The 448,199-nt window shown below is 64.5% G+C and carries 444 protein-coding genes, 3 tRNA genes and 14 pseudogenes (2 of these 461 cut by a window edge); 226 read left to right on the top strand and 235 right to left on the bottom strand.

What is annotated here, in order from left to right; genetic code table 11:
* On the top strand, positions 1-54 hold the 3' portion of the coding sequence (locus tag EJ071_RS05620) for a methyltransferase (RefSeq protein WP_189521419.1). Its footprint begins 651 nt before the window's first position; only the last 54 of its 705 coding nucleotides appear in the window; its start codon lies beyond the left edge, outside the window; the stop codon is at positions 52-54.
* A gap of 103 nt (positions 55-157) precedes the next feature.
* Positions 158-583, top strand: a complete 426-nt coding sequence (locus tag EJ071_RS05615; RefSeq protein ID WP_126097189.1) for a DUF1761 domain-containing protein — start codon at positions 158-160, stop codon at positions 581-583.
* 133 nt (positions 584-716) lie between these two features.
* Here EJ071_RS05615 and gcvA read toward each other — a convergent pair whose 3' ends face one another.
* Positions 717-1,643, bottom strand: coding sequence for a transcriptional regulator GcvA (gene gcvA, locus EJ071_RS05610; RefSeq protein WP_126097188.1), 927 nt, complete (start codon positions 1,641-1,643; stop codon positions 717-719).
* Positions 1,644-1,774: 131 nt separating this feature from the next.
* Here gcvA and EJ071_RS05605 point away from each other — a divergent pair, with 131 nt between their 5' ends.
* On the top strand, positions 1,775-2,038 hold the full coding sequence (locus tag EJ071_RS05605) for a hypothetical protein (RefSeq protein WP_189521418.1): 264 nt from the start codon (positions 1,775-1,777) through the stop codon (positions 2,036-2,038).
* A gap of 55 nt (positions 2,039-2,093) precedes the next feature.
* Here EJ071_RS05605 and EJ071_RS05600 read toward each other — a convergent pair whose 3' ends face one another.
* Entirely contained in the window at positions 2,094-2,690 is a 597-nt protein-coding gene (locus EJ071_RS05600; protein WP_126097187.1) for a L,D-transpeptidase, read from the bottom strand.
* Positions 2,691-2,774: 84 nt separating this feature from the next.
* Between EJ071_RS05600 and EJ071_RS05595 the strand changes: the two genes are divergently transcribed.
* Together EJ071_RS05595 and EJ071_RS05590 are read left to right on the top strand one after the other, a co-directional pair.
* Positions 2,775-3,458 (top strand): response regulator transcription factor, encoded by a 684-nt coding sequence (locus EJ071_RS05595; RefSeq protein WP_126097186.1) that lies wholly within the window; start codon positions 2,775-2,777, stop codon positions 3,456-3,458.
* A gap of 248 nt (positions 3,459-3,706) precedes the next feature.
* Complete coding sequence (locus tag EJ071_RS05590) at positions 3,707-4,162, top strand: cyclic nucleotide-binding domain-containing protein (RefSeq protein ID WP_126097185.1); 456 nt, start codon at positions 3,707-3,709, stop codon at positions 4,160-4,162.
* Positions 4,163-4,450: 288 nt separating this feature from the next.
* Here EJ071_RS05590 and EJ071_RS05585 read toward each other — a convergent pair whose 3' ends face one another.
* From EJ071_RS05585 to tesB, 7 genes are all read right to left on the bottom strand, one after another.
* Entirely contained in the window at positions 4,451-5,251 is an 801-nt protein-coding gene (locus EJ071_RS05585) for an exodeoxyribonuclease III (protein ID WP_126097184.1), read from the bottom strand.
* Positions 5,252-5,497: 246 nt separating this feature from the next.
* Positions 5,498-6,166, bottom strand: a complete 669-nt coding sequence (locus tag EJ071_RS05580) for an outer membrane lipoprotein carrier protein LolA (protein ID WP_126097183.1) — start codon at positions 6,164-6,166, stop codon at positions 5,498-5,500.
* Between the two features lie 142 nt (positions 6,167-6,308).
* Entirely contained in the window at positions 6,309-8,960 is a 2,652-nt protein-coding gene (locus tag EJ071_RS05575; RefSeq protein ID WP_126097182.1) for a DNA translocase FtsK, read from the bottom strand.
* A 211-nt stretch (positions 8,961-9,171) separates the two neighbouring features.
* Positions 9,172-9,447 (bottom strand): hypothetical protein, encoded by a 276-nt coding sequence (locus tag EJ071_RS05570; protein ID WP_126097181.1) that lies wholly within the window; start codon positions 9,445-9,447, stop codon positions 9,172-9,174.
* Positions 9,448-9,766: 319 nt separating this feature from the next.
* A complete protein-coding gene (locus tag EJ071_RS05565; protein ID WP_126097180.1) occupies positions 9,767-11,116 on the bottom strand; it encodes an ammonium transporter in 1,350 nt (449 codons plus the stop codon).
* A 32-nt stretch (positions 11,117-11,148) separates the two neighbouring features.
* Positions 11,149-11,487, bottom strand: coding sequence for a P-II family nitrogen regulator (locus EJ071_RS05560; RefSeq protein WP_126097179.1), 339 nt, complete (start codon positions 11,485-11,487; stop codon positions 11,149-11,151).
* 250 nt (positions 11,488-11,737) lie between these two features.
* Positions 11,738-12,601 (bottom strand): acyl-CoA thioesterase II, encoded by an 864-nt coding sequence (gene tesB, locus EJ071_RS05555; protein WP_059189448.1) that lies wholly within the window; start codon positions 12,599-12,601, stop codon positions 11,738-11,740.
* Between the two features lie 101 nt (positions 12,602-12,702).
* Here tesB and EJ071_RS05550 point away from each other — a divergent pair, with 101 nt between their 5' ends.
* The gene (locus EJ071_RS05550; protein WP_126097178.1) at positions 12,703-13,965 is read left to right on the top strand and encodes a ubiquinone biosynthesis hydroxylase; all 1,263 of its coding nucleotides are present in this window, start codon (positions 12,703-12,705) and stop codon (positions 13,963-13,965) included.
* Positions 13,966-14,235: 270 nt separating this feature from the next.
* Here the strand turns inward: EJ071_RS05550 and EJ071_RS05545 are convergent, their stop codons facing one another.
* The 3 genes from EJ071_RS05545 to EJ071_RS05535 form a co-directional block, all read right to left on the bottom strand.
* Positions 14,236-14,766 carry a hypothetical protein gene (locus tag EJ071_RS05545; RefSeq protein ID WP_126097177.1) on the bottom strand — a complete coding sequence of 177 codons (531 nt, stop codon included), beginning with the start codon at positions 14,764-14,766 and terminating at the stop codon, positions 14,236-14,238.
* Positions 14,767-14,935: 169 nt separating this feature from the next.
* Positions 14,936-15,292 (bottom strand): YciI family protein, encoded by a 357-nt coding sequence (locus tag EJ071_RS05540; protein WP_126097176.1) that lies wholly within the window; start codon positions 15,290-15,292, stop codon positions 14,936-14,938.
* Complete coding sequence (locus tag EJ071_RS05535; RefSeq protein ID WP_126097175.1) at positions 15,289-15,516, bottom strand: hypothetical protein; 228 nt, start codon at positions 15,514-15,516, stop codon at positions 15,289-15,291. Before EJ071_RS05535 ends, EJ071_RS05540 begins: the two co-directional genes overlap by 4 nt.
* Before the next feature lie 226 nt (positions 15,517-15,742).
* Between EJ071_RS05535 and EJ071_RS05530 the strand changes: the two genes are divergently transcribed.
* Positions 15,743-16,168, top strand: coding sequence for an OsmC family protein (locus tag EJ071_RS05530; protein WP_126097174.1), 426 nt, complete (start codon positions 15,743-15,745; stop codon positions 16,166-16,168).
* A 251-nt stretch (positions 16,169-16,419) separates the two neighbouring features.
* Here EJ071_RS05530 and EJ071_RS05520 read toward each other — a convergent pair whose 3' ends face one another.
* The 7 genes from EJ071_RS05520 to EJ071_RS40205 form a co-directional block, all read right to left on the bottom strand.
* Positions 16,420-17,049, bottom strand: a complete 630-nt coding sequence (locus tag EJ071_RS05520) for a DUF480 domain-containing protein (protein WP_126097173.1) — start codon at positions 17,047-17,049, stop codon at positions 16,420-16,422.
* A gap of 234 nt (positions 17,050-17,283) precedes the next feature.
* Positions 17,284-18,063 (bottom strand): succinate dehydrogenase iron-sulfur subunit, encoded by a 780-nt coding sequence (locus EJ071_RS05515; RefSeq protein WP_126097172.1) that lies wholly within the window; start codon positions 18,061-18,063, stop codon positions 17,284-17,286.
* Positions 18,063-18,497: a DUF3052 family protein gene (locus tag EJ071_RS05510; protein WP_126097171.1), complete on the bottom strand. Its 435-nt coding sequence runs from the start codon at positions 18,495-18,497 to the stop codon at positions 18,063-18,065. Before EJ071_RS05510 ends, EJ071_RS05515 begins: the two co-directional genes overlap by 1 nt.
* A 2-nt stretch (positions 18,498-18,499) precedes the next feature.
* A complete protein-coding gene (gene sdhA, locus EJ071_RS05505) occupies positions 18,500-20,338 on the bottom strand; it encodes a succinate dehydrogenase flavoprotein subunit (RefSeq protein WP_126097170.1) in 1,839 nt (612 codons plus the stop codon).
* Positions 20,339-20,342: 4 nt separating this feature from the next.
* A complete protein-coding gene (gene sdhD, locus EJ071_RS05500; RefSeq protein ID WP_126097169.1) occupies positions 20,343-20,738 on the bottom strand; it encodes a succinate dehydrogenase, hydrophobic membrane anchor protein in 396 nt (131 codons plus the stop codon).
* Complete coding sequence (gene sdhC / locus EJ071_RS05495; RefSeq protein ID WP_126097168.1) at positions 20,738-21,160, bottom strand: succinate dehydrogenase, cytochrome b556 subunit; 423 nt, start codon at positions 21,158-21,160, stop codon at positions 20,738-20,740. Before sdhC ends, sdhD begins: the two co-directional genes overlap by 1 nt.
* 273 nt (positions 21,161-21,433) lie before the next feature.
* On the bottom strand, positions 21,434-21,664 hold the full coding sequence (locus EJ071_RS40205) for a hypothetical protein (protein ID WP_320229448.1): 231 nt from the start codon (positions 21,662-21,664) through the stop codon (positions 21,434-21,436).
* A 501-nt stretch (positions 21,665-22,165) separates the two neighbouring features.
* Between EJ071_RS40205 and EJ071_RS05485 the strand changes: the two genes are divergently transcribed.
* A complete protein-coding gene (locus EJ071_RS05485) occupies positions 22,166-22,519 on the top strand; it encodes a hypothetical protein (RefSeq protein WP_126097166.1) in 354 nt (117 codons plus the stop codon).
* On the opposite strand, the gene EJ071_RS05480 is transcribed toward EJ071_RS05485, so the two are convergent.
* Positions 22,503-23,702 (bottom strand): GGDEF domain-containing protein, encoded by a 1,200-nt coding sequence (locus EJ071_RS05480; protein ID WP_126097165.1) that lies wholly within the window; start codon positions 23,700-23,702, stop codon positions 22,503-22,505. The genes EJ071_RS05485 and EJ071_RS05480 overlap by 17 nt on opposite strands.
* 288 nt (positions 23,703-23,990) lie before the next feature.
* Positions 23,991-25,187, bottom strand: coding sequence for a GGDEF domain-containing protein (locus EJ071_RS05475; RefSeq protein WP_126097164.1), 1,197 nt, complete (start codon positions 25,185-25,187; stop codon positions 23,991-23,993).
* A gap of 126 nt (positions 25,188-25,313) precedes the next feature.
* Here EJ071_RS05475 and EJ071_RS05470 point away from each other — a divergent pair, with 126 nt between their 5' ends.
* Positions 25,314-25,628, top strand: a complete 315-nt coding sequence (locus tag EJ071_RS05470) for a hypothetical protein (protein WP_126097163.1) — start codon at positions 25,314-25,316, stop codon at positions 25,626-25,628.
* Positions 25,629-25,693: 65 nt separating this feature from the next.
* Here EJ071_RS05470 and leuC read toward each other — a convergent pair whose 3' ends face one another.
* From leuC to rplS, 7 genes and pseudogenes are all read right to left on the bottom strand, one after another.
* On the bottom strand, positions 25,694-27,103 hold the full coding sequence (gene leuC, locus EJ071_RS05465) for a 3-isopropylmalate dehydratase large subunit (RefSeq protein WP_126097162.1): 1,410 nt from the start codon (positions 27,101-27,103) through the stop codon (positions 25,694-25,696).
* A gap of 403 nt (positions 27,104-27,506) precedes the next feature.
* Positions 27,507-28,156: pseudogene (locus tag EJ071_RS05455) on the bottom strand (class I SAM-dependent methyltransferase).
* Between the two features lie 156 nt (positions 28,157-28,312).
* Positions 28,313-28,869: pseudogene (locus tag EJ071_RS05450) on the bottom strand (ABC transporter permease subunit); the annotation flags it as partial.
* Between the two features lie 258 nt (positions 28,870-29,127).
* Positions 29,128-29,925, bottom strand: coding sequence for a basic amino acid ABC transporter substrate-binding protein (locus tag EJ071_RS05440; protein ID WP_126097160.1), 798 nt, complete (start codon positions 29,923-29,925; stop codon positions 29,128-29,130).
* Between the two features lie 169 nt (positions 29,926-30,094).
* The gene (locus tag EJ071_RS05435; RefSeq protein ID WP_126097159.1) at positions 30,095-30,598 is read right to left on the bottom strand and encodes a MarR family transcriptional regulator; all 504 of its coding nucleotides are present in this window, start codon (positions 30,596-30,598) and stop codon (positions 30,095-30,097) included.
* Positions 30,595-31,029 carry an organic hydroperoxide resistance protein gene (locus tag EJ071_RS05430; RefSeq protein ID WP_126097158.1) on the bottom strand — a complete coding sequence of 145 codons (435 nt, stop codon included), beginning with the start codon at positions 31,027-31,029 and terminating at the stop codon, positions 30,595-30,597. Before EJ071_RS05430 ends, EJ071_RS05435 begins: the two co-directional genes overlap by 4 nt.
* Positions 31,030-31,468: 439 nt before the next feature.
* Complete coding sequence (gene rplS / locus EJ071_RS05425) at positions 31,469-32,002, bottom strand: 50S ribosomal protein L19 (RefSeq protein ID WP_126097157.1); 534 nt, start codon at positions 32,000-32,002, stop codon at positions 31,469-31,471.
* 312 nt (positions 32,003-32,314) lie between these two features.
* Here rplS and EJ071_RS05420 point away from each other — a divergent pair, with 312 nt between their 5' ends.
* The gene (locus EJ071_RS05420; RefSeq protein WP_126097156.1) at positions 32,315-33,067 is read left to right on the top strand and encodes a sulfite exporter TauE/SafE family protein; all 753 of its coding nucleotides are present in this window, start codon (positions 32,315-32,317) and stop codon (positions 33,065-33,067) included.
* Here the strand turns inward: EJ071_RS05420 and trmD are convergent.
* Both trmD and rimM read right to left on the bottom strand, forming a co-directional pair.
* Positions 33,049-33,750, bottom strand: a complete 702-nt coding sequence (gene trmD, locus EJ071_RS05415; RefSeq protein ID WP_126097155.1) for a tRNA (guanosine(37)-N1)-methyltransferase TrmD — start codon at positions 33,748-33,750, stop codon at positions 33,049-33,051. The two genes, EJ071_RS05420 and trmD, sit on opposite strands and share 19 nt — an antisense overlap.
* The gene (rimM, locus tag EJ071_RS05410; protein WP_126097154.1) at positions 33,747-34,343 is read right to left on the bottom strand and encodes a ribosome maturation factor RimM; all 597 of its coding nucleotides are present in this window, start codon (positions 34,341-34,343) and stop codon (positions 33,747-33,749) included. The genes trmD and rimM overlap by 4 nt, the downstream gene beginning before the upstream one ends.
* A gap of 99 nt (positions 34,344-34,442) precedes the next feature.
* On the opposite strand from rimM, the gene EJ071_RS05405 reads away from it, so the two are divergent.
* Positions 34,443-35,381 carry a tyrosine recombinase XerC gene (locus EJ071_RS05405; RefSeq protein WP_126097153.1) on the top strand — a complete coding sequence of 313 codons (939 nt, stop codon included), beginning with the start codon at positions 34,443-34,445 and terminating at the stop codon, positions 35,379-35,381.
* A gap of 225 nt (positions 35,382-35,606) precedes the next feature.
* Positions 35,607-36,671, top strand: coding sequence for a TraB/GumN family protein (locus EJ071_RS05400; RefSeq protein ID WP_126097152.1), 1,065 nt, complete (start codon positions 35,607-35,609; stop codon positions 36,669-36,671).
* A 665-nt stretch (positions 36,672-37,336) separates the two neighbouring features.
* Here the strand turns inward: EJ071_RS05400 and lpdA (EJ071_RS05390) are convergent.
* From lpdA (EJ071_RS05390) to mdh, 12 genes and pseudogenes are all read right to left on the bottom strand, one after another.
* Positions 37,337-38,743 carry a dihydrolipoyl dehydrogenase gene (gene lpdA / locus EJ071_RS05390; protein WP_126097151.1) on the bottom strand — a complete coding sequence of 469 codons (1,407 nt, stop codon included), beginning with the start codon at positions 38,741-38,743 and terminating at the stop codon, positions 37,337-37,339.
* 32 nt (positions 38,744-38,775) lie between these two features.
* The gene (locus EJ071_RS05385) at positions 38,776-39,531 is read right to left on the bottom strand and encodes an SDR family oxidoreductase (RefSeq protein ID WP_126097150.1); all 756 of its coding nucleotides are present in this window, start codon (positions 39,529-39,531) and stop codon (positions 38,776-38,778) included.
* The gene (locus EJ071_RS05380; protein WP_126097149.1) at positions 39,528-40,040 is read right to left on the bottom strand and encodes a hypothetical protein; all 513 of its coding nucleotides are present in this window, start codon (positions 40,038-40,040) and stop codon (positions 39,528-39,530) included. Before EJ071_RS05380 ends, EJ071_RS05385 begins: the two co-directional genes overlap by 4 nt.
* A 34-nt stretch (positions 40,041-40,074) precedes the next feature.
* Positions 40,075-41,361, bottom strand: coding sequence for a 2-oxoglutarate dehydrogenase complex dihydrolipoyllysine-residue succinyltransferase (gene odhB, locus EJ071_RS05375; protein WP_126097148.1), 1,287 nt, complete (start codon positions 41,359-41,361; stop codon positions 40,075-40,077).
* Positions 41,362-41,427: 66 nt separating this feature from the next.
* Positions 41,428-44,408 (bottom strand): annotated as a pseudogene (locus EJ071_RS05370) (2-oxoglutarate dehydrogenase E1 component).
* 118 nt (positions 44,409-44,526) lie between these two features.
* Positions 44,527-45,429 carry a succinate--CoA ligase subunit alpha gene (gene sucD, locus EJ071_RS05365; protein WP_126097147.1) on the bottom strand — a complete coding sequence of 301 codons (903 nt, stop codon included), beginning with the start codon at positions 45,427-45,429 and terminating at the stop codon, positions 44,527-44,529.
* A gap of 27 nt (positions 45,430-45,456) precedes the next feature.
* Positions 45,457-45,873 (bottom strand): PIN domain-containing protein, encoded by a 417-nt coding sequence (locus tag EJ071_RS05360; protein WP_126097146.1) that lies wholly within the window; start codon positions 45,871-45,873, stop codon positions 45,457-45,459.
* Positions 45,800-46,105: a hypothetical protein gene (locus tag EJ071_RS05355; RefSeq protein WP_126097145.1), complete on the bottom strand. Its 306-nt coding sequence runs from the start codon at positions 46,103-46,105 to the stop codon at positions 45,800-45,802. Before EJ071_RS05355 ends, EJ071_RS05360 begins: the two co-directional genes overlap by 74 nt.
* An 84-nt stretch (positions 46,106-46,189) precedes the next feature.
* Positions 46,190-46,681 carry a DUF1579 family protein gene (locus EJ071_RS05350; protein ID WP_126097144.1) on the bottom strand — a complete coding sequence of 164 codons (492 nt, stop codon included), beginning with the start codon at positions 46,679-46,681 and terminating at the stop codon, positions 46,190-46,192.
* 3 nt (positions 46,682-46,684) lie between these two features.
* The gene (locus EJ071_RS05345; protein ID WP_126097143.1) at positions 46,685-47,056 is read right to left on the bottom strand and encodes a cupin domain-containing protein; all 372 of its coding nucleotides are present in this window, start codon (positions 47,054-47,056) and stop codon (positions 46,685-46,687) included.
* 3 nt (positions 47,057-47,059) lie between these two features.
* A complete protein-coding gene (gene sucC / locus EJ071_RS05340; RefSeq protein WP_126097142.1) occupies positions 47,060-48,253 on the bottom strand; it encodes an ADP-forming succinate--CoA ligase subunit beta in 1,194 nt (397 codons plus the stop codon).
* 18 nt (positions 48,254-48,271) lie between these two features.
* The gene (gene mdh, locus EJ071_RS05335; protein WP_126097141.1) at positions 48,272-49,240 is read right to left on the bottom strand and encodes a malate dehydrogenase; all 969 of its coding nucleotides are present in this window, start codon (positions 49,238-49,240) and stop codon (positions 48,272-48,274) included.
* A gap of 231 nt (positions 49,241-49,471) precedes the next feature.
* Here mdh and EJ071_RS05330 point away from each other — a divergent pair, with 231 nt between their 5' ends.
* Positions 49,472-49,987: a GNAT family N-acetyltransferase gene (locus EJ071_RS05330; protein WP_126097140.1), complete on the top strand. Its 516-nt coding sequence runs from the start codon at positions 49,472-49,474 to the stop codon at positions 49,985-49,987.
* 164 nt (positions 49,988-50,151) lie between these two features.
* On the opposite strand, the gene zapE is transcribed toward EJ071_RS05330, so the two are convergent.
* The 3 genes from zapE to EJ071_RS05315 all read right to left on the bottom strand — a co-directional run bounded on the left by zapE (position 50,152) and on the right by EJ071_RS05315 (position 52,625).
* A complete protein-coding gene (gene zapE, locus EJ071_RS05325; protein ID WP_126097139.1) occupies positions 50,152-51,354 on the bottom strand; it encodes a cell division protein ZapE in 1,203 nt (400 codons plus the stop codon).
* Between the two features lie 98 nt (positions 51,355-51,452).
* Complete coding sequence (locus EJ071_RS05320) at positions 51,453-51,992, bottom strand: protease inhibitor Inh/omp19 family protein (protein ID WP_126097138.1); 540 nt, start codon at positions 51,990-51,992, stop codon at positions 51,453-51,455.
* Between the two features lie 189 nt (positions 51,993-52,181).
* Positions 52,182-52,625, bottom strand: coding sequence for a VOC family protein (locus tag EJ071_RS05315; RefSeq protein WP_126097137.1), 444 nt, complete (start codon positions 52,623-52,625; stop codon positions 52,182-52,184).
* Positions 52,626-52,858: 233 nt separating this feature from the next.
* Between EJ071_RS05315 and EJ071_RS05310 the strand changes: the two genes are divergently transcribed.
* The 9 genes from EJ071_RS05310 (at position 52,859) to EJ071_RS05270 (ending at position 61,675) form a co-directional block, all read left to right on the top strand.
* On the top strand, positions 52,859-53,869 hold the full coding sequence (locus EJ071_RS05310) for an MBL fold metallo-hydrolase (RefSeq protein ID WP_126097136.1): 1,011 nt from the start codon (positions 52,859-52,861) through the stop codon (positions 53,867-53,869).
* Between the two features lie 74 nt (positions 53,870-53,943).
* Positions 53,944-54,105 (top strand): DUF1328 domain-containing protein, encoded by a 162-nt coding sequence (locus EJ071_RS05305; protein WP_126097135.1) that lies wholly within the window; start codon positions 53,944-53,946, stop codon positions 54,103-54,105.
* Positions 54,106-54,222: 117 nt separating this feature from the next.
* Entirely contained in the window at positions 54,223-55,107 is an 885-nt protein-coding gene (gene dapF, locus EJ071_RS05300) for a diaminopimelate epimerase (RefSeq protein ID WP_126102487.1), read from the top strand.
* Positions 55,107-56,435, top strand: coding sequence for a tRNA (N(6)-L-threonylcarbamoyladenosine(37)-C(2))-methylthiotransferase MtaB (mtaB, locus tag EJ071_RS05295; protein ID WP_126097134.1), 1,329 nt, complete (start codon positions 55,107-55,109; stop codon positions 56,433-56,435). The genes dapF and mtaB overlap by 1 nt, the downstream gene beginning before the upstream one ends.
* A 13-nt stretch (positions 56,436-56,448) precedes the next feature.
* On the top strand, positions 56,449-58,317 hold the full coding sequence (ftsY, locus tag EJ071_RS05290; RefSeq protein ID WP_126097133.1) for a signal recognition particle-docking protein FtsY: 1,869 nt from the start codon (positions 56,449-56,451) through the stop codon (positions 58,315-58,317).
* Between the two features lie 52 nt (positions 58,318-58,369).
* Positions 58,370-59,029 carry a septation protein A gene (locus EJ071_RS05285; RefSeq protein ID WP_126097132.1) on the top strand — a complete coding sequence of 220 codons (660 nt, stop codon included), beginning with the start codon at positions 58,370-58,372 and terminating at the stop codon, positions 59,027-59,029.
* An 86-nt stretch (positions 59,030-59,115) separates the two neighbouring features.
* Positions 59,116-59,736 (top strand): pyridoxamine 5'-phosphate oxidase family protein, encoded by a 621-nt coding sequence (locus EJ071_RS05280; RefSeq protein WP_126097131.1) that lies wholly within the window; start codon positions 59,116-59,118, stop codon positions 59,734-59,736.
* 35 nt (positions 59,737-59,771) lie between these two features.
* The gene (locus EJ071_RS05275; RefSeq protein WP_126097130.1) at positions 59,772-60,308 is read left to right on the top strand and encodes an NADPH-dependent FMN reductase; all 537 of its coding nucleotides are present in this window, start codon (positions 59,772-59,774) and stop codon (positions 60,306-60,308) included.
* Positions 60,309-60,733: 425 nt separating this feature from the next.
* Positions 60,734-61,675: an IS110 family transposase gene (locus tag EJ071_RS05270; protein WP_126097127.1), complete on the top strand. Its 942-nt coding sequence runs from the start codon at positions 60,734-60,736 to the stop codon at positions 61,673-61,675.
* Between the two features lie 42 nt (positions 61,676-61,717).
* Here the strand turns inward: EJ071_RS05270 and EJ071_RS05265 are convergent, their stop codons facing one another.
* Positions 61,718-62,635, bottom strand: a complete 918-nt coding sequence (locus tag EJ071_RS05265) for an SMP-30/gluconolactonase/LRE family protein (RefSeq protein ID WP_126097129.1) — start codon at positions 62,633-62,635, stop codon at positions 61,718-61,720.
* 269 nt (positions 62,636-62,904) lie between these two features.
* Between EJ071_RS05265 and EJ071_RS05260 the strand changes: the two genes are divergently transcribed.
* Complete coding sequence (locus EJ071_RS05260; protein WP_126097128.1) at positions 62,905-63,072, top strand: hypothetical protein; 168 nt, start codon at positions 62,905-62,907, stop codon at positions 63,070-63,072.
* A gap of 31 nt (positions 63,073-63,103) precedes the next feature.
* Here the strand turns inward: EJ071_RS05260 and EJ071_RS05255 are convergent, their stop codons facing one another.
* From EJ071_RS05255 to ccmA, 6 genes are all read right to left on the bottom strand, one after another.
* Complete coding sequence (locus EJ071_RS05255) at positions 63,104-64,045, bottom strand: IS110 family transposase (protein ID WP_126097127.1); 942 nt, start codon at positions 64,043-64,045, stop codon at positions 63,104-63,106.
* A gap of 401 nt (positions 64,046-64,446) precedes the next feature.
* Positions 64,447-65,025, bottom strand: a complete 579-nt coding sequence (locus EJ071_RS05250) for a DsbE family thiol:disulfide interchange protein (protein WP_126097126.1) — start codon at positions 65,023-65,025, stop codon at positions 64,447-64,449.
* On the bottom strand, positions 65,022-65,195 hold the full coding sequence (gene ccmD / locus EJ071_RS05245; RefSeq protein ID WP_126097125.1) for a heme exporter protein CcmD: 174 nt from the start codon (positions 65,193-65,195) through the stop codon (positions 65,022-65,024). Before ccmD ends, EJ071_RS05250 begins: the two co-directional genes overlap by 4 nt.
* Positions 65,196-65,276: 81 nt before the next feature.
* The gene (locus EJ071_RS05240) at positions 65,277-65,660 is read right to left on the bottom strand and encodes an Imm50 family immunity protein (protein WP_126097124.1); all 384 of its coding nucleotides are present in this window, start codon (positions 65,658-65,660) and stop codon (positions 65,277-65,279) included.
* A complete protein-coding gene (gene ccmB, locus EJ071_RS05235; RefSeq protein ID WP_126097123.1) occupies positions 65,660-66,325 on the bottom strand; it encodes a heme exporter protein CcmB in 666 nt (221 codons plus the stop codon). Before ccmB ends, EJ071_RS05240 begins: the two co-directional genes overlap by 1 nt.
* A gap of 192 nt (positions 66,326-66,517) precedes the next feature.
* Positions 66,518-67,126 carry a heme ABC exporter ATP-binding protein CcmA gene (gene ccmA / locus EJ071_RS05225; RefSeq protein WP_126097122.1) on the bottom strand — a complete coding sequence of 203 codons (609 nt, stop codon included), beginning with the start codon at positions 67,124-67,126 and terminating at the stop codon, positions 66,518-66,520.
* A 284-nt stretch (positions 67,127-67,410) separates the two neighbouring features.
* Here ccmA and EJ071_RS05220 point away from each other — a divergent pair.
* From EJ071_RS05220 to EJ071_RS05200, 4 genes and pseudogenes are all read left to right on the top strand, one after another.
* Positions 67,411-67,811, top strand: a pseudogene (locus EJ071_RS05220) (aconitase family protein); the annotation flags it as partial.
* A 179-nt stretch (positions 67,812-67,990) separates the two neighbouring features.
* A complete protein-coding gene (acnA, locus tag EJ071_RS05215; RefSeq protein WP_126097121.1) occupies positions 67,991-70,627 on the top strand; it encodes an aconitate hydratase AcnA in 2,637 nt (878 codons plus the stop codon).
* A gap of 351 nt (positions 70,628-70,978) precedes the next feature.
* Positions 70,979-71,758, top strand: a complete 780-nt coding sequence (locus tag EJ071_RS05210; protein WP_126097120.1) for a thioredoxin family protein — start codon at positions 70,979-70,981, stop codon at positions 71,756-71,758.
* Positions 71,759-72,465: 707 nt separating this feature from the next.
* Positions 72,466-72,852, top strand: coding sequence for a DUF2794 domain-containing protein (locus EJ071_RS05200; RefSeq protein WP_126097119.1), 387 nt, complete (start codon positions 72,466-72,468; stop codon positions 72,850-72,852).
* 122 nt (positions 72,853-72,974) lie between these two features.
* Here EJ071_RS05200 and EJ071_RS05195 read toward each other — a convergent pair whose 3' ends face one another.
* The 4 genes from EJ071_RS05195 to EJ071_RS05180 all read right to left on the bottom strand — a co-directional run bounded on the left by EJ071_RS05195 (position 72,975) and on the right by EJ071_RS05180 (position 77,916).
* Positions 72,975-73,547, bottom strand: coding sequence for a GNAT family N-acetyltransferase (locus EJ071_RS05195; protein WP_126097118.1), 573 nt, complete (start codon positions 73,545-73,547; stop codon positions 72,975-72,977).
* A gap of 156 nt (positions 73,548-73,703) precedes the next feature.
* Positions 73,704-74,444 (bottom strand): Bax inhibitor-1/YccA family protein, encoded by a 741-nt coding sequence (locus tag EJ071_RS05190; protein ID WP_126097117.1) that lies wholly within the window; start codon positions 74,442-74,444, stop codon positions 73,704-73,706.
* 230 nt (positions 74,445-74,674) lie between these two features.
* Entirely contained in the window at positions 74,675-77,218 is a 2,544-nt protein-coding gene (locus tag EJ071_RS05185) for an ABC transporter permease (protein WP_126097116.1), read from the bottom strand.
* Positions 77,218-77,916 carry an ABC transporter ATP-binding protein gene (locus tag EJ071_RS05180; RefSeq protein ID WP_126097115.1) on the bottom strand — a complete coding sequence of 233 codons (699 nt, stop codon included), beginning with the start codon at positions 77,914-77,916 and terminating at the stop codon, positions 77,218-77,220. Before EJ071_RS05180 ends, EJ071_RS05185 begins: the two co-directional genes overlap by 1 nt.
* Positions 77,917-77,998: 82 nt before the next feature.
* On the opposite strand from EJ071_RS05180, the gene EJ071_RS05175 reads away from it, so the two are divergent.
* Together EJ071_RS05175 and thpR are read left to right on the top strand one after the other, a co-directional pair.
* The gene (locus EJ071_RS05175; protein ID WP_126097114.1) at positions 77,999-78,640 is read left to right on the top strand and encodes an arylesterase; all 642 of its coding nucleotides are present in this window, start codon (positions 77,999-78,001) and stop codon (positions 78,638-78,640) included.
* 218 nt (positions 78,641-78,858) lie between these two features.
* Positions 78,859-79,455: an RNA 2',3'-cyclic phosphodiesterase gene (thpR, locus tag EJ071_RS05170; RefSeq protein WP_126097113.1), complete on the top strand. Its 597-nt coding sequence runs from the start codon at positions 78,859-78,861 to the stop codon at positions 79,453-79,455.
* Here thpR and EJ071_RS05165 read toward each other — a convergent pair.
* Positions 79,359-79,877 carry a low molecular weight protein-tyrosine-phosphatase gene (locus tag EJ071_RS05165; RefSeq protein WP_126097112.1) on the bottom strand — a complete coding sequence of 173 codons (519 nt, stop codon included), beginning with the start codon at positions 79,875-79,877 and terminating at the stop codon, positions 79,359-79,361. The two genes, thpR and EJ071_RS05165, sit on opposite strands and share 97 nt — an antisense overlap.
* 49 nt (positions 79,878-79,926) lie before the next feature.
* Between EJ071_RS05165 and EJ071_RS05160 the strand changes: the two genes are divergently transcribed.
* The 3 genes from EJ071_RS05160 (at position 79,927) to EJ071_RS05150 (ending at position 81,606) form a co-directional block, all read left to right on the top strand.
* Positions 79,927-80,220 carry a 4a-hydroxytetrahydrobiopterin dehydratase gene (locus EJ071_RS05160; RefSeq protein ID WP_126097111.1) on the top strand — a complete coding sequence of 98 codons (294 nt, stop codon included), beginning with the start codon at positions 79,927-79,929 and terminating at the stop codon, positions 80,218-80,220.
* Positions 80,221-80,458: 238 nt separating this feature from the next.
* Positions 80,459-80,821: a YkvA family protein gene (locus tag EJ071_RS05155; RefSeq protein WP_126097110.1), complete on the top strand. Its 363-nt coding sequence runs from the start codon at positions 80,459-80,461 to the stop codon at positions 80,819-80,821.
* Between the two features lie 278 nt (positions 80,822-81,099).
* Positions 81,100-81,606: an invasion associated locus B family protein gene (locus EJ071_RS05150; RefSeq protein WP_126097109.1), complete on the top strand. Its 507-nt coding sequence runs from the start codon at positions 81,100-81,102 to the stop codon at positions 81,604-81,606.
* A 63-nt stretch (positions 81,607-81,669) separates the two neighbouring features.
* On the opposite strand, the gene EJ071_RS05145 is transcribed toward EJ071_RS05150, so the two are convergent.
* Complete coding sequence (locus EJ071_RS05145) at positions 81,670-83,013, bottom strand: chloride channel protein (protein ID WP_126097108.1); 1,344 nt, start codon at positions 83,011-83,013, stop codon at positions 81,670-81,672.
* Positions 83,014-83,160: 147 nt separating this feature from the next.
* Complete coding sequence (locus EJ071_RS05140) at positions 83,161-83,460, bottom strand: hypothetical protein (RefSeq protein WP_126097107.1); 300 nt, start codon at positions 83,458-83,460, stop codon at positions 83,161-83,163.
* Between the two features lie 486 nt (positions 83,461-83,946).
* Here EJ071_RS05140 and rlmN point away from each other — a divergent pair, with 486 nt between their 5' ends.
* Both rlmN and EJ071_RS05130 read left to right on the top strand, forming a co-directional pair.
* Complete coding sequence (gene rlmN, locus EJ071_RS05135; protein ID WP_126097106.1) at positions 83,947-85,179, top strand: 23S rRNA (adenine(2503)-C(2))-methyltransferase RlmN; 1,233 nt, start codon at positions 83,947-83,949, stop codon at positions 85,177-85,179.
* Complete coding sequence (locus EJ071_RS05130) at positions 85,176-85,643, top strand: hypothetical protein (RefSeq protein WP_126097105.1); 468 nt, start codon at positions 85,176-85,178, stop codon at positions 85,641-85,643. The genes rlmN and EJ071_RS05130 overlap by 4 nt, the downstream gene beginning before the upstream one ends.
* Before the next feature lie 33 nt (positions 85,644-85,676).
* Here EJ071_RS05130 and EJ071_RS05125 read toward each other — a convergent pair whose 3' ends face one another.
* Positions 85,677-86,318: a LysE family translocator gene (locus EJ071_RS05125; protein ID WP_126097104.1), complete on the bottom strand. Its 642-nt coding sequence runs from the start codon at positions 86,316-86,318 to the stop codon at positions 85,677-85,679.
* Positions 86,319-86,747: 429 nt separating this feature from the next.
* On the opposite strand from EJ071_RS05125, the gene EJ071_RS05115 reads away from it, so the two are divergent.
* Entirely contained in the window at positions 86,748-87,968 is a 1,221-nt protein-coding gene (locus EJ071_RS05115; RefSeq protein WP_126097103.1) for an argininosuccinate synthase, read from the top strand.
* A gap of 254 nt (positions 87,969-88,222) precedes the next feature.
* Here EJ071_RS05115 and EJ071_RS05110 read toward each other — a convergent pair whose 3' ends face one another.
* The gene (locus EJ071_RS05110) at positions 88,223-89,020 is read right to left on the bottom strand and encodes a lytic transglycosylase domain-containing protein (RefSeq protein ID WP_126102486.1); all 798 of its coding nucleotides are present in this window, start codon (positions 89,018-89,020) and stop codon (positions 88,223-88,225) included.
* A gap of 172 nt (positions 89,021-89,192) precedes the next feature.
* On the opposite strand from EJ071_RS05110, the gene EJ071_RS05105 reads away from it, so the two are divergent.
* Together EJ071_RS05105 and EJ071_RS05100 are read left to right on the top strand one after the other, a co-directional pair.
* Positions 89,193-90,440, top strand: coding sequence for an NAD(P)/FAD-dependent oxidoreductase (locus EJ071_RS05105; protein WP_126097102.1), 1,248 nt, complete (start codon positions 89,193-89,195; stop codon positions 90,438-90,440).
* Positions 90,441-90,613: 173 nt separating this feature from the next.
* Positions 90,614-91,219 (top strand): DUF1236 domain-containing protein, encoded by a 606-nt coding sequence (locus EJ071_RS05100; RefSeq protein WP_126097101.1) that lies wholly within the window; start codon positions 90,614-90,616, stop codon positions 91,217-91,219.
* An 86-nt stretch (positions 91,220-91,305) separates the two neighbouring features.
* On the opposite strand, the gene EJ071_RS05095 is transcribed toward EJ071_RS05100, so the two are convergent.
* Positions 91,306-91,518, bottom strand: coding sequence for a HigA family addiction module antitoxin (locus EJ071_RS05095; protein WP_348628134.1), 213 nt, complete (start codon positions 91,516-91,518; stop codon positions 91,306-91,308).
* 516 nt (positions 91,519-92,034) lie between these two features.
* Between EJ071_RS05095 and EJ071_RS05090 the strand changes: the two genes are divergently transcribed.
* The 5 genes from EJ071_RS05090 to rpsP all read left to right on the top strand — a co-directional run bounded on the left by EJ071_RS05090 (position 92,035) and on the right by rpsP (position 96,804).
* Entirely contained in the window at positions 92,035-92,976 is a 942-nt protein-coding gene (locus EJ071_RS05090; protein ID WP_126097100.1) for a type II CAAX endopeptidase family protein, read from the top strand.
* A 67-nt stretch (positions 92,977-93,043) separates the two neighbouring features.
* Positions 93,044-93,985, top strand: a complete 942-nt coding sequence (locus EJ071_RS05085) for a glycosyltransferase (protein WP_126097099.1) — start codon at positions 93,044-93,046, stop codon at positions 93,983-93,985.
* A 443-nt stretch (positions 93,986-94,428) separates the two neighbouring features.
* Positions 94,429-96,018 (top strand): signal recognition particle protein, encoded by a 1,590-nt coding sequence (gene ffh, locus EJ071_RS05080; RefSeq protein WP_126097098.1) that lies wholly within the window; start codon positions 94,429-94,431, stop codon positions 96,016-96,018.
* Positions 96,019-96,025: 7 nt separating this feature from the next.
* Complete coding sequence (locus EJ071_RS05075; RefSeq protein WP_126097097.1) at positions 96,026-96,352, top strand: chorismate mutase; 327 nt, start codon at positions 96,026-96,028, stop codon at positions 96,350-96,352.
* A 50-nt stretch (positions 96,353-96,402) separates the two neighbouring features.
* Positions 96,403-96,804, top strand: a complete 402-nt coding sequence (gene rpsP, locus EJ071_RS05070) for a 30S ribosomal protein S16 (RefSeq protein ID WP_126097096.1) — start codon at positions 96,403-96,405, stop codon at positions 96,802-96,804.
* Between the two features lie 166 nt (positions 96,805-96,970).
* Here the strand turns inward: rpsP and EJ071_RS05065 are convergent, their stop codons facing one another.
* The 5 genes from EJ071_RS05065 to EJ071_RS05045 all read right to left on the bottom strand — a co-directional run bounded on the left by EJ071_RS05065 (position 96,971) and on the right by EJ071_RS05045 (position 99,402).
* Complete coding sequence (locus EJ071_RS05065; protein WP_126097095.1) at positions 96,971-97,234, bottom strand: YMGG-like glycine zipper-containing protein; 264 nt, start codon at positions 97,232-97,234, stop codon at positions 96,971-96,973.
* A 150-nt stretch (positions 97,235-97,384) separates the two neighbouring features.
* Positions 97,385-97,912, bottom strand: coding sequence for an SRPBCC family protein (locus EJ071_RS05060; RefSeq protein WP_126097094.1), 528 nt, complete (start codon positions 97,910-97,912; stop codon positions 97,385-97,387).
* Positions 97,913-97,926: 14 nt separating this feature from the next.
* Positions 97,927-98,337, bottom strand: coding sequence for a DoxX family protein (locus EJ071_RS05055; RefSeq protein WP_126097093.1), 411 nt, complete (start codon positions 98,335-98,337; stop codon positions 97,927-97,929).
* A gap of 150 nt (positions 98,338-98,487) precedes the next feature.
* Positions 98,488-98,979: an SRPBCC domain-containing protein gene (locus EJ071_RS05050; RefSeq protein WP_126097092.1), complete on the bottom strand. Its 492-nt coding sequence runs from the start codon at positions 98,977-98,979 to the stop codon at positions 98,488-98,490.
* A 75-nt stretch (positions 98,980-99,054) separates the two neighbouring features.
* The gene (locus EJ071_RS05045) at positions 99,055-99,402 is read right to left on the bottom strand and encodes a metalloregulator ArsR/SmtB family transcription factor (RefSeq protein WP_126097091.1); all 348 of its coding nucleotides are present in this window, start codon (positions 99,400-99,402) and stop codon (positions 99,055-99,057) included.
* A 250-nt stretch (positions 99,403-99,652) separates the two neighbouring features.
* Here EJ071_RS05045 and EJ071_RS05040 point away from each other — a divergent pair, with 250 nt between their 5' ends.
* On the top strand, positions 99,653-100,060 hold the full coding sequence (locus tag EJ071_RS05040; RefSeq protein WP_126097090.1) for an ACT domain-containing protein: 408 nt from the start codon (positions 99,653-99,655) through the stop codon (positions 100,058-100,060).
* A gap of 338 nt (positions 100,061-100,398) precedes the next feature.
* On the opposite strand, the gene EJ071_RS05035 is transcribed toward EJ071_RS05040, so the two are convergent.
* Positions 100,399-101,433 (bottom strand): aspartate-semialdehyde dehydrogenase, encoded by a 1,035-nt coding sequence (locus tag EJ071_RS05035; protein WP_126097089.1) that lies wholly within the window; start codon positions 101,431-101,433, stop codon positions 100,399-100,401.
* A gap of 107 nt (positions 101,434-101,540) precedes the next feature.
* Positions 101,541-101,672 carry a hypothetical protein gene (locus tag EJ071_RS39985; RefSeq protein ID WP_281058895.1) on the bottom strand — a complete coding sequence of 44 codons (132 nt, stop codon included), beginning with the start codon at positions 101,670-101,672 and terminating at the stop codon, positions 101,541-101,543.
* 425 nt (positions 101,673-102,097) lie between these two features.
* Here EJ071_RS39985 and EJ071_RS05030 point away from each other — a divergent pair, with 425 nt between their 5' ends.
* The 3 genes from EJ071_RS05030 (at position 102,098) to EJ071_RS05015 (ending at position 105,756) form a co-directional block, all read left to right on the top strand.
* Positions 102,098-103,942 (top strand): DEAD/DEAH box helicase, encoded by a 1,845-nt coding sequence (locus EJ071_RS05030; RefSeq protein ID WP_126097088.1) that lies wholly within the window; start codon positions 102,098-102,100, stop codon positions 103,940-103,942.
* 373 nt (positions 103,943-104,315) lie between these two features.
* Positions 104,316-105,023, top strand: a complete 708-nt coding sequence (locus tag EJ071_RS05020; RefSeq protein ID WP_126097087.1) for a DUF805 domain-containing protein — start codon at positions 104,316-104,318, stop codon at positions 105,021-105,023.
* A 73-nt stretch (positions 105,024-105,096) separates the two neighbouring features.
* A complete protein-coding gene (locus EJ071_RS05015; protein ID WP_126097086.1) occupies positions 105,097-105,756 on the top strand; it encodes a DUF805 domain-containing protein in 660 nt (219 codons plus the stop codon).
* Here the strand turns inward: EJ071_RS05015 and EJ071_RS05010 are convergent.
* From EJ071_RS05010 to leuD, 6 genes are all read right to left on the bottom strand, one after another.
* Complete coding sequence (locus EJ071_RS05010; protein ID WP_126097085.1) at positions 105,746-106,231, bottom strand: GNAT family N-acetyltransferase; 486 nt, start codon at positions 106,229-106,231, stop codon at positions 105,746-105,748. The genes EJ071_RS05015 and EJ071_RS05010 overlap by 11 nt on opposite strands.
* 5 nt (positions 106,232-106,236) lie before the next feature.
* A complete protein-coding gene (gene leuB / locus EJ071_RS05005; RefSeq protein WP_126097084.1) occupies positions 106,237-107,340 on the bottom strand; it encodes a 3-isopropylmalate dehydrogenase in 1,104 nt (367 codons plus the stop codon).
* Between the two features lie 285 nt (positions 107,341-107,625).
* Positions 107,626-107,976, bottom strand: a complete 351-nt coding sequence (locus EJ071_RS04995; protein ID WP_126097083.1) for a VOC family protein — start codon at positions 107,974-107,976, stop codon at positions 107,626-107,628.
* A gap of 12 nt (positions 107,977-107,988) precedes the next feature.
* Positions 107,989-108,372: a RidA family protein gene (locus tag EJ071_RS04990; RefSeq protein ID WP_126097082.1), complete on the bottom strand. Its 384-nt coding sequence runs from the start codon at positions 108,370-108,372 to the stop codon at positions 107,989-107,991.
* Between the two features lie 333 nt (positions 108,373-108,705).
* A complete protein-coding gene (locus tag EJ071_RS04985; RefSeq protein ID WP_126097081.1) occupies positions 108,706-109,644 on the bottom strand; it encodes a hypothetical protein in 939 nt (312 codons plus the stop codon).
* A 65-nt stretch (positions 109,645-109,709) separates the two neighbouring features.
* Entirely contained in the window at positions 109,710-110,315 is a 606-nt protein-coding gene (leuD, locus tag EJ071_RS04980; RefSeq protein ID WP_126097080.1) for a 3-isopropylmalate dehydratase small subunit, read from the bottom strand.
* A 162-nt stretch (positions 110,316-110,477) separates the two neighbouring features.
* Here leuD and EJ071_RS04975 point away from each other — a divergent pair, with 162 nt between their 5' ends.
* From EJ071_RS04975 to EJ071_RS04960, 4 genes are all read left to right on the top strand, one after another.
* Positions 110,478-110,903, top strand: a complete 426-nt coding sequence (locus tag EJ071_RS04975; RefSeq protein ID WP_126097079.1) for a GNAT family N-acetyltransferase — start codon at positions 110,478-110,480, stop codon at positions 110,901-110,903.
* A 76-nt stretch (positions 110,904-110,979) separates the two neighbouring features.
* Positions 110,980-111,300 carry a helix-turn-helix domain-containing protein gene (locus EJ071_RS04970; RefSeq protein ID WP_126097078.1) on the top strand — a complete coding sequence of 107 codons (321 nt, stop codon included), beginning with the start codon at positions 110,980-110,982 and terminating at the stop codon, positions 111,298-111,300.
* Entirely contained in the window at positions 111,297-111,746 is a 450-nt protein-coding gene (locus EJ071_RS04965; protein ID WP_126097077.1) for an SRPBCC family protein, read from the top strand. Before EJ071_RS04970 ends, EJ071_RS04965 begins: the two co-directional genes overlap by 4 nt.
* Before the next feature lie 41 nt (positions 111,747-111,787).
* Positions 111,788-112,279 (top strand): SRPBCC domain-containing protein, encoded by a 492-nt coding sequence (locus tag EJ071_RS04960; RefSeq protein WP_245460169.1) that lies wholly within the window; start codon positions 111,788-111,790, stop codon positions 112,277-112,279.
* 220 nt (positions 112,280-112,499) lie between these two features.
* Here the strand turns inward: EJ071_RS04960 and EJ071_RS04950 are convergent, their stop codons facing one another.
* From EJ071_RS04950 to EJ071_RS04935, 4 genes are all read right to left on the bottom strand, one after another.
* The gene (locus EJ071_RS04950) at positions 112,500-113,666 is read right to left on the bottom strand and encodes an FAD-binding oxidoreductase (protein ID WP_126097075.1); all 1,167 of its coding nucleotides are present in this window, start codon (positions 113,664-113,666) and stop codon (positions 112,500-112,502) included.
* Between the two features lie 67 nt (positions 113,667-113,733).
* Positions 113,734-115,302 (bottom strand): HAMP domain-containing sensor histidine kinase, encoded by a 1,569-nt coding sequence (locus EJ071_RS04945; RefSeq protein WP_126097074.1) that lies wholly within the window; start codon positions 115,300-115,302, stop codon positions 113,734-113,736.
* The gene (locus tag EJ071_RS04940) at positions 115,290-115,985 is read right to left on the bottom strand and encodes a response regulator transcription factor (protein ID WP_126097073.1); all 696 of its coding nucleotides are present in this window, start codon (positions 115,983-115,985) and stop codon (positions 115,290-115,292) included. The genes EJ071_RS04945 and EJ071_RS04940 overlap by 13 nt, the downstream gene beginning before the upstream one ends.
* Before the next feature lie 3 nt (positions 115,986-115,988).
* Positions 115,989-117,527 (bottom strand): DUF4173 domain-containing protein, encoded by a 1,539-nt coding sequence (locus EJ071_RS04935; protein ID WP_126097072.1) that lies wholly within the window; start codon positions 117,525-117,527, stop codon positions 115,989-115,991.
* 549 nt (positions 117,528-118,076) lie between these two features.
* On the opposite strand from EJ071_RS04935, the gene EJ071_RS04925 reads away from it, so the two are divergent.
* On the top strand, positions 118,077-118,952 hold the full coding sequence (locus EJ071_RS04925) for a CoA ester lyase (RefSeq protein ID WP_126097070.1): 876 nt from the start codon (positions 118,077-118,079) through the stop codon (positions 118,950-118,952).
* Positions 118,953-118,982: 30 nt separating this feature from the next.
* Positions 118,983-119,189: a DUF1737 domain-containing protein gene (locus tag EJ071_RS04920; protein ID WP_126097069.1), complete on the top strand. Its 207-nt coding sequence runs from the start codon at positions 118,983-118,985 to the stop codon at positions 119,187-119,189.
* 84 nt (positions 119,190-119,273) lie between these two features.
* On the opposite strand, the gene EJ071_RS04915 is transcribed toward EJ071_RS04920, so the two are convergent.
* Positions 119,274-120,377, bottom strand: coding sequence for a saccharopine dehydrogenase family protein (locus EJ071_RS04915; protein WP_126097068.1), 1,104 nt, complete (start codon positions 120,375-120,377; stop codon positions 119,274-119,276).
* Positions 120,378-120,498: 121 nt separating this feature from the next.
* On the opposite strand from EJ071_RS04915, the gene EJ071_RS04910 reads away from it, so the two are divergent.
* Positions 120,499-120,927 (top strand): Lrp/AsnC family transcriptional regulator, encoded by a 429-nt coding sequence (locus EJ071_RS04910; RefSeq protein ID WP_126097067.1) that lies wholly within the window; start codon positions 120,499-120,501, stop codon positions 120,925-120,927.
* A gap of 218 nt (positions 120,928-121,145) precedes the next feature.
* Here the strand turns inward: EJ071_RS04910 and EJ071_RS04900 are convergent, their stop codons facing one another.
* From EJ071_RS04900 to EJ071_RS04880, 5 genes are all read right to left on the bottom strand, one after another.
* The gene (locus EJ071_RS04900; protein ID WP_126097066.1) at positions 121,146-123,176 is read right to left on the bottom strand and encodes an aldo/keto reductase; all 2,031 of its coding nucleotides are present in this window, start codon (positions 123,174-123,176) and stop codon (positions 121,146-121,148) included.
* Positions 123,177-123,231: 55 nt separating this feature from the next.
* A complete protein-coding gene (ugpC, locus tag EJ071_RS04895; protein ID WP_126097065.1) occupies positions 123,232-124,317 on the bottom strand; it encodes a sn-glycerol-3-phosphate ABC transporter ATP-binding protein UgpC in 1,086 nt (361 codons plus the stop codon).
* Between the two features lie 12 nt (positions 124,318-124,329).
* Positions 124,330-125,166, bottom strand: a complete 837-nt coding sequence (locus EJ071_RS04890) for a carbohydrate ABC transporter permease (protein WP_126097064.1) — start codon at positions 125,164-125,166, stop codon at positions 124,330-124,332.
* Positions 125,163-126,023, bottom strand: coding sequence for a sugar ABC transporter permease (locus tag EJ071_RS04885; RefSeq protein WP_126097063.1), 861 nt, complete (start codon positions 126,021-126,023; stop codon positions 125,163-125,165). Before EJ071_RS04885 ends, EJ071_RS04890 begins: the two co-directional genes overlap by 4 nt.
* Before the next feature lie 182 nt (positions 126,024-126,205).
* Complete coding sequence (locus EJ071_RS04880) at positions 126,206-127,474, bottom strand: ABC transporter substrate-binding protein (RefSeq protein ID WP_126097062.1); 1,269 nt, start codon at positions 127,472-127,474, stop codon at positions 126,206-126,208.
* Positions 127,475-127,580: 106 nt separating this feature from the next.
* On the opposite strand from EJ071_RS04880, the gene EJ071_RS04875 reads away from it, so the two are divergent.
* Positions 127,581-128,450 carry a helix-turn-helix domain-containing protein gene (locus tag EJ071_RS04875; RefSeq protein WP_126097061.1) on the top strand — a complete coding sequence of 290 codons (870 nt, stop codon included), beginning with the start codon at positions 127,581-127,583 and terminating at the stop codon, positions 128,448-128,450.
* A gap of 271 nt (positions 128,451-128,721) precedes the next feature.
* On the opposite strand, the gene EJ071_RS04870 is transcribed toward EJ071_RS04875, so the two are convergent.
* The 4 genes from EJ071_RS04870 to EJ071_RS04855 all read right to left on the bottom strand — a co-directional run bounded on the left by EJ071_RS04870 (position 128,722) and on the right by EJ071_RS04855 (position 132,396).
* A complete protein-coding gene (locus EJ071_RS04870) occupies positions 128,722-129,648 on the bottom strand; it encodes an IS110 family transposase (RefSeq protein ID WP_245460308.1) in 927 nt (308 codons plus the stop codon).
* Between the two features lie 249 nt (positions 129,649-129,897).
* Entirely contained in the window at positions 129,898-131,277 is a 1,380-nt protein-coding gene (locus EJ071_RS04865; protein WP_126097059.1) for a HAMP domain-containing sensor histidine kinase, read from the bottom strand.
* Positions 131,278-131,281: 4 nt separating this feature from the next.
* Positions 131,282-131,662 (bottom strand): YkvA family protein, encoded by a 381-nt coding sequence (locus EJ071_RS04860; protein ID WP_126097058.1) that lies wholly within the window; start codon positions 131,660-131,662, stop codon positions 131,282-131,284.
* 56 nt (positions 131,663-131,718) lie between these two features.
* The gene (locus EJ071_RS04855; RefSeq protein WP_126097057.1) at positions 131,719-132,396 is read right to left on the bottom strand and encodes a winged helix-turn-helix domain-containing protein; all 678 of its coding nucleotides are present in this window, start codon (positions 132,394-132,396) and stop codon (positions 131,719-131,721) included.
* 200 nt (positions 132,397-132,596) lie between these two features.
* On the opposite strand from EJ071_RS04855, the gene EJ071_RS04850 reads away from it, so the two are divergent.
* Complete coding sequence (locus EJ071_RS04850; RefSeq protein WP_126097056.1) at positions 132,597-133,229, top strand: isoprenylcysteine carboxylmethyltransferase family protein; 633 nt, start codon at positions 132,597-132,599, stop codon at positions 133,227-133,229.
* A 257-nt stretch (positions 133,230-133,486) separates the two neighbouring features.
* Here EJ071_RS04850 and EJ071_RS04845 read toward each other — a convergent pair whose 3' ends face one another.
* Together EJ071_RS04845 and EJ071_RS04840 are read right to left on the bottom strand one after the other, a co-directional pair.
* Positions 133,487-133,702 carry a hypothetical protein gene (locus EJ071_RS04845; RefSeq protein WP_126097055.1) on the bottom strand — a complete coding sequence of 72 codons (216 nt, stop codon included), beginning with the start codon at positions 133,700-133,702 and terminating at the stop codon, positions 133,487-133,489.
* On the bottom strand, positions 133,699-134,454 hold the full coding sequence (locus tag EJ071_RS04840) for a COG4280 domain-containing protein (protein WP_126097054.1): 756 nt from the start codon (positions 134,452-134,454) through the stop codon (positions 133,699-133,701). The genes EJ071_RS04845 and EJ071_RS04840 overlap by 4 nt, the downstream gene beginning before the upstream one ends.
* Before the next feature lie 197 nt (positions 134,455-134,651).
* On the opposite strand from EJ071_RS04840, the gene EJ071_RS04835 reads away from it, so the two are divergent.
* Both EJ071_RS04835 and EJ071_RS04830 read left to right on the top strand, forming a co-directional pair.
* A complete protein-coding gene (locus EJ071_RS04835) occupies positions 134,652-136,145 on the top strand; it encodes an aldehyde dehydrogenase family protein (protein ID WP_126097053.1) in 1,494 nt (497 codons plus the stop codon).
* Positions 136,146-136,253: 108 nt separating this feature from the next.
* Positions 136,254-137,273: an LLM class flavin-dependent oxidoreductase gene (locus EJ071_RS04830; protein ID WP_126097052.1), complete on the top strand. Its 1,020-nt coding sequence runs from the start codon at positions 136,254-136,256 to the stop codon at positions 137,271-137,273.
* 3 nt (positions 137,274-137,276) lie between these two features.
* On the opposite strand, the gene EJ071_RS04825 is transcribed toward EJ071_RS04830, so the two are convergent.
* Complete coding sequence (locus EJ071_RS04825; RefSeq protein ID WP_126097051.1) at positions 137,277-137,603, bottom strand: multidrug efflux SMR transporter; 327 nt, start codon at positions 137,601-137,603, stop codon at positions 137,277-137,279.
* Positions 137,600-138,244: an NAD(P)H-dependent oxidoreductase gene (locus EJ071_RS04820; protein ID WP_189521417.1), complete on the bottom strand. Its 645-nt coding sequence runs from the start codon at positions 138,242-138,244 to the stop codon at positions 137,600-137,602. Before EJ071_RS04820 ends, EJ071_RS04825 begins: the two co-directional genes overlap by 4 nt.
* Before the next feature lie 107 nt (positions 138,245-138,351).
* Here EJ071_RS04820 and EJ071_RS04815 point away from each other — a divergent pair, with 107 nt between their 5' ends.
* The 5 genes from EJ071_RS04815 (at position 138,352) to EJ071_RS04795 (ending at position 143,986) form a co-directional block, all read left to right on the top strand.
* On the top strand, positions 138,352-139,218 hold the full coding sequence (locus tag EJ071_RS04815) for a LysR family transcriptional regulator (RefSeq protein ID WP_126097049.1): 867 nt from the start codon (positions 138,352-138,354) through the stop codon (positions 139,216-139,218).
* A gap of 129 nt (positions 139,219-139,347) precedes the next feature.
* The gene (locus EJ071_RS04810) at positions 139,348-140,313 is read left to right on the top strand and encodes a sugar ABC transporter substrate-binding protein (RefSeq protein WP_126097048.1); all 966 of its coding nucleotides are present in this window, start codon (positions 139,348-139,350) and stop codon (positions 140,311-140,313) included.
* A 133-nt stretch (positions 140,314-140,446) separates the two neighbouring features.
* Entirely contained in the window at positions 140,447-141,949 is a 1,503-nt protein-coding gene (locus tag EJ071_RS04805) for a sugar ABC transporter ATP-binding protein (protein ID WP_126097047.1), read from the top strand.
* Complete coding sequence (locus EJ071_RS04800) at positions 141,946-142,962, top strand: ABC transporter permease (RefSeq protein WP_126097046.1); 1,017 nt, start codon at positions 141,946-141,948, stop codon at positions 142,960-142,962. The genes EJ071_RS04805 and EJ071_RS04800 overlap by 4 nt, the downstream gene beginning before the upstream one ends.
* Before the next feature lie 22 nt (positions 142,963-142,984).
* A complete protein-coding gene (locus tag EJ071_RS04795; protein ID WP_126097045.1) occupies positions 142,985-143,986 on the top strand; it encodes a substrate-binding domain-containing protein in 1,002 nt (333 codons plus the stop codon).
* A gap of 211 nt (positions 143,987-144,197) precedes the next feature.
* Here EJ071_RS04795 and EJ071_RS04790 read toward each other — a convergent pair whose 3' ends face one another.
* Entirely contained in the window at positions 144,198-145,256 is a 1,059-nt protein-coding gene (locus tag EJ071_RS04790) for an ornithine cyclodeaminase (protein WP_126097044.1), read from the bottom strand.
* Positions 145,257-145,258: 2 nt separating this feature from the next.
* Entirely contained in the window at positions 145,259-146,191 is a 933-nt protein-coding gene (rocF, locus tag EJ071_RS04785) for an arginase (RefSeq protein ID WP_126097043.1), read from the bottom strand.
* A 132-nt stretch (positions 146,192-146,323) separates the two neighbouring features.
* On the opposite strand from rocF, the gene EJ071_RS04780 reads away from it, so the two are divergent.
* A complete protein-coding gene (locus EJ071_RS04780) occupies positions 146,324-146,764 on the top strand; it encodes an Lrp/AsnC family transcriptional regulator (RefSeq protein ID WP_095782813.1) in 441 nt (146 codons plus the stop codon).
* Positions 146,765-146,856: 92 nt separating this feature from the next.
* Here the strand turns inward: EJ071_RS04780 and EJ071_RS04775 are convergent.
* Positions 146,857-146,931: transfer RNA gene (locus tag EJ071_RS04775), tRNA-Gly, on the bottom strand.
* A 206-nt stretch (positions 146,932-147,137) separates the two neighbouring features.
* On the opposite strand from EJ071_RS04775, the gene EJ071_RS04770 reads away from it, so the two are divergent.
* From EJ071_RS04770 to EJ071_RS04755, 4 genes are all read left to right on the top strand, one after another.
* Complete coding sequence (locus EJ071_RS04770; RefSeq protein WP_126097042.1) at positions 147,138-147,638, top strand: prolyl-tRNA synthetase associated domain-containing protein; 501 nt, start codon at positions 147,138-147,140, stop codon at positions 147,636-147,638.
* Between the two features lie 99 nt (positions 147,639-147,737).
* Positions 147,738-148,733, top strand: coding sequence for a thioredoxin (gene trxA, locus EJ071_RS04765; RefSeq protein ID WP_126097041.1), 996 nt, complete (start codon positions 147,738-147,740; stop codon positions 148,731-148,733).
* A 306-nt stretch (positions 148,734-149,039) separates the two neighbouring features.
* A complete protein-coding gene (locus tag EJ071_RS04760) occupies positions 149,040-149,711 on the top strand; it encodes an LON peptidase substrate-binding domain-containing protein (protein WP_126097040.1) in 672 nt (223 codons plus the stop codon).
* A gap of 161 nt (positions 149,712-149,872) precedes the next feature.
* On the top strand, positions 149,873-150,118 hold the full coding sequence (locus EJ071_RS04755; protein ID WP_126097039.1) for a Trm112 family protein: 246 nt from the start codon (positions 149,873-149,875) through the stop codon (positions 150,116-150,118).
* A 347-nt stretch (positions 150,119-150,465) separates the two neighbouring features.
* Here EJ071_RS04755 and EJ071_RS04750 read toward each other — a convergent pair whose 3' ends face one another.
* Genes EJ071_RS04750 through EJ071_RS39165 form a run of 3 tightly spaced genes read right to left on the bottom strand, consistent with a single transcriptional unit; the run spans position 150,466 to position 156,201 of the window.
* Positions 150,466-153,783, bottom strand: coding sequence for an error-prone DNA polymerase (locus tag EJ071_RS04750; protein WP_126097038.1), 3,318 nt, complete (start codon positions 153,781-153,783; stop codon positions 150,466-150,468).
* Positions 153,780-155,252: a DUF6504 family protein gene (locus EJ071_RS04745; RefSeq protein ID WP_126097037.1), complete on the bottom strand. Its 1,473-nt coding sequence runs from the start codon at positions 155,250-155,252 to the stop codon at positions 153,780-153,782. Before EJ071_RS04745 ends, EJ071_RS04750 begins: the two co-directional genes overlap by 4 nt.
* Positions 155,194-156,201: a hypothetical protein gene (locus tag EJ071_RS39165; RefSeq protein ID WP_126097036.1), complete on the bottom strand. Its 1,008-nt coding sequence runs from the start codon at positions 156,199-156,201 to the stop codon at positions 155,194-155,196. The genes EJ071_RS04745 and EJ071_RS39165 overlap by 59 nt, the downstream gene beginning before the upstream one ends.
* A gap of 183 nt (positions 156,202-156,384) precedes the next feature.
* On the opposite strand from EJ071_RS39165, the gene EJ071_RS04735 reads away from it, so the two are divergent.
* Positions 156,385-156,822: a metallopeptidase family protein gene (locus tag EJ071_RS04735; protein ID WP_126097035.1), complete on the top strand. Its 438-nt coding sequence runs from the start codon at positions 156,385-156,387 to the stop codon at positions 156,820-156,822.
* Positions 156,823-157,083: 261 nt separating this feature from the next.
* On the opposite strand, the gene lpdA (EJ071_RS04730) is transcribed toward EJ071_RS04735, so the two are convergent.
* The 4 genes and pseudogenes from lpdA (EJ071_RS04730) to EJ071_RS04715 all read right to left on the bottom strand — a co-directional run bounded on the left by lpdA (EJ071_RS04730) (position 157,084) and on the right by EJ071_RS04715 (position 162,361).
* On the bottom strand, positions 157,084-158,481 hold the full coding sequence (lpdA, locus tag EJ071_RS04730; RefSeq protein ID WP_126097034.1) for a dihydrolipoyl dehydrogenase: 1,398 nt from the start codon (positions 158,479-158,481) through the stop codon (positions 157,084-157,086).
* A 234-nt stretch (positions 158,482-158,715) separates the two neighbouring features.
* A pseudogene (locus EJ071_RS04725) lies at positions 158,716-160,097 on the bottom strand (dihydrolipoamide acetyltransferase family protein).
* Positions 160,098-160,112: 15 nt separating this feature from the next.
* Positions 160,113-161,126, bottom strand: a complete 1,014-nt coding sequence (locus tag EJ071_RS04720; protein ID WP_126097033.1) for an alpha-ketoacid dehydrogenase subunit beta — start codon at positions 161,124-161,126, stop codon at positions 160,113-160,115.
* Positions 161,127-161,128: 2 nt separating this feature from the next.
* Positions 161,129-162,361: a 3-methyl-2-oxobutanoate dehydrogenase (2-methylpropanoyl-transferring) subunit alpha gene (locus tag EJ071_RS04715; RefSeq protein WP_126097032.1), complete on the bottom strand. Its 1,233-nt coding sequence runs from the start codon at positions 162,359-162,361 to the stop codon at positions 161,129-161,131.
* Positions 162,362-162,457: 96 nt separating this feature from the next.
* Here EJ071_RS04715 and EJ071_RS04710 point away from each other — a divergent pair, with 96 nt between their 5' ends.
* From EJ071_RS04710 to EJ071_RS04700, 3 genes are all read left to right on the top strand, one after another.
* Positions 162,458-162,730 (top strand): hypothetical protein, encoded by a 273-nt coding sequence (locus EJ071_RS04710; RefSeq protein WP_126097031.1) that lies wholly within the window; start codon positions 162,458-162,460, stop codon positions 162,728-162,730.
* A gap of 149 nt (positions 162,731-162,879) precedes the next feature.
* Positions 162,880-163,923 (top strand): DNA polymerase III subunit delta, encoded by a 1,044-nt coding sequence (gene holA / locus EJ071_RS04705; protein WP_126097030.1) that lies wholly within the window; start codon positions 162,880-162,882, stop codon positions 163,921-163,923.
* A 265-nt stretch (positions 163,924-164,188) separates the two neighbouring features.
* Positions 164,189-164,476: a GIY-YIG nuclease family protein gene (locus EJ071_RS04700; RefSeq protein WP_126097029.1), complete on the top strand. Its 288-nt coding sequence runs from the start codon at positions 164,189-164,191 to the stop codon at positions 164,474-164,476.
* A gap of 300 nt (positions 164,477-164,776) precedes the next feature.
* On the opposite strand, the gene EJ071_RS04695 is transcribed toward EJ071_RS04700, so the two are convergent.
* The 5 genes from EJ071_RS04695 to mnmE all read right to left on the bottom strand — a co-directional run bounded on the left by EJ071_RS04695 (position 164,777) and on the right by mnmE (position 170,781).
* Positions 164,777-165,667: a ParB/RepB/Spo0J family partition protein gene (locus EJ071_RS04695; RefSeq protein WP_126097028.1), complete on the bottom strand. Its 891-nt coding sequence runs from the start codon at positions 165,665-165,667 to the stop codon at positions 164,777-164,779.
* A gap of 68 nt (positions 165,668-165,735) precedes the next feature.
* Entirely contained in the window at positions 165,736-166,533 is a 798-nt protein-coding gene (locus tag EJ071_RS04690) for a ParA family protein (protein ID WP_126097027.1), read from the bottom strand.
* Positions 166,534-166,550: 17 nt separating this feature from the next.
* Complete coding sequence (gene rsmG, locus EJ071_RS04685; protein WP_126097026.1) at positions 166,551-167,186, bottom strand: 16S rRNA (guanine(527)-N(7))-methyltransferase RsmG; 636 nt, start codon at positions 167,184-167,186, stop codon at positions 166,551-166,553.
* Positions 167,183-169,057: a tRNA uridine-5-carboxymethylaminomethyl(34) synthesis enzyme MnmG gene (gene mnmG / locus EJ071_RS04680; protein ID WP_126097025.1), complete on the bottom strand. Its 1,875-nt coding sequence runs from the start codon at positions 169,055-169,057 to the stop codon at positions 167,183-167,185. Before mnmG ends, rsmG begins: the two co-directional genes overlap by 4 nt.
* Before the next feature lie 416 nt (positions 169,058-169,473).
* Positions 169,474-170,781 (bottom strand): tRNA uridine-5-carboxymethylaminomethyl(34) synthesis GTPase MnmE, encoded by a 1,308-nt coding sequence (gene mnmE, locus EJ071_RS04670; protein WP_126097024.1) that lies wholly within the window; start codon positions 170,779-170,781, stop codon positions 169,474-169,476.
* Between the two features lie 65 nt (positions 170,782-170,846).
* Here mnmE and EJ071_RS04665 point away from each other — a divergent pair, with 65 nt between their 5' ends.
* Positions 170,847-172,865, top strand: coding sequence for a thioredoxin domain-containing protein (locus EJ071_RS04665; RefSeq protein ID WP_126102483.1), 2,019 nt, complete (start codon positions 170,847-170,849; stop codon positions 172,863-172,865).
* Positions 172,866-173,178: 313 nt separating this feature from the next.
* On the opposite strand, the gene rho is transcribed toward EJ071_RS04665, so the two are convergent.
* The 3 genes from rho to hemE all read right to left on the bottom strand — a co-directional run bounded on the left by rho (position 173,179) and on the right by hemE (position 176,172).
* Positions 173,179-174,444: a transcription termination factor Rho gene (rho, locus tag EJ071_RS04660; RefSeq protein WP_126097023.1), complete on the bottom strand. Its 1,266-nt coding sequence runs from the start codon at positions 174,442-174,444 to the stop codon at positions 173,179-173,181.
* A 166-nt stretch (positions 174,445-174,610) separates the two neighbouring features.
* Positions 174,611-175,147, bottom strand: a complete 537-nt coding sequence (hemJ, locus tag EJ071_RS04655) for a protoporphyrinogen oxidase HemJ (protein ID WP_126097022.1) — start codon at positions 175,145-175,147, stop codon at positions 174,611-174,613.
* On the bottom strand, positions 175,144-176,172 hold the full coding sequence (gene hemE, locus EJ071_RS04650) for a uroporphyrinogen decarboxylase (RefSeq protein WP_126097021.1): 1,029 nt from the start codon (positions 176,170-176,172) through the stop codon (positions 175,144-175,146). Before hemE ends, hemJ begins: the two co-directional genes overlap by 4 nt.
* 495 nt (positions 176,173-176,667) lie before the next feature.
* Between hemE and EJ071_RS04645 the strand changes: the two genes are divergently transcribed.
* The 5 genes from EJ071_RS04645 to dnaQ all read left to right on the top strand — a co-directional run bounded on the left by EJ071_RS04645 (position 176,668) and on the right by dnaQ (position 180,595).
* A complete protein-coding gene (locus tag EJ071_RS04645; protein ID WP_126097020.1) occupies positions 176,668-177,489 on the top strand; it encodes a pyruvate, water dikinase regulatory protein in 822 nt (273 codons plus the stop codon).
* Between the two features lie 276 nt (positions 177,490-177,765).
* Positions 177,766-178,365, top strand: a complete 600-nt coding sequence (locus EJ071_RS04635; protein ID WP_126097019.1) for a Maf-like protein — start codon at positions 177,766-177,768, stop codon at positions 178,363-178,365.
* Positions 178,358-179,191: a shikimate dehydrogenase gene (locus EJ071_RS04630; RefSeq protein ID WP_126097018.1), complete on the top strand. Its 834-nt coding sequence runs from the start codon at positions 178,358-178,360 to the stop codon at positions 179,189-179,191. The genes EJ071_RS04635 and EJ071_RS04630 overlap by 8 nt, the downstream gene beginning before the upstream one ends.
* A gap of 16 nt (positions 179,192-179,207) precedes the next feature.
* On the top strand, positions 179,208-179,813 hold the full coding sequence (coaE, locus tag EJ071_RS04625; protein ID WP_126102482.1) for a dephospho-CoA kinase: 606 nt from the start codon (positions 179,208-179,210) through the stop codon (positions 179,811-179,813).
* A gap of 74 nt (positions 179,814-179,887) precedes the next feature.
* Positions 179,888-180,595, top strand: coding sequence for a DNA polymerase III subunit epsilon (dnaQ, locus tag EJ071_RS04620; protein ID WP_126097017.1), 708 nt, complete (start codon positions 179,888-179,890; stop codon positions 180,593-180,595).
* A gap of 302 nt (positions 180,596-180,897) precedes the next feature.
* Here the strand turns inward: dnaQ and secB are convergent, their stop codons facing one another.
* Together secB and EJ071_RS04610 are read right to left on the bottom strand one after the other, a co-directional pair.
* Complete coding sequence (gene secB / locus EJ071_RS04615; protein WP_059189571.1) at positions 180,898-181,398, bottom strand: protein-export chaperone SecB; 501 nt, start codon at positions 181,396-181,398, stop codon at positions 180,898-180,900.
* A gap of 235 nt (positions 181,399-181,633) precedes the next feature.
* Positions 181,634-182,131, bottom strand: a complete 498-nt coding sequence (locus EJ071_RS04610; protein ID WP_126097016.1) for an FxsA family protein — start codon at positions 182,129-182,131, stop codon at positions 181,634-181,636.
* A gap of 213 nt (positions 182,132-182,344) precedes the next feature.
* Here EJ071_RS04610 and EJ071_RS04605 point away from each other — a divergent pair, with 213 nt between their 5' ends.
* Genes EJ071_RS04605 through EJ071_RS04590 form a run of 4 tightly spaced genes read left to right on the top strand, consistent with a single transcriptional unit; the run spans position 182,345 to position 185,087 of the window.
* On the top strand, positions 182,345-183,052 hold the full coding sequence (locus EJ071_RS04605; protein ID WP_126097015.1) for a Tim44/TimA family putative adaptor protein: 708 nt from the start codon (positions 182,345-182,347) through the stop codon (positions 183,050-183,052).
* Positions 183,053-183,074: 22 nt separating this feature from the next.
* Positions 183,075-184,181 (top strand): murein transglycosylase A, encoded by a 1,107-nt coding sequence (locus tag EJ071_RS04600; protein WP_126097014.1) that lies wholly within the window; start codon positions 183,075-183,077, stop codon positions 184,179-184,181.
* Positions 184,178-184,714, top strand: coding sequence for a Smr/MutS family protein (locus EJ071_RS04595; protein WP_126097013.1), 537 nt, complete (start codon positions 184,178-184,180; stop codon positions 184,712-184,714). The genes EJ071_RS04600 and EJ071_RS04595 overlap by 4 nt, the downstream gene beginning before the upstream one ends.
* 10 nt (positions 184,715-184,724) lie before the next feature.
* The gene (locus EJ071_RS04590; RefSeq protein ID WP_126097012.1) at positions 184,725-185,087 is read left to right on the top strand and encodes a helix-turn-helix transcriptional regulator; all 363 of its coding nucleotides are present in this window, start codon (positions 184,725-184,727) and stop codon (positions 185,085-185,087) included.
* Positions 185,088-185,328: 241 nt separating this feature from the next.
* Here the strand turns inward: EJ071_RS04590 and EJ071_RS04585 are convergent, their stop codons facing one another.
* The 3 genes from EJ071_RS04585 to EJ071_RS04575 form a co-directional block, all read right to left on the bottom strand.
* Positions 185,329-185,946, bottom strand: coding sequence for a transglutaminase-like cysteine peptidase (locus tag EJ071_RS04585; RefSeq protein WP_126097011.1), 618 nt, complete (start codon positions 185,944-185,946; stop codon positions 185,329-185,331).
* Between the two features lie 245 nt (positions 185,947-186,191).
* On the bottom strand, positions 186,192-187,469 hold the full coding sequence (locus tag EJ071_RS04580) for a polyhydroxyalkanoate depolymerase (protein ID WP_126097010.1): 1,278 nt from the start codon (positions 187,467-187,469) through the stop codon (positions 186,192-186,194).
* Between the two features lie 614 nt (positions 187,470-188,083).
* Positions 188,084-188,446 carry a septal ring lytic transglycosylase RlpA family protein gene (locus EJ071_RS04575; protein ID WP_126097009.1) on the bottom strand — a complete coding sequence of 121 codons (363 nt, stop codon included), beginning with the start codon at positions 188,444-188,446 and terminating at the stop codon, positions 188,084-188,086.
* Positions 188,447-188,753: 307 nt separating this feature from the next.
* Here EJ071_RS04575 and EJ071_RS38360 point away from each other — a divergent pair, with 307 nt between their 5' ends.
* Entirely contained in the window at positions 188,754-188,939 is a 186-nt protein-coding gene (locus tag EJ071_RS38360) for a hypothetical protein (protein WP_189521415.1), read from the top strand.
* Between the two features lie 168 nt (positions 188,940-189,107).
* Here EJ071_RS38360 and EJ071_RS04565 read toward each other — a convergent pair whose 3' ends face one another.
* The 5 genes from EJ071_RS04565 to tauA all read right to left on the bottom strand — a co-directional run bounded on the left by EJ071_RS04565 (position 189,108) and on the right by tauA (position 193,090).
* Positions 189,108-190,037 (bottom strand): TauD/TfdA family dioxygenase, encoded by a 930-nt coding sequence (locus EJ071_RS04565; protein WP_126102480.1) that lies wholly within the window; start codon positions 190,035-190,037, stop codon positions 189,108-189,110.
* A 68-nt stretch (positions 190,038-190,105) separates the two neighbouring features.
* Positions 190,106-190,291 carry a hypothetical protein gene (locus EJ071_RS04560; RefSeq protein ID WP_126097008.1) on the bottom strand — a complete coding sequence of 62 codons (186 nt, stop codon included), beginning with the start codon at positions 190,289-190,291 and terminating at the stop codon, positions 190,106-190,108.
* Between the two features lie 20 nt (positions 190,292-190,311).
* Positions 190,312-191,172: an ABC transporter permease subunit gene (locus tag EJ071_RS04555; RefSeq protein ID WP_126097007.1), complete on the bottom strand. Its 861-nt coding sequence runs from the start codon at positions 191,170-191,172 to the stop codon at positions 190,312-190,314.
* Positions 191,169-191,957 (bottom strand): taurine ABC transporter ATP-binding protein, encoded by a 789-nt coding sequence (locus tag EJ071_RS04550; RefSeq protein WP_126097006.1) that lies wholly within the window; start codon positions 191,955-191,957, stop codon positions 191,169-191,171. Before EJ071_RS04550 ends, EJ071_RS04555 begins: the two co-directional genes overlap by 4 nt.
* Positions 191,958-192,076: 119 nt before the next feature.
* Entirely contained in the window at positions 192,077-193,090 is a 1,014-nt protein-coding gene (gene tauA / locus EJ071_RS04545) for a taurine ABC transporter substrate-binding protein (RefSeq protein ID WP_126097005.1), read from the bottom strand.
* 667 nt (positions 193,091-193,757) lie between these two features.
* Between tauA and EJ071_RS04540 the strand changes: the two are divergent.
* Positions 193,758-195,099: pseudogene (locus EJ071_RS04540) on the top strand (FAD/NAD(P)-binding protein).
* A 3-nt stretch (positions 195,100-195,102) separates the two neighbouring features.
* Here EJ071_RS04540 and EJ071_RS04535 read toward each other — a convergent pair.
* The gene (locus EJ071_RS04535) at positions 195,103-195,873 is read right to left on the bottom strand and encodes a type 1 glutamine amidotransferase domain-containing protein (RefSeq protein WP_126097004.1); all 771 of its coding nucleotides are present in this window, start codon (positions 195,871-195,873) and stop codon (positions 195,103-195,105) included.
* Positions 195,874-195,985: 112 nt separating this feature from the next.
* Here EJ071_RS04535 and EJ071_RS04530 point away from each other — a divergent pair, with 112 nt between their 5' ends.
* The gene (locus EJ071_RS04530) at positions 195,986-196,339 is read left to right on the top strand and encodes a helix-turn-helix domain-containing protein (protein ID WP_126097003.1); all 354 of its coding nucleotides are present in this window, start codon (positions 195,986-195,988) and stop codon (positions 196,337-196,339) included.
* Positions 196,340-196,350: 11 nt separating this feature from the next.
* Here EJ071_RS04530 and EJ071_RS04525 read toward each other — a convergent pair whose 3' ends face one another.
* Both EJ071_RS04525 and EJ071_RS04520 read right to left on the bottom strand, forming a co-directional pair.
* Positions 196,351-196,998: a cysteine hydrolase gene (locus tag EJ071_RS04525; protein ID WP_126097002.1), complete on the bottom strand. Its 648-nt coding sequence runs from the start codon at positions 196,996-196,998 to the stop codon at positions 196,351-196,353.
* The gene (locus EJ071_RS04520) at positions 196,995-197,324 is read right to left on the bottom strand and encodes a hypothetical protein (RefSeq protein ID WP_126097001.1); all 330 of its coding nucleotides are present in this window, start codon (positions 197,322-197,324) and stop codon (positions 196,995-196,997) included. Before EJ071_RS04520 ends, EJ071_RS04525 begins: the two co-directional genes overlap by 4 nt.
* Before the next feature lie 145 nt (positions 197,325-197,469).
* Here EJ071_RS04520 and EJ071_RS39160 point away from each other — a divergent pair.
* The 3 genes and pseudogenes from EJ071_RS39160 to EJ071_RS04500 all read left to right on the top strand — a co-directional run.
* Positions 197,470-197,710: pseudogene (locus EJ071_RS39160) on the top strand (FAD-dependent oxidoreductase); the annotation flags it as partial.
* 445 nt (positions 197,711-198,155) lie between these two features.
* Positions 198,156-199,592: a pyridoxal-phosphate dependent enzyme gene (locus tag EJ071_RS04505; RefSeq protein ID WP_126097000.1), complete on the top strand. Its 1,437-nt coding sequence runs from the start codon at positions 198,156-198,158 to the stop codon at positions 199,590-199,592.
* Positions 199,589-200,767 carry a cystathionine gamma-synthase gene (locus tag EJ071_RS04500; RefSeq protein ID WP_126096999.1) on the top strand — a complete coding sequence of 393 codons (1,179 nt, stop codon included), beginning with the start codon at positions 199,589-199,591 and terminating at the stop codon, positions 200,765-200,767. Before EJ071_RS04505 ends, EJ071_RS04500 begins: the two co-directional genes overlap by 4 nt.
* A 148-nt stretch (positions 200,768-200,915) precedes the next feature.
* Here the strand turns inward: EJ071_RS04500 and EJ071_RS04495 are convergent, their stop codons facing one another.
* Positions 200,916-201,203, bottom strand: a complete 288-nt coding sequence (locus EJ071_RS04495) for a GIY-YIG nuclease family protein (protein ID WP_126096998.1) — start codon at positions 201,201-201,203, stop codon at positions 200,916-200,918.
* Between the two features lie 253 nt (positions 201,204-201,456).
* On the opposite strand from EJ071_RS04495, the gene EJ071_RS04490 reads away from it, so the two are divergent.
* From EJ071_RS04490 to EJ071_RS04480, 3 genes are all read left to right on the top strand, one after another.
* Positions 201,457-202,701: a D-amino acid dehydrogenase gene (locus EJ071_RS04490; protein ID WP_126096997.1), complete on the top strand. Its 1,245-nt coding sequence runs from the start codon at positions 201,457-201,459 to the stop codon at positions 202,699-202,701.
* Positions 202,702-202,753: 52 nt separating this feature from the next.
* Positions 202,754-203,575, top strand: a complete 822-nt coding sequence (locus tag EJ071_RS04485) for an aspartate/glutamate racemase family protein (RefSeq protein ID WP_126096996.1) — start codon at positions 202,754-202,756, stop codon at positions 203,573-203,575.
* A 105-nt stretch (positions 203,576-203,680) separates the two neighbouring features.
* A complete protein-coding gene (locus tag EJ071_RS04480) occupies positions 203,681-203,863 on the top strand; it encodes a hypothetical protein (protein ID WP_189510882.1) in 183 nt (60 codons plus the stop codon).
* Positions 203,864-203,872: 9 nt separating this feature from the next.
* Here the strand turns inward: EJ071_RS04480 and EJ071_RS04475 are convergent, their stop codons facing one another.
* The 3 genes from EJ071_RS04475 to EJ071_RS04465 form a co-directional block, all read right to left on the bottom strand.
* Complete coding sequence (locus tag EJ071_RS04475; RefSeq protein ID WP_245460307.1) at positions 203,873-204,007, bottom strand: DUF1778 domain-containing protein; 135 nt, start codon at positions 204,005-204,007, stop codon at positions 203,873-203,875.
* 72 nt (positions 204,008-204,079) lie between these two features.
* Positions 204,080-204,385 carry a UBP-type zinc finger domain-containing protein gene (locus tag EJ071_RS04470; protein WP_126096994.1) on the bottom strand — a complete coding sequence of 102 codons (306 nt, stop codon included), beginning with the start codon at positions 204,383-204,385 and terminating at the stop codon, positions 204,080-204,082.
* Entirely contained in the window at positions 204,385-206,073 is a 1,689-nt protein-coding gene (locus tag EJ071_RS04465) for a cyclic nucleotide-binding domain-containing thioredoxin-disulfide reductase (protein WP_126096993.1), read from the bottom strand. The genes EJ071_RS04470 and EJ071_RS04465 overlap by 1 nt, the downstream gene beginning before the upstream one ends.
* A gap of 160 nt (positions 206,074-206,233) precedes the next feature.
* Here EJ071_RS04465 and EJ071_RS04460 point away from each other — a divergent pair, with 160 nt between their 5' ends.
* Positions 206,234-207,007, top strand: a complete 774-nt coding sequence (locus EJ071_RS04460; RefSeq protein WP_126102479.1) for a class I SAM-dependent methyltransferase — start codon at positions 206,234-206,236, stop codon at positions 207,005-207,007.
* A gap of 141 nt (positions 207,008-207,148) precedes the next feature.
* Here EJ071_RS04460 and EJ071_RS04455 read toward each other — a convergent pair whose 3' ends face one another.
* The 10 genes from EJ071_RS04455 to EJ071_RS04405 form a co-directional block, all read right to left on the bottom strand.
* Positions 207,149-207,868: a hypothetical protein gene (locus tag EJ071_RS04455; protein ID WP_126096992.1), complete on the bottom strand. Its 720-nt coding sequence runs from the start codon at positions 207,866-207,868 to the stop codon at positions 207,149-207,151.
* 125 nt (positions 207,869-207,993) lie between these two features.
* Positions 207,994-208,078 (bottom strand) — tRNA-Leu (locus EJ071_RS04450).
* 415 nt (positions 208,079-208,493) lie between these two features.
* Positions 208,494-209,114 carry a 2,3-bisphosphoglycerate-dependent phosphoglycerate mutase gene (locus EJ071_RS04440; RefSeq protein WP_126096991.1) on the bottom strand — a complete coding sequence of 207 codons (621 nt, stop codon included), beginning with the start codon at positions 209,112-209,114 and terminating at the stop codon, positions 208,494-208,496.
* A 29-nt stretch (positions 209,115-209,143) separates the two neighbouring features.
* Positions 209,144-209,965 carry a 4-hydroxy-tetrahydrodipicolinate reductase gene (gene dapB / locus EJ071_RS04435; protein ID WP_126096990.1) on the bottom strand — a complete coding sequence of 274 codons (822 nt, stop codon included), beginning with the start codon at positions 209,963-209,965 and terminating at the stop codon, positions 209,144-209,146.
* Positions 209,962-211,812: an ABC transporter ATP-binding protein gene (locus EJ071_RS04430; protein ID WP_126096989.1), complete on the bottom strand. Its 1,851-nt coding sequence runs from the start codon at positions 211,810-211,812 to the stop codon at positions 209,962-209,964. Before EJ071_RS04430 ends, dapB begins: the two co-directional genes overlap by 4 nt.
* A 135-nt stretch (positions 211,813-211,947) precedes the next feature.
* Positions 211,948-212,973 carry a glucokinase gene (locus EJ071_RS04425; protein WP_126096988.1) on the bottom strand — a complete coding sequence of 342 codons (1,026 nt, stop codon included), beginning with the start codon at positions 212,971-212,973 and terminating at the stop codon, positions 211,948-211,950.
* Positions 212,974-213,306: 333 nt separating this feature from the next.
* The gene (gene mepA, locus EJ071_RS04420) at positions 213,307-214,389 is read right to left on the bottom strand and encodes a penicillin-insensitive murein endopeptidase (RefSeq protein ID WP_126096987.1); all 1,083 of its coding nucleotides are present in this window, start codon (positions 214,387-214,389) and stop codon (positions 213,307-213,309) included.
* 89 nt (positions 214,390-214,478) lie between these two features.
* On the bottom strand, positions 214,479-215,384 hold the full coding sequence (locus EJ071_RS04415) for an SDR family oxidoreductase (RefSeq protein WP_126096986.1): 906 nt from the start codon (positions 215,382-215,384) through the stop codon (positions 214,479-214,481).
* Between the two features lie 12 nt (positions 215,385-215,396).
* Complete coding sequence (gene queG, locus EJ071_RS04410) at positions 215,397-216,554, bottom strand: tRNA epoxyqueuosine(34) reductase QueG (protein ID WP_126096985.1); 1,158 nt, start codon at positions 216,552-216,554, stop codon at positions 215,397-215,399.
* Positions 216,535-217,227, bottom strand: coding sequence for a glutathione S-transferase family protein (locus tag EJ071_RS04405; RefSeq protein WP_126096984.1), 693 nt, complete (start codon positions 217,225-217,227; stop codon positions 216,535-216,537). The genes queG and EJ071_RS04405 overlap by 20 nt, the downstream gene beginning before the upstream one ends.
* 161 nt (positions 217,228-217,388) lie before the next feature.
* Here EJ071_RS04405 and EJ071_RS04400 point away from each other — a divergent pair, with 161 nt between their 5' ends.
* Positions 217,389-218,195, top strand: a complete 807-nt coding sequence (locus EJ071_RS04400; protein ID WP_126096983.1) for an undecaprenyl-diphosphate phosphatase — start codon at positions 217,389-217,391, stop codon at positions 218,193-218,195.
* 266 nt (positions 218,196-218,461) lie between these two features.
* Here the strand turns inward: EJ071_RS04400 and EJ071_RS04390 are convergent, their stop codons facing one another.
* Both EJ071_RS04390 and rsmI read right to left on the bottom strand, forming a co-directional pair.
* Positions 218,462-218,839, bottom strand: a complete 378-nt coding sequence (locus tag EJ071_RS04390; RefSeq protein ID WP_126096981.1) for a YraN family protein — start codon at positions 218,837-218,839, stop codon at positions 218,462-218,464.
* The gene (rsmI, locus tag EJ071_RS04385) at positions 218,832-219,728 is read right to left on the bottom strand and encodes a 16S rRNA (cytidine(1402)-2'-O)-methyltransferase (protein WP_245460168.1); all 897 of its coding nucleotides are present in this window, start codon (positions 219,726-219,728) and stop codon (positions 218,832-218,834) included. The genes EJ071_RS04390 and rsmI overlap by 8 nt, the downstream gene beginning before the upstream one ends.
* Before the next feature lie 156 nt (positions 219,729-219,884).
* Between rsmI and EJ071_RS04380 the strand changes: the two genes are divergently transcribed.
* A complete protein-coding gene (locus EJ071_RS04380) occupies positions 219,885-220,073 on the top strand; it encodes a hypothetical protein (protein ID WP_126096979.1) in 189 nt (62 codons plus the stop codon).
* Between the two features lie 202 nt (positions 220,074-220,275).
* On the opposite strand, the gene hemW is transcribed toward EJ071_RS04380, so the two are convergent.
* The 4 genes from hemW to rph all read right to left on the bottom strand — a co-directional run bounded on the left by hemW (position 220,276) and on the right by rph (position 223,424).
* The gene (gene hemW, locus EJ071_RS04375) at positions 220,276-221,454 is read right to left on the bottom strand and encodes a radical SAM family heme chaperone HemW (protein ID WP_126096978.1); all 1,179 of its coding nucleotides are present in this window, start codon (positions 221,452-221,454) and stop codon (positions 220,276-220,278) included.
* On the bottom strand, positions 221,451-222,113 hold the full coding sequence (gene rdgB, locus EJ071_RS04370) for an RdgB/HAM1 family non-canonical purine NTP pyrophosphatase (protein ID WP_126096977.1): 663 nt from the start codon (positions 222,111-222,113) through the stop codon (positions 221,451-221,453). The genes hemW and rdgB overlap by 4 nt, the downstream gene beginning before the upstream one ends.
* Positions 222,113-222,523: a VOC family protein gene (locus EJ071_RS04365; RefSeq protein ID WP_126096976.1), complete on the bottom strand. Its 411-nt coding sequence runs from the start codon at positions 222,521-222,523 to the stop codon at positions 222,113-222,115. The genes rdgB and EJ071_RS04365 overlap by 1 nt, the downstream gene beginning before the upstream one ends.
* A gap of 184 nt (positions 222,524-222,707) precedes the next feature.
* The gene (rph, locus tag EJ071_RS04360; protein WP_126096975.1) at positions 222,708-223,424 is read right to left on the bottom strand and encodes a ribonuclease PH; all 717 of its coding nucleotides are present in this window, start codon (positions 223,422-223,424) and stop codon (positions 222,708-222,710) included.
* A 167-nt stretch (positions 223,425-223,591) separates the two neighbouring features.
* On the opposite strand from rph, the gene hrcA reads away from it, so the two are divergent.
* The 5 genes from hrcA to cysK all read left to right on the top strand — a co-directional run bounded on the left by hrcA (position 223,592) and on the right by cysK (position 228,571).
* Positions 223,592-224,674 carry a heat-inducible transcriptional repressor HrcA gene (gene hrcA / locus EJ071_RS04355; RefSeq protein WP_126096974.1) on the top strand — a complete coding sequence of 361 codons (1,083 nt, stop codon included), beginning with the start codon at positions 223,592-223,594 and terminating at the stop codon, positions 224,672-224,674.
* Positions 224,675-224,704: 30 nt separating this feature from the next.
* Positions 224,705-224,902, top strand: coding sequence for a hypothetical protein (locus EJ071_RS04350; protein WP_126096973.1), 198 nt, complete (start codon positions 224,705-224,707; stop codon positions 224,900-224,902).
* 115 nt (positions 224,903-225,017) lie between these two features.
* Positions 225,018-226,358 (top strand): sorbosone dehydrogenase family protein, encoded by a 1,341-nt coding sequence (locus EJ071_RS04345; protein WP_126096972.1) that lies wholly within the window; start codon positions 225,018-225,020, stop codon positions 226,356-226,358.
* 425 nt (positions 226,359-226,783) lie between these two features.
* Positions 226,784-227,401 (top strand): LysE family translocator, encoded by a 618-nt coding sequence (locus tag EJ071_RS04340; protein ID WP_126096971.1) that lies wholly within the window; start codon positions 226,784-226,786, stop codon positions 227,399-227,401.
* A 189-nt stretch (positions 227,402-227,590) separates the two neighbouring features.
* Positions 227,591-228,571: a cysteine synthase A gene (cysK, locus tag EJ071_RS04335; RefSeq protein WP_126096970.1), complete on the top strand. Its 981-nt coding sequence runs from the start codon at positions 227,591-227,593 to the stop codon at positions 228,569-228,571.
* Positions 228,572-228,791: 220 nt separating this feature from the next.
* Here cysK and EJ071_RS04330 read toward each other — a convergent pair whose 3' ends face one another.
* Together EJ071_RS04330 and EJ071_RS04325 are read right to left on the bottom strand one after the other, a co-directional pair.
* Positions 228,792-230,039 (bottom strand): DUF6596 domain-containing protein, encoded by a 1,248-nt coding sequence (locus tag EJ071_RS04330; protein WP_126096969.1) that lies wholly within the window; start codon positions 230,037-230,039, stop codon positions 228,792-228,794.
* 4 nt (positions 230,040-230,043) lie between these two features.
* Entirely contained in the window at positions 230,044-230,406 is a 363-nt protein-coding gene (locus EJ071_RS04325) for a YciI family protein (RefSeq protein ID WP_126096968.1), read from the bottom strand.
* Positions 230,407-230,658: 252 nt separating this feature from the next.
* On the opposite strand from EJ071_RS04325, the gene EJ071_RS04320 reads away from it, so the two are divergent.
* From EJ071_RS04320 to EJ071_RS04310, 3 genes are all read left to right on the top strand, one after another.
* Positions 230,659-231,618: a TAXI family TRAP transporter solute-binding subunit gene (locus tag EJ071_RS04320; protein ID WP_126096967.1), complete on the top strand. Its 960-nt coding sequence runs from the start codon at positions 230,659-230,661 to the stop codon at positions 231,616-231,618.
* Between the two features lie 180 nt (positions 231,619-231,798).
* Positions 231,799-233,883: a TRAP transporter permease gene (locus EJ071_RS04315; protein ID WP_126096966.1), complete on the top strand. Its 2,085-nt coding sequence runs from the start codon at positions 231,799-231,801 to the stop codon at positions 233,881-233,883.
* Between the two features lie 61 nt (positions 233,884-233,944).
* Positions 233,945-234,322: a DUF1850 domain-containing protein gene (locus EJ071_RS04310; protein ID WP_126096965.1), complete on the top strand. Its 378-nt coding sequence runs from the start codon at positions 233,945-233,947 to the stop codon at positions 234,320-234,322.
* 44 nt (positions 234,323-234,366) lie between these two features.
* On the opposite strand, the pseudogene EJ071_RS39155 reads toward EJ071_RS04310, so the two are convergent.
* The 4 genes and pseudogenes from EJ071_RS39155 to EJ071_RS04295 form a co-directional block, all read right to left on the bottom strand.
* Positions 234,367-234,741, bottom strand: a pseudogene (locus EJ071_RS39155) (DUF4166 domain-containing protein); the annotation flags it as partial.
* Positions 234,633-235,958, bottom strand: coding sequence for a saccharopine dehydrogenase NADP-binding domain-containing protein (locus EJ071_RS04305; RefSeq protein ID WP_245460167.1), 1,326 nt, complete (start codon positions 235,956-235,958; stop codon positions 234,633-234,635). The gene EJ071_RS04305 and the pseudogene EJ071_RS39155, both read right to left, overlap by 109 nt.
* A gap of 190 nt (positions 235,959-236,148) precedes the next feature.
* A complete protein-coding gene (locus tag EJ071_RS04300) occupies positions 236,149-236,598 on the bottom strand; it encodes a DCC1-like thiol-disulfide oxidoreductase family protein (protein ID WP_126096964.1) in 450 nt (149 codons plus the stop codon).
* Between the two features lie 179 nt (positions 236,599-236,777).
* Entirely contained in the window at positions 236,778-236,924 is a 147-nt protein-coding gene (locus EJ071_RS04295; protein WP_126096963.1) for a hypothetical protein, read from the bottom strand.
* A gap of 392 nt (positions 236,925-237,316) precedes the next feature.
* On the opposite strand from EJ071_RS04295, the gene EJ071_RS04290 reads away from it, so the two are divergent.
* The 3 genes from EJ071_RS04290 (at position 237,317) to ligD (ending at position 241,438) form a co-directional block, all read left to right on the top strand.
* Entirely contained in the window at positions 237,317-237,820 is a 504-nt protein-coding gene (locus tag EJ071_RS04290) for a ferritin-like domain-containing protein (RefSeq protein ID WP_126096962.1), read from the top strand.
* Between the two features lie 183 nt (positions 237,821-238,003).
* Positions 238,004-238,903, top strand: coding sequence for a Ku protein (locus tag EJ071_RS04285; RefSeq protein WP_126096961.1), 900 nt, complete (start codon positions 238,004-238,006; stop codon positions 238,901-238,903).
* Positions 238,904-238,915: 12 nt separating this feature from the next.
* Positions 238,916-241,438, top strand: a complete 2,523-nt coding sequence (ligD, locus tag EJ071_RS04280) for a DNA ligase D (protein ID WP_126096960.1) — start codon at positions 238,916-238,918, stop codon at positions 241,436-241,438.
* A 216-nt stretch (positions 241,439-241,654) separates the two neighbouring features.
* Here the strand turns inward: ligD and EJ071_RS04270 are convergent, their stop codons facing one another.
* Positions 241,655-242,329: a winged helix-turn-helix domain-containing protein gene (locus tag EJ071_RS04270; RefSeq protein WP_126096959.1), complete on the bottom strand. Its 675-nt coding sequence runs from the start codon at positions 242,327-242,329 to the stop codon at positions 241,655-241,657.
* Between the two features lie 169 nt (positions 242,330-242,498).
* On the opposite strand from EJ071_RS04270, the gene EJ071_RS04265 reads away from it, so the two are divergent.
* Together EJ071_RS04265 and EJ071_RS04260 are read left to right on the top strand one after the other, a co-directional pair.
* A complete protein-coding gene (locus EJ071_RS04265; RefSeq protein ID WP_126096958.1) occupies positions 242,499-242,822 on the top strand; it encodes an NIPSNAP family protein in 324 nt (107 codons plus the stop codon).
* A 27-nt stretch (positions 242,823-242,849) separates the two neighbouring features.
* On the top strand, positions 242,850-243,194 hold the full coding sequence (locus tag EJ071_RS04260; RefSeq protein WP_126096957.1) for an antibiotic biosynthesis monooxygenase: 345 nt from the start codon (positions 242,850-242,852) through the stop codon (positions 243,192-243,194).
* Positions 243,195-243,351: 157 nt separating this feature from the next.
* Here EJ071_RS04260 and mbfA read toward each other — a convergent pair whose 3' ends face one another.
* Complete coding sequence (gene mbfA, locus EJ071_RS04255; RefSeq protein WP_126096956.1) at positions 243,352-244,335, bottom strand: iron exporter MbfA; 984 nt, start codon at positions 244,333-244,335, stop codon at positions 243,352-243,354.
* Between the two features lie 170 nt (positions 244,336-244,505).
* Between mbfA and EJ071_RS04250 the strand changes: the two genes are divergently transcribed.
* Both EJ071_RS04250 and EJ071_RS04245 read left to right on the top strand, forming a co-directional pair.
* A complete protein-coding gene (locus EJ071_RS04250) occupies positions 244,506-244,829 on the top strand; it encodes a hypothetical protein (protein ID WP_126096955.1) in 324 nt (107 codons plus the stop codon).
* Between the two features lie 215 nt (positions 244,830-245,044).
* Positions 245,045-246,022, top strand: coding sequence for a threonine/serine dehydratase (locus tag EJ071_RS04245; RefSeq protein ID WP_126096954.1), 978 nt, complete (start codon positions 245,045-245,047; stop codon positions 246,020-246,022).
* 241 nt (positions 246,023-246,263) lie between these two features.
* On the opposite strand, the gene EJ071_RS04235 is transcribed toward EJ071_RS04245, so the two are convergent.
* The 4 genes from EJ071_RS04235 to EJ071_RS04220 are packed head-to-tail and all read right to left on the bottom strand — an operon-like array spanning position 246,264 to position 249,992.
* A complete protein-coding gene (locus EJ071_RS04235) occupies positions 246,264-247,400 on the bottom strand; it encodes an ABC transporter permease (protein ID WP_126102478.1) in 1,137 nt (378 codons plus the stop codon).
* An 8-nt stretch (positions 247,401-247,408) separates the two neighbouring features.
* Positions 247,409-248,329: an ABC transporter ATP-binding protein gene (locus EJ071_RS04230; RefSeq protein ID WP_126096953.1), complete on the bottom strand. Its 921-nt coding sequence runs from the start codon at positions 248,327-248,329 to the stop codon at positions 247,409-247,411.
* Positions 248,326-249,291, bottom strand: a complete 966-nt coding sequence (locus tag EJ071_RS04225) for an HlyD family efflux transporter periplasmic adaptor subunit (RefSeq protein ID WP_126096952.1) — start codon at positions 249,289-249,291, stop codon at positions 248,326-248,328. The genes EJ071_RS04230 and EJ071_RS04225 overlap by 4 nt, the downstream gene beginning before the upstream one ends.
* Positions 249,288-249,992, bottom strand: a complete 705-nt coding sequence (locus tag EJ071_RS04220; RefSeq protein WP_126096951.1) for a DUF1956 domain-containing protein — start codon at positions 249,990-249,992, stop codon at positions 249,288-249,290. Before EJ071_RS04220 ends, EJ071_RS04225 begins: the two co-directional genes overlap by 4 nt.
* 90 nt (positions 249,993-250,082) lie before the next feature.
* Here EJ071_RS04220 and EJ071_RS04215 point away from each other — a divergent pair, with 90 nt between their 5' ends.
* Both EJ071_RS04215 and EJ071_RS04210 read left to right on the top strand, forming a co-directional pair.
* Positions 250,083-250,556 carry a CYTH domain-containing protein gene (locus tag EJ071_RS04215; protein WP_126096950.1) on the top strand — a complete coding sequence of 158 codons (474 nt, stop codon included), beginning with the start codon at positions 250,083-250,085 and terminating at the stop codon, positions 250,554-250,556.
* A complete protein-coding gene (locus EJ071_RS04210; protein ID WP_126096949.1) occupies positions 250,553-251,491 on the top strand; it encodes a CHAD domain-containing protein in 939 nt (312 codons plus the stop codon). The genes EJ071_RS04215 and EJ071_RS04210 overlap by 4 nt, the downstream gene beginning before the upstream one ends.
* A gap of 153 nt (positions 251,492-251,644) precedes the next feature.
* Here the strand turns inward: EJ071_RS04210 and EJ071_RS04205 are convergent, their stop codons facing one another.
* Both EJ071_RS04205 and EJ071_RS04200 read right to left on the bottom strand, forming a co-directional pair.
* Positions 251,645-252,466, bottom strand: coding sequence for an alpha/beta hydrolase (locus tag EJ071_RS04205; RefSeq protein WP_126096948.1), 822 nt, complete (start codon positions 252,464-252,466; stop codon positions 251,645-251,647).
* A 55-nt stretch (positions 252,467-252,521) separates the two neighbouring features.
* Entirely contained in the window at positions 252,522-253,316 is a 795-nt protein-coding gene (locus EJ071_RS04200; RefSeq protein ID WP_126096947.1) for a helix-turn-helix transcriptional regulator, read from the bottom strand.
* A gap of 112 nt (positions 253,317-253,428) precedes the next feature.
* Here EJ071_RS04200 and EJ071_RS39150 point away from each other — a divergent pair, with 112 nt between their 5' ends.
* On the top strand, positions 253,429-253,974 hold the full coding sequence (locus EJ071_RS39150) for a hypothetical protein (RefSeq protein ID WP_245460166.1): 546 nt from the start codon (positions 253,429-253,431) through the stop codon (positions 253,972-253,974).
* Between the two features lie 75 nt (positions 253,975-254,049).
* A complete protein-coding gene (locus tag EJ071_RS39145) occupies positions 254,050-254,289 on the top strand; it encodes a hypothetical protein (RefSeq protein WP_245460165.1) in 240 nt (79 codons plus the stop codon).
* Between the two features lie 436 nt (positions 254,290-254,725).
* On the opposite strand, the gene EJ071_RS04185 is transcribed toward EJ071_RS39145, so the two are convergent.
* On the bottom strand, positions 254,726-255,427 hold the full coding sequence (locus EJ071_RS04185) for a phosphatase PAP2 family protein (protein WP_126096945.1): 702 nt from the start codon (positions 255,425-255,427) through the stop codon (positions 254,726-254,728).
* Positions 255,428-255,447: 20 nt separating this feature from the next.
* Positions 255,448-255,786 (bottom strand): hypothetical protein, encoded by a 339-nt coding sequence (locus tag EJ071_RS04180; RefSeq protein ID WP_126096944.1) that lies wholly within the window; start codon positions 255,784-255,786, stop codon positions 255,448-255,450.
* Positions 255,787-256,224: 438 nt separating this feature from the next.
* On the opposite strand from EJ071_RS04180, the gene EJ071_RS04175 reads away from it, so the two are divergent.
* Positions 256,225-258,222: a PhoX family phosphatase gene (locus EJ071_RS04175; protein WP_126096943.1), complete on the top strand. Its 1,998-nt coding sequence runs from the start codon at positions 256,225-256,227 to the stop codon at positions 258,220-258,222.
* 271 nt (positions 258,223-258,493) lie between these two features.
* Here EJ071_RS04175 and EJ071_RS04170 read toward each other — a convergent pair whose 3' ends face one another.
* Both EJ071_RS04170 and EJ071_RS04165 read right to left on the bottom strand, forming a co-directional pair.
* Complete coding sequence (locus EJ071_RS04170; RefSeq protein ID WP_126096942.1) at positions 258,494-259,174, bottom strand: GNAT family N-acetyltransferase; 681 nt, start codon at positions 259,172-259,174, stop codon at positions 258,494-258,496.
* On the bottom strand, positions 259,171-259,656 hold the full coding sequence (locus EJ071_RS04165; RefSeq protein ID WP_126102477.1) for a MarR family transcriptional regulator: 486 nt from the start codon (positions 259,654-259,656) through the stop codon (positions 259,171-259,173). Before EJ071_RS04165 ends, EJ071_RS04170 begins: the two co-directional genes overlap by 4 nt.
* A gap of 246 nt (positions 259,657-259,902) precedes the next feature.
* Between EJ071_RS04165 and EJ071_RS04160 the strand changes: the two genes are divergently transcribed.
* Positions 259,903-260,940 (top strand): phosphatidylglycerol lysyltransferase domain-containing protein, encoded by a 1,038-nt coding sequence (locus EJ071_RS04160; RefSeq protein ID WP_126096941.1) that lies wholly within the window; start codon positions 259,903-259,905, stop codon positions 260,938-260,940.
* A gap of 261 nt (positions 260,941-261,201) precedes the next feature.
* On the opposite strand, the gene EJ071_RS04150 is transcribed toward EJ071_RS04160, so the two are convergent.
* Positions 261,202-261,963: an ABC transporter permease gene (locus EJ071_RS04150; protein WP_126102476.1), complete on the bottom strand. Its 762-nt coding sequence runs from the start codon at positions 261,961-261,963 to the stop codon at positions 261,202-261,204.
* A gap of 14 nt (positions 261,964-261,977) precedes the next feature.
* Complete coding sequence (locus EJ071_RS04145) at positions 261,978-262,904, bottom strand: ABC transporter ATP-binding protein (protein WP_126096940.1); 927 nt, start codon at positions 262,902-262,904, stop codon at positions 261,978-261,980.
* 344 nt (positions 262,905-263,248) lie between these two features.
* On the opposite strand from EJ071_RS04145, the gene EJ071_RS04140 reads away from it, so the two are divergent.
* Positions 263,249-264,610 (top strand): cytochrome ubiquinol oxidase subunit I, encoded by a 1,362-nt coding sequence (locus tag EJ071_RS04140; RefSeq protein ID WP_126096939.1) that lies wholly within the window; start codon positions 263,249-263,251, stop codon positions 264,608-264,610.
* Between the two features lie 362 nt (positions 264,611-264,972).
* Positions 264,973-265,977: a cytochrome d ubiquinol oxidase subunit II gene (locus EJ071_RS04130; RefSeq protein ID WP_126096938.1), complete on the top strand. Its 1,005-nt coding sequence runs from the start codon at positions 264,973-264,975 to the stop codon at positions 265,975-265,977.
* 233 nt (positions 265,978-266,210) lie between these two features.
* Here EJ071_RS04130 and msrA read toward each other — a convergent pair whose 3' ends face one another.
* From msrA to EJ071_RS04105, 4 genes are all read right to left on the bottom strand, one after another.
* Positions 266,211-266,951 carry a peptide-methionine (S)-S-oxide reductase MsrA gene (gene msrA, locus EJ071_RS04120; protein WP_126096937.1) on the bottom strand — a complete coding sequence of 247 codons (741 nt, stop codon included), beginning with the start codon at positions 266,949-266,951 and terminating at the stop codon, positions 266,211-266,213.
* Between the two features lie 217 nt (positions 266,952-267,168).
* Positions 267,169-267,465, bottom strand: a complete 297-nt coding sequence (locus tag EJ071_RS04115; protein WP_126096936.1) for a hypothetical protein — start codon at positions 267,463-267,465, stop codon at positions 267,169-267,171.
* A gap of 87 nt (positions 267,466-267,552) precedes the next feature.
* The gene (locus tag EJ071_RS04110) at positions 267,553-268,251 is read right to left on the bottom strand and encodes a DUF1223 domain-containing protein (RefSeq protein WP_126096935.1); all 699 of its coding nucleotides are present in this window, start codon (positions 268,249-268,251) and stop codon (positions 267,553-267,555) included.
* 244 nt (positions 268,252-268,495) lie between these two features.
* Positions 268,496-269,515, bottom strand: a complete 1,020-nt coding sequence (locus EJ071_RS04105) for a TadE/TadG family type IV pilus assembly protein (protein ID WP_348628133.1) — start codon at positions 269,513-269,515, stop codon at positions 268,496-268,498.
* Positions 269,516-269,895: 380 nt separating this feature from the next.
* Here EJ071_RS04105 and lepA point away from each other — a divergent pair, with 380 nt between their 5' ends.
* Complete coding sequence (lepA, locus tag EJ071_RS04100) at positions 269,896-271,701, top strand: translation elongation factor 4 (protein WP_126096933.1); 1,806 nt, start codon at positions 269,896-269,898, stop codon at positions 271,699-271,701.
* Positions 271,702-271,743: 42 nt separating this feature from the next.
* Here lepA and EJ071_RS04095 read toward each other — a convergent pair whose 3' ends face one another.
* Both EJ071_RS04095 and EJ071_RS04090 read right to left on the bottom strand, forming a co-directional pair.
* Positions 271,744-273,177 carry a hypothetical protein gene (locus EJ071_RS04095; protein ID WP_126096932.1) on the bottom strand — a complete coding sequence of 478 codons (1,434 nt, stop codon included), beginning with the start codon at positions 273,175-273,177 and terminating at the stop codon, positions 271,744-271,746.
* A gap of 71 nt (positions 273,178-273,248) precedes the next feature.
* Entirely contained in the window at positions 273,249-273,458 is a 210-nt protein-coding gene (locus tag EJ071_RS04090; protein ID WP_126096931.1) for a DUF1508 domain-containing protein, read from the bottom strand.
* 504 nt (positions 273,459-273,962) lie between these two features.
* Here EJ071_RS04090 and EJ071_RS38350 point away from each other — a divergent pair.
* The 11 genes and pseudogenes from EJ071_RS38350 (at position 273,963) to EJ071_RS04030 (ending at position 284,273) form a co-directional block, all read left to right on the top strand.
* Entirely contained in the window at positions 273,963-274,475 is a 513-nt protein-coding gene (locus EJ071_RS38350) for a hypothetical protein (RefSeq protein WP_189521413.1), read from the top strand.
* A gap of 4 nt (positions 274,476-274,479) precedes the next feature.
* Entirely contained in the window at positions 274,480-274,986 is a 507-nt protein-coding gene (locus tag EJ071_RS04080) for a hypothetical protein (protein ID WP_126096930.1), read from the top strand.
* A 237-nt stretch (positions 274,987-275,223) separates the two neighbouring features.
* Positions 275,224-275,574, top strand: coding sequence for a hypothetical protein (locus EJ071_RS04075; protein ID WP_245460164.1), 351 nt, complete (start codon positions 275,224-275,226; stop codon positions 275,572-275,574).
* Between the two features lie 245 nt (positions 275,575-275,819).
* Complete coding sequence (locus EJ071_RS04070) at positions 275,820-276,167, top strand: hypothetical protein (RefSeq protein WP_126096929.1); 348 nt, start codon at positions 275,820-275,822, stop codon at positions 276,165-276,167.
* Positions 276,168-276,380: 213 nt separating this feature from the next.
* The gene (locus EJ071_RS04065) at positions 276,381-276,752 is read left to right on the top strand and encodes a DUF559 domain-containing protein (RefSeq protein WP_126096928.1); all 372 of its coding nucleotides are present in this window, start codon (positions 276,381-276,383) and stop codon (positions 276,750-276,752) included.
* Between the two features lie 161 nt (positions 276,753-276,913).
* The gene (locus EJ071_RS04060; RefSeq protein ID WP_126096927.1) at positions 276,914-277,540 is read left to right on the top strand and encodes a CDGSH iron-sulfur domain-containing protein; all 627 of its coding nucleotides are present in this window, start codon (positions 276,914-276,916) and stop codon (positions 277,538-277,540) included.
* A 60-nt stretch (positions 277,541-277,600) separates the two neighbouring features.
* Complete coding sequence (locus EJ071_RS04055) at positions 277,601-277,903, top strand: cupredoxin family copper-binding protein (RefSeq protein WP_126096926.1); 303 nt, start codon at positions 277,601-277,603, stop codon at positions 277,901-277,903.
* A gap of 361 nt (positions 277,904-278,264) precedes the next feature.
* A pseudogene (locus tag EJ071_RS04045) lies at positions 278,265-280,261 on the top strand (hydantoinase/oxoprolinase family protein).
* Positions 280,262-280,512: 251 nt separating this feature from the next.
* The gene (locus EJ071_RS04040; protein WP_126096925.1) at positions 280,513-282,681 is read left to right on the top strand and encodes a malate synthase G; all 2,169 of its coding nucleotides are present in this window, start codon (positions 280,513-280,515) and stop codon (positions 282,679-282,681) included.
* Between the two features lie 383 nt (positions 282,682-283,064).
* Positions 283,065-283,655, top strand: coding sequence for a DUF308 domain-containing protein (locus EJ071_RS04035; RefSeq protein ID WP_126102473.1), 591 nt, complete (start codon positions 283,065-283,067; stop codon positions 283,653-283,655).
* 30 nt (positions 283,656-283,685) lie between these two features.
* Positions 283,686-284,273 (top strand): TetR/AcrR family transcriptional regulator, encoded by a 588-nt coding sequence (locus EJ071_RS04030; RefSeq protein ID WP_126096924.1) that lies wholly within the window; start codon positions 283,686-283,688, stop codon positions 284,271-284,273.
* Positions 284,274-284,340: 67 nt separating this feature from the next.
* On the opposite strand, the gene EJ071_RS04025 is transcribed toward EJ071_RS04030, so the two are convergent.
* Complete coding sequence (locus tag EJ071_RS04025) at positions 284,341-285,870, bottom strand: YifB family Mg chelatase-like AAA ATPase (RefSeq protein ID WP_126096923.1); 1,530 nt, start codon at positions 285,868-285,870, stop codon at positions 284,341-284,343.
* Between the two features lie 170 nt (positions 285,871-286,040).
* Positions 286,041-286,235: pseudogene (locus EJ071_RS04020) on the bottom strand (cyclic nucleotide-binding domain-containing protein); the annotation flags it as partial.
* A gap of 173 nt (positions 286,236-286,408) precedes the next feature.
* Between EJ071_RS04020 and EJ071_RS04015 the strand changes: the two are divergent.
* Both EJ071_RS04015 and EJ071_RS04010 read left to right on the top strand, forming a co-directional pair.
* Positions 286,409-287,233: a methyltransferase domain-containing protein gene (locus EJ071_RS04015; RefSeq protein ID WP_126096922.1), complete on the top strand. Its 825-nt coding sequence runs from the start codon at positions 286,409-286,411 to the stop codon at positions 287,231-287,233.
* Positions 287,234-288,194: 961 nt separating this feature from the next.
* A complete protein-coding gene (locus EJ071_RS04010) occupies positions 288,195-288,839 on the top strand; it encodes a peroxiredoxin-like family protein (protein WP_126096921.1) in 645 nt (214 codons plus the stop codon).
* Positions 288,840-289,358: 519 nt separating this feature from the next.
* Here the strand turns inward: EJ071_RS04010 and EJ071_RS04005 are convergent.
* Together EJ071_RS04005 and gshB are read right to left on the bottom strand one after the other, a co-directional pair.
* Positions 289,359-290,426, bottom strand: coding sequence for a cyclic nucleotide-gated potassium channel (locus EJ071_RS04005; protein WP_126096920.1), 1,068 nt, complete (start codon positions 290,424-290,426; stop codon positions 289,359-289,361).
* 232 nt (positions 290,427-290,658) lie between these two features.
* Positions 290,659-291,600 (bottom strand): glutathione synthase, encoded by a 942-nt coding sequence (gene gshB / locus EJ071_RS04000; RefSeq protein WP_126096919.1) that lies wholly within the window; start codon positions 291,598-291,600, stop codon positions 290,659-290,661.
* 215 nt (positions 291,601-291,815) lie between these two features.
* Between gshB and EJ071_RS03995 the strand changes: the two genes are divergently transcribed.
* From EJ071_RS03995 to EJ071_RS03960, 8 genes are all read left to right on the top strand, one after another.
* On the top strand, positions 291,816-293,054 hold the full coding sequence (locus EJ071_RS03995) for a glycosyltransferase family 2 protein (RefSeq protein WP_126096918.1): 1,239 nt from the start codon (positions 291,816-291,818) through the stop codon (positions 293,052-293,054).
* Entirely contained in the window at positions 293,051-293,449 is a 399-nt protein-coding gene (locus EJ071_RS03990) for a GtrA family protein (protein ID WP_126096917.1), read from the top strand. The genes EJ071_RS03995 and EJ071_RS03990 overlap by 4 nt, the downstream gene beginning before the upstream one ends.
* Before the next feature lie 210 nt (positions 293,450-293,659).
* Positions 293,660-295,009: an EAL domain-containing protein gene (locus EJ071_RS03985; RefSeq protein ID WP_126102472.1), complete on the top strand. Its 1,350-nt coding sequence runs from the start codon at positions 293,660-293,662 to the stop codon at positions 295,007-295,009.
* A 300-nt stretch (positions 295,010-295,309) separates the two neighbouring features.
* Positions 295,310-296,077 carry an SDR family oxidoreductase gene (locus tag EJ071_RS03980; RefSeq protein WP_126096916.1) on the top strand — a complete coding sequence of 256 codons (768 nt, stop codon included), beginning with the start codon at positions 295,310-295,312 and terminating at the stop codon, positions 296,075-296,077.
* Positions 296,074-297,009 (top strand): 2-dehydro-3-deoxygalactonokinase, encoded by a 936-nt coding sequence (locus EJ071_RS03975; RefSeq protein WP_245460163.1) that lies wholly within the window; start codon positions 296,074-296,076, stop codon positions 297,007-297,009. Before EJ071_RS03980 ends, EJ071_RS03975 begins: the two co-directional genes overlap by 4 nt.
* Entirely contained in the window at positions 297,006-297,644 is a 639-nt protein-coding gene (locus tag EJ071_RS03970; protein WP_126096914.1) for a 2-dehydro-3-deoxy-6-phosphogalactonate aldolase, read from the top strand. The genes EJ071_RS03975 and EJ071_RS03970 overlap by 4 nt, the downstream gene beginning before the upstream one ends.
* Positions 297,641-298,516, top strand: coding sequence for an SMP-30/gluconolactonase/LRE family protein (locus EJ071_RS03965; protein ID WP_126096913.1), 876 nt, complete (start codon positions 297,641-297,643; stop codon positions 298,514-298,516). The genes EJ071_RS03970 and EJ071_RS03965 overlap by 4 nt, the downstream gene beginning before the upstream one ends.
* 94 nt (positions 298,517-298,610) lie before the next feature.
* Complete coding sequence (locus EJ071_RS03960) at positions 298,611-299,669, top strand: D-alanine:D-lactate ligase-like protein (protein ID WP_126096912.1); 1,059 nt, start codon at positions 298,611-298,613, stop codon at positions 299,667-299,669.
* Between the two features lie 290 nt (positions 299,670-299,959).
* Here EJ071_RS03960 and EJ071_RS03955 read toward each other — a convergent pair whose 3' ends face one another.
* The 6 genes from EJ071_RS03955 to dnaK all read right to left on the bottom strand — a co-directional run bounded on the left by EJ071_RS03955 (position 299,960) and on the right by dnaK (position 305,669).
* Positions 299,960-300,247 (bottom strand): DUF1330 domain-containing protein, encoded by a 288-nt coding sequence (locus EJ071_RS03955; protein ID WP_126096911.1) that lies wholly within the window; start codon positions 300,245-300,247, stop codon positions 299,960-299,962.
* A 21-nt stretch (positions 300,248-300,268) separates the two neighbouring features.
* Entirely contained in the window at positions 300,269-300,982 is a 714-nt protein-coding gene (gene pyrF, locus EJ071_RS03950) for an orotidine-5'-phosphate decarboxylase (protein ID WP_189521527.1), read from the bottom strand.
* 17 nt (positions 300,983-300,999) lie between these two features.
* The gene (locus EJ071_RS03945; protein WP_126096909.1) at positions 301,000-301,596 is read right to left on the bottom strand and encodes an NADPH-dependent FMN reductase; all 597 of its coding nucleotides are present in this window, start codon (positions 301,594-301,596) and stop codon (positions 301,000-301,002) included.
* Positions 301,597-301,705: 109 nt separating this feature from the next.
* Complete coding sequence (gene pmtA, locus EJ071_RS03940; RefSeq protein ID WP_126096908.1) at positions 301,706-302,308, bottom strand: phospholipid N-methyltransferase PmtA; 603 nt, start codon at positions 302,306-302,308, stop codon at positions 301,706-301,708.
* 113 nt (positions 302,309-302,421) lie between these two features.
* Complete coding sequence (dnaJ, locus tag EJ071_RS03935; RefSeq protein ID WP_126096907.1) at positions 302,422-303,552, bottom strand: molecular chaperone DnaJ; 1,131 nt, start codon at positions 303,550-303,552, stop codon at positions 302,422-302,424.
* A gap of 200 nt (positions 303,553-303,752) precedes the next feature.
* Positions 303,753-305,669, bottom strand: coding sequence for a molecular chaperone DnaK (gene dnaK / locus EJ071_RS03930; protein ID WP_126096906.1), 1,917 nt, complete (start codon positions 305,667-305,669; stop codon positions 303,753-303,755).
* Between the two features lie 670 nt (positions 305,670-306,339).
* Between dnaK and EJ071_RS03925 the strand changes: the two genes are divergently transcribed.
* Positions 306,340-306,960, top strand: coding sequence for a L,D-transpeptidase (locus tag EJ071_RS03925; protein ID WP_126096905.1), 621 nt, complete (start codon positions 306,340-306,342; stop codon positions 306,958-306,960).
* Between the two features lie 52 nt (positions 306,961-307,012).
* Here the strand turns inward: EJ071_RS03925 and EJ071_RS03920 are convergent, their stop codons facing one another.
* The 5 genes from EJ071_RS03920 to EJ071_RS03900 form a co-directional block, all read right to left on the bottom strand.
* Positions 307,013-307,807, bottom strand: coding sequence for an inositol monophosphatase family protein (locus tag EJ071_RS03920; RefSeq protein ID WP_126096904.1), 795 nt, complete (start codon positions 307,805-307,807; stop codon positions 307,013-307,015).
* Between the two features lie 189 nt (positions 307,808-307,996).
* Positions 307,997-308,995 (bottom strand): LLM class flavin-dependent oxidoreductase, encoded by a 999-nt coding sequence (locus EJ071_RS03915; protein ID WP_126096903.1) that lies wholly within the window; start codon positions 308,993-308,995, stop codon positions 307,997-307,999.
* A gap of 3 nt (positions 308,996-308,998) precedes the next feature.
* Complete coding sequence (locus EJ071_RS03910) at positions 308,999-309,826, bottom strand: arylamine N-acetyltransferase (RefSeq protein ID WP_126096902.1); 828 nt, start codon at positions 309,824-309,826, stop codon at positions 308,999-309,001.
* Between the two features lie 88 nt (positions 309,827-309,914).
* Positions 309,915-311,081, bottom strand: a complete 1,167-nt coding sequence (locus EJ071_RS03905) for an AI-2E family transporter (RefSeq protein WP_126096901.1) — start codon at positions 311,079-311,081, stop codon at positions 309,915-309,917.
* Positions 311,082-311,167: 86 nt separating this feature from the next.
* Positions 311,168-312,226 (bottom strand): LLM class flavin-dependent oxidoreductase, encoded by a 1,059-nt coding sequence (locus EJ071_RS03900; RefSeq protein WP_126096900.1) that lies wholly within the window; start codon positions 312,224-312,226, stop codon positions 311,168-311,170.
* A gap of 227 nt (positions 312,227-312,453) precedes the next feature.
* On the opposite strand from EJ071_RS03900, the gene EJ071_RS03895 reads away from it, so the two are divergent.
* Positions 312,454-312,882 (top strand): DUF6481 family protein, encoded by a 429-nt coding sequence (locus EJ071_RS03895; protein ID WP_126096899.1) that lies wholly within the window; start codon positions 312,454-312,456, stop codon positions 312,880-312,882.
* Between the two features lie 143 nt (positions 312,883-313,025).
* On the opposite strand, the gene sugE is transcribed toward EJ071_RS03895, so the two are convergent.
* Positions 313,026-313,340, bottom strand: a complete 315-nt coding sequence (gene sugE / locus EJ071_RS03890) for a quaternary ammonium compound efflux SMR transporter SugE (RefSeq protein ID WP_126096898.1) — start codon at positions 313,338-313,340, stop codon at positions 313,026-313,028.
* 194 nt (positions 313,341-313,534) lie between these two features.
* Entirely contained in the window at positions 313,535-313,810 is a 276-nt protein-coding gene (locus EJ071_RS38345; protein ID WP_189521600.1) for a hypothetical protein, read from the bottom strand.
* Positions 313,811-313,916: 106 nt separating this feature from the next.
* Between EJ071_RS38345 and EJ071_RS03880 the strand changes: the two genes are divergently transcribed.
* Both EJ071_RS03880 and EJ071_RS03875 read left to right on the top strand, forming a co-directional pair.
* Positions 313,917-314,876, top strand: coding sequence for a cation diffusion facilitator family transporter (locus EJ071_RS03880; protein WP_126096897.1), 960 nt, complete (start codon positions 313,917-313,919; stop codon positions 314,874-314,876).
* Positions 314,877-314,905: 29 nt separating this feature from the next.
* Complete coding sequence (locus EJ071_RS03875; RefSeq protein ID WP_126096896.1) at positions 314,906-315,310, top strand: GFA family protein; 405 nt, start codon at positions 314,906-314,908, stop codon at positions 315,308-315,310.
* A 228-nt stretch (positions 315,311-315,538) separates the two neighbouring features.
* Here the strand turns inward: EJ071_RS03875 and EJ071_RS03870 are convergent, their stop codons facing one another.
* A complete protein-coding gene (locus tag EJ071_RS03870) occupies positions 315,539-316,789 on the bottom strand; it encodes a DNA recombination protein RmuC (RefSeq protein WP_126096895.1) in 1,251 nt (416 codons plus the stop codon).
* A gap of 103 nt (positions 316,790-316,892) precedes the next feature.
* Here EJ071_RS03870 and def point away from each other — a divergent pair, with 103 nt between their 5' ends.
* The 6 genes from def to EJ071_RS03845 all read left to right on the top strand — a co-directional run bounded on the left by def (position 316,893) and on the right by EJ071_RS03845 (position 320,857).
* Complete coding sequence (def, locus tag EJ071_RS03865; protein WP_126096894.1) at positions 316,893-317,423, top strand: peptide deformylase; 531 nt, start codon at positions 316,893-316,895, stop codon at positions 317,421-317,423.
* Between the two features lie 62 nt (positions 317,424-317,485).
* Entirely contained in the window at positions 317,486-317,653 is a 168-nt protein-coding gene (locus tag EJ071_RS38340) for a hypothetical protein (RefSeq protein WP_189521412.1), read from the top strand.
* 54 nt (positions 317,654-317,707) lie between these two features.
* Complete coding sequence (gene fmt / locus EJ071_RS03860; RefSeq protein ID WP_126096893.1) at positions 317,708-318,643, top strand: methionyl-tRNA formyltransferase; 936 nt, start codon at positions 317,708-317,710, stop codon at positions 318,641-318,643.
* Complete coding sequence (locus EJ071_RS03855) at positions 318,640-319,146, top strand: N-acetyltransferase (protein WP_126096892.1); 507 nt, start codon at positions 318,640-318,642, stop codon at positions 319,144-319,146. The genes fmt and EJ071_RS03855 overlap by 4 nt, the downstream gene beginning before the upstream one ends.
* 24 nt (positions 319,147-319,170) lie before the next feature.
* Complete coding sequence (gene truA / locus EJ071_RS03850; protein ID WP_126096891.1) at positions 319,171-319,971, top strand: tRNA pseudouridine(38-40) synthase TruA; 801 nt, start codon at positions 319,171-319,173, stop codon at positions 319,969-319,971.
* Positions 319,972-320,221: 250 nt separating this feature from the next.
* A complete protein-coding gene (locus EJ071_RS03845) occupies positions 320,222-320,857 on the top strand; it encodes a LysE family translocator (RefSeq protein ID WP_126096890.1) in 636 nt (211 codons plus the stop codon).
* A gap of 24 nt (positions 320,858-320,881) precedes the next feature.
* On the opposite strand, the gene EJ071_RS03840 is transcribed toward EJ071_RS03845, so the two are convergent.
* The 8 genes from EJ071_RS03840 to EJ071_RS03810 all read right to left on the bottom strand — a co-directional run bounded on the left by EJ071_RS03840 (position 320,882) and on the right by EJ071_RS03810 (position 329,066).
* Positions 320,882-321,973 (bottom strand): 3-deoxy-7-phosphoheptulonate synthase, encoded by a 1,092-nt coding sequence (locus EJ071_RS03840; RefSeq protein ID WP_126096889.1) that lies wholly within the window; start codon positions 321,971-321,973, stop codon positions 320,882-320,884.
* A gap of 88 nt (positions 321,974-322,061) precedes the next feature.
* Positions 322,062-322,193, bottom strand: a complete 132-nt coding sequence (locus EJ071_RS39980) for a hypothetical protein (protein ID WP_281058894.1) — start codon at positions 322,191-322,193, stop codon at positions 322,062-322,064.
* Positions 322,194-322,430: 237 nt separating this feature from the next.
* Positions 322,431-323,225, bottom strand: coding sequence for an SDR family oxidoreductase (locus EJ071_RS03835; RefSeq protein WP_126096888.1), 795 nt, complete (start codon positions 323,223-323,225; stop codon positions 322,431-322,433).
* A 378-nt stretch (positions 323,226-323,603) separates the two neighbouring features.
* Positions 323,604-324,596: an inositol 2-dehydrogenase gene (gene iolG, locus EJ071_RS03830; protein WP_126096887.1), complete on the bottom strand. Its 993-nt coding sequence runs from the start codon at positions 324,594-324,596 to the stop codon at positions 323,604-323,606.
* 80 nt (positions 324,597-324,676) lie between these two features.
* A complete protein-coding gene (locus EJ071_RS03825; protein ID WP_126096886.1) occupies positions 324,677-325,447 on the bottom strand; it encodes an ATP-binding cassette domain-containing protein in 771 nt (256 codons plus the stop codon).
* A 2-nt stretch (positions 325,448-325,449) separates the two neighbouring features.
* The gene (locus EJ071_RS03820; protein ID WP_126096885.1) at positions 325,450-326,526 is read right to left on the bottom strand and encodes an ABC transporter permease; all 1,077 of its coding nucleotides are present in this window, start codon (positions 326,524-326,526) and stop codon (positions 325,450-325,452) included.
* A gap of 195 nt (positions 326,527-326,721) precedes the next feature.
* A complete protein-coding gene (locus EJ071_RS03815; RefSeq protein WP_126096884.1) occupies positions 326,722-327,663 on the bottom strand; it encodes a sugar ABC transporter substrate-binding protein in 942 nt (313 codons plus the stop codon).
* Positions 327,664-328,034: 371 nt separating this feature from the next.
* Positions 328,035-329,066: a LacI family DNA-binding transcriptional regulator gene (locus EJ071_RS03810; RefSeq protein WP_126096883.1), complete on the bottom strand. Its 1,032-nt coding sequence runs from the start codon at positions 329,064-329,066 to the stop codon at positions 328,035-328,037.
* A 176-nt stretch (positions 329,067-329,242) separates the two neighbouring features.
* Between EJ071_RS03810 and EJ071_RS03805 the strand changes: the two genes are divergently transcribed.
* Genes EJ071_RS03805 through EJ071_RS03795 form a run of 3 tightly spaced genes read left to right on the top strand, consistent with a single transcriptional unit; the run spans position 329,243 to position 331,943 of the window.
* Positions 329,243-330,349: a fatty acid desaturase family protein gene (locus EJ071_RS03805; RefSeq protein ID WP_126096882.1), complete on the top strand. Its 1,107-nt coding sequence runs from the start codon at positions 329,243-329,245 to the stop codon at positions 330,347-330,349.
* Between the two features lie 44 nt (positions 330,350-330,393).
* Positions 330,394-330,708 (top strand): MocE family 2Fe-2S type ferredoxin, encoded by a 315-nt coding sequence (locus EJ071_RS03800; RefSeq protein WP_071100904.1) that lies wholly within the window; start codon positions 330,394-330,396, stop codon positions 330,706-330,708.
* A gap of 5 nt (positions 330,709-330,713) precedes the next feature.
* The gene (locus EJ071_RS03795) at positions 330,714-331,943 is read left to right on the top strand and encodes an FAD-dependent oxidoreductase (RefSeq protein WP_126096881.1); all 1,230 of its coding nucleotides are present in this window, start codon (positions 330,714-330,716) and stop codon (positions 331,941-331,943) included.
* 251 nt (positions 331,944-332,194) lie between these two features.
* Here the strand turns inward: EJ071_RS03795 and EJ071_RS03785 are convergent, their stop codons facing one another.
* The 5 genes from EJ071_RS03785 to hslV form a co-directional block, all read right to left on the bottom strand.
* A complete protein-coding gene (locus tag EJ071_RS03785; RefSeq protein WP_126096880.1) occupies positions 332,195-333,157 on the bottom strand; it encodes a DUF1402 family protein in 963 nt (320 codons plus the stop codon).
* Between the two features lie 253 nt (positions 333,158-333,410).
* Positions 333,411-334,724: an ATP-dependent protease ATPase subunit HslU gene (gene hslU / locus EJ071_RS03780; RefSeq protein WP_126096879.1), complete on the bottom strand. Its 1,314-nt coding sequence runs from the start codon at positions 334,722-334,724 to the stop codon at positions 333,411-333,413.
* A gap of 2 nt (positions 334,725-334,726) precedes the next feature.
* Complete coding sequence (locus EJ071_RS03775) at positions 334,727-335,326, bottom strand: DUF2585 domain-containing protein (RefSeq protein WP_126096878.1); 600 nt, start codon at positions 335,324-335,326, stop codon at positions 334,727-334,729.
* A gap of 5 nt (positions 335,327-335,331) precedes the next feature.
* Entirely contained in the window at positions 335,332-335,856 is a 525-nt protein-coding gene (locus EJ071_RS03770; RefSeq protein WP_189521411.1) for a GNAT family N-acetyltransferase, read from the bottom strand.
* A 50-nt stretch (positions 335,857-335,906) separates the two neighbouring features.
* On the bottom strand, positions 335,907-336,458 hold the full coding sequence (gene hslV / locus EJ071_RS03765; RefSeq protein WP_126096877.1) for an ATP-dependent protease subunit HslV: 552 nt from the start codon (positions 336,456-336,458) through the stop codon (positions 335,907-335,909).
* Positions 336,459-336,667: 209 nt separating this feature from the next.
* On the opposite strand from hslV, the gene hisB reads away from it, so the two are divergent.
* The 9 genes from hisB to coaA all read left to right on the top strand — a co-directional run bounded on the left by hisB (position 336,668) and on the right by coaA (position 342,447).
* Complete coding sequence (gene hisB / locus EJ071_RS03760) at positions 336,668-337,267, top strand: imidazoleglycerol-phosphate dehydratase HisB (protein ID WP_126096876.1); 600 nt, start codon at positions 336,668-336,670, stop codon at positions 337,265-337,267.
* Positions 337,268-337,271: 4 nt separating this feature from the next.
* A complete protein-coding gene (locus tag EJ071_RS03755) occupies positions 337,272-337,748 on the top strand; it encodes a DUF2628 domain-containing protein (RefSeq protein ID WP_126096875.1) in 477 nt (158 codons plus the stop codon).
* Between the two features lie 2 nt (positions 337,749-337,750).
* A complete protein-coding gene (gene hisH, locus EJ071_RS03750; protein ID WP_126096874.1) occupies positions 337,751-338,401 on the top strand; it encodes an imidazole glycerol phosphate synthase subunit HisH in 651 nt (216 codons plus the stop codon).
* Position 338,402: 1 nt separating this feature from the next.
* Complete coding sequence (locus tag EJ071_RS03745; RefSeq protein WP_126096873.1) at positions 338,403-338,693, top strand: DUF1330 domain-containing protein; 291 nt, start codon at positions 338,403-338,405, stop codon at positions 338,691-338,693.
* A 2-nt stretch (positions 338,694-338,695) separates the two neighbouring features.
* Positions 338,696-339,442 (top strand): 1-(5-phosphoribosyl)-5-[(5-phosphoribosylamino)methylideneamino]imidazole-4-carboxamide isomerase, encoded by a 747-nt coding sequence (gene hisA, locus EJ071_RS03740; RefSeq protein ID WP_126096872.1) that lies wholly within the window; start codon positions 338,696-338,698, stop codon positions 339,440-339,442.
* Positions 339,439-340,278: an arginase family protein gene (locus tag EJ071_RS03735; RefSeq protein ID WP_126096871.1), complete on the top strand. Its 840-nt coding sequence runs from the start codon at positions 339,439-339,441 to the stop codon at positions 340,276-340,278. The genes hisA and EJ071_RS03735 overlap by 4 nt, the downstream gene beginning before the upstream one ends.
* Entirely contained in the window at positions 340,275-341,069 is a 795-nt protein-coding gene (gene hisF / locus EJ071_RS03730; RefSeq protein ID WP_189521525.1) for an imidazole glycerol phosphate synthase subunit HisF, read from the top strand. The genes EJ071_RS03735 and hisF overlap by 4 nt, the downstream gene beginning before the upstream one ends.
* Before the next feature lie 71 nt (positions 341,070-341,140).
* Positions 341,141-341,464 carry a phosphoribosyl-ATP diphosphatase gene (locus tag EJ071_RS03725; protein WP_126096869.1) on the top strand — a complete coding sequence of 108 codons (324 nt, stop codon included), beginning with the start codon at positions 341,141-341,143 and terminating at the stop codon, positions 341,462-341,464.
* Positions 341,465-341,487: 23 nt separating this feature from the next.
* The gene (gene coaA, locus EJ071_RS03720; protein WP_126096868.1) at positions 341,488-342,447 is read left to right on the top strand and encodes a type I pantothenate kinase; all 960 of its coding nucleotides are present in this window, start codon (positions 341,488-341,490) and stop codon (positions 342,445-342,447) included.
* 61 nt (positions 342,448-342,508) lie between these two features.
* Here coaA and EJ071_RS03715 read toward each other — a convergent pair whose 3' ends face one another.
* The 4 genes from EJ071_RS03715 to EJ071_RS03700 form a co-directional block, all read right to left on the bottom strand.
* Positions 342,509-343,657 (bottom strand): phosphatase PAP2 family protein, encoded by a 1,149-nt coding sequence (locus EJ071_RS03715; RefSeq protein ID WP_126096867.1) that lies wholly within the window; start codon positions 343,655-343,657, stop codon positions 342,509-342,511.
* A gap of 292 nt (positions 343,658-343,949) precedes the next feature.
* Positions 343,950-344,567 (bottom strand): alpha-ketoglutarate-dependent dioxygenase AlkB, encoded by a 618-nt coding sequence (locus EJ071_RS03710; RefSeq protein WP_126096866.1) that lies wholly within the window; start codon positions 344,565-344,567, stop codon positions 343,950-343,952.
* A 91-nt stretch (positions 344,568-344,658) separates the two neighbouring features.
* Positions 344,659-345,096 (bottom strand): alternative ribosome rescue aminoacyl-tRNA hydrolase ArfB, encoded by a 438-nt coding sequence (gene arfB / locus EJ071_RS03705; RefSeq protein ID WP_126096865.1) that lies wholly within the window; start codon positions 345,094-345,096, stop codon positions 344,659-344,661.
* A 188-nt stretch (positions 345,097-345,284) separates the two neighbouring features.
* Positions 345,285-346,895: a phosphoenolpyruvate carboxykinase gene (locus tag EJ071_RS03700; RefSeq protein ID WP_126096864.1), complete on the bottom strand. Its 1,611-nt coding sequence runs from the start codon at positions 346,893-346,895 to the stop codon at positions 345,285-345,287.
* 341 nt (positions 346,896-347,236) lie between these two features.
* Between EJ071_RS03700 and EJ071_RS03695 the strand changes: the two genes are divergently transcribed.
* From EJ071_RS03695 to EJ071_RS03615, 16 genes and pseudogenes are all read left to right on the top strand, one after another.
* On the top strand, positions 347,237-347,938 hold the full coding sequence (locus tag EJ071_RS03695; protein WP_006201274.1) for a response regulator transcription factor: 702 nt from the start codon (positions 347,237-347,239) through the stop codon (positions 347,936-347,938).
* Positions 347,939-348,059: 121 nt separating this feature from the next.
* Positions 348,060-349,844 (top strand): sensor histidine kinase, encoded by a 1,785-nt coding sequence (locus EJ071_RS03690; protein ID WP_126096863.1) that lies wholly within the window; start codon positions 348,060-348,062, stop codon positions 349,842-349,844.
* A gap of 47 nt (positions 349,845-349,891) precedes the next feature.
* Positions 349,892-350,353: an HPr kinase/phosphorylase gene (locus EJ071_RS03685; protein WP_126096862.1), complete on the top strand. Its 462-nt coding sequence runs from the start codon at positions 349,892-349,894 to the stop codon at positions 350,351-350,353.
* 164 nt (positions 350,354-350,517) lie between these two features.
* Complete coding sequence (locus EJ071_RS03675) at positions 350,518-350,919, top strand: PTS sugar transporter subunit IIA (protein WP_125004918.1); 402 nt, start codon at positions 350,518-350,520, stop codon at positions 350,917-350,919.
* Complete coding sequence (locus EJ071_RS03670) at positions 350,916-351,212, top strand: HPr family phosphocarrier protein (protein ID WP_126096860.1); 297 nt, start codon at positions 350,916-350,918, stop codon at positions 351,210-351,212. The genes EJ071_RS03675 and EJ071_RS03670 overlap by 4 nt, the downstream gene beginning before the upstream one ends.
* 286 nt (positions 351,213-351,498) lie before the next feature.
* The gene (locus EJ071_RS03665; RefSeq protein ID WP_245460162.1) at positions 351,499-351,987 is read left to right on the top strand and encodes a hypothetical protein; all 489 of its coding nucleotides are present in this window, start codon (positions 351,499-351,501) and stop codon (positions 351,985-351,987) included.
* 371 nt (positions 351,988-352,358) lie between these two features.
* Entirely contained in the window at positions 352,359-353,759 is a 1,401-nt protein-coding gene (ahcY, locus tag EJ071_RS03660; RefSeq protein WP_126096859.1) for an adenosylhomocysteinase, read from the top strand.
* Between the two features lie 188 nt (positions 353,760-353,947).
* Positions 353,948-356,515, top strand: coding sequence for a PAS domain-containing sensor histidine kinase (locus EJ071_RS03655; protein WP_126096858.1), 2,568 nt, complete (start codon positions 353,948-353,950; stop codon positions 356,513-356,515).
* Positions 356,516-356,521: 6 nt separating this feature from the next.
* Positions 356,522-358,033 (top strand): tRNA (adenosine(37)-N6)-threonylcarbamoyltransferase complex ATPase subunit type 1 TsaE, encoded by a 1,512-nt coding sequence (tsaE, locus tag EJ071_RS03650; RefSeq protein WP_126096857.1) that lies wholly within the window; start codon positions 356,522-356,524, stop codon positions 358,031-358,033.
* Positions 358,030-358,752, top strand: a complete 723-nt coding sequence (locus tag EJ071_RS03645) for a nucleotidyltransferase family protein (protein WP_126096856.1) — start codon at positions 358,030-358,032, stop codon at positions 358,750-358,752. Before tsaE ends, EJ071_RS03645 begins: the two co-directional genes overlap by 4 nt.
* Positions 358,749-361,883 (top strand): double-strand break repair protein AddB, encoded by a 3,135-nt coding sequence (addB, locus tag EJ071_RS03640; RefSeq protein ID WP_126096855.1) that lies wholly within the window; start codon positions 358,749-358,751, stop codon positions 361,881-361,883. Before EJ071_RS03645 ends, addB begins: the two co-directional genes overlap by 4 nt.
* Entirely contained in the window at positions 361,880-365,392 is a 3,513-nt protein-coding gene (gene addA / locus EJ071_RS03635) for a double-strand break repair helicase AddA (protein WP_126096854.1), read from the top strand. The genes addB and addA overlap by 4 nt, the downstream gene beginning before the upstream one ends.
* A gap of 75 nt (positions 365,393-365,467) precedes the next feature.
* Positions 365,468-365,791, top strand: coding sequence for a thioredoxin (gene trxA, locus EJ071_RS03630; RefSeq protein WP_040972836.1), 324 nt, complete (start codon positions 365,468-365,470; stop codon positions 365,789-365,791).
* Between the two features lie 81 nt (positions 365,792-365,872).
* A pseudogene (locus EJ071_RS03625) lies at positions 365,873-367,227 on the top strand (IS3 family transposase).
* Between the two features lie 122 nt (positions 367,228-367,349).
* Positions 367,350-367,631: a cupin domain-containing protein gene (locus tag EJ071_RS03620; protein ID WP_126096853.1), complete on the top strand. Its 282-nt coding sequence runs from the start codon at positions 367,350-367,352 to the stop codon at positions 367,629-367,631.
* 77 nt (positions 367,632-367,708) lie between these two features.
* Positions 367,709-367,936, top strand: coding sequence for a plasmid stabilization protein (locus EJ071_RS03615; RefSeq protein ID WP_126096852.1), 228 nt, complete (start codon positions 367,709-367,711; stop codon positions 367,934-367,936).
* Between the two features lie 418 nt (positions 367,937-368,354).
* Here the strand turns inward: EJ071_RS03615 and EJ071_RS03610 are convergent, their stop codons facing one another.
* The 6 genes from EJ071_RS03610 to EJ071_RS03585 all read right to left on the bottom strand — a co-directional run bounded on the left by EJ071_RS03610 (position 368,355) and on the right by EJ071_RS03585 (position 374,056).
* The gene (locus tag EJ071_RS03610; protein WP_126096851.1) at positions 368,355-368,774 is read right to left on the bottom strand and encodes a VOC family protein; all 420 of its coding nucleotides are present in this window, start codon (positions 368,772-368,774) and stop codon (positions 368,355-368,357) included.
* 95 nt (positions 368,775-368,869) lie between these two features.
* A complete protein-coding gene (locus tag EJ071_RS03605; protein WP_126096850.1) occupies positions 368,870-370,195 on the bottom strand; it encodes a folylpolyglutamate synthase/dihydrofolate synthase family protein in 1,326 nt (441 codons plus the stop codon).
* Between the two features lie 62 nt (positions 370,196-370,257).
* The gene (accD, locus tag EJ071_RS03600) at positions 370,258-371,184 is read right to left on the bottom strand and encodes an acetyl-CoA carboxylase, carboxyltransferase subunit beta (RefSeq protein WP_126096849.1); all 927 of its coding nucleotides are present in this window, start codon (positions 371,182-371,184) and stop codon (positions 370,258-370,260) included.
* Between the two features lie 38 nt (positions 371,185-371,222).
* Positions 371,223-372,062 carry a tryptophan synthase subunit alpha gene (trpA, locus tag EJ071_RS03595; protein ID WP_126096848.1) on the bottom strand — a complete coding sequence of 280 codons (840 nt, stop codon included), beginning with the start codon at positions 372,060-372,062 and terminating at the stop codon, positions 371,223-371,225.
* Between the two features lie 2 nt (positions 372,063-372,064).
* Positions 372,065-373,315, bottom strand: a complete 1,251-nt coding sequence (gene trpB, locus EJ071_RS03590; RefSeq protein WP_126096847.1) for a tryptophan synthase subunit beta — start codon at positions 373,313-373,315, stop codon at positions 372,065-372,067.
* An 81-nt stretch (positions 373,316-373,396) separates the two neighbouring features.
* Positions 373,397-374,056 (bottom strand): phosphoribosylanthranilate isomerase, encoded by a 660-nt coding sequence (locus tag EJ071_RS03585; protein ID WP_126096846.1) that lies wholly within the window; start codon positions 374,054-374,056, stop codon positions 373,397-373,399.
* On the opposite strand from EJ071_RS03585, the gene EJ071_RS39140 reads away from it, so the two are divergent.
* Positions 374,043-374,381, top strand: a complete 339-nt coding sequence (locus EJ071_RS39140; RefSeq protein ID WP_245460161.1) for a hypothetical protein — start codon at positions 374,043-374,045, stop codon at positions 374,379-374,381. The two genes, EJ071_RS03585 and EJ071_RS39140, sit on opposite strands and share 14 nt — an antisense overlap.
* A 264-nt stretch (positions 374,382-374,645) precedes the next feature.
* On the opposite strand, the gene EJ071_RS03570 is transcribed toward EJ071_RS39140, so the two are convergent.
* The 4 genes from EJ071_RS03570 to EJ071_RS03555 all read right to left on the bottom strand — a co-directional run bounded on the left by EJ071_RS03570 (position 374,646) and on the right by EJ071_RS03555 (position 378,038).
* Complete coding sequence (locus EJ071_RS03570; RefSeq protein WP_126096845.1) at positions 374,646-375,404, bottom strand: M48 family metallopeptidase; 759 nt, start codon at positions 375,402-375,404, stop codon at positions 374,646-374,648.
* Between the two features lie 120 nt (positions 375,405-375,524).
* Positions 375,525-376,007 (bottom strand): DUF2852 domain-containing protein, encoded by a 483-nt coding sequence (locus EJ071_RS03565; RefSeq protein WP_126096844.1) that lies wholly within the window; start codon positions 376,005-376,007, stop codon positions 375,525-375,527.
* A gap of 115 nt (positions 376,008-376,122) precedes the next feature.
* Entirely contained in the window at positions 376,123-377,265 is a 1,143-nt protein-coding gene (locus EJ071_RS03560; RefSeq protein WP_126096843.1) for a benzoate/H(+) symporter BenE family transporter, read from the bottom strand.
* A 2-nt stretch (positions 377,266-377,267) separates the two neighbouring features.
* On the bottom strand, positions 377,268-378,038 hold the full coding sequence (locus EJ071_RS03555) for an alpha/beta hydrolase (protein ID WP_126096842.1): 771 nt from the start codon (positions 378,036-378,038) through the stop codon (positions 377,268-377,270).
* Between the two features lie 227 nt (positions 378,039-378,265).
* Here EJ071_RS03555 and infC point away from each other — a divergent pair, with 227 nt between their 5' ends.
* From infC to EJ071_RS03515, 8 genes are all read left to right on the top strand, one after another.
* On the top strand, positions 378,266-378,802 hold the full coding sequence (infC, locus tag EJ071_RS03550; RefSeq protein WP_126096841.1) for a translation initiation factor IF-3: 537 nt from the start codon (positions 378,266-378,268) through the stop codon (positions 378,800-378,802).
* Positions 378,803-379,009: 207 nt separating this feature from the next.
* A complete protein-coding gene (locus tag EJ071_RS03545) occupies positions 379,010-379,657 on the top strand; it encodes an isoprenylcysteine carboxylmethyltransferase family protein (RefSeq protein WP_126096840.1) in 648 nt (215 codons plus the stop codon).
* A gap of 220 nt (positions 379,658-379,877) precedes the next feature.
* A complete protein-coding gene (rpmI, locus tag EJ071_RS03540) occupies positions 379,878-380,081 on the top strand; it encodes a 50S ribosomal protein L35 (protein ID WP_027166935.1) in 204 nt (67 codons plus the stop codon).
* 39 nt (positions 380,082-380,120) lie between these two features.
* Positions 380,121-380,522: a 50S ribosomal protein L20 gene (gene rplT / locus EJ071_RS03535; protein ID WP_040968947.1), complete on the top strand. Its 402-nt coding sequence runs from the start codon at positions 380,121-380,123 to the stop codon at positions 380,520-380,522.
* Positions 380,523-380,618: 96 nt separating this feature from the next.
* Positions 380,619-381,704: a phenylalanine--tRNA ligase subunit alpha gene (pheS, locus tag EJ071_RS03530; protein WP_126096839.1), complete on the top strand. Its 1,086-nt coding sequence runs from the start codon at positions 380,619-380,621 to the stop codon at positions 381,702-381,704.
* Positions 381,701-382,138, top strand: coding sequence for a GFA family protein (locus EJ071_RS03525; RefSeq protein ID WP_126096838.1), 438 nt, complete (start codon positions 381,701-381,703; stop codon positions 382,136-382,138). Before pheS ends, EJ071_RS03525 begins: the two co-directional genes overlap by 4 nt.
* On the top strand, positions 382,135-384,543 hold the full coding sequence (pheT, locus tag EJ071_RS03520) for a phenylalanine--tRNA ligase subunit beta (RefSeq protein WP_126096837.1): 2,409 nt from the start codon (positions 382,135-382,137) through the stop codon (positions 384,541-384,543). The genes EJ071_RS03525 and pheT overlap by 4 nt, the downstream gene beginning before the upstream one ends.
* 219 nt (positions 384,544-384,762) lie before the next feature.
* Positions 384,763-385,365, top strand: a complete 603-nt coding sequence (locus tag EJ071_RS03515; protein ID WP_126096836.1) for a nucleotidyltransferase family protein — start codon at positions 384,763-384,765, stop codon at positions 385,363-385,365.
* A gap of 266 nt (positions 385,366-385,631) precedes the next feature.
* Here the strand turns inward: EJ071_RS03515 and EJ071_RS03510 are convergent, their stop codons facing one another.
* On the bottom strand, positions 385,632-386,627 hold the full coding sequence (locus tag EJ071_RS03510) for an aldo/keto reductase (RefSeq protein WP_126096835.1): 996 nt from the start codon (positions 386,625-386,627) through the stop codon (positions 385,632-385,634).
* A gap of 96 nt (positions 386,628-386,723) precedes the next feature.
* Between EJ071_RS03510 and EJ071_RS03505 the strand changes: the two are divergent.
* The 5 genes and pseudogenes from EJ071_RS03505 (at position 386,724) to EJ071_RS03480 (ending at position 392,086) form a co-directional block, all read left to right on the top strand.
* A pseudogene (locus EJ071_RS03505) lies at positions 386,724-387,613 on the top strand (LysR family transcriptional regulator).
* 308 nt (positions 387,614-387,921) lie between these two features.
* The gene (locus EJ071_RS03495) at positions 387,922-388,494 is read left to right on the top strand and encodes a cytochrome b (protein WP_126096834.1); all 573 of its coding nucleotides are present in this window, start codon (positions 387,922-387,924) and stop codon (positions 388,492-388,494) included.
* Positions 388,495-388,563: 69 nt separating this feature from the next.
* On the top strand, positions 388,564-389,139 hold the full coding sequence (locus tag EJ071_RS03490) for a YceI family protein (RefSeq protein WP_126096833.1): 576 nt from the start codon (positions 388,564-388,566) through the stop codon (positions 389,137-389,139).
* A gap of 268 nt (positions 389,140-389,407) precedes the next feature.
* Complete coding sequence (locus tag EJ071_RS03485) at positions 389,408-390,394, top strand: Gfo/Idh/MocA family oxidoreductase (RefSeq protein WP_126096832.1); 987 nt, start codon at positions 389,408-389,410, stop codon at positions 390,392-390,394.
* A gap of 33 nt (positions 390,395-390,427) precedes the next feature.
* Positions 390,428-392,086, top strand: a complete 1,659-nt coding sequence (locus tag EJ071_RS03480) for an FAD-binding dehydrogenase (RefSeq protein WP_126096831.1) — start codon at positions 390,428-390,430, stop codon at positions 392,084-392,086.
* A gap of 33 nt (positions 392,087-392,119) precedes the next feature.
* Here the strand turns inward: EJ071_RS03480 and EJ071_RS03475 are convergent, their stop codons facing one another.
* Entirely contained in the window at positions 392,120-392,485 is a 366-nt protein-coding gene (locus EJ071_RS03475; RefSeq protein WP_126096830.1) for a VOC family protein, read from the bottom strand.
* A 143-nt stretch (positions 392,486-392,628) separates the two neighbouring features.
* Between EJ071_RS03475 and EJ071_RS03470 the strand changes: the two genes are divergently transcribed.
* The 12 genes from EJ071_RS03470 (at position 392,629) to EJ071_RS03415 (ending at position 403,451) form a co-directional block, all read left to right on the top strand.
* Positions 392,629-392,949, top strand: a complete 321-nt coding sequence (locus tag EJ071_RS03470) for a hypothetical protein (RefSeq protein ID WP_210211910.1) — start codon at positions 392,629-392,631, stop codon at positions 392,947-392,949.
* Positions 392,950-392,995: 46 nt separating this feature from the next.
* A complete protein-coding gene (locus EJ071_RS03465; RefSeq protein WP_126096829.1) occupies positions 392,996-393,892 on the top strand; it encodes an RNA polymerase sigma factor in 897 nt (298 codons plus the stop codon).
* 124 nt (positions 393,893-394,016) lie between these two features.
* Entirely contained in the window at positions 394,017-394,652 is a 636-nt protein-coding gene (locus EJ071_RS03460; RefSeq protein ID WP_210211909.1) for a Pr6Pr family membrane protein, read from the top strand.
* An 86-nt stretch (positions 394,653-394,738) separates the two neighbouring features.
* Complete coding sequence (locus EJ071_RS03455; protein WP_126096828.1) at positions 394,739-395,320, top strand: TMEM175 family protein; 582 nt, start codon at positions 394,739-394,741, stop codon at positions 395,318-395,320.
* 179 nt (positions 395,321-395,499) lie between these two features.
* Positions 395,500-395,805 (top strand): helix-turn-helix transcriptional regulator, encoded by a 306-nt coding sequence (locus tag EJ071_RS03450; RefSeq protein ID WP_126096827.1) that lies wholly within the window; start codon positions 395,500-395,502, stop codon positions 395,803-395,805.
* Positions 395,805-397,820, top strand: a complete 2,016-nt coding sequence (gene hyfB / locus EJ071_RS03445) for a hydrogenase 4 subunit B (RefSeq protein WP_189521523.1) — start codon at positions 395,805-395,807, stop codon at positions 397,818-397,820. Before EJ071_RS03450 ends, hyfB begins: the two co-directional genes overlap by 1 nt.
* Complete coding sequence (locus EJ071_RS03440; RefSeq protein ID WP_126096825.1) at positions 397,811-398,767, top strand: NADH-quinone oxidoreductase subunit H; 957 nt, start codon at positions 397,811-397,813, stop codon at positions 398,765-398,767. The genes hyfB and EJ071_RS03440 overlap by 10 nt, the downstream gene beginning before the upstream one ends.
* Complete coding sequence (locus EJ071_RS03435; protein WP_059186827.1) at positions 398,767-399,429, top strand: hypothetical protein; 663 nt, start codon at positions 398,767-398,769, stop codon at positions 399,427-399,429. The genes EJ071_RS03440 and EJ071_RS03435 overlap by 1 nt, the downstream gene beginning before the upstream one ends.
* Positions 399,426-400,877, top strand: coding sequence for a hydrogenase 4 subunit F (locus EJ071_RS03430; protein WP_126096824.1), 1,452 nt, complete (start codon positions 399,426-399,428; stop codon positions 400,875-400,877). Before EJ071_RS03435 ends, EJ071_RS03430 begins: the two co-directional genes overlap by 4 nt.
* A gap of 19 nt (positions 400,878-400,896) precedes the next feature.
* The gene (locus EJ071_RS03425) at positions 400,897-402,420 is read left to right on the top strand and encodes an NADH-quinone oxidoreductase subunit C (RefSeq protein ID WP_126102465.1); all 1,524 of its coding nucleotides are present in this window, start codon (positions 400,897-400,899) and stop codon (positions 402,418-402,420) included.
* 21 nt (positions 402,421-402,441) lie between these two features.
* The gene (locus EJ071_RS03420) at positions 402,442-402,981 is read left to right on the top strand and encodes an NADH-quinone oxidoreductase subunit B family protein (protein WP_126096823.1); all 540 of its coding nucleotides are present in this window, start codon (positions 402,442-402,444) and stop codon (positions 402,979-402,981) included.
* A gap of 110 nt (positions 402,982-403,091) precedes the next feature.
* Positions 403,092-403,451, top strand: coding sequence for a VOC family protein (locus tag EJ071_RS03415; protein WP_126096822.1), 360 nt, complete (start codon positions 403,092-403,094; stop codon positions 403,449-403,451).
* A gap of 110 nt (positions 403,452-403,561) precedes the next feature.
* Here EJ071_RS03415 and EJ071_RS03410 read toward each other — a convergent pair whose 3' ends face one another.
* Positions 403,562-404,467: a LysR substrate-binding domain-containing protein gene (locus tag EJ071_RS03410; protein WP_126096821.1), complete on the bottom strand. Its 906-nt coding sequence runs from the start codon at positions 404,465-404,467 to the stop codon at positions 403,562-403,564.
* A gap of 109 nt (positions 404,468-404,576) precedes the next feature.
* Between EJ071_RS03410 and EJ071_RS03405 the strand changes: the two genes are divergently transcribed.
* The 6 genes and pseudogenes from EJ071_RS03405 to EJ071_RS39130 all read left to right on the top strand — a co-directional run bounded on the left by EJ071_RS03405 (position 404,577) and on the right by EJ071_RS39130 (position 410,392).
* Positions 404,577-405,971 carry an FAD-binding oxidoreductase gene (locus EJ071_RS03405; RefSeq protein ID WP_189521410.1) on the top strand — a complete coding sequence of 465 codons (1,395 nt, stop codon included), beginning with the start codon at positions 404,577-404,579 and terminating at the stop codon, positions 405,969-405,971.
* Between the two features lie 6 nt (positions 405,972-405,977).
* Entirely contained in the window at positions 405,978-406,418 is a 441-nt protein-coding gene (locus EJ071_RS03400) for an MFS transporter (protein WP_126096820.1), read from the top strand.
* A gap of 237 nt (positions 406,419-406,655) precedes the next feature.
* Positions 406,656-407,816, top strand: coding sequence for a glycoside hydrolase family 172 protein (locus EJ071_RS03395; RefSeq protein ID WP_126096819.1), 1,161 nt, complete (start codon positions 406,656-406,658; stop codon positions 407,814-407,816).
* Between the two features lie 264 nt (positions 407,817-408,080).
* A pseudogene (locus EJ071_RS39135) lies at positions 408,081-408,275 on the top strand (ATP-dependent Clp protease adaptor ClpS); the annotation flags it as partial.
* A gap of 231 nt (positions 408,276-408,506) precedes the next feature.
* Entirely contained in the window at positions 408,507-409,727 is a 1,221-nt protein-coding gene (locus tag EJ071_RS03390; RefSeq protein WP_245460303.1) for an AAA family ATPase, read from the top strand.
* 440 nt (positions 409,728-410,167) lie between these two features.
* Entirely contained in the window at positions 410,168-410,392 is a 225-nt protein-coding gene (locus tag EJ071_RS39130; protein WP_245460160.1) for a hypothetical protein, read from the top strand.
* A 91-nt stretch (positions 410,393-410,483) separates the two neighbouring features.
* Here EJ071_RS39130 and EJ071_RS03380 read toward each other — a convergent pair whose 3' ends face one another.
* Together EJ071_RS03380 and EJ071_RS03375 are read right to left on the bottom strand one after the other, a co-directional pair.
* Positions 410,484-411,209, bottom strand: coding sequence for an SDR family oxidoreductase (locus EJ071_RS03380; protein WP_126096816.1), 726 nt, complete (start codon positions 411,207-411,209; stop codon positions 410,484-410,486).
* Positions 411,210-411,250: 41 nt separating this feature from the next.
* Positions 411,251-411,997 (bottom strand): SDR family oxidoreductase, encoded by a 747-nt coding sequence (locus tag EJ071_RS03375; protein ID WP_126096815.1) that lies wholly within the window; start codon positions 411,995-411,997, stop codon positions 411,251-411,253.
* 124 nt (positions 411,998-412,121) lie between these two features.
* On the opposite strand from EJ071_RS03375, the gene EJ071_RS03370 reads away from it, so the two are divergent.
* Positions 412,122-413,021, top strand: coding sequence for a LysR family transcriptional regulator (locus EJ071_RS03370; RefSeq protein ID WP_126096814.1), 900 nt, complete (start codon positions 412,122-412,124; stop codon positions 413,019-413,021).
* Positions 413,022-413,236: 215 nt separating this feature from the next.
* Here EJ071_RS03370 and EJ071_RS03365 read toward each other — a convergent pair whose 3' ends face one another.
* A complete protein-coding gene (locus EJ071_RS03365; protein ID WP_126096813.1) occupies positions 413,237-416,062 on the bottom strand; it encodes a winged helix-turn-helix domain-containing protein in 2,826 nt (941 codons plus the stop codon).
* 237 nt (positions 416,063-416,299) lie between these two features.
* Here EJ071_RS03365 and EJ071_RS03360 point away from each other — a divergent pair, with 237 nt between their 5' ends.
* From EJ071_RS03360 to EJ071_RS38330, 5 genes are all read left to right on the top strand, one after another.
* Entirely contained in the window at positions 416,300-416,716 is a 417-nt protein-coding gene (locus tag EJ071_RS03360; RefSeq protein ID WP_126096812.1) for an organic hydroperoxide resistance protein, read from the top strand.
* 57 nt (positions 416,717-416,773) lie between these two features.
* Positions 416,774-417,835 (top strand): alpha/beta hydrolase, encoded by a 1,062-nt coding sequence (locus EJ071_RS03355; protein WP_126096811.1) that lies wholly within the window; start codon positions 416,774-416,776, stop codon positions 417,833-417,835.
* 63 nt (positions 417,836-417,898) lie between these two features.
* Positions 417,899-418,372, top strand: a complete 474-nt coding sequence (locus EJ071_RS03350) for a cytochrome P460 family protein (RefSeq protein WP_245460302.1) — start codon at positions 417,899-417,901, stop codon at positions 418,370-418,372.
* Positions 418,373-418,498: 126 nt separating this feature from the next.
* A complete protein-coding gene (locus EJ071_RS38335) occupies positions 418,499-419,275 on the top strand; it encodes an alpha/beta hydrolase (protein ID WP_189521409.1) in 777 nt (258 codons plus the stop codon).
* 51 nt (positions 419,276-419,326) lie between these two features.
* The gene (locus EJ071_RS38330) at positions 419,327-419,698 is read left to right on the top strand and encodes a zinc-binding dehydrogenase (protein ID WP_189521408.1); all 372 of its coding nucleotides are present in this window, start codon (positions 419,327-419,329) and stop codon (positions 419,696-419,698) included.
* A gap of 168 nt (positions 419,699-419,866) precedes the next feature.
* Here the strand turns inward: EJ071_RS38330 and EJ071_RS03340 are convergent.
* Both EJ071_RS03340 and EJ071_RS03335 read right to left on the bottom strand, forming a co-directional pair.
* Positions 419,867-419,943: transfer RNA gene (locus EJ071_RS03340), tRNA-Arg, on the bottom strand.
* 194 nt (positions 419,944-420,137) lie between these two features.
* Positions 420,138-421,631 carry a HAMP domain-containing sensor histidine kinase gene (locus EJ071_RS03335; protein ID WP_126096809.1) on the bottom strand — a complete coding sequence of 498 codons (1,494 nt, stop codon included), beginning with the start codon at positions 421,629-421,631 and terminating at the stop codon, positions 420,138-420,140.
* Between the two features lie 257 nt (positions 421,632-421,888).
* Between EJ071_RS03335 and rpmH the strand changes: the two genes are divergently transcribed.
* From rpmH to yihA, 6 genes and pseudogenes are all read left to right on the top strand, one after another.
* Positions 421,889-422,023, top strand: a complete 135-nt coding sequence (rpmH, locus tag EJ071_RS03330) for a 50S ribosomal protein L34 (protein WP_008833937.1) — start codon at positions 421,889-421,891, stop codon at positions 422,021-422,023.
* Between the two features lie 16 nt (positions 422,024-422,039).
* Entirely contained in the window at positions 422,040-422,393 is a 354-nt protein-coding gene (gene rnpA / locus EJ071_RS03325; protein ID WP_126096808.1) for a ribonuclease P protein component, read from the top strand.
* A gap of 13 nt (positions 422,394-422,406) precedes the next feature.
* Positions 422,407-424,236, top strand: a complete 1,830-nt coding sequence (gene yidC / locus EJ071_RS03320; protein ID WP_126096807.1) for a membrane protein insertase YidC — start codon at positions 422,407-422,409, stop codon at positions 424,234-424,236.
* Positions 424,237-424,316: 80 nt separating this feature from the next.
* Positions 424,317-425,671 (top strand): annotated as a pseudogene (locus tag EJ071_RS03315) (IS3 family transposase).
* A gap of 277 nt (positions 425,672-425,948) precedes the next feature.
* On the top strand, positions 425,949-426,587 hold the full coding sequence (locus tag EJ071_RS03310) for a CatB-related O-acetyltransferase (RefSeq protein ID WP_126096806.1): 639 nt from the start codon (positions 425,949-425,951) through the stop codon (positions 426,585-426,587).
* 86 nt (positions 426,588-426,673) lie between these two features.
* On the top strand, positions 426,674-427,255 hold the full coding sequence (gene yihA, locus EJ071_RS03305) for a ribosome biogenesis GTP-binding protein YihA/YsxC (RefSeq protein ID WP_245460301.1): 582 nt from the start codon (positions 426,674-426,676) through the stop codon (positions 427,253-427,255).
* Positions 427,256-427,538: 283 nt separating this feature from the next.
* On the opposite strand, the gene EJ071_RS03300 is transcribed toward yihA, so the two are convergent.
* On the bottom strand, positions 427,539-429,989 hold the full coding sequence (locus EJ071_RS03300) for a DNA translocase FtsK (RefSeq protein ID WP_126096804.1): 2,451 nt from the start codon (positions 429,987-429,989) through the stop codon (positions 427,539-427,541).
* 348 nt (positions 429,990-430,337) lie between these two features.
* On the bottom strand, positions 430,338-431,036 hold the full coding sequence (locus tag EJ071_RS03290; RefSeq protein ID WP_126096803.1) for a TetR/AcrR family transcriptional regulator: 699 nt from the start codon (positions 431,034-431,036) through the stop codon (positions 430,338-430,340).
* A gap of 135 nt (positions 431,037-431,171) precedes the next feature.
* Here EJ071_RS03290 and EJ071_RS03285 point away from each other — a divergent pair, with 135 nt between their 5' ends.
* Both EJ071_RS03285 and EJ071_RS03280 read left to right on the top strand, forming a co-directional pair.
* The gene (locus EJ071_RS03285) at positions 431,172-432,356 is read left to right on the top strand and encodes an HlyD family secretion protein (RefSeq protein WP_126096802.1); all 1,185 of its coding nucleotides are present in this window, start codon (positions 431,172-431,174) and stop codon (positions 432,354-432,356) included.
* Between the two features lie 101 nt (positions 432,357-432,457).
* Positions 432,458-434,032, top strand: coding sequence for a DHA2 family efflux MFS transporter permease subunit (locus tag EJ071_RS03280; RefSeq protein WP_245460300.1), 1,575 nt, complete (start codon positions 432,458-432,460; stop codon positions 434,030-434,032).
* A 99-nt stretch (positions 434,033-434,131) separates the two neighbouring features.
* Here the strand turns inward: EJ071_RS03280 and msrB are convergent, their stop codons facing one another.
* From msrB to EJ071_RS03260, 4 genes are all read right to left on the bottom strand, one after another.
* Positions 434,132-434,635: a peptide-methionine (R)-S-oxide reductase MsrB gene (msrB, locus tag EJ071_RS03275; protein ID WP_126096800.1), complete on the bottom strand. Its 504-nt coding sequence runs from the start codon at positions 434,633-434,635 to the stop codon at positions 434,132-434,134.
* Between the two features lie 209 nt (positions 434,636-434,844).
* Positions 434,845-435,402, bottom strand: a complete 558-nt coding sequence (locus tag EJ071_RS03270) for a fasciclin domain-containing protein (protein WP_126096799.1) — start codon at positions 435,400-435,402, stop codon at positions 434,845-434,847.
* 195 nt (positions 435,403-435,597) lie between these two features.
* Positions 435,598-436,320: an anti-sigma factor gene (locus tag EJ071_RS03265; protein WP_126096798.1), complete on the bottom strand. Its 723-nt coding sequence runs from the start codon at positions 436,318-436,320 to the stop codon at positions 435,598-435,600.
* Positions 436,317-436,856, bottom strand: a complete 540-nt coding sequence (locus tag EJ071_RS03260) for a sigma-70 family RNA polymerase sigma factor (RefSeq protein ID WP_126096797.1) — start codon at positions 436,854-436,856, stop codon at positions 436,317-436,319. Before EJ071_RS03260 ends, EJ071_RS03265 begins: the two co-directional genes overlap by 4 nt.
* Before the next feature lie 144 nt (positions 436,857-437,000).
* On the opposite strand from EJ071_RS03260, the gene EJ071_RS03255 reads away from it, so the two are divergent.
* Together EJ071_RS03255 and argB are read left to right on the top strand one after the other, a co-directional pair.
* A complete protein-coding gene (locus tag EJ071_RS03255) occupies positions 437,001-438,497 on the top strand; it encodes an amidase (RefSeq protein WP_126096796.1) in 1,497 nt (498 codons plus the stop codon).
* Between the two features lie 100 nt (positions 438,498-438,597).
* Positions 438,598-439,491, top strand: a complete 894-nt coding sequence (argB, locus tag EJ071_RS03250; RefSeq protein WP_040971090.1) for an acetylglutamate kinase — start codon at positions 438,598-438,600, stop codon at positions 439,489-439,491.
* Between the two features lie 28 nt (positions 439,492-439,519).
* On the opposite strand, the gene EJ071_RS03245 is transcribed toward argB, so the two are convergent.
* A complete protein-coding gene (locus EJ071_RS03245; protein WP_126096795.1) occupies positions 439,520-439,936 on the bottom strand; it encodes a RidA family protein in 417 nt (138 codons plus the stop codon).
* Positions 439,937-440,343: 407 nt separating this feature from the next.
* Between EJ071_RS03245 and EJ071_RS03240 the strand changes: the two genes are divergently transcribed.
* Positions 440,344-441,384 carry a class I SAM-dependent methyltransferase gene (locus EJ071_RS03240; protein WP_126096794.1) on the top strand — a complete coding sequence of 347 codons (1,041 nt, stop codon included), beginning with the start codon at positions 440,344-440,346 and terminating at the stop codon, positions 441,382-441,384.
* 247 nt (positions 441,385-441,631) lie between these two features.
* Here the strand turns inward: EJ071_RS03240 and EJ071_RS03235 are convergent, their stop codons facing one another.
* A complete protein-coding gene (locus EJ071_RS03235) occupies positions 441,632-443,611 on the bottom strand; it encodes a GGDEF and EAL domain-containing protein (RefSeq protein WP_126096793.1) in 1,980 nt (659 codons plus the stop codon).
* A 397-nt stretch (positions 443,612-444,008) separates the two neighbouring features.
* Entirely contained in the window at positions 444,009-444,485 is a 477-nt protein-coding gene (locus EJ071_RS03230; protein ID WP_126096792.1) for an Lrp/AsnC family transcriptional regulator, read from the bottom strand.
* 138 nt (positions 444,486-444,623) lie between these two features.
* On the opposite strand from EJ071_RS03230, the gene phhA reads away from it, so the two are divergent.
* On the top strand, positions 444,624-445,457 hold the full coding sequence (gene phhA, locus EJ071_RS03225; protein WP_126096791.1) for a phenylalanine 4-monooxygenase: 834 nt from the start codon (positions 444,624-444,626) through the stop codon (positions 445,455-445,457).
* Positions 445,458-445,624: 167 nt separating this feature from the next.
* Here the strand turns inward: phhA and EJ071_RS03220 are convergent, their stop codons facing one another.
* The 3 genes from EJ071_RS03220 to EJ071_RS38325 all read right to left on the bottom strand — a co-directional run.
* Entirely contained in the window at positions 445,625-446,107 is a 483-nt protein-coding gene (locus tag EJ071_RS03220) for a MarR family transcriptional regulator (protein ID WP_126096790.1), read from the bottom strand.
* A 508-nt stretch (positions 446,108-446,615) separates the two neighbouring features.
* Positions 446,616-448,055: a GMC family oxidoreductase gene (locus EJ071_RS03210; RefSeq protein WP_126096789.1), complete on the bottom strand. Its 1,440-nt coding sequence runs from the start codon at positions 448,053-448,055 to the stop codon at positions 446,616-446,618.
* Positions 448,052-448,199 carry the 3' portion of a hypothetical protein gene (locus tag EJ071_RS38325; RefSeq protein ID WP_189521407.1) on the bottom strand. It continues 23 nt past the right edge of the window, so only the last 148 of its 171 coding nucleotides appear in the window; the start codon falls outside the window, past its right edge; its stop codon occupies positions 448,052-448,054. The genes EJ071_RS03210 and EJ071_RS38325 overlap by 4 nt, the downstream gene beginning before the upstream one ends.

The following is a 448,199-nucleotide window of genomic DNA, read 5'->3' as shown; positions in this document are numbered from 1 at the left end:
CTGGAAGATGCCGAGGTCAAGCGTACCACTGTCTGGCGCTGCGGTCCCGCTTGACGCCGCCGGCGAACAGGGATTCCATCGGCCTATTCAATTCATGCATGTCGTTGTCTCAAAACCGCTCGCACTTTTGAGCAACATGCGTCGGGGAGGGGATTTCATGGATTTTTCGGTCGTGAACTGGCTGGCGGTTATCGTCGCCGCGGTCGTGGCGTGGCTGTTCGGCGCCGTCTGGTACATGGCCCTGAGCAAGCCCTGGCTGCAGGCGGCGAAACTCGATCCGGCGACGATGAAGCGCTCGCCCGTTCCGTTCATCGTCAGCTTCATCGCCGAGCTGGTGATGGCGCTGATCCTGACGCTGGTGGTCGGCGCGATAACCGGAGGCGAGCCGAGCCCGATCGCAGGATTGCTGTTCGGCTTCGTGCTCTGGCTGGGCTTCGTCGCCACCACGCTCTCGGTCAACCACCGCTATGAAGGCTTCGGCTGGAACCTCACCCTGATCGATGCCGGCCACTGGCTTGGCGTGCTGCTGATCATGGGTGCGATCATCGGCTGGTTCGGCGCCCCGGCAGCTCCTGCGGGCTAAGGCGTGTCTCCCGAAAGTGGGAACCGGTTTCGGGACAAAGACATGCGTAAAATCAAAAACTAAAGCGCATGGAGCGAATCTGAAAGATCGCGACGCGCTTTAGTCTAGAGCATACGCACGACGGTTTCGGGCATCACGCCGCGTCCGCGTCTTTCGCGACCTCGTCGAGAAGCCATTCGCGGAAAGCGACGATGCGCGCGTCGTCCTTCACCGCTTCAGGATAAACCAGGAAGTAGGCGAACTCCGGCGCGACCTTGATGCCGAGCTCGAAGGGTCGGATAAGCCTGCCCTCGGACAGATCGTTGGCCACCATGGCGAAATCGGCGAGCGCGACGGCAACGCCGTCGAGCGCCGCCTGGACGACATCCGTCGAGTTGTCGAACACGATGGTCCGGCTGTCGTCGAAATCATCGACGCCGGCCGCCGCCATCCACATGCGCCAGTTCGGCCATGTGATACCCTGGCGGGACCATTCGATATGAGCGAGCATGTGATGGAAGAGGTCGCGCGGCTCGTTCAGCGACGGTCCGGACCGCAGCAGAGCCGGACTGCAAACAGGAATGATGACGTTCTCGAACAGCCGGTCCGCGCACAGCCCCGGATATTTGCCGGCGCCGAAACGGATGCCGACATCGACATCGTCGCGATCGAAGTCGCGCAGCTTGGAGGCGATGTCGAAGCGGAGCTCGATGCCCGGCCGCTGCCTGCGGAAATCGTCGACGCGCCGCATCAGCCGTTTGGTCGCGAACTGCGCGTCAAGCGTGATCTTCAAGAGCGCCGTGCCTCTGGTCATTTTGCGCGCGCGGGTAACGGCGCGGCTGAGGAGGTCGAGCGCATCGATCGAGGCCTCGAACAGAACGTTGCCCGCTTCCGTCAGCCGGATGGTGCGGCTGGTGCGGGTGAACAGCACCAGGTCGAGCTGATCCTCGATTTCCTTGATCTGGTGGCTGACCGCCGCCGGCGTCAGGCCGAGCTCGTCGGCCGCGCGGGTGAAATTGAGGTGCCGGGCCGCCGCTTGAAAGGTCCTCAGCGCGCGCGTTCCGGGCAGCAGCTTGGACATATGATCTCCAAATAAAACTTGATGATCAAATAAGAACTACTCGTTTCCCGTTTGTTTTTCAATCCGGCAAGATGGCTTCATCGAAACACCATCAAACCGGATTTGATGTCCGGAGAAACACGGATAGAGCCATGACCGAGATCGTTCTGAAGTCCTGCACGACCCAGGAATCCCCTTCCGGCTTCACCCTTTGGCTGCGATCGGCACGCGATTGGCTGCGCCAGGCCCGGGTCGCCACCCGGCTTCCCAACGAGTCCGTCGAGGATCTCTCCGACAGCCAGTTGCGCGACATCGGTGCCGAGCGCCGGGATGTGGCGAAGGCGATGGACAGGGAGCTCGGCCGGATCGGCTTGCTGGATGCGGGCTGGCAGCGTCCAAGACGATATAGGCAGTAGGGAAAGAGAGACCTACTGCCTACTGCCTACTGCCTACTGCCTACTGCCTACTGCCCTACCTCACCACCTTCACTACCGTCCGGTCCGACAGCAACGGCAGCAGCCTTGCCATGGTACGGGCCGTCACCGCCACACACCCTTGCGTCGGCGTGAAGCCCGGCCGCGCCAGGTGGAAGAAGATCGCGCTGCCGCGGCCGCGCCGGCGCGGCGCGAGGTTCCAGTCGAGCACCAGGCAGACATCGTAGAGCCGGTCGTCGCGCTTCATCCGCTCATGGCTCGCGCCATAAGGAATCTTTACCGGCCGGTTATAGTTGCGGTCGTCCGGCACCTCGCACCAGCCGAGGTCCGGGCCGATCGGCGCCATCGCCAGCCTCGTCCGCCGCCCGCCGGGAAACTGGTCGTTGCGGAAATAGCCCGACAATATCCGCATCGCGGCCAGCGGCGTCGCGCCGTCGCCCTCGCGCTTGTTTGTCGAGATGCCGCCGCGCCCAATCGCGCAGGGAAACACCGTTTTGCCGGCCTGCAAGAGCCCTTGCGCAGGGTTGCCGGGCCTCGCGCGCACAGTCAGGACACGCAGGCCTTTCGGCAAAAATTCACCCGCCTCATTGCGCGCGCGTTTTTTCTTGTATGATTGTGTCACGGAACAAATCACTGTGATCGGCTGTTGCGCCGGTGAGCTTCCGCATAAATGGGGGGAGGTCAACTGAATATTCTTTTTAAAACAACGGATTGATCCATGACATCACGCACCATTCTGATCGTTGACGACGACGACGACTTGCGGTCCACTCTCGTCGAGCAACTGGCCCTTTACGAGGAATTCGACGTCCAGCAGGAATCCACCGCCGCAAAAGGCGTCGCCGCGGCGCGCGGCGGCCTCGTCGATCTGCTGATCATGGATGTCGGCCTGCCCGACATGGACGGCCGCGAGGCGGTAAAGATCCTGCGCAAGGGCGGTTACAAGGCGCCGATCATCATGCTGACCGGCCACGACACCGATTCCGACACGATTCTGGGCCTCGAGGCCGGCGCCAACGACTATGTCACCAAGCCGTTCCGCTTCGCCGTGCTCCTGGCGCGCATCCGCGCGCAGCTTCGCCAGCACGAGCAGAGCGAGGACGCCACCTTCTCGGTCGGCCCCTATACGTTCAAGCCCAGCCAGAAGCTTTTGATCGATCCGCGCGGCGCCAAGGTGCGGCTGACCGAAAAGGAGGCCTCTATCATCAAATATCTCTATCGCGCCGACCAGAAAGTGGTGACCCGCGACGTGCTCCTGGAAGAGGTGTGGGGCTACAATTCCGGCGTCACCACGCATACGCTGGAGACTCATGTCTATCGGCTACGCCAGAAGATCGAGCGCGATCCTTCCAATGCCGAAATTCTTGTGACAGAAAGCGGCGGCTACAAGCTGGTTCCTTAAACATTTCATGATCTAGAGCAATTCCAGGAAAAGTGTGGAAGCGGTTTTCCATCCGGAATTGCTTGAAACAAACAGCAAAGAGCGGTCGGGCGGGACCGCTTCGGGTACGATCCTGGTGCTGGAGGGTGATGGATCGGCTCGCTGGACGCATCGCACGATGCGTGATTGGAAGGTTGGAGTGCAAGCGTGCGGGAGCACGCGGTGCTCCAAAGGAGGGACTGGACTGACCGCTCGGGGACACAGCTAGGATGGCGCTGGATGACGACATCCGCATCCTGTCCGCCGTGAAGCTTTTTCAGGGCTTCACGCAGGAACAGTTGCGTCTGCTCGCCTTCGGCGCGGAAAACACCTTCCTGCAGGCCGATCACAAGCTCTACCGCGAGGATGACGAGGCCGACTCGGCCTATATCGTGGTCAGCGGCTTGATCGCGCTCTATCGCGAGCATGGCGGCGAGCGCATCCCGATCGGCACGGCCGGCCCGGGCGCAATGCTCAGCGAGCTCGCTTTGATCGCCGACACCAACCGGCTGACCAGCGCCTCGGCGGCGGCCGATTCGGAAGTGATCCGGCTCAGCCGCAAGATGTTCCGCCGCATCCTGGAAGAGTATCCGGAACTGGCGGCGCAGCTGCACGAGCGCATCCTGGAGGAACTCCAGCAGATGCTCGCCCGCATCGAGGCGCTGGCACCGAGGTTTACGGGGTGATGCACAAGGGGCGGCTCAATGGCGCGTTCGTCATTCTAGGGCGGAGCAAGGAGCGCAGCGACGCGCGCAGACCCTAGAATCCATGCCGTGACGTTGACGCTTTGCCGCGTTGCAGAATGAGGTTTCCAGGCGACGATCGATATGCAGGGAAGGAGTTACCCTCTGTTCTGCATCGTTGCATCCTTCGACACAGGTAACGGAATGGATTCTAGGGTCTGCGCGCCGCTTCGCGTCGCTTCGCCCTAGAATGACGAACGCGAAGGCTTGCGCCCCCAGCTGTCGCCGACGCTACTCCAAGTCAAACTTCGCGATCACCGGCACATGGTCCGACGGTTTCTCCCAACCGCGCGCCGCCTTCAGGATCTCGTAGCCGGCAAAGCTCGGCACCAGATTGGCCGACGACCAGACATGGTCGAGCCGGCGGCCACGGTCCGATGCTTCCCAGTCCTTCGCCCGGTAGCTCCACCAGGTGTAGAGTTTTTGCTCGGCGGGCACGTTGAGCCGCATCAGGTCGACCCAGCCGCCGGCTCGCCGCATCGCTTCGAAACTTTCGGTCTCGACCGGCGTGTGGCTGACGACGTTGAGCAGTTGCTTGTGCGACCAGACGTCATGCTCCTGCGGCGCGATGTTGAGGTCGCCGACCAGGATCGAGGCATCGTCCAGGCTTGCCGGCACGCCGTTCATTTCGTGGACGAAGTCGAGCTTGTGCCGGAACTTGCGGTTGATGTCCGGGTCCGGCTCGTCGCCGCCGGCCGGAACGTAGAAATTATGCAGCAGGATCGACCTGCCGCCGGCCTGAGCCCTGACCGACAGATGCCGGCTGTCGTCGATCTCGCAAAAACGCCGCTTCTCGACCAGCTCGATCGGGCGGCGGGCCACGGTCGCCACGCCGTGATAGCCTTTCTGTCCATGGAAAAGGATGTGCTCATAACCCGCTTTGCGGAAGGCCTTTTCGGGGAAAAGCTCGTCCGGAACCTTGGTTTCCTGCAGACAGAGCACGTCCGGCGCATGTTCTTTCAGCAGCCGCTCGACGATCGGCATGCGCAAGCGCACGGAGTTGATGTTCCAGGTGGCGATGGTGAAGGGCATGCGGCGGGGTCCGGGGACGGCGTAGGTCGCCGAACTACTGCCAGCCGCGCGCCATAAAGACAAGCCGGCGATAATTGCAGAGGTCGGGGCTGCCCCTCATCCGCCTGCCGGCACCTTCTCCCCGTATAGTGACGGGGAGAAGGGATAAGCTCCGCCGCCGGTGGCCCCCCTCTCCCCGTTCTTCACGGGGAGAGGGTAAGGGTGAGGGGCAGCGCCGACGCCGGAAAACCTTCACAGCAGCTGAATCTACCGCGTCTTCGTATTGAGCTCTCTGTTCGCCGTATAGTCGATGGCGAAGGTGTCGTCCGGGATGGAGACGCCTTCCTTGACGTTGAAGATCATCACCGTCGTGTCCTTGCCCTGCGCGTCGGTGATCGTCCACTGGCGCAGCTCATAGCTCTTCGGATCGAACATCATGGTGATCCGGGCATTGCCGAACACCGACTTGTCGGAAAGCTGGATGGTGGTGAGGTCGTCCTCTTCCTTGACCGCCTTCACCCGCCCGCCGGAGAGGTCGATCCTGTCGTCCAGCAGCAATTTCAGCGGCGTCTTCGACAGCGGGTAGAGGTCGGAGGTGTTCAGCTTCTTGTTGAGGATGACCACCGACTTGCCGTCGGAGATCACCCGGAAATTGGATGATCCGTCATAGTTGAAGCGGATCTTGCCGGGGCGTTCGAGGAAGAACTTGCCGCCGGTCTGCTCGCCCTTCGGGCCGAACTGCACGAACTCGCCGCTCATCGATTTGACCGAGGAGAAGTGGTCGGCGATCTTTTGCGCAGCCGGCGGAACCGCGGCCTGCGCCCGGGCCAGAAGCTGGAAGCCCGGCACGACGTTGATGGCTGCTGCGCCCGCGAGCACAAGGCCAAGGCCGAGCGCCTGTCGGCGGGTTGGGGCGAATTCAGTCTGGGTCTTCATGCCGGTCACTTCCTGTGATTTGTGTCGTCGCAGTGTCTGGACCCCCAGTTGGGCCTAAGTTTGGCGGGTCACACGGCGCTTGGTCGCATGAACGCGCCAGAAGGTTCAAAGTTGCCGGCCGTCCCCTGTGGTCGCCGCCGGGCTAAAACTTATCGTCTTCCGTCGGCACCAGTATCTCGCGCTTGCCGGCGTGGTTGGCCGGGCCGACGATGCCTTCCTTCTCCATCTTCTCGATGATCGAGGCGGCGCGGTTGTAGCCGATGCCGAGCCGGCGCTGGATGTAGCTGGTCGAGGCCTTGCCGTCGCGCAGCACCACCGCCACCGCCTGGTCGTAGGGATCATCCGAATCTTCGAAATTGCCGCCGCCGCCCGAGCCGCCCCTGCCCGAGGCGCCGTCCTCATCGTCTTCCTCGTCATCCTCGGTGATGGCGTCGAGATATTCCGGCACGCCCTGCAGCTTCAGATGCCCGACGATCCTCTCGACTTCGTCGTCCGAGACGAACGGCCCGTGGACGCGCTGGATGCGCCCTCCGCCGGCCATGTAGAGCATGTCGCCCATACCGAGCAGCTGCTCGGCGCCCTGCTCGCCAAGGATAGTGCGGCTGTCGATCTTCGACGTCACCTGGAAGGAGATGCGGGTCGGGAAATTGGCTTTGATGGTGCCGGTGATGACGTCGACCGAGGGACGCTGCGTCGCCATGATGACATGGATGCCGGCGGCGCGCGCCATTTGCGCCAGGCGCTGCACCGCGCCCTCGATGTCCTTGCCGGCCACCATCATCAGGTCGGCCATCTCGTCGATGATGACGACGATGTAGGGCATCGGCTCGAGGTCGAGGTCCTCGGTCTCGTAGATCGCCTCGCCGGTCTGGCGGTCGAAGCCGGTCTGCACCGTGCGCGAGATTTTTTCGCCCTTCTTCTCGGCCTGGCTGACGCGCGCGTTGAAACCGTCGATGTTGCGCACGCCGACCTTGGACATCTTGCGGTAGCGGTCCTCCATCTCGCGCACCGTCCACTTCAGCGCCACCACCGCCTTCTTCGGATCGGTGACGACCGGCGTCAAAAGATGCGGGATGCCGTCATAGACCGAGAGTTCGAGCATCTTCGGATCGATCATGATCAGCCGGCATTCCTGCGGCGTCAGCCTGTAGAGCAGCGACAGAATCATGGTGTTGATGGCGACCGACTTGCCCGAGCCGGTGGTGCCGGCGACCAGCACGTGCGGCATCTTGGCGATGTCGACAATGACCGCCTCGCCATTGATAGTCTTGCCGAGCGCCAGCGCGAGCTTCGCCTTGGTCGTCTCGAAGTCGCGGCTGGCCATGATCTCCCTGAGATAGACCGTCTCGCGCTTGGCGTTCGGCAATTCGATGCCGATGGCGTTGCGGCCCGGCACGACGGCGACGCGGCAGGCGATCGCGCTCATCGAGCGGGCTATGTCGTCGGAAAGGCCGATGACGCGCGATGACTTGATGCCGGGCGCGGGTTCGAGCTCATAGAGCGTTACAACCGGACCCGGGCGGACATGGATGATCTCGCCCTTGACGCCGAAATCCTCCAGCACGCCTTCGAGCAGCCTTGCGTTCTGCTCCAGCGCATCCTTCGACAGGCTCGGGTCTTTCGCCACGTTCTTCGGCTCGGACAGGAAATGCAGCGACGGCATCTCGAACGTGCCGGAGCCGATCAGCGAGGTCTGCGCCTCGCGCTGGACGCGCGCGCCTTGCACCGGGCGCGGTGCCGGAGCCTCCACGCGGGTCGCCGCGTCCGAGCGGAAGTTGCGCACATTGGCGCGGCGCTGGACTGGCTCCTCGTCGTCGAAATCATCGAGGTCGGCCCCTTCGTCGTCGAAGACATCGTCGTCGACCGGATCGACCGAGGCGCTGCGGTCGTTGACCATGGCAGCGAAGAATTCCGGCTCGACGCGGGCACGTCCGCCGGGGCTCATCCTGGCCTCGGCGAACTCGGCCGATTCGACCCGCTCGGCGGCGCGCCGCCAGGCGCTTGCGCGCGGCTCCATCTGCGGCTCGAACTCGTCGCGCTCCTGCCTGCGGCGCGCGGCGCGGCGGTGCAGGAAGGCGCGGAACGACAGCCACCAATGGGTGACAGCGCCGAGCGCAAGAATGCCTTCGTCGCCCTCGTCTTCATCCTCGTCGAACAGCAGATCGTCCTGCTCGCGCGGATCGGGCTCAGCGGCGCGCTCCATGACCGCAAAGCCGTTCTTGCGCGCAATCAGCGCCGAGCCATAGGCGAACAGCCACAAGGCGGGCGCGGCAAGCACAACGGCGATGACGCTGGCGAAAAGACCCTTCGGGTAGCCGCCGACTGCGATGCCCGGGATCTTCAGCACCATGTCGCCGAAGACGCCGCCGAGGCCGGTCGGCAGCGGCCAGGTGTTGGGCGGCGTGACGCAGCCGACGATCGCCGCGGCAAGCAGCGCGAAGCCGAACCAGGCAAGCCCGCGCTTAGGCAGCCTGTCGACGCCGCGCGCGGAGAAGAGAAGAAAGCCCCAGACCACAGCCGGCACCAGGCCGGCGACGGCGGCAAGGCCGAAGAACTGCATGGCAAGGTCGGAAAACACCGCACCCGCATAGCCCATGGCATTGGTGACGATGTTGGTGGTGGCGTGCGAGAAGCTCGGATCGGCGACGTTCCAGGTGGCGAGGCTGGCGACGCCGAAAGCGGTGAACACGAACAGTCCGGCGCCGACCAGCCGCCCGACCTGGCGCCGCGCGAACGCCTGGATGCCGTGCCCCGTATCGGTCAGCGCGAGCGGTGCTGAAGCGCCTGAACGCATGCTCTTCCCCGTAAGTCGTTGCCTGGCCGGGCGCTTGGCGCACTCCGGCAGATTCGGACGACAGACTATCGGCGGGAAGGTTAAGGCCGCATTAACCATGGCCTTTTACCAGCGCCGCCCTCCAAACTGAAATGGCGAGCCTCGCGGCCCGCCATCTTCCTTGTAGAACGAGGAAAACGATCGGATCCTCTCGGACCCGATCTCCCGCAAATCACTTGTGACCGGCGTACATCATCAGGTTGGCGCAGAATTCGGCGTGGGGCTTGCTCATTGCCGCGTCCTGGCATTCCTTCATCATCATGTCCTGCTTGTCCTTGGCCGTCGAAGCCCAGGCTGCCTTGAAATCGGCCTCGGACTTCATGGTCTTCATGCCGGAATCAGTGAAGAACGGCGCCATGTTGTCCGGTTCGTCGAGAGCCCCGGCCAATGCGACGCCGCTGATCATGGAAAAAGCGAGTGCCCCGAGGAAGATGTTCTTCATGTTCATCAGGTGGTTCCTTCCCTTTGTTGTTTAACGAGCGCCAGAACGGCGGCCGCAACCCCACTACGGAATCGGAAAGCCCGATGTTTCTTCCTGTTTATGCATCACGCGAACGTGATCGCGCCGAAAAATAATTCTCCGCTTCGCCTTTCCACACGTACGATTTTCCAAAAAAAGAGGCCCGGATTGCTCCGGGCCTCAAGGCGTGAGCCCCTTTCGAAGCGTCACGACGGGATCTTGATCCAGGAAAACCGCTCGGCGGCTTTCGTTCGAGATATCCCGGGCCGGCGGGAGGAGGGTCCGCCGGCCCGTGGCGAAGGTTGCCTTACGGCACCACTTCGCCGTGCTGGGTGACGTCGAGACCCTCGACCTCTTCCTGGCTGCTCGGACGCAGGCCGACCAGCGCCTTGACGATGAAGAGGATCACGAAGGTGGCGATCGCCGTCCACAGGATGGTGAAGACGATGCCGTAGATCTGCGTGCCGACCGAAGCGCCCTTGCCGAGCGAATTGATCGCCGGATCGGCGAGCGCGCCGGTGAGCAGCGCGCCGACGATGCCGCCGACGCCATGGACGCCGAAGGCGTCGAGCGAGTCGTCATAGCCGAACGCATGCTTGAGCTTGACCGCCGACAGGTAGCAGACGACGCCGGCGATGATGCCGACGATGAAGGCGCCGGTCGGGTTGACGAAGCCGGAAGCCGGCGTCACCGCGACGAGGCCGGCGACGGCGCCTGAGATGATGCCGAGCACCGAGGGCTTCTTGGCGACGATCCATTCGGCGAACATCCAGGCCAGCGCCGCGGCGGCGGTGGCGACCTGCGTGTTCATCATCGCGGCGCCCGCGAGGCCGTCGGCGGCGAGCTCGGAACCCGCGTTGAAGCCGAACCAGCCGACCCACAGCAGCGAGGCGCCGATCACCGAATAGACGAGGTTATGCGGTGCCATGTTGGTGGTGCCGTAGCCCTCGCGCTTGCCGAGCACCAGCGCGCAGACCAGGCCCGCGACACCGGCGTTGATGTGGACGACCGTACCGCCGGCGAAGTCGAGAACGCCGGCCGAACCCAGGAAGCCGCCACCCCACACCCAATGCGCGATCGGCGCGTAGACGACGACCAGCCACAGGCCCATGAAGATCAGCAGCGCCGAGAACTTCATGCGCTCGGCGAAAGCGCCGGCGATCAGCGCCGGCGTGATGATGGCGAAGGTCAACTGGAACATCGAGAAGACGAATTCAGGAATGTTCGCAACGCCCGGCAGCCACAGTGTCGAGGTGGTGATGCCCTGATGGAAGAATTTCGAGAAGCCGCCGAGATAGGCGTTCATGCCGCCGCCGTCGGAGAAGGCCAGCGAATAGCCGAACATGAACCACAGCACCGTCACCAGGCAGGTGATGGCGAAGCTCTGCATGATGGTGGCGAGCACGTTCTTCTTGCGCACCATGCCGCCGTAGAACAGCGCCAGGCCCGGAATCGTCATCATCAGCACCAGCGCCGTCGAGGTCAGCATCCAGGCGGTGTTGCCGGTGTCGAGGACCGGGGTCGGCGCGGCAGGTGCGGCCGGCGCTGCCGGAGCCGCTTCCTGCGCGAAGGCGGCGACGGTGCCGAATACTGCGAGAGCGAGCGCACCGAGCGCGGCCGCGCGTCCCGTCGTCTTCAAGGTGGAAGGTATGTTCATTGAACTCTCCGTTGGAATAGCTGGTCGCCGCTTCAGAGCGCGTCGGTGTCTGTTTCGCCGGTGCGGATGCGCACCGCCTGGTCGATGCCGAAGACGAAGATCTTGCCGTCGCCGATCTGGCCGGTCTTGGCGGCCGCGGAGATGGCCTCGACGGCCTTGTCGACCATGTCGGCGCCGACGGCGACCTCGATCTTGATCTTGGGCAGGAAGCTCACCGCGTATTCCGCGCCGCGATAGATTTCCGTATGTCCCTTCTGACGCCCGTAGCCTTTGACTTCGGTGACGGTCAGGCCCTGGATGCCGACGCCGGTGAGCGCTTCGCGCACCTCGTCGAGCTTGAACGGCTTGATGATTGCCATCACGATTTTCATAAGGTTTCACCCTTTGCTGTTGCGGTCGCCCGCGTTTGCACACCTTCGCCGATCCCCCATGAGAGCCGGAGAGTGCCCGACAGGATTCAAGCTCCGTGCCAATTGCCGAAGCAGGGCGTTAACCTGTTGTAAACAAAGGAGATGGGCGACCCTTGCACATTTTTCGTGCGCGAGGGCGTCGGGGTGTCTGATTAATAAATAGGCAATTTTTTGAAAATGCCTGTTTTATAGGCTTTGACTCGAAGCCGGCTCAGCGTTTCAGCCGGATGAGGCCTTCTTGGGCCACCGAGGCGATCAGCGTTCCGTCGCGCGCGAACAGCGAGCCGCGGGTGAAACCGCGCGAGCCTTGCGTGGAGGGACTGTCCTGCGTGTAGAGGATCCAGTCGTCCAGCGAATGGCTGCGATGGAACCACATGGCGTGGTCGAGGCTGGCCGCCTGGATGTCGCGGTCGAAGATTGCGCGGCCATGCGCGAAGGTCGAGGTGTCGAGCAGCGTCATGTCGGAAAGGTAGGCGAGCACGGCGGCCTGCGTCGCCCGGTCTTCCGGCACCGGGCCGGTGGTGCGGATCCAGATGTTCTGCTCCGGCTCCAGCTTCTCGCGGCTGGTATAGTGCTTCAGCATCACCGGTTTCATCTCGATCGGCCGGTCGCGCTCCCAGTAGCGCTTGATGCCTTCCGGCACAGCCTCGCCGAATTTGCCGAGCAGCTCGCGCTGCGACAAAAGCGTGTCGGGCGCCGGCACGTCGCGCGGCATCGGCAGCTGATGTTCCAGCCCCACCTCGTCCTGCTGGAACGAGGCCTCCAACGAGAAGATCGCCTGTCCGTGCTGGATCGCCACCACCCGGCGCGTGGTGAAGGAGCCGCCGTCGCGGATGCGGTCGACCTCGTAGACGATCGGCACCTTGGTGTCGCCGGGCCGCATGAAATAGCCGTGCAGCGAATGCACATGGCGCTCGGGCTCGACCGTGCGCTGCGCGGCGACCAGCGCCTGGGCGATCGTCTGGCCGCCGAAGACGCGCTGCCAGTCGAGCTTGGGGCTGCGACCACGATACAGGTTGTGTTCGAGCTGCTCGAGGTCGAGAATGTCGAGTAGCTCGTCCATCGCCGCCGTCATGTTCCGCGTCCTTGAAAGATGTGTCATGGCGGGTTTCGGACAGGACAGGCGGGCAGTCAAGCTGCGACGGCCGCCGCCGGAGGCCGCGAAAGGAAAGTGCCATGGTGGAGCGCAAGGCGGATGCAGCAGACAAAACATCGCTGGATGTGCTGGTGGCGGGCGCCGGCTATGTCGGTCTGGCCGCCGCCGTATCGCTGAAGCAGGCGCGCCCCAGCCTTGCCGTCGCCATCGTCGACGCGGCGCCCGCCGGCGTCTGGCAGAAGGACGGGCGCGCCTCGGCGATTGCCGCTGCCGCCTGCCGCATGCTGGAACAGTTAGGGGTCTGGGACGAGATCGCGCCGGAAGCGCAGGCGATCACCGAGATGATCATCACCGATTCGCGCGCCGCCGATCCGGTGCGTCCGGTGTTTTTGACCTTCGACGGCGAGGTGGCGCCCGGCGAACCCTTCGCGCATATGGTCGCCAACCGGGTTCTGAACGGCGCGCTGCGCCGCCGCGCCGAAAAGCTCGGCATCGACATCATCGAAGGCATGGCCGTCAGCGCCTTCGACACGAACGGCGCCGGCATCAGTGTGCATCTGGCCGATGGCGCCGCGCTCAAGGCACGGCTGCTGATCGCCGCCGACGGCGTCAATTCGAAGCTGCGCGACATGGCCGGCATCAAGACGGTGAAATGGGAATACGGCCAGTCCGGCATCGTCTGCACGGTCGCCCACGAGCGCCCGCACAATGGCCGTGCCGAGGAACATTTTTTGCCAGCCGGCCCCTTCGCGACGCTGCCGCTGAAACCCGACAAGGACGGCACCAACCGCTCGTCGATCGTCTGGGTCGAGCGCACGGAAGACGCGAAAAAACTCGTCGATGGCGACGAGTTCGTCTTCGAGCACGAGCTGGAGCAGCGCTTCGGGCTGAAGCTCGGCGAGATCCGCGTCGCCGACAAGCCGCGCGCCTGGCCGCTGGGGCTGACGCTTGCGCGCGCTTTCGTCGCGCCGCGCATCGCGCTCGCAGGCGATGCCGCCCACGGCATTCATCCGATCGCCGGCCAGGGCCTCAATCTCGGCTTCAAGGATGTGGCGGCGTTGGCCGAGGTGTTGGTCGAGGCCGATCGGCTCGGCCGGGACATCGGCGCGCTCGACGTGCTCGAACGCTACCAGCAATGGCGGCGCTTCGACACGCTGCAGATGGGCGTCACCACCGACGTGCTGAACCGGCTGTTTTCCAACGACATCGGCCCGCTGCGCGCCGTGCGCGACGTCGGCCTCGGGTTAGTCGAGCGCATGCCCAGGCTCAAGGACTTCTTCATCCGCCAGGCCTCGGGCCTGTCCGGCGACACGCCAAGGCTATTGAAAGGGGAGGCGATCTAACACCTCGCAATTGGCCGAGGCCTACACGACGTCGTCATCCACGGGCGGAGCGGGAGCGAAGCGGACGCGAAGACCCGAGGATCCATTCCGTGACTTTAATCGTAGGGTGCTGTCGAGCAGAATTCTGCGCCGCTGCAACGCTTACAGGTAACGGAATGGATTCTATGGTCTGTGCCGCGTCGCTTCGCTCCTTGCTCCGCCATAGATGACGAAGCGAGAGGCGTTCCGGCCAATCACGAAGGCATGCGGCCCGGCCGCCGCTGCTTCAGCTCAGTTCACTTCAAAACCCAGCTTCTGCCGCAGCCTCAGCATCCGCTGGTCGGCTATTCTGAGGCTCTGCTCGCCGCCTTGCGCCACGCGGTTCAGCATCCGGAGCAGATCGTCCCGCTCGTGCGGATCGAGGCGCTCGCGCAGGAATGGCGCCAGCTTGTCGATGACGATCGTGGTGTCGTCGACCTGCGAGGCGGCCCATTTGGCGTAGACGACGGCCTCGTCGGTCTTCTTCGGGCTCTGCGCAATCTGCGAGATCACCTCGCGAAGGGCGGCCTCGCGTTGCGGCAGGATCGGGCCTTGTTCCGAAACGATCGAAGTGATCAGCGTCGCGGCCGCCACGACGGGATCGTCGATCGCCGTCAGCGGCGACAGCGCCGCCTGCTTGCGCAGCTTCTTGCGGCGGATATTGCCTTGCACGCGCCCGACGACATCGGCCACCTCGCGCGCGGCCTCGTTCATGGCTTTCATCCGGTACCACCAGATGGCCGCCGCGCCGAGCAGGCCAAGTACAGCGATCAGGAAAGGCATGCCGAATTCCCCCGAAATCCCGCAACGATAGGAGAAGTGGGGCATCGCTTCAACACGCGACAGTTGCGGCAGCTAAGAAACCCCTAATGCACGTCGCCCAAAAGTGCTCAGCAGTTTTGGGAGAACGACATGCATCAAACAAAGACACCGCAACCGCCATACGCCGGCGTCATGATCCCGGCACATTGTAGATCGCCCTGACCTCGACGGTACCGAGCTCGGCCAGCGGAATGCCGTCGGCGATCGCCAGCGCCTCGTCGAGATCCGCCGCCTCGACCATGACGAAGCCGAGCAGTTGCTCTTTCGTCTCGGCGAACGGGCCGTCGGTGACCAGCCGCTTGCCCTTGCGCCGCCTGAGCGACTTCGACTTTCCTACCGGCTGCAGCGCCTGCGCGATGATCAGCTTGCCTTGTTGGTCGAGTTCCCTGTCATAGGCGAGCGAGTCGGCATCGAGCTTGGCGGATCTTTCCGGCGTGAGCGCGAAGAGGTCTTTTTCCTCGCCATAGACCAGCAGGACATATTTCATTTTTCGTTCCCTTCCTGTGATGAACCATAGGAGGCGACAGCGACGCTGTCAGCCTTGCTTCTGGCGGCCGCCGCGTGGTCGAGCAGGAATGCCGCGATCCCGATGATGGCCACGGCCGCCACCAGCTGGCCGAAACCGGATGCTGGGGGATCCAGCCAGAACTCTTCCGGTCGCTCGGCCCTTCTGCCGGGGCGCCTCCAAAGTGCGAAAAACAGATTGTCCATCCTGAACCTCCATCGGCCGCAGAACTCGCGACCGCCCGCAGGACGGTCCAACCGCCGGGAAGTCGACATTTTTGCACGAGCATTTTTTCAGGAATTCCGGCGGGGCCGCCGATGCTGGCATAATCGAGCCAAGAGGCATGGATGGTCTTCCGGCGCGCCCGCGCTATAGTTGACGGGAACGCCGGTGCCCGCCGGCGCAGACCCCGACAAAAGCCAGGAGGACTTCATGGACCGCACCGCAAACGCCGTCTGGAAAGGCAATCTCAAAGAAGGCAAGGGCGCGCTGGACACCCAGAGCGGCACCTTGAAGGGCACGCCCTATTCCTTCAAGGCTCGCTTCGAGGACGAGAGCGGCAAATCCGGCACCAATCCGGAAGAGCTGATCGCCGCCGCGCATGCCGGCTGCTACGCCATGCAGCTGTCGCATTTCCTGGCCGAGAACGGCACGCCGGCCACCGAGCTCGACGCCAAGGCGGTGGTCACGCTGGTGCCCGGCACCGGCATCACCGGCAGCGCCATCACCCTGGTCGGCAAGGTGCCGGGCATCGACGCGGCGAAGTTCAAGGAATTGGCCGAGAAGGCCAAGGCCGAATGCCCGGTGTCGAAGGCGCTCGGCGCCATCAAGGTCTCGCTCGACGCCAGGCTGGGGTGAGAAACACTCCAAACTTCGGACTGCTAGCCGGGCGCTTGCGGCAGACGCCGGCGCCGCCCCTCACCTGCCTGCCGGCATCCTCTCCCCGTATAGTGACGGGGAGAGGGGCGCTGCGATCGATGGTTTCGCCAACCTCCAACGTTGCAAGCAGGGCGCCAAGGTCGCGGCCAGCCCTTTCTCCCCGTCACTATACGGGGAGAAATGCCCGGCAGGGCAATGAGGGGCAGCGCAAACGTCGATGGTTGACTTCCTTACGCGCCCAGCGCCTCGATCTTCGCGCGCAGAGTCGCGACCTCATCCTCCAGCGCCCGCACCCGCGCTTCAAGGTCGGAATCCGATGACGCCGCCGCCGGCTGCCAAGGCGTCGCAACCGCCGCCGCTTCCACCGGCCCGCTCAACAAATGCACATAGCGCTCCTCGCGCTGTCCGGGCGCGCGTTCGAGCAGTTGGATGAGCGGCGGGCGACGGCCGATCATCAGGTCGAGATTGTCGCGCAGCTCCTCGATCGAGGCAAAGCGCGCCATGCGTTCCGAACGCGCGAGCAGCTCATGCGCCGTCTGCGCGCCGCGCAGGAGCAGCAGGCCGACGATGGCGATCTGCGGCGTGGTGAGCGAAAAGCGCTGCGCCATCAGATGCTCGTAGCGCTCGACGCGCGAGGCAAAAGCCTGGCGCACCAGGCCTTTCTGCTCGAGCTGGGAGAGCGCCCGCCTGACCTCCGTCAGCTCCAGCGCCATCACCGGCTCGCGTGCCGTCTTCTGGTTGGCGGCTTGATGCGCGCCGTTGAGCGTCAGCGGATAGACGTCCGGCGTCAGCTCCTTCTTCTCGATCAGCGAGCCGAGGATCCGGGCTTCGGCGGGGGAGAGGACGGGGAGATCGGTCATGGGGTTGCTATCCTTTGTGAGGCCGGAGGGACAGCACCCCCTCTGTCCTGCCGGACATCTCCCCCGCAAGGGGGGAGATCGGCAGCTTCAGCGCCGTTCGTCCATTCTTGCAACGTTGAAGATTAGCGAAAGCGGGAAAGACAGCCAATCTCCCCCCTTGCGGGGCAGATGTCCGGCAGGACAGAGGGGAGTGTGACGGAACGCGGCGTTCGAGATCGCCACGAACCTGCGAGGCTAGACCCGTCTCTCCACCATCATCTTCTTGATCTCAGCAATCGCCTTGGCGGGATTGAGTCCCTTCGGGCAGGTCTGCGCGCAGTTCATGATGGTGTGGCAGCGGTAGAGCCTAAACGGGTCTTCGAGATTGTCGAGCCGCTCGCCGGTCGCTTCGTCGCGGCTATCGATCAGCCAGCGATAGGCCTGCAGCAGCGTCGCCGGGCCGAGATAGCGCTCGCCGTTCCACCAGTAGCTCGGGCACGAGGTCGAGCAGCAGGCGCACAGGATGCATTCGTAGAGCCCGTCGAGCTTCTCGCGGTCCTCATGGCTCTGCAGCCACTCCTTCGCGGGCGTCGGCGAGACCGTCTTCAGCCACGGCTCGATCGAGGCATGCTGGGCATAGAAAGTGGTGAGGTCCGGGACCAGGTCCTTGATCACCGGCATGTGCGGCAGCGGATAGACCTTGACCGCGCCGGAGATGTCGTCGCAGCCCTTGGTGCAGGCCAGTGTGTTGGAGCCGTCGATGTTCATGGCACAGGAACCGCAAATGCCTTCACGACAGGAGCGGCGCAGCGTCAGCGTCGGGTCGATCTTGTTCTTGATCCAGAGCAGTGCGTCGAGCACCATCGGCCCGCAATCGTCCATGTCGACGAAATAGGTGTCCATGCGCGGGTTCTCGCCATCGTCCGGCGACCAGCGGTAGATGCGGTATTCGCGCAGGTTGGTGGCGCCTTCCGGCTTCGGCCATGTCTTGCCCTGCTGGACTTTCGAATTCTTGGGAAGTGTGAGTTCGACCATTACCTGCGGTCCTTTCGGATGACGAGCTTCAGCCCGGACCAGATTTCATTCACGGCGGCGACCTTGACGTCGACGAGGTCGAGCTTGAGCGCTTGCGTGCGGATGACGTCTTCGGTGACGTCTGTGGCGACCTTCGATGCCTTCTTCGGCCAGGAGACCCAGACCATGCCGTCGCGCTTGATCGCCGTCTCTATATCGCCAAGACGATCCTCGATCTCGGCGCGCTGGCGAGTGAAGGCGTGCACGGCATCGTATTTCCCGGTGCCGGAGATCGCTGCCCATTCGGGCAATCGATCGACCTCGGCGAAGTCCATGGCCTCGGCAAGATCGTCGAGTTCCGGCGGCAAGGCGATGAAGGCGGCGACCATACCGTCCTTCAGGCCGAGCTTGGCCGGAAGGGGCGTGCCGGAATATCCCGCGGCCGCCAATGTCATGGTCAGTACACCCTGGCTTTCGGCGCGATCTTGGCCGGGTTGATGCCGCCGTCTTTTTCCGGCAGCAGCGTGTCGGTGTGCACCGGCCGGTAGGTGAGCGTCACCTTGCCGTCCTCGCTGACGCGGGCCAGCGTATGTTTACGCCAGTTGGCGTCGTCGCGGTTGGCGAAATCTTCCCGCGCGTGCGCGCCCCGGCTCTCCTTGCGCGCCGCGGCGCCGTGGACCGTCGTGATGGCGTTGGCCATCAGATTCTCCAGCTCCAGCGTCTCGACGAGATCGGAGTTCCAGATCAGCGAGCGGTCGAACACCTTGAGGTCCTTGAGCTCGCCCCAGATCGCGGAAATGCGCTTGCAGCCATTGTCCAGCGATTCCTGGGTGCGGAACACCGCCGCGTCCTCCTGCATCGCCTTCTGCATCTTTTCGCGCACATCGGCCGTCGGCGCCGCGCCATTGGCATGGCGCAACCGGTCGAAGCGATCCATGATCTTCTCGACCGAAGCCGCGTTGGGCGACGGGATCGGCGAATTGCGGTCGATCACCTCGCCGGCCCTGATCGCCGCGGCGCGGCCGAAGACGACGAGGTCGATCAGCGAATTCGAGCCCAGCCTGTTGGCGCCGTGCACCGAAGCGCAGGCGGCCTCGCCCACCGCCATCAGCCCGGGCGATACGCGATCCGGGCTCTTTGCCGTCGGATTGAGCACCTCGCCCCAATAGTTGGTCGGCACGCCGCCCATATTGTAATGCACCGTCGGCAGCACCGGGATCGGCTCCTTGGTCAGGTCGACGCCAGCGAAGATTTTTGCCGATTCCGAAATCCCCGGCAGCCTTTCGTGCAGGACGGCCGGGTCGAGATGGTCGAGATGCAGGAAGATGTGGTCCTTCTTCGGCCCGACGCCGCGGCCTTCGCGGATTTCCAGCGTCATGCAGCGTGAGACCACGTCGCGCGAGGCGAGATCCTTGGCCGACGGCGCATAGCGCTCCATGAAGCGCTCGCCCTCTGAATTGACGAGATAGCCGCCCTCGCCGCGCGCGCCCTCGGTGATCAGGCAGCCGGCGCCGTAGATGCCGGTCGGGTGGAACTGCACGAACTCCATGTCCTGCAGCGCGAGCCCGGCACGCGCCGCCATGCCGCCGCCGTCGCCGGTGCAGGTATGCGCCGAGGTGGCGGAGAAATAGGCGCGGCCATAGCCGCCGGTCGCCAGCACCACCATCTTGGCCGAGAAGCGATGGATGGTGCCGTCGTCGAGGTTCCAGGCAACGACGCCGGTGCAGGTGCCGTCCGGCTCCATGATCAGGTCGAGCGCGAAATACTCGATGAAGAACTGCGCGTTGTTCTTCAGCGACTGGCCATAGAGCGTGTGCAGCATGGCATGGCCGGTACGGTCGGCGGCCGCGCAGGTGCGCTGCACCGGCGGACCTTCGCCGAAATTCATCATCATGCCGCCGAACGGCCGCTGGTAGATCTTGCCTTCTTCCGTGCGCGAGAACGGCACGCCGTAATGCTCGAGCTCGTAGACGGCGGCGGGCGCCTCGCGCACCATGTATTCCTGCGCGTCGATGTCGCCCAGCCAGTCCGAACCCTTGACGGTGTCGAAGAGATGCCACTGCCAATTGTCGGGCCCCATATTGGCGAGCGAGGCGGCGATGCCGCCTTGCGCCGCGACCGTATGCGAGCGGGTCGGGAACACCTTGGTGATGCAGGCGGTGCGCAGCCCCTGCTCGGCCATGCCGAGCGTGGCGCGCAGGCCGGCGCCGCCGGCGCCGACGATCACCACATCGAATTTGTGGTCGACAAAAGTATAGGCGGAAGCCGTGTTGGCGGTTGATGCGTCCTTGGCCAAGACTTCAGCCTCCGAATGCCAGTTTGAGCAGGGCGAAGAGCGAAGCGACGCCCACTGCAATTGAGAAGAATGTGTTGAGGGCGATCAGCGCCAGTCTCATGCCCTCGCCATGCACGTAGTCCTCGATGATCACCTGCATGCCGAGCCGCATGTGGTAGAGCGCGGAAATGAGCACCAGCGCCAGCACCAGCGCCACGAACGGATTGGCGAGCGAAGCCCGCACTTCCGTATAGCCGTGGCCGTTGACCGCGATCAGGAAGCCGACGAAGAACAGGATGAGCGGGATGTTGGCGATCGCGGTCAGCCGCTGGCGCCAGAAATGCTGCGTGCCTTCGCGGGCCGAGCCGAGGCCGCGGACCTTGGCCAGCGGCGTACGCATATCGGTGTTCTTCGCGCTCATCAGAAAGCCCCCCGCGCCATGTAGCCCGCGATCCAGATCAAAAGCGTGAGCAGAACCGAGCCGGCGAGCGTTGCCCAGGCGATCTTGGAGGCGGTGGTTTTTTCGAGTCCTGCCCCGGTGTCCCAGACGAGATGGCGCAGGCCGCCCAGCATGTGGTGCATCAGCGCCCAGGTGTAGCCGAACAGGATCAGCCGGCCGAGCCAGGAACCGAAGGCCCAGTTGACCCAGTCGAACGCAGCCTGCGACGTCGAAGCCGCGATCAGCCATGCTGCCACCAGCAGCGTTCCGAAATAGAGCGCGCCGCCGGTGATGCGATGGATGATCGACATCGTCATCGTGATCGGCGGCCGGTAGATCGTCAGATGCGGCGAAAGCGGCCGTTCATGTCTGACAACTGCGCGGGTGGCTGGTGATTTGCTCATGGCTCCCCCAGTTCGGCGTTCCGGAGCCGCGAAGAATGCGGCTTTTGCCGCCTCCATATATGGCTTCGGATAGGCGGTTTCTAATGCGCTTTTTGCACCGCGTCAAAGCCGGAAAATCGTTTTGGAAAAGTCATTTAGTCTGACAAAAAGGGGAAATTCCGCTTCAATCGATTAGCGGGCAATTCGAGGCAGTAGGGGAATAAGGGAGGACACGCGGCGACATTGCACCACTGCCACTTGCCTACTCCACTACTCCCTTATTCCTCTACTCCCCTACCTTCTGCAGGTCTGAGGCGTCGACCCTCTCTTCATCACCAGCGCCTCGCGTCCGTCGATCACGATTGCGTCATGCGTCGCCGCTTCCTGGTAGCGGCTGCTCTGGTTGGCCGGCGAAGCCGCAAACTCTTCGGCCGCGCCATCTGGCCCGAGCACACGCAACGACGAGCCGAGATTCTGGATGGTGATCATGCCGCCATTGCCGCATCGATAGGTGGCCGTACCCACAGTGGATCGCGGCGCGGTCAGGTCGGTGATGATTTTGGTTGTGGGCGACGGAGGCGTTGCTGGCGTTTTCGTCGTTGCGGATATCGAGGGCGTCGGGGGTGCAGCGGGCTGCTGGCCGGGAGCAGGTGACACCGCGGGCGACACCGTGCTCGCTGCCCTGGGTGCGCCGTCCCGCGGGACGCAGGCAGCGGCTGCAAGGAGCAGCGGAACAACGAGCGACACCCGAACCGCGCGGCTAAACGCCATGTGCTGCCTCTTTCATGCGCGGCACGCTAGCCATGCGGCGCGCCAAGATCAAGTTCGCCCGGAGCCAGCCGAGCCGGGTCAGGCCCGGTGACCATGCCTGCGCTGGGGTCAGGAATCAGCCCCCGAAATTAACCATGTTCATTAAGTTCCGATCCCGATGACCGCTCGCCTCTTAACAAAGGTTAAGAAAAGGTTAATTTCTGGTTCGAACCCGATTCCAGGCGCGATCTCTCGCGTCGATCAAGGGAGAGCGACATGCGTTCGAATTCAGTGCGGGTAAGCCTCGCGGCCGTCACGCTGGCGGCACTCGCCACCGCAATCGCCGGGCCGGCCGAGGCAGGTCTTCGCCATCACGACCGCGTCTATGCCGATTCCTTCGGCAATCTCGTCATCGACAGCGCCGCCGGCTACAAGCGCATCATTGTCGGCGAGGGCAGGCACGCCAAGGAGCTCTCGAACTTTACCGGTGCCGGCCAGCCCGACGTCATCTACGACTCCGACGATGCTGGCGCTCCGGGCTGCTACCAGCCGCCGGTCTTCGTCAAGGGCCGCTCCTATATGTACGGGCTTTCCGACGGCGAGATGCCCAACCTCAGCCCCTGCCGCTGAGCGCCTTGGCCTGTCGCATCGCGATTCCGGGCGATAAGCGCACGCAGTCGCGGCCGGCATTCTTGGCCGCGTAGAGCGCGTCGTCGGCACGGCGCATGAGATCTGAAAACCCCTCGTCCGCCGCGAGCTCGGCGACGCCGAAGCTCGCGCTGCAGCGATGATCGGTGTGCAGGCCCTCGATCGGCAGCGCGCCGAAGGCGCTGCGCGCGCCCTCCGCGAAAAGCCGCGCGGCGGCGAGTTTGCTGCCGGGCAGAATGATGGCGAATTCCTCGCCGCCGATGCGGCCGGCGACATGGTGCTCGGCCGCCGCCTCGCGCAGGAGGCCCGCAAAGGTCTCGATGACGCGATCGCCGCAGGCATGGCCATAGCTGTCGTTGATGCCCTTGAAGTGGTCGAGGTCGGCGATGACCAGCGCCACTGGAGCGTCCCGGCGCACAGCATCTCTCAGTGCCAGCTCGGCATGACGTTCGAAACCGCCGCGGTTGAGCAATCGCGACAGCGTGTCCGTCTCCGATTTCGACGTCGCCTCGGCCAGCACGTCGCGCACCAATATGGCGAGCGCGAGCAGCGCCAGCGCCAGGCCGAACACGGTGCCAAGCGACTGCGACACCAGCGCATAGCCTGTCTGCACATAGGATTGCGGATTGGCGCCCCAGCCGCCGAGCGCGCCGGCGATGAAAGGTTTTGACGCGAACTGCGCAGCGCTTGCCGCGAGCACGACCATCAATATGTGATCGAGCCGCCCGAGCCTCTGCCTGGAGGACAGCACGATGCCGAGAGCGGTGAACTGCATGGCGGCATAGGGAAGCTGATAGGCCATCATGCGGGTGAGCGAGTGGCGCGGCAGGTCTTGCACCAAATAGACGGCGACCGAGGCGACGCCCAGGAAGAACAGCATCGGCGCCCAGGGCGGAGTCACGCCGTATTTGCGGGCAAGCCCGCCGTTGAAGACAATGGTTGCGCCGAGGAAGACGGCGAAGGCTGCGACAACTGGAAGCCGGGCATCGGCAAAGGCGGGGATGCTGAATTCGATGGCGAAATAGGCCATGCCGAGCCCATAGCTGAAGGCCAGCCAGCGCGCCGACACGCGCCCGACGTCATAGAGGGCGATCGTCATGAAGGCCGCCGCCAGAAGCCCGGCGACGAACAGATTGATCACCAGGATGAAATCAGCGCTGCCCATGTTCCTTGAGTCCCCCGGACAGAAAACCATCGACGGGCGAAAAACACGTTAACGCGGGCTATGGCGCGGAACCGCAGGCCTTGGCGATTAGCTGCAAGGCCCGTTCGGTCGTCATTCTAGGGCGGAGCAAGGAGCGGAGCGACGCGCGCAGACCCTAGAATCCATTCCGTTACTTTGGAGCGCCGCGACGGTGCAGAATCTGATGGGCTGCACTCTACGGCAGTCGTCACGGCATGGATCCTCGGGTCAAGCCCGAGGATGACGAAGGCGTGGCGGTTTGACCTTGCCTCAGCCGGCTGCGAGCGGCTCCGGCACGAAGGTGGTTTCAGGCCGCTCGTAGGAAAGACGGACGCTGTCGCGGCCGTTCCTCTTGGCCTTGTAGAGCGCCTCGTCGGCGCGCCGCATCAGCGGCGCCAGCCCTTCATTGCCGGTGCGGGCGGCGACGCCGAAGCTCGCGGTCACCCTCACGCCGGAAGGAACCCCGTCGATCGCGCCGGCCGAATAGTAGCTGCGGATCGCTTCGGCAAACAGGCGCGCCGAGGCGAGATCGCTGAGCGGCAGCAGCACGGCGAACTCCTCGCCGCCGATGCGGCCGGCAGCGCCCCGCGTGCCCGTGGCGAAACGCAGCTTGGCGGCGAAATCGGCAATCACCCGGTCGCCCGCCTCATGCCCGTGCCGGTCGTTCAACGCCTTGAAATGATCGAGGTCGGCAAGCACGAGCGCAACGGGAGATCCCGCCTTGGCGCATCGATCGAGCAGAAATGCCGCCCGGTCCTCGAAGCCGCGGCGATTGAGGAGCCCCGACAGCGGGTCGGTGTGGGTCTCGGCCTTCAGCGCCTTCATCACATCGAGCGCCGCCGCCGTGAACAGGCAGAGCGCGATCAGGAGCGACAAAAGCGCATGCGACAGCAGCGCCGTCGTCCAATAGGACGAACCGTAGAACCCGTCATAGCTCGGGAACGGCCCATGCGCGATGACGACGATCAGGGTACGGGCGGTGAAGTTCAGCGCCGAGAGCAGCGACAGCACGAACAGGATCTTTTCGGTCGGCCCATTGTTGCGCACTGGCCTGAGCTCGGCCGCGACGAGCAGGCTCAAGCCGCCGAAGCCGAAATTCATGCCGAGCACGCGCCAGGTGAGATCCGGCTGGACGAACATGAACCATGCAAAGGCGGCGAGCCCGCCGCCGGTCATGATGCCGATGCCGATATAGGGCACGCGCCGGCCGTAGCGTGCGACGATCGCGCTGGAAAGACAGCAGGCGGCGATCGTGAAGCATATGTTGGAGATCAGCTTGGTCGCCACGACGCCGACCGGAAGCGTGAAATATTGCAGCAGGAAGCCCGAGGCCGACAGGCAATAGCTCGCCGCCAACACCGCCAGGTACGGGCGGTGGCGCTGATAGAACCACAGCACGAGGAACGCGGCGCCGAGCGCCAGCGCTATCGTGGGATTGAGCAGCGCTATGAGCAGACCAGTGTCCAACGAGCCGTGACTTTCCCCAACTTTACCCAAGGGGAGATGCTAGTGCGGAAGCGCAAACAAGCGGTTAAGCCATGGCACGGAACAGCTCGGCAAGGCCGGCGTTTTCAACAAAACAGGAGAATGCCGATGGCCGGTACAATCACTCTGACCGATCACGATGCGATCCGTTCCTGGGCGGCGGCGCGCGCCGGATTTCCGGCCATCGTCGACGTTTCGCCCGAGGCCGGAACGCAACCCATGCTGCGCCTGGTTTTCGGCCAGAACGCCTATGAGGACGACGACCGCCCGGAGCGGCCGTTCAATGCCGGCGGCTACGAGCTGGTCGAATGGGATGAGTGGTTCGGGATTTTCGACGAGCAAAAACTGGCGCTGGTGGTCGCCGCCGACGAGCCCGGCCGGCGCGAGGAATTTCACAAGATCATTCGGCGCGGCGACCGCTGAGCGCAGCTAGCAAAAGGCCCGGATCGCAGCGCGATCCGGGCCTTTGTCGCGTTTGCCGCTGGCCGTTACTTCCAGTCGCGGATGTCGACGAAGTGGCCGGCGATCGCGGCGGCCGCCGCCATCGCCGGCGACACCAGATGGGTGCGGCCCTTGAAGCCCTGCCGGCCCTCGAAATTGCGGTTCGAGGTCGAGGCGCAGCGCTCATGCGGCTTCAGCCGGTCGTCGTTCATGGCCAGGCACATCGAGCAGCCCGGCTCGCGCCAGTCGAAGCCGGCGGCGACGAAGATCTTGTCTAGACCCTCTGCCTCGGCCTGCTCCTTCACCAGGCCGGAGCCCGGCACGATCATCGCATTGACGCGCGGATTGACTTTTCTGCCCTCGACCACCTTGGCGGCGGCACGCAGGTCCTCGATGCGGCCGTTGGTGCAGGAGCCGATGAAGACGCGATCGAGCGCGATGTCGGTGATCTTGGTTCCCGGCGTCAGCCCCATATAGTCGAGCGCGCGCAGCTTCGAGGAGCGCTTGTTCTCGTCGGCGATATCGGCCGGATTGGGCACGAAGCCCTGCACCGAGACGACGTCCTCGGGCGAGGAGCCCCAGGAGACGATCGGCGGCAGTTTTTGCGCGTCGAGCACGACCACTTTGTCGAAATGCGCGCCTTCGTCGGAATGCAGCGTCTTCCAATAGGCGAGTGCTGAATCCCAGGCGGCGCCCTTCGGCGCGCGCGGCTTGTCCTTCACATAGGCGAAGGTGGTCTCGTCCGGCGCGATCAGGCCGGCCCGCGCGCCGCCCTCGATCGACATGTTGCAGATCGTCATGCGGCCTTCCATCGATAGCGAGCGGATCGCTTCGCCGGCATATTCGATGACATAACCGGTGCCGCCGGCGGTGCCGATCTCGCCGATGATGGCGAGGATGATATCCTTGGCGGTGACGCCTTCCGGAAGCTGGCCGTCGACGCGCACCAGCATGTTCTTGGCCTTGCGCTGGATCAGCGTCTGGGTGGCGAGCACATGCTCGACTTCCGACGTGCCGATGCCGTGCGCCAAGGCACCGAAGGCGCCATGGGTGGAGGTGTGGCTGTCGCCGCAGACGATGGTCATGCCGGGGAGCGTAAAACCCTGCTCAGGCCCGATGATGTGGACGATGCCCTGGCGGACGTCGTTCTCGGAATAATATTCGATGCCGAAATCCTTGGCGTTCTTGGCCAGCGCCTCGACCTGGATGCGGCTTTCCTCGTTCTTGATGCCGAACTTGCGCTCGGGCGAGGTCGGCACGTTGTGGTCGACCACGGCCAGCGTCTTTTCGGGATGGCGAACCTGGCGGCCGCTCATGCGCAGGCCTTCGAAGGCCTGCGGGCTGGTGACCTCATGCACGAGGTGGCGGTCGATATAGAGCAGGCAGGTGCCGTCGTCCTGGCGGTCGACGACGTGGTCGTCGAAGATCTTGTCGTAGAGGGTGCGCGGTGCGCTCATATGCGTAAATCCGTCGATCTTGAAAAATGGGAAAAGCTGGCGCCGGGCTCACGCCGGCGTAGCGACTTGTGTCAGTCGGCCTTAGTTAAGTCGGCTGGTGAGCGCGCCGCAGACGCGCGCGGCAAATCGCGACGGCAGGCGCTTTCTGTCCTGCAGCACAAAACCCTTGTAGGCCGGATCGCCGAAAAGCTCTTCCATGGCGGGGTAAATAGCAATGTTTTGGCTTTTCGGCAATTAGCGCCAGCTTCCCTTCTCCCCTTGCGGGAGAAGGTGGATCGGCGCGCAGCGCCGAGACGGATGAGGGGTGTTCCAGCGGAGTGAGACGCTGGCTTTCCCTGGAGCACCCCTCATCCGTCGCCTTCGGCGACACCTTCTCCCACAAGGGGAGAAGGGAAGTTGGCGCTCACATCACCTCGAACACAAAAGTCTTCACCAGCGCTTCCGGGTCGCCGATCGCGTAGCAGCGGAACCACGGGCTTTGCTCGACCAGGCGCCACTTCCTCGCCTGCGTGAGCTCATCGAACACCGCCTGAAATCCGCCGCTCTCGAACACCTGATCGCGCACCGTGAAGATGGCGTGGCCGCCGCTTTTGGTGATGCGCACCAGCTCGCGCAGGCCGGAAGCCGGCGCGTGGCCGATGGTGAACACGCCCGTCGAAAAGAAGGCTCGGAAATGCCGGTCCGGCCAGGGCAGCGGGCCGCCGAGCATCGCTTTCTTCAGCTCGCTATAGGCCGGCTTGCCATTGGCTTGGCGGCTGCCGGCGAGCTTCAGCATGTCGTCGGAAAGGTCGAGGCCGGCGATGTCGCCATAGCCCAGCGCCTTGAGCGATGGCCCCGACAGGCCGGTGCCGCAGCCGGCGTCGAGCAGCGGACCTTCGCCCGCAGGCACATGGCGCGCCACCCAGGCGGTGATGAGGAAGGCAGCAGATAGCCGAGCGAGGCGGTCTCGCTGTCATAGGTCGCCGCCCATTCGGCATAGGCCTTGGCGAGCGCCTCCGGCGTCTCGGCCGTATAGACGGAGTCCAGCGCCGCATTGGCCTTGTCGAAATTCATGGTCGGCTCCTCCATGGATACGCATCGAACAGCGGGATCGTAGCGCGGACCATCTCTGCCGGCTATTCCTCACGCGGGCGGGGGGCGGCGGCAGGATGGTGGCGGATCGGGGGGGGGGGGGGGGGGGGGGGGGGGGGGGGGGGGGGGGGGGGGGGGGGGGGGGACGATCAGGCGGAAGCGCTGCACGCGCGTCAGCCCGAGCGCCTTGGCGGCTTCTCGACCGACTGGATACCGGCCCGGAACACTTCCGAAATGAAGGCCGAGTAGCCGATGGTGAGCGCCATGATGGCGCGCCACAGAAGCGAGACGTCGCGCACCAGCAATTCGCCAAGCAGCCCGGCGCTCTGCAGCGGCGCCGTCAGCGCGTTCCACGCCGTGACGAAGGCCGGCGCGCCGGCGAAGGCGATCCAGAACAACAGCACCAGGATCGGCACTCCACGGATGATCTCGACATAGAAGCGGGCGATCTGCCGTAACCATTGCGACCCCGATAGCGCCATCAGCGCGACGCCGAGCCCCAGCGCCGAGGCCAGCGCGAAAGCGACCACGGTGACGAAAATGGTGATGCCGATGCCCTTGACGACGATGGCGAAGACCTCGGCATAGATATCGCTCGCCGCGATGGCGAGGGCGGCGGCGAGCGCAAGGACGGCCGCAGCGGCAAGCCACCAGGGGAATTCTGATTTGGCGGTGGATGAGGACGCAGCCGACATCAGGCGATGCCGGTGTAAAGATCGAGAAAGGATGGTGCCAAGGCACCCCCCTCTGGCCTGCCGGCCATCTCCCCCTCAAGGGGGGAGATTGGCGGCTTCGGCCACACCGCCCACCCTGCAGCGTTGGAGATTAGCGAAAACCGGCGCGCCATCCGATCTCCCCCCTTGAGGGGGAGATGCCCGGTAGGGCAGAGGGGGGTGCCTTGGCGCAAGGTCAGCGCGAGTTGTTGCACACGCACTGTTCTTAACAAGACGAGCTCACTGCCCCATCTTGTAGTCGAGGAACCACTTTTTGTTCAGCGCATCCAGCGTGCCGTCGGCTTTGAGCGCGGCGATCGCGGCGTTGACCGGCTTCACCAGGTCGGAGCCCTTCGGGAAGATGAAGCCGAAATCCTCGGTGCCGAGCGGGCCGCCAATCAGCTTGAGCTTGCCTTCGGAAGCGTCGACATAGCCCTTGCCGGCGGTGCCGTCGGTGAGCACCACGTCGACGTCGCCGGACTTCAGCGCCTGCACGGTGGCGCCGAATGTTTCGAAAAGTTTGATGCGCGGATTCTGCTCATTACCGTCGAGCACGCTGTAGACGGCGGTGTAGAAGGGCGTGGTCCCGGGCTGGGCGCCGACCAGCCCGTCCTTGAAGGTGGCAAAACTCTTGGCATCGGTGAAGCGGCTTTCGTCGCCGCGCACCAGCATGAACTGCTCCGAGCGCATATAGGGATCGGAGAAGTCGACTTTCTGCTTGCGGTCGTCCTTGATGGTGATGCCGGTCATGCCGATGTTGTACTGGTTATCGGAAACCGCCTGGATCATCGCGTCCCAGGAGGTGTTCTGGTACTCGACCTTGAAGTTCAGCCGCTTGGCGATCTCGTCCATGGCGTCATATTCCCAGCCGATCTGCTTGCCGGTTTTCTTGTCGATGAACTGCAGCGGCGGGTAGGCATTCTCCGTCACCACCACAATTTTTTTGCCGCCGAGATCGGGCAGCGTGTCGGCGAGCGCCGCGACGGGCGCGAGAAGACAGGCCACCATGGCGGCCAGCAGCAGTTTCGACTTGGTCATGACAACTCCCCAGAACCTGAAACGCCCGCTATGCGGGCACGCATGAAAACCCGGCGCCGACTTTAGCTGTCCGCAGGCGCCTTGCAAGCCGATCCGCTGCATGGACAAGCGGCAAAGCGGATTCCCATGCTCTGATCGGCACGGTTTCCGAACGCTGCCGGTGAAGCGATTATTCCGCAGGCTCCGCGACGGCATCGCGCAGCCCGGCGACCAGTCGCGTCAGCGTGCCGTGCAGGGCTTTGAGCTCGGCGCGCTCCAACGGCATGCTGCAGTCGAGCGCGGCGGTCACATCCTTCATGTTCGCGCGCAGCGCCTGGCCTTTTGCCGTCGGCTCGACCAGCACCCGGCGCTCGTCGGCGCTGTCGCGCCGGCGGGTGACGAGGCCGCCCGCTTCCATCCGCTTGACCAGCGGCGTCAGTGTCGCCGAATCCAGCCCCAGCGCCTCGCCGAGCTCGCCAACCGTCATAGGTGAACGCTGCCAAAGCGCCAGCATCGCCAGATATTGCGGATAGGTGAGGCCGAGCGGATCGAGCAGCGGCCGGTAAAGCTTGGTCATCAGCCCGCTTGCGGAATAGAGCGCGAAGCAGAGCTGCTGGTCGAGACGCGGAACGGCAATCGTCCCGGCATTATCCGCCGGGACATCGCTCGCTCGAATTTCGGTTTCAGTCGTCATGCCGCCTTTGCCGCAAGCGCCACCGTGGAAAGGGCCACGTCGATATTGCCCCGGATGGCGTTGGAATAGGGACAGATCTGGTGCGCTTCCGATACAAGCGCTTCCGCGCCCGCCTGATCAAGGCCTTTCGTCTCCGCCGCCAGCGCGACGCCCAGCCTGAAACCGCCCTGATCGTTGGGATAGAGGCTGACGGTGGCCGTCACTGCCGCATCCTCGAGCGGCAGCTTCTTTTTGCGCGCGACGAAGCGGATGGCGCTTTCGAAGCAGGCGGCATAGCCGGCGGCGAACAGCTGCTCGGGATTGGTGGCGCCACCCTGCCCGCCGAGCTCTTTCGGCATCGCCAGATCGAGTTTGAGCAGACCGTCGCTGGTCTCGGCATGGCCCGCGCGGCCACCAACGACGCGAGCCTGGGCGGTGTAGAGTGCTGACATTTCTTTTCTCCAGTTATCTTGTGCACGATTATTTAGTGTACAAGATAAATGGCTGTCAAGGGCCACAATGTGCGCCCCTCTCAGATGTTCGGATGAAGCAACCCCGATGGTCGTCATCCACGGGCGGAGCGACGCGAAGCGGAGCGCAGACCCGAGGATCCATTCCGTTACCGCTGTCGTAGGGTGCGGCGGAGCAGAATTCTGCACCGTGGCGGTGCTTCTAAGTCACGGAATGGATCCTCGGGTCTACGCCGCGTCGCTGCGCTCCTTGCTCCGCCCGTGGATGACGAAGCTCAGGCGTTTTAGCCAATCAGCAAGACATGCGGTGCGCGAACGCGCAGGTAGGATAGGAACTGACCGATCAGGAGCCCTGGTGCCGTTCCGCCAAATGAAAAAGGCGGCCGAAGCCGCCTTTCCGAAACACGTCTATCGAAGCGCCTTATTCGGCCGACGCGGCCTCGGCCGACGCGGACTCGGCGGCCTTCTTCTCGGCGGCGTCCTGCGCGGCCTTCTCGGCAGCCAGCGCCTCGGCGGCGGCGACCTTTTCGGCCTCGATGCGGGCGCGCTCGGCGTTCAGGGCATCACGCTCCTCGTCGTTCAGCTTGCGGGCGCGCACGCCGGTGTTTTCCGAAATGCGGGCCGACTTGCCGCGACGGTCGCGCAGGTAATAGAGCTTGGCGCGACGCACTTTGCCGCGGCGCACGATCTCGACGCCTTCGACCATCGGCGAGTAGATCGGGAACACGCGCTCGACGCCTTCGCCGTAGGAAATCTTGCGGACGGTGAAATTCTCCTGGAAGCCGGAGCCGGAGCGGGCGATGACGACGCCCTCATAGGCCTGCACGCGGGTGCGGCTGCCTTCGGTGACTCGCACCTGGACGCGCACGGTGTCGCCGGGCTGGAATTCGGGCAGCTTGCGCTTGGCTTCGATCTTGGCGGCCTGCTCGGCCTCGAGCTGACGGATGAGGTCCATCTCAAATATCCACTTCTTGTTCTTCCGACAGCCAGAGCGTCCTCGACTCGCCTTGCAGTTCCAACGACCGCTCGGCTATGCCCTTTGCGGTCAAGCATCGGACAGGGACGGCTACACCGCCATTTGTTGACGGGTCCAGAAGATCGTTCTTCCGGTTCGGGCGGGCACATACAGCTATTTCGGCGCTTTGTCACGCCTTTGTCGCTTCTTTTTTGGATGCCGCCGCGATCTTCCAATGTAGGGCTTGCGCAGGATGCACAGGCTTTCTAAGCCGGGCGAAGTGTAAATCCTCTCCGGCGGCAATATTTCTCAATGTCAGTTTTCGACGTGGTCCTGCTCTTCGTTGCAGGGTTCGTTTCAGGTGCCGCCAACGCGGTAGCCGGGGGCGGCACCTTCGTCACTTTCGGCGCCATGACGCTGGTCGGCCTGCCGCCGATCATGGCCAACGCCACCTCATCGGTGACGCAACTGCCGGGCTATATCACCTCGACGCTCGCCTACCTCGACGACATCAGGCATTTCTGGCGCGGCGCCCTGCTGCTTTGCCTGATCTCAGCGCTCGGCGCGCTGGCCGGCTCGCTCATCCTGCTCGCGCTCTCCAACCCGTCCTTCCGCGCGCTCGTGCCCTGGCTGCTCATCGCCGCCACCGCCTTGTTCGCGGCCGGACCATGGCTGAAGCCGACGGCCGGACCGGAACATCAGGCCTCGGTCGGCTCGCTGGCGGGATCGCTGGCGCAGTTCGCGACCTCGGTCTATGGCGGCTTCTTCGGCGCCGGCATGGGCGTCATGATGCTGGCGACCCTCGGCCTGACACAGGCCGGCGACTACCACCGGCTGAACGCGCTGAAGAACATGCTGTCCATCGTGATCGCGATTGTCGCCATACTGGTTTTCGTTTCCGGGGGCGTCGTCGCCTGGCCGCAGGCGGTCGTCATGATCCCGGGCGTGGCGCTGGGCGGCTATGCCGGGGTGTGGATCGCCAAGCGCGTGCCGCAGGGTGCCGTGCGCGGCTTCGTCGTCGCCGTAGGTCTGCTGCTGGCGTTTTACTATTTCGCCAAGGGGTGACCTGCCGCCCATAGGTCCGGCCGCCGTTCCCGGGTCAGCTTCTCGGCCTCGGCGCGCCGCCACTCGGCGATCTTCTTGTGATTGCCCGAGATCAGCACCTCGGGGATCTGCCTGCCCTCGAACTCCTGCGGTCGCGTGTAGTGCGGATGCTCGAGCAGGCCGTTCTCGAAACTCTCTTCCTCGCCCGAGACGGCATTGCCCATGACGCCGGGCAGCAGTCGCACCACGGCGTCGAGCAGCACAAGCGCCGCCGGCTCGCCGCCCGACAGGATGAAATCGCCGATCGAGACTTCCTCCAATCCTCGCGCCTCAATCAGCCGCTGGTCGACGCCCTCGAAGCGGCCGCACAGGATGACGGCGCCCGGCCCGGCGGCCAGTTCGCGTACGCGCGGCTGCGTCAGCGGCCTGCCGCGCGGGCTCATCAAAAGGCGCGGGCGCGGATCGCCCGGCGGCGAGGCATGGTCGATGGCCTGCGCCAGCACATCCGCGCGCATCACCATGCCGGCGCCGCCGCCGGCCGGCGTGTCGTCGACGGTGCGGTGCCTGTCGGTGGCGAAATCGCGGATCTGGATCACTTCCAGCGACCAGGTGCCGGCCTCGAGTGCCCGGCCCGCAAGCGACAGGCCGAGCGCCCCCGGGAACATCTCGGGATAGAGCGTCAGCACCGAGGCGGCAAAGCTCACCGGTTGCCCCCGGCATCCTTCGGTCCGCGCGGCCGGCCTTTTGGGTCGAAGCCGGAACCGCCGGGCGCCTCGGTCTCTTCGTCCTCGGCCAACCCCGCCGCCAGCGGATCGACCTGGACGAAGCCGTCGGCGATCGACACATGCGGCACCGCGGCCTGGGTGAACGGGATCAGCACGCCCTTGCGGCCGGCGAGCGTGACATCGAGTATGTCGCCGCCGCCGAAATTGTGCACGGCGACAACCCTGCCGATGACGCCGGTATCGTCCCTGACTTCCAGGCCGATCAGGTCGGCGTGGTAGAACTCGTCCTCCTCGCCATCTTCCGGCAGCACCGAACGGTCGACGAAGAGTTCGGTGCCGGCAAGCGCTTCGGCGGCGTTGCGGTCACTGATACCCTTGAAACGCACCACCACCACCGTGCCGGCCGGCCTGATGTCGAGGATCTGGAAGGCACGGCCATCCTTGGCGTAGAGCGGCCCGTAGTCGGCAAGCGCCAGCGGATCGCCGGTGAAGGTTTTCACCCGCAACTCGCCCTTGATGCCGTGCGCGGCGCCGATCACGGCCATCTGTACGGGGTTTTGCAGCTTCGACATCGGCAGCGCTTCCTTTGCCCTGCTCTAACCCTCCCCAGCTGTCATTTCAATGACGCGCTCTTCACCGCTTCCTAACTTGCCTGGCGGAAGATGCCTGCCATGCAGGAATTCCTCATCCCGGCAAAGCCCGACCTTCAGGCGGCGCGCGAAACCTGGCTGAAGATGCTGGCGCGCGAGCGCCGGCTGTCGCCGGAGACGGTCGAAGCCTATGAGCGCGACACGCGCCAGTTCCTGCATTTTCTGACCGGACATTGTGGCGGCCCGCCCGGCATCTCGGAGATCGCCGACCTGCGGCCGGCCGACCTGCGCAGCTTCCTCGCCGCGCGCCGCAACGCCGGCGCCGGCGCCCGCACGCTTGGGCGCGGCCTCGCCGGCATCCGCTCGCTGCTGCGCTTTCTGGAAAAGCGCGGCCTCGCCAACGCTGCGGGTGCTGCGGCGTTGCGCGCGCCGCGCCAGCCGAAATCGCTGCCCAAGCCGCTGACGGCGAGCGATGCGAAACAGGTCGTAGCCGTGGAAGGCCAGCTGGCGGAAGAGCCATGGATCGCCGCCCGCAACGCCGCCGTGCTGACGCTGCTCTACGGTTCCGGGCTGCGCATTTCGGAGGCGCTTGGCCTCAGCGGCGCCGATCTCGCCACGGATGCCGACACCGTGCTGCGCATCACCGGCAAGGGCGGCAAGACGCGGCTGGTGCCGGTGCTGCCGGTGGCGTCACGCGCGGTTGCCGAATACCGGCGGCTCTGCCCGTTCCATATCGATCCGAAGGGACTGCTGTTTCGCGGCGCCCGCGGCGGACCGCTCAACCCGGCGATCGTGCAACGCGAGATGGCGAAGCTGCGCTCGGCGCTCAACCTGCCCGACACCGCGACGCCGCATGCCTTGCGCCATTCCTTCGCCACGCATCTGCTCGGCCGCGGCGGCGACCTGCGCACCATCCAGGAACTGCTCGGCCATGCCAGCCTGTCGACCACCCAGATCTATACCGGCGTCGACACGGCAAGGCTGCTGGATATTTACGAGAAGGCGCATCCAAGGGCGTGAATCATCAGGGATTGCGCGAAGCCTCGGGGCTTCGTCATCCTCGGGTCTGCGCCGCGTCGCTACGCTCCTTGCTCCGCCCGTGGATGACGAAGCGATGGGCGTTTCAGCCAATCGTCAAGGTATTCGATCCGAAAACCCGAGCGAACGTCCAAACTCACTGCACCGGAAACAATTTCATCCGCCGGTTAACCGTTTTGCCGCTTTTCGGCGCTAAGACACTTGTCCATGAAACGCGTCATCGCCATCGCCGACCGCGCGGCTCTCGTCTCGTTGAAGCTGCTTGCGGCGCTCAACGTGCTGTTTTTCCTGTCGTTTCTCATCGTTCTGGTGCTGGCCGGCAGGGCGCATGCCGAAGCGCCAGCCTGCGCCGGCAGCGATCTGCTGGAAAGCCTCGCAAAGAGCGATCCCGCCGCCTTCAAGAAGGTCGAGACCGAGGCCGCCGCCGTTCCGAACGGCAAAGGCCTGCTGTGGAAGCTGGAAAAGCCGGGTGAAAAGCCGTCCTTCCTGTTCGGCACCATGCATGTGACCGACACGCGCGTCACCACGCTGCCGGCCGCGGCCCGGAAAGCCTATGAGGGCGCCGACACCGTCATCATCGAAACCACCGACGCCCTCGACAAGGCCAAGATGATGGCCGCCATGGCCGCCGAGCCTGGCCTGATGATGTTCACCGACAACACCACGCTGTCCTCGCTGCTGTCGCCCGAAGACGTGGCGGTGCTGAACAAGGGGCTCGATGCACGCGGCATCCCGCCCCTGACCGTCGCCAAGATGAAGCCGTGGATCCTGTCGGCGATGGTGGCGCTGCCGGCCTGCGAGGTGGCGCGCCAGGCCGCCGGCGCGCCGGTGCTGGATGTCAAGCTCGCCTCCGACGCCAAGACGTCCGGCAAGGACGTCGAGGGACTGGAAACCGCGGCCGACCAGTTGCGCGCCATGGCCTCGCTGCCGCTTGCCTACCACATGAAAGGGCTGGTCGAGACGCTGAAGCTCGGCGACCGGGTGAACGACGTCAACGAAACCATGATCGTGCTCTACCAGCGCGGCGATGTCGGCATGTTCTGGCCGCTGTTCCGCGCCGTGCTGCCCGACGCCGCGAACGATCAGGCCGGCTATGCCGCCTTCGAGCAGACCATGATCACCAGCCGCAACAAGGTAATGGTGGAACATGCCGAACCTCTACTGGCCAAGGGCAATGCCTTCATGGCCGTCGGCGCGCTGCATCTGCCCGGCCCTGACGGACTGGTCGAAGATTTCCGCAAGGCGGGGTATACTGTTACCGCCGTCAACTGAGTCGTCTGGCGGCTGGGGAGCGGAAAACGCCGGTTTTTCAGCGCTTTCCGTCCGCCTGCGTGAAACCGATAGCGGGATCGCGCGTTGATGGCTGTTGATTGAAGCCTTTCATTCCAAGGAGGACACGTTTCATGGCGAACCCTAACGACCCCTTCACCCCTCCGAGCACGCCTCCCTCGTCGGGTGGCGGCGGCAGCGGGTGGCTGATCGCCCTTGTTGTCATTATCCTGGCCATTGTTGCGTATTATGTTTTTGGCAGAACCGGCGGCGAAAAGGCGCCGGCGCCCGCCGAGCCGCCGGCCGCTACGACCCCGGCACCCGCACCCGCTCCGGCTGAGCCAGCGCCTGCGACGCCTACTCCGGCCCCCGAGCCGGCACCGGCAACTCCCGCTCCGGCTCCTGCGCCCGCTCCGGCGCCTGCCCCGGCACCCTCGCCATCCCCGGCTCCGGCTCAGTAATAGGCTACAGCTCAACGACGAGCGGCCCGCCGAAAGGCGGGCCGCTTTGTTTGTACAGGCGAGAGAAAGGCCCTTAGAAACTCGCTCCGGTGAGTCAGCTGGCGTGACTTTCGAGAACCGGAGCGCAGCGGACGTTCAGGTCCGTGAGCACCGGAAGCGGAGAAAGTCGCGTCAGATGGCCGCCGGAGTAGAGTTTATACGGGCCTTTCAGATGTGGATCGGTTTGAAGAATGTGGCCAGCGCCGCTTCCTTGACCGCTTCCGACATCGTCGGATGAGCATGGCAGGTGCGGGCGAGGTCTTCCGACGAGCCGCCGAATTCCATCAGCACGGCGGCCTCGTGGATCATCTCGCCGGCGCCGAAGCCGACGATATGGACGCCGAGCACGCGGTCGCTTGCCTTGTCGGCCAGGATCTTCACGAAGCCGTCGGTGTGCAGCATGGCGCGCGCGCGGCCGTTGGCGCTGAACGGGAACTTGCCGACCTTGTAGTCGATGCCGGCTTTCTTCAATTCCTCCTCGGTCTTGCCGACGGAGGCGATTTCCGGGGTGGTGTAGACGACGCTCGGGATGACGTCATAGTTCACGTGGCCGGCTTGGCCGGCAATCGTCTCGGCCACGGCGACACCCTCGTCCTCGGCCTTGTGCGCCAGCATCGGTCCGGCGATGACGTCGCCGATGGCATAGATGCCGGACACGTTGGTCCTCAGATGCCCGTCGGTCTTGACCCGGCCGCGCTCGTCCATCTCGACGCCCGCTTCCTTCAGCCCAAGGCTGTCGGCATAGGGGCGGCGGCCGGTGGCGACCAGCACGACGTCGGCCTCGATGGTTTCGGGCGCGCCGCCCTTCACCGGCTCGAACGTGATGCTGGCGCCCTTCTTGGACTTGGCGACGCCAGTGACCTTGGCCCCTAACTTGAATTCGAAACCCTGCTTCGACAGCAGCCGCTGGAACTGCTTCGAGACCTCGCCGTCCATGCCGCCGAGGATGGTGTCGAGGAACTCGACGACCGTGACCTTGGCGCCGAGCCTGGCCCACACCGAGCCGAGCTCCAGCCCGATGACGCCGCCGCCGACCACCACGAGGCTGGCGGGCACCTTGGCCAGCGACAGCGCGCCGGTGGAAGACACGATCACCTTCTCGTCGAAATCGACCTTGACGCCCGAAATGCCGGCGACGTCGGAACCGGTGGCGATCACGATGTTCTTGGTCTCGATCTCCTCGACCCTGCCGTCCTCACCGGTCACCGACACCTTGCCGGCGGAAACCACCTTGCCGGTGCCGCGGAAGGAATCGATCTTGTTCTTCTTGAACAGGAAGGCGACGCCGTTGACGTTGGAGGCCACGGTCGCATCCTTGTGCGCCAGCATCTTCTTCAGGTTGAGCTTCGGCGCGCCGACCTCGACGCCCAGCATGTCGAAGGTATGGCCGGCCTCGGCGAACATCTCGGAGGCGTGGAGCAGCGCCTTCGACGGGATGCAGCCGATGTTGAGGCAAGTGCCGCCGAAGGTGGCGTTCTTCTCGACCACCGCCGTCTTCAGGCCGAGCTGCGCCGCCTTGATGGCGCAGACATAGCCGCCCGGTCCCGATCCGATGATTACGACGTCATAAGCCATGAGACTGTCCTTGTTATCCGGTTATCCGGCCTTCAGCGGCCGCCGCTCACATTGAGGATCGCGCCCGTTATATAGGAGGCCGAGTCCGACAAAAGATAGAGAACCGCGCTCGCGACCTCATCGGTCGTGCCCGCGCGTTTCATCGGCAGCATGTCCTGCATCCGCGCCACGCGATCCGGCTGGCCGCCGGAGGCATGGATCTCGGTTTCGGTGATGCCGGGGCTGACCGCATTGACGCGAATGCCTTCCAGCACCACCTCGCGCGCCAGCCCGATCGTCAGCGTGTCGATCGCGCCCTTGGAGGCGGCGTAGTCGACATATTCACCGGGCGCGCCAAGCCTGGCGGCCGCCGACGAAATGTTGACGATGGCGCCGCCCTTGCCGCCGTGCCGCGTCGACATGCGCTTCACCGCCTCCCGCGCGCAGAGGAAGGAGCCGACGACGTTGATGCGCATCATGCGCTCGACCCGCTCGGTGCTCATCTGGTCGACACGCGCCTTGACGTCGACGATGCCGGCATTGTTGACGAAGGCGTCGAGCCGACCGAAGGCGCGGTCCACCGCCTCGAACATCGCCACCACATCGGCCTCGTTGCCGACATCGCCCTTGACCGCGAAGGCCTCGCCGCCCGCGGCTTCGAGCTCGGCGACAAGCGCCTCGGCCGCGGCCTGGTTGGAGACATAGTTGACCGCCACGCGATAACCGGCCTGGACGGCCTGCCGGCAGATAGCCGCGCCGATGCCGCGGCTGCCGCCGGTAACCAGCAGCGTTTTCTTGTCAGCACTCATTCCTGGCAGCCTTTCAGGGAAAAAATGTCCCATGGCACTCTGGAGAAGCCGGCGGGACCGTAAGCAGCCGACATTTCGAGCGACGGGCCGAGATCGGGAAAGATTAGGCTTTTCGGCGCATCAGCGCCCTCGGCCGGCAACAACCCGATGGTGCCCTTCTCGTCGGCGCTGTAGATCACGCCTTCCCAAACCGTGCAGGCGGCAAGCTCCTCGCCGGTGACGTCGCCGGTCGGGCATCTGTACATCAGCGAGCCGTGAGGGCGCCCAGCGGAGCCTTCGGTCCACATGGCGATGCCGTCGAGCACGACATTGTTGTCGAGGATCATGCGGAAGCTGTTGGTGATCGTCGCCGAGGTGCCGGCCGGGGTGAAATCGATCTCGGCGCCGCTCCGTGCCTCACCGTAGACCGCGAGTTGGATCGGGCAGGCGGCCTGGGCGGCGGCTGTGACGAGAGCGACGCCGGCCGCAAGGGCGACCGGCTTCGCGGCAGCGAGCAGACAGGCCTTCATTCGCCGCTCCGGCCGCCAGCCGCCATAGGTCACCTTACAGATCGAGCACCAGCCGCTCGGGATCTTCCAGGCTTTCCTTGACACGGACGAGGAAGGTCACCGCTTCCTTGCCGTCGACGATGCGGTGGTCGTAGCTGAGCGCCAGATACATCATCGGACGGATGACGATCTGGCCGCCGACCACCATCGGCCGCTCCTGGATCTTGTGCATGCCGAGGATGCCGGACTGCGGTGCGTTCAGGATCGGCGTCGACATCAGCGAGCCATAAACGCCGCCGTTGGAGATGGTGAAGGTGCCGCCCTGCATGTCCGCGACCGACAGCTTGCCGTCGCGCGCGGCGAGGCCCAGCCGGCCGATCTCCTTCTCGATCTCGGCGATCGACATCTGGTCGGCGTCGCGCACCACCGGAACCACCAGGCCCTTGTCGGTGCCGACGGCGACGCCGACATGGGCGAAGTTCTTGTAGATGATGTCGGTGCCGTCGATCTCGGCATTGACCGCCGGGATCTCCTTCAGCGCATGCGTCACCGCCTTGGTGAAGAAGCCCATGAAGCCGAGCTTCACGCCGTGCTTCTTCTCGAACACGTCCTTGTACTTCGCCCTCAGCGCCATCACCGCGCTCATGTCCACCTCGTTGAAGGTGGTGAGCATGGCGGCGGTCGACTGCGCCTCCTTCAGCCGCCGAGCGATCGTCTGCCGGAGCTTGGTCATGCGCACGCGCTCCTCGCGCGAGGCATCGTCGGCCGAGGACGGCGCGCGGGCCGCTACGGGAGCGGGCGCGGGCGCCGCCTTCGGCGGCTCGGCAGGCTGCGAGGGCGCGCCCTTGGCGATCGCGTCGAGCACGTCGCCCTTCAGCACCTGGCCACGCTTGCCCGAACCCGGCAGGTGGTCGACCGCGAGATTGTGCTCGGCGATCAGCTTGGCCGCGGACGGCGCCGGCGGCATGGTGCGCGGTTCGATCGGACCGCCGCCGCCGGCAACCTTGGCGGTTTCGGCCGCGGCCTGCTTGGTCGTGGACGCCGCGTCCGGGCTCGAGGCCTGCGCCACCGCGTGGGGCTTGGCCGCTGGCGCGGTCGCTTCGCCGCCGGCCGAAATCGAGCCGAGCAGCGCGCCGACATTGACCGTCTCGCCTTCCTTGACGGTGATTTCGGAGAGCGTTCCGGCGCCCGCGGCAGGCACCTCCACCGTCACCTTGTCGGTTTCGAGCTCGACCAGCGGCTCATCGGTGGCGATCGCGTCGCCGACCTTCTTGAACCACTTGCCGACGGTCGCCTCGGTGACGGATTCGCCGAGAGTGGGGACGCGGATTTCGGTAGCCATTGTGCCTGTCCGTTCTCTTCTCTTCTTGAGGTCTGTTTCGTCCGGCCTGCTTATTCGCCCCAGGCCTTATTCACCAAGCGCGTCGTCGAGCAAGGCGGCGAGCTGGCTGAGATGCTTCGACATCAGTCCGGTCGCCGGCGAGGCCGAGGCCGGCCGTCCGGTGTAGCGCACCCGCTGATGCTTGGCGTCGATATGCGCCAGCACCCATTCGAGATAGGGGTCGATGAACGACCAGGCGCCCATGTTCTTGGGCTCCTCCTGGCACCACACCATCTCCGCATTGCGGAATCGCGACAGCTCGGTGATCAGCGCCTTGGCCGGGAACGGATAGAGCTGTTCGACGCGCAGCAGGTAGATGTCGTTGATGCCGCGCTTCTCGCGCTCCTCGTAGAGATCGTAATAGACCTTGCCCGAGCACAGCACGACGCGGCGGATCTTGGAATCCTTCACCAGCTTGATCGGCTGGTTGGCCAGGAGCTGCGCGTCGTCCCACAACAGCCGGTGGAACGAGCTCTCGCCCGCCATTTCCGACAGCGTCGATACCGCCCGCTTGTGGCGCAGCAGCGACTTCGGCGTCATCAGGATCAGCGGCTTGCGGAAGTCGCGCTTCAGTTGCCGGCGCAGGATGTGGAAATAGTTGGCCGGCGTGGTGACGTTCGCCACCTGCATGTTGTCCTCGGCGCAGAGCTGCAGGAAGCGCTCGAGGCGCGCCGACGAGTGCTCCGGCCCCTGGCCCTCATAGCCATGCGGCAGCAGGCAGACGAGGCCGGACATTCTGAGCCACTTGCGCTCGCCGGACGAGATGAACTGGTCGAACACCACCTGGGCGCCGTTGGCGAAGTCGCCGAACTGCGCTTCCCAGAGCGTCAGCGCCTTGGGCTCGGCCAGGCTGTAGCCATATTCGAAGCCGAGCACGGCCTCTTCCGAGAGCATCGAGTTGATGACCTCGTAGCCGGCTTGCGCCGCCGACAGGTTGTTGAGGGGGATGTAGCGGTTCTCGTCGCGCTGGTCGTAGAGCACGGAATGGCGTTGGGAGAAGGTGCCGCGCTCCGAATCCTGGCCGGAGAGCCGGATCGGATTGCCGTCGAGCAGGATGGCGCCGAAGGCCAGCGCCTCGGCGGTCGACCAGTCGATGCCTTCGCCGGATTCGATCGCCTGGCGGCGGTTCTCGAGGAAGCGCAGGATCGTCTTGTGCGCCTCGAAATCCTTCGGCACCTCGGTCAGCTTCTTGCCGATTTCCTTGAGCGTCCGCAACGGCACCGCGGTCTTGCCGCGGCGCTGTTCGTCCTGGTTGTCGGCGGTGCGCAAGCCCGACCACGCGCCGTCCAGCCAGTCGGCCTTGTTCGGCTTGTAGGACTGGCCGACTTCCCACTCGCTCTCCAGATGCGCGCGCCAGTCGGACCGCATCTTGTCGACCTCGGCCTGGGTGATATGGCCTTCCGCGATCAGCCGGTCGGCGTAGGTCTGCACCGTCGTCTTATGACTGCGGATGCTGCGGTACATGATCGGCTGCGTGAAGGCCGGCTCGTCGCCCTCATTGTGGCCGAAGCGGCGGTAGCAGAACATGTCCACCACCACCGGCTTGTGGAACTTCATGCGGAATTCGGTCGCAACCTTCGCGGCGTGCACCACCGCTTCCGGATCGTCGCCGTTGACGTGGAAGATCGGCGCCTCGATCATCTTGGCCACATCCGATGGATAGGGCGAGGAGCGCGAGAAGCGCGGATTGGTGGTGAAGCCGATCTGGTTGTTGATGATGACATGCAGCGTGCCGGCGACGCGATGCCCGCGCAGGCCGGAAAGCCCGAGGATTTCGGCGATCACGCCCTGGCCGGCAAACGCCGCGTCGCCGTGCAGCAAGAGCGGCATCACCTTGGCGCGCTCCGACAGCGGTACGACCTCGCCGCGCTCGCGGCCGGCGAGCTGATCCTGTTTGGCGCGCGCCTTGCCCATCACGACAGGATCGACGATTTCCAGATGCGAGGGGTTGGCGGTCAGCGACAAATGCACCTTGTTGCCGTCGAACTCGCGATCCGACGAAGCGCCGAGATGATACTTGACGTCGCCGGAGCCCTCGACCTCGTCAGGGGCGGCCGAGCCGCCCTTGAACTCGTGGAAGATAGCGCGATGCGGCTTGGCCATCACCTGGGAAAGCACGTTGAGGCGGCCCCGATGCGCCATGCCGAGCACGATCTCCTTCAGGCCGAGCTGGCCGCCCCGCTTGACGATCTGCTCCAGCGCCGGGATCAGCGACTCGCCGCCGTCGAGGCCGAAGCGCTTGGTGCCCTTGTACTTGACGTCGATATACTGCTCGAAGCCTTCGGCCTCGACCAGCTTCTGCAGGATCGCCTTCTTGCCGGTGGCGGTGAAGGTGATCTCCTTGTCGGCGCCTTCGATGCGCGCCTGGATCCAGGCCTTCTCCTCGGGGTCGGAGATGTGCATGAACTCGACGCCGAGCGTCGAGCAATAGGTGCGGGTGAGGATATCCAGCATCTGCCGGATGGTGCCGAATTCGAGGCCCAGCACATTGTCGAGGAAGATCGGCCGGTCGTAGTCGGCTGTGGTGAAGCCGTAATTTTCCGGCGACAGCTCGTTATAGTCCTCGAGCGGATTGGCGATGCCCAGCGGATCGAGTTTGGCGTGCAGATGGCCGCGCATGCGGTAGGCGCGGATCATCATGATGGCGCGCACGGAATCGCGCGTCGCCTGGTGCACGTCGGCGTCGGAAAGGGCCGCGCCGTTGACGACCGCCTTTTCCTTCACCTTCTTTTCGATCGCCTTCTCGATCAGGCCCCAATTGCCGTCGAGCGCCGAGACCAGCTCGCCATTGGCCTGCAGCGGCCAGGAGGGCTTCGCCCAGGAGGCGCCGGTGGCGTTCTTGCGCACGTCGCCCGCGTCGTCCTTCAGCGCCGCGAAGAAATCCTGCCACTCCGGATCGACGGATCGTCCTCATAGGCCGCATAGAGCGCGTCGATGTAGTCGGCATTGCCGCCATAGAGGAATGAGGTGAGCGAGAATTGGTCGTTGGCCTGATCTTGTCTTGCCATTTTCGTCTGCGGAGCCCGGCTCCGTCTCCTTCTTGGAGCGAATAGTGAGTAGCGAGTAGGGAATTTCCCTGGAGTCGCGTCGTTACTCTGTTTTCGCTATTCACTACTCACTATTCGCTTAACCCTTGATCGCCTCGACTAGCGTCGTGCCCAGTCGGGCCGGCGACGGCGAAACCTTGATCCCGGCCGATTCCATCGCCGCGATCTTGTCTTCCGCGCCGCCCTTGCCGCCCGAGATCACCGCGCCCGCATGGCCCATGGTGCGGCCAGCCGGCGCCGTGCGCCCGGCGATGAAACCCGCCATCGGCTTCTTGCGGCCGCGCTTGGCCTCGTCCTTGAGGAACTGCGCGGCGTCTTCCTCGGCCGAGCCGCCGATCTCGCCGATCATGATGATCGACTTGGTCTCGTCGTCGGCGAGGAACATCTCCAGCACGTCGATGAACTCGGTGCCCTTGACCGGGTCGCCGCCGATGCCGACCGCGGTGGTCTGGCCGAGGCCGACATTGGAGGTCTGGAAGACCGCCTCATAGGTAAGTGTTCCCGAGCGGGAAACAACGCCGACCGAGCCCTTGCGGAAGATGTTGCCGGGCATGATGCCGATCTTGCATTCGTCGGGCGTCAGCACACCGGGGCAGTTCGGGCCGATCAGCCGCGAGGAAGAACGGTCGAGCCGCGCCTTGACCTTGACCATGTCCATCACCGGGATGCCTTCGGTGATGCAGACGATGAGCGGTATCTCGGCCTCGATCGCCTCGATGATCGCTTCGCCGGCACCCGCCGGCGGCACATAGATGACGGAAGCGTTGGCGCCGGTCCTCTCCTTGCCCTCGGCGACGGTGGCGAAGATCGGCAGGGTCTCGCCCTTGGAACCGGTCCAGGTCTCGCCGCCCTTCTTCGGATGGATGCCGCCCACCATCTTGGTGCCGTGATAGGCCAGCGCCTGCTCGGTGTGGAACGTGCCGGTCTTGCCGGTCAGACCTTGGACCAGCACCTTGGTGTTCTTGTCGACGAGAATGGACATGGGTGGGAACGCCTCTGAATTCAGCGATTACAAGAAAGGATTGACGGCTCGGACCGAGCCATAGACCTGGTTGTGGTTGAGATCCTCGGTGTAGAAAATCGGCGCGCCGAGATACGATGCCGCCGCGAGAAGCGCGGCGTCGTAATAGTGAATTCCGTAGCGTCGCGCGAGGTCCAATCCCGCGCGGACATAGCCTTCGTCGACGGGCGCCAACGGGCAGGTTCCGAGGAACACCAGCCATTGATCGAGCAAATCGTCGCCGACAAGGGATTTCCCTCGCGCCACGGCGACGAATTCAGCCAAGGTCTGCCCCGACACGCCAAAGACGGTTCGCGAAATGAGCTCTTCGGCGATTGCTGCGCGGCGCGGATCACGATTCTTCTCCGAGGCCGCGTAGATCAGGACGTTCGTGTCGAGAAAGCAATCGATCTTCCCGGTCGGCATAGGCGTCCCTTCGATCCCACTTGTAGGGAGTGTCGGCGCTGTCGCTGCGTTTGGCTGCCTCGTCCATGAGCCGCTTCATCCCCGCCTTGGCCCAGGCAATCCTGTCTTCCTGCTCGACCTCATGTTCAAGCAGCGAGCGGACAAGGGCGTTGAGCGTCGTCTTGCGACGCCCGGCGAGGCCGCGCGCCCTTTCGAGCAGAGCTTCATCCATAGCCAGGGTGACGTTCTTCATCGTCCATCTCCACATAAACACACAGGAATAATATGTGCGATTATGTGTAACCCTTCAACCGTCTTGCCTGCGATCTCCATCGGTTCAGCCTTCCTCCGAAGGCGAGACGCGCCGGTAGAGGCCGCTCACCATGTCTTGCCAGGCATCGCTGCCGGCGGGCTTGAACTGCAATCGCATGCGGTAGGTATCAGCGCCATCAAAGCTATAAGTCACGCGAGCCGAGCCGCGCGGTGACGACCTTTCCAGCATTAGCTCGTTGCCACTCCATGTGCCGGTAGCCGGCGCCGCCGGCACGAAGCCCATCGAGTCGAACTGATGCATGGTGACAGTGCCGTTCGGTTGGTCGAAGCCGAACACATTGTGCGCGCCGAACGAGATCGTGCCGTCGCGGCGCTGGCGATAACGCTGCACCACGAACAATCCGCCGAATTGCGCCTCCGCCAGCACTTCCGAGGTCGCTGTGCCGGCATCGGTCCATTGCGTCGCAGCGACCTCTTCCTCGCCGCGCCACGCGCCGACCAGCGCCTGCAGGCTCTGGTGACCGGTCGAGAGTGAGGAGAAAGGCGCCGCGTTCATGGCTCAGAGCCGCTTCAGATCGGTGACGGTGAGGTCGCTCTTGGCGTTGCCGGTGTTGAGCGTCGTTGCCGGCTCGAACATCAGCACCACCGGCTCTTCAGTGAGCGAGCGCGGCCGGTGCTCGACGCCGCGCGGCACGACGATGAAGTCGCCCTCGCCGAGCTCGACCGGGCCGTCGCGGAAATCGATGGCGATGCGGCCGCGCAGCACCAGGAAGGCTTCGTCCTCATTGTCATGCGCGTGCCAGTCGAAGGTCTCGCCGAACTTGGCGACCTTCGCTTGGGCATCGTTGACGTCGCCGGCGATATGCGGATCGAAGACCTTGTCGATCTTCGCGTCCGCCGCCTCGACCAGGTTTATCTTGCGCGGAGGCATGTTTCAGCCCTTCACCGCCTTGACGATCTTCTTGGCCGCGTCGTCGAGGTCGTCGGCCGACACGACGTTGAGGCCGCTGTCGTTGATGATCTTCTTGCCGAGCTCGGCATTGGTGCCTTCGAGCCGCACCACCAGCGGCACCTTCAGTCCGACTTCCTTGACCGCGGCGATCACGCCCTCGGCGATGACGTCGCACTTCATGATACCGCCGAAGATGTTGATCAGGATGCCTTCGACCGCCGGGTCCTTGGTGATGATCTTGAACGCTGCCGTCACCTTCTCCTTCGACGCGCCGCCGCCGACGTCGAGGAAGTTAGCCGGCTCAGCACCGTAGAGCTTGATGATGTCCATCGTCGCCATGGCAAGGCCCGCGCCGTTGACCATGCAACCGATATTGCCGTCGAGCGCGACATAGGCGAGGTCGTATTTCGACGCCTCGATCTCCTTTTCGTCCTCTTCGGTGGTGTCGCGCAGCTCCATCACGTCCGGGTGGCGGAAGAGCGCGTTGTTGTCGAACGACACCTTTGCGTCGAGCACGCGCAGCCGGCCATTCCTCATAACGATCAGCGGGTTGACCTCGAGTAGGCTCATGTCCTTCTCGACAAAGGCCTTGTAGAGGATCGGGAACAGCGTCTCGCCGTCCTTGGCCGCATCGCCGTCGAGCTTCAGCGCGGCGTTGAGCTTCTTGACGTCGTCCGCCGTCACGCCCTTTTCCGGATCGATGGCGACGGTGAGGATCTTTTCCGGCGTGTCATGCGCGACCGCCTCGATGTCCATGCCGCCCTCGGTCGAGACGACGAAGGCGATGCGGCCGACGGAGCGGTCGACCAGGATCGACAGATAGAGCTCGCGCTCGATGTCGGCGCCGTCCTCGATATAGAGGCGGTTGACCTGCTTGCCGGCAGGCCCGGTCTGCTTGGTGACCAGCGTGTGGCCGAGCATCTCGTTGGCGTTGGCGACCACTTCGGCCGCCGACTTCGCCAGCCGCACGCCGCCCTTGGCGTCGGCGGGCAGTTCCTTGAACTTGCCCTTGCCGCGGCCGCCGGCATGGATCTGGCTCTTCACGACATAGAGCGGGCCGGGCAGCGCCTTGGCGGCGGCTTCCGCCTCGCTCGCCTTGAACACCGGAACGCCGCTTGCTACCGGCGCGCCGAACGACTTCAGCAACGCCTTGGCCTGATATTCATGGATGTTCATGCGCTTGGTCTCCGCGATTTACTTGCCGGCGAGTTGCGGGGCGATCTTGGTGCAGGCCTCGGTCAGGCCCTGCACGGCCGCCACCGAATTGTCGAACATCTTCTGTTCGGCCTTGGCGAGTTCGATCTCGATGACGCGCTCGACGCCGCCGGCGCCGATCACCACTGGGACGCCGACATAGGTTCCCTTGACGCCATACTGGCCCGAGAGATGCGCAGCGCAGGGCAGCACCCGCTTCTTGTCCTTCAGGTAGGATTCGGCCATGGCGATCGCGGACGCCGCCGGCGCATAGTAGGCCGAGCCGGTCTTCAAGAGGCCGACGATCTCGGCGCCGCCGTCGCGGGTGCGCTGCACGATCTGGTCGAGCTTCTCCTTCGAGGTCCAGCCCATCTTGACGAGGTCCGGCAGCGGGATGCCCGACACGGTCGAATAGCGGATCATCGGCACCATGCTATCGCCGTGGCCGCCGAGCACGAAGGCGGTGACGTCCTCGACCGAGACCTTGAACTCTTCGGCCAGGAAATAGCGGAAGCGGGCGCTGTCGAGCACCCCGGCCATGCCGACGACATGGCTGGTCGGCAGGCCGGAGAACTTCTGCAGCGCCCACACCATCGCGTCGAGCGGATTGGTGATGCAGATGACGAAAGCCTTCGGCGCGTATTTCTTCAGGCCCGCGCCGACCTGTTCCATGACCTTGAGATTGATGCCGAGAAGATCGTCGCGGCTCATGCCGGGCTTGCGCGGCACGCCGGCGGTGACGATGCACACATCCGCGCCCTCGATGCCGGCATAGTCGTTGACGCCGGTCAGCCTGGCATCGAACCCGTCGACCGGCGAGGACTGCGCGATGTCGAGACCCTTGCCCTGCGGGATGCCCTCGGCGATATCGAACAGCACCACGTCGCCGAGATCCTTGAGGCCGATCATATGGGCAAGCGTGCCGCCGATCATGCCCGAGCCGATGAGCGCTATCTTGTTGCGTGCCATGTCAGGATGTTTTCCTTTGTGTGTGACCGTGCCTCAAATCTTTGCAGACTTGATGACGGCGTCGAGGAGGCTGGAATGCTGCGAGGACCCGCGAGATTTCGCCGCACCCAATAGCTCCGGCGTGGGAGAAATTCAAACGATTATTTTGAGCCTAGCATTTTCAATCGGTTAGATGGTTTGGGAATTACGTAAACGTCAAAATCTCTGAGCCGACTGAGGAGAATTTACACAATGAACGTCGAAATCAGAAGGCTCCATCCCGGCGATGACGCCCTTGTGATGCACGTCGCCGACGAAGTGTTCGACGAGCCGGTCCGGCCCGACCGCCTCGCCGCCTATCTCGCCTCGCCAGGCCATTTCATGATCGTGGCGATTGCTGACGAAATCGTGGTCGCTCAATGCGCCGCCGTCATCCACCGCCACCCCGACAAGGTGAGCGAGCTCTACATCGACGAGGTCGGCGTTACGCCGGCCTTCCAGCGGCAGGGCATCGCGCGAAAGATGCTCGACGCGATGTTCGAGATCGGCCGCGAGTACGGCTGCGAGGAGGCTTGGGTGGGCACCGAGCCGGACAACGGGCCGGCGCGGGCGCTTTATGAATCGCGGAAGGAGCCGCGCGGGAAGGCGGAGGAGTTCGTGATGTATGTCTATCGGCTTTCGAGATTGGACGAAGCGCCACGTCTTCGTCATCCTAGGGCGGAGCAAGGAGCGAAGCGACGCGCGAAGACCCTAGGATCCATGCCATGACGATGAAGAAAGCGCGGCGATCCAGAACTATCCCCTGTCCTGCCATCGACTCCATTTGAAGAGCCAAATTCTGAAACGCCGTGACGCTCTCAGGTCGCGGCATGGATCCTAGGGTCTGCGCTCCGCTTCGCGTCGCTCCGCCCTAGGATGACGAAGCGCGATGGCTACCCCTGCGCCTGCCGCGCTTCAGCCGCCGGCGCCTCACCCCTCCGCCGTTCCGCCCAGCCTTCCAGCCAGTCGCGGCTTTGCATCTCGACCAGCCGCGAGGCGGTGCGCTCGAACTCGAAAACCTCGTTGCCGCGCCGGGCGGTGTAGAGCCCTTCGGGCGGCGCCTCGGCGCTCATGACCAGCCGCATGCGGTGGTCGTAGAGTGTGTCGATCAAGAGGATGAAGCGCTTGGCCTCGTTGCGCTTGCCTTCGCCGAGCACCGGCACATGGTCGATGAAGATGGTCGAGAAGCGCCCGGCGATCGCCAGATAGTCGCGCGCGCCGAGCGGCTTTTCGCAGAGATCGGCGAAGGAAAATCGCGCGGCATCGCCGGCGGCGCGCGGCACGATGATTTGACGCCCTTTCAGCGTCAGCGTCACCGCCTCCGTCGGCCTGCCATATGTCATCGCCCTCCAGGTTTCGTCGAGCGCGCGGTCGGCCGCCTCGTCGACCGGCGTGATATAGACCGGCAGGCGGTTGAGTTTTTCCTGCCGGTAGTCTCTTTCGGCATCCAGCGTCAGCACCTCGGCATTGCGTTCGAGCAGGCCGATGAAAGGCAGGAAGAGCTGCCGGTTCAACCCGTCGCGATAAAGGTCTTGCGGGGCGACATTGGAGGTGGCGACCAGCACCACGCCGTTGGCAAACAGTGCCGAGAACAGGCGTGACAGGATCATCGCATCGGCGATGTCGGTGACCGAGAACTCGTCGAAGCACAGCACCCAGGCTTGCTCGGCCAGCGCCCGCGCCACCGGCGGGATCGGATCGTCTTCCTTAACGTCGCCGTTCTTGCGCGCCGCTCGGTGCTTCTGGATGCGATCCTGCACGTCGGCCATGAAGTCGTTGAAATGGACGCGGCGCTTGCGCCTGACCGGCAGGAGCTCGAAGAACACGTCCATCAGCATGGTCTTGCCGCGCCCGACGCCGCCATGGATGTAGAGGCCTCTGACCGCCTCGCGCGGCTGCTTCTTGCGCGCGAACAGCCAGCCCAGTGAGCTGGATTTCTGCGCCAGCCTTTTTGCGGAGATCTCGTCGGTCAGCCGGTCGAGCGCGGCAACGACGTGCTCCTGCGCCGGGTCGCGCTCGGCCGCGCCGGTCTCGACCAGGTGGTCGTAGCGCTGCCTGACGGTCACATGGGTCTGGAGGCCGTCACGCAGATGCATGGCTCACGTCATTTATATCGAGCAAATGCTCTAAGGAAGGCGCCAAGGCTGTGCCGAGATTCAGGTCAGGCCGGCATCACCTGAATATCAGCGTACCCTTACCTTGTAAGCGAGATAGGCTGCCCGTTGGAAGTCTGGCCGTCGAACTTTTCGCCGCCGGAGGAATAGAGCCGGGCCAGCGCGCCGCCGTTTTCGTCATAGAGCGTCAGCTGCTTGCCGGCGACGTTCCACGACTTGATGCCGTCGACCGGAGCCGGGCAGTGGAGTGGGCCGGCGCGATAGCCGGCGCCGAACTTGGTCTGCGGCGTCGCCACCTTGCAGCTCTGGCCGGAAACATTGACGTTCCAGACGCCGGCGACGCTGGCCGCGGTCAGGTCCGCGGCGCCCGCGGGCGCCGCGCCATTCGGCGGCAGCGAGGCGACCTGGCTGTTCGCCGGCGCCGTCGGGAACTGCGACGGGTCGGTGGTGCCCGGAGCGGCCGGCGGCGGCAGCTGGTTCTGCGTCACCGTGCCGGAAGGCGCCGGCGTGAGCGGTGCCGGCTGCTGGTCGTCCATCGACGAGAAGCGCGAGGTCGAGCAGCCGCTCGCAACGAGCGCGGCCAGCGATACGGCCAAAAGGCCAGTCTTCGAAAAAGTCATTCCAACCTCCGTCGGATCCGGTGGGGGGCGCCGTCCGCGTAAATACATGCTTCACCAAGATGGCGAAGGTGGCAGAATTTCAACCCGATATGGTTAAAATAGGGTTTTCGGAGCCGGTGTTGCAAATTTATCGCAAGACGTCATTCGCCCAGGCCACGCCGGGAATCCGGGCCGTAACTGCTTGAAATTTCAGGCTTGCAGCTGCGCGCTGGGCACGAAGACATAACCATCCGGGCCGACGATGTAGCATTCGCGCAGGCCATGCGGCTTGTCGATCGAGCCTGCCGGCACGATGTGGCCGAACGCTGCCGCCCTTTTCTCGACCGCATCCGGATCGGCGCCGTAAAGGCGCAGCTCGATGCCTGCGCCGCGCGTTTCGGCACCGGCAGTCACGCCGGTCATCGAATTGTCGAGATAGGAGTGGTCGGCATGCAGCATGAAGATCGATCCCAGCAGCTCGAACGCCGCGAAATCCTCGTCGGCATAGATGATCCGGGCGCCGAGCACGTCGCGACAGAAAGCCTCCATCGCCGCCATATCGGTGACCAGCAGGTTGACGCCCAGCCCGTGCGGCAGCGAACGACCGAAATCCTCGGCCTTCATCCACGGTGTCTTGCTTCGTTTCATCGCCATCGCGATGTCCCTCCGCTGCGTCGATCCAGAGCATGATCCCGAAAAAGTTGCAGACTTTTTCGGAGAAGATCGTGCTTCAAAAACAAACCCTAGAATGAGACCGTGATTCAAGGAATTGCCATCTCACTCTAGACGAAGCCACCCTTCGAACCTTGGCATTCGCGGGCAAAAATGCTTGCGCCAGACGGCCGCGTTCCTATTTCAGGAAAACGAAACGGAACGGGCGGTAAAAAATGGCTGCGGGAAAGAGGACCGCCAACCGCTACTACGGCGGCCCGCCCAGCGACCATTTCGACGGCACCCTCTTTTTCAATCCCGACGGCAGGCCGCCCGGTCGCTTCGCCGATCTTCTCAAATGGCAATTGAGCGGCGGGCGATCGAAATGGCCCGCGGTCTTTCCAAGTCCTTTTCCGCAGGCAAAGCCGGACAAACGGATCGACGGCACAGCGCTTCGGCTCACCATGGTCGGCCATGCCTCGCTGCTGATCCAGACCGCTGGATCGAATATCCTGACCGACCCGGTCTGGTCGGAGCGCGCCTCGCCCTTCGCCTTCGTCGGGCCGAAGCGGGTCAACGCGCCGGGGATCGCCTTTGCCGACCTGCCGCCGATCGACCTGGTGCTCCTCAGCCACAACCACTACGACCATCTCGATCTCGCCACGCTGAGGCGGTTGAAGCAGAGCCACGATCCGCTGCTGGTCACGCCGCTCGGCAACGACGCAATCATCGGCGGCGCCGTGCCCGGCATGCGGCTGTTGGCGCATGATTGGGGCGACAGGATCGAATTCGGCAACGATGCCGCCATCCATGTCGAGCCGGTGCATCATTGGTCGGCGCGCGGCGGGCGCGATCGCCGCATGGCCCTGTGGGCGGGTTTCGTCATCGAGACGCCCGGCGGCAAGGTCTATTTCGCCGGCGACACCGGCTTCCATGACGGCGCCAACTACCGGCTGATGGCGGAAAAACATGGCGGCTTTCGCCTCGCCATCCTGCCGATCGGCGCCTACGAGCCGCGCTGGTTCATGGCGCCGCAGCACCAGAATCCGGAGGAAGCCGTCCACGGCATGAGGTTGTGCAATGCCGCCCATGCCGCCGGCTGCCACTGGGGCACTTTTCAGCTCACCGACGAGCCGATCGAAGAGCCGGCGCAAAAGCTCAACGAAGCACTGGCGGCCGAAGGCGTTTCGCGGCAGCGTTTCCGAGCCATGCGCCCGGGCGAGGTTTGGGATGTACCCCGGGCCTGAAACCTCGAGTGGGCGGAACCCAAGCCGGCGAATGGCGTTGGTTCCATGAGGTAAATGTCGTTTGGAGCCCTTCCATGCTCAGGTGGATTATCATCCTTCTGATTGTCGCCGCCGCGGCGAGCCTGCTCGGCATGCCGGCGCTGGCCGGTGCCGCCGCTCTGGGCGCTCGCATCCTGATCGGCATCGTGCTGATCATCTTCCTGCTGATGTTGCTCGGCGTTTTCGCGGTGACCTAAGCGCGACCTCTTGGTCGTCGCAGCGCGACCTCTTGGTCGTCGCCGGGCGCGCCGCACTGGTAATTCCTGCCCGTTTCCGCCATATAGCGCCAAACGGACACGGAAATGACCGGATCGATGGCAGGCACTGCCCCCTTCGCCAAGATGAACGGCATCGGCAACGAGATCATCGTTGCCGATATGCGCGGCCGTGCCGATCACGTGACGGCGTCCGCGGCGATCGCGCTCAATGCCGATGCCGCGACGAAGTTCGACCAGATCATGGCGATCCACGACGCGCGGACGCCGGGTACCGCTTATTACATCGACATCCTGAATTCCGACGGCACGAGCGCGCAAGCCTGCGGCAACGGCACGCGCTGCGTCGTGCAGGCCTTGGCCGCCGAAACCGGCCTGAAGACGTTCACTTTCGAAACCCGCGCCGGCATCCTCAATGCTCAGGAGCATGCCGACGGCTCGATTTCGGTCGACATGGGCAAGCCGCGCTTCGGCTGGCAGGAAATCCCGCTCGCCGAGGAATTCCGCGACACCCGCATGATCGAACTGCAGATCGGCCCGATCGACGCGCCGGTGCTGCACTCGCCCTCTGTCGTCTCGATGGGCAATCCGCACGCCATCTTCTGGGTCGACCGCGACGTCTGGTCCTACGAGCTCGACCGCTTCGGCCCGCTGCTCGAGAACCATCCGATCTTTCCCGAGCGCGCCAACATCACCATCGCCCAGGTCACCTCGCCGCAAACCATGGTCATCCGTACCTGGGAGCGCGGCGCGGGTCTCACCAGGGCCTGCGGCACGGCCGCTTGCGCCTCTGTCGTTGCTGCGGCTCGCACCAAGCGCACCGGTCGCAGCGTGTCGCTGCTCACGCCCGGCGGCGGCGAATTGCATGTCGAGTGGCGCGACGACGACCATGTCATCCTGACCGGCGCCACCGAATGGGAGTTTTCCGGCAGCTTCGATCCCTCGACCGGCGCCTGGGCCCGCGACACCGAAAGCGCCGCGTGATGCCCGCCCTTCAAAAAGGTCCGGCGCCCGAAGGGCCCATCGCGACAGGCATTGACGTCGTCACGTTCGGCTGTCGCCTCAACACCTATGAATCGGAAGTGATGCGCCGCGAGGCCGAAAACGCCGGCCTCGGCGCGCTGGAAGGCGGCGCCGTCATCTTCAACACTTGCGCCGTCACAGCCGAAGCCGTGCGACAGGCCAAGCAGGCGATCCGCAAGGCCCGTCGCGAGAACCCCGAGGCGCGCATCATCGTCACCGGCTGCGCCGCGCAGACCGAGCCGCAGAATTTCGCCGCCATGGACGAGGTCGATCTCGTCCTCGGCAACGAGGAGAAGCTCAAGGCGCACTCCTACCGCGCGCTGCCCGATTTCGGCGTCAACGACACCGAGAAGGCGCGCGTCAACGACATCTTCTCGGTGCGCGAGACGGCAAGCCATATGGTCGACGCCATCGAGGGCCGGGCGCGCGCCTTCGTGCAGGTGCAGAACGGCTGCGACCACCGCTGCACCTTCTGCATCATCCCTTACGGCCGCGGCAATTCGCGCTCGGTGCCGATGGGCGCCGTGGTCGAGCAGGTCAAGCGTCTCGCCGGCAACGGTTATGCCGAGATCGTGCTGACCGGCGTCGACATGACCAGCTTTGGCGCCGACCTGCCCGGCAGCCCGAAGCTCGGCAAGCTGGTGAAGACGATCCTGCGCCAGGTGCCCGACGTGAAACGGCTGAGGCTGTCCTCGATCGATTCGATCGAGGCTGACGACGACCTGCTCGATGCGATTGCCACCGAGCCCAGGCTGATGCCGCATCTGCATCTGTCGCTGCAGTCGGGCGACGACATGATCCTGAAGCGCATGAAGCGCCGGCATTTGCGCGACCAGTCGATCCGCTTCTGCGAGGACGTCCGCAAGCTCCGCCCCGGCATAGTCTTCGGCGCCGATATCATCGCCGGTTTCCCGACCGAGACCGAGACGATGTTCGAGAATTCGGAAAGAATAGTCGAGGAATGCGGCCTGACGCATCTCCACGTCTTCCCGTTCAGCCCGCGCGAAGGCACGCCCGCCGCGCGCATGCCGCAGCTGCGCCGCGAGGTGATCAAGCAGCGCGCCGCGCGGCTGCGCGCCGCCGGCGAAGCCGCCTATCGCCGCCATCTGGCGTCCCTTGCCGGCACGCGGCAATCGATCCTGGTCGAGCGCGACGGGCTTGGCCGCACCGAAGGTTTTACCCTTGCCGCGATAAACAATGGCGCGCCGGGCGAGATCGTCGAAGCTGTCGTCACCGGCCATGACGGCGCCCGTCTGATCGCGGCCCCGCTTGCCGCCCAAGCCGCCTGAGACTGCAAGACGCATGGCTGGTTTCTTCAAGAAGATATTTTCGTTCGGCAGGAAAGAGGTCGTCGAGGAACGCGTCGACGAGACCGCGCCCCTGCCGCCCATCAAATGGGACGCGCTGGAGGCGCTGAAGCCGGAAGCCGAGCAGGCTGAGCCGGAGTCGCCGCCCGTCACCCCTGTTCCTCCGCCCGCGGTCGAGGCGGCACCCACGCCTGAGCCGGCGCCCGAAAAGCCGAAACCCGAGCCTGCTCCGGCCATCCCGCCGGCGCCGGAGCCTGTCATTCCGTCAGAACCGGAACCGCTGCCGGGTCCTAAGCCGGAAGAAGAACCGCAACCGGCCCCGGGGACACCCGAACCGCCGGCGCCCGAAGAAGTGCCGGTGCCGCCGGCAGAGCCCGAGCCCACACCAGGGCCGGCACCCGAGCCGAAGCCGCAGGAAGTGCCGCCACCCGCGCCGAGCGAGCCGGACATCGTCCCGTCGCGTCCAGAACCGCAGCCCGAGCCGGCACCGGTCGAAGTGCCGACACCACCGAGCGAGGTCCCGGCCCAGACGCCGACGCCTCCTGAAATCCCGCCATCGACTCCATCCCCGGCACAACCAACTTCCGAGGTCAGCGCCGCCCCTCATCCGCCTGCCGGCACCTTCTCCCCGTATGGTGACGGGGAGAAGGAAAGAGCTCCGGCGCCGACGCCCCCCTCTCCCCGTCCTTCACGGGGAGAGGGTAAGGGTGAGGGGCAGCGCCAACCTGTAGAGGATTCGGCACCGCCTCCCGAAACATCGACGGAAATTCCGCCGCCCATTCGCCAGCCGGCGCCGATAGCAACGCAGCCTGTGCGCGCCGAGATCGCGCCGGAACCTGAAGCCGTCCCCGCGCCCCCAACGCCCACTCCCTCCGCCGGCAAGGTCACGGTCGCCAAAAAAGTCGAGCAGAGGGCCGAGCCGCAGAAGGCACCGGAGCCCGCGCCCCGGCGCTCCTGGTTCCAGCGCATGCGCGACGGGCTTGCCCGGTCCTCGCGTGAGCTCAGCGGCAACATCGCCGGCGTCTTCACCAAGCGAAAGCTGGACGAAGACACGCTGCAGGACCTGGAGGACGTGCTGATCCGCGCCGATCTCGGCGTCGAGACGGCGCTGCGCGTCACCGATTCGCTCGCCTCCAGCCGCTACGGCAAGGATGTTTCCGATTCGGAAGTCCGCGCGGTGATGGCTGCGGAAGTGGAAAAAGTCCTGACCCCGGTCGCCAGGCCGTTGGAGCTCGACCTCAGCCACAAGCCGCATGTCATCCTGGTCGTCGGCGTCAACGGCACCGGCAAGACCACGACCATCGGCAAGCTGGCGGCCAAGCTGACCGAAGGCGGGCTTTCGGTGATGCTGGCGGCCGGCGACACGTTCCGCGCGGCAGCGATCGAGCAGTTGAAGATCTGGGGCGAGCGCACGAAGTCGCCGGTGATCGCCAGCAAGCTCGGCGCCGATGCCGCCGGCCTCGCCTATGACGCCTTCGAGAAGGCGAAGGAGGCCGGCTCCGACGTGCTGATTATCGACACCGCCGGCCGCCTGCAGAACAAGGCCGAGCTGATGGCGGAGCTGGAAAAGATCGTGCGCGTGCTGGGCAAGCTCGATCCGGAAGCGCCGCATACCGTGCTGCAGACGGTCGACGCCACCACCGGCCAGAATGCGCTGAGCCAGGTCGAGATCTTCCGCAACGTCGCCGGCGTCAACGGCCTGGTGATGACCAAGCTGGACGGCACGGCCCGCGGCGGTATTCTGGTGGCGATCGCCGCCAAGCACAGATTGCCGGTCTATTTCATCGGCGTCGGCGAGCAGGTCGACGACCTCGAACCGTTTTCCGCCAGCGAATTCGCCAGGGCGATCGCCGGCGTGGCTTGAACAAGCGTGATCTGCCCGCTTTTCGGCCAGATCATGCGCAAGAAGGACTTTTATGAACATCCTCGAACGCGACCCGTCCGATCCGCGCCGCAAGCCGCTCAATCCCGGCCTGAAGTTCCTGCTCGAGCTGGGACCCGGCCTGGTATTCTTCTTCACCACCATCCGCGGTGAGTGGCTGGCCCAAAAATTCCCGGTCCTCACCCATCTCGGCGAGCCGATCCTGATCGCCACCGCATTCTTCATGGTCGCGACGGCCTTGTCGCTCAGCGCGTCCTGGGCGCTGACGCGCAGCCTGCCACTGATGCCGCTGGTCTCGGCGATCGTCGTCTTCGTGTTCGGCGCGCTCGCCTTGTACCTGCAGGACAAGACTTTCGCCTTCATGAAGCCGACCATCATCAATTCGCTGTTCGGCGTCGCGCTGCTCGGAGGGCTGGCGTTCGGCAGGTCGCTGCTGGGCTACGTCTTCGATTCAGCCTTCCAGCTCGATGCCGAAGGCTGGCGCAAGCTGACCTTTCGGTGGGGACTTTTCTTCCTGTTCCTGGCCGTGCTCAACGAGGTTGTCTGGCGCAATTTCTCGGAGGCGACCTGGCTTTATTTCAAGGTCTGGGGCACGATTCCCATCACCTTGCTCTTCACCTTCAGCCAGATGCCGCTGATCATGCGCCACTCGCTGGAGGACAAGACGGGCGGGGAAGAGAAGGCCGGCAAGTAGAGCAATTCCAGGAAAAGTGTGTAGCGGTTGGGCTCGGCGACTTCGCCGTAGCCTTCCGTCCGGAATTGCGTCAAAGGGAGAAGGTCATGATATTCCTCACCACGCGCGACGAGCTGAGGAATATCTATAAGACGCCCCGGCCGACCGACGGCTCGATCCGCAAGGAATTGAAGGCGCTCGACGGCCACTGCCGCTCCTTCATCGGCAAGAGCCCCTTCGTGCTGATCGGCTCTTCCGACGGCGCCGGCAATGCCGATGTGACGCCGAAAGGCGACAAGCCCGGCTTCACCGCCATCCTCGACAGCAGCACCATCGCCATCCCCGACCGGCCAGGCAACAACCGGCTGGACACGCTGGAAAACATCATCCGCAATCCGTCGGTCGGGCTGCTGTTCCTAATTCCCGGCATGAATGAGACGCTGCACGTCAATGGCGATGCCCGCATCACCGTCGATGCCGGCCTGCGCGAGCGCCTGGCTGTCGACGGCAAGGAGCCGCAAAGCGTCATCGTGGTGACGGTCAAGGCCGCCTATATGCACTGCGCCAAGGCTTTCATGCGTTCGGATTTGTGGAAGCCGGAAACCTGGTACGACCGCGCGAGCCTGCCGACGCTCGGCCAGATCATCCGCGACCAGCTGGCTCTGGCCGAGAGCGCCGGCGAAATCGACCGCGAGCTCGACGACGCTTACAGGCAGACCATGTGGTAGACTTCCTCGGGCACGATTCGCCCGAGCTTCCACCCTTGCTGAACCTTCTCGCCATCTCCGGCAGCCTGCGTGCCGCCTCGACCAATTCGGCCCTTGTCGCAGCACTCGCCGCCAACGCGCCCGCGGATTGCCGCGTCACCATCTATGACGGGCTCGGCCGGCTGCCGATCTTCAACCCGGACGACGAGGGCGAGCGAACGCCGCGCGATGCAAGTGACCTGATCGACGCCGTCACCCGCGCCGACGGCGTCATCGTCTCCTGTCCGGAATATGCCCATGGCGTGCCCGGCGGCATGAAGAACGCGCTCGACTGGCTGGTGTCGCGCGATGCCGCGGTCGGCAAGCCGGCGATGCTGGTGCATGCCTCGCCACGCTCGCTCTATGCCCGTGCAGCGCTCGCCGAGATCATGCGCACCATGTCCTTCGCGCTTTATGAAGAGACCGCGCTCGAGGTCGCGCTGCTCGGCAAGAAGCCGCCGGAGATCGGGGCGATCCTGGCGGAGCCGGCCAACCAGCAGGCGATGCGCGAGGCGGTGAAGGCTTTCGCAGGCTTCATCCGCAGGCAAACCTAGCTTCGTCATTCTAGGGCGGAGCAAGGAGCGTAGCGACGCGGCGCAGACCCTAGAATCCATGCCGTGACGGTCGAGCTATGCTACGGTGCAGACCTTGGCACCGAACACCGACATCGGAGACCTTGTTCTGCACCGCATCAATCTTCGGCAGACGTAACGGCATGGATCCCAGGGTCTCCGCGACGTCGCTTCGCGACTGCTTCGCCCTAGGATTGTTTGAGAAGGATCGGGTAGTTTGGCGGCCGGGACTGCAGGCCCATCACAGCCAGCAGTCCCGGCGGCAGGCGACCGTCCTAAGGACCGGGTAACACCCGACGTCATCATGGTCCCTGCCGTCTTTGTCCGCCATCGCTTGGAGAGTTGATTGGCCGCTGGCCTGAGCCACGCCCGCAAACAATCCGAAGCCTTTTAAGGATACCACCAGCATGGCCTTCTTGCACCACCAGCCGCAGCTGTGCCTCGGCTTCGACATCGCCAAGGACACCATCACCGTCGCCGACGGCACCACCACCCGCACCATAGCCAATCAGCGGCGTGCAATCCGTGCCCTCCTCAAGCGCTACAAACACATCGACCTTGTCGTGTGCGAGCCGACCGGAGGTCATGAGACGCTGCTGCTCGAGGAGTGCCTGCGCGCCGGCATCGCCTGCCACCGCGCCGACACGCTCAAGGTCAAAAGCTTCATCCGCTCCTTCGGCACCCACGGCAAGAGCGACGCCATCGATGCCGGCATGCTTTCTGCCTACGGCCGTGAGCGCTGGGAGAAGCTGTGCCTGTGGCAGGCTCCGGATGCCGATGAGACACGCCTACGCGCCTTGGTTCGCCGCCGCCAGGAGCTCATGGCCTTCAGGGGTGCTGAGAAGAACCGCCTCAAGGCCCCCGGCGGCCGCGGGCTCGCTGCCTCCTTCAAGGCGATGATCAAAGCCGTCGACAATCAGATCAAGACCATCGAGGCCGACATCCGCGAACTGATCGCCAACAGCCGCACCCTCAAGCACCGGGCAGCCATATGCACGGCCATGGACAATCTCGGCCCGATCATGGCGGCCAAGCTGCTGGCCAGCTTGCCCGAGCTCGGCTCCCTGACCCGCCGCAAGGCTGCAGCCCTTGCAGGGCTCGCGCCTCATCCAAACGACAGCGGCCAAAAACACGGCTACCGCAAAATCCGTGGCGGACGCCCTGACGTCAGAACCATGCTCTACATGCCGGCCCTGTGCGCCGCAGCCGGAAAGGGCGAGTTCGCAGCCTTCTACAAACGCCTGCGCGCCAACGGCAAAAAGCCTATGGTGGCCATCGCCGCCGTCATGCGAAAGATCGTCGTCACCCTAAATGCCAGGCTCCGGGACGCCATGATTCCTCAGAGTTGATGACGAAGTGGAGAGGCTTCGCCCTCCGGCGCCGGCTACAACTCAATACGTCTTCGCCCCGTTCACCATCAGCCAGACCACGTAGAGCGAGGTGGTGCCGCAGATGTAGAGGCGGTTGCGCTTGGGACCGCCGAAGACGCAGTTGGCGACGACTTCCGGCACCTTGACCTTGCCGATCAGCGTGCCGTCCGGGTCGTAGCAGTGGATGCCATCGGCGGCACTCGTCCAGATGCGACCGGCCTCGTCCAGCCTGAACCCGTCGAACAGGCCGGCCGTGCAATCGGCGAAGACCTTGCCGCCCGAGATCTTCTTGCCGGCCTTGCCGACATTGAAGACGCGGATATGGGCCGGGTTCTTGGCGCCATGGGTGCGGCCCGTATCGGCGACATAGAGCAGGCTTTCGTCAAGCGAGAAGGCGAGCCCGTTGGGCCTGACCATGTCGGTGATGACGGCGTCGATCTCGCCGGTGCCGGGATCGACCCGGTAGACATTGCAGGCGCCGATCTCGCTCTCGGCATGATCGCCTTCATAATCGCTGTCGATGCCGTAGGCGGGATCGGTGAACCAGATCGAACCGTCGGAGCGGACCACGACATCGTTGGGCGAATTGAGCCGCTTGCCGCGCCATTTGTCGGCGATGGTGGTGACAGAACCGTCATGCTCGGTGCGGCTGACGCGGCGGCCCGAATGCTCGCAGGTGACAAGCCGGCCCTGCCGGTCGACCGTATTGCCGTTGGAATTGCCGGACGGCTGACGGAACACGCTGACGCTGCCGTCGGTCTCGTCGTAGCGCAGCATGCGGTTGTTGGGGATGTCGGACCAGACGAGGTAACGGCCGGCGGCGAACCAGGCCGGGCCTTCCGCCCACCGGCACCCGGTGAACAGCGTCTCCACTCGCTCATTGGCGTTGACCAGCCGCGCAAAACGCGGATCGAGAACTTCATAGTCGGCGGCCGTCATGCTTTTCCTCCAGCGTCAGTCCGCCGCGATCAAGCCAGCCGACGGGCGATCTGGCAAGATCGAGGATGATTGCTTCACCGTATCTTGTGTCTGGCCGCAGAACCTGCCGGCCTACATGCTGGGTAACCGCCGGTTAACCGGCTATGCGCTGGCTGCAATGGTGCATTGCAACATCTTTCTTTTGCAATGCACCATTCCTATGTCATGCTCACAATCGATCAGGGAGGAACAAACCCGCCGCGTGAATGCGGCAGCAAAGGAACCTCGTCATGATCTTCGACAACCTCGTCACCCGCGCCCGCACCAACATCGCCAAGCGCCGCCAGTACAATCGTCTCGTCGCCGAAATCGAGAACCTGTCGAGCCGCGATCTCGCCGATCTGCGCGCCGACCGCTCCGAGATGCTCTACCAGGTCCACAAGCAGATCTACGGCTGAGCGACAGGCCGCTCGGCCGGCCACTTCGTCATCAACTCTGAGGAATCATGGCGTCCCGGAGCCTGGCATTTAGGGTGACGACGATCTTTCGCATGACGGCGGCGATGGCCACCATAGGCTTTTTGCCGTTGGCGCGCAGGCGTTTGTAGAAGGCTGCGAACTCGCCCTTTCCGGCTGCGGCGCACAGGGCCGGCATGTAGAGCATGGTTCTGACGTCAGGGCGTCCGCCACGGATTTTGCGGTAGCCGTGTTTTTGGCCGCTGTCGTTTGGATGAGGCGCGAGCCCTGCAAGGGCTGCAGCCTTGCGGCGGGTCAGGGAGCCGAGCTCGGGCAAGCTGGCCAGCAGCTTGGCCGCCATGATCGGGCCGAGATTGTCCATGGCCGTGCATATGGCTGCCCGGTGCTTGAGGGTGCGGCTGTTGGCGATCAGTTCGCGGATGTCGGCCTCGATGGTCTTGATCTGATTGTCGACGGCTTTGATCATCGCCTTGAAGGAGGCAGCGAGCCCGCGGCCGCCGGGGGCCTTGAGGCGGTTCTTCTCAGCACCCCTGAAGGCCATGAGCTCCTGGCGGCGGCGAACCAAGGCGCGTAGGCGTGTCTCATCGGCATCCGGAGCCTGCCACAGGCACAGCTTCTCCCAGCGCTCACGGCCGTAGGCAGAAAGCATGCCGGCATCGATGGCGTCGCTCTTGCCGTGGGTGCCGAAGGAGCGGATGAAGCTTTTGACCTTGAGCGTGTCGGCGCGGTGGCAGGCGATGCCGGCGCGCAGGCACTCCTCGAGCAGCAGCGTCTCATGACCTCCGGTCGGCTCGCACACGACAAGGTCGATGTGTTTGTAGCGCTTGAGGAGGGCACGGATTGCACGCCGCTGATTGGCTATGGTGCGGGTGGTGGTGCCGTCGGCGACGGTGATGGTGTCCTTGGCGATGTCGAAGCCGAGGCACAGCTGCGGCTGGTGGTGCAAGAAGGCCATGCTGGTGGTATCCTTAAAAGGCTTCGGATTGTTTGCGGGCGTGGCTCAGGCCAGCGGCCAATCAACTCTCCAAGCGATGGCGGACAAAGACGGCAGGGACCATGATGACGTCGGGTGTTACCCGGTCCTTAGGACGGTCGCCTGCCGCCGGGACTGCTGGCTGTGATGGGCCTGCAGTCCCGGCCGCCAAACTACCCGATCCTTCTCAAACAATCCTCGGGCTTGACCCGAGGATCCATTCCGTGACTTCCGAGCGTCACGGCGATGCAGGACGCGCGCGCAAAAGCGCCAATTCTGGACCGCCGCATCCTTCGGCCAATGTAACGGAATGGATTCTAGGGTCTGCGCCGCGTCGCTTCGCTCCTTGCTCCGCCCTAGAATGACGACGTAAGGGGGTCGCCTTAACCAGGTGCCGCCAGCGCTTTCTCGATCTGCGGCAACAGCAGGTCCCTCGCCGATTCCGGCGTCAGCGGCCCGACATGCTTGTAGGCAATCTTGCCGTCCTTGCCGACGACGAAGGTCTCCGGCACGCCGTAGACGCCCCAGTCGATCGCCGCGCGGCCGGCCGGATCGACGCCGATCGCCTGGTAGGGATTGCCGAGATCGCCGAGGAAACGACGGGCATTTTCCGGCTCGTCCTTGTAGTTCAGCGCGGCAAGCGTGAAGCGCTTGTCCTGCGCCAGCGCCAGCAGCACCGGATGCTCTTCCCGGCACGGCGCGCACCATGACGCGAAGACGTTGACCAGCGTCACCTTGCCGACGAAGGATCTTGACTCCAGCCCCGGCAGGTTCGCGCCTTCGAGCGGCGGCAGGTTGGTCTGCGGCGCCGGCAGCCCGATCAGGGCCGAGGGGATTTCCGAGACGTCGCGGCCGGACAGAAGCTGCGACAGGAACAGCCCGGCCAGCCCAAGAAAAACCAGCAGCGGCAAAATCACGAACAGGCGGCGGCGAGGCGCCGGTGTTTGGGTCTCGCTGCTCACGGCTTCGTCGTCCCGGCCTTGTCCGAGCGGCGCCGTACGCCGGCGGCCTCGAGCGCGGCGAGCTCGCGCTTGCGCGCCCGCTGGTCGAGCAGGATCCAGCCGATCAGCCCCGCCAGCACGATCGCCGTGATGGCATAGGCCGCGGTGACATAGAGGGCGTGTGCGCTCATTTCTCGATCAATCACTTATCGCATTCTAATAGTCGTGCCGGTCTTCCGCCGCAATGAACGACGCGTGCGGCAGATTTGCGGTCACAAAGGCTGCGTCTGCAAGAACCCTGAGATGCTGCCGACGCGCATCGACTCGGATGTTAGCGATAGTCTCACTGCGCCCTCACAGGTCAGCAGGATCTTGCCTGCATCATCCCACATTCTGATCGAACTCATCCCATGGCTCTCGAATTTACGCAGACTAATTGACTCGACCGCGAGGAATTCCAATCCGAACGACACAGCATTGAACGCTCCCCATTTGGCTGGCGGCCGGTAAGGCAATACCGTCGAGATAAAGGACAGGTGCATGATTGGGCCGTCGCGGCCCATCGTGGCCGAGGTAATCTCGACGGAAGACAAATCCGGATAGTGGCCATAGATGGTTTGGAGGAAGATCGAGTTCTCGATTCTTAGCGGCCACATCAATCCGTCCCGTGACGCAGTGCCAGCGCGGCCGCCAGCGGCCCGACCACGGCAAGAAACAGCGTCAGCGCGGCAACAATGAGGAATGGCTGCAGGAACGGCGCCGGATCGGCCACCGCGCCGTAGCTCGCCGAGACGCCGAAGATCAGCACCGGGATGGTGAGCGGCAGCACCAGCACCGAGATCAAGAGCCCGCCGCGCGGCAGCGAAACCGCTACCGCCGCGCCTGCGGCTCCTATGAAGGTGATGGCCGGCGTGCCGACGAGAAGCGTCAGCGCCGTGGCGCCGATCGCAACCGGCTCCATGTTCATGAACAGGCCGAGCAAGGGCGCCGCGATCACCAGCGGCAGCACGCTGCCCATCCAGTGCGCCAGGCATTTAGTCAGCACCGTCAGCGCCAGCATGTGGCGGTCGTTGTTGAGCACGAGCAGATCGAGCGAGCCGTCCTCGCGGTCGGCCTGGAACAACCGGTCGAGCCCGAGCAGGCAGGCGAGCAGCGCGGCGATCCAGAGAATCGCCGGACCGATGCGGGATAAAAGGTTGAGGTCGGGGCCGACGCCGAACGGAATGGTGGCGATGACGGCGAGGAAGAAGATCGCGCCGATCAAAGCGCCGCCGCCGGCGCGGATGGAAAGGCGGATGTCGCGGAGGAAGAGGGCTAGCATGATTTGAGATGCCCGCGCCCAGGCACCCCCCTCTGGCCTGCCGGCCATCTCCCCCTCAAGGGGGGAGATTGGATGTCATTCCGGCCTTCGCCAATCTCCAAGGTAGCAAGGCTAGCGGAGCGCCCGAACTGCCGATCTCCCCCTTGAGGGGGAGATGTCCGGCAGGACAGAGGGGGGCGCCTCGCGCCGACATCAAATGATCTCCCCCATCCTCAACGCTTTTCCCCCCTCCAACCCCAGCGGCAGATGCGTCGCCGCCACCAAAATCCCCCCATCCGCCAAATGCCCCCTCATCAACCCCGCGAACCGCCCCTCCGACGCCTTGTCCAACCCCGCCGTCGGCTCGTCGAGCAGCCATATCGGCCGCCGGCTGACCAGTAATTTTGCGATCGACGCCCGCCGCCTCTGCCCGGTCGAAAGATAACCGAACGGCAGGTGTCCGAGTCCTCCCAGCCCGACCGTCTCCAGCGCCTCCTCCACGCTCAAAGCCGGCTCGCCCTGGAAGGCGCGCCAGAAGCTCAGGTTCTCCTCGACGCTCAGCGCCGTCTTCATCGCGTTGAGATGGCCGAGATAATGCGAGGCTGAAGTGACCGAGGGAAACGCTTCGCCGCCGCCCTCGATCTTTACCTTTCCGTCGCTCGCCGGCAGCAGGCCGGCGATGATTCTCAGAAGCGTCGATTTGCCGGCGCCGTTCGGCCCGGTCACGACGAGCGCCTCACCCTTTTCGAGCGCGAAGCCGATGCCGGAAAAGACCGTTTCGCCGCCGCGCTCGCCGCCCAGATTTTCGGCGATCAGCCGCATCCTTGCCCGTCCCGAAAGCACCGTTTCGCGGCCGCCGCCGCATCGCACAAATTTGCTTTTCGACTGTCTAGAACTATTCCAGGAAATTCTCTATATGCGGTTCATCCGTGCCAGCGGTCGGCGCGGGAGAAGAGTTAGCGCCGAACCAGCGCACGCGCCGCCTTGAACGGCTCGGGTTGCTTGGGAGCGGACAGCGGAAATGGCCGTACCCGCACCTTTGCGCGTGATTGCATGCCATCGGCGTCCGTTCCCTTTCAGGCTGAACAGACAAGGACGGATCGCACGTGTCAAAATCCCTCGACAGTTTCAAATGCCGCCGCACCCTGACCGCGGGTGGCGTGGACTATGTCTATTTCGACCTCGCCGAGGCCGAGAAGAACGGCCTCACCGGTATCGCCCAACTGCCCTATTCGATGAAGGTGCTGCTGGAGAACCTGCTTCGTAATGAAGACGGCCGCTCCGTCACCAAGGATAGCATCCAGGCGGTCGCCGCCTGGCTGAGCGATAAGGGCACCGCCGGCGTCGAGATCGCCTATCGGCCGGCCCGCGTGCTGATGCAGGATTTCACCGGCGTGCCGGCCGTGGTCGATCTCGCAGCCATGCGCGATGGCATCAAGGCGCTCGGCGGCGACCCGGAAAGATCAATCCGCTGGTGCCGGTCGACCTCGTCATCGACCACTCCGTCCGACGGTCCACCCGGCCTCGCCGCAGTCGCTCGAAGCGCACGGAGCGCTACAGCCGATGGCCGCCCTTCCGCCCCGCGTGTCGCCACGGCTCGCCAATCATGAGCGCAACGGTGACGCCCTCGACAAGTTTCCTGAAATGCCGGGCCGCAGGCCCTGATCCGCGCACTGCGCGGGTGGCGTGGACTATGTCTATTTCGACCTCGCCGAGGCCGAGAAGAACGGCCTCACCGGTATCGCCCAACTGCCCTATTCGATGAAGGTGCTGCTGGAGAACCTGCTTCGTAATGAAGACGGCCGCTCCGTCACCAAGGATAGCATCCAGGCGGTCGCCGCCTGGCTGAGCGATAAGGGCACCGCCGGCGTCGAGATCGCCTATCGGCCGGCCCGCGTGCTGATGCAGGATTTCACCGGCGTGCCGGCCGTGGTCGATCTCGCAGCCATGCGCGATGGCATCAAGGCGCTCGGCGGCGACCCGGAAAAGATCAATCCGCTGGTGCCGGTCGACCTCGTCATCGACCACTCCGTCATCGTCGACGAGTTCGGCACGCCGATGGCCTTCGCCCGCAATGTCGAGCTCGAATATGAGCGCAACGAGGAGCGCTACAAGTTCCTGAAATGGGGCCAGCAGGCCTTCCGCAACTTCCGCGTCGTGCCGCCCGGCACCGGCATCTGCCACCAGGTCAACCTCGAATATCTCGGACAGGTGGTGTGGACCAACAATGAGGATGGCGAGACCACCGCTTATCCCGACACCTGCGTCGGCACCGATTCGCACACCACCATGATCAACGGCCTCGGCGTGCTCGGCTGGGGCGTCGGCGGCATCGAGGCCGAGGCCGCGATGCTCGGCCAGCCGGTCTCCATGCTGCTGCCGGAAGTCATCGGCTTCCGCCTCACCGGCAAGCTGAAGGAAGGCGTCACCGCCACCGACCTGGTGCTCACCGTCACCCAGATGCTGCGCAAGAAGGGCGTCGTCGGCAAGTTCGTCGAGTTCTTCGGTCCCGGCCTTTCCAACATGACGCTGGCCGACCGCGCCACCATCGGCAACATGGCACCGGAATATGGCGCCACCTGCGGCTTCTTCCCCGTCGACAGCGAGACCATCCGCTATCTGACGATGTCCGGCCGCGAGGAGGGCCGCATCGCGCTGGTCGAGGCCTATTCGAAGGCGCAAGGCATGTGGCGCGACGCAGGTTCCGCCGATCCGGTCTTCACCGACCTGCTCGAGCTCGACCTCGGCGACGTGGTGCCGTCGATGGCCGGCCCGAAGCGTCCCGAGGGCCGCGTCGCCCTGCAGGACATTCCCGCCGGCTTCGCCAAGGCGATGGAAACCGAATACAAGAAAGCCGCCGAAATCTCCAAGCGCTATGCGGTGGAAGGCGCCCCCTACGACCTCGGCCATGGCGACGTCGTCATCGCCGCCATCACCTCCTGCACCAACACCTCGAACCCGAGCGTGCTGATCGGCGCCGGCCTTTTGGCCCGCAACGCCAACCGGCGCGGTCTCAAGCAGAAGCCGTGGGTGAAAACCTCGCTGGCGCCGGGAAGCCAGGTGGTCGCCGAATACCTGGAGAAATCCGGACTGCAGAAGGAACTCGATCAGATCGGCTTCAACCTGGTCGGCTTCGGCTGCACCACCTGCATCGGCAATTCGGGCCCGCTGCCGGGGCCGATCTCCAAGACCATCAACGATAAGGGCCTGATCGCCGCCGCGGTCTTGTCCGGCAACCGCAACTTCGAAGGCCGCGTCTCGCCCGACGTGCAGGCGAACTACCTCGCCTCGCCGCCGCTGGTGGTGGCGCATGCGCTGGCAGGCACCGTCACCAAGGACCTCACCACCGAGCCGCTGGGCGAGGGCAGCGACGGCAAGCCGGTCTATCTCAAGGACATCTGGCCGACCTCGGCCGAGATCCAGGAGTTCATCGAGAAGAACGTCACGCGCGAGCTTTTCGCCCGCAAATATGCCGACGTTTTCAAGGGCGACGCCTACTGGCAGAAGGTCAAGGCGCCGGAAGGCCAGACCTATGCCTGGGACGACGGCTCGACCTATGTGCAGAACCCGCCTTATTTCGCCGGCATGGGCCGCAGCTTCGGCAAGGTCGGCGACATCAAGGGCGCGCGCGTGCTGGGTCTCTTCGGCGACAAGATCACCACCGACCACATCTCGCCGGCGGGTTCGATCAAGGCCGCTTCGCCGGCCGGCAAGTACCTCACCGAGCATGGCGTCGGCGTTGCCGACTTCAACCAGTACGGCACGCGGCGCGGCAATCATGAGGTGATGATGCGCGGCACCTTCGCCAACATCCGCATCCGCAACCACATGCTGGGCGAGAACGGCCGCGAGGGCGGCTACACGATCCACTATCCCTCGAAGGAGGAGATGTCGATCTACGACGCGGCGATGGAATACAAGCAGGAACGCGTGCCGCTGGTCATCTTCGCCGGCGTCGAATACGGCAACGGCTCCTCGCGCGACTGGGCGGCCAAGGGAACGAATCTCCTCGGCGTCCGCGCGGTCATCGCCCAGTCCTTCGAACGCATCCACCGTTCGAACCTGGTCGGCATGGGCGTCATCCCCTTCGTCTTCGAGGACGGCGCCTCATGGGCGTCCCTCAACCTCAAGGGCGACGAGCTGGTCGAGATCGACGGCCTGGCTTCGATCAAGCCGCGCCAGAAGATGGTGGCCAAGGTCACCTATGGCGACGGCACGGTGAAGAACGTGCCGATCGTCTGCCGCATCGATACGCTGGACGAGCTCGACTACTTCAAGAACGGCGGCATCCTGCAATACGTCCTGCGCGATCTCGCTGCGTAGCAGCGAGGCAGTAGGCGGTAGGGCTTAGGCAGTAGGGAAAGACCCCCTACTGCCTACTGCCTACTGGCTAATCAAACCACCGCCCGCCAAGCATTAGCCGGCCCGCCTGAAGTCCTGATCCGGTTGGCTCGCAATAGAGATCGGCCGGCATCAGGAGAGTTTACCACACGGTGGTGATGCGGTTTCGAAATCGAACCGCCTCGAAAAATGCAGTGGCCTCTCCTGCCGTCGCCTTACCTGCGGTCGCGACGAAAATTTCACCGCAACGTGACTTCCCGTTGACTGTCCGTTCTGCCACATATTTTAGCAATCAGAACAAGGCCGGCGTCACCGGCGGGAATTGGAACAGTCATGGCATCTCGAGGACCATTGCGGCTTGCGGCATTTGCGCTGGCCGTTTCGACGTTTGCCGGCGCTTCGCTGGCAAGCGAGCCCGAGAAGCCGCAGGCCGACAAGCCCCAAACCGACAAGCCCTTGGGCGTGGTCGAGCTTTTCACCAGCCAGGGCTGCAGTTCCTGCCCGCCGGCCGATGAATTCTTCGCCGAGCTGGCCGCCAAGGAAAACGTCGTCGCGCTCGCCTACCACGTCAATTACTGGGACTATCTGGGCTGGCAGGACACGCTGAGCAACAAGGAAAACACCGACCGGCAGTATGACTATATGCGCGCCTTCGGCAGCCGCTCCGTGTACACGCCGCAGGCGGTCATCAATGGCCGCAGCCATGTCAATGGCGCCAGCCGCAGGGACGTCGACGGCGCGCTGGCCCGGATGGACAGGGTCGGCGAGGGCATGCGGGTCGGCATCAAGGTGAGCCGCACCAGCGACCGCGTCATGATCGACGCTGGCGACGCCGGCAACGGCCCGAGCGACGCCCATGTGGTGATCGTCTATTTCGATCCGCCGCAGATGGTCAAGATCGGCCAGGGCGAGAACAGCGGCCGCAGCTTGACCTATTGGAACGCCGTCTCCGACATCCAGACCGCCGGCATGTGGCACGGCAAGGCGCAGCGCTACGAATTGCCGATGAGCGAGATCGCCAAGAAGGGCGGCTGCGCGGTGCTGCTGCAGTCCGTCGGCAAGGACGGCATGCCCGGTCCGATCCTCGGCGCCGCCTTTATTCGCAAGCCGTGACAGCTGACCAAGCCGGTGCCGCCGTTTTATAAGCAGCTGCACCTCAGCGCTTACATATCGGAACTTCGTGCTGCCCCTCATCCGCCTGCCGGCACCTTCTCCCCGTATAGTGACGGGGAGAAGGGAGACGGCCGCAACGCTGACGCTTATCCTGCAATGCCTGCGGTCGGCGAAATCATCGATGACGGCGTCTTTCTCCCCGTCACTATACGGGGAGAAATGCCCGGCAGGGCAATGAGGGGCAGCGCTTACAGACGACATTTGCCGCCCCCGCTATGACATCGAACGACCCGTCTGAGCGAGCCACCGCACCTGTCAGGCAGCTCCGCGCCAATAAAAAACCGGCGTCAGCTTGCTTCTGACGCCGGTCATTCAGGTTTTGGGATCGTCGCACCTGATTTTTCCAAGGAAAAACCGAGGTTGGTTCGATCCGACGCTGACCCGTGGGCGGGGGGCTTGGGGTTTACGAGCCGGTGCCGGACCGAACCGTCTCAGGCAACGCGGGTAAACTCGTCGGACATTGGGGCATGAGCGCGGATAATTTATGGCGAGAATGTGGCAGAGCATCACCAATTCCAACACGCGTTTTGCAAACGTGACTGGACCTTTCGGAAACCGCGCAGGCCCCGCTTGGTTAGCCGGCCCTTGCAATTCGGCCGCGAAAGCGCGAACCTTGGCCGGTGCAGATTCAATCGAAGGATCGCGGCATGACTGATCACAGCAGCGGGGCGGAGGATGGGGAAGCATCCGGAATATTGATCCCGCTGCATGAGGCGCGCAGCGCACGCCTCGACCAGCCGGTGCGCTTCGACCGGCGAGAGCTCGACCAGATCCTGAGGCTTTACGGGCGCATGGTGGCGGCCAATGAATGGCGCGATTATGCGATCGATCATCTTACTGATCGCGCTGTCTTTTCTGTCTTCCGCCGGGCCAGCGAGGTGCCGCTGTTCCAGATCGTCAAGGACCCGAAGCTGGCGCGCCGGCAGGGCGCCTTCGCGGTCATCGCCGCCGGTGGGCGCATCCTCAAGCGCGGCCAGGAACTCGGCCGCGTGCTCGGCGTATTCGATCCCAAGCTGAAGCTGGTCGAGGCGTGAAGGGGAATTGAGGAATTGAAGAATTGAAGAACTGAGGAAAAGAGGCGCTAAACGCCTGATATAAAATCATTTTTCCTCAGTTCTTCAATTCTTCAGTTCCTCAATTCCCCTTTCCCATTTCCTCATTTCCCTCCAAGCCTGAACCTCCGCTCCGGCAGCGAATCCGGATCGGGCGGCAGCTCCGCGCCGCCATTGAGCGTCAGCTGCATGAACACCGTGTCCAGCCAGCGCCCATGCTTGTAGCCCGACCCTTCCAGGCGCCCGGAATGGCGGAAGCCGAGCTTCTCGTGCAGCCGCACCGAGGCGCTGTCCGCGTGGCCGTCGCCGATCACCGCGATGATCTGGCGGAAGCCTGCCTTACGTGCCGAATCGATCAGCGCCTGCATCAGCAGGAAGCCCACGCCCTGGCCTTTGGCCTCGGGCGCGACATAGACCGAATCCTCGACGACGAATCGATAGGCGGGGCGCGGCCGGAACGGTCCGGCGTAGGCATAACCCAGTACGATGCCGTCCTTTTCGGCCACGAGATAGGGAAAGCTGCCGGCCGCTAAACCGTCGTATCGATTGCCCATTTCGGCGCGGCTGGGCGGTTCCAGCTCGTAGCTCGCGGTGCCGTGCCTGACCGCGTCGGAATAGATTTCGGTGATTCGGTCGAGGTCGGCTGCGCTGGCCACTCTGATTGCGATATTGCTCATAATTTGTGCAGTTGGTTTTCCTGCCTCAATAACAGCAGAGGAACGCGCAAAAGGAAAGGGCGGCCGTTGGGCCGCCCTTTCCGAAATCTATGGTCCAGCAAGGCAATTCCAGGAAAAGTGCTTAACGGTTTTCCGTCCGGAATTGCGTAGGAGCCTTTAGCGGCGATCGCCCATGAACTGCAGCAGGAACATGAACAGGTTGATGAAGTCGAGATAAAGCCTCAACGCGCCCATGATCGCCTTGCGGCCGGCAACGTCCGCGACGTCACCCTCGAAATACATCTCCTTGATCTTCTGCGTGTCGTAGGCGGTCAGGCCCGCGAACACCAGCACGCCGATCGCCGAGATGGCGAAAGCGAGCGCCGACGACTGCAGGAAGATGTTGATCAGCATCGCAATCAGCAGGCCGATCACGCCCATGATCAGGAACGAGCCGAACGCGGTCAGGTCGCGCCTGGTCGTATAGCCGTAGAGCGACAGCGCGCCGAAGGCGGCGGCGGTGGCGAAGAATGTCTGGGTGATGCTGGTGCCGGTGTAGACGAGGAAGATCGTCGACAGCGACAGGCCGACAAGGCCGGCATAGACCCAGAACGTGGTCTGCGCCGCAGCCACGCTCATCGACTGGATCCTGAACGACAGGAACATCACCGCAGCCAGCGGCGCCAGGATGACGACCCAGCGGAATGCGCTTGCATAGATGAGCTGGCCGAAGGCGGTCAGCTGGCCATCGCCGGTGACGGCGAGTTGGAACGCGCCCCAGGCGGCAAGGCCGGTGATGAGCAGGCCAAGCCCCATCAGGTTGTAGACTTTGATCATATAGGCCCGCAGGCCCTGATCGATATCGACGCGCGCGCCGGGGGCGGCGGACGTCTGGTAATTGCGAATGGGATCAGCCATTGGAAATCCTCTGTTGCTTCTGCCCCGTCCGGTGACAGGCCACTTTAGCCAGGCGCCGCTGGCGGGACTCCAGCATGCCTGCGCAGAAATATGATGGTTCTTGACGTTAAGGACAAGACGGTAACGGGGCGTAACGCTTCGTGAGAAGGCAAAAGGCCGGTTTTTGGCCGTTTCGGCCGGCATTCTTACAAAGATTTAACGAGGTCGAGCCTGCTCCGTCGCTCGCCGGATCAAAGGTTGCGCAGCACCGGCGCCGCCTTGTGGCCGAGCACCCGCCACGTGCCGGCAAGGCCGATGCCGACGGTGACCGCCAGCGACACGAGGATCGTCACGACCGCCACTTGCGGCATGAAGTGCGACGGCAGCGTCATGATATGGGCGACGACGAACCATGCCGCGATGCCGCCCGCGGCAAGCGCGAACAGCGCTGTCGCAAGGCCGATCAGCACATATTCCACCGAGAAGGCGGCGATCAGCGTTTTCCGAGTCGCGCCGAGCGTCTTCAGCACCACCGCATCGTGGATGCGGGCCCGGTTGCCGGCGGCCAAAGCGCCGGAGAGCACCAGCACCGAGGCGATCAGCGCCACGCCCGCGGCGGCGCGGATCGCCGTGCCCAGCTGGGCGACCAGCCGGTTGACGATGTCGAGCGCGTCCTTGACCCTGACCGTCGTCACCGCCGGAAAGGCGCGGGTGACCGCGTTGAGCAGCCGTGCGTCGTCGGCCGTGGTGGCTCCCCTGTCGGTCAGCGTCGCCAGCCAGCCATGCGGCGCGCCCGCAAAAGTGTTGGGCGAGAACACCATGACGAAGTTGATGCCCATGGTTTCCCACTCGACCTGGCGGAAATTGGCGATCCTTGCCGTCACATTGCGGCCGAGCACGTTGACGGTGACGGTGTCGCCGAGCTTCAGCCCGATCGCCTTGCCTTCCTCGGCCGAGAACGACACCAGCGGCTCGCCGGCATAATCCTGCGGCCACCATGTGCCCTCGGTCAGCGTCGCGTTCTCCGGCTGCTTGGCGTCATAGGTCAGGCCGCGGTCGCCGCGCAGCACCCAGGCGCCGTCGGCGGGTATCTTCACCTTGTCGACGCCGACGCCGTTGAGCGCCATGATCCGGCCGCGCAGCATCGGCACCTTGACCAGCGCTCCCCGAGGCGCCTCTTTCCCGACCAGGGCGGCGAAGGCGTCGACATCGCTGCTCTGGATGTCGACGAAGAAGAAATTCGGCGCCCGCTCCGGCAGGCTGCCGGATATCTGGCGCCTGAGATTGCCGTCGATCAGCGCCAGCGTCGCCAGCAGCGTCAGGCCGAGCCCGAGCGACAACACGACCGAAGGCGTCAGCGCGCCGGGCCGATGGATATTGCCGAGCGCGAGCCGAAGCGACACGAAACGCACACGCGGGCTTCGCCGGGCCGCCCATTGCACCAGCGCCGCAACCAGCCGCAGCACCAGGAAGGCAAAGACCGTCGCGCCGACGAAGATCGAGGCGATGCGCTGATCGTCGGCCGAAAGGATGGCGAGCCCCGCCAGCGCCAGCACGATCGCGAAAGCAGCGCCGGCATAGGGCAGGCGCGGCAGGCCGCGGCTTTCAAAACCCATCTCGCGAAACAGCGCCGTCGCCGGCACGTCGCGGGCGCGCCCGAGCGGCAGCAGCGCGAAAGCCAGCGTCACCAGCAGGCCGAACAGCGCAGCCATGGCGAGAGCGCCGGGATAGAAGCCGCCTTCCGCCGGCACCGGGATTACCGACTGCAGAAGCGCGCTCGCCACGAACGGCATCGCGGCGCCCAGGATCAGGCCGAGCACGATGCCGAGGCCGGCAATCAAAAGGATCTGCACCAGATAGACCGTGAAGACGAAACCGCCCGAGGCGCCGAGGCTCTTGAAGGTGGCGATGACGCCGCGCTTGCCGTCGAGATAGGCGCGCACCGCGTTCGCCACGCCGACGCCGCCGACCACCAGCGCCGTCAGCCCGACCAGCGTCAGGAATTGCGAGAAACGCTGGATATTGGAGGAAAGCGCGGGTGCTGCATTGCTGCGCGTGCGGATCGACCAGCCGGCCTGTGGAAACTCCTTCGCGGCTTGAGCCTGGATTTCCTTGATCCGCGCCTCGCCGGCGCCGTCGGGCAGCCGGACTTTGTAGGCGTTCTCGACCAGGCTGCCGGGCTGAACCAGTCCGGACGCGGCAAGCCCATCGTCCGAGATCATCAGCCGCGGCGCGAAGCCGAAGCCGTCCGAGATCGCGTCGGGCTCGTTGACCAGCCTGGCCCTCAGCTCGAAGGTGGCGCCGCCGAGCTTCAGCCGGTCGCCGAGATGCAGATTGAGCCGGTCGAACAAAAGGTCGGGCGCGGTGGCGCCGAAGACTCTCGCTTTCTCGCCGAACAGCTCCTTCCTGGGCAGCGGCGGATCGGTCTCCAGGAAGCCATAGAGCGGATAGGCGCCGTCGACCGCTTTGGCTTCGACCAATGCCTGGTCCGAACCGTCCTCGAGCCGCGCCATCGAGCGCATGCCGGAATTCAGCGAGACCGTGCCGAGGCTCTTGATGAAGCCGAGCTCGGCTTCGGAAGCGCTACGCTGGTTGATCTGGAAGCGCAAATCGCCGCCGAGCAGCGTCTGGCCCTGGTTGGCGACGCCGGCGGTGATCGCCTGCGCCACCGAATTGACGCCGCCGATCGCCGCGACGCCGAGCGCGATACAGCCGAGGAAGATGATGAAGCCCGAAAGGCCGCCGCGCATCTCGCGCAGCGAGAAGCGGATGGCGAGCTTCAATGTCCTGGGCATCAGGCCGGCACCTTCACCGGCCTCGGCGCGTCCTCGATGCGTCCCGAACGCATCGACACCTGGCGCGCGCAGCGGGCCGCGAGCGCCGGATCATGCGTGACCAGCACCAGCGTCATGCCGCGCTCGGCCGCCTTGGCGAAGAGCAGGTCGGCGATCTGCTTTCCCGTTGCCTGGTCGAGGTTGCCGGTCGGCTCGTCGGCAATAAGGATGCGCGGCGACGGCGCCAGCGCCCTGGCGATCGCCACGCGCTGCTGCTCGCCGCCGGAAAGTTCGCCGGGGTAGTGCGTCACACGGTCGCTCAGGCCGACGGCTCCCAATTCCCGCGCGGCCACCCCGAACGGATCGGCGTGGCCGGCGAGCTCCAGCGGCACCGCGACATTTTCGAGCGCGGTCATGTTGGGGATGAGGTGGAAGGACTGGAAGACGATGCCGATGTTTCGCCCCCGAAACGAAGCAATCTGATCCTCGCTTTTGCCGTTGAGCAATTCGCCGGCGATTCGCACTGTGCCGGAATCGACCCTTTCCAACCCTGCCAGGACCATCAGCAAAGTGGACTTGCCGGAGCCCGACGGGCCGACGATGCCGGTGGCCTCGCCGCTAGACACATCGAGGCTGACGCCCTTCAGCACATGGACGGAGGAAGCGCCCTCGCCAAGCGTCAGCGAGACATCCCTCAATGCGATGACGGCTTCTGTCACAATGAAAGCGTCCTATATGGTGGAAAAAGGAGACGAGAACGCCTCCTCCCAGGGATTGTTCCGGTCATATGGGGCTCGCCGCATGGCTTTCAAACATACACTTGCTGCAGCCCTCATCCTTTTCCTCGGCGTTTGCGGCGCCATTTCGTCGGCGCGGGCCGAGACCTTCAATATCGTCGGCTTCGGTGACAGCCTGACGGCAGGCTTCGGCCTCGGCCCAGGCCAGGGCTTCACCGACAGGTTGCAGGCGGCGCTGAAAGCGAAGGGCCATGACGTTGCCGTCGCCAATGCCGGCGTGTCGGGCGACACCACGAGCGGCGGGCTGGCGCGGCTCGACTGGTCGGTGCCGGACGGCACCCGGCTCGTCATCGTCGAACTCGGCGCCAATGACATGCTGCGCGGCGTTTCGCCCGACATCGCCGAAAGGAACCTCGACGCGATGCTGGCGAAGCTGAGAGAGCGCAAGATCGCCGTGCTTCTTGCCGGCATGCGCGCCGCGCCTAACCTCGGCGCCGGCTACCAGAAGAGCTTCGATGCAATTTATCCAAGGCTTGCCATGAAATACGATGTTCCGCTCTATCCGTTCTTTCTCGACGGCGTCGCCGGCCACCCCGGCCTGCAGCTCGAGGACGGCCTGCATCCCAATCCCAAGGGCGTCGATGCGATCGTCGAGCGCATCCTACCCTCCGTCGAGAAGGCCATCGCCGCGGACGGCGGCGCCTAAAGCATGTCTTTCGAAAGTGGGACCGGCTTCGGGAGACATGCGTAAAATCAAGACCTAAAGCGCATGGAGCGAATCTGAAAGATCGCGACGCGCTTAGTGAGGCTTGGGCGCAACGGTTTCCGTTGGGGAAACCTTGTGGACAACAAACCGCTTGCCCCGCGCGGATATCGATGATTCGCTAGGGGTGAGAGTTTCGATTCGAGGACAGGAGGCTTTTCATGCCACGTCTTTTCACCGCCCTCGAAATTCCGCGTGACGCCGCTCTTTCGCTGTCCCTGCTCCGGGGCGGCCTTCCCGGAGCCCGTTGGATCGACGTCGAAAACTACCATTTGACGCTGCGCTTCATCGGCGATGTCGAAGGCCATGTCGCCGATGACATCGCCAACGCGCTCGACCGGATCAACCGGCCCTCCTTCCCCTTGACGCTCTCCGGCGTCGGCGCTTTCGGCGGCAAGAAGCCGCATGCGGTATGGGCCGGCGTGTCCGCCTCGCCGGACCTGGTGGCGCTGCAGGGCGAGATCGACCGCATCTGCCAGCGGCTCGGCCTGCCCGCCGATCCGCGCAAGTTCTCGCCGCATGTGACGCTTGCCCGCCTGCGCAATGCGAGCCCGCTCGACGTCGCGCAATATCTTTCGGCGCGCGGCAACTTTTCCGCGTTGCCCTTCCGCGTCGGCCGCTTCGTCTTGATGTCGTCGCGCGATTCGGTCGGCGGCGGCCCTTATATCGTCGAGGAAGCCTGGCCGCTTTCGAGCGTTGACGCGCGCTCGTTGAGCCGGGTCGCCAGCGCTTCCGACGCCTCGCGGATCATGCGGTAGACCGAAGCGAAGGCTTGCTGGTCCTCATAATAGGGGTCCGGCACATCGCGCTGGTTGCCGCTGGCAAACTCCAGGAAGAGATGGATGCGATCGCGCGCGGCCTGCGGCGCCAGCGCCTTGAGGTCGCGCACATTCGAACGGTCCATGCCGAGGATCAGGTCGAAGCGCGCGAAATCCTCCGGCGCTATCCTGCGCGCCCGCTGTCCGGAAATGTCGATGCCATGGCGTATGGCGATCGCGATCGAACGCGGATCGGGAGCGGAGCCGACCTCCCACCCGCTGGTGGCGGCGGAATCAAGCACAATGTCATGACCCGTTCCGCGTTCGGCCAGAACAGCGCGCAAAACACCTTCGGCCAGCGGCGAGCGACAGATATTGCCGAGACAAACGAACAGAATGGACTTTATGGGCTTTGCGCTCATCGATCCGGCGCTATGGTTGGTTCAATTTCGAATAGCACAGGAACCCGACATGACCAGGGAAAAACTCAGCAAGGAAGCGATCGCGGCAGCGCTCGCCGAACTCGAAGGCTGGTCGCTGGCCGCCGACGGCGCCTCCATCAAGCGCAGCTTCGGCTTCAAGAACTTCTCCGAGGCCTTCGCCTTCATGACCCGCGTTGCGCTGGCCGCAGAGAAGATGGACCACCATCCCGACTGGTCGAACGTCTACAAGACCGTCGACGTCACGCTGAACACGCATGACGCCGGTGGGATCACGGCGCTCGACATCGAGCTGGCCAAGCGGATGAACCGGTATTTCGGGTAGGGCTGGGGAAGCGGCCTCGCCTCGTCTTCCCAGGGCGAAAGCGGGAATGAAGACCCTGAGGCGCCGCGTTCCGTCACACCCCCCTCTGTCCTGCCAGCGGTTGCCAATCGTGCGGCTGCACCGAACAATTCGATTTTCCAGTCCACTACCACCCGAACTCTTGCAGCGCGATGTCCCTTTAACCACATTTTCCGCGGCGGGCCGGCACGCAAGGACGCTCGCGGCCAAGGAGAGATTGATGGCGCAGGAATCCGGTTTTGATTTCTTCGGCTTCGGCGACAAGCTCGCCGGCGAAGGCGAAGTGCGCGAGAAATTCTGGCGCACCGCCAAGAAGGCCGCCCGGCAGATCCCGTTCATGGACGAGGTGGTCGCCGCCTATTATTGCGCCATGGACAAGGACACGCCGCTGCGCGCCAAGGGCATCCTGGTCGCCGCGCTCGGCTATTTCGTGCTGCCGGTGGATTTCATCCCCGACTTCGTCCTCGGTCTCGGCTTCACCGACGACCTTGCCGTGCTGACCGCCGCGATCACCGCCGTCAGCGCCCACATCACCCCCGCGCACCGGCAGGCCGCCAGGGATGCGCTTGCCGACAAGCGTTGACCCTGGGGGTTGACCCTGGCTGACATTTCGGCACAACGCGGCCGCGAAACCACCCGCGCGAAAAGACAAACTCTTGCCGCTTTCGTGGCCTCCAAGTTCGCGCCGGGACATTGTGATCGCCGCTTTTCCAGCGGCGGCGCGACTGGTGGCGGTTTCCTGGGGTGAGCTCCTTTTCTTGAGGAAAATTCACCGTTTGGTAACCCTGATTAAATCAAAATGAAGCGACGGCAGGACGCCACGCGGCCCGCCTCCGCACCATATGGAATACGGGAAGAACGATGCGCGGATTGATTGCTACAGTTTCCAGCCTGGTCATGGTGGCCGCCTTCGCCGCGCCGGCGCTGGCGCAGCAGGCGACCAAGATCGGCCAGCACAATGCCTGGGGCACCTACAGCTATCAGGCGGCGGGCGGCAAGGTCTGCTATGTGCTCACCGTGCCGACCGACAAGCAGCCGCCGTCGCTCGATCACGGCGATATGTTCTTCTTCGTCAGCCAGCGCCCGGGGCAGCAGGTCTCCTACGAGCCGCAGTTCATCGCCGGCTACAATTTCCAGGAAGGCTCCAAGGCCACCGTCACCATCGACAAGAAGTCGTTCTCGATGTTCACCCGCGGCAAGTCCGCCTGGGTCGAGAACGCCGCCGAAGAGCCGGTGCTGATCGCCGCCATGAAGACCGGCACCGACATGAAGGTGCAGGCGAAGTCCGGCCGCGGCAACCCGACATCCTATGTCTTCTCGCTGAAGGGCATCTCGGCCGCGCTGGCCTCGATCGCCAAGTGCAAATAGGCAAACAGCAAAGCACCACCCGAGTATGACGCAAAGCCGGACCGCGCGTTCGGCTTTTGTCTTTCAGCCTTGCTGCTCCTCCGCCCTGCGCCGCCTGATCGCCTCGGCGATGAACACGCGCGACAACGCGTGATAGAGCGGCTCGTTGGAGATCAGCCGCGCTGTGCCGTAGCCCAGCACCGCCGCGCACATCAGCGCGATGACATTGTCGTGATTGCCGGTCATTTCGAGGATGATGACGAAGGCCGTCATCGGCGCCTGCACGACACCGGCGAAATAGCCGGCCATGCCGAGCAGCGCGGCGAGGCCCGTGGCAGTGCCGAACACAAGCCCGAGCGTGCTGCCGAGACCGGCGCCCACCGCCAGCGACGGCGCGAAGATGCCGCCCGGAATACCCGAGATCATCGACAGCACCCCGGCCGCGAATTTTTCGAGGAAGAAAAACGCCGGCAGCGGCGCGCCTTCGACGGCGCCGCGGGCCTCAGTGTAGCCGGTGCCGAAGGTAAGGCCGCCCGAGGCAAGACCGATCACGGCCACCGCCAGGCCGCAGATGCCTGCCACGAGCAGCGCGCGCCACAGTGGCTGCAGCGCGTTCCAGCGCCGGATGCGCCGCGTGATCTTCAGCGCCAGCAGCGAGAACAGCGCGCCGAAGCCGCCGCCGATGACGCCGCAGGCGATCACCAGCGGCCAGTCGGTGGCGAAGGCCACCGTATCTCTGGCGACGCCGAAATAGGTGTAGTTGCCGAGCAGCCCCAACGATGCAAGCCCGGCCAGGATCACTGCCGTCAGCACCAGCCCGTTGGTGCGCGATTCATAGGCGCGGCCCATCTCCTCGATGGCGAAGACGATGCCGGCAAGCGGCGTGTTGAAGGCAGCGGCGATGCCGGCCGCCGAGCCGGCCAGGATCAGGCCGCGCGCCTGCGCCATGCCGCCCCAGCGCGCCGCCTGGAGCATCAGCGAGGCGCCGACCTGCACCGTCGGACCCTCGCGGCCGATCGAGGCGCCGCAGGCGAGGCCGATGACGGTAAGCGCGATCTTGCCTGCCGCCAGGGGCAGCGAAAGCAGATGCCCGCGATCCTCGTCGTCGCGCAGGTGGCGCGCGGCGATCGCCTGCGGAATGCCGCTGCCTTGCGATCCCGGAAAGAAGGAATGGGCCAGCCAGGCGCAGACGACGAAGCCGAGCGGCGTCATGATCAGCGGCAGATAGAAACGCCAGCCGCTGCCGCCGCCGGTGACGATATGGAACAGCGCCTGCGCCCGGTCGGCCAGCATGGCGAACAGCACGCTGATCAATCCGATCGAGACGGCGCCGGCCCAGAAGACGAGCCGCGGTTGCCAGACGCGGCGCGAGGCCCACATCGCCTGCGAACGCCGCAGCATCGGGTATTTTCTCGATATGCCGGCCATGCCCGCCCTCGTGATCGAAGCTCCAGCCCTATCATAGGCACAGGGTCGATCAAGGCTTCGAGGCCAAGCCCGCGATCACGGGAGCGTTCACGATTCTCCCGCCGGCTTGTCCGCCGGCGGGAATGTCAGACGAGACCGGGTCGAGCCTCACATCGCCATTTTTTCACATTCGGCCTGGGCCTTCTTGGTCGACGTATCGATCATGTAGGTTTTGCCCTTGGCATCCGTCATCATCATCATGCAATGCTTGATCGGCTTCGCCGTCTTCATCATTTCGGCGCTCGTCTTCGCGTCGGGCATCATGGTGCCCATGTGACCGTCGGGCATGATTGCCGTCACTTGCCCACCCTTCATCATTGTCATCGTGCCCATCGTATCCTCGGCAAATGCCTGCGAGGCGCCAAGACCGACGACGCTTGCAATGACAACAAGCTTGATCGAATGCATTCCGCGTACTCCCATTTTGCAAGGGCACAATTGCCCCTTTCAGATTTCGCCGCAGGGTGGCGAAGCGTTACGCCAACACGACTATGTGATCGGACCGAAGACGGCCTGCAGGTCAGCGGCCATCGTCGAAGGGCGGATACTCAAGAGTAAGGTCGTTGCCGATCGGCGCCTCTCCTTATCCCTTGTGGGGTGAGAAGCGGTCCGCTTTAGCGGACGAAAAGCCAACTGCTTGGCTTTTCGAGCTTCGAACGCCCTGAGCCCCCGAAGGGCCGGGTGGTGGCCGAGTGAAGCTCGGTCGGATGAGGGGTGCTCCAGCGGAGTGAGACGCTGGCGTTTCCTGGAACACCCCTCAACCGTCTCGGCGCTGCGCGCCGGGGAGAAGGAAAGCCCCGCCCCATGACTCCGGCCTCGAGCTGTGCTATGCGCCGCGCTTCATTTCGGGCACGATGGTGAAATCGGCCGCAAACCGCTTATATTGGCGCAACCATGACCCTTTCATTCGATCTGACTGCCGAGGGCGCACGCGACGCCTTGCGCGCCCGCGCCGCGGCCGAAAAGCCGTCGCTGATCGGCCTGACCCGCGCCGAACTCGGCGCGGCGCTGGTTGCCGCCGGCATCGTGCCGGAGCGCCAGGCCAAGATGCGCGCGCAGCAGCTCTGGCACTGGATGTATGTGCGCGGCGTTTCCGACTTCGCCCATATGTTCAACATCTCCAAGGATCTGCGCGCCGAGCTCGACAAGCATTTCACCGTCGCGCGGCCCGAGATCGTCGAGGAGCAGATTTCTTCCGACGGCACGCGCAAATGGCTGTTCCGCTTTCCGCCGCGCGGCGCCGGCCGCCCGGTCGAGATCGAGACCGTCTACATCCCCGAGGAAGGCCGCGGCACGCTCTGCATCTCCTCGCAGGTCGGCTGCACGCTGACCTGCTCCTTCTGCCACACCGGCACGCAGAAGCTGGTGCGCAACCTGACGACGGAAGAAATCCTGGCGCAGCTGCTGACCGCGCGCGACCGTCTCGGCGATTTCCCCGACCGCGACACGCCGGACGGCGCCATCGTGCCGGCCGAGGGCAGAAAAGTCTCCAACATCGTCATGATGGGCATGGGCGAGCCGCTCTACAACTTCGAGGCGGTGAAGAAGGCGCTGCTGATCGCTTCCGACGGCGACGGGCTGTCCCTATCGAAGCGGCGCATCACGCTCTCGACCTCGGGTGTCGTGCCTGAGATCGCCCGCACCGGCGAGGAGATCGGCGTCATGCTGGCGATCTCGCTGCACGCCACCAATGACGACCTGCGCGACCTTCTGGTGCCGATCAACAAGAAGTTCCCGCTGAAGGAATTGATCGCCGCCTGCCGCGCCTATCCAGGCCTGTCGAATGCCCGCCGCATCACCTTCGAATATGTGATGCTGAAGGACGTCAACGATTCGCTCGAGGACGCCAAGGCGCTGGTGAAGCTGCTCAAGGGCATCCCGGCCAAGATCAACCTGATCCCGTTCAACCCTTGGCCCGGCACCAACTACCAGTGCTCGGATTGGGAGACGATCGAGAAGTTCGCCGACTACATAAACAATGCCGGCTATGCCTCGCCGATCCGCACCCCGCGCGGCCGCGACATCCTCGCCGCCTGCGGCCAGCTCAAGTCGGAATCGGAACGTATGCGCAAGGTGGACCGGCTGGCGCTCGAGGCCATGATGATCGCGGGGCACGGCGAGGCGTGAGGCGTATCATCGCCTATCTCGTCCGCTTCGCCGCTATCCTGGTCGGCTATGCAATCGCCTCGCTGGCGGCAAGCGCCTTCCTCAATGTCCTGTTCCTGGCGCATCTCGGCTATACGCCGGCCAATCCGGAGCCGGCGGCGACCGCCTCGCTCTATTTCTCGGTGCCTTTCATTGCGCTGTTCGTCGCCTATTTCGGCTTCATGCCGGCGGCGGCCGTCATCCTGATCGCCGAAGTGCTCGGCCGGCGCGACTGGCTGTTCTATGCGCTGGGCGGTGCCGTCATCGCCGTCGTCTTCCTCGGCTTCGCGCATAACGTCAGCGATGGCGATTTCGATGTCACCGACAACAATGTGAGGCTCGCGCTGATCGGCAGCGGCATGGTCGGCGGCATCTTCTACTGGCTCTTCGCCGGCCGCTGGGCCGGCGCCTGGCGCCGCGAGCCGTTGCCCGATCCGGAATCCTGAGTTCAGCGCAGGCCAAGCACCGAGGGCTGCATTCTACTTCGCCTGCGCCGTCAGGATCTTGAGCGCGAAGGCCGAGAACACGCCGCCGAACAGATAGTCGACCATCCGCGTGACGCGCGGACTGGCCCTCATCGCCCCCGAAAACTTCTCCGCCGCCAGCACCATCGGCGCCGTCACCGGGATAGACAGCACGATGAACATGACGCCGAGGAAGAACAGCTTTCCGGGCGCGTTGGGATCGTGCGCGGAGACGAATTGCGGCAGAAACGTCATGAAGAACAGGATGATCTTCGGATTGAGCAGATTGACGCCGAGCCCTGCTGCCCAGCTGCGGAACAGCGAGATCCGCGGTCCGCTCTTCTTCTCCGGCGAGAAGGCCGAGCCTTTCGTCACCGCCTGCCAGGCCAGGAACACCAGATAGCCGGCGCCGAAGATCTTGAGCGCGAAGAAGGCCATCGGCGAAGCCACGATCAGCGCCGAGACGCCGACCACCACCAGCGTGGTGTGGATCAGCGTGCCGCACAGCGCCCCGGCCATCGAGGCGAAGCCGGTGGCGCGGCCCTGGCTCAGCGTCCGCGACACGAACAGCGTCATGTCCGGCCCTGGCGTGATCGCCAGGATGAAGGTCGCGATGGCGAACTGGATCAGCGTCGTGTTGTCGGGAATGAAGGACATGGGGAGGTCCGGTGCCGAGGTGGTCTGTCAGTCTATAACGCAGCCATCCCAGTCGCGCCAGCGATCGGCCGGCGTCAGTTCTGATCCAGCACCTACACCAGCAAGCGCCGGCGCAATCCCTTCAGATATCGTCAACGTTTGCGCCGCCCCTCATCCGCCTGCCGGCACCTTCTCCCCGTATAGTGACGGGGAGAAGGTGGCTGGCCGCAACGCTACTGCCTTCTTGCGACGCTTGAGATTGGCGAAATCATCGGCGACAGCGCCCCTCTCCCCGTCACTATACGGGGAGAGGATGCCGGCAGGCAGGTGAGGGGCAGCGCCGGCGCCCGGAAGGAATTCTAATCCTGAGGCATTGCCTTCTTCTCTTGCGCCGCCCGGAAACCCCGTGATACTCGCCCGCGAACCTCTTTACCCGCGGAACCGCCAAAAATGTCCAAGACCAAAGACGTGAAGAAAGTCGTGCTCGCCTATTCCGGCGGCCTCGACACCTCCATCATCCTGAAATGGCTGCAGACCGAGCTCGGCGCCGAGGTCGTCACCTTCACCGCCGACCTCGGCCAGGGCGGCGAACTGGAGCCGGCGCGCCGCAAGGCCGAGATGATGGGCATCAAGGACATCCGCATCGTCGACGTGCGCGAGGAGTTCGTCGCCGATTTCGTCTTCCCGATGTTCCGCGCCAATGCCGTCTATGAAGGCACCTATCTGCTCGGCACCTCGATCGCCCGCCCGTTGATCTCCAAGCACCTGGTCGAGATCGCAAAAGAGACCGGCGCCGACGCGATCGCGCATGGCGCTACCGGCAAGGGCAACGACCAGGTCCGCTTCGAGCTCTCCGCCTATGCGCTGAACCCCGACATCAAGGTCATCGCGCCGTGGCGCGACTGGTCGTTCAAATCGCGCACCGACCTGATCAACTTCGCCGAGCAGCACCAGATCCCGGTGCCGAAGGACAAGCGCGGCGACGCGCCCTTCTCGGTCGACGCCAACCTTCTGCACTCCTCCTCCGAGGGCAAGGTGCTGGAGGATCCGTGGAGCGAGCCGCCGGAATTCGTTCACCAGCGCACCGTTTCGCCGATGGACGCGCCCGACGCCGTCACCGAGATCGAGATCGAGTTCCTGAAGGGCGATCCCGTAGCGCTCAACGGCAAGAAGCTGTCGCCGGCCACCATGCTGGCGGCGCTCAACGACCTCGGCCGCGACAACGGCATCGGTCGCCTCGACCTGGTCGAGAACCGTTTCGTCGGCATGAAGTCCCGCGGCGTCTATGAAACCCCAGGCGGCACCATCCTGATTGCCGCCCACCGCGCGATCGAGTCGATCACGCTCGACCGTGGCGCGGCGCATCTCAAGGACGAGTTCATGCCGCGCTATGCCGAGCTCATCTACAACGGCTTCTGGTTCTCGCCCGAGCGCGTGATGCTGCAGGCGATGATCGACAAGAGCCAGGACGACGTCGAAGGCACGGTGCGGCTCAAGCTCTACAAGGGCAACGTCATCGTCACCGGCCGCAAGTCGAAGAAGACGCTTTATTCGGACGCTCTCGTCACCTTCGAGGATGACCGCGGCGCTTACGATCAGAAGGACGCCGAAGGCTTCATCCGCCTCAACGGGCTCAGGCTGCGGACGCTTGCGGCGAGGAATCGCCGGTGAAGCTGCCGATCTCCCTCCTTGCGGGGGAGATGTCGCCGAAGACGACAGAGGGGTCGCCGCGCGTGGAGCACCAGCGTCGTCTCTCGTCGCGAAAGGCGTTGGCGTTCTATGCGAGGCGACCCCCTCTGGCCTGCCGGCCACCTCCCCCTCAAGGGGGGAGATTACCGCTTCTCGGCCTTCGCCAACTTCCTGTGTAAGAAGCAAAAACCCGGCGTCTCCGCCGGGTTTTGTCTAGCGAAGTCAGCAATTTCCATTCAATTGCCGTCGATCGCCTCGGCGATGCGGGCGATGGCCTGCTGATAGACGCTCGCGGAATTCCAACCGGCGATGGCGCCCATGTTCGCCTCGTAACCCGCGCCGGCCTGCCAGCCATGGCCCTTGAGGAAGTTGGCGGTGGAGGCGAGCGCCGTGTTTCTGTCGCGCAGGTTTCCGCTGCCGACGCCGTACTTCAAGACGTTGCCGGGCAGGAACTGCGTGTGGCCGATCTCGCCATGCATGGCGCCGACCGAGGAGGCGCTCAAGGCTCCGCGATCGACCAGCTTCAGGGCTGCGATGGCATGGGGGGTGAAATAGTCCGGACGGCGGCAATCATAGGCAAGCGTCAAAATGGCCGAGACCGTGTTCTGGTTGCCCATGGAAGCGCCGAAGCCGGTCTCCATGCCCCAGATGGCGAGCAGCACGCCCGGCGGCACGCCGTAGGTCTGCTCGATCCTGTCGAACATCGCCGCGTTCGACTTCTTCAAAGCCCGGCCCTTGGAGATAATTGCTGCCCCGCCCCGGCGCTTCATGAACGCTTCCACCGAGCCGCTGAACGCCTTGTGGATGGCGCGGTCGGCAGCGATCGTCCGTGTTGCGTAAGTCGCGCCGGCCAGCGCGGACAGACCCTTCTGGCCGACTCCGTTGGCCCTGGCCTCCGCGGCGAACTCCTGCTTCCATGCATCAAAGCCAGCGCCGTTCTTGCCACAGCTGCCTGCCGCCTGTGCGCCCGTCGCCATCCCAAGTGCCGCCACAGCGGCGGCCACGAAAATCCTTCCCTTGGCAAAAAATGCCATACTGTCTCTCCTGGTTGCCTGAATCACGTCCCGGTTGCAAATCTGCCAGTGAAACGCCCGATTGTCACCGCCCACACGGGGCTTGCACGGCGCTCGACGCTGGCGAATGCCGGGGAATTTGCCTACGATCAAGCATTTATTATGGCGACGGCATTTATTGTGGGGGGTCTTTATGGAAGACGTTGATGTTGTGATCATCGGCGCCGGCTCCGCAGGGCTTTCCGCGGCCAAGACGCTGCGGGCTGCCGGGCTTTCCTTTACACTTCTGGAGGCGATGAGCCGCATCGGCGGCCGCGCCTGGACCAGCGACCGGCATTTCGGCGTGCCCTTCGACATCGGCTGCGCCTGGCTGCACGCCGCCGACCGCAATCCCTATTTCGCCGAAGCGCGGGCTGCCGGATGGACGCTGCACCACCACGACATGAATGTCGACCATCTCTACTATCGCGACCGCAAGGCGAGCGAGGAAGAGGAACTCGAGATGAAGGCCGCCGATGCGCGGCTGTTCGAACTGCTGGCCGCGCATCAAGTCCGGGACGGTGACGACGACCGGCTGTCGGCGCTGCTCGCCAAGGGTCATGCGCCGCGCGCCGCCGCCACTTTTGCCGGCCCGATGGATTTCGGCGCCGACGAGGACGAGATTTCGATCCGCGATTTCCAGGCCGCCGCCGACCTCGATCCGAACTATTTCAGCAAGGAAGGACTCGGCGCGCTGGTCGCGCATTTCGGCGCCGACGTGCCGGTCGAGCTGTCGACGCCGGTCCGCAAGATCCTCTGGGACGTGCCCGGTGTCGCCTGCGTCACCGATCGCGGCACCGTCCGCGCCAAGGCGGTCATCGTCACCGCTTCGCCGGCGGTGCTCGCCTTCGAGGAGATCGAGTTCTCGCCGGCGCTGCCGGATGCACATTTCGGCGCCTTCTTCGACCTGCCCATGGGCATGCTCACCAAGCTGCCGGTGGAGATCAAGGGCACGCGGCTCGGCCTGGAGCCATTCGACGACCTTTTGATCGAGCGAATGGCCAGGCACGACATCTATTTCCTATGCTTTCCCTTCGACCTCGACCTGATGGTGGGGTTTGTCGGCGGCGACTTCGCCTGGGAGATGTCGGCGGCCGGCGAGGCGGCGGGCGTCGACTTCGTCGTCGACCGATTGTGCGGCATCTTCGGCAGCGATGTCAGAAAACATATCGGCCGCGCCATGATGACCGATTGGGGCGCGGAGCGCTTCGTGCGCGGCGCCTACGCGGCAGCCCGACCCGGCCGTTCCGAAGCGCGCGCCGCGCTGATGCAGCCGGTGGCGGAAAAAATCTTCTTCGCCGGCGAGCATGTCGCCGGACCGCTCATCCAGACCTGCGGCGGCGCGAGGTTGTCGGGCGAAAGCGTGGCGAGCCAAGTCATTGCCCAGCTCGCGCCGAAATAGTCCCGGAATGCCGAGAAATGACAGGCACAAACCAGTGCTCTTCACGGTCTTTTGACCGGCCCGCCGAAAGGACATGGAACAATTCGTGAGCGGGCAATAAGCGCTTTAGCCGGAACGCATAAGGCCTTGTTTCGTTTTCGAGCCCGAGGGAGCGTTGAAAACGGAGAAAAGCCATGAAAAGCGTATTGTTTCCGGCGCTTGCCGGTGCGCTGCTCGCCATGTCGGGTGCGGCCCTTGCCGATACGCCCGTCTCGGCGGTGACGGATCTGAACGTCCGCGCCGGCCCTGGCCCGCAATATCCGGTGATCGGCGTGCTGGCGGCCGGCCAGTCGGCGACGCTCAGAGGCTGCATCGCAAACAGCAAATGGTGCACCATCGCCGAAGCCGGCGGCAACGGCTGGGTCTATTCCGACTATGTGACGGGCGACTTCGGCGGCAGCCGGGTCGTTGTGACGCGCCGGCCGGCTGAAGCCGACATTGCCGTCGTGGCGCCACCCACCGACGACGTCTACAGCACCGACACCTATACCGGCGCCATCGTTTCCGGCGACGACGTCATCGAGCCGATCGCCAGGCCGCCGGCCGAGGTGGGCACCTACATCACCACGCATCGGGTAGACCCGGTCTATCTCGAGGGCGAAGTGGTGACGGGGGCTACCCTGCCCGACACGGTCGAGCTGCGCGAGATCCCGGACTACAACTACCGCTACGTCTACGTGAACAACCAGCCGGCGCTGGTCGATCCTGGCACGCGCCGCATCGTCTATGTGATGCGCTGATCCAGGCGCTGATTGCGCAACGCGGCCGCCGGCGTCGGCGGTCGCTTTTCGTTTGGCGGCCGCCCAATTGCCGCCCCGCAGGCAATTCAAGCAGCTTGCATCTGCTCTATCGACGCGATTTCGGCCTTCTTTGCCTCGCCTTCCACCGCGAGGTCGTAGCTGGCCTGCATGTTCATCCAGAACCGGGGCGTCGTGCCGAAGAACTTGGCAAGGCGCAGCGCCGTGTCTGGTGTTACTGGGGTGGTTTCGGTCACCAGGCGCTCGATACGCGTGCGGGGGACATGCAGCTTCTTGGCCAAAGTATATGGTTTTCAATCCAAGCGGGATCAGATACTCCTCGCGAAGGATCTCGCCCGGGTGGATAGGCAGGAAGATGTTGGCAGCCATCTTCATTTCCTTTCTGGTTGGGGCACACGCCCCGACTTCGTCATTTCAGGGCGAAGCAGGAGCGAAGCTCCGTCGCGGAGACCCTGGAATCCATGCCGTTACTTCAGCCGGAGAGCGCATCGGAGCAGAATTCCGAACCGCAGCAGCGCTCGGGTGTCACGGCATGGATCCTATGGTCTGCGCCGCGTCGCTTCGCTCCTTGCTCCGCCATAGGATGACGATCGCGACGGGCGTTCTGGCTAGTCCCTCGACTGTGGAATCTGCGCCGTATTGTTCCGTGGTACAACTTCAACGTTCTTTACAGCCGTAGCGGTCCAATCCCGCCGTGAGGTCTACAGACGGATTGCGCGCAAAGCGCCGATCCCCTAGATCATGCGACCCTTGAGCAAATTCGGGGAATTGCTCTAATCGCCCGGCAGGGGACCCGCGTGATCATCGACAGTACCGCCTTCGAGCGCTACCGCCGCTCGCCGAACGAAAAGACCACCTTGCTGCGCCTGCTGCTCGGAACGGCAATCGTCATTGCCTTCTGGATGGCTATGACGGCTCTCGTGCTTTTTGCCGGCACCTACGCCTACATCGTCTGGCGTCTGCCCGGTCCCTCGACCGGCCGGTACATGCAGGATTTCCTGGCATCGCCGTTCGGCATCCTCACCGCGCTGACGTCGTTTGCCGGCATCTGGATCGGCCTCTGGCTGGCGATGCGCTTGGTGCATGGCGAGCCGCTCTCGGCGCTGATCGGCACCAGCCGCCGCATCTCGCCCGGCGGTTTCCTCAAAGGCCTGGTCGCGGTTCTGATCACCTCGTTGTTCTCCGAGGTCCTGCTCTATTGGCTGCAGCCGGAAGTCGCCCGCGGATCGATCGCGTTCTCGTCCTGGCTGCTCTTCCTTGTCCCGATAATGCTCCTCGCCTTTCTGCAGACCTCCTCGGAGGAGGCCCTGTTCCGCGGCTATCTGCTGCGCGGCCTCGCCAGCAGATTCGGTAGCCCGCTGATTTGGGCGGCGCTGCCGGGGCTGCTGTTCACCGCGCTGCATTGGAGCTCGGCCTCGACGCTTGCCATCAATGCCTGCGTGCTGGTCTCGATCGCCACCTTCGCGCTGCTGCTCACGCTGTTGGTCTACGCGACCGGCAATCTGGGCGCCGCCTTCGGCGCCCATCTCGGCAACAACCTGACCGGCTTCCTGCTGATCTCGCATCAAGAAAGCTACAATTCCTTCGCCCTGTTCAACGCCAAGCCGCTCGAAGGCGCCGGCTGGACGAATTGGGACGCCGTTCTCATCGCCGCGATCGGCATCGCAAGCACCCTGCTGACGATGCTCCTGCTTTTGCACCGCCGCTCGCCGCTGAAGGTCGGGCCGGACCGACCATGATCCCAAAAAGTGGAAACCGGCTCTTGGACGGGATCATGCTCAAGCAGAAAGCCGAAAGGCTAGCCTGATGCGCATCACGCTGGTGGCGGAACGCACCATCCCTTGCAAAGGTTATGGCGGCACCGAGCGCCTGGTCGACTGGCTGGCTCAAGAGTTTTCGCGCCGCGGCCACCAGGTCGTCCTGATCGCCGGCCGCGGCTCGAGCCATCCACTTTGCGAAGTGCGGCAGGCATCTTCGGCCGCCGAATGCCGTGCCGCGATTCCGGCCGACACCGACATCGTGCACTTCAATGGCTGGTACACTGAGACGCCGCGCCCGGCGCTCTATACGATGCACGGCTTTGCCCCGGAATTCCCGAAAAACGGGCAGAACTGGAACTTCGTCAGCGCCAGCCATGCGCGCAATCACGGCCGAGAAACCTTCGTCTACAACGGCTTTCCGCTCGACGCCTATCGCCTGTCCGCCACCAAGACGAGCCGGCTTTTGTTTCTGGCCGGCATCGCGCGCGCCGGCAAGAATCTCAACCGGGCCGTCGATCTCGCCAGGTCCTTCGATTTCCAGCTCGACATCGCCGGCGGCTCGCGCTGGCAACTCCTGCAGCGCACGAAGGTCCGCCGCCAGGGTGTCTTCTTCAAGAGCTTGGGGCCCCGCTTCCGCTACCACGGCACCGTCGACGGCGATAAGAAGCTGCGCCTGCTCGGCGAGGCCAAGGCCTTCCTCAACCCGATCGCCTGGGAAGAGCCGTTCGGCATGGCGCCGGTCGAAGCGATGCTGTGCGGCACGCCGGTGCTGACGACGCCGCGCGGCGCGCTGCCGGAAATCATCGACGATGCCACCGGACGCCTCTTCGACACCGATGCCGAGTTCGCGCAGGCCTTCGCCGACATAGCCGTGCTTTCGCCCGAACGGTGCCGCGAATCCGCCGCGGACCGGTTTCCCATCGCCAGGACCGCGCAAGGATATCTCGAGCTTTACAGGCGCATCCTCGACGGGGAGGCGCTGGCTTGAACTTGCTGCTGACGGCGGCCAACTGTTGAAGTCGGCGCCGCCCCTCATCCGCCTGCCGGCACCTTCTCCCCGTGAAAAACGGGGAGAAGGAACATACTCCAGCGCTGGCGACCCCCTCTCCCCGTTCTTCACGGGGAGAGGGTAAGGGTGAGGGGCAGCGCCAACTTCAAGCGATTACGCAAGGCACCTTATCACTCGGTACCTTGACTCTTCGGCCGATTTCCTGTCTAGACGCGCACGAATTCCGCGACGAGTACACTTTCGCGAAAGCCGACCAGGACGCCGACGCCTCTTTGAGGCAGGTGCCGTAAACCGATCCTGGAGGCCAACACCCGGCAGCGCGATGCGCCCCCGGGTGCTTTTTGGCTTTGCGCTTTTGCTTGGCGACCCGGCGCGAACGCACTACCTCTCGGGCATCCAGGTGCCAGAGAAAAGGAAGAAGAATGTTTGAATCCCTTCAGGAGCGCCTTGGCTCCATCCTCAACGGCCTGACCGGCCGCGGCGCGCTGTCCGAGGCGGATGTCTCGGCGGCGCTGCGCGAGGTGCGCCGGGCGCTGCTCGAGGCGGACGTCGCGCTGGAGGTGGTGCGTTCCTTCACCGACAAGGTGCGCGAGAAGGCTGTCGGCGCGGCGGTGCTGAAGTCGATCAAGCCCGGCCAGATGGTCGTCAAGATCGTCCATGACGAGCTGGTCGACATGTTGGGCGCCGAGGGCGTCGCCGTCGACCTCAATGCGCCGGCGCCCGTCGTCGTCATGATGGTCGGCCTGCAGGGCTCCGGCAAGACGACGACCTCGGCCAAGATCGCCAAGCGCCTGACCGAGCGCCAGAACAAGAAGGTCCTGATGGCCTCGCTCGACACGCGGCGTCCGGCCGCGCAGGAGCAGTTGCGCCAGCTCGGCGAGCAGGTAAAGGTCGCCACCCTGCCGATCATCGCCGGCCAGAGCCCGGTCGACATCGCCAAGCGCGCCGTGCAGGCGGCCAGGCTCGGCGGCCATGACGTCGTCATCCTCGACACCGCCGGCCGCACCCATATCGACGAGCCGCTGATGGTCGAGATGGCCGACATCAAGAAGGTGTCGTCGCCGCATGAGATCCTGCTGGTCGCCGATTCGCTCACCGGCCAGGACGCCGTGAACCTGGCAAAAAGCTTCGACGAGCGCGTCGGCATCACCGGCCTAGTACTGACCCGCATGGACGGCGACGGCCGCGGCGGCGCCGCGCTTTCGATGCGCGCCGTCACCGGCAAGCCGATCAAGCTGATCGGCACCGGCGAAAAGATGGACGGGCTGGAGGAATTCCACCCCAAGCGCATCGCCGACCGCATTCTCGGCATGGGCGACATCGTCAGCCTGGTCGAGAAAGCCGCCGAAACCATCGACGCCGAGCAGGCGGCGGCGATGGCCAGGAAGATGCAGTCGGGCAAGTTCGACCTGAACGACCTTGCCGCGCAGCTTCAGCAGATGTCGAAGATGGGTGGCATGGGCGGCATCATGGGCATGATGCCCGGCATGGGCAAGATGAAGGACCAGTTGGCCGCAGCCGGCTTCGACGACAAGATGTTCCGCCGCCAGCTCGCCATCATCTCCTCGATGACCAAGGCGGAGCGGGCGAATCCCGACCTTCTGAAACACTCGCGCAAGAAGCGCATCGCCGCCGGCTCCGGCACGGACGCGGCCGAGATCAACAAGCTCCTGAAGATGCATCGCGGCATGGCCGACATGATGAAGGCAATGGGCGGCAAGGGCAAAGGCGGCGGCCTGATGCGCGGCATGATGGGCGGCCTTGCCTCGAAAATGGGCCTTGGCGGCATGATGCCCGGCGGCATGCCCGATCTGTCGAAGATGGATCCCAAGCAACTCGAGGCGCTGCAGAAACAGGCACAGGCTGCCGGTCTCGGCAAAGGCTTGCCTGGCGGGTTGCCCGCCGGACTTCCCGGTGGCGGCAGTTTGCCGGGCCTGCCCGGCGGCATGAAGCTGCCGGGACTTCCCGGCCTCGGCGGCGGTGGGCTGCCTGGTCTTGGGAAAAAGAAGTGAGGGGGCGATGAACGAGGAGAAGGACATGGCCGACGCACGCGCCGTTCTGGCGGGCTACCGCGCTTCGATCGACAACATCGACGCCGCCCTCATCCATATGCTGGCCGAGCGCTTCCGCTGCACCAAGGCGGTCGGTGTGCTGAAGGCCGAGCATGGCCTGCCGCCCGCCGATCCGGCGCGCGAGCAGCAGCAGATCGCCCGCCTCCGCCAACTGGCGAAGGATGCGCATCTCGACCCGGACTTCGCGGAAAAATTTCTCAACTTTGTGGTCCGCGAAGTGATCCGGCATCACGAACAGATCGCCGCTAACAACGGCGTAACGAAAGCCGGCTGAGAACCAGCCTTGACCCGATCAACGACATCAGAGCTTTTTAGGAGAAAACAATGGCACTGAAGATCAGACTGGCCCGTGCGGGCTCGAAGAAGCGTCCCTATTACCACGTCGTCGTCGCCGACGCCCGTTCGCCGCGCGACGGCCGTTTCATCGAAGCGCTCGGCTCGTGGAACCCGCTGCTGCCGAAGGACGGCGAACGCGTCAAGGTCGACGCCGACCGCGTCAAGCACTGGCTGTCGCACGGCGCCCAGCCGACCGACCGCGTGCTGCGCTTCCTCGACGAGGCCGGCCTTGCCAAGCGTCCGGCCCGCTCGAACCCGGCGAAGGCCCTGCCCGGCAAGAAGGCGCAGGAGCGCGCCGCCCTGCTGAAAAAGGCCCAGGAAGACGCCGCTGCTGCCGTTGCCGCCGCGTCTGCCGCGCCGGCCGAGGCGGAAGCCGCCACCGCAGAGTAATTCCTGCCTTTCACAATGCATGTCGCCCAAAAGTGCGCAGCGGCTTTGGGAAAACGACATGCATCAAAACAAAGACTTAAAGCGCGTCGTCTGAATTCGCTTCAGTGCGACGCGCTTTTACGAAAACGGCGGGTCTTTGCCCGCCGTTTTTCTTTGGTTTGATGCCTCAATAGCCTGACGGGCAACGCGCGATGTAGACGCGCCCGTAGCGGTCGCGGTAGCGGCACTGGCCTCTCTCGCTGGCACGGCCGATCAGAGCGCCGGCCACCGCGCCGACGGCGCCGCCGACCACCGCGCCCTGAACCGGCTCGTTGGCGACAGCCGCGCCGACGGCCGCACCGCCCAGACCGCCGATCGCGGCACCTTTTTCCGTTTGCGAGCACGCGCCGAGCGCCGTCGCCAACACCAGAATGACCATCGCTTTCTTCATTGTGGTTCCTCTCACGCGGATCGCCGTCCTCGCCGCCATGTCTTTAACTCGCAAACGGCTAATTTGATCCCGGGGCAACGGAGATTGGCGCTTCGAGTGCCTGCGCCGGTTGCGCCGGCACACCACGATGCCATTGAAATCACTAATGATTTACCGTTCTGTGGCGCGTTTCAGATTGTCGAGCCCAGCCTCGAAATCCTTGCCGATCAGTTTATCGAAATTCATGAACAGGCCCATCAGCTTGGCGATGAACGGCCGGCCGCCGCGCATCGCCCAGGTGACCGTGGTGCCGCTGCCCGACGGGGTCAAAGTGAAGTCGACGGTGTTGTTGGCCCGGAACGGCTTCTCGAAATCGAGCTTCAGCGAGACCAGCGACGACGGCACCGAATTGGTGATCTCCATCCGGCCCTTTCCGGCCTTGGAATTGCCTTCCCAGGCATAGGCCGCGCCTTTTCCGCTTTCGGCGCCGGAAAGCGTTCGTTTCATGTCCGGATCGAGCTTTTCGAAGGGCGACCATTCGGGCCAGCGCTTGAAGTCGTCGATCAGCGGGAAGATCGCCTCGGCCGGCGCCTTGATGCTGGCGGACCGGCTGACGACGAAATCGTTCGGCCGTGTCGCGGCATAGATGAGCACGGCCGCTATGATGACGACCAGGATGATGAGGATGGCGGCGAGCATCTTTTTCTCCTCCCTTATCGCGTCAACGGGATCAGCGCGCGCAGCTTGGGGTTCCTTAGGAACAAGCCGGCCCATAGGATGATACCGAGATAGACGCCGAACAGCGTATGGGAGAAAAGCGGGCTGTCGACCCGCACCTTGGTGGCGATGGCGCCGCCCATGTACGCGGTGAGCAGGATAGCGCCGAGCACAGAGGTGCGCGGCAGCGCGTAGAGCGCCGTCGAAATCAGTCCTATGATGCCGAGCATACGCGCGACATTGGGATCCGCCGGCCAGCCGAGCTCCACCATCGTCTGGGTGACGATGTCCAGCGGCGGCAGCTTGATCACGCCGTCGAAGATCATGAACAGCACGATGACGGCGCTGAGCACACGACCGGTCCACAGGGCGCCCAACGACACGGGCGCGGTTTGAGAGATGCTCATTTACGTTCCCTCCTGATAATCATCGATACGCTAGCCGCCTTTGGCAGGTTCGAACCAAGGACGCGGCACGAGTCGACTGGCCGACACGTCCCGAAATCTTTTTTCACTGAGGCGCGCAGTTCATTCCGACGCGCCAAATGGCACTCTCGCTCAGAGCATCTTGAGATAGGCGTCTAGCCGCTCGTAGCTCGACATGACCATCTGGCCAAAGCCCATCTTCACCGCCATGTCGCGTGCAGCGATCGAGTTGGCGCGAACGGTCGCTACGATTCGTGTCTTGCCGCCGAAATCCTCGAACAGGATGGTCGTCACCATATTGGGTGGTGGCAAGGTATCCTGCCACTGGCTGCGGTCGAATGGCGCGTCGCGATAGACGATCCGCTCCGGGGGAGCGATCTCCAGATAGACACTGTTGGTCGGGTATTCGCTGCCATCGGCGAAACGCATGGTCAGGCGCCATTCGCCGCCTGGCCGCGCATCCATCTCGCAGACCGGGTAAGTCGACCCTTCTGGCCCCCAGAACCGGATCAGATGGTAGGGGTCGGTGAACAGCTTGAACATCAGCGAGCGTGGCGCATCAAAGGTTCGGGTGATGATGATCACCGGGTCGTCGGATGGAAGTTCGATCTTCTGATCTGTCATTTTCCCCTCTCGATTGTCTTGACAGGACAAGGCAGTTTTCAAGCCGCTCACAAGCGGCGCGCTAGTTCGCCGGTATCAATTTCGGTCTCCGCCCGAGTCCCCCGCCTGCAAGGTTTGCAGATAGGTTTCGAGCCGATCGAAGCGGGCGTCCCACAAGGCGCGATAGGATTCCAGCCATTCATCGATGGCACGCAACGGCTCCGGCTGTAGACGGCGCGGCCGAAACTGCGCGTCGCGGCCACGCGCCACTAGCCCCGCGCGCTCCAGCACCTTGAGATGCTTCGAGACTGCCGGAAAGCTCATGGCGAACGGCTCCGCCAGCTCGGTCACCGAGGCTTCGCCAAGCGACAGGCGCGCCAGGATGGCGCGCCGTGTCGGATCGGCAAGCGCCGCTAATGTGAGGCTGAGACTGTCGGTCGCCAAGGCTATAGAACCATTTAGTTATGTAACTTATCGGTTCTATAAGAGGTAACGAAGAGCGCGTCAAGTGCCGCAGATTGAAACTAGCTGAACGGATGTCCGGTCCGCCTCAATCAGCCGAGCGGACTGCCTACTCGAGACAGGTCGCAGCAGGCTGACTCGCGAGGACTATCGGAAATCGGCGACAAATGGACTATTGGCGAAGGCAATCCGGGAGCATGACACTGCCAGCAGCACCATCCGGGGAGAATCGATGACCGGCGAGACCGACCTGCAAAGACTGCTGGCTTCGATGAAGCCGGAATTGCTTCCAGGTGTCCATGTTTTCGCAACACTGCCGCCCGGCACGTCCCTGCCAGGAAACCTCAAGCCCGTCATGATCTTTCGCGAGCGGGAAGGCCTGACGCTGATCGTGACGGAGGACGAGGCGAAATCAGGCGGCCTAGCCGGCACGTTCCGCTGCAGGATGATCACGCTAAACATCCACTCCTCGCTGGAGGCGGTCGGCTTTCTGGCTGCGATCACGACGCGGCTGGCCGCGGCCGGCATGGGCCTTAATCCGGTCTCGGCTTTTTATCATGACCATCTGTTCGTCCCCGCCGATCGGGCAGAGGAGGCGTTCGCCATCCTACGGCAGCTGGCGGCGGACAGCGGCGACTAACGCCTGAGCACATAGAGGCCCCAATCGGCCGAAGGCCGAGCCCGCGACTGCGGGCCGCCGGTCGCCCGGCGCCCCGCGGAGGGCCCGCCGCGGCAGCGGCGATACGGCCCGTGAGCGAAAACCAAATCAGCCGAAGGCCGAGCCCGCGACCGCGGGCCGCCGGCCGTCCGGCGCCCCCGCGGAGGCCCGCCGCGGCAGCGGCGGAACAGCCCGTGAGCGAAAACCAAATCGGCCGAAGGCCGAGCCCGCGACCGCGGGCCGCCGGTCGTCCGGCGCCCCCGCGGAGGGCCCGCCGCGGCAGCGGCGATACGGCCCGTGAGCGAAAAACAGAATCCCCGTCAGGCCGCCTTCTTCTTCGGCTGGATCAAGCCACGCTCGACCAGCAGCTCGGCGATCTGGATGGCGTTCAGCGCCGCGCCCTTGCGCAGATTGTCGGAGACGACCCACATCGACAGGCCGTTGTCGATGGTCGAGTCCTCGCGGATGCGCGAGATGAAGGTGGCGTCCTCGCCGGCCGATTCGAGCGGCGTGATGTAGCCGCCGTTCTCGCGCTTGTCCAAGACCTGGCAGCCGGGTGCGTCTCGAAGAATTTCCCGCGCCTCATCCGCCGTGATCGGCTTCTCGAACTCGATGTTGACCGCTTCCGAATGGCCGATGAACACCGGCACGCGCACGCAGGTCGCCGTCAGCTTGATCTTGGGGTCGAGCATCTTCTTGGTTTCGGCGACCATTTTCCACTCTTCCTTGGTGAAGCCGTCGTCGAGGAAGACGTCGATATGCGGAATGACGTTGAAGGCGATGCGCTTGGTGAACTTCTTGACGTCGACCTGGTCGGCGACGAAGACAGCGCGGGTCTGGGTAAAGAGTTCGTCCATGCCTTCCTTGCCGGCGCCCGAAACCGACTGATAGGTGGCGACGACGACGCGCTTGATGGTGGCGACGTCATGCAGCGGCTTCAGCGCAACAACGAGCTGCGCCGTCGAGCAGTTCGGGTTGGCGATGATGTTCTTGCGCGAGAATTGCTCGATCGCATCCGGGTTCACCTCCGGCACGATCAGCGGCACGTCCGGGTCGTAGCGGAAGGCCGAGGAATTGTCGATGACGACGCAGCCCTGCTTGCCGATCTTGGGCGACCATTCCTTGGAAACATTGCCGCCGGCCGACATGACGCAGATGTCGGTGTCGGAAAAGTCGTAGGTGTCGAGCGCCTTGACCTTCAGCGTGCGGTCGCCGAAGGACACCTCGGTGCCCTGGCTGCGCCGTGAGGCCAGCGCCACCACTTCGCTCGCCGGGAAGCCGCGCTCGTCCAGAATGTTGAGCATCTCGCGGCCCACATTGCCCGTGGCGCCGACTACCACAACCTTGAAACTCATCGAAATCTCCTGTCCCTCTCCGCTTGGTTGTTGGAGAAAACCCGCCGGCCTCATGCGGGTTCCGTCCCCCGGGCCGAACCCGGGAGAGGGTGGTTAGGCCAAGGGAATCACACCGTTTTGGTGGTGGTTTTGGCCATGGTTTTGCTGGAACGGACGGACGCGCCGAAGCGCCCGGCCCGATGGTCTGCATCGCGGCTGGGGGCATCGAATGCAAGAAGAGCCATCAGAAGGCCGCGCATCGAAGACGATCCCGTTCGGTGCCGGCTTTTACGCGGTTTGGTAAAAGAGTCAATCGGCGTGGCGCCTCTCCCTTCTCCCCGTCACTATACGGGGAGAAGGTGCCCGAAGGGCGGATGAGGGGCGGCGCTGACTTCGATAGTTAGCTCGTCCGGAAGGGGGGCCAGATGCCTCGCCCCCTCCTCATCATCAACGTTCGCGCTGCCCCTCACCTGCCTGCCGGCATCCTCTCCCCGTAGTGACGGGGAGAGGGGCGCTCTCGCTGGCGGTTTCGCCAACTGCCGGCGCAGCACAGTTACTGCGCTGGTGAAGCCATCCTCTATACAAGTGAGGCCGCAGGAAGTACGAACAGCCCAAATTGTCTGGCAGGCGCAGTGTCGGCCGTGTGCTCACCACAAGCCCAGACCCCGAATTCCGAAAGAAGAAAATGTCCAGTTTCGAAACGATCGTTCCTGCGCTGGCAGAGGCGCTGGAAAAGCGCGGTTATTCAGCGCTGACCGCCGTCCAGAAGGCGGTTCTGGCGCCCGAGCTTGGCCAGGCGGATGCGCTGGTTTCGGCGCAGACCGGTTCCGGCAAGACCGTCGCCTTCGGCCTCGCCATGGCGCCGACCTTGCTCGACGGCGCGCAACGCTTCGCCGCTGCCGGCGCGCCGCTGGGACTGGTGGTGGCGCCGACGCGCGAGCTGGCGCTGCAGGTCAAGCGCGAGCTGGAGTGGCTCTATGAGCTCACCGGCGCCACCGTGGCATCCTGCGTCGGCGGCATGGATATGCGCGGCGAGCGTCGGGCGCTGGAACGCGGCGCCCATATCGTTGTCGGCACGCCTGGACGGCTGCGCGACCACATCACGCGAAACGCGCTCGACATGTCGGCGCTCAAGGCCGTGGTGCTCGACGAGGCCGACGAGATGCTCGATCTCGGCTTTCGCGAGGATCTCGAATTCATCCTCGACGCCGCACCGGCCGAGCGGCGCACGCTGATGTTTTCGGCGACCGTGCCGCGCTCCATCGCCACGCTGGCCAAGAGCTACCAGCGCGATGCCGTGCGCATCTCGGCCGCCGGCGAGGAAAAACAGCATCTCGACATCGAATACCGGGCGCTGAGCGTCGCCCAGGGCGATCGCGAGAACGCCATCATCAACGTGCTACGCTATTATGAGGCGAAGAACGCGCTGGTGTTCTGCAACACGCGCGCCGCCGTCAATCATCTCACCGCGCGCTTCAACAACCGCAATTTTTCGGTCGTGGCACTTTCCGGCGAGCTCAGCCAGAACGAGCGCAGCCATGCGCTGCAGGCGATGCGCGACGGCCGCGCCAAGGTCTGCATCGCAACGGACGTCGCCGCGCGCGGCATCGACCTGCCCAATCTCGAACTGGTGGTCCATGCCGACCTGCCGACCAACCCGGAGACGCTGCTGCATCGCAGCGGACGGACGGGCCGCGCCGGACGAAAAGGGGTGAGCGCGCTGATCGTGCCGGGCAATGCCCGCCGGCGCACCGAAAGGCTGCTGCAAAGCGCGAAGCTGACGGCGACCTGGGCGGGCCCGCCATCGGCCGACGACGTGCTGCGCCGCGACGACGAGCGCATCCTCGCCGACCCCGCCTTCGGGGAGCCTGTGCGCGAGGACGAGCGCGGCTTCATCGCAACACTGCTTGAGAAGCATGGCGCCGAGCAGGTGGCCGCCGCCTTCGCGCGGCTCTGCCGTTCCAGCCGCTCGGCGCCGGAAGAGCTTCTCGAGACCGCGCCGTTCGCACCATCGGGCGACAAGTTTGCGGGCCGCGACGAGACGCCCTCTCGCCGCGAAGAGTTCGGCGACAGCGTCTGGTTCGCGCTGTCGGTGGGACGCCGGCAGAATGCCGAGCCGCGCTGGCTGATCCCGATGCTGTGCCGCACCGGCGGCATCAGCAAGCGCGAGATCGGCGCAATCAAGATGCAGCCCGAAGAAACCTTCGTGCAGGTCGCCGCCGACTGGGCCGACCGCTTCCTGGCCGCGATCGGCCCCGACCGCAAGCTGCAGGGCAGCATCGTGGTCAGGCGGCTCGACGGCGCGCCTGATCTTTCGAGAGCCGGCTATCAGCCGCCACGACCCGACAAGAAGCCGCATCGCGGCAAGCGCGGTTTCGATCAGGGCGGTCCCGGATTCGAGAAGCGGGCGCCGAGCGAGCGTCAGCCCGGGACGCCGGACTCAAAACCCTGGGCGAAGAAACCCGGCAAAGCGAAATTCGAGAAGGCCGAACCGACCAAGCACAAAAAGGCAAGGAAACGGCCTGGCTGAGCCCTCGCCCCGATTCAGTGGTCCATAGCCACCCAAGGACTCGCCAGGGCAACGGAACCAACTACAGAAGTCTGCGCCGCCCCTCATCGCCCTGCCGGGCACTTCTCCCCGTATAGTGACGGGGAGAAGGGGGCTGGCCGCGACCTCGGCGCTCTTCTTGCGACATTGGCGATTGGCGAAAGCGGCGACGACAGCGCCCTCTCCCCGTCACTATACGGGGAGAGGATGCCGGCAGGCAGGTGAGGGGCAGCGCCTACGTCGGATAAGCAAAGACGAGGCTTTAGACCTGACCAAATGCTCTCCATTTCCGCATGCCTCTTGCGGTTCGCCGCGACTTTGAACAGTCTAGGCGTGGCGCAAAGGGGGACGGGCAATGCGCGGCGAAGTTCTTCACTATGACGAGCAGCAGGGCTTCGGTTTCATCGCGGGTGCCGACGGCAAGCGCTACACATTCGCGCGCGAGGACCTGCGCCGCGAAATGGCGCTGGCGAGGGGCGACGAGGTCGAGTTCCAGCCGAACGGCGATCGGGCAAGCGGCATCTTGTCTATCCGCGCCCGCATGACCTCTCCCGCAAGGGGCGGCTCGCCGGCTGCTCCCGCCGCACCGCTGCCCGGCAGCGCGCCCGCGCCGGCGCATTTCGGCCGCAACGCCGAGAACGGGACGGCGCAATCCACCGGCCTGTGGAGCTATTTCTGGCGCGGCCTGACGACGAACTACGTCAACTTCTCCGGCCGCGCCCGGCGCAAGGAGTTCTGGGGCTTTTGCCTGTTCTGGACGATCGGCCTTGTTGTCGCCATCGGTGTCGGGCTGTCCGCGGACTTGTCGCGCGGCGATGTCGAGGGCGGCGGCGACGGACCGGTCGTCATGTTCGGCCTTTTCGGTCTTTACGTCCTGCTCACGATCCTGCCCTGGATCGCGCTCATCGTGCGCCGGCTGCACGATCTCGGTCTGACCGGCTGGCTCGCCATCCTCTGCTTCCTGCCCTATGTCGGCGGGCTCGCCACCCTGGTCTTCGCGCTGATCCCGACCCAGGCCGGCGACAACAAATGGGGACCGGTGCCGGCCGGCGTCAGGCTCTAACGGAAAACGTGCACGTTGCAATTTACCGCAACCTTAGGTAGTTTTGCGGGACGCTACGCAAGGGGGAACGGCAATGCGCGGTACGGTGTTTCACTACGACCAGGATCACGACTACGGCTACATCAACGGCGTTGACGGCAAGCGCTACATCTTCAGCCGCGCCGACCTGACCCAGAACATGACCATTTCCAGAGCCATGCCGGTCGAGTTCACGCCGGACGACGGAACGGCGCCCGATATCGTGGCCGCGAGAACAGCCGCAGCGCCGCCAAGCGGCAGTCGGCAGCCTGCGGGCGGCCGCGCCACCGAAAACCGTTCCGCCACGTCGATGGGGCTCTGGGCGTATTTCCTGCGAGCGCTGGGCGATGACTACTTGAATTTCACCGGCCGAGCCCGCCGCAAGGAGTTTTGGGCATTCTATCTCTGGTTCTCCATCTTGTTCGTCGCGCTGTTCGGTTTCGGCATTCTGCTCAACCTGGCGATAAGCGGTTTCGATGACGGTCCAGGGACCTCGATCGGGCACATTCCTGCCCTGCTTTTCGTGCTGGCAGCGATCCTGCCGTCGATCGCGGTCGTCGTGCGGCGTCTGCACGACATCGGGCTGACCGGCTGGCTTGTCTTGCTTTGCTACACTCCGGCTTTGGGCGCCATGGCCTTTCTCGTCTTCGGTCTTCTTCCCTCTCAATTCAAGGAGAACCGGTGGGGTCCGATGCCGGCTGGTGTCAGGATTTAGCGGCCGTCCTCAGCGCCTCGCCGGACAGCCTGAGGAACACCTTCTGGCTGTGGCGCTCGGCACCGAGCCGGCCGTAGAAGCGCTGCGCGCCTTCGTTCCAGTCTTCGGTCGTCAGATCGATGCGGCCGATGCCCTTGCTGACACAATGATTGGCGAGAAAGCCGATCAGCGCTCGGCCAACGCCTTTGTTGCGGGCGCTGCCGCGCACGAACAGGTCCTTCAGGAACATCAGCCGTTCGAGATCGATGCCGGGATGCGCGATCGCCACCGATGCCAACCCGACAACCGCCCCGTCCGAAAAGGCCATCGCGAAATGCGGATAGGCCGGGCTTTCGTCGCCGAGCCACTGCCTCGCCGTAGCCGTCGCCCGGCCGTGATCGAGCGGCGCCTGCCGATAGTGCGCCGCCATCTCGCAAAGCACGGTGGCGAGCGCCTCGGCGTCTTCGGTCGTCGCCCAGCGGACGTCGACCGCCATTTGAGCTAGCCCAGGAACTTGGCGATGATGGCATCGCCCATTTGGGTGGTGCCGACCTCGGTCATGCCTTCGGACATGATGTCCTTGGTGCGCAGGCCGTCGTCGAGCACGGCGGCGATTGCCGCTTCGAGCTTGTCGGCCTCGGCCACCATGGCGAAGGAATAGCGCAGGCACATAGCGAAGGATGCGATCATCGCGATCGGGTTGGCGATGCCCTTGCCGGCGATGTCGGGCGCCGAGCCGTGCACCGGCTCGTAGAGCGCCTTGCGCTTCTTGGTCTTGACGTCCGGCGCGCCGAGCGAGGCCGAAGGCAGCATGCCGAGCGAGCCCGTCAGCATCGCCGCCACGTCTGACAGCATGTCGCCGAACAGATTGTCGGTGACGATGACGTCGAACTGTTTCGGCCAGCGCACCAGTTGCATGCCGCCGGCGTCGGCCAGCATGTGGTCGAGCTTGACGTCGCTGAATTTGGCCTTGTGCGTCTGGGTGACCACCTCGTTCCACAGCACGCCCGACTTCATGACGTTGCGCTTTTCCATAGAAGTCACATGGTTGCGGCGCGTCCGCGCGAGCTCGAAGGCGATGCCCGAGATGCGCTCGATCTCGAACGTGTCGTAGACCTGCGTGTCGATGCCGCGCTTCTGGCCGTTGCCGAGATCGATGATCTCTTTCGGCTCGCCGAAATAGACGCCGCCGGTGAGCTCGCGCACGATCAATATGTCGAGCCCCTCGACCACCTCTTGCTTGAGCGAGGAGGATGCCGCGAGCGCCGGATAGCAGATCGCCGGGCGAAGATTGGCGAACAGCTCCATGTCCTTGCGCAGCCGCAGCAGTCCGGCCTCGGGGCGCACCTCGTAAGCCACCTTGTCCCATTTCGGCCCGCCGACCGCGCCGAACAGCACGGCGTCCGCGGCAATCGCCTTTGCCATGTCGGCATCGGAGATCGCCGCGCCATGCGCATCGTAGGCTGAGCCGCCGACCAGCCCCTCGTCGGTGACGAAACCGCTGTCGAGCTTCCCGTTCATGGCGGCAATCAGCTTCTTCACCTCGGCCATGGCCTCGGGGCCGATGCCGTCGCCGGCGAGCAGGAAGAGATTTTTCGAAGCCATGGAGAACCGTCCGGGAGAGAGAATTGAACCGCGGCCTTGCTAAACGTCGGGCGGGCTGTGCGCAAGAGGACGAGCGCCGAGATCCTTCACACCCCCCTCTGCCCTGCCGGGCATCTCCCCCGCAAGGGGGGAGATCGATGTCGCGCCGGCTTTCGCTAATCTCCTAACGCCGCAGGAAGAAGCGAGGCGCCGAAACTGCCAATCTCCCCCCTTGCGGGGGAGATGTCCGGCAGGACAGAGGGGGGTGCTGTCCCGCCAGCGTCTCAAAGGAGACGTGCAGCGCACCTACCGGTGCGAGAGAATATTCACCAGCCGGCCGAACGGGTCGCGCACATAGAAACGCCGCACGCCCCAGGGTTCGTCCGCGGGGCCGTATTCGATGGCGAAGCCGGCCTTGCGCATGGCGGCAAACGCCGCATCGACGTCGTCGACCTCGATCGAGAGATCCGGCACCGGCGTGCCGGATCCGCCTTCAGCCATGAAGCTGATCTGGACGGTCATTGTCTCTTGCGAGCCGTAAGTGGCGATCCAGCCTAGATCCATGAGCGGATCGAGGCCGAGCACGTCCTGATAGAAGCGTTTCGCCGCCGCGATATCCTGTGTGGCGATGTTGGCTACGATGCGCCGGACCTGCATGGTTTCAGCTCCTCATGCCGTGCGCTTGAGCGCCGTCACCTCGATCTCGATCTTCATCTCGGGCTTGTTGAGCTGGCAGACGATCATCGTCGCCGCCGGACGGATGTCGCCGAATGCCTCGCCGAGGATTGGGAAGACCACGTCAACATAAGCCTGGTCGGTGACGTAGTAATGCGCCCGCACCACATCGGCCATGTCGAAGCCGCCCTCGGCCAGAGCCTTGGCGATGGTCGCGAGGCAGTTGCGCGTCTGCGCCTCGATAGTCTCCGGCATCGTCATCGTGGCATAGTCGTAGCCGGTCGTTCCCGACACGAAACACCAGTCGCCCTGCACCACCGCGCGGGAGTAACCGGCGGTTTTTTCGAAGGGGGAGCCGGTGGAGATGAGCTTGCGCATGGGGGCCTCGCGTTGGTTGGCATGCATCTAGCAAAAGAAGCGCTGCTGGTCGTGGGCCAGGCAAGGCGGACCATTATCACGAATGCAAACGCAAGCCTCAGAGATTAGCCGAAGCATCCCTCCGGTCGTCATTCCAGGGCGGAGCAAGGAGCGAAGCGACGCGCGCAGACCCTGGAATCCATACCGTGACATCGAGGCGTCGCAGCGGTGCAGAATTCTGGCACGCAGTATTCCTCGGCAACCGTTACGGAATGGATCCTCGGGTCTGCGCTCCGCTGCGCGTCGCTCCGCCCGTGGATGACGAAGCCGCGAGGGCGCACCGTCGCGAAAACCCTAATTCCCCGATCCCTGCGCCTCGTCCAGCGCCTTCTTGATATCCTCCGGCCAGTTCTTCACCGGCGGCCAGGCATCCGGCTCGGGATTGTCGCCGCGGCGGGCGAAATAGACCTTGTGCTTCACCGGGTCGACCGCCATGAAGCCGTCATTGCCGCCGCAGTCATGCGGCACGCAGCCGCTGGCGTAGAAAGCGCCGGAGGCCGTCTTTTCGGTGCCGCCGCCGACCAGCAGGCTGGTCGCCACATCCGGCATGTCCTTGCCGAGCAGCGCCTCTGCCGCCTTGTAGACGGCCTCGTTGTGGAACGCGTCGATGATGTTGTCGTATTTCGACGGATCGACGTCCTTCCAGTCGGTGCCGGGTTCCGGCGAATAGGTGAGCTCGCCCGAGGTCGTCAGCCCGGTGGTCGGCGACCATTGCAGCGCCGGCTTGGAATCGCCCGGCAGGAGGTAGGGCACGAAATAGATGGCGTTGTCGGAGACCGCCGCCGGCGGCGCGCCGCATTCGTCCTGCTCGACCGTGATGGTCTGGATCTCGCCGTCCTTCGGCTTCCAGACGATGACCTTGGCCGGTCCGCACTGGTTGCCGCCGTCGCCGACGTCGACCAGCGCCACGTTGACGTCGCCGATCTTGACGATCCTGTCGAAAAAGACGTCGTAGTTGCTGGCGAGCTCCTTGCCGTCATAGGACAGCACCTTCTCGCCGTCCTGTTCCGGCTGCGTGATGGTGAGCTGGCCACCCTCGAACGGGATCGGCGCCTGGCTGTCATCGTCTGGCGCGGCCGCGTCGTCGCTGCCCGATCCCTGAACGGTCGTTCCCTGGTCGGAAGTTTCAGGCGTCTGCTGGGTGGCGGGCGTTTGTGTCTGCGCGCTTGCGCCGGCCATAGCCAGAAGGATTGCCGCCGAGGCGCAGGCGCCGGCCAGAAGCGAGCGTGTCATGACTGTCCCTCCATTCAGCCGCCGCAAACCCGGCCTGCGAGGGCCGGGCTATGAGTTCACAACGCTCAGGCCCAGGGGCGCTGCTCGGCATTCTTCTTCTCGAAGGACGCGATGGCGCCGGCCTTCTCCATGGTGAGCCCGATGTCGTCGAGGCCGTTCAACAGGCAGTGGCGCTTGAAGTCGTCGAGGTCGAACGTGACCACGCCGCCGTCCGGGCCGCGGATCTCCTTGGCCTCGAGATCGACCGACAGCGTCGCGTTGGAGCCGCGCGAGGCGTCGTCCATCAGCTTGTCGAGGTCCTCCGGGCTGACGGTGATCGGCAGGATGCCGTTCTTGAAGCAATTGTTGTAGAAAATGTCGGCGAACGAGGTCGAGATCACGCAGCGAATGCCGAAATCAAGCAGCGCCCAGGGCGCATGCTCGCGGCTCGAGCCGCAGCCGAAATTGTCGCCGGCGACCAGGATCTGCGCCTTGCGGTAGGCCGGCTTGTTGAGCACGAAATCCGGGTTCTCCGAGCCGTCGTCCTTGTAGCGCATCTCGGCGAACAGGCCGGTGCCAAGCCCGGTGCGCTTGATCGTCTTCAGGTAGTCCTTCGGGATGATCATGTCGGTGTCGACATTGACGATCGGCATGGGCGCGGCGACGCCTGTGAGCTTGGTGAATTTGTCCATGGTCCTTGCCCGTCTTCTTTTGCTGCGGGGAATTTTGCGGGACGGTTTACACAAAGCCGGCGGCAAATGAAAGGCAACTGTTGGCGGTTGGGCTTGGGCCATCGAACAAGAGATCGGCACCGCGCACTTTCAAAATGCCGACCGATCGGGCACCTTGGCGGCATGGCGCCGATTTCGAAGATTCTCTACGCAAGCGAACCCACGCTCGATGTCGCCGAATTCCGCCGCGTGCTGGTGGAATCCGGCCTCGGCGAAACGCGCCCCGTCGATGACGAGGCCCGGCTGAAGACGATGCTCGGCAATGCCAGCCTGGTGCTGACGGCGCGCCTCGATATCGAAGGCAAGCCGCTGATCGGCGTCGCTCGCGGCGTCACCGACTTCTCCTGGGTCTGCTACATTTCCGAGCTCGCCGTGTCTGCCTCAGCGCAAGGGCTGGGCGTCGGCAAGGGCCTGATGGACGAGGCGCGCCGCCAGCTCGGCCCTTCGGTCGCCGTCAGCCTGATCTCGCTGCCCGACGCCGTCGGCTTCTACGAGCGCATCGGCATGAAACGCATGACCGACGCCTTCTGGTTTTCCCGCAAGAACTGACGCCATTCACCGGCAAGTGATTGCCTGGTTCCGTCGTGCCACTTGACATGCAACCAAATGGTTGCATATTAAAGCCATGAGCATGGATGCCGTCTTTCGCGCTTTGGCCGACCCGACTCGCCGGCAATTGCTGGACAGCCTCTATGCCCGGAACGGGCAGACGCTGAATGCGCTCTGCGAACGGATGGACATGACTCGCCAGGCGGTGACCAAGCACCTGGTGATCCTGGAAGAAGCAAATCTAGTCACCACCGTGCGCCGGGGCCGGGAGAAGGAGCACTACCTCAACCCCGTTCCGATCAACGAGATCGCCGAGCGTTGGATCGGCAAGTTCGAGCGGGGGCGATTGGCCGCCCTCAGCGACCTGAAGCAACGCCTTGAAAGGGAAGAGCCGTGAGCAACAACAGTTTCGTCTACGTCACCTATATCCGCACCACGCCGGAAAAACTCTGGACGGCGCTGACCGATCCGGAATTCAACCGGCAGTTCTTTCTCTGCTCCTACCAGGAGAGCGACTGGAAGGTTGGGTCGAGCTGGAGGCTGATCTTTCCCGACGGCCGTGTTGCCGACTCGGGCGAGATCCTCGAGATCGACCCGCCAAAACGCCTGGTCATCAAATGGCGCAACGAATGGCTGCCCGAGGTGAAGGAGGATGGCTACACGCGCTGCACCTTCACCATCGAGCAGGAGGGCGAGCTGATAAAGCTTGCCGTCACCCATGAGGCCGACGGCCCGCACAGGCTGATCGAGAATGTCGCCAAGGGCTGGCCGCTGGTGTTGGCGAGCCTCAAGAGCCTGCTCGAGACCGGCAAGGGTTTCGAGCGTCCGCCGTCAAAGGATTGAGGGATTCGTTTCGAAATCGAAACGAACCGAAGGAGGTTGCGATGATGCTGGGGCATTCCTGGCCGCAGGCCATGGCGAACGCCGAGACGGTCATGGCCGCGGCCGAAATCCCGGCGGCTCCAGAGGCAGTCTTCACCGCGCTCGTCACCGACGACATCGAGCGCTGGTGGGGATCCGCCGAAACCTACCGGATGACCGGTTGGACCGCCGACCTCCGCGCCGGCGGGCGGTGGAGCCTCACCGTCAAAACGGCGGACGGCAGCCGCCTGCCCGCCAGCGGGAGATTCCTCGAGATCGAGGTACCGCGCCGGATCGTGCAGACAAGGCGCTACGACTGGGATCACCCGACGCTGGGGCGTCACGAAACGACGGTCGCCTATCTGCTGGAGCCGACCCCCGCCGGCACCCGGCTCACCATCTGCCATGGCGGCTTCGCCGGCTTCCCGGACGCGGCGGCCGAGCATGCGGAGGGGTGGGCGCGGGTGCTGGGGTGGCTGCAACGGTATCTTGGTGAGAGAAGGCGGGCGGCGTAAGCAGCCAACGTTGCGATCCTTCGCGCCCCCCTCTGCCCTGCCGGGCATCTCCCCCTCAAGGGGGGAGATCAGCTGTCACGCCGGCTTTCGCCAATCACCGACGTTGCAGAATGAGCCAGGCGCCCGAGCTGCCAATCTCCCCCTTGAGGGGGAGATGTCCGGCAGGACAGAGGGGGGTGCTGTCCCGCCAGCGCTGGAGTGACTTCTCGTCACCCACCCCTCAAATCACATTAAGCTCCCGGAACGCCCTTCCCTCGGCTACCCGCCCATACCCGAACGCCGAGCAATCGATCGTCCTATACCCGCCATGCACGATGAGCTCCGAGAGCGCCTTGCCGACCGCCGGCGCCTGCTGCAGGCCGTGGCCGGAAAAACCGTTGGCGAAGAGGAAGTTTTCGACCTCCGGATGCGGGCCGATCACCGCGTTCTGGTCGAGCGTGTTGTAGTCGTAGTGCCCGACCCAGGCGCGCGTCGGCTTGATCGCCTCGAAGGCGGGGATGCGGGTGGCGAGCACCGGCCAGATCACCTCCTCGAACAGCGGCCAGTTGACCTCGAAATCCTTCGGGTCGGGTGCGCTATCGCCTTCCTCCGGCTCGGCGCCGCCGGTGAGGTAGACCGAGCCTTCGGGCCGCACATAGATGCCGGATGGATCGACCAGCAGCGGCATGTCGGCATATCTCTCGCGCGCCTCGAAGACGAAGACGTTGCGCTTGCGCGGCTCGACCGGCAGCGCGAGCCCGGCCAAAGCCGCCACCTTGCCGGCATTCGGGCCGGCGGCGTTGACGATGATGCCGGCCTCAAGCGTCTCGCCATTGTCGAGGGAGACACCGGCGACGCGATTGCCGTCTCGTGAAATGCCGGTGACCGAAGCCGTGATGAAATCGATCTTCTTGTCGCGCAGCGCCTTGCGGAACAGCATCAGCAGCGCATGCGCGTCGAACCAGCCTTCGCCGCTGCGGCCATAAGCGCCGGCGGAAATGCCTTCGGTCGACAGCCAGGGGAAACGGCGCGTCAGCTGCCCGGCATTTTCCAGCACGATGTCGGCGCCCTCGGCGATCTGCGCCTGATGATTGGCCTTGAGGATCGGCAGCCCGGCCTCGCCGGCAAGGATGAGATAGCCGCCTTCGCGGAAGCCGATATCGGCGTCGGCGCCAAATGTTTCCTTCAGCCGCCGGAACAGTTTCAGCGTGAATTGCGACAGGCGGATGTTTTCCGGAATCGAGAATTGCTGGCGGATCGAGGCCAGGGACAGCGTCGTCGCGGCCTGGGAAAATAGCGGATCGCGCTCGATCAGCGCGATGGAGCCCGAGAATCCTTCCTCGCGCAGGTAGTAGGCGACGGAGGAACCGACGATGGCCCCGCCGATGATGACGATGTCGTAGCGCACTCTTCTCGGCTCTCCAGCTTAGAACATGATCCGGAAAGCCGGTTTTCGGACAAGATCATGCTCGGACTCACACTCCCGGCAAATTGATCTCGAAGCGCGTGCCGCGTGCGGAGTCAACCAGCGTTATCGTGCCATCATGCGCTTTCAGGAGGGCCAGCACGATGCCGAGGCCCATGCCGGTGCCGCCGGCCTCGCGCCTTGTGGTGAAGAACGGCTCGAACACTTTTGTGCGGTTGCTGGGCGAGATGCCGTCGCCGTCGTCGCCGATATGGACCGCCACTCTTTCGCCTGCGCTTGCGGCGCCGATCGTGACCTCTCTCGCGCCGTGCCTGGCCGAATTGTCGATCAGGTTGGCGAGCACGATCGCGAGATTCTCACCTGAGATGCCGAGGCTGGCATCGCCGCCGGCCTCGATGTGCGCCTCCAGCCTGGTGTCGACCGGCAGCAAGGCCAGCGCCGCGTTGAGCGTCGTGCTTTCGCCGCTCGGCGCCAGGTTTTCCGCGCGCGCCAGCTCGAGCAGCCGGCGCACCAGGAGATTGAGCCGCCCGGCATCGGTAACGATGTTGTTGGAAAAGCGCCGCCGCTCGGCCTCGTCCATCGTCCCGCCAGAATCCCTGAGCAGCTCGGCCGCGCCCTGGATCGCCGTCAGCGGCGATTTCAGCTCGTGCGAGACATGGGTGGCGAAGGTCTGGATGCTGTCGGAGCGCGCCTGCAATTTGGCGGCCATGTCGAGGAAAGCGGCCGACAGCGCCGCCATCTCGCGCGTGCCGTGATGGTCGAGCGGCCGCATCGCATCGCGATCCCCCGCGGCGATGCGTTTTGTCCGCTCGATCAGCGCATAGATCGGCCGGCTGACGGTGCGGATGAACACCAGCGCGATCAGCAGCGTGCCGCCGAGCATGGCGAGCGCCGCGAGCGTGACCTTCCCGCGCTCGCCATAGAGGTGCTTGACGATGTTGTTCGGCGTTCTCGACAGGTACACCACTCCGGCGACCTTGCCATCGAGATCGACCGGCATGGCGACGAAGACGCGCACCTTGGTGCCGCGGCTCACCGAATAGAGCGGCGGCGGCGGCTGGTCGGGTATCCTGAGACGGAGTTCGCTCGCATAAGAGCCGGCGAGCGCCTGCCGCACCTCCTCGACCTGGCCGAGCGACAAGCCCAGCTCATCGCCGCCGGCAATGACGACGCCATGCGGGTCGAGCAGGCGGAAGCCGGCAAGCGTCGTCTTCTGCGTCTCGTCGAGGATGCCGTCGAGCCGCGCGCCGATCGCGGCGAGAGCCGGATCGGCGGTCTCGGGAAGACCAGCCGGGCGCGTCGGCATGACATCGTCGGAGGCAAGGTCGAGGCGCGGCTCGATCGGCTCGTAGGGATAATTGGTATTGTCACGCACCGCAGGCATTTGCGCGCCGAGCTTGTCAGGCGGGATGCCGGCGGCGCGCACCGCGTCGGCATAGATGGCGGCGACGACCGCGCCCTGCGCGATGAGCTCGCCCTCGGTCTGGCGGATCAGCTGGTTCTCATAGAGCCGGAAGAAGAACAGCCCGACCAGCGGCAGCGCCATCACCACGATCAGGATGGCGACGACGACGGTGGCAAGCCTGGGCCGCCATCTTTCCTTGCTCAACCACCGCATCGGCCGAGCCGGAAGCCGACGCCATGCACGGTCGCGATCGCATCCAGGCAGCCGACCGCCGCCAGCTTGGCGCGGATGTTGCGGATATGGCTGTCGACGGTGCGTTCCGAGACATGGATATTCGATTGATAGGCATTGGCCTTCACCGCGTCGCGGCCAAGCACGTGCTGCGGACGGGCGAGAAAGCCTTTGAGGATCGCGAACTCGATCGCCGTTAAGATGAGCGGCTTGCCGTCGAAGCAGGCGGCGTGGCTCGTCGGAACAAGCGTGAGCTTGCCATGCGCGAATTGCCGGTCGTCAGTTTCTTCCGGTGACGCCGGGCGGGCGCGCCGCAGGATGACGTTGACGCGGGCGACCAACTCGCGCGGGCTGAACGGTTTCGTCACATAGTCGTCGCCGCCCATTTCCAGGCCGAGGATGCGGTCGATTTCTTCATCCCGCGCCGACAGGAACAGCACCGGCACGTCGGAGCGCTGGCGCAACCTGCGGCAGACCTCCAGCCCGTCCATCTCCGGCATGCCGATGTCGAGTACGATGAGATCGGGCGCGCGGCGATCGACCGCCTGCAGGGCGGCGGCGCCGTCGGCCACGCCTAGCGCCTTCATGCCGGCCTTTTCCAGCGCGAAGCAGATGATCTCGCGGATATGCGGGTCGTCATCGGCGACGAGGATGTTGTGCGGCATCGATCAGCGGTCCGGCATGGAGGGTTCGGTAGGCTGAGGAACCACGAGCGGGCCTCTCTTGTCGAGATAGCGGGCGTGCCGCCAGTCGCGAAAGCTCCAGGCTCGCCAGTTTTTCTGCTCGGCGCGCCAGTGGATTTCATCCTGGCGGCGCAGGTCGGGGAAGTCGTGCCAGAGCGGATGGCCGGAAGCGGCCGTGCTGCCCAGCTGCGCGAGGAATCGGTCGAGCGCCGGGAAGGCGCCGGGGCCGAGATCGCGAAGATACCAGCCGTCGAGAGGAACGCCCTGTCCGGTCATTTCGAGGGAATGGTCGACATTGTAGTTGGCGATCAGCGCGGCGAAGTTGATGTATGAGCAGGCATAAAGCGTCGCCGATAACGTCAGAAGATTGGCGGAGAGCAGCCATTGGCTGGATTTTGTCAGCGCGATGCGGGCGATGATGAGCGTCAGCCCCGCCGCCACCAGCCCCATCCAGATGAAGGCGGCGATGCGCAGGTAGGTGAGCGCATAGACGCCGACATAAAGGTCGAGCCGCAGCATCGACGAGATCACCAGCACGATGTTCTGAGCTACCCAGAGATAGACCAGCCGGCGGATGAGGGGATCACGGGACGTTTCGCTGTTGGGCCGTAGCGCCGCCAGCACGAAACCGGCGGCGAGCAGCGCGGTGACGATCAGCGGATAGGCGCCGCGATGCGCATAGGCGGCGTAGGTCAGCCCATCCGGGAGCGCTGCGCCGCCCCAGAGATAGTTGGCGTCGAGCGCGGTCTGCACGGAAAACAGCGCATTGAAGACGACCAGCGCGCGCAGGATCGCCGCCTTGCCGAAGATGATGTCCTCGGCCGTGGTGCTTTTCGATCGGGCTACCGGCGTCGCAGGCATGGCCTGCCTGATGCGCGATACGAAGCGCGGCAGGCGCGGCCTCAGGAAAGCCCAGACGCCGGCCAGCGCGACCAGCCAGAAGATCAGCCGCTCGACCTCGATGCGTTCGAGCAGCGCGTAGAGATCGATCAGCGACAGCCAGTGTTCGATGATCGGATTGGCGGCGCCGAACAGAGCGAGAAAGACGGCGCCGAGGGTCAGCGGCATGGCCCAGACCGCGATTGCCGCGAGCCGGATGCGCCGCCGCCCGAGCCGGCGCGCCACCTTGCGCCAGCGCAAGAAGTCGCGAGCGAACCGGAAGGGTGCCGCAAGCAGGAACAGGCAAAGCTGGCCGGCGATGCGGGCAAGGCCCATGCGCAGCCGGCCGGCGAGCGACAGCGCGAACACCGCCAGCGCCGCGATCACGACCAGGACCGACAGCGGGCTGACATTTTCGACGAGCGGCAGCAGCGCCGCGAAAAGGGCGAGAGGCCTGAGCCAGACGCGACCGTCGCTGAGCGCGGCGGGATGCATGGCGATGACGGCGCCGGATAGCACCATGCCGAACAGGAAGACCGTGATGCCGGCCGGCTGGCCGTAGAAGAGGAAATCGGCCAGCGCCACCAGGAGCACGGCGGCACCGACGCGGCGGCAATAACTCGGTGTAAGCGATATCGCTGTCATGCCCGGCTCCCGCCCAGCCTGGCCGTTCGGACAGCATGCCGGGCTTTCGGGATAAAAGTCAGCACGATTGCCGTGGGGCGCGGCCTCTGCGGCTCGACGAACCACCAGCCGTCGTTGCGGAGGCGTGGGGGCGGGGACCAACGGAATTCGTGATGTGTTCGCATGCCCACCTGTTTCGCCGGCCCATGCGGAAAGCGCGCGGCGGGTTGGAGGAGGTTTTCCGCAAGGATTTGCAGTTTTCGTGCAAGAGCAAAATTGCTTCAGGCCGGCGCTGCCCCTCACCTGCCTGCCGGCATCCTCTCCCCGTATAGTGACGGGGAGAGGGGCGCTGTCGCCGGCGGTTTCGCCAATCGGCGACGTTGCAGGAATGGCGGCGACTCCGCGGCCAGCCCCTTTCTCCCCGTCACTATACGGGGAGAAATGCCCGGCAGGGCAATGAGGGGCGGCGCCGGCTTCGGCAATTAGCCTGAACGCAAATGAGTTCTATGGTGTGCACGTGTTTGGCCGCGCCGCCTTGCCTCGCCCGCCATCACCCGGCATAGATCGGCCATGACCGTCGACACCTACCGCCCGCGCCGCTCGGTGCTTTATATGCCCGCCTCCAACGAGCGGGCGCTCGCCAAGATAGGATCCTTGGCCTGCGATGCCGTTATCATCGACCTCGAGGATGGCGTCGCCCCCGCCGGCAAGGTTTTAGCGCGTGACAGGGTGGCGGATGTCCTGGCAGCGCGCCCCGAACGGCGCTGCGAGATGGTGGTGCGCATCAATCCGCTCGCCAGCGAATGGGGCATCGACGACCTGTTGGCCGTCGCCAAGGCCGAGCCTGACGGCATTCTTCTGCCAAAGATCGGCACGCCGCGCGATATCCTCGAGGCCGGCGATCTGCTCGACGACAATTTCGCGCTCGATACGGTCAAGCTATGGGCGATGATCGAGACGCCCAAGGCCCTGCTTAACATCGGCGCCATCGCCGAGCTTGGCCGCGATCCGGCTTCGCGCCTTGCTTGTTTCGTCGCCGGAACAAACGATTTGGTGAAAGCGACGGGCATCTCGACCGACCGGCGCTACCTCATGCCCTGGCTGCTGCAGCTGGTGCTCGCCGCCCGCGTTGGCGGCCTCGACGTGATCGACGGCGTCGCCAATGATTTCCGCGACCTCGACGGCTTCGCCCGTGAATGCGTCGAGGCGGCCGCCATGGGTTTTGACGGCAAGTCGCTGATCCACCCCAATCAGATCGAGCCGGCGAACCGCGCCTTTGCGCCGTCGCCCGAGGCGCTGGCCAGAGCGCGCGCGATCCGGGACGCGTTCGCGCGACCCGAAAATGCCGGCAAGAGCGTCATCGCGCTCGACGGCCGCATGGTCGAGCGGCTGCATCTGGCGGAAGCCGAGAAACTGCTGGCGAAGGCCGCAATCATCGGCGCATGATGCGCGGATATTTCACCACAGGGTCGAAAAATGAAACTTTACCGCTTTCTGTCCGGTCCGGACGATTCCACTTTCTGCCATAAGGTGACCTCGGCCCTGAACAAGGGCTGGCACCTCTTCGGCTCCCCGACCTATGCTTATGACAAGACGACCAAGTCGATGCGCTGCGGCCAGGCCGTGGTGAAGGATATCGAGGGCCAGGACTACGGACCCGACACCAAGCTCAGCGATTGGTAGGAAAGAACTGGCGCGGACCGCCGGCCGTTCCGGGCCAATCCGCGCCGCTCCTCAGACAAGGGCAGGCGCTTATCGCCTCCGAGCTCAGCTCGCCAACCGGCTTGCCATCTCGTGCTGCGCGTAGGCGCGGCCGAAGCGGTTGGCGAGGAAGGCGTCGAGCGCGATATCCTCCTGGCGGACAAAACCCTTCGCCGGCAGGCTGCCGTCGGCCAGCATGTCGAGCACGGCACAGATGCCTGAGGCGGTGGTGATCTGGATGGCGCTGCGCACCAGATTGCCGATCCGCTTGGAATAGATCTTGTTGGCGTAGGTCTCCTGCAGCAGGCGGCCGTTCTTGCGCCCCGAAACGGTGACGAAGACGATGACCACGTCCTGCAGCGTCGCCGGCAGCGCGCTCTCAAAGATGTCCTTCAGCACGTCGCGGCGGTGGCGCAGCCCAAGGTCGTTGAGCAGCGCCTTCATGATCGCGGCATGGCCGGGATAGCGGATGGTGCGGTAATTCAGCGTGCGCACCTTGCCTTTCAGCGTCTCGGCCAAAGTGCCGAGCCCGCCCGAGGTGTTGAACGCCTCATAGGTGACGCCGTCGAGCGAGAATTCCTCGCGCTCCTCAAGCGGCGGCACCTCGATCAGCTCGCCCTCGACGATCGCCTCGCAGGGCTCGCAATATTCGTTGATGACGCCGTCGGTGCTCCAGGTGAGGTTGTAGTTCAGCGCATTCGACGGATATTGCGGCAGTGCGCCGACGCGCATGCGCACGCTCTCCAGCGTGTCGAAACGGCTGGCGAGATCGTTGGCGACGATCGAGATGAAGCCGGGCGCCAGGCCGCATTGCGGGATGAAGGCGCTCTTGGCCTCGCGCGCCAGCTCCTTCACCCGGCGGGTCGAGACGACATCCTCGGTAAGGTCGAGATAGTGCACGCCGGTGGCGGCCGCGGCTTCGGCGATGCGCGTGGTGAGGTGGAAGGGCGCCGCGCTCAGCACCGCGAACTTGCCGGCAAGGGTTTTCTCCAGCGCGCCGGGGGCGGCGATGTCGAGCTCCTGCGTCTCGACGCCGGCCGGCAATTCGGCCGCGGCGAGCTGCGCGGCCGAGCGGTCGACGAGTGTGACGCGATAGTCGCCCGTGGAACTAAGCATCTCGGCGATGGTCGAGCCGATCTTGCCGGCGCCGACGACAACGATGTTCTTCATGATCAATACCCCTGCCAATTCGAGTTGGAGGGAATCATCGCAGCTTGCCTGTCGAAAGGAAGCGTGGAATCTGGCAAAGTGAAACTCAACTTTAAGCGATTTGCCGAAAGGTTTCGTCGAAATGCTCACGGAAGCCGAACAAGCGCTGCTTTCCCTGCTGCGCGCCAACGCGCGTGCCTCGACCGCGGAGCTGGCGCGAAAGCTGGGCGTGTCGCGCACGACGGTGCAAAGCCGCATCGAGCGGCTGGAACTGCGCGGCATCATCACCGGCTACGGTGTGCGGCTGTCACCCGACTATGAGCAGGGGCTGGTCAAGGCGCATGTGCTGCTCACCGTCACGCCCAAGCTCGCCGACAAGGTGGTGCGCAGCCTCGAGGCGCTGCCTCCGGTCAGGACGCTGCATTCGGTGAGCGGCAATTTCGACATGATCGTCATCGTCGACGCGCCGTCGATCAGGGATCTCGACGCGCTGCTCGACCGGATCGGGGCGATGGATGGCGTGGAGCGGACGTCGTCGTCGATTATCTTGTCGACGCGGGTGGATCGGTAGGGTGAGGGTCGATCATTTCGAGACGTCGGCGCGAGGCACCCCCCTCTGTCCTGCCGGACATCTCCCCCTCAAGGGGGGAGATTGGCAGCTTCGGCGCCTCACTCCGTCTTGCACCATTGGAGATTGGCGAAAGCCCGCGTGACATCTGATCTCCCCCCTTGAGGGGGAGATGCCCGGCAGGGCAGAGGGGGGCGCGAAGGAACGCGACGCTGGATGATCTAAGCTCGCCGCCTCTCCGGCCCATCATCCAGCCACGCCAGATCCTCAGCCGTCAGCGCGATATCCAGCGCCTTGAGACTGTCCTCCAGCTCGTCAAGCGTGCGCGGGCCGATCAGCGGCACCGAGGGGAAGGGCTGCGCCAGCACGTAGGCCAGCGCGACATGGATCGGGCTCTTGCCCAGCCGGTTGGCGAGCTCGATCGCCCGGTCGCGGCGGCCGAAATTCTTCTCCGAATACCAGACCCGCACCAGCTCCTCATTGTCTTGCCGGTCGCGCCCGGCGCGGTCGGTGAAGAAGCCGCGGCCCTGGCTCGACCAGGCGAAATTCGGCATCTGCCGCGCTGCCAGCCAGGCCTTCCAGGCGTCGGTGGAGGAGGTTATGCAGCCGGCCCAGATCGGCTCCAGCATCTCGGCCAGCGAGAAATTGTTCGACAGCGCGCCGGGCTTCTGCTTGCCGGCGCGTTCGGCATAGGCGATCGCTTCATCCATCCGCTCCATCGTCCAGTTGGAGCCGCCGAACAGGCCGCGGATGCGGCCGGCCTTCGCCTCCCGGTCCATGGCATCGACGAACTCGCCGACCGGCACGTCCGGATTGTCGCGATGCATGAAATAGATGTCGACATGGTCGGTCTGCAGCCGGTCGAGCGACTGGGCGAGCTGCTTGCCGATCACATCGGGATAGCAGAGCGGCGAATGCGCGCCCTTGGCGATGATGACCGACTGCTCGCGCACGCCGCGATTCTTCAGCCATTGGCCGAGCAGCGTTTCGGTGTAGCCGGCGCCATAGACAAAGCCGGTGTCGAACAGATTGCCGCCCGCCTCGAAGAAGGCGTCGAGCAGGATCGAGCCTGACGAGAAGGTTCGGAAATCCTCGAAGCCGAGCGCCAGCCGCGAGGCCTGGCGCGGCAGGCCCGGAATGGCGCGCTTGCCGATGGCGGTGCCGCCGGTGCGCAGCGGCCGTCCGGAGATGGTGTTGACACGCTTGGCCGGCTTCTCGATCTCGTATTCCAGCCCGACCGCCGTGCGCCATTTGTCGAGAACACGCAAATTATGGAGGCTGTCGGCCCAGCCCATGCCCGGCCAGGCGAATTCCTGCCGGCCGGCAAGGATCGCCTCGCCCGCCGCATCGACCTCGAAGGAATAGAGGTGGCGGGTTTCGTTGACGCTGATCGTCTCGCGCGTGCCGCCGGACCGGATCACGTCGATCCGGCCCGGTCCGACATCGCGGTTGCCACCGGCGAACCAGAAGTCGGGCACCTCGATATGGCCCTTGGTGCCGAATATGCGCAGCACGTTGTCCTGGTTGAGCGAGATGCTGCAGGAAACCTCGGCGACGATGCCGCCGGGGAAATGGAGCAAAGCGGAAGCCCATTCGTCGACGCCGGACTGGCCGAGATGAGCCGCGCCCGCCACCTTGTCCGGCTCGAGGAAGGGCTGGCCTGCCGCCGCGCCGGCAATCAGCCGCGCCATCGAGACCGGATAGCCGCCGACGTCGAGGATGCCGCCGCCGGCCAGCTCATTGGCATAGAGTCGGTGCTCGGGCATGAAACCCGGCATGGCGAAGCCGAAGCTCGACTTGATCATGCGCACCTCGCCGATCACGCCCGATTTGATCAGCTCGACCAGCTGCAGGGTCTGCGGGTGCAGCCGATACATGAAGGCTTCGCCCAGAAAAGTGCCGGCCCTGCGCGCCGCGTGCATCATCGCGTCGGCCTCGAAAGCGGTCAGCGCCAGCGGCTTTTCGCATAAGACATGCTTGCCGGCCTCGGCCGCCTTGATCGCCCATTCGGCATGGCCGGGATGCGGTATCGAGATGTAGACGGCGTCGACGCCGTCGTCGGCAAGCAGCGCGTCGTAGCCGTCGAGAATGCGCGCGCCCGGAAAGGTTTCGGCAAGGCCCGGCTTGCCGGGGTTGCGGGCGCCGAGCGCGACCAATTCGCCATTGCGCGATTGCGCCACGCCGCCGGCAAAGGATTTTGCGATGCTGCCGGGTCCGAGAATGCCCCAGCGAATTTTTTGCTTAGATGTCATGTCGAATTCTCCATGCGATCGCCGCCACGCCTGGCATGCCGGCAAAGAAACTGGGTCAGCGGATCCTCGCCCCTGTCTTGTCGAAGAGCAGCGAACGCTCCGCCTTGATCGAGACCGTGAAATGATCGCCGCTGGCGCGCTGTCGGGCAGCTTCGCGCTCGATGATCAGCTCCTCGGACCCGGCATCGGCGTAGACATAGCTGACGGAACCGAGATGCTCGGCGACGTCGGCCTTGACCGGAATGTCGCAGCCGCCCTCGCCGGCTTCGAAGAAATGCTCCGGCCTGACGCCGAGCACGACCTCGGCGCCCGTCGCGGGGAATGGCTCGCAAAGCGGCTTGCGCAGCCGGGCGCCGCCATGGTTGACGAGCTCGACGATTGCTGCGCTGTTGGACGTCTCGACGACTTTCGCCGCAATAAAATTCATCTTCGGCGAGCCGATGAAGCCGGCGACGAAACGGTTGGCCGGGTCGTCATAAAGGTCGAGCGGCGCGCCGATCTGCTCGACATTGCCGGCCTTCAGCACGACGATGCGATCGGCAAGCGTCATCGCTTCGGTCTGGTCGTGCGTCACATAGACCATGGTGACGCCGAGCTCCTTATGGAGGCGCGCGATCTCGACCCGCATCTGGACCCTCAACTCCGCGTCGAGGTTGCTCAGCGGCTCGTCGAACAAGAACACTTGCGGCTCGCGCACGATGGCGCGGCCGATGGCGACGCGCTGGCGCTGGCCGCCGGACAATTGCTTCGGCCGCCGCTGCATCAATTCGTCGATGCACAGGATCTCGGCGGCGCGTTTCACGCGCCGTTCGGTGTCGGCCTTCGGGTTGCCGTTCATCCTCAGCCCGAAGGAGAGGTTCTGCTCCACCGTCATGTGCGGGTATAAAGCGTAGGACTGGAACACCATGGCGATGCCGCGGTCGGCCGCCTCGACGTCGTTCATCACCTTGCCGCCGATGGCGATCTTGCCGCCGCTGATGTCCTCCAGCCCGGCGATCATGCGCAGAAGCGTGGACTTGCCGCAGCCGGATGGGCCGACGAAGACGACGAATTCGCCGTCGGCGATGTCGATGTCGGCGCCGTGGACGACTTCGAAGGTGCCGAAACGCTTGACGACATTGGTGAGTGTGACGGCGGCCATTTCGCTCCTATCCTACTTGACCGCGCCGGCGGCGATGCCGGCGATGAAATGACGCTGCAGCAGTACGAAGACGATGAGCATCGGCACCGTCAGCATCACCGCGCCGGCCATCAGGCCGCCCCAGGAGACCTTGGTGAGGCCGATCAGCGTGCCGAGCGCCACCGGCGCCGTCATCGCGCCGGGCTGGCTGTTGATCAGCAGCGGCCACAGATAATTGTTCCACGAGGCGAGGAAGAGGATGATGGCCAATGCCGCCAGCATCGGCCGCGCCAGCGGCAGCGCGACGAAGAGGAAGATGCGCCACTCCTTCACGCCTTCCACGCGCGCCGCATCGAACAGCTCGGCCGGCATCATCGAAAAAGCCTGGCGCATGAAGAGCACGCCCAGCGAATTGAACAGCGGCGGGACGATCAGCGCGATCCAGGTGTTGGCGAGCTGGAAGTCGCGCGCCACCATGATGAATTGCGGGATCAGCACCACCGCGTAGGGAAGCGTGATGGTGCCGAGGATGATCGCCACCACCATGCCCTTGCCGGCGAACTCGTAGCGCGCCAGCGCCCAGCCGGCCATCGAGGTGAGTAGCACCGACAGGAAGGTGTAGGTCACCGCCACCGAAACGGAGATGCCGATGGCGCCGATGAAATTGGTGTCGCGCTGCAGATTGTTGACATTGTCGAGGAAATTGTCATGCGGCAGCAGCTCGATGCTGGGGCTGAAGATGCCGTAGTCGGGCATGGTGGAGAACACCACCATCATCCACAACGGAAACAGCCAGACCAGCGCCAGCGGCGTCAGGACGAGATGTAGAAGGATGCTGCGGCCGAGCCGTCTTTGAGAGCGCGAGGTCATTTCGGCTCTCTCGTCAGCCAGAGCTGCACCAAAGTGATCGCGATCGCCAGCCCCGCCATGGTGTAGGCGATGGCCGAGGCATAGCCGAAGTTGAGCGAGCGGAAGCCCTGGCGGTAAAGCAGCAGGCCAAGCGTTTCCGTGCCGCCGCCCGGCCCGCCGCGTTCGGTGATGAGAAAAGGTTCGGTGAAGAGCTGCATCGTGCCGATGATCGACAGCACTGCGCAGAAAACGATGACGGGCTTCAAGAGGGGCAGGGTGATGTGGAAGAACTGCTTGACCTTGCTGACGCGGTCGAGCGTCGCCGCCTCATAGACGTCCTCCGGGATGGACTGCAGGCCGGCAAGGATGATGATGGCGTTGTAGCCGGCCCAGCGCCAGGTCACCGCGATCATGATCAGCGCCATCGCCGGCGTGACGTTGGAGAACCAGTCCACCTTGGGCAGGCCGACGCTGTTCAAGAGCTTGTTGACGATGCCGAAATCGAGGCTGAACATCAGCCGGAACACCGCCGAATAGGCCACCTCGCCGACCACGACCGGGGCGAAGAAAGCGAAGCGGTAGAGGCCGCGCGCCTTGAGCAGCGGCGAATTCAAAAGCACCGCCATCACGATCGCCAGCGAGATCATCACCGGCACCTGGATGACCAGGATCAGCAGGGTGTTCTTCAGCGCGTTGAAGAAGGCGGGGTCGCCGATCAGGCGGCCCCAGTTGAAGGTCGGCGCGAAGCGCCACGGCACGGTGCGGGTCGCCTGGAAGGAGATCAGGAACGAGCTGATGATCGGCCAGATCCAGAAGATGGCGAAGATCAGCAGATAGGGCGTGAGGAAGCGATACGCGGTGGCGTTGCGGTAGCGCATCGTGTTTCCTCCTCCTTTCGTCTGTCTTTCCCTTCTCCCCCTGTGGGAGAAGGTGGCCGCGAAGCGGCCGGATGAGGGGTGTTCCAGCTTGGCAACGACGGCAATCCGTCCAACACCCCTCATCCGTCTTGGCGCTGCGCGCCAATCCACCTTCTCCCACAAGGGGAGAAGGGGAGGCGGCGCTACTTGACCGGCAAACCCGTCGCCGAGGCTATCTGGCTGGCGGCGTCGTCGAGCGCTGCCTTGGCATCCGCGTAGCCGCCGGCCAGGTACTTCGTCTGCACGGCGCGCAGGATGATCTCGGCGTCGCTCTGGAACTGCGTGCCGCGGCTCGGCACGACCTTTGGCAGCGTGGCGAGAATGTCTTTCCAAACGGCCTGGTCGCCCCAGTAGGGCTGGCCCTGCGCGACATAGGGATCGTCGAGCGCCGAGATCAGCGAGGGCACCAGGCCGAAATCCTTCAGCATGGTGATCTGGCCTTCATTCGTCTCCAGCGTGTATTTGAGATACGCGTAGGCGGCTTCCTTGTTCTTCGAGGCCGAGGTGATGGCCAAGGAGGAGCCGCCGAGATTGGCGGCGCGCGGGCCGTCGGCGGTCAGGCTCGGCATCAGATAGACGCCCCACTTGCCGTTTTCCTTCGGCGATTCGGTGCGGATCGTGCCTTCATACCAGCCGCCATAGACCTGGGTGGCGACGGTGCCGGCGGTGTTGTTGGTGATCTTGGTCGACCAGTCGGCCGAGGAGACGATGCCGGCGTCCTTCATCTCCTTCACCTTGGTCATGGCGTCGACGCATTTCGGCTGGTTGACCGTGATCGACTGGCCGTCCTCGGCGAAATAGGCGCAGCCCTGCTCGTTGGAGATCATGCGGAAGAATTCGGTGTCGCCGTTGAAATCCGCGTTGGTCATGGTGACGCCGGGATTGGCGGCCTGGATCTTCTTGCCGGCGGCGATGAAATCGTCCCAGGTCTTGATCGATGCCGGGTCGACACCGGCCTTCTCGTAGAAGTCGCGGCGGTAGAAGACGGCTACCGGGCCGGAATCCCAGGGCATGGCATAGGCCTTGTCGCCGACCTCGAGCTCGGTGCGCTTGAAGTCGGGGAATTTCTTCTGGTCTTCCGCCGTGTAGCCCAGCGTGTGCAGGTCGACGAAGCAGTCGGGGAACTGGCTCCAGTAGTTCTCGGCCTCGCCGTTCTCGATCGAGACGATGTCGGGCAGGCCGACGCCGCCGGCGGCGCAGCCGGCGATCGACTTGTCATAGGTTGGCTGGTTGCCGAGGTCCTGAACGGTGACCTTGATATCGGGGTATTTCTTGTTGAAGCCTTCGACCGTCGATTTCAGCGACGAAGCGGCGATGTTCCAGCTCCAGATCGTGAGTTCGCCGGATTGCGCCAAAGCGGGGCTGCAGCCGAGGCCGAGCGCCAACGTGGCGCAGGTCAGTGTGGTGCGCATTGAAATCCTCCCATTTCGTTTGCTCTCTCACCGTGAGCATGGCTAGATTATGCGGCGCGGAAGGCTTGTCCCCGACAAAGGGAATAAGAAGTTGGCGGAAAGTAAGATGTCCGAGCGACCGTTCTACCAGCCGGGCGCCAGCAGCGTCGAAGGCCTGCCTCTGGCTCTCCAGATGTTCCACAATCACCCGCTGGTGATGCTGAAGCCGCACTGGCATGCCCAGGTCGAGGTCAATTTCATCGTACGCGGCAGCGTACATTATCGCATGGCCGAGCATGAAATCGCGCTATCAGCCGGAGAGATGTGCCTGTTCTGGGGCGGGCTGCCGCACCAGATGGACGATCTGAGCGGCGACGCCATCTATGCCGGCGCGCATCTGCCGCTGGTGCATTTCTTCCGGCTGCATTTGCCGGCCGATGTCCGCCACCGGCTGATGACCGGCGCGACGCTGGTGACGAATGCGACCGACCAATCCGACGACGACAATTTCAAACGCTGGAACGACTATGCGCGCTCCGGCGATCCGGCCAAGGCCGAACACGCCGTGAACGAGCTGCTCTTGCGGCTCGAGCGGGTGCGGTTCGACCCGTACCGGCTGGTGCCGGGAACCGCCTCCGGACACGGGGCTGGCAGCGCCTTCGACCAGCAATCCTCGCGCAATGTCGGGCGCATGTGCGATTTCATCGCCGAGAATTTCCTCTACGACATCGACTGCGTGAACATCGCTTCAGCCGCCGACATCCATCCCAAATACGCCATGAGCCTGTTCAAGAAATCGACCGGCATGACGCTCAACGAATATGTGAACCTGTTGCGGCTGAGCTATGCGCAGGCGCTGCTGATGCATGAGGGCGCCAATGTGCTGAAGGTCGCGATGGATTCGGGCTTCGGCTCGCTCAGCGCCTTCAACAAGTCCTTTCGCAAGCTCGCCGGCATGTCGCCCTCCGATTTCCGCAGGGCGGGAGCCGCGCGGTAAAATGGCCAACAGTCGTCGCCGGCAGGAGTCTCCCTGCCGACGCGCCCGCTGCGCACCTCTCTCCTGGAATTGCTCGGGTTCCTCGGCGCAGGCAGGTGGCAATGCCTTGGAGATCGGCCGAAATGCCTTTCGCTTCGTCATTCTATGGCGGAGCAAGCGAAGCGACGCGGCGCAGACCATAGAATCCATGCCGTGACTTGGAAGCGCCGCCACGGTGCAGAATTTTGCTCCGTTGCGCTCCTTGGCTAAGGTAACGGCATGGCAACTGTGTTCATGCGAATGCGGTTTTGTCGCGGATGATGGCGTTGAGGACGACCAGGAGCTTCCTTGCTACGGCGATGATAGCAAGTTTCTTGGAGCCTGATCGGGCGGCAAGTGCGGTATAGAAGGACTTGAACCGGTCACAGGTTCTGATGGCTGTGAGGGCTGCCATGTAGAGGGCGCGGCGCACGCGTGATCGCCCGCCCTGGATCTGGCTCCTGCGTGTGAGCTTGCCGCTCTTGTTGTCGAACGGGGCAAGGCCGACGAGCGCGGCGATCGCCTTGGGTGAGCGCTGGCCGAGCTCGGGCAGGAGCGCCAGCAGCGAGAGCGCGCCGACCTTGGAGACACCGGGCACGGAGACCATCAGCGCATGGTCGCGAGCGGTGCCCTGGTTTTGACGAATGACTTCGGCAATCAGGCTCTCGAGCGCCTTGATGCGCGTGTCGAAGTGAGCGATCGTTTCTTCCAGATCGGCAATGACGATCTCATTGAAGGCCTCGGCGAGGTGCTTCTTCGCCGTTGCCCGCATATTGACCAGGTGATCGCGGTGGCCGGCAAGCGATTGAAGCCGCTCGACTTCTTCGCTCGGCGCCGGCTCGGCCTCAGGGTGATAGCGACGGCCGTAGTCGCTCAGCATCCTGGCATCGAGAGGATCGGTCTTGGCGCGCCGTCTCGTCGACTTGGCATAGTGGTGGGTATGGGCCGGGTTGTGCCGCGAGAACGGCACGCCGGCCTTGGCCAGCGCATGGCGCAGCAGCCGGTCATGCACCCCCGTCGCCTCCATGACGACAAAGTCCCGACTGGGATCAAGGCCCGCCACATAGGCCGCGATCGCGTCGGCCTGATTGTCGATGCGCCGGAAACGGCCGCTTGCCTCATCAAAAAAGTCCAGCCACTGCTTTGAGATGTCGCAGCCGACATAGTTCTGCATTATCATGTCCACGCCTCTTCCTGTGGTGCGGGGTCTGCTTGGAACAGCCCCGTGCAACTGTTCAGGTTGATGGTTCACCGGTGGGAAGGGACCGGGCCATGCCACGGCCTGTCCGAAAGGACGACCAGGATCCACTCGGTCTCCTTCCCACTTCAACCATACACCAGAACCAACACACAGGATTCTAGGGTCTGCGCTGCGTCGCTTCGCTCCTTGCTCCGCCCTAGAATGACGACCCGGTGTCGGGGAACTGCCTCAGGCTTCCGGAGTTCGCACCGCCGGGAAGCTGACGATCACGGCAAGCCCCGGATTGTTGTCCTCCAGCGTGATCGTGGCGCCATGCAGGTCGGCCACCGCCTTGACGAGGCTGAGGCCGAGCCCGCTGCCCGGCGTCGTGCGGCTGGAATCCAGCCGGTAAAGCCGCTGGAAGACTTTTTCGCGCTCCTCCGCCGGGATGCCGGGGCCATTGTCGCGGACATGGACGAGGATGCGGTCGTCCCGACGCGTGACCGATAGCTCGATCGCCGTGCGCGGCGGGCAATGCCGCATGGCGTTCTCGACCAGATTGGCGAGCATCTGCATCAGCAGGTCGCGATCACCGTGGATAATCCATTTCGCGTCCGGAACGAGTTCTGTGATCAGGGACTTCCCGTCATCCTCCGCGACATCGGCATAGACTTCGCCGATGGTGTCGACGACGTCGCCGACATCGAGATCGACGAAGCGCGCCTTGCGTGCGCCAGCCTCGATCTGAGCAATGCGAAGCAAAGCGTCGAAAGTCTCGTTGATCTGCCGGCTCTCGGCGCGCGCGTCGGCCAGCTCGCTGGCGACATCCTCGCCCGATGCCGTCTTGTCGGCGGCCTGCTCCAGGATCATCTGCAGCCGGTTGAGCGGCGTCTTCAGGTCATGCGCGATATTGGCGCTGACCTCCCGCATCCCTTCGACCAGCGCCGACAGGCGATCGAGCGCGGCGTTCACCTGGGTGGACACGGCGTCGATGTCGTCGCCGTTGCCGATAAGCGGGATGCGCGCGTCGAGCCGTCCGTGCGAGACGTCGACCATGGTGGCGGCAATGCCGTCGAGGCGCCGCTGGACGCGCGCGGCAAGCAGGGCGCCGCCGGCGATCGCGAGGCCGGTGATGAACAGCGTGCCCCAGCCGAAGCTCATCAGCACGATCCTCTTGAGCTCGTCGGTCTCGGCGAGCGAGGAGGCGACCGTCAGGCTGTTGCCGCCGACCTCGCCCGTATAGGCGCGATACATCGTGTCGGGCGGCACGCCCGGCAGTCTGGCGGAGAACATCGAGAAACCGTCGGGCAGGCCGGAAGCGGTGAAATTTCCAGCCAGATGGTTGCCGTCGGGACCGCTCAGCGAGAAAAGCTGGTCCTTGTCCGGGCTGAGGTCGGCATTGTTGTTGACCGAGGCGACAAGATCTTCCTTGTCGTTCTCCGCATAGGTCAGGGCGACGACCGAATAGGTCTCCTTGATCGATTGATCGAGCCGTCTGGCGAGGTCGGCGCTCATCAGCTGGTAGACGATCGCGCCGGACAGGATGAAGGCGAGCACGAACAGGAAGGCAAAGGTCAGCGCCAGCCGGAACGGCGTGCTGCGCAGCAGGCTGACGCGTGTTTCCTTCATCGCCCTAGACGGACTTCGGCCAGAACAGCCATAGCAGCGCCATCGCCGCCGCTATCCAGACCGCGATCATGAAGATCAGGCCGGTAAGGCTGACCGGCTTGGCGCGGCGCGTGGCCTCGTCGCGGAATTCCCGCATGAGTCCGGCCGGGACCAGCTTGACCGCGAGCAGGATGCCGAGCGGAACGATCACAAGGTCGTCCAGATAGCCGATGATCGGAATGAAATCCGGAATGAGGTCGACAGGGCTGAGAGCATAGGCTGCAACCGCGCCGGCCACGGCCTTCGCGTACCAGGGAACGCGTGGATCGCGGGCGGCGAGCCAGAGCGCCACGACGTCGCGCTTCATGCGACGCGCCCATTGTCTTGCAGAGTCCAGCATCGACATACCGCTTATATACGGACAGCCGGCCGGAGGCGCGAGATGCGATCAGGCATGGACCGTCAACCCGGCGCGTGCAGGCTGTAGCCGGTGTTGCGCACCGTGTGGATCAGCGGCGCGTCGAACGGCCTGTCGACCTTGGCCCGCAACCGGCTGATATGGGTCTCGACGACGCTGGTCTTGGGGTCGAAGTGAAAATCCCAGACGCGCTCCAGAAGCATGGTGCGGGTAATCACGCGGCCCTCGCCGCGCATCAGCACCTCGAGCAGGCTGAACTCCCTTGGCTGCAGGTCGATCGCCTGGCCCTGCCTGGTCACGCGCCGCAGGATCAGGTCCATTTCGAGATCGGCGACGCGCAGCCAAGTCTTCTGCTCCTGCGCCGCCGGCCGGCGGCCGAGCGCGTTGATGCGGGCAAGCAGCTCGGAAAAGGCAAACGGCTTGACCAGATAGTCGTCGCCGCCGGCCTCCAATCCCTCGACCCGGTCGTCGACGCCGCCGATCGAGGTCAGGAATATGGCCGGCGTCTTGACGCCCGCCGCCCGCACCGCCTTGATCATCGACAAGCCATCGAGGCCGGGGACCATGCGGTCGGCCACGATCACGTCATAGGCATCGCGGGTGGCGGCGGAGAGCGCGTCATGGCCGTTGCGCAGGAGATCGCAGGCGTGCCCGGCCTCGGTCAGCCCCCTGACGACGTAGTCGGCGGTCCTTGGATCGTCTTCAACCAGCAGAAGTCGCATTTGGCCTATCGTCCGGAGTCCATCGCAATCGGCATGGTAGCATCGGCGATGATCCATTCCCACAAGCCGGACTTACGCATGCCTGTCCGCGGCCTTACAAATTCGTAAGAATGGCCGGAAATACTGCCGAGGCCTCGCCATCGGTCGGGAGAAAGGCTAGTGAGGTCCGACGTCCCTGCGGCACCGGAGTATTGACACCAGTGGCTTACACATCGCTCAAGTCGGCGCCGAAAGCGTTCGACCAGCACAAGCGCCTGATCGTCGTCCAGGTCGCCGCGGTGCTGGCCATCGTGCTGCTGCTTTTTTCCAGGCCGTTTCTCAGCGAAGGCTCGAACGGGCACGAGCTGGTTGAAATGACCGGCTTCGGCCTCGTGCTGATCTGCTTTCTCGGCCGGCTGTGGAGCATCCTCTATGTCGGCGGCAGGAAGAATGACGAGCTGATCGTCTCGGGCCCGTTCTCGATGACCCGCAACCCGCTCTATTTCTTCTCGACCATCGGCGTCATCGGCATCGGGCTGATGTTCGGATCGGTGCTGGCGGCGACGGCGCTGGGCCTCGCAAGCTTCCTTGTCTTCCGCTTCACCGCCGGCCGGGAGGCCGAGTTCCTGACGGCCAGGTTCGGCACCGCCTACACTGCCTATGCCGAGCGGACGCCGCGCTTCTGGCCGAATCCGCTGCTTTATCGCGACCAGGACCATTGGGTCTTTTCTACCAGCGCGCTGAAAAGCACGTTTTGGGACGGGCTCTATTTCCTGGCCTTGTTCCCGCTCATCGAGACGGTCGAGTATTTGCGCGCGGCCGGCATGCTGCCGACCTTGTTCACCGTCTATTAGTTCATCGCGATCGTCATCCTTGGGCGGAGCGGGAAGCGAAGCGTACCGCGCAGACCCAAGGATCCATTCCGTGACGCAGGAGTGCTGCTGCGGTGCAGAATTCTGCTCCGCTGCGTTTTTCGATCAAGGTCACGGAATGGATCCCAGGGTCTCCGCGACGCCGCTTCGCGGCTGCTCCGCCCTGGGATGACGAGGTTCGGGCGGCTTCCGCCAACCTCCCAGCGTTTTGCGCTGATTTCACAGAAAATGAACGCTGATCAGCGCACCTTGCCGCGCGCGCCGCGCCTTGAGCTTTCCAAAAGAATCGCCAGGCAGCCGGCGAGGAGCAGGACGCCGCCGGCGAGCGGCGGCAGCGCCAAAAGCTTCACCGCGGCGGTGATCAGCGCGATCAGGATCAGCGCCAGCAGCGCCAGGCTGCCGTCGTCGACGAACATGCCGAAAAGCTCCTTCAGGACGAGGCGGATAATTTTCATTGGGCAATTCCCCCGGCGGGCACGGCGTAGGTGTTTCGCAGCCGGCGCACGATGGCGAAGGATGCGGCGGCAACGACGGCGAAGATGCCGAGGAGAGCGAGATCCTCTCCAGGCCATTCGGCGCCGAGGCCCTCGCCGGTCCAGAAGATGCCGAAGCTGGTCAGCATCAGCCCGACGACGAATTTGAGCGCGTTTTCCGACACGCGCGCCAGCGGCCGGTGCACGGCGAGGCCGATCAGCATCACCAGGACGAAGGCCGCCAGCGCGCCGACGCTGGCATAGAGCGTCTGGCCATGCGCCGCGCCGACGGCAATGACGATGAACACGACCTCCACCCCTTCGAGCAGCACCGCCTTGAAGGCGGCGACGCCAGCCAGATAGTCGGCGCGACGGTCGTCGGCCTGGCGGGCGAGCGCGTCGGTTTCCCTGGAGAAGGCGGCCTCTTCGTCGCGCAGCGCGATGACGCCGGCGCTGCGCAGGATCGCTTTCCGCAGCCAGCGCATGCCGAACAGGACGAGCAGAACGCCGACGGCGTATTGCAGCAGGGCGATGGGGACAAGCGCCAGCAGCGGCCCGAAGGCGAGCACCAGCCCCGCTAGCACGGCGAGCGCCAGCGCGGCACCCGTCAGCGCCGGGCGCCAGCCGCGCGTCACGCCGACGGCAAGCACGATGGTGAAGGCCTCGACCACTTCGACGAAGGACGCCAGGAAGGAAGCCGTCACGGTGGAGAGAACGGGTGTCAGATCGTGCATGGAGGATACCGTGCTCCGGCATTTTGCCGCCCGTCATCTGATAACGGCCAGCCTGGCCTTGTTCAATCGGCCATGAAGCCCAAACTATGGCGGATCGGATACGCGCCCGCCCGCCGTATATCCAGCCGTGAGCCGAACTTGCACCGGCGTACCGGCCGGTGCCATAACGCCACGGTTCATCGGGGAATGTGTTCAAGATGACGATACCGTTGCAAGACCTTTCCCTGCGCACTCCCATCGACGGCCGGCACCGCCAGATGCTGATCGGCGGCGAATGGCGCGATGCGGTGAGCGGCCGGACTTTCGAAACGCGCAATCCCGCCACCGGCGGCGTGATCGCTACCGTGCCGCAATCGGACGCGAAGGATATCGACCTTGCGGTCGCCGCGGCGCGCCGCGCCTTCGAAGGACCGTGGAGCCGCTTCAAGCCCTATGAGCGCCAGGTGCTGCTGCTCAAGATCGCCGATGTGATGGAGCGGCATTGGGAGGAGCTCGCGCTCTCCGACACCACCGACATGGGCATGCCGATCACGCGCACCTTGGCCAACCGGAATCGCGTGCTCGGCATGCTGCGCTTCTATGCCGGCATGGCGACGTCGATCCATGGCCAGGCGATCGGCAATTCGCTGCCGGGCGAGATCGTCTCCTATACGCGCAAGGAGCCGGTCGGCGTTGTCGGCGCGATCATCCCCTGGAATGCGCCCACCGCCGCCTCGATCTGGAAGATCGGCCCGGCTCTGGCCACCGGCTGCACCATCGTCCTGAAGCCATCGGAGGAAGCGCCGCTGACGCCGCTCTTGATCGCCGATCTGATGCAGGAGGCCGGCGTGCCGCCCGGCGTCGTCAATGTCGTGACCGGCACGGGCGCGGAAGCCGGCGCGCCCTTGGCCGCGCATATGGATGTCGACAAGGTGGTCTTCACCGGCTCGACCGCCACCGGCCAGGCGATCCTGCGCGCCTCGGCCGCCAACATGAAGCGCGTGTCGCTGGAGCTCGGCGGCAAGTCGCCGGTGATCGTCCTTGCCGACGCCGATATCGAGCGCGCCGTGCCGGTCGCCGCCATGTCGGTCTTCGCCAATTCCGGCCAGGTCTGCATCGCCGGCTCGCGTCTCTTCGTCGAGCGGCCGATCTATGAGGAGTTCGTCGAGCGCGTCGCGGCCTTCGCGGCAAAACTCAGGATCGGCGACGGCGCCGATCCCGAGACCGAAATCGGGCCGCTGATCTCGCCAAAACAGCTCGAACGCGTCAGCGGCTTCATCGAGGACGGCGCGCGCGAGGGCGCCAGGCTGGTGACCGGCGGCACCCGCATCACCGAGGGCGCGCTGGCTGCCGGCAATTTCATGACGCCGGGCATCTTTTCCGGCGTCACCGACAACATGCGCATCGCGCGCGAGGAGATTTTCGGGCCGATCATCTCGGCGCTGCCCTTCGACACGCTGGACGAAGCGGTGCGGCGCGGCAACGACACGCCCTATGGGCTGGGCGCCGGCGTGTTCACGCGCGACGTCGGCAAGGCGCATCAGCTCGCCAACCGGCTGCGCGCCGGCTCGGTCTGGGTCAACACCTATCACGCGATCGACCCTGCCGTGCCCTTCGGCGGCTACAAGATGAGCGGTTACGGCCGCGAGGGCGGCAGCGAGCATCTCGAGGAATTTCTAAACACCAAGGGCGTCTGGATCCGTACTGATTGACGGTCTGTATCCGTTCGGTGTCCGTTGTATCGCGGCACCGCCCTGGCTATCTGCTGGAGCGACAGGGGATTTGAGCGGTCAATGGGCCGCTCCAGCAGGAATGGAGCCATGAAAAAGATCGGATTTCTGTCCTTCGGGCATTGGTCGCCCTCGCCGCAATCGGGCACGCGCTCGGGCGCCGACGCGTTGCTGCAGTCGATCGACCTGGCGGTCGCGGCCGAGGAGCTCGGTGCCGACGGCGCCTATTTCCGCGTCCACCATTTTGCCCGGCAGCTCGGCTCGCCCTTCCCGCTGCTTGCCGCGGCCGGCGCGAAAACCAAGCGCATCGAGCTTGGCACCGCCGTCATCGACATGCGCTACGAGAACCCGCTCTACATGGCGGAGGATGCCGGCGCCGCCGACCTCATCGCCGGCGGGCGTTTGCAGTTGGGAATCAGCCGCGGCTCGCCCGAGCAGGTGATCGATGGCTGGCGCTATTTCGGCTACGTGCCGGAAGAGGGCAAAACCGATGCCGACATGGCGCGCCGCCACGCCGAGATTTTTCTCGATTTGCTGCGCGGAGAAGGTTTCGCGCAGCCCAATCCGCGGCCGATGTTTCCGAACCCGCCCGGGCTGCTGCGCCTTGAGCCGTTCTCGGAGGGCCTGCGCGAGCGCATCTGGTGGGGTGCCGCGACCAATGCCACTGCCGAATGGGCGGGCAAGCTCGGCATGAACCTGCAGAGCTCGACGCTGAAGTTCGACGAGGGCGGCCAGCCGCTGCACATCCAGCAGGCCGAGCAAATCCGCGCCTTCCGTGCCGCCTGGAAGGAGGCCGGCCACGCCAGGGAGCCGCGCGTGTCGGTCAGCCGCAGCATTTTTGCCTTGGTCAACGACATGGACCGCGCCTATTTCGGCAGCAGCGAGGGCCAGGATCATTTCGGCTATATCGAACCGGAGAAGCGCGCCGTCTTCGGCCGCACCTATGCCGCCGAACCGGACGTGCTCATCGAGCAGCTCAGGGAGGACCAGGCGATCGCCGAGGCCGACACGCTGCTCATCACCGTGCCCAACCAGCTCGGCGTCGACTACAACGCCCATGTCATCGAGGCGATCCTGAAGCACGTCGCGCCGGCGCTCGGCTGGCGGTGATTTTCACGAGCTGACCTTCAACCCGACGACGCCGAGGATCGTCACGGCGGCGAAAACGAGGCGGACCGCGTCGGTGCTTTTGCCGAACAGCACGATGCCGGCGGCTAAAGAGCCGACGGCGCCGATGCCGGTCCAGACCGCATAGGCGGTGCCGAGCGGCAGCACGGTCAGCGCCTTGGTCAGCAGCGCGATGAAGATGACCAGCAGCACCAGAGAGACTGCCGACCAGACCGGCTCGGAGAATCCCGCCGACTTCTTGGTCGCCAGCGCCCAGCCGACGTCGGTGGCACCCGAGATGACGAGCAGCAGCCATGCGAGCGACTGGCTCATGCGAGCCTCGCCGCAAAGCTGGCAGCGAGCCGCCGCACCTCGCCTTCGGTCCGCCTGGCTCCGGCTTCCATCGCTTCCGGCAGACCGATCGTGGGCGAGACATGCGCGATGTCGGCGTCCTTCAAGCCGATGAAGGCAAGCGCGGTGCGCAGGTAAGGCGTCGCGAGATCCGGCCGGCCATGGCTCGGACCTTCGGTGAAGTCGCCCGAGGTTGCCATGAGGACCGCAGTCGGCCGCGCGCGCAGTAGAGGCGAATAGCCGGTCGCGGGGTTGAAGGAAAAGCTCAGGCCCGGCTGCGTCACCAGGTCGAACAGATGTTTCAGCCGGTATGGCACGCCAAGATTCCACATCGGCGTCGAGATCAGGATCGCGTCGGCCGCGTCGAGCCTCGCGACATAGTGGCCGATCAGCTTCCAGGCCCGGCTTTGCGCGTCGGTCAATGGCGTGTTGCTAAGCTTGGCGTATTTGGCGTCGATCGCCGCGCCGTCGAAGGTCGGCAGGATGGCGGTCCAGATGTTGAAGTGGTCGACCTCCATCTTCGGCAGTTGCTCTTTAAGCTGTGCGAGGAAATTTCTCGCGGCCTTGCTCGACCAGGACCGGTCGGCGCGCGGCGAAGCTTCGATGTGCAGGATGCGGCTCATGTCTTTCTCCGGTGAGGCTGCTGGTTTGTTTCCGGATCGCGATATATGTTCGCAGGGATGCGAGCGCATTTAGCAATTTCGCTATTCTCGCTCGCAGGGATGCGAATATGATCGACTATGACGATGTGCGGCTGGTTGCGGCGATCGCGGCGGCGGGCGGCGTGCGAGGCGCGCAGGCAAGGCTCGGCACCCATACCGCGACCATCTACCGGCAGCTGAGGGATCTCGAGCGGCGAATCGGCGGCGCGCTGTTCGAGCGTCTCGGCGACACTCTTGTGCCGACCGGTAGGGCGGAGCCTTTCCTCGAAGCGGCGGACGATTTGCGGGACCGGCTAGCCAAGGTCGAGCGCCGCGTGGCGGCGCTGGACGACCGCCTGGTCGGAACGCTCAACGTGACGACGGCGGACACGCTGCTGGAAACCGCCTCAGCCTGTCTCAAGGCGTTCAGCGCCGCGCACCCCGGCATCGCGCTGTCGCTGGAAGTGAACAACGGCTTTGCCGATCTCGGCCGGCGGGAAGCCGATATCGCCATCCGGCCAACGCTGACGCCGCCGGAAACGCTTGTCGGCCGGCGCGTGGCGCGCTTTTCCTATGCCGTCTACGCAGCCGATGTGTCGGCCGCCGGGGGCTGGATCGGCTTTGACGCTGTCCTGTCTGCCCTGCCGGCGGCACAATGGCTCAAGGCGAATGTCACGGAGGACGAGATCAGGCTAAGGGTCAATAGCCTGACCGCCGCCGCGGCGGCCGCCGAGGCCGGCTGGGGACGGGCGTTGCTGCCGGATTATCTGGGCGCCGCGCGCCGGCTGGCGCGCGCCGGCGAAACCATCGATGCGCTCGCCTCGGAACTGTGGGTGCTCTACCACCCGGACCTCAGAGGAAATCCAAGAGTGCGGGCGTTCAGCGATTTTTCGGCAAAATGGCTGCGGGCGCGGTTGAATGCCGGCGCTCAGGGGCTAGGACAGCCGAACGGTTGAGCTGTCACAGCCGAGGCCGCGCTCCATCTCTGTCTTACCATCGATATTGACTCCTGATAAAATTGCACCCTAGTCTGCCGCGTAATCGGTTACGTAACCGATTACGGCTCAATCAAAGTGGAGGAGAGCATGAGCAAGATTTCACACACACTTGGGCTTGGCCCGTTCTCGCGCCGCCAGTTCCTTAAGACCAGCGCGCTGGCGGCCGGCGCGCTCGCTTTGCCGCTTGGACCGGCGCTCGCCGCCGACAAGCCGAAGGTCGGTCTGGTCATGAAGTCTCTCGCCAACGAGTTCTTCAAGCAGATGCAGGCCGGCGCGGAGGAGTACGCGGCCAAGAACAAGGACAAGTTCGATTTCGCCGCCGTCGGCATGAAGGACGAGCGCGACTTCGCCGCCCAGGTCGACGCCATCGAGAACTTCATCACCCAGAACTACAACATCATCGTGGTCGCGCCCGCCGATTCGAAGGCTATGGTGACGCCGATCGCCAAGGCGCTGAAGGCCGGCATCAAGGTCATCAACATCGACGTCGCGCTCGACGAGGAGGCCAAGAAGAAGGCCGGCGTCGATCTCGCCTTCTTCGGTCCGGACAACCGCGCCGGCGCCAAGCTTGCCGGCGACGCGCTCGGCAAGGCGCTGGGCAAGGGCGGCAAGGTCGTCATCCTCGAGGGCAATCCGGAGGCCGACAACGCCAAGCAGCGCAAGCTCGGCTTCGACGATGCGGTGAAGGAGCACGGCCTCGACCTGCTCGACTCCAAGACCGCGCATTGGGAGACCGAGGAAGCCAACACGCTGATGACCAACTTCCTGACCCAGCACCCGGATATCCAGGGCGTGATGGCGGCCAACGATTCGATGGCGCTCGGCGTCGTCAAGGCGATCGACGCGGCCGGCAAGTCCGGCCAGATCAAGGTCGTCGGCTTCGACAACATCCCGGCCGTCGGTCCGTTGCTGAAGGAAGGCAAGATGCTCGCCACCGTCGAGCAGTACGGCGCGCAGATGGCGGCGATGGGCATCGACTATGGCATGCGCGAGCTTGCCGGCGAGAAATTCTCCGGCTGGGTCAAGACCGACGTCAAGCTGATCACCGCCTGAGGCGAGCAGGGTGCTGGGACTCCCTCCGGCGCTCGCTTGTCTCGTCGTCGCCGCCGGCAAACCGCCGGCGGCGATGGATCGCGCATTCGCACCGCCTTTGCGGTAGAAGAGCGCTGTTCAGGATTGCCGCTGCATGGACGATGTGATTCTTTCCCTTGAAGGGGTCGGGAAGATCTTTCCCGGCGTCGTCGCGCTAAGCGAGGTCTCGCTGTCGATCGCGCGCGGCGAGACCCATATCGTGCTGGGCGAGAACGGCGCCGGAAAGTCGACGCTGATCAAGCTGCTCGCCGGCATCTACCAGCCGGACGCGGGCACGATCGCCTTCAACGGCCAGCCCTACCAGCCGAAGACGCCGCACGATGCGCAGCAGCGCGGCATCCGCATCGTGCATCAGGAGCTCAACCTTTTACCCTATCTCAGCATCGCCGAGAATTTGATGCTGGAAAGCCTGCCGCGCCGCGCCTTCGGCATCGTCGACAGCAAGGCGCTCAACCGACGCGCCGTCGCGCTGCTGAAGGAGGTCGGCCTCGACGTCGACCCGAGGACACGGGTCGAGGCGCTCGGCGTCGCCCAGATGCAGTTGGTCGAGATCGCCAAGGCGCTGAGCTACGACAGCAAGCTGCTGGTGCTGGACGAGCCGACGGCGACGCTGACGCCGCCCGAAATCGGGCGGCTCTTTTCCATCATCAAGCGGCTGAAGGCCAAGGGCGTCACCATCATCTACATCTCGCACCGGTTGCACGAAGTGTTCGAGATCGGCGACCGGGTGACCGTGCTGCGCAATGGAAGGCTGGTCGCGAGCCGAGACCTCCATGGCCTCAGCGTGCCGGATATCGTGCGCATGATGATCGGCCGCGACATCGCCGACGAATTCGGCTTCGATGCCAGGGTCGTGCCGGGCAAGGTCGCGCTCAGCGTGACCAATCTGAAGCGCAGCACCACGACGCCCGAAATCTCCTTCGCGGTCCGCCATGGCGAGATCCTCGGCGTCGCCGGCCTGGTCGGCAGCGGCCGCACGGAAGCGATGCGGGCGCTGTTCGGCGCCGATCCCAAGCTTGACGGCGTCGTCGAGATCGACGGCAAGCCGGTGGCGATCGCCGCACCGAAAGATGCGGTGCGGCATGGGCTCAGCCTGCTCACCGAGGACCGCAAGGGGCAGGGCCTGCTGCTCGACCTGGCGGTCGACAAGAACATCACCATCACCGATCTGGGCAAGGTCTCGCGCCACGGGCTGGTCAACCGCCGGGCGGAGAGTGCGGCAGCAAACGATCTCGTTGGCCAGCTGCGCGTCAAGGCGAGCTCGATCGAACAGGCGGTGCGCAATCTCTCCGGCGGCAACCAGCAGAAGGTGGTGCTGGCCAAATGGCTGTTCCGCGGCACCTCGACGCTGATCCTCGACGAGCCGACGCGCGGCGTCGACATCGGCGCGCGGCGGGAGATCTACCAGCTCTTGTGGATGCTGGCGGCGCAGCAAAAGGGCATCATCATGGTCTCGTCCGACCTGCCCGAGTTGATGGGCATGTGCCATCGCATCATCGTCTTTTCCAGGAACAAGATCGTCGGCGAGATGCCGCGCGCCGAATTCGACCAGGAGCGCATCCTGTCGCTCGCCTATCAGGAGTATGTTCGACCATGAGCGAGACGTCCGAATCCCTGGTGGCGGCGCCTGTTTCTCCTGGACGGGCGAAGTTCCTGCGCTTCCTGGTCCGCGACGCCGGCGTGCTCTTGGCCCTTGTGCTGATCACGCTGTTCTTCTCGGTCACAGCGCCTTATTTCGCCACGCCCGGCAATGCGCTGAAGATCTTCGTGCAGATCGCCATCAACACCGTTCTGGCGGCTGGCATGACCTTCGTCATCCTCACCGGCGGCATCGACCTTTCGGTCGGCTCGGTGCTGGCGCTCTGCACCGTGGTCGGCGCCACCGTCATGATCGATGAGAGCCTGTCGCCGGCCGTCGCGATCACCCTGGCGCTGCTCGCCTGCATGGCGACGGGTGCTGCCTGCGGCTTCCTCAACGGCTGGATCTCGACGCGCTGGAAGATCCCTTCCTTCATCGTCACGCTCGGCATGCTCAACATGGCCGCGGGCGCTGCCCGCGTCGTCAGCGACAATTCGACCATCACCGGCCTGCCGCAAAGCTTCGTCGATTTCGGCAATCTGATCATCGGCGGCTTCCTGCCCTCGATCTTCCTGGTCGCGGTGCTGGTGATCGCGGCCGGCTGGTTCGTGCTGCGCTTCACCGTTTTCGGCCGGATGATCTTCGCCGTCGGCACCAATGACGAGGCGGTGCGGCTCTCCGGCCACAATCCGGATTTCTACAAGGTCGCCGCCTTCACCATCAGCGGCCTGACGGCCGGCATCGCGGCCATGGTTTATCTCTTGCGCCTCAACATCGGCAGCCCGATCGCCGGCGTCGGCTACGAGCTCAACGCCATCGCCGCCGTCATCATCGGCGGCACCAGCCTCAGCGGCGGCAAAGGCTCTATCATCGGCACGCTGGTCGGCGCCTGCATCCTGCAGGTCTTGAGCACCGGGCTGCAGCTGCTCGGCGTCGGCGACAATTTCAAACCGATCGTGATTGGCCTTGTCATCGTGCTGGCCGTCATTCTAGACGCGTACCGGGAGAGGCTGTTGCGCAAAATCCGTTAAGGGAGCGCGGGGACCAGGGACCATGACGACGATTGCAGATGTCGCGCGCTATGCGGGGGTGTCCGTCGCAACGGTCTCGCATGTGATGAACCGCACGCGCCATGTCGAGCCGGAGACGGCCGAGCGCGTGCGCGCGGCGATCGCGGCCCTGCGCTATAGCCCGAACTCGCTGGCGCGCAGCCTGAGGCGCGGCGAGACCAAGACCATCGGCCTGTTGCTGCCCGACAATTCCAACCCGTTCTTCGCCGGCGTCGCGCGCCAGATCGAGGACGCGGGCTTCGTCGCCGGCTATACGGTGATCCTGTGCAATTCGGACGGCAGCGCCGAGAAGGAGGAGCGCTATCTGTCGGTGCTGATGGCCAAGCAGATCGACGGGCTGATCTTCGCCGGCTCGTCCGACCATGCGCGCGTGTTTGCGAGCCTTTCCGCCGCCGTGCCGGCGGTGCTGCTCGATCGCGAGATCCATTCCGTCCATGTCGATTCCGTGCTGGTCGACCACGACCATGGCGGCTATCTCGCCGGCCGCTATCTGGTCGGGCTCGGCCACAAAAAGATCGGCGTCATCGGCGGCCCGCGCGATTCCAGCTCCAGCCCTGCCCGCGTGCGCGGCTTTGTCCGGGCGCTCGAGGAAGCGGGCCTCGAACTGCCGGCATCATCGGTGGTCGATTCCGACTATCATTTCGCCGGCGGCCGGCTGGCGATGGAGCGGCTGATGGGGCAGGCGCCGGATATCACGGCCGTGTTCGCTTGCAACGACCTGATGGCGATGGGCGCCATCATCGCGCTGCGCTCTCGCGGATTGCATGTCCCCGACGACATGTCGCTGGTCGGTTTCGACGACATTCCCTATGCGGTCACCACCTGGCCGCCGCTGACGACGATCGCGCAGCCGGTCGAAAAGATCGGCACGCGGGCCGTGAGCCTGCTGCTCGAGCGCCTCGGCGAGCCGACCGCGCCCTCGCGCCGGGAGGTGCTGGCGCCTGTGCTCATCGAAAGGGAAAGCTGCGCGGCTTTGCGCAAGTAGCGCGTGATCTCCCCCCTTGAGGGGGAGATGTCGCCGAAGGCGACAGAGGAGGTCGCTGCGCATGAAGCGCCAACCTCCATCTGCACAAGCAGCCGAGCCCAGTCGGACCGACCCCCTCTGGCCTGCCCGTCCTCCGCAGCAGCTGCGCTGCAGCTGCGGAGGGTGGACCGGCCATCTCCCCCTCAAGGGGGGAGATTACGAGCTCATTCCCTCACGCCGCCGGCTGCATGGCGGCCCTCAGCAGCATGCCGAACAGATCGCGCGGCTCGTCGGGGTCGGCGAGCAGGTCGAGCTCCTCATAGAGGCCGGTCGCCTGGAGCTGGTCGCGGACATAGCGCAGCGCGGAAAAATCTTCCGTTGCGAAGCCGACGGAATCGAACAGCGTGATCTGCTCCTTCGTCTTGCGGCCCTGCGCCTTTCCGGTCATCACCTGCCACAGCTCGGTCACCGGATGGTCGGCGTCGAGCTGCTGGATCTCGCCCTCGATGCGGGTTTGCGGCGGGAACTCGACGAAGATGTCGGAGCGCAAGAGGATGTCGCGATGGAGCTCCGTCTTGCCGGGGCAGTCGCCGCCGACCGCGTTGATGTGGACGCCGGAGCCGACCATGTTGTCGGTGAGGATCGTGGCGTACTGCTTGTCGGCCGTCACCGTGGTGATGATGTCGACGCCTTCCACCGCATCCTGCCCGGTCGAACAGATCGTGATGTCGAAACCCTTGGCCGCCAGGTTGCGGGCGCATTTTTCCGAGGCCGAACGGTCGATGTCGTAGAGCCGCAGCTTATCGACGCCGAGCAAAGCCTTGAAGGCGATGGCCTGGAACTCGGACTGGGCGCCGTTGCCGATGATGGCCATGGCTTGACTGCCCTTGGGGGCCAGATATTTGGCCGCGACGGCGGAAGTGGCTGCGGTGCGCAGCGCCGTCAGGATCGTCATCTCGGTCAAGAGCATCGGATAGCCCGAGCCGACATCGGCGAGCACGCCGAAGGCGGTGACGGTCTGGCGGCCCTCGCGCATGTTCTTCGGATGGCCGTTGACATATTTGAAGCCGTACATCTTGCCGTCGCTGGTCGGCATCAGCTCGATGACGCCGTCATGGCTGTGCGAGGCGATGCGCGGCGTCTTGTCGAACAGCTCCCAGCGGCGGAAATCCTCCTCGATATAGGCGGCGAGCTCGGTGAGGAACCGCTCGACGCCGATGGCGAGCACCAGCTTCATCATGCGGTCGACGCTGACGAAGGGGACGATGGCAAGGCGGGAGGGCTGGGTCATGGTCAGAGGCTTCCGGAATGGCTGCGGGTCGGGCGGTCCATGATGCGGCGGCCCATCAGGCTGGCGGTGAGGTCGACCATCAGCGTCGCGGTGCGGCCGCGCTCGTCCAGGAACGGGTTGAGCTCGACCAGGTCGAGGCTGGAGACCAGGCCGCTGTCGGACAGCATCTCCATCACCAAATGCGCTTCGCGAAAAGTGGCGCCGCCGGGGACGGTGGTGCCGACGGCGGGCGCGATCGACGGGTCGAGGAAATCGACATCGAGGCTGACATGCAAGAGCCCGTTCTCCTTCTCGACGCGCGCCAGGAAGGCGCGCAGCAGCGGGGCGATGCCGTGCTCGTCGATGGCGCGCATGTCGTGCACGGTCACGCCAGCCTCCTTCAGCGCGCGGCGCTCGGCCGGATCGACGCTGCGCAGGCCCATGGTGCAGACGTGGGCGGGGTCGACCGCCGTGGGCAGGTCCGGGAAATAGCCCGAAAAACCCGGCCGGCCGCTGGCATAGGCGAGCGGCACGCCGTGCAGATTGCCGCTGGTGGTGGTGTCGAGCGTATGGAAATCCGGATGCGCGTCGAGCCACAGCACGAAAAGCGGCCGGCCCCGTTCGGCGGCGCGGCGCGCCACGCCGGAGACCGTCCCGGCGGAGATCGAGTGGTCGCCGCCGAGGAAGATCGGCATGGCGTCGCTCGACGCCGTATAGGCGGCCTCGGCGATCGCCGACGTCCAGGCGGAAATCTCCGGCAGGGCCTTGAGCGCAAGATTGCCGTGGACGACGGCGCGCGCCTGGGCCGGCTGCACCGCGCCCCAGTCCTCGACCTCATGGCCGAGTTCCGACAGCACCGAGACGAGCCCGGCGGTGCGCAGCGCGCTCGGTCCCATTTCGCATCCCATCCTGCCTGCGCCGTCCTGTACCGGCGCGCCGACGATCCTGCAGCGCATGATTCTTTTTAGCCCTTGCGATTGATTGAAGGATTGAACCATCGCTGCCTGGCGGTTTGAATAGGGAAAATTGGCATTTCGAAAAGATCAATCTATCATATTGGACAGATGATTTGATCGAAATGGAATAGCATGGACGCGCTCGACGAAAGGCTGGTGACGCTTCTGAGGCACGATGCGCGGCGCAGCGTCTCCGATCTCGCGCTCGATCTCGGCGTCTCGCGCGCCACCGTCAGGGCGCGCATGGAGCGGCTGGAAAAATCCGGTGAGATCATCGGCTACACGGTGGTGCTGCGCGCCGACGCGGTCGATCAGAAGATACGCGGCGTGATGATGATCGAGATCGAGGGCCACGCCGCCGACCGCGTGATCAGGGCGCTCGGCGGTTTTCCGGAAGTGTCGACCATCCACACCACCAACGGCCGCTGGGACCTGGTGGTCGAGCTCGGCACCGCATCGCTGACCGATTTCGACGCCGTGCTGCGGCGGATAAGGCTGATTCCAGGGATAACGGGAAGCGAAACCAGCCTGCTGCTGGCGACGCCGCGGACGACGAGGGCCAGGCTGGGGTAGGAGGCGGAAGCTACTTTCGGAGCGTCGGCCCCAAACGCGAAAAAGCCGCGGAAAACCGCGGCTTTTCGTTTGCTTGATCCCCTGAAGGAAACTGGAGCGGGTGAGGCGATTCGAACGCCCGACCCCAACCTTGGCAAGGTTGTGCTCTACCCCTGAGCTACACCCGCTCGCGCGGCCTTGGGCCGCAAGCCGCGCCTATATGGCCGAAGAGCGCGGCGATTGCAACAGGGAAATGATGGTCTTTTTGGAGCTAGCTCTTCGTGCATTGAAGGTTCGTTCCGAACCGGCGGATTCCGTTGGCCCGGCCCGGCGGTCTTGCCCGAGGGCATCGTTGGCCGTAAACGGCATGACCTTCAAGACGAAGTGAGGACCGATGCCGAAGACCGAAGCCGAGCTCTATGCCTTTCTTGCCGATCTCGGCATCTCCGTCTCGACGGTGCGCCACCCGCCATTGTTCACGGTCGCCGATTCGCAGGCGCTGCGCGGCGAGATCCCGGGCGGGCACACCAAGAACCTCTTCCTCAAGGACAAGAAGGACAATTTCTTTCTCGTCACCGTCGGCGAGGAGGCGGTGGTCGACCTCAAGCAGATCCACCATCTAATCGGCGCCGCCGGGCGCGTGTCCTTCGGCAAGCCGGAAATGCTGATGGAGCTGCTCGGCGTCATTCCTGGCGCGGTCACCGTCTTCGGCCTGATCAACGACACGGCCGGCCGGGTGAAGGTCGTCCTCGACCAGGAATTGATGAGCCACGATGTCATCAACGGCCATCCGCTGACCAACGAGGCGACGACGACCATCGCCGCCGCCGATCTCGTCAGATTCGTCGAGGCAACCGGCCACGATGCTGTTATCTTGAAAGTCTCATTATCTTGAAAGTCAGGGCTTGATCGCCACATGGATGGCGAAACCGAAATCCGACAATGACGCGCCGCGCCTTCATGCCGGCGGCGGCGCGACCGAAAGGGCGACGACATGAGTGACGACAATCCGTTCAGCGGCTCATTTGGCGGCAATGCCGGCCAGTACGCCCAATCCGTCCAGTATGGCGGCGGCGACCGCGCCAAGGTGTCGCTCGGCGAGGCGCCGGCGGCCGCCGACCTGATCAAGGACACCACGACCGCGACATTCGCGGCCGACGTCATCCAGGAATCGCGCCGCCAGCCGGTTCTGGTCGACTTCTGGGCGCCCTGGTGCGGCCCCTGCAAGCAGCTGACGCCGCAGCTCGAAAAGGCGGTCCAGGCCGCCGGCGGCAAGGTCAAGCTGGTCAAGATGAACATCGACGACCATCCCTCGGTCGCCGGCCAGCTCGGCATCCAGTCCATTCCGGCGGTCATCGCCTTCAAGGACGGCCAGCCGGTCGACGGCTTCATGGGCGCCATTCCCGAAAGCCAGATCACGCAGTTCATCCAGAAGGTCGGCGGCAAAGGCGGCGGCGCGGCGTCGCAGATCACGGATGCGCTTGCCGCGGCCAGCGAGGCGCGCGAGGCCGGCGATGTCCAGACCGCGGCCGATATCTATGACGCGATCCTCGAGCAGGCGCCCGAAACCATCGAGGCGATTGCCGGGCTTGGCGAGATCCTGTTCGAGGCCGGCGACAGCCAAGGCGCCGAGGCGGTGCTCGGCAAAGCGCCCGAGGACAAGAAAGACGCGCCGGCGATCGCCGCGCTGCGCGCTAAGATGACGCTGGCCGCGGAGGCGGCGGCGCTCGGCAATCCGGCCGAGTTCGAGCGCCGGCTCGCCGCCGATCCCAACGATCATCAGGCGCGTTTCGACCTGGCGATGGTGCAGAACGCGCGCGGCGAGCGGATGCAGGCCGCCGACAATTTGCTGGCAATCGTCAAGGCCGACCGGACATGGAATGACGACGGCGCCAGGGCGCAGCTCTTGAAGTTCTTCGAGGCATGGGGGATGACCGACGAGGCGACGCTTGCGGCGCGGCGCAAGCTTTCGTCGCTGCTGTTCTCGTGAGCGCGTTGCCGCCGGCTCCTTTGTCGGGCAAGGGGGCTTGCGCGCGGCGGCGGCTGCGCCAGATAGGGGGCAGTGGCCTGCCCTGCCGACAAATGGTTGGATAGGCAGGCCGCGCCAGAGGAGATCGCAGGTTTGGGCAGATCGCAGGTTTGACACGCTCGCCGGCGACGCCTCTAGAGCGTTTCACCGGTTCACTGAAACGGCGAACCGCCCTATCTCTTTGTTTTGACGCAATTCCGGACGGAAAACCGTTTCACACTTTTCCTGGAATTGCTCTAAGGCTTGAAGTGCAGGCGGAGGGTTGAAGTGCAGGTCGGAAACGCCCGCTATCGGCTCGCGAAGGATTTGCCGTCGACGATCCCGGTGTTTCCGCTCGCCGGAGCGCTGCTGCTGCCGGGCGGCCGCATGCCGCTCAATATTTTCGAGCCGCGCTATCTGCAGATGATCGACCAGGCGATGGCCGGGACGCGGCTGATCGGCATGATCCAGCCCAGCCTCGACGGCGCGCTGCGCGACGACGGCGAGCCGGAGCTGTGCAGCGTCGGCTGCGCCGGCCGCATCATCTCGCTCGCCGAGACCGGCGACGGCCGCTACCTGATTTCGCTGCAAGGCGTCTGCCGCTTCCGCGTGACACAGGAGCTGGCGGCGAAGACACCGTTCCGGCAGTGCCGGATCGCGCCGTTCCTCACCGATCTCGAGGAGGACCAGGCCGCCGCCGAGGTCGACCGGCCGGCGCTGCTCAAGGCGTTCCGCGCCTATCTGCAGGCCAATGACCTCGAAGCCGACTGGGAAAGCGTCAGCCGCGCCGAGAACGGAATGCTGGTCAATGCGCTGTCGATGATGGCGCCCTATGGGCCGGCCGAGAAGCAGGCGCTGCTCGAAGCGGCGGATTTGAAGACGCGCGCCGAGACGCTGATCGCCATCACCGAAATAACGCTGGCGCGCGAGGATGAGGATTTTGGCTCGAGCCTGCAGTAAGTGCGCTGATATTCAGGTGATGCCGGCCTGCGAACGGCGGCCTCCTGCGCTTCCGGTGCTCACGTACTTGAAGTACGCTCCGCTCCGGTTCTCGGAAGCCACCGTTCTCGACCCGGCCTGACCTGGATCTCAACACACTTAAGCCTATGGAGTTGGGTGCGATGGCGGCGGATGGACGTGACGGGCGCAAGGCCACGGTCGATCCAAGACTGCTGGAACTGCTCGCTTGCCCGCTGACCAAGGGACCGCTGACCTGGGACGAGGAACGCAGCGAGCTGATCTCGCGCGTGGCCAAGCTCGCCTATCCGGTGCGCGACGGCATCCCGATCATGCTGCCCTCGGAAGCGCGCACGATCTCGGCCGATGATATGCTGACGCCACCGCCGCGGCTGAGCGGGCCGTCGTAGGGTTCTGGTGCGGGAAGGACGCTGCATCCCTGCTCCCGGCGCTGACGTGGGGGATTGGCCGGCCCCCCCTGTGACGTCGTCATACTCGGGCTTGACCCGAGTATCCATGCCGTGACCTTTACCGTTGAGTGCTAACAGTGCAAAATTCTGTAACCGTTGCAATGCTTTAGCGTCACGGCATGGATTCTAGGGTCTGCGCGCGTCGCTTCGCTCCTTGCTTCGCCCTAGAATGACGACCGAACGAATGTCGTCGCTAATCTCAGACGTCTCCAACAAAGCTGGGCGGGATGCTCCCGGCGCAGACGTTGGAGATTGCCTGGAACGCCGCTTGTCCCTACTGAAAGCGCCTACTGAAAATTCCGCCCCTTCGGCATGACCTGCTGAGCGGCACCCGACAGGGCCTCGCTGTCCTGGCGGACCGGCAAGCCGCGGTTCGCGGGAGCGGTGTCCCCGGCGGGCTCATGCTCGATGGTGGGTGGCCGCAGAAGCACGCTCAGCCAGGGCGTGAGATCCTCGATCCTGTCGGCGACGATGTGGATGACGTCCGATTCCTGCTGCAGCTTGCCGGTGACGCGGATGAAGCGCGCGCCCATCACGATTGAGCGGAAGCGATCGAAGACGCGCGGCCAGATGATGACGTTGGCGATCGCCTTTTCATCCTCGAGCGTGAGGAAGATCGCGTTGCCCTTGCCGGGGCGCTGGCGCACCAGCACCAGGCCGGCGACGGTGACGCGCCGGCCGTCGCGCACCGACGGCAGGCGGGCATTGGGGGTGATGCCGGCGCGGGTGAGCCGTTCGCGCAGGAAGGCGACGGGGTGCTCCTTCAGCGACAGGCCGAGCGAGCGGTAGTCATGGACGACATGCTCGCCGAGCGGCATTTTCGGCAGCTTCGTTTCGGGCTCCAATTCGCGTAAGCCGAGAGCGGGGCGGTCGAACAGCGGCAGCTTTTCGGCAGCGCTCCTGCCGTCGAGCGCGCGCACCTCCCAGAGCGCTGAGCGGCGGTCGAGGCCGAGCGAGCGGAAGGCGTCGGCCTCGGCCAGCCTCTCGATCTCGCCGACATCGAGGCCTGAACGCAGCCATAGATCCCTGACCGATCGATAGCCCTCGCCGCGCCGGGCGACGGCGGCCTCCATGCGCTCCTGCGACAGGCCCTTGACCTGGCGGAAGCCGAGCCGCACGGCATGCGCCGTCTCGATGATGCCGCGCATCGAGGCATGGCGTTCGAGGATGCGCGAAGGATCGAAGGCGGCTCCCTCCAGCGTGCAATCCCAGACGGAATGGTTGATGTCGACCTCGCGCACCTCCACGCCATGGTCGCGCGCATCGCGGACGAGCTGGGCCGGCTGGTAAAAACCCATCGGCTGCGCGTTCAGGATCGCGGCGCAGAAGACGTCGGGATAAAAGGTCTTGAACCAGCAGGAGGCGTAGACCAGCAGCGCGAAGGAGGCGGCGTGGCTTTCCGGGAAGCCGTATTCGCCAAAGCCTTCGATCTGCTTGAAGCAGCGCTCGGCGAACTCCTTCTCATAGCCATTGCTGACCATGCCGTCGATCATGCGCTGGCGATAGTTGCCGATCGTGCCGGTGCGCTTGAAGGTCGCCATGGCGCGGCGAAGCTCGTCGGCCTCGCCCGGCCGGAAACCACCGGCGACGATGGCGATCTTCATCGCCTGTTCCTGGAACAGCGGCACGCCGAGCGTCTTGCCGAGAATCTTTTTCAGATCGGAGCTGGGGTAATTGACGTCCTCCTTGCCCTGCCGCCTGCGCAGATAGGGATGCACCATGTCGCCCTGGATCGGGCCGGGCCGCACGATCGCCACCTCGATGACGAGGTCGTAGAACTCTTGCGGCCTGAGCCGCGGCAGCATCGACATCTGGGCGCGGGATTCGATCTGGAAGACGCCGAGCGTATCGGCCCGGCAGATCATGTCGTAGACGCAGGCGTGTTCCGGCGGCAGGGAATTCAAGCCATAGGGCCGGCCGTAGTCGTCCCGCGCTTCCGGATAATGATTGGTGAGCAGGGTCAGAGCGCGCTTCAGGCAGGTCAGCATGCCGAGCGCCAGCACGTCCACCTTGAGGATCTTCACCGCGTCGAGATCGTCCTTGTCCCACTCGACCATCTTGCGTTCCTCCATCGCCGTCTTGACGATGGGCACGACCTCGTCGAGCCGGTCGCGGGTTATGACGAAGCCGCCGACATGCTGGGAGAGGTGGCGGGGAAAGCCCATGATCTCGTTGGCGCGCTCCAGCACCTGCCGCGACAGCGGGTCGGTGCGGTCGAGGCCGCCGGCATTGGCCTCCCTTTCGCCGAGCTCGGAGGTCGACCAGCCCCAGATGGTGCTCGACAGGGCGCTGCGGACATCTTCCGAGAGACCCATTGCCTTCGCCACCTCGCGCAGCGCCGAGCGGCCGCGATAGCTGATGACGGCGGCGGCCAGCGCGGTGCGCTTGGCGCTGTATTTGTCGTAGATATAGGCGATGACCTCGTCGCGCCGCTCATGCTCGAAGTCGACGTCGATGTCGGGCGGCTCGTTGCGCTCCTCGGAAATGAAGCGCTCGAACAGCGCGTCGATCCGGTCGGGTCCGACTTCGGTGATGCCGATGCAGAAGCAGATGACCGAATTGGCTGCCGAGCCGCGCCCCTGGCAAAGGATATTCTGGCTGCGGGCGAATTTCACGATATCGTAGACGGTCAGGAAATAGCGCGCATAGTTCAGGCGCTCGATGAGGGCGAGTTCTTCATCGATGCGCTGCGTGACATGGTCAGGAACACCTGCCGGATAGCGCCTTGCCGCGCCTTCCCGCGCCAGGCGCTCGAGCTCGGCCTGCGGCCCGAGGCCGGATTCGGTCGGCTCGTCGGGATAGTTGTATTCGAGATCGCTGAGCGAGAAGGTGAGCTCCCCGGCGAAGCGCAGCGTCTCGACCAGCGCCTCTGGGTGGCGGCGGAACAGGCGCGCCATCTCCAGCGGCGGCTTCAGATGGCGCTCGGCATTCGCCGTCAGCTCCAGCCCGACCTCGGAGATAGGCGTGTTGAGACGGATCGCGGTCAGCACGTCCTGCAGCGGCCGGCGTTCGGCGGCATGGTAGAGCACGTCGTTGGTCGCCATCAGCGGGACGCCGGCGTGTTCGGCCATCGCCGCCGCCTGCTCGATGCGGAAGCGGTCATTGCCGCCATAATCCGGCGCCACGGCCAGCCGGAGCGCCGCGCCGAAGCGATCCTTGAGCCGGCTAATAAGTGCCAGGCTGTCTTCCGCGCCGCCCGACAGATTGGGCAGGATGGCCAGCGACATCAGATCGCCCCACTCGAGCAGGTCGCTCAATTCAAGCAGCGTCGCGCCTTTCTCGTTCTCGTCGCGCAGATTGGCTTGCGTCAGCATGCGGCAAAGATGCCCCCAGCCCTTGCGACTCTGAGGATAGGCGAGGATGTCCGGCGTGCCGTCGCGGAAAACCAGGCGGCAGCCCGGATGATAGGCAAGTTTTTCCACCTTCGCCTGCTGCCAGGCGCGCACGACGCCGGCGACCGTGTTGCGGTCGGCAAGCCCGATCGAGGCAAAGCCGTAGAATTTTGCCGTCACCACCAGCTCCTCGGGCTTCGAGGCGCCGCGCAGGAAGGAAAAGTTCGACTGGATGCCGAACTCGGCATAGGGGATGACGGTCAGCGCGTTCATGCGAACACCCCGTGCATGAACCAGCGCGGCGCGGCCTGCGCGGCGCTGCTGTAGAGACCCTGGCGGTAGAGCCAGTAACGACGCCCCTCGCTGTCCTCGATACGGTAATAGTCGCGGGTCGGCCCCTCCTCCTCGCCGGGCAGTTGCCGCCACCATTCGGCGGCGATGCGTTCCGGCCCTTCGGCGCGGGCGACGCGGTAGAGCGCGCGCCGCCAGCGGAAATTCATCGGCGGACCCTCGGGGATCTCGGTCGCCGGCACCTCGATCGGCTCGGGCGAGCGGAACAGGCGTACCGGCCGCTCCGGCGGGTAGATGGTCATCGGCGGCATGGCGCGGTCGCTCGCCGGCATGCGCCTTTGCGGCGCTTCCGCGAAGGGAACCGTGGTTACGGCGCGCTCCGGCAGATGGCTTTCGACGACGACCGGCTTCAGCACGGCGGCCTCGCCGAGGCGGGCGCGGATGCGGTCGGCGAATAAAGCGATGTCGGCGTCATCGTCGTCCGCTTCGCCGGCAAGATCGCCCTGCAGCATGTCGAAAGCGGCAACCGAAAGCACCGACAGCCGCACGAGATCGAAGCCGAAGCCGGCATCGATGTTTTGTTCCAGCGCGGTCAGCCGTTCGTGGAACAGTTTTCGGATCAGCTGCGGCTCGCGCATCGGGCGCGAGGTGCCGACGGCGATGCGGCTGACGGCGCCGTCGACGCGGAAGAGGAGAAGGGCCAGCGCCCTGGCGCCCTCGCCGCGGCGCTCGAGATCGGCCTTCAAGGCGATCGCCAGCCGGCTCACCAGCCGCTCGATGTCGTCGGTGAGCATGACCGGTTCGGCAAGATGACGCTCGACCGAGAGCGGCGCCACGGGAAGGCGCGGCGACACGGCCTCGTCGAGGCGGCCGAGCGCCTGGTCGAGGCGCAGCAGCAAGGTGGCGCCGAAGCGGCGGGCGAGCGGCGCGCGCGGCGCCGCCATCACCGCGCCCGCCGTGCGCAGGCCGACGCTTTCCAGGCTGGCCCGGGTTTCCGGCGCGATGCGCAGCGCCGAAAGCGGCAAGGGTGCCAGAAGCGCTTCCTCCTCGCCGCCGGCAATTATGCGGTCGCCATGGAAGCGCGCCGCCGCCCAGGCGGCGCCCGGCGTCGAGGCGAGGCCGGCGCGGACATCGAAACCCTGCTGGAAGAAGCGGGTGAGGATCTCGTCCTGCATGGCGCGCTCGCCGCCGAACAGATGCGTGCAGCCGGTGACGTCGAGGAACAGCCCGTCCTCGCCGTCGATCGCCACCAGCGGCGTGTAGCGGTCGCACCAGTCGGCGAGGCCTTCGAGCAGGCGGCGGTCGGCTTCCGCGTCGGCTTCCACCACGTCGATCGAGGGATGCATGGCGCGCGCATCGGCAATGCCCATGCCGCGCTTCAGTTTCAGCGCCTCAGCCCGCTCGTCGAGGGCTGCGATGCGCTGGGCGTTGCTGTCGCGATGGCTGATCACAAGCGGTGGGTGAGGCGGGGGCAGGTGATCCGACGGCCGCGAACGCCAGGACCGCCCCAGACGCTGGCGCAGGATCCGCTCCGCGCAGAGGTACGGGAACCACAGCGACAGAATTCTCTGTTCTTTCTGCAAAAGCGTGCTCATCGGGGTTCCACTCCAGTGTGAATTGTCCGGGCAGGGCCGTGCGGCTCTTGCCGATATCGACGGTGAAGGCGGGGCGGCCGATCGAGCCGGCGAGCGGGCCGGCGACCGTCTCGCGGCTGGCTGAGGGGGCGGCCGAAACGATGAGGCGCACGGGCGCTGCTGTGGGCTCGGCCTCGCCGGCCTGGCGCAGCAAAAGCACCGGGCGGGCGGCGTTTTGGGCGCGGGCGTGCAGCCGCCGCGTCGCGGTAAGGTCGAGAAGCCGCGGGCTGCCGCGGATCTCGAGGATGACGGCGGCGAAGGCCGTCATGCGCGCCGCCTCCTCGGCGATCCATAGCGCGTCCAAGAGCTTCGGCGCTTCGGAGAACAGCAATTGCTCCGGCGCGATGCCGAAGAGGGCGTACAGCCCCCTGGCATAGGGAAAGCCGGCCTCGCGAAAAATCTCCGCCGTGCCGATCCAGAGGACCGGCAGGCCCGGCTTTTCCCTGAGGATCAGGCTGGTGAGCGACAGCGCAAAGCCGGCGACGGCACCGGCATCGCGGGTCTCCAGCCCATGGATCTCGCTGAGCGCCGCCTTGGGCAGGCCGCCGCCGAGCGCGGTATCGAGGCGCTCGATGCCGGTGTGCAGGAAGGCATCCGGCGAGGCCACGGCGAGGCCGCGCCGGACGATCGTGACGTCCGATCGAGCGGCATCGAGGGGTGTGCTGCCGGCCGGCGCCTCAAGGCGCTCGGGCAGCGTTCCCTCGATCTTCGCGATCTGGCGGCGCAGGGCAAAAACAGTTTCCCGCGCCACGGCGCTCATCGCCATGACGTTCACTTCCGGCAGCAATTGTTCCTGTTATGTTCCTATAGATTCCAGAGGGTCCCCGAAGAGTCAAGCGGAGTCTAAAGGAATTTATTCCTTCGCTCTTTACCCTCAGGGAAGCCTGCCAGCCGGCTCATTTGCCTCAATCGGCGCGAAAGCCTATATGCCGGGATCAAAGGAAACCTCATGGCCCGCATCTACAAGACCCGCACCTGGCACGACCAACTCTCGCCGTCGATGGAGGAAATGGAGCTTCTGGCTCTGGAGGCATATGCGCATCTGCCGGAAGAGTTCCGCAAGCTCACCGGCGAGATCGTCATCCAGATCGCCGACTTCCCGACCGACGAGATCATGGACGACCTGTCGCTGGAGACGCCCTTCGACCTGCTCGGCCTGTTCGAGGGACGCGGCATCGCCGAGCGCTGGAACCCGCAGACCGGCGAGGGGCCGAACCGCATCACGCTCTACCGCCGCGCCATCCTCGACTACTGGGCCGAGAACGAGGAGACGCTGGGCGACATCGTCACCCATGTGCTGGTCCACGAGATCGGCCATCATTTCGGCCTGTCGGACGACGACATGGAGCGGATCGAGGAAGCGGCGGAGCAGGCGGCGGCGGGGTGAGCGCACCTCGTCATCCTAGGGCGGAGCGACGCGAAGCGGAGTGTAGACCCTAGGATCCATGCCGTTACCTTGGCACAGTGTTCCAGCGGCGCAGAACTATCATCGCGGCCTTTCGGCTACTCGATCCCAGACGGTTCCGCCACCTTCTGATCCGTGGCGTCTTTCGACAGAGGACACGGCATGGATCCTAGGGTCTGCGCGCGTCGCTCCGCTCCTTGCTCCGCCCTAGGATGACGAAGTTACGGGGATGCGGTCTATTCCCTAAATATGCAGCGCGTGCCCGAGCGCCTTCAGCGCCGCTTCCTGGAAACCTTCGCCCTGCGTCGGATGGGCGTGAATGGTGCCGGCGATGTCCTCCAGCCGCGCGCCCATTTCGAGCGCCAGGCCGAAGGCCGCCGACAGTTCCGACACGCCTTGCCCGACCGCCTGGATACCGAGCACCAGATGATTGTCGGCGCGGGCGACGACGCGCACGAAGCCGTCCTCGCCTTGCTTGGTCATGGCGCGGCCGTTGGCGGCGAAGGGAAACTGCCCGACCTTGATCTCGCCGGCTTGCGCCTTCGCCTCTTCCGGTGACAGGCCGGCCGTGACCAGCTCGGGATCGGTGAAGCAGATTGCCGGGATCGCGCGCTTGTCCCAGCTTCTTTTGTGGCCGGCGACGATCTCGGCCACCATCTCGCCCTGCGCCATGGCGCGATGCGCCAGCATCGGCTCGCCGGTGACGTCGCCGATGGCATAGATGCCGCGCATCGAGGTCCGGCATTGGTCGTCGATGCGGATGAATTTTCCCGCCATGTCCAGATCGATCTGATCCAGCCCCCAGCCATCGGTCAGCGGCTTGCGGCCGACCGTGACCAAGATCTTGTCGGCGGCGACCTTGGCATCCTTGCCGTCGGTCGCTTCGACCAGCAGCGCATCGCCCTTGGTCGACAGCCCCTTGGCCTTTGCCTCCGTCATCACCTCGATGCCAAGCTCGCCCAGACGTTTGAGCACCGGCCTGGTCAATTCCGCATCGTACTGCGCAAGCACGCGCGGCAGCGCTTCGACCACGGTGACATGAGAGCCCATCTTGGCAAAGGCCATGCCGAGCTCCAGCCCGATATAGCCGCCGCCGACCACGGCAAGCGTCTTCGGCACTTCGCTCAGCGCCAGCGCCTCGGTCGACGAGATGACCGGACCGCCGAAAGGCAGGAACGGCAATTCGACCGCGGCCGAGCCGGTGGCGATCACCACCGTCTCGGCGCGGATGACCTGGATCCCGGTCTCGGTCTCGACCTCGACGGTCTTGCCGTCGCGAAACGTCGCCCAGCCATGCACGGTCTTGACCCTGGCCTTCTTGAGCAGGCCGGCAACGCCGCTGTTCAGCCGGCTAACGATACCATCCTTCCAGGCGATCGTTTTCATGAGGTCGAGTGTCGGCGGGGCAACCGAAATGCCAAGCATGCTCTTGCCGCCGGCCATATGCGCGATCTTCTCGAACTCCTCCGCGGCGTGGATAAGCGCCTTGGACGGGATGCAGCCGACATTGAGGCAGGTGCCGCCCGGCTTGGCAACCTCGACGATCACCGTGTCGACGCCGAGCTGGCCGGCACGGATGGCTGAGACATAACCGCCGGGACCGGCGCCGATGACGAGCAGCTTGCAGGAGATCTCTTTCATGACGACTGCTTCCTTTCGGCGAAGGCCGCCGCGCGCTTTTCCCTTCTCCCCTTGTGGGAGAAGGTGGATCGGCGCGATAGCGCCGAGACGGATGAGGGGTGTTCCAGCGGAGTGAGACGCTGGCGTTCCCTGGAGCACCCCTCATCCGTCGCCTTCGGCTCCCCCTTCTCCCACAAGGGGAGAAGGGGGAGCCCATATGCCGGCGCCGCAACGTTCGAGATCGACCCCATCCCCTCAATCCACGAAGATCAGCGCCGGCGTCTCAAGCAACGCCTTGATACGCTGCACGAACACCGCGGCATCCCAGCCGTCGATGACGCGATGGTCGAAGCTGGACGACAGGTTCATCATCTTGCGGGGAATGAACTGCGTGCCGTCCCACACCGGCCGCACCATCATCTTGTTGACGCCGACGATCGCGACTTCCGGATAGTTGATGACCGGCGTCGTCGCCACGCCGCCCATGGCGCCGAGCGAGGTGATGGTGATGGTCGAGCCGGAAAGCTCGTCCCGCGTCGCCGTGCCGGACTTGGCCGCATCGGCCAGCCGGTTGACCTCCGCGGCGCAGTCCCACAGATCTCGCGCCTCGGCGTGCTTGACCACCGGCACCACCAGCCCGGTGGGCGTCTGCGCGGCGATGCCGATATGGATGCCTTCATGCTGGTGGATGATGCCGGCATCGTCGTCGAACAGCGCGTTGAGGTTCGGCTGGTCGGCGATCGCCTTGACCATCGCCCGCATCAGGAACGGCAGCAGCGTCAGTTTTGCGCGATCACCGCGCTTGTCCTTGTTGAGCGTGGCGCGCAGCTCTTCCAGCGCCGTGACGTCGATCTCCTCGACATAGGTGATATGAGGGATGCGCGATTTGGCGAGCGACATTTTCTCGGCGATCTTGCGCCGCAAGCCGACCACCTTGATGTCCTCGACGCCGTCCTTCGGGGCAAGGCCGGTGGCGCGGGCAAGCTGCGGGCCGCGCGCCAGAAAAGCCTCGATGTCCTCATGGCTGATGCGCCCGGCTGGGCCGCTGCCCGGAACCTGGCGAAGATCGATGCCGGCTTCCTTCGCGCGAAGCCGGACGGCAGGCGAGGCCAGCGGCTTGTCGCCTTCGGCGCGCGGCGCGCCGGAAGTCGGCGCTGAACCAGCAGACGCCGTCGCAGCACCCCCACCCTTAGCCCCTCCCCCACGAGGGAGGGGGAGGCTGTGGCCATCGCCGGCTCAACTTTCCCCGGGGAAGCCTTTTTGGATGAGCTCATAGCCGGCTTGGTGTCTGCCTTGGCGGTCGAAGCGCGTTCCCCTTCCCCTTGTGGGGAGGGGCCAGGGGTGGGGGTCGGCGCCGTCTCCGGCGATTTCGCACCCGCCACGACATTGCCTTCGCCGGCCACTTTCAGCCGCACGATCGGCGAGCCGATCGCCACCGTGTCGCCGATCTCGGCGCCGAGCCAAAGGATCTCGCCGTCGACCGGCGACGGGATCTCGACGGTTGCCTTGTCGGTCATGACGGCGGCCAGAACCGTGTCCTCGCGCACGAGGTCGCCGACCTTGACGTGCCACTCGACGAGCTCGGCCTCGGCGACGCCTTCGCCGACATCGGGCAGCTTGATGATATGTTCGCCCAACTAAGCCTCCCCGCTCTAAGCTTCCATGGTCTCGACGAGCGCGCGCCCGACCCGCGCGGGGCCGGGGAAATACTCCCACTCCTGCGCATGCGGATAGGGCGTGTCCCAGCCGGCGACCCGCGCCACCGGTGCCTCCAGATGGTAGAAGCAGTTTTCCTGCACCAGCGCGACCAGTTCGGCGCCAAAGCCGGAGGTCAGCGTCGCCTCATGCACGACCACGCAGCGCCCGGTCTTCTTCACCGAGGCGACGATGGTGTCGAGGTCGAGCGGCAGAAGCGTCCTGAGATCGATGATCTCGGCATCGATGCCGGTTTCTTCGGCGGCGGCCTCGGCGACGTAGACCATGGTGCCGTAGGCCAGAACGGTAACCGCCGAACCGGGCCTCCGGATCGCCGCCTTGCCGAGCGGGATCGTATAGTGCCCGTCGGCGACCTCGCCGAGCCGGTGCTTCGACCATGGCGTCACCGGCCGGTCGTGATGGCCGTCGAAGGGGCCGTTATAGAGCCGCTTCGGCTCGAGGAAGATGACCGGGTCCGGATCCTCGATCGCCGAAATCAGCAGTCCCTTGGCGTCGTGCGGATTGGACGGCACCACCGTCTTCAGGCCCGACACATGCGTGAACAGCGCCTCTGGACTCTGGCTGTGCGTCTGGCCGCCAAAGATGCCGCCGCCGGTCGGCATGCGCACCACGATCGGGCAGGTGAAATCATTGTTGGAGCGGTAGCGCAGCCGCGCCGCCTCCGACACGATCTGGTCATAAGCCGGATAGACATAGTCGGCAAACTGCACCTCCACGCAAGGGCGAAGCCCATAGGCGGCCATGCCGATGGCCGAACCGACGATGCCGGCTTCGCTGATCGGCGCGTCGAAGCAGCGGCTCTTGCCATATTTGGCCTGCAGGCCTTGCGTGCAGCGGAAGACGCCGCCGAAAAAGCCGACATCCTCGCCATAGACGATGACGCGCTCGTCGCGCGCCATCGAGACATCCATGGCGTCGCGGATCGCCTCGATCATGGTTTTTCTTGGCATGGTCAGACCCCCGCCTGCTGGCGCTGGCGCCTGAGATGCGGCGGCATCTCGGCATAGACGCCCTCGAACATGTCGCGCGTCGACGGCTTGCCGCCGGCATGCAGCGTGCCGTGGCTTTCGGCCTCCTTCTGCGCCGCGATCACGGTCTCAAGGATCTCGGCCTCCGCCTGAGTGTGGCGATCCTCCGACCAGACGCCTCTGTGGATGAGGTGGTTCTTCAGCCGGATGATCGGGTCGCCGAGCGGCCAGGCGTCGGATTCGGCCTTCGGCCGGTAGGCGGACGGATCGTCCGAGCTCGAATGAGCGCCGACGCGATAGGTGACATATTCGACCAGCGTCGGCCCGAGATTCTTCCGCGCCCGCTCCGCCGCCCATTTGGCCACGGCATGGACGGCAAGATAATCGTTGCCGTCGACGCGCAGCGAAGGAATCCCGAAGCCGAGGCCGCGCGCCGCGAAGGTGCCGGAGCCGCCGCGCGCTATGCCCTGGAAAGTGGATATCGCCCACTGGTTATTGACGACATTGAGCACGACCGGCGCCTTGTAGGTCGAGGCGAAGACCAGGGCCGCATGGAAATCGGATTCCGCCGTCGAGCCGTCGCCGATCCAGGCCGCGGCGATGCGGGAATCGTTGGAGATCGCCGAGGCCATCGCCCAGCCGACCGCCTGAATATACTGCGTCGCCAGATTGCCTGAGATCGAGAAGAAGCCGTGCTCCTTCGAGGAATACATGATCGGCAGCTGCCTGCCCTTCAGCGGGTCGGCCTCGTTGGAGTAGATCTGGTTCATCATCGTGACCATCGGATAGCCGTCGGCAATCAGCAGGCCGGCTTGTCGATAGGTCGGGAAATTCATGTCGCCCGGCTTGAGCGCCTTGCGGAAGGCGCAGCTCACCGCTTCTTCGCCGAGATGCTGCATGTAGAAGGAGGTCTTGCCCTGGCGCTGCGCCATCTGCATGCGGGCATCGAAGGTTCTGAGCCGCATCATGTTGCGCAAGCCTTCGAGCAACTCCTCGTCGGTGAGCAGCCCGGCCCACGGCCCGACCGCTTCGCCGGCGCGGTTGAGCACGCGGATGATGGAGAAGGCCATGTCGCGGATGGCGCGCGGATCGACATCGATCTCCGGGCGCGGCACCGAGCCGGCCTTGGGGATGGTCACATTCGAGAAGTCGGGCGTGCCGCCGGGCCGAACCTCGGGCTCCGGCACATGAAAGCGCAACATTCCAGCATCGGCCATGAGCTCACGTCCTCCAATGTTGCCGGTGCGATATTTGCACATCCGCGCCGCGATTTCATCGGGCGAGATGGCGGCCGTCCTCTCGGCCACCGGCCTTTGAAGACCGACGCGGCGCGCGGCGACAAGATGCAGATATGGCGGCGAAATTTCTTGTCGATGTTTTCAGGCGGCGCGCAATTTGGCGAATGGCTGGAACCGTTTAGGCGCAAGAGGCGGCAAAGCGGCGGTTGGTTCGGTCGGCGGCCAAGTTTGGCAGCGCTGGCAGATTTCGCCAATCTTCAGCGTCGCAAGAAAGGCGCCAAGGCGGTGGCCAGCCCCTTCTCCCCTTGTGGGAGAAGGTGGATCGGCGCGCAGCGCCGAGACGGATGAGGGGTGTTCCAGCGGAGTGAGACGCTGGCGTTCCCTGGAACACCCCTCATCCGTCGCCTTCGGCGACACCTTCTCTCACAAGGGGAGAAGGAAGAACCAGAGCCGCTTCTCCGTTCACTCCGCTCGCGCCTCATGCTAACTCACCCCGCATGGCACAGAAGAAAGGATACGAGGTCGATTCGTGGCTCGCGAAGCCGGACCCCGCTATTGGGATCGTCCTGCTTTACGGTCCCGACCGCGGCCTGGTCGCCGAGCGGGCGAAGACTTTCGCCACGAAGACCGGCCTGCCGCTAGACGACCCGTTCTCGGTGGTCAAGCTCGACGGCGCGGAGGTCGACCGCGACGAAGGCCGGCTGCTCGACGAGGCGCGCACAGTGCCGATGTTTTCCGACCGGCGGCTGCTTTGGGTGCGCAACGCCAGCGGCCAGAAGGCGCTGGCCGACGACATAAAGGCGCTGACCGCCGAGCCGGCGCGCGACGCGATCATTCTCATCGAGGCCGGCGATCTGAAGAAGGGCACGGGCTTGAGAGCCATCGTCGAGGCCGCAGGCAACGCCATTGCCCTGCCTTGCTATGCCGACGAGGCCCGCGACCTCGATACGGTGATCGACGACGAGCTGCGCAAGGCTGGCATGTCGATGACGCTCGACGCCCGCCAGGCGCTGCGCCGCAATCTCGGCGGCGATCGCCTGGCCTCGCGCGGCGAGATAGACAAGCTGGTGCTTTATGCCCACGGCAAAAAGGAAATCGACCTCGACGACGTGAATGCCTTGTCGGGCGATGTTTCCGGCGCCTCCTTCGACGACGCGGTCGACGCCATGCTCGACGGCAAGGTCGGCGATTTCGACGTTGCGTTTACCCGGCATTGCCAGTCGGGCGGCCATCCGTTCCTGGTGCTGTCCTCGGCGATGCGGCAATTGCAGGCGATGCAAGTCATGCGCGGCCAGATGGAATCGGGCGGCCGCAACGCCGCCTCGGTCGTCGCAGGCGCCCGCCCGCCGGTCTTCTTCTCGCGCCGCAAGCTGGTGGAAAAGACGCTCGAGCGCTGGAACGTCGAGGCGCTCGGCCGCGCGCTGAACCGGCTGCAGACGGCGGTGCTGCAGACGCGCAAGCGGCCGGATTTGTCGGAGGCGCTGGCAAGGCAGGCGCTGCTCGGCATCGCGGTGGAGAGCGCGAGGCTGGGGCAGCGGTAAACGCCGGCGATTGGCGAAAGCGGCAGAGCTGCCGATCTCCCCCTTGTGGTGGAGATGTCCTGTCTACCCTCCATAGCCGCAGCGCAGGTGCTGCGAAGGACGGGCAGGACAGAGGAGGGCGCTGCCCCGCCAGCTTGTCCTTCCTCATTCTAGGGCGAAGCGACGCGAAGCGGCGCGCAGACCCTAGAATCCATGCCGTGACATTGGCCGCAGAATGCAACGGTTCAGAATGGCGGCTGGCGACAGTGCCAGCTAAGATCGCAGCATGACAGGCTACGTCTACATGACCGCAAGCCAGAAAGGCGGCACGATCTATATCGGTGTCACCAGCGACCTTGCCCGTCGCATGCCCGAGCACAAGACCGGCCAAGGCTCCAGCTTCACCAGCCGCTACGGCGTGCAGCGTTTGGTCTGGTACGAGGAATACTTCGACATCACCGACGCCATCCAGCGAGAGACGTCATTGAAACGCTGGCCACGCCAATGGAAGATTGAATTGATCGAGAAGACCAATCCGGAATGGTTCGAGCTGTTTCGCGGAATTGGCTGGTGATCGTTCTGCGCCGCTGCGGTGCTCGGGCGTCACGGCATGGATTCTAGGGTCTGCGCGCGTCGCTTCGCTCCTTGCTCCGCCCTAGAATGACGAAGGAAGCCGGCGCTATAGCGCCCCGCCTCTGCCCTGCCGGGGCATTCCCGCAAGGACGGAGTGGCAGCGCCGCCGCTTTCGCCAATCGCCAACGAAAAGGGCCGGTGTCGCGGCCAGCCCTGTCTCAGCTATCACCAATATATCAGGCGTATCCACCCTTGAGCCAAAACTTCATTAGCCGGCAAAATATCGTTGCACTTCAACACCCTACCGCTCATCCTTCAATCGCCGGCAGAGCTCGTCGAGCTGGTCCAGCGAGCGATAATTGACCTTGAGCGTGCCACCTTTGCCCTTGTGCTCGATGCTCACGATCATGCCGATCGTATCGGTCATCAGCTTTTCCAGCGCCAGCGTGTCGGGATCTTTCTCCGGCGCACTGGCCGCGGATTTCGCCTTGGCCGGCGTCGGTCCGGCGGGCATCTGCACCAGCGCCTCGGCCTGGCGCACAGAAAGCCCTTCCTTGACGATGCGCTTGGCGAGGCCGGCCGGATCCTCGGCGGTGACCAGCGTGCGGGCATGACCGGCCGACAGATCGCCGTCGACCAGCATGTCATGGATGACATTGGGCAGCTTCAAGAGCCGCAGCGTGTTGGCGACATGGCTGCGGCTCTTGCCGATCACCTGGCCGAGATCGGCCTGGGTATAGCCATGCTCGTCGATCAGCTGCTGGTAACCTTGCGCCTCCTCGACCGGGTTGAGGTCGGCGCGCTGCACGTTCTCGATGATTGCCAGCTCCAGCGCCGTGCGGTCGTTGACGTCGCGCACGATGAGCGGGATTTCCGTCAGGCCGGCGCGCTGCGCCGCCCGCCAGCGCCGCTCGCCGGCGATGATCTCGTAGCGGCCGGGCTGCGACGGCGACGGCCGCGCCACCACCGGCTGCACCACGCCATGTTCGCGAATCGACTGGGCGAGGTCGATGAGCTCGGCGTCGCCGAAATGCCGGCGCGGATTCTTCGGGTTCGGGCTGACGAACTCGATTGGCACTTTGCCGTCCGCCGCGACCGCGCTCGGCTTTTCCGGCGCCGCGGGACGGTCGATCTCGCCGATCAGCGCAGCCAGGCCGCGGCCCAGTCTTTTTCTTGATTGGTCTTCGCTCATTATTCTGTCCAGATCGTTTCGGAATCGAATCGGCTATTCGTTAAAGGGATTTGGCCTGTCAGCCCGGCTCAGGCCGCGCGCAGCTTGCGCTCGCGGCGGATCACTTCGGAGGCGAGCTGCAGATAGGCCTGGCTGCCCGAGCATTTGAGATCGTAGAGGATCGCCGGCTTGCCGTAGGAGGGCGCTTCGGAGACGCGAACATTGCGCGGAATGATCGTCTCATAGACCTTGTCGCCCATATGGGTGCGCACGTCCTGAACCACCTGGTTGGCGAGGTTGTTGCGGCCGTCATACATGGTGAGCACGATGCCCTGGATGGTGAGATCCGGATTGATCGTGCGCCGCACCTGCTCGACCGTCTCCAGCAACTGGCTGAGGCCTTCCAGCGCGAAGAACTCGCACTGCAGCGGCACAAGAACCGAATCAGCCGCCGCCATTGAATTCAAAGTCAAAAGGTTGAGCGACGGCGGACAGTCGATCAGCACATAGCCGAAAGGCGCCGCTCGCTCGGCGGCGTCGCGCAGCGCGTTGCGCAGGCGCAGCGCCCGGTCGGGGGCCGAGGCGATCTCCATCTCGATGCCGAGCAGGTCGAGCGTCGAAGGCACGATGGACAAGCCCGGCACCGCGGTCGGCACCGCGGCCGCTTCCAGCTCCAACTCGCCGGTCAGCACGTCGTAGGACGAGACGGTGCGGTCCTTGCGGTCGATGCCGAGGCCGGTGCTGGCGTTACCCTGCGGGTCGAGGTCGACGATCAGCACGCGCTCGCCGATCGCGGCCAGCGCCGTCGCCAGGTTGATGGCCGTGGTCGTCTTGCCGACGCCGCCCTTCTGGTTGGCGACGGTGATGATACGCGGTCCAGTTTTCATGGGTTTATGCCAGTAATTCATTGCGGTTTCGCCGGGCGCAGATCGGTGATTTCCAGGATGACGCCGTGAGGGTCGGTCATGCTTGGATGTTCTACCAGATCGAAGGCCCAGCGGTGAGCGCTTTCTTCCACTTCGGCCCGGTAATCCCGGCCTTTGTGGAAAAGCGCGCGCGCCCCTTTCGTCAGCCAAGGTGCCGCGAGATCCAGCAGGTCGGGAAGCGCAGCCAGGGCTCGAGCGGTGACAATTTCAGGTGCGGAAACAAGGGGATAGCTATCGTCGATACGTTTGGCCAGGACCCGCGCCGGCAGGCCGAACTGACCGATGACTGATTGCAGGAACGCCGCCTTCTTGCGGTTGCTCTCGACCAGAGAGATCGAAGCGCCTGGGCGCTCGGCTAGCAGGAAACCCAGCACCAATCCGGGAAAGCCGCCACCCGAGCCGAGGTCCACCCAACGCTTGGCTGCAGGTGCGATTCGCGCAAGCTGGGCGCTGTCCAGGATGTGACGGCGCCAGACGTCGTCCAGTGTCGACGGCGCCGCCAGGTTGATGCTGCGGTTCCATTTCAGGAAAAGCTGTTCGAAGGCTTGCAGCCGCTCGAATGTTTCACGTGAAACCGGACCCGCCGCTTTCTGCAGGTCTTCCCAGCCGCTCACGCCACGTCCCTTCGCGCGGCGAGTTCGGCATTGCGGACATGCGCGACAATGACTGCGAGCGCGGCCGGCGTCATGCCTTCCATGCGCTGCGCATCGGCGATCGAGCGCGGCTGGCGCGACTTCATCTTCTGCTTCAACTCGTTGGAGAGGCCCGGCACATCGGAGAAGTCGATGCTCTCCGGAATAAGCCGCGACTCCTCATGCCTGATCTGCGAGACATCCGCTTGCTGGCGTTCCAAGTAGACGGAATATTTTGCTTCGGTCTCGAGCCGCTCTCTGGTCTTAGCGTCAAGCCCGGCAAAGCGGGCTTCGATACGTGCCAGCCAGGCCATGTCCACGCCCGGATGGGCGAGCAGCTCATAGGCCGAGCGCCGCACGCCGTCCTTGTTGATCTCCAGGCCATGTCGTCCCGCTTCGTTCGGCGTGAAGGTGATCGACTTAGCCAACGCCCGGGCGTGGTCGAGCTTTCCGGCAATCTCGCCAAAGCGCTGCTGGCGCTCCGACGACGCAATCCCGAGCTTCGCCGCCAGCGGCGTCAGCCGCTCGTCGGCGTTGTCGGCGCGCAGCGAAAGCCGGAACTCGGCCCGTGACGTGAACATGCGGTAGGGCTCGGCGATGCCGCGGCTGGTCAGGTCGTCGACCATCACGCCGATATAGGCATCGGTGCGGCTGAGCACGACCGGCTCGCTTGCCGAGGCTTTGCGCGCGGCATTGATGCCGGCAAGCAAGCCTTGCGCGCCGGCCTCTTCATAGCCGGTGGTGCCGTTGATCTGCCCGGCCAGAAACAGACCGCTGACGCGCTTCGTCTCCAGCGTTGTCTTGAGCTCGCGGGGATCGACATGGTCATACTCGATGGCATAGCCGGGTTGCAGCATCGTCGCCTTCTCCAGCCCGGGGATCGTCTTCAGAATATCGAGCTGCACGTCTTCCGGCAGCGAGGTCGAGATGCCGTTCGGATAGACGGTGTCGTCGTCGAGGCCTTCCGGCTCGAGAAAAATCTGGTGGCCTTCGCGGTCGCCGAACTTGACGATCTTGTCTTCGATCGACGGGCAGTAGCGCGGCCCGACACCTTCGATCGAACCGGAATACATCGCCGACCGGTTCAAATTGAGGCGAATCAACTCATGAGTCGCCGTCATGGTGCGGGTGATGCCGCAATGGATCTGCGGATTAACGATCCGGTCTGTCATCAGCGAGAACGGCACCGGATCCTCGTCCGCCGCCTGGCTGTCCAGCGAAGCCCAGTCGATGGTGCGGCCGTCGAGGCGAGGGGGCGTCCCGGTCTTCAGCCGCCCCAGCTTGAAGCCGGCACGAGCCATCGTCGCCGACAGCCCGTGGCTTGCCTGCTCGTTCATGCGGCCGGCGACGATCTTTTTTTCGCCGATATGGATCAGGCCGCGCAGGAAGGTGCCAGTCGTCAGCACCACGGCCCCGCAGGCGAGCCGCCGGTCGCCTGACACCAGCACAGCCGCAACCCGACCGTCTTCAATCTCGAGGTCCAGAACCTCGCCCTCGACCACGTCCAGATTGGCCTGCGAGCGGATCGCGGCCTGCATGGCAAGGCGGTAGAGCTTGCGGTCGGCCTGCGTGCGCGGGCCGCGCACGGCCGGGCCCTTGCGGCGGTTGAGCAGGCGGAACTGGATGCCGGCGGCGTCGGCGATGCGGCCCATCAGCCCGTCCATGGCGTCGATCTCGCGCACCAGGTGTCCCTTGCCCAGACCGCCTATGGCTGGGTTGCAGGACATGACGCCGATCGTGTCGAAGCGCAGCGTCACCAGCGCGGTCCTGGCGCCGGCGCGCGCGGCGGCGCTTGCCGCCTCGCATCCCGCATGGCCGCCGCCCACCACCACCACATCATAGTGATTGGTCATTATCCAAGAATCCGGTTTCAGAGGTCGGTTGACACATGTCCCCGACGGCGGTCGGTGTCAAGGCGACAGTGCGGGAGTGACGGCCGTGGCCAGGGTGCCACTCGTCTCAGGCGTCGGCGCTGCCCTTCATCCGCCTGCCGGCACCTTCTCCCCGTATAGGGACGGGAGAAGGGGCTGGCCGCGACGTCGACTCTCAACTTGCAACGTCGGCGATTGGCGAAACCGTCCATGAGAGCGCTCCTCTCCCCGTCCCTATACGGGGAGAGGATGCCGGCAGGCAGGTGAGGGGCGGCGCCGGCCTCTGGCAATCAGACGCGTCGGATGACTCGTTTCACGTGAAACATGCACCCGCCACATCCTGCCGCTGTTTCACGTGAATCATCCACGCCCCGCAAAGGCACCGTGTTTCACGTGAATCATTTACCGATGCAGAACTGCGAAAAGATGACATCGAGCATGTCCTCGACATCGACCGCGCCGACGATCCGACCAAGTCGATCCGTGGCCAATCGCAATTCCTCCGCACGCAGCTCCTGCCCCTGTTCCGCCAAGGCGGCCGCGAGAAAATCCTTCGCTTCCTTCAGCAGCTCGACATGGCGCAGCCTGGACGGCAGGACGTCGCTTGCATCTCCGATCGCCATGGCGGCACGGCGGCCGATCTCATCCAGCAGACCGGAAAGCCCGATGCCGTCCTTGGACGAGATGATCCAATCATAGCCACCATTGCTTACGCCCTTGAGATCGGCCTTCGTGCCGATCTTCAGCAGTGGCACGCCTGTCGGAACCACGCCCACGGGCTGCGGATCGACTATGTCCTCCAACAGCAGGACAAGGTCCGCCCCGCCGGCCTTGGCGCGCGCCCTCTCGATGCCGATCGTCTCCACTCTTCCGGCCGTCTCGCGCAGGCCGGCCGTGTCGACGATACGCACCCGCATCCCATTAAGATCCAGCACCACTTCGAGCAGATCGCGGGTGGTGCCCGGTTCATCTGTGACGATCGCCGCCTCGCGTTTGGCCAGCGCGTTGAACAGGCTGGACTTTCCGGCATTCGGCGCGCCGAGAATGACGACCTCAAAACCGTCGCGGATGATCTCAGCAGCCTTGAACCCCTGGATGTGGCGCTCAATCTCATCGATCATTGCCGCCACGTCGGACCAGACTGCCTCCGAAACGGACCCCGGCACATCCTCTTCGTCGGCAAAATCGATCTCCGCTTCGATCATCGCCCGCGCATGGATCAATCGGCGGCGCCAACTCGAATAAAGCTCGCTCTGCGCCCCCTCGGCATTGCGCATGGCAAAACGCCGTTGCGCCTCGGTCTCGGCATTGACGAGATCGGCCAGTGCTTCTGTCTCGGTGAGGTCGAGCTTGCCGTTGAGGAAGGCGCGCCGCGTGAATTCGCCGGGCTCGGCATGCCTGACGCCTTCGAAGCCGGTGATCGTCTCCAGCATTTTCGCGGCCACCGCCCGGCTGCCGTGGACATGGAACTCCGCAACATCCTCGCCGGTAAAGCTGCCCGGCCCGGGGAAGAAAACGACAAGCCCGTGGTCGATGATCGAGCCGTCGGGCGCTCTGAGGCTGCGCAACGTGGTGAATCGATCCTTAACGGCCCCAACCATGGTTTCGACTACGAATCGAGTCTTCGGGCCGGAAATGCGGATCACGGCAATGCCGGCAGGCAGGCGGCCGCTCGAAAGCGCTACGATTGAATCTTTGGAAACCATTTGCCGGACCTGCTGAAGCGCCCTAGCCTTTGACCTATCAAACCCACAATGCCGAGCCGCTCATCGTGACCTTGCCCGCGCGAAACCTGCTTGCCGAAGAGGCCAGCCCCTATTTGCAACAGCACAGCGACAATCCCGTGCATTGGCGGGCCTGGGCGCCGGCGGCCCTTGCCGAAGCGAAGGAGCTGAAACGGCCGATCCTTCTGTCCATCGGCTACGCCGCGTGCCACTGGTGCCATGTCATGGCGCATGAGAGCTTCGAGAACGACACCGTCGCCGCCGTCATGAACCGGCTCTTCGTCAATATCAAGGTCGATCGTGAGGAGCGCCCGGACATCGATCAGATCTATATGGCCGCGCTCCATGCGATGGGCGAGCAGGGCGGCTGGCCACTGACCATGTTCCTCACCCCCGACGGCAAGCCTTTCTGGGGCGGCACCTATTTTCCGCGCGAGGCACGCTATGGCCGGCCTGGCTTCATCCAGGTGCTGGAAGCGGTCGACAAGGCCTGGCGGGAAAAACAGCAAAGCCTCGCCGAGAGCGCCGATGGCCTGACAACCCATGTCGAGCAGCGGCTTGCTGGCGCAAAAGGCAAGGCCGTGCTCGACCGCGACGCGCTTGCCGATCTCAGCAACCGCATCGACGGCATGATCGACCGCAATCTCGGCGGTTTGCGCGGGGCGCCGAAATTCCCGAACGCGCCGTTCATGCACAGCCTGTGGCTGTCCTGGCTGCGTGACGGCCAAGCCGCGCATCGCAATGCGGTGCTCATCAGCCTGGAAAAAATGCTTGCCGGCGGCATCTACGATCATCTTGGCGGAGGCCTCAGCCGCTATTCGACCGATGCCGAATGGCTGGTGCCGCATTTCGAAAAAATGCTCTACGACAACGCCCAGCTGATTCGCATGTGCAACTGGGCCTACGCGGCAACGGGCAACGATTTGTTCCGGATACGAATCGAGGAAACCGTCGCCTGGCTGCTGCGCGAGATGCGGGTCGAAGGCGGCGCCTTCGCCGCCAGCCTCGATGCCGACAGCGAGGGTGAGGAGGGGCTCTTTTACACCTGGAGCAGGCAAGAGGTCGAAACCGAGCTCGGCAGCGATGCCGCCGTGTTCTTCCGGTATTTCGAGTTGGCCGCCCCGCATGGCTGGGAGGGCAAGCCGATCATTCGCCAGAGCGAAGCTCAGCAAAGACAAGGCATCGCCGAATACGGCCAACTCGCGCCGCTCAAGGCGAAACTTCTGTCGGCCCGCGACAAGCGCGTCAGGCCCGGCCGTGACGGCAAGGCCCTCACCGACTGGAACGGGTTGATGATCGCCGCCCTTGCGGAAGCCGGCCGCGCCTTCGCAAGGCCCGAATGGGTCGGAGCCGCGGCAAAGGCTTTCGCCCATATCGTCACCGCCGGCGAAGTAGGACGCCTGCCGCATTCGATGCTCGGCGCGAAAAAGCTTTTTCCCGCCTTGTCGAGCGATTACGCGGCTATGACCAATGCGGCGATCGCGCTGTTCGAGGCGACCGGCGATCCGGCTTATTCGGACCACGCCCAACAGTTCGTCGGTGAGCTCGACCGCTGGCATCAGGACGGCGAGAAGACCGGCTACTATCTGACGGCATCGGACAGCGGCGATGTCCCGATCCGCATCCGCGGCGATGTCGACGAGGCGATCCCCTCGGCCACAAGCCAGATCGTCGAGGCACTGGTGCGGCTCTCTTCGCTCGCCGGCGATCCCAAGCTCTGGGAAAAGGCCTGGGCGACAGCCGAGCACGCCATGGGCCGCGCCGCGCAACAGGCTTATGGCCAGGCCGGCATCGTCAACGCCTGCGCGCTGGCGCTTGAGCCGCTGAAGCTCGTCATTATAGACAAGCTAGACTCCTCAAGCCTCGTTCCGGTGGTGAATCGAAATCCCGACCCGCGTCGGGTCGACATTGTCGTGCCGATCGGTACGCAAGCGAATCGGCCGCTCCTGCCGGGCGGCGTGCTGCCGCCGACCGACAAACCGGGCGCCTGGCTCTGCAGCGGGCAGGTGTGCCTGCCGGTGGTCACGGAGCCGGATGAGTTGGAGAAGCTGCTGCGGCGAAGGTAGGCTGAGCGGCATATGAGGCCTAACCCAATTTCTCGGATTGCCTTGATGTCTAACGTCGGCGCCGCCCCTCATCTGGCTGCCGCCATCTTCTCCCCGTAGAACGGGGAGAAGGGCGCCGTCGCCACCGATTTCGCCAATTGCCAACGTTGCACGAGGGAGCGCTGCGGCCGCAGCTGCCTCTTTCTCCCCGTTTACGGGGAGAAATGCCCGGCAGGGCAATGAGGGGCAGCGCGAACTCCCGCGATTTGCCACCAGCAATCGAGCTTTTCCGCTTCGCGAGCCGACCCTCCCCACAAGGGGGAGGGTAGCCCGATCACGTATTCATCGAATCGAAGAAGTCGCCGTTGGTCTTGGTCTGCTTGAGCTTGTCGATGAGGAACTCGATCGCGTCGGTCGTTCCCATCGGCGCGAGAATCCGGCGCAGCACGAAGATCTTCTGCAGGTCCGACCGCGGCACCAAAAGGTCTTCCTTGCGGGTGCCGGATTTCAGGATGTCGATCGCCGGATAGATGCGCTTGTCCGCCACCTTGCGGTCGAGCTGGATTTCGCAGTTGCCGGTACCCTTGAACTCTTCGAAGATGACTTCGTCCATGCGGCTGCCGGTATCGATCAGCGCGGTGGCGATGATGGTGAGAGAGCCGCCTTCCTCGATGTTGCGGGCGGCACCGAAGAAGCGCTTCGGCCGCTGCAGCGCGTTGGCGTCGACACCACCGGTCAGCACCTTGCCGGATGACGGCACCACGGTGTTGTAGGCGCGGCCGAGGCGGGTGATCGAATCGAGCAGGATCACGACATCGCGGCCATGCTCGACCAGGCGCTTGGCCTTCTCGATCACCATTTCCGCGACCTGCACGTGGCGGGCCGCCGGCTCGTCGAAGGTCGAGGAGATCACCTCGCCCTTCACCGAGCGCTGCATGTCGGTCACTTCCTCCGGACGTTCGTCGATCAGAAGCACGATCAGATAGCATTCCGGATGATTGGCGGTGATCGAGTGCGCGATGTTCTGCAAAAGCACCGTCTTACCGGTGCGCGGCTGTGCGTTGATCAGCGCGCGCTGGCCCTTGCCGATCGGCGCCACCAGGTCGATCACACGAGGCGATATGTCCTTGGTGGGCGGATTGTCGACCTCCATCTTCAGCCGCGAGGTGGGATAGAGCGGCGTCAGATTGTCGAAATGGATCTTGTGCCGGATCTTTTCCGGATCGTCGAAATTGATGGTGTTGACCTTGAGCAGCGCGAAGTAGCGCTCGCCCTCTTTCGGGCTGCGGATCGGCCCTTCGACCGTATCGCCGGTCTTCAGCGAAAAGCGCCTGATCTGCGACGGCGAAATATAGATGTCGTCTGGACCTGGCAGGTAGTTGGCATTGGCCGAGCGCAGGAAGCCGAAACCGTCCTGCAGCACCTCTACAACGCCGTCGCCGATGATCTCGACGTCCTGGGCCGCGAGCTTCTTCAGGATCGCGAACATCAGCTCCTGCTTGCGCATGACGCTGGCGTTTTCCACCTCGAGCGATTCGGCATAGGCGATCAGCTCTGGCGGCTTCTTATTCTTGAACTCGGTGAGTTTCATTTCTTGCATTAGATAGACTCTGGGTAGGCTTTGGGGAGAAAAATCGGCTGAATGCGACAAATGCCGGGCGCGGCCGAAAGCGAGAAAAGGGGCGGCGCATGACGGGAAGGAAGACCCGTCTTTTATCGTCGGTCGCCTAAAAGAGCAAGCCGCCTTTTGCGGGGTCGTTTGAGCCTCAGAAGGGCTTCACGATGACCAGGATGACGATGACGATCATCAGCAATGTGGGGATCTCATTGACGATCCGCCAGTGCCTGGCTGGTTTTTCGTTCCTGTCCTCGGCAAATTTCCGCACCGCGCCGGCGAGATAGCCATGCAGCCCTGAAAGCAACAGCACCGCGAGGATCTTGGCGTGCAGCCAGCCGCCCTGGAATCCGAAACCTTTCCAGGCCAGCCACAGCCCGAAAACCCAGGTCACGATCATCGCCGGATTGATGATGGCTCTCAGCAGCCGGCGCTCCATCACCTTGAAGGTCTCGGATTGCACCGAGCCCTTCTCGGCTTCGACGTGATAGACGAAGAGCCGCGGCAGATAGAGCATGCCGGCCATCCAGGAGATGACAGCAATCACATGGATGGCTTTCGCCCAGGGATAGAAACTGTCGGGTGCCGCGAAATAGAGGAGCGCCGTCAGAACGACGAGAACGACGATGCCGATTGTCATGCGCTTCATCGCCTGGCCGGCGCTGTTCTCGTTGCTCGCGTCGATCATCGGCGGCTCCTCACCATTTTCACCATGGCCTCGACATGCGCCACCGGCGTTTCCGGCGTGATGCCGTGGCCGAGATTGAAGATCAGCGGCCCGTCGCTTAAGCGTCGAAGGATAGCGTCAACGCCATCGGCCAGCGCCTTGCCGCCGGCGACCAGCCGCAGTGGATCGAGATTGCCCTGCACCGCGCCTTCGCCTTGCAGCTCTCGCGCCATCGACAAGGGCACCGTCCAGTCGAGGCCGAGGCCGGTGATCCCCGTCTTCTTCCTGTAGTCGCGATAGCGCTCGCCGGCGCCTTTCGGAAATCCGATCACCGGCACGTCGGGATGAACCGCCTTCACCTGCCGGACGATATCGGCCACCGGCTCGACGCAGAACGCTTCAAAAGAAGGCTCGTCCAGAACGCCCGACCAGGAATCGAAAATCTGCACCACATCGGCCCCGGCCTCGATCTGGCGGATGAGATAGGCGGCCGAATGGTCGGCCAGTATCTTCAAAAGCCGCGCGAAGGCCTCCGGCTCGCGATAGGCGAAAAGCCGCGCCGGTCCCTGGTCCGGCGTGCCGTGGCCGGCAATCATGTAGGTCGCCACCGTCCAGGGCGCGCCGCAGAAGCCGATCAGCGTCGTTTCATCCGGCAGTTTCGCGCGCAACCGGCGAACGGTCTCATAGACCGGTTCGAGATTCACGTGAAACGTTTCGCCGTTCAGGGCCGCAATCTCCCTCGCCGCGATCGGCTTCAGGATCGGTCCGTGTCCCTCCTCGAAGCGAACCTCCCGCCCCAGCGCGTTGGGCACGACGAGGATGTCGGAGAACAGGATCGAGGCGTCGAAGCCGAAGCGTTCGATCGGCTGCAGCGTTACTTCGACGGCAAGGTCGGGATCGTAGCAGAGATCGAGGAAGGATCCGGCCCGCTTCCGGGTCTCGCGGTACTCCGGAAGATAGCGGCCTGCCTGACGCATCATCCAGAGCGGCGGCGGTGAAACCGTCTCGCCCTTGAGGACGTCCAGCATGATCCGTTTCCCAGCCATCCAGCGCTGACCTCTCTCTACAGCGCCGCGCGTCCTAAGACGCGCAAAGGACGCTGTAGCACTTATCATCTGGCGCATGATCCTTTCCGAACCTCTGGTTCGGGGTCATGCGCTATCTCTTAAATCAAATATCTATTTCAAAAGAGTCTTCTGATTCTAAGAGTCTGTTGGTTGTGGTGGTTGCGACCTGTCCAGCCTGCGGCTCGAAAAGGCCAGTCAGCATATTGTCGCGCAAGCTCTTTCGCAAATTGGAGGGATCTGGGGACGAACCGGATTCAGGCTTTCGAGTCAAAAGCTTGGCTTCCTGGCCCCAGGCTTCGCGCTGTGGACGATATCGGCCAAGAAAAGTTGATCCCCGGTTTTGTCCCCAGCGCCCCGGCAAAGCCTGCAGCGGGGCGAATTGTGGACAAGGTGCCATCTGATACAGTCGCTTTCACCGGATCGGCTTTTTCATCCAGCCTTGTCCACAACAGCCCACAGCCTGGAACCGCGCTTGTGAATAAACCCCAGAGCTTCTTTCATCTGCATCTGATTTCGGACGCCACCGGCGAGACGCTGCTGGCGGCCGGCCGCGCGGCGTCCGCCCAGTACAAGGATGCGCGCGCCATCGAGCATATCTATCCGTTGATCCGCACCGAAAAGCAGGTGGCCAAGGTGTTCGAGGACATCGAGGAGGAACCAGGCATAATTCTCTACACCGTCGTCGACCAGAAGCTGGCGCGCTCGATCGACGAGCGCTGCGCCGCCATGGGCCTGCCTTGCGTTTCGGTGCTGGAGCCGGTGCTCAGCGTCTTCCAGTCCTATCTCGGTACCCCGGCCGGCCGGCGCGTCGGCGCCCAGCATGTGCTCGACGCCGAATATTTCCGCCGCATCGATGCGCTGAATTTCACCATGGAGCATGACGACGGCCAGCTGCCGGCCAATATGGACGATGCCGACATCGTGCTGATCGGCATCTCGCGCACCTCGAAGACGCCGACCAGCATCTATCTGGCCAATCGCGGCATCAAGACCGCCAACATTCCGATCGTGCTCGGCGTGCCGCTGCCGGAAAGCCTGATCGCCGCCAAGACGCCGCTGATCGTCGGCCTTGTCGCCACCGCCGAGCGCATCTCGCATGTCCGTCAGAACCGCATCCTCGGCAACACCGCACCCTATGTATCGACCGACTATATCGACCGCGCCGCGATCAACGAGGAGCTCGCCTATGCGCGCCAGCTCTGCACCAGGCATGGCTGGCCGATGATCGACGTCAGCCGCCGCTCGATCGAGGAAACGGCAGCGGCCATCGTTGCCCTGCGAGGGAAGACGAGATAGATGAGCGAAGAAACCAGTTTTGCGAGTCACCTTGGCGGAGGTCGGCGCCGCCCCTCACCTGCCTGCCGGCATCCTCTCCCCGTATAGTGACGGGGAGAGGGGCGCTGCCATCGACGGTTTCGCCAAACACCAGCGTGGCGGAAAGAGCACCTTGAGCTGAAGCTGCCCTTTCTCCCCGTCACTATACGGGGAGAAATGTCCGGCAGGACAATGAGGGGCGGCGCCAGCGCAGCAGACTGAAACTCCAGCCTCCTGTAGCTGTGTCCGTGAGAAAAAATGGCCGAGAAAATCATCCTCGCTTCGGGCAGCCCGTTCCGCAAGGCGATGCTCGTCAATGCCGGGCTCGACATCGAGGCGGTGCCGGCGGAAGTCGACGAGCGCGCGCTCGAGGCGCCGTTGCAGGACAGCGGCGTGTCTCCCGAAGATGTCGCTTCGATCCTCGCCGAGGCCAAAGCGACCGAGGTCAGCGAGCGCAGACCGGGCGCGCTGGTGCTGGGCTGCGACCAGACGCTGTCGCTCGGCGACGAAATCTTCCATAAGCCGGCCGACATGGAAGGCGCGCGGAGGCATCTTCTGGCTTTGTCAGGCAAGACCCATCAGCTGAACAGCGCCGCCGTGCTCTGCCGCGACGGCGAAGTATTGTGGCGCCATGTCGGCGTCGCCAGCCTCACCATGCGCAAGCTCGATCCCGCCTTCATCGGCCGGCATTTGGCGCGCGTCGGCGCCAAGGCGCTGGCAAGCGTCGGCGCCTACCAGGTCGAGGGCGAAGGCATCCAGCTCTTCGAGAAGATCGAGGGTGACTATTTTACGATCGTCGGCCTGCCGCTTCTGCCGGTGCTGGGGGAACTGCGCGCATTGGGAGCGATCGATGGTTGAGAAAAAGGCCTTCGTCACCGGACATCCGATCGCGCATTCGCGCTCGCCGAAGATCCATGGCCATTGGCTGGCGAAATACGGCATCGACGGCAGCTACCAGGCGATCGATGTCGCGCCGGAGGATTTCGCGGCGTTCCTGAAATCGCTGGCCGAGAAGGGCTACCGCGGCGGCAATGTCACGATCCCGCACAAGGAATCTGCTTTCGCCGGAGTAGCCCGCCGCGACCATGCGGCCGATGAAATCGGCGCCGTCAATACGCTGTGGTTCGAGGATGGCGTTCTCTGGGGCGGCAATACGGACGGCTACGGCTTTGCCGCCAACCTCGATGACCATGCGCCGGGGTGGGCGAAAAACGGCCCGGCCGTGGTGCTGGGAGCAGGCGGCGCGTCCCGCGCGGTGATCCATGCGCTGAAAGAGGGCGGCATCAAGGATATCCGCGTCGTCAATCGGACGCTCGCGAGAGCCGAGGAACTCGGCCACCACTTTGGCGCCGGGGTTTCCGCGCATGGCGCCGGCGCGGTCGGCGAATTGCTTGCCGATGCCGGCCTGCTCATCAACACCACCGCGCTCGGCATGCATGGCAACGAAACCCTCGCCGCCGATCCGGCCGGGCTGCCCGGCCACGCCATCGTCACCGACATCGTCTATGTGCCGCTGGAAACGCCGCTTCTGGCGGCGGCGAGCGCCCGCGGCCTGAAGACGGTCGATGGTCTTGGCATGCTGCTGCATCAGGCGGTGCCCGGTTTCGAGCGCTGGTTCGGCAAGCGGCCGGAAGTGACGCCGGAATTGCGGCGCATGATCGTCGCCGACATCGAAGCGCATTGAGATGACGGGCGGGGACATGATCGTGCTCGGCCTCACCGGATCGATCGGCATGGGCAAGTCGACCACGGCAAAGATGTTCGCCGAGGCCGGCGTGCCGGTGCATGATTCGGACGAGACCGTGCATCGCCTCTATTCCGGCAAGGCCGCGCCGCTGGTCGAAGCGGCGTTCCCCGGCACGACGCAAGCGGGCGTGGTCGATCGCGCCAGGCTGGCCGAAAAGGTGTTGGGCGATCCGGCCGCGCTGAAGACGCTGGAGACGATCATCCACCCGCTGGTGCGCGCCGACGCCGACGCGTTTCTGGCCAGGCACCGCGCCGCCGGCGCGCCGGTCGCGGTGCTCGACATTCCGCTCTTGTTCGAAACCGGTGGCCGCAACCGCGTCAACAAGGTGGTGGTCGTCACCGCGCCCGCCGATATCCAGCGCGCCCGCGTTCTGGCGCGGCCCGGCATGAGCGAAGCGAAATTGAAAGCGATTCTCGCCAAGCAAGTGCCGGACGCCGAAAAGCGCCGTGAGGCCGATTTCATCGTCGACACCGGCCAGGGTTTTGAAGCCGCGCGTGCGGCGGTCGACGCGATCATTGCCGAACTCTCAGGGGAAAAGTCCGGTAAAGCCGGCTCCTGACGCCTGTTGTCAGCAGTCCCCATTGCCATTTTGTTCTGGTTTGTGATTCTGCTTTTTAGAGCGGACTGATTCGAATGCGTGAGATTATCTTCGATACGGAAACCACCGGCCTCGATTTGCGTGATGACCGCATCATCGAGCTCGGCGGCGTCGAGCTGGTCAACCGCTTCCCGACCGGCCGCACCTTCCACAAATTCATCAATCCGCAAGGCCGCGCCATCCATGCCGAGGCGCAGGCCGTGCACGGCATCAGCGCCGCCGACCTGGTCGGCAAGCCGACCTTCACGGAAGTCGTGGAGGAGTGGCTGGCTTTCACCGACGGCGCCAAGCTGATCGCCCACAACGCCACCTTCGATATCGGCTTCCTCAACCTTGAATTCAGCCGGCTCGGCCATCCGGCCATCGATATCGGCCGCGTCGTTGACACGCTGGCGCTGGCGCGCCGCAAGCATCCGATGGGCCCGAACTCGCTGGACGCGCTCTGCCGGCGCTACGGCATCGACAACACCCGCCGCACCAAGCACGGCGCGCTGCTCGACTCCGAATTGCTGGCCGAGGTCTATATCGAGCTCATCGGCGGCAAGCAGGCGGCTCTTGTCCTCGATGCCGTGGCGGTCCGGATGAACGGCGTCGGCGAGGTGGCCGACATCGATATCTCGATCGGCGCAAGGCCGATCGCCCTGCCGCCGCGCCTCACCGAGGCGGATCGATCGGCTCACGCCGGTTTGGTCGGCACGCTCGGCGAAAAGGCGCTGTGGCTGAAGGTGGCCGCCGCGGGTTGAGCGGCCGTCTCTGGCGCCACGTCGAGAGATTAGCCGAAAACGCTCATGACGTCGTCATACTCGGGCTTGACCCGAGTATCCATGCCGTGACCTCTGCCGTAGAGTGCAACGGTGCAGAATTCTGTAACCGTTGCAACGCCTTAGCGTCACGGCATGGATTCTAGGATCTGCGCGCGTCGCTCCGCTCCTTGCTCCGCCCTAGGATGATGGCCGAGCTGTCGTAGCGGCAAATCGCGAAGGTCGAAGACAACAAAAAAGCCCGGCGCGAAGCCGGGCTTTCGATGGAGAGAGGGGAAGGCCCCTCAGCTCACCTGCACCTTGCTCGCCGCCTGGTCCTCGGCGATGCGCTGCTGGAACATCTGCGCGAAATCGATCGGGTCGAGCATCAGCGGCGGGAAGCCGCCGTTGCGGGTGGCGTCCGCGATGATCTGGCGGGCGAAGGGGAACAGAAGCCGCGGGCATTCGATGAACAGGATCGGCAGCATGTGCTCCTGCGGGAAGCCGCTGATGGCGAAGACGCCGCCATAGACCAGCTCGACATTGAACAGCACTTCCTGGTCGAAGGAGGCCTTGGCGTTCAAGGTCAGGTTGACGTCGAACTGCTTGTCCGAGAGCGGATTTGCGTTGACGTTGACGTTGATGGCGATGCCCGGAGCCTTGTCGCGGCCGCGCAGCGAATTCGGCGCGCCGGGGCTTTCGAAGGACAGGTCCTTCACATACTGGGCAAGCACGTTGAGCGAGGGCTGTGCCTGGTTGCCGTTGCCGTTGGCGGCGCCTGCCGCGGCGTCATCGTTGCTGGCCATGAGCCTTTGTCCTTTTGCCTGGGCAGCATTGCTGACCGGATTGAAATCGGGGGGTTCGCTACCATGCTCGGCAGGACAAGACAAGTTTTGCCGCCTTTACGCATGTCGCCCAAAAGTGCGTAGCGGTTTTGGGGCAACGACATGCGTCAGGCAGAAACTGCATGTCGCCCAAAACTGCGCAGCGATTGTGGGGCAATGACACGCATTGGATAGAGGACCGGCTCTGGAATCAGACCTAGTCGTCTTTCAGCCGCCGCCAAGGGGAATTATGGTCCGGCCCGCGCTTATAATCGTCGGCGCGCGAATAGTCGCTGTCGTCGAGATCGATCACCTTGTCGCGGCCGCGGGCACGAAAGCCGCCGCTGAAGCTCGTCGCCATCACGATGCGGTTCTTGAGCAGCCGCCAGGCGAGATCCCGCACCGGCGGCAGGAGCAGCAGGATGGCGACGATGTCGGTGATGAAGCCCGGAATGATCAAAAGGATCGCCGCCAGCACGATCATTGCGCCATGCGCTAGCTGGCGGCTGGGGTCGCGTCCCGCATCCATTTCCGCCCGCACCCGCGCCATCACCCCAAAACCCTGGTGCCGAAGCAGCAGGCTGCCGGCAATCGTGGAGAGGATGACCAGCCCGACCGTCGCCAAAGCGCCAACTTCGCGGCCGACGATGACGAAGCCGGCGATCTCCAGCAGCGGCAGCAGGAGCAGGAACAACGGGAACAGTGAAACGCGCAAGTCTTGACCAATCGCTTTCTTGTTTTGCGGGCCCGCGGGCAATCGCCGCTGGCACTGGGGCCATTAGATAGGTATGGCTGCCTTTGATTTGAATGATTGCGCCCGCCGTTCTATATGCTTTGGGTGTTGAATGCTATGCGACCGCCGCCATTGTGAGACTCCGGGTGAGGCTCTGGTGGTCCGGCCAGGACAGGGATCGAATTGGCGGAAGATATGGGTTTCTTCGACTTCGGCACGATTTTCTTCTTGATTGCGGCGGTTGTGATCTTTTTCCAGCTGCGCAACGTGCTGGGACGTCGCACCGGAAACGAGCGCCCGCCCTTCGATCCCTATTCGGCAAGCCGCACGCGCGAGCAGGAGGCGGCGCAGAAATCCGAGAATGTAGTGTCGCTGCCGCGCAAGCGCATGCCGGGGGAAACCGCGCCCGAGACCTATGCCGCGATCGACGCCTTCGCCAAGCCCGACAGCGATCTCAACAAGGGCCTGCGCGCGATCAAGGACAACGATCCGTCCTTCGATCCAAAAACCTTCGTCGACGGCGCCAAGATGGCCTATGAGATGATCGTCATGGCCTTTGCCGACGGCGACCGCAAGACGCTGAAGAACCTGTTGTCGCGCGAGGTCTATGACAGCTTCGTCGCCGCGATCGGCGAGCGCGAGGCGAAATCGGAAAAGATCCAGTCTTCCTTCGTCGGCATCGACAAGGTCGATGTCGTCGCCGCCGAGATGAAGGGCACCGAAGCGCATATCACGCTGCGTATCGTCAGCGAGCTGATTTCGGCGACCCGCGACAAGGTCGGCGCCGTCATCGACGGCGATCCCGAGAAAGTCGCCGAGGTCAAGGACGTCTGGACCTTCTTCCGCGATACCCGCTCGCGCGATCCGAACTGGAAGCTCGTCGCCACGGAAGAAGAAGACTAGATTCAGGCGGCGGGGCTCGGTCGTGCCGCTCTCTTCCACATTCAGCGAAAAAACCTTTGGCGACCTGCCCGGCTGGGCCGAGGATGATCACCTCACGGCCTTCGTGGCCTTTAAACGGTCCGCCCTCCATGTGCTGACCAAGCCTTATCGCACGGGTGCGCTCGGCGTTGATTTCAACGCCTTTGCCGAGGCCTATGCCGAAGCGCGCTCCGTTTCGCCGGCGAATCGGTCGGAGGCGCGATCCTTCTTCGAGCGCCATTTCGTTCCCGCTTTGGTGGCGGCGGAAAACGGCGGCGCCGGCCTCGTCACCGGCTTCTACGAGCCGGAGGTCGAGGCCTCGCCGGTCAAGACGGAGCGGTTCGTCGTGCCGCTGCTTTCCCGCCCCGCCGACCTGATCGACATCGGCGAGAAAAACCGTCCCACCGGCATGGATCCTTATCTCGCCTTCGCGCGCGAGGCCCCGGCAGGTCCGGTCGAATATTTCGATCGCGGCGCAATCGAGCGCGGCGCGCTCGCCGGCCGCAAGCTCGAGATCGCCTGGGTCGCCGACAGGGTCGATGCCTTCTTCATCCATGTGCAGGGCGCGGCACGGCTGAAGATGACCGACGGCCGGCTCTGCCGTGTCACTTATGCCGCCAAATCCGGCCAGCGCTTCACCGGCCCCGGCAGGATCTTGAGCGAGCTCGGCGAAATTCCGCTGGAAAAAGTGACGATGCAGTCGATCCGCGCCTGGTTCAAGGCGCATCCGGATCGCGTCGACGAGATCCTCTGGCAGAACCGCTCCTACATCTTCTTCCGCGAGGCCCCGGTCGAGGATGCGGAACTTGGACCCATCGCCGCCGCCAAGGTGCCGCTGACGCCAGGCCGCTCGGTCGCCGTCGACCGGCTGCTGCACACGTTCGGCACGCCTTTTTACATCGATGCGCCGACGCTCACTGCCTTCGAGCAAAAACCGTTCCGGCGGCTGATGATCGCGCAGGACACCGGCTCGGCCATCACCGGACCCGCGCGGGGCGACCTCTTCGCGGGCTCGGGTGACGCCGCCGGCGAAATCGCCGGCGTCGTGCGCAACGCCGCCGACTTCCATGCGCTGATCCCGCGCGGACTGATCGATGGGAGGTTCCGGTGAGCCGCCGCGACGACAAGCTCAGCGAGGACGACCGCATCCTCTGGAACCTCGTGGCGCGCTCGACACGGCCCCTGAAAGGCAAGTTGAAAGGCAAGGCCGCGGTCGAGATCCCCGACATCGTCGAGCCCAAGCCGGCGCCGGCGCCCGCGCCGGTCAACGGCGTTGCGGCCACCGCCGCGAAACCGAAGGCGCAGCATGTTTCGCATTCGCTGGACGACCAGACGCATGAGAAGCTGAAAAAAGGCCGGTTGCCGATCGAGGGCCGCGTCGACCTGCACGGCATGACGCAGGACGAGGCCTATTCCCTGCTGCTCACCTTCCTGCACCGCGCGCATGCCGGCGGCATCCGCTATGTTCTGGTCATCACCGGCAAGGGCTCGTCCTCCGGCGGCGACGGGATCTTGCGTCGCTCGGTGCCGCATTGGCTGTCGACGCCGGCCTTCCGCCACCTGGTCTCGAGCCACGATCATGCCGCCCGCAATCATGGCGGCTCGGGCGCGCTCTATATCCGCTTGCGGCGGACGCGGTCATGAGTAGGCCGGCATGACCCCGTTCGGCGAAAGGCTCAGGGCGCTGCGGGCCGAGCGCGGCGTCAGCCAGAAGGCGATGGCTCAAGCCATCGGCGTCAGCGCCGCCTATCTGTCGGCGCTCGAGCATGGCCGGCGCGGCGCGCCGACCTGGACGCTGATCCAGAAGATCATCGGCTATTTCAACATCATCTGGGACGATGCCGAGGACCTCGCCCGCCTCGCTGAAAGTTCGCATCCAAGGGTCAGGATAGACACGTCCGGCCTGTCGCCCGCCGCGACCGAGCTGGCGAATCTGTTGGCCGAGAGCATCGAGAGGCTGGACGAGGCGGAGCTGCGGAAGATCACGGCGTCGGTTCGGGCGGCGCTGCGGCGATAGTCGGCGCGTTGCCCATAACAACGTTTCGCGGTTTTGGATTAGCGGCGAAACTCTCTTCGTCATCCTCGGGCTTGACCCGAGGATCCATTCCGTGACCTCCGCCGAAGAGTGCAACGGCGCAGAATTCTGCACTGTCGAGACGCTCGAAGGTCACGGAATGGATTCTAGGGTCTGCGCTGCGTCGCTGCGCTCCTTGCCTCGCCCTAGAATGACGAAACCGAGGTTGGCGCGCGCCCGGCCCCTACTGCACTGACCCCACCAGCACCGGCTGGCCGTCGCGGATCGAGACCCAGCGGCCGGTGTTGTCGATCGCTTGCCGCTTGAGGTAGCGGTAGCCGGTCGCGTCCCAGGCTTTGACCTTGTCGGTCAGATTGTCGAGGACGTAGTCGCCCTTGTCGGTGCGCACCGTCAGCACCGAATGGCCTTCGCCGTCGGGTTTGCGCACGACGGTGATCAGGAGATCGGCGAGCGACATGCCCATGCGGTAAAGCTCGCGCCGCTTCTCCAGCACATAGTCCTCGCAGTCGCCAAAGCCGTTGTCGGGATAGGTCCAGACTTCGTCCTTGCCGTAATTGTCGAGATCGCTCATCGGCTTGACGGCGGCGTTGACCCTGGCGCTCACGCTGATCAGCTTGCGCCACAGCCCGCCGGTCATCTTGGCCGGCGCGAGATCGGCCGGGCGAATGTTGCATTCGCCGGGATGCGCCTTGCAGAAATCATAATGTCCGATCGGCTGCGAGGTCAGACCGCCTGTCGTCATGGCGCCCGCCGCCCATGCCGGCACTGCCCAATGGGCCGAGATCGCCAGCCCTGCGACTGCACACAAACGCAGCATCCGCGCCATCGGTGAGGAGTTCATTGCCCCCGGGTCCACCCTGTTCTTTTATTAACGAAACGTTAAGGGGGATTTACAGTCCGTGTCAATTAGAGACAACGGCTAGTTTGACGGCATGGTTACCCGCGCGATCCTGACAGCGGCACTTTCGCAACAGGCGTGTTTGCCGACGCCAAAAAGTCACACGCCGTTCGCTTCCGTAAAATCAGCGCAGACGCCAGGGATTGGCTGAAGCCTCTCCAGCCTCGTCAGCCCAGTCGGCGCCTGGCTCAGCTCTTGGCGGAGCGGACCAGCTTCGGCTTCGCGGCCACCCGGGTCTGGCGGCCATAGCTGGTGATGAAGTCGACGATGCGCGGCACGATCTCGGAGCGGAACCGCGAGCCGTTGAAGACGCCGTAGTGGCCGACCGCCGGCTGCATGTAGTGGGCCTGCCTGCCTGCCGGGATGTTCACGCAAAGGTCGTGCGCGGCCTGGGTCTGGCCGAGGCCGGAAATGTCGTCGTTCTCGCCCTCGACGGTGAACAAGGCGACGTTGCGGATGGCGCCCGGATCGACGGCCTCGCCGCGATGCTTCATCTCGCCCTTCGGCAAGGCGTGCCGCACGAACACCGTGTCGACGGTCTGCAGGTAGAACTCCGCCGTTAGGTCCATCACCGCCAGATATTCGTCATAGAAGTCGCGGTGCTTCTCGGCGCTGTCGCCGTCGTTTTTCACAAGGTGCATGAAGAAGTCCTTGTGGGCGATGATGTGGCGGTCGAGATTCATGCTCATGAAGCCCGAAAGCTGGAGGAAGCCGGGATAGACCTCGCGGCCGAAACCGGGCACCGGCCAGGGGGCCTGCATGATGACGTTGTCGCGGAACCAGTCGATGCCCTTTTCCTCGGCGAGCAGATTGACCGCAGTCGGATTGCGGCGGGTGTCGATCGGGCCGCCCATCAGCGTCATGGTCGACGGCACGAAGGGATCGCCGCGCTTTTCCATCAGCGCCACCGCCGCCAGCACCGGCACCGAAGGCTGGCACACGCCCATCACATGGGTGTCCGGACCCAGCGCGTGGAACATGTCGATGACATAGTCGATATAGTCGTCGAGATCGAAGCTGCCCTTCGACAGCGGCACCATGCGGGCGTCGACCCAGTCGGTGATGTGCACGTCGGCGTGAGGCAGCATCGCCTCGACCGTGCCGCGCAGCAGCGTCGCGTAGTGACCGGACATCGGCGCCACGATCAGAAGCTTCGGATCGGGCTTGCGCCCGGCGGGAAGCGAACGCTCGAAGCGGATGAGATTGCAAAACGGCTTCGACCAGACAGTCCTTTCGGTGACGTCGACGGTCTTCCAGTCGACCACCGTCTCGGTCAGGCCGAATTGCGGCTTGCCGTAGCGGCGCGTGGTGCGCTCGAACAGTTCCGCGGCTGCCGCGACTGAGCGACCGAGCGGCGTGTGCGAAACGGGATTGAGCGGGTTGGAATAGAAAAGCCGCACCGCGTCGGCGTAGAGGCGGGCGGGCTGCAGCGCCGCATGGTTCATTTCGTAGAGCTGGTAGAACATCGGGAACCCCGCTGCTGCCTGACGACCAAAGGGCCGACGAGCAGCGCCGAGCCTTGAATGTCTCGCAGCGAGGTTAACAACATATTGTTGCGATGCAATACGTCACTTGGCGTGACGAATGCTGCTTTCGTCGAAACTGTTGAAAACCGGCGTCTACCGGCAGAGCCGGCTCACTGTGCGGTGCCGAAGTGCGAAGGAAATGTGTCCGGCCCCTCTTGCCGGACACCGGCCACGGAACCCCTGAGGGCTCGCATCGGATCGTGGCGCGACGGCTGTGCAAGATTTTCCGTTCATTTGCGTGAAATCAGCGCAAACGCCGGAGATTGGTTGAAGCCGCCCCAACCTCGTCATTCTATGGCGGAGCAAGGAGCGAAGCGACGCGGCGCAGACCATAGAATCCATGCCGTGACTTGGAAGCGTTGCTGCGGTGTAGAATTCTGCTCCGTTGCACTCCGTGGCGAAGCTAACGGCATGGATTCTAGGGTCTTCGCGACGGAGCTTCGCTCCTGCTCCGCCCTAGAATGACGATCGCGATGGGCGTTTCGGCCAATCTCCAAGGCATGCCGCCTGCCAACGCAAACAGAGCCGACCAGTCAAAATCCCTGTGCAGTGTATCAGACGCGGGCCATGCATACGGCAGTGTGGCCCGAGCCGATGAAGCCGAGCTGGCTGGCGGCGCCGCGGGAGAGGTCGAGCACGCGGCCCCTCACGAACGGTCCGCGATCGTTGATGCGCACGACGACGCTGCGGCCGTTGTTCTTGTTGGTGACCCTGAGCTTGGTGCCGAACGGCAAGGAGCGGTGGGCTGCGGTGAGCGCGGCGGGGTTCATGCGCTCGCCGGAAGCTGTTCTCGAATGCAGCGCATACCAGGAGGCGCGGCCGCATTGCGCGGCGGCCGAGGAGGCGGCCGAGGCGCCAGCCATCAGGCCAGCCGCGATCGTTACCGCGACAAGCGCGGTGCGGTTGGTTTTCTTCATCTTTTAGGGGTGGGCTCCGTTTATAGACAACCCGCCGTATGTGCCGAATGAGGCGGGAAATGCGGCAGCGATCTGGCGGTTCCATGGCGAATGCACACGTTTGGAGTCGCCGCGAAACAGTTTGTCATGACATTTCCGGGGTGCACGGGCGTACTCTTTGTGAAGAACGCGCCGATTTGCGGGAAGTCTTGAGTAGGGTCGGCCGTCATTCGGCAAGTAGAAGAGGGAGCGATTGCCTTGCTTCCTTGCTCTCTTTTATTGCGTCCGCATTCTGGTGGAGTATCGACTTTCCGGGGGGATTTTTCTGATGCGACTGATCAGGAATTTGCTGGCGCTGCTCGTGCTGGCGATCGGCGTGCTGTGGTCGCTGCAGGGGCTCGGGCTGGTCCAGGGCAGCTTTATGACCGGCCAGAGGCAATGGCTCTATATCGGGCTCATCACCATGCTGGTCGGCCTGCTCGGCCTCCGCTGGGCGAACCGCTCGCGCATGTGAGCGCCCCCTTCTCCCCTTGTGGGAGAAGGTGTCGCCGAAGGCGACGGATGAGGGGTGTTCCAGCGGAGTGAGACGTCGGCGTTCCCTGGAACACCCCTCATCCGTCTCGGCGCTGCGCGCCGATCCACCTTCTCCCACAAGGGGAGAAGGGGTGCCGCCCGCCTTCCTTCACGCCGCCTTTGCCGCGGGCTTGGCCGTCTTGACGTGGGTCACGCTGCGGCGTCCGTCGACGCTGACCGGCACATCGCCGTCGACGGTGGCGCGGCGCACGATCCGGTGCTGGTCGCCATAGTCGTTCACCGCATAATGCTGGGTGGCGCGATTGTCCCAGATCGCGACGTCGCCGGCCTGCCACCGCCACCGCACGGTGTTCTCGGGCGTGGTCACATAGGTCTGGAACAGCTCGTAGAGTTTCGCGGAGTCGCTCTTCGACAGGCCGACGAAGCGCTGGACGAAGTTGCCGAGCAGCAGCGACCGCTCCCCGGTTTCCGGATGCACGCGCACCACGGGGTGCTCGGTTTCGTAGACGGTCGAGGTGAAGACCTCCTCGAAATGCTTTCTTTCCTCGGCGGTGGCGCGAGGCCGCACGGCGGCGTAGTCGTAGGCATTGCTGTGAATGGCCCAGAGATTGTCCGCCAGCAGTTTCAGCGCTGCCGGCAGGCTTTCATAGGCGGCATGCGTGTTGGACCAGATGGTATCGCCTCCGGCCGCCGGAATGACGACCCCGCGCAGGACGGAGAATTTCGGATAGGCGTCCACGAATGTGACGTCCGTGTGCCACTGGTCCGCGCGGCCGCCGCCGCGGCTCGAATCCAGGTTGAGGATCGAGGCGGTGCCCGCCACCGGCCCTTGGGTGGGATGCGGCACAAGATCGCCCAGGCGCCGCGCGAACAGTTCATGCTCGGAATCGTCGAGATGGTCCTGGCCGCGGAAGAAGACGACCTTGTGCTTCAAAAGCAGCTGATTGATCGACGCTATGGTGGTGTCCGACAGGTTTGCGCCAAGGCGGACGCCTCTGATTTCCGCCCCGACACGGGCGGTCAGCGGAATGACATCGGTCGCTGGAATGGTCTGGTCGACAAGGGATGGCTTGTTCAAGGGGGACGGGTTGCTCATGGGATTCTCCTGGTTGCTCGTAGGGGGAAGGGGAGGTCTGCGCAGGCCGATCACTGCGACCAATACTGCCAGGCCCAGTAGAAACTCTCGTCGCGCGGCGGCAGGCGGTCGCGCTCGGAATCCAGCCGCACCGGCGCCGGCGATTTCGGCCTGTCCTGCTGCGTCGCGGGCTCTTTTGTCCTGGCAAGCAGCCAGTTGCCGACCTCGGCGAAAAGCACTGCGGCGGAATGCGTCATCGTCATTCTCCTTGTTTCGCTCAATCCTTGCCCGCCCAGGGCACCAGCGCCCGCTCGATCCTGCGGATGACGAACTCCAGCGCGAACGCGATCGTCGCGATCACCAGGATGCCCATCACCACCACGTCGGTGACCAGGAACTGCGCCGCCGACTGGATCATGAAGCCGAGCCCGCGCGTCGCGGCCACCAGCTCGGCCGCCACCAGCGTCGACCAGCCGGCGCCGAGCGCGATGCGCAGGCCGGTGAGGATCGACGGCAGCGCGCTGGGCAGCACGACATGGCGGATGACTTGCCCGCGCGTCGCCCCCAGCGAACGCGCCGCGTCGATGCGCTCGCGCGAGACGCCGCGCACGCCGGCGGCGGTCGACAGCGCCACCGGCGCCAGCATGGCAATCGAAATCACCAGGATCTTCGACGGTTCGCCGATGCCGAACCAGATGACGATCAGCGGCAGGTAGGCGAGCGGCGGGATCGGCCTCAGGAATTCGAGCAGCGGATCGAACACGCCGCGCCCGATCCTGCTGATGCCGATGGCGAGCCCGACCGGAACGCCGACGACGATCGCCGCGACCAGCGCGGCGAACACTCGTCCTAGACTGGCCGTGACGTGCTGAAGCAGCGTCGCATCGACGAAACCGTCGCGCGCGACCACGACGAACTTCGCCCAGACGGCGGCGGGCGAGGGCAGGAAGACCGGTGACACCAGCTGCAGCGAGGCCGACACCGTCCAGGCGGCCAGCAGCGCAAGGATGGTGATCGCGCTGACCTGTCTTGCTGAAATGACTGCACGTTTCGGCCGGGGCCGCGACCATGGCACGGAAAACCCGTCATTCTCGCCGGCCTTCGCGCCGGGGCGTTCGCTATAAGCGCCGACGCTCATGCCGCCTCTCCTTCGAAGATCGCATCGGTCAGGTGCGCGCGGGCCGCGGCAAAGGCTGGATCCGCCTTGATGGCGCGGATCGGCTCGCCGGCCGCGTAGCGGCGGCCGAAATGCGTTTCGAATGTCCGCACCACATGGCCGGGCCCGGGCGCCAGCACGACGATGCGGGTGGCAAGCACCAGCGCTTCCTCGATGCCGTGCGTCACCATCAGCACGCCGACTTGGGCAGCCGCCCACAGATCGAGCAGCGTCGTCTGCATGCGCTCGCGCGTCAGCGCGTCGAGCGCGCCGAGCGGCTCGTCCAGCAGAAGAAATTCCGGCTCGGCGGCCAAAGCGCGCGCAAGGCCGACGCGCTGGCGCATGCCGCCGGAAAGCTCCCAGATGCGCTTGTCGCCGGCATCGCCGAGCTTGACCAGCTTGAGCAATTCGTCGGCGCGCCGCGCTCGCTTGTCGGCGCTCACGCCGCGCAGCCTGAGCGCGAAAGCGACGTTTTCGCGCGCGGTCAGCCAGGGAAACAGCGCGTCGTTCTGGAAGACGACGGCGCGGTCCGGTCCGGGAGCGGTGATCGGCCGGCCGCCGATCGTGGCCTGGCCGCGCGCCGGCTCCACCAGTCCGGCGGCGACGTTGAGCAGCGAGGTCTTGCCGCAGCCCGAGCGGCCGACCAGCACGACGAAGTCGCCCCTGCCGGAATCGCTTTTGCCGATGTCGAGCGAGACGCGTTCGACCGCAGGCGCGGGCTGGCCGTCATAGTGGACGGTGACCTTGTCGAGGATGAGATGCGGCATCGGGTTCGAGCCTCCGTACCGGGTCGAAGGGGTGCCTGCCCCGAAGCCGCTCCTCGTCAGCGGTCCCGGGACAGGCAGGCGCGCGGCAGGGAAGAAAGGCCGCGCGGACTTTCAGTGCATCAGTTCGAGGCAAGCGCCTCGCTGGCATATTTGGTCGTGACGTATTTCGAATAGTCGGGCAGCACGGCGTCGATCTTGCCCTGCTCCTTGAGGAAGGCCGACGTCGCCGCGATCGCCTTGACCGTGCCGCCGCCGAGGAACTTGTCGGAGGCTTGCTCGTCCAGCGTCGGGAAGACATAGCCCTTGAGCAGTTCCGGCACCTCTTCCAGCTTGGCGCCCGTCAGCTTGGCGATCTTGCCGGCCTCGGGCGAGGACACCGACCAGGCCTCGGGCTTGGCCAGGAAGCGGGCATAGGCCTCGCCCGTCACCTTGACGAAGTCGCGCACCGCTTCCGGGTGCTTGTCGGCGAAGTCGGTGCGCACGATCCAGGCGTCGAAGGTCGGGGCGCCCCAGGCCGCCACCTGTGATGAATCCAACACCACCTTGCCGGAGGTCTTGATCTGGCCGAGCGCCGGGTCCCAGACATAGGCCGCGTCGATGTCGCCGCGCGCGAAGGCGGCGGCGATTTCCGGCGGCCTGAGGTTGAGGATCTCGACCGACTTCGGATCGACTCCCTCATGCTTCAGCGCCGCGAGCAGGCTGTAATGCGTGGTCGACACGAAAGGCACGGCCACCTTCTTGCCGGCAAGGTCGGCGACCTTCTCGATGCCGGCGCTGTCGCGGGCGACCAGCGCCTCCGAGGGGCCGATCAGGCCGACGACGAGGATGGTCTGGATCGGCAGCTCGCGGCTCGCCGCGGCGGCCAGCGGGCTTGAGCCGACATAGCCGATGTCGACCGAGCCGGAAGCAACCGCGGCGATGACGTCGGCGCCGGAATCGAATTTGCGCCAATCGATCGCGGCCTTGGTGGCTTTTTCGTACGCGCCGTCGGCCTGCGGCACTTTCGAAGGCTCGACCACCGTCTGATAGCCGATGGTGATCTTGAGGTCCTCGGCCGCGGCCGGACCGAGATAGGCGGCGCTTGCCAGCGCTGCCGACGACAGGAGAAGAATGCGTCTGGAAATGGTCGACATGAAAGGCTCCGTTCAAAGGAGGAAAACCGGATTGCCTTTCTAATGTCCGTTAGTTCTATCGGGTTTGTAGAGTTAAATCTTTCCAAGCGAGCGTGCTTTGTTGGAAAAGTGTCGCTAGGTATCGGCGGCAGAGGCGCAAAAGGACGGTCGCGGCGTGGCTTTGGGTGGCGGAAGCGCCACCTTCGGCGGTTGGCGGAGCCGTCCCTCCTGGTCGTCATTCTAGGGCGGAGCAAGGAGCGAAGCGACGCGCGCAGACCCTAGAATCCATTCCGTGACATAGAAGCGATGCGGCGGTGCAGAACTAGGTCAGGCTTGTTCTGCACCGTGGCACCTGTCCTAGGTGTAACGGAATGGATCCTAGGGTCTGCGCTCCGCTTCGCGTCGCTCCGCCCTAGGATGACGATCGCGCTGATGCAGCCCTTCCGCGAAGGCCCTTCGCGAACGAAAATCCTCCCGTCACCTTTCCTAGGTAAATCCGTGCCCCAGATAGCGGCGGAATTGAAACCAGGTTCCGTGTGCGGATGGTTTAGTATAGTAATCTTATCGACATTAGGGAGAGAAAACGATGCGCGACCACCTGAACCGCATACCGCCAGTCGTTCGTGATGCCAGCCTGACGGCGGCTTAGGCTTGATCGCGGCCCCTCGGTAGCTTCCGAATCCAAGCCATGGTTGGACGCGGCAATTCCATCATCATTGTCGGCGGCGGCGCCAGCGGCGTCGTGCTGGCGGCGCATCTCTTGAAATTACCAAACCCCGATCTTCGCGTCACGCTGATCGAGAAGCGGCCGCATTTCGGCCAGGGCATGGCCTATTCGACGCTCCTCTCCGCCCATGTGCTGAATGTCAACGCCTCCGGCATGAGCGCCTATGCCGACGATCCCACGAATTTCGCACGCTGGGTGCTGGAGCGCGGTCTCGCCAAGCCGGACCAGGGCCCGTTCTACGCACCGCGCAGCCTCTATGCCCGCTATCTGAAGGAATTGCTCGACGATCTAGAGGAACGCGAGCGCGCGACCGGAAGGCTACGCCTGATCCGCGAGGAGAGCCTGTCGATCTCGCCGACCTCGGCGGGCGTCGAGGTGGCCTTGGCCAACGGTACCAGCGTCGTCGGCCATCTCGCCGTTTTAGCCACCGGCCATGACGAGCAGCCGGGCGCCTTCCAGGGCCGCGCCATCCGGATGGGCTCGGACGCCGACACCGCGCTCGACGCGCAAGCTCCGGTCCTGGTGCTCGGCACCGGCTTGAGCATGGTCGACGCTTTCCTCTCGCTCGAGCAGCGCGGCCACCGCGGCGGGATCATAGCGGTGTCGCGGCGCGGCCTGCTGCCCTCGCCGCACCGCAAGGGCAACCCGATCAAGCTCGACGTCGCCGACATCCCGCTCGGCACCCAGCTTTCCTATTTCGTCGGCTGGTTCCGCAACCTGATACGCGAGAACCAGAAGGCCGGCGGCGACTGGCGCGATGTCGTCGACGGCTTGAGGGCCCTTCAACCAGAAGATCTGGCAGAACTGGCCGTCCTCGGCGAAACGCCGCTTCGTCGAGCATACCAAGGCCTGGTGGGACATCCATCGCCACCGCATGGCGCCGGAGGTCTATGAGCGCGTCACCGAAGCGGTCGGCTCGGGCCGCATCCGTCTCGTCGCCGGCCGGGTGGTGGACATCGAACCGAACGATGGCCTCACCGTCACGATCCAGCAGCGCGGCACGCAGGCGCTCGAAACGCTCGACGTCGCCCGCATCTATGACTGCATGGGCATTGCCCGCGACATCTCGAAGACGTCGAACGGGCTCGTGCGCTCGCTGGTCGAACGCGGCCTGGCGCGGCCGGACCCACTTCACCTCGGCCTCGACGTCACCGCCAGATGCGAGCTGATCGCGACCGACGGCGCGGTGTCGTCGAAGCTGCTGGCCGTCGGACCGCTGACACGCGGCACCTTCTTCGAGATCGACGCCATTCCGGATATCCGCGTCCAGTGTGCGAAATTGAGTAAGCAGTTGCTGGGTTAGGTTTCAACCGCCAAGCGCCTCGCACACCACTCGCGCGGTTTCCGCGCCGGAGAAATTCTGCTGGCCGGTGACGAGATTGCCGTCGCGCACGGCAAAGCCGCGCCACAGCCCTGCCTGGACATAGTTGGCGCCGATTGCGTTGAGCTCATCCTCGATCCGCCATGGCATCAGATGCTTGCCGCGTTCGAGCGCGCCCATCTCCCAGGTGGCGTTGTCGGCAAAATCCTCCTCGATATTGGCAAAGCCGGTGACGGTCTTGCCGGCGGCAAGCAGCGTTCCGTCGGCGCGCCTGGCGTAGCGGAGGATGGCGGTGCCATGGCAGAGCGCGGCGGCCACCTTGCCGGCATCATGGAAGGCGACGAATGTCCGCTGCAAATCGGTCGCGCGCTCGTAGGTGAACATCGGCGACTGGCCGCCGGCGACGACGATCGCGTCGAAGCGCTCGACATCGATCTCGGACACCGGCCGCGTGTTGTCGACCAGAACCGAGAGTTTCGGGCTCGAAATGAAGCCGAGGGAGATGAGGTCGGTCTCCGAATAGCCCGATGGATCGCGCGGGTCGCTCAGCGCATCGGCCTCGCACTTGCCGCCGTCGGGCGAGAAGATCTCCACTTCATAGCCGCGCTCCGTGAAGGCGAACCAGGGATGGGTGAGCTCGCTCCACCAGAAGCCAACCGGCCATCCGGTCGTGGTCGACACAGCCGGATTGGCGATGACGATCGCCACGCGCCTGGGCTTTCGCACATTGACCGGATTGGCATCTCGCACGCTCATCGTCGCTCTCCCTTCATGAAACTTTCACCGACAAATCCGGACGCTGCAATCTGGCCATTTGGCCGGGCAGATTTCGCTTCCGTCGCAGCTCGGCCTTGCCTACGATCGGCGCATGACCCGACGCGGTAGACTGTATGGCTGTCCGGTCGAGTTCGCGCTCGACGCGCTCGGCGGCAAGTGGAAGACGGTGATCCTGGCGCGGATCAAGGAACGGCCGTTGCGCTATTCCGAATTGCGCCGGATGATCCCTTCGCTTTCCGACAAGATGCTGACGCAGCGCCTGGCCGATCTCGTCGAGATCGGCTTCGTCGTGCTCGAGGCATCGCCCGACGGCAAGGGACGCTATACCTTGACCGAGCGCGGCCATGATCTCGCCGCTGCGCTGCAGGCGCTCTACGACTGGGGCAGCGTGCACGGACGCGCCGAGGGCGTGCGCTTCCGCACCGATATCGAGGCCGCCGCCTAGCAAGCCATTCCTCAGGCGGATCCGGCAAGCGCGCCGCAAAAGCCGGCGACATCGGTGATGACAGCTTCGCCGAGAAAGTGAAGCGTGGCCATCGAGCGGTCGCGCGCTTCCTTGTTGCCGAAGCCGCAGGCATCCTCGATCACCAAAGCCGCAAAGCCATTGTCGGTCGCCTGGCGCACGGTCGGTTCGATGCCGATCTCCATGGCGATGCCGGCAAGCGCGACGGCACGCACGCCGCAGTCACGCAGGGCAAAGCCGAGGGCGGTGGAATCGAAGGCCGACATGGTCAGCTTGTCGAACACCGCCTCGGCCGCGCGCGGCGCGAGTTCGGACACGATCCGCGTCGCCTCGGCGTCGCGCAGGAACCAGGGCTCGACCGCATCGGGGTCGCCGCGCCGCTGCCAGGCCATGGCGGTCCGCAACTGCGTGGCGCCCATCCATTTCTTCGGCAGCGACAGATGGCGCGTGAACGCCACCCGCATGCCGGCCGAGCGCGCCGCCTCCAGTGCCGTGCCGGTGCGCTCGATGATCGTCGCCGCACCCTCGACTTGGCGGCAGATGCCGATCTGCATGTCGTAGACGACCAGCGCCATGCGGCGCGGATCGCACCATTCGGCCAGGCTGGTCGGGATCTCGATGTCTTCGCTCGACCGGATCATGCCGCCGTCCGATCCCAGGGCTTGGCGATGTCGACGGTCGGGTCGAACAGGAACTCGAGCGGCAGCGGCGCATCGAAGGCGATGAAATGCCATTCCAGCAGCCCGGCCTTGGACAGCGGGAAATCGTCGGTGTAGCGCCTGGCCTCCTCGACGCTGTCGAGCTCGAAGACGATGATGACGCCGCCGACATCGGCACGCGCATAATTCTCGCGCACGATGCCTGCCTTCCAAAGCCGCCAGACATTCGAGACCTCGTCGCGCAGATAGGGCCTGAGGTCGTCGAGCGTGACGCCGGGCTTGAAATTGTCATAGGCCAGAATCTTCATCGGCTGCTCCTTGCATTGGCCCCGCGCAGCCTTCGGCTAGCATGGCGAAATCGGCGGCGGCAACGAACGACATGGTTCGTTGAAATGGCTCGGACGTTGAGCCCTTTGTGCCGAAGGCGGGGCGGTCGCGGGCGGTTGCCGCGGCATCTCGAAGACGTCGAACGGGCTCGTGCGCTCGCTGGTCGAGCGCGGCCTGGCGCGGCCGGACCCGCTGCGCCTCGGCCTCGACGTCACCGCCAGATGCAAACTCATCGCGGCCGACGGCACGGGTGTCGTCGAAGCTGCTGGCCGTCGGCCCGCTGACGCGCGGCACCTTCTTCGAGATCGACGCCATTCCGGATATCCGGGTTCAGTGCGCGAAATTGAGCAAGCAATTGCTGAGGTGAGTGCGGCTGCCTCACCGCGAAGAGAATTTCTGAGACGCCGGCGGGACAGCGCCCCCCTCTGGCCTGCCGGCCATCTCCCCCTCAAGGGGGGAGATCAGCAGCTTCGCCGACGGCGCCCTTTCCTGCAACGTCAACAATTGGCGAAAGGCGGTGGTGACATCCAATCTCCCCCCTTGAGGGGGAGATGGCCGGCAGGCCAGAGGGGGGCGCGAAGGAACTCGACGTTGGAATGCTCGATCCAGACCGCCCCTTCCCCGCCAGTCGGTGAAATTCCATTCCCCCACTCGCCGCCGGATTGGCACGATCTATCTTCTTTCAAAGCGAAAAGGGCTGGAAAAGACGCTCGTGCGTGATCCGTGAACCCGGAATAGATTCCGGCCGGCCTCATGCGCAGGATTGTGAAGACTGGTCACTCGCGTCGAGCTTGCTTCATGGAGGGTCCGAGATGAGCGTGCACAGGAAGACAGCGCCCGACGGCGCGGAAAGCAATTTGGCGCGGCTGCGGCCGCCTTACGCCTCGGTGCTCGACCTGATCGGCCAGACGCCCGTCGTCGAGCTCACCAAATTCGACACCGGCAAGTGCCGGCTATTCATCAAGCTGGAAAGCCAGAACCCCGGCGGTTCGATCAAGGACCGCATCGCGCTGTCGATGATCGCCGCGGCCGAGAAGGCGGGCCTGCTGAAGCGCGGCGGCACAATCGTCGAGGCCACCGCCGGCAACACCGGGCTCGGTCTCGCCCAGGTCGGCATTCCGAAAGGCTATCGCATCATCCTGGTCGTGCCCGACAAGATGTCGCGCGAAAAAATCCAGCACCTGCGCGCTTTGGGCGCCGAGGTGCGCATGACCCGCTCCGATGTCGGCAAGGGCCATCCCGAATATTACCAGGACATGGCCGAGAAGATCGCCGCCGAATTGCCCGGCGCCTTCTATGCCAACCAGTTCGCCAACCCGGCCAATCCGCTGGCGCATGAGACGACCACCGGCCCGGAAATCTTTTCGCAGCTCGACGGCGATGTCGACGCGGTGGTGGTCGGCGTCGGCTCCGGCGGCACGCTCACGGGTGTCGGCCGCTTCTTCGCGAAACATTCGCCGAAGACCGAGATGGTGCTTGCCGATCCGGTCGGCTCGGTGCTGGCGCCGCTGATCAAGACCGGCAAGATGCAGGAGGCCGGCAGCTGGACCGTCGAGGGCATCGGCGAGGATTTCGTGCCGCCCAACGCCGATCTCTCGCTGGTCAAGAAGGCCTATTCCATCCCCGACAAGCAGAGCATGCTGGCAGTGCGCGATCTGCTGTCGAAGGAAGGCATCTTGGCCGGCTCGTCCTCGGGCACGCTTCTGTCGGCGGCGCTGCGCTACTGCCGCGAGCAGACGACGGCCAAGCGTGTCGTCACCCTGGTCTGCGACAGCGGCAACAAATATCTGTCGAAGGTCTTTGATGACATCTGGCTGGCCGAGCAGGGGCTTGACGACCACAAACAGCACGGCGATTTGCGCGACCTGGTGATGCGCTCGCCCCGCACCGGCGACATCGTCTATATCGGCCCGGACGAAAGCCTGCTCAACGCCTATGGCCGCATGCGCCGCTCAGACGTCTCGCAGCTGCCGGTGCTGGACGACGGCAAGCTGGTCGGTATCGTCGACGAGAGCGATATCCTGGCCAAGGTCGACGGCCCCTATGACGGCCGCTGGGACCGTTTCAACGCCCCGGTGCGCACGGCCATGACCTCAACGCTGCACACGCTGCAGGCCAGCCAGACGCTCGATGCGCTGCTGCCGGTCTTCGACCGCAACGAGGTCGCCATCGTCTTCGATGGCGATGAGTTCATCGGCCTGATAACCCGTATCGACCTGATCAACCATCTGAGGCGCCGCGCAAAATGACCACAACACCGCCATCGGGCAGGAACCGCCTGGCCTTCTCCACCCGCACCATCCATGGCGGCCAGAGCCACGATCCGCTGACCGGCGCGGTGATGGTGCCGATCTACGCCACTTCGACCTATGGCCAGCAGTCGCCCGGCGTGCACAAGGGTTTTGAATACGCCCGCAGCCAGAACCCGACGCGCTTTGCCTTCGAGCGCGCGGTCGCCGATCTCGAAAGCGGCACGGCCGCCTTCGCCTTCGCCTCCGGCCTGGCGGCGATCGGCACGGTGCTGGAACTGTTCGACGCCGGCGCCCATGTCGTCGCCACCGACGACATCTATGGCGGTTCGTTTAGGCTGATGGAGCGGGTGCGCAAGCGCTCGGCGGGCCTGCAGGTGAGCTTCGCCGACTTCACCGACCTTGCCGCCGTCGAAGCCGCGATCAGGCCCGAGACAAAGCTGCTCTGGGTCGAGACGCCGACCAATCCGCTGCTGCGCATCGTCGATCTCGAGGCTGTTGCCGCGCTCGCCAAGCGCAAGGGCTTGATCACCGTCGCCGACAACACCTTCGCCAGCCCCTACATCCAGCGGCCGCTGGAGCTCGGCATCGACATCGTCGTCCATTCGACGACGAAATACTTGAACGGCCATTCCGACATGGTCGGCGGCGTCGCGGTGGTCGGAGACAACAAGGATTTGGCCGACCGGCTGAAATTCCTGCAGAACGCCATTGGCGCCATTTCCGGCCCGTTCGACAGCTTTCTGGCGCTGCGCGGCATCAAGACCCTGGCGCTCAGGATGGAGCGCCATTCCGCCAACGGCCTCAAAATCGCGCAATGGCTGGAAGGGCGGAAAGATGTCCGGCGCGTCATCTATCCCGGGCTTGCCAGCCATCCGCAACACGAGATCGCGAAACGCCAGATGCATGCCTTCGGCGGTATGATCTCGGTCGACCTCGATCGCGACCTGGCCGGCACAAAACGCTTCCTCGAGCGCACGCAGCTCTTCACGCTGGCGGAAAGCCTCGGCGGCGTCGAAAGCCTGATCGAGCATCCGGCCTTGATGACGCACGGCTCGATCCCGGCGGAAAAGCGCGGCGCGATCGGCATCTCCGATTCGCTGGTGCGGCTGTCGGCCGGCATCGAGGACGGCGATGATTTGATCGCGGATCTGGATCAGGCGCTGGCGCTCTAGCCTGGCCAATCACCGCGCGTGGTGATCCTTCGCGCCCCCTCGTGGGTAGGACGCTTCGTCATTCTAGGGCGGAGCAAGGAGCGAAGCGACGCGCGCAGACCCTAGAATCCATGCCGTGCCGGTTGAGAGCCACCGCGGTGCAGAACTCTCACCAGCCAATTCCGCGAAACAGCTCGAACCATTCCGGATTGTTCTTTTCGATCAATTCAATCTTCCATCGGCGGGGCCAGCGCTTCAATGACGTCTCACGCTGAATGGCATCGGCGATGTCGAAGTGTTCCTCGTACCAGACCAAACGCTGCACACCGTAGCGGCTGGTGAAGCTGGAGCCTTGGCCGGTCTTGTGCTCGGGCATCCGACGAGCAAGGTCGTTGGTGACACCGATATAGATCGTGCCGCCTTTCTGGCTTGCAGTCATGTAAACGAAGCCGGTCATCTGGCGATCTTAGCTGGCACTCTCGCCAGCCGCCATTCTGGACCGTTGCATTCCACGGCCAATGTCACGGCATGGATTCTAGGGTCTGCGCGCGTCGCTTCGCTCCTTGCTCCGCCCTAGAATGACGAAGCGCCATTCGCGATCGTCCTGACCACGATGGGTGCGCTGTCCCGCCAACATCTCGGTATGTGTGCCATTGCAGACCGAAATCTACATTCTAAACTGCCCCCAACTTGCGATCTCCGGAGGCGTCATGCGCGTGATCGTGTTGGGTGGCGGTGTTGTCGGCGTCACCACCGCTTACCAGCTGCAAAAGGACGGGCACGAGGTCGTCATCCTCGAGCGCCAACTCCAAGTCGCCGCCGAGACCAGCTGGGGCAATGCCGGCATGATCGCGCCCGGACATTCCTTTGTCTGGTCGTCGCCCAAGGCGCCGATGATCCTGTTGAAATCGCTGGTGCTGAAGGACCAGGCGCTGCGCTTCAAGCTGTCGGCCGATCCCAGGCTCTACAGCTGGTCGTGGCTGTTCCTGATGGAATGCACGGCCGAGAAGGCCAGGCGCAACACGCTGCTCAAGCATCGCCTTGCCGCCTATTCGCAATCGGTCCTGCACGAGGTCGTCGCCGACGAGCAGATAGAATACGACCGCAACGGCCGCGGCATCCTCTATTTCCACCGCAGCCAGCAGGCGCTCGACAAGGGCGTAGAGCACATGAAGCTGCTGGAATCCGACGGGCAGGAGATCACGGTGCTCGACCGCGACGGCGTCGTCGCGCTCGATCCGTCGCTGGCTTCCGCGAGGGAAAAGATCGCCGGCGGCATCCATTGCCCGACCGACGAGACCGGCGACCCGGCGAAGTTCACCCGGGCGCTGGCGGCGAAAGTCGTCGAACGCGGCGGCGAAATCCGTACCGGCACCACCATCACCGGCATCGAGACTTCGGGCGGTGACGGCGTTACCCAGGTGCTGACCGACAAGGGGAATTTCAAGGGCGACGCCTATGTGCTGGCGCTCGGCTCCTACAGCCCGCTGATCGCCAGGACGATCGGCATCGGCCTGCCGATCTATCCCATCAAAGGCTATTCGCTGACCATTCCCGTCGGCAACCGGCCGCATCCGCCGACCATCGCCTCGGTCGACGAGCACAACCTGGTCGCCATATCGCGCTTCGGCGACCGCATCCGCGTCACCGCCACGGCGGAATTCGCCGGCTACGACACCAGCCACAAGCCGGCCGATTTCGCTTTCATGAAGGGCGTGACGCGGGAGCTCTATCCGGAAGGCGCCGACTATGACCGCGCCGAGATGTGGGCCGGCCTGAGGCCGATGACCCCGAACAACCTGCCCGAGTTCGGACGGCGGCGGCTCGGCAACCTCTACCTCAACACCGGGCACGGCCATATCGGCTGGACCATGTCGCACGGCTCGGCGCGCATCACCGCCGACCTGATCGCCGGCCGCAAGCCGGCCATTTCCATGGATGGACTTTTGAACTGAGAGCAGGGTCCCGGACGGGGTTCGAACGGGGATCGACGAGAAAGGGAATGCCATGTCCGTCAGCGCAGCCGCTACCCGCCTTCATTCTTCGGCACCTGTCGACCCCAAGCCAGCCGATCTCGGCATATTGCCGTCGGAGCTCGATGGCGGCCTCGCCTCGCGCGCGGCGATCGGGCTTGCGATCCTCGCCACCGACCAGACGCTGGAGCATGAATTCCGCGCCCTGGTGCGCATTCCGGGCGTTGCCTTCTACGAAGCCCGCCTCTTCAACGACAACGACATCACGCCCGACACGCTGCGCGCCATCGGCCCGCGGATCGCGCCGACCGTCGACCTCATCCTGCCCAGCATCCCGCTCGACGTCGTCGGCTTCGGCTGCACCTCGGCGACCATGACGCTCGGCGAGGAAGCCGTCTTCGCCGAGATCAGGAAGGCGCGGCCGGGCGTCGCCTGCACCACGCCGGTTACCGGGGCGCTTGCGGCGTTCAAGGCGCTCGGCGCCAGGGGCATCGGGCTGCTGACGCCTTATGCGCCCGAGATCAACCGGGGCCTCGTCAGTTACTTCACCGGTCGGGGCCTCGACATATCAGCCGTCGCCACCTTCGACCGACGCGACGACCGCGAGGCGGCCCGCATCTCGCTCGCCTCGATCGAGGCGGCCGCCGAGCGCATGGCGGCGGCGCCGGGCGTGGACGCGATCTTCATCTCCTGCACCAGCCTGCGCGTCGCCGAGGCGGTGGCGGGGCTGGAACGGAAGATCGGCATTCCCGTCACCTCCTCCAACCACGCCATGGCCTGGCACTGCCTGCGCCTCGCCGGCATCGACGACGTCGTGCCGGCGGGCGGAAGGCTGTTCGCGCTGCCCGCAAACTGAACATTTTTTCGGATTCGGAGCGTTGGAATACGTCGGGGTTAACGGTTCCGGAAAAGGTTGCTTAACGCTTCGCTACTATGTCCCGCCCCGGGGAGGCAGGACAGAGTGAGCGCGATGAACGACAGCCCCGAAAAGCGCAATGAATGGCGCGCCATTTTCTACGTGCAGGCGCGCGTCGCCATTCTGTTCGTCCCGATCATCGTCAGCCTTTTGATCATCGGCGCGCTCGCCGGCAACGACCGCGATCCCGCGGCAATAGACCGGACCGTCACCAGCTCGGTGAAATAGGCAGCGCGCTTAGTCGCTCTTCCACGGCAGAGGCGCATTCATCAGTCGGCTCAACCTCTCGCTGAGCTTCGACGGCGCATCGAGTTGGGTGACAAGCTCCGCATAAGCCTCCGGCGAGACCGTGATAAGCGTGCGATCGAGCACCTTGTTCAACTCAACGCGGGTGTCCGATTTCTGCTTGCGGGCCTTGTTTGATGGCCTGTTCAGTCAGCAACCTCAAACAAATCTTGGGATCGGGCCGTTCTGCGGCGTCGTGCGCTCGCCGAGGTCGATGAAAACCTCGTCGACATAGCACCAGCCCCAGCCCTCCGGCGGATCGTAGCCTTCGATGACCGGATGCTTGGTGGCGTGAAAATGTTTGGTGGCGTGGCGGTTCGGCGAGTCGTCGCAGCAGCCGACGTGACCGCAGGTGCGGCAGAGCCTGAGATGCACCCACCAGGATCCGCTCTTCAGGCATTCCTCGCAGCCAAGCGCGCTCGGCGTGACATCCTTGATGCCGTCCGTATGCCTGCATTCGTCCATCACGGTCTCCTCGCTTGTTCGGGCGCAATGGCGCGGCCGTTCCGCGCCAGATAGCCATGCAATGCCGCCACGACCTGGGCGCCTTCGCCGACGGCGGCCGCGACGCGCTTGGTCGAGCCGCAGCGAACGTCGCCGATGGCGAACACGCCGCTACGGCTCGTCTCCATCAGCCCATGCCCCGGCGCGACGTCCGGCCCGGTGCGCACGAAACCCTTGGCATCGAGCGCCACGTTGCAGCGCGCCAGCCAGTCGGTGTTCGGATCGGCGCCGATGAACAGGAAGACATGGCGGATGGGGCGCGTCGTCGCCGCGCCGGTCGCCCGGCTGCGCCACCGCACCTCCTCCAGATTGCCTTCCTGACCATCCAGCGCCTCGATCTCGGTTCCGGTCAGCACCTCGATGTTCGGCTGCGCCTCTATGCGCTCGACCAGATAGCGCGACATGGTGGCGTCGAGGCTGTCGCGCCGTGCCAAAAGCGTCACCTTGCGCACCTGGCTCGCCAGATAGACTGCCGCCTGCCCAGCCGAATTGCCGGCGCCGACCAGCGCCACCTCCTGCTCCCGGCAAAGACGTGCCTCGATCGGCGAGGCCCAGTAATGCACGGACGTCCCCTCGGACTGCGCCAGGTTGGCGATATCGAGGCGGCGATAGCGCGCGCCGCTGGCGATCACCACGGTGCGAGTGCGCACGGTCTCGCCGTCGCCGACGTCGAGCCGGTAGCCGGGCATGTCGTCGGCGGCGCCGAGCAGCTTCGCCTCATCGGGGATCACCATCTCGACGCCGAATTTTTGCGCCTGGTTGTAGGCGCGCGCCATCAGCGCCATGCCCGTGATGCCGGTCGGAAAGCCGAGATAGTTTTCGATGCGTGAGGACGCGCCTGCCTGGCCGCCGAAGGCGCGGCAGTCGAGCACGATCGTCGACAGCCCTTCGGAGGCGGCATAGACCGCGGCCGCAAGCCCCGCCGGTCCCGCGCCGACGATGGCCACGTCGTAGACCTTGTCGGCATCGACCGGCCGCAGCAGGCCGACGCAGCGGGCGAGGTCGCTCTCGCCCGGATTGTGCAGCAGCTTGCCGTTCGGGCAGAGCACGATCGGCAAATGGTGCGGATCGACATGGAAACGCTCGATCAGCGTCTTGGCGCAGGGGTCGGTGTCGGAATCGAGCGCGCGATGCGGCAGGCCGCTGCGGCTGAGAAAACCTTGCAGCCGCAGCACGTCGCCATTGCCGGGAGGGCCGATGACGATCGGCCCGCTGGCGCCGCTCTCGAGCAGGCCGACGCGGCGCAGGATCAATGCCCGCATGATGCGCTCGCCGAGATTCGCCTCCTGCACCATCAGGTCGCGCAGCCGCTGCGAGGGGATGACGATGGCCTCGACCGGCTCCCTCGCTTCGGCATTGACCAGCGACGGACGGCTCGAGAGCTGGGCCAGCTCGCCGATGAAATTGCCGGCGCCATAGGTGATGATCGCCTCGCGCGGGCCAAGCCCACCGGCCTGCGTGATGTCGACCTTGCCCGACAGGATGAGGATCAGCCCGGGCGAAACCGTGCCGGCCGTGACGATATGCTCGCCGGCGGCATAGGTGCGGCCTTCGCCGAAGCGGCGCATGCGCTCGATGTCCGCATCGGCGAGGACTGGGAACATCTGGTCGCGGCGGGCGGCGATGGTCGGACTGACGGTCGGGGCCATGGGCGAACCGTAGCGGAGCGTCCGCGGGGTTTGAAGCGGTTTGTTTGGCGCTGACCGGCAGAGTGGTTTCGCACCTGTCACCCTTTTTCGCGCTTGCTACACTTCAATACCGCGCTCAAAAGTGAGTCTCGGTGCTGCAACGATAGAGCCGGTGGGTGCGATGGCAGCGGATTGTGCCGACTTTTACGACGCGGAACTGGCACGGCATAATCGGCACCTCAGGGCGGCCGCCGACATCGGAACACGTTACCGCGTGCTCGACATCGGCTGCGGTGCGGGACTAACGGCCCGCGAGGCCGCACGCGTCGCCGTCGACGGAGAGGTGGTCGGCGTCGATACGTCCGCGCAGATGCTCGAAGTGGCGCGGCGACGTTGCGCCGAAGAAGGACTGCGGAACGTGACCTTCGAGCAGGGAGATGCGCAATCGCACGCATTCCCCGCTGCCAGTTTCGATGTTTGCATCAGCCGCTTCGGGACGATGTTCTTTGTCGATCCGCCTGCGGCATTCGCCAATATCGCCCAGGCGTTGCGGCCCGGCGCGCGCCTTGTGTGGATGGTCTGGCAGAGCCAGGAGCGTAACGAGTGGTCAGGAGCCATTCAGCAAGCACTGAACCCGGAAAGCACGCCGTCCGGGGATGTCCCCATGGCGTTTTCACTCGGGGACGCTGCCGTCGCCAGGACGCTTCTGAGCGCGGCCGGGTTTAAGTCCATCGCCTTCACTGAGGTGCATGAGCCGGTCTATTACGGGCCGGACGTCGATGCCGCGTTTGGCGCTCTCTCCAGCTTCCAGATGGTCAAGGAGGCGCTCGCGCACGCGACCGAGCCGCCAGGCAAGGTGTCGAAGCGGCTGCGCGACATGCTGGCGGCGCATATGACCTCAGGGGGCGTGCTGTTCGACTCGCGGGCGTGGATCATCACAGCCAAGCGCGAATAGCCGGCGGATCCTCCTTCGCCAAAGGCTTCGGAGGACCATCCTTCGCTCTTATAACGCCGGGTGGCCTGCCATCCGAAGCTCGAAGAGCGAAGGATGGTGCCCAGGAGAGGCGCGCATCACTTTTCGACGCAATTCCAACCGCTATCCGAGCGACGTCGCAAGCTTGCGCAGCGCCCCCTGCGGATCATCGGCGATGGCGGAGCCATGCGAAACAAGGATGCGCTTGAGCGCCGGCTGTTCCGCCCATCGTCTCAATTGCGCTGCGAGTGCCGCCTTGTCGCCGACCATCGCCAGCTTGACCGGCCAGGGTATATGCGGCTCATCACCGGCAAATCCCATCATGCGCAATGCCCAGCCTGCAAAGCCGGTTGCATCGCGGATGTTGCCGACGACGTCATTGAGAACGAGCGTCGTGCCGTTTGGTCCGTGAACCTGCAGCGCCGCTTCGCGATCGCGGGTTCCGGGGACGGTGATGAGCTTGACGTCGGGATCGCCAAAGTCACCGCGTGTCGCATCGATATGTACCGCCTTCTCGACACTGTTAAGCGCGCCCAGCGGTGCAATCACCTGAAGGGAGGGATAGCGGTCCTTCCATGGCTTTGCATCGAGCCGGTGATGATCATTAGGGACGATCAGGAAGGCGGGCTGGCCGAAGGCCTCGATCGCGCGCATCTGTTCGTCGTCAAGCGCGATGGCGCTGAAGATAACGAGCCGTTGGTCGCGCAATCGCACCACAGTCATGCGCCGTTTCATGTTGCCGACGGGCATCGGTATGTCGCCGGTCACCGTCAGAATATTGTCGTCGACAGGAGTGAGCCTGCCGTGTGGCAGAACCTTCCATTCCTTGAATGGCTTGGGCATCCCGGAACCTCGGGTTAACACGACAAGATAGGAACGGTTCAACCCGAGGCGAGTTGCAGGGCACAAAAAAGCCCGGAAAATCCGGGCTTTTTGCTCATCGCGTCAGAACGTCTGAAACGGGAATTTGGTGCCCAGAAGAGGACTCGAACCTCCACTCCTTGCGGAACACGGACCTGAACCGTGCGCGTCTACCAATTCCGCCATCTGGGCTGGTGGGCGCTCATGTAAGCGGGCAATCGAAGCGTGTCAACGCGCTTTTTTCGAGGGGCTGCCGATGCCGGCTCAAGATAGGAACGGCCGATCTTCGGCGAAGCTGCGCTGTTGATGTTAATTGCCGGCGTCGGCGCCGCCCCTCATCGCCCTGCCGGGCACTTCTCCCCGTATAGTGACGGGGAGAAGGGGCTGGCCGCAATGCCGGCTCCCTTCTTGCAACGCTGGCGATTGGCGAAAGCGGCGATGAGAGCGCCCCTCTCCCCGTCACTATACGGGGAGAGGATGCCGGCAGGCAGGTGAGGGGCGGCGCAAACGCTGAACAGATAAGGGCGGGACGGAATTCAAACCTGAAACTACTGGCCCGAGAGGCTGCCCATCGATCCGATGGTCGCCGTAAGGAGGCGAGGAGCCCTCACCCCTCCAGCACTTCCTTCTTCGCCACCGTCGAATCGGCGTTGAGCTTGTAGATCACAGGTACGCCGGTGCCGAGCTCGAGCTTGACGATCTCTTCGCCGCTCTTGCCGTCCAGCGCCATGATCAGCGCGCGCAGCGAATTGCCGTGCGCGGCGACCAGCACGGTTTCGCCGCGCAGCACGTGCGGCTGCACGTCGTGCAGGTAATAGGGCCACACGCGCGCGCCGGTGTCCTTCAGGCTTTCGCCGCCGGGCGGCGCGACGTCGTAGGAGCGGCGCCAGATATGCACCTGCTCCTCGCCCCATTTCTTGCGCGCGTCGTCCTTGTTGAGGCCGGAGAGGTCGCCGTAGTCGCGTTCGTTGAGCGCCTGGTCGCGGATGGTCTTCAGATCGCCCTGGCCGACCACGTCAAGGATGATCTGGCAGGTGTTCTGCGCCCGCTTCAGCGCCGAGGTGTAGGCGATGTCGAATTTCAGCCCGCGCGCCTTGAGCTTCTCGCCGGCGGCAAGCGCTTCAGCGTTGCCTTGCTCGGTCAGACCCACGTCGCGCCAGCCGGTGAACAGGTTCTTCAGGTTCCATTCGCTCTGGCCGTGGCGCACGAGCACGAGAGTTCCCGACATGTTTGCTCCTTGTTTCGGATTTGGGGTGCTCAGCTCAGGCCGAGCACGTCCCGCATGGAATAAAGGCCCGGCTTCTTGCCGCGCGCCCAAAGCGCCGCCTTGACCGCGCCCCGGGCAAAGATCGCCCGGTCCTCGGCCTGATGGGAGAGCGTGATGCGCTCGCCGGTGCCGGCCAGGATCACGCTGTGCTCTCCGACCACCGAGCCGCCGCGCAGCGTGGCGAAGCCGATCGCGCCGGTCTTGCGCACGCCGGTGTGGCCGTCGCGCACCCGCACGCTGTTGTCCTCGAGCGCGATCTCCCTGCCCTTCGCCGCCGCCTCGCCGAGCAGCAGCGCCGTGCCCGACGGCGCGTCGACCTTGTGCTTGTGGTGCATCTCCAGGATCTCGATGTCGAAATCTTCGCTGTCGAGCGCGCGGGCCGCCTGCTCCACCAGCACCGCCAAAAGGTTGACGCCTAGGCTCATATTGCCGGATTTGACGATCGTCGCATGGCGGGCTGCGGCCGCGATCTTCGCATCGTCGTCGGCCGAGCAGCCGGTCGTGCCGATGACATGGACGATGCGCGCCTGCGCGGCGTAGCCGGCGAATTCGACGCTTGCCTTGGGCGCCGTGAAATCGAGCACGCCATCGGCCTTGGCGAAGGCCGGCAGCGGGTCGTCGACGATCGGCACGTTGATGATGCCGATGCCGGCAAGCTCGCCGGCATCCTTGCCGAGATAGGGCGAACCTGCCCTTTCAACGGCGCCGGCTACTCTTGCACCCGGAATCGTGTGGATGGCGCGGATCAGCGTCTGGCCCATGCGGCCGGCCGCACCCACCACCACCAGGCCCATGTCGCCCGCTTCGCTCATGCGCTTCTCCTGACGGCCTTCTTCGCGCGCTGCGGAGTTTGGATTGGCTTGGCGTCATCGACAAGCCCCAGCCCCTTCTTGCCCTGCACCCGGTGGAAGCGGGCATAGACGCTGTGCGGGTCGGCCATCAGCGCGGCATGCGTGCCTTCCTCGACCAGCCGGCCTTCTTCCAGCACGATGATGTGGTCGGCATTGACCACCGTCGACAGCCGGTGCGCGATGACGATCGTGGTACGCCCTTCCATGACATGGGTCAGCGCTTCCTGGACGCGCGCTTCCGCCTCGTTGTCGAGCGCCGACGTCGCCTCGTCGAGCAAAAGGATCGGCGCCTGGCGCACGATGGCGCGGGCGATCGAGACGCGCTGGCGCTGGCCGCCCGACAGCGTCACGCCGTTTTCGCCGACCGGCGTGTCGTAGCCCTGCGGCTGCTGGCGGATGAAGTCGTCGGCCGCCGCCTGGCTCGCCGCCAGCTCGATCTCGGCGTCCGAGGCGGAAAGCCGTCCGTAGCGAATGTTGTCGCGGATCGTGCCTTCGAACAGATAGGGCGCCTGCGAGACATAGGCGATCGAGCCGCGCAGCGACTGCTTGGTTACCTTGGCGATGTCCTGGCCGTCGACAACGATGCTGCCGCTATCGACGTCATAGAAGCGCTGCAAGAGTGCCACCAGCGTCGACTTGCCGGCACCGGAGGCGCCGACGATCGCCGTCACCTTGCCGGCGGCGGCGGTGAAGCTCAGGTTCCGCAGCACCGGCATGTCGGCGCTGTAACCGAAGGTGACGTTGTCGAAGCGCACCTCGCCGCTGGCGATCCTGGCCTCGGCCGCGCCGGGCGCGTCGCCCTGCTGCGGCTCGAGGTCGAGCAGCTCGTAGATCATGCGCGCATTGACCAACGACCGCTCCATGCCCACCTGCATGCGCGCCAGCCGCCGTGCCGGATCATAGGCGAGGATCAGCGCGGTGATGAAGGAGAAGACCGCGCCCGGAGGCTGGCCCAGCACCAGCGCGCGGTAGCCGGAATAGGCGATGACGCCGGTGACGGCGAGGCCGGCCAGCAAGTCGGAGATCGGCGTCAGCCGCTCCGAGACGCGGGCGATCTTGTTGCCGCGCTGCTCGGCGCTCTCGGAGAGCTGGCCGATGCGGCGCGCAAGCTCCTCCTCCATGGTGAAGGCCTTGACGATGGCAATGCCTTGCGTCGCTTCCTGCATGGCGCCGATCAGCCGCGAGTTGATCTGCACGGATTCGCGCGAGATGCGCCGCACCCGGCGCTGCAGGTAGACGACGGCCCAGATCAGCGGCGGCCCGATCAGCAACGAGGACAGCGACAACAGCGGGTCCTGATAGATCATGATGCCGATCAGGCCTATCAGCGATACCGCATCGCGCGCGATCGAGGTCAGCGTCATCGACAGAAGATCGCGGATGCCGTTGATGTTCTCGTTGACCCGCGCCGCGAGCTGACCCGAACGCGTGTCGGTGAAGAAGCCGACCCCGAGCTTCATAAGATGGTCGAAGATTCGGCGCTGGTAGCGCGCAACCAGATTGTTGCCGATTCTCGCCAGCGTCACCGCCTGGCCGTAGGTGGCAATTCCGCGCAACACGAAAGAAGCCATGATGCCCGCGCAGATCAGGAAGATCAGATCGCCGCGTCGATCATAGAAGATCTGGTTGACGACCGGGCTCATGATCCAGGCGGCGAAGGCCGTCGTGCCCGAAACGACCAGCGAGCAGGTGATGGCCACCACATAGGCCCAGCGGTATTCGCGGCCGTTCTCGGCGATGATGCGGCGCAGGATCGCCCAGGTCTCGCCCGGCAGGGCCTTCGCTTGAGGTTGAAGCGACTGGTTCAAATCGGGGTTTGTTCCGTGATTTTTCGGTTGCTTTCGCAGCAGGGCCGCAATTTGGCACCCCTCTTAGCGCTCCGGTCGTGGCTTGCCTATGGCGAAACTTCGTCGCGGCTCATAACAGGTCACGAACCCGTAGCCTCAAACGGCCGCCCGCCAGTGCCGTCCCACGGTCTGGACGCCGAACAGCGCTGGGGTCCTGGCATAGGCGGCGAGGCCAAGAAGCGCGGCCAGCGGGTGCGTGATGACATAGACCGGCATCGCGCGCATCAGCGCGCTGTGCGGCGCCTTGTCTTCGAAAGCGGCGCGGAAATTGCCGGCTTTCAGCGCCGGCACGATTTTTTGTGCGATGCCGCCGGTCAAAAACACGCCGCCCCGGCTCATGAACACCAGCGCCAGATCGCCGGCGGTGCGGCCGAGGCAGGTGACGAACAGCGACAGCGCCTCTTCCGCCACCGGATCGGATTTGGCGAGCGCCGCCGCTGTGATTTCGGCCGGTGTCGTGAACGGCGTCGGCTTGGCGTCGGCCTTGGCCACCGCGCGATAGACATTGACCAGCCCGCGGCCGCACAGGATCTGCTCGCCGGAGATGCGGCCCTCGAGCTTTTCGATATGCGGGAAGACTTCGAAGTCGCGCGCCGTGCGCGGGCCGATGTCCATGTGCCCGCCCTCGCCCGGCACCGGTATCCAGTGGCGCAGCGCGTAGATCAGCCCGGCGACGCCAAGCCCGGTTCCGGGGCCGAGCACGACCCGGCCGGCGCTCGGCTCCGGCGTGCCGCCGCCGATCTTTTCCATATGCTCTTCGCCGAGCGCCACGACGGCCAGCGCCTGCGCCTCGAAATCGTTGAGCACGACGATCTCGCTAAGGCCGAGATTGGCAAACATCTGGCGCGGCTTGACCACCCAGGGGCAGTTGGTGAGCCGGATCTCGTCGCCGTCGACCGGGCCGGCAACCGCCAGCACCGCCGAATGCGGCTGGATCGACGAGCGATCGAGCACCGCCGCCTGGATCGCCTCGTCGATGGTCTTGAAATTGGCCGTCTGGACGATCTGCGGCTCGGTCGCTTCCGAGTTCGCGTCGAGCACGATCGAGAAACGCGCATTGGTGCCGCCGATATCGCCGATCAGGACCGGAAACCGCAGCGCTGTATCGTCTTCGCCTGCCATGCTCTTTGTTCGTCCCCGTTCGGGCGAATATGCCGTTGTCTGTTCGTTGAACTAGCGCATGGACTTGCAAAGGGAAAGCCGGTTTGGCCCCAGTTTCGGGGCATCGCTTCATGTTTTGAATTCCGTCCTTGCCCCGTTTTCCGGCGGCGGCGCTGCCCCTCACCTGCCTGCCGGCATCCTCTCCCCGTATAGGCACGGGGAGAGGGAAGCTCGCCACCGGTTTCGCCAATCGCCAGCGTTGCAGAAAAGGCTGCAAGGCTGCGGCCGAAGTGCCCGGCAGGGCGATGAGGGGCAGCGCTGGCTTCGACAATTGGCCTGCCCAAAACCCTGTCGTCAGTTCCCCGGCCTCGGTCGCGGCAGTGGAATGCCGATTTTCGGCGTCGGAGCAAAAGCGCTGGCCGCCGCGGGAAGCACAGCATTGCCGCTGGAGATCGTCTCCGCCGGCTCGGTCGGTTCCTGCTTCGCGGCCGCCACCGCTGCCGCGCCGCCGCCCTGATAGGTGACCGCTTCCAGCGAAGGCGCGTCCGGCGCGGCGAGCACCGCCTGGCATTCCCTCGGCAGGTTGGCCATGGTCATCAGGTCGCGGGCCTTCGGCGCGTCCGGGTTTTTGTTCGGGCGCCAGGGCTCCTCGGTGAACCACCAGGCCAGCGGCTTGCCGCAGCCGTCGTCGTCAGGCGTCGCCTCCTGCGCCTTGCAGCCTGGCGAGCCAGGCTGACAGCCGATGCGCATGTGGAAATGATAGTCGTGGCCCCAGAACGGGCGGATCTTGCGCAGCCAGGAACGGTCGCCGGTGACCGTGTCGCAAAGCTTCTTCTTGATGCCCGGATTGACCAGGATGCGCTCGACTTCCGCGTAGCTCGCCGCACGCTTCAACAGCCGCGTATGCGCCGGCGTCCAAAGCGCCTCCTTCACCAGATGCGTCTTCTCGTCGACCATCAGCGTCGCGCTCATGGTCTCGCGCTGGGCTATCGTCAGCGGGCGGCGAGGCATCGGCGTCAGCCAGATGTCGGCGTCGAGGCCGATCTGATGCGAGGCATGGCCGGTCGTCATCGGACCGCCGCGCGGCTGCGAGACGTCGCCGATCAAAAGACCCGGCCAGCCATCCGCGTGGGCGTCGCGCGCGAGCTTCTCGATCAGCGCGATCATCGCCGGATGGCCCCAGCGGCGGTTGCGCGAGGGGCGCATCACTTCCCAGCTCGGTCCGTCCATCGGCAGGGCGACGCCGCCGGTGAAACAGCCTTTGGAATAGAAGCCGAAGGATTGCGCCGGCGCTACCGCCGGCAGCTTCCTGGCGCCGAACAGGTCTTTTGCACGCGGTTCGGCCGAGATCGCGGCCGCCGCCAGGGCTGCTAAAGTCGCCAGCGCAAGCGCGGCGGTCAGGAACGGCTTCCTGTCGGGCAGCGATCGCAACGTCATCAGGTCGGGTCCCCTCTCCAGTAGAGCGACGCAATCTCGGGCGACATGCTTCAGCAGCGAATCATATCATGTCCCGCGCTTGGCTTCGATCACGAGCGTTTCATGGGGCTGCGCGGCTCCCCGTCCCGCCAATTGCCGTCGGCCCACATCCGCTCCAGCGTCACCCGATAGTTCGGGAAACGAAAGCTGTAGCCGGCCGCCTTGATCGCCTTGTTGGCGACGCGCTTGTTCTCGCCATAGAAGGAACGCGCCATGGGCGAAAGTTGGGCGGTCTCGAAAGGAATTTCGGGCGGCGGCTCCACGCCCATCAATCCGGCGGCATAGGCGACGACGTCCTGCGGCGGTGCCGGCTCGTCGTCGGTGACGTTGAAGATGCCGCCGAGATTGTTCCCGGCCAGATGCCAAAGCGCCCCGGCGATGTCGTCGCAATGGATGCGATTGAACACCTGATCCTTCTTGACCAGCCGCCTCGCGGTGCCGTCCTCGAGATTGACCAACGCGTTGCGGCCCGGGCCGTAAATGCCGGAGAGCCGCAGGATCGCCACCGGTTTTCCGATCTCCTGGCCGAGCCTCAGCCAGTCCTTTTCGGCCGCCACCCGCATCATCGAGCGCTTCGATACCGGTCTGCATTCGGCGCTCTCATCCACCCAGGCGCCGCCATGGTCGCCATAGACGCCGACGGTGGAGAGATAGCCGATCCATTCCAGCGCCGGCATCTTTGCCCGGATCGTCTCGCCGGCGGCGTTGAGCACCGGATCGCCCGCTTCGTCCGGCGCGACCGAGACGATGAGATGCGTGGTTTGCCGAAGCGCGTCGCTGATTTCAGACGTCAGCGAACCGTCGAAGCGCAACGGCCCGATGCCCGCCTGCCGCAACGCCGCGAACTTTTCCGGCGCGCGGGTCGTGCCCAGGATCGGCGCGCCCTGCCCGTTGGCCTGCGCGAAGGCCTTGCCGGAATAGCCGGCGCCGAAGATGAAGAAGCGTCTTTCGCCCATCAATGAACCCCTTCAACGATCCTTCGCAGAATCCGGCAGCGCCAAGAACCATTCGTCGCGCACCGCAGCATTGCCTTCGGCCTTCAAGGCCGATGCCGCGAGCCTGGCAAGATCGCGCCGAGGCATCAGTCGCGAAAGTGCCCATACCGCCGCACCCCGCACCAGCGGCGAGCCGTCGTCGAGCAGGCCTTGCACGATCGGCGTCAGCGAGGCATCGCTCGAATTGCCGGCGGCGATCAGCACGTTGCGGACGAAACGGTCGCGGCCGATGCGCTTGATCGGCGAGCCCGAGAAGAAGGCGCGGAACGCCGCGTCGTCGAGGAGCAAGAGTTCCGAAAGCGACGGCTCGCGCAGATCGGCGCGCGCGGCAAGCTTGGCTTCCGAGGCAACGCTGGCGAACTTGTTCCATGGACAGACGGCGAGGCAATCGTCGCAGCCATAGATGCGGTTGCCGATCTTCTCGCGGAATTCGCGCGGGATCGGCTCCTTGTTCTCGATGGTGAGGTAGGAGATGCAGCGCCGCGCATCGAGCCGGTAGGGCGCGGGGAAAGCATCGGTCGGGCACACATCAAGACAGGCGCGGCAGGAGCCGCAATGGTCGATTTCAGCTTTGTCCGGCTCGAGCTCGGCCGTCGTGAAGATCGTGCCGAGGAACAGCCACGAGCCATGCGCGCGGCTGACCAGATTGGTGTGCTTGCCCTGCCAGCCGAGGCCGGCGGCTTCGGCCAGCGGCTTTTCCATCACCGGGGCCGTATCGACGAAGACTTTGACGTCGCCCCCGGCGCGCGCGACGATCTTGCCGGCGATCTCCTTCAGCCGGCCCTTCATCACGTCGTGATAGTCGCGATTTTGCGCATAGACCGAGATCGCCCCGCGATCGCGCTTTTCGAGGACGTCGCGCGGATCGCGATCCGGGCCGTAATTCATCGCCAGAACGATGATCGAGCGCACCTCCGGCCACAATGTCGAGGGTTCGGCCCGGCGCTCGATGGTCTCGGCGATCCACTCCATCGAGCCATGGAAACTGTCCGCGACGAACTCGGCCAGGCGCGCGGGCGCCAGCGGGATCGCGTCCGGCCTGGTCACGGCGACCGCCTCGAAGCCGGCGCGGCGCGCCTCCGCGTCGATCAGCGCGCGCAGGCGGGTTTTGTCAGAAATCGAGGTCCGCATAATGCGATACCGGCGACAGGCCGCGCACCCGGTCGGTGAGCAGCGACCGGAACGACGGCCGTGATTTGACGCGTGTATACCATTCGCGCGCTGCCGAGTGCTCGCGCCAGTCGATCTCGCCGAGATAGTCGAGCACCGAAAGCGTCGCCGCGGCGGCGAGGTCGGCATAGGTCACCTTGTTGCCGGCCAGCCAATGGCGCGTGCCGGCCAGCCAGTTGGTGTATTTCATGTGCTGGCGGATGTTGGCGCGCGCGGCGCGGATCGCCGCCGAATCGGGCGAGCCGCCGCCCGCGGTCTCCGGCATGACCGGCTTCAGCACGCGCTCGCGCACCAGATGGCGGGTGACCTCGCTTTCGGCCTTCGCGAGATACCAGTCGGTCAGCCGGCGGATTTCGGCGCGTTGCATCGGGTCTTCGGCGAACAGCCGCTTGTCGCGCTTGAGCACCCCGCGCGTCTCGTCGAGATATTCGGCGATCACCATGGCGCCGACGATCGGAACGTCGCCCTCGGCAAGCAGGATCGGCAGCGTGCCGGCCGGGTTGAGCGCCAAGAACTCCTTGCGCCGCGTCCACGGCTTTTCCTCGATCAGCGCCAGTTCCTCGCCGTATTCGCCGAAAGCGAGACGCACGAACCGGCAGGTGGCGAACATGGGATGGTGGAAAAGCGTCAGCATGGTTCCGCGATGATAGGGCGCACTGGCGAATCGTTTTCGGCGCCGGTAAGTCTTGGCCGCCCGATTCCAGGGACTGTCATGTGTTGCGACCTATAGGGGCACTTACGCGCCATGACAAGCAAGCCCTTCCCGTTAGCCGTTACTCGAAAGCAGAGGTTGCCATGGAAAGCCAAACCATCGTCGAAGCGCTGCTGCTTGGCCTGCTGGAGGGCCTGACCGAATTCATCCCGGTCTCCTCGACCGGCCATATCTTGCTCGCCGGCCATTTCCTCGGCTTCCATTCGACCGGCAAGGCCTTCGAGATCCTGATCCAGCTCGGCGCGATCCTCGCCATCCTCAGCGTCTATTTCCGCCGCCTGTGGAAGATGGTGCTCGAACTGCCCTATGACCGGCTGACCCGGCACTTCGTCATCGGCATCCTGATCGCCTTCCTGCCGGCCGCGGTCATCGGCGCGCTGGCGCATGATTTCATCAAGACCTTCCTGTTCGAATCGCCGCGGCTGATCTGCATCATGCTGATCATCGGCGGCGTGGTGCTTTTGGCCGTCGACCGCATGAACCTCAAGCCGGTCTATCGCGACGTCGAGCGTTTCCCGACCAGGCTTTACCTGCAGATCGGCCTGTTCCAGTGCCTGTCGATGATCCCCGGCACCTCGCGTTCCGGCTCGACCATCGTCGGCGCGCTGCTGCTTGGCGTCGACAAGCGCGCGGCGGCGGAGTTCTCCTTCTTCCTGGCGATGCCGACCATGGTCGGCGCTTTCGCCTTCGACCTGTTCAAGAACCGCAACGTGCTGACCTCGGCCGACCTGCCGATCATCGCCGTCGGCTTCATCGCCGCCTTCGTCAGCGCGCTGATCGTCGTGCGCTTCCTGCTCGATTTCGTCTCGCGCAAGGGCTATTCGCTGTTCGGCTGGTGGCGGCTCGTGGTGGGTGCTGTGGGATTGGTGGCACTGATGATCTGGGGGTGACTTCAGATCTGGTGAGATTGGCATCTTTTGGACGTTTGCGCTGCCCCTCACCTGCCTGCCGGCATCCTCTCCCCGTATAGTGACGGGGAGAGGGGCGCTCTCATCGCCCGTTTCACCAATCACCAGCGTTGCACAGGACAGCGCCAAGGCTGCGGTCAGCCCTTTCTCCCCGTCACTATACGGGGAGAAATGCCCGGCAGGGCAATGAGGGGCGGCGCCGACGTCGACAGTTGGCATCTTGCAAGGTCACGTCTTCGGGGTGCTCCTCAATTCCTCCCATAAAACGCATTCTCGACATGCACCGGCCAGCGCCAGGGCAGCACCGCCACCATGTCGAAGCGTATCGACAATCGCCCATAGTCGGGCTGGCGCGACAGCCAGAGATCGGCGGCGCCCTCGATGCGCCGCTCGGAGCTGTGGGCGATCGCCTCCATCGCCTCCATCAGCGTTCGGCGCGCCTTGACCTCGACGAACAGAACGAGGTTCCCACGCCTGGCGATCAGGTCGATCTCGCCGAGCTTGGTGCGATGGCGGCGGGCGAGAATCCGGTAGCCCTTCAGCATCAACGCCAGCGCCGCCAGCCATTCGCCGCGATGGCCGCGCCGATAAGCCTTGCGTCGATGGCCGACAGTGCGCTCAGCCACCGCCGGCGTCCTTGAGCCCGAGCAGCCGCCGGTAGAGCGCCTGTTTCTGACCGCCGGTCATCTTCGCCGCTTCCGCGGCGGCCTTGGACGCCGGCATTTCGGCCGCGAGCGACAGAAGCAGCCGGTCGATGTCGGCCGGCTGGTCCGCCGTGGCCTCGGCCGGACCGACGCAGATGACGATTTCACCCTTCGGCGTGTCGGCCGCCCCATAGTGGTCGGCAAGCTCGCCGAGCGTGCCGGTCCGCATCTCCTCGAACGCCTTGGTCAGCTCGCGGCCGATCGCGGCCTTGCGCGCGCCGCCCAGCGCCTCGACCATCGCGGCAAGCGTCTCGGCCAGCCGTCGCGGCGACTCGAAGAAGATCAGCGTCGCCGGGACCTGCCTGAATGTTTCGAGCTTCGTCAGCCGTTGACCAGCTTTTGCAGGCAGGAAACCGGCGAACAGGAAGGCATCGGAGGGCAGTCCGGAAGCGGTCAGCGCGGCGAGCGCCGCCGACGGTCCCGGCACCGGCACGACGCGGATGCCCTGCTCCAGCGCTTCGCCGACCAGCCGGTAGCCGGGATCGGAGACCAAAGGCGTGCCGGCATCCGAGATCAACGCCACGCTCCGCCCCGCCGCCAGGGCCTCGATCAGCTTCGGCCCCGCCGAGGCGGCATTGTGCTCGTGATAGGCCGTGGTGCGGCGACGGATGCCGTAGCGTTCGAGCAGCACGCGCGAGACGCGCGTGTCCTCGCAGGCGACGATGTCGGCGCTAGCCAGCGTCTCCAGCGCGCGCAGCGTGATGTCGGCGAGATTGCCGATCGGCGTCGCCACCAGATAGAGCGCCGACGCAATCGGCCGCGCCGGAATCTCGGTCTGCCCGATCAGATAGCTGCGTTTCTCGCCGGTCAAGAATAACCCTCCGTTCACTCTGTTTGGCATGGCTCACGGCCGGTTGCAAAACGTGAAGTCGAGGCAAGGAAATCGCCATGCCTTTGCCATAGTGAGGAACGAAACCGCTACCGGCGAATTTCATCCCTGATTCCCGGTAGGAGGCAGGACCGGACGATGCCCAGTCGCTTCGACATTTTTATCAGCCGACTTGAAAGCAAAACCGCCCGCGAGGGCACTCCCCCACATCCGATCGCCGAACAGAACGGCGCTCGCCGCGACAAGGCGGACCAGAAGCAGGTCCGCAACGGCGAGGCGCATGCCGAGAAGAACCGCGGCAAGCACCGCCAGAAGCATGATGCCTAGAGTGTGGCATCTGGCGCAGACGAGCTCTCGCTTCGTCATCCTAGGGCGAAGCAAGGAGCGAAGCGACGCAGCGTAGACCCTAGGATCCATTCCGTGACATCAGAGCGTCGCTAACGGTGCAGAATTCTGCTCCGCTGCATCCTTCGGCCGAGGTCACGGAATGGATCCTCGGGTCAAGCCCGAGGATGACGAAGGCGCGAGGTTACCTGGCCAGATCCGCCACCACCGCATCGAGCACGATCATCCCCGCGGTCGTGGCGCGCAGCCGGGCATTGCCGACCGGCGCCACCAGCCCTTCTTCCTGCAGCACCGAAAGCCTCGCGGTCGAAAGGCCACGCCCAGCTAGCATCTCGTAACGCGCGAGGTCGATGCCTTCGGCAAGCCTCAGCCCCATCAGCAGGAACTCGTCGGCCTCTTCCGAGCGCGTCAGCACCTCGCCGCCGGTGACGCCATGGCCCCTGGCCTCGACCAGGTTGGCCCATGTTTCCGGCATTTTTTCCGCGACCGTCACGGTCCGGCGGCCGTTCTCGACAAAGCGGCCATGCGCGCCCGGCCCGACGCCGACATATTCGCCATAGCGCCAATAGGTCAGGTTGTGCCGGCTCTCGGCGCCCGGCCGCGCGTGGTTGGAGATCTCATAGGCCGGCAGGCCATGCGCCGCGGTCACTTCCTGCGTCAGCGCGTAGAGATCGGCGGCGTGGTCGTTGTCGGGAAGGACGAACTTCCGCGCCGCGTGCAGCGCGTGGAAGGGCGTGCCTTCCTCGATCGTAAGCTGGTAGAGCGACAGATGATCGGCGGCGTGGCCGATCGCCTGTTCGAGCTCCCCTTGCCAGTGCTCCGGCGTCTGGCCCGGCCGCGCATAGATCAGGTCGAAGGAAAGCCGCGGGAAGATTTCGCGCGCGAGCCCGATGGCGTGAAGCGCCTCCTCGACATTGTGCAGCCGGCCGAGGAAGCGCAGGTCCTTGTCGTTCAGTGCCTGCACGCCGAGCGAGACGCGGTTGACGCCGGCTGTCCGGTAGCCACGAAAACGCTCAGCCTCGACCGAGGAGGGGTTTGCCTCCAGCGTGACCTCGATGCCGGCAGGCACCGTCCAGTTCTTTGCCACGGCCTCCAGCACCGCCGCGACGGTTTCCGGCTTCATCAGCGACGGCGTGCCGCCGCCGAGGAAGATGCTGGTGACCTCGCGCGGCCCAGTGCGGGCGCGCATCGTCGCCAACTCCGTCTCGAAGGCGCGCGCGAAGCGCTCCTGGTCGACCGGCTGGTGGCGGACATGGCTGTTGAAATCACAGTAAGGGCACTTGGCCGCGCAGAACGGCCAATGGATGTAGACGCCGAAGCCGGGGCTGCGGTCGAGGGGCATGGTTTGGCCGGTCCCGATCATCTTGAGTCGAGCCGCGCCAAGTCCAGGCGGGCTTGCGCGAATTTCTGGAAGGCGCGGGCGCGGTGCGACAGGGCGGTTGCCTGGCCGGGCTTCCAGCCATGCTTTTGTTCGGCGCTCATCTCGCCGAAAGTCTTGTCGAAACCGTTGGGCAGGAACACCGGATCGTAGCCGAAGCCGAGCGTGCCGCGCGGCGGCCACACCAGCGTGCCCTCCGCCTCGCCCCGGTAATATTCGGCATCGCCGTCCGGAAAGGCGAGGCAGATGACGGCGACGAAGCGGCCGGTGCGCTGCGCGGGCCCGGTCGCGCCGACCTCTTGCAGCGCCACCTCGGTGCGCTGCATGGCCATGCCGAAATCGCGTGTGCCGTCGGGCGTCTCGGCCCAGTTGGCTGTGTAGACGCCCGGCGCGCCGTCGAGCGCGTCGACACAGAGGCCCGAATCGTCGGAGAGCGCCGGCAGGCCGGTCGCCTTGGCCGCGGCGTAGGCCTTGATATAGGCGTTTTCCTCGAAGGTCGTGCCGGTCTCGTCCGGTTCCGGCAGGCCGTACTCCTTGGCCGACTTCGCCTCGAAGCCGAATGGCGCCATCAGGTCGGCGAATTCGCGCAGCTTGCCTTCGTTGTGGCTGGCGACGACGATCTTCTGTCCGTTCAAGGAATGCATCACAGGCCCCAGATCCTTGGCTCGGCGAACTCGATCGAATTGCCCGAAGGGTCGCGGATATAGATCGAGTGTCCGCCCTGCGGCCATTCGAAATCGCTTTCGATGGCGACGTTCTTGGCCGTGAGATGCTTGCGCCATTGGCCAATCTCATCGGCGCTTGCCGTGAAGCAAAGATGACCTTTGCCGGCCGTTCCGTGCGGCGGAACCGCCAGCCTGGCATCGGGCGCCGGCGGGATTTTCGTCGCCTCGGCGTTGAAGAGCAGCAACACGCCGCTGCCGCAGCGGAAGAAGACGTGGCGGCCCTCGACTTTGCCAAGCGGATCCAGGCCGATGATGTCGCGGTAGAATTGTTCGGCAGCGTGCAAGTCTGTGACGTAGAGCGCCGATTCCAAAATCGCCGAGGGAGTCACGAGGCACCCCCCTCTGCCCTGCCGGGCATCTCCCCCTCAAGGGGGGAGATTAGCAGCTCCGCCGACATCGTCTCAACGTTGATGGTTGGCGAAACCCGAAGTGACGCCCGATCTCCCCCCTTGCGGGGGAGATGGCCGGCAGGCCAGAGGGGGGTGTGACGGATCGCCAACCTCATCAATAACCCTACGCCACCGCCATCTGCTGCAAGCTCACCAGCCGCGAAATGCCCTTCTTGGCCAGTCCCATCAGCGCGGCAAACTGCTCTTCGGAGAAGGGCTCGCCCTCGGCCGTGCCCTGGATCTCGACGATGCCGCCCTTGCCGGTCATGACGAAATTGGCGTCGGTGCCGGCCGAGGAATCCTCGAGATAGTCGAGATCGATGACCGGCTGGCCGTCATGGATGCCGCAGGAAATCGCCGCGACATGATCCCTCAGCACCTTGGCGACACTTGCCATCTGGCGCGCCTCCATCCAGCGCAGGCAGTCGTAGAGCGCCACCCAGCCGCCGGTGATCGAGGCCGTGCGGGTGCCGCCATCGGCCTGGATGACGTCGCAGTCGACGGTGATCTGCTGCTCGCCCAGCGCCTGCAGGTCGACCACGGCCCTGAGTGAGCGGCCGATCAGCCGCTGGATCTCCAGCGTGCGGCCGCCCTGCTTGCCGGCGGAGGCCTCGCGGCGCATGCGCTCGCCGGTCGAGCGCGGCAGCATGCCGTATTCCGCCGTCACCCAGCCCTTGCCGGAATTGCGCATCCAGGCCGGCACTTTTTCCTCCAGGCTCGCCGTGCACAACACATGCGTGTCACCGAACTTCACCAGGCACGAGCCTTCGGCGTGCTTGGAGACGCCGCGCTCGAAGGAGATGGCGCGCATTTCGTCAGCTTGGCGTTTGGAGGGGCGCATTCGGCCTTCTTTCCTATCGTTTTTGGATTCGTCGGCGGCTTGTAGACGCATGCGACGCATGGCGCAAAGGAAAAGGGCGCAAAGGAAACGGGGCGCAAGGGAAAATGGCCCGGGTTGCGCCAGGGGGGCTTAAGTCTATATCTTTCAATAGGAGGTTTTTTGCTGGAATGAACAAGGCAGTCGATCCCGCATCGCAGCCGCCCGTACTTCAATCGCTCGACATGCGTTCGCGCGACATCTTCCGGCGGATTGTCGATTCCTATCTGCGCGATGGCGAGCCGGTCGGTTCGCGCAGCCTGTCGCGCATCCTGCCTTCGTCGCTGTCGCCGGCCACCATCCGCAACGTGATGAGCGACCTCGAGCATCTGGGCCTGATCTATGCCCCGCACATCTCGGCCGGCCGGCTGCCGACCCAGACCGGCCTGCGCTTCTTCGTCGATGCCTTCATGGAGCTTGGCGATCTCTCCGACGACGAGCGCCGCGTCATCGAGGCGCAGGTGCGCGCCTCGGGCTCGGGCGCCACGCTGGAGCATATGCTGACCGAGGCGAGCCAGATGCTGTCCGGCATGTCGCGCGGCGCCGGCCTGGTGCTTGCCGCCAAGAACGAGGTGGCGCTGAAGCATATCGAGTTCATCCAGCTGGAGCCCACCAAGGCGCTCGCCGTCATGGTGTCGCAGAGCGGCGACGTCGAGAACCGGGTTGTCGACCTGCCCGCCGGCATCACCGTCTCGCAGCTGCATGAGGCCTCGAACTTCCTCAACGCCCACATCCGCGGCCGCACGCTGGCCGAGGCGCGCATTGAGATCGCCCGTATCAAGGACGAGACCAGGGCGGCCCTCGACACGCTGTCGCAGGACCTGGTCGAGAAGGGCCTCGCGGTCTGGGCCGGCGCCGAGAGCGGCCTGCCGGCGCGCCTCATCGTGCGCGGCCGCGCCAACCTTCTGGAGAACGTCACCGCTCAGGCCGACCTCGAATTGCTGCGCCATCTTTTCGAGGATCTGGAAACGCAGGACGGGCTGCTGCAGCTCCTCGACCTTGCCGAGGAAGGGCCTGGCGTGCGCATCTTCATCGGCTCGGAGAACAAGCTGTTCTCGCTGTCCGGCTCCTCGCTTGTGGTCGCGCCCTATCGCGACAAGGATGCGCGCGTCGTCGGCGCGCTCGGCGTCATCGGCCCGACCCGGCTCAATTATGCCCGTATCGTGCCTATGGTCGACTATACTGCCCAATTGATTTCGCGCATGCTGAGATAGGCGAACGGGATCGCCGCAAGGAGGGTGGAAATGGCGCTGGAATCGTTCAAGGCCCAGATCAGCCTGCTGCTCGAGGAGATGGTGAACCAGCCCGAGGACGAGCACGAAATCCAGGAGCAGCTGCGCGAGAAGCTCAGGGAAATGCGCGCCATGGGCCTGCCGCTGCCGGCCGATCTGGTCGCGCTGGAAAAGCGGCTCGACGAGGATTTCGACGTCGAAGAGAGCTGATCGGCCGGCAATCCCCGTCAAATCTGCGTGCCCGCGCTTCTCTTTTGCAGCGCCTGCCCGATATCTGCTGTCTGGTTGCGCTGACAAGGCATGTCGGCGAATGACGGAGAACGGCATGACAAGGATCGCCGGCTTTGCGGGCGCTGCCCTGCTTCTGGCTACCGGCGCTTTTGCGCAGCAGGCCGACCAACCTTTGCTCACAGGCAAAAAGGCCTTCGGCGATTGGAAGGCCGACCGTCCAGGCGTGCGTCGTCTGATCAAGCCGGACGATCTCCAGCAGCCGAACCTCGCCGAATCCTCGTCGAATAGTGCCGGCCTCGCCGACCGCCCTGCGGATGCCAAGCCCGCCGTGCCGGCCGGCTTCTCGGTCGAGCTCATCGCTTCCGGCATCGACAATCCGCGTGTCGTGCGCGTGGCGCCGAACGGCGACCTCTTCGTCGCCGACAGCGACGCCAATCGAGTCAGGGTCTATCGGCTGGCGGAAGGCAGCGCGAAGCCCGCCGAGAAAGCCGTCTTCGCCAAGGGCCTCACCCAGCCCTACGGCATTGCCTTCTATCCGCCGGGCGACAAGCCGCAATGGGTCTATGTCGCCAACAGCAACAGCGTCGTGCGCTTTCCCTATCGCGATGGCGACATGCAAGCCTCGGGCAGGCCGGAAACGATCGTCTCCGACATTCCCTCGAGCCATCACTGGACGCGCGACATCGCCTTCTCGCCCGACGGCAAGACGCTCTACCTGTCGGTCGGCTCGGGCTCCAACACCGCCGAGGATATGGGTGCGAGGCCGAAAGGCGGTGTCGAGGAATGGGCGCGGTCTGAGCCGCTCGGCGCCACCTGGGGCGCGGAAGAAGGCCGCGCCGACGTGCTCGCCTTCGATCCCGATGGCAAGAACCGCAGGATGGTCGCCACCGGCCTGCGCAACTGCTCTGGCATGACCGTGCAGCCGGCGACGGGCGCGCTCTGGTGCGTCGTCAACGAACGCGACGAGCTCGGCGACAACGTGCCCTTCGAATACGCCACGGCCGTCAAGGACGGCGCCTTCTATGGCTGGCCCTGGTACTATATCGGCGACAACGAGGATCCGCGCCAGGAGGGCGCGCGGCCCGACCTCGCCGGCAAGGTCACCGTACCCGACGTGCTGATGCAAGCGCATTCGGCGCCGCTCAACATCGCCTTCTATGAAGGCGGCAACTTCCCCGCCGACTACAAGGGCGACGCATTCGTCACCCTGCATGGTTCGTGGAACCGCGGCGCCCGCACCGGCTACAAGGTGGTGCGGCTGAAATTCAAGGACGGCAAGCCGACCGGCGAATATGAGGATTTCGCCACCGGCTTCGTCATTTCGGATGACGAGGTCTGGGGCCGGCCGGTGGGCGTGGCGGTGGCGAAGGACGGCGCGCTGATCCTGACAGAGGACGGCAACGGCACCATCTGGCGGGTCACCTATGGTGGCTAGCTCTTCGACAGAGGGTCTTAGGGGTCAGCGCAAACGGTGGAAATTGGCGGAAGCCTTCCAACCTCGTCATTCCAGGGCGGAGCGGCCGCGAAGCGGCGTCGCGGAGACCCTGGAATCCATTCCGTGACCCTGATCAAAGAATGCGGCGGAGCAGAATTCTGCACCGCGGCAGCGCTCGGAAGTCACGGAATGGATTCTAGGGTCTGCGCGCGTCGCTCCGCTCCTTGCTCCGCCCTAGAATGACGACAGGACTGGTCGTTTCGGCCAATCTCCAAGGTGTGCGGTCTGCCAACAAGAGAACGAGCTCTCCGTCGAACTGGCGCAACAAATCCCGCCGCGAGGGAATTACCAGTGACCTGGCGCCATGGTAGAAGCCGCGCTCCACACCGGTCCCTTCGGGGAATCATACGCCAGGCCCAGAACCATTGACACTGACCGGATTTCTCGCTTACAGCGCCGCGCTCGGCGTCGCCGCCGCCATTCCGGGCCCCGGCGTCACGGCGCTGGTTGCCCGCGCGCTCGGCTCCGGCTTCCGTTCGTCGCTGGCGATGTCGTTCGGCCTGATGCTCGGCGACATCACCTACCTCACCGCCGTGGTGCTTGGCCTGGCCTTCGTCGCACAGACCTTCGGCATGGTTTTTCTCGCCATCAAATGGGCCGGCGTCGCTTATCTCGCGTTCCTTGCCTGGCGCTTCTGGACGAGCGGCATCTCGCCCGAGAACATCGAGGCGCGCAAAGGCAAGAGCGGCTTCGTGGCGAGCTTCATTGCCGGGCTGACTGTGACGCTCGGCAACCCGAAGACGATGATCTTCTATCTCGCCATCACGCCGACCATCGTCGACCTGAAGACCATTACGCTGGCCGATTACGGCATCCTGGTAGCGCTGACCGTCGTCGTGCTCTTCGTGGTGCTGGTGCCCTACCTGGCGCTGGCTGCCAAGGCGCGCTGGTTCCTGAAGTCGCCGCGTGCACTGAAAGTTCTGAACCGCACCGCCGCCGGCTTCATGATGGGTGCCGCTGCGGCCATAGCGGCGCGTCAATAGGCTCCAATCTCAACCGGTCTCTGATCTCGGCCAAGTCATTCCGAAAATGGGCCGATCCGGAAAATGCATTTCCGGCGCGAGGTTGTTTTCAGCAACCACCCCACTCGGATATTTTCGGCGACCAGCCTATCTTGCGCGGCTGAAAGCACTATTCTGTCTGCCTATGCCATTGCCTTGGGAGCGAAACCAATGAACAAGCCCGTCACCTCCGCGCGCGTCCCCGGCCGCGGCCGCATCTTCAATTCGATCACCGAGACGATTGGAGACACGCCGCTGGTGCGGCTGGACAAGTTCGCCAAGGAAAAGGGCATCGTCGCCAACGTGCTCGCCAAGCTCGAATTCTTCAACCCGATCGCTTCGGTCAAGGACCGCATCGGCGTCGCCATGATCGAAGCGCTGGAGGAGGCCGGCAAGATTTCGCCCGGCAAGACCACGCTGATCGAGCCGACTTCCGGCAACACCGGCATCGCGCTCGCCTTCGCCGCCGCCGCCAAGGGCTACAAGCTGATCCTCACCATGCCGGAGACGATGTCGGTCGAGCGCCGCAAGATGCTGGCGCTGCTAGGCGCCGAACTGGTGCTCACCGAAGGCCCGAAAGGCATGAAGGGCGCCATCGCCAAGGCCGACGAGCTCGCCGCGACGCTCCCCAACGCCATCATCCCGCAGCAGTTCGAGAACCCGGCCAATCCGGAGATCCACCGCCGCACCACGGCCGAGGAAATCTGGAACGACACCAATGGCGAGGTCGACATCTTCGTCGCCGGCATCGGCACCGGCGGCACCATCACCGGTGTCGGCCAGGTGCTGAAGAAGCGCAAGCCTTCGCTCAATGTCGTGGCCGTCGAGCCGGAAGCCTCGCCGGTTCTCTCCGGCGGCCAGCCCGGCCCGCACAAGATTCAAGGCATCGGCGCCGGCTTCGCGCCCAAGATTCTCGACACCTCGATCTATGACGAGATCGTCAGGGTCTCGAACGAGGATTCGGTCGCCAATGCGCGCCTCGTCGCCCGCCTCGAGGGCGTGCCGGTCGGCATCTCGTCGGGCGCGGCACTGCAGGCGGCGATCGTCGTCGGCTCGCGGCCGGAGAACAAGGGCAAGAACCTCGTCGTCGTCATCCCGTCCTTCGCCGAGCGCTATCTCTCGACGATCCTGTTCGACGGACTGGGGGCGTAGGTCGTCGATGGGAAATATGGGATCGTAGCGATCCTTCGCGCCCCACATGCCGCACCAAATCTCCCCCCTTGAGGGGGAGATGTCGCCGAAGGCGACAGAGGGGTCGCCGGGCGTGAAGCGCCAGCGCCTTTTTCGCGACGAGAGACGAGGCTGGCGATCTACGCGAGACGACCCCCTCTGGCCGCTTCGCGGCCATCTCCCCCTCGAGGGGGAGATTCCCTCAATTCCGCACCAACTTCGCCCGCTCCGTCTGCAGGTAGCGGCGCAATGCCGGATCGCGCTCCAGGCCGATCGCCCGGTCATAGGCTTCAGCGGCATCGGCGGTCTTGCCGAGCCTGGCGGACAGCTCGGCCCGCGCCGCCCAATAGGGCTGGTATTCCGCAATCCGCCTGTCGGCGCCGATCGCGTCGAGCGCGGCAAGCCCCTCGGCCGCTCCCTCGGTTTCGGCTATCGCCACGGCGCGGTTGATCGCCACCACAGGCGAGCCGGCAATCGCCATCAGCGCATCGTAGAGCTGGCGGATCGCGGCCCAGTCGGTGCCGCCGCCACGCCGTCGCGCCGTATGCGCCGATTGCACCGCGGCTTCCAATTGGTAGCGGCCGATGATTCTCCCGGCAGCGGCGCGCCTCAGCACCGCTTCCGCCTCGTCGATCAGCGTGTCGTCCCAGAGCGCGCTGTCCTGCTCGGCCAGCGGCACGAAATCGCCCTCGGGGCTTCGCCGCGCCGCGCGCCGCGCTTCGGCGAAAAGCATCAGCGCCAGAAGCCCCAGTGTTTCCGGTTCGTCCGGGATCAGCGACGCGACCAGCCGGCAGAGCCAGATGCCTTCGCTGGCAAGGTTGCGCCGTCGCGTCTCGGTGCCGGCAGGGTCCGACCAGCCTTCGGCAAAAGTGGCGTAGATCGCTTCCAGCACCGCGTCGAGCCGCTCGCCGAGCTCGGCCCGTTCCGGCACGCGAAAGGGAATGCCGGCCTCGCGGATGCGGTTCTTGGCGCGCACCAGGCGCTGGCCCATCGTCGCCGGCGAAACCAGGAACGCAGAAGCGATCGTGGCGGCGTCGAAGCCCAGCACGGTTTGCAGGATCAGCGGCGCGCGCACGCTCGATTCGATCGCCGGATGCGCGCAGGCAAACATCAGCCTAAGCCGCTCGTCGGGCAAATCCTCATTCGTCATGCGCGCCTCCGCCTCCTCGGCAATCAGCCGCAAATGGTCGCGGGCCGCCTCGCCGGTCAACCGCCGCCGCACGGCATCGACGTCGCGCCGGCGCGCCACCGCGAGCAGCCAAGCTTCCGGCTTTTCGGGCACACCGCTCTTCGGCCAGCGCTCCAGCGCGGCGGCGAACGCATCGGCCAGCGCGTCCTCGGCGCCAGCGACGTCGCGCATGCGGGCCGCGAGGTAGGCGACCAGCTTGCCGTAGCTCTGCCGGGCGGCCGCCTCGGCCGCCGCCCGCGCCAACTCCGAGCGGCTGTCCATATTCCTAGGACAGGTAGTCGGTCATTTCCCAGATCGGCCGCACCTCGACCGTGCCGGTGCTGGCTGCCGGACAGCGCGCGCCCCATTCCATGGCCGTGTCGATGTCCGTCGCCTCGATCATGTAGAAACCGGCAAGCTGTTCCTTGGTATCGGCATAGGGGCCGTCGAGCACGTTGGTCTTGCCATTGGCCAGCCGGATCGATGTGGCCGCCTGGGTCGGGCGCAGCCTTTCGCCGGCAAGATACGCGCCGGATTTCTTCAAGGCTTCCGTATAGGCGCCATAGGCCGCCAGCGTCTGCTCGGTCTTGTCGCGCGGCGCACTCGCCATTGCGGCTTCGTCATTGTAGATCAACAGCATGTATCGCATGGGTCTCTCCTGTTTCTCGAAGGCCGCGTCATCGCGGGCCAAGCTAAAGTCGTGCGGCTGCGGCCGATTTCGACAGGTGCCTTGAAAATCTTTCGTCCCAAAGCCATCGGGCGCAAGCCGGCGCTTTTCGCCATACTCAGCCGTTCGTCTAATGCATGCAATTGCGGGTTGGCATTTGGCGCCTCCTGTCTAAACTCACGAGCTCGCGCCGAGGAGGCGGCGCGGCGCGACCGTTTCAGGAGGAGGAACCATATGCTCAATTTCAGGACGAAATTTGTTGCCGCCGGCGCCTTGGCGCTGTCGCTCGGCCTCGGCGCCGTGTCGGCCGGGGCGCAGGAATTCATCAACGTGCTGACCGGCGGCACGTCGGGCGTCTATTATCCGCTCGGCGTCGCGCTGTCCGAGATTTACGGCAAGGGCATCGAAGGCGCCCGCACCCAGGTGCAGGCGACGAAAGCCTCGGTCGAGAACCTCAACCTGCTGCAGCAGGGCAAGGGCGAGATCGCCTTCGCGCTCGGCGATTCCGTCAAGCTCGCCGCCGAAGGCAACACCGAGGCCGGCTTCCCCGGCAAGCTCGACAAGCTGCGCGGCATCGCCGCCATCTATCCCAACTACATCCAGATCGTCGCCAGCAAGGAGTCCGGCATCAAGACGCTCGCCGATCTCAAGGGCAAGAGCCTGTCGGTCGGCGCGCCGGCTTCCGGCACCGAGCTCAACGCTCGCGCCATCTTCGCCGCCGCCGGGCTGAAATACGAGGATCTCGGACGGGTCGAATATCTGCCTTTCGCCGAATCGGTGGAGCTGATCAAGAACCGGCAGCTCGACGCCACGCTGCAATCGGCGGGCCTCGGCGTCGCTTCGATTCGCGACCTCGCCACCTCGGTGCCGATCAACGTCGTCGCCGTGCCGGCCGAGGACGTCGCCAAGATCGGCTCGCCCTATCTTTCGGTCGTCATTCCCAAGGGAACCTATGAAGGCCAGACCGAAGATGTCGCGACCGCCGCGGTCGGCAATTTCCTCGTCACCCGCGCCGACGTTTCCGACGAGACCGCCTATCAGATGACCAAGCTGATGTTCGACCATCTCGACCAGCTCGCCGCCGCCCACGCCGCCGCCAAGGCGATCGATCCGGCCAAGGCGCTGGTCGGCATGCCGGTGCCGCTGCATCCCGGCGCGGAGCGGTACTACAAGGAAAAAGGGCTGCTGAAGTAAGGCGCCGATTCCCCTCCCCCTTGAGGGGAGGGTGGCCCGCAGGGCCGGGAGGGGTCCTCGGCGACGCGCTCCAACTTCTTAGATGAAAGTCGAGGCAGCTGAGGTGACCCCTCCCGCCTCGCTTCGCTCGGCACCCTCCCCTCGAGGGGGAGGGGATCGCCCCGCCAGGAAACCCTGCCAATGACAGATACCCCGACAGTTCTCGCCCCGGAAGAACAAGTCGAAGGCCTGCCGCCGGGCTTCGGCGAAGGGCTTGCCGGTAAGGCGGCCTTCCTGATTGCCGTCGCCTTCTCCGTCTTCCAGATCTACATCGCCGCCTATGGCAGCCTGCCCAGCCAGGTGGTGCGCGCCATGCATGTCGGCTTCCTGCTGCTGCTCGGCTTCGGCCTGATCGCCAATCTGCGCGCCACCGGCATGGCGGCGAAGGCCGCCTTCTGGACGCTTGGCGTGCTCGGTTTCGCCACCGGCCTCTACAACTGGATCTTCTACGCCGACCTCATCCGCCGCTCCGGCTTCCTCACCACGCCGGACCTGATCGTCGGCACGCTGCTGGTGGTGCTCGTCTTCGAGGCGGCTCGACGGCTGATGGGCCTGCCGCTCGCGGTCATTGCCTTCCTCTTCCTCGCCTATTGTTTCGTCGGCAATCACCTGCCGCCGCCCTTTATCCATCGCGGCTACGATTTCGCGCAATTGGTCGACACCTTCGCCTTTGGCACCGAAGGTATATACGGCACGCCAGTCTATGTTTCGGCGGCTTACATCTTCATCTTCGTCGTTTTCGCCGCCTTTCTCGAACGCGCCGGCATGATCGCGCTGTTCAACGATTTCGCGCTTGGCCTGGTTGGTTCCTGGCGCGGCGGCCCGGCCCAGGTCTGCGTGCTCTCCTCGGCGCTGATGGGCACGATTTCCGGTTCCGGCGTCGCCAATGTGGTGGCCAGCGGCCAGTTCACCATCCCGCTGATGAAACGCTTCGGGTTCCGCTCGGCCTTCGCCGGCGCCGTCGAGGCGACCTCGTCCATGGGCGGCCAGATCATGCCGCCGGTGATGGGCGCGGTAGCTTTCATCATGGCCGAGACGCTGAACATTCCCTATGCCGAGGTGGTGAAGGCGGCGATCATTCCGGCGCTGCTCTATTTCGGCGCCTGTTTCTGGCAGGTGCATCTGGAGGCCGGCAAGGCCGGCCTGCACGGCATGGCCAAGGCGGAGCTTCCCGATCCCTGGGAGGCGGTGCGGCAGCACTGGCCGCTGGTGCTGCCGCTCGCCGTGCTCGTCTATCTCCTGTTCGCCGGCTACACGCCGATCTTCGCCGGCACCATGGGCCTGGCGCTGACCATCGTGCTGATCCTCGGCACGCCGCTGGCGGCGCTGATCGGGCCGTTCGCGTTCCGCGTCGTCTTCTGGCTGGCGCTTGGGCTTGCCGCCGCGTCCTTCATGCGGTTCGGCGTCAACATCTTGAGCCTCGTCATCGCGGCGCTCGTCGTCGCCTGCTTCGCCTTCAAGGGCGGGCGCGAGACGCTGCGCATCTGTGTCGACTCGCTCGCCGAAGGCGCCAAGAACGCGCTGCCGGTCGGCATCGCCTGCGCCATCGTCGGCATCGTCATCGGCACGCTGACGCTCACCGGCATCGCCTCGACCTTCATCGGCTGGATCATCTCCATCGGCGAGAACAACCTGTTCCTGTCGCTGGTGCTGACCATGCTCACCTGCCTTGTGCTCGGCATGGGCATCCCGACGATCCCCAACTACATCATCACCTCTTCGCTCGCCGGCCCGGCGCTTTTGTCGCTCGGCGTGCCGCTCATCGTCAGCCACATGTTCGTCTTCTATTTCGGCATCATGGCCGACCTCACGCCGCCGGTGGCGCTTGCCGCCTTCGCCGCGGCGCCGATGGCGAAGGAAAGCGGCCTCAAGATCGGCATCCAGGCAACCAAGCTCGCCATCGCCGGCTTCGTCGTGCCGTTCATGGCCGTCTATACACCAGCCCTGATGCTGCAGGACGCGGGCCCGATCGCCGCCTCGTTCGGCTACCCCGTCGAGGTCGCCTACATCGTCGTCAAGGCCTGCATGGGCATCGTGCTCTGGGGCGCGGCCGCGGTCGGCTTCCTCGCCCGCCGCATGGCCTGGTGGGAACGCATCGTCGCTTTCGTTGCCGGCGTGCTCCTGGTCGCGGCACTGCCGCTTACCGACGAGGCCGGCTGGGTGCTGGCGCTGGTCTGGATCGGCTGGCATTGCTGGCGCGCGCGCCAGGCGTCCACCAGAGCATGATCCCGAAAAGTGGAATCCGGTTTTCGGAGAAGATCATGCTCAACCAAATGAAAAGCCCCATATGAGCCTGTGCATTCTCGCCGCCGGCAAGACGGTGACGCTCGCCGTTGCCGCCTTCACTTTGTCCTGGACGCATTCGGTGGAGCGCACGCGCTGGCGGGAAGACTGGAAAGTGCTGCCCGTCGGGCTGCAGGTCGTCGAGGCGCGGGTCAAGGGCTCCGGCGCCGGCATGGACCCGCCCGAGGGCTCGGTGCTGCGCAACGGCTGGTGGGTCTATGCGCCGCGGATCGGACCTCAGCCACGCCTGGTGCTCGCGGCATCCGGCGCCACCGGGGAAGGCTGGACGCTATGCACGGCCAAAGGCTGTCGCGAGCTGGGCAAGGCAGCGGGAGAGACGACGGTGCTCGAATCCTGCGACGGCACGAGCCAGCCGCGATAGCGCACGATCAGTCCGGCGAGCGGGTGCGAGATGTCGACATGGAAGCGGAAGCGGCCATCCTCGACGGTCTCGTAGGATGTCGAGCGCGGGCAAAGCCACATCGGCAAAGGCAGGCCAAGAAAGCTCCAGCGGCGCAGCACGAGCGACAGCCGGTTCTCCTCGGCCACTAGCGCCATGGCGAAGGTCAGCGGGCCGAAGCGCTCGGCAAGCAGACGTTGCGAGCGGCCGCGCCCGGCAAACTGCCGGCTCGAAAAGCTGTGCGCGCCGAAGGTTCGCGTCCAGGTCTCGCCTTGCCCGCCGGTAACGAACCTCACCTTGACGGGGACATCGGCTGCGCCGGGTGGGAAGCCGGCCACGCGCGCGGCAAGCCGGCTAAGGATGCCGCTGCCGCGTTCGACGCTGGCGCGTCCATCCGCCATTGCCGCTCCCTCATGCATGGCGCGGATTGCGGCGGGAAGGCCTTCCAGGCATCGCCGAGCAGATCCGGATAGAGTGCCTTCCCCTTGTCGGTGTCGTCCCTGAAGCCGATGTAGATCGTCTTGCCGGCAAAGAGCGCTTCATAGTCCTCCAGCTCGACGTCGCGCACAGCCGCGCGGGCGCCCGGCAAAGGCGTGCGGCCATCGAGCGCCTTGCCGACCAAGGCTGCGACCGCCATCGACGGGATCAGCGGCCCGTCATCGCCTTCGGCCAGGAGATGCCAGGATCGTTTGATCGGCCCGCCCGCCTCGTCCGCCCCTTCGACCTCGACGAACATGCCGCCGCGATGCTCGCCCCAGGCGAGCCGGTTGGTCGCCCAGTGCATCAGCGGCGCCAGCGGCGACAGCGTTGGGATCGGGCCGGCGCGAACCAGCCAGGCCAGGCCGATCAGGGCGCGGTGCAGCACTTCCGGCACCGGCCCCGCGCCCATCCAGACCGTTTTTGCCTCGGGCCACAGCGCCGCCAGCGCGCGCAGGTCCGGCACGTCGACTAGCGAGAACAGCGTCTTTTTGAGCGGCAAGCGACCGGGCGGCGCGATCGTGTAACGCATCTGTTCCGTGAACGGGCGGCCTTCGGCCGGCCGCCCGCCGCGAACCAATTGCACCGGCTGCCCGGCATAGCTGGCGATGGCGCGGATGACGTTCTCGCCGACGCCCGCGAAAGGCGATGGCGCGATGCCGCCGCGGATGCTCTCGACGCGCGCCATCTCGGATGAGAGCCGGCGCACCACCGCCGCCGTCAGCACCGGGAAGCTCGACACGCCGGACAGCACGAAAACGCCTGCTTCCCTGGCGGCGGCGTCGAAGCTTGCCACGCCGGCGACGAAGTCCGAGCCGTCGGCGAGGTCGAGATAGTTGATGCGCTCGGCCATGCAGGCCTCGATCAGCCGGTAGCGTCCCTCGCCATAGGCCTGGAACGGGCCGCTTGCGTCGACGAGGATGTCGGGCGCGAGCGCGGCCAATTGTGTGGCAAGATCGCCGTCGCGATCGAAGAGCGCCGGCACCAGCCTGGCCCTCGCGCGATCCCTGCCCTCGCAATACGCCTTGGCCTTCCCCGGCGAGCGGCCGGCGACGATCAGGGTGAGGCGCGGCTCGGTCTCCAGCAACTGCACGATGCGGCCGCCGAAGGTTCCGTAGCCGCCGACGATCAGAAGCCTCATCCCACCCCCCAATGCCTTCCACAGCGTGACGCGCTTCAGATCTTTGTTTGATGACCCAAAGCCGCTGCGCAGTTTTGGGCGACATTCACTAGAGCGGTTCACCGTTTCACGGAAACGCCGAACCGCTCTATCTCTTTGCTTTTACGCAATTCCAGACGGAAAACCGCTAAACACTTTTCCTGGAATTGCTCTAGCCGATCAGCCGTTGCCGCAATTCGGCGGACGGGATTTCGCAGCTGTCCTTCCTGCCGAACAGCGCGTAGCGGTTCTTGGCGACGCGGTCGTAGAGCCAGTCGCGCAGCGGCCGCGGCAGGACGAGCAGCAGCCTTGCGGCGCGCCACGGCCAGCCGAGCGCGGCCATGACGGCGATGAAACTGTCGAGCTTCGTGAAGGCCGCGCCGTCGATGATGGCGAGATTGGTTTCGTAATTGTCGGTTGCCAGGCCGTATTTGCGGAACAACGCCTCGCCGAACGGCGATTGCGCCGTGGCGAAGCGGAAGCGTTTTTCCCGGTCGAGCTTGAGGATGAGCTGGACAAAGCCCGAGCAGAACACGCAGACGCCGTCGAAGACGATCAGCGGCTGGCTTGCGCCGAAGAACTCGGATCGAGGCGGACGGTTCGGGTCGGGCAGGTCGGTCATGTCGGCCCCGGCTGCTTGTGCCTCAAAACACTAAGCCAGCCGGCGGCGGCGTCAAAGTCGCGGCGTTGTCGCACGCCTGCCGTCGGCGACGGCGGGGCGCTCGTCACGGTAGGTCGTGGCGCGGGTGTCGGCGGCCGGCTTGCAGATCCGGCTGTTGTGGCGGCTGTCGAGCATGGTGTTCAGTGCGTGCCGATGCCGAACGAGTTGCCGCGGCGGGCGCAGGCCGGACCCGGGCCGCGCATGTAGTAGCGCTCCGGCCGATAGGTCGGCGCGACGAATTCGCGAATGGCGGCGGCATAGCCGGCGATGTGGTTCCAGAAGTTCATTTTACCTGTCCCTGTCCCGTTTTCGGATGTCCCTTCCGAATTGTCCGAGAGCATAGCGTCGAGGCGTGAATAGTCGGTGAACGCGATGTTAATTTCTGGTCCGAAACCCGTTGCATCGTGGCCGGAATGCGGCTGATTCGCGGTCTTTCGATGCCCCTTGTCGTGATTTCGGGCCGTGTGACTTTTGCATCACATATGTTTCGTCTCGATGTCGCTTGGACGCGCTTCTGTTTCACGTTCGGCCGGCGCGGAAATTTCATTGCGCGTCCGGAAAAGGTCAGGAACCGGCCCGGAAGGGACACGTTGATTCCTTCAAGCCCGCGGCTCCGACGAAGGCGGCCGCGCCGCCGATTGAATTCCCCAACCCGGAACAAGCATGGAAGGCAACAGCCATGGGTTTCTTTTCGAAAGACATCAAGACGCTGGACGACCTCTTCATCCATATGCTGCGCGACATCTATTATGCCGAGAAAAAGATCGAGCGGACGCTGCCGAAGATGATCGGCGAGGCGACCGATCCGCAGCTGAAGGCCGGCTTCGAAAAGCACCTCGAGCAGACCAAGGGCCATATCGATCGCGTCGAGCAGGTGTTCGAGCTCAATGGCGTCAAGGCCAAGGCCGTCAGCTGCCCCGCCATCGACGGCATCCTCGAGGAAGCCGACGAGGTGAGCGGCGATATCGACGACCGCGAGGTTCTCGATGCCGCGCTGATCGCATCCGCGCAGGCGGTCGAGCATTACGAGATGACGCGCTACGGCACGCTGATCGCCTGGGCCAAGCAGCTCGGCCGCAGCGACTGCGCCAATGTTCTGGCCAAGAACCTCAAGGAAGAGCAGGCGACCGACCGCAAGCTTACCGAGATGGCGGAAAGCAGGATCAACCTGCTGGCGGCGTGATAGATCCGGCACCATGTGTGACCGGCCTGCCGGCTCCGCCGGAACCCAGGCGAGCCCCTATCCGTTGCGGTCGGAGCGATACGACGAAAGTGTAGCAGCGTTGCGTTCGCGATTGCGTCAGAACGAAAGCGGTCGGCATTCAACGGCTAACGCGCTTCGGATCGCATCGCGCAGGAGATCACCATGGCACCGCGCCCCGCCTGGAAGGGTTATCTGAAACTGTCGCTGGTCACTTGCGCCATCGAGCTGACCAACGTCGTCACCCACGCCGAGAAGGTTTCCTTCCGCATCCTCAACCGCAAGACCGGCAACACCGTCAAACGCATCTATGTCGATGCCGAAACCGGCAAGCCATTGGAGGAAGGCGATGAAATCAAGGGCTATGAGGTCAGCGACGGCGACTTCGTCCATGTCGAGGAGGACGAGATCGAGGCGGTTGAGATCGAGTCCTCGCACACGCTGGGCCTCGACGGCTTCGTCGAGAAATCCTCGATCCAGCAGATCTATCTCGACACGCCTTATTACGTCTCGCCGGCGGACGAGGTGTCACAAGAGGCTTTCGCCGTCATCCGCGATGCGATGGCGGCGAAGAAGATGGCCGGCCTCGCACGCATCGTGCTCTACAACCGAGAGCGCCCCGTGGTGATCGAGCCGCTCGGCAAGGGCATGGTGATGACGACGCTGCGCTACGACGACACCGTGCGCCGGCCAAGCACGGTCTTCGACGAGATCAAGGCAGCCAAGACCGATGACGAGATGATCGACCTCGCGGAGCACATCATCGACAGCAAGAAGACGAAGTTCGACGCCTCGAAATTCGACGACCGCTATGAGGACGCGCTGCTCGAGCTGATCCGCGCCAAGAAGGCCGGCAAGAAGGCGCCCAAGGCCAAGGCGCCGCCGAAGCCGTCCAACGTCGTCAACCTGTTCGACGCGCTGAAGAAGAGCCTGAGCGCGGAAGGCGGCGGTAAAGCCGGCAAATCGTCATCGAAAGCGCCGGGGCGGACGAAAGCCAAGGCCGCCGCGCCCGGTCACAATCGGCATAGAAGTCACCGTCAACACAGAAGCCGCAAATCCGCATAGGAGCAGGATGCCATGGCCGGCCTCGAGCAATATCATGCCAAGCGCGATTTCCGCAAAACCGCCGAGCCGGCCGGCAAGGTGCCTCGGCGAAAGAAAAGCGAGGCGGGCGGCATCTACGTCATCCAGAAGCACGCCGCTACCCGCCTCCACTACGATTTTCGGCTGGAACACGAAGGCGTGCTGTGGAGCTGGGCGGTGACACGCGGCCCAAGCCTCGATCCGCATGAAAAGCGGCTGGCCGTGCATGTCGAGGACCACCCGATCGACTACGCGTCCTTCGAGGGAACCATCCCGAAGGGCGAGTATGGCGGCGGCTCGGTCATCGTCTGGGACGACGGCCGATGGATTCCGGACGGCGACCCGGCCGAAGGCATGAAGAAAGGCCATATCGATTTCGAGCTCGAGGGCTACAAGCTGCACGGGCGCTGGCATCTGGTCAGGCTGAAACCCCGTCCCGGCGAAAAGCGCGACAACTGGCTGCTGATCAAGTCCGACGATGCCGCCGCCCGTCCCGGCGAGGACATCCTCAAGGACCAGCCGCAATCGGTGAAGTCCGGCCTGACCGTCGAGGAGGTCGGCGAAGGCAAGGCGGCCAGGGGCGCGAAGCCGAAGGTCTGGCACTCCAACAAACCGGCCGCTCGCAAGGCTAAGGCCGGGCACGCCAAGCGCCTGGAGTTCATCGAGCCGCAGTTGGCGACACTGGAAAAGAATGCGCCCTCAGGCGACGATTGGCTGCATGAAGTAAAATTCGACGGCTACCGCATGCAGGCGCAGATCGCCGGCAGCGAGGTCAGGCTGCTGACGCGCGCCGGCCTCGACTGGACGGAAAAATTCGACGGTCCGGTCACCGCGGCGCTTGCCGGCTTGAAATGCCGCGACGCCGTCATCGACGGCGAGGTCGTCGTGCTGGCCGACAGCGGCATATCGTCCTTTCCGCTGCTGCAGGCTGACCTTTCGGCCCGCCGCACCGGCCGCTTCATTTACTACGTCTTCGATCTGATGCGGCTCGACGGCGAGGATTTGCGCCGCGAGCCGCTGGTCGAGCGCAAGCAGGCTTTGGCCGAACTGCTCGGCGAGCAGCCGGAGAACTCGGCGCTGCGCTTCAGCGACCATTTTTCCGAGCCCGGCAAGATCATCCTGCAGCATGTCTGCCGCATGGGCCTCGAAGGCGTGGTCTCGAAACGCGCCGACGCCCCGTACCGCAGCGGGCGTGGCCTCACCTGGATCAAGTCGAAATGCACGCTGCGCCAGGAATTCGTCATCGGCGGCTATCTGCCCTCGGACAAGACCGGGCGCGGCCTGCGCTCGCTCTTGGTCGGTTATTTCGAGGGCGGCAAGCTCAATTATGCCGGCCGTGTCGGCACCGGCTTTTCCGGCAAGGTGATGACGGATCTGAAGAAGAAGCTCGACGGCCTGAAGGCGAAGGACTCGCCGTTCTCGGCGGCCGTGCCGAAGGGCAAGGGCCTCACCTGGGTCAAGCCCGAGCTGGTCGGCGAAGTGGAGTTTCGCAGCTGGACATCCGACCGTATAATCCGCCACGCCTCGTTCCAGGGATTGCGCGAGGACAAGCCGGCGGAGGAAGTCGTGCAGGAGAAGCCGAAACACGCCGACGGCAAAGCCGGAAGCGAAACAAAGTCGAGCAGCGGCAAGGTAGCAACCAAGGCGTCGGCCGGAACCGCGATGACCTCGATAAAACTCTCGCATCCCGACAAGCTTTTGTGGCCCGACGAAAAGGTGTCCAAGCAGGATCTGCTCGACCACTACGCCCTGGTCTGGCCGCGCATGGAACAATTCGTCGTCAACCGGCCGCTGAGCCTGGTGCGGGCGCCCGACGGCATCCATGGTCAGCGCTTCTTCCAGAAACATGCCTCGCCCGGCATGAGCGACAAGATCGCCAGGATGAAGGATCCGACCGACGGCGAGGAGATCCTGTTCATCAAGGACTTCGACGGGCTTGCGGCACTCGTCCAGTACGGCGTTGTCGAGGCCCATATCTGGGGCTCCACCATCGACCAACTGGAAAAGCCCGACCAGATCATCTTCGACCTCGACCCTGACGAAGGCGTCGATGTGAAGGCTGTGCGCAAGGCGGCGCTCGACATCCATAAGCAGCTCGACGAGCTGTCGCTGCCGAACCTGGTCAAGACCTCCGGCGGCAAGGGCTATCACGTGCTGGTGCCGCTTAAAGCGTCGGCGGACTGGGACGAGGTCAAGGATTTTGCTCATGACTTCGCCCGCGCCCTGGAGCAGGCATCGCCCGACCGCTACACGGCGACGCTGTCGAAGAAGGCGCGCACGGGCAAGATCTTCGTCGACTATCTGCGCAACGGTCGCGGCTCGACCACGGTGGCGCCCTACTCGTCGCGCGCCAAGAAGGGCGCGACGGTATCGATGCCGGTGACATGGCCGGAGCTTGAAAAGGGTCTTGCGCCCAACGCCTTCCCGCTCGGCGACGACACGACGTTGAGTGAGCTGAAGAAGGCCGATCCGTGGAAGGATTTCTTCAAGCTGGGGAAGGTGTTGAAGCGGGGGTAATTTTCAATGCCGAGGGACAGCGCCCCCCTCTGTCCTGCCGGACATCTCCCCCTCAAGGGGGAGATTGGCAGCTTCGGCGCAGGCGACTCTCCTGCAACATTGGCTATTGGCGAAGAGCGGCGTGACAGCTGATCTCCCCCTTGAGGGGGAGATGCCCGGCAGGGCAGAGGGGGGCGCCTCACGCCGACATTGCGTGGTTATCATTGCGGCGCAGCCCTACGCCAGAAACACCCTCTCGAACGCCTGCTTGCCCTTCGGCGAGAACACCACGGCGCGGCTGTCCTTTTCGCGCCGCGCCCATTTCTCGGCGATGATCTTGTCGAGGATGGCGGCGCCCAGCGTGCCGGCCAAGTGCGATCGCCGCACGCTCCAGTCGAGGCAGGCGCGGCACACCGGGCGGCGCGCCTTGGCATGGATCTCGATGCCGAGCGCGGAAAAATGCGAGACGCCGGATGGTGAGAGCCTGATCTCGTTTTCTTCGCGCAGCAGCAGCTTTCTGTCGACCAGGCGGTCGAGCATCGCCACCGCCTGCTCGCCGGCGAGATGATCGTAGCAAACGCGGGCCACGCGCATCGCAGCATCGCGCGGTCCCGGCCGCACCCGCTTCGGGCCGACCGCCTCGGCGACGCCGATGATCGCCTCGATCATGCCCGCCACCTGCGGGCCGGCGAGGCCGTAATAGCGGTGCCGGCCCTGGCTCGCGAGCGTCAGCAGCCCGCCATCCATCAGCTTCGACAGATGCGAGGAAGCGGTGGGGAGCGACACGCCGGCTTCCAGCGCCAGTTCCGATGCGGTCAGCGCCGTGCCGCCCATCAGCGCGTTGAGCATGTTGGCGCGGGCCGGATCGCCGACCAGGCCGGCGATGCGGGCGATGTCCGGTCCTTCACGCATGGTTCGATCTCCATCGAAGCATTCCCGCAACGAAAGCACTATTCTCGGGTCAGCTCAAGCAGTGCGGCAAACGCTCCTGACACGAGAATGCCTAGCACACCGAGTGAAGCGATGTTTCGACCGCGGTCGAACCATCGTCGCCAATAGCCAACCGACGAGGAGACCGAGAATGACCATCACCTGCTTCATCCGCTACGAGATCGACCCGTTCGGCAAGGCTGCCTTCGAGCAATATGCGCGCGCCTGGGGCCAGGCCATTCCGCGCTGCGGCGCCGACCTAATCGGCTATTTCGCGCCGCATGAGGGTTCGGCGACCACGGCTTACGCCGCCTACAACATCGAGAACCTCGCCGCCTACGAAGCCTATCGCGCCCGGCTTGCCGCCGACCCCGCCGGCAAGGCAAACTACGAGTTCGCGCGGCGCGAGAAATTCATCCTCAAGGAGGATCGCGTCTTCGGGACCGCATGGCCCACGACAGGTCTTTCAAACTGACGTCACTGTCAGGGAAGGGATAGAGGCATGATCGCTGTCATCTTCGAGGTGGAGCCGGCCGAGGGAAAACGCGATGCCTATCTCGGCATCGCCGCGGAGCTCAGGCCCCTGCTCGAGAGCATCGACGGCTTCATCTCGGTCGAGCGTTTCCAGAGCCTGACCGACCCGAAGCGCGTGCTCTCGCTGTCGTTCTGGCGCGACGAGGAAGCGGTGAAGTTCTGGCGCAACACGGAGGAGCATCGCCAGGCGCAAAAGGCGGGACGCGGCGGAATTTTTGCCGGCTATCGTCTGCGCATCGCCCATGTCGTGCGCGACTATGGGCTCAACGAAAGGGCTGAGGCGCCACAGGACAGCCGGGCGGTGAACGGGTGAGTGAAATCGCCGAGCTCGGCGCTGCCCCTCACCCTTACCCTCTCCCCGTGAAAAACGGGGAGAGGGGATCGCCAGCGCTGGAGCTTATCCCTTCTCCCCGTTTTTCACGGGGAGAAGGTGCCGGCAGGCGGATGAGGGGCAGCGCGAACCTTCCCAGTTACGCATTCCCGATCAGCACGCCCGCCGCAAACACCAGCGCGCCGCCCAGCACCACCTGGAAGGCGGCGCGCCAGAAAGGCGTCTGCATGTAGCGGTTCTGGATGAAGGCGATCGCCCACAGCTCGAAGAACACCACGATCGCGGCGACGATCGTTGCCGTCCAGAAATAGGGGATGAGGTAGGGCAGCGCGTGGCCGAGCCCGCCCAGCGTCGTCATGATGCCGACCGTCAGACCGCGCTTCACCGGCGAGCCGCGTCCCGACAGCTTGCCGTCGTCGGAGGCCACTTCGGTGAAACCCATCGAGATGCCGGCGCCGATAGAGGCGGCGAGGCCGACGAGGAAGGTCTGGAACGTCTGGTGTGTGGCAAACGCCGCGGCGAAGATCGGCGCCAGCGTCGACACCGAGCCGTCCATCAGCCCGGCCAGCCCCGGCTGCACATAGGTGAGGATGAACTGGCGCTGCTCGGCGCTCGCTTCCTCCACCTTCACCGCGCCCGGCACGTGCTCCTGCTCCAGTTCATGCGCGGAATTCTCATGGCCGAGCTCGGCCGAGGCCAGTTCGTCGAGCAGTTTTCGGGTCGAAGCATCGGTGGTGCGCTTGGCCGCCTCGACATAGAAGCGGTAGGCCTGCCGCTCCATGTCCTCGGCCTGGCGGCGCACATGCTCGATGCCGAGTGGCCGCACCAGCCAGTCCGGCTTGCGCTCGTAATAGCCCTTCACATGCTCGCGCCGGATCAGCGGGATGCGCTCGCCGAAGCGCTTGCGGTGGAGCTCGATGAGGGAATCGCGATGGCCGTCTTCCTCCTCGGCGATCGCCTCGAACACCTTGGCCGATTGCGGAAAATCTTGCGCCAGCCCGTCGGCATAGGCGCGGTAGATGCGTCCATCGTCCTCTTCGGAAGAGATCGCCAGCGCCAGGATCTCCTGCTCCGACAGCGAATCGAAGGAGCGGCGGCCGAAGCCGAAAACACGGGAAAGCATGAGGAAATCACCCTAGTTTAGAATAGTTCTAAACTAGGGACTCGTAAGGCGAGGGTCAATCACGGACGTCGTCGGGCGCACGGAATTCGTCGGTCCGGCGACGCACCCTTCATTATTGCCGAATGTTCACCTATATGAAGCGCATCAGCCCAAATCCAAGGAAACAAGGCATGACGGAAAAGAAGCCCCCGCATTCGTTCGACGTGAAGCCCGTTCTCGATCTCATCGCCGGCATCGAGGCCGACCTGCAGCGCCTCAAGGGCCTGGTCGAGCAGCAGGCCGAGAAATTCGATCCGGCCAATCCGCACAACAAGACGCCGGACGGCAAGCTGACCGGTGAGGGCGTCGAGTGCTGCTACCGCATGTTCGACGAGGGCAAGTCGCGCTATACGGTCGCCCAGCAGATGAAGATCTCCTTCGCCGCCGCCACCCACCGCTTCAACAGCTGGCGCAAGCTGGGCGGCAAGAAGAGGGCAAGGACGTTGTTGGGGTGAGCGGCTGCCGAGAGACGGCCAGAGGGTCGTCTCACCGTGGCGTACTTCAGGAAGGGCGTCGGCGCTAAAGCTGCCAATCTCCCCCGCAAGGGGGGAGATTACGCGCTTCGCCGTCTGTCGCATCCCAAACATTGTCTCCATCACATTTTTTCGTTGGCGCGCCGGCATAATTTCCGGGCAGCATAGGTTCACCGTTTTTCCGCGAGACCACACCCATGACCACTCTCCCCGGCATCTCCGACATCCACGCCGCCGCCGCGCGGCTTTCCGGCCTGGTCGTGGAAACGCCGCTGATCGAATCGCCGGAGCTCAACAAGCGCCATGGCGGCCGCATCCTGTTCAAGCCGGAGACGCTGCAGCGCACCGGTTCCTTCAAGATCCGCGGCGCCTACAACAAATTGTCGTCGCTGAGCGAAGAGGAGCGCAGCCGCGGCGTCGTTGCCTTTTCTTCCGGAAATCACGCGCAAGGCGTTGCCGCTTCGGCCGCCATGTTCGGCGTCAGGGCGGTCATCGCCATGCCTGTCGACGCGCCGGCGCTTAAAGTGGGCAATGTCCGCAAGATGGGCGCCGAGGTGGTGCCGTTCGACCGCTTCAAGGACGACCGCATGACCGTCGTTCGTCCCTATATCGAGAAGGGCATGGTGCTGGTGCCGCCCTTCGACGATCCGGCCATCATTGCCGGCCAGGGCACCATCGGGCTGGAGCTGATGAGGCAAGCGAAGGCATTGGGCGTCAGCCTCGATGCTGTCGTCGTGCCCTGCGGCGGCGGCGGTCTGTCGAGCGGCATTTCCGTCGCTGTCAAGGATGCTTCGCCGGGCACCGCAGTCTGGGCGGTCGAGCCGGAACATTTCGACGACACGCGCCGCTCGCTCGCCAAGGGCGAAAGGGTCCCGAACGAGCCCGGCCACACCTCGATCTGCGATGCGCTGCTTACCGCCGAACCCGGCGCCATCACCTTCGAGATCAACCGCAAAAATCTCGCCGGCGCCATCGCGGTCTCCGACAGGGCCGCCGCGCAAGCGATGCGCGACGCCATGGCCCATCTGAAGCTGGTGGTCGAGCCCGGCGGCTGTGTCGCGCTCGCGGCGCTGTCATCCGGCGAGATCGACCTCGCCGGCAAATGCGTGGCGGTGGTGCTTTCCGGCGGCAATGTCGATTTCGGCACTTATGCGCAGATCATGGCCACGGCCTAAGAGGTGCAGCGGCCCCACGCTGGAAGTGCCGCGCTTGAGCACCCCCTCTGTCCTGCCGGACATCTCCCCCGCAAGGGGGGAGATCAGCTGTCGCCGCCGCTTTCGCCAATCTCCAACGTCACAGGAGAAGCGGAGCGCCGGAGCTGCCAATCTCCCCCTTGCGGGGCAGATGCCCGGTAGGGCAGAGGGGGTGCTGTCCCGCCGGCCTTAGGCTTTTGTGTGCAAGAAGTCTTCGGTGACTTCAATCCAGCGTCCGCCTGAACCGCACCAGCGCCACGCCGGCAAACAACGCCACGAACACCACCAGCCAGCCGATCTCGGTCGCCACCGCCGGCAGCTCGGCGCCCTTCAGCATGACGGCGCGGGTGATGCGCAGGAAATGCGTCAGCGGAAAAATCTCGCCGAAGATCTGCGCCCAGCCCGGCATGCCGCGATAGGGGAACATGAAGCCCGACAGCATGATCGAGGGCAGGAAGAAGAAGAAGGTGAGCTGCAGCGCCTGCATCTGCGTGCGTGCGATCGTCGAGATCGTGTAGCCGAGCAGCACCAGCGCCAACACGAACACCAGCACCGCCGACAACAAGAGCGACAGCGAGCCCATGAAAGGTATCGAAAACAGAAGCTTCGCCGCCGCCAGCACCACCACCACCTGCACCGCGCCGACGACCAGATAGGGCAGCACCTTGCCCAGCATGATCTCAAGCGGACTGGAGGGCATAGCGAGCAGATTTTCCATCGTGCCGCGCTCGGTCTCGCGAGTCAGCGCGATCGAAGTCATCATCACCATCGTCATCTGCAGGATGACGCCGAGCAGGCCGGGAACGATGTTGTATTGCGAGATGCCTTCCGGGTTGTAGCGGCGGTGCACCACGACATCGAGCTGGCCGCGCGCCGCCTCCTTGGCCGCTTCCTGCATGCCCTGCGCTCTCAGCAGCGCCTGGCCGGCAACGGTGCTCAGCGTCGAGATGGCGCCGCTGGCCACCGCCGGGTCGGTGGCGTCGGCCTCGATCAGGATCTGCGGGTTGTCGCCGCGCTCCACCCGCCGCGCGAAATCGGCTGGGATGGTGACGACGAAGGCGACGTCGCCGCGCGCCATCAGGAACTCGGCTTCGGCAGCGCTTTGCGCCACATGGTCGAAACGGTAGTAGCCGGTCGTCTGCAGCGCCGAGACCATCGCCCGCGTATAGGGATCGCTGCTGGTCGCGACCAGCGCGGCCGGCAGGCTCTTCGGATCGTTGTTGATGGCATAGCCGAACAGCACCAGCTGGATCAGCGGCACGCCGAGCATCATGGCGAAGGTGATGCGGTCGCGCCGCATCTGGATGAACTCCTTGATCAGCAGCGCGCCGAGTCTCGCGAAGGAGAAGACCGCTCTCAAGCCATCTTTCATGCCATGTTGTCCTTCGAGCCGGACATGAACTGGATGAAGACGTCTTCCAGGCTGGTCTCGCCCGGCGTCACCGTCACGCCCTTGTGTTCCTTCTCGACATCGGCAAGCGCCTTTTCCAGCGCCGCCTTGTCGGAGCCGACGACATGCAGCGTCGCGCCGAACGGCGCCACCTGATCGACGCCGGGGCGGCCCTGCAGCGCCTCGGCGACCTGGTCGAGACGCGGTCCCTGCAGCACGAAGGTGGTCAGGCCGGCATTCCTCACCACCTCGTCCACCGTGCCGGTGGCGAGCATCTTGCCGTAGGAGATGTAGCTGATGCGGTGGCAGCGCTCGGCTTCGTCCATGTAGTGGGTGGAGACGAGCACCGTCAGTCCGCCGCTCGCCAGCCTGTGGATCTCGTCCCAGAACTCGCGCCGCGCTTTCGGGTCGACGCCCGCCGTCGGCTCGTCGAGCAGCAGCAGTTTCGGCTGGTGCATAATGCAGGCGGCCAGAGCCAGCCGCTGCTTCCAGCCGCCGGAAAGCGTTCCGGCCAGCTGGTTTCGGCGCGTCGCCAGGCCGAGATCCTGCAGCGTGCGCGACACATAGTGCTCGACCGGCCTCAGCCGGTACAGCCGCGCCACGAATTCGAGATTTTCGCCGATCGTCAGATCCTCGTAGAACGAGAACTTCTGCGTCATGTAGCCGACTTCGCGCTTGATCCTCAGCGCATCGGTAAGGATGTCGAACCCCAGCACCGTGCCCTCGCCCTCGTCCGGCGTCAAAAGCCCGCACATGATGCGGATGGTCGTCGTCTTGCCCGAGCCGTTCGGCCCGAGGAAGCCGACTATCTCGCCCTCGGCGACCGTCATCGTCACATGGTCGACGACGGTCTTGTCGCCAAAGCGCTTGACCAGTCCGCGGACGTCGATGACGCTCATTTTCCGAGGTCCGCCCCGAGGTCCGCCAAGTCGACATCGACGATCTGGCCGGGCTGCAGCGGGCCGGCACCGCCCTCCGGCCGCGCCTCGACCAGAAACACCAGCTTCTGCCGGTTCTCCAGCGAGTAGATCACCGGCGGGGTGAATTCCGGATCGGGCGACACATAGCTGACGCGCGCCTTCACATCCGGCCCGCAGCCGTCGCAACGGACGCTGAGCAATGTGCCGACCTTGACCGAGGAGAAGGCGGCCTCCGGCACATAGACGCTGAGCTTCACGGCGCCGTCCGGCAGCATCGAGAGCACCGGCGCGGTCGGTCCGGCGGTGTCGCCCGGATTGCGGATGACATCGTTGACGCGGCCGGGGGAAGGTGCCGTCAGCACGCGCTTCGACAGGCGCCACTCGGCCTGTCCCAGTTCCGATTGCGCCTGCTTGACCTGGTTCTCGGCCGCCTTGATCGTCTCGGCCCGCGCCGGCAGGCCGCCGACGGCGAGGTTGGCCTCCGCCTGGCCGACCTGCGCGTTGGCCGTCTCCAGCGAAGCCGAAGCGGTGTCGTAGTCGGCCTGCGTGCCGGTGCCGCGCTTGTAGAGGTCGCTGGCGCGGTCATATTTGCGCTTGGCGTCGGCGGCCTGCGCCTTCGCCATGTCGACCTCGGCCTTGAGCACCGCTATCTCTTCCGGGCGCTTGCCGACCTGCAGATCGGCGAGCTGGGCCTTAGCCTGTGCGAGTGCTGCCTCAGCCTGCACTACGGCGATCTTGGCGTCGGCGCTTTCCAGCGTCACCACCGGAGCACCCGGCTCGACGCGGTCGCCGCGCGTGACGGCGACCGTCTCGACCTGCGCCACCTCGATCGGCGCGAGCAGCACGTATTCGCCCTCGACATAGCCGACGGCGAGCGGCGCCGCCGGCGCGCAGGCGCCGAACAATTGCGCCGCAAGCGGCAGGGAGCAGAGAAAACTCATGATTTGCCCTTCCTGCCGGCGGCCGGCACACGCGCCGCCAGCATTGCCCTGAGGTTGTCGGTCGCGACCGCCACGACCTTGGCGGCCTCTTTGTCGCCGATCTCGCGCCAGCCCATCCTGCGCATCACCGCCTCGCGCCCGATCCGGAAATAAATGACCTGGCCGATAACGGTGAACACGGTGAGCTTGGTATTCTCGCTCTCTGCCGGCTCGCCGGTCGCCTGTTCCCAGATCTGGCAAAGCCGGCGATGCGTCGGCTCGAAAACGCCGGCATAGATGCGGTCGAGAGCCGCCGTCGGGTGCGACAGCTCGCGGAGTACGAATTGTACGATCTCGCCGGCCTGGGGGCTTGCCACGACAAAGCCGACCATCCGCTCCAGCGCGGCAAAGAGTTGCGCCCGTGCGGCTTCCGGGTTTGAGGCCGCGGCCGCTTGGGGCGCACCGAGCGCCTGGCCAGCGATCCCCTGGATGGTCTCGACGATGAAGTCGGCGGCGGCGGCGCGTAAACCTTCCTTGCCGCCGAAATGATAGGCGATGGAGCCGATATTGGCCTTGGCCTCGGCCGCGATCTCGCGCGTCGAGGTGCCGTCGAAGCCCTGCCGTCCGAACAGCTTGAGCGCGGCATGGACAAGCGCCGCGCGCGTTTGATCGGCGGGAGAGGCCTCGCGTTGTGGCCTTTTGACGTTCGTTTGCTTGCCCATGACATTAGTTTAATCAATCGATTGATTAAAGTCAAATTGAATCCCGACTCGGCTTGCCATCTCCGTCCGCGCGGGCTTTAGTGCGCGGCCATGGGCAAGGAAGTCGAGCGCAAGTTCCTGGTCTCTGATCCCGCTTGGCGTAGCCTGGTCGAGGCGGATATCCGCATTCGCCAGTTCTACGTCGCCGCGCAGCCCGGCCGCACGGTGCGTGTCCGCATCAGCGACGGGCGTTCCGCCGAGCTGACGTTGAAGTTCGGCGACAGGGCGCGCGAGCGCGACGAGTTCGAATATCCGATCCCTCTACACGAGGCCGAGGAATTGATGGCGTTCGCCATCGGGCGTGTCATCGAGAAGACACGCCACCATGTTAGACACCGTGGCTATCTCTACGAAGTCGATGTGTTCGGCGGAGTGCTCTCGGGGCTCGTGGTCGCGGAGCTGGAGACGCCGGAGGACGTACCTGACGAAATGCTGCCCGACTGGCTCGGCCGCGAGGTCACCGGCGAACAGAAATTCTACAACGCGTCGCTGGCCCTCGGGGAGATTCCGGAGATCGCCGCATGAGCTTTCGCATCGATCCGCGCTTGCCGCTGACCGGCGAGGTCAGGCGCATATTGGCCGACGAGATTGGCAGGGCGCTCGGCCATCTTGAGACGGCGCGCGACAAGCCGGAACAGGGACTGCACAAATGCCGCAAGCGGCTGAAGAGCATCCGTGCCTTGCTGCGCCTGGTTCGTTCCGGAGACGAACCGTTCTGCCAGACCGAAAACGAATGTTATAAGCAGGTGTCGGCGCTGCTTTCCGGCCCGCGCGAGGCCACCGCTCTCATCGAGACCATCGACCGCCTGGCGGATGCCTTTCCGGAACAGACCGCCGGCGGCGGTCTCGACCCCGTCCGCGATCGGCTGCTGCTGCGCCAGCATGAGCTCCATGCCGGTCCCGGCCTCGATGCCGCCATCAATGCCGCTGTCACCGCCTGCCAGGAAGGGCTGGAGCGGATCGACAGGCTGGCCCTGCCCGACCAGCCCGAGCAGGCTGCCGACATCCTGGCCGAAGGCGCCCGCGCCACCTTGCGGCGGGCGAAAAAGGCGCTGGACAAGGCCGGCTCGCGCGGCGAGGCCGATGACTTTCACGATCTGCGCAAGGCGGCCAAGACGCACTCGATGCATCTGTCGCTGCTCGGCCGCCTGTGGCCGACGCCGATCAAGGCGCGCCGCAAGGCCGTCGACAAGCTTGGCGAGCTGCTCGGCGAACTGCATGATGTCTTCGTCATGCGCGCGCTGCTCGCCGCCGATGGCGAGCCGCTCGGCCCGCCGGAAGATACGAAGCTTCTGCGCAAGCTCCTGAAACGCTCGGAAAAGAGCCTCGGCAAGGCCTGCCTTGCCGAGGCCGCCGACTTGTTCGGCGACAGCCCCAGGCGCTCGGCCAAAAAGCTCGCGCGCAAGGCGCGCGACGATCTCGCCGGCCAGCGGGAAGACGCAGCCGCGGCCGTCGGCTGACTTGGAGCGAAAATCCGGTCTCTCCGAGGGCTATGTCAGGCAACAAACTCCGGTCGCATATCCCATCCCTAACCCTCCCGCAGGGGAGGAAGATTTTTTGCGGCCGCCAAGGCTGACGAAACCATCGATGACTGGTGCCTTGCAGAGATGTCATCAAGTCCCGCCTGAAAATGCCTGCAGTCGCGTCAGCACCAGATCCGGAGCTTCAAGCTGAGGCAGGTGGCCGACGCCAGGCAGCGTTTCGAACGACGCCTGCGGGATCAACGCATGAAGCGCTTTGCCTCGCTTCAGCGGAATCCATGGATCGTCCTCGCCCCAGATTATCTTTACCGGACAGCGTATGTCCCCAAACATGGGCTCGACTTCGGCGGTATATCTTTCATCGGCTTGCGCGAATTGGCGATAGAAGCTCGCGCGCCCTTCCTCGGAAAGCCACGGCTCGACAAGCTTCTCGAAATCTCCGGAATCGATGTCGTTTACGATGGCTCCCTTGATGTAGGCCTCTACGACCGCTCTGTGGATATGCGGCGGCAGGCCCCGAAAGGCATCCACATGGCGACCCGCATGATCGAAGAACTCCGATCCCCAAGGACGCATCGCGACAACATTCATCAGCAGATACCGGTCGAAGTCGCAGCCATGCAGCAAATGCGCCCGCAGCGTTGTCGCTCCACCCATATCGTGCGCAATGACGATCGGGCGCTCGATATCCCAATAAGCAAGCATCTCGGCGAATATCTTTCCTTGCACATCGAGTGACGTGCGCTGCCCCGCGTCTTTTTCGGATTGCCCGTATCCGGGCATGTCATACCAATGGACGCGGTACCGCCCTGCAAGGTCCGGAATGATCCGATGCCATGAGAACGAGGACCACGGCCAACCATGAGCCAGCACGAGCGCAGGCCCGCTACCCAGTCGACCCGCCGCCACAGTGCCCGCGGATGTTTGCACGGTCTCATCGAGTTTCCACGACATCCAATACTCTCCCCGGTTTTCTGGACTGCGGGTACCAAGCGCTAGATTTCAACTATTACGCCGGGAGCGGTCGTCTTCCTTTCACCCCGCCACCCGCCCGGGCACCCGCATCCCGCGGGTGCGGCCCGATCGGCATGATTGCCGGAAATGGCGTCGCCCCGAAGGCAAAGGTCCATTTGTAACCGATGAGCTGGTCTTCCGGCGTGGTGTGCTGGTCGTGGTGGGCAAGCAGCCTTGCGCGTTCCGCCAGGTCCTCCGCCTCCCGCCGCACCATTTCCGCTGTCTCCGGCCGCATCCGCCGCGAGAAGCTGACGAAGGTTGCCTGCCGTTCCATATGGCCGATCGCCCAGCCGATGAAGTTCTTGTTGGTCGTCTCGAAATGCGGCTTCAGCGGCCCCTCGAAATCCCATTGGATCGGCGTCTCCACCAGCAGCCTCGCCGACAGGCCGCGCCCGAGCGCCACCAGGCCGAGCTCTTCCAGATCGCGCAGATAGAGGAACATCGATGCTTCGCTGAGACCCTGCGAGCGCATGATGCCTTCGGGCGTGAATTTCTCCGACAGCATGATGAAGACGAAGAGCAGCGCCGGCCGCGCCGCCAGTTTGCGTTCGATCTCCGGCGCGACGTGGTTGGCCGGTCCCGGTCCGCGGTTCATCGAACCCAGCACATTCTCCAGTTCCACTTCCGCCGCGGCGCAGATCTCCATCAGCCGGTCGAGCTTGCAGTTCCGCTCATGGAAGATGCGTTTCACCGTCGGCTCGGATACGCCCATGCGCTCGGCCAGCGTCCGGTAGGTCAGGCCCTTGGCCTTCAGCGTCCGTTTCAGCGCCTCGAAGATCGGACCGTTCATGGAATGCACCTCATCTGCACGAATTCGTATCGATCTTCGATACTAGGCTTGAACCGTCTTCCAGGAAAGTATCGAAAAACCTAGCTCTCCGCCGTCATCGCAGGAGAGCACCATGAAGACCCTCATCGCTTCGACTTTTCTCGCCATCGCCGGCATCGCAACGGCTCCCGTTGCCGAGGCGGGGGAAATTTGGCGCGCCGGCGGCTTCGAGCAGCCGGAATCGGCGCTTTTCGACACCGCCAACAAGCGCATCGTCGTCTCCAACATCGTCGGCAATCCAGGCGAGGCCGACGGCAACGGCTATTTGTCGCTGCTGTCCATGGACGGCAAGGTCGTCGCCAGGCACTGGGTGGACGGCATGGACGCGCCCAAGGGCATGGCGATCTCGGGCGGCAAGCTTTACGCCGCCGACATCACCAAGGTTCGCATCGTCGATCTCGCCAGCGGCAAGCTGGTCTCCAGCATCGACGTGCCCGGCGCCGTCTTCCTCAACGACATGACGGCCGATGCCTCGGGCAAGGTCTATGTCACCGACATGCTGGCCGACACGATCTACCGCATCGACGGCGGCAAGCCGGAGCTGTTCGTCAAGGATGCGCTGCTCGCCTCGCCCAACGGCGTCTTCGCCGACGGCGACCGGCTGATCGTCGCGTCCTGAGGCAAGGGCATCAAGCCCGACTTCAGCACCGCGGAGCCCGGCGGGCTGCTGGCGGTCGATCTCGCCGGCAGGAAGGTGACGCCGCTGCCCGGCGCCCAAAGATTCGCCGATCTCGACGGCGTCATCGCCATCGGCGACACTATCTACGCCACCGCCTACATGACCGGCACGCTCTACAGCTACCGGGCCGGCGGCAAGCCCGAGGTTGTCGCTTCCTTCAAGCCGGGCAGCGCAGACATCGGCACCGACGGCAGCTCGACCATCTATGTCCCGCTGATGAACGAAGGCGAGGTGACGGCTCTGTCACTGGATTGAACATGCGGAAGTGATTGTGGAGGTCCCCGCTCTGCAGTGTTGGCTATTGGCGAAAGCCGGAGCGACATCTGATCTCCCCCCTTGCGGGGGAGATGTCCGGCAGGACAGAGGGGGTGTGAAGGAACGCGGCGCCACAGTACTTTCCTTAATCGTCCCACCCCAGGAGTCTTCGCTCCTGCTTCGCCCTGGGACGACGCTGCGGCCGTAGCGATAGCCACTTACCGTCGCGGAGAGCCTGGGATCCTGCCGTGACTTCAGAACGCCGCTGCAGTGCCGAAATCCGAAACGCTGGCGGGACAGCACCCCCCTCTGGCCTGCCGGCCATCTCCCCCGCAAGGGGGAGATTGGCAGCTTCGACATCACTTCGCTCCAGGATGATGGGAAGGATGCTTTCGCAGGTGCTTCCTCGAGCTGCGGCCCGCGCAACGGCCCTCGATCACTCGCTGTCCGCCATCACCTTGCGCCGCTGCAGCAGGCGCGCCGCAAGCCAGCACAGCATGGCCCAGGCGAAGCCGGCGCACCAGCCGGCAAGCACGTCCGACGGCCAATGCACGCCGAGATAGACGCGGCTTGCTCCGACCAGCACCGTGGTGAGCACGGCGAGGCCGAGCACGAAGATTTTTGTCGTGCGGTCCGGCAGGAAGCGTGCCGCCAGTGAGCCGAGGGTAAGATAGGTCACCGCCGACAGCATCGCATGGCCGCTGGGAAACGAGAGCGACGTCTCGTTGACGAGATGTGAGACAAGCTCAGGGCGGGGCCGGTCGACTTCGAACTTGAGCAGGCTCGAAAGCACCTGCCCGCCCGCCACCGCGACAAACACGAACAATGCCGTCGCTGGCCTGCGGATCAAGAGCAAGTAGATGATCGTCGCCGTAGTGATCAGCACCAGGACGGCGGAACTGCCGAGCGCGGTGACGTCACGCACCGCGCCTTCCAGCCAGGGCGGACCGATCGGACTGTCCGGCTGCCCGGCATGGCGGAATGCGAGCAGGATTTCCGTGTCGAAGGCGTGCGGGCTGGTGGCGCGCGCCACTTCCATGAGTTCCACCAGGCCCCATAGCCCGCCGGCGATCACCAGCCCGGCCAGCAGCACCGGGAATTCCACCTTGTTGAGCAGCGCGTTGGCGGTCGATTTCATCAGGGGGGCCTTGGGTTCAGCTACAGCCGCTGCATATAGGGCCCGAGCGTGATCAGCGCGACGGCCGCGATCGCCAGCACGACGCCGGTGGCCTGCAACGCATTCAATCGTTCGCCGAAAAAGACCAGCGCCACGACATTCACCGACACCAGCTGGATCACCGCCGACAGGCTGAACGACACCGACATGCCGAATTCTCGGATCAGCCTGAGCATTATCAGATTGCCCGCGGAATAGAGCGCGAGGGTCAGCAGGATCTTGGCCAGGCTCGGCGCCAGCCCCCATTGCTTGGCCGCGGTTGCCGCCAGCAGGAAGATCACGGTCGAAACGCCAAGCTGCGCCAGTCCCCAGAAACTCACGTTTCATCCCCTCTCGAAGCGGCCTTCGCCGCGCCCGTCGCCGTCCTTGTTTCCCAAGCGCGTGAAGCCGTCAAGCCGAGCAGTGGAGGACAAGAGCGAAGGCCGCGGCCAGCCCCCTTCTCCCCGTCATTATACGGGGAGAAGGTGCCGGCAGGCGGATGAGGGGCGGCGCCAGCGTTGGCCATCAGCATTACACGCCGGGCGTTGTCCTTGCTTGCAGCGATCGTCACGGCGCCTCTGTTTGCTAGGTCGGCTCCGCCCCTCATTGCCCCTGCCGGGCATTTCTCCCCGTATAGTGACAGGGAGTAAGGGCCGACATCGACGGCTTCGCCAATCACCGGGTGGTACGTCGAAGCCATGTCACGAAAATGTGATCGGCTGCCTTTAGGGATCGACGGGTCACAGTTCCAGCCACCTCAAGAAGCCAGAGGACAGCCCATGACCCAATCCCCTGAAACCCGCTTCCGCACCAGCCAGCTCGAGGAGAATGACGGCCCGTCCGTCAACCCCACCGACAACCGCACCATGGGCGAGATCATCGCCGCGCGCTTCTCGCGCCGCGGTTTCCTGAAGGGTTCGCTGGCCGTCTCGGCCATCGCCGCCACCGTCAGCCCGCTGGCGCTCGTCGCCGCCGACGAGGCGCGCGCGACCGAGGGCTCCGCCTTCAAATTCGACGAGCTCGAAGCCGGCATCGACGACAAGCATCATGTCGCGCCGGGCTACGATGCCGACGTGCTCTTGCGCTGGGGCGATCGGTTGTTTGCCGATTCGCCGGAATTCGATCCGGTGAAGCAGTCGGCCGACGCCCAGGCCAGGCAGTTCGGCTACAACAACGACTATGTCGGCTATATCCCGATCGACGGCTCGGCCGAGCATGGCCTGCTGGTCGTCAATCACGAATACACCAACCCGCATCTGATGTTCCCCGGCATCGTCAAGATCGTCGACAAGGACGGCAAGAAGGCCGCCGAGGTGGCGCCGCTCAGCAAGGAGCAGGTCGATGTCGAGATGGCCGCTCATGGCGGCACCATCGTCGAGATCCGCAAGGAAGGCGGCAAGTGGCAGGTGGTGCGCGACGGCAAGCTCAACCGCCGCATCATGTCCACCACCGAGATGGCGCTTTCCGGTCCGGTCGCCGGCCATGACCGCGTCAAGACCAATGCCGATCCGTCCGGCGCCAAGGTCATCGGCACGCTCAACAACTGCGCTGGCGGCGTCACCCCCTGGGGCACCTATGTGATGGCCGAGGAGAACATCCACGGCTATTTCTCGGGCGAATTGCCGGAAGGCCACAAGGAGGCCGCCAACTACAAGCGGCTCGGCATCCCGGAAGGCGCCTATGAATGGGGCGCGCATTACGATCGCTTCGACCTCGCCAAGGAGCCGAACGAGCCCAATCGTTTTGGCTGGATCGTCGAGGTCGACGTCAACGACCCGAATTCGGTGCCGCGGAAGCGCACCGCCATGGGCCGCTTCAAGCATGAGGGCGCCGAATCGATCGTCGCCAGGGACGGCCGCGTCGTCTTCTATCTCGGCGACGACGAGCGCTTCGACTATGTCTACAAGTTCGTCACCGCTGGTAAGTTCAATCCCAATGACCTCGCGGCCAACATGAACCTGCTCGACGACGGCACGTTGCATGTGGCGAAGTTCGCCGAGGACGGCTCGGTCGAATGGATGCCGATCGTGTTTGGTCAGGGGCCGCTGACGGCGGAGAACGGTTTTGCCTCCCAGGCCGACGTGCTCATCGAGACGCGCCGCGCCGCCGACCTGCTCGGCGCCACCAAGATGGACCGGCCGGAAGACATCCAGCCCAATGCCGGCAACGGCAAGGTCTATGTCATGCTGACCAACAATTCCAAGCGCAAGGCAGACCAGGTCGACGCTGCCAACCCGCGCGCCGAAAACGCCTTCGGCCACATCATCGAGATCGTCGAGGATGGCGGTGATTTCGCCGCCACCAAGGGCAAGTGGGAAGTGCTCTTGAAATGCGGCGATCCTTCCGTTGCCGATGTCGGTGCCACCTTCTCGACGGCGACCACCGCCAATGGCTGGTTCGGCATGCCGGACAATTGCGCCGTCGATTCGGCCGGCCGGCTCTGGGTCGCCACCGACGGCCAGGGTCCGAAAGCCACCGGCCGCACCGATGGCCTGTGGGCGGTCGACACGGAAGGCGCCGCGCGGGCGACGTCGAAACTGTTTTTCCGCGTGCCGATCGGCGCCGAAATGTGCGGCCCGCTGTTCGCCCCGGACGACCAGACCGCCTTCGTCGCCGTCCAGCATCCGGGCGACGGCGGCGAGGACTGGGAGGCCTTCGGCCGCCCCTCCTACTATGAGGACCTGTCGACCCGCTGGCCGGACTTCAAGCCGGACATGCCGGTGCGGCCTTCGGTCGTCGCCATCACCAAGCAGGGCGGCGGCAAGATCGCGGTTTGAGAGACAGAGACTCTGCGGCAAGGGCACCATCGCTGACGTTGGGGATTGGCCGAAGCCTCCCCAACGTCGTCATCCCAGGGCGAAGCAGGAGCGAAGCTCCGTCGCGGAGACCCTGGGATCCATTCCGTTACCTCGGACGCAGGGCGCAGCGGAGCAGAATTCTGCACCGTCGCAGCGCCTCGAAGTCACGGAATGGATCCTCGGGTCTACGCGCCCGCTTCGCCCGTGGATGACGAAGCCATCGCGCCTTCGAGCCAATCTCCTAGGTCAACTATCCCGCGCGTTGCACCACCGCCATGTTCAGGGTGGTTCTCAGCCGGAAGCCGATCGACTCGTAGAGCCTGACGGCAGCGACGTTGCTGTCATAGGCGTGGAGATAAGGAACCTCGCCCCGCGCCATGATCCGGTTCGCCACGAAGAGCGACAGCAGCCTGGCAAGGCCGCCGCCGCGGAAATCCGGATGCGAGCAAACGCCGCTGAGTTCGGTGTAGCCGGGCTGCTTCATGCGCTCGCCGGCCATCGCCGCGAGCCTGCCGTCGATCTTCACGCCCCAGAACTCGCCGAGGCTCAAGGCCTCCAGCGTGAACGGACCTGGCTTGGTGAGCGACGCCAGAGCCAGCATCTCGGCGGCATCGGCCTCGGTCAGCTGTTGCACGCGCTCATCGGACACTGTCCCAACCGGCTGCTCTGCGACCATCTGCACCAGCGACGCCGTCGAAATCGCGGCAAGCTCCGCAGGCAGGATGATTTTATCCGTCTGAACCAGGATGGCGCTTTCAAGCGGTGGGAGCAGCTTGCCCAGGGCCCGCAGGCTTTCGGCATCGTCCGCCGCCGTGGCGGCGAAAGGAACGATCGACGGCCGGTACCGCCGGGCGAGGCTGCCGCCTTCCGCGAAGGCCTGATGGCGCGTCGCGAGCGCGCTCCAGATGGGACGGTCGAGAACGTGTTTCATGGCACACCAGCCTTCTCGGCACGGCGATCGAGCGGGGTTGCGGCCAACCGATCCTCGATGGCGGCGAGCTGACCAAGCAGCGGCCCGGAGAGGTCCGCGCACAATTCCGCGACCGCGTCCTCGATGCGCGGCCAGACGTCACGCTTCGCGGTGTCGACCAGCCGCTGGCCGTTCCGCGACAGCGAGACGATCCTGCGCCGCTGGTCGTCGTTCGATTGCGTGACCTCGACCAGGCCCAGTTCGGTCAGCAGCGACACGCTGCGCGTCACGCCCGGCTGCGCGATGCCGAGAGACTGCGCCAGCTCGCCGACCGGCAGCGGCCCCAGCCTGTCGAGCGCGGCGAGCAGAGGGTACTGGCTCGACTGGACACGCACATCCAGGCGGTCGAGCACGCGCTGCGTGTCGGCCTGCAGTTGCTCGCCAATGCGCTTCAGCCGGCTGCCGAGGCAGAGAAAGCCGAGAGATCGCAAGACGTCTTCCATGGCCGAGCTGTCCGAACAAGGAACTATAACTTGATATATAACATTGCATAGAACTCGGCAATATGCCTTCGCGGCACAGGCTGATCGGTGTCGATCGCTGCGTCGGACGGCAGACATTTCCTCTTCATTCGCGGCCGATAGCATCCTATATGGCGCTGGCGCGACATGACCGACAATCGGTCGCGCCAAGGCGACTGATTCGAGCCCGTGGGCTGCGGGTCTGTGTTCATCGGCACGCGGAAGCTCATGCCCTCCCTGCGCAAACATATCGACAGGTTTCTCGAAGGCGCGGCGCCCAAGGTGCCGCGCCGCGAGCTGACCCATCTCGAGCGCCTGGCGATGGTTCGGCGGCACGGCGACTTCTCGCTCGCCTATTCGACCGCCGTGCAGCAAAAACTGTCCTATTTCAGCGATGGCGACGGCTACATCGCCTTCGGCAGCAAGATGAAGCACCATTTCGCGCTTGGCGATCCGGTGGTCGATCCGTCGGAGCGGCCCGGCTACATCAAGCGCTTCGTCGAGGCCGCCGGCGGCCCCTGGTTCGTGCAGATCGGCGCCGCCACCGCAAAGGTGCTGGCCGGCCTCGGCTACCAGGTCAACCGGCTGGGCGTCGACACCAGGCTGCAGCTGCCGGCGCATGATTTTTCCGGCAAGCGCAACGAAACCGTGCGTTATTCCGAGCGCTGGCTGGCGAAGAAGGGCTTCACCTTCGCCGAGGACAGAAAAAACATGCTCCTCGACGAGGTTTCGCGGCTTTCCGAGAACTGGCGCGGCGAGCGCATCGTCAAGCGCTGGGAGATGGGCTTCCTCAACCGCCCCTTCGCCGACCATCTCGGCGCCGACATGCGCCGCTTCGTCCTGCACGGTCCGGAGGGTGAGCTCGTCGCCATCCTCGATTTCGATCCGCTGTTCAGCGACGGCAAGGTCATCGGCTACACCACCGCCTTCAAGCGCAAGCATGTCGACGCCACGCCGCATTCCGAGATCGGCCTGACCAAATTCGCCGTCGACCGTTTTCGCGAGGAAGGCATTTCGGTCGTCACGCTGGGCCTGTCGCCACTGCTCGATGTCGCGCCGAGCGGTTTTGCCGAATCGAGCTTCTGGCGCGGCGCCTTCCAGCGCGCCTACGAGTCGCCTTGGGTCAACCGCTCGCGCTTCAATCTGCAGGGCCAGGCCGCCTTCAAGCGCCGCTTCCACGGGCTGGAGGAGCCGACCTACGTCGCCTTCCGCAGAGGCACTCTGATGGAGATGCTGGGGCTGTTGCGGCTGATCAAGGCGATTTGAGTTGGCCGGCGGGCAATCGCATTGAGCGTCGGCGCCGCCCCTCATCCGCCTGCCGGCACCTTCTCCCCGTATATAGTGACGGGGAGAAGGGGCTGGCCGCGACCTTGGCGCTTTTCCTGCAATGCTCGCGATTGGCGAAACCGCGGACGGGAGCGCCCCTCTCCCCGTCACTATACGGGGAGAGGATGCCGGCAGGCAGGTGAGGGGCAGCGCCGACGCTTGAAAACTGAAATAATCTGACAGAGACCTCGGCCGTCCCGTTCAATTCCTCAACCGATATCCCGTCCTGAAGATCCACGCCACGATCGCGATGCAGACGGCCAAGAACACCAGCGTCATGCCGAGGCTGACGCCGACCGAGACGTCCGCCTTGCCGTAGAAGCTCCAGCGGAAGCCGCTGATCAGGTAGACGACCGGGTTGAACAGCGTGATCGTCTTCCAGATGCCGGGCAGCATATGGATCGAATAGAAGCTGCCGCCGAGGAAGGTGAGCGGCGTGACGATCAGGAGCGGCACCAGCTGCAGCTGCTCGAAGGTCTTGGCCCAGATGCCGATGATGAAACCGAACAGGCTGAAGGTCACCGCCGTCAGCACCAGGAAGGCGATCATCCAGAACGGGTGCTCGATTCTGAGCGGCACGAACAGCGACGCCGTCGCCAGGATTATCAGGCCGAGCATGATCGATTTGGTCGCAGCACCCCCGACATAGGCGAGGATGATCTCCAGATAGGAGACCGGCGCCGACAAAAGCTCGTAGATCGAGCCGACGAATTTCGGGAAATAGATGGCGAAGGAGGCGTTCGAGATCGACTGCGTCAAAAGCGACAGCATCATCAGCCCCGGCACGATGAAGGCGCCGTAGCTGATGCCGTCGATCTCGGTGATGCGCGAGCCGATCGCCGAGCCGAAGACGACGAAATAAAGCGACGTCGAGATGACCGGCGAGATGATGCTCTGCAGCACCGTGCGGAACGCGCGCGCCATCTCGACCCGGTAGATCGCCCAGACCGCACGAAGATTCATGGTCGCGCGCAGGTTCATGGCTCTTGCCTCAGAAGATTGACGAAGATCTCTTCCAGCGTGCTGTTCTTGGTGTCGAGATCGCGGAACTGGATGCCGGCGGCCTCGAGATCGCGGATCAGCGAGGCGACGCCCGGCCGGTCGCTCTGGTTGTCATAGGTGTAGGTGAGCTGCTCACCGTCCGGTGACAGCTCCAGCGGATAGCGCTCAAGGCCATCGGGGATGGCCTTGAGCGGCGCCCGCAGCTCCATCGTCATCTGCTTGCGGCCGAGCTTGCGCATCAGCTCGGCCTTGCCTTCGACCAGGATGATCTCGCCGCGATTGATGACGCCGACGCGGTCGGCCATCGCCTCGGCCTCTTCGATGTAATGCGTGGTCAGGATGATGGTGACGCCATCCTCGCGCAGCCGCCGCACCATCGCCCACATGTCCTGGCGCAGCTCAACGTCGACGCCGGCCGTCGGCTCGTCGAGGAACAGAACGCGCGGCTCATGCGACAGCGCCTTGGCGATCATCAGCCGGCGCTTCATGCCGCCGGAAAGCGTGATCGCCTTGGCGTCCTTCTTGTCCCACAGCGAGAGATCGCGCAGCACCTTCTCGACGAACTCCTTGTTCGGCGCCTTGCCGAACAGGCCGCGGCTGTAGTTGACCGTCGCCCATACCGTCTCGAAGGCGTCGATGGTGAGCTCCTGCGGCACCAGCCCGATCAGGCTGCGCGCGGCGCGGTAGTTCTTGCCGATATCGTGGCCGTCGACGGTGACGCTGCCCGAGGATCGGTTGACGATGCCGCAGACGATCGAGATCAGCGTCGTCTTGCCGGCGCCGTTCGGCCCGAGCAGCGCAAAAATCTCGCCGCGCTCGATATCGAGGTTGATTTCCTTCAGCGCCTTGAAGCCGGTGGCATAGGTCTTGGTGACACCGGATATCGAAATGATTGATGGCATGGCTGAAAACGGCTGCTGAAAGGGTGCTTTGGATTTTTATTGCGCTGAATGTCGGTGCGCGAGGCAGGAAGTCAATGCCGCTCCTGACAATTCAATGCATGTCGCCCAAAGTGCGCAGCGGTTTTGGGATAACGACATGCATCAAGACAAAGGCTTAAAGCGCGTCGCCTGAATCCGTTTCAGCGCGACGCGCTTTAGACAGTCGTTCTCCGTCACGGCTTCCCGCACGGGTGACGGTTCCTGTCGAACTGCTGCGACAACGCGCCTCGCGTGACGCCGCGCCGCTTTGACCGGCGCGTGCTTGCGGCCTATCCTTCAAGCATAAATTGCAGCCGGAGCCCAGCATGGACCCGCTCGTTCTGTCGCGCATTCAGTTCGGCGCGAATATTTCGTTCCATATCCTGTTTCCGGCGATCACCATTGCACTTGGCTGGGTGCTTCTCTTCTTCAAGCTCCGCTACAACGCCACCGGCGACTCCGCCTGGATGCGCGCTTATTTCACCTGGGTGAAAATATTCGCGCTATCCTTCGCCATGGGTGTGGTGTCGGGCGTCACCATGAGCTTCCAGTTCGGCACCAACTGGCCGGGCTATATGGAGACGGTCGGCAACATCGCCGGACCGCTGCTCGCCTATGAGGTGCTCACCGCCTTCTTCCTCGAGGCGGCCTTCCTCGGCATCATGCTGTTCGGCTTCCGCCGCGTCTCCAACCGCATCCACACATTGGCGACCGTGCTGGTGGCGGGCGGCACGACGGTTTCGGCCTTCTGGATCATTGCGCTGAACTCCTGGATGCAGACGCCGGCCGGCTTCGAGATGCGCGACGGCAAGGCGCATGCGCTCGACTGGTGGGCGGTGATCTTCAATCCGTCCATGCCTTATCGGCTAGTCCACATGCTGCTGGCCTCCGGGCTCACGGTCTCCTTCCTGATCGCCGGCCTGTCGGCGCTGCGCTATCTTTACGGCGACCGCTCGGAATCGATGTGGAAGGCGCTGCGCACCGGCGTCTTCACCGCCGCCATCCTGATCCCGATCCAGATCTTCGCCGGCGACCAGCACGGCTTGAACACGCTCGCGCACCAGCCGCAGAAGATCGCCGCCATGGAAGCCAACTGGAACACCGGCCCCAACGTGCCGCTGGTGCTGTTCGCGCTGCCCGACGAGGCGGCCAAGGAGAACAAATTCGAGCTCGCCGTTCCCGATGGCGCCAGCCTGGTGCTGCGCCATAGCGTGAGCGGCGTCGTGCCCGGCCTCAACGACTATCCGGGCAACCATCCGCCGGTCTTCCCGGTGTTCTGGGGTTTCCGCATCATGGTCGGCACCGGCATCCTGATGCTGGTCGTCTCCTGGTCGGCTGCTTATTTCCTCAAGCGCCGCCACGGCCTGCCGAAGCCGCTGGCCTTCATCATGGTGCCGATGGCGCTGTCCGGCTGGCTGGCGACGCTCGCCGGCTGGTACACGACCGAGATCGGCCGCCAGCCCTGGCTGGTCACCGGCGTTCTGAAAACGGCGGACGCAGTCGGCCCGGTCGCCGGCAGCCATGTCGCGCTGACCTTGGCCGTCTACCTCATCCTCTATGTGCTGCTTTTGATCGCCTACCTCGGCGTGCTGGTGCACCTGGCGCTGAAAGCGGCGAAGGATGGCGACACCTCGCCGTTGCCGGGCGCCATGAACGCGGCCCTTTCACAGCAGGCCGCCGGGGAGTGATTGTCCGATTTGCGGAGATAGTACCATGCCAGAACAAAGAGATCGGCGATCGCTTCGGCTTGTTTGGGCACTCCAGCCGGACGCCGGCGCTGCCCCTCACCTGCCTGCCGGCATCCTCTCCCCGTATAGTGACGGGGAGAGGGGCGCTCTCATCGCCGGTTTCGCCAATCTTCAGCGCTGCAAGAAAGGCGCCGAGGCGGCGGCCATCCCCCTTCTCCCCGTCACTATACGGGGAGAAGGTCCCGGCAGGGGGATGAGGGGCGGCGCCGGCTTCGGCGATTGGTCAGAAGCGAATGACTTGGAGACAGAATCCCGTCCGATCACGTCGAGATTGAACGGCTCTGGCGAGTGGGGAGAATAAAATGACCTTCGACTGGCCAACCGCGCTGCCGCTGATCTTCGCCGGCCTGATGGGCCTCGCCATCCTGATCTACGTCATCCTCGACGGCTTCGACCTCGGCATCGGCATCCTGTTCGCAGGCGCCGAAGATGCCGAGCAGGATACGATGATCGCGGCGATCGGCCCCTTCTGGGACGCCAACGAGACATGGCTGGTGCTGGCGGTCGGGCTTTTGCTGGTCGCCTTCCCGATGGCCCATGGCACCATCCTCACCGCGCTCTATTTGCCGGTCTTCCTGCTGCTGGTGGGCCTGATCCTGCGCGGCGTCGCCTTCGATTTCCGCGCCAAGGTGCCGGCCGGCAGGAAGCACCGCTGGAACCGCATCTTCTTTCTGGGCTCCGCAACCGCCTCGCTGGCGCAGGGTTACATGCTGGGCGTCTATGTGCTCGGCCTGGATGTCGGCCTCGGCGGCATGGCCTTCGGCGCCCTAGTCGCCCTCTGCCTGTCGGCCGCCTATGCCGCGATGGGTTCCGCCTGGCTGATCTACAAGACCGAGGGCGATCTGCAGCGTAAGGCCGTGCGCTGGCTGCGCACCACGCTGGTGCTGACCGCGCTCGGCATGGTGGCGGTATCCTTGGCTACGCCCTTTGCCAGTCCGCGCATCTTCGACAAATGGTTCCTCTGGCCCGAGATCCTCTATCTCTCGCCGCTGCCGATCCTGTCGGCGCTGCTGTTCCTGTGGCTGTGGCGGCAGACCTTCCATCTGCCGAAGCCCGACGACCGGCATGCGTTGCGGCCGTTCCTGACCTTGGCCGCCATCTTCGCGCTCGGCTTCGCCGGGCTCGCCTGGTCGTTCTACCCTTATGTCGTGCCCGACAGGCTGACGATCTGGCAGGCCGCCTCGGCGCCGGAGAGCCTGGCCTTCATCCTGGTCGGCACCGTCGTCGTGCTGCCGATCATCATCTTCTATTCCTTCTACGCCTACCGCGTGTTTGCGGGGAAGGCGACGGATCTGACGTATGATTGAGGGAGCGGCATGGGGTGCCATAGAGTGCAGACGCCCCACTCCGTCGCGCCCCCCTCTGGCCTGCCGGCCATCTCCCCCTCAAGGGGGGAGATCAGCGCTCAGCCGGCTTCGCCAATCTCCTACGCTGCAAAGTGATGACGGGCGCCGCAGCTGCCAATCTCCCCCTTGAGGGGGAGATGCCCGGCAGGGCAGAGGGGGGTGCTGTCCCGCCGGCGTTTCGCGTTTCGTATGCTTCAGCTCTTGCTACCCGCCTGCACCAGCACCGGCTTCTCGCTGTAGAGCTGTGGGAACAGCGACTTCAAATTCTCGATCTTCGGCAGGTCGTTGTAGACGATATAGGGGTAGGTCGGGTTCAGCGTCAGGAAATCCTGATGATAGTTCTCGGCCGGATAGAAGGTCTTGCCGGTCTCCAGCGTCGTCACGATCGGTTTCGAAAACACCTTGGCCTTGTCGAGCTGGGCGATGTAGCTCTCGGCGACCTTCTTCTGATCGTCGTTCTCGGCGAAGATCGTCGAGCGGTATTGCGTGCCCTGGTCCGGCCCCTGGTAGTTGAGCTGCGTCGGATTGTGCGCGACCGAGAAATAGACCTGCAACAGCTGGCCATAGGTCACCTTCGACGGATCGTAGGTGATCTCGACCGATTCCGCGTGCCCGGTGAGGCCGGTGCCGACGGTCTCGTAGACGGCGTTTTCGGCGCTGCCGCCGGTGTAGCCGGAAACCGCCTTGCTGACGCCCTTGACGTGCTGGAACACGCCCTGCACGCCCCAGAAGCAGCCGCCGGCGAAGATGGCCGTCTCCGTGCCGCCGGCCGCCTTTTCATCCACAGCCGGCGGCGGGATCACCACCGCGTCCTCCGCCGAGCGTGCGGGCGTTTGCCAGAAGGCGGCCGCTGCCGCCGTCAGCACCAGCGCCGCAAGCGCGCCGCGCGCGAAAAATGGCGATCGCCGCGCGGCCTTTGTCTTGATGCCGTTCATGTCTGATCTCCTTGGTTTGGTTCCAGTATATACGATGGAAGCGTTGAGGCGGTTCTCAATTTGCCGTGCGGCGCTCCCCCTCATCCGGCCCTTCGGGCCACCTTCTCCCCGGTGGGGAGAAGAGATTGGCGCCGGCGCCGACAGTCTCCTCTCCCCTTGGGGAGAGGTCAGCCGAGCGAAGCGGAGGCTGGGTGAGGGGGCGTCACACAAGCTCAACCTATTGAGCCGTGGTATCCGCCGGAGCCATCGCGTCGGCCGGCTTCATCGCATCCGTCACCGGCTTCATGGCGTCCGCCGGCTTCATCGCGTCGGTTGCGGGTTTCATCGCTTGTGTCGCCATCGCGTCGGGCTTCATCGTATCGGCCGGCTTCATCGCGTCCGTAGCCGGCTTCATGGCGTCGGTGGCCATGGCGTTGGCGGGCTTCATCGCATTGGTCGCGTCGTCGGCGCGGGCGCCGGCGGCGAAGGCCGTGGTTGCGAGCGCAAGCGCGAGCGCGGTCAGGTATTTGGTCATGGTAGTCTCCTTGGTTTTGGCGCGCGAAGATGCGGGCCTTGGTGAAGCGTTGCCGCTCTCATGCGGCCCCGCGCGAGAGAAAGAAAATCAGTCCGCCGCCGCGGCCAGGATCGGCCCGCCGTCCGGCGCCTGCACCAGCACGGCGGTGCTGAGGCCGCCGCCGGCCGCGGGCAGCGGCAGCGTCGCCGCCTTGCCGTTCCAGCGGCCGAGCTTCTCCAGCGAATGCACGACATTGGCGTGCGGCAGCGTGCGGCCGGTGTTTTCGCCACGCGACACCGGCACCTCGATGACGCCCTTGTCATAGCGCACCAGCCAGATGTCGGCGCCGCCGCCCGGCGCCGTGCCGGCGCCGATGCTGACCTTGCCGTTGCCGAGCGAAAGCTCCGGACCCTGCGTGCGGCCACCCTTGTTGATCAGGCTCTGGATCTCGCCCGGCGCGGCGCCTACGGCATCGTGGCTGCCGTTCACCACCACCTGCGGCGTGAACGGCCCGTCATGGCCGAGCGGCGGCTCGTAATTGACCTGGCGCTGGGTGAACTCCTGCCGGCCGAACGTGTCCTTCCAGCCGAGATAGTCCCAATAGGTGACGTTGAAGGACAGCGCCAGAACGCCCGGCTGGTCCTTGACCTTGATCAGGTTGGCATTGGCCGGCGGGCAGGACGAGCAGCCCTGGCTGGTAAACAGCTCGACCACGGTGAGCGGCTGTGCGGAAGCAGCGCCGAGAGTTGCGGCAAGCGCCGCGCCGGCGAGCAAAACCTTGCCGAGCGTTGTCTTTGGTCCGGTCATGGGAAGCAGTCTCCGTTGCGGCGATGCTCCTCATTTCGCCGCCGCGGAAGACTTCGTTACAGCTTCACCGGTTTGTGATTGGGGGGCCTTTCCCTTCTCCCCTTGTGGGAGAAGGTGTCGCCGAAGGCGACGGATGAGGGGTGTTCCAGGGAACGCCGACGTCTCACTCCGCTGGAACACCCCTCAACCGTCTCGGCGCTGCGCGCCGATCCACCTTCTCCCGCAAGGGGAGAAGGGGAGGCCGCTACTGCGTCAGCACCGTGTCGGACGGCCGCTGGTCGAAGGCGCACTTGCCGGTCACGGTGTAGAAGAAGTCGGCGTTGTCGACGGTGGCCGGCACCGGATTGCCGCCGTCTTCCCAGGCCTGGTAGCCGGTCTGGCCGCAGGGCACCGAGGTGAAGATGTCGACCTTCTGCCCGGTCGCCACCTCCGGCATGTCGGTCTTGCTGGGGCCGATATAGAGCCGGTTCGAGGTGTTGGGATCGTTCGACTTCAGCACCTTCGGGTTACCCGACGGAACGTCCATCTGCAGATAGAGCTGGTCCATTTGGCTGACGTCGATCACCGCGCCGGCGCCGTTGGCGGGATAGAAGGTATCGGCGCAGGAATAGGACGTGCCGTACTGATCGGTCTGGATCACCGACCCGGAAGGCAGGCTCTTCCCGAGGCTCTTTGCCGTGCCGGTCGTGCAGACCTGTTTCTGGACCACCGTCGTGGTCGACCCGTTGATGGTGCTCACCGTGGTGGTGCCGTAGCCTTTCGGGTCGCCGTAGCCGTTGTAATTGTAAGTGATCGTCATCAGCGGCTTGGCCACCTTGCTGCCGAATTGGGTGCCATAGAGCGTCATCGTCTTGGCCCAGTAGCCCGACACCTTCGTCACTTTGAAGGTGGACTCCACCAGCGCCGGCTTCTTGCGCACCGCGGAGGCCACGCCGACGGCCACCGATTTGATGTTGGCAATCCCCATGAAGTCGGTCGGCATCGGATAGGCCGCAGTGGCTTTGAAGCTCGCCGTGCCGTCGGCGGCGACGTCGACGGCGGTGAGCGTCGCCGTGCCCTGTCCGCTATTGGCAACATAGGCCTGCTGCAGCGCTATCTGGCGGTCGGCCTTCGAGGTCGTCGTCGGCATCGTGGTGATCGACAGCACCGCGGCGTCCAGCGCGTTCCGCATGTTGCTCCTGGTCGTCACCGCCGAGGTGTAGTCGACGGAAAAGCCGACCGCGAGCAGCAGCGGGATCGTTAGAAGGACCATGAGCGGCATCATCGAGCCGCTTTCCGAGCGGACGAAATTCCTTGCGGACGAAAACATTCCTTGACCCCCAACAGCGCCGGCGGCACAGCCTGCCTACCACCCAAGGGTAGAATTATGCCCTAAAGGCGTGCATGAAAGTTTAAGCGGAGCGCGGCCCCCTCCTTCTCCCCTTTTGGGAGAAGGTGGCCTCGCGAAGCGAGGTCGGATGAGGGGTGTTGGACGGAATGCGACCTTGAAGTTGTCCGCTCTCGGTGCCTAACCGCCCACGTCGAGTTCCTTCCAACACCCCTCATCCGTCTCGGCGCTGCGCGCCGATCCACCTTCTCCCACAAGGGGAGAAGGAAAGGCCCCGCCGCTTGCCCCTCACCCTTGCCCCTGCTAAAGCGCGCCGCATGACGACGCCGCTCGACCACATCCGCAATTTCTCCATCGTCGCCCATATCGACCATGGCAAATCCACGCTTGCCGACCGGCTGATCCAGCTCACCGGCGCGCTGGAGGAGCGCGACATGAAGGAGCAGGTGCTGGACTCGATGGACATCGAGCGCGAGCGCGGCATCACCATCAAGGCCCAGACCGTTCGGCTGAACTACCGCGCCAAAAACGGCGAGGATTACGTCCTGAACCTCATCGACACGCCCGGCCATGTCGACTTCGCCTATGAGGTGTCGCGCTCTTTAGCCGCCTGCGAGGGCTCGCTGCTGGTGGTCGACGCCTCGCAAGGCGTCGAGGCGCAGACGCTGGCCAACGTCTACCAGGCCATCGACAACAACCATGAGATCGTCGTGGTGCTGAACAAGGTCGACCTGCCGGCGGCCGAGCCCGAGCGCATCCGCGAGCAGGTCGAGGAGGTGATCGGCCTCGACGCCTCCAACGCCGTGCAGATCTCGGCCAAGACCGGCTTGGGCGTGCCGGACGTGCTGGAGGCGATCGTCCACCAGCTGCCGCCGCCGCGCGAGGGCGACATCGCAGCACCCTTGAAGGCGATGCTGGTCGACAGCTGGTACGACGCCTATCTCGGCGTCATCGTGCTGGTGCGCATCATCGACGGCGTGATGAAGAAGGGCCAGACCATCCGCATGATGGGCACCGGCGCGAAGTACCTCGTCGAGCGCACCGGCGTGTTCAAGCCGGCCCGCGTCAATGTCGACGAGCTCGGCCCCGGCGAGTTCGGCTTCTTCACCGGCTCGATCAAGGAAGTGGCCGACACCCGCGTCGGCGACACCATCACCGAGGACCGCCGCCCGACGCAAAAGGCGCTTGCCGGCTTCAAGCCGGCGCAGCCGGTGGTGTTCTGCGGCCTGTTCCCGGTCGACGCCGCCGATTTCGAGGATTTGCGCGCCGCCGTCGGCAAGCTGCGCCTCAACGACGCGTCCTTCTCTTACGAAATGGAAACCTCCGCCGCGCTCGGCTTCGGCTTCCGCTGCGGCTTCCTCGGCCTCCTGCATCTGGAAATCATCCAGGAGCGGCTGGAGCGCGAGTTCAATCTCGACCTCATCGCCACCGCGCCTTCCGTCGTCTACCGCATGAACCTCATCGACGGCACGACGAAGGAACTGCACAACCCGGCCGACATGCCCGACGTGGTCAAGATCGCCTCGATCGAGGAGCCGTGGATCCGCGCCACCATCCTTACCCCCGACGACTATCTCGGCGGCATCCTGAAACTTTGCCAGGACAGGCGCGGCATCCAGGCCGATCTCTCCTATGTCGGCAAGCGCGCCATGCTGACCTACGATTTGCCGCTCAACGAGGTCGTCTTCGACTTCTACGATCGGCTGAAGTCGATCTCCAAGGGCTACGCCTCCTTCGACTATCACCTGACCAACTACCGCGAGGGCGACCTGGTGAAGATGTCGATCCTGGTCAATGACGAGCCGGTCGATGCTCTCTCCATGCTGGTGCATCGGTCAGCGGCGGAGAAGCGCGGCCGCGCCATGTGCGAGAAGCTGAAGGAGCTGATCCCGCAGCACCTGTTCAAGATCCCGATCCAGGCCGCGATCGGCGGCCGCATCATCGCCCGCGAGACCGTCTCGGCGCTCAGGAAGGACGTCACCGCCAAATGCTACGGCGGCGACGTGACCCGCAAGCGCAAGCTGCTCGACAAGCAGAAAGAGGGCAAGAAGCGGATGCGCCAGTTCGGCAAGGTGGATATCCCGCAGGAAGCGTTTATCCAGGCGCTGAAGATGGGGGATTGAGAAGCACGTGTTCGAACGTCCTGGCGCAACGTCAACTCGTCTTTAAGCTTCCGAAGGCGCCAAATCCTGGGGGACAGCTATCTGGGGGACAGGTGGGAACAATACGCGGCCCACAGTTGAACCGATTGCCAGTCGGCATTTCCTCGCAAAGTCTGGGTCCGCATTGTCACTCAGATACTGTGCAACCAAGAACAGTTCTGGCGTGCTAACTAATGCCGCAGAGCTTGCTACGGAAGCGCTCAGGCATTTTTCGGTAAACGGCTCCTCTCTCTCCTCAAGTGGTGACAGCCGATAGCCGTTGCCAAACAGGACTCCCTTTGCGATCTTTTCGACATCTTCCCTCTCAAAATCTTCGTGAACATTGAGGGCTAGCTGTCTCAGTTTGGTAATATTAACTGGTTTGCTATCTTTGCCCTCAGCTTCGCCAATTAAACGTCCCTCATCAGAAGCGAAAACAACGTCAAGCTCAATATTATCCACGTTTGACTTTTCGGCAGAATATCCAAGGATGCGCAACGCCTTAATTATGGCTTTCTCCAGCTGAGGGCCCTTCTCGTACAGCAGGCCTCTAAGCAAAGAGACATCCGAAAGGCGCGACTTGAGATCAGCGCTTTCTTCGTTGATCCGATCAAGCTCGGCATTCAGAGAAGCAAGCTTGCTCTCGATATCAATCTCAGCCCTCAGTTTGAACCATCCGGTAGCAGACCATTTCGGCTCCGGCGTAACCTCGCCCGAGCTTTTGATCGCTTTGTCGATTGAGACAACCGCAGCCACTAATGCAGGGAAAAAAGCCTGTGCCTCCTTCGACCACAGAGTTTGGTTATCTTTTCCCTTAACCGTGAATGTTTCTGCGTCGAGATTTAGGTCAGGCAATAAAACGAGAGCGCCATTGCTAACTTTCGACCGCACTATCAGGCCAACAGACTTATTACCATTGCGGGTCAAGACATGCCCCGGAGAACTTGCGTCGTTTATGATAACTTTATATGTCGAGGCTTCGCCAAACTCCCTCCAGTACTCGTTTAGCGGCTCCGATTTTTCAGTTGCGAGCACCATACCGCGACCGATGCTTGGCGTAAGCTTCAAAGCATAAGGCAAGAACCGGTAGTTGTCGTAGTCCATTACAAGCCTTGTAACGCGCGAATTGCGCCCCGAGCCTGAGTATTTCTTTTCTCCTGTAGCAACAGAGAGGTCACTCAGATCAGTCATAAAAACAATAATAGTTTTTCCGCCGTTGACCGCGTCTACTATTTCTCTACGCCAGTGGTCCATATAGCGCCGAAGCGCAAACGAACGATCATCATCGAGGCATGGTTTACCGTTGTAGGTGTCGTAGTAGCCGGTATAGTCATCTATTTGAGGTCTGAACAAAGTAACATCGAAATCTAGCAAAGAAACACTGCTACCAAAAGAGATATACTCGACGGATGAACTCGCACATTCGAATCCAACAGATGCTATTAAAGATTTAGACATATGCGTCGTCCAAGGCAGGCATCGGAATAGGCGTGATGGGGAGAGGCGGTGGCCCACCTCTCCCCGTGTAGTCAGGCGGCGTTCTCAAGATTTGCCGGATACCAGATCGGGCTATTTGTCGAAGCTTTCATGATGTTAATCCCGCGCTCGGCATCAGCACGACGCTTGTAACCCTCACTGCTTACTGCGATGGTCTCGCCATTTGCAGCCTCGTACGTCCAACGCCATTCACCACGAATGTCCTTGTACAACCAGTACGAAGGATAAGTACGCTGCGCCATTGGAGTCGCTCCTTGATTTGGCATGAGCGAACGTCAGGCTTGACCATGGCGCATTATTCTGATTCAACATCAGCGTACCAAATACACCATACCCCGCGCCTGACGTCCAATCTTGTGCGGGTTAGAACTTTGAAACCGCCGCGGCTCGCCAGCTTTGCGGCGGTTTCTTGATTCTGGACGGCCTCTAGATGAAGTAAAGCAATGCCGGGAGTCAAGGCATGCCTAATAAGCCGTTAACGTTGGTCAACGGCTTCAGAATTTTCACAATAAATACAGACGCTTACACAATTCCTCCCAGCGGGACAGCTCAGCGCGAAGCGAACCGCCGCTTTGCTGGACAATACTTCTGTTCGGTCAAAAAGCAAATGTTGGGGACCGAAACTGATTCTATTGCACTGCAAAATAGGTCCGCATTACTGACGTAATCTTCAAGGAAGAGTCGGTGCCACCCTTTTAGGCGACCCCACCTCGTTGTATCCTCCCCCCGGCTTGGGGAGACATCACATGCGCTCCACTCTGGACACCGTCGCCGCGATCGGCCTCGCCATCGGCGGCGCTTTTGGCTTGGCGGGCACTTTCGTTGCGAGCGACGCGCTGCGCGAGACGGTCTGGACCATCGACGGCGTGGCGATCGTCGTGGCGGCGGCGCTGCTGACGATGAAATACCAGCGGCTGGGCAATGACCTCGTCGCGGCCGGCTTCCTCACCTTCCTCGCCGGCGAAAGCCTGCTTCTGGCCGGCAACGCGGCGGGCCTGCAGGCCAGCGTTCCCTCCTATGTCGGCGGCATTTCGCTCTGGGCGGCCGGGCTCACCATGGTCAGCGCGCAAGCCACCTTCGCGCTCTGGATGCGGCTCACCGCTTTCGTGTCGGCCGCGCTCTTCGTCGTCTCGGCGGCGATGATCCTGTGGGGCGCGCCGCTGCTCCCCACCTCCTCGCCGCTGCCCGCCGCCGGCTATCCGTTCCTGGTCCTCACCTTCATCGGCTGGATCTGGACGCTGATGAAATCCGGGCGCTGAGCCGATGCCCGCCCCGCTCGAAATCCGCAACAGCGCTTCGGGAAAAATCTTTCCGGCGCTCGGCTCGTTCCTGATGGCGGCGATCTTCGGCTTCTATATGGTCAAGGGGCTGTCCATGGGCGCGCCGGGCGGCGGCGTGTTCATGGTGGCGCTGCTGACGCTCGGCTTTGCCGGGCTCGGGCTCTTCATCGCGCGCGGCGCCTTCGACACCAGGGTCCAGGTCGTCTTGGATCAGCGCGGTTTCCGCGATGCTCGCGCCGGCGACGTGCTGGTGCCGTGGCAGAAGGTTAGGAGCGTGTGGCTTGCCTCCGGCAGGGGCGCGGCGATGCTCAATTTCGAGCTTACCGAGGTGCCGCCCGACGAGATCCGATACGCCCCCGCCAACGCCTTCGGCCTGCTGCCCTTCGGCAAGACCACCGTGCATATGGAGGTCTCCTCGCTCGATGTCAGCGCCGAGGAGATGGTCGACGCGGTGAAGAAATTCGCGCCGCATGTGGAGGTGAGGAGGTAGGGCTCCCCCTTCTCCCCTTGTGGGAGAAGGTGGCCGCGAAGCGGCCGGATGAGGGGTGTTGGACGGAGTGAAGCGCTGGCGATCTTGCACGATGCGGCGCTGGTGGCGACCGTCGTCGCCAAGCTGGAGCACCCCTCATCCGTCTCGGCGCTGCGCGCCGATCCACCTTCTCCCACAGGGGGAGAAGGGGAGGTCGCGCCGTTTCCGTACCCGTGTTCTACTGCCCTCTGGAAACCCATGATGATTCGCGCTCTGCTCGCCGCCCTTCTCCTCACCACCCCGGCCTTCGCCGCCGACATGTCGGTCTTCGTGCGCAACCAGCGGCTGGACGGCGTGGCGCTGGAGCTATTCAGCCGCGACAGCGAGAAAGTCTGGCCGGGCGGCGACAAGGTCTTCCTCATCCGTCCGGGGGCGAAGAAGTCGGTGCCGATCTCCTGCGAGCCCGGCGAGCACATCTGCTGGGGCGCCTGGGTGAACGGCGATGATTCCATCACCGCCGGCGTCGGCCCCGACAACGACCGGCCCTGCGACACCTGCTGCTTCATCTGCACCGAGCACTCGACCGAGACGGTGGATCTGGCGGAGTAGCGGGGCCTCTTCCCCTTCTCCCCTTGTGGGAGAAGGTGGCCGCGAAGCGGCCGGATGAGGGGTGTTGGACGGAGTGAAGCGCTGGCGATCTTGCACGATGCGGCGCTGGTGGCGACCGTCGTCGCCAAGCTGGAACACCCCTCATCCGTCTCGGCGCTGCGCGCCGATCCACCTTCCCCCACAAGGGGGGAAGGGGAGGTCGCGTCGCTTCCCCACCCATGCTCTACTTCCTGGGAGACCTCACCATGATTCGCGCTCTGCTCGCCGCCCTTCTCCTCACCACCCCGGCCTTCGCAGCCGACATGTCGGTGTTCATCCGCAACCAGCGGCCGGACGGCGTGGCGCTGGAGCTATTCAGCCGCGACAGCGAAAAAGTCTGGCCGGGCGGCGACAAGGTCTTCCTCATCCGTCCGGGGGCGAAGAAGTCGGTGCCGATCTCCTGCGAGCCCGGCGAGCACATCTGCTGGGGCGCCTGGGTGAACGGCGACGATTCCATCACCGCCGGCGTCGGCCCCGACAACGACCACCCCTGCGACACCTGCTGCTTCATCTGCACCGACCATTCGACCGAGACGGTTGATCTGGCGGAGTAGCGGGGCCTCTTCCCCTTCTCCCCTTGTGGGGTGAGAAGCGCTCCGCGTCAGCGGACGAAAAGCCAATTGCTTGGCTTTTCGAGCTTCGAACGCCCTGAGCCTGCGAAGGGCCGGGTGGTGGCTCGGCGCGGAGCGCCGAGACGGATGAGGGGTGCGCGACGGAGCGCTGCGCTGGCTGTTGGAGCGATCACAAGGACCGGCTAGTCTTTCCCTATGCCGCATCAACCCGTAGCTCCAGCCAAACGAAACTTCGCGCGCACGATGCGCCGCGAAGCAACAGATGCGGAAAGCCGTTTATGGCAGGAACTGCGTGGCCGAAGGCTGGACGGGATAAAGTTTCGGCGGCAGGTGCCGATCGGCCGGTTCGTAGCGGATTTCGTGTGTGCCGAGGCTCGGCTGATCGTCGAAATTGATGGCAGCCAGCATGCGGAGTCCCGCCACGACCAAGAGCGCGATGCCGAATTGAAGGCCAGGGGCTTTCGCGTGCTCCGGTTCTGGAATGATGATGTCCTGAGAGATTTGAACGCCGTCTGCGACACGATCATCGCTTATGTGCGCGATGAAAGCTTGCAGCCTTGGCGGTGAGCCGGATCGGGCGTCTTTGCCAAGCTGGAACACCTCTCATCCGTCTCGGCGCTGCGCGCCGAGCCACCTTCTCCCACAGGGGGAGAAGGGGAGCTTGTGCTTGACGCCATCCGCACCACCACCCTAGCCTCGCCTTCAACCCCCAACAGGAGACCCCACCCATGGCAGGCACGGTCGAAGGCGAGAAGATCGACGTTTCCTTCAGCGGCAAGCGCTGCATCCATTCGCGCAACTGCGTGCTCGGCAACCCGCATGTCTTCGTGCCCAACGCCAAGGGCGAGTGGATCCATCCGGACGCGGCAAGCGTCGAGAAGGTGGTGGCGCTGGCGGAGAACTGCCCGTCGGGCGCGATCACCTACAGCAGAAAAGACGGCGGGCCGCAGGAAAAGCCGCCGGTGGTCAACACCGTGCGCGTGCGCGAAAACGGCCCGCTGGCGGTCCATGCCGAGATTGCGCTGGGCGACGAGACCTTCCATCGCGCCACGCTCTGCCGCTGCGGCCAGTCGCAGAACAAGCCCTTCTGCGACAACAGCCACATCAAGGCCGGCTTTTCCGCCACCGGCGAGCCGCCGCTGAAGGAAGCGCAGGTCCTCGAGGTGCGGGATGGCCCGCTCAACGTGACGCCCACCGTCAACGGCCCGCTGAAGCTCGAAGGCAATGCCGAGATCGTCACGGGCACCGGCCACACCATCGCCCGCACCACGAAGGTCTTCCTCTGCCGCTGCGGGCAGTCGGCCAACAAGCCGTTCTGCGATGGCAGCCATAAAAGGGTGGGGTTCGTGGCATGACAAGCGGTGCGCCGACGTTAGTTTAGGAGTAGCTACACAACCCATGGGAGGAAATCCACCATGCGTACCGTGCTCGTTCTTGCCTTGCTTGCCTTCGCCATGCCCGCCTTCGCCGCCAATCATGCGGTCCAGATCAAGGACATGAAATTCCATCCGGCCAAGATCAGTGTCGCCGTCGGCGACACCGTGACCTTCACCAACGCCGATTCCAAGACGCACACCGCCACGGCGGACGACGGTTCCTTCGATACCGGCCAGCTCGCCAAGGGCAAGAGAGCCAAGGTCAAAATATCGGCCGCCGGCGCGCACCCGTTCCATTGCGCGATCCACACCTCGATGACGGGCACTGTTACGGCGAAGTAGGAGAAGCCGACGGGGAGCTGCTAGTCTCCCGCCAAAGGTCGATCCGCAGGCAGAGAGGTTGGCGCGAGGCACCCCCCTCTGCCCTGCCGGGCATCTCCCCCTCAAGGGGGAGATTGGCAGCTCGGGCGCCGGCGCTGTTTCTGCAACGTTGGCGACTGGCGAAAGCGTCCGCGACATCTGATCTCCCCCTTGAGGGGGAGATGGCCGGCAGGCCAGAGGGGGGTGCTGTCCCGCCGACGTCTCAATAAATCCTCCATAGCGCCACGCTCCATCCTTGGCCCATCTCTCTCACCTTTATCCGTCAGCCCGTATCGGCTAAGGGCAGGGCACCAAACCTGTTGTCCGGACTTGCAGCCCAGAAATGATCGCCAAACCTCACCCTCTTTTCCTCGGCATCGATACCGGCGGCACCTATACCGATGCCGTGCTGTGGTCGGAGGAAGGAAATCCGAAAGGCAAGGTGCTGGCCAAGGCCAAGGCGCTGACCACCCGTCACGATCTCGCGGTCGGCATTTCCGGCGCGGTCGATGCGGTGCTGGAAAAGGCAGGCACCGATCCGGCCGCCATAAAACTGGTGTCGATGTCCACCACCTTGGCCACCAACGCGCTGGTCGAGGGCCAGGGCGGCCGCGTGGCGCTGGTCATGATCGGCTTTTCGGAGGCCGACCTGGCACGCGACGGGCTGAAGACGGCGCTCGGCACCGATCCGGTGGTGTTCTGCCCCGGCGGCCATGACGTGCACGGCAATGCCGCCAAGCTCGACCTTTCCGGCCTCGAGGCGGCGCTGCCGGAGCTTGGGCGGTCGGTGTCGGGCTTTGCCGTCTGCGCCTATTTCGCCACCCGCAATCCGGCGCATGAGCTCGCCGCCCGCGACCTGATCCGCGACAAGACCGGCCTTCCCGTCACCGCCAGCCATGAATTGTCCGCCAAGCTCGGCGGGCCGCGCCGCGCGCTGACCACGCTGCTCAACGCCCGGCTGATCTCGATGATCGACCGGCTGGTGGCGGCGACCGAAGGCTTTCTTGGTCATCGCGGCATCGCCGCGCCGCTGATGGTGGTGCGCGGCGACGGCGCGCTGGTGTCGGCGGGCCTCGGACCGTCGGCCCGGCCGCCAGCCTGGTCGGCGCCCGCCACATGACCGGGCTCGACGACGCCATGGTGTCGGACATCGGCGGCACCACGACGGACGTCGCCGTGCTGGACCAGGGTCGGCCGCGCCTCGATCCGGAAGGCGCCACCGTCGGCGGCTTCCGCACCATGGTGGAAGCCGTCGCCATGCGCACCTTCGGCCTCGGCGGCGATTCCGAAGTGGCGCTGGAAGACGGCGCGCTTGTGCCAAAGATCCTGCTCGGACCGCGCCGCCTGGTGCCGCTGGCGCTCGCCGGCATGGCGCATGGCGAGGCGGTCACCGCCGAGCTGGAACGGCAGCTGCGGGCGCCGAACCCCGGCCGCATGGACGGCCGCTTTGCCGTACGCACCGGCGTGCCGGACCGCCTCGCCGCCGGCCTTACCGGGCCGGAGGCAAAGCTCTACGAGGCGATCGGCGCGGTGCCGCTGGCGCTCGACCGGCTGCTCACCTCCAATGCCCAGAACGCCACGCTCAACCGGCTGGTCGCGCGCGGGCTCGTGCACAATTGCGGCTTCACGCCGTCGGATGCCGCCCACGTGCTCGGCAAGCAGTCGAATTGGGACCCCGCCGCCGCGCGCCTCGGCGCCGAGCTGTTTTCCCGCCGCCGCGACGGCCGCGGCCAGACGATCGCGGCGACGCCCGAAGCGATCGCCGAGCGCGTGCTCATCACGCTGACCCGCTGGTCGGCCGAATACATCCTCGAAACCGCTTTCGCCGAGGACGGGCTCGACGGCGCCGCGACCGTCGCGCATGCGCTGGTGCAGCGCGCTGTCGACGCCCATCCCGGCATCGCTCGGCTCACCGTCGCGCTCGACCGCCCGGTGATCGGCCTCGGCGCCTCGGCGCCGCTGCACTATGCCGGCCTGCCCCCGCTGGTCGGCAATGGCTGCATCGTGCCGGAGGATACCGATGTCGCCAACGCGCTGGGTGCCGTCGTCGGCCAGGTGCGCGTCTCGGCCGAAGCCCGCGTCAGCCAGCCGAAGGAAGGGCTGTTCCGCCTCGCCTCGGGCCAAACCGTGCGCGATTTCACCGACGAGGCGGCGGCGATCGCGGCGGCGCAAGCCGATGTCCGCGCGATCGTCGCCGAACGGGCCAAGGACGCCGGCACCGACAGCGCCGAGATCGGCGTTTCCACCGAGTTCAAGGTCTCGACCATCGAGGGACAGCGTATGTTCATCGAGGCGCATGTGGTGGCGGTGGCCTCGGGGCGGCCAAGGATTGCGGTGTGAAGGCGCCTTCCCTTCTCCCCTTGTGGGAGAAGGTGTCGCCGAAGGCGACGGATGAGGGGTGTTCCAGGGAAAGCCGACGTCTCACTCCGCTGGAACACCCCTCATCCGTCTCGGCGCTTGCGCGCCGATCCACCTTCTCCCACAAGGGGAGAAGGGAGGGCCCCGCCGCCCTACTTAACCCTAAGCCGAATTGACCCTTGAACCCCGGCGTGCCAAAGGCCCGGCAAAGCCTTATATCTGGAGACGTGCTGATGACCGACCGCATCGAGATCGCCGGGTTGCAAATCGCCCGGGAGCTCCATGACTTCGTGGCCGAGGAGGCCACGCCCGGCACCGGCATCGATCCGGAAAAATTCTGGAGCGGCTTTTCGGCAATCGTCCACGACCTCGCGCCGAAGAACCGCGCGCTGCTCGCCAAACGCGATGCCATGCAGGTAAAGCTCGACGACTGGTACCGCGCCAACGGCGCGCCGGTTGACATGGAGCCCTACAAGGAGTTCCTCAAGGAGATCGGCTACCTCGTGCCGGAAGGCCCGGCCTTCAGCGTCAGCACGGAACATGTCGATCCCGAGATCGCCGTCGTCGCCGGGCCGCAGCTCGTCGTGCCGGTGATGAATGCGCGCTATGCGCTCAATGCCGCCAACGCCCGCTGGGGCTCGCTCTACGATGCGCTCTACGGCACCGACGCCATCCCCGAGACGGGAGGCACCGAGAAGGGCAAGGGTTTCAACCCCACGCGCGGCGCCAAGGTCATCGCCTGGGCCAGGGATTTCCTCGACCAGTCCGCGCCGCTCACCACCGGCAAATGGGCCGGCGTCAACGGGCTCTCGGTGGCGAACGGCGCGCTTAAAGCGGGCGAGGGCGCCGGCGCCACCACGCTCGCCGATCCCAGGCAGTTCATCGGCTATCGCGGCGATGCGGCCACGCCGGAAGCCGTGCTGCTGGTCAAGAACGGCCTGCATATCGAGATCGTCATCGACCGCGCCAACCCGATCGGCAAGACCGATCCGGCCGGCATCGCCGACGTTCTCCTCGAAGCGGCGCTGACCACCATCCAGGACTGCGAGGATTCGGTCGCCGCGGTGGACGCCGAGGACAAGGTCGTCGTCTACCGCAACTGGCTCGGCCTGATGAAGGGCGACCTGGCGGAAGAGATCACCAAGGCCGGCAAGACTTTTGTCCGCAAGCTCAATCTGGACCGTACCTACACCTCGCGCGGCGGCGGCACGCTCACGCTGCCCGGCCGCTCGCTGATGCTGGTGAGGAATGTCGGCCACCTGATGACCAACCCCGCGATAACCGACCGCGACGGCAACGAAGTGCCGGAAGGCATCATGGATGCGGCGCTCACCGCGCTGATCGCGCTGCACGATGTCGGCGAAAACGGCCGCCGCGCCAATTCCCGCGCCGGCTCGATGTATGTGGTGAAGCCCAAGATGCACGGGCCGGAAGAGGTCGCCTTCGCCGTCGAGATCTTCGACCGCGTCGAGGCCCTGCTCGGCATGCCCAAAAACACCATCAAGATGGGCATCATGGATGAGGAGCGGCGCACCACCGTCAACCTCAAGGAGGCGATCCGCGCCGCGAGAGAGCGCGTGGTGTTCATCAACACCGGCTTCCTCGACCGCACCGGCGACGAGATCCACACCTCGATGGAAGCCGGCCCGATGATCCGCAAGGGCGACATGAAGCAGGCCGCCTGGATCTCCGCCTACGAAGCCTGGAACGTCGACATAGGGCTCGAATGCGGGCTCGCCGGCCATGCCCAGATCGGCAAGGGCATGTGGGCGATGCCCGATTTGATGGCGGCGATGCTGGCTGAGAAGATCGCGCATCCCAAGGCCGGCGCCAACACCGCCTGGGTGCCGTCGCCGACGGCCGCGACGCTGCACGCCACCCACTATCACAAGGTCGACGTCAACGCCGTGCAGGCGGCGCTGAAGAGCCGGCCGAAGGCCAGGCTCGACGACATTCTGTCGGTGCCGGTGGCGGTGCGGCCGAACTGGACGCCGGACGAGATCCAGCGCGAGCTCGACAACAATGCGCAGGGCATCCTCGGCTATGTCGTGCGCTGGATCGACCAGGGCGTCGGCTGCTCGAAAGTGCCCGACATCAACGATGTCGGCCTGATGGAGGACCGCGCCACGCTGCGCATCTCCTCGCAGCACATCGCCAACTGGCTGCGCCACAAGGTGTGCTCGGAGATCCAGGTCAGGGACTCGCTGCAGCGCATGGCGGCGATCGTCGACCGCCAGAATGTCGGCGACCCGCTCTACCGCCCGATGGCGCCGGATTTCGACAAGTCGATCGCCTTCCAGGCCGCCTGCGACCTGGTGTTCAAGGGCACGAGCCAGCCCAACGGCTACACCGAGCCGGTGCTGCATGCGCGGCGGCTGGAGCTGAAGGCGAAGGACCGGTAGCCGCGGCGTTCACCTTTCCGTTGAGGGGAGGGTGGCCGCGAAGCGGGTTCACCGGTGAGAGACTCGACTTTTTCAGGCTTGTTTCGAAGGCGCCTGGTTGGGGTGGGAGTCGGCGCCGCGCAGGACCCCACGCGGCCGCTTCGCGGCCACCCTCTGCGACAAGCCGCATGACCAGCCATCATGGTCGCCCCTTTTTGCAGAACTTGACGCACACAACCGCGTGCCGCGCAGCCTGGGAGGCTTTCGGCCAGCGCCGGGCTGGCGAGCTAGCGAGCGCCGATCACACAAAAGAGATGCCGAGGTGAGCGGCAACCAGCCTTGAACGCCTTGACGATTCGTAATCTACCTACTAGTTGGAAGGCTTGTCAAACGAGAGATCCATCATGTCTGTACAAATGAACGATCAAAGCCGCGCCCCGCAATCAAATACCTGGCTCAAGAGCTACTATTATCTGCGGTTCGCCGTATCGGCGGCTTGGGTTGCTGTGGCTTTCACCATCGCGAAAAACAATCCACCGCTCGCCGCTGTCACGCTGATCGCCTACCCCGTGTGGGACGCGCTCGCGAACTATGTCGACGCGCAGCGCAGCGGCGGGCTCGGCCGCAATAAGTCGCAGCTGCTCAACGTCGTCGTCAGCATCGTCGCCACGATTGCTGTCGCCATCGCGCTTGGCCGCAGCATGAATGCGGTGCTCTCGGTCTATGGTGTCTGGGCCGTTGTCTCCGGCGCTTTTCAGCTGCTGACCGCGGTGCGTCGCTGGAAAATCAACGGCGCCCAGTGGGCGATGATCCTGAGCGGCGCCCAATCGGCGCTGGCCGGCCTCTTCTTCGTAAAGATGGCGACGGGTACGGAGGCTATTGGCATCGCCAACGTTGCGCCCTATGCCGCTTTCGGCGCCTTCTACTTCCTCGTGTCCGCCGTGTGGCTGTCGGTCGGCGGTGCCCTTCGCAAGTCGCCGCGGGCCGTGAGTTGAGGTTTTCTCCGCTGGACGTTAGGCATGTCTATGAACAAGCCCTCGAACACTGCCGATGACATCCTGGCCGCCGCGCGACGCTTCATCGTCGCCGGCGGCTACAACGGGTTCAGCTACGCCGATATCGCCGAGGTGATCGGCATCCGCAAAGCCAGCATCCACCACCATTTCCCCAGCAAGGTCGATCTGGTGCAGACCCTGGTCAGGCGCTACCTCGAGGATGCCGTCACGGGCATGGCGGAGCTTGAGCGCAATGTGCCTGAGTCGCCTGAGTTGCTTCGAACCTACGCCGGCTTCTGGGCTCGCTGCATTGAGGATGCGAGCCGGCCGTTCTGCGTCTGCGCCTTGCTCGCCAGCGAACTTCCGGCCCTTCCGCCCGAGGTTGCCGTGGAGGTCCGGGCGTATTTTCAATTTCTCTCGGGTTGGCTGACCGGTGTCATCGAGCGGGGCGTCGGGAAAGGCGCATTGACAATTTCCGCAACGCCGCGTGTCGAGGCGGAGGCCTTCATGGCGACCGTTCACGGAGCGATGCTTTCCGCGCGAGCCTATGGCGATACCGCGGCTTTCGCCACGATCATGGCGCCGACGTTGCAGAAGCTGATCCCTGGGATCCAATGAAGAGGAAAGCAAGAGCAAGCGGAGCCGCGTGAAGAAGCGGACCCGGTCCCCGCGCGGTTTCTTGTGACTACGCCGCCTGCGCCATGCGTTCCGCGCTCATCCGGTAGGAGATCGCTTCGGCGAGATGGATGCGGCCGACTGTTTCGCTGGCGTCGAGGTCGGCCAGCGTGCGCGCCACTTTCAAAACGCGATGATAGGCCCGCGCCGAAAAGGCGAGTTTTTCGCTGGCGTCCTTGAGCAGCGTCAGACCGGCGGCGTCGGGCTTGGCGATCTCCTCGACGACCGAAGGCGGGCAATGCGCGTTGGTGGTGGCGGAGGCGCCCAGCTTTTCCAGCCGCTCACGCTGGATGGCGCGGGCGCGGGCGACACGCTGCGCGACCGCGGCGCTCGTCTCGGCCTTGTCCGGCCGGATCAGGTCGCTCGCCGAGACCGCCGGCACTTCGATCCTGAGGTCGATGCGGTCGAGCAGCGGGCCGGAGATGCGCGCCTGGTATTCGGTGCGGCAGCGGTCGCCGCGCAGGCAGCGATAGCCGGGCTCGCCCGACATGCCGCAGCGGCACGGGTTCATCGCCGCCACCAGCTGGATGCGCGCCGGATAGGTGACACGATGGTTGGCGCGCGCGATCACGCAGTCGCCGGTCTCCAGCGGCTGGCGCAGCGCATCCAGCGTCTGCGGCGTGAATTCCGGCAACTCGTCGAGGAAGAGCACGCCGTGATGGGCAAGCGACACTTCGCCCGGCCGCACGCGCAAGCCGCCGCCCACCATCGCCGCCATCGAGGCCGAATGATGCGGGGCGCGGAACGGCCGCCGGTCGGTGAGCTTGCCTTCGCCGAGTTCGCCGGCAACGGAAGCGATCATCGAGACTTCCAGCAGCTCCTTCGGCGCCAGCGGCGGCAGGATCGAGGGCAGCCTTTGCGCCAGCATCGACTTGCCCGATCCGGGCGGTCCGACCATCAGCAGATTGTGCCCGCCGGCCGCCGCCACTTCGAGCGCCCGCTTGGCGCTTTCCTGGCCTTTGATGTCGGCGAGGTCCGGCAGGTCGCGCGCTGCAAGCTGGATGCCGGCCTCGGGGCGCGACAGCACCTGCGTTCCGCGAAAGTGGTTGGCGACGGCGATCAGGCTGCGCGGCGCCAGAATGTCGAAATCCTTGCCGGCCCAGGCCGCCTCCGGCCCGCAGGCAAACGGGCAGATCAGGCCCTTGCCCTCGGCATTGGCGCCGATCGCCGCCGGTAGCGCTCCGGCCACCGCCGCTATGGTGCCGTCGAGCGACAGTTCGCCGAGCACGACATAGCCGGCCAGCATGTCGCCCGGAATGGCGCCAAGTGCGGCCATCAGCCCAAGCGCGATCGGCAGGTCGTAGTGGCTGCCTTCCTTGGGCAGATCCGCCGGCGCCAGATTGACGGTGACTTTCTTCGACGGCATCGACAGGCCAGATGCATGAAGCGCGGCCTGCACGCGTTCGCGGCTTTCGGCCACCGCCTTGTCCGGCAGGCCGACGATCTGCATGCCGACCTTGCCCGGCGCGATCATCACCTGGACATCGACCGGCACCGCCTCGATGCCCTGGAAAGCCACCGTGCGAACTCGCGCCACCATGTTTCTCAAGCCCCCGGATGCCGGCCCACCCGCGGATTTGCGATCAGCCCGCGAGCAAGGTCAGGCCAGACAACCATAGATTTCGGATTTAGGCAAGAACATTACGGGAACAGACGCACGCCGTTTGGCGACGATCTTGGACCGCGATGATCACAGTGCCCCTGACGCGGTCAAGCAATCGGTGCCGCGCCGCGCCGCTCGAGCGCGGTCTTGCGGATGATTTCCGCGATCTCCGGGCTGCTGCTGCACAGCATCTGGAAATCCGCCGAGTGCAGCGACAGGAGTGAGACCGCCGTTGCGGCGCTGACGGTCGCCATACGCGGTTCGCCGCTGATCAGCGCCATCTCGCCGAAGAAGGCGCCGGGGGGCATTCGCTGAGACAGGAGTAGAGGTCTCGTTAGGGTGGGTGAGCGGACCTTCCATCGATCTGCTCTGTTTCCACACTGGTTGCTGGTTGACATACACGCGCTTTATGACTGCTGTTTAAAGCTCTGGTCGGGCCCGTTGCCCGAGCGGCTGGTTGTGCGGGAGGGACTCTATGGCCCAGCAGGAGCAGTGGCAGCTGGAAGGCAGCGCCGCGGAACTCTACGAGCGTTACTTGGTCCCGGCAATTACCGCCCTGTGGGCCGCCGACCTAGTGGATCGTGCTGCGCCTCAATCTGGTAAGCGGGTTCTGGACCTCGCCTGCGGCACCGGCGTGGTGGCACGCGTCGCGGCCGAGCGTATGGGAGGGGGGCAGGTCGTCGGCCTCGACATCAATACGGGCATGCTTGCCGTTGCTCGATCGCTCCCGACAGGCGCTGGACCGCGTATTGACTGGTGCGAGGGAAGCGCGCTCGAAATGCCGTTCACTGACTCCACCTTCGACCTGGTTCTTTGCCAGCTCGGACTGCAGTTTTTCCCGGACCGATCGGGTGCGCTACGTGAAATGTTCCGGGTGCTGGTGCCTAACGGCCGACTGGCCTTAAGCGTTTTCAGCGCTATTGACCACACTCCTGCGGCGAAGGCTCTGGCAGAAGCCTTGGACCGACATCTCGGTCCAGGCGCTTCGGCAACCAAACGGTCCGAGCATTCACTCGCCGATGCTGACGAGCTTTACCGACTGGTGGCTGGCGCGGGCTTTCGCCATGTGACCGTCCACACGATTACCCAGAACATCCGTTTCCCCTCGCCAAAGGAATACGTGCGACTACAGCTAGCAGCAACTCCCCAGGCTGGACTGGTGAGCGGAATGGATGCCGGACATCGCGACGCAGTAATCACAGCGATCACGGGTGATCTAAGTTCCTCGCTGGCAATCTATTCAAGTGGAGGGGAGTTGACGTTCCCCCAAGAGGCTCACGTCCTGGTCGCTCGCAGATAGCAGCTGTCGTTGCGGCGTGAGCATCGCTAGGACGCTCGGTTCCTCCCGACGGTCAGGATCCATCGATCGCACGCGATGCAATCGCTAAGCTGCGGGCGGCAAATCCCCGCGTCTCGATCGCCGTCATGAAGGCAAGCCACCCGCTGCGCCACAGTCCGCGACTGTTCGACATGTTTGTGGAAGGGTGGCGGCTGGCTGGCTTGCCCGAGGAATGAGCGGTTGCTCGGCTACGCCAAAGTGCCCCGCCCTTGAGGCGCGCAACCGGGCATCGAGCTTGGATCGACCATCCAAATGGCAGCTTTCCGTCCTGCTGACGTCCGGTCGAACTCGTTGTAGTCTATGACCGGTTCGGGTCAGGAGCGCTGGTTGCGCTCGACGTCGGGTTTCGGGAAGGAGAAACGGCCCAGGAAGGGCAGCAATGGGTGGGGGGAAAGGTGCCGTTGGCTCATCTGCCAGAACGAGCAGGTCACGCCAGCTCCCGACATTGCCGGCCAGCCTCGCAAGTGTCGTGATACGATCCGTTGACGACCCTAGTCGCCGCAGACTTCAGCGTCAAAAAACAAGCTTCGGAAGCTGACCTGCAGAACAACAATTCGGGAGTGCTACCGAGTGAAATTCATTCGCCACATTGGCTCCGGCCACATCGAAGCCGCCCAAGTTTCAAGACGTTGAGCACCGTTAGAACGCGCATCTGAAAGATCCTGTCGGTCTCGCCGCTGTGGTCGTCCAATGGCACGGATGAGACGACTACTGTTTGCCGCGGCGCCCGAGACGGCTCGCGATATGCGTGCGCCGCAGATGCTTTTTCCGTGCTATGATGGGCTTGCAATCTTGACCTTGGCAATATGGCAGAGGCCGAACGCTGTTTGCTCTGGCGCGGGAGTTTGCGCCCAGCACGGGTCCAACCCGAAATGTAGTGTTGCTGCCTTTTGCCGACTGAGCTTGGGCGAGGAGTTTGTCCATGTCCATGTGTAGTGTTGACCACCCACTGCAGCCGGGCGACCCAGCGCCCAATATAGTGCTCGATGCTATCTCGCGCGAAGGCAAGATTGCGCTCAATGATTTTCGAGGCCGTAACCCGTTGTTGATCGGTTTGTTTCGCGGTCTGCACTGTCCGTTCTGCCGCCGTCACATCGCGGCCATGGCGCAACTCAATCCGGCTCTGCGTGAGAAAGGCGTCGAATGCCTGGCAGTGGTCAATACGCCGGTCGAACGGGCACGGCTCTATTTCCGCTACCACCCGATGCCCCACCTTTTCGCCGCGTCCGACCCGGAGCGGGCCTCGCATCGTGCTTTCGGCTTGCGCGAGGTCGGGATGGACACGGTCACGGCGATACGGATTGACCTTCCGGGCGAGTTGCCGGAACCTATGGACGTGATGGCAATGACCGAGTTACTCAACAAGAAGGAAGGATATGAGATTACAGAAGCCGATCAGCAGATGATGGCTTCCGGCCAGGGGCAGCTTGTCGGTCAGTTCCTAATCGACCGGGAGGGCATCGTGCGCTGGAGCTTCACTGAAGTTCTGGAGGTTGGTCTCCAAACGTTCAGGGCGCCGAAACCCGAGGAACTGATATCTGTAGCGTCCCAAGTCGCACATCAATAGGCTGCCGAAAATTCGCTCGACGACCGCGCCCTGTAACGATTCTATGGGTTTGAGGCCATGATCAAGGTGCTCAAGCGCGGCGGCCCGGGTCTGCCCGTAAGCTTCGTAGCGATTCCATTGAACGGGCGGACGCTAGAGTGAGCCAGCCTCAGCGCATAGGCCAAGCGACGTCCCTCCGCAATCACGTGGCTTCCGACAGGCGCGCAGTACGGCGATTTTCCACCCGTTCAAGGCCTTCCGGCAGCGTGCTTGCAACGGCTGGATAGGGTCACTGTTACGCCTTGAGGCAGCACCCGGCGACGACCAGAGACGATGTGGGTTTCGGGCGGAAATTAATGTAGCAAACCATCAGCAGATTGTGCCCGTCGGCCGCCGCCGCTTCGAGTTTACGATCAGCCCGCGAGCAAGGTCAGGCCAGACAACCATAGATTTCGGATTTAGGCAAGAACATTACGGGAACAGACGCGCGCCGTCCGGCGACGATCTTGGACCGCGATGATCACAGTGCCCTTGACGCGGTCAAGCAATCGGTGCCGCGCCGCGCCGCTCGAGCGCGGTCTTGCGGATGATTTCCGCGATCTCCGGGCTGCTGCTGCACAGCATCTGGAAATCCGCCGAGTGCAGCGACAGGAGTGAGACCGCCGTTGCGGCGCTGACGGTTGCCATACGCGGTTCGCCGCTGATCAGCGCCATCTCGCCGAAGAAGGCGCCGGGGCCAAGCTCCACCGGGTTCGGCGTCGCGACGCTGACGCGCCCCTCCACGACGAAGAACATCTGGTCACCGGGCTCGCCAATGCGGCAGATCACGGCGCCCGCCGGCACCATGCGGGGTCTTAACGCGCGCACGATCTCGACCAGCACGGCCGGGCCGAGCTTCTGAAACAACGGCACGGCGGCGACCAATTGCCAATTGCGGACGAAATCCCCGCGCCGGACTTCTTGATAGAAGCCGGTGGCAAGAATGCCGGCCCAGAGCGCGAAGATGCCGATGCCGCTCATCATGACCGCCCCGGCAAGGACGCGGCCGGCGAAGCTCTGCGGAATCGCGTCGCCATAGCCTGTGGTGGACAGCGTGACCACCGCCCACCACATTGCCTGAGGGATGCTGCCGAACTTTTCCGGTTGGATGTCGCGCTCGATGACATAGCCCGCGAGCGCGACAGCGAACAGAACGACGCCGAAGAGCGTGGTGACGCCGATCAGGTTGCGCGCTTCGTTGGCCAGCACCCTGCCCAGCACCGGGAAGAAGGTCGAGTCGCGCAGCGGTTTCAGCAGCCAGACAGCACAGTAGAGGCTCCAGTCGGGCGTGCGGACGAGCAGAAATGCCGCGAGTGGAACCAAGACCGCGAGCACATCGATGGCGATTGCCGGCGTCCTGTGCCGTACGCCTCCCGCCCGCCGCTTGAGCAGCGTCGCGACCATTTGCAGGAGATAGGCGCCCCAAATGACAGCGAGCAGGGCAACAAGAGCCAGCCTGCTTGGTCCGGACATGTCCGGTATCGTGAGCGCAGCCACCGCCAGAAGCCCAGGCGCGGCCAGCACCGCGTTGGGCGGCGCGTAGATTCTCAGGAAAGGCAATACCGACATTCTATGCCCACGAGCGGCTACCACGCTCCAAAATAGAATGCCTTCAAGGCAAGCGCAAAGGTGCTTGCTTTTCGCTGCGAAATGGCCGGAATGTGTGAAGCCGGTCGTCAAGTCTGCATCGAGGTGATGAGCGCCAGGCTGTACGCCAAGCCGGCTTAGAGCAACTCCAGCACGAAGCTGGTTTCTGCCGGGAATTGCGCTAACAAGGAGATAGAGCCAGGCGCAAAGCCTGCTATCGCCTTTTGCCCTCCACGCAATCCCAGAACAGGGCAGCAATATCGGCCCCGCCAAACCGCTGCACTTCGCGGATACCGGTCGGCGAGGTCACGTTGATCTCGGTCATCCAGTCGCCGATCACGTCGATGCCGACCAGGATGAAGCCGCGTTCCCTCAGCGACGGCCCGATGCGGGCGCAGATCTCGCGCTCGCGCTCGGTCAGCTCGGTCTTTTCGGCGCGGCCGCCGACATGCATGTTGGAGCGCGAATCATGCTCGGCCGGCACGCGATTGATGGCGCCAACAGGTTCGCCGTCGATCAGGATGATGCGCTTGTCGCCCTTGCGTACGTCCTTGAGATAGCGCTGCACGATATAGGGCTCGCGGAACAGTTGGCCGAACATTTCGAGCAGCGAGGCCAGATTCCGGTCGGCTTCGTGCAGATGGAAGATGCCGGCGCCGCCGTTGCCGTAGAGCGGCTTGACGATGATGTCGCCGAATTGCTTGCGGAAGGCGGCCACCTCCTGGGGATCCTTGGTGATCAGCGTTTCCGGCATCAGGTCGGGAAATTCGGTGACGAAGATCTTTTCCGGGCTGTTGCGCACCCAGGCCGGGTCGTTGATCACCAGCGTCTTCGGATGGATGCGCTCCAGGATGTGCGTGGTGGTGATGTAGTTCATGTCGAAGGGCGGATCCTGTCGCAGCAGGATAACGTCCATCTCGGACAGGTCGGTGCGCACGGGATCGCCCAACGAATAATGGTTGCCCTTCTCGTCGCGGACTTTCATCTCCTCGATGCGGGCAAACACCTTGCTGCCCAGCATCGACAGCCGGTCCGGCGTGTAATGGAAGAGCTGATGGCCGCGCCGCTGCGCTTCCAGTGACAGCGCGAAGCTCGTGTCACCGGCGATCGACACGGTCGAGACATGGTCCATCTGGACGGCGATCTTCAGCGGCATTTTCATCTCCGGCAAACCCTGCCGCCGATATAAGGAACTCGAAGGCTTCTGCCAATCGGTCCATCTCCGAAGAGCATCGCGTCAACGCCGTCCCGCGGTCATTTCGAGACAAGGCAATGTTGCGCGTCATCGTTTTCTTAAGCCTTGCTGTGCAAGAATGCGCATCGAGTGCCAGGCCGGACTGTGCCGGCCGGGTCTTTGACGGAACCACGGGCATGAATGCTTTCACCGCCGTCCGCGCCGCCGAGGAGCTCGAGCTCACCGTCCTCATGCCGTGCCTCAACGAGGCCGAGACGCTGGCCATTTGCATCGGCAAGGCCAGGTCCTTCCTCGATAGGGCGGGCATCTCCGGCGAGGTCTTGATCGCGGACAATGGCAGTTCCGACGGATCGCAGCGGATTGCGTCCGAGAACGGCGCCCGTGTCGTGCCGGTGGCGAGCAAGGGCTATGGCGCGGCACTTCTCGGCGGCATCGCCGCAGCCAGGGGCCGCTACATCATCATGGGCGATGCCGACGACAGCTACGACTTCGGCGCGCTCGAAGCCTTCGTCTCGCGCCTGCGTGGCGGCGCCGACCTGGTGATGGGCAACCGGTTCAAGGGCGGCATCGAGCCCGGCGCCATGCCGCCCCTGCACCGCCATCTCGGCAATCCGATGCTGAGCTTCATCGGCCGCCTGTTCTTCCGCATCAAGACCGGCGACTTCCATTGCGGCCTGCGCGGCTTCAATGCCGACCGCATCAGGAAGCTCGACCTGCAGACGAGCGGCATGGAATTCGCCAGCGAGATGGTGGTGCGCAGCGCGCTTGCCGGCCTGCGCATCGAGGAAGTTCCGACCACGCTCAAGCCCGACGGCCGCAGCCGTCCGCCGCATCTGCGCACCTGGCGCGACGGCTGGCGCCATCTGAAGTTCCTGCTGGTGCACAATCCCCGCTGGATGTTCTTCATCCCCGGCACGGCGTTGCTCGGCTTTGGCGCGCTGCTGGTAACGCTGTTGATGCTAGGCCCGCTGCAGGTGGTCGATAACCTGTCGCTCGACATCAACACATTCGTCGCCGCCTGCTTCATGGTGGTGGTGGGCATCCAGCTCATCACCTTCGGCGCGATATCGCGCTATTACGCCGAGATAACCGGCATCCTGCCACGCAACCGGCGATCGGATTGGCTGACCAGGACCCTCAGCACCGACCGTCTCGCCGGCAATGCCGGTATCTGCTTTGCCGGCGGCGCCCTGTTCTTCGGCTACGCCGTATGGCGCTGGGCGAGCCTCGGATTCGGTCCCCTGGAGGATCCCGAGATTCCGCGCGTTGTCGTGCTAGGGCTGAGCCTGATCGTCATCTCGCTGCAGGCGTTCTTTTCCGCCTTTCTGCTCGGCGTCCTGGAAATACCGGTGAAGCGGCTGCAAGCCGCATCGGCTGGTCCTGCCGATGGCGTCAGGGTGCGCCAGGACGCATGAACGGCGCATTGGCTCCCTTTCTCCAGACGCGCCTTTTCCGCTTCCTCACCGTCGGCTTCGGCGCTGCATTGCTGCTATTCGTGTTGTCGTGGCTGCTGGTCTCGATGGGCCTTTCGCCTTTCACCGGCAGTGTCGTCGCCTATGCGATCAGCTTCGTCGTCGCCTATTCGGCGCAGCACGGCTGGACCTTCGGCGGCAAGCACGACCATGCGACGGCGATGCCGCGCTATCTCGCGCTCCAGGTCGGATGCGCCGTCTTTTCGGGCCTTGTGTCGCATGTGGCGGCGACGCGTTTCGCCATGCCGCCGCTCTCCATGTCGGCACTGACGACGGTTGCCGCAAGCGCGGCAAGCTACGTCCTCTCGTCGCTATGGGTGTTTCCGGCACGCGATTGATTTCGGCCGGCGGCTTGAAGCTTTGCTGAACCGGGCGGGCGCTGGCCTCGCTCCCGGTCGCCGAGGGCAACGGCAGCCTCTCCATCTCTATCGCGTCAGGCAAGCCGGCTAAGCGTTGCAACGGCGATCGAAAAATCGATTTTCCGATACCTTTCCTAAACGCTTTGCTGCCAGTCTGAAGATAAATACCGCCATCACGACAGGGACATGATGCAAACGACGTTTGGCACCGGCCAGCCAGGCAGGGAAAGCACGGATCTGGCCTTCACCGATCCGCTGACCGGACTTGGCAACCATCGTCGCTTCTTCGACAAGGTCGATCGCCTGATCGGCGACCGCGCCGACGATCCCGCGCCCTTCACCGTCGGCATCCTCGACCTCGACGGCTTCAAGCCGATCAACGACCTGTTCGGCCACAAGGCCGGCGACGACATCCTGATCCAGGTGGCGATGCGCCTGCGCGCCTCGATGGACGGCCATTCCACCGTCTGCCGCATCGGCGCCGACGAGTTCGCCTTCCTTTATCCGATGGTGTTCAGCGAGGAGCAGGCGGCCGAGAAGTCGCGCATGCTGATCGAGATCCTGTCGGCGCCCTATGACGTCGGCGAGCGCACCGCGAGATTGTCGGCCTCTGTCGGCTGCTCGCTGTTTTATTCCGGCGACGAGACCACCGAGATACTGATCAACAAGGCCGAGACCGCGCTTTACCATGCCAAGCGTTCGGGCCGCGGCCGCGTCGTCGTCTACACCCGCGAGATGGAGGAGGCGGCCAAGCGCGTCACCCGCATCGAGCAGGCGCTGCGCCGCGCCGTCTCGGCCGGCGAGGTCGAGCCGCATTTCCAGCCCATCGTCGATCTCAACACTCGCCGCACCATCGGCTTCGAGACGCTTGCCCGCTGGACCGACCGCGATCTCGGCATGGTGCCGCCGAGCGTCTTCATTCCCATCGCCGAGGAGCGCGGCATCATCGGCCCGCTGTCGCAGCTTGTGCTGCGCAAGGCCACCGAGGCGGCCCGCAGCTGGCCGAAGGACCTGTTCCTGTCCTTCAACCTGTCGCCGTCGCAGCTGGTCGACCAGAACACCGGACTGCATATCCTGGCGATCCTCGAGCGCACCGGCTTCGATCCGCGCCGACTGGAGATCGAGATCACCGAAACCGGCCTGATGACCGATCCGGCTTCGGCCGAGAAGATCGTCGAAGATCTGCGCCGTGTCGGCATCCGCGTCTCGCTCGACGATTTCGGCACCGGCCAGTCCTCGCTCGGGCGCCTGCGCGAATTTCATTTCGACAAGCTGAAGATCGACCGCGCCTTCGTCTCTTCCATTCTCGACGACCGGCCGTCGGAGCACATCATCCGCGCCATCCTCGCCATGTGCGAAGGGCTCGGCATGGATGTGGTGGCCGAAGGCATCGAGGAAGAGGCGCAGGCCGACCGTCTCGTCCAGTTCGGCTGCGCCGGCGGGCAGGGCTATTTGTTCGGCAAGCCGGTCGATGCCGACGCCACGCTCGGCTATCTGCGCGATTCCTATCGCGGCGCGCTGTACGCCAAGGCGATCTGACTAATTCGCGGCGCGTACCCGCATATGGCAGCGCCGGCCCCTCACCCAGCCTCCGCTTCGCTCGGCTGACCTCTCCCCGAGGGGAGAGGAGATTGCCGGCGTCAGCGCCAGTCTCTTCTCCCCAACGGGGAGAACGTGGCCGCAAAGCGGCCGGATGAGGGGACGGGCGCTGCCATACGCGATTGTCCTGCCCTCAAGGGGACCTCATTTGTCGGACATAAGCCCGAAAAACGCCTTTTCGCCCTTGCTACCGGGGCCGGCGTGGCTAGGATGCGCGCCGGCCAAAGGGAGAGAGAAATCATGATGCCATCGGCGCGTTTCGCCGACCTGGACGGCGCCTCGGTGCTGATCACCGGCGGCGGCTCCGGCATCGGCGCGGCGCTGACTGAAGGCTTCATGCGGCAAGGCGCCAGGGTCGCCTTCATCGACATCGCCGATAAGCCCAGCACGGCGCTCGCCGACCGCCTCGAAAAAGAGCTTGGCCGGCGCCCGCTCTACCTCAAGACCGATTTGCGCGACGTCGAGGCGCTGCGCGTCGCGGTGGCCAAGGCGGCAAAGGCGCATGGCGACGTCACGGCGCTCGTCAACAACGCTGCCCTCGACGACCGCCACGAGGTCAAGGACGTCACGGTCGAGTTCTGGGACAACAACCTTGCCATCAACCTGCGGCCGCATTTCTTCACCGCCCAGGCGGTGGCGCCGGGCATGAAGCGCGCCGGCGGCGGCTCGATCATCAACTTCACCTCGACCTCCTATCTCATCAACCATCCGGACATGCCGGCCTACACCGCCGCCAAGGCCGGCATACTCGGTCTCACCAAGGGCCTTGCCGGCAAGCTCGGCGCCGACGGCATCCGCGTCAACGCGGTCGCGCCCGGCTGGGTGATCACCGAGCGGCAGCGGGAGCTTTGGGTCACCGACGAGACGCTTGCCGCCCATGTCGCCAAGCAATGCATCAGACAAGTCATGCAGCCGGACGACATCGTCGGCACCGTGCTGTTCCTGGCCTCGGACGCCTCGCGCATGCTGACGGCGCAGATGCTGATCGTCGACGGAGGCGTGCTGTGAGCGGCGCGCCCGCGGTCGCCGCCATCGACTGGGGCACGACCAGGCTGAGGGCCTGGTTGCTCGACGGCGCCGGCCAGGTGCTTGCCGAGCGGCGCGGCGACGACGGGCTGATCACCGCGCGCGAAAAAGGTTTTGCCAAGGTGCTGGAAGGCCACCTCGCGTCCATGGGCGCGCCCGAGACGCTACCGGTCATCATCTGCGGCATGGCAGGTTCCCGACAAGGCTGGATCGAGGCGCCCTATGTCTCCGTGCCGGCGCCGATCGGCGCCATCCTTGCCGGCGCCGCCCGCATCGAGGGCTCGAGCCGCGACATCCGCATCGTTCCGGGCCTCGCCCAGCGCCTGGCCGACGCGCCGGATGTCATGCGCGGCGAGGAAACGCAACTCGCCGGCGCCGGTTTGCCGGCAAAGGGCCGTCATCTCGTCTGCATGCCGGGCACGCATTCGAAATGGGTCGCGGTCGAGGACGGCGCGGTCGCCGGCTTCGGCACCTGGCCGACCGGCGAGTTGTTTTCGGTGCTCGCCGCGCATTCGATCCTGAAACATTCGCTGGGCGAGCATCCGGCTTCGGTCGCCGCGGACAGCGCGTTCTTCCGCCAGTGGTGCGAGCGGGCGCTTAGCGAGGGCGGCGACGTCACCTCGAAACTGTTCGCGATCCGCGCCGCCGGGCTGCTCCAGGATCTGAAATCGGAAGATGCCGCGGCCTGCCTGTCCGGGCTCTTGATCGGCGGCGAGATCGCTTCGGCCAGGCGCCGCTATGGCGCAAGCGAAGCGCCGGTGGTGCTGATCGCCTCCGGCGCGCTGGCCGCGCTTTATGCTGCCGCTCTCGGCTTCGCCGGCCTTGCCTTTCGCATCGTCGACGCCGATGAAGCGGTGCGCGCCGGCCTTGTCGAGGCCGCGCGCGAGAACGGCATGATCGGAGGTGACGCGTGACGCAGACAGCGACCTTTCCCAAACTGAAACGCGGCCTCGTCGCCATCCTGCGCGGGCTGAAGCCTACCGAAGCGGTGGCGATCGGCCAGGCGATCTTCGACGCCGGCATCGAGGCGATCGAAGTGCCGCTTAATTCACCGCAGCCTTTCGCCTCCATCGCCAGCATTGTGGAAGCGCTTCCCGAAACCGGGCTGGTCGGCGCCGGCACGGTTCTGACAGCGGCCGATGTCGACGAATTGCACAAGGCCGGCGGCCGGCTGCTGGTCAGCCCCAACATCGATGTCGAGGTCATGGGTCGCGCCATGCATCACGGCATGGTGACGATGCCCGGCGTGTTCACCCCGACCGAGGCCTTCCAGGCGATAAAGCTTGGCGCCTCGGCGCTGAAATTCTTTCCGGCGAGCGTGCTCGGCGCTGCCGGTATTTCGGCGATCCGCGCGGTGCTGCCGGCCACGACATTGATCGGCGCCGTCGGCGGCGTTTCCGACAAGGATTTTGCCGGCTACAAGGCGGCCGGCGTCAGTGTGTTCGGTCTGGGATCAAGTCTCTACAAGCCGGGCGCCAGCGTCGAGGACGTGGCGAGGCGCGCCCGCGCCGCGGTCGCCGCCTGGGATGAGGCTTTCGGAGGAGCATGATGGATAGCGTTTCGATCTTCAGCGACCATATCTGCGAGCTCGGCGAGGGCCCAAGCTACGACCCCGGCACCGATGCCCTGTTCTGGTTCGACATTGTCAACGGCAGGCTCCTGGAAAAGCCGCTCGCCGGCGCGCTGAAGGTGCACGACCTCGGCCTGATGGCCAGCGCCATCGCAATCATCGACGATGCCCGCCAGCTCATCGCCACCGAAAAAGGCCTCTATGTCCGCGATGTTGCGACCGGCAAGCTGGCGCTGCACACGCCGATCGAGGCCGACAATCCTCTGACCCGCTCCAACGATTCCCGTGTCCATCCCTGCGGCGCCTTCTGGACCGGAACGATGGGCAAGGACGAAGGGAAGGGCGCCGGCGCGATCTACTGGTTCTTCAAGGGCGAGCTTCGCCGGCTGTTTGCCGACATCACCGTCTCCAACTCGATCTGCTTTTCCGAGGACGGGGCGATCGCCTATTACACCGACACCGCGACCGGGCTTTTGATGCGCGTTGCCTGCGATCCGGCGACCGGTCTGCCCGTTGGCGAACCAAAAGTGTTCGTCGACCACCGCTCGTCCAAGGGCTATGTCGACGGCTCGGTCGTCGACCGCGACGGCGTGCTGTGGAACGCGGTCTGGGGCGGCAAGGCGGTGAAGGCCTATTCGCCGGACGGCACGCTGCTGCGCGAAATCGCGATGCCGGTGACGCAGCCGTCCTGCCCCGCCTTTGTCGGCCGGAAAGCCGACCGCATCGCGGTGACGTCGGCCTGGAAGGGCAAGGACGAGAAGCAGCGCGCGCTGGACCCTCAAGCTGGCATGACCTTCCTGCTCGACTTGTCCGTCAAGGGGCGCTTGGACCCGCGCGTGCTGATCGCCTGAGCGGCTTGCGGATTATCGCCTGGCACGGTCGGTTTCCCGCAAGCCGATTGCAATGGCCATGCGATGGTAGCGCCTGATTTCGCTGGGAGTTCCCATGCCGCGCAACAGGCCGACGCTGATCCTTGTCCATGAGCCGGAGAAGGCCTGCTTCGACCGGCTCGTCGCCGATGGCTACCCGACTGAGCGCGCCATCGAAATCTCGTCCTATCTGGCGCAGTCGACCGATCTCGCGCCTGAGTTCGACCAGCTCGCCGCCGCTTGCGACAAGCGTGGCCTCGCTTTCATGGCCGTCGAGCTGGACAACGCCGCGACTGTGTTGGCAAAGGCCGATCCGGCCGGCACCCTGGTCTGGACGCTGACCGACGGCATCGCCTATTTCCGCGGCGGCGCGGCGCCCGCCATGGCGCGGCTGAACGGGTTGCCGACGATCGGCGCCGACGACTCGCTGTTCGCGCTCTGCCAGGACAAGTTCCGCTCCGGCGCCGTGCTCGGCGCGCTCGGCCTGCCGGTGCCGCCGGCCGGACTGGCACGCAACGGCAAATGGCTGGTCGAGCCGCCGGCCTCGCCCGCCGGCTGGTTCGTCAAGCCCAACCGGCTCGGCGCCAAGATCGGCATCTGGCCGGATTCCCGCTGCCATGATCTCGATCACGCGCTGGAGCTTAGCCGGCGTGTCTTTGCCGGCTATCGCGACGATGTCGTTATCCAGCCCTATGTCGCCGGCCGCAATGTGCGGGCAAGTTTCCTCGGGTTGAAGCCCGGGACCGGCGTCGAGGCGCTTGGCATCGTCTTTGTCGAGTCCGGCGGCGATTTCCAGACCATGGCCGACTCGATGGCGCTTTATGGCGATACCGGCCAGGCCGCCAAGGATGTCGGAAACTACGCCGAACCCGAGCTCGAGCCGGTCGCCGCCAGCCAGCCGGCGGCCGATCGGGCGATCCGCACTGTGGCGCAAAAGCTGATCACCGGGCTTGGCCTGAAGGACGTCTTCTCCGTCGATCTCAGGGTCGAGGCCGACGACACGATCCACCTCATCGAATTCGAAGTCTGCCCCGGCCTGCCTTGCTTCGATTTTCGCGATTACTGCCGCAGGCAATGGGGCATGAGCCTGGCCGACGCGATGGCCGAGACGGCGGCGAATAGGCTGACGTCGTGACCTTCATGATTGGCTGAGACCTGACAACTTCGTCATTCCAGGGCGGAGCAAGGAGCGAAGCGACGCGCGCAGACCCTGGAATCCATGCCGTTACCGCTGCCGTGAAATGCAGCGGAGCAGAATTCTGGACCGTTGCGGCGCGTTGAAGTCACGGCATGGATCCTCGGGTCTGCGCTGCGTCGCTACGCTCCTTGCTCCGCCCGTGGATGACGACAAGATGGGCGTTTCGGCTAATCTCCAACGTGCCAACACGGCAACAGCCGATCCGCCAACCCCCCGCGCCCGAGTCCCTAAACGCCCTCGACCAGCACGATCTCGCCGTCGGCTACTTTCTGGCGGATGGCGACGGCGCGCTGATATTCCGGCGAGTGGTAGCACTCATGCGCCGCTGCAAACGATTCGAATTCGATGATCACATTGCGCGCGCGGCCGGGGCCTTCGGCCTTTTCATGCTCGCCGCCGCGCGCCAGGAATTTCACGCCGAAACGATCGAAGGCGAGCTTGGCGGCGGCGACATAGTCCTTGTAGCCTTCCGGGTCGCGCACATCGACGCGAGCGATCCAGTACCCCTTTGGCATGCTTTTTCCTCCGGTTGAAACTCAGGCCGATTGCATTTCGGCGAGTATCGCTTCGGCCGCCGCCCGCCGGTCCGGCGCGGCGACGATCGGCCGGCCGACGACGAGATGGCTGGAGCCGTTGCGGATCGCTTGCGCCGGCGTCACCACACGCTTCTGGTCGCCATGCTCGCTGCCTGCCGGGCGGATGCCGGGGGTCACAACGGCCATGTCGGGTCCGACGATCCGGCGCACTGCCTCAGCCTCCTCGGCCGAGCAGACGATGCCGCCCATGCCGGCATGCAGCGCCTGTTCGGAGCGCCTCAGCACCAGCGTGTGCGGATCATACTCATAGCCGGCGTCGATCATGTCCTGCTCGTCCATCGAGGTCAGCACGCTGACCGCCAGCAGGCAAAGCTCGCTGCCTTTGGCGGCGTCCACGGCGGCCCGCATCGCCTTCGGATAGGAATGGATGGTGAGCATCGACACCCCCATCCTGACGATGTTCTCGACGCCCTTGGCCACCGTGTTGTCGATGTCGAGCAGCTTCATGTCGAGGAAGACGTTGGTGCCGCCGCTGGCGAGCTCGCGCGCGAAATCCAGCCCGCCGGCGAAGGCGAGCTGGTAGCCGATCTTGTAGAAGGAGACGGCGCCCTCGAGCTCGCGCACCGCCTTCTCGGCGTCCTTCAGCGTCGGCACGTCGAGGCCGACGATCAGCCTCTCTTGCATGGACTTGGCGCTCATGGTGTCGGCCTCAATCGAGCTGCCGGGGCGCATCAGGCTTCGATCCGCACGGACAGCATGCGCGAGGTTTCGATCAGTGTACGGCATAGACGCTCCATCGATTGGCGTAATCTTTCGTCCCTGAAATTCCCATCCTCGTCAAAGGCGTTGCTGCCCTCCGGCACCGAGCACTCCGGTGTCACCACCTCCATCTGGCATCGCACCAGCACGGCGCGCAGATGATTGATGCAGCGTATCCCGGCGAAGTGGCCTTTGGAAGATGAGCAGAGGCCGGCGACCTTGCCGGCAAGCGGCCTGAAGCTGCGGGCGCCGTCATGGCGCGCCAGGCTCACCCAGTCGATCGCATTCTTCAGCAGCGGCGGCAGCGAGCCGTTGTATTCGGGGGTCGCTATCAGCACGCCGTCATGGGTAGCGATCAGCCAGCCAAGCTTCATGGCGTTTTCGGGAATGCCCTTTTCCTTCTGCAAGTCCTCGTCCACGATCGGCAGCGGATAGTCGCCGAGCGAGATGCGGGTTACTTCGGCACCTTGCAGGGCAAGCTCCTTCTGCGCCGCATCGGCCGTCTTGCCGCTGAAGGCGCCGCTCCGCACCGAGCCGGCGAAGACGAGGATTCTTGGGATCACTGCCATTGGCTTGCTTCGCTAAGGAAGTAGGGGAATAAGGCAGTAGAGCAGTAGGGATGGCGCGGAAATGATACCGTTCATCCCTCTTCCCCTACTGCCTTACTCCCCTACTCCCTTATTTTTCGCGCCGGTAGATCCACAGCTGCGTCGGCGGGATGTTGCGGATGATGAAATCGAAATGCTTGACCGTGTAGTTGCCGCGGCCGGGCGGGATCGGCGACAGCGGGCCATAGGTCAGCTGCACGATCGGCCGGCCGGCCGGGATGCGGTCGAGCAGGCTTTCGATATAGGCGATGCGCTGGGCGACCGGGAAGTTGAGCAGCGGCACGCCGGAGACGACCGAATCGAACACCAGGTCGCGCCTGTCGCCGAGCGTGGCGTTGAGATTGAAGGCGTCGCCCTCGATCACGTTGACGCGTGGATAGAGCCGGCGCAGATGGCGCACGAAGTCGGTCGAGTATTCGATCGCGTAGAGGTTCTCCGGCTTCACGCCCTGGGCCAGGATGGCGCGGGTGATGACGCCGGTGCCGGGTCCGACCTCGAGCACCGGCAGTCCCGATTTCGGGTTGACGATCGAGGCCATCTTGCGGGCGGTGATGGAGCTGGTGGGAACGATCGAACCGACCGCTTTCGGCTTGTCGATCCAGCCTTTGAAGAACTTCAGCTCGTCGTCGAATTTTTCCGCCAGCGCTTTGCGCAACCCGGGACCACGTGCCATGCGAGCTCTCCTCAACGCTCCCCGAACCGCTACTTATCAGCTAGGTGGAACAAGGCAAGGCGTCAACCTGGCATAAGGTGTTGATGACGCTCCGGAATGTTGCCGGATAAGGATCAGCTTTCGCCGAACGACTCGAAAAAGTCCTTCATGCGGGCGAAGAAGCCGCTCGATTGGGGCGAATTGTCCTTCGAGGAGAGCTGCTCGAACTCTTCCAGCAATTCGCGCTGGCGGCGCGACAGGTTCTGCGGCGTCTCGACCGCCGTCTGGATGTAGAGGTCGCCGACATTGGGCTGCCGCAACACCGGCATGCCCTTGCCCTTCAGCCGGAACTGGCGGCCGTTCTGGGTGCCTTCCGGCACCTTCACCTTGGTCTGCGTGCCGTCGAGCGTGGTGACCTCGAACGAGCCGCCAAGGGCGGCGGTCGTCATCGAGATCGGCACCTTGCAGTAGAGGTCGGCGCCGTCGCGCTGGAAGAATTCGTGCGGCTTGACCGCGAGGAAGATGTAGAGGTCGCCCGAAGGGCCGCCGCGCAGGCCGGCCTCGCCCTCGTTGGCAAGCCGGATGCGGGTGCCGTCCTCGATGCCGGCCGGAATGTTGACCGACAGCGAACGCTCCTCGGTGACGCGGCCCTGGCCGGCGCATTTCGGGCAGGGATCCTTGATCGTCTGGCCGCGGCCCTGGCATTGCGGGCAAGTGCGCTCGATCGAGAAGAAGCCTTGCGTGGCGCGCACCTTGCCGTGGCCGTGGCACATGGCGCAGGTCACCGGCTGCGTGCCGGGCTTGGCGCCGCTGCCGGAGCATTCCGAGCAGGCAATGGAGGCCGGCACGCGAATCTGCGCCGTCTTGCCGGCGAATGCCTCCTCGAGCGAGATCTCCATGTTGTAGCGCAGGTCCGCCCCGCGCTCGCGGCCGCCCGACGAGCGGCGCTGGCGACCGCCCATCATGTCGCCGAAAATGTCTTCGAAAATGTCGGCGAAGCCGCCGGCGCCGAAACCGTGCGCGGCGCCGTTCATGCCGCCCTGCTCGAAGGCGGCGTGGCCGAAGCGGTCATAGGCGGCGCGCTTCTGAGGATCCTTCAGCGTCTCGTAGGCTTCGTTGATTTCCTTGAATTTGTGCTCGCAGGCATGGTCGCCGGGGTTGCGGTCGGGATGGAACTGCATGGCGAGCTTGCGGAAAGCGCTCTTGAGTTCCTTGTCGTCGGCGCCTTTGTGCACGCCCAGCGTTTCGTAGAAATCAGCTTTCATTTTTTCCCGCAGTCCGGATGCTCAATGTCTTCAAGCATTGTTGCGTCGTCGCCGGCACGTTGTTCGATTTAGGAGCGATGTTGCCCGGATACTAGTAGCGAGCCGGGTCTGCTCCGTGTTTTTCCGTCATTTTTTCGCTCGGGGGTGCAAAAAAGCCCGGCTTTGCGCCGGGCTTTTCGCTTTATTTGCCGTCAGCCGGCTCAGGCCGACTTCTTCTTGTCGTCGTCCTCGTCGATTTCCTCGAAGTCGGCGTCGACCACGTCCGAATCCTTGGCGGCGTCCGCCTTGGCGTCGGCTTCGGCGGCTTCCTTCTGCGAGGCCTCGTACATGGCCTGGCCAAGCTTCATCGAAGCTTCGGCGAGCGACTGCGACTTGGCCTCGATGTCGGCCGCGTCATCGCCCTCGGCGGCGGTCTTCAGCGCCGCAATCGCGTCGGCGATCGCGGTGCGGTCGGCCTCCGAGACCTTGTCGCCATAGTCCTTCAGCGACTTCTCGGACGAGTGCACCAGCGATTCGGCCTGGTTGCGGGCCTCGACCAGGGCGCGGCGCTTCTTGTCGGCGTCGGCATTGGCCTCGGCGTCCTTCACCATCTTCTCGATGTCGGCGTCGGACAGGCCGCCGGACGCCTGGATGCGGATCTGGTGCTCCTTGCCGGTGCCCTTGTCCTTGGCCGAGACGTTGACGATGCCGTTGGCGTCGATGTCGAAGGTGACCTCGATCTGCGGCACGCCGCGCGGAGCCGGCGGGATGCCGACCAGGTCGAACTGGCCAAGCATCTTGTTGTCGGCCGCCATCTCGCGCTCGCCCTGGAAGACGCGGATCGTCACCGCTGACTGCGAGTCCTCGGCGGTCGAGAATACCTGGCTCTTCTTGGTCGGGATCGTGGTGTTGCGCTCGATCAGCCTGGTGAACACGCCGCCCAGCGTCTCGATGCCGAGCGAAAGCGGCGTCACGTCGAGCAAGAGCACGTCCTTGACGTCGCCCTGCAGCACGCCGGCCTGGATGGCGGCGCCGAGCGCCACGACCTCGTCCGGGTTGACGCCCTTGTGCGGGTCCTTGCCGAAGAACTGCTTCACGATCTCCTGGATCTTGGGCATGCGGGTCATGCCGCCGACCAGGACCACTTCGTCGATCTCGCCCGCCTTCAGGCCGGCGTCCTTGAGCGCCGCCTTGCAGGGGTCGATGGTACGCTGCACGAGATCTTCGACCAGGCTTTCGAACTTCGCCCGGGTGAGCTTCATCGTCAGGTGCTTCGGCCCGGTGGCGTCGGCGGTGATGAAGGGCAGGTTGATCTCGGTCTGAGTCGTCGACGACAGCTCGATCTTGGCCTTCTCGGCCGCTTCCTTCAGGCGCTGCAGAGCGAGCTTGTCGGCCTTGAGGTCGATGCCCTGCTCCTTCTTGAACTCGGCCGCCAGGTACTCGACCAGGCGCATGTCGAAGTCCTCGCCGCCGAGGAAGGTATCGCCGTTGGTCGACTTCACCTCGAAAACGCCGTCGCCGATCTCGAGCACCGAAATGTCGAACGTGCCGCCGCCAAGGTCATAGACGGCGATGGTCTTGCCGTCCTTCTTCTCGAGGCCGTAGGCAAGTGCCGCGGCCGTCGGCTCGTTGATGATGCGCAGCACTTCGAGGCCGGCGATCTTGCCGGCGTCCTTGGTCGCCTGGCGCTGGGCGTCGTTGAAATAGGCCGGAACGGTGATGACCGCCTTCTCGACCTTCTCGCCGAGATAGGCTTCCGCCGTTTCCTTCATCTTCTGCAGGATCATGGCCGAGATCTGGCTGGGCGACAGCTTCTTGCCGCCGGCCTCGACCCAGGCATCGCCATTGTCGCCCTTGACGATCTTGTAGGGGACAAGCTTCTTGTCCTTCTCCGTCACCGGATCGTCATAGCGGCGGCCGATCAGGCGCTTGACCGCGAAGATGGTGTTTTCAGGATTGGTGACCGCCTGGCGCTTGGCCGGCTGGCCGACGAGGCGTTCGCCGTCGCTGTTGATGGCGACGATGGAAGGGGTCGTACGCGCGCCTTCCGCATTCTCGATAACCTTGGGCTCCTTGCCGTCCATGATGGCGATGCAGGAGTTTGTGGTTCCGAGGTCGATACCGATTACTTTTGCCATTGTTCTGGTCTCTCCGCTAAGCAGGCTCTCAGGACCCTGATAAGGCGTTCCGACGAAAGCCCCTGTTCACAAGAAATTCCGTCACGGTCCCGGATTTTCAAGGCCGGACGGTTGGCGCGTATATAAGAACAGGCGGCACGGCGCGCAAGCATTCTGCGCAAGGCGGCTGCCGTCCCGGAACGGACCGGCTCGCCTTAGACGAGGATCAGTGCGAATTTCTTCTATCTCATTGTCCAGACGGGATTTTTTCCGAGCCTAAGCGTGCCGTCGCATATCGGGCAAGGGCAGGCTTTGGCGCCGCAGGCGTGACTTTGGGTCGCGAATGCGCGGAAAAACTTCTTTGCCGCCATGCACTTGGCGCCTGTCGGTGGTCGTTCGGAAGTACGCACGGGCCGGCGGCCCTAGAGCCGGATGATTTCAGGTCGAACCGACCTGAAATCTGAATCCGGCTCTAATCAAAGAGATAGAGCATGATGTCGCCCGAAAACCGCTTCACACTTTTCGGCATCATGCTCTAGCGATCGCGCAAACCGTATCGCTAAGCTTGGCATCGACCGAGCGAAGCGGCCGGTGTCAGCCGAAGAAGATGGAAACCTTGGCAATCGAAGCATCCGGGATTACGAATAAGACAAGATGCGGCAGATCGCCGGCATGAGCGCCGGCTTGGACCATGCGCGCGAAATCGATCCTGATCGGGCTACTTGCCGGGATGATCGCATTCTCCGGCTGCAACGCCGGCGGCGCATTGCAGACGTCTCCCCTGGCTTATGGCGGCCTCACCGACGCCGGCTTCCGCATTCCGCCGGTTCCGATCTACAAGGTCGATCAAAAGTTCCGTCGGCAGACGGTGGCTTACGCGACCGACGAGGCGCCCGGCACCATCATTGTCGATACCGGAGCGAAATTCCTCTATTACGTGCTGGGAGACGGTCAGGCGCTGCGCTACGGCATCGGCGTCGGCAAGGCGGGCTTCGAGTGGCATGGCACCGCTCACGTCGCGAGGAAGCGCGAATGGCCGGATTGGACCGCGCCGTCGCAGATGATCGTGCGCGAGCGCAATCGAGGCCATATCATACCCGCCCATATGGACGCCGGACTCATGAATCCGCTCGGGGCGCGGGCGCTCTATCTCTTCAACGAGAAGGGCGACACCGGATATCGCCTGCACGGCAGCCCCGAATGGTGGTCCATCGGCAAGGCCGTATCGGCTGGCTGTATTCGCCTCATGAACCAGGACATCATCGATCTCTACGACCGCGCCGAAATCGGCACCAAAGTGATCGTGATATAGACGCCGCATTGCCGTCCTTGCGCGGCCGCGCCGATGCCATCGTGCCGAAGGATCAGTTTCGGAACGCTTCCGAGCAAAGCGCCCGCAGCTTCGGAAAGACCTGCTTTCCGCCGGCGATGACCTGCGTTCCCTCGCTGAGAACTGTTTTGGGGTCGGGTTTCAGCACCGTCCCGCCCGCCTCTTCGACCAGAAGCATGCCTGCCAGGCAGTCCCAGGCGTTCATGTGCTCCTCGACATAGCCGAGCAGCCGTCCGGCCGCGGCATAGGCAAGCATCAGCGCGCCGGACGCATTGCGGAAGAAGACACCGCCTTCGGCCATGATCATGCTGATCAGCACCGCGACATGTTCCGTGGCGGCCCGGTTCGAAAGCCCGGTTCCGACCGAGCCTTCGGAAAGTGCTTTGGCGCCGCTCGCCCCGATCGGCCGTCCGTTGACGAAGGCGCCGCCGCCAAGGCGGCCATGGAAAGTCTCGCCGGTCGAAGCCTCGTGGACGACCCCGACTATCGTTTCGCCGTCCCTGGCGCAGGCGATCACCACGCACCAGGCGGGAATGCCGCGCACGAAATTGGCGGTGCCGTCGATCGGGTCGATCACCCAGACATAGCTGGTCTTGCCGGTCGCCGGCGCATGCTCCTCGCCGACAATGCCGTCGTCCGGATAGGCTGCCGTTATCGCCGCACGGACGAAAAGCTCCACCTCGCGATCGGCATCGGAGACAAGATCCTGATGGCCTTTGCTCTCGATGGTCAGGTTTTCGAGATCGCGAAAATATTTCAGCCCAAGCTCTCCCGCGCGCCGCGCAAGGTCGATGGCGAAATGCATGCGCTGGTCGAGATCATCGGTCACGGGAAAGCTCGCGCTTGAGAAGAGAACCCTGTCCCTAGAGCCGGATTCAGATTTCAGGTCGATCCGACCTGAAATCTGAATCCGGCTCTAAATCAAAGAGATAGAGCATGATGTCGCCCGAAAACCGCTTCACACTTTTCGGCATCATGCTCTAGCAGATGAGCATCTCAGGCAAAAGGCGCTCCGTGATCAGGCGGCTTGCGACATCGATCCGTGCACCTCAGCCAGAATCTCGAAGGAGCGCACCCGCGCCGGGTGGTCGAACATCTGGGCGGTGACCATCAATTCGTCGGCGCCGGTGCGCCGCACGAATGCGTCGATGCCCTGGCGGACCGTCTCGGGCGAACCGACGACGGCGCAGGACAGCGCCTGGGCAAGCATGGTCTTGGCAACCGGATCGAGATCGCGGTCATAGTTCTCGGCCGGCGGCGGCAATTGCCCGGGCCGGCCGCTGCGCAGATTGACGAAAGCCTGCTGCAGCGAGGTGAATAAAAGCTTCGCCTCGGCGTCCGTGGGGGCTGCGAAGACATTGAGGCCGAGCATCACATAGGGCTTGTCGAGCTGGGCCGAAGGCTGGAAGCGCGTGCGGTAGACCTCCAGCGCGTGGTCGAGCTCGGCCGGCGCGAAATGCGAGGCGAAAGCATAGGGAAGGCCGAGCATTGCGGCCAGCTGCGCGCCGTAGAGGCTGGAGCCCAGGATCCAGACCGGCACCTCCTGGCCTTCGCCCGGCACCGCGCGGATGCGCTGTCCTTCCTCGGCCGGCTGGAAATAGCCCATCAGCTCGACGACATCCTGAGGGAAGTTGTCGCTGGCCTCCAGATTGCGGCGGAGCGCCCGCGCCGTCATCATGTCGGTGCCTGGCGCGCGGCCGAGGCCGAGGTCGATGCGGCCCGGAAAAAGCGCGTTGAGCGTGCCGAACTGCTCGGCAATCACCAGCGGCGCGTGGTTGGGCAGCATGATGCCGCCGGCGCCGACCCGGATGGTCTTCGTGCCGCCCGCGACATGGGCGATGACAACGGAAGTCGCGGCGCTGGCGATACCCGGCATGTTGTGGTGCTCGGCGAGCCAATAGCGCTTGTAGTCCAGCCGCTCGGCATGGCGGGCAAGATCGAGCGAGTTGGCCAGCGACTGCGAGGCAGTGCTGCCTTGGGTGATCGGCGACAGGTCGAGAACCGAAAGGGCCGTCATTGATCAGGTCTCCACGATGTTCTTCTGCCGCAACCTCGCCTCGAAGGCGGCGCGGTCGGGAATGACGATGGCGAGCTGGCCTTCCAGCACGTCCGCGAGTCCGGTCGCCGACGCGATCTCCCGCTGCTCGCTACGGCCGCCAAGGTGATAGGTCGACAAGCGATTGTTGCGCAGGGCGTAGCGCCGGTCCGGCAAGGCGCGCGCGGCAACCAATGTGGAAAGAAAATGCGAGCTCGGATGTGTCGACAGGAAATGGCTGCTCACAGAATAATCGACCGCGTAGGCCTGCTGCATGTCGAAGCGGTAGAGCGTCCGCCAATCACCGCCGATATTGGCCTGCAGGCGAAAATGATCGCCGGTCTCGTCGATACGGAACGCCTCGTGCGGTGTCTGCTGCTCGAGATTAGGCTCCAGCAGCAGCGGCGCCGTCAGCGTCAGGCCGCCGAAGCCGACATCGGCGATAAAGGTTTTTCCATCGAGCTCGACACGCAGCAGCATGTGGCTGCGCGGCGTGATGGCGTCGTCCGGCTGGCCCCACAGCACGCGGGCGGCGAGCCCGCTGACACTGAAACCCAGCTCCCCAAGCGCATGCATGAAGATCAGATTATGCTCGAAGCAATAGCCGCCGCGGCCGCGTTTTAAAATCTTGTCCTGCAGCGACGCCGGATCGAGCCCGACCGAAACGCCCATCAAGGCATCGATGTTCTCGAACGGGATCGCCTGCGGATGTTGCCTGTGCAGCGCCTTCAGCGTTGCCAGCGAAGCATCCATAGGGCCGCGATAGCCAATGCGCGCGAAATAGGCATCGATATCGAAGGAAGCGTCGGTCATGAGGGGCAGGTCCGGCTTGACCGGTCCGATATAGGCACTCGTCGCCGATGCGGCAAACAAGGGCCGAGTTGAGGATTGGGCCAGGGCGTCAGGCGGCCGTGTGGTTGTTCTCGGCCGGTTCGTCTTCGGCGAGGATGGTCTGTTGCGCCGCCAGGAAATTGCCGACATGGCTGAGGCCGTCGAAATGGTCGCAGAACACCTTGATGACCACCAGCAGCGGCACTGCCATCAGCGCGCCGACGAAACCCCATAGCCATGACCAGAAGGCGATGGCGATGAAGATCGCCACCGCATTGATCTCCAGCCTTCGGCCGACCATGACCGGTGTCACGAACTGGCCCTCGACGATGTCGCACAACAGCACGAAGGCGGGTGCCAGCAGCGCGTAGGAGATCGAATCGAAACTGATCAGCGCGATGACCGTGACCAGCAGGATGGTTATCAGCGCGCCGACATAGGGCAGGAAATTGAGGAGCGCCGCCGCCGCGCCCCAGACCAGCGGGTTCGGCATGCCGAGCCCCCACAGGCCCAGCCCGATCACCGTGCCGAGGCCGGCATTGATGAGCGTGACGGTGAGCAGGTAATGCGAGATCTCGCGCTCGACGTCATAGACGACGCGCAGCGCCCGCTTCTTCTGGCTGAGGCTGGTGAAGGACTGGACAATCTTCTCGTAGAACAAGGTGCCTGAGGCGAGCAGGAACAGCGACAGCACGAAGACGATGGTGATCGAGGTGCCTGCCCCCAGGATGTTGCTGGCCGCGGCGGACAGAATACCGGACGGCGCCACCGAGACTCTTTGCACGCCCGGTTCCTGCGCAGTCTCGGTCAGCGACCCGAGTTGGCGCGAAACATCCGCCATCATCTCGAGCGGACGCTTGAATGGCGCCAGTCTTTCTGTGAGCTGCTGGCCGATCGAGTAGCTGTTGTTGACAAGGTTGATAACCGGCCCGCTCAGCAGATAACCGGCGCTGACGAAGATGAATATGGAGAGCAGCACCAGCAGCGTCGCGGAGAACACCTCCGGTATGCCGCGCTTGCGCAGGAAGCGCACGATCGGCGTCAGCGTCAGCGCCAGCAGGAAGGCCAGGATCACCGGCATGAAGAAGGCACGCGCAAAATAGAGGGCGGCAGCCGTCATCAGAATGAAAATGCCGATGAGCATCGATCGCATCAGCCGCAATTCGTCGCGCACGCCGACACGCGGATCGGGGCTTTCGGCAATACTCGCGCCCGACGCGGTCGTTTCGGCTTTCATCGGCTCCCCTCGCAATCGTCGAGGGAAACGTGTGCGCCGCGCCAAGGTTCCGTTAGCCGGCGGTGAATGAAAAAACCTTGCCGCTCTCAGGCCACTGGCGCCGGTATGGGCGCGGCCGTCGCTGTTTCCTTGCGCACGATCGGCGCCACCCTGGTGCCGTAAAGCTCGATCGCCTTCATGATCTTGGCATGCGGCATGGTGCCGATCGCCATCTGCAGCAGGAAGCGGTCGTTGCCGAAGATCTTGTGCTGGGCGACGATCTTTTCCGCCACCTGTTCGGGATTGCCGACGAACAAGGCACCGCCGGGACCTCGCGCATGGTCGAAATGCGCCCGCGAGGTCGGGCCCCAGCCGCGCTCGCGGCCGATGCGGTTCATCACCTCGGCCTGGGGCTCGTAGAAGTCGTCGGCCGCCGCCTCGGTGGTCTCGGCGATGAAGCCGTGCACGTTGAGGCTGGTGGCAAGCGTGGCGGCATCGTTGCCGGCGCGCGTTGCCGCCTCGCGGTAGATATCGAACAGCGGCGCGAAGCGGGCCGGCTCGCCGCCGATGATGGCAAGCGCAAGCGGCAGGCCGAGCACGCCGGCGCGGGCGGCGGACTGCGGCGTGCCGCCAATGGCGATCCAGATCGGCAGCTTTTCCTGGAATGGCCGCGGATAGACGCCGCGGCCATTGATCGGCGCGCGCAAGCGTCCTTGCCACGTCACCTTTACCTGGTCGCGAATGGCAAGCAGGAGGTCGAGCTTCTCGGCGAAGAGCTCGTCATAGTCCTCAAGGTTGTAGCCGAACAGCGGGAAGGATTCGATGAAGGAGCCGCGCCCGGCCATGATCTCGGCGCGGCCGTTGGACAGAAGGTCGAGCGTCGCGAACTGCTGGAAGACCCGCACCGGATCGTCGGAGGAAAGCACGGTGACCGCGCTGGTGAGCTTGATGCGCTTCGTCCGTTCGGCAGCCGCGGCAAGAGTGACCACCGGCGCCGAGGCCGCATAGTCGGGACGATGATGTTCGCCGAGGCCGAACACGTCGAGACCGACCTGGTCGGCCAGCTCGACCTCCTCGATCAGGTTGCGCAGCCGTTCGTGCGGGCCGATGGCGCCGGGGCCGGGTTCCGGGCTGACATCCGCGAAAGTGTAGAGGCCGAGTTCCATGTCGATTGCATCCTGATGCGCAGTTTGGGCGTTGTTTGTTGGCGTTAGAGGTAGCGACCGGCCTGGCCAGCCGCCAGGGGCGCGATTTGTGAACAGTGCATCGCGCACCGGCGACGTATCCCGGCGGCAACAGCGCAGATTTTCATGGCTGGCATACCGTTTTGGCGCTTGAACTCATCGCTTTCGCGCGTATGTAAGCGTCGCGAATTGACTGCAGGGAAGTGGATTTGGCTATCTACAGGGAAAAAGACATATTCGAGCGGCGCAACGCCGCGAACGAGGCAAAGAAGGCGCTCCTGGAGCGCTTCAAGGCAAAGCCGGCGGCGGACGATCCAGCGGTGCTGGCGCGTCAGGCGGAACGCAAGGCGATCCTCGAGGCTCGCGCGGTCCGCGAGGCCGAGAAGGCCAGGCTGAAGCAGGAAAAGCTGGCGCGCGAAGCGGCCGAGAAGGCTGAACGCGAGGCAGTGGCCGAGGCTGCACGTATTGCAGCCGAAGAGGCGGCGGCGGCCGAGGCCAAGATCCGCGAAGCCGAGGAAACCGAGCGCATCGCCCGTCTTCTCGCCGACGAGGCCGAACGCAAGGCCAAGCGCGATGCGCGCTACGCCGCCCGCAAGGCGCGCGTTGGCCGTACGCCGCCGGGTTTCTCCGCCCGCTGACATAGGTTCGTTCGAAGATGCTTCAGGGTCGCCGGCGGCGGCCCCGAAGGCGTTTGTCCTGACCACTGGAGCAATTCCAGGAAAAGTGTGTAGCGGTTTTTCGCCCGGAAATGCGCGAAAACGATCTACCTGGCCTGGGTTTGTCAGGCGACGAGCTTCAGCCCGACGATGCCTGAGACGATCAGGCCGATGCAGGAGAGCCGGACCGCTGTCGCCGGCTCGCCGAGCAGCCAGATGCCGAGCAAGGCGGTGCCGACGGTGCCGATGCCGGTCCATACCGCATAGGCGGTGCCGACCGGCAATTCCTTCAATGCCAGGCCGAGCAAGCCGAGGCTGACGATCATCGAGGCAATGGTGAGAAGGGTCGGCAGCGGCTTCGAGAAACCGTCAGTGTATTTGAGGCCGATCGCCCAGCCGATCTCGAACAGGCCGGCGAAGAAAAGAAAAATCCAGGACATCGCAACGCTCCATCGGTCCAGCATCGCACCCGATGCTGGAAGTGGCGGGTCGTCCCGGCCGATTTTCAGGGGAAGCGAGGTCGTCCTCGCCGCGTCGATATAGGTAGTCTTGCGCCCCGATCAACAAAACACCGGCAGCATTCGAATGCTGCCGGTTCGAACGCGCATCACGACGGATCGGCCGCGCTGGCGGCTTACTTCTCCTTGATGCGCATCGCCTTGACCGGCGGCGCCTTCGGAGCCGGGGCCGCGGCTGGTTTCTTCGCGTCCTTCTTCGGCTTGCGGGGTTCCTTGCCCGCCTTCATCGCACCTTTAGCCATGATTCGCTCCTCCGATTGTGGGCAGCCCAAGTGAAACAAGAGAAACGCCCCGACCGCAAGAGGCCGCTTGCCGCTTCGAAAGCCGGCTTTCCCGATGTCAACCGTTTTCCCTGATTCGGCGGGAATCGAACAGGTTTCGAGCGGCGGCAACCGATTTCCTCAGTACCCGTGAACCTCGCAACGGCTGGCGCATTGTCTGTAGAGCTTCGGCCGGCGGGTCGTTAAGCTCGGCGCTCTGAAGAGGATCTGGAAGCGGATGGCAGGGCATAGCGGCTCGAAAAGGGTGATCTATGCTGCGCTCGCCGGCAATCTCGCGATCGCGCTGACCAAGTTCGCCGCCGCAGCCTTCACCGGTTCCTCCGCCATGCTGTCGGAAGGCGTGCATTCGCTGGTCGATACCGGCAACGGCGCGCTTCTGCTTCACGGCATGCGCCGTGCCGCGCGCCCGCCCGACCGCACGCATCCGCTCGGCCACGGGCGCGAGCTTTATTTCTGGAGTTTTATCGTCGCCCTTCTGGTCTTCGCGCTTGGCGCCGGCGTTTCCTTCTACGAGGGCGTCATCCACATCATGGCGCCCGTGCCGGTCGTCAACGCCAGGGTCAATTACATCGTGCTTGGCCTGTCTTTCCTGTTCGAAGGCAGCTCCTGGCTGGTGGCGCTGAAGGAGTTCCGGGGACAGAAAGGCCGGGAGGGCTGGTTCGAGGCAGTGCGGCTCAGCAAGGATCCGAGCGTCTACACGGTACTTTTCGAGGACAGCGCGGCACTGCTTGGCCTGATCGTCGCCTTCGCGGGCATCCTCGCATCCGAGCTGTTGGAAATTCCCGAGCTCGACGGCGTGGGCTCGATCGGCATCGCGATCATCCTCGGCGCGACCGCGATCTTCCTGGCGCGGGAGAGCAAGGGCCTGCTTATGGGCGAGCCCGCTTCTGTCGAAGTAGAGCGCAGGGTGCTGGCGATCGCCGAGCAGGATCCCGCAGTGCAGCGGGCGAACGGCATATTGAGCGTTCACATCGGTCCGGAGGAAATCGTGGCCGGCCTCAGCATCGAGTTCGAGGACCATCTCACCGCGCCGGAGATCGAGGCCTGCATCGAGCGCCTGGAGGCGCGGCTGAAGCAGGAGATGCCGGAGGTTACTAGGCTGTTCGTCAAACCGCAGGCCGCTGGCACGTGGGAGCTGCGGCGAAAGGCCATCGCCGAGGCCTCAAGCGAGGATTAGACTTGGATGAACTCTTACGGAGGAAGCTGATGAAGATCGACGGCGGGTGCCATTGCGGCGCCATCACCTATGAGGCGGAGGTCGATCCCGAAAAGACCTCGATCTGCCACTGCACGGATTGCCAGAAACTCACCGGCACGGCTTTTCGCGTCACCGTGCGGGTGCCGGAGGAAGATTACCGCATCACCAAGGGCGAGCCCAAGGTCTACATCAAGACCGGGTCGAGCGGCGCCAAGCGCGCGCAGGGCTTTTGCGGCGAGTGCGGCTCGCATCTCTACGCCACGTCGGTCGGCGACGGGCCGAAGGTCTATGGCGTCAGGACGGGCACGGCGCGCCAGCGCGATCAGCTGGTGCCGAGGACACAGTACTGGCACCGCTCGGCGCTGCACTGGCTACCGGAATTCGAGGACACCAGGATCGTCGAGGAGCAGTAGATCGACCTTGGCGATTGGCTGAAAGCCTTCTCCACCTTCGTCATCCTCGGGCTTGACCCGAGGATCCATTCCGTGACGCTCGCCGAGGAATGCGGCGTATCAGAATTCTGCGCCGTTGCGGCGCTCCGCAGTCACGGCATGGATTCTAGGGTCTGCGCGCGTCGCTTCGCTCCTTGCTCCGCCCTAGAATGACGATGTGATGGGCGCTTCCGCCAATCTCCGGCGAAACTACTCGCTGTCTTCGACGACCCTCAACCGCAATTGACCCGTCTTGGAATCGGCCACGCGCGCGGCGGCCTCCACCTTGGCCGGGCCGCGCGGCGGCTCGGCTTCCCCTTCGGCGAATTCCAGCGCTTCGATCTTCTGGCCGCGCTTGGTGACTTTCGACGTCGAGACGAGGATGTCGTCGATGTCCTTGGCCGCCTGGCCGAAATGCGTCTGCAGCCGGCGCACGCGCTCGTCGACGCGCGCCACGTCTTCCATCAGGCGGATGACCTCGCCCTGGATCAGATGCGCCTGCTCGCGCATGCGCGCGTCCTTCAGGATCGCCTGGATGACCTGGATCGACAGCATCAGGAGCGACGGTGAGACGATGACGACGCGGGCGCGGTGCGCCTTCTGCACCACCGCTTCGAAATTCTCGTGGATCTCGGCGAACACCGATTCCGACGGCACGAACATGAAGGCGGTGTCCTGCGTCTCGCCCTGGATCAGGTATTTTTCGGCGATATCGCGGATATGCACCTCGATGTCGCGCCGGAATGCCTGCGCCGCCGCCTTCTGCAGGTCGGCGCCCTCGGCGGCGCGAATGGCGTTCCAGGCTTCGAGCGGGAACTTGGCGTCGATGGCCAGCATCGGCGCGCCGTTCGGCATCCGCACCAGGCAATCCGGCCGGCTGCCGTTGGAGAGGCCCGCCTGGAATTCGTAGGCGCCGTGCGGCAGCCCATCGGCGATGATCGCTTCCATGCGCGACTGGCCGAAGGCGCCGCGCGTCTGCTTGTTGGAGAGGATCGCCTGCAACTGCACCACCTGTCCGGCCAAAGACTGGATGTTGCCTTGCGCGGTGTCGATCACCGCCAGCCGCTCCTGCAGCTTGGCCAGGCTCTCATGCGTCGACTTGGTCTGCTCGGCCATGGTCTGGCCGAGGCGGCCGGTCATGGCGTCAAGCCGCTGTCCGAGCGATTGGGTGAGCTCGGCCTGCCGCGCCCCGAACACTTCGGCGATCGCGCCCATCCGTCCCTGCATCTCGGCCTGTGCCTGCAGGATGTCGGCCATGCGCGCCTCGGTATCGCGGGCATGGTCGGCGGCCTCTGTCGCCGCCACAGCGCGTGCCCCTGCGGCGCGCCACAACGCGACGACGAGCGCCATGAACAGCGCAAGCAGCAGCGCGGCGCCGAAACCCAGCGCCTGGCCGAGCGTGATCGTGGTAGCGCCCAGCCTTGCAACTGGCTCGGAAAGGATGGAGGTCATGTCGTTCATGCCGGCAGCATAACCGATTCGGTTCGCTGGCACAGATCAAAACGTGAACAGTCAGAAGTCGTCCCGGTTGACGCTTTTCCAACGACGTCTTAGGTGAGACGCCATGTCGATCAAGCCGCTCATCATCCTTCCCGATCCGATCCTGCGCCAGGTTTCCAAACCGGTCGAGCGCGTCGATAGCGATCTGCGCAAGCTCGCCGACGACATGCTGGAGACCATGTACGATGCGCCGGGCATCGGGCTGGCGGCGATCCAGGTCGGCGAGCCGAGGCGCTTGCTGGTCATCGACCTTGCCAAGGAGGGCGAAGAGCCGGCGCCGCATGTCTTCATCAATCCGGAGATCCTCGAAAGCTCCGGCCAGCGCTCGGTCTATGAGGAAGGCTGCCTGTCGATCCCGGATTATTATGCCGAGGTCGAACGTCCGGCGGCCGTGCGGGTAAAATATCTCGACCGCGACGGCAAGCTGCAGGAGATGCAGGCCGAAGGCCTGATGGCGACGTGTCTGCAGCACGAGATCGACCATCTCAACGGCGTGCTGTTCATCGACCACATCTCGAAGCTGAAGCGCGACATGGTGGTCAGGAAGTTCAAGAAGCTTGCCAAGGAGAAGGCGCCGGGCAAGATGGTGGGCTAGCAGCCGTTTGGAGCACGGCCTTCCGCATTACAGATCTCGGCTTGGAGGCATCGACGAGCGAAATGCTGATCAAGGGCTTTCCCAAAGACGGGCCTGAGCCGAGTTTTTCGGCGTGGGATGCGGTGCGCTCGGCATTCGTCTCCGAAGACGCGATCGACGACGACTTTGCCAAGTTGATGTATGAAGTCGAGGCCGAACGAAAACGCGACTTCGGTTATATCGCGACGTGATCTGAAGCTCATAAATGCTCAAGGCGAGCGCCTGAACAGCACCGCGAGATAAATATGCCCCTTCGCGTCATCTTCATGGGCACGCCGGATTTTTCCGTGCCGACCTTGCGCGCGATCGCCGAGGCCGGTCACGACATCGCCGCCGTCTACACGCAGCCGCCGCGCGCCGCCGGCCGGCGCGGGCTGGAGCTGACGCCCTCGCCGGTGCAGCGCGAGGCCGAACGGCTGGGCTTGGAAGTGCGCACGCCGACATCGCTGAAAGGCGAAGCCGAGCAGCAGGCCTTCGCCGCCTTGCGGGCGGACGTCGCCGTGGTCGTCGCCTATGGGCTGCTTCTCCCAAAATCCGTCCTGGGGGCGACCAGGCTGGGCTGCCTCAACGGCCACGCCTCGCTTCTGCCGCGCTGGCGGGGCGCCGCTCCCATCCAGCGCGCCATCATGGCCGGCGATGCCGAAACCGGCATGATGGTGATGCGCATGGAAGAAGGTTTGGACACCGGTCCGGTGGCATTGGTTGAAAAATCTTCCATCGGACCCGATATGACGGCCGGCGAATTGCATGACAGGTTGATGGACATAGGCGCTTCGCTGATGGTGGAAGCGCTGACGCAGCTGGGGATAAATTGTCTGACATTTACCCGACAGGCGACGGAAGGGGTGACCTACGCCCGAAAGATCGATAAATCGGAGACACGCGTAGACTGGACGCGGCCTGCCGGCGAAGTCCACAATCACATTCGCGGCCTCTCGCCCGTTCCGGGCGCGTGGTGCGAGGTCGAAATTGGCGGCCGCATGGAGCGGCTGAAACTGCTTCGCTCGACGCTCTCTGATGGCGTCGGCGAGTCGGGAGGAATTCTCGATGACCGGCTGACGGTCGCCTGCGGGTCAGGCGCGGTCCGGCTGGTCGAAGTTCAACGGGCGGGCGGAAGGCCCGCCGCCGCGCAGGAGTTTTTGCGCGGGGCCAAGATCGAAAAAGGAACGAAACTCACATGAGCATGATGTCGATACGCGCGGCGACGCCGCGGGATCGCGAGGCGATCCGCCTCGTCGAAGAGCATGCCTTCGGCCAGCAGGCGGAGGCCGGCCTGGTCGACGCGCTGGTGACGGGCGGCGACGCCGTCGTCGAGCTGGTCGCGGAAGAAGACGGCCAGGTCGTCGGCCACATCCTGTTTTCCAGGCTTTTCGTGCAGAACGGCGGCAAGCGCTTCGCGGCATTGGCGCTGGCGCCGCTGGCGGTCGAGCCGTCCTTCCACGGCACCGGCATCGGCGGCGCGCTGATCCGCGAGGCGCATATCCGCCTCAAGGAAGCCGGCGAGGCGCTGGCCGTGGTGCTGGGGGACCCGGCCTATTATGGCCGCTTCGGCTACAGCCATGCCCGCGCCGAAAAGTTCGAGAGCGAGTACCAGGGCGAGGCGCTGCAGGCTCTTGCCTGGGGCGACGCGCCCGCGACCGGCAGGCTGGTCTACGCTTCGGCCTTCATCGCGCTCGCCGCTTAGGCGGGCGCGAACGAATAGCAGAACATGCCGCGTTTTCGGCTCGATATCGAATATGACGGCAGCCAATTCGCCGGCTGGCAGCATCAGGCGGACCAGCCATCGGTGCAGCAGGCGATCGAGCAGGCGATCGAAAAATTCTGCGGCGAAGAAGTAAGGTTACGTGCCGCCGGCCGCACCGATGCCGGCGTGCACGCCACCGCCCAGGTGGCGCATGTCGATCTCGCCAAGGCCTGGGCGGGCGACAAGGTGCGCGATGCCGTCAACGCCCATCTGCAGGCGGCCGGCGCGCGTATCGCCATCTTGAGGGCGGCGGTCGTCGCCGACGGCTTCGACGCGCGCTTTTCGGCCACCGGCCGCCATTATCTCTATCGCATCCTCAATCGCCGCGCCCCGTCGGCGCTGGAAAAAGGCAAGGTCTGGTGGGTGCCGAAACGGCTCGATGCCGAGGCCATGCACGAGGCGGCGAAAGTGCTGCTCGGGCGGCACGATTTCACCACCTTCCGCTCCACCCAGTGCCAGGCCGAAAGCCCCGTCCGCACGCTTGCCCAACTCGACGTCAGCCGTATGAGCGATCTCATCGAGGTGCGAACCTCGGCGCGCTCCTTCCTGCACAACCAGGTGCGCTCGATGGTCGGCTCCTTGCGGCGCGTCGGCGACGGCTCCTGGAGCGCCGACGACCTCAGGGCGGCGCTGGAAGCGCGCGACCGCGCCGCCTGCGGCCAGGTTGCTCCGCCGGACGGCCTGTTTCTTGTCGGCGTCGACTATCCGGGATCCGCGGAGCAAAGCGGTCAGTCAGCGTCGCTTGGGGCCAAATCGTCTGACTAAAGCGCGTCGCACTGAAACGGATTCAGGCGACGCGCTTCAAGTTTTTATGCATGTCGTTATCCCAAAACCGCTGTACACTTCTGGGCGACATGCATTGGACGGGCGCGGCGCGCCTTGCGCATTTTCTTCACACAACCGAAACGCTACTGACACCGCCCCGTCAGTTGGGATGTCTTATAGGGCCGCCCATCGGTTTGAAAATCAACGGGATCCTCCGTGGTTCGGCCGCATGGGGCTCCGCGCGATTGACATGAGCTACAGCGAAAACCTCTGGCTGTTCTTCGTCCTGCTTTTCGGCATCATCGCCGTCCCGGGCATGGACATGCTGTTCGTGCTGGCCAATGCGCTGACCGGCGGACGCGACAGAGGCCTTGCTGCGACCGCCGGCATCATGCTCGGCGGCGCAGTGCATACGCTGAACGGCGCGATCGGCGTCGGCCTGCTCATGCATTTCGTGCCGGTCCTGTTCAAGCCGCTGCTGATCGCCGGCGCCGCTTATATGGCCTATATCGGAATTTCGCTGATGCGGAGCTCGATTACCGTCGGCGATGATGCGCCCGCCGGCAGCCGCTCCGCCTGGAAAGCCTTTCGCCAAGGGTTGGTCACCTGCCTGATCAACCCCAAGGCCTATCTCTTCATCCTTGCCGTCTATCCGCAGTTCCTGAAGCCGGCTTACGGTCCGATCTGGATGCAGGCGACCGTCATGGGGTTGCTGACGGTCGCCACTCAGGCAGGGATCTATGGCGGCCTCGCCATCACCGCCGGGCGCAGCCGGGCGCTTCTGGTCGGCAATCCGCAGGCGACCGCTTTCGCCGGGCGTGCGGCTGGCCTGCTTTTGTTTGCCGTCTCGGTGTTCACCGCATGGGAAGGGCTGAGGGCGGCGTGATCGCCGCCCTCCCCCACATTTCGCTCAGGCCGCGCCCTGTCGGGTGGCGAGCATTTCGCGCTTTACCGACCGGCGCCATTCGACGGCGCCGGCGAGGCCGTGCAGCACCGTCTCGGTGGTCGCCCAGTCGATGCAGCCGTCGGTGATGCTCTGGCCGTAGACAAGCGGCTTGCCGGGCACGACGTCCTGGCGGCCGGCGACGAGATTGCTCTCGATCATGACGCCGATGATGCGCTCGTCGCCCGCAGCCACCTGCCCCGCCACATCGTGCGCGACTTTCGGCTGGTTCTCCGGCTTCTTGCCGCTGTTTGCGTGGCTGACGTCGATCATCAGGCGCGGCGCGACACCTATGCGGGCGAGCTCCGTCGCGGCAGCGTCAACGCTCGCCGCATCGAAGTTGGGCACAACGCCGCCGCGCAGGATGACATGGCAGTCCTCGTTGCCGGTGGTCGCCGCGATGGCACTGCGGCCGCCCTTGGTCACCGCCATGAAATGATGCGGCTGGGCGGCGGACTTCACCGCCTCGGCGGCGATCCTGAGATTGCCGTCGGTGCCGTTCTTGAAGCCGACCGGGCAGGAGAGACCCGACGCCAGCTCGCGGTGGATCTGGCTTTCGGTCGTGCGCGCGCCGATGGCGCCCCAGGCAACGAGGTCGGCGATGTATTGCGGCGTCGTCATGTCGAGGAACTCGGTCGCCGCCGGCAGGCCGAGATTGTTGACGGCGGAGAGCACGTTGCGCGCCATGCGCAGCCCCTTGTCGATGTTGAAGCTGCCGTCGAGGTCGGGATCGTTGATCAGGCCCTTCCAGCCGACCGTGGTGCGCGGCTTCTCGAAATAGACGCGCATGACGATCTCGAGCCGGTCGGCCAGGGCCTCGCGCAGCGCCGCCAGACGGCTGGCGTAGTCCACGGCGGCAACCGGATCGTGGATGGAACAAGGGCCGACGATGACTACCAGTCGATCGTCGGCCCCCGTCAGGATGGAATGGATGGCGTTGCGCGATGCGGCAACGGTGCGCGTCGCCGTGAGCGAGCGCGGTATCTCGCGCATCACCTCTTCCGGCGTGCTCAGGACTTTGAGTTCCTTGACCCGAAGGTCGTCTGTGGTGGTCAACACGGCTTTCTGCTCCTGGTTAGGAGACCTGCCGGCTGAAACGAAAAAGCCGCCAGGTCTGGCGGCTTTTCGGATTTAGATGCTGCAATCTTCAGATCGAGCGCAATCCTCCCGCCGCCAGCGAGCTGTCGTAGTAAAAGTACCAAAACGAGGCGGTCAGGTGGATCATGCGGCTCATATAGTCGATGCCGGGGCGCTTGTCACGTGCTTGATTGGCAGGCAATTTCGGATGGGGCCGAACCTTCGCGATTTCGTCATCCCAGGGCGAAGCAGCCGCGCAGCGGCGTCGCGAAGACCCTGGGATCCATTCCGTGACCTTGGCCGAAGAGCGCGGCGATGCAGAATTCTGGACCGCAGCAACGCCCTGGAGTCGCGGCCTGGATCCTCGGGGCTGCGCCGCGTCGCTTCGCTCCTTGCTTTCGCCCGTGGATGACGAAGTGACTGGCGTCGCCCCCCTGCGCTACTCCCCGATCACGCCGGCAATGTTCTGGTCGTAGTCGACCAGCGAGCCGGTCATGACGCCGGCCTGCGGGCTCAGCATATAGGTGATCAGCCGGGCAAGCTGCGCCGGTTTCACGAGCTGGCCCATCGGCTGCGCGGCTTCGGCCTTCTCCAGCCAGTCGTCGGGCGCGGCGTGCCATTTCTTCTGCACGATCGCCTCGCCCTCGGTGTCCATCCAGCCGGGCAGCACGGCGTTGCAGCGGATGCGGTTCCGCCGATAGGAGCTGGCGACATTCTTGGTCAGCGTCATCAGCGCGCCCTTGCTGGTCGAATAGGGGGTCAGGAAGGATTGGCCGGCATGCGCCGACATCGACAACACGTTGACGATCGAGCCCGGCGCCTTGCGCTCCAGGAGATGCGCGACAAGGCCCTGCATCAGGAAAAAGGGGCCGCGCACATTGGTGTCGAATATCTGGTCGAAGACCTCCTCGGTGGTTTCGATCAGCGAGCCTCGCGCCGAGGTGGCGGCGGCGTTGACCAGCGCGTTGAGCGTGCCGAAATGGGCGATGGCCGTTGCGATGGCGCGCTTGCAATCGCCGACGTTGGCGACGTCGGCGCTGATGAAGATGGCGTCGACGCCGCCCCTCTTGAGCGCGGCGACCGCTTTGTCGCCCTTCTCCTGCGAGCGGCCGACCAGCGCCAGCGCACGGCAGCCCTCATCAGCCAAGGCCTCGGCGACGGCGAAGCCAATGCCCTGCGCGCCGCCGGTGACGATGGCGCGCGTTTCTGAATTGCGACCGGCCAAACCGCTCATCGCTGTGCTCCTGTGTTTTTGACTACCAATGGATTTTCGAGGTTCATTGAGGTTCCGATCGGTCTCCCGGTGCCTTGCCGCAACGTTGATACCTTGGTCCAAGCGTCCTCAACGTCGTCATCCTAGGGCGAAGCAAGGAGCGTAGCGACGCAGCGCAGACCCTAGGATCCATTCCGTGACCCCGGCTGAAGAACACAGCGGAGCAGAATTCTGCACCGTTGGCACCGTTCCGATGTAACGGAATGGATCCTCGGGTCTGCGCCGCGTCGCTTCGCTCCTTGCTCCGCCCGTGGATGACGACGTGATAAGCGTTCCGGCTAATCGCCAAGCGTTGGAGACAGACAATCCGACCGCCATCGAAATACCTGTCTCATCGGATCAGTCGATGCGAACGGTCTTGCCCGTCTTCGCCGACTTCAGCGCCGCATCGGCCAGCTTCAACGCGACCAGCCCGTCCTTGCCGCTCGGCGAGGCCTTCTTGCCGGCGCTGTTGGCGGCGATGAAGGTCGCGATCTCGTTGGCATAGGCGTCGATGTAGCGGGTCATGAAGAAGTCGTGCAGCGGCGGACGGGTATAGCCCTTGTCGTTGGCAAGCTCGATCGACACCGGGCGCTGGTTCTCGGCCGCGACCATGCCTTTCGAGCCATGCACCTCGATGCGCTGGTCGTAGCCATAGGTGGCGCGGCGCGAGTTGGAGATGACGGCCTGCTTGCCGGAGGCGGTTTCCAGGATGACGCTGACCGAGTCGAAATCGCCGGCATCGCCAATCTTCTTGTCGACCAGCACCGAGGCATGGGCGCTGACCGCCACCGGCTCCTCGCCCAGCAGGAAGCGCGCCATGTCGAAGTCATGGATGGTCATATCGCGAAAGATGCCGCCGGAGCGGGCGATATAGTCGAGCGGCGGCGCGCCGGGATCGCGCGAGGTGATGGTGACCATCTCGACCGCGCCGATGGCGCCGTCGTCGATCGCCTTGCGGACGGCGGCGAAATGCGGATCGAAGCGGCGGTTGAAGCCGACCATCAGCACAGCATTGGCCTTCTCGACCACGGCGAGGCACTGCTCAACGCGCTTGACGTCGAGGTCGATCGGCTTCTCGCAGAAGATCGCCTTTCCGGCCTTGGCGAAACGCTCGATGAGATCGGCATGGGTGTCGGTCGGCGTGCAGATGATGACGGCGTCGATGTCCTTGGCCTGCTCTATTGCCGCGATGGTGCGCACTTCCGCGCCATAGGCGGAGGCGAGCTCCGTCGCCGCCTTCTCGAAGGCGTCGGCCACGGCAACCAGTTTGGCCTGCGGGTTTGAGGCAACGGCGCGGGCATGCACCTTGCCGATACGACCGGCACCGAGAAGAGCGAAGCGGAGTGTCATGGAATGTCCTTCGAGGATGGTTCTAAAACATGTCCGCGCCTCTCGGCGCGGACGATTGGTTGGTCCCGTCGTGACGCCTGTCAGGCGGCCTGGAGTTCGGCCTGTCCGGTCTTGGCGCCGGTGATATAGGCGACGATGTCGTTGCCGTCGGTGTCCTGCTTGCGCAAATTGGCGACGATGCGGCCGCGGCGGAAGACGACGATGCGGTCGACCAGATCGAACACCTGGCGCATGTTGTGGCTGATCAGGATCAGCGGCTCGCCGTTTTCCTTGAGCGTGCGGATGATGTTTTCGACTTGGGCTGTTTCCTGCACGCCGAGGGCCGCCGTCGGCTCATCCATGATGATGAGCTTGGAAGCGAACGTCGCGGTACGGGCGATCGCCACGCACTGACGCTGGCCGCCCGACATGTGGCGGATGGTGCTGGAAAGGTTCGGGATCTTCACTGCCGTGCGGACAAGTGCTGCCTCCGTAGCCTTGCGCATCGCCTTGCGGTCGAGGATCGAGAACGGCCCGAGGTTGAACAGCACCTTCTCGCGGCCGAGGAACAGGTTCGACGGAACGTCGAGATCGTCGGCCAGAGCGAGGTTCTGGAACACCGTCTCGATGCCGGCCTCGCGCGCCTCGATCGGGCCGGCGAAGTTCACTTCATTGCCGTCGAACCAGATCTTGCCGTCGGTGCGCTGCTCGACGCCGGTGATCTGGCGCACGAAGGTCGACTTGCCGGCGCCGTTGTCGCCCATGATGGCGACATGCTCGCCCTTGCGCAGCTCGAAGTTCGCCTCCTGCAGCGCATGCACGCCGCCATAGTGCTTGGTGAGGTTTTCGGTTTTCAGAACGATGTCGGACATGGTCAAGCTCCTATCGCCCGGCGGCGCTGGCGCCATTGATCGAGAACGACTGCGCCGACGATGATCACGCCCTTGACCATCTCCTGGTAGTAGGCGTCGAGGCGCAGGAAGGTGAAGCCGGAGATGATGACGCCGAAGATCAGCGAGCCGATCACGGTGCCGATGATAGACCCGCGGCCGCCCGAGAGCGAGACGCCGCCGATGACCGCCATTGCGATGGCGTCGAGCTCGTACATCACGCCCATGCCGGCCTGGGCGGTGAGGTTTTTCGACGAGAGCACCACCGCGGCGATCGAGGCGAGGATGCCGGCGATCACATAGACCAGCACCTTGTGGTTGGCGATCTTGATGCCCGACATGCGCGCGGCGTCCTCGTTGGAGCCGATGGCGTAACAGTGCTTGCCGTATCGGGTGTAGCTCAAGATGAGCTGGAACAGGATCGCCAGCGAGATGAAGATGACGACCGGCATCAGCCCCTTGCCGATCGCGGCGAAGCTGTCGGTGGGGAACGAGATCGGCTGACCCTTCGACCACCATTTGGCGATGCCGCGCGCCGTGACCATCATACCGAGCGTGGCGATGAAGGGCGGGATGCGCGTGTAAGCGATCAGCGCGCCATTGACGAGACCGGCGACGAGGCCGCAGGCGATGGCGACCAGCAGCGGCACGATCACCGGCAGATCGGTCCAGCCCTGCGCCAGGAACATCGCCTTGGGGTTGGGGTTGCCGTTGACCGTCGCTACCTGCGCGAAGCTCATGGCGATCATCGCCGTTGCGCCCACGATCGACCCCGAGGACAGGTCGATGCCGCCGCTGATGATGACTTGCGTCACGCCGATGGCGATGATGCCGACGATCGACACCTGCAGGATGATGATCTGCAGGCGGGCCTCGTTGAAGATCCCACTGACATTTTCACGGGTGTTGAACAGGAAGCTGTCGCCGAGGAAGACGCGGCCGATCAGCTCGAACGCGCCGACCAGGATGACCAGCGCCAGGAACACGTTGAACTCTGCAGGCCAGGGGCGCTTCTTGGCGTCATAGCTCAGCCCGCCAATGCCATGCGATGTCTGTGACACGTCTTCTTCCTCCGAATGACCGCGCCCGCTCTCCCGCCCGGTGGGGCGGGAGAAAGAAGGGAGCAGCGCCGCTCTATCAGCGGCCGGTTTCAGCCAGTCCGATGCGTCGGAGCGCCGCTCCACTCTTGTTTTGAGCAATTCCGGACGGAAAACCGTTTCACACTTTTCCTGGAATTACTCTTGAGAAGCGCAGCCTCAGTTCTTCTTCAAGAACTTGTCGATGTTCGCCGGTGTGACGAGCTGGAAGGGGATATAGACCTTGTGCTCCACCTTCTCGCCCTTGGCGAGCTTCAGCGCCGCATCGAGCGCGCCGGCGCCCTGGCCGGCCGCGTCCTGGAAGACCGTCACGTCGAGATCGCCAGCCTGCATCGCGGCCAGCGCGTCCTGGGTGGCGTCGACGCCGCCGACCACGACCGACTTCATGTCGATGTTGGCTGCCTTCATCGCCTGGATCGCGCCGATGGCGCTTTCGTCGTTGTTGGCGATGACGCCGTCGAACGCCTTGCCGGACGACAGCCAGTTGGTCATCAGGTTCTGCGCTTCGTCACGCTTCCAGTTCGAGGTCTGCTTGTCGATGATCTTGATGAAATTGCAGTCCGGCGTGGCGATCACTTCGTCGATGTCCTTGGTCCGCTGCACCGCGGCCTGGTTCGACAGCTCGCCCATGATCACATAGACATTGGCTTCCTTCTTGCCGGCTTCCTTGAGCAGGCGGCAGGCTTCCTTGGTCTCGAGCGTGCCGGATTCGGCCTCGTTCGAAGCGACGAAGGCCTGGTTGTCGGGCAATTTATCGACATTGACCGGCTCGCGGTTGACATAGACCAGCGGGATCTTGGCCGCGGCGGCCGCATCCGACATCGCCTGGGTGGCCGAGGTGTCGACCGGGTTGACGATGATGGCGTCGACGCCGGAAGCGGCGAAGTTCTTGATCTGGTCGAGCTGCTTGGCGACGTCGTTCTGCGCGTCCTCGACCTGCAGCTCGACGCCGTCCATGCCCTTGGCCTGCGCGATCATGCCGTTGCGCAGCACGGTCAGGAAGTTGTCGTCGAAAAGAGCCATCGAAACGCCGATCTTGGCGGCGAAGGCGGACGAACTCATCAGCGCCGATAGCGCGACGCCCAAAAGCAGTTTCTTCATTTTAGTTTCTCCTCCACTTGGTGTCCGGCTGCACCGATTGAACCGGAATCCCCGATCTCTCCGGGGAATCTCTCCCTTTGGCCGCTCCGACGGCGTTCTCCTTGCGCAAATGGAACGCCTGGTCCTCTGTTTGAAACAGATGTTCCGGAACGAAAGAACCAAAATGCCCAGTTGGTGAAATATTTATTCCATTTCGCTTGGCGACGTCAAGGGAGATTCGGAATGGACATGCCGGATTTTCATTGCCGGTCAGCCTGCAGCGCCCTCCGTGGCCGGGGGACGGGTGCATTCCGCGGCGAATCTTGGGCCAAATCCCAGCGCGAAAGAATTCCATCAGCCTGATGGATCACATCATTCCGGCGAATGGCGGCTCAGATGTTTTCCGGCAGATAGATGTCGAAGGGCAGGAAAGTCTGGCCGGGCGCATTGGCGGCGCCGCTCTCGATGGCATGCGCCATCAGGCCGACAAGCTCGCGGCAAAGCGCCGCCAGCGGTGTCGAGATCACCATGGTGAGGATGTTGTCGGCAAGGGCTGCGCGCGAGAAGGCGTTGATCTCGTTGCAGATGACCACCGGCATGTTTTCAGGCTTTGCCGCCCTCAGCGCCGCGACCGCGCCTTCCATCCCGCCGCCGGCGACATAGCAGCCGGCCAGGTCCGGATGCCGGGCCAGAAGGTCGAGCATCGCATCATGCGTCACCTGGTTGGCTTCCAGATTGACCAGCGTTTCCATCACGGTGAAGTCCGGCGCGTGCTCGCGGAAATAGGAGCGGAAGCCGATCTCGCGCAATTCATGGCCGTGGAAGCGGTGGCTGCCGACGAAAAGCGCGACCTTGCCCGGCTTCTTCGCCGCCTTGGCGATCATCCAGGCCGCGGTGCGGCCGACCTTGCGGTTGTCGAGGCCGACATAGCCCTCGCGGATGCCGGCGGCGAAGTCGGACAGCAGCGAGAAGACCGGTTGCCCTCTCGCCTTCAGCGCCTCGACCACCGCCGTCAGCGTCGGGTGGTCCGGGCCGACGACGGCGATGGCCCTGGACTTCGCCGCCAGCCTGCGCATCTGGGCGGCGATCTCGTCGGGCGCCAGCGAAGCGGCGAAGTCGATCGTCGCGACGCCACGGATGCGTTGCGATTGCGACACCGCCAGTTCCAGCTCGCGCGCGAAATCGCCGTAGAAGACATCGTTGCCGCGCAGCAGCAGGAAGCCGAGGCGGTATTCCGGCATTTCCTGGCGCATGCGCTGCTTGATCAGCCCGGCGGCGTGATAGCCGATATCGGTCGCCGCCTCGTAGACCCGGCGCGCCGTTTCCTCGCGCACCGGCAGGCGGTTGTTCAGCACCCTGTCGACGGTGGCGACGCTGACGCCGGAAACGCGCGCGAGATCGGTGATTGTCGGCCGCCTTGCCATGAATGCTCCATCGCCTGCTCGACTTGAGAGTAGCTCATCCTGATAGGAAATGATAGAATCTATCTTTGTGACGTTGAGGCTATCATGGCTTGAAGCTATGGTGAAGTCGAAGCCAGCCATGCGCGAACCGGGCACCGCATAGGGCCATTCGCCAAGTGCTGATGGAGGAACTCGAAATGACGGCAATCACGCCTTCGGCGCCGTCCGGACGCGACTACAGCCTGACCGGCCGCGACGCCAGGCGCGCGGTCGAGAACGGGCTTTCGGCGGCCGAGTGGTACCATACCGAGATCCTGCGCAAGCAGATGAAGGAGCTGATGCAGCGCTCCGATCAGCCGGCGATCCGCGACACCATCGTCTGGCTCGGCGCGCTGATCCTCAGCGGCGCGGGCGGCGCCTGGTTCTGGGGCAGCTGGTGGTGCGTGCCGTTCTTCTTCGTCTATGGCACGCTCTACGGCTCCTCGACCGATTCCCGCTGGCACGAATGCGGCCACGGCACCGCCTTCCGCACCCAGTGGATGAACGATGCCGTCTACCAGCTTGCCTGCTTCATGATCATGCGCAATCCGGTGACCTGGCGCTGGAGCCACACGCGCCACCACACCGACACCATCATCGTCGGCCGCGATCCCGAGATCGCCGTCATGCGGCCGCCGGACCTTCTGCGCCTTGTCCTGAACTTCTTCGGCATTCTCGACGCCTGGCACGCGATGACCGACATGGTGCGCAATGCCGCCGGCGTCATCAGCGCCGCGGAAAAGACCTTCATTCCGGAGCAGGAGCAGCCGAAGGCTATCCGCGCCGCCCGCATCTGGCTCGCCATCTACATCGCGACCGTCGCGCTGGCGCTTTATCTGCATTCATGGCTGCCGCTGATGCTCGTCGGCCTGCCCCGCCTCTATGGCGCCTGGCATCACGTCATGACAGGACTGCTGCAGCATGGCGGCCTCGCCGACAACGTCATCGACCACCGCCTGAACAGCCGCACCGTCTACATGAACCCGGTCAGCCGGTTCATCTACTGGAACATGAACTACCATGTGGAGCACCACATGTTCCCGATGGTGCCCTATCACGCGCTGCCGAAGCTGCACGCGCTGATCAAGCACGATCTGCCGGCGCCGACGCCGTCGATCCTGGCCGGCTACCGCGAGATGGTTCCCGCCTTCCTGCGCCAGCTGCGCAACGAGGATTATTTCCTGAAGCGCGAGCTGCCGCCGACGGCGAAACCCTATCGGGAAGAGCTGCACAGCGACAACCCGGCGGCGGCCGCCGCCGAGTGACCGGTTTCGACACAACCGACCATCTATTTTCGCTGGAGGACGACATGAGCGACTGGGTCGAGGCCTGCGCGGCCGGAGACATCGACGAGGAGGACGTGATGCGGTTCGACCATGCCGGCCGCACCTACGCCATCTATCGCAGCCCGGAGGACGAATATTTCGCGACCGACGGCCTGTGCTCGCATGAGAAGGTGCATCTGGCCGACGGGCTGGTGATGGACGACATCATCGAATGCCCGAAGCACAATGGCCGCTTCAACTACAAGACCGGCGACGCGCGCGGCGCGCCGGTCTGCGTCAACCTCAAGACCTATCCGGTCAAGGTCGACGCCGGAAAAGTCCTCATTCAGGTCGGGTGAGCGCCATGCAGGCGGGGATGGTCATCATCGGCGCCGGCGAATGCGGCGGTCGCGCGGCGCTTACGCTGCGCGATCTCGGCTATGAAGGGCCGGTGACGCTGGTCGGCGACGAGCCGCATCTGCCATACGAGCGGCCGCCGCTGTCGAAAGAGGCGATGACCAGCGAGGCGCCGCTGATCAAGGCGATCGCCAGCGACGAACTATTGGCCGAGCGCTCGATCCGCCATATCCATTCCGCCCGCGCCGTCGCGATCGATCGCGCCGCGCATGTCGTGCGCCTGTCCGACGGCTCCTCCCTTGCCTATGACAAGCTGCTGCTTGCGACCGGCTCCGCGCCGCGCAAGCTGCCGATGCCGGGCCTGGGCGGCCGCTGCGTTTATCTCAGAACCTTCAACGACGCGCTCGCCATCCGTGCCCATCTCAGCGCCGGCAACCGTGTCGCCATCATCGGCGGCGGCTTCATCGGCCTCGAGCTCGCCGCCTCGGCGCGCAAGCTCGGCGCCACGGTCACGGTGCTGGAGGCGCAGCCGCGCATCCTGATGCGCGGCGTGCCGGCCGAGATCGCCGAGATCATCCACAAGGCACATGAGACCGAAGGCGTGAAAGTGCTTACCGGCCAGGGTATCGCGGCCATTGCCGACAATGGTGTGGAGGTCCTCGTCACGCTTGCCGACGGCAACGAGGTCGTCGCCGATCTCGCGGTGATCGGCATCGGCGCCGTGCCAGTGACGGCGCTCGCCGCCGAAGCGGGACTGGCGATCGACAACGGCATCGCCGTCGACGGGACGCTGCGCACCGACGATCCGGATATCTTCGCCGCCGGTGACTGCTGCTCGTTTCCGCTTGGCGTTTATGGCGGCCGGCGCGTGCGGCTGGAAGCCTGGCGCAACGCGCAGGAGCAGGGCGCGCTCGCCGCGAAGAACATGCTGGGCGCCAACGAGGCGCACGCCGCCGTGCCGTGGTTCTGGTCGGATCAGTACGGGCTGACCCTCCAGATCGCCGGGCTTTCGGACGAAGGCCGCTCGACGGTGCGGCGCGACCTCGACGACGGCGCCTTCATCCTGTTCCATTTGGCCGACGACGGGCGGCTGGTCGCCGCCAGCGGCATCGGCCCCGGCAATGCGGTGGCGCGCGACATCCGGCTGGCGGAAATGCTGATCGCCAAGCGAGCGAGCCCGGCACCGGAGGCGCTCGGCTCGCAAGCGGTCAAGCTGAAGTCGCTGCTGGCGGCATAGGGAGCGCCCCACGACAGCGCAGTCCGCCAATTGTCGACGTTGGCGCCGCCCCTCATTGCCCTGCCGGGCATTTCTCCCCGTATAGTGACGGGGAGAAAGACGCGGTCATCAACGCTTTCGCCGGTCGCCAACGCTGCAGAAGGAGCCTCGGCGCTGCGGCTAACTCCCTTCTCCCCGTCACTATACGGGGAGAAGGTGCCGGCAGGCGGATGAGGGGCAGCGCCGACGTCCAAAGAAGAGTTGACTCGCCGCTAAAACAGCGCCTTCAGCTCGTCCAGCTTGTCGTTGACCAGCCAGCCGTAATAATTCTCCTCGGGCAGCTTCTCCGGTTCCCCTGCGGCGCGGCGTTTCTCGTTCTCTTCCTTCAGCGCATAGGCGCGCTGCTCGGGATTGCCGACATTGTAGAGCGTGGCGGTCAGGCCCGGATTGTGCGAGATGTCGAAGCCGGCGATGCTGCGGTAGGCGTCGATCGACTTCCTGATGGTCGCGGCGACGTAGGGCAGCGTCAGGTCCGGATCCATGATGGTCTTGTAGACCGAGTTGGGATCTCCGACGTCGAGCTCCGGCAGGCCGGAGACCTTGTGCACGATGTCGCTCATCTGGAGCGCGGTCAGCGGGTTGAGCTGGCCGAGGCCGAAGGTCTGGCCGGCGTAGTAGGGCTGGAAGAAAGTGGCGCCGAAGCGGTCATTGGGAAAGCTCGTCCCGCCGACGGTTTTGCCGCGGAAGGAATGGTTCCACACCTGCTCGCGGCACTCCCAGAGGTCGTAGCTGTCGTCCATGCCGGCGCATTTCTTGAATTCCGGCCGCTGAACGAAATCGCTGACGTCCTCGCCGTCATAGGCAAAGGTGAGCTTGCTGGACAGATACGACATCGCCTTGACGTAATAGGTCTGCAGCCGGTCGTAGGCGTCGACATTGTAGGTGTGCTCGCCGACGATGGCGCCGACGATATGCATCGGATCGATGCCGTAGGCCGCCGCCGTCTTCCTGATCTTGGCGCGCAGCTCGGCATCGTTCTGCAGCAGCGCGTAGACCTTGCGGTACTTGGCCTGGAAGGTGGTGTTGGTGGCCTGGGTGCGCCGGCTGGAGGCGCCGGGAATGTCGGGCTGCACGCCGTTGCGGTTGCCCGGCGGCACCAGCGTCGCCGCGTCGGCTATCGATATTATGGTCAACGCCAAAGCCAGGCCGAGAAAGAGGAGTATAAGCTTCTTCATGCGCCGCCGCCCTGGACCGGCTCAGCTATCGCCGATCCGTTCCAACCACTTATTTTTACACAATTTCGGACGGAAAACCGCTGCACACTTTTCCTGAAATTGCTTGCGAAATCGGCGGCAACCTAGGTAAAGGCGGCAGGAGAGTCGAGAGAAGGCTTTGGCCCGCCATCAAGAATGGTGGCCAGTTGCTTCCATTTGGCCACAGTTTGGATTTCGGGCCGACCTATATGCCGGCCCGAAATGAACTCGCCTGTCAGAGGATGAACCGCGACAGGTCGGTGTTCCGCGACAGGTCGCCGACATGCTTCTCGACATAGGCGGCATCGATGGTGACCGCCGTGCCGTGGCGGTCCGGCGCGTCGTAGGAAATCTCGTCCAGCACCCGCTCCATCACCGTCTGCAGGCGTCTGGCGCCGATGTTCTCGACATTGGCGTTGAGCTCGACGGCGATGCCGGCAAGCGAATCGATGGCGTCGTCGGTGAAGACGAGATCGACGCCTTCGGTCTTCATCAGCGCGATGTACTGCTTGATGAGGCTGGCCTCGGTCTCGGTCAGGATGCGGACGAAATCCTCCTTCTCCAGCGCCCGCAATTCGACGCGGATCGGCAGGCGGCCCTGCAGCTCCGGCAGCAGATCCGACGGCTTGGAGACGTGGAAGGCGCCCGAGGCGATGAACAGGATGTGGTCCGTCTTGATCGGCCCGTATTTGGTCGCGACCGTCGTGCCCTCGACCAGCGGCAGCAGGTCGCGCTGCACGCCTTCACGGGAAACGCCGGCGCCGATGCCGCCTTCGCGCGAGGCGATCTTGTCGATCTCGTCGATGAAGACGATGCCGTCATTCTCGGCCGATTCCAGCGCCCGGCGCACCACCTCGTCCTGGTCGAGCAGCTTGTCGGACTCGTCATTGACCAACAGCGAATAGGAATCGCGCACCGTGGTCTTGCGGGTCTTGGTCTTGCGGCCCCCCATCGCCTTCGAAAGCATGTCGTTGATGTTGAGCACGCCGATATTGGCGCCGGGCATGCCTGGGATCTCGAAGCCTGGCATGCCGCCGGTGCCGGTGTCGGCCACCTCGATCTCGATCTCCTTGTCGTCGAGCTCGCCGTCGCGCAGCCGCTTGCGGAAAGAGTCGCGGGTCGCAGGGCTTGCCGTCTTGCCGACGAGGGCTTCCAGAACGCGCTCCTCGGCGTTGACCTGGGCGCGCGCCTTGACGTCCTCGCGCATCTTCTCGCGCGCCAGGCCGATGGCGACCTCGACCAGATCGCGCACGATCTGCTCGACGTCGCGGCCGACATAGCCGACCTCGGTGAACTTGGTCGCCTCGACCTTGACGAAGGGCGCGCCGGCAAGCCGTGCCAGGCGGCGCGAGATCTCGGTCTTGCCGACGCCGGTCGGGCCGATCATCAGGATGTTCTTCGGCATCACCTCTTCGCGCATCTGGCCTTCCAGCTGCTGGCGGCGCCAGCGGTTGCGCAAGGCGATCGCCACGGCGCGCTTGGCGTCCTTCTGGCCGATGATGAAGCGGTCGAGTTCCGAAACGATTTCGCGGGGGGAGAAGGTGCTCATACTCAAATTCCACTTTGCCACTGTTTGATGGACTCGAACGGATGCAGCAGCATGATCACGTTGAGCGTCAGATTGTCCCGGATGATGTAGCCCGTGCCGAACTCGAAGATGAGGGCCAGGGCAACGATCACCGATATAGGAAGCTTTCGCGCCATCACAAATCCCAGCACCATGAACAACGTGTCGGACACCGAGTTGATGACGCTGTCGCCGTAGTAATTGAGCGAGATGGTGCCGGCGCGGTAGCGGTCAATGATGAAGGGGCTGTTTTCCAGCAACTCCCAGCCGCCTTCGATGAGGACGGCGAAGGCGAGCCTCAGCCCGACCGGCGAGCGCGGAAACAGGAATGTGGCCAGCGCATAGAACAGGAAGCCGTGGATGATGTGCGAGAAGGTGTACCAGTCGGCGATGTGCTGGGAGTTCTCCGAGCTGTTCACCACGCCGTGCCAGAGCTTGACGTAGCCGCAGGTGCAGATCGGCGGATGGCCCATGCCGTAGAGAGCGCCGGCCTGGAAAATGACCAGCGCGAGCACCAGCAGCAGCCCCATCCGCCAGCTGTCTTCATAGGCGGAAAGCGTCTTGTCTTCCCCGGATGCGGTCATTGTCGTCAGTCCCCCTCTTCTGTGTCGGCTTCGGCCGCATCGACGGCCATCAGCACGACGTCCCCATATTCCGATCGCCTGCGCCCGATCGGCCTGAAGCCGGCCTTCTCATAGGCGCGGATGGCGCGGCCATTGTCCGGATGCGGATCGATGATAACGCGCGGCGCGCCTTCTTCGAACAGTTCCTCGACGAACTGGCGGACAATCGCCGAGCCGTGGCCGATGCCGAGCAGTTCCGCCGGGCCGATCGACAGATCGATGCCCAGTGTGCCGAATGGCTGGTCGGCGTAAGGATGGTCGTCCTCGAGATGCGGATCGTAGCTCTGGAGGTAGGCGATCGGCCTGCCGTCGAGCTCGACGATCAGCGGCTCCACCGAAACCGAAGAGATATGCGCGCGGATTTCGGCGAGTTCCTTCCGCGGATCGTCCCACCATTCGGCGACATGCGGCTCGGCCAGCCAGCCGGCGATCGTCGGCAAGTCCTTCTCGGTGACCGGCCGAAAATCGTAGCTATGGTCTTGTTTGACCATGATCTTTTCCAAAAACCGGTTCCCACTTTTTGGGATCATGGTCGGCCGCCTCAGGCGGCATCGAGCGTTTCGACGACGAAGCTGCTGTTGGTGTAGACGCAGATGTCGGCCGCGATCTGCATCGCCTTGCGGGCGATCTCCTCGGCGTCCTTGTCGGTGTCCATCAGCGCGCGGGCCGCGGCCAGCGCGTAATTGCCGCCGGAGCCGATGGCCATGACGCCATGTTCGGGCTCGAGCACGTCGCCGGTGCCGGTCAGCGCCAGCGAGACCGACTTGTCGGCAACCAGCATCATCGCTTCCAGCCGGCGCAGATAGCGGTCGGTGCGCCAGTCCTTGGCGAGCTCGACGCAGGCGCGCGTCAGCTGGTCGGGATATTGTTCGAGCTTGCCTTCGAGCCGCTCCAGCAGGGTGAAGGCGTCGGCGGTGGCGCCGGCGAAACCGGCAATGACGCTGCCGCCCTTGCCGATGCGGCGCACCTTGCGGGCGTTGCCCTTCATGATGGTCTGGCCAAGGCTGACCTGGCCGTCGCCGGCGATCACGACCTTGTTGCCCTTGCGCACGCTGATGATGGTCGTGGCGTGCATGGTCAGTTCATTCGACATTCCCAGCTCCGATTCGCGCCATCCCTTCTCAAAGGCGATTGGCGCGGTACGAGTGACGTTTGATTGCCATATGTATGCATGGGGCGAGTGATTGCAAACCGCCCTTCGGCAAGGCCGATACCGTCCGGAATGGCAACTGGCAATCGCCGGATCATGCTGATAGAAGGCTCTCGTTTTCAAGCCCATGACCTCTGGATAAGGACAGAGCGATGCCGTCGCGTTCCGCCGAAGTGAGCCGCAAGACTAGGGAAACCGAGATTTCCGTTTCGGTCCATGTCGACGGCAAGGGCAAATCCGACATCACGACAGGCGTCGGCTTCTTCGACCATATGCTCGACCAGCTGTCGCGCCATTCGCTGATCGACATGACGGTCAAGGCCAAGGGCGATCTGCACATCGACGACCACCACACGGTCGAGGACACCGGCATCGCGATCGGCCAGGCGCTGAGCAAGGCTTTGGGCGAGCGGCGCGGCATCATGCGCTACGCCTCGATCGACCTTGCCATGGACGAGACGCTGACCCGAGCGGCGATCGACGTTTCCGGCCGGCCGTTCCTGGTCTGGAACGTCGCCTTCTCGTCGCCCAAGATCGGCACCTTCGACACCGAGCTGGTGCGAGAGTTCTTCCAGGCGCTGGCGCAGAATGCCGGCATCACGCTGCATGTGACCAACCATTACGGCGCCAACAACCACCATATCGCCGAAACCTGCTTCAAGGCGGTGGCGAGGGCGCTGCGCGCCGCGCTGGAGCCCGACCCGCGCCAGCCCGATGCGGTGCCGTCCACCAAGGGATCCCTGAAAGGATAGCCCTATGGCCATCTATGTCGTGATGGAGCCGCCGGCGGGCAGCAACAAGGCCGAGGAAGCGGCCCTGGTCCGCGACGGCTTCACCTGGCTCGGTTTCCTGTTCTCGCCGATCTGGCTCGCCTGGCACAGGTTGTGGATCGAGGCCTTGCTTACCTTCGCCGTCATGGCGATCCTGTCGGTGCTCGGCGAAAAGCTCGGCCTTGAATGGGCCGGATCGGCCCTGTCGCTGCTGGTGTCGCTCTATGTCGGGCTCGAGGGGCAGGGCCTGCGGATATCGGCGCTGCGCCGCCGCGGCTGGCGTGAATGGGGCGTGGTCGAGGCCGGCAATCTTGGCGGCGCCGAGGCGCGCTACGTGCTGGAAGTCGGTGAACAGGAGGAAGAGCCGACATCGATGCCGCGCATCGTTCCCGATACGAGCCTGGCGCGCCCCGCCCAGACGGGCATGGCGCTTGGGCTGACCCATACGCCGGGAAGGCCCTGAATATGCGGGTAGCAATCATCGACTACGGCTCGGGCAATCTGCGCTCGGCCACCAAGGCTTTCGAGCGCGCCGCGCATGAGGCCGGGATTGCCGCGACCATCGACCTGACGGCCGACGCCGAACGGGTTCGCAGCGCCGACCGCATCGTCTTGCCGGGCGTCGGCGCCTATGCCGACTGCGCCGCCGGCCTGCATGCCGTTGCCGGCATGTGGGAAGCGGTGGACGAGGTGGCTCTTCGCAAAGGACGGCCCTTCCTCGGCATCTGCGTCGGCATGCAGCTGATGTCGGAACGCGGCCTCGAGAAGACGATCACCAAGGGCTTCGGCTGGATTTCCGGCGACGTCAAGGAAATCACACCGACGGATCCGGCGCTGAAGATCCCGCAGATCGGCTGGAACACGATCGAGCTTCAACGCAAGCATCCGCTGTTTTCGGGCATCGAGACCGGTCCAAAGGGCCTGCACGCCTATTTCGTCCATTCCTATCATCTGGAGGCGAGGAATCCTGGCGAGGTGCTGGCGACTGCCGACTATGGCGGCTCGGTGACGGCGGCCGTGGCCCGCGACAACCTCGCCGGCACGCAGTTCCATCCCGAAAAGAGCCAGGCGCTCGGCCTGGCGCTGATCGCCAATTTCCTGAGATGGAGGCCGTAGCATGAGCAAGAAGGGCTATTGGATCGCCATGATCGATGTCCGCGACCCGGGGGCCTACAAGAACTACATCGAGGCCAACGCAAAAGCCTTCACCAAATATGGCGCCAAGTTCCCGGTCCGGGCCGGACGCTATACCAGTCCGGAAGGGCCGACGGGGAACCGCCATGTGGTGGTGGAGTTTTCATCCTACGAAACGGCGCTCGCCTGCTATGAGTCGCCGGAATATCAGGAAGCCTTGAAATTCCGGCTGGCGGCGTCGACCGGCCATTTCGTGATCGTCGAGGGCGCCTGACCGTGGTTCTCTTTCCCGCCATCGACCTCAAGGACGGCAAATGCGTGCGCCTGAAGCATGGCGACATGGCCACTGCCACCGTCTACAACGATGACCCGGCAGCCCAGGCGAGAGCCTTCGAGGAGCAGGGCTTCGAATGGCTGCACGTCGTCGACCTCAACGGCGCCTTCAAGGGCCAGAGCGTCAATTCCGCGGCGGTCGGCGCCATCCTCAAGGCGACGAAGAACCCGGTGCAGCTCGGCGGCGGCATCCGCACGTTGGCGCAGATCGAGGACTGGCTGAACCGCGGCCTGGCGCGCGTCATCCTGGGCACCGTGGCGGTGCGCGAGCCCGAGCTGGTGAAGGAAGCCTGCAGGGCCTTCCCGGGCAAGATCGCGGTCGGCATCGACGCCAAGGGCGGCAAGGTCGCCGTCGAAGGCTGGGCGGAAGCCTCGGAACTCGGCGTCATCGAGCTGGCGAAGAAGTTCGAGGGCGCAGGCGTCGCCGCCGTCATCTACACCGATATCGACCGCGACGGCGTGCTCTCCGGCATCAACTGGGACGCCACCATCGACCTCGCCGAGGCGGTGTCGATCCCGGTGATCGCCTCCGGCGGACTCGCCTCGATCGCCGACATCGTGCGCATGACCATGCCCGATGCCAGGAGGCTCGAAGGCGCGATCTCCGGCCGCGCGCTCTATGACGGGCGCATCGACCCGGCGGAAGCACTGGCGATCCTGCGCGGCGAAGGGGCGGAGGCAAGAACGTGAACATTTCGATCATCCTGGCGTCCTATGACAGCGGCCACTATCACGGCGGCTGCGGCCAGGGCCCCGACGCGCTCATCGCCGGCGGGCTGGCCGAGGCGTTGAAGCTTGCCGGCCACGACGTCGCCGTGCATGACATCGGCAAGGTGAGCGAGGACGAGCAGGAACGTGAGATCGCAACCGGATTTGCCGTCTGCAACGCCGTTTCGGGCGAGGTTCGCATCGCGCTGGACAATGGGCGCTTCCCCATCGTTCTGGCCGGCAACTGCCTGACCAGCGCGGGCGCGGTGGCCGGCGAAGGCGCGGACGCCATTATTTGGGCCGACCAGCACGGCGACCTCAACACACCCGATACTTCCACCTCCGGCTTTCTCGACGGCATGGCGCTGGCGACGGTGCTCGGCCTGTGCTGGCGGCGGATGGCGGCACAGATTCCGGGGTTCAAGCCGATCGATCCGACCCGTTGCGTGCTGGTCAACGCGCGCGACCTCGACCCGGCAGAGCAGGAATTGCTGGAGACGCTGCCGATCATCCGCACCGAGTGCCCGGACTGGGCAGGCGCCGCGGAGAAGCTGAAAGCCGCCGGCGCCGAACGGGTCCACATGCATATCGACCTCGACATCCATGATCCCGAGGAGCTGCAGGCCAATCGCTACACCACTCCCGGCGGTCCGGCGCCCGACGAGGTGCGGACGGCAATGTGCGGCCTTGCCGGGCCGCTGACCATCGCCGGGCTCACCATTTCCGCCTACGATCCGGCCTTCGACCCGAAAGGCGACGTGCCGCCGCTGGTCGGCGAGCTGGTGGTCGACCTGCTGTCGACCATGGAGGGGCGCTGATGCTGAAGGCCCGCGTCATTCCCTGCCTCGACGTCAAGAACGGCCGTGTCGTCAAGGGCGTCAATTTCGTCGACCTGGTCGATGCCGGCGATCCGGTCGAGGCCGCCAAGGCCTATGACGCGGCGGGCGCCGACGAGCTCTGTTTCCTCGACATCACCGCCTCGTCCGACAACCGCGAGACGATCTTCGACGTCGTCGCCCGCACCGCCGAACAATGCTTCATGCCGCTCACCGTCGGCGGCGGTGTGCGCCAGGTGGCCGACATCCGCAAGCTGCTTCTGGCCGGCGCCGACAAGGTGTCGATCAACACGGCGGCGGTGAAGAACCCGGATTTCGTCACTGAGGCCGCCGACAAATTCGGCAACCAGTGCATTGTCGTCGCCATCGACGCCAAGAAGGTGTCGGCCGCCGGCGAGGCCGACCGCTGGGAGATCTTCACCCATGGCGGGCGCGAGAAGACCGGCATCGACGCGGTCGAATTCGCCAGGCGGATGGTCGATCGCGGCGCCGGCGAGATCCTGCTGACCTCGATGGACCGCGACGGCACCAAGGCCGGCTACGACATCGCGCTGACCCGCGCCGTCGCCGACGCCGTGCGCGTGCCGGTGATAGCTTCCGGCGGCGTCGGCACGCTCGATCACATGGTCGAGGGCATTCGCGACGGCCATGCCGGTGCGGTGCTTGCCGCCTCGATCTTCCATTTCGGCACCTACTCCATCGCCGAGGCCAAGGCGCATATGGCCAGAGCCGGCCTGCCGATGCGGCTGGACTCGGCCGTCCATCGGGCTTAAAGCATGATCCCGCAAAGTGGGAACCGGTTTTCGGAAAAGATCATGCTTAAACAAGCAGATAGATGACTGCTATGGCTCAATTTTCGCTCGCCGAGCTGGAAACGATCATCCATCAGCGCGCCCATTCCGGCGACCCTGAGTCGTGGACGGCGAAGCTGTTCGCCAAGGGCATGGACAAGGCTGCGCAGAAGCTCGGCGAGGAAGCGGTCGAGACCGTGATCGCCGCCATTCGCGGCGATCGGCAGGCCCTCGTTTCGGAAAGCGCCGATCTTCTATATCATTGGCTGGTCGTCCTCGGCATCGCCGGCATTCCTGTGGACGACGTGCTGAAGGAGCTCGAGGGCCGCACCGGCCGCTCGGGCATCGCCGAAAAGGCGTCCCGGTCCCGGGACTGACGGCGAGGAGGGCAGGAGACTCGATGGACCAGCTTGCTCCGACCGAGAAATACTCCCCCTTTCGTTTCTTCTCCGCCGAGCAATGGTCGCAATTCCGCGCCGACACGCCGCTCACGCTGACCGAAGACGAGATCGACCGGCTGCGCTCGCTCAACGACCCGGTCGACCTCGAAGAGGTCAAGCGCATCTACCTGTCGCTTTCCCGGCTGCTCTCCGCCCATGTCGAGGCAAGCCAGCTCCTGTTCCGGCAGCGCCAGGCCTTCTTCAACGCGCAGGACGTGGTCAAGACGCCCTTCATAATCGGCATCGCCGGCTCGGTCGCGGTCGGCAAATCGACCACGGCCCGCGTGCTCAAGGAATTGCTGGCGCGCTGGCCGTCGAGCCCCAAGGTCGATCTCATCACCACGGACGGCTTCCTGCTGTCCAACGAGATCCTGCGCCGCAACAATCTGATGGAGCGCAAGGGCTTTCCCGAAAGCTACGACGTCGGCGCGCTTCTCCGCTTCCTGTCCGGCATCAAGTCGGCCCAACGTGACGTGCGGGCACCGGTCTACTCGCACCTGACCTACGACGTCATTCCCGGCGAGTTCCAGACCATCGACAGGCCGGACATACTGATCTTCGAAGGCATCAACGTTTTGCAGCCGGGCAAATTGCCGAAGGACGGCAAGATCGTGCCGTTCCTGTCGGACTTCTTCGATTTCGCCATCTATATCGATGCCGACGAGAAGCTGATCCACCAGTGGTATATCCAGCGCTTCATGCGCCTGCGCGAGACCGCCTTCCGCAATCCGGACTCCTTCTTCCACCGCTATTCGCAGCTTTCGGAGGACGCCGCGCGCGCCATCGCCGAGGGCCTGTGGAGCAACATCAACCTGAAGAACCTGCGCGAGAATATCCTGCCGACCAGGGCGCGCGCCGACCTTATCCTGCGCAAGGGCGCCAATCACCTGGTCGAGGAAGTGGCGCTGCGGAAGCTTTGACCATCCCGCCGTCGGTCGACCGAGGCAATTCCGGAAAATTGCGTGGCTCCCGTCCCGAGGTTCACGAGATCGCGAGGGCCGCCTCGGGGCGAACAGCGGGTTGCGTGCGCGGCGCCGGCAACCGGCGATCCGCCGGGACCAGCTTGCGAGCCACGACATAGATCAGCAGCGTCACGGAAGCGGCAACATAGCCGTCGATCGCATAGTGCCAGGCCAGATAGACCGAACTGGCCGCGACAAAGGCCGCATAGAGGAACGCCAGCGCGCCGAGATAGCGGTTGTACTCGCGCAGGAACAGCGCATTAAGCGTCACCAAAGCGACATGGACGCTGGGAAATGCCGAAATGCCCGAAGCAAAACCCGTCCGCCCGGCTTCGTTCAGCGACCACAGATAGTTCTGATTGGAAACAGCGGAGTTGGGCGCTCCAAGCCCTTTGGCCAGGAAGGCCAGCTGTTCGCCAAACCGCGCGGTGTCTTCCGTCACGAGGCCGTAAAATGCCGGGCCAGCCGACAGGAACAGTGCGGCCAGCACGTTTCCGACAACAATCCAGACCGCCATGAAGCAGGCCAGATAGCGCGTCCGAATTGATGCCGCCTTGGGCGATGTCGCGACAAAGAACAGGATGGTGAAATTGAGCAGGAACCACAAGGCGTTGTAGTTCCACTCTACCAGGACGCGCACCGAGTCATTTTTGGCCACCGCGTAGAGCCAGCGCCACGGATCAACTCCAAAATGCAGGAAGTTATCGATGTCGGCCTGCACGACATCGAACCGAAAACCGCCCTGCCAGACAGGCATGGCGTTTTTTACCGACGTGAACGTGCCCTGGAAGATCATCAGCGCCACGAGAAGGCATAGTCCGGACAGGAAATATGCCAACCGGCTGTTGGAAAACGTGGCTTTCACGACGAGAGGGCGCCGGGAGTCGAAACGGTACAAGATGAGGATCGCGTCAAAAATGACGACGAATATGGGGAACACCAGACAGTTCAGCTTTATCCAGTCCGCAAAATATATCGAGTACGCGCTGCGGTCATCCGCGCCGACGGCATGAAGAAAAACCAGCCCGGCCAAGGTGTAGGCGGCAATTGTGAGGTAAAGGCCCGAATCCCTGCGGACAAGCTGCGCCGCTGCGCCGACGATCGCCCCGGCGCGATTGAAAACTGATCGCGTTATAACCATTGCCCAAGCCCTGATACCGGAGTGCATCAAGCGATTTCGCTCTGGCTGGAATCGCTTTTTCGGCCCCGAGTCCTTGCTTTCCCTGCGGTTGCAGGCGAGCCGCCGCCGCGCGGTTCCCCCGACATTGCTCTGGTCTATGGGAGAAATCTGTAGATTCGGTTAGCTGCGGCGAAGCCGGCGCGGTCGGATCGATTTAATGCATATCGCCCAGAAGTGTGCAGCGGTTCTGGGACAACGACATGCATCAAAACAAAGGCTTGAAGCGCGTCGCCTGAATCCGTTTCAGCGCGACGCGCTTTTAACGCTCCGGCCATTGCCGTCAGCCGGGCACCGTCACCCGCCGCAGAGTCAGATTGATACGGCCGCCATTTTTCAACAGCGCCGATGTCGCGGGGTAGATGCGGTCGACGCCGTGGAATGAGAGGCGCCCCTCGCCGCCGAGCACGACGACATCGCCGCTCCTCAGCCTGAACGACTTCGTGCCGCCTTCGCGCGTGGTCTGGCTGACCCGGAACAGGCAGTCGTCGCCCAGCGACACCGAGACGACGGGCGCGGCGAAATCCTGCTCGTCGCGGTCCTGGTGCAAGCCCATCTTGGCGTCCGCCGAATAGAAATTGACGAGGCAGGCCTCAGGCGGATGCGCATAGGCCGAGACCTCGCGCCACACTTTTAGCAAGGCTTCGGGGATCGGCGGCCACGGCTGCCCCGTCACCGGGTGCGTTGGCTGGTAGCGATAGCCGCGCTCGCGGTCCGTCACCCAGCCGAGCGCGCCGCAATTGGTCATGCGCACGCTCATCTCCTTGCCGGTGCGCGGCATGGCCGGCACATAGAGCGGCGCCGCCTGCACGACGCGCCGGATCTCCTCGACTAGCGCTTCCTGCGCCGGGCGCGGCAGATAGCCCGGCATATGGCGAACGCCCTTGGGCAGAACCAGCATGGGTACCGATCCGATCAATGGGCCCGAGCATGCCACCGATGGGACTGCTCCGCGACCCGAAAGCGACCGCTCGTGTTCCGAGATGCTGTTCTCAGTCGCTATCGACCCGGCCGCGCAGCTTCTTCACCGTCGAGCGCCCGGCCTTGGTCTTGAGGCGCCGCTCGACGGCGCCCTTCGAAGGCCTCGTCTTCTTGCGCGGCGGCGGCGGTGGCTCGGCCGCCTTGGCGACCAGCGCCGTCAGCCGCGCCCGCGCGTCGGCGCGGTTCTGCTCCTGGGTGCGGAAGCGCCCGGCTTCGATGACGATGACGCCGTCCTTGGTGGCACGCTGGCCGGCAAGCCTGATGGCGCGCTCGCGCACGCGGTCGGACAATCCGGAAGCATTCGCCGCGTCGAAGCGCAGCTGCACGGCCGTCGCCACCTTGTTGACGTTCTGGCCGCCGGGACCCGAGGAGCGGATGAAATCCTCATGCAGGTCACCCGGATGGATGACCGCGTCATTGGCGATGATGATCCTGTCGTCGGCGCTCATGCGCGCAGTCATGACGCGGCGGCGGCAAAAAGAAAAGGCCCGGCGCAAGCCGGGCCCCGGAGGAGCGATGCTTGAGACGGCGACTAACAGCCGTCGCGACGAAAATGGATTCGGGCGCCGCGCTTAAAGTCTTTGTCTCGATGCATGTCGTTCGCCCAAAACCGCTGCTCACCTTTGGGCGACATACACTATTCGGCCGCCTCCTGCAGATGCGGCGCAGCGCCCAAGATGGCTGCGTCGACATGCTTTTCGAATTTCTCGAAATTAACCGCGAACATGCCAACCAGCTTCGCAGCCTGCCGGTCATAGGCGGCCTTATCGGCCCAGGTCGAGCGCGGATCGAGGATGGCGCCGTCGACGCCCGGAACCGCCACCGGCACCTCGAAGCCGAAATTGGCGTCGGTGCGGAATTCGGCGGCATTGAGCGAGCCGTCCAGCGCGGCGCCCAGCAGGGCGCGCGTCACCTTGATCGGCATGCGGCGGCCGGTGCCGTAGGCGCCGCCGGTCCAGCCGGTATTGACCAGCCAGCAATCGACGCCGTGGCCGGCGATCAGCTCGCGCAGCAGCTTGCCGTATTCGGATGGATGCCGCGGCATGAAGGGCGCGCCGAAGCAGGTCGAGAACGTCGCCTCGGGCTCGGTGACGCCCTTCTCCGTCCCGGCGACTTTGGCGGTATAGCCGGAGAGGAAATGATACATCGCCTGCGCCGGCGTCAGCCTGGCGATCGGCGGCATGACGCCGAAGGCGTCAGCGGTCAGCATGATGATGTTCTTGGGATGGCCGGCGCGGCCGGTCCGCGAGGCATTGGGGATGTAATCCAGCGGATAGGCGCAGCGCGTGTTTTCGGTGAGGCTGCCGTCGTCGAAATCCGGCACGCGGCCGGCGTTGAGCACGACATTCTCCAGCACCGTGCCGAAGCGCTGCGTGGTGGCGAAGATCTCCGGCTCCGCCTCGGCCGAGAGCCTGATGGTCTTGGCGTAGCAGCCGCCTTCGAAGTTGAAGACGCCTTGCGGACCCCAGCCGTGCTCGTCGTCGCCGATCAGCGTGCGCGATGGGTCGGCGGAAAGCGTCGTCTTGCCGGTGCCGGACAGGCCGAAGAAGACGGCCGCGTCGCCGGCGGGCCCTTCATTGGCCGAGCAATGCATCGGCATCACGCCCTTTTCCGGTAACAGGTAGTTCAGCATGGTGAACACCGACTTCTTCATCTCGCCGGCATAGGACGTGCCGCCGATCAGCACGATCTTGCGGGTGAGGTCGACCGCGATCACCGTTTCGGTGCGGGTGCCGTGGCGGGCCGGGTCGGCGCGGAAGGACGGCAGATCGATGATCGTCATCTCCGGCACGAAGCGCTCGAGCTCGGCCGCCTGCGGACGGATCAGGAGATTGCGGATGAACAGCGAATGCCAGGCGAATTCGGTGACGACCCGAACCGGCAACCGGAGCTCGGCATCGGCGCCGCCGACGAGGTCCTGCACATAGAGGTCCCTGGCCGTCGCATGGGCGCGGAAATCGGCATAGAGCGCCTCGAACTCGGCCGGCGAGATCGCCTTGTTGTTGTCCCACCAGACATGCGGGCCGGTGTTGTCGTCGCGCACGATGAACTTGTCCCTCGGCGAGCGGCCGGTGTGCTGGCCGGTCTCGGCAACCAGCGCGCCCTGCGCCGTCAATTTCGCCTCGCCGCGGCGGATCGCGTCCTCATAGAGTTCGGCGGCGCCGAAATTGTAACGCACCGCGCCCGTGGTCTTCAGACCGATGGCGTCAATGGCGCAGTCCGGGTTGCGTTTGCCGGCTTCCGACATCAAATTTCCTCTCTGGATTTGGCCGCATTCGACCGGTGGGTTCCGGAGCCCGCAATCGGGCTGGTACGGTTCAGAACCAGAAAAGCCAAATGATATCAAATCATTAATCGATTTAAAAAATTTGAAAGTTGTTTAAATCGTTTATATGTGCAAAAAGTCACAGAGGTTGCCCAAAGGATTGGCAGGCTTCGTTCGTCCAATCCCGTAACGGGTGCGATCGTGTGTAGCGGCAGGCCCCCCGTGACTTCGGACTGGGCCCGTGCCACATTTTGTACCCAATTTGTCCTGCAAAAGCCCCTTCTCGACGACAGAAGGGACCGCTCATGAGGGAGCCGCTTGAAATGGCAACAATCGCGCTTGTCGATGACGACCGCAACATCCTGACTTCGGTGTCGATCGCGCTCGAATCCGAAGGCTACCGCGTCGAAACCTACACGGATGGTGCGTCGGCGCTGGAAGGTTTGGCGGCGCGTCCGCCGAACCTCGCCATCCTCGACATCAAGATGCCGCGCATGGACGGCATGGAGCTCCTGCGCCGGATGCGGCAGAAGTCCGACCTGCCGGTGATCTTCCTGACCTCAAAGGACGACGAGATCGACGAATTGTTCGGCCTCAAGATGGGCGCCGACGACTTCATCCGCAAGCCGTTCTCGCAGCGCCTGCTGGTCGAGCGGGTACGCGCGGTGCTGCGCCGCACCAGCGCCCGCGAGGCGGCCGCCAAGGCGCCTAGCCAGCAGGCGCGCTCGCTCGAACGCGGCCAACTGGTGATGGACCAGGAGCGGCACACCTGCACCTGGAAGGGCGAGCCGGTGACGCTGACGGTGACCGAGTTCCTGATCCTGCATTCGCTGGCGCAGCGCCCCGGCGTGGTAAAAAGCCGTGATGCGCTGATGGATTCGGCCTATGATGAGCAGGTCTATGTCGACGACCGCACCATCGACAGCCACATCAAGCGGCTGCGCAAGAAGTTCAAGGCTGTCGATGACGACTTCGAGATGATCGAAACCCTGTACGGAGTCGGATACCGGTTCCGCGAGGCGTGAATAGGCAGTAGGGAGTAGTCGGTAGTCGGTTTTGAATGGTGCATGGCCGCGGTCAGCCAACCATTTCTCCATTCCCTACTGCCTACTCACTACTCACTAACTAAGCAGGGCCTGCTATTCGATGGCAGTTGAGATAGAGCGAGGCAGGCGGGCGGGCGCGACAAGGCGCCCGCCGCGGATCGTGCCCGCATTCGTGTCGAGGATCACCGTGCCGATGCGCCGGTTTCTCGGCCACCACATCTTCTCCAGCCTGACGCGGCGCATCCTGTTCCTCAACCTGGCCGGCCTCGCCGTGCTGGTCACCGGCATCCTTTACCTCAACACCTTCCGCGACGGGCTGATCGACGCCCGCGTCGAAAGCCTGATGACGCAAGGCGAGATCATCGCCGGCGCCATCGCGGCCTCGGCGACGGTCGAAACCGACTCGATCAGCATCGATCCGGAAAAGCTGCTCGAGCTGCAGGCCGGCGAAAGCCTGGGGCCGGGTTCCGACCAGCTCGACAATCTCGACTTCCCGATCAATCCCGAGCGCGTGGCGCCGGTGCTGAGACGGCTGATCTCGCCGACCCGCACGCGCGCCCGCATCTATGATCGCGACGCCAACCTTCTGCTCGACTCGCGCCATCTCTATTCGCGTGGCCAGATCCTGCGCTACGACCTGCCGCCGGTCGATGACGAGCAGCCGGACCTCTTGGAGCGCGTCGAGAAATTCGTCTTCGACTTCTTCCGCAACAAGGACCTGCCCGTCTATCACGAGCAGCCGGGCGGCAACGGCGCGGCCTTCCCCGAGGTGGTCAAGGCGCTGACCGGCGGCCCCTCGACCATCGTGCGGGTGAGCGAGCAGGGCGAGCAGATCGTCTCGGTCGCGGTGCCGATCCAGCGCTTCCGCGCCGTGCTCGGCGTGCTGATGCTGTCCACCGAGGGCGGCGACATCGACAAGATCGTCGCGGCCGAACGCAAGGCGATCCTGCGCGTGTTCGGCATCGCGGCGCTCGTCACCGCCATCCTCTCGCTGCTTTTGGCCTCCACCATCGCCAATCCGTTGCGGCGACTTTCCGCGGCCGCGGTGCGGGTGCGGCGCGGCGTCAAGAGTCGCGAGGAGATCCCGGACTTTTCCGATCGGCAGGACGAGATCGGCAACCTGTCGATCGCCGTGCGCGACATGACCAATGCGCTCTACGCGCGCATCGAGGCCATCGAAAGCTTCGCCGCCGACGTGTCGCATGAGCTCAAGAACCCGCTGACCTCGCTGCGCAGCGCGGTCGAAACGCTGCCGCTGGCCAAGAACGACACCTCCCGCGCCCGGCTTATGGAGATCATCCAGCACGATGTGAGGCGGCTCGACCGGCTGATCACCGACATTTCCGATGCATCCAGGCTCGATGCCGAGCTCGCGCGGGAAGACGCGGGAACCGTCGATCTGAAGAAATTCGTCACCGACCTCATCGCGGTCTCGCGCGAGACGACGCGCAACAAGAAGGCGGTCGAGATCGAGCTCAAGGTCGCCAAGCTGCCGCAGGGCGTCAAAGGCTATGTCGTCGTCGGCCATGATCTGAGGATCGGCCAGGTCATCATCAATTTGATCGAGAACGCCCGCTCCTTCGTGCCCGACGAACACGGCCACATCACGATCTCGCTGGCGCGCGCCGGCAAGTTCAACATCGTCACCGTCGACGACAACGGTCCGGGCATCAGGGCCGAAAAGATCGACCGCATCTTCGAGCGCTTCTATACCGACCGGCCGGCCGGCGAGGCTTTTGGCCAGAACTCCGGCCTAGGTCTGTCGATCAGCCGCCAGATCGTCGAAGCGCATGGCGGTACGCTGACGGCGGAAAACATCCCCGGCACCAAGCCCGGCGAGATCAAGGGCGCGCGCTTCGTGGTGACGCTGCCGGCCGAAGGCTGATCTCCGGTCCCGGACACGATACCGAGTCACGATACCGAGACACAATCATGCCCGACCCTGCCGTGAAGCCTGAAAATATCCATGGAACCGCGGTCCTCATCGGCGAGCGCGGCGTCCTCATCACCGGGCCGTCCGGCGCCGGCAAGACGACGCTGGCGCTGACGCTCATCGACCATTGCCGGGTCCGCGGGCTGTTTTCGCGGCTGATCAGCGACGACAGACTGCTTGCCGCCGCGCATGGCGGGCGGCTGGTCTGCCGGGCGCCGGCCGCCATCGCCGGCCTTGCCGAAGTGCCGGGCTTCATGCCGTGCCGGCTGCCTTTCGAGCCGGGCGGCGTGATCGACCTCCATATCCGGTTGGTGCCGAAGGAAGAAATGGCTCGTTTCCAGGAAGAGATCAGCGAGCCGGTCGCGGGCTGCGCGGTGCCGCGCATCGACCTTGCCGAGCGCAACGCCGCCACGGCGTTGCCGGCCGTGATGGCGCGGCTGTCGATGCCGCCTTTTTCATGATCCGGTCCGGGTTTTTTGCTGCAATGCGTCAAAATGGCCCGGGCCGTCGCAATTTTGGGCTTGTCAACCGGCCGTGCGTCGACAAGATAGCGCTCCCGCCGCCTGGAATGGTTGGCGAACATAAGATACGCCTGTAAAGCGGCGATGACGGGAGCCACCAAAGAATGATCGGACTCGTGCTCGTGACGCACGGTCAACTCGCCACCGAGTTCCGGCATGCCGTAGAACATGTGGTGGGGCCACAGGACAGTTTCGAAACGGTTGCGATCGGCGCCGACGACGACATGGAGAAGCGCCGGGCCGACATCGTCGACGCGGTCGCGCGCGTCGATACCGGGGCCGGCGTCATCGTGCTCACCGACATGTTCGGTGGCACGCCTTCCAACCTCGCCATCTCTGTCATGGAATCAGGCCGCACCGAGGTGATCGCCGGCATGAACCTGCCGATGCTGATCAAGCTCTCCTCGGTCCGCAAGGGCGACAACATGGCCGCCGCGCTCGACGAGGCGCAGGCCGCGGGCCGCAAATACATCAACGTCGCCAGCCAGCTTCTGAGCAGCAAATGAACGCCCATGCGCCGGAGAAGGACGAGGTGGTGCGGGAGTTTCCGATCGTCAACCAGCGCGGCCTGCATGCCCGTGCTTCGGCCAAGTTCGTCCAGGTCGCCAGCGGCTTCGATGCCACCATCCATGTCGAGAAGGACGGCGTGAAGGTCGGCGGCACCTCGATCATGGGCCTGATGATGCTGGCGGCAAGCCCCGGCTATTCCATCCGCGTCACCGCCACCGGCCCGCAAGCCGCGCCGGCCATGGACGCGCTGGAGCAGCTGGTCGCCTCGCGCTTCGGCGAGGAAATCTGACGAGCAAGTTTTTTGGCTTTATGCAGGGCGAGGCACCTATGGGCGATCTCGTTGGCCGAGTTCTCGCGCCGCTACAATCCAGCACGGCAGCAAGGCCAGGCCGTCATGTCCGGGAGGACGTGGGCGTCAAATGTGAAAGAGCAGCTCGGGACTAACCGGGCCGGAACACGCGTTGTCCTTAGAGTAGGGCAGGAAATGCCCACAAATATAGAGCAAGCCTCGCCACAGGGCCGCTTGAGGTAGCGGCAACGCAACGGCATGGCGCTCTCTAAATCGGAGGAATCCAATGGCACTCCTTGGAAGCGCTGCATTTGCGGCGGCGATGGCGCTTGGCTTGTCGTCGACCGCAGCGTCGGCGACAACAGCGGTAGATGTTCGGCTTTGGGACCAAGGCGCGGGCATGGTGATGAGGACCGGCATGACCTATCAGGCGCCGGGCCTCGATTTGTCAAAAGCGACGCAGGGGGTGAGGGCGTCGCGATCCAGCGCGCCGGCGGGCGTCATATCGTTCAAGGTCACCAACACCTCGAAGGATACCGTCCACGAGATGATCGTCATGCATCTAAAGGATCCAGCGCAACCGCTTCCCTATGTCGTAAGCGACGCCAAGGTGGACGAAAGCAAGGCTGACGACAGGGGGGAGGTTCCCGACCTCGCCCCGGGCAAATCGGGCACGCTGACCGTGACCCTGGAGCCGGGCAAGTACCTGCTGATCTGCAATCAGCCGAAACACTTCGCCGCCGGCATGTGGGCCTCGTTTGAAGTCACCAGGTAGGCAACACGGGCTGGCCTCTGCGCGCAGTGCCCCAGCTTGGGCCTGGCGAAACCCCAGCCCGCATCCTTGCCGCGGCCGTCATGTTCACATGACCCAAGATCGCGGGTCGGTCGCGGGGCTGAATGGCATCTGACACGCGTGTCTGTTCATCGCTCATGAGCAGGACCCAGTCCAAATGCATGTCGTTATCCCAAAACCGCCGGGCACTTTTGGGCGATGTGCATTGCCTCGAAGACATGCACGAATAAAGATTTCTTTATATCCCATTGTCGTTTGGCGGCCGATCTGCTAGTCAGGCCGGCAATCCGCGCCCCTCCATGCGCCGTCCCGGCGCCGGCGCGCTTTTGAGACAATCACACCGGAGCACTGCCATGACGGGTAGCAAGGACTATGTGGTCGCCGACATTTCGCTTGCCGGCTGGGGCCGCAAGGAGATCGAGATCGCCGAAACCGAAATGCCGGGCCTGATGGCCTGCCGCGAGGAGTTCGGCGACAAGAAGCCGCTCAAGGGCGCGCGCATCACCGGCTCGCTGCACATGACGATCCAGACGGCGGTGCTGATCGAGACGCTGAAGGCGCTGGGCGCCGACATTCGTTGGGCCTCCTGCAACATCTTCTCGACCCAGGACCACGCCGCCGCGGCGATCGCCGAGGCCGGCATTCCGGTGTTCGCCATCAAGGGCGAGACGCTCGAGGACTATTGGAACTACACCGATAGGATCTTCCAGTGGGCCGACGGCGGCACCTCCAACATGATCCTCGACGATGGCGGCGACGCCACCATGTATATCCTGCTCGGAGCGCGCGCCGAGGCCGGCGAGGACGTGCTGTCCAATCCGGGCAGCGAGGAGGAAGAGATCCTGTTCGCCCAGATCAAGAAGCGCATGAAGGCTTCGCCGGGCTTCTTCGCCAAGCAGAGGGAAGCGATCCGCGGCGTCACCGAGGAGACGACCACCGGCGTCAACCGTCTCTACCAGCTGCAGAAGAAGGGCCTGCTGCCCTTCCCGGCGATCAACGTCAACGATTCCGTCACCAAGTCGAAGTTCGACAACAAATACGGCTGCAAGGAATCGCTGGTCGACGGCATCCGTCGCGGCACCGATACCATGATGGCCGGCAAGGTCGCCGTGGTCTGCGGCTATGGCGACGTCGGCAAGGGCTCGTCGGCCTCGCTGCGCGGCGCCGGCGCCCGCGTCAAGGTGACCGAAGTCGACCCGATCTGCGCCCTGCAGGCGGCGATGGACGGCTTCGAGGTGGTCACGCTGGAAGACGCGGCGCCCACCGCCGACATCGTCATCACCACAACCGGCAACAAGGACGTCGTCACGCTCGACCATATGCGGGCGATGAAGGACATGGTGATCGTCGGCAACATCGGCCACTTCGACAACGAGATCCAGGTGGCGTCGCTGCGCAACCTGAAATGGACCAACGTCAAGCCGCAGGTCGACATGATCACCTTCCCGGACGGCAAGCGGATGATCCTTCTGTCCGAAGGCCGGCTGCTCAACCTCGGCAACGCCACCGGCCATCCGAGCTTCGTCATGTCGGCCTCGTTCACCAACCAGGTGCTGGCGCAGATCGAGCTCTTCACCAAGCACGGCCAGTACCAGAACCAGGTCTATGTGCTGCCCAAGCACCTCGACGAGAAGGTGGCGCGGCTGCATCTCGACAAGCTTGGCGCCAGGCTCACCGAGCTGTCGGGTGAACAGGCCGCCTATATCGGCGTGACGCCGCAGGGTCCGTACAAGCCGGAACACTACCGCTATTAACCAAAGCGAAAATATCTACAATATATTGAAGCCGGGTGTTGACTTTCCACCCGGCTTCATTTTTTGCGCCTATGATTCTTCACGCCGATTCCGGCAGGCGTTATTGTTGTGATTCGCGGTCCGGGGACAGTTGGGCCGGGAACGCATTCAGGGCGGTCTTGCATTCAAGCGGCGAAGAGGACCAAGACATGCCGGGGGACAACCCGCCACGCGCGGGAAAGGCCGTTTCCGGCGGCCACGAGGATTCGATCGGTACCGGCGCCGCCGCGTCAGGCGGCGGCTTTCCGTGGCGTGCCGGCGTTCGCCTCGGCGCGCTTCTTTCCGCCTCCGCGCTTTCGGGCCCGCTGCTTGGCCTTGCGGCGCATGCCGACACCGGCATCGCGCAGAGGGCGGCCCCGGCGGTCAGCACCGTCGAGGTGATGCAGCTTGCCATGTTCGTCGGCGTCATGGGCGCGGCCCTTGTCTCGGCCATCTTCCTGATCCGCGAGCGGGCGCGCACTTCGGCGCAAAATACCGAGCTTAGAGCCCGCATCGCCGATGTGAACGCGGCCCTGCAGCGTTCCGAGGCCTTGCTCAATTTGCGCGACCAGCGCGTCGTCGTCTGGTCTTCCGAGAACAAGAAGCCGGAGCTGATCGGCAGCCTGCCGCTGGAAAGCGGGGCGCCGGACGAGAGGTCCGCCTTCCTCGCCTTCGGCCGCTGGCTGATGCCGCGCTCGGCCGCGGCGCTCGAGAACGCCGTGGCTGCGCTCCGCGACGGGTCGAAGGCCTTCGACCTCGTCATCGAGACGCAGGCAGGCATTCCGCTGGAAGTGCATGGCCGAAAGAGCGCCGCGCATGTGCTGGTTCGCTTCATCTCGCTGTCGGAAACGCTGCGCAGCCAGGCCCGGCTGCAGATCGAGAACCAGCGGCTCAGCGCCGACTACGACACCATGCTCGGCCTGCTCGACGCGCTGAAGATGCCGGCATGGCTGCGCTCGGCCGACGGGCGGCTGAGTTGGGTCAACCGCGCCTATGCCGAGGCGGTGGAAGCGGAAAGCGCAGGCGCCGCGGTGCGCGAAGCGAAGGAGTTCCTCGGCGGACAGGCGCGTGAGCAGATCGCCGAGCAGCACAAGTCGCGTCCCGTCTTCGAGCAAACGCTGTCGACGGTGATCGAGGGCGATCGCCGCATGTTTTCGGTCACCGACTTCGCCAACGCCGATAGCTCGGCGGGATTGGCCTGCGACATCAGCGCCATCGAGACGATCCGCGCCGAATACGAGCGGACCGTGCGCAGCCACGCCGACACGCTCGACCAGCTCAACACGGCTGTGGCGATCTTCGACACGGACGAGAAGCTGCGCTTCTTCAACCAGGCATTCCAGAAGCTGTGGGGCCTCGACAGCGGTTTCCTACACAGCGCGCCCGACAACGCCCTGCTGCTCGACCGGCTGCGCAGCGAAGGCAAGATCGCCGAGCAGCCGGAATGGCGGCGCTGGAAGGAGAACCTGCTCGGCGCCTATCGCGCCGTCGAATCGCAAGAACATTGGTGGCACCTGCCGGACGGCAAGACGATCCGCGTGGTCGCCAATCCGCAGCCCAAGGGCGGCGTCACCTGGGTATTCGAGAACCTGACCGAGAAGATCGATCTCGAAAGCCGCTATCAGACCGCCGTGCGCGTGCAAGGCGAGACGCTGGACAATCTGGCGGAAGGCGTGGCGGTGTTCGGGCCGGACGGACGGCTTCGCCTGTCAAACCCAGCCTTCGTCACCCTGTGGGGGCTGCAGGCGGAGACGATCAAGCCCAACGTCCATGTCTCGGCGATCCGCGATCTTTGCGACCGGCGCGCACCCGACAGTCCCTGGAGCGGCTTCGTCGCCGCCATCACCGGCTTCGACGACGAGCGCCGCGACCGCCGCGGCCAGACCGAACTGGTCAACGGCACGGTGCTGAGCTATGCCGTGATCCACCTGCCCAACGGCCAGGTGATGATGACCTTCGTCGACGTCACCGACACCGTCAATGTCGAGCGGGCGCTGAAGGACAGGAACGAGGCGCTGGAGAAGTCCGATCAGTTGAAGAACGAGTTCGTGCAGCATGTTTCCTACGAGTTGCGCTCGCCGCTGACCAACATCATCGGCTTCACCGAGCTCTTGTCGCTACCGACGACGGGACCGCTGACACCGAAGCAGCGCGAATATGTCGAGCATGTCGGCTCGTCGTCCTCGGTGCTGCTCACCATCGTCAACGACATACTGGACCTGGCGACGGTCGATGCCGGCATCATGCAGCTCGACATTTCCGAGATGAGCATCGACAGGACCATCGCGGCAGCCGCCGAGCTGGTCGCCGACCGGCTGGAGGAGCACTCGATCAAGCTCACAATAGACGCGGCCTCGGCGCCAAAGAGCTTCCATGGCGACGAGATCCGTGTCCGCCAGATCCTCTACAATCTGTTGAGCAACGCCGCGAACTATGCGCCGGAGGCGAGCACGATCACGCTCACCTGCCGTCGGTTGACCGGAGGAGTCGAGTTCTCCGTCCACGACGACGGGCCCGGCATGCCGCCGGACGTGCTGGAATCGGTCTTCCGCCGCTTCGAGCCGCGCGCCAATGGCGGGCGCCGGCGCGGCGCCGGGCTCGGGCTGTCGATCGTCAAGAGCTTTGTCGAATTGCATGGCGGCACCGTGCGCATCGAGACCGGCATGGACAAAGGCACCACGGTCATCTGCACCTTTCCCGACACGCCGTCGGGCGGCATCCGCGAAGCGGCCGAGTAGCGCGCTTTGGCAAAGACCGTTCTGGAACGTTTTCTCGCCGATGAGGCGGCGACCGCAAGGCTTGGCGAAGACCTCGCCATGGCGCTGCGGACAGGCGACTCGATCGCGCTCAAAGGCGATCTTGGCGCCGGCAAGTCGACGCTGGCCCGGGCGCTCATCCGGGCGCTCGCCGACGATGCCAACCTCGAAGTGCCGAGCCCGACCTTCACGCTGGTGCAGAGCTACGAGACGCGGATACCCGTCCATCATTTCGACCTCTACCGCCTCTCCTCGCCGGACGAGCTCGACGAGCTCGGCCTCGACGACACGCTGGCGCAGGGCGCGGCACTGATCGAATGGCCGGAGCGGGCCGGAGACCGGCTGCCGGCAAATGCGCTCCAGGTCGAGCTTGCCGAGCAGGGCGCGGGTCGCGTGGCCCGGCTGTCGGGACAGGGACCAGCGTTCGAGCGCGCGGCGCGGTCGCTCGCGATGCGCGATTTTCTGACCAGCGCCGGATGGGGCGAAGCGGGCCGCCGGCATTTTGTCGGCGATGCGTCCGCCCGCTCCTACGAAATCGTCTCGCGTCCCGGCCAGGCGTCGCGCGTGCTGATGAATTCGCCGCGCCTCGTGCTCGGTCCGCCGGTGCGCGACGGCAAGCCCTATGCGGTGATCGCCCACACGGCGCAATCCGTCGCCGCCTTCGTCGCCATCGACCGGGCGCTGCTTGCCGCCGGCGTCGGCGTGCCCGCTATCCATGCCCAGGATCTCGACCAGGGCTTTCTGCTGCTCGAACATCTCGGCTCGGAAGGATTTTTGGGCAGCGACGGCCACCCCATCGCCGAACGCTATGAAGCGGCGGCGGAACTGCTCGCCATGATGCATGGCAAGGCCTGGCCGGATCGCATGGAAGCAGCGCCGGGCGTGTTCCACGAGGTGCCGCCCTTCGACCGCGACGCCATGCTGATCGAGGCCGATCTTTTGGTCGACTGGTATGTGCCGTGGATCACCGGCAAGCCGGCAAGCGATGAATTGCGAGCCGGCTACCACAAAGAGTGGAACGCCTTGCTCGACCGGCTTGCGGGCCAAGAATATACGCTGATGCTGCGCGACTTCCATTCGCCCAACATCATCTGGCGCGCAGAGCGCTCCGGCTTCGACCGGCTCGGCATCGTCGACGTGCAGGACGCGCTGATCGGCCCGGCCGCCTATGACGTCGCCTCTTTAGCCATGGATGCGCGCGTCTCCGTCTCGCCCGAGATCGAGCGGCGGACGGTCGATGCCTATATCGCCGCGCGGCATGCCGTGGGCGCTTTCGACGAGACCAGTTTCGCCGAGGCCTATGCGATCATGGCGGCGCAGCGCAATTCGAAGATCCTCGGCATCTTCGTGCGGCTCGAAAAGCGCGACGGCAAGCCCTACTATCTAAAACACCTGCCGCGCATCCGCGACTATCTGAGGCGGGCGCTGGCGCATCCGGCGCTTGGCCATTTGAAGGAATTTTACATGGCCCACGGCCTGCTGGAGGAACGCTCGCCATGAAGCCGAAGACCGCCATGGTGCTTGCGGCAGGCCTCGGCAAGCGCATGCGGCCGATCACCGACACGATGCCGAAGCCTCTGGTGAAGATCGCCGGCAAGACCTTGCTCGACTGGGGGCTGGACAGCCTGGAAGCCGCCGGCGTCAGCAAGGCCGTCGTCAACGTGCACCATCTGCCGGAGCAGATCATCGCCCATGTCGCCGGCCGCCGGGCGCCGAGGATCGTAATTTCCGACGAGCGCGAAGCCCTGCTGGAATCGGCGGGCGGTATCGTCAAGGCGCTCCCGCTCTTGGGCGGCGAACCCTTCTACATCATCAACGCAGACACCTTCTGGATCGACAGCGGTGAACCCAGCCTCGAGCGCCTTGCCCTTGCATGGGACGCTGCCAGAATGGATATTCTGCTGATGCTCACCGATCTCGACTCAGCAACCGGGCACTGTGTCGGCACCGACTTCCTGGTAGCGCCGGACGGCGCCTTGCGGCGTTCGAAGGGCGATCCGGCCGGCCTGATCTATGCCGGCGCCGCGATCATCCATCCGCGCGTATTCAAGGATGCTCCGGCGGGCTCGCATTCGCTCAATGTTTATTTCGACAAGGCGATCGCCGCCGGCCGCCTGTTTGGCATCGCGATGCGAGGCCGCTGGATCACCGTCGGCACGCCCGACGCCATTCCGGCCGCCGAGGCGGCGGTCGCCGGCGCTCTAGCGAAAGCGATATGAGCGGCTCGCGCCGCGTCTTTTCCATCCCGCCCGGAGCGCCGTTCCTGCCGACGCTCGCGGAGGCGTTGCTCGACGGCCGCCTGATCCCCGGCTTCCGCTTCGACGGCGACCCGCTGGCGCTCGCCGACGCCACCATCTATGTGCCGACGCGGCGCGCCGCGAGAGCACTGCGCGGCGCCTTCGTCGACGTGCTTTCTGAGTCGGGAGGGGGCAGGCGCTCGGCGATCCTGCCGACGGTGCGGCCGCTCGGCGAGTTCGACGAGGATGAGGCCGCCTTCGATGCGGGAACCGCACCCGCCATCGATCTCGCCCCGCCGATAGCGGCGCAGGAGCGGCTGCTGCTGCTGGCGCCGCTGGTGCGCGCCTGGAAGGAAAGCCTGCCGGCGCATGTCAGGGAGCGGTTCAACGAGGAATTCGTCGTGCCGACCTCGGCCGCCGACGCCATCTGGCTGGCGCGCGATCTTGCCCGCCTGATGGACGAGATCGAAACCGAGGGCACGGACTGGGCCAAGCTCGCAACGCTGGTCACCGGCAACCTTGCCGGCTGGTGGCAGGTGACGCTCGATTTCCTCGGCATAGTCACCGACAACTGGCCGGAGTTGCTGAAGGAACGCCACCGCTCCAATCCGGCCGCGCACCGCAGCGCGCTGATCCGGCTGGAGGCGGCGCGGCTGAAGCGCAATCCGCCGGCCGGGCCGGTGATCGCCGCCGGTTCGACCGGGTCCATTCCCGCGACCGCCGAACTGCTTGGCGTCATCGCCGGCCTGCCCAACGGCGCCGTCGTGCTGCCGGGTCTCGACCGCGAGCTCGACGACGCGTCTTTCGCGGCGATCTCGGCGCCCGGCGCGCGTCCGGCGACGCTCGGCCATCCGCAATATGGTCTCGCCAAGCTGATCGGCGGCATCGGGGTTGAGCGTCGCGACGTCGAGGAGATTGGCGAGGCGTCGAGGCCGCTTGCGGCGCGCGCGGCCCTTGTCGGCGAGGCGCTGCGGCCGGCCGAGACCACCGAGCGCTGGACCGAGACACGACCACGTTTCGCGGCAAACGATGTCGAGCAGGCGCTGGCCGGCGTGACGCTGGTAGAGGCGGCCAACGAGCGTGACGAGGCGGCGGCGATCGCGATCGCGCTGAAGCGCGCCGTGGAATTGCCCGGCAAGCGTGCGGCGCTCGTCACCGGCGACCGGGCGCTGGCGCGGCGCGTCTCGGCCGAGCTTCTGCGTTTCGGTGTCGTCGCCGACGACTCCGGCGGCGCGCCGCTGTCCAACACGCCGGCCGCCAGCCTGCTCAGGCTCGCGCTGAACGCCGCGTTCCGGCCCGGCGATGCGGTGGGTCTATTATCGCTGCTCAAGCATCCGCTGCTCGGGCTCGGTCTGGAACGCCAGGCCGTGCGCAGGGCGGCCGAACTGATCGAGTTGGCTGCGCTGCGCGGCGGCACGGGTCGTCCCGATGCCGCATCGCTCGGCGAGCTTTTCGAGACGCGGCTCGCGGACCTGAGCGGAGACACCCGGCAGCCTTTCTGGTTTTCGCGCCTCACCGTGCGCGGTATCGAGCAGGCGCAAGAGTTGCTTAGCCGCCTTACCAACGCGCTCTTGCCACTCACCGCGATGCGCGACGAGAAAGACGCCGACATCGCGACATTGACGCGTGCGAGCGTCGTGGCGCTGGAAGGTCTTGGCCGCGCGGTCGACGGCAGCCTGACGGAACTCTATGCCGGCGACGCCGGCGAGAAGCTCGCCGAGCTGCTGCGCGGACTGGTCGCCGCATCCTCGCCCTTCGTCTTCCCCGCAGCCGAATGGCCGGACGTGATGGAGGCACTGGTCGCGCCGGAAACGGTCAAGCCGGCGCAAGGCACCGATCGCAACATCGCCATCTGGGGCGCGCTGGAAGCCCGGCTGCAGAGCGTCGACACGCTCGTCATCGGCGGGCTCAACGAAGGCGTGTGGCCGCGCAAGCCGGAGAGCGACCGCTTCATGTCGCGGCTGATGAAGACCGGCATTGATCTCGAGCCGCCGGAGCGGCGCATCGGCCTTGCCGCGCATGACTTCCAGACGGCGATGGGCACCGAAACGGTGGTTCTGACGCGCTCGGCGCGATCCGGCGACGCGCCGGCGGTGCCGTCGCGCTGGCTGCAGCGCATCCTCACCTTCATCGGCAAGGACCAGGCGACGGCGCTTGGCCGGCGCGGTGACGCGCTGCTTGGCTGGGCGCGCGCCTTGGACGCCGGTGACAGGAAAGACTTCGCGGCCCGCCCGCAACCAAAACCGCCGCTGCGGCTCAGGCCGCAGCATTTCTCGGTCACCGAGATCGAAACGCTGCGCCGCGACCCCTATGCGATCTATGCCCGGCGTATCCTCGGACTGATGCCGCTCGACCCGCTGATCCGCGATCCGGGCGCTGCCGAGCGCGGCACGCTGTTCCACGAAATCCTGCATCTGTTCTCGCGGCGAGTGGAGGACCCAAGGGCGCCGGGCGCGCTGGCAAGACTGATCGAGGCCGGCCGCATCTCTTTTGCCGACGCAGCACTTCCGCCCGATATCGAAGCGGTATGGTGGCCGCGCTTCGAAAAGCTCGCCGAAAACATCATCGAATGGGAACATACCCGCGCCGAGGCCGTCGCCCGGCGCTTTGCCGAGGAGCGCGCCGAAAAGACCGTCGTCGGCCGCACCGGCGTCACGCTCTCCGGCTATGCCGACCGCGTCGACTTGCTCGCCGGCGGCATGGCCGATATCCTCGACTACAAGACCGGTTCCTCGCCCTCGAAAGCGCAGGCGCACACGCTCTTGTCGCCGCAGCTGGCGCTCGAAGGCGCGCTGCTCAGACGCGGCGCCTTCAAGGAGCTCGGCATCTGCGAGCCCTCGCAGCTTGCCTTCGTGCGGCTGAAGCCGAATGGCGAGGTTTTCGAGGAATCGATCCTCGAATACAACCGCAAGCCGAAGACCGCCAACGAGCTTGCCGAGGAGGCCTGGGCGCGGCTGGAGCGGCTGCTCTTCCACTATGCCGACCCGACAACCGGCTATCTGTCGCGTGCGCTGCCGTTCCGCGAAGGCGAAGCCGATGGCGACTACGATCATCTGGCACGGGTGCTCGAATGGTCGGCCGGCGGCGCCAGCGAGGACGAGGCGGAAGGATGAGATATCCGATCCCCTCCGATACCGCCGCCAGCCAGGCGCGCGCCTCCGACCCGCAAAATTCCGCCTGGGTGTCCGCCAATGCCGGTTCCGGCAAGACGCATGTGCTGGCGCAGCGCGTCATCCGGCTTTTGCTCAATGGCACCGACCCGTCGAAGATCCTGTGCCTTACCTATACGCGCGCCGCCGCCGCCAACATGTCGAACCGCGTGTTCTCGACCCTGTCGGAATGGACGGCCTTGCCCGACGCCGAACTCGCGGTGAGGATCGCCGCGCTCGACGGGCGCGGCGCCGACCGCGACACCATGCGGCGCGCACGCCGATTGTTTGCCGAGGCGCTTGAGACGCCGGGCGGCCTGAAAATCCAGACCATCCATGCCTTCTGCGAATCGGTGCTGCATCAGTTCCCGCTTGAGGCCAACATCCCCGCGCATTTCGAAATGCTCGATCCGCAAATGGAGGTCTCGCTGTTCGCGGACGCCCGCCGCGACATGATCTCGGGCGCGGGCGCCGGCGTCGAAGGCCTGGCGGATGCCTTTGCCACGGTGCTGGAGCGCGGCGGCGAATTCGGGCTCGACATGCTACTTTCGGAGATCGTCGGCAAGCGCGACGACTTGCGCGGCTTCATCCAAAAGCTCGGCAAGGGTCGGGATTTCAAGCCGCTCTTCGCCGAATTCGGCTTCGGGCCAGGACAGACGGCCGAGGACATCGCCGCGTCCGTCTGGCCGCTGCCCGGCTTCGCACCCGGCCAATTTGCCGAATTCGCCCGCGCGGCCGAAGCGGCTGACGCACGGCAAGTGCTGAACAATTTGCTGCCTTACGCGCGGGGCGCCTTTGCCGAGGCCGATCCGATCCGGCGGCTGCGACTGCTCGCCAAGGCGTTCCTGCGCTCCGACGGCGACCCTTACGATCCGCCGAAGATATTCAAGAAGGCGCTGGTCGACCGGCTGCCTGACCTGCCGGAGCGCTATCTCGCGGCGGCCAAGGCGATCCTCGACGTGTCGGACCGGCTGGCGCTGTTCCGCATGCTCGAAGGCACGGCCGCCGCGCTCACCGTCGCCGGCTGGCTGATCGCCCGCTACGAGCAACTGAAGCGCGGGCGGGGCTTCCTCGACTTCAACGATCTCATCACCCGCACCGTCAGCCTGTTGTCGCGGCCGGATGCCGGGCCATGGGTGCAATTCAAGCTCGACCAGGGCATCGATCACGTCCTGCTCGACGAGGCGCAGGACACCAGCCCGGACCAGTGGGAGGTGGTGAAGAAGCTGACGGAAGAGTTCTTCGCCGGGCTCGGCCAGCGCGAGGCGGTCAAGCGCACGGTCTTCGCCGTCGGCGACGAAAAACAGTCGATCTATTCCTTCCAGGGCGCGGCACCCGATTCCTTTGCCGAGAGCCGGGTTTTGTTTGCTGGGCGCGTGCGCGACGCCGAAGCCTCTTTCGCCGACCTCAAGCTCACCTGGTCGTTCCGCTCGAGCGACGACGTGCTGGCCGCTGTCGACCGCGTCTTTGCCGAGCCGGGCGTGCGGCGCGGCATCAGTCACGATCCCGATCCGCTGAGCCACAAGGCGATCCGCACCGATGCGCCGGGCTATGTCGAGGTCTGGCCGTCGATCGGCGCCGAAATGGTGGAAGAGCCGGACGATTGGACCTTGCCGGTCAACCATGCCAGCGCGCCGGCTGTGCGGGTGGCGGAGCACGTTGCCACGACCATCCAGAACTGGCTGCGCAATGGCGAGATCATCGAAGGCAAGGGCCGGAAGCTGACGGCCGGTGACATCCTTGTCCTGGTGCGCAAGCGCGACCGCTTCGTGCATGCGCTGTCGCGCAGCCTCAAGAACCGGCAGATCCCGGTGGCCGGCGCCGACAGGCTGAGCCTTCCCGGCCATATCGCCGTGCAGGACCTGATCGCGCTCGGCCATTTCTTGATCCAGCCGGAGGATGACCTGTCCCTGGCCGCCGTGCTGCGCAGCCCGATCTTCGAAGTGTCCGAGGAGACCTTGCTGATGGTCGCCGGCGAGAGACCCAAGGGGCAATCGCTGATCGCCTCGCTTCGGCAGCATGCGGCTGGGGACGAGGCACTGGCCGCCGTCGTTAGCCGGCTCGATGCCTGGGCGAACGAGGTCGCCTTCAAGCCGGTGTTCGAGTTCTACGCCGCCGCGCTGGCGCGCGATGGCCTGCGGCGCAAGATGACGGCGCGGCTCGGGCCGGAAGCCGGCGACATCCTGGACGAATTCCTGAGCTTCTGCCTGGCTGAGGAGCGCACCGGCCTGCCGGGGCTGGAATCCTTCCTCTCGACGCTGGAAAACGCCGGTCCCGAGATCAAGCGCGAGATGGACCAGACGCGCGACGAGGTGCGCGTCATGACCGTGCATGCAGCGAAAGGCCTGGAAGCGCCGGTCGTTTTCCTGGTCGACGGCGGCTCGGCACCGTTCAGCGACCAGCATTTGCCGCGGCTGATGGCGTTCGAAAGCTCGGGCGCTGAGTGGAGGGGCAAGGGCTATCTCTGGCGGTCGGCCAGCGACGTCGCCAACGGCATTTCGCGGGCGGCCTCGGCGCGGGCGCGCGAGCTTGCCGACGACGAATACCGGCGACTGCTCTATGTCGGCATGACGCGCGCCGAGGACCGGCTGATCGTCTGCGGATATCACGGCAAGCGGGCGCCGAGCGCCGGCACCTGGCATTCGATCGTCAGCCGGGCGCTGCTCAATGCGTCGGAAAGCGCGGAGCGCCGGCATCCGGCGACGGCCGATGTGGCGGTGCATCGCTTCCATCTGACGAAGCTGCCGCCGGTGGCGCTTGCCGGAGCGGACGAGACGGCACCATTGGAGCATGCCGCGCCGCTGTCGGACGGCCTGTTCCGGCCGCTGCCGCCCTATGAGGAGCTGCCGCGGCCGCTGTCACCCTCCGGCGCCTCGGCGCTGATCGACGAAGCGAGCGAAGCCCTCCCCGACACGCGCTCGCCGGTGCTCGACGCCGAGGCTGAGCCTGGGTTCGCGGTGATGCGCGGACTGGCGCTGCACAAGCTGCTGCAGATGCTGCCCGGGATCGCCGAGGACGAAAGGCGAAGTGCCGCGGAACGCTATCTGGCGCGCGCCGGCGCTGATTGGCCGGCGGCGGAGCGCGGCAAAGCGCTGGAGGCGGTGCTTTCGATCCTTTCCGACAGAGGGTTTGGCGCGCTGTTCTCGCCGTCTTCACGAGCGGAAGTCGCGGTCATGGGCAGCCTGGAGGTGAAGGGCAAGCTGCGCTCCATCTCCGGCAAGATCGACCGGCTGGCCGTCACTGCCCAAAAGGTCTCGATCGTCGACTACAAGACCAACCGGCCGGCGCCGGCGAGCCTGGGCGAAGTGCCGCCGGCCTATGTGCTCCAGCTTGCGCTCTACCGCGCGCTGCTGAAGCCGCTTTATCCGGGTCGGGAGGTGACGGCTGCGCTGCTCTTCACCGAGGCACCCAGGCTGATCGAGCTGCCGGCTAACGCCATGGACGATGCCCTTGCCCGACTCACGGGAGCGTGACACAAGAACTGCTTGAACATCGCCGCCACAACCACCACATTTGGTGCAACCCCGAGTTCTCGAAAGGATTTCAGCATGGCCACCGTCAAGGTCGACAAGGGCAATTTCCAGGCCGATGTGCTCAACGCCAAGGAGCCGGTCGTGGTGGATTTCTGGGCGGAATGGTGCGGTCCCTGCAAGATGATCGCCCCGGCGCTGGAAGACATCGCCAAGGAGCTCGGCTCGAAGATCAAGGTCGCCAAGCTCAACATCGACGAGAATCCCGAGTTGGCCGCGCAGTACGGCGTGCGCTCGATCCCGACGCTGATGATCTTCAAGGGCGGCGAAGTGGCCGACATGAAAGTGGGTGCCGCGCCGAAGACCGCACTGTCGCACTGGATCAACGGCAGCCTCGCCTGAGGCAATCCAAAGATTCGACGAATGAGCCCGGCCGTCGTGAACTGACCCCCGAAAGTTGGACACAACCTTCGGGGGTTTTGCATGTCCAAACACAGTGCGCGTTTCAAGCGCTCGGTTGTCGATAGCTATTTGTGCGGGGATGAAAGCTACGCGAGTGCGGCGTCTAAGCGTGGAGTTGACGCGGCGACTGTGCGCAAGTGGGTTGCTTTGTACCAGGCGCATGGCGATGCCGGGCTGTCGCGGAAGTACGGTCGTTACGATGTGGCGTTCAAGCTGTCGGTGCTCGAGCGGATGTGGAAGGACGGTCTGTCGCATCGCCAGACGGCGACGCTGTTCAATATCCGCAATTCCGGTTGCCTGACGGGCTGGGAGAAGCACTATCATGCGGGTGGGATAGAGGCGCTCGGCCCCCGCCCCAGAGGACGACCCATGTCAAAGCCGCCGGCCCCTGCGGTGCCTGTTGCAGCCAGTGACGAGGCCAAAAGCCGCGAAGAATTGCTGGCCGAGTTGAAGCAGTTGCGGATGGAGAACGCCTACCTAAAAAAACTGAGGGCCTTAACGCAGGAACATGCGCCCAAAAAGCGCAAGCCGTCCAAGCGTTAAGGCCGTTTTATCCGCTTAAGGGCCTGCTCGACCTGGCGAAGCTGCCGCGCAGCACGTTCTATTACAGGCAAAAGGCGGCCTCGCGCCCGGACCGTCATGCGGCGCTGAAGGAGGCGATCAAGGCCATCTTCGACAGCCACAAGGGCCGCTATGGCTATCGCCGGGTGACCGCGCAACTGCGCCAGTTGGGCCAATGCGTCAACCACAAGACCGTCCAGAGCCTGATGGCCGGGATGGGATTGAAGTCACTGGTCAGGCCGAAGAAGTATCGTTCCTACAGGGGCGAGATCGGGCGGACCGCTCCCGATCTCTTGCCGCGCAAGTTCGGCGCCGACCGCGCCAACCGCAAATGGGTGACCGACGTGACGGAGTTCAGCGTGGCCGGCGACAAGCTCTACCTGTCTCCCATCATGGATCTCTACAATGGCGAGATCGTCGCCTTCGAGACGGCGCGCCGGTCGCGCTTCAAACTGGTGGACAACATGCTGACCAAAGCCTTCGCCCGGCTCAACGAGGACGAGCGGCCGATCCTGCATTCCGATCAGGGATGGCAATACCAGATGTCGGCATTCCAGCGCAGGCTGGAGGCCAGAGGCCTTGCACAGAGCATGTCACGCAAAGGCAATTGCCTCGACAACGCACCGATGGAGAGCTTCTTCGCCACACTCAAGTCCGAGCTCTTCCATCCGGAAAGGTTCGACACTGTCCAAAGCCTCGATACGGCCATCAAGGGCTACATCGACTATTACAACCACCGCCGCATCAAACTGAAACTGAAAGGGCTGGCCCCTGTGCAATACAGGACCCAGCCCTTAAATCTACCAGCTCAATGAACCGTCCAACTTTACGGGGTCAGTTCAGTCGCGCCGGGCTTTTTCTTTGGCGTCATCGCTGACGGCGCTCTGGCCCTCGCATGCACGCACGTCATGTCTTCTGCTTGGGAAGGGAGAGCGCCATGACCGGAACAGCCAAGGCTACCGTCTTCATTGACAACGAGCGCGTCATCGTCACCGAATACCGCTTCGCGCCGGGCGCCAACACCGGCTGGCATCGCCACGGCCACGACTATGTCGTGGTGCCGCTGATGGACGGCAAGGTGAAACTGGTGACCAAGGACGGCGTCACCTTCGCCGAGATGAAGAAAGGCGCGCCCTATTTCCGCAAGGAAGGCGTCGAGCACGACGTCATCAACGCCAATGACGGCGAATACGCCTTCATCGAGATCGAATTGAAGTGAGTTTGACGGCGAGCCATCATCTGCCATCTTGATGGCTAAGCTCTGTCGGCATCTATTTCCGGCAAGCGGAGTTCCAAATGGCCGAACCAAAACTCTCAGTCCGTAGCGCAAAAAGCATGGAACCTAGCTCATCGACGCGTCGCGAGAATCGTTCCATAGCCGATGTGATCGAACGCGCGCTCGAGTCCTATGAGATTCAGGAAGCACGGCGCGAACCTGCATCCAGCTTCTATGCTCGCCTGGTTGCAAACAGCGGAGCCGACATCGATCTGGAGAAAATTATCCGCGAAGGCCGCGAACTCTAGTGGCACTGCACAGGGATGTTGACCGGTCAGCTCTGTTTGCGTTGGCAGGCGGCATGCCTTGGAGATTGGCCGAAACGCCCATCGCGATCGTCATTCTAGGGCGGAGCAGGAGCGAAGCTCCGTCGCGAAGACCCTAGAATCCATGCCGTTACCTTCGCCAAAGGGTGCAACGGAGCAAAATTCTGCACCGTGGCGGCGCTTCCAAGTCACGGCATGGATTCTATGGTCTGCGCCGCGTCGCTTCGCTCCTTGCTCCGCCATAGAATGACGACGTTGGGTCGGCTTCAACCAATCCCGGGCGTTTGCGCTGACTTCACGGAAATGAACGGAAAATCTTGCACCAAGACAAACGGCAACCTTTCAAAATCCCTGTGCCGGGAACTAGCCGAATTTCGGACCGATCAATTGGCTGAAATAGTCACCAGTCGGCGACGCGATCGCCGCCGGCAAATTGCGCGCTTTTTGCGGTATATTCGAACAGCTCGATCTTCACGCCGTTGGGGTCGGTGATCCAGGCCTGGTAGGTGTCGTCGCAGGCGAGCTTCTTCGGCGTGACCTCGACGCCTTTCGATCGGATGTGCGTGATCGCGGCATCGATATCTTCCACCTCCAGGCAGAAGTGGTTGATCTGGTCGCGCTCGCTGTAGCTGGCCTCGCTCTTCTCGAACACCTCGACATGGCTGCGGCCGCCGCAATCGAGATAGAAGCCGAAGATCCTGCCGTCGCGCAGGAAATTGAACCTTGTGTCCATGCCGAGGACGTCGCGGTAGAAGCCGCGCGTCGCCTCCAGGTCATGCGCGAAGATGCAGACATGGGCGAGCTGCTTCACCTTGATCATGGCCGCTCTAACTCTTGTTTCTGCGCAATTCCGAACGGAAAACCGCTACGCACTTTTCCTGGAATAGTTCCAGCAATGGTCCCGTCGTACCCCTATCAGGTCGGCGGCGTGCCATTCTCGTCCAGCACCGCGCCAGCGAAATAGAGCGAGCCGCCGATGAGGATGCGCGGCGCCGGGCCGTCCCAGCTGTCGCGCAACAGCATCAGCGCATTGGCGACGGAGCCGACCGGCTCGGCCGACAGGCCGGCGTCCGCGGCGCGCAGCGACAGCTCGTCATTCGGCACGCCGGCGTCGCTTTTGCTCACCGGCACCGTGTAGACATGCCGGGCCAGCCCCTTGAAGGCGCTGAAATAGCCGCTCTGGTCCTTGGTGTTGATCATGCCGGAGATGAGGATCAGAGGGCGCGGGTTCTTTTCCTCCTGCTCGGCCAGCGCTTCGGCGATGACGACACCGGCGCCCGGATTGTGACCGCCGTCGAGCCAGATCTCGGCGCCCTTGGGCGCAAGGTCCACCAGACGGCCCTGCGTCAGCTTCTGCATCCTGGCCGGCCAGGCGACATTGGCCATCGCGCGTTCGGCGGCGCGGTGGCCGATCTCGAAGCCGGCCGCCTTGACCGCGGCGATCGCGGCGGCGGCATTGGCGAACTGGTGCCGTCCAGGCAGGCGCGGCAGCGGCAGGTCCATCAGGCCGTCCTCGTCCTGATAGACCATGCGGCCGTTCTCCTCGAAAGCCAGGAAATCCTGGCCGTAGACGACGGTCGGGCAGTCGAGCCGCTCGGCGGTCTCGATCAGCACCTCAAGCGCCGTCTCGCTTTCCTGCGCGCCGATCACCACCGGGCAGCCGCGCTTCATGATGCCGGCCTTTTCGGCCGCGATCACCTCGACCCGATCGCCGAGATAGGCTTCGTGATCCAGCGACACCGGCATGATCACCGAGACCGCAGGTCGCTCCACGACATTGGTAGCGTCGAAACGGCCGCCGAGCCCGACCTCGATGATCGCGGCTTCGGCCGGATGCTCGGAAAACAAGATGAAGGTGACGGCGGTGAGGATCTCGAAGACGGTGATCTTCTGGCCCTGATTGGCCTTGGCGACGCGCGCGATGGCCTCGGCAAAGACATCGTCGTCGACCAGCTTGCCGCCGCCCTCTGCCGCCAGCCGGTAGCGCTCGTGCCAGTTCACCAGATGCGGCGAGGTATGGACGTGGACGAGGTGGCCAGCCGCCTCCAGCAGCGCCCGCGCAAAGGCGGCGCAGGAGCCCTTGCCGTTGGTGCCGGCGATATGAATGACCGGCGGCAGCCGGTCCTGCGGATTGCCGAGACGTTCGAGCAGGCGGGTGATGCGGTCCAGCGAAAGGTCGAAGCCTTTCGGGTGGAGCGTCATCAGCTGTTCGATTTCGCGGTCGGCGGCGAGCGTTGTCATGGCAGAATCCTAAGCGCAGCCCGGCTGGCGCGCAATCGCGGTTCGCGGCGAACGGTGTCGCGTCAGGCCTGCGGCCGGGATTCCGCGTTGACGACCGCCGGCGGCAAGATTTCTGGCTCGACCGGCTTCTCTGGCGCCGGCATCTTGAGCAGCATCTTCAAGAGCCGCGCGATGGTCTGGCGCATCTCCAGCCGCGAGACCACCATGTCGACCATGCCATGCTCCATCAGGTATTCGGCGCGCTGGAAGCCGTCGGGCAGCTTCTCGCGGATGGTCTGCTCGATGACACGCGGGCCGGCAAAGCCGATCAGCGCGCCGGGCTCGGCGATGTGGACGTCGCCCAGCATGGCATAGGAGGCGGTGACGCCGCCCGTCGTCGGATTGGTGAGCACGACGATATAGGGCAGGCCGGCTTCCTTCAGCCGGTCGACACCGACCGTGGTGCGCGGCAGCTGCATCAGCGAGAGGATACCCTCCTGCATGCGGGCGCCGCCCGAGGCGGCGAACAGGATCAGCGGCCGCCTGCGCTGGAGGGCGACCTCGAAGGCGTGGACAATGGCTTCGCCGGCCGCCATGCCGAGCGAGCCGCCCATGAAAGCAAAATCCTGCACGGTGACGACGACCGGCAGGCCATCGATGGTGCCGGCGGCATTGAGGATCGCATCCTCGAGGCTGGTCTTGGCCTTCGCCTCCTTTAGGCGATCGGTGTAGCGCTTCTCGTCGCGGAACTTCAGCGGGTCCTGGACGACCTTGGGATTGTCCAGCGTCTCGTATTTGCCGTCGTCGAAGAAGTATTTCAGCCGCTCCTTGGCCGAGATCTTCATGTGATGGCCGGAAGCCGGGATGACGAACTGGTTGGATTCCAGGTCCTTGTGGAAGATCATCTCGCCGGTCTCGGGATCCTTGATCCAGAGGTTTTCCGGCATGTCGGTGCGCCGGCCGAGCATCGAATTGATCTTCGGACGGACGTAATTGGTGATCCAGTTCATGGCTTCGGCTCCTGTCCTGGAAGATAGACGTAGGAAGACTATTCGGCGGCAGCAAGGCGGGCAGAGCGCACGCCCTGGGCGAGGCCGCTGACCAAAGTGGCGACCGCCTCGGCCGGATCGGCGGTCTTCTCGCCCTTGGGTCCCAGCACATTGGCAACCGCGTTGACGATCGCGGTGCCGACGACGACGCCGTCGGCCGAGGCGCCGATCACCCGGGCCTGCTCGGCGGTCTTGACGCCGAAGCCGACGCAGACGGGCAGCGCGGTGTGGCCCTTGATGCGCTTGACCGCCGTCGCGACCTTGGCCGTGTCGGCAAGGGCCGAGCCGGTGATGCCGGTCATCGACACGTAGTAGACGAAGCCGGAAGTGTTCTCCAAAACCTTGGGCAGCCGCTTGTCGTCGGTGGTCGGCGTCGCCAGCCGGATGAAATTGATGCCGGCCTTCAGCGCCGGGATGCAGAGCTCCTCGTCCATCTCCGGCGGCAGGTCGACGACGATCAGGCCATCGATGCCGCTGGCCTTGGCATCGGCGAGGAAGCGATCGACACCATAGATGTAAATCGGGTTGTAGTAGCCCATCAGCACGATAGGCGTCTCGTCGTCGCCGGCGCGGAATTCAGCCGCCATCTTCAGCGTCTTGACCAGCGTCTGGCCGCCTTTCAGCGCCCTCAGGCCCGCCGCCTGGATGGCCGGACCGTCGGCCATCGGATCGGAGAAAGGCATGCCGAGCTCGATGACGTCGGCGCCGGCGCCCGGCAGCGCCTTCATGATGGCTAGAGAGGTGTCGTAGTCCGGATCGCCGCCCATGATGTAGGTGACCAAAGCCGGACGGCCCTCGGATTTGAGCTTCGCCATGCGGCGGTCGATGCGGGTCGTCATTGTCAGATCTCCATGCCCAGCATCGAGGCCACCGTGTGCACGTCCTTGTCGCCGCGGCCGGACAGGTTGACGATGACGATCTGGTCCTTGTCCATGGTCGGCACGATCTTCATCGCATGCGCGATGGCATGCGCGGATTCCAGCGCCGGGATGATGCCTTCGACGCGGGTCGTCAGCTGGAAGGCTTCCAGCGCCTCGTCGTCGAGGATCGGCTCATATTGGACGCGGCCCGAATCGCGCAGCCAGGAATGCTCAGGCCCGACGCCGGGATAGTCGAGACCGGCCGAGATCGAATGGCCATCGAGGATCTGGCCGTCCGAATTCTGCAGGAGATAGGTGCGGTTGCCGTGCAGCACGCCGGGCTGGCCGGCATTCATCGAGGCGCAATGCTCGACGCCGTCGAGGCCGCGCCCGCCGGCTTCGACGCCGATGATGCGGACTTGCCTGTCGTCGAGGAAGGGGTGGAACAGGCCGATGGCGTTGGAGCCGCCGCCGACGGCGGCGATGATGACGTCGGGCAGGCGGCCTTCCTGCTCAAGCACCTGGGCACGCGCTTCCGAGCCGATCACCGACTGGAAATCGCGCACCAGCTCCGGATAGGGATGCGGACCGGCGGCGGTGCCGATCAGGTAATAGGTGCCCTCGACATTGGTCACCCAGTCGCGCAGGGCCTCGTTCATGGCGTCCTTCAGCGTGCCGTGGCCGGCGGTGACCGGCCGCACCTCGGCGCCGAGCAGCTTCATGCGGAAGACGTTGGGGCTCTGGCGGGCGACGTCGGTGGCGCCCATGTAGACGACGCAAGGATAGCCGAAGCGCGCCGCAACCGTGGCGGCAGCGACGCCATGCTGGCCGGCGCCGGTCTCGGCGATGATGCGCTTCTTGCCCATGCGCTTGGCGAGCAGGATCTGGCCGAGGCAGTTGTTGATCTTGTGCGAGCCGGTGTGGTTGAGGTCCTCGCGCTTGAAATAGACCTTGGCGCCGCCCCCGAGGCCCTTCGCCGAGGAAACTTCACGAAGATGCTTGGTCAGGCCCTCGGCGAAATAGAGCTTCGACGGCCGCCCGGCATAGTGGGTGGAGAGGTTCTGCAGCTCGGCCTTGAACTCCGGATCGTTCTTGGCTTTGTTCCATTGCTCTTCGAGGTCGAGGATCAGCGGCATCAGCGTCTCGGCGACGAAGCGGCCGCCGAAAATGCCGAACATGCCCTGCTCGTCGGGCCCGGTGCGGAAGGAATTGGGCATAGCCGGCTTGTCCATCGCCGATCTCCTAAGTCTTGACTGGTGAGCCTGCCGGAAGGCCGGCTTTCGCCTTTCCGCGGCATGCCCAGGTTGGGTTCGTCAGGCGGCGCGGTCGTCGCGCGCGGCCCTCACGGCCCGGAAAAACTGCTCGATCAGCGCCGGATCCTTGACGCCCGGAGCGCTTTCCACGCCGGACGAGATGTCTATTCCGGGCGGATTGGCCAGTCTCAGGGCATCGCCGACATTGGCGGCGTTGAGCCCTCCGGAAAGCATGTAATCGAGGCCGGCGTCAAGGCCGGCAAGGATGCGCCAGTCGAAGGCGACGCCGTTGCCGCCCGGCAATTGCGACCCCTTGGGCGGCTTGGCGTCGAACATGAAGCGGTCGGCGATGCCGATATAGGGTTTCAGCCGGTCGAGATCCGCCGCTTCGCTGACCGACAGCACCTTCATCACCGGCAGGCCGTAGCGCGCCTTGAGCTCCGCCACCCGTTCCGATGTTTCGGCGCCGTGGAGCTGCAGCATGTCGGGGCGCATCCCGGCGACGATCTCGTCGAGGAAGGCGTCGTCGGCATCGACGGTGACGGCGACCGCCTTGGCCTTGCCGATCGCAGCCCGGCGCAGGCGGCCGGCGTCGACGGGTTCGATATAGCGAGGGCTCCTGGCGAAAAAAATGAAACCGACATGGCTGGCGCCGCCGGCAAGGGCGGCGGCCATCGCGGCGTCGGTCTTCAATCCGCAGATCTTGATGTCGAGCGTCATGGCGCGGGATTGGCACGAAACGGCCAAAGAGTCGAGAAAAAGCATGCTGTTGCCGGACGATCAGAAAGCGCTAACTTTCTCAGGAGACAAGGCGGGAGCAACAATCATGGCCGACCAGACCGTCGCCGAACTCAGGCAGAAGATCGCGCAGGCGCGCGAGGTAATCGCGCATCTGATGGAGAAGTCCGACTTCAACGGCGCCGAGGCGCACCGGGCGCTGGATTATTTCGGCAGCGATGCCTTCGACCGGAATTTTTTGCCATGGCCGCATCAGGGCGAGGAAGGGCTGCGGCCGGAAGAGCTTAATGCGGCGAATGACGATTGAGCGGTCAAGGTCGGTGCGAGCCGAAGGTAGATAATTGGGGAAAAGGCGGCGGGACAGCACCCCCCTCTGGCCTGCCGGCCATCTCCCCCGCAAGGGGGGAGATCAGCAGCTTCGGCGCTTAGCCCTTCCTGCAACGCTTGAGATTGGCGAAAGCCGTGGCAACATCCAATCTCCCCCCTTGCGGGGGAGATGGCCGGCAGGCCAGAGGGGGTGGGAAGGATCGCGGCGTGGCAGCTTTTGTTCCCTTTCCAGCCGCCGCCAGCCTTACTCAAACACGATCGCCTGTAACGCCCCACCGTTGCGCTTCAGCCAGTCCTTGCAGCGGTCGGTGTCGGGGCAGAGCTTTTCGCACAATTTCCAGAATTTCGGACCGTGGTTCATCTCTTTCAGATGCGCGACCTCGTGCGCCACCAGGTAATTGATGACCGGCGGCGGCGCCATCATGATGCGCCACGAGAAGGAAAGATTGCCCTCCGACGTGCATGACCCCCAGCGGCTGGAGGTATCCTTATACCGGATTGCCTTGGCGCGCTTGCCGATCGCCTCGGTATGCTTGACCACCAGCTTCTCGATCTCGCGCTTGGCCTCGCGCTTCAGATAATCGGCAATGCGGCGCGGCAGGTGAATGCGCTCGCCATGGACGATCAGCAGCGGGCCGCGATCGTCGCGCGCGATGGTGACGGTGCCGCGCTTTGCCGGCTCATGGACGATGCGATGCGGCACGCCGCGGATCGGGACCTTGATGCCGGGCCGCACCTGCGGCCGCATCGGCACCTTGGCCAGGCGCTGCTCCAGCCAGTCTTGATGACGGTCGAGGAACTTCTCCACCTCGCCGCGCCGCAGGCCGGGCGGCACGGTGATGCGCAGGCCCTGGCCGCCGGAATCGATGCGCAGCGTCAGCCGCCGGGCCCTGGCGCTCTCGACAATCTTGAGCGGCAGTGTGCGGCCGGCGACGCAATGCTCGCGCTCGACGACGGGCTTGGGCTTTGGCTTGGTCAGGTTGCGAAAGAAGCCGAGGGACATGGCTGGACGATACGCGATTCGAGGAAAACGGCCAGTAGACTGAAGCTATATGGAGAACAAAAAAGAAACGGCGCCGCTTGCGCGACGCCGTCTTATCGTGCCGAGACCTGTCGCAGGATCTCAGTCGTCGAGCAGGTTCGTGCCCTTGCCGCGCTTCGGTGCGGGCTTTCCGGTCGCGTCGTTCGTGGTGGTCGGCGCAGTCCGCTTGTTGCGCTCAGCCATGAAGCGGTCGAACTCTTCCTGGTCCTTGGCGCGGCGCAGCTCGCGCGCATACTCGTCGAACTCGGTGAGCATTTCGTCGAGCTTGCGGCGCTCCTCGGCGAGGCGCTCGAGCTCCTTCTCGCGCCAGTCGTCGAACGCGACGTTGCCAGTGCGAGACGAGCCATGGCCCCAGCGGGCAGCCTTGTCGGAGCTGCGGCGGCAGCCGGCGAAGATGCCGTCCGTGGCGCGGTTGACGTCGCGCTTGAAGCCTTCGAGCCGGTCGCCCCAGATGATGTAGGCGAGCATGGCGAAGCCGAGCGGCCAGAACACCATGAAGCCGATCACCATCAGCGCGATGGTAGCCGGCGTCCAGGCCGGACGGATCAATGCGGTTGTGTTCATTTCTCCCAATCCTTCCATTGGAGACAGCCAAACCGGCTGCGTGGAATCGAAATGGGAAGGCGAAATCGGCGATTCAAGGCAAGTTCGGCCAAAACCGGCGAAGGGTCTGAAATGATTATCGCTTTTTGAGTTTTTCGAGGAAAAGCACTGCCATTCCGGCAACGAGCCCCCAGAACGCCGCGCCGACGCCGAACAAAGTGAGCCCCGAGGCCGTCACCGCGAAGGTGACGGTGGCCGACATGCGCTCGTCCGCGTCATGGAGCGCGATCGACAGCGCGTTGGCTAAAGGCGCCGTCAGCGCCAGGCCGGCGACCAGCACGATCAGGCTCTGCGGCAGGACAGCGAAGATCGCCACCAGCGAGGCGCCGAAGATGGCAAAGACCAGGTAGGCGAGTGAATAGAACGGCCCGGTCTTCCAGCGTTCGGCGGGGTCGGGATGGACATCCGGGCCGGTGCAGATCGCCGCCGAGATCGCCGCCAGATTGGTGGTCGAGGCGGCGAACGGCGCCGAGAGCAGCGAAAACAGGCCGGTGACGCCGATCAGCGGGCCGGGCTCCGGGTGATAGCCGGCGGCTTTCAGCACGGCGAGGCCGGACAGATTCTGCGAGGCCATGGTGACGAGGTAGAGCGGCAGGGCCAGGCCGACGATTGCCGAGATGGTAAACTGCGGCGCGACCAGCGTCAGCGTCGACAGCTCCGGCGCCGGCAGGCCGCCGACGCGGCCGGTGAGGAAGGCGGCAAGGCCGCCGCCGATCAGCACCACCAGGACCGAGACCGCCGGGTTGAACAGCCGGATGACGAAGAAGGCGGCGATCAGCGGCAGGATCAGCCACGGATCGGCGGGGATGGCCTTCACCGCACTGATGGCGAAGCCGACCAGGATGCCGGCCAGCATGCCGGATGCGACCGAGGCGGGTATCATCGCGATCAGTCGGGTCAGCGGCTTGAACAGGCCGGTGGCGATCAGAAGCATGCCGGTGACGATGAAGGCGCCGACGGCTTCCGGCATCGTGAAGCCGCTGGAGGCGGCAATCAGCGCCAGGCCCGGCGTCGACCAGGCGGTGATGACCGGCATCTTGGTGCGCCAGGACAGCCACAGGCATTCGATGGCCATGGCCAGGCAGATCGCCGTCACCCAGCTTGCGGTCTCGATCTGCGTGGCGCCGACCGCCTTGGCGGCGGCAATGATGATGGCTAAAGTGCCACCGAAGCCGACGATTGCCGCGACGAAGGCGGATATCGGAATGGAGATGCGCATCGTCAGGCGACCCGCCGGGCCATGTCGCCGACGGCGCGCTTGAGCAGGTCGAGGTCCTGCGGGCGCGACAGGCGATGATCGCCGTCGGGGATCAGCGACAGCGTGACGTCATCGGACGGCAGCAGGGCCGCGAGTTTTAACGCATGCCCCGATGGCACGTCCGGATCGGCGAGACCCTGCAGAATATGCACCGGGCAATGGGTGTCGATCGGCCCGGTCATCACCCGGTTCGCCCGGCCATCCTCGATCAGCGCGCGCGTGTAGATATAAGGCTCGTCCGAATAATCCGACGGTTCGGCGAAAAATCCCTTTTTCGAAAGGTCGCGCTTTTGCGCCTTGGTCAGCACCGGTTCGATCAATTCGGCGGTAAAATCCGGCGCCGGCGCCAGCAGAACCAGGCCGGCGACGCGATCGTCGCCGGCCTTGCGCAATTCCTGCACCATGCGCAGCGCGATCCAGGCCCCCATCGAGGAGCCGACCAGGATCTGCTTGCCCTTGCTGAAGCTCCGCAAGACGGCGAGGCTCTCGGCCAGCCATTTCGAGATCGTGCCGTCGGCGAACTCGCCGCCGGATTCGCCATGGCCGGAATAGTCGTGGCGCAGATAGGCGCGGCCTTCGCTGGCCGTCCAGGCCGACAGCGCTTCGGCCTTGGTGCCCAACATGTCGGACTTGTAGCCGCCCAGCCAGACGACGCCAGGGGCGGCACCCGGCGCCTGCCTGACGGCGATCTCCGCTCCGTCCACGTCGATGAAAACTGGTGCGCTGGCGTTCATGACCTTGTCCTTCCCGGCCGGTCTTTTGGCACAACCAATGGTTCGCGGAAAAGTGCTCGCGACGTTTCTTTGCTTGGTGCAGGCGACAGCTAGCTTTTGCGGGCAAGCTTTGAGGTGATTTCCTGGCGAGGCTGTGCTATTGACTCCGGCCGCGCGCTCACCACATAGGCGCGTTCACAGATCGAACTCAAAAACCCTGAACGAAAACGGCCGAGGAGACCACGACCATTCGCAGACCTTTCAAAGCAGCGGCACCCACCAAGGACGGTCCGCGCTCCAATCGAGACATCCGGGTGCCCCGGGTCCAGCTCATCGACGCAGAAGGCCACAACCGTGGCGAAGTTTCCATCAACGACGCGCTGCTTCTGGCCGAAGAGGCCGGGCTCGATCTCGTCGAGATATCGCCCAACGCGCAGCCGCCCGTCACCAAGATCCTCGATCTTGGCAAGCTGAAATACGCCAACCAGAAGAAGGCGGCCGAAGCACGCAAGAACCAGAAGGTCATCGAGATCAAGGAGATCAAGATGCGCCCGAACATCGACAGCCATGACTACGAGACCAAGATGAAGGCCGTGCGGCGCTTCTTCGAGGAAGGCGACAAGGTCAAGCTGACGCTGCGCTTCCGCGGCCGCGAGATGGCGCATATGGAGCTCGGCATGCAGCTCCTGAACAAGGTCCGCGAGGAAGTGGCGCCGATCGCCAAGGTCGAGGCGGAGCCGAAGCTCGAAGGCCGCCAGATGATGATGGTGCTGGCGCCCCGCTGACAGGGCGCCTCACATTTCCTTTCCCTCCAGGAGCCATCCGGCGCGACCGCCCAATCCGTCGCACCGATCACGGTTTCGAGAAAGAGAATTGACCGGCCGGCGCTGCTTCGTGCTCCAAAATCCGCCTGAATTGCGGAGCACGGCGTCCCGACGATCGGTGGGGCGCCTACCCGATCGCCGGCAACCCTCGACGATCGGACTGCAATCATGGTCGATGACGTGAAATTCGCGAATGACGACCCGCCCGCCGGGTTGGGCGCCTACCAGCAGATGCGCAGGCTGGTGCTGGCGGTGCTGATCGTGGTGCTGTTCGCGGCATTGCTGTTCGGCCAGTCGACCTTTCCGCCGGATACGCCGATGCATGAGTCGATCGAGATGTTCGGCGTGCTGCTGATCTTCCTCGGCGTCGTCGGGCGGCTGTGGTCGACGCTCTATATCGGCGGGCGCAAATCCTCCGAAGTGGTCACCGGCGGACCCTATTCGATCACCCGCAACCCGCTCTATGTGTTCTCGACGGTGGCCGCAGCCGGTGTTGGCGCCCAGATCGGCTCGTTCAGCGGCATCGTCCTGTTCGCGCTTCTGTGCGCCGGGGCCTTCCATATCGTCATCCTGCGCGAGGAGAAATTCCTCAAGCAGGCGCTCGGCGCCCCTTACGAAGCCTACCTGACGCGCGTGCCGCGTTTCTTTCCAAAACTCTCGCTTTACCAGGAAGGCGACACCGGCAGCTTCAAGCCGCGCCTGCTCTTGAACACGCTGCTCGACGGGCTTGTGTTCCTGGTGGCGCTGCCTGCCTTCGAGCTGATCGACGGCGCCCAGCAGTCGGGGATGCTGCCGGTGTGGTTCCGGTTGCCCTGACTTGGGGACAGAGCGTCGCATCGGTTGAGGTGTTGCGCGCGGACCGTCTTTGATCTATAGGACCGCCGTTCCGTGTATCGGCTATAGGCACGATACGCAGAATGAAGAGGAAAACCGCCCGGCAGGGCATGCCGTGGCGGTTTCATTTGCTTTTCGGGCTTTGGTCGGCCCGAAGCGAGAAAAGAAGCGCGATTGTGCGCCCATGATACGGAGTAGCAAAATGCCCAAGATGAAGACCAAATCGGCCGCCAAGAAGCGGTTCAAGATTACTGCCACCGGCAAGGTGCTGTCGGCTGCCGCCGGCAAGCGCCACGGCATGATCAAGCGTTCCAACAAGTTCATTCGCGATGCCCGCGGCACGATGGTTCTGGCTGAACCGGACGGCAAGAAGGTCATCAAGAATTTTCTGCCGAACGGCCTTTAAGCATTTCGGTCCGGAACAGCGTTTTAAGGAGATCATGACATGGCACGCGTAAAGAGAGGCGTCACCGCCCACGCCAAGCACAAGAAGGTCCTGAAAGCCGCCAAGGGTTTCTACGGCCGCCGCAAGAACACCATCCGCATCGCCAAGCAGGCGGTGGAGAAGTCGCTGCAGTACGCCTATCGCGACCGCAAGAACCGCAAGCGCTCGTTCCGCGCGCTGTGGATCCAGCGCATCAACGCGGCGGTGCACGAGCATGGCCTGACCTATGGCCGCTTCATCGACGGCCTCAACAAGGCCGGCATCGAGATCGACCGCAAGGTGCTTTCGGACATGGCCATCCACGAGCCGCAGGCTTTCGCAGCACTTGTCGCCAAGGCCAAGGTCGCGCTCGAATATCTGAAGAACACCACGCCGAATGCTTTTGAGAGCGCTGTAGCCTAACCAGCGCCTTCCCAAGCATATTCGACACTTGATTTGGGAAACCCGCGCTGGCAGGGCTGGCGCGGGTTTTTCTTTGCTTCCAATCGGGTCCGGAACATGAGCGACATGGACACTCTCGAAAATTCCCTTCTGGCCGATATCGCGGCCGCGACCGACGAGCAGGCGATCGAGGCGGTGCGCGTCTCAGCGCTGGGCAAGAAGGGCTCGGTCTCCGAAATGCTGAAGACGCTCGGCGCCATGAGCGCCGAGGAGCGCCAGGTGAAAGGCCCGGCGATCAACGGCCTGAAGAACCGCGTCACCGAAGCGCTGAGCGCGCGCAAGGCGGAGCTGAAGGACGTCGCGATCGCCGCACGGCTTGCCGCCGAGAAAGTCGATGTCACGCTGCCGGTGCGCCAGTCGCCGGCCGAGCGCGGCCGCATCCATCCGATCAGCCAGGTGATCGACGAGATCGCGGCGATCTTCGGCGACCTCGGCTTCGCCATCGCCGAAGGTCCGGATATCGAGACCGATTATTACAACTTCACCGCGCTGAATTTCCCCGAGGGACATCCGGCCCGCGAGATGCACGACACCTTCTTCTTCCAGCCGGACGAGAAGGGCGAGCGCAAGCTGTTGCGCACACACACCTCGCCGGTGCAGATCCGCACCATGGAGCGGCAGAAGCCGCCGATCCGCATCGTCATCCCCGGCAAGACCTACCGGCAGGATTCGGACGCCACGCACTCGCCGATGTTCCATCAGGTCGAAGGACTGGTAGTCGACAAGACAGCCAACGTCGCCAACATGAAGTGGGTGCTGGAGGAGTTCTGCAAGGCCTTCTTCGAGGTGCCGTCGGTCAAGATGCGCTTTCGGCCGTCCTTCTTCCCGTTCACCGAACCCAGCCTCGAGGTCGACATCCAGTGCGACCGCTCGCGGCCCGGCGAAGTGCGCTTCGGCGAAGGCTCCGACTGGATGGAGATCCTGGGCTGCGGCATGGTGCATCCCAACGTGCTGCGCGCCGGCGGGCTCGATCCCGACGAATATCAAGGCTTCGCCTGGGGCATGGGCATCGACCGCATCGCCATGCTGAAATACGGCATGCCGGACCTGCGCGCCTTCTTCGACGCCGACGTGCGCTGGCTCACGCATTACGGCTTTCGCCCGCTCGACCTGCCGACGCTGTTCGGGGGGCTGTCGACGTGACCGCCCCGCATGCCGGCGGCTGCCGCTGCGGCGCGGTACGGTTCGAGGCGTCCGCCGAGCCGCACCATATCAGCTATTGCCATTGCGGCGATTGCCGGCGCGCCAGCGGCGCGCCGGTGTCGGCCTTCGTCGGCTTCATGGCCGACCAGGTCGCGCTCGAAGGCAAGTCGCTGAAGGCCTACCGGAACGGCCCAGTGGAGCGCTCGTTCTGCGGCATCTGCGGTTCGCCGATCGCCTATAGTGACGAGCGGCTCAACGGCCACATCTATTTCATGCTCGGCGCCATGGACATGCCGGCCTATTTCAGGCCGACGCTGCATGCCCATGTGCGCGAGCAGCTTCCCTTCCTGCATATGCCGGACGACTTGCCGCGCCATCTCAAGACCAGCGTGCCAAGACCATCATCGTCTAACCCGGACGGAACACAGTCATGAAATTCACCCTCTCCTGGCTCAAGGACCATCTCGAGACCGACGCTTCGCTTGCCGAGATCGTCGAGCGACTGACCGCGATCGGCTTGGAAGTCGAGCATGTCGACGACAAGGCGAGCCTGAAACCCTTCGTCATCGCCAGGGTGCTGACCGCGGTGCAGCATCCCGACGCGGATCGCCTGCGCGTGCTGACCGTCGATGCCGGCGACGGCAAGCCGCCGGTGCAGGTGGTGTGCGGCGCGCCCAACGCGCGGGCCGGCCTGATCGGCGCCTTCGCGGCGCCCGGCACCTATATCCCCGGCATCGACGTGACGCTCTCGGTCGGCAAGATCCGCGGCGTCGAAAGCCACGGCATGATGTGCTCCGAGCGCGAGCTGGAACTGTCGGACGAGCACAGCGGCATCATCGACCTGCCCGAGGATGCGCCGGTCGGCACCAGCTTCGCGGCCTATGCGCATCTCGACGATCCGGTGATCGAGATCAATCTGACGCCGAACCGGCCGGACGCGGCCAGCGTCTACGGCATCGCGCGCGATCTCGCGGCGAGCGGCCTCGGCCGCCTCACCGGCGGCGCGATCATGCCGCATGCCGGCGAAGGCATGTGCCCGGTCAAGGTCAAGATCGAGGCGCCGGAACTCTGCCCCGGCTTCGCGCTGACGCTGGTCAAAGGCGTCAAGAACGGCCCGTCGCCGAAATGGCTGCAGCAGCGGCTGATCGCCATCGGGCTTCGGCCGATCAGCGCGCTGGTCGACATCACCAACTACGTCACCTTCGACCGCGGCCGGCCGCTGCATGTCTTCGACGCCAACAAGGTCGCCGGCAATCTCGTGGTGCGCCGCGCCAGGGACGGTGAGAAGGTGCTGGCGCTCGACGGGCGCGAATACGCGCTGACGCCGGAGATGTGCGTGATCGCCGACGACGATGGCGTCGAATCGATCGCCGGCATCATGGGCGGCGAGCATTCGGGCTGCGGCGAGAACACCACCGACGTGCTGATCGAGTCGGCGCTCTGGGACCCGATCGCGACGGCCCGCACCGGCCGCGCGCTCGGCATCATCAGCGATGCGCGCTACCGCTTCGAGCGCGGCGTCGATCCCGAATTCATGGTGCCCGGCGTCGAGCTCGCCACCAAGCTGGTGCTCGATTTCTGCGGCGGCACGCCGACGGAAATCGAGGTGGCAGGCTATGCCGGCCACAAGCCGAAGATCATCTTCTTCCCGCTCTCGGAAGTGAAGCGGCTGACCGGCATCGAGGTGCCAAGAGAGGAAGCGCTCGGGATCCTGACCAGGCTCGGCTTCGAGCCGCGCAGCTCGGGCGACGCCGTCGAGGTGAAGGTGCCGTCCTGGCGGCCGGATATCGACGGCAAGGCCGACCTGGTCGAGGAAGTGATGCGCATCCACGGCGTCGACAACATCTTGGCCGAGCCGCTGACCTCGCATGACGCGGTCAACGGCAAGATCCTGACCGTGCTGCAGGTGCGCACCCGGGCGGCCAAGCGCGCGCTGGCCGTGCGCGGCATGATGGAGGCCGTCACCTGGTCGTTCATCCCGGCCAAGCACGCCGAGCTGTTCGGCGGCGGCCAGAACGCGCTGAAGCTCGTCAATCCGATCGCCGCCGACATGTCCGACATGCGGCCCTCGCTGCTGCCGGGGTTGATCGCTGCTGCGCAACGCAATGCCGATCGAGGCATCGGCGACGTGGCGCTGTTCGAGGTTTCCGGCACCTATGAGGGCGACATGGCCGACCAGCAGCGGCGCGTCGCCGCCGGCGTCAGGCGCGGCACGGCCAAGCTCGACGGTTCCGGCCGCAGCTGGTCCGGCAATGCCGGACCGGTGGGCGTGTTCGACGCCAAGGCGGATGCGATCGCGGCGCTCGAAGCCTGCGGCGCGCCGGTCGACCGGCTGCAGGTCGAAGCAGGCGGCCTGGCCTGGTACCATCCCGGCCGCTCCGGCACGATCAAGCTCGGGCCGAAGACCGTGCTCGGCACCTTCGGTGAATTCCATCCGAAGACGCTCGAAGCGCTCGACGTTGTCGGACCGATCTGCGGCTTCGAAGTCTATGTCGACGCCGTGCCGGAGCCCAAGGCCAAGCCGACACGCACCAAGCCGAAGCTGGAGCTATCGCCCTTCCAGGCGGTAAAGCGCGACTTCGCCTTCGTCGTCGACAGGTCGGTCGAGGCAGGTACCTTGGTGCGTGCGGCGCTCGCGGCCGACAAGAAGCTGGTCACCGGCGTTTCGGTGTTCGACGTCTTCGAGGGCGCTGCGCTCGGCGCCGCCAAGAAATCGATCGCCATCGAAGTCTCGATCCAGCCGGTCGAAAAGACGCTGACCGACGAGGATTTCGAGGCGCTCGCAAAACGCATCGTCGAGAACGTCAACAAGCAAACGGGCGGCGTGCTGAGGGCTTAGAGCATGATGCCGAAAAGTGTGAAGCGGTTTTCGGGCGACATCATGCTCTATCTCTTTGATTTAGAGCCGGATTCGGATTTCAGGTCGGTTCGACCTGAAATCATCCGGCTCTAGCGAGGCTCTGCTTTTACGCAACTCCGGACGGAAAACCGCCACGCACTTTTCCTGGAATTGCTTCTGAGGATTGCCGGAGCATGGCGAATCGCCGTCCAAAGGGCGATGGACCATCTCCGCTATTCTGGACTCCCGTTCGAAGAGCAGCGCGCTGCGTTTCTCGCCATCGTCGCGGCCGACCCGCTGCTTGCCGAAACACTGACGCGGGTGCGTGCGCTCGCCTTGCCGGATTGGCTGGTCGTTTCCGGCGCGCTCTACAACAGCGTCTGGAACCATCTGACCGGCAAGCCGCCGGGCTACGGCATCAAGGATGTCGACCTGTTCTATTTCGACGATACCGACCTTTCCTACGAAGCCGAGGACGCGGTGATCCGCCGGGCGGCGCGGCATTTCGAGGGACTGGCGCTGCCGGTCGAGGTGCGCAACCAGGCGCGCGTGCATCTCTGGTATCCGCTCAAGTTCGGACAGGAGTGCCCGCGCTATGCGAGCGCCAGCGAATCCGTCAGCTACTTTGCGTCGAAGACGCATGCGGTTGGTGTGCGGTTCGATGGAGCCGGGGCGTTGGACCTGATTGCGCCGTTCGGGCTCGACGATATTTTCTCATTCCGCATCACGCCGAACAGGGTGCTGGACAATCAGCGGACGCATGAGACGAAGGGTGCTCGGGCGAGCGAGTACTGGCCGGAGATCAGCGTGGTGCCTTGGTAGGGAATTGGAGACGTCAGCGCGAGGCACCCCCCCCCCTGCCCTGCCGGGCATCTCCCCCGCAAGGGGGGAGATTGGCAGCTTCAACGCTGCCGCTTCTCTTTCAACGTTGGCAATTGGCGAAATCGGCAGTGAAGTCTGATCTCCCCCTTGCGGGTGAGATGGCCGGCCGGCCAGAGGGGGTGCCTCGCGCCGGCATCTCACAACTTTGCGTCGCGCCACGCAAAAAAGGGGCGCCGAAGCGCCCCTTCAGTTATCCAGGTGGGTGTCTAGCCATTCACCAGCGCCAGCAGCTCTTCGGTGTAGCGCTTGCCGACCACCTTGTCTGGCGACAGCGCGTCGCCGATAGCCGCGACTTCCGCCGCATTCAATTCGATCCCGGCGGCCGCGGTGTTCTGCTCCAGATGGCGTATCTTCCTTGCACCGGGGATCGGCACGATGAAATCGCCCTGGTGCAGCACCCAGGCGAGCGCCAGCTGCGCCGACGTCACGCCCTTCTCGGCCGCCATCTTTTCCAGCACCGCGATGACGGCGTTGTTGGCTGCCATGGCTTCGGCCTGGAAACGCGGCAGGCCAAGGCGCCAGTCGCCGGCGCCGAGGGCGTCGGGCTTGGCGATGGTGCCGGTGAGCAGGCCGCGGCCGAGAGGGCTGTAGGGAACGAAGCCGATGCCGAGCTCGCGGCAGACGGCGAAGACCTCGTCCTCAGGGTCGCGGCTCCACAGCGAATATTCGCTCTGCACAGCGGCGATCGGATGCACGGCATGCGCCCGGCGCAGCGTCGCACCGCTTACCTCCGACAGGCCGAGCGCCCGCACCTTGCCCTCGCGCACCAGCTCAGCCATGGCGCCGACCGTATCCTCGATCGGCACGTTGGGGTCGACGCGGTGCTGATAGTAGAGGTCGATGACATCGGTATCGAGCCGCTTGAGCGAGGCTTCGGCCACCGCCTTGACATGCTCGGGGCGGCTGTCGACGCCGATCATGCGCTCGGTGCCTGAGCCTTCCTCGGCGATCTTGAAGCCGAATTTGGTGGCGATGGTCACCTTGTCACGCACCGGCTTCAGCGCCTTGCCGAGCAGGATCTCGTTCTCGAACGGTCCGTAGACCTCGGCCGTGTCGAAGAAGGTGACGCCGATCTCGACGGCGCGGCGCAGCGTGGCGATCGCCTCAGCTTCCGGCTGGCCGCCATAGCCGAAGCTCATGCCCATGCAGCCGAGGCCGACGGGGAAGACTTCGAGTTCAGTTCCTAGCTTGCGGGTTTTCATCACGCGTCTCCTCGTTGCGATGGGCAGGAGATAGCGCCTTGCATTTCGTTCGATAATCATGTCTCTTTTGCACGGCTTGTTCTATAGAATAGATCAATGAACCGCGCCAATCTTTCCCAGCTTGCAGTCCTCGCCACCGTCGCCCAATGCGCGAGCTTCCGCGGCGCCGCGCGCGAGCTTGGCATCGCGCCCTCGGCAGTGAGCCACGCGGTGTCGAGCCTCGAGGCGCGGCTCGGCGTGCGGCTCTTGGCGCGCAGCACGCGCAGCGTCGCCCCGACCGAGGAGGGCGCGCAGCTTTTGGAGCGGCTGCGGCCGGCGCTGTCCGAGATCGACCTGGCGCTGGAGAGCGCAGTCGAGGCGCGCGACCGGCCGGCCGGCAATCTCAGGCTCAGCGTGCCGCGCACCGCCGCGCATCTGGTGCTGACGCCGCGGCTTGCCGCCTTTGCCGCGGCCTATCCCGACATCGTGCTGGAGATCGTCATCGAGGATCGCTTCACCGACGTCGTCGAAGGCGGCTTCGACGCCGGTGTGCGGCTTGGCGAAAGCCTGCAGCGCGACATGATCGCGGTGCGCATCGGGCCCAACCTTCGCGGTGCCGTCGTCGCCGCGCCGTCTACTTCGAAACGACCCCCAAGCCGCGCCGTCCGCGCGATCTGGCGGACCACCGCTGCATCCGCTTCCGCTTCTCCAGCGGCATCCTCTATCGCTGGGAATTCGAGAAGAACGGCGAGGAAATCGAGATGGCGGTGGAAGGGCCGCTGATCCTCGACGAGGATCATCTGATCGCCCAGGCAGCGGTCGACGGCGCCGGCCTCGCCTTCGTCTTCGAAGACTATGTGAAGGCGCCGCTCGCCGACGGCCGGCTGATCCGCGTGCTTGAGGACTGGTGCCCGTCCTTCGACGGCTTCTTCGTCTACTATCCAAGCCGGAGGCAAATGCGGCCGGCGCTGAGGGCATTCGTGGATTTCTTCAGGGTCACGGGCTAGGCAGCCACAGCAAACCATCGCTGGTGCTGACTGGAATCCTATCGAACGTCGGCGCCGCCCCTCACCTGCCTGCCGGCATCCTCTCCCCGTATAGTGACGGGGAGAGGGCTGCTGTCGCTGGTGGTTTCGCCAATCGCCAACTTGGCAGGAAATGCGCCAGCGCTGCGGCCAGCCTCTTTCTCCCCGTCACTATACGGGGAGAAATGCCCGGCAGGGCAATGAGGGGCGGCGCCGGCGTCCGGAATTGTGTGGAGAATGGGGCATAGGATAGCTTGGAAGAAAGCTGATCTCAGCGACGTTCTTGCACCATGCAATCATCCATCACCAACACCCCGGCGCGCTACGGCTGGGCGATGATCATCCTTCACTGGCTGATCGGCATCATCTTCATCGGCCAGTTCGTGCTCGGCGTCGTCATGGTGCGGATCGAAAGCCAGCGGATGTCCTTCGAGCTGATCCAGCTGCACAAATCCTTCGGCTTCCTGCTGCTTGGGCTGATCATCCTGCGCATCGCCTGGCGGCTCGGCAATGCCGTGCCGGTCTTGCCGGCCTCGGTCGGAACCCTGGAGCGGCGGGCGGCGCCGCTGGCGCATTTCGCGCTCTATGCCTTCCAGATCGCCCTGCCGCTCTCCGGCTGGGCGCTGGTCTCGGTCTCGACGCTGGAGATCCCGACCATGCCGTTCAACCAGTTCGTGATGCCCAACCTGCCGCTCACCGAATCGGACGCCGCGGAAGGCTTCTGGTCGGCGGCGCACTGGTATCTCGCCTATGCCGGCATCGCGCTGGTCGCGCTGCATATCGTGGCAGCGCTGCGCCACCATTTCCTGCTGCGCGACAGCGTGCTCAAGCGTATCATCACGCCTTCGTCAGACGGGGAATAGGGCGGGCCGACCATTCGTTGACAAGACGAAGGGACAGCAATGCGCTGGCTCAGCAAAAGGACCATCCCAATGTATAAGCGCATCCTCGGATTGGTGGCTGTCGCAGCGTGCCTTGCCGTGCCTGCCGCTGCGGCGGTCTCGCTCGGCGACGCCGCCGGCAGCTACACGATCAGTCCGGCGGCTTCCAGCATCCGCTTCACCGTCGGCAAGGCTGGGGGCGGCGGGTTCGACGGCGCCTTTGCCCGTTTCAAGGGAAACATCCGCATCGACAATAGCGATGTCGAGCGCTCGCGGGTTAACATCACCATTTTTCCCGAAAGCGTCGGCACCGGTCAGAACCGCATCGACGCCTTTCTGCGTTCCGACGCGGTGTTCGACGCCGCCAACAACCCGGAAATCCAGTTCCGTTCGACCAGTGTGAACCGCACCAGCGCCACCACGGCGGTCATCGACGGCCGGCTGACGGCGCGCGGCAAGACATTTCCGGAAAAGTTCACGGCCGAACTCGACGGGCTGAAGTCCGGCACCATCAAATTCCACGTCACCGGCAAGGTGCTGCGGTCGCGTTACGGCATGGATGTCGGCACGCCGCTCTATTCCAACGTCGTCGACTTCGACATGACGCTGACCGGGAGAAGGGGCTAGTTCTAAGCCCAGCCTCCTCGGGTTCGTCATCCCAGGGCGAAGCAAGGAGCAAAGCGACGCGCGCAGACCCTAGGATCCATTCCGTGACGCTAAGGCGTTGCAACGGTTACAGAATTCTGCACCGTTGCACTTTACGTCATAGGTCACGGAATGGATCCTCGGGTCAAGCCCGAGGATGACGAAGGCGCTTTGTGACCCGCGTCTGCGATTGGCTTTTCTGCTGAATTAGGGCACACCTCCATCGATGTAATCGACATGGAGAAGCGCAATGTTCCGATGGGGTGTTCTGTCGACGGCCAAGATCGGCCGCGAGCAGCTTTTGCCGGCGATCGTCGATTCGGAAAACGGTGTGCTGTCGGCGCTCGCCAGCCGCGACCTGTCGAAGGCCAAGGCCCTTGGCGAACGCTTCGGCGCTCGCCACGCCTTCGGTTCCTATGAGGACCTGCTCGCTTCCACGGAGGTCGACGGCGTCTATATCCCGCTGCCCACCTCGCAACATGTCGAGTGGACGGCGAAGGCGATTCAAGCGGGAAAACATGTGCTGGTCGAGAAACCTCTGGCGCTCGACGCCAAGGACATTCCGCCGCTGATCAAGCTGCGCGATGAGAAGAAGGTGCTGGTCTGCGAGGCCTTCATGGTCGTCTACCACCCGCAATGGATCAAGGTGCGCGACCTCATCGCCGGCGGCGCCATCGGCCGGCTGCGCCACGTGCAGGGCGCGTTTTCCTATTACAATGTCGACCCCAAGAACATGCGAAACCAGCTCGATCTCGGCGGCGGCGCGCTGCCCGACATCGGCGTCTATCCGACGGTGTCGACACGGTTCTCGACCGGCAGGGAGCCGGTCCGCGTCCAGGCCCATATCGAGCGCGACAGGACCTTCGGCACCGACATCTATTCCTCGATCCGCGCCGATTTCGGCGACTTCGAACTGTCCTTCTACCTATCGACGCAGATGGCCGCGCGGCAGGTGATGGTGTTCCACGGCGAGAAGGGTTTCATCGAGGTTTTTGCCCCGTTCAATGCCGGTCTCTACGACCACCACCGCATCGAATTGCACAACCAGAACCACACCGAGGCGCAGGTGTTCCGCTTCCCCGGCACGCAGCAATACAGGCTTGAGTGCGAAGCCTTCGTGCGCGCCGCCCAAGGCGGCAAGGACCGCGTCTTCACGCTGGAGGAATCGGTGCTCAACCAGAAGGTCATCGACGCCATCTTCCGCGCCGGCAACAAGGACGGCTGGGAACCCGTCTGAGAGATCGCCAAAGGACGGCTGGGGGGAGAAAATATGGCTGACGACGCGGACGTCATCATTGTCGGCGCGGGGCTGGCCGGCCTCGTCGCCGCCGCCGAACTGGCCGGGGCCGGCAAAAAGATCATCATCGTCGACCAGGAGCCGGAGCAATCGCTGGGCGGCCAGGCCTTCTGGTCGTTCGGCGGGCTTTTCCTGGTCGATTCGACCGAGCAGCGGCGCATGCGCATCCGCGATTCGCACGACCTCGCGCTCGAGGACTGGCTGGGCACCGCCGCCTTCGACCGCCCGGAGGATTTCTGGCCGCGCCAATGGGCGGAAGCCTATGTCGGCTTCGCCGCCGGCGAGAAGCGTTCCTGGCTGATCGAGAGGGGCTTAAAATTCTTCCCCGTCGTCGGCTGGGCCGAGCGCGGCGGCGGCAATGCCTCAGGCCACGGCAATTCGGTGCCGCGCTTCCACATCACCTGGGGCACGGGACCCGGCGTGCTCGAACCGTTCGTGCAGCGCGTCCGCGAGGCGCAAAAGCGCGAGCTCGTTCAGTTCAAATTTCGCCACCGCGTCAACGAGATCACGCGCACCGGCAAGACGGTGACCGGCGTGCGCGGCGACATTCTCGAGCCGAGCAGCGTCGAGCGCGGCCACAAGAGCTCGCGCGAAATCGTTGACGATTTCGAACTTCACGCTCAAGCGGTGATCGTCGCGTCCGGCGGCATCGGCGGCAATCACGAGCTGGTGCGCCAGAATTGGCCCGAACGCCTGGGCGCGCCGCCGAAGCGCATGATCACCGGCGTGCCAGACCATGTCGACGGCCGCATGCTGGCGATCTCGGAAGCGGCGGGCGGCAGGATCATCAACCGCGACCGCATGTGGCATTACGTCGAAGGCATCAAGAACTGGGCGCCGATCTGGACGGAGCATGCGATTCGCATCCTGCCCGGCCCATCATCGCTCTGGCTGGACGCGCGCGGAAAGCGGCTGCCGGTGCCGCTCTATCCGGGCTTCGACACTTTAGCCACGCTCAATCACATCATGGGCACGGGCTTCGACTATTCCTGGTTCATCCTGACCAAGAAGATCATCCAGAAAGAATTCGCGCTTTCGGGCTCCGAGCAGAACCCCGACCTCACGGGGAAAAGCTGGCGGCAGGTGCTGGGCCGCGCGACGTCGGGCATTCCCGGCCCGGTGAAAGCCTTCATGGAAAAGGGTGAGGATTTCATCGTCGAGTCGGACCTTTCGAAGCTGGTGGCGCGGATGAACGCGCTGGCCGGCGGCGAACCGCTGCTCGATGTGGCGCAGGTCGAACGCGAGATCCGCGCCCGCGACATGCAGCTCGACAACCCGTTCTCCAAGGATGCGCAGATCACCGCGCTGCGCGGGGCGCGCGCCTATCTCGGCGACAGGCTGATCCGCACGGCGAAGCCGCACAAGATGCTCGATCCGGCGAACGGCCCGCTGATCGCCGTGCGCCTCAACATCCTGACCCGCAAGACCCTGGGCGGCCTGCAGACCGATCTCGACAGCCGTGTGCTCGATGCCGATGGCCAGCCGGTGCCGGGGCTCTACGCGGTTGGCGAGGTCGCCGGCTTCGGCGGCGGCGGCGTACATGGCTATGCGGCGCTGGAAGGCACCTTCCTCGGCGGCTGCATCTTTTCCGGCCGCAGCGCCGGAAGGGCTGCGGCGAAGGCGGTCGCCTGACCGCATAGGTCGGCGACCGCGAGGCGATGCCAGCTACCGGCTGGCCAACACCATGCGGTTGCCTTCGCTGTCGCGGAACTCGGCGACGGTGCGGCCCGGCTGCCATGGCGCTTCCTGCGGCTCGGTGACGATCTCGACGCCTTTAGCCTTGAGCGATGCGACCCTTGCCTCGACATCATCGTCGACCAGGACGAGCACCGGATCCGGGCTCGGGGTCGCATCGGCGCGACTGATGAAATGCAGGTTGGTGACCGCGTGAGGGAACGCCAGCTCTACCCAGCGCCAGCCACCATCGCCCATCGACTGGTCGGCTATGACTTGGCACGCAAGGTTGTCGGTGTAGAACGCCTTGGCGCGGTCCTGGTCGTACACCGGAAGTTCGGCAAATTGGATATGCATGATGTCTCTCTCCTTATCGCGGCCGCGGGCGCGGCCTTTGCGTATGACGTTTGCGGCCGGCAAAAAGATTCGCGTGCCGGTGAGAATCTTTTCGGCGGCACGAAACGTCTTCCTTACGCAGACACGTCAAACAGGAGACGACCATGACCTACAACCTCATCCGCTACGGCGTGAAGGATGCCAGCATCGCCGAGAACCGGGCGCTGGTGGCAAAGGTGTTCGAGGCGCTGGATGAAACCAAGCCGCAATCCGTGCGCTACCTCGTGCTCGAGCTGGAGAACGGCGAGTTCGTCCACCTTGTCGGTTATGACAAGGACAGTTCGGAACTGACCGGGCTCGACGCATTCAAGGCCTTCGGCGCCGATCATTCCGGGCGGCGCTCAACACCGCTTGCGAGGTCAGCAGCGAAGATCGTCGGCAATTATCGTATGCTGGCGAAAACCGACGAGGCCGTGCCGGCCTGACCGGGCGCGGCATGGCTCGACGAGCCGATCAAAGAGAACGAGGACGATGAGCATAGCGACACTCGACCGCGCGGCGCTTGAAGCCATGCTCGTCGGCATGCGTCCGAAACTGCACCGCTATGCGGCGCGCATGGCCGGCTCGACGCTCGAGGGCGAGGACATCGTGCAGGAGACCGTGGTGAAGGCGCTTGCCGCGCATGACGGCGGCGCCGCGGTCGAACGCCCCGAGCAATGGCTGTTCCGGATCGCCCACAATGCGGCGCAGGATCATTTGCGCCGCCGCCAGCGGGAGCGCTCCCGCATGACCGAGGCCGACATGACAACGGTTGTGGACCTCTCCGCGAGCGCGGAGGCACGGCTTGCGGCCGCGACCAGCCTGCGCAGCTTTATGCAGCTTACGCCGGCGCAGCGCAGCGCCGTGATCCTGGTCGACGTGCTCGGCCTCAGCCTCTATGAAACCTGCGAGGTGACAGGCGCCACGCTTGCCGCCACCAAGGCGGCGCTGCATCGCGGCCGGGCCGAGTTGAAAGCGCTGGCATCGGCGCCGGACGAAGCGGTCATGCCGAAGCTCGATCCGGAAGAAGAGCGCCGGCTGCGCCGCTATATCGACCTGTTCAACGCGCGCGACTTCGATGGGGTCAGGGCGCTGATCGCCGAAGATATCCAGCTCGACGTCGTCAACCGGACCCGCCTCACGGGCAAGAAAGAGGCCTCGACATATTTCGGCAATTACGACCGCCTCAGCGACTGGGCGCTGTCGCTCGGCTTCGTCGACGGCCGGCCGGCGATCCTGATCCGCAACCCGCAGGCGGGCGATGCGGTGCGCGGCTTCGTGCTGATCGACTGGCGCGGCGATGAGGCCGTCCGCATCCGCGATTTCCGCTACGCGCCTTATTGTGCCGCGGAGGCGGACATCCGCTTGGTCTCTGGCGAGCGGGCATGACGGGATTGCGCTAAGATCGTTTCGCCGGATTCCGCCATTTCCTCTCTGATCGGGCCGAGTTTCCTCCCGCTACCGACACGTCTATAAATCCGCAGCGGGGCGTTGGGCAGAACGGACGCGGGTTGTGACGCAGGCTGGTCTCGAAACGCACGGCACCGCAGCACGGATGCTCGCTGCGCTTGTCGCGCTGGCGGCCTGGGCCGGCATCGCCGTGCATTTTCACGCGCTCTCCGACGGGCCGGCGACTTGGCCCGCCGCGCTTTGGGCCCTGGCTGGCTATTTCACGATCACGACCAACCTGCTGGTCGCAATCGTGTTCACCGGCGTTGTGATAAAGGCGCGGTTCGCCACGCCGTGGCTGCTGGGCGCAACCTTGCTCAACATCCTGCTTGTCGGCATCGTCTACGGGCTCCTGCTGCAGGGCCTGAAGGAGTTGACCGCCGGCTCGCAGCTCGCCAACATCCTCCTTCATCGGGTGACGCCGGCGCTGACGACCGTTTTCTGGCTGGCCTTTGTCCGCAAAGGCACGCTGACCTGGCGGGCGCCATTTGTCTGGGCGCTCTATCCGCTCTTTTATCTCGCCTACGCCCTGGTTCGCGGCGCGGCGGAAGCACGTTACCCCTATCCGTTCATCGACGTCGTCCGGATCGGCTGGGAGCAGACCCTTGCCAACAGCGCCTCGATCGCCCTTGCCTTCGTTGCGGCGGGAGAGGTGCTGGTCTGGCTCGATCGGCGGCTCGGCGGAAAGACAAGGTCGTGAGCGGGCCGCCGGCACAGCATCCGCAATCGCTATTCCGGCCGGCAAGGCTATATTCGACCTGATCGCACCAGCGGAAGAATGGTCACATGCTTCCTTCAGCAGGACTCGAGCGGCTGAACGCGTTCTCCGACGGCGTGTTCGCCGTGCTCATCACCGTGCTGGTGCTGGAGCTTCGCCCACCGGAGATTCCGACCTTCGTGGCATTGCTCGCCCTTTGGCCGACATGGCTGAGTTATGGCGTGAGCTACCTCTTCATCGCCATCGTCTGGGCGAACCACCATCATCTGCTGCGCCACGCGAGCGAGATGACGGCACGCCTGATGTGGCACAATTTCGCGCATCTGTTCTCGGTCTCGCTGCTGCCGCTGGCCACCGCCTGGATGGCCGTCAGCGAGCTGTCACCGCAACCGGTCGCTTTTTATGCCGGTGTCTTCTTCCTGGTGAACCTGACCTACATTTTCCTCATTCGCGAGCTGATCGAGCCGATGCCGGTCGAGGTCATCCCGCTCAACGTCCGCAAGGCCATGCGCATCCGCTCGATCGCAACGCTTTGCCTGTTTGGGCTCGCGGCACTCGTCGCGCTGAAATACCCGATCATCGGACTGGCCATCTGTTGCTGCTGTCTGGCCGTGTATCTCAGGCCCGAGGCGCCCGGGGCGCGGAATTAGAGCGCATCGCTGAAAGACGGATTCAGGCGACGCGCCTAAATCTTCCTGCTACGCGACCAACCTCGCCCACGCCACCATCAACATCCATGTCTTAAACATCATTTATTGACGATGAGACCTTTTAATGTATGCTGGAGATCCGAGACCTCATATCTCAGAACTGAACAAGAGAGTCGCCGGTGATAACCGCACCGCAATTGCGCGCCGCCAGATCGCTGCTCGGCATCGATCAGCGCCGGCTTGCCGAATTGTCCGGCCTGTCGGTGCCGACGATCCAGCGCATGGAAGCCAGCGGCTCGATCATCCGGGGCAATGTCGATTCGCTGATGAAGCTGATCGCGGCGCTCGAGGTGGCCGGCATTGAATTGATCGGGGAAGGCGCGGTCAGCCAGGGCGGCGGACGCGGCGTGCGGCTGAAGGCCGGCTTCGATCCGGCCAGGGCGGCCGATACCGGCGATGCCGGGCTCGGCGGGAGCCTGCCGTGATTTCGACCGTCGCGCTTCTGTTGTGCGGCCCCGCCGCGCTTCTGGCGACAGCCATCCTGGGCGGAGCCGCCAGCCGGCGCGCCTCGGCGACGCGTCTGGTCTATGGCGCGGCGCTCGCCATTTCGGCCGCCTTGCTCGTCATCGTCGCAGGCCACCTCGCGGGCAATCCCGGTGAGGTGTCCACTGCCACCTTGCCGCTCGGCCTGCCTTGGATCGGTGCCCGGTTTCGGCTCGACGGCCTGTCGGCCTTCTTTCTCGTCGTCGTCAACCTGGGCGGCGCCATCACCAGCCTCTACGGTCTTGGCTACGGCCAGCACGAATCCCAGCCGCATCGCGTGCTGCCGTTCTATCCGGCCTTTCTCGCCGGCATGAACCTTGTCGTGCTGGCCAACGACGCCTTCAGCTTCCTTTTGTCTTGGGAATTCATGTCGCTTGCCTCCTGGGCGCTGGTCATGGCGCATCACCGCGATGCGGAAAACAGGCGGGCCGGCTACATCTATCTGGTGATGGCAAGCTTCGGCACGCTGGCGCTGCTGCTTGCCTTCGGCCTGCTGGCGGGATCGACGGGAACCTATACGTTCGACGCCATGCGGGCCGCGCAACCCGGCCCGCTCGCCGCCGGCACGGTGCTCGCCCTCATGCTGCTCGGCGCCGGCTCAAAGGCCGGGCTCGTGCCGCTGCACGCCTGGCTGCCGCTTGCCCATCCGGCAGCACCCAGCCACGTCTCGGCGCTGATGAGCGGCATCATGACCAAGGTCGCCATCTACGGTTTCATCCGCGTGGTGTTCGATCTGCTCGGCGCGCCGGCATGGTGGTCCGGCGTCGCAGTGCTTCTCATCGGCGGCGTGACGGCGGTTCTGGGCATCCTCCATGCGCTGATGGAAAAGGATCTCAAGCGGCTGCTTGCCTACTCGACCATCGAGAACATCGGCGTCGTCTTTGCGAGCCTCGGCCTTGCGCTGGCCTTCAAGGCGAACGCCATGCCATCGGCCGCGGCGCTGGCCTTCACCGCGGCGCTGTTCCACGTGCTCAACCATTCCTTCTTCAAGAGCCTGCTGTTTTTCGGCGCCGGCGCCGTGCTGACGGCGACCGGCGAGCGCGACATGGAAAAGCTCGGCGGCCTCATCCATCGCTTGCCGGTGACCAGCTTCGTCTTCCTCGTCGGCTGCGTCTCGATCTCGGCGCTGCCGCCGTTCAACGGCTTCGCCTCCGAATGGCTGGTCTTCCAAGCCATATTGCAGAGCCCCGAGCTGCCGCAATGGGGCCTGAAGGTCATCGTGCCCGCCGTCGGCGGCATGCTGGCGCTGGCGGCGGCGTTGGCCGCGGCCTGCTTCGTCAAGGCATTCGGCATCACCTTCCTTGGCAGGGCGCGATCGGCGGTGGTGGAACGAGCGCATGAGGTCGACCGCTGGTCGCTGGCGGCGATGGTCGTGCTCGCGGTCTTGTGCCTGCTCGCCGGCATCCTGCCCGGTTTCGTCATCGACAGCCTGTCGCAGGTTGCGCTTTCGCTCATCGGCGACCGCATGCCGGTTCAGACGGCGCAGCCATGGCTGTCGATCGTGCCGATCGCCGAGAGCCGTAGCTCCTACAACGGCCTGCTGGTGTTCGTCTTCATCACCATCTCGGCCTCGCTCGCGGCCTTCTTCATTCACCGCTTCGCCTCGCACGCGCTGCGCAGGGGCCCGGCATGGGGATGCGGCTTCGCAGAGGCGACACCCGCCGCGCAATATACCGCCGTCAGCTTCGCGCAGCCCATTCGCCGGGTCTTCGGCGGCTTCGCGTTCCGCGCCCGGGAGACGGTGGAAATGCCGGCGCCGGGCGCGCTCGACCCGGCGCGCTTCAAAGTGGAAATCCATGATGTAGCCTGGGAGACGTTCTACCAGCCGATCTCCGGCGCGATCGATTTCGCCACCGAGCGGCTGAACTACCTGCAGTTCCTGACGATCCGCCGCTATCTGACGCTGGTCTTCCTCTACCTCGTCATCCTGCTCCTGGTGCTTGCGCTATGGCCGTGATTTTCGAGCTGGCCGTGCAGGGCGCGCAGATGTTTTTGGTGCTTGCGCTGGCGCCGCTGCTGATCGGCTTCGTGCGCAAGGTGAAGGCGAGGCTGGCGAGAAGGCAGGGACCTTCGCTGATCCAGCCCTATCGCGATCTGATCAGGCTGATGCGCAAGGAGGTCGTGCTGGCGGACAATGCCTCCTGGCTGTTCCGCGTGACGCCCTATCTGATCTTCGCCGCCACCTGGGTCGCGGCGGCGCTCGTTCCGACATTCGCCGCCGGCCTTCAGTTCAGCTGGACCGCCGACCTCATCGTCATCGTGGCGCTGCTCGGCAGCGCGCGCTTCTTCCAGGCACTGGCCGGAATGGACGTCGGCACCAGTTTCGGCGGCATCGGTGCCAGCCGCGAGGTGATGATCGCCTCGCTCGCCGAACCGGCGATGTTGCTCATCGTGTTCAGCCTGGCGCTGGTCGCCGGCGCCACGCAGCTTTCGACGGTCGCCGCCTTCATGGGCTCGCCGGAGGTCGGACTGCGGGTGTCGCTCGGCATGTCGCTGATCGCCCTGGTGATGGTGGCGATCGCCGAGAACGCGCGCATACCGGTCGACAATCCTGCCACGCATCTGGAGCTCACCATGGTGCATGAGGCGATGATCCTGGAATATTCCGGCCGTCATCTGGCGATGATCGAGCTCGCCACCTTCATCAAGCTCCTGCTCTATGTGTCGCTGATCTCCTGCGTCTTCCTGCCCTGGGGCCTGGCGCATGCCGGGGCGGGGCCGAAAGCGCTGGCCATCGGCGCCGCCGCCTATCTCGCCAAGCTTGCCGCGCTTGCCATCCTGCTTGCCGTGTTCGAGACGGCGGTCGCCAAGATGCGTGTCTTCCGTGTGCCGGACTTCCTGGGCGCGGCGCTGATGCTGGCGCTGCTTGGCACGCTCCTGCTGTTCGTCTCGCGGAGCCTGTGATGAACGGTCTCACCTTCGATATCGCCCATCTGCTCGCCGGCAGCCTGGTGCTGGTCTCCTTCATGATGCTCTACCAGGACCGCCTGTTCGCCCTGATCAACGTCTTTGCCTTGCATGCGGTTGTGCTTGCGCTCTCGGTGGCCTGGCAGGCCTATATCCAGGACGCCCATCATCTCTACATCACCGCGGCAATAGCGCTGGTCTTCAAGGCGATCGTCATTCCGGTCGGGCTGCATCGCATCATCCAGCGGCTCGGTATCCATCGCGACATCGAGACCGCAGTCGGCATCGGCCCGACCATGCTCGCGGGCATCGGGCTGGTGACGCTCTCCATGGTTCTGATGCTGAGAGTAACGCCCGAGGCCGACCCGCTCGCCCGCGAGGACCTGGCCTTCGCGCTGTCGATCATCTTGCTGGGTCTGCTGGTGATGGTCACCCGGCGCAACGCCGTCAGCCAGGTCGTCGGCTTCATGTCGCTGGAAAACGGCCTGGTGCTGGCCGCTACCGGCGCCAAGGGCATGCCGCTGGTCGTCGAGATCAGCGTCGCCTTCTCGATCCTGATCGCCTTCATCGTCATCGGCGTCTTTCTGTTCCGCATCCGGGAACGGTTCGATTCGGTCGATGTTGGCGCGCTCGACGACTACCGGGGAGAGCGCCGGTGACCGGATTTTCCTTCGATGCCGTCGCCGCGATCCTGCTGGTGCCCGCCGGTGCCGCCGCCCTTCTGGCGGCGATGCCGAACTACAAGATGACGGCGATCGTGAACGTGATAGCGAGCCTCCTCACTTTGCTCGCCGCGCTGTCGCTCTTCGTCACCGAAAGGCCGGAACCCGGGCAGTATCTCATCGTCGACGATCTCAACATCGTCTTCATCGTGCTCAACACATTCGTCGGCTTCACCACCAGCGTGTTCAGCGCGTCCTATATCGCGCATGAGCTGGAGACCGGCCGGCTGACCGCGCCGAACCTCCGTTTCTACCACGCGATGTACCAGATCATGATGTTCGGCATGAACCTGGCCTTCGTTTCGAACAATATCGGTCTGATGTGGGTCGCGGTAGAGCTTGCCACGCTGACCACCGTGCTGATGGTCGGCATCTACCGCACGCACGAGGCGCTTGAAGCGGCCTGGAAATATTTCATCTTGGGAAGCGTCGGCATCGCGCTCGCTTTGTTCGGCACCATCCTCGTCTACATGGCGGCACAACCGGTCGTCGGAGAGGGCACCAATGCGATGGTCTGGTCGGTGCTGATCGAAAAGGCGGCGCATTTCGATCCCGCGCTCCTCAGCGTCGCCTTCATCTTCCTGCTGCTCGGCTACGGAACCAAGGTGGGGCTCGCGCCGCTGCATGCATGGCTGCCCGACGCGCATGCCGAGGGCCCGACGCCGATTTCGGCGGTGCTGTCGGGTCTTCTGCTCAACGTCGCGCTCTACGCGGTGCTGCGCTTCAAGCTCTTGCTCGCCGCCAGCCCGGAGGCGATCGGCCCAGGACCGCTGATGGTCACGATGGGGCTGACCTCGCTGATCTTCGCGGCCTTCATGCTCTACCGCCGCCGCGACATCAAGCGCCTGTTCGCTTATTCCTCGATCGAGCACATGGGCATCATCGTCTTCGCCTTCGGCATGGGCGGTCCGCTCGCCAACTTCGCCGGCCTGCTGCACATGGTCATGCACAGCCTGACCAAGTCGGCGATCTTCTTCGCTGTCGGCCATATCGCGCAGGTCAAGGGCACGCAGAAGATCTCCGAGATCAGAGGGTTGACCGAAAGCCATCCCGGGCTTGGCTGGGCGCTCGTCATCGGCGTCGTGGCAATAGCCGGCCTGCCGCCGCTCGGCATCTTCATGAGTGAATTCCTGGTCGTCAGCTCGACCTTCGCCCGGCATCCGTGGCTGGCGATCCCGCTGGTGTTCGGGCTGCTGATCGCCTTCGGCGCGCTGCTTTTGCGACTGACCGGCCTTGCCTTCGGCGAGCCGCGCGGCGGCACGGCGCCGGTCGAGGCGTCCTATGTGCCGATGTACTCGCATCTCGCCTTGGTGTTTGCCGCTGGCATCTATCTGCCGGCGCCGCTGGTCGCGTGGTTCCAGCATGTCGCCGGCATCCTGGGGTGAGGCCATGAGCAAGAAAAGCATGCTCGCGCTCGCAGATCTCATCGAGACCGACCACCCGGTCGAGCATCACGCTCCCTGGCGCCGCGTGGTGGTGACCCCGAAAGTCTGGAACCTTGCCGTCGAACAGCTCGCCGGCGGCCGCTGGAGCCTGCTCGGCCTGTGGGGGGAGCCGGACAGGGTGCACATGGCGCTTCTCGACGAAGCGCGGAACATCGGCGTGATCAGCCTGGACTGCCGCGGCGGCCGCTACCCGTCGGTCGGCCAGCACCACCCGCCGGCGCTGCGGCTGGAACGCGCCGCGGCGGACCTCTTCGGGCTGGCGCCGCAAGGCCTGCCCGACACCCGCCGCTGGCTCGACCATGGCCAATGGGGCGTCTTGCATCCGCTGGCGGCGCGGCCCGGTGGGCCGGCGGCCCCCTCCTCCTACCGCTTCCTCGCGGCGGAAGGCGAAAGCCTCCACCAGATCGCGGTCGGGCCGGTGCATGCCGGCATCATCGAGCCTGGGCATTTCCGCTTCACGGCAAGCGGCGAAACGGTGGTGCGGTTGGAGCAGCGGCTGGGATATGTGCACAAGGGCATCGAAGGCTTGATGGCGGGCGCGCCGATCGATCGTGCGGCAAAATTCGCGGGTAGGACGTCGGGCGACAGCACCGTTGCCTATTCCCTTGCCTTCGCCCGCGCGGCGGAGGCGGCGCTCGGGCTCACGCCACCGCCGCGCGCGGTATGGCTGCGGGCGCTGATGGCCGAGCTGGAGCGCCTTGCCAACCACCTCGGCGATATCGGCGCCATTTGCAACGACGCCGCCTTCGCGCTGATGCACGCGCATTGCGGCGTGCTGCGCGAACGCGTGCTGCGCGCCGCCGACGCCGCCTTCGGCCACCGCCTGATGCGCGACCGCATCGTGCCCGGCGGCGTTGCAATCGATCTGAACGAGGCCGGGACCAGCGCTATCCGTTCGCTGGTCGCGGAGATCAGGCAGCGCTTTCCGCATCTGGTCGAACTCTACGACAACACCGCGTCGCTGCAGGACCGGACGGTGGCGACCGGCCGCGTTCAGGTCGGACTTGCACGGCAATATGCCGCCGGCGGCTATGTCGGCCGGGCATCGGGGCGCGATTTCGATGCGCGGCGCGATCTTGCCTACGCGCCCTATGACCAGCTCACCTTCAATGTGCCGGTCCTTCAGGAAGGCGACGTCAACGCGCGCGTCTGGATCCGCGTGCGGGAGGTCGAGCAGAGCCTGTCGCTCGTCGAGGAGATATTGGGGCGGCTGCCCGCCGGCCCGATCCGCGTCGACATCGCCCGGGCAGACAATGGCTCGGATGGACCGCGCGAGGGCATGGCGCTGGTCGAGGGTTTCCGCGGCGACATACTGGCCTGGCTGCGCATCGGCGAGGAGGGCTTGATCGAGCGCTGCCACCTGCGCGACCCCTCATGGTTCCAGTGGCCGCTCCTGGAAGCGGCGATCGAAGGCAACATCGTCGCCGACTTCCCGCTCTGCAACAAATCGTTCAACTGCTCCTATTCCGGCCACGATCTTTAACGTGGTCCAAGGCACGCCGTCATGCGCAAGCTCCTCTTCGAAAGCCTGATCCGCCCGCCCTTGACCGAGCATCCGCCTGAGGTGAGCGATGCGGCGGTCGACGAGCTGGCGCGCGCGCTTGACGGCGTTGCCCGCAAGCGGCTCGGCCGAAGCCTGTCGATCCGTGCCGTCGACGCCGGCTCCTGCAATGGCTGCGAGCTCGAGATGCATGCGCTCAACAACGCCTTCTACGACATCGAGCGCTTCGGCTTCCGCTTCGTCGCGTCGCCCCGCCATGCCGACGTGCTTTTGGTCACCGGGCCGGTCACCAGGAACATGCGCGAGGCGCTGAAGCGGACCTTTGACGCGACGCCCAACCCGAAATGGGTGGTCGCGCTCGGCGACTGCGCCAAGGACGGCGGCTGCTTCGCCGGCAGCTACGCAATTGTGGGCGGCGTCTCGGACGTAGTGCCTGTCGACCTGCATATCCCGGGCTGTCCGCCACGGCCGATCGAGATACTCAAGGGATTGATCGTTCTGCTCGACGGCGCGAACGGGAAGGGCGGCGCTTCCAGGGGCTGAACCCATAGAGCCTTTCACCGTTTCATGGAAACAGCGAACCGCGCTCGTGGAACGTCACGCAGATCCATGCGTTTGCGCATAAACCTGCGCGGTGATGACGGAGCGCGCACATGGCATCCATCCGATACATTGTGACGAACGTGGATAGATCGGTCGAATTCTACCGCGATAAGCTCGAGTTCTCAGTGAACATGCACAATCCCGGCAAGTTCGCAGCGCTTGTTCGTGGTGATCTGACGCTCTATTTGAGCGCCCCAGGAGCGGGCAGTGGAGGAACCGCAGGCGGCGATCCGGAGCCTGGCGGATGGAACCGGTTTATGATTGTTACGAAGGACTTGGACGGTCTCGTCAGCCGGTTGAACGCCGGTGGGGCCGAATTCAGAGGAGCAATCAGCGAAGCCGGCGCCGGTCGAGCCAGGCTTCTGAAAGACCCATCCGGCAACTTGATTGAGCTGTTTGAATTCAAATAATTAATGCTGCTGGCCGTCTCCTCTGCGCGGGATAGCAGCATATAGTATCGTTCCCGCGTCAGGCTCGTTCGCGCGTCAATCCGGCGCGCTTTATCCCAGCTTCGGCAGCCTCACAGGACGCTTCTCATCCACGCCAGGAAGGACTCCATCACCGCGGATCGCGGACTGTGATGCATCCAGACGACGTAGAAACTGTAGCCCGGCAAGGACAATGGATGCGCCTTGACGAGCGAACTGTTCTCCAGCTCTCGGCCAACCACAACGTCACTTAAAATCGCAATGCCTTGCCCGGCGACAACCGCATCGATCGCATGTAGTTCTTCGCGGAAGCTTAAATCCCAGGCTTTGTCCGGGATCAGGTCTGGATCGATCGAACGGGCCGTCGCCAGCCATCGGTGCCAGGTGGGAGCGTCCGGATCCCGGTTCATCCAGTCGAAATGGATCAACGGATAACGCAACAGATCGGCAGCACGCTCAATCGCCCGCCCATCGCCTGCCAACAATCGGGGACTGCATACGGGAAAGAAGGAATCGCGGCATATCTCGTGCGCGGCAAAGCCGACAGGTGGACGGCGCGTATAGCGGACCGCCACATCCGCGGCGCCGGCGCGCAGATCGAGGACCGCGTCCGTCCCGATGATCTCCAGCGGCACGGCCGGGTTGGCCTCCCGCCATTTCGGCAAGCGCGGCACCAGCCATCGGCTGGCGAAGGCGTTCGGGCTTGTCACCCGCAATGGCGCCTGAACATCCGGCTCGGCGACAGCGGCAAGGGAGCCGGCGAGAAGATCAAAGCCGTTTCGCAGGATGGGAAACAGCCGCGCTCCTGCCCCCGTCAGCATGAGCGGGCGCGGCCGGCGCTGGAACAGCTTGCAGCCGCATATCTCTTCCAGCAGGCGGACCTGGTGGCTGATCGCCGTCGGCGTCACGCCGAGCTCCGCCGCCGCGGCCTTGAAACTGCCGTGCCGGGCGGCGGCTTCGAAGGCGTGCAAAGCGCGGAGCGGCGGGCGGTTTCCCATGTGCGGCAGCGTAGATGAATTCTGCTCATCCAGCAGCTAAGAATTTCGCTTTTGCAGAAGGTCGGGCGCTGTGAGACCGTTCGTCCGGTTGGAACCGGAGACGGCGACGATGGAGCTTCCGCGACAGACCGATACCCTATCGGGCCGATCCCATTCCTCGGTTGCCGCGATCGCGCAGCTGCGGCAGAGCTTGCATAGCGAACTGGTATTGCCGACGGACGCCGGCTACGACGAGGCGCGCAGAGTGTGGAACGGGGCGATCGACAAACGCCCTGCTGCGATCGTCTTTTGCGCCGATGCCGATGACGTCGTCCGCGCCGTGACCTATGCCAGGTCGCAAGGCTCAATCGTGGCGGTCCGCAGCGGCGGCCACAATGTCGCCGGCCTGTCCGTCTGCGACGACGGGATGGTGATCGATCTATCGCGCATGAAAAAGATCGTCGTCGATCCTGAGCGCCGCATCGCCAGGGCGGAAGCCGGTCTGAACCTCGGCGAGTTCGACGCGGCCACGCAGGCCCACGGTCTTGCGACGACGATGGGCGTCAACGGCGACACCGGTATTGCCGGCCTCACGCTCGGTGGAGGCTTCGGCAAGCTCGGGCGAAAGCACGGCCTGAGCTGCGATAATTTGATCGCGGCTGAAATCGTCACGGCCGACGGACGGCTGTTGCGAACAAGCGCCGGCGAGCATCCCGACCTGTTCTGGGCCTTGCGTGGCGGTGGCGGCAATTTCGGCATAGTGACGGCATTCGAATACCGGCTGCATCCGCTCGGCCCGGCTCTTCTCGTGGGCTCGGTGCTTCACGCCTACAATCATGCGCGCGAGGCCATGCGGTTTTACGACAAATTCTCCCGGGACGCCCCTGACGAGTTGAGTGTCGATGCCGCGCTCGTCACACTGCCGTCGGGCGACCGTGCCTTCAGCATCTCGGCTTGCTATGTCGGGTCACCCGAAGCGGGCGAGCCCGTCATCGCACCGCTGATGAAATTCGGATCCCCCATCGAAAGCCGCCTTCAAGCCATTCCCTATCTCCAGATTCAATCGGCTGGCGACAGCCTCTTTCCACGCGGACGACGCTATTACTGGAAGGCGCAGTTCCTGCACCGGATCAGCGATGGTGCGATCGAGGCCTTGCTCGACAGCTACGCGAAGGCCCCCAATAACTCCTCGCTGCTGGTTTTCCAGCAGGTTGGCGGAGCTATCGCTCGCGTGCCCGCCTCGCACACGCCCTACGCCAATCGCGATGCGGCCCTTGACTGCTTCCCGATCGCCATCTGGGACGATCCGGCCGACGACGAGGCAAATATCCACTGGGCGCGCCACCTATGGAATGCGGTCAGGCCGTTCTCCACCGGCGGCGTCTATGCCAACAATCTTGGCGATGAGGGCGACGAGCGCGTGCGCGATGCTTACGGCGGAAATTATGTCCGCCTCGCCGCCATCAAGAAGCAATACGACCCGACCAATTTCTTCCGATCGAACCAGAATATCAAACCTGGATAATCCGCAATCCATGGGGGAACCGCCGCACTGTCCGTCCCAGTCGGGGGCTACCTCGCGGATCGCACCGGGAGCCGCAATGCCATGCTGGCGGTTAGCTGCCTCGCCTTCGCGGCACTGGTTCTCGTGCTGTGGCGCGGTTCCGAGACGCTACCCACCTTGGTTGCTCTTGGCTTGGTCTGCGGCCTGCCGGCCGGGGCGATCATGAGCCTGCCGGCACGGGTACTGGAGCCGACGACGCGAGCGCTGGGAATGGGCCTCTTCTACACGGTGTACTACGCCACGATGCTCGTCGCTCCCTGGCTCGGCGGCAAGCTTGCGCTTTGGGCAGGCAGCGCCGGCGCAGCCCTTGGCCTTGGCTCGGCCACGCTTCTGGCGTGTCCGATCCTGCTATGGGGGTTCGAACGCCGGCTGCTCCTGCCGGAGCGGACGATAGCACAGGTGAATTGAGCTCGGGGCCAGCCCGTTCCGGCAAGTTCATCGAGGGCCTAAGTTCACCGATCGACGGCGGGGCGACACCGGGTGCTGCGACAGCGCTCCTGCCGCCTGCGCTGAATTGCACGCCGTGTCTGAGGATTCACGCGGCAACTTGCCGGCACCGCCCATGCTCTTCCCATTCTTCGAGCGGGCAAGATTGCCGAATCCACCTGCGGCTCCAAGTGAGAGGAGATACATAGGAGCAATCCGATGACTCAAGCCGGACTTTCACCGCTGCGCGGCCTCGCCAAGCTTCGCGATGCCAGGACGCGACGCTTTTCCAGCTACGACCGCACCGGCGGCAACGACGACCGTTTGCACATCGAGCCGGGCGAGACCGTGACAATCGCCGAACATGAAGGCGCCGGCATCGTCACCCATATCTGGGCGACGCTGGCCTGCGGCAGCGAAAGCTTCCTGCGCAAGGCCGTGCTGCGCGCCTACTGGGACGGCGAGGGGCAGCCGAGCATCGAGACGCCCATCGGCGACTTCTTCGGCATCGGTCACGCCCGCACGAAGAACTTCGCCAGTCTCCCCGTGCAGGCAAGCCCCGAGGACGGCAAGGGCTTCAACTGCTATTTCCCGATGCCCTTCGCGACCGGCATGAAGATGACGGTCAGCAACGAGGCCGAGCACGAACTGGTGCTCTATTGCTATGTCGACCTCGAACTGCATGACGGGCTGGAGGACGATCTCGGCCGCTTCCACGCGCAGTACCGCCAGGCGCGGCCCGAGGGCATGGCGGAGACCGGCCTCACCAACGAGCAGTTCCTGTTCGGCGGCGAGAACACGGACGGCAAGGACAACTATACGATCCTCGAGGCCGAGGGCCGCGGCCACTATGTCGGCGTGCTGTTCAGCGTCTTTTCGCGCCGGCGTTCCGCGCAGTGGGACTGGTATGGCGAGGGCGACGACATGATCTTCATCGACGGCGAGCCCGGCCTATCGGTGTTCGACCGCAAGCCCGACCCGCGCATCGGCCAGCAAGTGGCGCTGATCGCGCCGCGCGGCGAGAGCGCGCCGGGCGCCAACGACGCCTGGCCGCCGACGCTGCACGGCACCGGCACGGAGGATTATTTCAACACCGCCTGGTGCCCCACCCAGGACTATTCGGCGCCCTATCACGGCGTCATCGCGGCGGGAGGGCCGAACTGGAGCGAGCCGGTCACGCTCTATCGCTGGCATATCGAGGACCCGGTGATCTTCCGCCAACGCATCCGCGTCAGCATCGAGCACGGCCACGCCAACCGGCGCGCCGACGACATCTCGTCGGTCGCCTTCTGGTACCAGGCCGAGCCGCACAAGCCGTTCGCGCCGCTGCCGGCGGTCGCCGAGCGCATTCCGAGTTTCGGCCGCGACGCGGAGGGTTAGGGGGGCGTCGCGACGAAAAGAATTCGGACGACGCGCTTCAGTCTTTGTCTTGATGCATGTCATGTGCCCAAAGCCCTCAGCGCTTTTTGGGCAGCATGCGTAGAATTCTGCCATCACGCCTAGTGCGCGAGCGGGGCCGTCATCAATGCCGGTTTCATTAACCTTTGTCTTCGAGGCATGCGGCAGGTTTAAAGTGCTAATAATTCATGCAACGTGGCGTACATATTGTTGACCTACGGAAGCCCTGAAAAGTGAGCAGCTCCATTGCACAGTACTCCAGCCGACGCAGTCAATTTGCAGCTTATTGTTCACAATGACGACCAGACTCCATGGGAGTTCGTCGTCGATCTCGTTCGCGCGGTCTTCGATCGATCGGAAGCGGAGGCCGAGGCCTTCGCTGCGAAAGTGACGCAGCAGGGAAAGGCCGTGTGCGGCAGCTATCCTCTCGCGGTCGCGAAGGCGATGCTGGAGACGGCACGGCTGCGCATCGAAGCAGCCGGTCACCCGCTTCGCATCACCGCCGTCCCTGGCGGAACAGAAGACGCGACAGCGCCCGACCGTCCAGGACCGGCTTCGCGCAACCAGAAATTCAAATATGCCCATGAGGCAATTGCCTGGCATTTTTCGGGACTGGCGCACGACGAGATCATCGCAACCTCCCGCCAGTTCCCCGGCCATATGCGGGCCGACGTGCAGGTAGCGCTCGATAGACTGTTCTCAACCTCGCCTATTCGCTTCTTCGGTCTCTACGAGCAACATCGCTACGAGACGTTGACCTATGCCGCGCTGACAAAAGACGGGCAGTACGCGGTCACCATCTCGGCGGCGCAATATCAAGATGTCGATATCGGCGAAAGCGACCCAATAAAATGTCTCAACAACGGCTTGTGGCTCAATCGCGATGGCGACCTGCACTACGCGGTCGTGCTGTCCTTTCATCGTGAGTATGGCCGCGAGGCCGGGACCTGCGTCGAGATCGCCGTGCCGGCCGGCGAGCACGGTGTGGCGCTTGTAGGCCGCTGCTTCTCCCAGTTGGAGGCTGCGATCAATACTGCGCGATCCTACCGCGGCAAGGTTCTGTCGCTCGAAACGGAAGAGGACTATCAGGGCCGCTCCAAAGGCGTGATGGTCCATCGACTGCCGGAAGTGCGACGCGAAGCGATCATCCTGCCGGAGCGGACTCTGAAGCTTCTCGAACGCAACGTGATCCGGTTCATAGAGAGCCGGGAAGCACTGAGACGGCTTGGGCAATCGACGCGCAAGGGCATCCTGCTTTACGGTCCGCCGGGCACCGGCAAAACGCACACCATTCGCTACCTCGCCGCCAATCTCCCTGGCCATACGACGCTCATCATAACAGCCGGCCAGATGGGCCTGCTGTCGCAATACATGACTCTGGCGCGCCTGCTGCAGCCGGCTATGGTGGTGATCGAGGACGTGGACCTTATTGCCCGCGACCGCGAGAATATGGGAGGTCCATGTGAGGAGTCCCTCCTCAACACCTTGCTCAACGAGATGGACGGGCTAAAGGACAATGCCGACATCCTGTTTGTCCTTACCACCAACCGGCCCGAGCAGCTTGAAGGTGCGCTGACAGGGCGGCCGGGACGTATCGACCAGGCCATCGAGGTGCCGCTGCCGGATGACGACTGTCGGGAGAAGCTCGTGCGCCTTTATGGCGGCGGGCTGAAACTTTCCGACAAGATCGTGGCCGAAGCTGTGGCCCGCACAAAAGGTGTCAGCGCAGCCTTCATCAAGGAGCTTATGCGCCGTACCGCGCAAACAAGCATCATGCGTGGCGACGGAAAGGCTGTGACGCCGAAAGATCTCGCCGAGGCCCTGGACGACATGCTTTTCACGGGCGGCAGGCTCAACGTCAAGTTGCTCGGCGGAGCAGCAGACGGACCATGACGCGCTTAGCCGCATCTGAATTTCAGGCCGCGTCGTTCAAGCGGCGATTTTTGGACCAAACGTCAATGCGCCGACATCGAGGTTCCGGAGACAACAGGGCTTTTGCGCGCCCAGTCCCGGCACAGCGCGATCCAAAAGTTCGTGGCATCGAAGAAGGGCCGGCCCTTGTGTGCGGTTGATACGTATCCTGACATGAATGGGCGAACCTTCGTGCTACGGTGCAGGTGGTTTCATGGCACCCAATCTTGCCTGCCATGAAGTGAAGAGGAGAATTCACCACGTCCAGGATCAGCCGCCGCGCTCTGCTCTTTCATTCCAGCAGCGCTGTTGTCGCCTCGACGGTTGCGGCAGCGGCTCCCGCCACAGAGCCACCGCGCCAAGACCGAGAAACGTCCCGCGAACTGCGTGCACTGATTGAGGCGCACACGACAGCATACGCGGTGTTTGGCAAGGCCGTCCATGAAATGGGTGGAAGCAGCCGCAACTGGGACAGAGCCAGCCGAGCAGAGGAAAAGGCTCTGCTGGCCATCTGCGCCTACCCGGCGGTCAGCGAAGGCGATCGCTTGGCCAAGGCCCGATATCTGCTGGAGATCGAGGCGCGCGGCGAACTCGACCTGCCGGAGCACATGCAGGCTATTCTCCGCTCAACAATGTGGAAGGCATGAGACTGACCGGCACGCAACCGGTCAGTCTCTATAAGATCACTCGAAGCTCGCCGGCTGGCATCAGCGACAAATCAGCGGGCGAAACGCGCCTCTATCTCTGTGCGACAGGACGGACGGTGATCTCGTTGACGCCGACCTCCCGCGGCTGCTCGATGGCATAGAGCACCGCCCGCCCGATCGCCTCCGGTTCGATGGCGTTGCGGCGGTACTCCACCATCGCACGGGCGGCTGCTTCGTCCGTGATCGTGCCTGCGAGCTCGGACCGCGTCACGCCGGGATAGATGCAGGTGGCGCGGATCGTCTCGTTCTCCTGGCGCAACCCGTCTGTGATAGCCCGCACAGCGAACTTGGTGGCGCTGTAGACGGCCGAGGTCGGCACCACCTCGAAGCTGCCGACCGAGCCGATATTGACGACGTGGCCGCTCCCCTGCGCCTGCATCACCGGCAGGACGGCCGCGATGCCGTGAAGGACGCCGCGGATGTTGACGTCGATCATCCGATCCCATTCCTCGACCTTCAGCGCGGCGAGGGGCGACAGCAGCATCACCCCGGCATTGTTGACGAGGACGTCGATCCGCCCGAACCGCTGCCGCGCCTCGGCGACGAGGGCTTCCATGCTGGCGCGTTCGGTGACGTCGAGGGCGCGGGCGGCGGCCTGGCCGCCCTTCGCCTCGATCTCCTCGACGAGCGTGGCGAGCCGTTCGGTCCGCCGCGCGCCCAGCATGAGGGTGGCGCCGGCGTCGGCGAGGACACGCGCGGTGGCCTCGCCGATGCCGCTGGAAGCGCCGGTGATGAGCACGACCTGGTCTATGGACATGATGGTCTCCTGTATTGTGTTTGATGTGACGGGCCGAGCGCTCACTGCGCCGTGTAGCCGCCGTCGACGAAGAGCTGCGCCCCGGTGATGAAGCTCGAGGCGGGGGAAGCGAGGAAGGCGATGGCCTCGGCCACCTCCTCCGGGCGGCCGATGCGCCCGATCGGGTGCGCGTCGCCGAAGCTGCGCAGCATTTCCCGGCCGTTCTCGACCACGCCTTCCATGATGTCGGTGTCGATGACGCCGGGCAGGACCACGTTGCAGCGGATGCCGCGGCGGCCGTACTCGACCGCGACGATGCGGGCGAGCTGCGCCGAGGCCGCCTTGGAGGAGGCATAGGCCGCCTGCGTCGGGAACGCCGTCGTCGCCGAGAGCGAGGCGTTGATGACGACGGCGCCGCCCTCCTCCATCAGCGGCACCGCCGCCCGGATCGTGACGAAGGCGCCGCGGGCGTTGATCTGGAAGATGCGGTCGTATTCCTCGACCGAGGTTTCGGTCAGCGGCTTGTTGAGGGTTCGTCCGGCATTGCTGACGACGATGTCGAGCCGGCCGAAGCGCTCGCGGGCGAGATCGACCGAACGCCGGGCAAGGCCCTCGTCCGAGACGTCGCCCACCAGCGTGGCAACGTCGCGGGCTTCGAGCGCTTGGACCTCGTCGGAGAGGTCGGAGGCGACGATCCTGGCGCCGCGGGCACGCAGCAGGTCGAGCGTGGCGCGTCCGATGCCGCGACGCGCGCCGGTCACGAGCGCCACCTTGCCGGTCAGGTCATAGGTATTGGGCAGATTGGTCATTGCTGTCTCCATGGTGCTGGCGGAGCGCACCCGTGCGCCCACCATCGATGCCCGGGAGATAGCAATCGCTCGCTGTCGATATAACTTGCCGCGAACTGGACCTTATGGTTAGGAACACTAACCAATGCAGATCGATCTCAACCTCCTCACCCTGTTCGCCGCGGTGGCGGAGACGGGCAATTTCCGCGCCGCGGCCGACCGGCTTGGGGTAACGCGCTCGGCGGTAAGCCAAGGCGTGCGGCGCCTGGAGACCGCGCTCGGCCAAGCGCTGTTCCTGCGCACCACCCGCAGCGTGCGCCTGACCGAGGCGGGCGAGCGCTTCCTGGCCCAGGTCTCGGCGCCATTGGCCGAGATCGCGAACGCCCTCGAAGCGGCGTCCGGCTCGGCGGAGCAGCCCCGCGGTCTCCTGCGGATCGCTGCCACCTCGATCGCCGAGGAGTTCCTGTCCGGGCCGCTGATCGCCTCCTTCAGCGAGGCGCATCCCGGCGTCACCCTCGACGTGACGGTGACCGATCTGGAATTCGACATCATCGCGGCCGGCTTCGACGCCGGCGTGCGCCTCGGCGAGGTCATCGAACGCGACATGATCGCGGTGCCGCTGACGGGCGACCAGCGCCAGGTCGCGGTGGCGACGCCGCACTATCTCGCGCGCCACGGCACGCCAGAGCATCCGCGCGACCTCGTCCACCACCGCTGCATCGGCTGGCGGCCGCAGCCGCACACCGCACCTTATCGCTGGGAATTCGAGAAGGACGGCCGCGCCTTCGACGTCTCGGTCGAACCGCAGATCACCACCAACGACATGTTCCTGATGATCCGCACCGCGCTCGCCGGCGGGGGCATTACCTTCGGCATGGAAGAAACCTTCCGGTCCCATCTCGAGCGCGGCGAGCTCGTCTCGATCCTCTCCGACTGGCTGCCGCCCTTCGCCGGCTTCTTCCTGTACTTCCCCAGCCGCCACACCGTGACGCCGAAGCTGAGGGCGCTCATCGACCATGTGCGACACTATCGCCACCGATCTTAGGCGCGGCGCGGTACCTGCGACCGGCGGCCACTTGCCTGTCGTTCGTCTCCCCAGTGCTTAGTCGGCCTGGGAAGGGGGCGGCGAATTCCCGCTCGCGCAGCTTCGAACCTTGCAGGACCTATCCAACGTAGCCGCATTTGGATTTCGGGCCACGTCGCTCAAGGGGCGATATTTGGACTAAACGTTAATGTGCCGACGTCGGTAGGCTGCCATCTCTAGCGCAGCGTCGCCAGCAGGCGTGCGGCAGACTTCAGATCAGCCGTATCCAAGCCCTCCGCGAAACGCTCGAACAGCGGTTGGAGTAAAGCTCGGGCGCTTTCGTATTGGCTGCGGGCGCCCAGAAGAGTAGCCAGGTCCATCGCGGCGCGCAGCTCCCACCCCCGTGCGCCATGACCGCGGCTCATTTCGAGCGACCGCCTGAGATACAATTCCGCCTCGTCATCAGCACCCGGCTTCGTCACGCGGACGAGGTTTGCCTTCCCCCGCAGCAACTCCGGCATGTAGCAAAGATCCCCATTTGCCTCGACCGATCGGATTGTCCCGTTGACTAGTGCGAGGGCTTCCGCGAATCGGCCCGTCGCGGCGAAGCCTTGAACGAGCGCGATGCTGAGCGGCGTTGTGAGCAGTTCGTATGGGGCTGCATGAAGGTCCTGAAGAACGCGTTGCAGGCTCCGAACCCCGCTTTCTGCATCGCCTCGACGAATGGCGAGCTCTCCTTGGAAGCCTCGCCCGACTGTGAGGTAAGGCCTTAGAGAGTGCAGCTCGGCGCAGGAGAAAAGACGATCGATGTGCTCCTCCGCGCGGTCGAAATCACCGACCCAGACCAACACGGAAACTGCCCAGACCAGAGCGATGGAGAGCGTTAGCGGATGGTCCAAGGTTTCCGCATCCTTGACTGTCAGCAGCGCACGCTCCACCGCCCGATCCGGATAGCCTTGCAGCCAGAGTGTCCGGGCCAGAATCGCGTCGGCGAGAATTCTGCCGTCAAAGCCGAGATAGTTCGTCGTGGTCCGGTCAGAGCGAGGGCCACATCGCAGCGCCTCTTCGAGCGCAGTCCGCGCACGGCCATGCTCCCCGTTCAGATGAAGCGAGATTCCCATCAACGAGTGCGCCAATGTCGTGGACACGGAGTCCTTGATAGCGCCAGCGATGACGGAGCAGCGCTCCGCATAGCGGAGCGCCGTCCTGAATCCTCCCGTGCGCAGGTGGAACATCTGCAATGGACCCAAAACCTGAAGCTGATCGAGCGCATTGCCTCGCTCCTCGGCAATGGCGAAGCTTCTGTTCAATGCCGCACGCGCAGCGTCCTGTCCTCCGCGCGTGAACATCAGGGATACACCCGAGGCCGCCTGAAGACGCATCTCGTCGGGCCCTCCATGTGTGCTGTTGTCGAGAGCGAGAATTGCCTGGGCAGCCCAGCGGTGGCATTCGGTGAGCAAGGACATCGACAGGAAGACCGGAGCTGCGGCAGTGGCAAGCCGGATGCCGAGCTGAGTGTTCCCGTTTGGCCCGAAGCACCATTCCAAGGCCGCTCGCACATTCGCAATGCCGGCGAGGTGAAGAGCGCGCTGCGCCGCGCTCGACAAGGTCGGCCATTCAGTTCCAGTCTCCTCCAGCCATCGCAGATAGTAGGTGACGTGGCGGGCGGCCAGCTCCGTGAGTTCGGCATCATGGACGTCGAGTTGGAGGGCATAGGCCCGCGTCGTATCGAGCAGCCGATAACGCATTGTTGCGCCGGCCGGTCTTGCCGCGATCATCGACTTGGCTACGAGGCTGTCGATGGCACCAAACACCAGAGTCTCGTCAGCGGTGGGGCTCGTCACGATCGCCAGGGCGGCCTCAATCGAAAAGTGGCCAACGAACACGGCGAGCCGGCGAAGCACCAGACGCTCGAACTCGGACAGAAGCCCGAAGCTCCAGTCCAAGGTGGCCTGGAGGGTCTTCTGGCGCGGCGGGGCGGTGCGCTGCCCCGGCCACAGCAGGGTCAGCCGCTCGTCGAGAAGGGCCGCGGTCTTATGAAGGCCGTAGCTCGCAACCCGTCCGGCCGCCAGCTCGATCGCGAGCGGCATGCCGTCAAGCTTCCGGCATATTTTGGCCACGACCTTGGCATCCGCATCGTCGAGATCGAGGCGAGCGCCGCTCGCCGCGGCGCGTTCCACGAACAGCTGGGATGCAGGGAAGCCCTGCGCAACTGACGCCGTGAGCTCCGGATCGTCCGGCGGGTATGCCAGCGGCGCCAGCTTGTAAACGTTCTCCCCTTCGACCAGAAGCGGCTCGCGACTCGTCGTGAGGATGTGAGTCTGCGGCGTGTCGGCGAAGATACGGGTTGCCAGGACTGCAGCCGCATCGATGACATGCTCGCAGGTATCGAGGATCACGAAGGTCCGCCGCCCCGCGAGATAGGCGATCAGCTCGGAGATGGCGTCGTCGGACTGTGGTGACAACCCCAGCGTCGAGGCCACCGTTGTTGCGACCAGGCTGGGATCGCCGAGCGCGCCTAGATCGACGAAGTGCACGGCGCCGGCGAACATCTCGATCAGATCATGCCCGACCGCCACCGCAACAGTGGTCTTGCCGACCCCACCCGTGCCGACGATTGTGACGAAGCGCGTGGCAATGAGCTGGGTTGAAAGCGCGATGGCATCATCGACTCGACCCACCATACGAATGAGCCGGCTTGGTAGATTGGCGTGATAGCTGGCGGCGACCTCGCTGTGCACATCGTTTCGACTGCCTGATCGCGAGATCGGTGCCACAAAGCAGTAGCCTCGTCCGGCCAAGGTAGCGATGTAGCGCGCGCCCTCCTTGCCATCGCCTAAGGCTTTTCGCAGGTTGGCCATGTGAAATCGCAGGCTACCCTCCTCCACAGTGACATCGGGCCAGACATGAGCCAACAGATCCTTCTTGCTGACGACCTCGTTTGGGCGGGCAGCTAAAATGGTCAGGATGTCGAAGGCGCGTGCGCCTAGGTCAACCGGCGCGCCCTGGCGCAGGAGGAGCCGTTCGTTCGCAACCAGAGTGAAAGGACCAAACGATATCATGTCGCTTGTCGCGGCTCCGATCGTATCATGGAGTCATCCTTCGCCTGATTGAGGAGGATCCCGGCTCGCAGAAGGGCTTTCCCTCAGGACAGATTCGCGCCGAGTGACGATCTGCGGCGAGACTTGCTGCTGCTGGCGAGCACTAACAGCTCCTCATAACGCATAACGGGCCAGCAGGGCGACATCTCTCTATGTGTCGAAGCAGCACAGCCTTCCATCGACCAACGGAGAGTGATCATGCCCGCACAAACAAAACGGCTCTACACTGGCAAAGTCCGCACTACCGGCGGTCGGGACGGAGCATCCCGCAGCTCCGACGGGAGGCTGGATATCCGGCTCTCGACACCCGGAGGTCAGGGCAGCGGCACCAATCCGGAACAGCTGTTTGCGGCCGGCTGGTCGGCCTGCTTCGAGGGAGCGATGGCGATCGCCGCCCGTAAGATGAACGTCGCGCTGCTTGCCGGCACAGCAATCGACGCCGAGGTGGATCTGAACGTCGATGAAGGTGCCTACTTCCTCAGCGCACGCCTCAATGTGAGCCTGCCGGGTCTCGACCGCGACGTCGCACGAGCGGTCGTCGACGCGGCCCATCAGACCTGTCCCTACTCGAAGGCCACACGCGGCAACATCGATGTCGAAATTAACCTGATCTAGCCTCGATCCCGACTGTCGGTCGGCCCTGACGAAACCTCACAGCAAGGCGGTGCAGCAATGAATGCAATCAGAACTCCGGAAGACATCGACCATTCCCGCCGGCGACTGTTCGGCATCGCCGCCGCGACCTTGGCGGCTGCGCAACTCGGCGCGATCAGTGGTGCGAGCGCACAAGGGGGCGATCCGGAAGACATCGCCTCAGGCTCCATAAAGCCGCGGACTTCATTTGCGTCGCTGAAGCAAATCGACGCGGGCCTGCTGAAGGTTGGATATGCCGAGGACGGCCCTTCGGACGGCCCTCCAGTCATCCTTCTGCACGGCTGGCCCTATGACATCTACAGCTATGCCGACGTCGTACCGCTGCTTGCGGATGCAGGTTACCGCGTGATCGTGCCCTATCTGCGCGGTTACGGCACGACGCGCTTCCTGTCGGACGCTACCGTCCGAAACGGCCAGCAGGCGGCACTTGCCGTCGACCTCATCGCCATGATGGATGGCCTCGGGATTCAGAAGGCGGTCGTTGCGGGCTACGACTGGGGGGCACGGACCGCCAACATCGTCGCCGCGCTCTGGCCGGAGCGCTGCAAGGCCATGGTGTCTGTCAGCGGATATCTGATCGGCAGTCAGGCGGCCAACATGGCGCCGCTGCCACCGCAGGCCGAGCTCCAATGGTGGTATCAGTTCTATTTCGCCACCGAACGTGGCCGTGCAGGCTATGCGAAAAATACGGCCGACTTCGCCAAGCTGATCTGGAGGCTCGCCTCCCCGCAGTGGAAGTTCGACGATGCCACCTTCGCCTTGAGTGCGGCAGCCTTCGCCAATCCGGACCATGTCGACATCGTCATCCACAATTACCGGTGGCGTCTCGGCCTCGCCGCAGGCGAACCCAAATACGACGACCTGGAAAAACAGCTCGCCACGTCTCCAATGATCGGCGTGCCGACGATTACGATGGAGGGCGACGCCAATGGCGCGCCGCATCCGGACCCCGGCGTCTACGCCAAGCGATTTTCCGGCAAGTACGAGCACCGGCTGATCACGGGCGGCATCGGTCACAACCTGCCGCAGGAGGCACCACAGGCCTTCGCCCAGGCAGTCATCGACGTCAACCGGTTCTAGCCACTCGACAGAAGGAACATTGCAATGAGACGCGTTAATCTCGCATTGGCCGTGCTGGCGGCGATCTTCGTCACTGCGGCGGGTGATGCGCTTGGAGCCGGCGCGGGTTCGGAGGCGACGAATGCGTCGCCGATCTATGGCGTGACAATCCCCGACGGTTACCGAGGCTGGAAACTGGTCGCCCCGGCGTTGGAAGCGGACCCGCTGAACGAGCTTCGTGCAGTCGTCGGCAATTCGGTTGCAATCGAAGCTTATCGTGCTGGCACGCTGCCGTTCCCGGACGGCACTGTTCTCGTCAAGCTGGCATGGAAGCGGGTGCAATCGCCCGAATTTGAACCCGCTTCTGTTCCCGGGGCAGCGACGACCGTCCAAGTCATGGTCAAGGATTCGAAGAAATATGCGGCCACGGGCGGGTGGGGCTTCGGCAGGTTCGTCGACGGCAAACCGGTCGATGAGGCTCAGCACCAGACCTGCTTCGCTTGCCATGAGGCGCGCGTTCGGGGACACGACCATGTCTTCACGCGTTACGCGCCGTAACCAGGACCGATCCATGGATTCCCGCGGGAGACCAGAGGCCTGCGGCCATTGCCGGAGAAATCCGGTCTTCCCATCGCCTGGCCGGCCCAGTCGGCCGATTCAATCAACCATGAAGGAACATGTCGGATGAAAATACTATTTGCAGCCTTGGCAATTGCCAGCGCCTTGTTCGGCAATGCATATGCGCAGACCAACAAACCCACCGTCGTTTTGGTTCATGGCGCATTCGCCGATTCGTCGAGCTGGAACGGCGTCGTTAAAATCCTGGAGAAGGATGGCTATCCCGTCGTAGCTGTCGCTAATCCGCTGCGTGGCGTCAAAAGTGACGCCGGCTACGTCGCCGACATCCTTGGTTCTATCAAATCGCCTGTTGTCCTCGTTGGCCATTCCTACGGCGGCTCCGTCATCAGCGACGCGGCCGAAGGCCATGCGAACGTCAAGACGCTGGTCTATGTCGCGGCCTTCGCGCCTGATGCGGGCGAGACCGCCGTGCAACTCGCCGGCAAATTTCCCGGCAGCACGCTCGGTCCGACCCTCGCGCCGCCGGTCACCCTGTCAAGTGGAGGCAAGGATCTCTACATCCAGCAGGAAAAATTCCACGATCAGTTCGCCGCCGACGTCCCCGAAGCCGAAGCCAGACTGACGGCCGCGGGGCAGAGGCCTATCGCAGAAGCTGCGCTGAATGAAATCCAAACTGAAGCAGCGTGGAAAAAGCTTCCGACCTGGTTCATCTACGGAGACGGCGACAAGAACATACCGGCGGAAGCCTTGGCTTTCATGGCTGCTCGGGCCCACTCGCGGGATACCGTGGTTATCAAGGGCGCCTCGCATGTGGTGATGGTGTCGCACCCCGAATCCGTAGCGCGACTGATCGAGAAGGCCGCTACGGAGGCATCACGATGAAAGCGGTCGTAATGGCTACTCAAGGATACCAAAGGGCAGTTCGCGCAAGAGGTGCTTCGCCTGTCCGGCGGCGACGGCGTCCACGTCGTCTATGACGGCTCAGGGCCGAAAACCTTCCAGGGATCGCTCGACTCACTGCGCCGTTCCGGCACTTTCTGCTGGTACGGCCCGGCGCTCGGCGGTCCCGGTCCGCTCGATATCATGAGCCTGCCGAAGAGCATCAAGATCGGCTATGCCGTCTTCTCCGATCATATCCACACTCCGGCACTCCTTCACGCTCGCTCCAGTCAGCTATTCGACTGGATAACAAGCGAAAAGCTGAAGGTTAGGATCGGCGGCATCTACCCGCTTGCCGAGGCAGCACAGGCGCATGCCGACATGGAAAGCCGCGCCACGACAGGCAAGCTTCTGCTCATCCCGTAATCTCTGGCATTTTCCAGAAAGCGCAGCAAAAGGTCCCGCAATTGCTTTGACTGCCATCCGTCCCTCTCGGCACAAGGGTGATGCCTCGTATGCTGACGAGAAGACCTCGCGCTCGGCAGACCAATTTCTCTCTCTGGTCTGCGGCGCCCTGCTAAGTCCTTGAAATTATGGCGCGCCCGAAGAGATTCGAACTCCTGACCCCCAGATTCGTAGTCTGGTGCTCTATCCAGCTGAGCTACGGGCGCGCATCAGGCCGTGTAAGACACACAAGCCCCGCGACCCAGTCAAAAAGACCGGCCGCGAAATGTGGAGTGTTCCCTAACGACTGAATTTGCGAAAAGCAAGCCGATCCGGCAAAAGTTTTGTCGCAGGTGTTTTGCCAATGTGGAGGTGTGGCGAGATTCAGGTCAGGCCGGCCTCACCTGAATCGTGGCACACCTCAGGCAGGTCGGCGCAAACTTCCGCGCGCCTGGTCGAGCCGCACCGGCTGGTCGGGGATGGTGACGGCGAAGACCGTGCGGCCGCCGATCGATTCGACAAGCTCCACCGTGCCGCCATGGGCGCGGACCAGCTCATGGGCGATCGCAAGACCCAGCCCGGTGCCGCCGCTGCGCGCCGAGCCGCGGAAGGCCGCGAAAAGGTTCTCGCGCGCCTTGGGCGGCAGGCCGGGCCCGGTGTCGGTGACGGTGATGCGGCTGACGCTGCCCGAGCGCTCGGCCGAGACGGCGAGACGGCGGACCACCGCGCTCTCGGTATCGGCTGCCATCGCCTGCACCGAATTGCGGCAGAGATTGGTGAGCACGCGGAACAGCTGGTCGGAATCGGCATCGACCTCGAAGGTGAGATCGACGGCATTGATGAACTCGATGCCTTCCTCGATGTCGAGCAGGCCGTGCACGTCGTCGACCAGCTGGCGCAGCCGCAAGCGGCGGCGCGACGGCGCCGGCTCCTGCGTGCGGCCATAGGCGAGCACGCCTTCCGAATAGGCGACGGCGCGGTCGAGCGCGCGAAGGAGCTTCGGCGCGAAAGACTGCACGGTCGGGTCCTTCACCTGGCGCAGGCGATCCGACATCAGCTGCGCGGAAGCGAGGATGTTGCGCATGTCGTGGTTGATCTTCGACACCGCGAGGCCGAGATCGGCGAGGTGCTTCTGCTCGGAAAGCATCTTCTGCAGCCGGTCCTGCATCTGCGCCAGCTCGCGCTCGGCGACGCCGATCTCGTCGGAACGCTCCGTCGGGCAGATTATTCGCCCGGGATCGTCAGGCGCCTCGGAGAAGGACAGGATCGAGCGCGTCATGGTGCGGATCGGGCCGATCATGATCAGGTCGATCGCCGCGTAGACGAGCATGGCGGTGAACAGCGAGATCAGCAGCGAGACGACGGCGACGTTGCGCGAATAGCGCAGCATCGCGTTGCGCAGACTGTAGTCCGGCATGATCAGCTCGAATTCCTTGTCGCTGTCGCCGACCGGCCCGAAGACTCGCAGCATTCGGTTGCCGCCGGCGAACAGTGTCTCCAGCGCGCCGGTCATGCCGTTGACGAGGCCGACATTGGCGATGTCGACATGCTCGTCGACCTTCGGCGGCATGTCGGCCACGACCAGAAGCCGCGAGACGCCGCCGTCGCGCACCGCGATCGCCTTGGCGCCGATCGCCATCAGCACGTCGTTCTGGGCGGTGTGCGACAGCGAGTTGGGCTCGCCCTGCAACAAGACGATCGACACGGCGGCGGCGGTGCTCAGCCGTTCCTTCAGCCAGTTCACCCGGTAGCTGGCGATCCAGGGCAGGAAGATCAGGATTTCGGCGAGCAGCACGAAGACGATGGTGAGCAAAAGAAGCTTCGTCGACAGGCCGCGCGACAACGGCACCCGGCGCGGCGAACTCACCGTCTCCGGGCGTGCCTTTTCATCCGTGGACAGGACTTCACTCGTCATGACGCGGTCTTCACGAAGGCTTGATCGGTCAAGATTATGCGATTTGCGGCTTTTTTGCCAATTTCGCCTCTGGCCCCGTGAAAAAAATGCTCCTGGACGGGCCGGATTGACTTCCAAAAACCTTCTTTCTATAAGCCCGCTCACGCTCGGGCCATTCGTCCCGGCGCGGTTTCGATCGCGCCTAACACCGGCCCGGCCAAGCTCCTGTTACAGAGTGACAGAATCAAGAAGGGCCGCACGCCGCGGTATTAAAACAAATGAAGCGTACCTACCAACCGTCCAAACTCGTCCGCAAGCGCCGGCACGGTTTCCGTGCCCGCATGGCCACCAAGGGTGGTCGCGGCGTCGTTGCCGCCCGCCGCAACCGCGGCCGCAAGCGGCTCAGCGCCTGAACGAAAGACGAGATCGTTGCCCGCAACCGGCAAGCCAAAGGGACAGGTTCCCGGGCGGCTTCTGAAACGCGCGGACTTCCTGGCTGTGCGCGGCGGCGAGAAGCGCCGCGGGCGGCTTTTTCTCGTCGAGGTTCTCGACCGTGGCGACGTTTCTGCGCCGCGCGTCGGCTACACCGTCACCAAGAAGGTCGGCAACGCCGTGGTGCGAAACCGCGTCCGGCGGCGGCTGAGAGAAGCCGTGCGCACGCATGCCGCCGATGACATGGCGCCCGGCAATGACTATGTCATCGTCGGGCGCGAAGACGTGCTTGCCATTCCGTTCGGCCAGTTGAAGGCCGAGCTTTCCCGCCGGCTGCGCGGAACACGATAGGCCAAGGCTTTCGATGGAAAACAACCGCAATTTCTTCATCACCATCGCGCTGTCGGTGCTGATCCTGACGCTGTGGCAGGTGTTCTACATGAACCCGCGCATGGAGCAGCAGCGCGAGACGGCACGCATCGAACAGCAGCGCGCCGAGGCGCAGAAGAAGGAAGCGGGCGGCGGCGCCAATTCCGGCGCCGCCGGAACGCCGGCCCCGGCTCCGGGCGCCATTCCCAATGCGCCGGGCGCCGAGAGCGCGACGCCGCAGAATCTGGAGCAGGCGCTCGCGGCAACCACGCGCGTCAAGATCGATACGCCGAGCCTGTCCGGTTCGATCAACCTCACCGGCGCACGCCTCGACGATCTCAAGCTCAAGCACTACACCGAGACGGTCGACAAGAATTCGCCTGAGATACAGCTTCTCAACCCGGAGCCGTTGCCCAACGGATATTTCGCCGAGATCGGCTTCGTCGGCGACAGCAATGTCGGCACGCTGCCCGGGCCGAAGACGGTGTGGAACGTCGACGGCAATGCGACACTGAGCCCCTCGACGCCGGTGACGCTCACCTTCACCAACGACAAGGGGCTGGTCTTCAAGCGCACCTTCTCGGTCGACAACGACTATATGTTCACGGTTTCCGATACCGTCCAGAACACTGGCGGCGCTGCCGTCTCGCTGTTCAACTACGGCCGCGTCGCCCGCTTCGACAAGCCGGCGGTCGCCAGCACCTACGTGCTGCATGAAGGCCTGATCGGCGTTACCGGCAGCGAAGGCCTGCAGGAGCACAAATACGCGGCGATCGAGAAGGACAAGCAGTACAAGCCCGGAAAGTCGACCGACGGCTGGCTCGGCATCACCGACAAATACTGGGCGGTGACGTTGATTCCCTCGGAGAAGCAGCCGTTCCAGCCCAACTACTCCTATGTCGACATCAACAACGGGCTTCGCCACAGCTACCAGTCCGACTACATGACCGATGCGATCACGGTCGCGCCTGGGCAATCGACGACGGTCGAGACGGAGATCTTTGCCGGAGCCAAGGAAGTCGCCAAGGTCAATGCCTACGCGCAGGACCGCAACATCCGGCTGTTCGATCGGCTGATCGATTGGGGTTGGTTCATCTGGATAACCAAGCCGATGTTTTACCTCATCGACACGCTGTACAAATTCTTCGGCAATTTCGGGCTGGCGATTCTGGCCACCACCGTCATCGTCAAGGCCATCTTCTTCCCGCTCGCCAACAAGTCCTACGCGTCGATGGCGAACATGAAGAAGGTGCAGCCGAAGATGCTGGAAATCCGCGAGAAATACGCGGACGACAAGATGAAGCAGCAGCAGGCGATGATGGAGCTCTACAAGACCGAGAAGATCAATCCGCTGGCCGGCTGCTGGCCGGTGGCGCTGCAGATCCCGGTCTTCTTCTCGCTCTACAAGGTGCTCTACATCACCATCGAGATGCGGCATGCGCCGTTCTTCGGCTGGATCCACGACCTTGCCGCGCCCGATCCGACCTCGCTGTTCAATCTGTTCGGCCTGCTGCCGTTCGCAGCACCCGCCTTCCTGCCGCATATGGGCGCCTGGGCGGTGGTGATGGGCATCACCATGTTCCTGCAGATGCGGATGAACCCGGCGCCGCCGGACCCGACGCAGGCCGCGGTCTTCACCTGGATGCCGGTGATCTTCACCTTCATGATGGGCAGCTTCCCTGCCGGTCTCGTCATCTACTGGGCCTGGAACAACCTGCTCTCGATCCTGCAGCAGGGCGTGATCATGAAGCGCCAGGGTGCCAAGATCGAATTGTGGGACAATCTGGCGGCGCTGTTCCGCAAGAAACCATCGCCGGCGGAATAGCCGGCACCCGACCCGACAACAAAGACCCCGGCACGTTGAACTGACCCCCGAAAGTTGGACACAACCTTCGGGGGTTTTGCATGTCCAAACACAGTGCGCGTTTCAAGCGCTCGGTTGTCGATAGCTATTTGTGCGGGGATGAAAGCTACGCGAGTGCGGCGTCTAAGCGTGGAGTTGACGCGGCGACTGTGCGCAAGTGGGTTGCTTTGTACCAGGCGCATGGCGATGCCGGGCTGTCGCGGAAGTACGGTCGTTACGATGTGGCGTTCAAGCTGTCGGTGCTCGAGCGGATGTGGAAGGACGGTCTGTCGCATCGCCAGACGGCGACGCTGTTCAATATCCGCAATTCCGGTTGCCTGACGGGCTGGGAGAAGCACTATCATGCGGGTGGGATAGAGGCGCTCGGCCCCCGCCCCAGAGGACGACCCATGTCAAAGCCGCCGGCCCCTGCGGTGCCTGTTGCAGCCAGTGACGAGGCCAAAAGCCGCGAAGAATTGCTGGCCGAGTTGAAGCAGTTGCGGATGGAGAACGCCTACCTAAAAAAACTGAGGGCCTTAACGCAGGAACATGCGCCCAAAAAGCGCAAGCCGTCCAAGCGTTAAGGCCGTTTTATCCGCTTAAGGGCCTGCTCGACCTGGCGAAGCTGCCGCGCAGCACGTTCTATTACAGGCAAAAGGCGGCCTCGCGCCCGGACCGTCATGCGGCGCTGAAGGAGGCGATCAAGGCCATCTTCGACAGCCACAAGGGCCGCTATGGCTATCGCCGGGTGACCGCGCAACTGCGCCAGTTGGGCCAATGCGTCAACCACAAGACCGTCCAGAGCCTGATGGCCGGGATGGGATTGAAGTCACTGGTCAGGCCGAAGAAGTATCGTTCCTACAGGGGCGAGATCGGGCGGACCGCTCCCGATCTCTTGCCGCGCAAGTTCGGCGCCGACCGCGCCAACCGCAAATGGGTGACCGACGTGACGGAGTTCAGCGTGGCCGGCGACAAGCTCTACCTGTCTCCCATCATGGATCTCTACAATGGCGAGATCGTCGCCTTCGAGACGGCGCGCCGGTCGCGCTTCAAACTGGTGGACAACATGCTGACCAAAGCCTTCGCCCGGCTCAACGAGGACGAGCGGCCGATCCTGCATTCCGATCAGGGATGGCAATACCAGATGTCGGCATTCCAGCGCAGGCTGGAGGCCAGAGGCCTTGCACAGAGCATGTCACGCAAAGGCAATTGCCTCGACAACGCACCGATGGAGAGCTTCTTCGCCACACTCAAGTCCGAGCTCTTCCATCCGGAAAGGTTCGACACTGTCCAAAGCCTCGATACGGCCATCAAGGGCTACATCGACTATTACAACCACCGCCGCATCAAACTGAAACTGAAAGGGCTGGCCCCTGTGCAATACAGGACCCAGCCCTTAAATCTACCAGCTCAATGAACCGTCCAACTTTACGGGGTCAGTTCACGTCCGGGGTTTTTTGTTGCGGCTGGAAACTCAGGCCCGGCATTCCTCGTAGCTATCCAGTCCTCCCCAACGAGCCGGACGGCTTCCGGCGCAGCGACGCCGGTGTTTGGGAGGCCGTCCGGCAGACCGGGGTACCCGCGGCGGGACCCCGGTCTTTTCAGTATTGGAACTGCTCTAAGGTCGGCCCGGTAGACCGGCACATCAAGCATCCCTATAAACTCCCTCTTGTTTCGAGGGTGTGGAACAGCCCATGACCGGACCTAATCCCAACATCAAGCACCCCATCGCGATGCATCCGCGCGTCGGCTTCCTGAAGGGGCTGGTCACCGCGCCGAATATCGAGATCGGCGACTTCACCTACTACGACGACCCCGACGGCCCGGACAAATTCGCCGAGAAATGCGTGCTGCACCACTACCCCTTCATCGGCGACAGGCTGATCATCGGCAAGTTCTGCGCCATCGCCGAGGGCGCGCGCTTCATCATGAACGGCGCCAACCATGCCATGTCCGGCTTCTCGACCTATCCGTTCAACATTTTCGGCCATGGTTGGGAGGAAGGGTTCGACCAAGAGACCTGGTCCAAGGAGATCCGCGGCGACACGATCGTCGGCAATGATGTCTGGATCGGCATGGATGCGGTGATCATGCCCGGCGTGAAGATCGGCCATGGCGCGATCGTTGCCGCGAAATCGGTTGTCACGCATGACGTGCCGCCCTATTCGATCGTCGCCGGCAACGCGGCCAAGGTGGTGAAGATGCGCTTCGACGAATTCACGGTGCGGCGGCTGTTGAAGGCGGCCTGGTGGGACTGGCCGGTCGACAAGATCAGCCGCAACCTCAACGCCATCCGTGGCGCCGACATTTCCAAACTGGAGGCTGCGGTTTGAACGCGCCAAACACGACATCCGATAAAACGACGATCAACACCGACCTGTTCACCCGCGCCTGGATCTTCATCCGTGGTGTGCCGTCGATGAAGTTCCTGCCGCCGGAAGGGCCGCCGGAGATCGCCTTTGCCGGACGCTCCAATGTCGGCAAATCCTCGCTGATCAATGCGCTGGTCGGCCACAAGGGCCTGGCGCGCACCTCGAACACGCCGGGGCGCACACAGGAGCTAAACTATTTCGTGCCGGACGGGTTCTCCGGCGAGGGTGCCGACCTGCCGCCGCTGGCGCTGGTCGACATGCCCGGCTACGCCTATGCCAGCGCGCCCAAGGACAAGGTCGACGCCTGGACGAAGCTGATCTTCGAATACCTGCAGGGACGCGTCACGCTGAAGCGCGTCTATGTGCTGATCGACGCCCGCCACGGCATCAAGGCTAAGGACGAGGAGGTGCTGTCGTTGCTCGACAAGGCGGCGGTCTCCTACCAGGTCGTGCTGACCAAGACCGACAAGATCAAGGCGGCCGGCGTGCCGAAGCTGGTCGAGGAAACGCTGGGCAAGATCAAGAAGCGCCCGGCGGCCTTTCCGGCGGTCCTGGCGACATCCTCGGAAAAGGCCGAGGGACTCGACGAGCTGCGCGCGGCGATCGCGCTGGTGGCGAACGGCGGGTGAGGCGACGCTCGACCGGCGCTACCGCAAGGACCCTTGTGGCAGGGCGGTAATCGCATATGGCGTTCCCCCACTCCGTCTCGGCTTCGCCGAGCCACCTCTCCCCCACATTCGTGGGGGAGAGGAAAAGCCAACCGCGAAGGTCGCAGCCTTGAAAAGCCTGGGTTCCTCTCCCCCATGAACATGGGGGAGAGGTGGCCGCGCAGCGGCCGGAGTGGGGGCTGGCGCCGCCATATACGATCGCTTCGGTCCGTAAGCGCGTCAGACCCGCCCCATCAATCGCTACTCAATCCGTCTCGTCGCGCTCAGCCGCATGATCCCGCCGGCCGGCGAGGATTTCACGCTTGCCGACATGGTTGGGGGTGCCGACCAGGCCTTCCTTTTCCATGCGTTCGACCAGCGAGGCGGCGCGGTTGTAGCCGATGCCGAGGCGGCGCTGGATGTAGGAGGTCGAGCATTTCTTGTCGCGCTTGACCACCTTGACCGCTTCCTCGTAGAGGGCGTCGCCATCCTCCTCGGCGATCGAGCCCTTGTCGAAGACCGGACCGGTGTCGGCCGCCTCTTCTTCCTCTTCCTCGCCGGCAGTGACCGTGTCGAGATATTCCGGGCGGCCTTGCGCCTTCAGATGCGCCACGACGTGCTCGACCTCCAGATCGGAGACGAAGGGCCCATGCACGCGCACGATGCGCCCGCCGCCAGCCATGTGCAGCATGTCGCCCTGGCCGAGCAGCTGCTCGGCGCCTTGCTCGCCCAGGATGGTGCGGCTGTCGATCTTGGACGTCACCTGGAAGGAGATGCGGGTGGGGAAATTGGCCTTGATGGTGCCGGTGATGACGTCGACCGACGGGCGCTGCGTGGCCATGATCAAGTGGATGCCAGCGGCGCGGGCCATCTGCGCCAGCCGCTGGATGGCGCCTTCGATCTCCTTGCCGGCGACCATCATCAGGTCGGCCATCTCGTCGACGATGATGACGATGTAGGGCATCGGCGCGAGGTCGATCTCCCGTTCCTCGAACAGCGGCTCGCCCGTACCCTTCTCGAAACCGACCTGAACCTGCATGACCACGACCTCGCCGCTGTCGCGGGCAGCGGCGGCGCGCTGGTTGTAGCCGTCGATGTTGCGCACGCTAAGGCGCGCCATCTTGCGGTAGCGCTCCTCCATCTCGCGCACCGCCCATTTGAGCGCCGTGACCGCCTTCTTGGAATCGGTGACTACGGGCGTGAGCAGATGCGGGATGCCGTCATAGACGGACAATTCCAGCATCTTGGGGTCGACCATGATGAGGCGGCATTCCTCCGGCTTCATCCGGTAGAGCAGCGACAGGATCATGGTGTTGATGGCGACCGACTTGCCCGAGCCGGTGGTGCCCGCGACCAGCAGATGGGGCATCTTGGCTAGGTCGGCGATGACCGGCTCGCCGCCGATCGTCTTGCCGAGGCCGAGCGCCAGTTTGCAGGCCGTGTTGCGGAAGCCGGCCGATTCGATCAGCTCGCGGAAATAGACCGTCTCGCGTGTTTCGTTGGGCAATTCGATGCCGATGACATTGCGGCCCGGCACCACGGCGACGCGTGCCGAGACGGCCGACATGGAGCGGGCGATGTCGTCGGCGAGCCCAATGACGCGGCTGGATTTCACGCCCGGCGCCGGCTCGAACTCGTAGAGTGTTACGACCGGACCCGGGCGGACATGAATGATCTCGCCCTTGACGCCGAAATCCTCCAGCACGCTTTCGAGCAGGTCGGCGTTCTGTTCCATCCGCTCCTGCGACATGTAGAAGCCCTGGCCTTCCGGCGGCATCTGCAGCAGGTCCTCGGAAGGAAGCGCGTAGCCGGCCGGGGCAGCCGACGGCGCGACCTTGCCGGCGACAGGCAGGGAGGGTGCTGACCTTGCGGTCCGCGCGCTCCTTCCTACGGGAACCGGCGCGGCAGCGGTCGCTTCGGGCGCGCGCGGTTCGGTCTCCGCCGGAGCGGACCGGGCGACAGGCGGGGCGGACGGCACTGTCCCGGAAGCAGGACTTGCAGCCGGCCCATTCGAGCGCCATTCGATGACGCGGTAGAACGACGTCGCCTCGCCCAAGGCGGCGGGGCGGACCTGGCTCGGCTGCGCCGCCGGATGCGCCGGCGCGGGGGCGGTCGGCGGCCGCACAGGATCGTTCAGTCGTGCCCGCGCCAGGCGCTCGGCAAGCAAGGGCATGCTGAACTCGAAGAACGCATCATCGGAAAGATAGGACCAGCGAAATTTCGGCGGTTGCGGTTGTAGCTTCGGCGCCTGCGCGGTGACGGCCTGCGATGGCGTGGCGCTGGCTTGCCGTTGCACCGTGGGAGCGATGGGGGCTGCGGCGGGAATCGGCCGGACCGGATTAGCCGCCGCAGGCGCCGGCGGCACGGGGCGGATGGTATCGTCTCGGGACACCATCGCCTTGGCCGGCGCTTCATCATCCGGTTGCGGTGCAGGCCGCTTATCGGAATCCGGCGTGCGGGTGAACCGCACATTGGGCGCGAGAAAGAAATACTGCTGCCAGGCCGGTTGGCTGAATTCGCCGGCGCCGGCCGAATCAAAGGAGCCGGAGTTCGCTTCGCTCTCAACAGGGGTTCGCAGCGTGACGACCTGCCCCGTTTTCCCTCGCTGCGGCGAATCCGCGCCGCGATCCCGCGCCCTCTCCGGACGATCGTAATCGTCGTTGTCGTAGGTGGAAGCACCGGAAGGATTGGCACGGGAGAAACGCATGGATGTCATTCTCGAGACTCATCGAACGGAGGTGTCCCGAGACATAGGAACCGATGGTTAACAAGCCCTTCCGGCAGGCTCGCGAAGGAGGCGATCGGGAGATCGAAACGCTGGCGGGACAGCACCCCCCTCTGTGCTGCCGGACATCTCCCCCTCAAGGGGGGAGATTGGCGGCTTAGGCGCGGCGCTCTTCTTTCGACGTCGACAATTTTTGCGAAAGCCGAAGCGACATCCGATCTCCCCCCTTGAGGGGGAGATGGCCGGCAGGCCAGAGGGGGTGCTGTCCCGCGACGCTTCGGATTTCTACACTGCAGCGGCGTTCTCCGCCGAAGGACGACGAACCGACAAGCGCCTAGCTCAGACCGATTCCGATACCTTCTCCTCGGCGGCGAGCTTTTCGGTGCCGTAGGCCTTCAGGAAGACGTTGACGCCGGAGCGGACGACATGCTCGATCTCGGCCGGGCTCGGCGCCTTGGTACGATAAGAGAAGATGCACTGGCGGAAGAGGCCGGCCAGGCACAGCTCGGTGAACTGGTAGGCGGCGAGGTCGACATCGTCGATCGCAAGCAGGCCGCGTTCGACGGCTTCATTGAGGAAGACCATCACCTTGTCGTGGCCGCGCTTCGGCCCGCGCTCGTAAAAGCGGGCGCCAAGCTCGGGAATCCTGTCGGAGGCGCCGACCACCGTGCGCTGCGCCTGGATGACCTTGGCCGAGGTGATCTTGGCCGAGAGCACCGTGCCGAACTTCACCAGCGTCTTGCGCAGGTCCTCGAAATGGTCGAGCACCTCATACATGTTCCTGAAGATGGTGCCGCGCTCTTCCTCGATGAGGGCCTCGAACAGCTCTTCCTTGTTGGCGAAATAGACGTAGATCGTGCCCTTGGAGACGCCGGCCTCGCGCGTGATGTCGTTCATCGAGGCGGCCTCGAAGCCTTTGTCGATGAAGACGCGGCGCGCGCCTTCGATGATCTGGGCCCGCTTGACCGGATCCTGCCCGGCCGCCGGACGGCCTTTGCGCAGGTCGAGCAGATCGCTGTCCGCTGTCGTTTCGACCATTAAAGTCACACCTCACGAAATATTTCGAACCAAGCGGTTCGATTTGCACTTGATATGGGCCTCTTTACACGCTATGTCAATCAGCAATTCGAACCGAACGGTTCAGTCTGACTGACCTACTCCAGAGAGATTACCATGTCCTCGAACGCGCCCGCCACCGCCGAAGTCCGTACGTTTCCCAACGCCAAGGTCCAGCCGTCGACCGAAGCTCCGGAAGTGCCTCTGCAGCCCGTACCCGTCGCGCCTGTCGAAGCGCCGGTCAAGAAGAAGCGCTCTGTCCGTTCGTTCCTCCTGCCGATCATCGGGCTTGCCCTCCTCGGCGCCGGCTCCTGGTACGGCTACAACTACTGGAGCGACGGCCGGTTCATGATCTCCACCGACGACGCCTATGTCCAGGCCGATATGTCGTTCGTGTCGCCGAAGATCTCCGGTTATGTGGATAAGGTCCTGGTGAGCGAGAATCAGCAGGTCAAGGCCGGCGATCCGCTGTTCGTCATCGACGACGGCGACTATAAAATCGCCGTTGCCCAGGCCGAGGCGCAGATCGCGACCTTGGCGAAGACGCTCGACCGCATCGACGCCCAGACCAAGGCGGCCCAGGCCTCGCTGGCGCAGGCCGAGGCGCAGAAGATCGCCGACCAGGCCGCCGCCGACAATGCGGCGCGCGCCCAGGACCGCGCGGCGCAGCTGCTCAAGACCCATGTCGGCACGCAGGCGCAGCTCGACGATGCCCAGACGGCGCTCGACCAGGCCAAGGCCGCTCTTGCCGGCGCCGACGCGCAGATCACCGCGGCGCAGGCCAATATCGGCGTGCTCGAAGCCCAGCGCGCGGAGCAGGCGAGCACACTCGCCTCGCTGCAGCTCACCCGCGACAAGGCCCAGCGCGACCTTTCCTTCACCGTGCTCAAGGCGCCCTATGACGGCGTCGTCGGCAACCGCTCGGTCGAGCAGGGCGACCTCGTCAGCCCCGGCCAGAAGCTCGCCGTCGTCGTGCCGATGGACAAGCTCTACATCGTCGGCAACTTCAAGGAGACGCAGCTCGGCCGGCTGGTGCCCGGCGAGAAGGTCAGCATCACCGTCGACGCCATCGACGGCCAGACCTTCGAAGGCACGGTTTCGTCGCTGGCGCCGGCCTCTGGCGCGGTGTTCTCGCTGCTGCCGCCGGAAAACGCCACCGGCAACTTCACCAAGGTCGTGCAGCGTGTTCCGGTCCGCATCGACGTGCCGGCCGATGTGCTGAAGACCGGCAAGCTGCGCGCCGGCTTGAGCGTCGTCGTCGCCGCCGACAGCCGCACCGCGCCGGCCTCGACGACGAACTAGGCACTTTTGGGGGGCGGTTCAGTGGCTGATTGAGTGCTGAGCCGCCCAGCCTGTTTCAGGGAGCCCATCAAATGGCAACCGCAACCATCACCGCAGGATCAATGCCTGCACGGCCGGCCGCCGCCGCGCCCGCCGACCATATGCCGGTGCGCCGCGTCATCGCCTTCCTGGCGATGGTGTTCGGCATGTTCATGGCGATCCTCGACATCCAGATCGTCTCGGCATCGCTCGCCGAGATCCAGGCAGGCCTGAGCGCCAGCTCCGACGAGATCCCGTGGGTGCAGACCGCCTATCTGATCGCCGAAGTGGTGATGATCCCGCTGTCAGGCTTCCTCAGCCGGATGCTGTCGACGCGCGTCCTGTTCACGATCGCCGCCGCCGGCTTCACCGCGGCCAGCGCGCTCGCCGCGACCGCGACCAACATCGACCAGATGATCGTCTACCGCGCCATCCAGGGTTTCATCGGCGGCGGCATGATCCCGAGCGTCTTTGCGGCCGCCTTCACCATCTTCCCGCCGTCGCGGCGCGCCGTCGTCTCGCCGATGATCGGCCTGGTGGCGACGCTGGCGCCGACCATCGGTCCGACGGTCGGCGGCTATATCAGCCATGCCATGTCCTGGCACTGGCTGTTCCTGATCAATGTCGTGCCCGGCATCCTGGTGGCGACGGCCGCCTGGTCGCTGATCGATTTCGACAAGCCGAACCTCAAGCTGTTCTCCAAGTTCGACTGGTGGGGCCTCGTCGGCATGGCCGCTTTCCTCGGATGCATGGAATATGTATTGGAGGAAGGCCCGAACCATGACTGGCTGCAGGAGCCGGCCGTCTTTGCCTGCGCCATCATCATGACCATCGGCGGCATCATCTTCTTCTGGCGCGTCTTCACCGCCGAGGAGCCGATCGTCGACCTCCGGGCCTTCACCAATGTCAACTTTGCCTTCGGCTCGCTGTTCTCCTTCGTCGTCGGCATCGGCCTTTACGGGTTGACCTACCTCTATCCGGTGTTCCTCGGCCGTATCCGCGGTTACGATTCGATGATGATCGGCGAGGCGCTGTTCGTCAGCGGCCTGGCGATGTTCTTCACGGCACCCGTTGCCGGCATCCTGTCGAACAAGATCGATCTCAGGCTGATGATGATGATCGGCTTCATCGGCTTCGCCACCGGCACATGGTGGATGACGCATCTCACCGCCGACTGGGATTTTTATGAACTGCTGATCCCGCAGATCCTGCGCGGCTGCTCGATGATGCTGTGCATGGTGCCGATCAACAACATCGCGCTCGGCACGTTGCCGCCGGAGCGGCTGAAGAATGCGTCGGGCCTGTTCAACCTGACCCGCAATCTCGGCGGCGCCGTCGGCCTGGCCGTCATCAACACGGTGCTGATCGACCGCAACGCCTTCCACTACGCAAGGCTCTCCGAGCATGTCGAGTGGGGCAGCCAGGCCGCGCAGACCAAGCTGCAGAACATGACGCTGAATTTCGAGCAGACCGCCGGCCTCGATGCTACCAGTGCCGCGATCTCGAAGCTGTCGGGCATGGTCCATCAGCAGGCGGCGCTGCTGTCCTTCATGGACGTGTTCATGATGCTGACCGTGCTGTTCGCCTCGCTCGGATTTTTCGTGCTGTTCATCAACAAGCCGGCCCAGCAGGGCGGCGGTGGCGGCGGAGGCCATTGAGGAGCCGGAACCCCCGCCTGGCGTCCTCAACGAGTGACCCCGGAAGTCGGCGACGATTTCCGGGGTCATGTCTTTTCCAAAAGAGATCGACGTGCTGCCTCAGGCCGCGGCCGGCTTGAAGCTCAGCGCCACGCCGTTGATGCAGTGGCGCAGGCCGGTTGGCGGCGGACCGTCGTCGAAAACATGGCCGAGATGGCCGCCGCAGCGGCGGCAATGCACCTCGGTGCGGGTCATGCCGAGCGAACGGTCCTCGGTCTTGCCGATGGCGTTGGGAATCTCCTGCCAGAAGCTCGGCCAGCCGGTGCCGGAATCGAATTTCGTCTCCGACGGATAGACCGGCAGGTCGCAGCCGGCGCAGGCGAAGATGCCCTTGCGGTGCTCGTTGAGCAACGGGCTGGTGCCCGGATATTCGGTGCCCTCCTTGCGCAGCACGTCGAAGGCGGCATCGGAAAGGATGGCGTGCCATTCGGCATCGGTCTTGACGACCTCGAAGGTCTCGGCGGCGAGAGCGGGCTTCGGTCCGCCGGTGCGCAACGCCACTCCAGTGCCGATCATCAGGGCGGTCGCGGCCGCGCCGCTCCAAAGAAAGTCGCGACGGTTCATCACCATTTCTCCTGCTGTCTATTTGCCAGATTCAGCGGCCCACGGGAAATCAAAAGGCCGTTGACGCCCCTTTGACGGGCGCTCCGCACAGGGCTCCGATGACGAAGCCACGGCGCGGAGCGGACGCTTACCGATCGCGGAACACACAAACAAAACCACGCGACCGGTCAGAAGGAACTACTGCCTGTTCGTCGACAGCAAGCCTTTCGTTACATCTTCGGCAAGAGAACCTTGTCGATGACGTGGATGACGCCGTTCGACTGGCGCACGTCGGCGATCGTGACATGGGCGACGTTGCCGTTCTCGTCGGTCACGCTGACCTTGCCCTTCTCCGACTTCAGCGTCAGCGCGCAGCCGCCGACCGTCTTGACCTCATGCGCGCCGCCGTCGGCCTTGGCCATCTTGGCGACGTCGGCGGCCAGCGCCTTGGCGGCGATGACGTGGCAGGTGAGGATCTTGGTCAGCTTGTCCTTGTTCTCGGGCTTGAGCAGCGTCTCGACCGTGCCGGCAGGCAGCGCGGCAAAAGCCTCGTTGGTCGGGGCGAAGACGGTGAACGGGCCGGCGCCCTGCAGCGTGTCGACAAGGCCCGCGGCCTTGACGGCGGCGACCAGCGTGGTGTGGTCCTTCGAATTGACGGCATTCTCGATGATGTTCTTCTTGGCATACATCGGCGCGCCGCCGACCATCGGATTGGCGGCATAGGCAACGGCGCCGAGCGCGGAAAGGCCGATCGTCGAGGCAAGCAAAAGGGTGGCGAGTTTACGCATGATATCAGTCTCCTCGGGTTGTTTTTCCCGTCGTTGGGAACGCGAGGAGATACGAGGCATCAAAAACTTAGTTTCGCGAACCTGGAAGATTTTTTCTTCTCCGATCTGAGTTCGAACGCGCTGCACATAAGCGCATATAAATCGCTCATGCCGGCACATGACCGGCAGATAGACTGCGGATAACCTTTGAAATTATCAGATGCCTTTCAGGTCACCTGCGGCGACGACGGGACCCGTCGGCTGGCCGGTCGGCGAACCGCCTGTCGGCTCGAGGCTGACGGCGAGCACAGCGCCCTGCGCCAGCTTCTGCTGGACGGCCGGCGTGACCGCCATGCGCGCGGTCTGACCGGCCGGGATGACGCCCATCGAGACCGGCACGTTCTTGCCCTCGATCATCCACAGCTCGAAGTCCTTGCCGGAGCCGCGCTCACCGGAAACGAGCGAGAGGCCGACCTCGTGACGGGCGGCATCATAGACGGCGAGGTATTTGACGTTGCTGTTGTCGGCGGCGAGCGATGCAACCAGCCTGGTCTCGGGGGGCGGCAATGACGGATTGACGAAAGGCAGGGCGACAAAGACGGCCAAGGCGGCAAGCGCGGCGGCGGCAAGCCCGCGCCAGAAGGCGAGGCTCGACCAGACGGCGGCGCTGGGAGCGGCGGATGTGGCGGCCGAAGAGGCAAAGAGCCGCCGGTCGATCGCCGCCTTGACCGATGCCGGAGGCTCGACCGCCGCATAGGCGGCTGCCATCGGCGCGAAGTGGACCTCCCAGGCATCGACCAGGCGGGCGAACGCCGTCTCGGTGTCGATGCGGCGGGAAACGATCTGGCGTTCGTCGGCCGTCAGAACGCCGAGAATGTATTCGGCGGCGAGCAGGTCGTCGCCTCCGCGTTCCGGTCCGTTGTTTTCCGCCAGCGTCATCTTTCCAGGCATTCTCTAAGTTTGAGCAGGCTTCGCCGCAGCCAAGTCCGCATCGTGTTCAGCGGAACCTTGTGGCGCTCCGCCAGCTCGGCATAGCTTTCGCCGTTGAGATAGGCGCCCCGGACCGCCGCGGCCCGGTCTTTCTCCAATTCGTCGAGACAATGGTGGATGCGTTCGGTCTCGCCGCCCGCGACAGCCATGGCCTCAGGTCCCGGCGTCGGATCGGCGACGTCGAGGGCTGCGTCGATGTTGGCGGAAGGACTGCGCCGCGCCCGGATGCGATCGATCGCATGGTTGCGCGCAATCGCCACCAGCCAGGAAATCGGGCTCAGATCGGAAACCGCGAAGCGGTCCGCCTTCGTCCAGATCTTGACGAAGATCTCCTGAAGCGCTTCTTCCGCGTCGCCCCTGTCCCTCAAGACACGAAGACAGACGCCGAAAAGTTTCCCGCTGGTCTGCTTGTAGAGCAGATCGAACGCAGCCCGGTCCTTCATCGAAGTCCGGACGATCAGCTTGCTGATGTCCTGAGGCCCCATGCAGGCAAATTAGAAGATTGCGATTTATTTGCAACGGGGCGCCGGGCGCGTGGTCCGGCAAAGATTGTCGTGCCGCTAGTCTGTCGAATCCTGATTCCGATTTGCAGCTTCATGCGATAGCCTTGCGCAAAAGAGGGGGCGGCGATGTCGATTGAACGCGTGCTTTGGGAACAGGATGCGACAGGACTTGCCGAGCTCGTGCACAAGAAAGACGTCTCGCCGCAGGAGCTCGTCGACGCCGCGATCGCGCGCGCCGAGGCGACAAGGCCCGACATCAACGCCATAGCCACGCCGCTCTACGATGCCGCCAGGGCGCGGGCGAAAGCGATCGACCGCAAGCTGCCGCTCGCCGGCGTGCCTTTCGCACTGAAGGATCTCGGCATCGGCATCAAGGGCGTGCCGATCCATGGCGGCAGCCGCATTCCGGCCTTCACCGCGGATTTCAACTCGGTGATGGTCGAGCGCTATCTGGCCGCCGGCCTGATCCCGATCGCCACCAGCACCTCGCCCGAGCATGGGCTCAGGCTAATGACGGAATCGGCGCGCTTCGGCATCACCCGCAATCCCTGGAATACCGGCCACACGACCGGCGGCTCGTCGGGCGGTTCAGCCGCGCTCGTGGCCGCGGGCGTGGTGCCGGCCGCGCATGCTTCCGACGGCGGCGGCTCGATCCGCGTGCCTTCGGCCTGCAGCGGCCTCGTCGGCTTGAAGACCTCGCGCGGCCGGGTGCCGCTGACGCCGCTGGTGAGCGAGAGCTGGTACGGCATGGTCGTCGATCACGCCGTCAGCCGCTCGGTGCGCGACACAGCGCTCCTGCTCGACCTGACCCATGGCGCCGACGCGCTGTCGCCCTACGCGGCGCCGGCACCGAAGGGCTCCTTTGCGGCCGCCGCGGCGCGCGATCCCGGCAAGCTCGGCCTCGCCGTCTACCGCAAGTCGCCGCTCGGCCTGCCGATCTCGGCCGAGACGCTTGAAGCTTTGGACACGGCGGTGGCGCTGGCGCGCGAGGGCGGGCACACGGTGGAAGAGATCGACCTGCCCTATATCGGCCGCGAGTTCATGGCCGATTTCTGCAGGAGCGTCGCCTCCGCGGTTGCTGGCATGATGCGGGCCGAGGCGCTGCGTGTCGGCCGTCCCGTCGCCGGCGAGGTCGAGCGCGCGACGCGCGTGCTCGGCCGCCTCGGCGAAATGCTTTCCGCCGGCGAAGTCTATGACGCGGTGCAGCGGCTCAACGCCACCGCGCGACGGATGATCGAGGAGACCGGGCGCTTCGACGCCGTGCTGATGCCGATCATCGCCCATCCGCCGCTCGCCTGCGGCGCGATGGACGCGAAGGGCGCCGACGAGCTCATCGAAAACGCGCTCGACAAGCTGCACCTTACCGGGCTGCTCAGGATCAAGTCGCTGTTCGGCCAGCTGATGGACAAGAGCCTGTGGTTCACCCATTGGCCGGCGATCCACAATGTCAGCGGCCAGCCTTCGATCGCGCTGCCTGTGCATGTCACGGCGGGCGGCCTGCCGCTCGGCATCCAGGCCGCGGGGCGGCCCGGCGACGAAGAGACGCTGCTGTCGCTCGCCGCGCAGATGGAGAAGCTCTCCGGATGGCTCCAGCGCCGCGCGCCGCTCAAGGTGCCGGGCTAGCGCCCACGCATGATTTCATCATTGTGACCGCAAAGCCGTTTGCGGCCTGGGGCAATTCCCGCTAAGACGCCGCCATTCACGCCAAGCCGGGATCATATCGATGACGGATATCGCCGCCACCGCCGAAATGCAGGCCGCGCTGCTTTCCAGGGCGCTGCCCTACATGCAGCGCTACGAGAATAAGACCGTGGTGGTGAAGTATGGCGGCCATGCCATGGGCGACAACGAGCTCGGCAAGGCTTTTGCCCGCGACATCGCGCTCCTGAAACAGTCCGGCGTCAATCCGATCGTCGTGCATGGCGGCGGGCCGCAGATCGGCGCGATGCTGAACAAGATGGGCATCGAATCCAAGTTCGAGGGCGGCCTGCGCGTCACCGACCAGAAGACGGTCGAGATCGTCGAGATGGTGCTGGCCGGCTCGATCAACAAGGAGATCGTGGCGCTGATCAACGCCGAGGGCGAATGGGCGATCGGGCTCTGCGGCAAGGACGGCAACATGGTGTTCGCCGAAAAGGCGCGCAAGACGATGATCGACCCGGACTCCAACATCGAGCGGGTGCTGGATCTCGGCTTCGTCGGCGAGCCGGTCGAGGTCGACCGCACGCTGCTCGACCTGCTTGCGCGCTCGGAGATGATCCCGGTGCTGGCGCCGGTGGCGCCCGGCCGCGACGGCCACACCTACAACATCAATGCCGACACGTTTGCCGGCGCCATAGCCGGCGCCTGCCGCGCCTCGCGCCTGCTCTTCCTCACCGACGTGCCCGGCGTGCTCGACAAGAACAAGAAGCTGATCGACGAATTGACCGTCGCCGAGGCCAAGGCGCTGATCAAGGACGGCACGGTGTCGGGCGGCATGATCCCGAAGGTCGAGACCTGCATCGAGGCGATCGAGCGCGGCGTCGAGGGCGTCGTCATCCTCAACGGCAAGACGCCGCATTCGGTGCTGCTCGAGCTCTTCACCGAGCACGGCGCCGGCACGCTGATCGTGCCTTGATATTTTCTGCCGGAAGCCGCGCCATCCGCTAATCCGGCAAGGCTGCGACCGCCACGATCTCGATAACCAAGTCGGGATGCGCGAGTGCGGCAACGCCGATTACTTCCGATGGCGGCGGATTGTTGTAGCTGTAGTGCTTCGGACAGTGTTCGGCGAAGAATTCATCCATCACGTCCAGTCGAAAATTGGGCGAGCTTAGAGCTCCGCCGTCCGGAAACGGTCCGTTGACGTACTGGGTGATCTTGATGAGGTGATCGAGCGAACTGCCGAGTTCCTCCAGATCCGATTTGATGTTCATCAGGATCGAGCGCCATTGTGCCGCGGCATCGCCGACGGCGCCGCCCTTGCCGGTCGACGGATCATAATTTCCGGCTGTGCCGGTATTGCCGGCAAGAAAGACATAGCCCCTGGCGCCTTTGACCACAGTGCCTTTTCCCCACGGCATCTGGCGGTCGCCTTTGATCTTTCTGTGTGTAACAAGGTGTAACAAGCTCCATCTTGCTTCTCCTGCCACACCGCCAACTCCAAGGAGCTAGCGCAGCGCTTGTCGACGGCCAGCGCCGTTCCAGCATGGCAGCCCTTCATGGCGCTCGAATGCGCGGCAGGCGTGGCTAACCGGCAGAGGCACAAGACCTGCGCGCCGTGCGCCTGCCGCCCATCGGTTCCTCTTCGGCCTTTCGCAGCATGCTCCCACAATTCAGCACGCGCTGGTTCACGCGGCGGCCGCAGGCTTTCCGCGGTCAAACCTTGGAGAATCATTATTTTAAGCTTTGCTAATGCAGCCTGTCCTAAACTTTTATTAAAACTCTAAGCATCTATAATCGCCGGTGGGGGACCACAAGGAATGCCCATATGGCGTTGAATCCTGATTTGAAAATTGATGAAGCAAGCCTCATCACATCGACGTTGATCAAAAAGCACAAGGCGGCGTCCGCGGAGACGGTCGACGCCGTCGAGCTCAAGGCGCGGGCGGCCCAGCTCTCGCTTGTGCTGGACCTCGCCCACCAGGCTTTCGCGCGCCAGGAGCCCGCGGGGCAAATCGTCGAAAGACTGGCCGGTCGATTGCACGAATTGCGCCACGATGCCGCCCCGGCCGTCTGGCAGGAGCTGATCCCGCTGGCTCAGCAGCATCGCGTGGCGGCATACCTGAAACAGGATCCGTTCACGCGCTGGTCCTTCGAAAAGCCGCGCGGCTATTCGGGCGACGCGACGCTGCTGGACATCTACTACAAGCATCCGAGCGCCGACGAGATCGTGGCATCATCGAGCGAACTCGGCCGCGCGATCTTTGCCTATACGAGCGAGGCGGCAAGTTCGGTGGCGGGGCGCGAGCGCCGCGAGATACTGGCCAGGACGGTCGACGAAACGGCTGCGCGAGTGGAGAATGCCGAGGTGCTGGCAATCGCCTGCGGCCATTTGCGGGAAGCCGAGCTCTCAAAGGCGCTCGCCGAAAAAAGATTGAAGCGCTGGGTGGGTCTCGACCAGGACCCGGTGAGCGTCGGCACCGTCAACCGCGACCTCGCCGGCACCGCAGTGGAAGCCATAGACGGCTCCGTGCGCGGCCTCTTGCGGCGCGCCTACCCGCTTGGCACGTTCGATCTCGTCTATGCATCCGGCTTGTACGACTACCTGCCGCTCCCTGTCGGCGCACGCCTGCTGCAGCGAGCCATGGAACTGGTCAAGCCGGACGGCGAATTCCTCTTCGCCAACTTCAGCGACGAGATCACCACCGACGGCTACATGGAGACCTTCATGGACTGGCCGCTCATCCTGCGCTCGGCCGGCGACATGTGGGACATCATCAATGCCGCGGTCGACAAGAACCGCGTCGACGCCGAGGTCTATTACGGAACGAACAGGAACATCGTTTACGGCAAGATCCGCAAGCGCTGAGATTTCGCAGCGCCGGCATAGGCGACAGCGGAGCTGCTTTCCAGGTCGGGCCGTGAAGCGGCCCGACCTTTTTCATGGAGCCCTCCGGCTCCTGCGCATGACGCAGTTCCAGGAAAACCGTTTCACACTTTTCCTGGAATTGCTCTAATGCATGTCGCCCAGAAGTGTGCAGCGGTTCGGGGCAACGACATGCATCAAAACAAAGACTTAAAGCGCGTCGCCTGAATCCGTTTCAATGCGACGCGCTTTAAGCGACGAGTTCCCGCCTGGCCTGCTTGATCTCTTCGATCGGAACCGGGCGCCCGGTGAGGAAGCCCTGGATCGACTGAATGCCCATGTGCTGCAGCAGGTTCTGCTGCTCTTTCGTCTCGACGCCCTCGACAAGGACCGTGTGGCCAAGATTACGCAGAAGCCTGACCATGTCCTGCAACAGGCTCAGGCCGCGAACCGTCTGGCAATCGTGCAGGAAACTTCGGTCGATCTTGACGACGTCGAACTTGAAACGACGCAGCCATGCCAGACCCGCAAATCCGGTTCCGAAATCATCCAGCCAAATTTGAACGCCCAGGGCTCGAAGCTGCTCGATGCTTCTGGCGGCCTGCGCCTCCAGGGAAATGTCGCTGCCCTCGGTGACCTCGAGCGCCAGTTTATGAGGCGCCATGCCATGCCGGCCAAGAATCTCGGCGATGTGCAGCGGGAAATTCGGCGCCTTGAGCTGAACGACCGATACGTTCGCCGACACGACCGCACCCAATCCGTGCTCGACCATGTCGCCGCAGGCCCGATCGATCAGCCACAGCCCAAGTTCCTCGATCCCGCCTGTCTGCTCGGCGACGGGTATGAACACCGACGGGCTGATCACGCTGCCGTCGAAGTCGCGCAGCCGCATCAGCGACTCATGACCAAGCACCTGGCCGGATGTCGCATCGCAGATCGGTTGATAAACAACGGAGACAAGTCCCTCCGAAACGGCATGCTTGAGCAGTTCCGAGAGATTCTGGCTGGCGCGCTTCTGGTCGATGGCCTGCGCGTCATAGATCGTGAAGGTCGCGCGCCCCGAGAATTTCGACGCATAGAGCGCGCGGTCGGCCTCCTGCAGCAGGATGCGAAGCTCTATGCTTTGCTCGGCGCGCGTCAACGACGCGCCGGCGCTGATGGTGACGATGTCGAGCTTGTCATCCCGGTCGGGATGGGAGATTTTCAGATCCTCGACGGCCCGGCAGAATTGATGCGTCACCTCGCGCAGATGATCATGTCCGGCGACCTTGCACAGCACGACGAATTCCTCGCCGCCGTAGCGTCCCGCGATGGCGTGGTTGGAAGCCGCCGTTTCGTCGAAGGCACGGGCGAGCTCGATCAGGCAGTCGTCGCCGGCCTGATGTCCAAGCCGGTCGTTGAACCGCTTGAAGTAGTCGACATCCATGAGAATGACGCCTATTTCGTCATTGTCCTTGGCCCATTCCTTGCACAACTCCGCGAATTCCCGTGTGATCGCCCTGCGGTTCTTGAGCCCGGTAAGCGGATCCGTATCCGCGATCTCGATGAGCTTTTGGCCGTTCTCGATGGCGACCTGCTCCTGGATCTGCGCCTGAAGCGCATGCAGGAAGGTGTGGTAGCGCTCCATGCTGAGGCGCCATGAGAGATATAGCGACAAAACAAGGCAATTCGCGAAATAGGTTGCAAGCACCAGGCGGGTGGCAAAGTCGGCTTGAAGGACGAACAGCGTGGCGCTCGCGAAGGCGACCGTCACGGTCGCCGATGACAGCGCCGAGAGCCATAGCCGGAAATTGAAGAAAAGATTGGCGCCGAGAATGAACACCGTGCCGAAGATGATGAAATGGGACAGCGCTTCCTGATGCGTCGTGCCGAGCGCCGACAGCAGCCACCCGATTGCGCCCGCCACGATCGCCAGGGCGGCAACATAGTGCAGAGTGGTGACGGCAAAACCGCGTCGAGCGACGAGTTCGACAAGCACCAGGAAGGTCAGTCCCAACGTCAGGCGCGTCAGGATCAGACGGTCCGCAAGGTCCGGGAAAAGAAACCAGTCGAAGGCGCCGTAGCATATGTAGCTCAACACGGCCGCCGCTATGCCCCAACGGACGACCTTGCGGTTCTGGTCCGCATTCTTCTGCAGAAGCATCGCGAAAAGCGTCGGATCGGCCGATTTCCACGACGGGCGTGAAATCGCTTCGGTGACCCTCTGAGCCACATCCTCCGTCAATTGCATGCAACGCTCCTTGGCGATCATCCTCCGCATCAACGGCTCGAGCAAACGAAGTCCGTCAAGTCCTCACGGAAGGACGAAGGCAAGCCTGATCCATTATAAGACACTAATGTTGCTAACCGGCGGTAAACGGATTGCGCGACCGCCTCGGCACCGCGACCGGTCAAGGAATCCATGCAACAGTCTGGAGTTGCCGGGACAATGCAGGATTTTTATTTCCTCCGGCGCGCGAGAGAAGACACGCGTAACGTTAATGTTATCGGAAATCTCCAGGCATGTCGTTTCTTAATATTGAGCAGTCTTATTTTCATTTGACGCTGGACAGTTCCCGCGGATTCAACTTTTGATCCTGTGTCTTGTCGGGTTCCTTTCCGAAGGGGAACCCGGTTGCAGACATAATCTAACGCCGCAGATGGGTGAGCGGCACATGACCAGGCCCCTTGATATTCTGCAGCACGAGCTGGGTGTGGACGTCACGCACACCGGGCAGCCGCATAAGCCGGTGCATGACGAAGCCGTTGAGATCGTCCACCGACGGCACCATCACATGCAGCAGAAAATCGTGGTCGCCTGTCATCGTCCAGCAGGACGAGACCTCGTCCATGCGCTGCACGGCGGCGATGAAACTTTCCGGCGAGCCGTCGCTGTGGCTCACCAGGCGGACCTGGATGAATACCTCGACCATCAGGCCGAGCGCCCGGCGACTGAGCATGGCGGCAAAGCCCTTGATGATGCCGGCGCCCTGCAGCGCCTCGAAGCGGCGAGCGCAGGGCGTGGTCGACAGGCCGATCTCCTGCGCCAGCTCCGACACGGGCATTCGTCCATCGCGCTGCAAGACGTCGAGCATTTTTATCTCGAACTCATCCAATTGAGGCATTTCCACTCCTCGATCTGCGGTTTCGAGCGAAGCTTACCTCAAAACTGGTCATTTGGCTACAAACAAGGCTGATTTGCCTCGCCAGCCGCGGCTACCATGTATTCATGATCCGCGGATCACGATCTTGAGGAGGAAAAAATGACGATCAGCGTTGCCGACTATGCCCGCGAATGCGCCGCGCAGGGCCTTCGCGGCGATTATTCGGTTTGCCGCGCCGATTTCACGGTGGCTCAAGGGTACGACTATTCGGCCGAAGAGCAGGCGGTGTGGCGCACGCTCTGCGACCGCCAGACGAAGCTGACACAGAGGCTCGCGCACCGTTCCTATCTCGACGGCGTCGCAACGCTCGGCCTGCTCGACAAAATTCCGGATTTCGACGCCATCAGCGAAAAACTGCGCAAGCTGACCGGCTGGGAGATCGTGGCGGTGCCCGGCCTGATCCCCGCCGGCCCCTTCTTCGATCATCTGGCCAACCGGCGCTTCCCGGTCACCAACTGGCTGCGGACGAGGCAGGAGCTCGACTATATCGTCGAGCCGGACATGTTCCACGACTTCTTCGGCCACGTGCCGATCCTGACGCAGCCGGTATTTGCCGACTTCATGCAGATGTACGGCGAGAAGGCCGAGGACATGATCGCGCTCGGCGGCGACGAGATGATCACCCGGCTCTACTGGTACAGCGCCGAATACGGCCTCATCCAGGAAGCCGGCCAGCCGCTGAAGGCCTTCGGCGCCGGGCTGATGTCGTCCTTCACCGAGCTGCAGTTCGCGGTCGAAAGCAAGGATGCGCACCATGTGCCGTTCGACCTCGAGACGGTGATGCGCACCGGCTACGAGATCGACAAGTTCCAGCGCGCCTATTTCGTGCTGCCGTCCTTCGACGCGTTGCGCGATGCATTCGCCGGCGACGACCTTGCCGGCATCATCGCGCGGTTCAAGGGCCAGCCGGCGCTCGATCCGGCCACGGTTTAGAGCAATTCCAGGAAAAGTGTGTAACGGTTTTCCGTCCGGAATTGCTTCAAAACAAAGAGATAGAGCGGTTCGCCGTTTCCGTGAAACGGTGAAACGCTCTAGCCAAAGCCGGCTTTCGCCCAGCCGGCCTCAGAGCGGTCCAGTTGCCGAGACGGCGACTGGACCGTTCAAGCCGGCTCGGCCTTCAACTTTGCAAGCTGCTTGTTCTGCAGATCGAGCGCGGCGTTGATAAAGCGCAGCACGGTCGCCAGTTCGGCGTCGCTGAAGCTCGCGACCACTTTTTCGCCTTCCCGCGCGATGGCGCCGTAGTAGCGCTCCGACAATTCCCTCGTCAGCCCTGTCGCCTCGATCACCACCTTGCGCCTGTCCTCCAGGCTGCGGGTTCGGGTGACGAGCCCGCGCGCCTCCAGCCGGTCGATCAGGGCCGTCACCGCTGCCGGCGTCAGCCCCGTTGCCGCTGCCACGGCGCCTGCCGACTGCGGCCCGCCATAGAGCAGGCCCAGGCAATGCCGCTCGGCAGCGATCAGCCCGAGCCGCGCCCCCACCGCCTCGTCATAGGCCTGCGTCGCGTCCTGCCAGCGCATGACGGCGAGGCTGACGGCCGCTGTCATTTCAGCCCGATCGGCGCTTGACGAATTTACTTCAATCATCTAACTATCAATCTGTCGAACATTCAGACTATCGTATCAAATATGCGACGCCGCCCTTTGCAAGGCAAGGGCAAAGTCGCCGACAAAGGAGTGAACGATGAGCTTGATTCAACAGCGCAACCATCTCTCGAATGAGGAGGAGTACAGATACGCCAAGCTGGCGATGTAATGGTATGGCTGGGGCTCGCCCATCGGCCTCGGCATTCTTCTGGTGGCGCTTGCCGCCGCGGCCGTGCTGGTGCGCGTCGCCGTTTACGGGCTTTGAGCAATTCCAGGAAAAGTGCGCAGCGGTTTTCCGTCCGGAATTGCGTAAGACAATACTTTGAGCAATTCCAGGAAAAGTGCGCAGCGGTTTTCCGTCCGGAATTGCGTAAGACAAATTTAGGGCGGTTCAGCGTTTAGCGAAAAGCGGAACGACTCTAGGCCCGATCGAACTCTCCCAAAAAGGCGCGCCAGGGCGGCGCCGGCTGCTATTCCAGGCGCCGGCGCTGCCTGCCTTTCGGGGAGCTCAGACTGTGATCACCTTGCTCAGGTGATCGCCCAGCCGGCAGGCGAGCGCGGTGATGGTGGTCGTCGGGTTGCACTGCCCGGACGTGCAGAACACCGAGGAGCCGCCGACATAGAGGTTGTCCATGCCGTGCACCTTGCAGTTGGCGTCGACGACGCTCTTCAAGACATCGGTGCCCATGCGGGTGCCGCCCATATGGTGGTGGCCCGCCGTTTCCTGGTTCGTCGGGTAGTCGCTGCCATTGCTGATCCAGTCGGCGATGCGCACGCGGCCGAGATTCTTCTGCGCCATGGTGGTGCCGAAGAGCCGCAAGCCCTCCAGCAAGGTGCGGCGCTCGAGCGGCGACTTCTTCCAGTGCAGCTCGATGCGCGGCACGCCGGCGTGGTCGACATCGGTCTTCGACAGCTCGATCTGGTTCGAGGCGAGCGGCGCCTGTTCCCAGGCGACGTAGAGCTGGGCGGCGCAACGCAGGCGCTGGCTGAGCTGGTCCGACATCCATTCCGCCATATTGGGCGCGGTGCAGGCGAGGTCGGCGATCAGCCGTTTGACATTCGGGTAGGGCATCTCGATCAGCCTGATGCCGAAATTCAGGATCTGCAGCCGCTCCATCGCGGCAGGCGTCGGCGAGAAGAAGGCTTCGTTCGAGGCGTCGACCTCGAACTCGCCGTAGCTGGCGAGGATGGCATTGCCGCCCTCGAAAGTCGGGTGCTCCATCCAATAGCGGCCGAGTGCTGCGGCGTTCGGCACGACACCGCCATTCGAGCGCCGGTTCGACCAGAGCAGCAGCTTGGAGTTCTCCAACCCGCCGGTGCAGGTGATGAAGTAATCCGCCGTGAAGGTGCCGGCGTCCTGGCCGTTCGACCACAATTTGGCGCCGGTCACGCGCTTGCCGTCGCCGGCGAGCTCCGTTGCGTAGGTGTTGAGCACGACGGCGACGTTCTTGCTCCGGTCGAGCTCGTCGGCGAATTTCTCGGCAAAGCGCACGGCGCCGCTCTTGATCAACTGCACCCAGCGGATGTCGTCCGAGATTGGGACATCGGGCCGGAAGTCGGGAAGCTCGAGAATATCGCGGACTTCGGGCAGATAAGGTTCGATATCGGCGCGGCTGATCGGCCAGCCGGTATCCGGCGCCCATGCCTTGGGCTGGAAATCCTGGCTGTCGAGCACGCGGCACCAGCCGGCCCAGTGGTTCGAAGAGCCGCCCATGAAGCGCAGCCTGGTGATGTCGAGATCGAAATAGAAATCGCCGACCGTGGCGCCGCGGTAGAAATCCTGCGACTCGTCGCTGAATTCGCGCGAGCCGGCCTCCAGAACGACCACCGGAATGCCGGCGGCGCCCAGTTTCCTGGCAATCGTGGTGCCGGCCGGGCCGGAGCCGAGGATGCAGACCTTGGGTTTGAAGCTCGCCTGCCTATAGGCCTCGTAGCTGTCGAAGATCATGCGAGATCGCTCCGCTTCAGGATCCAGCCGTTGACCTCGATGATCTCATCGCGGGCGATCTCGTCAGGGCTGGGGACGGCAACCTGGTGGCGGAACAGCGACAGCGCGGGCAGCGTGATCAGCGCCTGCAGGATCGTGCGGCGC

This window comes from Mesorhizobium sp. M1B.F.Ca.ET.045.04.1.1 (assembly GCF_003952465.1).
Classification (GTDB): Bacteria; Pseudomonadota; Alphaproteobacteria; order Rhizobiales; family Rhizobiaceae; genus Mesorhizobium; species Mesorhizobium shonense.
Note: the sequence above shows the minus strand (reverse complement) of the source record. Positions and strands in the feature narration are given on the sequence as shown.

Bases quoted from the DNA above. Each gene is read 5' to 3' on its own strand.
- EJ071_RS04535 (WP_126097004.1), bottom strand. From the start codon at position 195,873: ATGAGCGTGCGAGATGCCAATCCGGTCAATGTGCGAAAGCCCAGGCGC.
- EJ071_RS04590 (WP_126097012.1), top strand. From the start codon at position 184,725: ATGACCCCGTTCGGCGAAAGGCTCAGGGCGCTGCGGGCCGAGCGCGGC.
- EJ071_RS04915 (WP_126097068.1), bottom strand. From the start codon at position 120,377: ATGAAGAACATCGTTGTCGTCGGCGCCGGCAAGATCGGCTCGACCATC.
- gshB (WP_126096919.1), bottom strand. From the start codon at position 291,600: ATGCCGCTGAAGATCGCCGTCCAGATGGACCATGTCTCGACCGTGTCG.
- ccmD (WP_126097125.1), bottom strand. From the start codon at position 65,195: ATGAGCGCACACGCCCTCTATGTCACCGCGGCCTATGCCATCACGGCG.
- EJ071_RS04830 (WP_126097052.1), top strand. From the start codon at position 136,254: ATGAAAAAGATCGGATTTCTGTCCTTCGGGCATTGGTCGCCCTCGCCG.
- EJ071_RS04290 (WP_126096962.1), top strand. From the start codon at position 237,317: ATGGGTTTCTTTTCGAAAGACATCAAGACGCTGGACGACCTCTTCATC.
- EJ071_RS04095 (WP_126096932.1), bottom strand. From the start codon at position 273,177: ATGTCTAAATCTTTAATAGCATCTGTTGGATTCGAATGTGCGAGTTCA.
- EJ071_RS04110 (WP_126096935.1), bottom strand. From the start codon at position 268,251: ATGACCGGACCAAAGACAACGCTCGGCAAGGTTTTGCTCGCCGGCGCG.
- EJ071_RS03800 (WP_071100904.1), top strand. From the start codon at position 330,394: ATGAGCGACTGGGTCGAGGCCTGCGCGGCCGGAGACATCGACGAGGAG.
- EJ071_RS05115 (WP_126097103.1), top strand. From the start codon at position 86,748: ATGTCCAAGACCAAAGACGTGAAGAAAGTCGTGCTCGCCTATTCCGGC.
- EJ071_RS03310 (WP_126096806.1), top strand. From the start codon at position 425,949: ATGACCGGACCTAATCCCAACATCAAGCACCCCATCGCGATGCATCCG.
- leuC (WP_126097162.1), bottom strand. From the start codon at position 27,103: ATGAGCGCACCGCGCACCCTCTACGACAAGATCTTCGACGACCACGTC.
- EJ071_RS05010 (WP_126097085.1), bottom strand. From the start codon at position 106,231: ATGGCGGTCGACGTCCGCTGGGCGACGACCGAAGACGCCGAGGCGCTC.
- EJ071_RS04320 (WP_126096967.1), top strand. From the start codon at position 230,659: ATGCTCAATTTCAGGACGAAATTTGTTGCCGCCGGCGCCTTGGCGCTG.
- EJ071_RS05270 (WP_126097127.1), top strand. From the start codon at position 60,734: ATGGCCTTCTTGCACCACCAGCCGCAGCTGTGCCTCGGCTTCGACATC.
- EJ071_RS05330 (WP_126097140.1), top strand. From the start codon at position 49,472: ATGAACGTCGAAATCAGAAGGCTCCATCCCGGCGATGACGCCCTTGTG.
- coaE (WP_126102482.1), top strand. From the start codon at position 179,208: ATGATCGTGCTCGGCCTCACCGGATCGATCGGCATGGGCAAGTCGACC.
- EJ071_RS04185 (WP_126096945.1), bottom strand. From the start codon at position 255,427: ATGAAATCGACCGCCAACGCGCTGCTCAACAAGGTGGAATTCCCGGTG.
- mdh (WP_126097141.1), bottom strand. From the start codon at position 49,240: ATGGCACGCAACAAGATAGCGCTCATCGGCTCGGGCATGATCGGCGGC.
- EJ071_RS05035 (WP_126097089.1), bottom strand. From the start codon at position 101,433: ATGAGTTTCAAGGTTGTGGTAGTCGGCGCCACGGGCAATGTGGGCCGC.
- EJ071_RS05480 (WP_126097165.1), bottom strand. From the start codon at position 23,702: ATGGGCAGCGCTGATTTCATCCTGGTGATCAATCTGTTCGTCGCCGGG.
- EJ071_RS04465 (WP_126096993.1), bottom strand. From the start codon at position 206,073: ATGGCCCCGACCGTCAGTCCGACCATCGCCGCCCGCCGCGACCAGATG.
- EJ071_RS03915 (WP_126096903.1), bottom strand. From the start codon at position 308,995: ATGACGGCCCTTTCGGTTCTCGACCTGTCGCCGATCACCCAAGGCAGC.
- EJ071_RS03910 (WP_126096902.1), bottom strand. From the start codon at position 309,826: ATGACCGACGCTTCCTTCGATATCGATGCCTATTTCGCGCGCATTGGC.
- EJ071_RS03715 (WP_126096867.1), bottom strand. From the start codon at position 343,657: ATGCACTCCGGTATCAGGGCTTGGGCAATGGTTATAACGCGATCAGTT.
- EJ071_RS03455 (WP_126096828.1), top strand. From the start codon at position 394,739: ATGCTTCCTTCAGCAGGACTCGAGCGGCTGAACGCGTTCTCCGACGGC.
- EJ071_RS05075 (WP_126097097.1), top strand. From the start codon at position 96,026: ATGAACGAGGAGAAGGACATGGCCGACGCACGCGCCGTTCTGGCGGGC.
- EJ071_RS04080 (WP_126096930.1), top strand. From the start codon at position 274,480: ATGCCCGCCCCGCTCGAAATCCGCAACAGCGCTTCGGGAAAAATCTTT.
- leuD (WP_126097080.1), bottom strand. From the start codon at position 110,315: ATGGACAAATTCACCAAGCTCACAGGCGTCGCCGCGCCCATGCCGATC.
- EJ071_RS04900 (WP_126097066.1), bottom strand. From the start codon at position 123,176: ATGACATCTAAGCAAAAAATTCGCTGGGGCATTCTCGGACCCGGCAGC.
- EJ071_RS05110 (WP_126102486.1), bottom strand. From the start codon at position 89,020: ATGGCATTTTTTGCCAAGGGAAGGATTTTCGTGGCCGCCGCTGTGGCG.
- EJ071_RS05140 (WP_126097107.1), bottom strand. From the start codon at position 83,460: ATGCATTCGATCAAGCTTGTTGTCATTGCAAGCGTCGTCGGTCTTGGC.
- EJ071_RS03360 (WP_126096812.1), top strand. From the start codon at position 416,300: ATGCCCGCACAAACAAAACGGCTCTACACTGGCAAAGTCCGCACTACC.
- EJ071_RS04960 (WP_245460169.1), top strand. From the start codon at position 111,788: ATGATGCTGGGGCATTCCTGGCCGCAGGCCATGGCGAACGCCGAGACG.
- EJ071_RS05020 (WP_126097087.1), top strand. From the start codon at position 104,316: ATGCGCGGCGAAGTTCTTCACTATGACGAGCAGCAGGGCTTCGGTTTC.
- EJ071_RS04780 (WP_095782813.1), top strand. From the start codon at position 146,324: ATGGACGCGCTCGACGAAAGGCTGGTGACGCTTCTGAGGCACGATGCG.
- EJ071_RS04700 (WP_126097029.1), top strand. From the start codon at position 164,189: ATGACAGGCTACGTCTACATGACCGCAAGCCAGAAAGGCGGCACGATC.
- EJ071_RS04460 (WP_126102479.1), top strand. From the start codon at position 206,234: ATGGCAGCGGATTGTGCCGACTTTTACGACGCGGAACTGGCACGGCAT.
- EJ071_RS04825 (WP_126097051.1), bottom strand. From the start codon at position 137,603: ATGAGCCAGTCGCTCGCATGGCTGCTGCTCGTCATCTCGGGTGCCACC.
- EJ071_RS04210 (WP_126096949.1), top strand. From the start codon at position 250,553: ATGAGCTTTCGCATCGATCCGCGCTTGCCGCTGACCGGCGAGGTCAGG.
- accD (WP_126096849.1), bottom strand. From the start codon at position 371,184: ATGAACTGGATCACCAATTACGTCCGTCCGAAGATCAATTCGATGCTC.
- EJ071_RS03555 (WP_126096842.1), bottom strand. From the start codon at position 378,038: ATGAACGCCAGCGCACCAGTTTTCATCGACGTGGACGGAGCGGAGATC.
- EJ071_RS04060 (WP_126096927.1), top strand. From the start codon at position 276,914: ATGGCAGGCACGGTCGAAGGCGAGAAGATCGACGTTTCCTTCAGCGGC.
- EJ071_RS04005 (WP_126096920.1), bottom strand. From the start codon at position 290,426: ATGTCGGTATTGCCTTTCCTGAGAATCTACGCGCCGCCCAACGCGGTG.
- hisH (WP_126096874.1), top strand. From the start codon at position 337,751: ATGCGGGTAGCAATCATCGACTACGGCTCGGGCAATCTGCGCTCGGCC.
- EJ071_RS05520 (WP_126097173.1), bottom strand. From the start codon at position 17,049: ATGACCGATCTCCCCGTCCTCTCCCCCGCCGAAGCCCGGATCCTCGGC.
- EJ071_RS05160 (WP_126097111.1), top strand. From the start codon at position 79,927: ATGACCAGGGAAAAACTCAGCAAGGAAGCGATCGCGGCAGCGCTCGCC.
- EJ071_RS03725 (WP_126096869.1), top strand. From the start codon at position 341,141: ATGGCTCAATTTTCGCTCGCCGAGCTGGAAACGATCATCCATCAGCGC.
- phhA (WP_126096791.1), top strand. From the start codon at position 444,624: ATGACGATCAGCGTTGCCGACTATGCCCGCGAATGCGCCGCGCAGGGC.
- pheS (WP_126096839.1), top strand. From the start codon at position 380,619: ATGAGCGACATGGACACTCTCGAAAATTCCCTTCTGGCCGATATCGCG.
- rpmH (WP_008833937.1), top strand. From the start codon at position 421,889: ATGAAGCGTACCTACCAACCGTCCAAACTCGTCCGCAAGCGCCGGCAC.
- hslV (WP_126096877.1), bottom strand. From the start codon at position 336,458: ATGTCGAATGAACTGACCATGCACGCCACGACCATCATCAGCGTGCGC.
- EJ071_RS05385 (WP_126097150.1), bottom strand. From the start codon at position 39,531: ATGAGTGCTGACAAGAAAACGCTGCTGGTTACCGGCGGCAGCCGCGGC.
- EJ071_RS04140 (WP_126096939.1), top strand. From the start codon at position 263,249: ATGGACCCGCTCGTTCTGTCGCGCATTCAGTTCGGCGCGAATATTTCG.
- EJ071_RS05100 (WP_126097101.1), top strand. From the start codon at position 90,614: ATGAAAAGCGTATTGTTTCCGGCGCTTGCCGGTGCGCTGCTCGCCATG.
- yihA (WP_245460301.1), top strand. From the start codon at position 426,674: ATGAAGTTCCTGCCGCCGGAAGGGCCGCCGGAGATCGCCTTTGCCGGA.
- EJ071_RS04695 (WP_126097028.1), bottom strand. From the start codon at position 165,667: ATGAGCGAAGACCAATCAAGAAAAAGACTGGGCCGCGGCCTGGCTGCG.
- EJ071_RS05575 (WP_126097182.1), bottom strand. From the start codon at position 8,960: ATGCGTTCAGGCGCTTCAGCACCGCTCGCGCTGACCGATACGGGGCAC.
- EJ071_RS04815 (WP_126097049.1), top strand. From the start codon at position 138,352: ATGATCGACTATGACGATGTGCGGCTGGTTGCGGCGATCGCGGCGGCG.
- EJ071_RS04160 (WP_126096941.1), top strand. From the start codon at position 259,903: ATGCCCTCCCTGCGCAAACATATCGACAGGTTTCTCGAAGGCGCGGCG.
- rph (WP_126096975.1), bottom strand. From the start codon at position 223,424: ATGCGCCCCTCCAAACGCCAAGCTGACGAAATGCGCGCCATCTCCTTC.
- EJ071_RS03655 (WP_126096858.1), top strand. From the start codon at position 353,948: ATGCCGGGGGACAACCCGCCACGCGCGGGAAAGGCCGTTTCCGGCGGC.
- EJ071_RS05545 (WP_126097177.1), bottom strand. From the start codon at position 14,766: ATGCCTTTCCTGATCGCTGTACTTGGCCTGCTCGGCGCGGCGGCCATC.
- EJ071_RS03945 (WP_126096909.1), bottom strand. From the start codon at position 301,596: ATGGCAGTGATCCCAAGAATCCTCGTCTTCGCCGGCTCGGTGCGGAGC.
- EJ071_RS39165 (WP_126097036.1), bottom strand. From the start codon at position 156,201: ATGGCGATGAGCGCCGTGGCGCGGGAAACTGTTTTTGCCCTGCGCCGC.
- EJ071_RS03785 (WP_126096880.1), bottom strand. From the start codon at position 333,157: ATGAAGAAGCTTATACTCCTCTTTCTCGGCCTGGCTTTGGCGTTGACC.
- EJ071_RS04975 (WP_126097079.1), top strand. From the start codon at position 110,478: ATGGCGCCGATTTCGAAGATTCTCTACGCAAGCGAACCCACGCTCGAT.
- rlmN (WP_126097106.1), top strand. From the start codon at position 83,947: ATGACCCTTTCATTCGATCTGACTGCCGAGGGCGCACGCGACGCCTTG.
- pmtA (WP_126096908.1), bottom strand. From the start codon at position 302,308: ATGGCACGTGGTCCCGGGTTGCGCAAAGCGCTGGCGGAAAAATTCGAC.
- EJ071_RS03395 (WP_126096819.1), top strand. From the start codon at position 406,656: ATGACTCAAGCCGGACTTTCACCGCTGCGCGGCCTCGCCAAGCTTCGC.
- EJ071_RS05015 (WP_126097086.1), top strand. From the start codon at position 105,097: ATGCGCGGTACGGTGTTTCACTACGACCAGGATCACGACTACGGCTAC.
- EJ071_RS05430 (WP_126097158.1), bottom strand. From the start codon at position 31,029: ATGTCAGCACTCTACACCGCCCAGGCTCGCGTCGTTGGTGGCCGCGCG.
- rho (WP_126097023.1), bottom strand. From the start codon at position 174,444: ATGCAAGAAATGAAACTCACCGAGTTCAAGAATAAGAAGCCGCCAGAG.
- EJ071_RS03410 (WP_126096821.1), bottom strand. From the start codon at position 404,467: ATGGGAAACCGCCCGCCGCTCCGCGCTTTGCACGCCTTCGAAGCCGCC.
- ahcY (WP_126096859.1), top strand. From the start codon at position 352,359: ATGACGGGTAGCAAGGACTATGTGGTCGCCGACATTTCGCTTGCCGGC.
- dnaQ (WP_126097017.1), top strand. From the start codon at position 179,888: ATGCGTGAGATTATCTTCGATACGGAAACCACCGGCCTCGATTTGCGT.
- EJ071_RS04990 (WP_126097082.1), bottom strand. From the start codon at position 108,372: ATGCGCAAGCTCATCTCCACCGGCTCCCCCTTCGAAAAAACCGCCGGT.
- EJ071_RS05485 (WP_126097166.1), top strand. From the start codon at position 22,166: ATGCGTTCGAATTCAGTGCGGGTAAGCCTCGCGGCCGTCACGCTGGCG.
- EJ071_RS03855 (WP_126096892.1), top strand. From the start codon at position 318,640: ATGAGCATGATGTCGATACGCGCGGCGACGCCGCGGGATCGCGAGGCG.
- EJ071_RS03370 (WP_126096814.1), top strand. From the start codon at position 412,122: ATGCAGATCGATCTCAACCTCCTCACCCTGTTCGCCGCGGTGGCGGAG.
- EJ071_RS04245 (WP_126096954.1), top strand. From the start codon at position 245,045: ATGACCACTCTCCCCGGCATCTCCGACATCCACGCCGCCGCCGCGCGG.
- EJ071_RS03355 (WP_126096811.1), top strand. From the start codon at position 416,774: ATGAATGCAATCAGAACTCCGGAAGACATCGACCATTCCCGCCGGCGA.
- EJ071_RS05320 (WP_126097138.1), bottom strand. From the start codon at position 51,992: ATGACTTTTTCGAAGACTGGCCTTTTGGCCGTATCGCTGGCCGCGCTC.
- EJ071_RS39985 (WP_281058895.1), bottom strand. From the start codon at position 101,672: ATGCGCGGCCTTCTGATGGCTCTTCTTGCATTCGATGCCCCCAGCCGC.
- EJ071_RS03960 (WP_126096912.1), top strand. From the start codon at position 298,611: ATGCCGCGCAACAGGCCGACGCTGATCCTTGTCCATGAGCCGGAGAAG.
- EJ071_RS03285 (WP_126096802.1), top strand. From the start codon at position 431,172: ATGTCCTCGAACGCGCCCGCCACCGCCGAAGTCCGTACGTTTCCCAAC.
- EJ071_RS03755 (WP_126096875.1), top strand. From the start codon at position 337,272: ATGGCCATCTATGTCGTGATGGAGCCGCCGGCGGGCAGCAACAAGGCC.
- EJ071_RS05350 (WP_126097144.1), bottom strand. From the start codon at position 46,681: ATGAACGCGGCGCCTTTCTCCTCACTCTCGACCGGTCACCAGAGCCTG.
- lepA (WP_126096933.1), top strand. From the start codon at position 269,896: ATGACGACGCCGCTCGACCACATCCGCAATTTCTCCATCGTCGCCCAT.
- leuB (WP_126097084.1), bottom strand. From the start codon at position 107,340: ATGGCTTCGAAAAATCTCTTCCTGCTCGCCGGCGACGGCATCGGCCCC.
- EJ071_RS03810 (WP_126096883.1), bottom strand. From the start codon at position 329,066: ATGGCAAGGCGGCCGACAATCACCGATCTCGCGCGCGTTTCCGGCGTC.
- EJ071_RS03795 (WP_126096881.1), top strand. From the start codon at position 330,714: ATGCAGGCGGGGATGGTCATCATCGGCGCCGGCGAATGCGGCGGTCGC.
- EJ071_RS03235 (WP_126096793.1), bottom strand. From the start codon at position 443,611: ATGCAATTGACGGAGGATGTGGCTCAGAGGGTCACCGAAGCGATTTCA.
- EJ071_RS03610 (WP_126096851.1), bottom strand. From the start codon at position 368,774: ATGATCAAGGTGAAGCAGCTCGCCCATGTCTGCATCTTCGCGCATGAC.
- coaA (WP_126096868.1), top strand. From the start codon at position 341,488: ATGGACCAGCTTGCTCCGACCGAGAAATACTCCCCCTTTCGTTTCTTC.
- EJ071_RS05305 (WP_126097135.1), top strand. From the start codon at position 53,944: ATGCTCAGGTGGATTATCATCCTTCTGATTGTCGCCGCCGCGGCGAGC.
- addB (WP_126096855.1), top strand. From the start codon at position 358,749: ATGAGCGGCTCGCGCCGCGTCTTTTCCATCCCGCCCGGAGCGCCGTTC.
- EJ071_RS03805 (WP_126096882.1), top strand. From the start codon at position 329,243: ATGACGGCAATCACGCCTTCGGCGCCGTCCGGACGCGACTACAGCCTG.
- rpsP (WP_126097096.1), top strand. From the start codon at position 96,403: ATGGCACTGAAGATCAGACTGGCCCGTGCGGGCTCGAAGAAGCGTCCC.
- EJ071_RS04970 (WP_126097078.1), top strand. From the start codon at position 110,980: ATGAGCATGGATGCCGTCTTTCGCGCTTTGGCCGACCCGACTCGCCGG.
- EJ071_RS05315 (WP_126097137.1), bottom strand. From the start codon at position 52,625: ATGGCGATGAAACGAAGCAAGACACCGTGGATGAAGGCCGAGGATTTC.
- EJ071_RS05405 (WP_126097153.1), top strand. From the start codon at position 34,443: ATGCAGGAATTCCTCATCCCGGCAAAGCCCGACCTTCAGGCGGCGCGC.
- EJ071_RS04220 (WP_126096951.1), bottom strand. From the start codon at position 249,992: ATGGGCAAGCAAACGAACGTCAAAAGGCCACAACGCGAGGCCTCTCCC.
- tauA (WP_126097005.1), bottom strand. From the start codon at position 193,090: ATGTCGACCATTTCCAGACGCATTCTTCTCCTGTCGTCGGCAGCGCTG.
- EJ071_RS05060 (WP_126097094.1), bottom strand. From the start codon at position 97,912: ATGCTCGCCGCCATCCTCATCATCCTGGTCGTCATCATAGCGGCCGTG.
- EJ071_RS04065 (WP_126096928.1), top strand. From the start codon at position 276,381: ATGCCGCATCAACCCGTAGCTCCAGCCAAACGAAACTTCGCGCGCACG.
- EJ071_RS03695 (WP_006201274.1), top strand. From the start codon at position 347,237: ATGGCAACAATCGCGCTTGTCGATGACGACCGCAACATCCTGACTTCG.
- EJ071_RS04885 (WP_126097063.1), bottom strand. From the start codon at position 126,023: ATGCGCTACCGCAACGCCACCGCGTATCGCTTCCTCACGCCCTATCTG.
- EJ071_RS05190 (WP_126097117.1), bottom strand. From the start codon at position 74,444: ATGGCTGATCCCATTCGCAATTACCAGACGTCCGCCGCCCCCGGCGCG.
- def (WP_126096894.1), top strand. From the start codon at position 316,893: ATGTCGATCAAGCCGCTCATCATCCTTCCCGATCCGATCCTGCGCCAG.
- sdhD (WP_126097169.1), bottom strand. From the start codon at position 20,738: ATGAGCGCGAAGAACACCGATATGCGTACGCCGCTGGCCAAGGTCCGC.
- EJ071_RS03470 (WP_210211910.1), top strand. From the start codon at position 392,629: ATGACCTACAACCTCATCCGCTACGGCGTGAAGGATGCCAGCATCGCC.
- yidC (WP_126096807.1), top strand. From the start codon at position 422,407: ATGGAAAACAACCGCAATTTCTTCATCACCATCGCGCTGTCGGTGCTG.
- EJ071_RS03465 (WP_126096829.1), top strand. From the start codon at position 392,996: ATGAGCATAGCGACACTCGACCGCGCGGCGCTTGAAGCCATGCTCGTC.
- EJ071_RS05065 (WP_126097095.1), bottom strand. From the start codon at position 97,234: ATGAAGAAAGCGATGGTCATTCTGGTGTTGGCGACGGCGCTCGGCGCG.
- EJ071_RS04840 (WP_126097054.1), bottom strand. From the start codon at position 134,454: ATGCACGATCTGACACCCGTTCTCTCCACCGTGACGGCTTCCTTCCTG.
- EJ071_RS03545 (WP_126096840.1), top strand. From the start codon at position 379,010: ATGGTCGATGACGTGAAATTCGCGAATGACGACCCGCCCGCCGGGTTG.
- EJ071_RS04150 (WP_126102476.1), bottom strand. From the start codon at position 261,963: ATGAATCTTCGTGCGGTCTGGGCGATCTACCGGGTCGAGATGGCGCGC.
- EJ071_RS04250 (WP_126096955.1), top strand. From the start codon at position 244,506: ATGACGGAAAAGAAGCCCCCGCATTCGTTCGACGTGAAGCCCGTTCTC.
- tesB (WP_059189448.1), bottom strand. From the start codon at position 12,601: ATGACGGCGGCGATGGACGAGCTACTCGACATTCTCGACCTCGAGCAG.
- EJ071_RS04750 (WP_126097038.1), bottom strand. From the start codon at position 153,783: ATGAACGCGCTGACCGTCATCCCCTATGCCGAGTTCGGCATCCAGTCG.
- EJ071_RS05560 (WP_126097179.1), bottom strand. From the start codon at position 11,487: ATGAAAATCGTGATGGCAATCATCAAGCCGTTCAAGCTCGACGAGGTG.
- EJ071_RS03985 (WP_126102472.1), top strand. From the start codon at position 293,660: ATGCAAACGACGTTTGGCACCGGCCAGCCAGGCAGGGAAAGCACGGAT.
- EJ071_RS04330 (WP_126096969.1), bottom strand. From the start codon at position 230,039: ATGGACAGCCGCTCGGAGTTGGCGCGGGCGGCGGCCGAGGCGGCCGCC.
- msrA (WP_126096937.1), bottom strand. From the start codon at position 266,951: ATGAACGGCATCAAGACAAAGGCCGCGCGGCGATCGCCATTTTTCGCG.
- EJ071_RS03300 (WP_126096804.1), bottom strand. From the start codon at position 429,989: ATGACATCCATGCGTTTCTCCCGTGCCAATCCTTCCGGTGCTTCCACC.
- EJ071_RS03365 (WP_126096813.1), bottom strand. From the start codon at position 416,062: ATGATATCGTTTGGTCCTTTCACTCTGGTTGCGAACGAACGGCTCCTC.
- EJ071_RS04690 (WP_126097027.1), bottom strand. From the start codon at position 166,533: ATGAAAACTGGACCGCGTATCATCACCGTCGCCAACCAGAAGGGCGGC.
- EJ071_RS04040 (WP_126096925.1), top strand. From the start codon at position 280,513: ATGACCGACCGCATCGAGATCGCCGGGTTGCAAATCGCCCGGGAGCTC.
- EJ071_RS04490 (WP_126096997.1), top strand. From the start codon at position 201,457: ATGCGCGTGATCGTGTTGGGTGGCGGTGTTGTCGGCGTCACCACCGCT.
- truA (WP_126096891.1), top strand. From the start codon at position 319,171: ATGCCGCGTTTTCGGCTCGATATCGAATATGACGGCAGCCAATTCGCC.
- EJ071_RS04550 (WP_126097006.1), bottom strand. From the start codon at position 191,957: ATGCCGCATCTCATCCTCGACAAGGTCACCGTCCACTATGACGGCCAG.
- EJ071_RS05265 (WP_126097129.1), bottom strand. From the start codon at position 62,635: ATGACGGCCGCCGACTATGAAGTTCTCGATCCGCGTTTTGCGCGGCTG.
- trpA (WP_126096848.1), bottom strand. From the start codon at position 372,062: ATGACGACCCGCATCGACCGCCGCATGGCGAAGCTCAAATCCGAGGGC.
- EJ071_RS05185 (WP_126097116.1), bottom strand. From the start codon at position 77,218: ATGCCCAGGACATTGAAGCTCGCCATCCGCTTCTCGCTGCGCGAGATG.
- EJ071_RS03965 (WP_126096913.1), top strand. From the start codon at position 297,641: ATGATGGATAGCGTTTCGATCTTCAGCGACCATATCTGCGAGCTCGGC.
- EJ071_RS04585 (WP_126097011.1), bottom strand. From the start codon at position 185,946: ATGAACTCCTCACCGATGGCGCGGATGCTGCGTTTGTGTGCAGTCGCA.
- EJ071_RS03900 (WP_126096900.1), bottom strand. From the start codon at position 312,226: ATGGAACTCGGCCTCTACACTTTCGCGGATGTCAGCCCGGAACCCGGC.
- lpdA (WP_126097034.1), bottom strand. From the start codon at position 158,481: ATGAAAGAGATCTCCTGCAAGCTGCTCGTCATCGGCGCCGGTCCCGGC.
- EJ071_RS04910 (WP_126097067.1), top strand. From the start codon at position 120,499: ATGCTCACGGAAGCCGAACAAGCGCTGCTTTCCCTGCTGCGCGCCAAC.
- EJ071_RS03515 (WP_126096836.1), top strand. From the start codon at position 384,763: ATGGACCATCTCCGCTATTCTGGACTCCCGTTCGAAGAGCAGCGCGCT.
- EJ071_RS03240 (WP_126096794.1), top strand. From the start codon at position 440,344: ATGGCGTTGAATCCTGATTTGAAAATTGATGAAGCAAGCCTCATCACA.
- trpB (WP_126096847.1), bottom strand. From the start codon at position 373,315: ATGGACAAGCCGGCTATGCCCAATTCCTTCCGCACCGGGCCCGACGAG.
- EJ071_RS03905 (WP_126096901.1), bottom strand. From the start codon at position 311,081: ATGAAAGCCGAAACGACCGCGTCGGGCGCGAGTATTGCCGAAAGCCCC.
- EJ071_RS04495 (WP_126096998.1), bottom strand. From the start codon at position 201,203: ATGACCGGCTTCGTTTACATGACTGCAAGCCAGAAAGGCGGCACGATC.
- EJ071_RS05175 (WP_126097114.1), top strand. From the start codon at position 77,999: ATGGCTTTCAAACATACACTTGCTGCAGCCCTCATCCTTTTCCTCGGC.
- EJ071_RS04325 (WP_126096968.1), bottom strand. From the start codon at position 230,406: ATGCGATACATGCTGTTGATCTACAATGACGAAGCCGCAATGGCGAGT.
- EJ071_RS04350 (WP_126096973.1), top strand. From the start codon at position 224,705: ATGGCGCTGGAATCGTTCAAGGCCCAGATCAGCCTGCTGCTCGAGGAG.
- EJ071_RS05530 (WP_126097174.1), top strand. From the start codon at position 15,743: ATGGACCGCACCGCAAACGCCGTCTGGAAAGGCAATCTCAAAGAAGGC.
- EJ071_RS03435 (WP_059186827.1), top strand. From the start codon at position 398,767: ATGAACGGTCTCACCTTCGATATCGCCCATCTGCTCGCCGGCAGCCTG.
- hemE (WP_126097021.1), bottom strand. From the start codon at position 176,172: ATGGCTGGGAAACGGATCATGCTGGACGTCCTCAAGGGCGAGACGGTT.
- EJ071_RS04165 (WP_126102477.1), bottom strand. From the start codon at position 259,656: ATGGAAGACGTCTTGCGATCTCTCGGCTTTCTCTGCCTCGGCAGCCGG.
- EJ071_RS03745 (WP_126096873.1), top strand. From the start codon at position 338,403: ATGAGCAAGAAGGGCTATTGGATCGCCATGATCGATGTCCGCGACCCG.
- EJ071_RS03665 (WP_245460162.1), top strand. From the start codon at position 351,499: ATGGCACTCCTTGGAAGCGCTGCATTTGCGGCGGCGATGGCGCTTGGC.
- EJ071_RS04130 (WP_126096938.1), top strand. From the start codon at position 264,973: ATGACCTTCGACTGGCCAACCGCGCTGCCGCTGATCTTCGCCGGCCTG.
- hisB (WP_126096876.1), top strand. From the start codon at position 336,668: ATGCCGTCGCGTTCCGCCGAAGTGAGCCGCAAGACTAGGGAAACCGAG.
- EJ071_RS04010 (WP_126096921.1), top strand. From the start codon at position 288,195: ATGTCCATGTGTAGTGTTGACCACCCACTGCAGCCGGGCGACCCAGCG.
- EJ071_RS05280 (WP_126097131.1), top strand. From the start codon at position 59,116: ATGATATTCCTCACCACGCGCGACGAGCTGAGGAATATCTATAAGACG.
- mbfA (WP_126096956.1), bottom strand. From the start codon at position 244,335: ATGCTTTCCCGTGTTTTCGGCTTCGGCCGCCGCTCCTTCGATTCGCTG.
- EJ071_RS03405 (WP_189521410.1), top strand. From the start codon at position 404,577: ATGGAGCTTCCGCGACAGACCGATACCCTATCGGGCCGATCCCATTCC.
- ligD (WP_126096960.1), top strand. From the start codon at position 238,916: ATGGCCGGCCTCGAGCAATATCATGCCAAGCGCGATTTCCGCAAAACC.
- EJ071_RS03290 (WP_126096803.1), bottom strand. From the start codon at position 431,036: ATGGTCGAAACGACAGCGGACAGCGATCTGCTCGACCTGCGCAAAGGC.
- EJ071_RS04380 (WP_126096979.1), top strand. From the start codon at position 219,885: ATGCCCAGTCGCTTCGACATTTTTATCAGCCGACTTGAAAGCAAAACC.
- EJ071_RS05145 (WP_126097108.1), bottom strand. From the start codon at position 83,013: ATGGCCGGCATATCGAGAAAATACCCGATGCTGCGGCGTTCGCAGGCG.
- EJ071_RS05255 (WP_126097127.1), bottom strand. From the start codon at position 64,045: ATGGCCTTCTTGCACCACCAGCCGCAGCTGTGCCTCGGCTTCGACATC.
- iolG (WP_126096887.1), bottom strand. From the start codon at position 324,596: ATGACACTCCGCTTCGCTCTTCTCGGTGCCGGTCGTATCGGCAAGGTG.
- EJ071_RS04875 (WP_126097061.1), top strand. From the start codon at position 127,581: ATGTCCGAGCGACCGTTCTACCAGCCGGGCGCCAGCAGCGTCGAAGGC.
- EJ071_RS05535 (WP_126097175.1), bottom strand. From the start codon at position 15,516: ATGGACAATCTGTTTTTCGCACTTTGGAGGCGCCCCGGCAGAAGGGCC.
- EJ071_RS04030 (WP_126096924.1), top strand. From the start codon at position 283,686: ATGAACAAGCCCTCGAACACTGCCGATGACATCCTGGCCGCCGCGCGA.
- dnaJ (WP_126096907.1), bottom strand. From the start codon at position 303,552: ATGAAAGCTGATTTCTACGAAACGCTGGGCGTGCACAAAGGCGCCGAC.
- EJ071_RS04300 (WP_126096964.1), bottom strand. From the start codon at position 236,598: ATGACCGACCTGCCCGACCCGAACCGTCCGCCTCGATCCGAGTTCTTC.
- EJ071_RS04310 (WP_126096965.1), top strand. From the start codon at position 233,945: ATGAGCCTGTGCATTCTCGCCGCCGGCAAGACGGTGACGCTCGCCGTT.
- EJ071_RS04580 (WP_126097010.1), bottom strand. From the start codon at position 187,469: ATGTTCTACCAGCTCTACGAAATGAACCATGCGGCGCTGCAGCCCGCC.
- EJ071_RS39140 (WP_245460161.1), top strand. From the start codon at position 374,043: ATGTCGAGCGTCATGGCGCGGGATTGGCACGAAACGGCCAAAGAGTCG.
- EJ071_RS04225 (WP_126096952.1), bottom strand. From the start codon at position 249,291: ATGAGTTTTCTCTGCTCCCTGCCGCTTGCGGCGCAATTGTTCGGCGCC.
- EJ071_RS05565 (WP_126097180.1), bottom strand. From the start codon at position 11,116: ATGAACATACCTTCCACCTTGAAGACGACGGGACGCGCGGCCGCGCTC.
- EJ071_RS04635 (WP_126097019.1), top strand. From the start codon at position 177,766: ATGGCCGAGAAAATCATCCTCGCTTCGGGCAGCCCGTTCCGCAAGGCG.
- EJ071_RS03415 (WP_126096822.1), top strand. From the start codon at position 403,092: ATGGCATCCATCCGATACATTGTGACGAACGTGGATAGATCGGTCGAA.
- EJ071_RS03690 (WP_126096863.1), top strand. From the start codon at position 348,060: ATGGCAGTTGAGATAGAGCGAGGCAGGCGGGCGGGCGCGACAAGGCGC.
- EJ071_RS04115 (WP_126096936.1), bottom strand. From the start codon at position 267,465: ATGACCAAATACCTGACCGCGCTCGCGCTTGCGCTCGCAACCACGGCC.
- EJ071_RS03485 (WP_126096832.1), top strand. From the start codon at position 389,408: ATGTTCCGATGGGGTGTTCTGTCGACGGCCAAGATCGGCCGCGAGCAG.
- EJ071_RS04015 (WP_126096922.1), top strand. From the start codon at position 286,409: ATGGCCCAGCAGGAGCAGTGGCAGCTGGAAGGCAGCGCCGCGGAACTC.
- EJ071_RS38335 (WP_189521409.1), top strand. From the start codon at position 418,499: ATGAAAATACTATTTGCAGCCTTGGCAATTGCCAGCGCCTTGTTCGGC.
- EJ071_RS04500 (WP_126096999.1), top strand. From the start codon at position 199,589: ATGACCACAACACCGCCATCGGGCAGGAACCGCCTGGCCTTCTCCACC.
- trxA (WP_126097041.1), top strand. From the start codon at position 147,738: ATGAGTGACGACAATCCGTTCAGCGGCTCATTTGGCGGCAATGCCGGC.
- EJ071_RS03710 (WP_126096866.1), bottom strand. From the start codon at position 344,567: ATGCTGGTTCTGCCCAAGGGCGTTCGCCATATGCCGGGCTATCTGCCG.
- EJ071_RS03380 (WP_126096816.1), bottom strand. From the start codon at position 411,209: ATGTCCATAGACCAGGTCGTGCTCATCACCGGCGCTTCCAGCGGCATC.
- EJ071_RS05345 (WP_126097143.1), bottom strand. From the start codon at position 47,056: ATGCCTCCGCGCAAGATAAACCTGGTCGAGGCGGCGGACGCGAAGATC.
- EJ071_RS04105 (WP_348628133.1), bottom strand. From the start codon at position 269,515: ATGATGCCGCTCATGGTCCTTCTAACGATCCCGCTGCTGCTCGCGGTC.
- sdhC (WP_126097168.1), bottom strand. From the start codon at position 21,160: ATGAGCAAATCACCAGCCACCCGCGCAGTTGTCAGACATGAACGGCCG.
- ffh (WP_126097098.1), top strand. From the start codon at position 94,429: ATGTTTGAATCCCTTCAGGAGCGCCTTGGCTCCATCCTCAACGGCCTG.
- EJ071_RS04925 (WP_126097070.1), top strand. From the start codon at position 118,077: ATGACCGTCGACACCTACCGCCCGCGCCGCTCGGTGCTTTATATGCCC.
- EJ071_RS03270 (WP_126096799.1), bottom strand. From the start codon at position 435,402: ATGCGTAAACTCGCCACCCTTTTGCTTGCCTCGACGATCGGCCTTTCC.
- sucC (WP_126097142.1), bottom strand. From the start codon at position 48,253: ATGAACATCCATGAATATCAGGCCAAGGCGTTGCTGAAGTCGTTCGGC.
- rocF (WP_126097043.1), bottom strand. From the start codon at position 146,191: ATGCGCTGCAGGATCGTCGGCGCGCCGGTACAGGACGGCGCAGGCAGG.
- EJ071_RS04555 (WP_126097007.1), bottom strand. From the start codon at position 191,172: ATGAGCGTCGGCGCTTATAGCGAACGCCCCGGCGCGAAGGCCGGCGAG.
- EJ071_RS04575 (WP_126097009.1), bottom strand. From the start codon at position 188,446: ATGAAGAAAACCAACCGCACCGCGCTTGTCGCGGTAACGATCGCGGCT.
- EJ071_RS05360 (WP_126097146.1), bottom strand. From the start codon at position 45,873: ATGCCGACCGGGAAGATCGATTGCTTTCTCGACACGAACGTCCTGATC.
- fmt (WP_126096893.1), top strand. From the start codon at position 317,708: ATGCCCCTTCGCGTCATCTTCATGGGCACGCCGGATTTTTCCGTGCCG.
- EJ071_RS03685 (WP_126096862.1), top strand. From the start codon at position 349,892: ATGCCCGACCCTGCCGTGAAGCCTGAAAATATCCATGGAACCGCGGTC.
- EJ071_RS03560 (WP_126096843.1), bottom strand. From the start codon at position 377,265: ATGCGCATCTCCATTCCGATATCCGCCTTCGTCGCGGCAATCGTCGGC.
- EJ071_RS04485 (WP_126096996.1), top strand. From the start codon at position 202,754: ATGTCCGTCAGCGCAGCCGCTACCCGCCTTCATTCTTCGGCACCTGTC.
- EJ071_RS03670 (WP_126096860.1), top strand. From the start codon at position 350,916: ATGAACGCCCATGCGCCGGAGAAGGACGAGGTGGTGCGGGAGTTTCCG.
- EJ071_RS04935 (WP_126097072.1), bottom strand. From the start codon at position 117,527: ATGACAGCGATATCGCTTACACCGAGTTATTGCCGCCGCGTCGGTGCC.
- EJ071_RS05105 (WP_126097102.1), top strand. From the start codon at position 89,193: ATGGAAGACGTTGATGTTGTGATCATCGGCGCCGGCTCCGCAGGGCTT.
- EJ071_RS05440 (WP_126097160.1), bottom strand. From the start codon at position 29,925: ATGACCAAGTCGAAACTGCTGCTGGCCGCCATGGTGGCCTGTCTTCTC.
- EJ071_RS05420 (WP_126097156.1), top strand. From the start codon at position 32,315: ATGTCAGTTTTCGACGTGGTCCTGCTCTTCGTTGCAGGGTTCGTTTCA.
- holA (WP_126097030.1), top strand. From the start codon at position 162,880: ATGGCACAGAAGAAAGGATACGAGGTCGATTCGTGGCTCGCGAAGCCG.
- EJ071_RS03995 (WP_126096918.1), top strand. From the start codon at position 291,816: ATGAATGCTTTCACCGCCGTCCGCGCCGCCGAGGAGCTCGAGCTCACC.
- EJ071_RS05155 (WP_126097110.1), top strand. From the start codon at position 80,459: ATGGCGCAGGAATCCGGTTTTGATTTCTTCGGCTTCGGCGACAAGCTC.
- EJ071_RS39150 (WP_245460166.1), top strand. From the start codon at position 253,429: ATGAAGACCCTCATCGCTTCGACTTTTCTCGCCATCGCCGGCATCGCA.
- hslU (WP_126096879.1), bottom strand. From the start codon at position 334,724: ATGAGCACCTTCTCCCCCCGCGAAATCGTTTCGGAACTCGACCGCTTC.
- EJ071_RS04735 (WP_126097035.1), top strand. From the start codon at position 156,385: ATGGCCCGCATCTACAAGACCCGCACCTGGCACGACCAACTCTCGCCG.
- rdgB (WP_126096977.1), bottom strand. From the start codon at position 222,113: ATGCATTCCTTGAACGGACAGAAGATCGTCGTCGCCAGCCACAACGAA.
- rpmI (WP_027166935.1), top strand. From the start codon at position 379,878: ATGCCCAAGATGAAGACCAAATCGGCCGCCAAGAAGCGGTTCAAGATT.
- EJ071_RS05240 (WP_126097124.1), bottom strand. From the start codon at position 65,660: ATGTGGCCGCTAAGAATCGAGAACTCGATCTTCCTCCAAACCATCTAT.
- EJ071_RS04070 (WP_126096929.1), top strand. From the start codon at position 275,820: ATGATTCGCGCTCTGCTCGCCGCCCTTCTCCTCACCACCCCGGCCTTC.
- EJ071_RS05195 (WP_126097118.1), bottom strand. From the start codon at position 73,547: ATGAGCAATATCGCAATCAGAGTGGCCAGCGCAGCCGACCTCGACCGA.
- EJ071_RS03480 (WP_126096831.1), top strand. From the start codon at position 390,428: ATGGCTGACGACGCGGACGTCATCATTGTCGGCGCGGGGCTGGCCGGC.
- EJ071_RS03335 (WP_126096809.1), bottom strand. From the start codon at position 421,631: ATGACGAGTGAAGTCCTGTCCACGGATGAAAAGGCACGCCCGGAGACG.
- sugE (WP_126096898.1), bottom strand. From the start codon at position 313,340: ATGTCCTGGATTTTTCTTTTCTTCGCCGGCCTGTTCGAGATCGGCTGG.
- EJ071_RS05210 (WP_126097120.1), top strand. From the start codon at position 70,979: ATGGCATCTCGAGGACCATTGCGGCTTGCGGCATTTGCGCTGGCCGTT.
- secB (WP_059189571.1), bottom strand. From the start codon at position 181,398: ATGGCCAGCAACGATGACGCCGCGGCAGGCGCCGCCAACGGCAACGGC.
- EJ071_RS03990 (WP_126096917.1), top strand. From the start codon at position 293,051: ATGAACGGCGCATTGGCTCCCTTTCTCCAGACGCGCCTTTTCCGCTTC.
- EJ071_RS04215 (WP_126096950.1), top strand. From the start codon at position 250,083: ATGGGCAAGGAAGTCGAGCGCAAGTTCCTGGTCTCTGATCCCGCTTGG.
- EJ071_RS04560 (WP_126097008.1), bottom strand. From the start codon at position 190,291: ATGACGCATTCCGCCGCAGTGCTTTTCGCCGAGGTCGGCAACTGGCTG.
- EJ071_RS04405 (WP_126096984.1), bottom strand. From the start codon at position 217,227: ATGCTGACGCTTTTCCACCATCCCATGTTCGCCACCTGCCGGTTCGTG.
- EJ071_RS05030 (WP_126097088.1), top strand. From the start codon at position 102,098: ATGTCCAGTTTCGAAACGATCGTTCCTGCGCTGGCAGAGGCGCTGGAA.
- EJ071_RS05510 (WP_126097171.1), bottom strand. From the start codon at position 18,497: ATGACATTGGCGGCCGCGGGATATTCCGGCACGCCCCTTCCGGCCAAG.
- EJ071_RS03280 (WP_245460300.1), top strand. From the start codon at position 432,458: ATGCCTGCACGGCCGGCCGCCGCCGCGCCCGCCGACCATATGCCGGTG.
- EJ071_RS03210 (WP_126096789.1), bottom strand. From the start codon at position 448,055: ATGATCTTCGACAGCTACGAGGCCTATAGGCAGGCGAGCTTCAAACCC.
- EJ071_RS04715 (WP_126097032.1), bottom strand. From the start codon at position 162,361: ATGGCCGATGCTGGAATGTTGCGCTTTCATGTGCCGGAGCCCGAGGTT.
- odhB (WP_126097148.1), bottom strand. From the start codon at position 41,361: ATGGCTACCGAAATCCGCGTCCCCACTCTCGGCGAATCCGTCACCGAG.
- EJ071_RS04800 (WP_126097046.1), top strand. From the start codon at position 141,946: ATGAGCGAGACGTCCGAATCCCTGGTGGCGGCGCCTGTTTCTCCTGGA.
- EJ071_RS04870 (WP_245460308.1), bottom strand. From the start codon at position 129,648: ATGATAATGCAGAACTATGTCGGCTGCGACATCTCAAAGCAGTGGCTG.
- EJ071_RS04880 (WP_126097062.1), bottom strand. From the start codon at position 127,474: ATGCGCACCACACTGACCTGCGCCACGTTGGCGCTCGGCCTCGGCTGC.
- EJ071_RS05050 (WP_126097092.1), bottom strand. From the start codon at position 98,979: ATGACAGATCAGAAGATCGAACTTCCATCCGACGACCCGGTGATCATC.
- EJ071_RS05310 (WP_126097136.1), top strand. From the start codon at position 52,859: ATGGCTGCGGGAAAGAGGACCGCCAACCGCTACTACGGCGGCCCGCCC.
- cysK (WP_126096970.1), top strand. From the start codon at position 227,591: ATGAACAAGCCCGTCACCTCCGCGCGCGTCCCCGGCCGCGGCCGCATC.
- EJ071_RS05595 (WP_126097186.1), top strand. From the start codon at position 2,775: ATGACATCACGCACCATTCTGATCGTTGACGACGACGACGACTTGCGG.
- EJ071_RS03875 (WP_126096896.1), top strand. From the start codon at position 314,906: ATGAAGATCGACGGCGGGTGCCATTGCGGCGCCATCACCTATGAGGCG.
- msrB (WP_126096800.1), bottom strand. From the start codon at position 434,635: ATGAACCGTCGCGACTTTCTTTGGAGCGGCGCGGCCGCGACCGCCCTG.
- EJ071_RS04810 (WP_126097048.1), top strand. From the start codon at position 139,348: ATGAGCAAGATTTCACACACACTTGGGCTTGGCCCGTTCTCGCGCCGC.
- mtaB (WP_126097134.1), top strand. From the start codon at position 55,107: ATGCCCGCCCTTCAAAAAGGTCCGGCGCCCGAAGGGCCCATCGCGACA.
- EJ071_RS04305 (WP_245460167.1), bottom strand. From the start codon at position 235,958: ATGAGGCTTCTGATCGTCGGCGGCTACGGAACCTTCGGCGGCCGCATC.
- EJ071_RS04455 (WP_126096992.1), bottom strand. From the start codon at position 207,868: ATGCCCAAGCCATTCAAGGAATGGAAGGTTCTGCCACACGGCAGGCTC.
- EJ071_RS03870 (WP_126096895.1), bottom strand. From the start codon at position 316,789: ATGAACGACATGACCTCCATCCTTTCCGAGCCAGTTGCAAGGCTGGGC.
- dnaK (WP_126096906.1), bottom strand. From the start codon at position 305,669: ATGGCAAAAGTAATCGGTATCGACCTCGGAACCACAAACTCCTGCATC.
- EJ071_RS03565 (WP_126096844.1), bottom strand. From the start codon at position 376,007: ATGAACACAACCGCATTGATCCGTCCGGCCTGGACGCCGGCTACCATC.
- rimM (WP_126097154.1), bottom strand. From the start codon at position 34,343: ATGTCGAAGCTGCAAAACCCCGTACAGATGGCCGTGATCGGCGCCGCG.
- EJ071_RS05165 (WP_126097112.1), bottom strand. From the start codon at position 79,877: ATGAGCGCAAAGCCCATAAAGTCCATTCTGTTCGTTTGTCTCGGCAAT.
- EJ071_RS04940 (WP_126097073.1), bottom strand. From the start codon at position 115,985: ATGCCGCACAACATCCTCGTCGCCGATGACGACCCGCATATCCGCGAG.
- EJ071_RS03495 (WP_126096834.1), top strand. From the start codon at position 387,922: ATGCAATCATCCATCACCAACACCCCGGCGCGCTACGGCTGGGCGATG.
- EJ071_RS04865 (WP_126097059.1), bottom strand. From the start codon at position 131,277: ATGAAGGAAACACGCGTCAGCCTGCTGCGCAGCACGCCGTTCCGGCTG.
- EJ071_RS05150 (WP_126097109.1), top strand. From the start codon at position 81,100: ATGCGCGGATTGATTGCTACAGTTTCCAGCCTGGTCATGGTGGCCGCC.
- EJ071_RS04440 (WP_126096991.1), bottom strand. From the start codon at position 209,114: ATGTCGGGAACTCTCGTGCTCGTGCGCCACGGCCAGAGCGAATGGAAC.
- EJ071_RS05380 (WP_126097149.1), bottom strand. From the start codon at position 40,040: ATGAAGGCCTGTCTGCTCGCTGCCGCGAAGCCGGTCGCCCTTGCGGCC.
- EJ071_RS05615 (WP_126097189.1), top strand. From the start codon at position 158: ATGGATTTTTCGGTCGTGAACTGGCTGGCGGTTATCGTCGCCGCGGTC.
- EJ071_RS04920 (WP_126097069.1), top strand. From the start codon at position 118,983: ATGAAACTTTACCGCTTTCTGTCCGGTCCGGACGATTCCACTTTCTGC.
- pheT (WP_126096837.1), top strand. From the start codon at position 382,135: ATGAAATTCACCCTCTCCTGGCTCAAGGACCATCTCGAGACCGACGCT.
- EJ071_RS04035 (WP_126102473.1), top strand. From the start codon at position 283,065: ATGTCTGTACAAATGAACGATCAAAGCCGCGCCCCGCAATCAAATACC.
- EJ071_RS03265 (WP_126096798.1), bottom strand. From the start codon at position 436,320: ATGACGCTGGCGGAAAACAACGGACCGGAACGCGGAGGCGACGACCTG.
- EJ071_RS05540 (WP_126097176.1), bottom strand. From the start codon at position 15,292: ATGAAATATGTCCTGCTGGTCTATGGCGAGGAAAAAGACCTCTTCGCG.
- EJ071_RS04805 (WP_126097047.1), top strand. From the start codon at position 140,447: ATGGACGATGTGATTCTTTCCCTTGAAGGGGTCGGGAAGATCTTTCCC.
- EJ071_RS05435 (WP_126097159.1), bottom strand. From the start codon at position 30,598: ATGACGACTGAAACCGAAATTCGAGCGAGCGATGTCCCGGCGGATAAT.
- EJ071_RS03675 (WP_125004918.1), top strand. From the start codon at position 350,518: ATGATCGGACTCGTGCTCGTGACGCACGGTCAACTCGCCACCGAGTTC.
- mepA (WP_126096987.1), bottom strand. From the start codon at position 214,389: ATGACGTTGCGATCGCTGCCCGACAGGAAGCCGTTCCTGACCGCCGCG.
- EJ071_RS04055 (WP_126096926.1), top strand. From the start codon at position 277,601: ATGCGTACCGTGCTCGTTCTTGCCTTGCTTGCCTTCGCCATGCCCGCC.
- EJ071_RS03605 (WP_126096850.1), bottom strand. From the start codon at position 370,195: ATGACAACGCTCGCCGCCGACCGCGAAATCGAACAGCTGATGACGCTC.
- EJ071_RS03700 (WP_126096864.1), bottom strand. From the start codon at position 346,895: ATGTCGGAAGCCGGCAAACGCAACCCGGACTGCGCCATTGACGCCATC.
- addA (WP_126096854.1), top strand. From the start codon at position 361,880: ATGAGATATCCGATCCCCTCCGATACCGCCGCCAGCCAGGCGCGCGCC.
- EJ071_RS05605 (WP_189521418.1), top strand. From the start codon at position 1,775: ATGACCGAGATCGTTCTGAAGTCCTGCACGACCCAGGAATCCCCTTCC.
- EJ071_RS05040 (WP_126097090.1), top strand. From the start codon at position 99,653: ATGACCGGCGAGACCGACCTGCAAAGACTGCTGGCTTCGATGAAGCCG.
- EJ071_RS03230 (WP_126096792.1), bottom strand. From the start codon at position 444,485: ATGCCTCAATTGGATGAGTTCGAGATAAAAATGCTCGACGTCTTGCAG.
- EJ071_RS03245 (WP_126096795.1), bottom strand. From the start codon at position 439,936: ATGCCGTGGGGAAAAGGCACTGTGGTCAAAGGCGCCAGGGGCTATGTC.
- EJ071_RS03645 (WP_126096856.1), top strand. From the start codon at position 358,030: ATGAAGCCGAAGACCGCCATGGTGCTTGCGGCAGGCCTCGGCAAGCGC.
- EJ071_RS05085 (WP_126097099.1), top strand. From the start codon at position 93,044: ATGCGCATCACGCTGGTGGCGGAACGCACCATCCCTTGCAAAGGTTAT.
- EJ071_RS04230 (WP_126096953.1), bottom strand. From the start codon at position 248,329: ATGAGCGTCATCGACGTCCGCGGACTGGTCAAGCGCTTTGGCGACAAG.
- rplS (WP_126097157.1), bottom strand. From the start codon at position 32,002: ATGGACCTCATCCGTCAGCTCGAGGCCGAGCAGGCCGCCAAGATCGAA.
- EJ071_RS03255 (WP_126096796.1), top strand. From the start codon at position 437,001: ATGTCGATTGAACGCGTGCTTTGGGAACAGGATGCGACAGGACTTGCC.
- EJ071_RS05400 (WP_126097152.1), top strand. From the start codon at position 35,607: ATGAAACGCGTCATCGCCATCGCCGACCGCGCGGCTCTCGTCTCGTTG.
- EJ071_RS04845 (WP_126097055.1), bottom strand. From the start codon at position 133,702: ATGAAAATTATCCGCCTCGTCCTGAAGGAGCTTTTCGGCATGTTCGTC.
- EJ071_RS04860 (WP_126097058.1), bottom strand. From the start codon at position 131,662: ATGTCGATGCTGGACTCTGCAAGACAATGGGCGCGTCGCATGAAGCGC.
- EJ071_RS04755 (WP_126097039.1), top strand. From the start codon at position 149,873: ATGGCGGCGGATGGACGTGACGGGCGCAAGGCCACGGTCGATCCAAGA.
- EJ071_RS04400 (WP_126096983.1), top strand. From the start codon at position 217,389: ATGGAAAGCCAAACCATCGTCGAAGCGCTGCTGCTTGGCCTGCTGGAG.
- EJ071_RS04605 (WP_126097015.1), top strand. From the start codon at position 182,345: ATGGGTTTCTTCGACTTCGGCACGATTTTCTTCTTGATTGCGGCGGTT.
- EJ071_RS03620 (WP_126096853.1), top strand. From the start codon at position 367,350: ATGACCGGAACAGCCAAGGCTACCGTCTTCATTGACAACGAGCGCGTC.
- EJ071_RS05590 (WP_126097185.1), top strand. From the start codon at position 3,707: ATGGCGCTGGATGACGACATCCGCATCCTGTCCGCCGTGAAGCTTTTT.
- EJ071_RS04200 (WP_126096947.1), bottom strand. From the start codon at position 253,316: ATGAACGGTCCGATCTTCGAGGCGCTGAAACGGACGCTGAAGGCCAAG.
- EJ071_RS04530 (WP_126097003.1), top strand. From the start codon at position 195,986: ATGACCCGACGCGGTAGACTGTATGGCTGTCCGGTCGAGTTCGCGCTC.
- EJ071_RS04720 (WP_126097033.1), bottom strand. From the start codon at position 161,126: ATGCCAAGAAAAACCATGATCGAGGCGATCCGCGACGCCATGGATGTC.
- EJ071_RS04630 (WP_126097018.1), top strand. From the start codon at position 178,358: ATGGTTGAGAAAAAGGCCTTCGTCACCGGACATCCGATCGCGCATTCG.
- EJ071_RS03585 (WP_126096846.1), bottom strand. From the start codon at position 374,056: ATGACGCTCGACATCAAGATCTGCGGATTGAAGACCGACGCCGCGATG.
- EJ071_RS05055 (WP_126097093.1), bottom strand. From the start codon at position 98,337: ATGAGCATCTCTCAAACCGCGCCCGTGTCGTTGGGCGCCCTGTGGACC.
- EJ071_RS05470 (WP_126097163.1), top strand. From the start codon at position 25,314: ATGGCCGGTACAATCACTCTGACCGATCACGATGCGATCCGTTCCTGG.
- EJ071_RS03815 (WP_126096884.1), bottom strand. From the start codon at position 327,663: ATGAAGAAACTGCTTTTGGGCGTCGCGCTATCGGCGCTGATGAGTTCG.
- EJ071_RS05200 (WP_126097119.1), top strand. From the start codon at position 72,466: ATGACTGATCACAGCAGCGGGGCGGAGGATGGGGAAGCATCCGGAATA.
- EJ071_RS04520 (WP_126097001.1), bottom strand. From the start codon at position 197,324: ATGAAGATTCTGGCCTATGACAATTTCAAGCCCGGCGTCACGCTCGAC.
- EJ071_RS04075 (WP_245460164.1), top strand. From the start codon at position 275,224: ATGATGATTCGCGCTCTGCTCGCCGCCCTTCTCCTCACCACCCCGGCC.
- hrcA (WP_126096974.1), top strand. From the start codon at position 223,592: ATGAACAAGGCAGTCGATCCCGCATCGCAGCCGCCCGTACTTCAATCG.
- EJ071_RS04175 (WP_126096943.1), top strand. From the start codon at position 256,225: ATGACCCAATCCCCTGAAACCCGCTTCCGCACCAGCCAGCTCGAGGAG.
- EJ071_RS04025 (WP_126096923.1), bottom strand. From the start codon at position 285,870: ATGGTGGCGCGAGTTCGCACGGTGGCTTTCCAGGGCATCGAGGCGGTG.
- EJ071_RS05550 (WP_126097178.1), top strand. From the start codon at position 12,703: ATGGTGGAGCGCAAGGCGGATGCAGCAGACAAAACATCGCTGGATGTG.
- ugpC (WP_126097065.1), bottom strand. From the start codon at position 124,317: ATGGCCGCCGTCACACTCACCAATGTCGTCAAGCGTTTCGGCACCTTC.
- EJ071_RS04205 (WP_126096948.1), bottom strand. From the start codon at position 252,466: ATGTCGTGGAAACTCGATGAGACCGTGCAAACATCCGCGGGCACTGTG.
- EJ071_RS04270 (WP_126096959.1), bottom strand. From the start codon at position 242,329: ATGCGTGAAGGACCGGACATCGCCCGCATCGCCGGCCTGGTCGGCGAT.
- EJ071_RS04470 (WP_126096994.1), bottom strand. From the start codon at position 204,385: ATGGACGAATGCAGGCATACGGACGGCATCAAGGATGTCACGCCGAGC.
- thpR (WP_126097113.1), top strand. From the start codon at position 78,859: ATGCCACGTCTTTTCACCGCCCTCGAAATTCCGCGTGACGCCGCTCTT.
- EJ071_RS04415 (WP_126096986.1), bottom strand. From the start codon at position 215,384: ATGGGCGAAAGACGCTTCTTCATCTTCGGCGCCGGCTATTCCGGCAAG.
- EJ071_RS04985 (WP_126097081.1), bottom strand. From the start codon at position 109,644: ATGACACGCTCGCTTCTGGCCGGCGCCTGCGCCTCGGCGGCAATCCTT.
- ccmA (WP_126097122.1), bottom strand. From the start codon at position 67,126: ATGCGGCTGATCGCCGAAAATCTGGGCGGCGAGCGCGGCGGCGAAACG.
- EJ071_RS04795 (WP_126097045.1), top strand. From the start codon at position 142,985: ATGACGACGATTGCAGATGTCGCGCGCTATGCGGGGGTGTCCGTCGCA.
- hemJ (WP_126097022.1), bottom strand. From the start codon at position 175,147: ATGATCGACGCGAGCAACGAGAACAGCGCCGGCCAGGCGATGAAGCGC.
- EJ071_RS03440 (WP_126096825.1), top strand. From the start codon at position 397,811: ATGGCCGTGATTTTCGAGCTGGCCGTGCAGGGCGCGCAGATGTTTTTG.
- EJ071_RS04945 (WP_126097074.1), bottom strand. From the start codon at position 115,302: ATGCGGTGGTTGAGCAAGGAAAGATGGCGGCCCAGGCTTGCCACCGTC.
- EJ071_RS04525 (WP_126097002.1), bottom strand. From the start codon at position 196,998: ATGATCCGGTCGAGCGAAGACATCGAGATCCCGACCAGCCTGGCCGAA.
- EJ071_RS03475 (WP_126096830.1), bottom strand. From the start codon at position 392,485: ATGCATATCCAATTTGCCGAACTTCCGGTGTACGACCAGGACCGCGCC.
- EJ071_RS05580 (WP_126097183.1), bottom strand. From the start codon at position 6,166: ATGAAGACCCAGACTGAATTCGCCCCAACCCGCCGACAGGCGCTCGGC.
- hemW (WP_126096978.1), bottom strand. From the start codon at position 221,454: ATGATCGGGACCGGCCAAACCATGCCCCTCGACCGCAGCCCCGGCTTC.
- EJ071_RS05260 (WP_126097128.1), top strand. From the start codon at position 62,905: ATGATCTTCGACAACCTCGTCACCCGCGCCCGCACCAACATCGCCAAG.
- EJ071_RS04090 (WP_126096931.1), bottom strand. From the start codon at position 273,458: ATGGCGCAGCGTACTTATCCTTCGTACTGGTTGTACAAGGACATTCGT.
- EJ071_RS03425 (WP_126102465.1), top strand. From the start codon at position 400,897: ATGCTCGCGCTCGCAGATCTCATCGAGACCGACCACCCGGTCGAGCAT.
- EJ071_RS03375 (WP_126096815.1), bottom strand. From the start codon at position 411,997: ATGACCAATCTGCCCAATACCTATGACCTGACCGGCAAGGTGGCGCTC.
- EJ071_RS04835 (WP_126097053.1), top strand. From the start codon at position 134,652: ATGACGATACCGTTGCAAGACCTTTCCCTGCGCACTCCCATCGACGGC.
- lpdA (WP_126097151.1), bottom strand. From the start codon at position 38,743: ATGGCTTATGACGTCGTAATCATCGGATCGGGACCGGGCGGCTATGTC.
- ccmB (WP_126097123.1), bottom strand. From the start codon at position 66,325: ATGCTAGCCCTCTTCCTCCGCGACATCCGCCTTTCCATCCGCGCCGGC.
- EJ071_RS04145 (WP_126096940.1), bottom strand. From the start codon at position 262,904: ATGCCATCAATCATTTCGATATCCGGTGTCACCAAGACCTATGCCACC.
- argB (WP_040971090.1), top strand. From the start codon at position 438,598: ATGACGGATATCGCCGCCACCGCCGAAATGCAGGCCGCGCTGCTTTCC.
- zapE (WP_126097139.1), bottom strand. From the start codon at position 51,354: ATGCATCTGCGTGACGGCCTCCAGACCCATGTGACCGTCAGGCAGCGC.
- EJ071_RS05585 (WP_126097184.1), bottom strand. From the start codon at position 5,251: ATGCCCTTCACCATCGCCACCTGGAACATCAACTCCGTGCGCTTGCGC.
- EJ071_RS04770 (WP_126097042.1), top strand. From the start codon at position 147,138: ATGCCGAAGACCGAAGCCGAGCTCTATGCCTTTCTTGCCGATCTCGGC.
- EJ071_RS03845 (WP_126096890.1), top strand. From the start codon at position 320,222: ATGAGCTACAGCGAAAACCTCTGGCTGTTCTTCGTCCTGCTTTTCGGC.
- ftsY (WP_126097133.1), top strand. From the start codon at position 56,449: ATGGCTGGTTTCTTCAAGAAGATATTTTCGTTCGGCAGGAAAGAGGTC.
- EJ071_RS03615 (WP_126096852.1), top strand. From the start codon at position 367,709: ATGGCCGAACCAAAACTCTCAGTCCGTAGCGCAAAAAGCATGGAACCT.
- EJ071_RS03570 (WP_126096845.1), bottom strand. From the start codon at position 375,404: ATGTCCCTCGGCTTCTTTCGCAACCTGACCAAGCCAAAGCCCAAGCCC.
- EJ071_RS03835 (WP_126096888.1), bottom strand. From the start codon at position 323,225: ATGAGCGGTTTGGCCGGTCGCAATTCAGAAACGCGCGCCATCGTCACC.
- arfB (WP_126096865.1), bottom strand. From the start codon at position 345,096: ATGAGCGCCGACGACAGGATCATCATCGCCAATGACGCGGTCATCCAT.
- EJ071_RS04425 (WP_126096988.1), bottom strand. From the start codon at position 212,973: ATGGCAGGCGAAGACGATACAGCGCTGCGGTTTCCGGTCCTGATCGGC.
- EJ071_RS03510 (WP_126096835.1), bottom strand. From the start codon at position 386,627: ATGAAAACCCGCAAGCTAGGAACTGAACTCGAAGTCTTCCCCGTCGGC.
- EJ071_RS04790 (WP_126097044.1), bottom strand. From the start codon at position 145,256: ATGACCCAGCCCTCCCGCCTTGCCATCGTCCCCTTCGTCAGCGTCGAC.
- EJ071_RS05570 (WP_126097181.1), bottom strand. From the start codon at position 9,447: ATGAACATGAAGAACATCTTCCTCGGGGCACTCGCTTTTTCCATGATC.
- mnmG (WP_126097025.1), bottom strand. From the start codon at position 169,057: ATGACCAATCACTATGATGTGGTGGTGGTGGGCGGCGGCCATGCGGGA.
- EJ071_RS04265 (WP_126096958.1), top strand. From the start codon at position 242,499: ATGACCATCACCTGCTTCATCCGCTACGAGATCGACCCGTTCGGCAAG.
- EJ071_RS04995 (WP_126097083.1), bottom strand. From the start codon at position 107,976: ATGCAGGTCCGGCGCATCGTAGCCAACATCGCCACACAGGATATCGCG.
- EJ071_RS04345 (WP_126096972.1), top strand. From the start codon at position 225,018: ATGACAAGGATCGCCGGCTTTGCGGGCGCTGCCCTGCTTCTGGCTACC.
- EJ071_RS04855 (WP_126097057.1), bottom strand. From the start codon at position 132,396: ATGCGACTTCTGCTGGTTGAAGACGATCCAAGGACCGCCGACTACGTC.
- EJ071_RS05355 (WP_126097145.1), bottom strand. From the start codon at position 46,105: ATGAAGAACGTCACCCTGGCTATGGATGAAGCTCTGCTCGAAAGGGCG.
- dapB (WP_126096990.1), bottom strand. From the start codon at position 209,965: ATGAGCGAAGCGGGCGACATGGGCCTGGTGGTGGTGGGTGCGGCCGGC.
- EJ071_RS05515 (WP_126097172.1), bottom strand. From the start codon at position 18,063: ATGGTCGAACTCACACTTCCCAAGAATTCGAAAGTCCAGCAGGGCAAG.
- trxA (WP_040972836.1), top strand. From the start codon at position 365,468: ATGGCCACCGTCAAGGTCGACAAGGGCAATTTCCAGGCCGATGTGCTC.
- EJ071_RS04285 (WP_126096961.1), top strand. From the start codon at position 238,004: ATGGCACCGCGCCCCGCCTGGAAGGGTTATCTGAAACTGTCGCTGGTC.
- EJ071_RS03770 (WP_189521411.1), bottom strand. From the start codon at position 335,856: ATGGTCAAACAAGACCATAGCTACGATTTTCGGCCGGTCACCGAGAAG.
- mnmE (WP_126097024.1), bottom strand. From the start codon at position 170,781: ATGGTTTCCAAAGATTCAATCGTAGCGCTTTCGAGCGGCCGCCTGCCT.
- EJ071_RS05285 (WP_126097132.1), top strand. From the start codon at position 58,370: ATGAACATCCTCGAACGCGACCCGTCCGATCCGCGCCGCAAGCCGCTC.
- EJ071_RS38360 (WP_189521415.1), top strand. From the start codon at position 188,754: ATGCGACTGATCAGGAATTTGCTGGCGCTGCTCGTGCTGGCGATCGGC.
- EJ071_RS04295 (WP_126096963.1), bottom strand. From the start codon at position 236,924: ATGAACTTCTGGAACCACATCGCCGGCTATGCCGCCGCCATTCGCGAA.
- EJ071_RS03775 (WP_126096878.1), bottom strand. From the start codon at position 335,326: ATGACCGCATCCGGGGAAGACAAGACGCTTTCCGCCTATGAAGACAGC.
- EJ071_RS03490 (WP_126096833.1), top strand. From the start codon at position 388,564: ATGTATAAGCGCATCCTCGGATTGGTGGCTGTCGCAGCGTGCCTTGCC.
- EJ071_RS04820 (WP_189521417.1), bottom strand. From the start codon at position 138,244: ATGAGCCGCATCCTGCACATCGAAGCTTCGCCGCGCGCCGACCGGTCC.
- EJ071_RS04315 (WP_126096966.1), top strand. From the start codon at position 231,799: ATGACAGATACCCCGACAGTTCTCGCCCCGGAAGAACAAGTCGAAGGC.
- EJ071_RS03420 (WP_126096823.1), top strand. From the start codon at position 402,442: ATGCGCAAGCTCCTCTTCGAAAGCCTGATCCGCCCGCCCTTGACCGAG.
- EJ071_RS38350 (WP_189521413.1), top strand. From the start codon at position 273,963: ATGCGCTCCACTCTGGACACCGTCGCCGCGATCGGCCTCGCCATCGGC.
- sucD (WP_126097147.1), bottom strand. From the start codon at position 45,429: ATGTCCATTCTCGTCGACAAGAACACCAAGGTGCTGGTCCAAGGTCTG.
- EJ071_RS03955 (WP_126096911.1), bottom strand. From the start codon at position 300,247: ATGCCAAAGGGGTACTGGATCGCTCGCGTCGATGTGCGCGACCCGGAA.
- dapF (WP_126102487.1), top strand. From the start codon at position 54,223: ATGGCAGGCACTGCCCCCTTCGCCAAGATGAACGGCATCGGCAACGAG.
- queG (WP_126096985.1), bottom strand. From the start codon at position 216,554: ATGCGGACCTCGATTTCTGACAAAACCCGCCTGCGCGCGCTGATCGAC.
- EJ071_RS03220 (WP_126096790.1), bottom strand. From the start codon at position 446,107: ATGATTGAAGTAAATTCGTCAAGCGCCGATCGGGCTGAAATGACAGCG.
- gcvA (WP_126097188.1), bottom strand. From the start codon at position 1,643: ATGTCCAAGCTGCTGCCCGGAACGCGCGCGCTGAGGACCTTTCAAGCG.
- EJ071_RS03260 (WP_126096797.1), bottom strand. From the start codon at position 436,856: ATGGGGCCTCAGGACATCAGCAAGCTGATCGTCCGGACTTCGATGAAG.
- EJ071_RS04890 (WP_126097064.1), bottom strand. From the start codon at position 125,166: ATGACCTCGCGCTCTCAAAGACGGCTCGGCCGCAGCATCCTTCTACAT.
- EJ071_RS04260 (WP_126096957.1), top strand. From the start codon at position 242,850: ATGATCGCTGTCATCTTCGAGGTGGAGCCGGCCGAGGGAAAACGCGAT.
- EJ071_RS05125 (WP_126097104.1), bottom strand. From the start codon at position 86,318: ATGTCCTTCATTCCCGACAACACGACGCTGATCCAGTTCGCCATCGCG.
- EJ071_RS38340 (WP_189521412.1), top strand. From the start codon at position 317,486: ATGCTGATCAAGGGCTTTCCCAAAGACGGGCCTGAGCCGAGTTTTTCG.
- EJ071_RS03880 (WP_126096897.1), top strand. From the start codon at position 313,917: ATGGCAGGGCATAGCGGCTCGAAAAGGGTGATCTATGCTGCGCTCGCC.
- EJ071_RS03980 (WP_126096916.1), top strand. From the start codon at position 295,310: ATGATGCCATCGGCGCGTTTCGCCGACCTGGACGGCGCCTCGGTGCTG.
- EJ071_RS03825 (WP_126096886.1), bottom strand. From the start codon at position 325,447: ATGTCCGACATCGTTCTGAAAACCGAAAACCTCACCAAGCACTATGGC.
- EJ071_RS04505 (WP_126097000.1), top strand. From the start codon at position 198,156: ATGAGCGTGCACAGGAAGACAGCGCCCGACGGCGCGGAAAGCAATTTG.
- EJ071_RS03925 (WP_126096905.1), top strand. From the start codon at position 306,340: ATGCGCGCGAAATCGATCCTGATCGGGCTACTTGCCGGGATGATCGCA.
- rplT (WP_040968947.1), top strand. From the start codon at position 380,121: ATGGCACGCGTAAAGAGAGGCGTCACCGCCCACGCCAAGCACAAGAAG.
- EJ071_RS04170 (WP_126096942.1), bottom strand. From the start codon at position 259,174: ATGAAACACGTTCTCGACCGTCCCATCTGGAGCGCGCTCGCGACGCGC.